Here is a 454300-nt window from a genome sequence, read left to right as displayed (position 1 = left end):
GTCACGATCGTCGGCACCGCCGGCGTGGTGGTCGGCGCCCTGGTGTTCTACCCCCTGGGCCAGCTCTGGTGGGGAACGCTGTTCATCACGGCGTTCATCTTCTCCGACGTCATCGACGGCATCATGGCCCGGATGCAGGAACGCGGCGGGCGCTGGGGCAACTTCCTGGACTCCACCCTGGACCGCGTCGCCGACGGCGCCCTGTTCGCCGGCGTCGCCATCTGGTTCTTCACCGGTGGCGCCGACACCCCCATCGCGATCGCCGCCGTCGTCTGCCTCGTGCTGGGCATGGTGGTGTCCTACGCGCGGGCCAAGGCCGAGGCGCTGGGCTACCACGCGAACGTGGGTATTGCGGAGCGCGCCGAACGGCTGGTGTCCGTCCTGGTGGTCACCGGTTTCACCGGGATCGGGCTGCCGACCGTGGTGCTGTTCGCTACCCTGTGCCTGCTCGCCCTGGCCAGCTTCGTGACGGTCGTGCAGCGCATTGCCTCAGTGCACCGCCAGTCGCTGGAAGAGACCACGGGGAGTCCCGCCGAGCCGGCTGCCTGAGTGCCGTAACCGGAATTCAACCGGGCCGCGGCGGGGGACTAGTATTAGCTTTACCGGCCAATGGTTCCCGGTAATCCGGTGTGTGCGAGCCGCTGCATGCGAGAGTTTCATCTGCGTGCCGTCCGTGCCCCGGCGAGGTCATCTATCTACCCATAGGGGTTTTTGTGTCTACACCTGATGTAAGCAGCGAAGCCGGCGCGTCCGCCAAGAACGTAACGGGCAGCAGCCGCGTCAAGCGCGGCATGGCGGAGATGCTCAAGGGCGGCGTCATCATGGACGTCGTCAACGTCGAGCAGGCCCGCATCGCCGAGGACGCCGGTGCCGTGGCCGTGATGGCGCTGGAACGCGTTCCCGCCGACATCCGCGCCCAGGGCGGCGTGTCCCGGATGAGCGATCCGGACATGATCGACAAGATCATCGACGCCGTCTCCGTGCCGGTCATGGCAAAGGCCCGGATCGGCCACTTCGTCGAGGCCCAGGTCCTGCAGTCCCTCGGCGTCGACTACATCGACGAGTCCGAGGTCCTGACCCCGGCCGACTACACCAACCACATCGACAAGTGGAACTTCACGGTTCCCTTCGTCTGCGGCGCCACCAACCTCGGCGAAGCGCTGCGCCGCATCAACGAAGGCGCGGCCATGATCCGCTCCAAGGGCGAGGCGGGCACCGGCGACGTCTCCAACGCCACCACCCACATGCGCCAGATCCGGGCCGAGATCCTGAAGCTGGCCGCCCTGCCCGAGGACGAACTCTACGTCGCCGCCAAGGAACTGCAGGCCCCGTACGAACTGGTCAAGGAAGTTGCCTCCACCGGCAAGCTCCCGGTGGTGCTGTTCACCGCCGGCGGCATCGCCACCCCGGCCGACGCCGCGATGATGATGCAGCTCGGCGCCGACGGCGTCTTCGTCGGCTCCGGCATCTTCAAGTCCGGCAACCCGGCCCAGCGCGCCGCCGCCGTCGTGAAGGCCACCACCTTCTTCGACGACCCGGACGTCATCGCCAAGGCCTCCCGCGGCCTGGGCGAAGCCATGGTGGGCATCAACGTCGACGAGATCCCGCAGCCGCACCGCCTCGCCGAGCGCGGCTGGTAATACAGCCAAGGCATCAATGACGACGGCGGCCGGTCACCTTCCCAGGTGACCGGCCGCCGTCGTCGTTAGCGTTCCCGTCGCTTGCTCCGTAACCGCCGTTATCGGGCCGCAAAAGGGCGGGGACGGAGCAATCGATGAAGGGTTAGTCCAGGCCGCGGCGCTTGAGCAGCGGTTCGAGTTCGGCGTCGCGGCCGCGGAAGGCGCGGAACGACGCGAGCGGGTCGCGGCTGTTGCCCCGGGAAAGCAGCTCCGCCCGGAAGAAGTCGCCGTTGGCCCGGGTCAGGCCGCCGTTTTCCTTGAACCATTCCACCGTTTCGGCGTCGAGCACCTCGCTCCAGATGTACGAGTAGTAGCCCGCGGCGTACCAGCCCCCGGCGAAGATGTGCTGGAAGTAGCCGGTGCGGTAGCGCGGCGGGATCAGGCTGTGTGCTACGCCCGCCGCGGCCAGGGCCTTGGCCTCGAATTCCAGCGCGTCCTCGGGGATGTCGGAGCCATCGAGGACATGCCACGCGAGGTCCAGCAGCGCCGCGCCAAGGTACTCGGTGGTGCCGAAGCCCTCGCCCCAGAGGGCCGCGTCGTTGAGCTTGTCCACGGTTTCCTGCGGCAGCGGCTCGCCGGTGGCGTGGTGCTTGGCGTAGTTGGCCAGCACCTCCGGCCACATGATCCACATCTCGTTGACCTGCGATGGGTACTCGACGAAGTCGCGGGGCACGGAGGTGCCGGCGAACCGCGGGTACGTGACGGAGGAGAAGAGACCGTGCAGGGCGTGGCCGAATTCGTGGAAGGTGGTCCGCAGCTCATCCAGGGTCAGCAGCGTGGGCTCACCGGCAGGCGGCTTGGAGATATTGAGGTTGTTGATCACCACCGGCCGGGTGTTCAGCAGCCCTGACTGCTCCACAAGGGAGTTCATCCACGCGCCGCCGCGCTTTGACTCCCGGGTGTAGTAGTCGCCCAGGAACAGCCCAAGGCCGGTGCCGTCGGAGTTCTTCACCTCCCAGACCCGGACGTCCGGGTGGTAGCCCGCCAGGTCGGTGCGCTCATGGAACGTGATCCCGTACAGGGCGGTGGCGGCGAAGAACACACCGTCCCGGAGCACCCTGTCCAGCTCGAAGTAAGGGCGCAGCGCCTGCTCGTCCACGGAATACCGCTCACGCTTGACCTGCGCCGAGTAGTAGGCCCAGTCCCAGGCTTCCAGCGGGTGGCCGGCCACCTCCGCCAGGGCCTCGGCCTCGGCGTCGGCGTTCCGGACGGCGGCCGGGGCGAGGCGGTTCATCATGGCCTGCACGGCTTCGAAGTCGGGGGCGGTCTGCTGGTCCACGCTGAGCTCGGCGAAGTTGGCGAAGCCGAGCAGGGCGGCCTTCTCGGCGCGGAGGCGGACCATGTCCTTGACCAGGTCCAGCACGTCGAGGCTGCCGCCGCCGCTGCCGCGGCCGATTGACGCCTCGTAGAGCCGGCGCCGCACCTGCCGGTTCTCCAGCGCCGCGAGGGCGGGCTGGTTGCTGGGCTGGATCAGGGTGAGCAGGTACTTTCCGTCGTGCCCGGCGGTGCGCGCGGCTTCGGCAGCGCTGGCGACGTCGTCCGCGGGAAGGCCCGCGAGCTCGGCGGCGTCGTCCAGCAGCAGTGAGGCGGACTTCATCCCTTCCTTGACCCGTTGGCCGAACTCGGTGCCCAGGGTGGAGAGCTCGGCGTTGATGGCTTTGAGCCGCTCCTGGCCGGCCGCGTCGAGCTGGATGCCGGACTGGCGGAACTCCTTGAGGTATTCCTCGACCAGCCGGGAGGATTCCGCGTCGAGCCGGTCGGTGCTGATCGCGGCAAAGCGCTCGAACAGCCCCCGGTTCAGGTACACCGCATCCTGGTGGGCTGAGAAGGCGGGGGAGAGGCGGGTCTCCAGCTCACGGATGGCGTCCGAGGCGTCCGCGGAGACCAGCGTAAAGAACGACGCCGCCGCCCGCTGCAGCAGCTGACCGGAGCGTTCCATCGCCAGTGCCGTGTTTTCGAAGGTCGCCGGCCACGGGTCGGCCACAATCGACTGGATCTCGGCCAGGTGCTCGGCGAGACCGGCCTCGACGGCTTCAGAGTAGTGCTCGGCTTCGATGTCAGCGAAAGGCGGCAGTCCGTACGGCAGGGTGCTGGGGCGCAACAGGGGATTGGTCATGAAATAACTCTTTCATGCAAGGGGCCGGTTCTCAATGAACGGCTAAGCGTGTTGTGACCCGGGCCACCGTACGATTACGGCATGCGAACCATCACTCCCACGCTGCGCGGACGGCTTCTCGCCGGGTCAGCCGCGGTTTTCCTCATTGCCTCCCTGATCTCGTGCGGCACCGGCGGGGGGCCGAACAGCAACGCCGGGGCTTCCGCTTCGTCGGCGGGCAATTCGCCCGGATCCACAGCGGGGACCCCGGGATCCACGCCGGAAGCATCGCCTTCCACGACGCCGACGCCAACGCCGACGCCGGGGAAGGGCCCGGCCTGCGCGGCCGTCCGTTGCACCTCCGTGCTTGTTACCGGGGACATGCTGGTCCACGCCCAGCTCTGGGAGCAGGCCCGTGCCGATGCCCTCGCCACCGGCGCCAAGGGGCTGGACTTCGAGCCGCTGCTGGCGGGCCAGCGCAAATACATCGAAAAGAGCGACCTCGCGGTCTGCCACCAGGAAACTCCCGTGTCCGGACCCGCCGGGCCGTTTTCCGCGTACCCGTCCTTCAACGTGCCGCCGCAGATCATCACCGCTGCCCAGCAGGTCGGCTACCAGGCGTGCACCACCGCCAGCAACCACACCATCGACCAGGGCACCGCGGGGCTGGTCCGCACCCTGGACGCACTCGACGCGGCCGGACTGCAGCACACCGGCTCCTACCGCAGCGAAGCCGACTCCCGCGGGGTGATGATCCTGAATACCGCCGCCGCCAAAATCGCCGTCATCGAAGGCGCCTACGGTTTGAACGGCCAGACCCCGGAGTACGCCTGGCAGGTGGACATGCTCGATCCTGCGGCGATGATTGCCAAGGCCCGCAAGGCGAGGGCGCTTGGGGCGGACATCGTGCTGGGTGTGATGCACGCCGGCGACGAGTACTCCAGCGCGCCGAACGAGCAGCAGCGCAGCGTGGCGCATGCGCTGGTGGACAGCGGCCAGTTCACCATGATCTATGGCCACCACACCCACTCGGTGCTCCCGATCGAACGCTACAAGGGGACCTGGATCGTCTACGGGCTGGGCAACGGCGTCACCGAACTCTCGCCGTCGTACGTGGTGAACAACGAGGGGCTGCTGGTCCGGGCGCAGTTCAGCCAGGACGCCGCGGGCAAGTGGTCCGCCTCGGACATGGCCTGGGCCCCGTCCGTCATTGTGCGCGACCCCTACCGGTGGTGCTCGGTCGCCTCCGACGCGCCGCAGGGTTCCTGCGCCGGTGCGGCCGCCGACGCGGCCACCCGGCTGCGGACCCGGTCCGTGGTGGAATCGATGGGCGCTGCTGCGGCGGGTGCCCACGAACTGCTGATCACGAAGGAGCGGTAGCGCTGGATACGCTGAGCGGACGACGGCGGACCGTCGCCGCGCGCGGCGCCGAGCTGGCCGTCGTCGAATACGGCCGGCTGCCGGGCCCGGACGTGCCGACGCTGCTGCTGGTGCACGGTTATCCCGACGACCACCGGGTGTTCCTGCCCGTCATCCGGGAACTGGCGGCAACGCACCACGTGGTCGCCTACGACACGCGCAACGCGGGCGGCTCCGCCGTCGTCGGGAGCCCTGGCGACTTCACCCTGGCCACGCTGGTCGACGATCTCTTCGCGGTGCTGGCGGCGGCGGGAGCCGCCCGGGTGCACCTGGTGGGCCACGACTGGGGGTCGATCCAGGGCTGGGCAGCGGTGCAGGATCCGCGTGCCGCAGCCGCGATCCGCCGCTACACGAGCATCTCCGGCCCGGACCTCCGCCATTTCTCTCGCTGGGTGCGCTCACGGCTCCACAACCCCCGGTCCTGGCCGCAACTGGCCGGGCAGTTGCTGCGCAGCTGGTACGTCGCCGCGTTCCTGGTCCCGGTGCTGCCCGAGGCAGCCTGGCGGCTGTTCCTGACCAGGCGGTACGAACGGGGCGCACAGCGCCGCGTCGGCAACGACCCGGTGCGCGGACTGGCGCTTTACCGCAGCAACTTCCGCTCCGGCCGGAACCGGCCCGCACCGCGAACCGCGCGGGCGCGGGTCACCATGCCGGTGCAGGTGGTGGTCCCCTTGCGGGACCCTTTCCTGTCCCCGCACCTGGTCGAGGGACTCGAGGCGTGGGTGGATGACCTGAGCGTGGTGCGGGTAGACAGCGGCCACTGGTGGCCGGCGACGCGCCCGGCGGAGCTGGCCGAGCTGCTCCGGAACAGCGACGCCGGCGCATGACTACGGCCACCGTCCACCTGCTCTGCGGTCTCAACGGCGCCGGCAAGGCCACGCTGGCCAGGAAACTCGAGGCCTCGCTGCCGGCCGTGCGGTTCAGCCTCGACGACTGGATGCTGCGGCTGTATCCGGGCTTGCACTACGCACCGCCCTCGAGCGGGTCCGCCGGCGGACCCTGGACGAAGAACCGGGTTCGCACGCCTTGGGGGACTCCGGCGTCCGGCACCTGGCGGCAATCTTCGAAGAGCCTGGAGAGTGGGAAGGTTTGCAGATCCTCCGGGTGTCGGGCAATTGACGTCGCCGCCTGCCGCTGCTCAGTCCGTCAGCGGGCCCGTCAGGTCGCGGGCCATGAACACGCTGTGCGGGTCGGGCAGGTAATCGGCGAAGGGCGGGCACGGGACGAACCCGTGACGGGCGTATAGCCGGCGCGCCGGGGCGAAGAAGTCTTGCGACCCGGTTTCCAAGCAGACACGTCGGTAGCCGCGATGCCGGGCTTCATCCAGGATCCCGGCCAGGAGGAGCGTGGCGATGCCCCGGCCGCGGGCGTGCAGCGCCGTGCGCATCGATTTGACTTCACCCTCGCCGGCGCCGAGGTCCTTCAAGGCTCCGCAGCCAAGCAGCACCCCGCCAGGCAGCGCACCGCCGCCCGGCGCGCCGCCCCCGTCCGGGACAGCGCTGTCGCGGGCGGTCCAGAAGGTGATCTCCGGGCCTGTAAGCGCGTCCGGGTCCAGGGCATGCACGCTCTCGGCCGGTGAGGTCGCGAACATGTCAGCGAGGTGTTCGTCCAGGAGCCGCCGGACGTCCGGGCGCGCCGGATTGTCGCGGGCAATGTCGATCACGGAATCATCTGACACCTTCTGGCCGCGGGTCAGCGGGGCCGGCGGGCCGCGTGCTCACGGGCCAGGACTGCGTACGAGTCATCCGGGGTGCCGGGCGTGAAGCTGCCGTACTTGCGCTCGACGGCGGTCTTGATCAGGAAGTCCGCCAGCGCCGGGTTTTTCGGCAGCAGTGAGCCGTGCAGGTAGCTGGCCACGATGTTGCGGTAGCGGGCGCCTTCCTGGCCGTCGGTGCTGTTGTTGCCGGTGCCCTTGGCCGTCGCACCCAGCGGTGCGACGCCGGGGCCCAACGTGGTCTGGCCGCTGTGGTTTTCGTAGCCAAGCACGGTGCCGAACTCGGGGGAGGACACCGAGACGTTGCCGATCAGCCGTTCGTCCGTGCCGTGCGTTTCCACGTCCAGGATGCCGATACCCGGGATGACGGAGCCGGTCCTGGTCTTGAAGAATTTGCCGAACAGCTGGTAGAGCCCGCAGATCACCAGCATCGGGGTGCCGTCCTCGGCCAGGTCCTTGAGGACCGTTTCGCGGGAGAGCAGGTCATCCTGGATTACCAGCTGTCCGCTGTCCTGGCCGCCGCCGCCCACGATCAGGTCGACGTCGGCGGGGAACTCGTCGCCGACGTTGTATTCGAGCAGTTCCGGGGTGTAGCCGTGCCAGCGCAGTCGCTGGGCCAGGACCAGGGCGTTGCCCCAGTCGCCGTAGATGTTCATGTCCCGCGGGTAGAGCTGGACCACGCGGATGGTGCCCTTGCCGGGGTCGCCGGACTCTTCGGGCGGCAGTTCGTGCCCGAAGGAGAGCCCGTGCGGGGTTTCGGGGGATGCCGGGGTCATGAGACCACCTCCACTGTGGTGATTTTGGACAGCTCGCGGCGGATGGCCAGCATGGCGGTGTAGGTGCAGAAGATCCGCTTCGGCTTGTCCTTGGCCCCGCGGATAAACGCGGCCAGGGCCGGCGCGATGTCCGTGTCTACGGCGCCGATGGCGACGTCGTCGTACTGCAGCCGCAGTGCCATGTCGTAGGCGCGCGAGCCGGAGAGCTGGTCCACGCCGCCGTCGCGGAGGGTGTCGAATTCGACGTCCCAGAGCCAGGACATGTCCCGGCCGTCGGCGTAGTTGTCGTTAATGGCGATCATCGTGGCGTAGCCGGCGGCCGGGAAGGACTTCAGCCCCAGCCGGAAGCCGCTGGGGTTTTTGACCAGGACCAGTTCCAGCGGAAGTCCGTCGACCACGAGGCTTTCGCCGCGCCCGAAGGCAGGGGCGACCTTGGAAAGCGCCCTCAGCAGGCCGGCGTGGTCGGTGCCCGTGCCGCGGGCGCCCGTGATGGCCCGGGCCAGGGTCAGTGCCGCCGCCGCATTGAAGATGTTGTAGACGCCGCGGAGCAACATCAGTGTGGTGACCGTGGCGCCGTCGTACTCGAAGTCGGCGTCCTCGGCGCCCACCCGCCGGAGGACGACGTCGGCCTCCGGTTTGGCGGGGGACGGCGGTACCGGGCTGCCCGGCGCGGCGCGCATCTCGTCGTCGTTGGGGAAGGTGCTGAGCAGCGAATCGTCGAGGCCGAAATAGCGGACCTCGGGCCCGCCGGCCGCGGGGCTGGTGAGCGTATCCGCGATCCGGGCGACACGGGGGTCCTCGCGGTTCAGGACGACGGTCCCGGTGGTCTTGGCAGCGATGTGCTGCAGCAGTTCGGCGGTCTTGTCGATTTCGCCGAAGCGGTCCAGCTGGTCACGCAGCACGTTCAACAGCAGGCAGTAGCGCGGCGGAACTTTGTTGACGAAGTGCACGGCGTGGGCCTCGTCCAGTTCCAGGACGGCGACGTCGGCATCGAGCCGGCCGCGCCAGTCCACCTCGCCGAGCAGCGCGGCGGCCACGCCCCGGGTGAAGTTGCTGCCGGTGCGGTTGGTGAAGACCTTCAGGCCCTGGCTTTCGAGCAACTCCACCACCATCTTGGTGGTGGTGGTCTTGCCGTTCGTGCCGCTGACGACGGCGACGCCCAGCGGCAGCGTAGACAGCGTCCGTTGCATAAAGCCGGGGTCAATTTTTTCGACCACCAGGCCGGGGAGCGCGGAGCCTCCGCCCCGGAGCCGGGAGACCCGGCGGACGAACTTGCCGAGCGGAACGCTGAAGTAGAGCATGCTTTGTAATATATCCCAGCGGCGGCATGGACCCCGGCCCGGCGGCACGCCCCGGTGCGGCCCCCGGCAGCCCGGCGCATTATGCTGGCAGGATGACCACCCCCCTTACTTTGCCTGGCTCCCGCGTGGGATCCGGCCTGCGGATCGGCGTCCTGGCCCTCCAGGGCGACTTCCGTGAACACCTGCACGCAGTAGAGGCCGCCGGCGCCGCCGGCATCGGCGTCCGCCGCCCCGCTGAGCTGGACGGCCTGGACGGCCTCATCATTCCGGGCGGGGAGTCGACGACCATCGATAAGCTCGCCAGGATCTTCGAGCTCCGCGATCCGTTGCGCGAGAGCATCCGGTCCGGGCTGCCTGTCTACGGTTCCTGCGCCGGCATGATCCTGTTGGCCGAGGAGATCGCGGACCCCGCCACCGACCTGGCGGGCAACCCGCAGCAGACCTTCGGCGGCCTCGACATCACGGTCCGCCGCAATGCCTTCGGCCGGCAGCGCGAATCGTTCGAAACCGACCTCGAGTTCAGGGGCCTGGAGTTCAGCGCCGGCGAGTCCGGCGTCGCCCCGGTGCACGCCGTGTTTATCCGCGGACCGTGGGTGGAGCGCGTCGGCGCGGGCGTTGAAGTCCTCGCCAAGGTGGAGCCCTCCAGGGCCGGCCACCCGGAATCCCTCGACGGGACGGCTAGAATTGTTGCTGTGCGTGCCGGCAAGCTGCTGGCCACCTCCTTCCACCCGGAAGTGACCGGGGAGAAGCGCGTGCATGAACTGTTTATTCGAATGATCAGAGGAGAAGCGTAAAGCATGTCAGGCCACTCCAAATGGGCGACGACCAAGCATAAAAAGGCCATCCTGGACAGCCGCCGGGCCAAGTCGTTCGCCAAGCTGATCAAGAACATCGAAGTTGCCGCGCGCATGGGCGGGCCCGACCTCGCCGGCAACCCGAGCCTGGAACTCGCCGTCACCAAGGCCAAGAAGACCTCGGTCCCCGCGGACAACATCGACCGTGCCATCAAGCGCGGCGCCGGCCTCACCGGCGAGGTCGTGGACTACACCGAGATCATGTACGAGTGCCGCGGCCCGCAGGGCTCGGCCCTCCTGATCGAGTGCCTCACTGACAACAAGAACCGCGCCGCCTCCGAGGTCCGGCTCGCCATCTCCCGCAACGGCGGTACCATCGCCGACCCCGGCTCGGTCAGCTACCTCTTCTCCCGCAAGGGCGTCGTGTCGCTGCCGAAGAACGGCCTGACCGAGGACGACGTGCTGATGGCAGTCCTCGACGCCGGAGCCGAGGAAGTCAAGGACAACGGCGAGAGCTTCGAGATCCACTCCGAACCGACCGACCTGCAGGCCATCCGCGATGCGCTCAAGGAAGCCGGAATCGACTACGACACCGACGAGGCCGAGTTCGTGCCCTCCATGCAGGTGCCGCTGGACCTCGACGCCGCCAAGAAGTTCATGAAGCTAGTGGACGCCCTGGAAGAGCTCGACGACGTGCAGAACGTCTACAGCAACGCCGACCTCAGTGACGAAGTGCAGGCCGCACTGGAAGCCGAGTGACCCTTCGCGTCCTCGGCGTCGATCCGGGCCTCACCCGCTGCGGGATCGGCGTCGTGGACGTCGAGAAGAACCGGCGCGCCACCATGGTGGCCTTCGGCGTCGTCGGCACCTCTCCGGAGGAGAGCCTGGACCAGCGCTTGCTCGTCATTGCCACCTCGATCGATGACTGGCTGGACAAGTACGATCCCCATGTCCTCGCCGTCGAACGGGTCTTCTCCCAGCTCAACGTCAGCACAGTCATGGGCGTCGCCCAGGCCTCCGGTGTGGTGATAGCCGCGGCAGCGCGGCGCGGCATCCCGGTGGCGCTGCACACACCGTCGGAGGTCAAAGCCGCCGTCACAGGCAGCGGCACCTCCAACAAGGATGCCGTCACCAAGCTCGTCACCAAGATCCTGCGGCTGGACGCGCCACCGCGGCCCGCCGACGCCGCCGACGCGCTGGCCCTGGCCATCACGCACGCATGGCGGGCCGGCAGTGGTGCCGCGGTGGCCACCACAGGGCCGGGAAGCCAATCCCTTACCCCGGCCCAGCGCGCCTGGGCCGACGCGGAGGCCAAAGCGCGCCGCACGCGCTGAATGTCCGGGGCGCTTGCTAGGGTATTCGTAGATATGTTCGGATAGCCGGCTGCCAACCCAGCCGTAAACCCAGGAGCCAGGCCTTGATCAGTTTTCTCCGCGGAACCGTAGCGCACGTTGGCCTGTCCTCGGCAGTGATCGACCTCAACGGCGCCGGCATGAGCGTCAACGCGACGCCGCAGACCCTCAGCAAGCTCCGCGTCGGCGACGAGGGCAAGCTGTTCACCTCCCTGATCGTGCGGGAAGACTCCCTGACCCTCTTCGGCTTTTCCAGCGACGACGAACGCGAGGTCTTCGACGTGCTGCTCAGCGTCAGCGGCGTCGGCCCGCGCCTGGCGCTGGCGGTCCTGGCCGTCCACGAACCCGAGGCGATCCGCGTGGCCGCGCACTCCGGCGACGGCAAGGCCTTCACCAAGGTGCCCGGCATCGGACCCAAGGTGGCCGGCCGGATCGTGCTGGAACTGGCCGGAAAGCTGGTGCCGCACGGCACGCCCGGGAGCCCGGACGGTGCCGCCGTCGCCCTGTCCGCCGAAGCCGTGTGGAAGCCCCAGGTGGTTGCCGCCATGACGAGCCTGGGCTGGTCCGAGAAGGACGCCACCGCCAGCATCGACAAGTCGCTGGCCGACTCACCCGAACTGGCAGAGCAGGGGAACGTCGCGGAAATCCTCCGCGCCACGCTCCGCTGGCTGGGCCAGGACGGCGCCCGCGCCGGAAACCGGGTAGGCGCCCGTGGCTGAGCCGTCCCTGGTGGCCGGGGGAGAGGAACCGGAGGAGCGCGCCATCGAGGCAGCCCTCCGGCCGAAGAACCTGCACGATTTCGTGGGCCAGCACCGGGTCCGCAAACAACTCTCGCTGGTGCTGGAGGCCTCCCGGATGCGCGGCCGCAGCGCCGACCACGTGCTGCTGTCCGGCCCTCCAGGCCTGGGCAAGACCACGCTGTCCATGATCATCGCCGCCGAGATGAACGCCCCGCTGCGGATCAGCAGCGGCCCGGCGATCCAGCACGCGGGGGACCTGGCCGCCATCCTGTCTTCTTTGTCCGAGGGCGAGGTCCTCTTCCTCGACGAGATCCACCGCATGTCCCGGCCGGCCGAGGAAATGCTCTACATGGCGATGGAGGACTTCCGCGTCGACATCGTCGTCGGCAAGGGCGCCGGCGCCACCGCGATCCCGTTGGAGCTGCCGCCGTTCACCCTGGTCGGCGCCACCACGCGGGCAGGGCTGCTGCCCGGGCCGTTGCGGGACAGGTTCGGTTTCACCGGGCACCTCGAGTTCTACTCCGTCGAGGAGCTTGAGCTGGTGCTGCGCCGCTCGGCGGGGCTGCTGGACCTGAAGGTCAACTCGGCCGGGTTCAGTGAGATTGCCGGCCGTTCCCGCGGCACGCCCCGCATCGCCAACCGCCTGCTGCGGCGCGTCCGGGACTGGGCGCTGGTGCACGGCGTGGAGCAGATCGACGCGCGGGCGGCCTCGGCGGCCCTCGACATGTACGAGGTGGACAAGCGTGGCCTGGACCGCCTGGACCGTGCAGTCCTTGAGGCGTTGATCACCAAGTTCGGCGGCGGTCCGGTGGGCCTGTCCACCCTGGCGATCGCCGTCGGCGAGGAAACCGAAACGGTGGAAACCGTTGCCGAGCCCTACCTGGTCCGGGAGGGCTTGCTGGGCCGGACACCGCGCGGGCGGATTGCCCTCGCCCCGGCGTGGACCCACCTGGGTTTTGCCGTGCCCGCCGGCGCCTTCGGCCAGGACCCGCTGGAGCTGTTCCAGGCCGGCGCCGCCGGCGCGGAACCGGCCGGTTTTGGCCGCGCCGTCGGTGAAGAAGCCGATCCGGAATGGATCCGTAATAGTCATTAGCACTCGCTAGTGACCTTTTCCCTTTAGACTGGTATGACGCTCGGCACGTTCGGGCCTTTGTTTCCGTGTGCGGCTACCGCCAGCCGCCGCCGGCCGGATAGGGTTCCCTGCCGGACGACCTGCCAGCAACGCTGCCGGGTTCTCTGCCAGACAACCTGCCCGCCAGGTGGCCGCGGAACGAAGCGGACGTTGCTGTGAAACCAGCTTGCAAGTACAGAACGGAACTTTCCCCTTGGATCCAATGACTATTCTCCTGTTCGTCATGCTCGGCGTGTTCGTCTTCATGATGTTCCGCCGCAACAAGAAGACGCAGCAGCAGCAGGCAGAGCTCCAGTCGAAGTTCGGCACCGGCGTTGACGTCATGACCAGCTTTGGCCTCTTCGGCCGCATCGTTGAGATCGACGAGGCCGAGAACAAGGTTGTCCTGGAGCTCTCCCCGGGCAACACCGCCACCGTGCACCGCCAGGCCGTCACCAAGATCGTCGAGCCGGTTGTTGCCGCCGGTGAGCCCACGGTGGTTCCCGACGACGCCTCCTCGCTGACGCTCGGAAAAAGCGATGCCTCCGTCGACGGCGTCGACGGTGCCGCCGCCGCCAGTGACCTGCCCCGGAACGAAACGCCTGACGAAACCCTGCGCCGCCTGAACGATGAGGGCAAGAAAGACAGCTAGTCTGCCTCCTGAGCTATCCCGCGGAGCTACGGTGCGCGGGCATCCGCCGGTGCCGGCCTGACAGGCCGCACCGGCGGTTCCTCCGTAAACAATAGAAAGATCGACAATGGCACGAACTGGCCCCAAAAACTCAGCCCTCAGGGTGCTGGTCTGGCTTGGCGTTATTCTCGCCGTCCTGACGGCCGTCCTGGCGGGCGGCACTATGGCCGGGCAGGCGAGCTGGGCTCCGAAGCTGGCCTTGGACCTTGAAGGCGGCACCCAGATGATCCTGGCGCCCAAGGTGGCGGGCGGTTCGGACATCAACGAAGAACAGCTCAACCAGGCCGTGGCGATCATCCGCCAGCGCGTGGACGGCTCCGGCGTCGCGGAGGCCGAAATCAGCACGCAGTCCGGCCGCAACGTCGTCGTCAGCCTTCCGGGAACCCCCTCCAAGGAGACCCGCAAGCTGATCCAGGCGTCCGCCGACATGAATTTCCGCCCGGTCATCCAGGCCGGCGCCGGAGCGGCGGTGCCCCCTGCGTCCCGGACACCGGAAGCGAAGCTCCCCAAGCCCACCGCCGCGCCGAAGAACAGCAGCGACGAGAACTGGATTACCCCGGACGTCTACAAGAAGTTCGAGGCGCTGGACTGCGACAACCCGTCGCAGGACAAGCAGGAACGCTCCGATCCGGCCAAACCGCTGGTTACCTGCGAGCCCGCCGCGGACGGCCGGCCCGCGATCAAGTACATTCTCGGGCCGGTTGAGGTCAAGGGTTCCAACATCAAGACCTCCTCCTTCCAGCTGCAGCGCGGCGCGCAGGGTGCCGTGACCAATGAGTGGGCCGTCGACATCCAGTTCGACGAGGAGGGCACCGCCAAGTTCAAGACGATCACCGAGCGGCTGAACAAGTTCTATGTCGACGCCGGCGGCGAGACCGGATCGGACCCGAAGTCGCAGTTTGCCATTGTGCTGGACGACCAGGTCATCTCCGCGCCGCGGGCCCAGGCCGTTATCACCGATGGCCGCCCGCAGATCACCGGCGGCTTCACCGAGCAGTCCGCGAAGGCCCTCTCCGACCAGCTCCGCTTCGGCGCGCTGCCGATCAGCTTTGAGATCCAGAGTGAACAGCAGATCTCGGCAACCCTCGGCGGCGAGCAGCTCCGGATGGGCATGTTGGCCGGCCTGATCGGCCTGCTGCTGGTTGTGGTCTACTCGCTGTTTCAGTACCGGGCCCTCGGCTTCGTCACCGTCGCCTCGCTCGTCGTCGCCGGCGCGCTGACCTACCTGGCGATCGCCATCCTCGGCTGGACAGAAAACTACCGCCTCTCGCTGGCCGGCGTGGCCGGCATCATCGTGGCCATCGGCCAGACAGCGGACTCGTTCATCGTCTACTTCGAGCGCATCCGCGACGAGCTCCGTGAGGGCCGCGGACTGGTCTCGGCAGTGGAGAACGGCTGGAAGCGCGCCAAGCGGACGGTGCTGGCCTCCAAGGCCGTCAACCTGCTGGCCGCCCTCGTGCTCTACTTCGTGGCGGTGGGCAATGTCCGCGGCTTCGCGTTCACCCTGGGCCTGACCGCTATTGCCGACCTGATCGTCGTCTTTATGTTCACCCACCCGACCCTGCAGCTGCTGGCCCGCACCAAGTTCTTCGGGGAAGGCCACAAGTTCTCGGGACTGGACCCGAAGCGGCTTGGCGCCGTGCCCCTTTACCGGGGCGCGGGACGGATCCGCACGCCGGAGGATAAGCCGGTCGTGGCCACACGCGCCAAGAACACCGGCGCCGCGGCCGAGGCCGAACGCCGGATGACCATTGCAGAACGACGCCTCGCGGAAAGGCAGGAACAGCTTGCCGGTTCCTCCAAGAGCACGTCCAAGGAGGGCAAGTAAATGGCCAGTTTCGCTACGTTCGGTAACGAGCTATACACGGGCAAGCGCTCGTACGATTTCGTCGGATCCAAGAAGATCTGGTTCCTGATTGCCGCGGTCGCCGTCGCGCTGTCCATCCTGCTGCCGGTCGCCAAGGGCGGCTTCAACCTCGGTATCGAGTTCCGCGGCGGTTCCGAGTTCACGGTGTCCAATGTCAAGGACCGGGACGCCGGCCTCGGCGAAAAGGCCGTCCAGAATGTCGTCCCCGGCAGCCTGCCGCGCGTTGCCAACGTCGCCGGCAACACCATGCGCATCCAGACGGACAAGCTCACCGACGATGAGACGCTCCGGATCAAAGAAGGCCTCACCAAGGCCTACGGCGTGACCGACAACGAGGTCACGTCCACGTTCGTTGGCCCGACGTGGGGCGCGGACGTGACCAAGCAGGCGCTGCTCGGCCTGGCGATCTTCGTAGGCCTCGCCGCGGTGCTGATGGCCCTGTACTTCCGGACCTGGAAGATGTCGCTGTCCGCCCTCGCCGGCATGGTGGTGACGATGTTCATCACCGCCGGGGTGTACTCGCTGAGCGATTTCGAAGTGACCCCCTCTGCGATCATCGGCTTCCTCACGGTGCTCAGCTACTCGCTGTACGACACCGTGGTGGTCTTCGACAAGATCCGGGAGAACACTTCGGACCTGCAGGCGTCCACCCGCCGCACCTTCGCCGAGGAAGTCAACCTCGCCGTCAACCAGACCCTGGTGCGTTCCATCAACACCATGATGGTGGCCATCCTGCCGGTCGGCGCCATCCTCTTCATCGGAGCCGGCCTGCTCGGCGCGGGAACGCTGCGCGATCTCTCGCTGGCACTGTTCGTGGGCATCCTGATCGGCACCGCCGCGACCATCTTCGTGGCGGCCCCGCTCTACGCCTGGTTGCGCCAGGGCGAGCCGGATTTGATCAAGCAGGCCAAGCGCGTGCAGCAGCGACGTTCGGAGAATGCCGCCAAGGCGGCACCCGCCACGGCGTAGCCCAAAAGGCACCGCCGCAGCCGCCCGACGGGCCGGCGAACGTCCCCGCGACGTTCGCCGGCCCGTCGGACGTTGGCCGCCGGTTATCGAAGTGTCCGGCTCCGGGAATAGACTTGAATAATTAACGGGTTTGAGAGGTGCTTCATTGGAAGAACGTTCGACGCCGGTGCCTGCAGCCCCGGCGGATAAGGCTACCGCCCAGGGCTCACAGACTGGTGTGGTGGCTGCCGGACGCCCGGACGCCGCGGTGCCCGTCGATAACTCCGGAACCCGGCCTACCTTCCCGGGACGCCGCGAACGCACCCGCTCCCGGCTCGCTCGCCTGACCGGCCGTGGAACGCCGGCCTATTCGCCCATCCTGGAGCCGCTGCTGCGCACCGTGCGCGCCAACAACCCCAAGGATGACTTTGAACTGATCCAGCGGGCCTTCGTCGTCGCCGAGCGCTGCCACCGCGGACAGAAGCGTAAGAGCGGCGACCCCTACATCACCCACCCCGTGGCCGTGGCCACGATCCTGGCCGAACTGGGACTGAGCGGGACGACGCTGGCGGCTGCGCTGTTGCACGACACCGTCGAGGACACCTCGTACACGCTGGAGGACCTCAAGGGCGAGTTCGGACCGGAAGTCGCCATGCTGGTCGACGGCGTGACCAAGCTGGACAAGGTCAGCTTCGGCGAGGCCGCCCAGTCCGAGACCGTGCGCAAGATGGTCGTGGCCATGGCCAAGGACATCCGCGTCCTCATGATCAAGCTCGCCGACCGGCTGCATAACGCCCGCACCTGGCGCTTCGTCTCGGCCGAGTCCTCGGCCCGCAAAGCCCGGGAAACCCTGGAGATCTTCGCTCCGCTGGCCCACCGGCTGGGCATGAACACGATCAAGTGGGAACTCGAGGACCTCTCTTTCGCCGCGCTGTACCCCAAGGTCTACGAGGAAATCGTGCGTATGGTGGGGGACCGCACCCCCGAACGGGAAAAGAATCTCGCCGTCATCCGCAACCAGATTACCGAGGACCTGCGCGCGGCCAAGATCAAGGCAACGATCACCGGCCGGCCCAAGCACTATTACTCCATCTACCAGAAGATGATTGTCCGCGATAAGGACTTCGACGACATCAACGACCTGATGGGTGTCAGGGTGCTCGTCGACTCGGTGCGGGACTGCTACGCCGCCCTCGGTGCCATGCACTCACGCTGGAACCCGCTTCCGGGCCGGTTCAAGGACTACATCGCGATGCCCAAGTTCAACATGTACCAGTCGCTGCACACCACGGTGATCGGGCCGGGCGGCAAGCCGGTGGAGATCCAGATCAGGACCCACGAGATGCACCGACGCGCCGAATACGGCGTCGCGGCGCACTGGAAGTACAAGGACCAGCCCAACCGCACGGCGGCCGGTCCGGGAAGCCCGCGCGACGGTGACATGGGCTGGCTGCGGTCCCTCGTGGACTGGCAGCAGGAAACCTCCGATCCCGGGGAGTTCCTCGACTCGCTGCGCTTCGAGATCAACGCCCGCGAAGTGTTCGTGTTTACGCCCAAGGGCGAGGTTATGGCCCTGCCCGCAGGTTCGACGCCGGTGGACTTCGCCTACGCGGTCCACACCGAGGTGGGGCACCGGACCATCGGTGCGCGCGTGAACGGCAAACTGGTCCCGCTCAACAGCGAACTCAACCACGGCGACTGGGTGGAGATCTTCACCTCCAAAGCCGAAGGCGCCGGCCCCAGCCAGGACTGGCAGCACTTCGTCAAGAGTGCCCGGGCGCGCAACAAGATCCGGCAATGGTTCAGCAAGGAACGCCGCGAAGAAGCGATCGACCGCGGCAAGGAGCTGCTGACCAAGGCAATGCGCAAGCAGAACCTTCCGTTGCAGCGCCTGATGACACACGACGCCCTCGCCGCGATCGCCGAGGACTTCAAGTACACGGACATCTCAGGGCTCTACGCGGGCGTGGGCGACGGCCACACCTCGGCGCAGTCCGTGATGGAGCGGCTGGTCGAAAGCCTCGGGGGCAACGACACCCCCGAGGACGACCTCACCGAGGTCTCCATTCCCGCCCAGGTCAGCAAGACGCGGTACTCGGACTCCGGCGTCGTGGTCCGCGGCGTCGACGACGTCTGGGTGAAACTGGCGCGCTGCTGCACCCCGGTGCCGCCGGATCCGATCCTGGGCTTCGTGACCCGCGGCTCCGGCGTCTCGGTGCACCGGACCGACTGCACGAACGTCTCCGGCCTGATGGACCAGCCGGACCGGATCGTCGAGGTCGAGTGGGCGCCCACCCAGTCCAGCGTGTTCCTGGTGGAAATCCAGGTCGAGGCTCTGGACCGCAAGTCCCTGCTCTCCGACGTTACCCGGATCCTCTCGGAGAACCACGTCAACATCCTGGCCGCGAGCGTGCACACGTCCACCGACCGTGTGGCGATCTCCAAGTTCGCCTTTGAAATGGGCGATCCGAAGTACCTGAGCCACGTGCTGAGCGCCGTCCGGCGCATCGACGGCGTCTTCGACGTCTACCGCACCACCGGAAACCGCCGCCGCAGCTAACATTCCGGCGCTGGCAGCCCTGCCGGCAGCTCCGCCGGGGCCCGCTGGCATGCATGTCCCGCGCCGGTTCCCGCCGCGTCCAACAGCGCCGCCAGCTTGGCGAGGGCGGCCCTCTTGTGCGGCATCCGCGGCGTCGCGCCCACCGCGCGGAGGAGCAGCCGCAGCCGCACATCCAGTTCCGGCGCGGCCAGGAAGGCTGCCAGCGCCGGCAGGGCACGCTCGGGCTCCACGTGAAGGGCGATGTCGACCGCGGTCCGCAACGGACTGGAAACCATGAGCCCGCCGAGGCTGACAACGTCGAACGGCCCCAGCCGCACCTCATGGAAACTGCAACCGCGAACGGCGCGGAGGCTCGAAATACGGCGGTTGGCGTCCACGAGCAGGGCCATCCGGTCCGGTTCGCCGGCGCAGCCGTAGATCCAGGCCGCCGTCATCCGCCCCGCCACCACGCGTTGCCGGAGGTGCGCCGGAATGGTGCCGACCGCCGCCCGCGCCCGCAGCTGCGGTGAGGGGACGGCACCGGGAGGGAGGTAGCCGCGCTGCGAGAGTTGGTTCAGCACGCCGTCGGAGGCCATAGCCTGCAGTTCCGGCCAGGAGAACAGCGTCCCGGGCGAGTACAGCACTGGCGCGCCGCCGGGAGCGCCGGCAGCCGGCGGCCCAACGGGCGGGTGACTGGCGGCAGGTGGTCTGCCGGGTGGGGGACTGTCGGCGGGGTGGCCGGGCATCGGGGTCATTCAGCCATGGTGCCGCCCTGCCCGGACACGGAACAGGCCCCGCCCCGGTCATGTGGATAACCGGTTTGGGGCCTGTTGCGGGTTGCTGCGGCTAGGAGAGTTCGCTGGCGGAACGCTCCAGCTGCTCCAGCCATGCCTGGCGTGCTTCCAGGGCTTCCCGGGCCGCCTTGATCTTGCGCTCGTCGCCGGCTTTCTCGGCCTTGGCGAGGTCTTCCTTGAGGCCGGCGATGGCAGCTTCCAGCTGCGTCAGGGCGCTGTTGGTGCGTGCCTTCGTTTCCGGGTTGGAGCGCTTCCAGTTTTCGTCCTCGGCGTGGCGGACGGCGTCCTCCACCTTCCGCAGGCCGGCTTCGATGCGCCCCATGTCCGCCCGGGGAACCTTGCCGGCTTCCTCCCAGCGGTCGCGGATCGACTGCAGCGCCTTCTTGGCCGCGGCCAGGTCCTTGATGGGGAGCAGCTCATTGGCCTCCACCAACAGCGCCTCCTTGACCTTGAGGTTGGCGCCGTACTCCTGGTCGATCTCCTCGTTGGCCGCCTGGCGGTTCGTGAAGAAGACGTCCTGCGCTGCCCGGAAACGTGCCCACAGGGCGTCGTCATCCTTGCGGCTGGCGCGCGGCGAGGCTTTCCACTGGTCCATCAGCCGGCGGTACTCGCCGGCGGCGAAGCCCCAGTCGGTCGAGGAGGACAGTGCCTCCGCCTCGCCGATCAGCTTTTCCTTGGCGGCCTTGGCTGCCGAATTGTTGCTGTCCAGTTGGGAGAAGTACGCCCGGCGGTGGCGGTCGAAGACGGTGCGGGCGGCGCGGAACCGCTTCCACAGCGCGTCCTCATTGCTCCGGCCGAGCCGGACACCGCTCTTCTGCGCGGTCTTCCAGCTCTCGAACAGTTCATTCATCCGGGCGCTGGAGGTCTTCCATTGGATCTGCGCCGGGTCATGGCCGGCGATTTCCTCGGCCTCGGCCACGATCGCTTCGCGTGCGGCGAGCTCGGCGGCGCGGACGGCGTCATGCTCGGCCTTCTCCGTCTTCTCCAGCTCGGTGATCTGGCCCGACAGCGTGTCCAGGCGTCCCTCGGCGGCACGGAGGTCGCCCACCATGTTCCGCTCGGCCAACAGTTCGCGCAGGTGCGTCACGGTCTTCTGCATGTCGGTGGCGGGAGCCTTGGACGCGACACGCTGCTCCAGCAGCACGATCTGGGCGACGACGTCATCGTATTTGCGGGCGAAGTAGCCCAACGCCTCGTCGTCGCTGACACCCGGGTACTGGCCGACGGGGTGCTCCGCGCCATCGATCGTCAGGAACACGTGGCCGTCGCCCTCGACGCGGCCCCAGCGTGCTGCCTCGGCGAGCGAGGAGGCGCTGGAAGCCGGGGTGGCGGCCGGCGCGGCAACAGACGGCGACGCCTTCGGGCGGGCGGCGAATGCGGCAGGCGACGGGGCCGGGCGCGCTGCGGGCGCAGGACTCGGCGTCGAGCTGGAAGCCGGCGCCGAGCCGGAAGCCGGTGCTGCTGCGGCGGCAGGCTGGGGCTCAACCTCAGCCTCAGCCGGGCCGGCTGTCGGGTCGGACACCGGAGCGCCGGCAGGCTCGGCCGCCGGCTCGGCAGCCGGGGCGGGCTCAGCTGCTGCGGGCTCGGGCGCCTCCACCGCCTCCGGGCTGGCGCCGGCGGGTGCGGCGGCAGGCTCGCTGGTCGCGCCGCTCACCGCAACCTCGGCTTCGGTCTCGTTGGCAGCTGCTGCCACTGTTTCGTCGGATTTCTGACTGTCTGTCACCGCTAGAAGTCTTTCGCTTGGAGGGAAATACCGGCACCGTGGCCGCTAGGGCCCCGGCTGGTTACTTCAGAGAGAACGAGTCTATCGTGACTGGTTCCACAGGCGCGCCGTCGGTGGCGCTGGCGCCCGGTTTGACACCGGCTGCTGCGATCTTGCTGACCACGTCCAGCCCGGACGTGACCTTGCCTACCACCGTGTAGCCGCCGGCAGCGTCCGCCGGGATCACGGTGTCTTTGTAGACGATGAAGAATTGCGTCCCGTTGCCATAGGCGTTTCCGCCGGTCCGTGCCACGGCGATGGTGCCGGCCGGGTACTTGTTGTCGGCCGGGGTGTTCTCCAGCGGGCCCCAGGTGTACGCGGGATCGCCGTTGCCGTCCCCGGACTTGGAGCCGCACTGCAGCACGCCGAAGGATTCGCCGGTGGTGAGGCGGTGGCACGTGAGGCCCTTGTAGAAGTTCTGGTCCGCGAGCGATTTGAAGACGGCGGCTGCTTGCGGGGCCTTGGTGCCGTCGAGTTCGACGCCCAGGCTGCCACGGTTCAGGGTCAGGGTGCCCTTAAAAGTCTTCCCGGCCGCCGTTTCAGGCTTGGGGATGTTCGCCCCGTTGCTCGCGGCGGGGGACGGCGTGGCGGACGCCGACGGGCTCTGCAGCCCGGCCTCCGCGGCCTTGAATTCGTCCTCGCTCGGGTTGCTGGAAAATACCGTCAGCTGCAGCACAACGGCGAGGACCAAGGCGGCGGCTCCGCCGGCGGTCGCGAGGATATTGTCGCGCTTGCGGCGTTTGTCCTGCTCCCGGCGGAGCTCCCGCTTTGCCTCCATTTGCTGGATGCGCCGCTTGGCTTCGCGGGCGCTCCGTGAACTGGCCGCCAAAAGTCCTCCTGGTTGTAGGGCCGCAGACCGGGCCGCGGCATCGCCGCCGAACCGGGTGCAACACGCAAGCTGCCGGCAGCTCCGCCCGCCGCGCGCATTAGAGATGCACGCGGCAAAAAGCATAAACTGGCTGCCGCACACAGTTTATGCACGACTGGCCGGTCTGCGCGCGACGCCGCGGCCGTTGTACCGCCGTCGTTATCAGAGGAGAAAATTCCACCATGGCACGCACCGCCTCCCTGTCCGGATTCCCCGAGTGGCTTCCCGAGGAGCGGCTGGTGGAGCTGCATGTGCTGGACACACTGCGGCGCACCTTTGAACTGCACGGCTTCTCCTCGATCGAAACGCGTGCCGTGGAGACCGTGGGCCAGCTGCTCCGCAAGGGCGAAATCGACAAAGAGGTCTATGGCCTCAGCCGGCTGCAGGACGACGACGACGCCGGCGCAGCCGCGACTAACGCTGCCGCCTCCCACAAGGCCGATCCGCACGCCTTGGCCCTGCACTTCGACCTCACCGTGCCCTTTGCCCGCTACGTAGTGGAGAACGCCGGCTACCTGGCGTTCCCGTTCCGCCGGTACCAGATCCAGAAGGTCTGGCGCGGGGAGCGCCCCCAGGAGGGCCGCGCCCGGGAGTTCACACAAGCGGACATCGATATCGTGGGCGACGGCGAACTGCCGTTCCGCTATGACGTTGAAATCGCGCTGGTGATCGCCGAGGCGCTGGGCGCCCTGCCGATTCCGGACTTCCTGCTGCGGGTCAACAACCGCAAGCTGGCCGAGGGCTTCTACAACGGCATCGGCCTGACCGATACCGCCGGGGTGCTGCGCAGCATCGACAAGCTGGAGAAGATCGGGCCGGCCAAGGTGGCCGAGCTGCTCAAGTCCGAGCTCGGCGCCACCGAGGAGCAGGCCCAGGCCGCCCTCAAGCTGGCCGGAATCCGCACCGGGGACACCTCCTTCGTGCAGCAGGTCCGGGCGCTGGGGGTGAGCAACGAGCTGCTGGAGGAAGGCTTGAACGAGCTGGAGCAGGTCATTGCCGCCGCCGTCCAGCGCGCCCCGGGCAAGGTGGTAGCGGACCTCAGCATCGCCCGCGGCCTGGACTACTACACCGGAACCGTGGTTGAAACCGTCCTGGTGGGCCACGAGCAGCTCGGTTCAATCTGCTCCGGCGGCCGCTACGACGCACTGGCCAGCAAGGGCAACCGGAAGTTCCCCGGCGTCGGGCTCTCAATCGGTGTCACCCGGCTGGTGTCCCGGATCCTCAGCCAGGAGTTGGCCAAGGCATCCCGCGCGGTGCCCACCGCCGTGCTGGTGGCGCTCACCAACGATGAGAGCTGGGGCGCGGCGCAGGACGTCGCCGCGCAGCTGCGCGCCCGGGGGATCGCCACCGAGGTGGCGGCGAAGGCCGAGAAGTTCGGCAAGCAGATCAAGTTTGCGGACCGCCGCGGCATCCCGTTTGTTTGGTTCACCGACGACGAGGGCAAGCACCAGGTCAAGGACATCCGCACCGGTGAACAGGCCGACGCCGATCCGGCCAGCTGGTCGCCGGCCGAAGAGGACCTGCACGTCCGCGTTACCCGGGCCTAAGCGGGCCCCGCCCGGCCGATCCGGACCGAGTTACGGTGTCCGCCGCCGCAGCACCAGGAAGCGCCCGGCGATCCCGGCCGCGAGCACGGCCGCCATGCCGAACACCGAGGCAGGCGGCAGCGTGAGGGCCAGGACCACGCAGCCGGCGAAGCCGAGGGCATTGAGCCAGCGCGGGGCCAGCCGGCGGCGGCCGGTGAGGGTGAAGGCGGCGGCATTCGCCACGGCGTAGTAGACCAGCACGCCGAAACTGGAGAAGCCCACCACCGTCAGCACGTTCGTGGTCAGCAGCAGCACGATCACGGCGGCCGCGACGGTCAGCTCGGCCACGAACGGGACGGTGTGCGCCCCGCCAACCCTGGCCAGCGGAGCGGGCAGGTCACGCTCCCGCGCCATCGCCATGGTGGTCCGGCCCACACCGGTGATCAACGCCAGCAGCGCGCCGAGGCAGGCGGCGGCTGATCCCGCCTGAACCACGGGGCTGCCGGCACGCAGCGCCGAGCTGGTCACGGCGTCCAGCAGCGGCGCGGAGGAGCGCGCCAACTGGTCGGCCGGCAGGTGCCACTGCAGTAGCGCCGCAAGTCCGAGGTAGATCAGGAAGGCCCCGCCCAGGGCGGCGAGGATGGCCCGCGGAATGGTGGTGGCGGGGTCCTTGACCTCCTCGCCCAGGGTGGCGATCCGGGCGTACCCGGCGAAGGCAAAGAAGATCAGCCCGGCGGCGGGCAAAACGCCCCACGCGCTCCCGGTGTCGCCGGCCGGTATCGCTCCAAACGCCCCGCCCAGTGCCGCGGGTGCGCCTTCCGGGTGCGGGCCGATGAGCGCTGCTGCCGCGACAAATGCAAGGGTGGCGAGCACCACGGCAAGCAGGATCCTGGTCAGCAGGGCCGTCCGGGTAATGCCAAGCAGGTTCACGCCGGTCAGCACCACGACGGCGGCCACCGCCACCGGGGTGGCGAACCCCGGCGCCAGGTAGTGCCCGAGGGTCAGTGCCATCGCCGCGCAGGAGGCTGTTTTGCCCGTCACGAAGCCCCAGCCGGCGATGAAACCCGGCCATTCGCCCAGCTGCCGGCGGCCGTAGACGTAGGTGCCGCCGCTGGAGGGATACCGGGCGGCCAGCTGTGCGGAGGCCACGGCATTGCAGTAGGCCACCAGGCCCGCCACGGCCACGGCGACGGTCAGCAGCGGCCCGGCGAGGGCCGCGGCGGGGGAGAAGACCACGAACACCCCCGCGCCGAGCATCGAGCCCAGGCCGATCGCGGTGGAATCAAGGACGCCCAGGCGGCGCTGCAACTGCCCGGGTGTCGGCGGAGGGCTTGCCATGGCGGGTGGGGCCTTTCCAACGGGTAAACTCGAACGGGACCGTTCCCGTAGCGGTCCTATTTAACACCACCCTGTTTTCCTTCTGAAAGGCGAGCTGTGCTGCGCACACACGACCTCGGATCCCTTCGCTCCGAGCACATTGGACAAACCGTAACCCTCGCCGGCTGGGTCGGCCGGCGTCGTGACCACGGTGGTGTCGCATTCGTGGACCTGCGCGACGCTTCGGGTGTCGCCCAGGTGGTTGTCCGCGAAGAAGAGGTCTTCCACGGCCTGCGCAACGAGTTCGTGCTGCAGGTGATTGGTACCGTCTCCAAGCGCCCCGAGGGGAATGAGAACCCGGCGCTGGCCACCGGCGAGATCGAGGTCATGGCCGAGAAGGTCACCATCCTCAACACCTCCGATCCGCTGCCGTTCCAGATTGACGAGCACGTTGAAGTGGGTGAGGAAGCCCGCCTCAAGCACCGCTACCTTGACCTGCGCCGTCCCGGCCCGGCCCGCAACCTGCGCCTGCGCTCCGAGGCCAACCGGGTGGCCCGTGAGCTGCTCCACCAGGACGGCTACGTTGAGATCGAGACGCCCACACTGACCCGTTCGACGCCGGAGGGCGCCCGCGACTTCGTCGTTCCCGCCCGCCTGGCGCCGGGTTCCTGGTACGCGCTGCCGCAGTCGCCGCAGCTGTTCAAGCAGCTCCTGCAGGTCGGCGGCTTCGAGAAGTACTACCAGATCGCGCGCTGCTACCGCGACGAGGATTTCCGCGCCGACCGCCAGCCGGAATTCACCCAGCTCGACATCGAAGCCAGCTTCGTGGAGCAGGATGACATCATCGGCCTCGGCGAAAGCATCGTGAAGGCGCTGTGGAAGCTGATCGACGTCGAGATCCCCACGCCGATCCAGCGCATCACCTACAACGACGCGATGGCCCGCTACGGCTCGGACAAGCCGGACCTGCGCTTCGGCCTGGAGCTGACCGAGCTCACCGAGTTCTTCAAGGACACCAACTTCGGCGTCTTCAAGGCCCCTTACGTGGGTGCCGTCGTCATGCCGGGCGGCGCCTCGCAGGCCCGCCGGGCCCTCGATGCCTGGCAGGAATGGGCCAAGCAGCGCGGCGCCAAGGGCCTCGCCTACGTCCTGTGCAAGGAAGACGGCGAACTTGCCGGCCCCGTGGCCAAGAACCTGACCGAGACCGAACGCGCCGGCCTCGCCGACGCCGTCGGCGCCAAGCCGGGCGACTGCATCTTCTTCGCCGCCGGTGAGAAGACCCCGTCCCGTGCGCTGCTCGGCGCCGCCCGGGTCGAGATCGGCCACCGCACCGGACTGATCAACCCGAGCGATTGGGCCTTCTGCTGGGTGGTCGACGCACCGATGTTCGAACCTGCAGCGGCGGCCGTCGCGTCCGGCGACGTAGCCGTGGGCGGCGGCAAGTGGACGGCCGTGCACCACGCCTTTACCTCGCCCAAGCCGGAATTCATGGACAGCTTCGACACGGACCCGGAAACCGCGCTGGCCTACGCCTACGACATCGTCTGCAATGGCAACGAAATCGGCGGCGGCTCCATCCGTATCCACCAGGGTGACATCCAGGAGCGGGTCTTCAAGGTCATGGGCCTCTCGCACGAGGATGCCCAGGAGAAATTCGGCTTCCTGCTGGAGGGCTTCAAGTTCGGCGCGCCCCCGCACGGCGGCATCGCGTTCGGCTGGGACCGTGTAGTCTCGCTGCTCGCCGGCGTGGACTCCATCCGCGACGTCATCGCGTTCCCGAAGTCCGGCGGCGGCTACGACCCGCTGACCCAGGCACCCGCTCCCATTACCGCGCAGCAGCGCAAGGAGGCCGGCGTCGACTTCAAGCCTGAGGCCAAGAAGGACGACGGCGCCAAGTAGCCTGACGTGATCAGCAACGGCTCCCCGGGAAACCGGGGAGCCGTTGCTGTGAAACGGGCAGTTCTTTACGAAGGATACAAACATGGGTGCAGTACCCGGGCTTGAGGCCCTGATGGACGCTGCCTGGCCAGCCGCCGAACGGGAGGAGTCCGGCGGCTGGGTGCTCCGCGCCGCCTCGGGCGTCACACAGCGTGCCAACTCCGTCTGGCCACGCCAGCCGGGAGCTGACCCGCATGCGCAGCTCGCCGCGCTCCGGCACTCCCGGCTCTGGTACCGGGCCCGCCGGCTGCCACTGATCTTCCAGGTCTTCGACGACCCACGCTCTGCGCAGCTTAACTCCCTCCTCGACGCCGACGGGTTCACCCGACAGTCGGAAACCCTCGTCCTGGTCCGGGACGGCGGCATTCTTGCCCCGGGTTCGGGCCGCGACGTCGAACTCTCCACGGAACCCTCCGGCGAGTGGCTGCAGCTGTGGTGGAGCGTCGACGGCCGCGGCGACGAGAGGGCCCTGGACGTGGCCCGCGGCATCCTGACGGGTTGTACCTCGCTGTACGCCCTCGTGCGGGACGACGACGGCGCCCCCGCCGCCGTCGGACGCCTTGCCCTGTCCGTCGCGGAACCTGGCAGTCCCCAGTGGGGTGGGCTCTACTGCATGGCGACCCGCCCCGGCGCGCGCCGGCGGGGCTACGCCTCCCGGGTGCTGCACGCATTGCTGGGCGAGGGGACGCGCCTGGGCCTGGCCGGTTACTGGCTGCTCGTCACGGCCGCCAACACCGGGGCCCGTGAACTCTACGCCCGCGCCGGCTTCGAGGAGTCCGGCCGGTATCTGTACCGGCAGGAGCGGCCCAAGCGGCACCTGACCGGCTGCTGACCGCGGATCCCTCGGTCGGTTTCGATGGCTCCCTGCGCACAGTGTGTTTGCCAGCATCGAACCGGCACGGACCCTCGAAACGGGCGGGAGGGGCCAAACCCTATGCCGGCGGATCGGTGACCATGATCCGCACCGCGCACAGGTTCGCTGCGGCCTTCTTCAGCACGGCCGCGCGCGGGTCGGGGACGTCCAGGAACGGCAGCCGGACCAGGGCCGCGTAGCGCTTGAGGACCGGTTCGGCCAGCACCTGCCCGGCCAGCGTGCGGTCCCCGCCCGGGACGAGATATTCGACACCCTGGTCCTCGAAGATACGGGCGGCATGGTCGGCCACGGCTTCCACCAGGGCATCGGCCTGGTTGGCGCGGCGCCGGGCAAAGCGCTGCTGCGACCAGCCGCCGGCCGCGGTCCGGGACTGCACGTGCCGCGTGCCGGTCTTGGAAGCCAGGACCCGTCCCTCGGACACCACCGCCACCGAGTACCCGCCGCGGCGCACCAGGACCACGCCAACCCGGCGCGGCTGCGACGCCAGCGACGCCAGCCGGGCCACGGAATCATCGCCACGGCCCGGGCGTCCGCCGTCCGGCCATGGTGGCTGCAGCAGCGCCGCGGCGCCGTCGGCTGCCAGCAGCCGGAGGCCGTCGTTGTCCGGTTCTTCTCGCAGTTCCCCGTGGCTCGCCCGGAACCGCTCCACCCAGCCGGGCAGCCGGTCGCCGGAGACAAATGCCACACGGGTATCGAGGCTGGCCATGGCAGGGATCTCCGTTGTGCGGTTGCGGGGGACGGCCGCCGTGTCAGGACGGACAGGAACTAGAAGTAGCCTATCTATGTGGATGATCTCTTTGGCGCAGGGCAGGACAACGCGTCCGCAAACAACGACGTCGATGCCGAAGAGCCCGGCGACGGCAGCTCCCCGAGCGGCACACCGGCCCGCTCCGCGCCGCGCAGTCCGCTGGCAGTCCGGATGCGGCCCCGGAGCCTTGACGACGTCGTGGGCCAGCAGCACCTCCTGGGCCACGGCTCGCCGCTGCGGCAACTCGCGGCCGGCACCGACGCCACCGGACCGGCCGGCCCGAGCTCCCTGATTCTCTGGGGACCCCCCGGCACCGGCAAGACCACCCTCGCGCACGTCATTGCCAAGGGCCCGGGCCGGAAGTTCGTCGAGCTCTCCGCCATCACCGCCGGCGTGAAGGACGTCCGGCGCGTCATGGACGAAGCGCTCACCGCGCGGGACCTGTACAAGACCACCACCGTACTGTTCCTGGACGAAATCCACCGCTTCAACAAGGCCCAGCAGGACGCGCTGCTGCCGGGCGTGGAGAACCGCTGGGTGGTCCTGGTCGCGGCCACCACGGAAAACCCCTCGTTCTCCGTCGTGTCGCCGCTGCTGTCCCGCTCGCTGCTGCTGACGCTCAAGCCGCTCACCGACGCCGACGTCGAAGGGCTGCTGCGGCGGGCCGCCGAGGACGCCCGCGGCCTGGGCGGCAAGGTGGAGCTCGACGAGGAAGCACTCGCCCACCTGGTCCGGCTTTCCGGCGGGGACGCGCGCCGGGCGCTGACGGCGTTGGAGGCTGCAGCCGGCGTCGCGTTCGGCGACGCGGACGACGTCGGAGGGGCGGGCGGCGATGCCCCCGTCAGAATCGAACTCAAGCACACTGAACGGGCCCTCGACGTCGCGTCGGTACGCTACGACCGTGCCGGCGACCAGCACTACGATGTCGCCAGCGCCTTTATCAAGTCCATCCGCGGCTCCGACGTCGACGCCGCGCTGCACTATTTGGCGCGGATGCTGGAGGCGGGCGAGGACCCCCGGTTCGTGGCCCGGCGGATCGTGATCTCCGCCGCCGAGGACGTCGGCATGGCCGACCCCACCGCCCTGCAGACCGCGGTGGCGGCCGCCCAGGCGGTGCAGTTGATCGGCATGCCCGAGGGACGCATCATCCTGGCCGAGGCGGTGGTCCACCTCGCCACCGCGCCAAAGTCCAATGCGGCGTATCTGGGGATCAACCAGGCGATCGCCGACGTCCGCGCCGGTCTCGGCAACGGCATCCCGGCGCACTTGCGGGACGCCCACTACCCAGGGTCCAAACAGCTGGGCCACGGTAAGGGCTACAAATACGCCCACGACGCGCCGCACGCCGTGGCCACGCAGCAGTACCCGCCGGATGACCTCGTAGGCCGGAACTACTACGAACCCACCGCGAACGGCGCCGAACGCGACATCTCCACCCGCCTGGAGCGGCTCCGGAAGATCATCCGGGGCAGGTGAACCTCTGGTAGGATGGATCGTTGTCTGGCAAGGCACGGACGCACAATCCACCAGTTCCCAGCGGTTCACGCTGATTTGATGGGTTCGCCCTGTGCCCAGTAGCAAAAGGCAGCGGTTGGCCGATGCTCTCCATCGTGGAGGCCAGTAACACTGACACACCGCAGATATTGGAAGGACACAAGTGGCTAACAACACTCGTGCTCGCCGTACCGCACGCCTCTCGCGTGCACTCGGCATCGCTCTGACCCCCAAGGCCGCCAAGTACATGGAGCGCCGCCCGTACGGCCCCGGTGAGCATGGCCGTGCCCGCAAGAAGCAGGACTCCGACTACGCCGTACGTCTGCGCGAAAAGCAGCGTCTGCGCGCGCAGTACGGCATCCGCGAAGCCCAGATGACCCGTGCCTTCGAAGAAGCACGCCGCACCAAGGGCCTGACCGGTGAAAACCTGATCGAACTGCTCGAAATGCGTCTCGACGCCCTCGTGCTGCGTGCCGGCTTCGCCCGCACCATCGCCCAGGCCCGCCAGCTGGTGGTGCACCGCCACATCCTGGTTGACGGCATCCGCGTTGACCGCCCGTCTTTCCGCGTCGGTGAGGGCCAGCTGGTCCACGTCCACAGCCGCAGCGAGACCATGCCTCCGTTCCAGGTGGCAGCCGCAGGCGCACACCGCGATGTGCTGCCGATGGTTCCGGCGTACCTGGACGTCAAGCTTGACGCCCTGCAGGCACGCCTGGTCCGTCGCCCCAAGCGCTCCGAGATCCCCGTGACCTGCGAAGAGCAGCTCGTCGTGGAATTCTACGCACGCTAGATCCAGCGCGACACCTTACAAAGAAGCCCGTGGCAAGCGCCGCGGGCTTCTTTGTATGTAAGGTACTTGGGGGAGTTCTCCGCCGGCAGCGCCCGCGGACGGAGAACCATGCAGGAATCCACGTAGTTTCAAGGAGATGAACGTCTATGTCTGGTGGCGATATTGCCGGCCTGATCGCGGCCGGAGTGTTTGCACTGCTGGTCCTGCTGCTTGCCGTACCGATCCTCAAGCTCGGCGGAGTGTTCGACGAGGTCCGCAGTACCATCCGCTCCATCAGCGACGGCGCGACCCCGCTGATGGATGAGGTCACCGCTACCGTCTCCACCACCAACCAGCAGCTAAAGAAAGTCGACGGGATCGCCTCCAACGTCTCTGACGCCTCCGCCAATATCTCGGCGCTGTCCTCGCTGGTCGCCGCCACCGTTGGCTCCCCGCTGATCAAAGTCGCCGCGTTCAGCTACGGCGTGCGGTCCGCCTTCTCGGCCCGCAAAAAGCCCGCCACCGGCCGCCGCAGCCGCTGACCTCACTGATCACGCTGACAGGAGCTGACATGAACAGAATCATCTGGATGGGCATCGGCGTCGCGATCGGCGTCATCGCCTTCCGCAAACTCACCGAGGCACAGTCGAACCTCGGCCCCGAAGGCCTGAACCGTGCGGTCGGCCGACTCGCCGACGGGGTGTACGACTTCGCCGACGCCGTCCGCGTCGGCATGCACGAGCGGGAATCCGAACTCCGTACCGCCCTTGGTGTGGAAACCGGCGCCGAGACTGCCGTGGACGCCGCCCCCGGCGCCCGCCGGGATGCGGTCCGGCGCTAGCCGGGAGAGAATAAGAAGCAACGGCGCCCCGCGGGGCGCCTGCCGGTTCCGGGCCGGCACCTCAGAGTATGTCCGAAGGCTGGCAGCATGGCGCCCTGCGTCCACCCCGCCGGCAGGCGCCGCCGGTAAACACCGGCGGCGAGCACCGGTGACGAGCACCAGCCCGGAACCAATGACGCAGTGAATATTGAAGGGTAAGAAACCAGGTTATGAAGTCGCAGGAGATCACCAAGCGCTGGATCGACTTTTTCGTCAGCAAGGGCCACACGGCGGTTCCGTCCGCTTCCCTGGTCTCCAGCGACCCGTCCCTGCTGTTCACGGTGGCCGGCATGGTGCCGTTCATCCCGTACCTGACTGCACGGGAGGAAGCCCCCTACGCCCGGGCCACCAGCGTGCAGAAGTGCATCCGCACCGGCGACATCGAAGAAGTCGGCAAGACCGCCCGGCACGGCACCTTCTTCCAGATGTGCGGCAACTTCTCCTTTGGCGACTACTTCAAGGAAGACGCCATCAAGTTCGCCTGGGAACTGCTCACCACGAGCGTTGACGACGGCGGCTACGGCCTGCCGCCCGAGCGTCTCTGGGTAACCGTCTACGAAGAGGACGACGAGGCCAAGGAACTCTGGCTAAAGAACACCGGTGTCCCGGCCGAGCGGATCCAGCGGATGGGCAAGGCGGACAATTACTGGTCCACCGGGCAGCCCGGACCCGCCGGCCCCTGCTCCGAGATCTACTACGACCGCGGCCCGGCCTACGGTATTGAAGGCGGCCCCCTGGCCGACGAGACCCGGTACATCGAAATCTGGAACCTCGTGTTCATGCAGTACCAGATCGACAACGTCCGCTCCAAGGTGGACTTCGACATCACCGGCGAGCTGCCGAAGAAGAACATCGACACCGGCCTCGGCATGGAGCGCCTCGCGATGATCCTGCAGGGCGTAGAGAACATGTACGAAACGGACCAGGTCCGCCCGGTGATCGACAGGGCCGCTGCGCTCTCCGGCAAGGAATACACGTCCGCGGAGACGCCGGAGGATCCGCACCACACCGACGACGTCCGGATGCGCGTGGTGGCCGACCACATCCGATCGGCACTGATGCTGATCGCCGACGGCGTCACCCCCTCCAATGAAGGCCGCGGCTACGTGCTGCGCCGCCTGATCCGCCGGGCCGTGCGTTCCATGCGCCTGCTTGGCGTCGAGAAGGCCTGCCTGCCCGAACTGCTGCCCGCCTCCCGCGACGCCATGAAGGGTGTCTACCCGGTGGTGGAAACCGACTTCGACCGGATCAGCCGGATCGCCTACGCCGAAGAGAAGGCCTTCCTGCGCACCATCGCCTCCGGCACGGCCCGCCTCGAGGACGCCGTGAAGGAATCCAAGGCGGCCGGCCAGCCGCTCTCCGGCGCGGACGCCTTCGCGCTGCACGACACCTACGGCTTCCCGATCGACCTCACCCTGGAAATGGCAGAGGAAGCCGGGCTCAAGGTCGACGAGCCGGAATTCCGCAAGCTCATGCTGGAACAGCGCCAACGCGCCCAGGCCGACGCCAAGGGCAAGAAGGGCGCCCACGCGGACCTCTCCGCCTTCCAGGAACTGCTGGCCGCGGGGGAGACCGTGTTCACCGGCTACACCGAGCTTGCCGGGGAGTCCAAGGTGCGCGGCATCCTGGCCGGCGGCCGGAAGGTCTCCCAGGCATCCACCGGGGAGGAAATCGAACTCGTGCTGGCCGAGACGCCGTTCTATGCCGAAGCGGGCGGCCAGGCAGCGGACACCGGCCTCATCACCGGGGACGGCTTCGTCGTCGAGGTCCTGGACGTGCAGCGCCCGATCAAGGGCCTGAGCGTGCACAAGGCTATCGTCCGCGAAGGCGAAATCGGCGCAGATGCGCTGGTTCAGGCCGCCGTTGACCGGGAACGCCGCCACGCCGCCGAACAGGCCCACACCGGCACGCACATTGTGCACGCCGCCCTGCACCAGATCCTTGGGCCGGAGGCGCTGCAGCGCGGTTCGTTCAACAAAGCCGGCTACCTCCGTTTCGACTTCGCCTGGGGCGAAGGCCTCAGCGCTGCGACGCGCTCCGAAATCGAGGAAGTTTCCAACATCGCGATCCGGAACAACTTCCAGGTCGAGACCAAGGTCATGGGCCTGGCCGAAGCCAAGGCCCTCGGAGCGATGGCCCTGTTCGGTGAGAACTACGGCAACGAGGTGCGCGTCGTCGAGATCGACGGCGCCTGGTCCCGCGAGCTTTGCGGCGGCACGCACGTGTCCAACACCTCGCTGATCGGCAGCCTGTCCCTGCTGGGCGAGCAGTCCGTGGGTTCGGGAAACCGCCGCGTGGAGGCCTTCGTCGGCATGGACGCGTTCCGCCACCTTGCCGCCGAGCGCGCCCTGGTGACCGAACTCACCGAAATGCTGAAGGTTCCTTCCGGGCTGCTGACCGAGCGGATTGCCAGCACCCTGAACAAGCTGAAGACGGCCGAGAAGGAACTGGAGCGGCTGCGCAAGGAGCAGCTCACGGCTGCCGCCGCGCAGCTGGTAGGCACCGCCAAGGACGCCGCCGGCGTCAAGGTCATCGCCCACGACGCCGGCATGGTCAGCGGCGCCGACGACCTCCGCGGCCTCGCCCTGGACCTGCGGACCCGCCTCGGCTCCGAGCCGGCAGCCGTCGCGGTCGCCGGGGTCAGCAACGACCGTCCGGTGATCCTGATCGCCACCAACGACGCTGCCCGCGCGGCCGGCGTCAAGGCCGGTGTGCTGGTCCGGCTCGCGGCCGGTATCCTCGGCGGCGGCGGCGGCGGCAAGGACGACGTGGCGCAGGGCGGCGGCACGGACGCCTCCAAGGTCGGCGCGGCGCTCACCGCCGTCGTGGACGCCATTACGAGGCGTTAGTCCGGGGCCACGGATGACTGAATCGGCCGTGCCCGGCGTCTACCCCCGGGGCGTAAAACTCGGGGTAGACGTCGGCACGGTCCGGGTTGGCCTAGCGGTCTGCGACCGTGACGGCATCCTGGCCACGCCGCTGCGGACGCTGGAGAGGAACGCGAAGAAGAACACCGACGTGCGCATCCTCGCGAAACTCGCGGCGGAACTCGAGGTGGTGGAAATTTTTGTCGGCCTGCCGCGCACCCTTAAAGGCGAGGAGCACGCTTCCGCTCGAATGGCCACCGAGTATGCAAAGCTACTGGTCAGTACACTATTGGAGGCCGGTTCCGGCATTCCGGTCAGGATGGTTGACGAGCGGCTGAGCACGGTGACAGCCCACCGCAACCTGCATCAGGCTGGCATGAGCAGCAGGGACCACCGTAAAGTAGTGGATCAGGTTGCGGCCGCAGGTATCCTCCAGCACGCGATCGACATGCAAAAGGCCAGGGGAACGGATGTAGGAAGCCGCGTCAGTGCGGACCTCCCTCCGGGGCCACCCGGCGACGGCGCTCAGACCGTTCCGGAAGTACACACGCATTCTGCACAACGCATTCTGCCCAAAATGGAAGGCTACAGTGAGCCCGGTCAACAATGACGACTCCTCTGGTGTTGCCAACAGCGGCGCCGGCCGACCGCTGACGCGCAAAGAGATCCGGGCCCGGGAGAAATTCCTCGCCACCCAGGGTCACGACATCATCCCGCCGCAGGCCTTTGAGACCGGCCAGGACGCTCCCGCAGAGCCGTCGGAAGCACCCCGGGAACCCGTCGACGCCGCGCCGGCGCAGCCGCAGACTGCGCCGACCGTGCATCAAGACCCCGTTCACACAGCACCCGTTCATCCGGAACCCGTTGACGCCGCGGCCGGACACGAGGAGCCGGTCGTTGAACACCCCGGCCTCGAAGAGCCCGTCAACGAGGAGCCGGTCGTTGAACACCCCGGCCTCGAAGAGCCCGTCCACGAGGAGCCGGTGGTTGAACACCCCGGCCTCGAAGAGTCTGTCCACGAGTATGCCGGCGGGATGTCCCGGGAGGAGACCCTGCGCCGCGCCGACGAGCTGCAGTACGGCCAGCGCCTTCAGGACAGGGCGGATTTCCACCCCGGCTATGCGTCCCACCCCGACGATGAGGCCCCCCCTGTCTACGACGACGAACCCGGCCACGATCTGATCGCCGGCGCCGCCGCCCTCCCCACCGCCAAGGGCCCGTCCAAAAAGGTCCGCCGGCGCCGCCGGTTCGTTGCCCTCATCTTGACGCTGGCCGTTTTTGTGGTCGCCATCGTCGTCGGTGCGCAGGTCATTAAGCCGCTGCTCGGCGGCGACAAGATGGCTGATTACCCGGGCCCGGGCACCGGGTCCGTGACGATCACCGTTCCGCCCGGCGCAGGTCCCCGGTCTGTGGCCGCCGACATGGAGTCCCAGAAGGTCATTGCGAACGCGGATTCGTTCGTCAAGCAGTTCGCCGCCTCGGGCGGATCCCTGAGCCCGGGTACCTTTACGCTGCGCAAGGAAATGAACAACGCTGATGCGGTGGCTGTCCTCCTGAACGAGGGCCAGGACAAGGTCATGTACTTTGCCCTGAACGCAGGGCTGCGGATCGACGAGTCACTGCGGGCCATCTCCGAAGGCACCGGAATCCCGATCGAGGACCTGAAGAAGCTCAGTGACTCCCCGAAACAGTTCGGCGTGCCGGCTAAGGCCAAGAACCTCGAAGGGTTCCTGTTCCCTGGCGAATACCGCTTCCCGCTCGGGACCTCCGGGAAGGACATCCTGGCGAAACTCGTCAGCACCACGCTGGAGGAACTTAAGGCGCAGGGCGTCACCGATCCCGGCAAGCAGTACGACGTCCTCACGGTCGCCAGCATTGTCCAGGCCGAAGGCGGCCAGGCCGAATACGGGGACGTGGCCGGCGCCATCTATAACCGGCTCAAGCCCAGCAACACCGAGACCAACGGGCTGATCCAGTCCGACGCCACGGTGACCTACGGGCTGGGTATCCGGAGCTTCCACATTGACGAAGACCAAAAGGCGGACAAGTCGAACCGGTACAACACCTACGCCAACCCCGGACTGCCGGCCGGACCCATCGGGTCGCCGGGCAAACGGGCCATCGACGCCGCCGCCAAGCCCAAGAAGAATGATTACCTGTACTGGGTCACCATCAACCTGGACACCAAGGAGACGAAGTTCTCCAAGACCCTGGCGGAGCACAACGGCTATGTGGCCAAGTACAACGCCTGGTGCGAGGCCAACCCCGGACGTTGCGTGTGACGCTGCGGGCCGCCGTGCTCGGGCATCCCATCAGCCACTCGAAGTCACCGGCACTGCACCGCGCCGCCTACGCGAAGCTCGGCGTCGAACTGGCCTATGAAGCCTTCGACGTGACGGAGGACGCGCTGCCGGGGTTCATGGCAGGGGTACGCCGCGATACCAGCTGGCGCGGCCTGTCCGTGACGATGCCGCTCAAGGCCGCCATGGCCGCCGAGATGGACGAGATCCGCGGCGTCGCCCGGCAGCTGGGCGTCATCAACACTGTCGCCTTCGAACACCCGGGCGCCGCTGACGGTGCGCCGGTCCGCCTGGTCGGCTACAACACTGACGTGGCCGGGATCGTCAACGCGCTCCGGTACGCAGGAGCAGGCGCTGAACCGTCCGCCGTCATCCTAGGCGGCGGAGGGACCGCCGCAGCCGCTGTCGCCGCGCTCAAGGAACTCGGGGCGCCCGGCGCCGCCGTGTACGTACGGGACGTCGGCCGCGCCGGCGAAGCCCGGGCAGCGGCCGCCGCTGTCGGCCTTCCCCTGCAGGTGCTGCCGCTGGCAGCTGCGGCGCAGGCAGTAACCGCCGCCGACGTCGTGATCTCCACCCTGCCGCCGCGCGCTGCCGACGGCCTGGCGGAGGAACTCGCCGCAGCATGGGCCCCGAACGGCGGCAGGGCCGCCGGGGTGCTCCTCGACGTTGCCTACGATCCCTGGCCGAGCCGTATCGCCGCCGTCTGGTCGGACGCGGGCGGGCGGGTGGTTCCCGGCCTCGAAATGCTGCTCTACCAGGCCGTGGAGCAGGTACGCCATTTCACCGGACTCGGCGGCCCCGTGCCGGCGGAAGTCATAGATGTGATGTGTGACGCAGTCGGGGCGCCCCGACGGGTGTTCTAAGGGGCTTGCATGGCAGGATGGATTGTATGTTGCGTTGGTTGACTGCCGGAGAATCCCATGGTCCGGCCCTGGTCGGAATTATCGAAGGCGTCCCCGCCGGTGTTGAGCTCACCAGCGGCCGGATCGTCGAGGCACTGGCACGCCGGCGTCTCGGCTACGGCCGCGGTGCCCGGATGAAGTTCGAACAGGATGCGGTAACGGTCCTGGGCGGTGTCCGCCACGGACTGACCCAGGGCGGGCCCGTCGCCATCCAGGTTGGCAACACCGAATGGCCCAAGTGGGAGCAGATCATGTCTGCTGACCCGGTGGACCCTGAAGCCCTCGCCGACCAGGCCCGCAACGCGCCCCTCACCCGGCCGCGGCCTGGCCACGCCGACTTCACCGGCATGCAGAAGTACGGTTTCGACGAGGCCCGCCCGGTCCTGGAGCGCGCCAGCGCCCGCGAGACCGCAACCCGGGTCGCCCTGGGCGCCGTCGCTGCCGCGTTCCTCCAGCAGCTTGGCATCGAACTGGTCTCGCACACCGTCTCGATCGCCAGCGTCGCGGTCCCGGAGGGCCGGCCGCTGCCGGTGCCGGAGAACGTGCTGGCCCTCGACGCAGACCCGCTGCGCTGCTTCGACCGTGAAACTTCCGACGCCATGGTCGCGGAAGTGGACGCCGCGCACAAGGAAGGCGAAACCCTCGGCGGCGTCGTCGAGGTACTCGCCTACGGCCTGCCGCCGGGACTGGGCAGCTACGTGCACTGGGACCGGCGCCTCGACTCGCGCCTCGCCGCCGCACTGATGGGCATCCAGGCGATCAAGGGCGTCGAGGTCGGCGACGGCTTCCTCACCGCCGCGCGCCGGGGATCGGCCGCCCACGACGAAATCGTCAAGGACGCGGACGGCAAAATCATCCGCACGTCCAACCGCGCCGGCGGCATCGAAGGCGGCATGAGCATCGGCGACGTGCTCCGGGTCCGGGCCGCCATGAAGCCCATTGCGACCGTGCCGCGCGCGCTCAAGACCGTCGACGTCAGCACCGGCGAGGCTGCGAAGGCCCACCACCAGCGCTCGGACGTCTGTGCGGTCCCGGCCGCCGGCGTCGTGGCCGAGGCGATGGTGGCGCTGGTCCTCGCCGAGGCAGTCACGGAAAAGTTCGGCGGCGACTCCGTGCAGGAAACCGCCCGCAACATCAAGGGTTACCTGGACAACATTCCGGCGTCCCTGGACTCGATCGGCCACTAGTGCCGGCACCTATTCCAGCGCGTAGGGAACCCCGCAGAGAACCGCGTGGCACACCCAACCGACCAATCGCACTGATCGGTCCGATGGCGGTTGGCAAGTCCGCGATCGGACAGCAGCTTGCCCAGCAGCTCGGGGCCCGCTTTGTCGACACCGACGTTGAAGTGGTCGCCCAGCACGGCTCCATCGCCGACATCTTCGCGGGTCGCGGGGAGTGCGCGTTCCGCGAACTCGAAGCCCGGGCCGTGGCGCAGGCCATCGAAGAGGCCGTAGGCACCAACACAGCAGGCACCAACACAGCAGGCACCAACACAGTCATCTCCCTCGGCGGCGGCGCGGTGCTGGACTCCGGCACGCAGCAGCTGCTGGCCGACTGCACCGTGGTCTACCTCGAATGTGACGCCGTCACCGTGGCCGAGCGCATCGCCCGGAACTCCGGGCGCCCGCTCCTGGCCGGCGACGCGATGGAACGCTGGCGGTCCCTGTTCGCCACCCGGCAGCCGGTCTACGAACGACTCGCCGACCTGGTCCTCGACGTCCGGAGCGGCTCCGTCCCGGAACTCGCGCGCCGGCTCGAAGATGCGCTTGAGCAGCTTGCCGCCACCCAAACCGCCGCGACCCCCGCCCCAGCAGCGACAAGGAAAGTTGAAAAGTGAGCACCGAATCAACCGTCATCAAAGTCACCGGCAAGGCTCCGGGGGACAACTACGACGTCGTCGTCGGCCGCGGACTGCTGGCCAAGCTGCCGGGCCTGCTGGGGGAGCGCGTCAAGCGCGTCCTCGTCATCCACCCGCGCGCCCTGCGACTCACCGGCGACGCCGTCCGGGAGGAGCTGGCCACCGCCGGCTTCACCGCACTGACGGCCGAGATCCCGGACGCCGAGGAAGGCAAGCACATTGAGGTGGCCTCGTTCTGCTGGCAGGTGCTGGGCCAAAATGACTTCACCCGCTCGGACGCGATCGTCGCCGTCGGCGGGGGAGCGGTCACCGACCTCGCCGGCTTCGTCGCCGCGACCTGGCTGCGCGGCATTAAAGTCATCCACATGCCGACCAGCCTGCTGGGCATGGTGGATGCGGCCGTCGGCGGCAAGACCGGCATCAACACCGCCGAAGGCAAGAACCTGGTGGGCGTGTTCCACCCGCCGGCCGGCGTGCTCGCGGACCTGGACACGCTGGACACGCTGCCGAAGAACGAGATGATCTCGGGCATGGCCGAGGTCATCAAGTGCGGCTTCATCTCCGACCCGGCCATCCTTGACCTGATTGAAAAGGACCCCGCCGCGGTGTCCGACCCCCGCACCGCGACGGTGCGCGAACTGATCGAACGCGCCATCACCGTCAAGGCCCGGGTTGTTTCCGAGGACCTCAAGGAAACCGGGCAGCGCGAGATCCTCAACTACGGCCATACCCTGGGCCACGCGATTGAACTCGCCGAACGCTACTCCTGGCGGCACGGCGCCGCAGTCTCAGTAGGCATGATGTTCGCCGCTGAACTGGCCCGCAGCGTCGGACGGCTCAGCGACGCCGACGCCGACCGGCACCGGACCATCCTCGAGAGCCTCGGCCTGCCCCTTACCTACCGGCGCGACCGCTGGCAGGCCCTGCTGGACGGCATGCGGCGGGACAAGAAGTCCCGCGGCGACCTGCTGCGCTTCGTGGTGCTCGACGGCGTCGGTCGTCCCGGCATCCTGGACGTCCCGGACACCTCGCTGCTCTTCGCGGCGTACCAGGAAATCGCGTCCTGATGATCAGCGACAGCGGCGGCACCAGCGAGTGGCCCGACGCCGGGTTCCCCGGCATCCGGATCAACCCGCAAACCCTCATGCCGCAGGTGGTCAACGAGGAGGCGTGCGCCGAGGCACTGGCCGCCTCGACAGACCCCACCGACCTGATCTTTGTCCGCCTCGTGGAAGGCCACCCGGGCGAGGCCGCCGAACTTCTCGCCGAGGCCCGGTACAAAGATCCGGATTCGTTCCGGCTGCGGATGTTCGAGGCCGAGGTGCTGCGGGTCTCCCACCGCTTTGATCGCGCCGTCGAGCTCTACCGCCAGCTCCTCGCCGAAGCGCAGGGCACGCCGGACGAGGCCGTGGTCCGGCAGCACCTGGGCCGGTGCCACTTTGCCGCCGGCAACATCTCCGCCGCCGTCGAATCCTTCGCCAAAGCACTGGACATACGCGTGGCAGGCTCAGCGGACGCGGCGCTGATCTACTCGTCGACAGTAGCCCTGCAACGCGCGCGGGACGTGCTGGACCTGGCAGGCTAAGGCGCCGTCCGGCAGCGTGCCGGCAAAACCGGTAGAATGGTTTTTGGATTTTTGATAAATACGCGCTGGCAGGCCGGATCGGCATGCCTGCCTGGCATAAGCGGCTGGCGGCTAGAACCAGTCAACTTGAGAAACCTGAGGATATTGTGGCAACCACTAACGACATCAAGAACGGAACCGTGCTGAAGCTTGAGGGCCAGCTTTGGAACATCATTGAGTTCCAGCACGTCAAGCCCGGCAAGGGCGGCGCGTTCGTCCGCACCAAGATGCGCAACGTGATGTCCGGCAAGGTCGTTGACAAGACCTTCAACGCCGGGCTCAAGATCGAGACCGCCACGGTTGACCGGCGCGACTACCAGTACCTGTACCAGGACGGCGCCGACTTCGTGTTCATGGACACCTCGGATTTCGACCAGCTCACCGTGTCCGCCGCCACCGTCGGCGACGCCACCAACTTCATGCTGGAGAACCAGATGGTGAACATCGCCATCCACGAGGGCAACCCGCTCTACATCGAACTGCCGCCGAGCGTCGTGCTGGAAATCACGTACACCGAGCCGGGCCTGCAGGGCGACCGCTCCTCCGCGGGCACCAAGCCGGCCACCCTCGAGACCGGCTACGAGATCCAGGTGCCGCTGTTCGTGGAGAACAACACCAAGGTCAAGGTCGACACCCGCGACGGCAGCTACCTTGGCCGGGTCAACGACTAGTGAGCGCACGCGGTAAGGCCCGTAACCGGGCCCTGGATGTTCTCTTCGAGGCGGAGCAGCGCTCCGCCTCCGCATTCGATGTGCTGCGGTCCCGTCGTGAACAGACGGATCAGATCATCAACCCGTACACCTTGGAAATCGTCGAGGGGGTCGTCTCCCACCAGGCCGCGATCGACGAGTTCCTCGAAACGTACTCGCAGGGCTGGTCGCTGGAGCGGATGCCCTCGGTGGACCGCATCATCCTGCGGATCGGCACCTGGGAACTGCTCTACAACGACGACGTCCCCGATGGCGTCGCCGTGAGCGAGGCTGTCGCCCTGGCCAAGACGCTCTCCACGGACGAGTCGCCGTCGTTCATTAACGGCCTGCTGGGCCGCCTGCAGCAGCTGAAGCCTTCGCTGCTGGCCTGACCCCCGGGCGGGCCGGGAATGCAACAACAAGGGCCGGTGCCCGCCGCGAGGCGGACACCGGCCCTTGTTGTCTCCGCCCACGGGTCAGCGCAGGACGGCGTCGCGCAACGCAACGATCTCGGCGAGCTGCCGCTGCTCGTCGAGCTGATGCGCCGGCACGTCCCGGCCGCTGAGGATGCGCTGCCGGATGAAAGCCAGCCGGGTGGCGGCGTGCAGGAACGCCCGCATCTGCGGGCCGCGGCCGATGGACCTGGCCCAGCGCAGGGCCGAGCGGCGCCCGGCGGGGGTTGCCAGCATGGACACTTCCTGGCCCGTGAACCACCCGGCCGCCGCGTACTCCTGCAGCCGCTGCCGGGTCAGCCGGCGTTCCGCAACGCGCAGCAGCACCACAACGAGGACTGCGAGCAGGAAGATCGGCACCTGGACAAGGATGTACTGCGCCAGGAAGTTCTGGCCCATGGAGTTCCAGCCGCTGTGCAGCAGCATGGCAGGGACCAGGCCCACCGGGAATGCGAGGAGCGTCAGGCCGGAGTGCCAGCGGCGCGCCGCGAAACCCAGGATCAGCCCGGTTGTCCCGGTGAAAATGGCGTGCGCGAACGGAGACATCACACCGCGCAGGAAGAACACGACGGCCAGGTCCGTGCCCGGGGTGCTCGACTCGGCGATGGCCCGGCCGAAGTACAGGATGTTCTCGGTGAAAGCGAAACCGCCGGCAATCGTGAACGCGAACACGACGCCGTCGACCGGACCGTCGAACTGCTTGCGCGCGAAGAGCAGGAGCAGCAATAAGCCAAGCGACTTGGCGAATTCCTCCACCACCGGCGCCTGGACCGTGACCGCGAACGTCCGGTAGTCCAGCCCCGACGCCGGACCCGCGGCGAGCGAGAAGAACGGCTGGATCAGCATCGTCACGGAAATCGACACGAGCGCTCCCCAGGCAAACGCGAAGAGCAGCAGCCGCTTCGGTTCGGGCTCCCAGCGGTCGATGTAGCGGACCGCCAGCAGGACCGAGCCGAGTGGCAGCAGCGAGGCGATAAAGCCTACGACAAAGCCGCCGGGGCCGGTGTTTTCCAGCACGAACGGCAGCACGAGGAACAAACTCATGAAGGCGAGCAGCCCACCGCCCAGCACCAACGCCGCCATGCCCGCCGAGGCCCGGGGCCGCGGCAGCAGCTGTGCCACTACGTGGCCGCCGGGTGCGGGCCCGTAGCCCGGCGCCGGCCGGTAGTTCTGCGGCCGGACCTGTCCCATCCAGCTGGGGTTGGCCTGCTGCGGTATCTGTCCAGCCAGCGGCGGCCGGCCCGGTGTGCGGGCGCCCGGCGGAGGATCAAAGCTCGTCATGCCACGAGCCTAAGCCGCGCGGCGCCGGGCAGCCGAATATGGCCAGCGGGGCAGGACCGCGGTGTGACGCACACCGCCTCTCCACGGGCCGGTCGGCGGCGGCCCGTGTGGTAATTTGAAAGGGCAAATGATCCTTTTTTAATTCCGTCCCGTGAGGCGGGGAAAGGGGAGACGAGCGTTGACTTCTGTTCCAGAAGCACCGGTTCCGGCCAAGGTCCAGCTCAGCAGGGTTGTCCTCAACCAGGCTGACATCGACCGTGCACTCACTCGTATCGCCCATGAGATTCTTGAGTCCAACAAGGGCTCCCAGGACCTGGTCCTGCTGGGCATCCCGCGGCGGGGCTACCCGCTCGCCGTCCGGCTCGCCGCGAAGATCGCCGCCGCCGACCCCGGCGTGGACCCGGCCGCGATCGTCGGCCAGCTGGACGTCACCATGTTCCGTGACGACCTCTCGCACCAGCCGACCAGGCCCCCGTACCCCACCCAGCTGCCCCGCACCGGGATCGACAACAAAGTGGTGGTGCTGATCGACGACGTGCTCTACTCCGGCCGCACCATCCGCGCCGCGCTGGACGCCATCATCGACCTGGGCCGCCCGCGGATCGTCCGGCTGGCCGTCCTGATTGACCGGGGCCACCGCGAACTGCCGATCCGGGCCGACCACGTCGGCAAGAACCTCCCCACCTCCTCCGCGGAGAAAGTCCGCGTCCGGCTCGAGGAAACAGACTCCGCCGGCGGCGAAGCAGTGAACGAAGTCGTTATCGAGGCCACTGCATGAAGCACCTGCTCTCCACCGAAGACCTCAGCTACGCCAACGCGATCCGCATCCTCGACACCGCCGAAGAGATGGCCGCGGTGGGGGAGCGCGAGGTCAAAAAGCTCCCGGCACTGCGCGGCCGCACCGTGGTAAACCTCTTCTTCGAGGACTCCACCCGCACCCGCATCTCCTTCGAAGCAGCCGCGAAGCGGCTCTCCGCGGACGTCATCAACTTCGCCGCGAAAGGCTCCTCTGTCTCCAAGGGCGAATCCCTCAAGGACACCGCCCAGACGCTAGCCGCCATGGGTGCCGACGCCGTCGTCATCCGTCACTGGGCGTCCGGCGCCCCGCACCGGCTGGCGGCGACCGACTGGATCGACGCCGCCGTCATCAACGCCGGCGACGGCACCCACGAACACCCCACCCAGGCGTTGCTGGACGCATTCACCATGCGCCGGCACTGGTCACAGCTCGCCGGCACCCCGTCCGCCGGCGCGGACCTGCGGGGCATGCGCGTTGCGATCGCCGGTGATGTGCTGCACTCCCGCGTGGCCCGCTCCAACGTCTGGCTGCTGCGCACCCTGGGGGCGGAAGTCACCCTTGTGGCGCCGCCCACGCTGCTGCCGATCGGCGTCGAGGCCTGGCCCTGCACCGTCAGCTACGACCTCGACGAGACCCTCGCCCGGGGCGTGGACGCGATGATGATGCTCCGCGTGCAGGGTGAGCGGATGAACGCTTCGTTCTTCCCGACCACCCGCGAATACTCACGGCGCTGGGGCTTCGACGACACCCGGCTCCGTGCCCTCGACAGCCTGGGCCTGAAGGACACCATCATCATGCACCCCGGCCCGATGAACCGCGGGCTGGAAATATCCTCGGCCGCCGCCGACTCGCCCCGTTCCACCGTGCTGGCACAGGTGCGCAACGGGGTGTCCATCCGGATGGCCGCCCTCTACCTGCTGCTCTCCGGGGACACCCGCGAACCAGCGACCACCACCGCCGCCTACTCCAAGGAGAGCAACTGATGGCATCGCAACAACAGGACACAGGCAGCGCCGGCGCCTACCTCATCCGGGGCGCCGCGATCCTCGGCGGACCCGCTGAAGACCTGCTGATCCGCGACGGTGTCATCGCCGACCGCGGCCAGGACCTCGACGCCGGGGACGCGACGGTGATTGAGGCCGCCGGCCTCGTTGCCCTGCCCGGCATGGTCGACATCCACACCCACCTGCGCGAACCTGGCCGTGAAGACGCTGAAACCGTCGAGACCGGTACCCGCGCCGCGGCCTTGGGCGGCTACACCGCGGTGCACGCGATGGCCAACAGCACACCCGTTGCGGACACCGCCGGCGTCGTCGAACAGGTCTTCAGCCTGGGCCGCGCCGCCGGCTGGGTTGACGTCCGTCCGGTCGGTGCCGTCACCGTCGGCCTGGCCGGGGAGCAGCTGGCCGAACTCGGCGCCATGGCAGACTCCCGCGCCCGGGTCCGGGTCTTCTCCGACGACGGCGTCTGCGTCAGCGACCCCGTGCTGATGCGCCGGGCCCTGGAATACGTCAAGGCGTTCGACGGCGTCGTCGCCCAGCACGCACAGGAACCCCGCCTCACCGCCGGCGCGCAGATGAACGAGGGAACGGTCTCCGCAGTGCTCGGCCTCGCCGGCTGGCCGGCCGTCGCCGAGGAAAGCATCATTGCCCGCGACGTCCTGCTCGCCCAGCACGTCGGATCCCGGCTGCACGTCTGCCATGTGTCCACCGCCGGCTCGGTGGAGATCGTGCGCTGGGCCAAGTCGCGCGGCATCAACGTCACTGCCGAGGTCACACCGCACCACCTCTGGCTGACCGACGAACTGGTCCGCAGCTATGATCCGGTCTACAAGGTCAACCCGCCGCTGCGCACCGACGAAGACGTCCAGGCCCTGCGCGCCGGGCTGGCGGACGGCACGATCGACGTCGTCGGCACCGACCACGCCCCGCACCCGAGCGAACACAAGGAATGCGAGTGGGCGCAGGCCGCGATGGGCATGACCGGGCTGGAAACCGCCCTCTCGGTGGTGCAGCACACCATGATCGAAACCGGCTTGATGGACTGGGCCGACTTCGCCCGCGTGACCTCCACCACGCCAGCCGCGATCGGCCGGCTGGCGGACCAGGGCCGGCCACTGGAGGCCGGCGAACCCGCCAACGTCACACTCGTGGACCCGGCTGCGCGCTGGACCGTGGACCCTTCTAAGATGGCAACCATGGGCCGTAACTCTCCGTTTGCCGGCCGGGAGCTCCCGGGCAAGGTGGTGGCCACCTTCTTCAAGGGCCATCCCACCGTCCTGAACGGGGAACTCAACACCCCGTACCGGTGGCTCCCAGATGCCCCCAACATGGCAGCGGCGGTCCGGCCCTGATGGTCAAGGAACTCTCCCTGCTGCTGACGCTGGTCCTGATCGGCGTCGCGCTGGTCCTGATCTGGATCGGCTGGCGCAACCGGCTGCGCCGCCAGGCCGACGTCGAGCCGCTCCCGGCCGTCCCCGCGGAGCTTGGCGGACCGCTGGCTGCCGCCGAGGGCCAGTACGTCGCCTCCACCGCCGCCGGCGACTGGCTGGATCGGATCGCCGTCCACCAGCTGGGCCTGCGCACCAACGCCCGGCTCAGCGTCCACCCCGAAGGCGTGCTGTTCGACCGCTCCGGCGCCGCACCCGTCTTCATCCCGGCGGCCAGCCTCACCGGCGTCCGGCAGGAAAGCGGCATGGCCGGAAAGTTTGTCGAAAAAGACGGATTGCTGGTGCTCAGCTGGCTGCTTGGCGCCAAGGAGCTGGACACCGGCTTCCGCACCCGCCGGGCCGAGGACAAGGCCCTGCTCCTGTCCACCCTCCAAGATTTGATCTCCGCAGCCCCTCAGGCAGAAGCCGATAGTGGAAAGTAACGACGTGACAGACTCCCACGCAGTGTCAGAGACAGCAGTGTCAGGAACAGAAGTGTCAGAACAAACAGTGATTGAAGAAACAGTGACAGCAAACGACTCTGCACCCGCTGCAGCAGCAGCCTCCGCCCCCGCCGTGCTCGTCCTCGAGGACGGCCGGATCTTCCGCGGCCGCAGCTACGGCGCCACCGGTACCGCGCTGGGCGAGGCGGTCTTCGCGACCGGCATGACCGGTTACCAGGAAACCATCACCGACCCGTCCTACGCCCGGCAGCTCGTGGTGCAGACCGCGCCGCACATCGGCAACACCGGCGTGAACCACGACGACGCCGAATCCCGCCGCATCTGGGTGGCCGGCTACATCGTCCGCGACGCCGCGCGACGTGCGTCCAACTGGCGTTCGGAACGCAGCCTGGACGAGGAGCTGACCGACCAGGGAGTTGTCGGCATCCAAGGCGTCGACACCCGCGCCATCACCCGGCACCTGCGCGAACACAAAACCATGCGCGCCGGGATCTTCTCCGGCGACGCCGCCGGCGCCACGGACAAGGAACTCGTGGACGCCGTGCTGGCCAGCGCGCCGATGGAAGGCTCCCGGCTTGCTGAGGAAGTCAGCGTCGACGAGGCGTACACCGTCGAACCCGCAGACTGGGGCTGGGAAGGCGAACCGCGGTTCAGCATCGCCGCGATCGATCTTGGCATCAAGCGGATGACCCCGATCCGCTTCGCCGAGCGCGGCGTCCGGGTGCACGTGCTGCCGGCCACCGCCACCCTCAATGACATCAAGGCCGTCAACCCGGACGGCGTCTTCATGTCCAACGGTCCCGGCGACCCCGCCACCGCCGACAGCCAGGTGAACCTGCTGCGCTCCGTGCTGGACGCCAAGCTGCCCTACTTCGGCATTTGCTTCGGCAACCAGATCCTGGGCCGCGCCCTCGGCTTCGGCACGTACAAGCTCCGCTACGGCCACCGCGGCATCAACCAGCCCGTGATGGACCGCCGCACCGGCAAGGTTGAAATCACCTCGCAAAACCACGGCTTCGCCGTCGACGCCCCGCTAGACGGCGCCACCCAGGCTCCGGAGGAGCGCTTCGGCCGCGTCGAGGTCAGCCACATCAGCCTCAACGACGACGTCGTCGAGGGCCTGTCCTGCCTCGACATTCCGGCCTTCTCGGTCCAGTACCACCCCGAAGCGGCCTCCGGCCCGCACGACGCCGCGTACCTCTTCGACCGCTTCATCGAGCTGATGGCGGACACCAGGAACGCTGACACCAAGACTGCCACCGACTCCAAGACTGAGGACAAGAAGTAATGCCCAAGAGAACTGACCTTAAGAGCGTCCTGGTCATCGGTTCCGGCCCGATCGTGATCGGCCAGGCGGCCGAATTCGACTACTCCGGCACCCAGGCACTGCGCGTCCTCAAGGAGGAAGGCCTGCGCGTCATCCTCGTCAACTCCAACCCGGCCACGATCATGACCGACCCGGAGTTCGCCGACGCCACCTACATCGAGCCGATCACGCCCGAGGTCGTCGAGAAGATCATCGCCAAGGAACGCCCCGACGCGCTGCTGCCCACCCTGGGCGGCCAGACCGCACTGAACACGGCGATCGCCTTGGACAAGAACGGTGTGCTGGAGAAGTACAACGTGGAGCTGATCGGCGCCAACATTGCGGCGATCGAGCTCGGCGAGGACCGCGAGAAGTTCAAGGGCGTGGTGGAGCGCTGCGGTGCCGAATCCGCGCGCAGCCACATCATCCACACCATGGACGAGGCCCTCACCGCGGCCCAGGACCTGGGTTACCCGATGGTGGTCCGGCCCTCCTTCACGATGGGCGGCCTCGGCTCCGGCCTGGCCTACAACGAGGAGGACCTGCGCCGGATCGTCGGCCAGGGCCTGCAGTACAGCCCCACGTCCGAGGTGCTGCTCGAAGAGAGCATCCTTGGCTGGAAGGAATACGAACTCGAAATGATGCGGGACAAGAACGACAACGTCGTGGTGGTCTGCTCCATCGAGAACTTCGACCCGGTGGGCGTCCACACGGGCGACTCCATCACCGTTGCCCCGGCGCTGACCCTGACGGACCGCGAATACCAGCGGCTGCGCGATATTTCCATCGCGGTCATCCGGGAAGTCGGCGTCGACACCGGCGGCTGCAACATCCAGTTCGCCGTCGAGCCGGACACCGGCCGCGTCGTGGTGATCGAGATGAACCCCCGCGTCTCCCGCTCCTCGGCCCTGGCGTCCAAGGCCACCGGCTTCGCGATCGCCAAAATCGCCACGAAGCTCTCCCTCGGCTACACCCTGGACGAGATCCCGAACGACATCACGCAGAAGACGCCGGCCTCCTTCGAGCCGACCCTCGACTACGTCGTCGTCAAGGTCCCGCGCTTCGCCTTCGAGAAGTTCCCCGCCGCGGACTCCACCCTGACCACCACCATGAAGTCGGTGGGCGAGGCCATGGCCATGGGCCGGAACTTCACCGAGGCGCTGCAGAAGGCGCTCCGGTCGCTGGAACAGAAGGGCTCCCAACTGGACTTCAGCCCGGTCCCGGAATGGGAAGTCCCGGAACTGATCGAGAAGGCCAAGCGGCCCAGCACCGAACGCCTGCACCAGGTCCAGCGCGCGCTGCTCGGCGGCGCCACCGTGGAACAGCTGTTCGAGGCCTCCAAGATCGACCCCTGGTACCTGGACCAGCTCCAGCTGCTGAACGAGATCTCGCAGGAAATCCGGCACTCCACCGCCCTGACCCAGGAGATGCTGCAGCGCGCCAAGCGGCACGGCTTCTCCGACGCGCAGATCGGCGCGCTGACGCACAACTCCGAGGACGTCGTCCGCGGCGTCCGGCAGGCGCTGGGCATCCGCCCGGTCTACAAGACCGTGGACACCTGCGCCGCCGAATTCGCCGCGTACACGCCGTACCACTACTCGTCCTACGACGAGGAGGACGAGGTGGCGCTGCACGCCAAGCCGTCCATCATCATCCTCGGCTCCGGGCCGAACCGGATCGGCCAGGGCATCGAGTTCGACTACTCCTGCGTGCACGCCTCGATGGCGCTGCGCAAGGCCGGCTACGAAACCGTGATGGTCAACTGCAACCCGGAGACCGTCTCCACCGACTATGACGTCTCCACCCGGCTCTACTTCGAGCCGCTCACCCTTGAGGACGTCCTCGAGGTCATCGCGGCTGAAGAGCGCACCGGCGGCGTGATGGGCGTGTTCGTCCAGCTCGGCGGCCAGACCCCGCTCAAGCTCGCCCAGCAGCTCGCCGACGCCGGCGTGCCGATCCTCGGCACCTCCCCGGAGGCCATCGACCTGGCCGAGCACCGCGGCGCCTTCTCCCGGGTGCTGGACGAGGCCGGGCTGATCTCCCCGAAGAACGGCACCGCCGTCTCCTTCGAGGACGCCAAGAAGATCGCCGACGAAATCGGCTACCCGGTCCTGGTCCGCCCCTCCTACGTGCTCGGCGGCCGCGGCATGGAGATCGTCTACGACGAGCCGAACCTCTCCCGCTACATCGCCAACGCCACCGAAATCACCCCGGACCACCCGGTACTGATCGACCGCTTCCTCGAGGACGCCGTCGAGATCGACGTCGACGCCCTCTACGACGGCAAGGACATGTACCTCGGCGGCATCATGGAGCACATCGAGGAAGCCGGAATCCACTCTGGTGACTCCGCCTGCGTGCTGCCGCCCATCACCCTGGGCAACAACGTGATCGACCGGGTCCGGACCGCCACCCGGGCCATCGCCGAAGGCGTCGGCGTCCGCGGCCTGATCAACATCCAGTTCGCCCTCGCGTCCGACGTGCTCTACGTGCTCGAAGCCAACCCCCGCGCCTCCCGCACCGTACCGTTTGTCTCCAAGGCCACAGGCGTGCAGATGGCCAAGGCCGCGGCCCTGATCGGCACCGGCGTCACCATTAACCAGCTCCGCACCGCCTACAAGATGCTGCCCGAGTCCGGCGACGGTTCGACGCTGCCGCTGGACGCCCCTGTGGCGGTCAAGGAAGCGGTGCTGCCGTTCAGCCGCTTCCGCACGCTGGAGGGCAAGGTCGTGGACTCCCTGCTCGGCCCGGAAATGCGCTCCACCGGCGAGGTCATGGGCATCGACAAGCACTTCGACACGGCGTTCGCCAAGAGCCAGGCCGCGGCCAACAACGCGCTGCCCACCGAGGGCAAGGTGTTCGTTTCCGTCGCCAACCGGGACAAGCGCGCCGTCATCATGGCCGTCAAGCGCCTCTCGGACCTCGGCTTCGAGATCGTCTCCACCGGCGGCACCGCCGACGTGCTGCGTCGCAACGGCCTGCAGGCCACCACGGTCCGCAAGGTCGCCGAGGGCTCCAGCGCCGAGGGCGAGGGCACCATCGCGGACCTGATCGTCGCCGGCGAGATCGACATGGTCTTCAACACCCCCTCCGGCGGCGAAGCCCGCGGTGACGGCTACGAAATCCGTGCCGCAGCCACGTCGATCGGCATTCCGTGCATCACCACGGTGGCCGAGTTCAACGCCGCCGTCCAGGCCATCGAAGCGATGCGGACCTACGAGTGGTCCGTCACCAGCCTGCAGGAGCACGCAGCGGCCCTCGCGGAGTCGCAGAAGCGCGTCGCCCAGGAACGGGCCACGCAGGCTGCGCCCGCGAACACGGTGTCCCAGCATGCCTGAGGCAGCCACCGCTGAAACGGCCGGCCGGGAGTCGTTCGGCTCCCGGCTGGGCCGCGCCATGGCGGCGCGGGGCCCGCTCTGCGTCGGCATCGACCCGCATCCGTCGCTGCTGCAGCGCTGGGGCCTGGACGACGACGTCGCCGGGCTGGAGCGCTTCTCGCTTACCGTGCTGGAGGCCGTGGGGTCGCTCGCTGCCGCGGTGAAGCCGCAGGTGGCGCTCTATGAGCGCCACGGCTCGGCCGGCATGGCCGTGCTGGAACGCACCCTCGCGGCATCCGCCGAGGCCGGCGTGCTCAGCATCGCCGACGCCAAACGTGGAGACATCGGCTCCACCATGGCCGCCTACGCCGACGCGTGGCTGCGCGACGGCTCGGCGCTGGCCGCGGACTCGGTCACACTGAGCCCGTACCTCGGCTTCGAATCGCTCCGGCCGGCCCTGGACCTCGCGGCGCAGTCCGGACGCGGTGTCTTCGTCCTGGCCCTCACCTCCAACCCCGAGGGTGCCTCCGTGCAGCACGTCGGCGGGGCTGACTCCGTCGCCCGGCGGATTGTCCGGGCCGCCGCCGCGGAGAACGCACGATATGCCGGGGACCTCGGTTCCGTCGGCCTCGTCGTCGGCGCGACCGTCGGCACCGCGCTGACCGACCTGGACCTGGACCTCGCGGCGGTCCGCGGCCCGATCCTCGCACCTGGCCTGGGGGCACAGGGAGCCACGGCGGCGGATCTGCGGCGCACCTTCGGCGATGCCTACGGCCAGGTGCTTGGAACCTCAAGCCGGGACATCCTGGCTGCCGGACCGCAGCCGGCCGCCCTGCGCGAGGCCGCCCGGCGCACGCTGGACGACCTCCGCGCAGCGTAGCCCCTGGCGCCTGCCGGCACCGCGCCGGAACAGGTCCATTGATTTCCGGCGGCTCCAGACGGTAGGTTCAGGACAGCTACGCAGGGAGGACCTCAGTGAGCTTGCGACCCCTCACGCCGCAGGAACGTGCCGACGCCCTGCACAAGGCCGCCGCGGCCCGGGTGGCCCGTGCCGGGGCCAAGGAGAAGCTGAAGGCGGGGAAGCTGTCCATCGCGGAGCTACTCAGCGCGGGGGAGACGGATGAGGCGATCGCCCGGATGCGGGTGGTCGAGCTGCTGGAGGCGCTGCCGGGCATCGGGCACGTGCGGGCCGCGGCCATCATGGAGCGGCTCGGAATTGCCGCCTCCCGGCGGGTGCGTGGACTTGGAGTCCACCAACGCCGGTCGCTGGTAGATTTTATAGACAAGAAATAGCCCGGCGCGCCGAGCTTCCACCACCGCCCAAAGGAATACGTGAGCAAGAAACCGGGACTGACAGTCCTCGCCGGTCCGACGGCTGTCGGCAAAGGCACCGTGTCCACCTACATTCGGGACAACTATCCCGAAGTCTGGCTTTCGGTGTCGGCAACCACCCGCCCGCCGCGGCCTGGTGAGATCGATGGGGTGCACTACTACTTCAAATCCAAGGAAGAGTTTGACGCCCTCATTTCAGCAGGGGAACTGTTGGAATGGGCTGTTGTTCATGGGCAGAACACTTACGGCACCCTTAAGAGCACAGTAGACGCGGCAATTGCAGAGGGCCGCTCGGTACTTTTGGAAATCGATCTGCAGGGCGCACGCCAGGTGAAGCAGGCCGTTCCGGACGCGCAGTTCGTCTTCCTCGCCCCGCCAAGCTGGGAAGAATTGGTGCGCCGTCTGGTGGGCCGCGGCACGGAATCTGCCGAGGAACAGCAACGACGGCTGGAAACCGGTAAAGTAGAACTAGCCGCTGAACCGGAGTTCGATCACACAGTCATCAACGATGACGTACGTCGGGCAGCGGATGAGCTTGTTTCACTCATGGGGCTAACGCCGCACCCGCACTAAACCGCAGGGTCGGATTGGCCCGTTAGAATTTGGAGAATTCGTGTCCACGAACCTTGAAGGCATCATCAACCCGCCGATCGACGAGCTGCTGAAGGCTGCCGATTCGAAGTACGGACTGGTGATTTTCGGTGCCAAGCGCGCCCGGCAGATCAACGCTTACTACGCCCAGCTGCACGAGGGCCTGTTCGAGTATGTCGGCCCGCTGGTCGACACCAAGCTGAACGAAAAGTCGCTTTCCATCGCGCTGCGCGAAATCAACGAAGGCAAGCTCGTTTCCACGCCGATCGAAGCCGCCGCAGAGTAATAACTCTGCTGCCTGACGGAGGTCACGTGCGCATAGTCCTCGGAGTCGGGGGAGGGATTGCCGCCTACAAGGTGGCATCGCTCCTCCGGCTTTTTACTGAAGCCGGCCATGACGTCACCGTCATTCCCACCGACGCCGCCACCCGGTTCGTCGGTGTGGCCACCTGGGAAGCCCTCTCGGGGCACCCGGTCAGCAACAGCGTCTTCGACGAGGTGCACACCGTCAACCACGTCCGGCTCGGCCATGAGGCGGACCTGATGGTGGTGGCCCCGGCCACGGCGGACCTGCTGGCCCGTGCCGCCACCGGCCAGGCCAACGACCTGCTGACCAACACGCTGCTGATGGCCGGCGGCCCGGTGCTGATGGCCCCGGCGATGCACACCGAAATGTGGCGCCACCCGGCGACCCAGGCCAACGTGGAAACGCTGCGCAGCCGCGGCGTCACGGTGCTGGAACCCGCTACCGGGCGGTTGACCGGCGCGGACTCCGGTCCGGGCCGGCTGCCCGAACCCGAAGCGATTTTCGCCGCCGCCCTGGCGCTGGCCGGCGCTCCCGCGGTGCCGAACACCCCCGACCTGCCGGCGCCGGACGCGGACCTTTCGGCTGCGGCCGCCCACCGGCCGCTGGCCGGCCTCACCGTGACCATCAGCGCCGGCGGCACCCGCGAACCCCTGGACCCGGTCCGTTTCCTGGGCAACCGGTCCTCCGGCAAGCAGGGCGTGGCGCTGGCCATTGCGGCCCGCGAGGCCGGCGCCAGGGTCCGGCTGCTGGCAGCGCATATGGACGTTCCGGCGCCCACCGGCGTCGAGGTGGTGCAGGTCGAGACCGCGCTGGAACTGCGCAAGGCGGCGCTGCACGCCGCAGCCGATTCCGACGTCGTCATCATGGCCGCCGCCGTGGCCGACTTCCGTCCGGCCGACGTGTCCGGGACCAAAATCAAGAAGCGCGACGACGTCGCCGACCCGGTGATTTCCCTGGTCCGCAATCCCGACATCCTGCGCGAACTCGTCGAGATCCGTGACGCCGCCTCCCGGAACCAGCTCATTGTTGGCTTCGCGGCCGAGACCGGCGACGCCGACGGCGACGTTCTGGAGTACGCCGCGGCCAAGCTGCGCCGCAAGGCCTGCGACCTGCTGGTGGTCAACCAGGTGGGGCAGGACCAGGTCTTTGGCCAGGACAGCAACGCCGTAGTCATCCTTGCGCGCTCCGGCTCCGAACCCCAAGAGGCGTCGGGTTCCAAATCCGACGTCGCGGCTGCCGTCATTGACCGCATCAGCGCCGAGTTGAACCGGGTTGTTCCGCCCGCTTGAGCGCTGGCGTAATCAAGGTCTCCTTCGCCGGGGGACACACGCCGCAGGACGCCCGTTTCCCAACCAGTAAGGTAGTTGAGTGACTTTACCGCTGCACATCCCAGACTTCCACGGGTCCACGCCCGCCTCGCTCCGGCTCTTCACGTCCGAGTCGGTGACCGAAGGACACCCCGACAAGATCTGCGACCAGATCAGCGATGCGATCCTCGACGCCCTGCTGGCCAAGGACCCGGAGTCCCGCGTCGCCGTCGAGACCCTGGCCACCACCGGCCTGGTCCACGTGGCTGGCGAAGTCACCACGGACGCCTACGTGGAAATCCCGCAGATTGTCCGCGAGACCATCCTCGGGATCGGCTACGACTCTTCCGCGAACGGTTTCGACGGCGCCCGCTGCGGCGTCTCCGTCTCCATCGGCCAGCAGTCCAACGACATCGCCGGAGGAGTCTTCAACTCCCTCGAAGCGCGCGAAGGCCGCCAGGAAGACGACTACGACCTCCAGGGCGCCGGCGACCAGGGCATCATGTTCGGCTACGCCAGCGACGAGACCCCCTCGTATATGCCGGTCCCGATCTGGCTGGCGCACCGTCTCTCCGAGCGCCTCACCGAGGTCCGCAAGTCCGGCCAGCTCGGCTACCTGCGCCCGGACGGCAAGACGCAGGTCACCGTCGGCTACGACGGCGACCGCCCGGTCTCGGTCGAGACCGTCGTGATCTCGAGCCAGCACGCCGAAGGCGCCAGCCTCGACCAGCTCCGCGCCGACCTGGCCGAGCACGTCGTCAATCCGGTCATGGCGCTGTCCAACCTGGACACCTCCCGGTCACGCAACATCCTCAACCCGGCCGGCGCGTTCGTGATCGGCGGCCCCGTGGGTGACGCCGGCCTGACCGGCCGCAAGATCATCGTCGACACCTACGGCGGGATGGCCCGGCACGGCGGCGGCGCCTTCTCCGGCAAGGATCCGTCCAAGGTGGACCGTTCGGCCGCCTACGCGATGCGCTGGGTAGCGAAGAACGTCGTGGCCGCAGGCCTCGCGAAGCGCGCCGAAATCCAGATCGCCTACGCGATCGGCCAGGCCCGCCCCGTGGGGACCTACGTGGAAACGTTCGGCACCGAAACCGTCGACCCGGCCCGGATCAGCGACGCGATCGCCGAGATCTTCGACCTGCGCCCGCGCGCCATCATTGACGCACTCGACCTCAAGCGCCCGATCTACGCCAAGACAGCCGCACACGGCCACTTCGGCCGCGAGGAGCCGGACTTCACCTGGGAACGCCTGGACCGGGTGGACGAACTGAAGGCCTTCTTTAACGCCTAGGAACCGGCCCCTCCGCTGAACGTCTTATGCCTTGAATGTCACAGCTCTGTGATGTGCTGTAGCCAGGCCGCCGACCGGCGGCCTGGCTACAGTCTTTAAGGCGGCTGCCAGCTGAAGTGGCGTTGCCTTTGTTAAACCTGACCAGCTGCTGAAGGAGGCGATCACCGTGACCCCAGCCCGTAACGGCGCCGCCGCGCCCGACGAGCCGCTCCAGCTCTCCCTGCTGCAGGGTTTTCCCGCCTCCGCAGCTGCCGCCGGGCCGGCCCTTGCCGCCGAGTTGCCGGTGGCACGGGTGCTGTTGGAGTCGTCCCTCCCGCACCTGGACCGGCCGTTCGACTACAGTGTGCCGGCGGACCTCGATGTGGCGGCCCGTCCCGGCGTCCGGGTCAAGGTGAAATTCAGCGGCCAGGAACTCGGCGGGTTCCTGCTCGAGCGCACGGCGGCGTCCGACGCCGGCCACCCCTTGGTCCCGCTGTACAAGGTCGTGTCGCCGGTTCCGGTGCTCACACCAGCCGTGGCCGAACTGGCCCGGCGAGTCGCGGCCCGGTACGCCGGAACCGTCAGCGACGTCCTGCGCGTCGCCGTCCCGCCACGCATGGCCAAAATGGAAAAGGAGTTCGCGCCGGCAGGCCGGCTCGACCCGGCCATGTTCGCACCCGTCGCCGGCGGCGCCGGCGGCGCCGAAGGCGAGCCGGGCGGCCAGCCCGGCGCTCCTGCCGGCATGCCCGCGCTGCCCGTCGCTCCGACGTCCGGCTGGGCGGATTACCACAACGGCCCGGCCTTCCTGCAGCATCTGGGCGCGGGCGAATCGCCGCGTGCCGTACTGAGCGTGTTGCAGGGTTTCGGACCCGGCAGCTGGCCCCGGATGGTCGCCGAAGCCGTAGCGGCCGTCCGCCGCTCCGGCCGCGGCGCCGTCGTCGTCGTTCCGGACTACCGTGACCTGGACCGGGTGGAGGCGGCCCTGCTGGAACTATTGCCGGCCGGCGACGTGGCCCGGCTCACCGCCGACGACGGCCAGACCCCGCGGTACCGCAGCTTCCTGCGGGTGCTCAGCGGTGCCGCAGGGGTCGCCGTGGGCACCCGCTCGGCCGCCTACGCCCCGGTACAGAAGCTGGGGCTGGTGGTGTGCTGGGACGACGGCGACGATCTGCACATCGAGCAGCGTTCACCGTACGCCCACGCCCGGGAGGTCCTGCTGCTCCGGGCGGCGCACGAGGGGGCTGCCTGCCTGCTCGCCGGACACAGCCGCAGCACGGAGACGCAGCGGCTGGTGGAGTCCGGCTGGGCCCGGCCGGTCGAAGCGCAGCGCGCCGTGATGCGCCGCAGCGTCCCGCGCGTGCTCAACACCGCGGACAGTTTCGAGCAGGAGCGCGATCCGCTGGCGCGGATCGCGCGGTTGCCGGGGGCCGCATGGCGCGCCGCGAAGGAAGGCCTGGAACGCGGTCCCGTCCTCGTCCAGGTCGCCCGCGCAGGGTACGCGCCGTCCCTGGCCTGCGAACGCTGCCGCGAAGCGGCGCGCTGCACCGCCTGCAACGGCCCGCTGGCCGTCGCCGGGCCCGGCGGCAGCGCCGCGGTGCCTGTGTGCCGCTGGTGCTCCGCGGCCGCCCCTGACTGGCACTGTGTGCACTGCAACGGGGTCCGGCTCCGGCGGGGCGCCACCGGGGCACTGCGGACGGCCGAGGAACTGGGCCGGGCGTTTCCGGGCAAACCCGTCGTCACTTCCTCCGGCGACCGCGTGTTGGCCTCGGTCCCGGACTCAAAGGCGCTCGTGGTCGCGACGGTCGGCGCCGAACCGGTCGCGGCGGGCGGGTACGCGGCCGCGCTGCTGCTCGACGGCGACTCGCTGCTGCGCCGCGAGAACCTCCGGGCGGGCGAGGACGCCGTGCGGCGCTGGTTCAATGCGGCCGCCCTGGTCCGTCCCGCGGCCGAGGGCGGCCTGGTGGTCATCACCGCGGAGGACACGGCCGGCGTCGGCGCGCTGCTGCGGTGGGACCCCGCCGGGTATGCCGGGCGCGAGCTGGCACTCCGGCAGGAGTTGTCGCTGCCCCCAGCCGTCCGGATCGCGTCCGTCACGGGCGGCAGGACCGCCGTCGGGCACTTTACCCAGGCGGTCGAGCAGGCACTGGCGAAGCAAGGCATTGTGCTGCGGTCGGCTGGGCCCGCGCCGTTGCCGGGCGCCGGCGGCTCCGTGGCCGGGGCGCCGGCGGCGGTTGCAGAGCGGCGCGGCGGCGAGGACGTCCGCACCCTGCTGTTCATCCCGTATGCCCAGGCCACCGACGCCACCAAAGCGATGCGTGCGGTCAAGGCCGCGGCCGCCGCGAGGCGCACCGACGATCCCGTGCAGTTGCGGCTTGACGGCGTCGACGTGCTCTAGCGGATGAGTTCTTACAGCGATGGCGTCGCCGAACCTGCGTCGCCGAAGCACTGCCAGGAGCTACCGGTTCACGCCAGGCTGGTTGTTGACGCGGCCCGGCACGGGGCTGTCCGGCGACTTTGAATCTGTCGTTTTGGGCGACTGCGGACCCCGCAACGTCTCTCCGACCGGAGCCTGGCCTGCCTGCGCGCTGGGTGTACGTTGAAGCAGCCTGGCGAACCTTCCATAGAGCGGATGCGACTGTGATTACCCGGTTTGCGGGGCGGCGGCCGGGGCGGCAGCTGGCGTTGCCGTGTCCGGTGCTCCGACCGCCACCACTGCTCCGACCGGCCATGTAACCATGTCAAGTGCGACTATCTCACCTAAATTGTCGGTGCCCGCATCTAGGCTTTGGGTATGAGCAGCGGGGTGGCTTTGAGTGCGGAGATTGGTGCGGCGGCGGCTGTCGCGGCGTCTTCTGCCGTGTTGGCTGCGTTGCTGGAGGGCGTCGGGGCGGGCGGTGATTCGGCTGGTCTGGGCGGGCTCCGCGGTGTTGATCCGTTGCGTGAGGTGGCGGATGCGTGCCTGGACGGGTTGGCGGAGGTCGCCCGGTGTGAGTCCCGGCTCGCGGCGTTGAAGGCTTTGCTGACCGCCGGATACGTGCGCTCCTCCCAGGCCCTGGCGCGGCCGGCGGCGAACCTGCGGGACGCTGCGGTGCAGGAAATGTCAACGGTCGCGGAAATCGCCTGTGTGTTGACGGTCAGTGAACGCGCCGCCGGGGCGCTGATCTGCGATGCCCTGGCCCTGACGGAGGTGCTCCCGCTGACCCTCGCGGCGCTGGGTGCGGGTGGGCTGTCGTGGCAGCACGCCCGGGTCATGGTCGATGAGGCCGCGAACCTGGATGCGGCCGGCGCGGCGGCGCTGGAAGCGCATTTCCTGGACCCGGACGCACCGGCCCCGGCCCGCGGCTGCCCGGCCGGGGAACTCGTGCCGGGCCGGTTCCGGGCGAAAGCGCGCACCTGGCGCGAACGCCACCACCCGGTCAGCATCGAAACACGCCACACGGGAAGCGCCTGTGACCGGCGGCTCGAGTTCGAACCGGACCGGGACGGCATGGCCTGGCTGCGCGCGTACCTGCCCGCGGACACCGCGGCCGGGATCTGGGAACGGACCACCACGGCGGCCCGGGCGCTGCAGGGCCCGGCCGAGACCCGGACCCTCACCCAGCTCCGCGCCGACATCGCCGCGACCCTGCTCCTGACCAACAACCTCCCCCCCACCAACACCAGCCGCGGGGCAACAGGCGGAGCAACAGGTGTGGGCGTTGGCTTGTCCGGGGGTGTGCCGGTTCCGCGGGCGCAGGTCCTGGTCACCGTCCCGGTGCTGTCGTTGCTGGGTGTGAGTGAAGAGCCGGCGATGCTGGACGGGTACGGGCCGATCCCGCCCTCGATGGCCCGGCGGCTGGTCGCCGAGGGGGCCGGGTCGTTCTACCGGGTCCTGACCGACCCGCGCGACGGGGCGCCGCTGGAGATCGGCCGGACCAGCTACCGGCTCCCCACAGCAATGCGGCAATGGCTGCGGCTGCGGGACGGGAAATGCCCGTTCCCGGGCTGTAACAACCCGTCACTGGACAACGACGCGGACCACCTCCTGGCCTGGGCCGACGGCGGCACCACCGGGATCAGCAACCTGGGCCAGCCCTGCCACAAACACCACTACCTCAAACACACCACCGCCTGGACCCCCACCCCGGCCACCACCACCGGCCCACCCGGCTGGACATCACCCACCGGCCGGCACTACGCCAGCGAACAACAGGACTGGGAACCACCCCACTGGCCCAACGGCCTCCCCTTCACCGAGACCAACCCGCCCCCGGGCACCACCTCGACCAGGACCGACCCGGACCACCCCCACCCCCGGGACCCCGGCGGCAACCCCGACCCGGACCTGCCCCCGGACCCGTTCCTGACGGTAACCGCTTCGCTCCAGAGTGCGACGGCGCGGGCGTAACCACTGACGATACGGTCCGGCCGGAGATGCGGCCGGACCGGTTCCTGACGGGAACACCTTCAAACCACGGTGCGGCAGCGCCGGGTGTCGTGCCGCCTGAACCAGGCCTCCGCCTACGCGAACGCGGCGAGCGGCGCAGGGTCTTTTTGGACGCGGTTCAAACCGGAGTCGAAGGCTACTGTCGAAGCGAGCGGCGCGCGCGCAGGGCCACGGCTTCCTCGGCGGCCGCCAGCAACCGGCGTGCGGAGGCGTCCCAGCTGAACTCGGCTGCCCGCTGAACGGCCCGGCTGGAGCGGTCCTTCCAAAGCTCCGGCTCCTCAAGCCCGCGCACCGCAGCGGCAAACGCAGATGGGGAATCCGGATCAACATAGCTGACAGCGTCCCCGCCGACTTCGCGGAAAATCGGGATGTCGCTGGCGATCACCGGCGTGCCGTGCGACATCGCTTCCACCAGGGGCAGGCCGTAGCCCTCCGCCTTGGAGAGGCTGACCAGGGCGGTGGTGCGGGCCAGCAACTCCTCGTACTCGGCATCCGTCACGCCGTTGTGGAACACGATGTGGGCGCCCGCCGGGGCCAGCGCCTCCAGCTCGCCCCTGCGTTCGGGCGCGATCCGGCTCAGCAGGTGCAGGGTCATCTCGGGCAGCTCGGCCATGCCCTTCACCATCGTCTCGACATTCTTGTAGGGCATGAAGGACCCCATATAGAGCAGCGTCTTGTCTGCCCCGGCACCCGGGTCCCTAGGGGTGAGTCCTGGCTGCGGGGCGTTCCCGACGATCCGGACCGGCCGCTTCGTCAGGCGGTACTTCGCCATCAGGGCCTCGGTGGTGGAACTGATGGTCGCGACCACGTCGGCCCGGTTCAGCAGCACCCGCTGGGGCCAGAACGCCTTGTGATAGAGCCGCCAGAGAACCCGGACCGGGGCCGGGAGGAAACCGGGAGGCGCGGGGTGCTCGTAGTAGATCAGGTCGTGAAGGGTCAGGACCAGGGCGTACTTCCGGCCCCAGCTGCCCATGGTCTGCATTGGACACACCACGACCTCGGCCCCCAACGGGTTGACCTTGGCCGCCACGAACAACTCCGCCGGTGAGAGCGGGCTGTTGATCAGGGTGTAGGGCACGTCCGGCAGCAGGGCCAGTTGGCGGGTGTCGCTGATGAGCATCGAGACGTCCGCGATCTTGGCGGTGGCGGCGATAAGGCTTGCGCCGTAGCGGCTGATGCCGTCGTGGTGGTCGAGCCTGGTGAAGCGGGCGTCAATGAGGATTTTCACGCGGCGTGGTCCTTCAAGAAGCGTCGGATGAAACCCGCGGCGGGTTCCGGGGTTTCGTAATGGATCAGGTGCCCGACGCCGGGAATGACTTCGAGGGTTCCGTCCGGCAGCAGCGGGAGCAGTTTGTGCTGGTCGGGGAGGGCGGCGATCTCATCCTTCTCGCCGGCCACGAGCAACACCGGCAGGTCAAGCCGCGGAGCCACCTCCGCGACGTTGCTGCTGACCGAGGCCTTAAAGGCTTCGAGGAGGCTGTCGCGGTTGGCGAAAGCGGAGAAGTAGGCGCTGTGCTGGGCGTGGACGAACTGCCGGAGCGTCTTGTCCTTGGTTTTGGCCATGGTCTCACTCATCACGCGGACGATCAGCTGGTTGCGCAGCAGCGCGTTCCCGAGGGCCCGGGGGAGCCGGGCGGCCGCCTCGTAGTAAAGTACCGCTGCTTTGGTCATCAGCCCCTTGGGCCCTTCCAGGGCGGGCGCGGCGATGGGGTTGACCAAGATCAGTTCAGCGACCGCGCCGGGATGGTCGGCGACGAAGTGGCTGGCGATGATCGAACCGAAGGAGTGGCCCAGCAGAACGGTGTCCGGGCCCAGCCCGAGGGCCGTCATGAAGTCACTGATGAAGCCGCCGTAGCCGCTGACGCTGTGCCCGCCGGCGGGGAAGGCGGCGGAGACGCCGAATCCTGGAAGGTCGGGCATAATGAGGCGCATTTCGGGCAGCTGGTCCACCACCCGGAGCAGGCCATGGTGGTCGCCGCGGAAGCCGTGGATCACGAGGATAGTCCGGGTGGCAGCGGTCTCACGGACCGGCTCGTAGCTCCAGTAAGCGATCCGGGTGCCGTTCAGCTCCACCGCGGAAGCGCTGCTGCGGTTGTCGAGTTCGGCGCTGAGCAGCGGAGACGGGGGCGGGGGCTCGGTGGCCACGTGTTCCATTCGTTGAGGTCCTAGTTGACGTCGTCGGGGTTGGATCCGGTGCGGAATCCCCGGTCCAGGCCGGCGAGGGCGTCCAGGTCCGCGGCGCTGAGGCTGAACCCGAAGATGTCGTGGTTTTCGCGGATCCGGGCGTAGGAACTGGCCTTGGGGATCACCACGTTGCCCAGCTCCAGGTGCCAGCGCAGGATCACCTGCGCTGCGGTACGGCGGTGAGCCGCGGCGAGCTCCAAGACCACAGGATCCTGCAGCACTTGGCCCCGCCCCAGCGGGCTCCAGGCCTCCGTGGTGATGCCCAGCGAGGCGTGCAGGGACCGCAGTTCTGCCTGCTGCAGCCAAGGGTGGAGCTCAATCTGGTTGACCGCGGGCACTACCTCCGCTCCCTGGAGCAGACGGTCCAGATGTTCCGGCTGGAAGTTGGACACCCCAATGGCGCGGACTTTCCCTTCCCGGTACAGCGTCTCAAGGGCGCGGTAACTCTCCGGGAAGAGTCCACGCCGGGCGCACGGCCAGTGGATCAGGTAGAGATCCACATACTCCAGGCCCAGCTTGGCGATCGAGGTGTCAAAGGCCCGCAGCGTCGCCTCGTAGCCCTGGTCGTCATTCCAGAGCTTGGTCGTCACGAAGAGATCCTCCCGGGCGAGGGCGGAGTGCAACTCACCGGAGCCGCCGGCGGAACCGTCGAAGGCGGACAGCGCCCCGATTGCCCGTCCCACGCCCGTCTCGTTCCCGTACATGGCCGCTGTGTCGAAGTGCCGGTAGCCGGCCTCCAGGGCCATGGTAACGAGCCCAGCGGCGTCGGCGGGCGGAACCTTATAGAGCCCGAACCCGAGACGGTCCATCTTCACACCGTTGTTCAGGGTCAACCGGGGGGAGAGTCTCATAGCAACGACTCTACCCATTCCAGCGGCCTGGCCGGTGGCGCCCGGCCGTCAGGACAGGCCCCCGGAACTGACCAGCCGCCGCGCGCTGGCCTCGTCGAGGATGAGGTCGGTGGCCAGGCCGGCGGCCAGCGCGCCGCGGAGCCCGTTGATCTTGGACGCGCCGGACACCACGCAGATCCGGCGCCGGACCTGCCGCAGCTGGGCCAGGTCCGGTCCGGTGGAGCGTTCATTGAGCGTGATCCCGTCGGATGAACCGTCGGCGCGGAAGAACACCGTCGCGACGTCGCCCACGACGTCGGAGTCCGCCAGCACGCTCAGGTCGTCCTCGTCCAGATAGCCGCCGGCGTAGACGTGGCTGGGGTAGTCGGCGTCGACCGATCCCACCCCGAAAATGGCGATGCTCATCCGGGACTGCAGCTGCAGGATGCGTTGCACACTGCGTTCATTCCACATGGCTTTCTTGGTTGAGGCGTGGTCGAAGAACGCCGGTACCGGGAACTGTTCCACGCGGGCCCCGTAGGCGCTGCCGAAACGACGCATGATGTCCGAGGCGTAGGTGATTCCTGTGGTTTGCATGTTTCCGGCGCCGTTGAGCTGGACGATGATGCTGTCGTGCGTGATCTTCCGGGTCAGGTGCCGGCTGACCGCGCTCAGGGTGGAGCCCCACGCCACTCCGATGATGGCGTTCGAGTCCACCAGGGGGCCGATGGTGCGCGCAGCCTGCATCGCCACCCGGTCCAGTGTCTCCGCCTCATTGAGGGTGTCCACGACCGGGACGACGTGAACGTCGACCTTGTATTGGGCACGGATCATGCTGGCGAGTTCGGGTCCGGTGTCCAGCGGGCTGCGGATCTGGATCTGCACGAGGCCGGATTCCCGGGCAGCCGAGAGCAGCCGCGAGACGGTCGAGCGGGAGGTGCGGAGCTCCCGGGCGATGGCGTCCATGGTCAGGTCCTGCAGGTAATACAACTGGGCGGCGCGGAGGGCGTCCGACGGGCGGGTTGGCGACATTCCAGATCCGTTCTGCACGTTTGTGCATAGTGCTTGACTCCATTTTCCATTAGTCCAAAGAATAGTGTTGAACGGCGGCGGGCCCGGTGGGCGCGCCGCACAGCACCAATCCCCAAGGAGCAGTTTTGGGAAACAAGGCAACACCGGGCAATCCGGCGTCGAGCACTCAGCGCATGTCCGTGCAGCAGTTGCGGAACCGGCCCCACGCGCAGGTGCTCATCATCGGCGGCGGTATCAACGGAGTCGGAACCTTCCGCGACCTCGCCCTGCAAGGCGTCGACGTTGCCCTCGTCGAACGCGGCGACTTCTGCCAGGGCGCCAGCGGCGCCTCCTCGCACATGATCCACGGCGGCATCCGGTACCTCGAAAACGGCGAGTTCCGCCTGGTCCAGGAGTCCGTCGTCGAACGCAACCGGCTGCTCCGCATCGCCCCGCACTACGTCAAGCCGCTGCAGACCACCATCCCCATCTTCAGCACGTTCTCCGGCATCCTCGCCGCACCGCTGCGGTTCCTGACCCATAAGCAGGGCAAGCACACCGAACGGGGCGCCTTCCTGATCAAGCTGGGCCTGAGCATGTACGACTTCTTCTCCCGCGATGGCGGCACCGTGCCGCGCCACCAGTTCCGCGGCCGCAAGCGCGCGCTGGCCGAACTGCCCCGGCTGCACCCGGGCATCAAGTACGCCGCGACCTACTTCGACGCCTCGGTGCACAACCCCGAACGGCTCACCCTGGACGTGCTTCAGGACGGGGAGAAGGCCGGCCAAGCGGGCGGCAACGGCGCCCGTGCCAGCAACTACCTCTCCCTGGTGTCGATGGACGGCGGGGCCGCAAGGAACGGGAAGTCCGGCACGGTCCAGCTCCGCGACGAACTCACCGGCGACGTCTTCGACTTCAGCGCCGACGTCGTCGTCAACACCACAGGCGCCTGGGTGGACCTGACCAACCAGGCCATGGGCGCCGAGTCGGCGTTCATGGGCGGCACGAAGGGCTCCCACATCGTGCTGGACCACCCCGGGCTGCTTGAGGCCTGCCAGGGCCGGGAGATCTTCTTCGAGCACACGGACGGCAGGATCGTGCTGATCTACCCGATGGGCGACCGCGTCCTGGTCGGCACCACCGACGTCGACGCCGACCTGTCCGAGGACACCGTCTGCACGGACGCCGAGATCGACTACTTCTTCGACCTCATCGGACACGTCTTCCCGGACGTCCCGGTGGACCGCGAGCAGATCGTCTACACCTTCTCCGGCGTGCGTCCGCTGCCCCGGCACGACGCCACCCAGCCCGGCTTCGTCAGCCGCGACTATCGGATCGAACGCCGCGGCCCCGCCCGCAGCAGCGGGCAGGGCAAGGCCGGCGGCAGCGGTCAGCGGGACGCCGTCGTGCTCAGCCTGGTCGGCGGGAAGTGGACCACTTTCCGGGCCCTCGCCGAACACCTCAGCAACGACGTCCTCGCCGAACTCGGACTCGAACGCAAGGTCTCGACGGCGAAGCTCGCCATTGGCGGCGGTGCCAGCTTCCCGGAAACCGAGGAGGGCGTACAGCGCTGGATCAAGGCCCACATGGGGGCCGGCCGGGACGCGGACCGCACCGCGGGCCTGCTGACCCGCTACGGCACCCGCGCGGTGGACGTGATGGCCTACCTCGACGCCGGGCCCGATCGCCTGCTGCACTCCACCCGGGAGCTGAGCGTTCGTGAGTTGGAATTCATGGCAGCCCACGAACAGCTCGGACACCTGGTGGACGTACTGATCCGCCGCACCTCGCTTGCTTTCCGCGGCCTCGTGACCGGTGAACTGCTGAACGAGGTCGCCGAGATCCTGTCCGGGCCGCTGGGCTGGAACGCTTCGACCCGGACCGCCGAGATCGCCCATGCCCAGGAGGTGCTCCACCGGTTCCACGGCGTCCAGGTGCACAGCCTGGTCGCCTAACAACTTGCGTGCCCGGAGGGTGGTCCTTCCGGACACAAGGGCTGCGGGGTTTCTCCCAGGGGGACCCCGCAGTGGCCGGCCGGCAGCGCGAAACCGCTGCCGGCCCAACGGCCCTTCAAACTCGCGAAGGGCTGACAACAGAAAATAGAGGAGTCAAAGATGTCTCTTGGAATAGTTTTCCTGTCCGAAGTATTCGGCACCGCAATGCTGACCCTGCTGGGTTGCGGCGTTGTGGCCAACGTCGCCCTGAAAGGTACGAAAGGCAACAACGGCGGGTTCCTGATGGTCACCTGGGGATGGGGCATTGCCGTCTTCGCCGGTGTCTTCGTTGCAGCCAAGTCCGGGGCGCACCTGAACCCGGCCGTCACCTTCGGCCTGCTGCTCAACGGCAAGAAGGAGTACGCCCCCGGCGTCGCGGTCGACTTCGCCTCCACCCTGACCTACTTCGGCGGTGAACTGCTGGGAGCCTTCCTCGGTGCCGTGGTGATGTGGTTGGCCCACAAGCAGCACTTTGATGTCGAACCGGAGCCCGCCAGCAAGCTGGGCGTGTTCTCCACCGGACCCGCCATCCGCTCCACCCCGTGGAACCTGATCACGGAAATCATCGGCACCTTCGTGCTCGTCTTCGTCATCCTTACCTTCGGCGGCACGCCCTCGGGCCTCGGCCCGCTCGCTGTGGCGCTGCTGGTTGTCGGCATCGGTGTTTCGCTCGGCGGCCCCACCGGCTACGCCATCAACCCCGCCCGTGACCTTGGCCCGCGCATCGCCCACGCCCTGCTCCCCATCAAGGGCAAGGGGTCCTCGGACTGGAGCTACTCGTGGATCCCGGTCGTTGGACCGCTGGTCGGCGGCGGACTCGCCGGCATCGTGGCAGCGGTGGTGCCGATCATCGCCACCGCCGCAGCCTGATCCTGCTGCAGCGAACCCCTGAACAACACCCGTTAGAACTGCATCACTTCAACCGCCAGGCCCAACAGACAAGGACGTCAACGTGAACCAGTATGTAATTGCCATTGACCAGGGAACCACAAGCACCCGCGCCATCGTGTTTGACCACAGCGGCAACATCGTTTCATCCGGCCAGATGGAACACGAGCAGATTTTCCCGCAGGCCGGCTGGGTGGAGCATGACCCCGCCGAGATCTGGAACAACACCCGCGAGGTCATCGCTTCCGCACTGTCCAAGGCGAACCTAACCCGCCACGACATCGCCGCCGTGGGCATCACCAACCAGCGTGAAACCGCGGTGGTCTGGGACAAGACCACCGGCAAAGCCGTCTACAACGCGATCGTCTGGCAGGATACCCGCACCCAGCCGATCGTCGACGAACTGGCCAAGGACGGCGGCCCGGAGCGCTTCAAGCAGAAGGTCGGCCTGCCGCTGGCCACCTACTTCTCCGGCACCAAGATCAAATGGATCCTCGACAATGTCGAGGGCGCCCGGGCCAAGGCGGAAGCCGGCGACCTGGTCTTCGGCAACACGGACAGCTGGGTGCTGTGGAACCTTACCGGCGGCACCGACGGCGGCGTCCACGTCACCGACGTGACCAACGCGTCCCGGACCATGTTCATGGACCTCGAGACGCTGTCCTGGGACCAGGAAATCCTTGACGCGTTCGGGGTTCCGGCGTCCATGATGCCCGCCATCAAGTCCTCCTCCGAGGTCTACGGCACCGTCCACACCTCGCAGCTGCTGCGTGAAGTGCCGGTCGCCGGCATCCTCGGCGACCAGCAGGCGGCAACGTTCGGCCAGGCCGCGTTCGACACCGGCGAGGCCAAGAACACCTACGGCACGGGCTGCTTCCTCATCTTTAACACCGGCGAGGAAATCGTCCACTCCAAGAACGGGCTGCTGACCACCGTCGGCTACAAGCTCGGCGACGCCAAACCGCACTACGCGCTGGAAGGCTCCATCGCCGTGACCGGCTCGCTGGTGCAGTGGCTGCGCGACAACCTGGGCATGATCAGCAGCGCCCCGGAGGTCGAAACGCTGGCGGCCGCGGTCAAGGACAACGGCGGCGTGTACATCGTGCCGGCGTTCTCCGGCCTGTTCGCACCGTACTGGCGCTCCGACGCCCGCGGCGCGATCGTCGGCCTGACCCGGTTCGTGAACAAGAACCACATCGCCCGTGCCGCGCTGGAGGCCACCGCTTTCCAGACCCGCGAGGTGCTCGACGCCGTCAACGCCGACTCAGGCGTGCCGCTGACGGAACTCAAGGTCGACGGCGGCATGGTCGCCAATGACGCGCTCATGCAGTTCCAGGCCGACATCCTGGGCGTGCCGGTGATCCGGCCTAAGGTCGTCGAGACCACCTCGCTCGGTGCCGCCTACGCCGCCGGCCTGGCCGTCGGCTTCTGGAAGGACCTGGGCGAGTGCTCCGCCAACTGGTCCGAGGACAAGCGCTGGGAGCCGCAGATGGACCAGGCCGAACGCGAGCGCCAGATGCGTCTGTGGAAGAAGGCCGTCACCAAGTCCATGGACTGGGTCGACGAGGACGTGAAGTAGGTCCCAGCCTCTGTCGAGGGAGGCCGCACCCGCCCCGCCCGCTTCGCGGTGCCCACCACAGCCTGGCGGGGTGCGGCCTCCCTCTCCAGTGCGTCCATACTTCAGCCGCTCGTGGCGGCTTACCTAGCGCTGGCGGGGCGTGCGCTAAAGTAGTCGTATGCGTGCGATCCTCCTGCTTAGCTAGCCGCCCGGCATCCCGACGAAAACCCGGATTGCCGAGCGGCAGCCCCTCCGTGTCGAGGGGCTTTTGTGTGTCCGGGACAGTTACCGGAACTTAGCAGGGGACCAAGGGATCAGGCGGGACAGTCCTGATCCGACAAGATCGAAAGAACAGAAGAGGCCAGCAGTGAGCGTTCAGCCGGAGACAGAGACCGGAACAGCAGCAGCCGTCGCGAGCGAAGGCCCCGAGGAGGGCGCCTACAGTTTCGCTGCCATGGAGGTCAAATGGCCGCAGGTCTGGGAGGACCTCAAGGTCTTCACGCCCCTGGATGACGGTTCGAAGGAACGCCGCTATGTGCTGGACATGTTCCCGTACCCGTCCGGCGACCTGCACATGGGCCACGCCGAAGCGTTCGCGATGGGCGACGTCGTCGCCCGCTACCTGCGCCAGCAGGGCTACGACGTGCTGCACCCGATCGGCTGGGACTCCTTCGGACTGCCTGCGGAAAACGCTGCCATCAAACGCAACGCGCACCCCAGCGAGTGGACCTACGCCAACATCGACACCCAGGCGGCGTCCTTCAAGCGCTACGCCATCTCCGTGGACTGGTCCCGCCGGCTGCACACCTCCGATCCGGAGTACTACCGCTGGACCCAGTGGCTGTTCAAGCGCTTCTACGAGCGCGGGCTGGCCTACCGCAAGAATTCGCCGGTGAACTGGTGCCCCAAGGACCAGACCGTGCTGGCCAATGAGCAGGTCGTCAACGGCGCCTGCGAACGCTGCGGCACCGCCGTGACAAAGAAGTCCCTGAACCAGTGGTACTTCAAGATCACCGACTACGCCGACCGGCTACTGGACGACATGGACGAGCTGCGCGGCCACTGGCCCGAGCGGGTCCTGGCGATGCAGAAGAACTGGATCGGCCGTTCCGAAGGCGCCCACGTGACCTTCGTGGTCGAGGCTGCCGGCGGCAAGCCCGCCAAGGATGTCACGGTCTTCACCACCCGCCCGGACACCCTGTACGGCGCAACGTTCTTCGTGGTCGCCGCCGACGCGCCGATCGCCGTCGAACTGGTCACCGATGAACACGCCGCCGCCCTGGACGCCTACCGCGAGCAGGTCAAGGCGCTGTCGGAGATTGAGCGCCAGTCCACCGAGCGGGAGAAAACCGGGGTCTTCACCGGCCGCTACGCCATCAACCCGCTGAACGGGGAGAAACTGCCGGTCTGGGCCGCCGACTACGTCCTGGCCGACTACGGCACCGGCGCCATCATGGCCGTCCCGGCCCACGACCAGCGGGACCTGGACTTCGCCAAGACCTTCGACCTGCCCGTCCGGGCAGTGCTGGACACCGGCGAGGAAGACCCGGCCGTGTCCGACACGGCGACCACCGGTGAGGGCACCCTGATCAACTCCGGCGCCCTGGACGGACTGCCCAAAGCGGAGGCCATCCCGGCCGCCATCAGGATCCTGGAGCAGCAGGGCACCGGCGAGAAGTTCGTGAACTTCCGCCTGCGTGACTGGCTGCTGAGCCGCCAGCGTTTCTGGGGCACCCCGATCCCGATCATCCACTGCCCGGCCTGCGGCGAAGTCCCGGTTCCGGACGACCAGCTGCCAGTGCGGCTGCCGGAGAACCTGCGCGGCGAGGACCTGTCCCCGAAGGGCACCTCCCCGCTGGCCGCCGCGGAAGCGTGGGTCAACGTCGAATGCCCCGGCTGCCACGGCCCGGCCAAGCGCGACACGGACACCATGGACACCTTCGTGGACTCGTCCTGGTACTTCCTGCGCTTCGTATCGCCCGACTACACCGAGGGCCCGTTCGATCCGGCCAGGATCAACGACTGGATGCCTGTCGGACAGTACGTCGGCGGCGTGGAGCACGCCATCCTGCACCTGCTGTACGCCCGCTTCTTCACCAAGGTCATCCACGACCTGGGCCTGATCGAGGCCGACGAGCCGTTCCGGGCGCTGCTGAACCAGGGCCAGGTGCTCAACGGCGGCAAGGCGATGAGCAAGTCCCTCGGTAACGGTGTGGACCTGGGCGAACAGCTGGACAAGTACGGCGTCGACGCCGTGCGGCTGACCATGATCTTCGCCTCCCCACCGGAGGACGACGTCGACTGGGCGGACGTGTCGCCGTCGGGCTCCGCGAAGTTCCTGGCCCGCGCCTGGCGGCTCGGCCAGGACGTCAGCAGCGAACCCGGCGTCGACTTCGCCACCGGTGACCGTGCGCTGCGCACCGTCACCCACCGGACCATCGCCGACGCGCAGGCACTGCTGGAGCACAACAAGTTCAACGTGGTGGTGGCAAAGCTGATGGAACTGGTCAACGCGACCCGCAAAAAGATTGACGCCGACGGCGGTGCCGGCGGCGCGGACCCGGCCGTCCGCGAGGCCGTCGAGGCTGTCGCGGTGATCCTCAGCCTGTTCGCCCCCTACACCGCAGAGGACCTGTGGAATGTGCTGGGACACCCGGCGTCGGTGGCCAACGCCGGCTGGCCCACGCACGACGAGGCCCTGCTGGTGCAGGACACGGTCACCGCCGTCGTGCAGGTCCAGGGCAAGGTGCGTGACCGGCTCGAGGTGTCCCCGGGCATCTCCGAGGATGAGCTGCGCGAACTGGCGCTGGCCTCGGACAACGTCCAGCGTGCGCTGGACGGCCGGGGTATCCGCACGGTCATTGTGCGGGTGCCTAAACTGGTCAACATCGTCCCGGCGTAGCCGGGCAGGCCGTTCGTGAACCGGCCGCCGGCAATTGCCGGCGGCCGGAACTGTTTCCAGGAGGTGCTTCGTGCCGGACCGTGAGCCCCCGGGCTGGCTGTGGCTGCGCGAGCGCCTCGTCCGGCTCCGCCAGGCCGCCCGGCCCGGAGCAGTTCCGGAACCGGTACCCGCGGTCGCCGTCCGGACGGCTGTGGTCACGGACTCAGCCGCGGCCCTGCCGGCGGCTTGGGTCCGTGACTTCAGCGCCGACGGCCGCCTGACGGTGGTGCCGATGCCTGTTATGGTGGGCGCCGAAATCTACGGCGAGGGCGAGGACGACATCGCCGACACGATCGCCGTCGCCCTGGCCAGCGGCATCCCGGTCCGGACCTCCAGGCCCTCACCGGGCCAGTTTGAGCAGGCCTACCTCGCAGCGGCGGCACGCGGCTTCGAATCGGTCGTCTCGCTGCACATTTCCGGTGAGCTCTCCGGCACCGCGGACTCCGCCCGGCTGGCTGCGGCCAAGGTGGGGATCCCGGTGGCGGTCATGGATTCCCGCACGGTCGGGATGGCGCAGGGCATGGGCGTGCAGAGTGCCGTTGTAGCGGCCGCCGATGGCCGGGGCGCGGACGAGGTCAGGGCCTTCGCCGAAGAACGGCTGGCCCGTACCAAGGTTTATTTCTATGTGCCAAGCCTCGAGCAGCTGCGCCGCGGTGGGCGGATCGGCGCGGCCGCCTCGCTGTGGGGCACCATGTTTTCGATCAAACCGATCCTTGCTGTCGACGGCGGCAAGGTGGTGCCGTTGGAGAAAGTCCGTTCTGCGCCGCGCGCCATTGCCCGGCTGGAGGAAATCGCGGCCGCTGATGCGCTGTCCCGTCCACGCGGCGAGGCGCGGATAGCAGTGCACCACTTCGGCAACCGGGCCGAGGCAGAGCAACTGGCGTCCCGTCTGGCTGGGCTGCTGCCGGATTGCCCGCCGGCGCAGATCAGCTCGTTGCCGGCCGTGCTGGCGGCCCACGCCGGCCTTGGCGTGCTGGCCGTCATCGTGGGGGAGAGCAGCACCCCGCTACCAGGGGCAGCTGAAACCGAAGGGGCGCCCGGCGCGCTTTCCACATAGCCCTTCCCGCGGCTGCAGCCGGGCACGGTGCGGTCCGTAGGCTGGCTGCATGTCTCGCCGATATCCGGGATCCGGTGCCCGTAGCAGACCACGCCAGGGATCGGGCCTGGCCCGGCGCCGGTGGGCCGCCAGCCTTGGCCCGGTGCCGGACGAGGCGCTGCCCGACCTGCCGGCTGCCGGCCCTCCCAGCACTGAGACACCGGCTCCCGGCGCTCCTGCGGTCCCGGCCTTCAGATGGCGCACCGGGCGGCGTGCCGCGGCGCTGACCGCCGTGGCCTCCGTGTTACTGGGCGGCTGGTTCTGGTGGCAGTCGGTCGACGGCGCACCCCGTGCCCAGCCCCTGGGCGAAGCACCGGGGTGGGACGCCGCGGCTGGTTCGGGATCCCTGGGCGGTTCCGGTTCCGCGGGGGCTCCGGCCGATGAGGCCGGCTCCGGCGGGGCGGCTGCCGCTGCGGACCCCGCCGACGGAGACTTACCCGGCCCGACGGCGACGGCCACCATCGTGGTCCACGTCGCCGGCGCCGTCGCCAAGGCCGGCGTGGTGGAACTGCCGCGCGGAAGCCGGGTCAACGAAGCCATCAAGGCAGCCGGTGGCAGTACCCGCGCGGCAGACCTGGACCGGCTGAACCTGGCCGCAGTCGTCGAGGATGGGCAAAGGATCCTCGTCCCGGAGCGCGGCGGCCCGGACCCGGCCGAGCCTGCCGTTGACCCCTCCGCCGCTGCCGGGACGGGCGTGTCCGGCGGGACGCCGCCCCCGGCCGGGAAAATCAACCTGAACTCCGCCGGCGTAGAAGAGCTGGCCACGCTGCCGCGCGTCGGGCCGGTCCTGGCCCAGCGCATTGTCGACTGGCGGCAGCAGCACGGCAGCTTCGGCAGCGTTGAGGAACTCGACGCCGTTGAGGGCGTCGGCCCCAAGCTGCTCGAGGCCCTGCGGCCGCTGGTGCGGGTCTGACGTGCCCACCGGACAGCAGCCGCGCTGGCAGGATTTCCGGGACGCCGCCGCTGACACCATCGCCCGAAGCCGGGATCCCGTTTCTCCGGCTGCGGGACAGGCGCCGTCCCCGGCCTACGCGGGGTCACCGGCACCTTCGGCGCCCCGGCCAGGTGGACCCGCCCGAACCGCCCTGGCCGCGCTGGACCACGGTGTCCGGGAAGCCCTGCACCGCCGCCGGGCCGGCGCGCCGCCGGCCGCCGACCCCTCCGGCCCGCCGGAACGGCACCGCCGGTACGACGTCCGGCTCGTGCCCGCCGCGCTGTTGGTGTGGGCGACTGCCGCGGCCGGCGCTTGGCTGGACCCTGCCGCGCTTGCCGGCCTGTGCGCCGGACTGGCGGCAGCAGCGGGCTCCCTGTTGCTGAGTCCGCCGCGCCGCGGCAGCTCAGCTGCACCCCGAAGCTTCCGCGCCACAGCGGCCCTCGCACTGCTGCTCTCGTGCGCTGCCGGCGCTCATTCCGCGGTCGCGTCCGCACAGCGGAACGACGGCGCGCTGGCACGGGCCGTCGCCAACCGTGCTTCCGTGGTGGCGGTGCTGGAGGTATCCGGCGACCCGCGGCGGCTCGCCGCGCCGGGCCGTTCGGGTCTTTCCGACCGTTGGGCGGTGCCGGCCACCCTCCGCGTTGCCGTCTACGACGGCATCAGGGTGGACGCCGGCGCGAAGGTGCTCGTCATGGGCGGGGGCGACTGGGAACAGGCCCAGCCGGGCCAGCGGGTGCGCGTCACGGGCCGCCTGAAGCCGGCCGGAGCAGGCGAAGCAGAAGCCGGAATATTCTCGGCTTCCTCCGCCCCGGACCGGCTGGGAACCGCCAGCGGCTGGGAACGCGGCCCGGCAGCGCTGCGGGCAGGCTTCCGTACGGCCGCCGCCGGGTTGTCCGGCGACGCGCGCGGCCTCCTGCCCGGAATGGTCACCGGAGACACCGGGGCGCTGGACCCCCAGCTTGCCGCCGCCATGAATACCGTCGGAATGACCCACCTGACGGCCGTAAGCGGAGCCAATTGCAGCCTGGTCCTCGGGGTCCTGCTGCTGGCGGCCCGCGGCCTGCGGTTTCCCCGCCCGGTGGCCGCCTCCTTCGCATTCGCCGGGCTGGGCCTCTTCGTCCTGATGGTCGGCCCCGGCGCCAGCGTGCTGCGGGCCGCGCTGATGGGGACGGTGGGGTTGTGGGCGCTTGCGTTGGGCCGAGCCGGCCGCGGACTCAGCCTGCTGTGTGTGGCCTCGACCGGCCTGCTGTTGGCAGACCCCGCGCTGGCCACCGACTTCGGGTTTGTGCTCTCCGTCCTCGCCACGCTCGGCATTGTCGTAGCGGGCAGGCCGGTGATGGGCTGGCTGCCCGCGGTTGTGCCGCGCTGGGCGGCGGCCGGCGTCGCGGTGCCGCTGTCCGCCCAGCTGTTCTGCGGTCCCGTGATCGTGCTGCTCCAGCCGCAGTTCTCCAGTTACGCGCTGCCCGCCAACCTGGCGGCCGCCGCGCTGGTGCCGCCGGTTACGGTCCTCGGGACGGCTGCCGTGCCGCTCGTGCCGGTGGTGCCTGTCCTGGCCGCACTGCCGGTCACGATTGCAGGCATCTTCTCCGCCGGCGTGGCGGCAATCGCCCGCTACTTCGCGGCCCTCCCGGGGGCGGCGTTGCCCTGGCCGGAGGGCGCCTTCGGCGCGGGAACGATGGCCCTGCTGTCCGGGCTGGCCCTGGCGGGCGTCTGGCTCGCCACCCACCCCGCCGCGGCCTGCCGGCAGGGGATGAAAATGCAGCAACGGACCATGCTGTTCCTCACAGAAATCCTCGACCGAAAAGCCCTTCCGCCCTGCGGCAGCCGTGCCCGGCACCGGCCCGCCCCAAGTGGCTTGGTGGACCGACCCCGCCGTGGCAGGCTTAGAGTCTGCAAACCAACTTCCCGGAGGAACCACGAGTGGCTGCTGCCCAGACCCCACGCCCCAGGACCACGGCGACGAACACCGCCACCTGGCGCGACGTGACGCCGGCGCCGGTGGTGCTGGTCGGCGGGCCGGAGGACTACCTTGGGTCCCGGGCCATGGACCGGATCCGCTCACAGGTCCGTACCGCCGCCCCCGACGTCGAAGTCACGCGGCTTAACGCCGGCAGCTACGAACCCGGCACGCTGGCCATGAACGTCAGCCCGTCCCTCTTCGGCGAGCAGAAGCTGATCGAGGTGGAGGGCCTCGAGGCGATGAATGACGCCTTCCTTGCCGACGCCCTGAAATACCTGGCCCAGCCCGAGCCGGACGCGGTCCTGGTGCTGCGCCACGGCGGGGGAGTGCGGGGCAAGAAACTCCTCGATGCCATCAAGGCGGGCGGCTGGCCGGTGGTTGACTGCCAGCCGCTGAAGAAGGACGCGGACAAGGTGGCCTTTGTCGCGACCGAGTTCAAGGCCGCGTCCCGGCGGATTGAACCCGAGGCAGTCCACGCCCTGGTCAACGCGGTGGGTGCCAACCTGGCCGAACTCGCGGCCGCCTGCAGCCAGCTGATCGCTGACGCCACGACGGCGGTGGATTCGGAGATGGTGGACCGCTACTACGGCGGCAGGGTGGAGGCCACGGCCTTCAAGGTCGCCGACGCGGCCATGGCCGGCAACGCGCCGCTGGCCCTCTCCACCCTCCGCCACGCGCTGGACACGGGCGCCGACCCCGTACCGATCGTGGCGGCCCTCGCCGCGAAGCTTCGCTCCCTGGCCAAGGTGGCAGGAGCGCAGGGTTCGTCGGCGCAGATCGCCAAGCAACTGGGCATGCAGCCGTGGCTCGTGGAACAGGCCCAGCGCGATGTCCGGCGCTGGACGCCGGAAGGCCTGGTCCGGTCCATCCAGGTCACGGCCGAGGCCGACGCGCAGGTCAAGGGGCTTTCCCGCGACCCGGTCTACGCCGTCGAGCATGCCGTCACGGTGATTGCGGGCGCAGTCCGCCGCTAATCTGGGGGCACCCCAAAGCAGAGGAGGGCCCCATGGGCAAGGTAGTCATGTACGGTTCGGTATCGTTGGACGGCTTCATCGCGGACGAGAACGACCGACCCGGACCACTGTTCGACTGGTTGACCAACGGTGACGTGCCATTGGACGAGAGCGGCGAGTTGAAGGTGTCGCAGACGTCCTACGACTACACCCGCCCGTATTGGGACCAGATCGGGGCAAGTGTCGTCGGCCGGCACGTCTTTGACCTCACGGACGGCTGGGACGGGAAGCCTCCGGGCGGGGTTGACCACGTGGTCGTCGTGACGCACCGGCCGGAGCCCGGGGGCTGGGACCCCGGGGCGCCGTTCCACTTTGTCGACGGCGTCGAGGCTGCCATGGCCAAGGCGCAGGAGCTTGCGGGTGACCGCCTGGTCGAGGTCGCTGCTGGCGACGTCGGTGGCCAGGTGCTTGCCGCCGGCCTGGTCGACGAGGTCCGCATGGACGTCGTACCCGTCGTTTTCGGATCCGGCAAGCGCTACTTCGGGCCGGTCCACGCGCAGCACCTGATGGAGGATCCTGACGTAGCGATCCAGGGCAACCGGGTGCTTCACCTGCGCTTTCGGGTGCGCCCTTGACCTGTGCGTCTGCGCGCCGGTGGTCGCAAGGTGAACCCTTCAGCAGGTCAATGACCACGAGGCGCGAAGAGCCCGTTAACTGGCTGTGGCCGGCACCCAGGGGTACCGGCCACAATCATCAGTTCAGTTGAACTGGAAAACCTTAGAGTGCGTTGACCTTCTTGGAGATCGCGGACTTGCGGTTTGCAGCGTTGTTCTTGTGAAGAACACCCTTGCTGACAGCCTTGTCGAGCTTCCGGCTGGCAGCAACCAGTGCAGCAGCAGCGGCATCCTTGTCGGTGGACTCAACGGCGGTGTTGACAGCGCGGATGGCCGTCTTCAGCTCGGACTTGACTGCGTTGTTGCGCAGGCGAGCCTTTTCGTTGGTCAGGATGCGCTTCTTCTGGGACTTGATATTAGCCACGTGTGAACTCTCTTTTTCAATGCGGAAAATGGTCTAGAGGGCTTTCAGATTGGCCATTGACTGAGCGGCGTGGGGATACCTATGGCGACCAACCATCTGTGGCCGTCGACCTGCACGGACACACAGCTGTCAATAATAGCAGAGACGCGCAGCCGGTGGTGATTCCGGCGCCCTGCGCGGTTCGCCGCGGCGCCGTCGTCGTCCCCGCCCCGGTTTCGCGGTCTCAAGACCAGCCGCGGCGGGCCCGCAGCGCCGAGGAAATGTCCCGGAAGCGTCCGGGGTCGAGGATCGCGCCCTCGCGGCGGACGTCCCGGGGGTTGATCTGCAGGATCCGGTCCAGCCGGGCCTCACTGGGACGCCACTGCCGGTCCCAGGGCCCGGTGCCGATGTCGACGTAGTCGTCCGCGCGGCGCCCGTCGCCGTCATGGTCCTTGCTGGTGAGCATCAGCCCCAGCAAGTAGCGGCCGCGGCTCCCCACGAGCAGCACCGGGCGGTCCTTGCCCCGGGTGTGGTCCTCTTCGAACGGCACCCAGGTCCAGACAATCTCACCCGGTTCGGGCCGGCCGTTGGGGCTGGGGCTGTACAGCACTTTGGCGGTTCCCTGGAAGTCGCCCGGGTACGTGCCGGTGAGGCCGCCGGGAACGCCGGCCGGCTGCCTGGCGGGAACTCTGCCCGGGGCCCTGCCCGGGGCGTTGCCGGCAGGACCGCGGGTGGCGGGCGGTGCGCCGCCGCCGAGCCGGTCCAGGAAGCGCAGGGTGCCACGGAGGGCGTTGCCGAGGGAACGAAGATTCAGGGCCATGGGGAAACCCTACCGGCCGCCCCGTGCAGGCGGACGCTGACCTGCCGGCGGCCGGCCGGCAGCGGTGAAGGGCGGTGCCCCGGGCCGGCGGTGCCCTCCGGTACCGCCGGCGTATGCGCTAATGCAGAGCCACCCTCCCGGACGTGGGAGACTATTAGGAACGAGAAAAGCGGCGTGCCGCAGTCAGGCTGAACGCCGGCTGCGCCCGTCGGTGGAACAGCCCAGCTGTACGGCCCGCCAGTACAGTCCCCACGTATTGCCAAGAGTAAGGACCCTGCGTGTCTCCCATGGCCCGCACCGCCCCGGTGCCTGCCGCAACAGATCCGGCCCTCATCCGGAACTTCTGCATCATTGCGCATATTGACCACGGCAAGTCCACGCTGGCCGACCGGATGCTCCAGTACACCGGAGTCGTCCAGTCCCGCGATATGAAGGCCCAGTACCTGGACCGGATGGACATTGAGCGCGAACGCGGCATCACCATCAAGTCCCAGGCTGTCCGGATGCCGTGGGAGCTCGACGGCACCAGCTACGCGCTGAACATGATCGACACTCCCGGCCACGTCGACTTCACCTATGAAGTCTCCCGGTCCCTCGCCGCCTGCGAAGGCGCCGTGCTGCTGGTGGATGCCGCCCAGGGCATTGAGGCGCAAACGCTTGCCAACCTGTACCTGGCAATGGAGAACAACCTCACGATCATCCCGGTCCTGAACAAGATCGACCTCCCGGCGGCCCAGCCGGAGAAGTACGCCGAAGAACTGGCGAACCTAATCGGCGGCGACCCCGACGAGGTGCTGCGCGTCTCCGGCAAGACCGGCGCCGGCGTCGAAGTCCTGCTGGACAAAATCGTCCGCGACCTGCCCGCCCCGGTCGGCGACCCGGACGCCCCCGCCCGCGCCATGATCTTCGACTCGGTCTACGACACCTACCGCGGCGTCGTCACCTATGTCCGCGTCGTCGACGGCATGCTGCACCCGCGCGAACGCATCCAGATGATGTCCACCCGCGCCACCCACGAACTGCTTGAGATCGGCGTCAGCTCCCCGGAACCCACCCCCTCCAAGGGCTTGGGCGTCGGCGAGGTCGGCTACCTGATCACCGGCGTGAAGGACGTCCGCCAGTCCAAGGTCGGCGACACCGTCACCAACCTGGCCAAGCCCGCGACCGACTCCCTGCCCGGCTACGCCGACGCCAAGCCGATGGTCTTCTCCGGCCTGTATCCGCTGGATGGCACCGATTACCCGGTGCTGCGCGACGCGCTGGAGAAACTGATGCTCAACGACGCCGCGCTGGTTTACGAGCCGGAGACGTCGGCCGCGCTGGGCTTCGGCTTCCGCGTCGGCTTCCTCGGGCTGCTGCACCTGGAAATCACCCGCGAGCGGCTGGAACGCGAATACAACCTGGACCTGATCTCCACCGCCCCGAACGTTGAGTACGAGGTGACGCTCGAGGACAAGAAGGTCGTCCACGTCACCAACCCCAGCGAATACCCCACCGGCAAGGTCGCGGAGGTCCGCGAACCGATGGTCTCCGCCACCATCCTGGCCCCCAACGAGTTCGTCGGGGCCATCATGGAGCTCTGCCAGAGCCGGCGAGGCGTCATGGGCGGTATGGACTACCTCTCCGAGGACCGGGTGGAAATCCGGTACCGGCTGCCGCTGGCCGAGATCGTCTTCGACTTCTTCGACATCCTCAAGTCCAGGACCCGCGGCTACGGTTCGCTGGACTGGAAGGCCGACGGCGACCAGGTCGCCGACCTCGTCAAGGTCGACATCATGCTGCAGGGCGAACAAGTGGACGCGTTCAGCGCCATCACCCACCGCGACAAGGCCTACGCCTACGGGGTGATGATGACCGGCAAGCTGCGCGAACTCATCCCGCGCCAGCAGTTCGAGGTGCCCATCCAGGCCGCCATCGGATCCCGGATCATCGCCCGCGAAAGCATCCGCGCGATCCGCAAGGACGTCCTCGCCAAATGCTACGGCGGTGACATCACCCGTAAGCGCAAACTGCTGGAGAAGCAGAAAGAGGGCAAGAAGCGCATGAAGATGGTGGGCCGCGTCGAGGTCCCGCAGGAAGCCTTCATCGCTGCCCTCACCACGGAAGAGTCCAAGGACAAGGCCAAGAAGTAACCATGCCCAGCGTGCTTCCCCTGGGCGACCCGGCGCCGTCGGACGGGCTCCTGCCCGGCCAGGCGCTGGAGGGCGCCGCAGACCGGGCCTTCGGGCTCTACGTGCACATCCCGTTCTGCGCGGTGCGCTGCGGCTACTGCGACTTCAACACCTATACCGCCACTGAACTCGGCGGCGGCGCCTCGCAGGACGCGTACGCCGGCACCGCCGTCGCGGAAGTGGACTTCGCCGGCCGGGCGCTGGCGGCGTCCGGCCTGCCGGAGCGCCGGCTCAGCACGGTGTTCTTCGGCGGCGGGACGCCCACGCTCCTCCCGGCCGGCGACCTGGCCCGCATCCTCAGCGCCGCGATCGGGACCTGGGGACTGGAGCCCGGAGCCGAGGTCACCACGGAAGCCAACCCGGACTCGGTCACGCCCGAATCCCTGCAGCTGCTGGCCGATGCCGGGTTCACCCGGGTCTCCTTCGGTATGCAGTCGGCCGTCCCGCACGTGCTCAAGGTCCTCGACCGCACCCACACGCCCAGCCGGGTGCCGCAGGCGGTGCAGTGGGCGCGCCAGGCAGGCCTGGCCGTCAGCCTGGACCTGATCTACGGCACCCCGGGGGAGTCGATGGAGGACTGGCGGTTCTCGCTGGAAACCGCGTTGTCCTACGGCCCGGACCACATCAGCGCCTACGCGCTGATCGTCGAAGACGGCACCAAGCTTGCCGCCCAGATCCGCCGCGGCGAAGTGCCGGGGATCGACGACGACGACCATGCCGCCAAGTATGAACTGGCCGACGAGCTGATCGCCGCGGCGGGCCTGGGCTGGTACGAGGTCAGCAACTGGGCCCGCACCCCGGAACAGGCCTGCCGGCACAACCTGGCCTACTGGCGCGGGGACGACTGGTGGGGGATAGGCCCGGGTGCGCATTCGCACGTGGGCGGGGTCCGCTGGTGGAACGTCAAGCATCCCACCGCCTATGCGGGCCGCCTGGCATCCGGCGCCTCGCCCGCCGCCGGCCGGGAGACGCTCGACGCCGACACCCGCAACGTTGAGCGCGTGATGCTTGAGGCCCGGCTTGCTACGGGCCTGTCGATCGCCAGCCTGGGCGGGCTCGGGGATACCGGCCGCCACGCGGTGGCCGGGCTGATTGCGGACGGGCTCGTGGACCCGGCGGCAGCATTCAAGGGCCAGCTGGTCCTCACGCTGAAAGGCCGGCTGCTCGCTGACGCGGTGGTCCGACGGATCCTGCCGGACTAGGCACGGTGGCCCTAAGTGTCCGTTCGCGCGGGCCTTAAGTGTCCGTTCGGGCTACTTGATCCAGCGGAGATTGTAGTCGTAACGGTGCGGCTGACCGCGGTTGACGTGGATGCCGGCGGCCACCGAAAAGCACGCGAGGGCAATCCAGATGGCAGTGGCCAGCACCGCGAACAGGTTGCCCACCACCGGGACAAAGACCAGCAGGTTCGCGAGGACCGCGGCAATGGTGGGCGGCAGCGTGAAGTTCAGGGCTTCCTTGGATTCCTGCGCGGTGAACGGACCGCGGTCCTTGAAGATCAGGTAGATCAGCAGGGATGGAATGCAGCCCAGGATGCCGCCAAAATGCGCCAGCGTGGCCCACTGCCGGTCCTCGCTCGCCGTCAGCGGCAGAGCATTTGCAGGAACGCCATGGTACTGGGGCTGGTCATGGCCGGCCTGGTGGTCCGTGTGTTCGCGTGCGTCTTCTGCCACGTTTCGTCCTTTGGATTGCGGTGGAGCGTTGGTACCTATACGAGCCACGGCCGCAACAATAAGCAGCGGCCGCCACTTCAAGAATACTTGCTCGGACCGCCAAACGTGGCAGGGGGAACGGCTACGGCACCGTGAGGAAGTCGATGACTTCTTCCACGCGGCCCAGCAGGGAGGGCTCCAGGTCCGCATAGCTGCGGACCGCGCCGAGGAGTTTCTGCCAGCCCAGGCCGATGTCCTCCTTGGTGCTGTGCGGCCAGCCGAAGGCCGTCAGGATACCGGTTTTCCAATCCACGCCGCGGGGAATCACCGGCCACCGCTCAATGCCCAGCACGGCCGGGCGGATGGCCTGCCAGACGTCCACGTAGGGGTGCCCCACGATCAGCACGTTGCCGGCCGCGCCCGGGGTGGCCATCACGGCGTCGGCGATCCGGGATTCCTTCGAGTCGGGCACCAGGTGGTCCACCAGCACGCCGAGCCGGCGGCCCGGGCCGGGCCGGAACTCCTTGACGGCGGCGGCAAGGTCGTCGATGCCGTGCAGCGGTTCGACGACGATGCCTTCCACGCGGAGGTCGTCACCCCAGACCTTTTCGACGAGTTCGGCGTCGTGCTTGCCTTCCACCCAGATCCGGCTGGCCTTCGCTACCTGGGCACGCTGTCCTGCCACCCGGACGGAACCGGACGCGGTGCGGGTGCCCGCTGCGGTGCCCGCCGCGGGAGCCCGCGGGGCGGGCGGCATCAGCCTGATCGGCCGGCCTTCGAGCAGGAACCCGAAGCCGAGGCGGAACGAGCGTGACTTGCCGCGCCGGTCCTCAAGGGCCACCACGTGCATGCCGCCGGACTTCTCGACCCGGGTCACGGCGCCGACCCAGCCGGACTGCACCTCCTCGAGCACCATTCCCCGTTCCACCGGGATTTCGGGCAGCTGGGCCTTGGCGGGGGCGGAAAGGTCCTGCGGGCCCCAATTCTGGTACGACATCTGCTACACACTGCTTTGCACTCGGGAATTTCGGGCGAGGAACGGCGGCGCGGGCCGTGGTGTGCCCGGAAACACCCGTCCCGGGGGTCACGCCCGCAGCGAATCCAATGCTAACAACGGCGCGACTCATATTAGACTGGTTAGCACTTAGGCATGTCGAGTGCTAACCGCGGGTTTTCCGGGGCGGGTCTTTCCGCGCGGCCGGCGCCGGCAAACCGATACGGGTTGATTGGAGGTGGAGCGTGAGCGAGCCACGCAAACTCGAAGTACTGCGCGCCATCGTGGAGGACTATGTCCATTCCCGCGAGCCCGTGGGATCCAAGGCCCTGGTGGAGCGCCACCACCTGGGGGTGTCCAGCGCCACGATCCGCAATGACATGGCCGCACTGGAAGACGAGGGCCTGATCACGGCGCCGCACACGAGCGCCGGCCGGATTCCCACGGACAAGGGCTACCGCCTGTTCGTGGACCAGATTTCGGCCGTCAAGCCGCTGTCCCCGGCCGAGCGCCGCGCCATCCAGGCGCTGCTGGAGGGCTCCGAAGACCTCGACGACGTCCTGGACCGGACCGTGCGGCTGCTGTCGCAGCTGACCAACCAGGTCGCCGTCGTGCAGTACCCGCTCCTGAGCCGGGCCCGCGTCCGGCACATCGAATTCGTGCTCCTGGCGCCCCGCAAGGTGCTCACGGTGCTGATTGCGGACACCGGCAAGGTGGAGCAACGGGTGATCGACGTCGGCCAGGAGCTCGGCGACGACGGCCTCGCCGAACTCCGGACCCTCTTCCTGGCCAAACTCTCCGGCACCCCGCTGAGCCTGCTGCCCCAGTCGCTGCAGGCCGTGGTGGACAACTGCCCGCCGGTGCGGCGCGGTCCCGCCCAGGCACTGTCCCGGGGACTGGAGTCACTGGCCGCGAGCAGCCGCGAGGAGCGGATGGTCATGGCCGGCACCGCGAACCTGGCCCGGTCCAACGTTGATTTTCCGCTGAGCATCGGCCCCGTGCTGGAGGCCCTTGAGGAACAGGTGGTGATGTTGCGCCTGCTCAGCGACATGGCGCAGGACCCGCGCGGCGTCACCGTCAGCATCGGCCGCGAGAACCCCTACGACGGCCTTTCCGAAGCTTCCGTGGTGGCCACCGGTTACGGCCCGGACGCCACGGCCAAGGTCGGAGTCCTCGGCCCCACCCGGATGGACTATCCGACCACCATGGCCGCCGTCCGTGCGGTCGCCCGCTACCTTTCGCGGATCCTCGGGCCCTGACGGGCCGGATCCGGCACCGGACTTCTTGCCCACTAAAGGCAGTGCCCCACTGGCAGTACAAAAAGGAAGAGATACACACTTTGAGCAGCCACTATGACGTTCTTGGAGTCTCCCGTGAAGCGACGGGGGAAGAGATCAAGAAGGCCTACCGCAAGCTTGCGCGGAGCCTGCACCCGGACGTGAACCCCGGGGACGACGCCTCCGAGCGCTTCAAGGCGGTGACGCACGCCTACGAAGTGCTGTCGGACCCGCAGAAACGCCGGGTCTACGACACCACGGGCAACGAGAACGGCACCGACAACGGCTTCGGCGGCGGCTACGCCGGCCAGGGCTTCGCCTTCCAGGACATCTTCGAGACCTTCTTCGGCGGCGCCGGCGGCCAGGGCGGCCCCGCCTCCCGCGTGCGCCGCGGCCAGGACGCGTTGATCAGCGTCCGGATCGACCTCCGCGACGCCGTCTTCGGCGTCAACAAGAAGCTTGAAGTGGACACCGCCGTCACCTGCCCCACCTGCGAGGGCTCCTGCTGCCGCCCCGGCAGCCACCCGGAACGCTGCGATATCTGCGGCGGCAGCGGGCAGGTCCAGCGGGCCGTCCGCTCGATCCTCGGCCAGGTCATGACCACGGCCCCCTGCGGAAGCTGCGAGGGTTTCGGCACTGTCATCAAGGACCCGTGCAACGAATGCGCCGGCCAGGGCCGCATCCGCAGCCGCCGCACGCTTACCGTAAAGGTGCCGGCCGGCGTAGCCACCGGCACCCGCATCCAGCTCTCCGGCCAGGGCGAGGCCGGCCCGGCCGGCGGCCCGTCCGGTGACCTCTACGTCGAGATCCGGGTCAACAACGACGCCACCTACGTGCGCGAAGGCGACGACCTGCACGCGAGCCTGAACATTCCGATGACGGCCGCCGCGCTGGGCACGGAACTGACCCTGGACACTTTCGACGGGCAGCAGGAAATCGACGTCAAGGCCGGCACGCAGTCCGGCGAAGTGATCACCCTCCGCGGCCTGGGTGTGACGCACCTGCGCGGCTACGGCCGCGGAGACCTCAAGGTCCACCTGCAGGTGGACACCCCGGCCAAGCTCGACGCCGCCCAGGAGGACCTGCTCCGGCAGCTCGCCAAACTCCGCGGCGAGCAGTTCACCGAGGGGAAGCTTGCCGCCAGCGGCGGCGTCTTCGCCAAGCTGCGGGACCGGCTCGGTAACCTGTAGCGGTGAGTAACCCGGTCTTCTTCGCCCCCGCAGGCTCCCTGGACCAGCAGGTCCCCGGGGCGACGTTCGTCCTCGAAGGCGCCGAGGCGCGCCACGCGGTGACAGTGAAGCGGCTTGCGGTGGGGGAGGCGGTCGACATAGCCGACGGCGCCGGCAGGCGCATCACCGGCACCGTGTCCGCCGTCGCGCCCCAGGAGCTGACAGTGCAGTGCGGTGAGGTAAGTACCGAGCCGCGGCCCGACGTCCGGCTGGTGCTGGTGCAGGCGTTGGCCAAGGGGGACCGGGACGAACTGGCCGCCGAAACCGCGACGGAACTGGGGATCGACGCCGTCGTCCCTTGGCAGGCGGAGCGGTCGATTGTCCGGTGGAAGCCCGAGCGCGCCGCGAAAGCGCACGCCAAATGGCAGTCCGTGGTGGCGGCGGCAGCGAAGCAGGCCCGCCGGGCCTGGATTCCGGAAGTCCGCCCCGCCGTCGACGGCAACGGACTGCAGGCGGCCGTGGCCGCGGCGGACCTGGCCGTGATCCTGCACGAGGACGCGGTGCGGCCCCTGCGGCAGGTGCTGGAAGCCTGGCACCAGCAGACCGCCCACGACGGCGTCCCCCGTGAGGTGCTGTTGATCGTGGGACCCGAGGGCGGCATCAGCCCGCGCGAGGTGACCCGGCTCTGCGGCGCCGGCGCGGTCACCGCCCTGCTGGGCCATCACGTGCTGCGCTCGTCCACCGCCGGGCCCGCCGCCACCGTGCTGGCCAGCGACATCCTGAGACGCTGGTAAAATACGCGGGTCAGGTCCGCCAGGCGCCGGGACGCCGGGCGTGAACAGCCGTCAGGCCGGTGCAGCCGCCGGCCTCAGCGGACGGTGAATCCGCGGGTATCGACGTTCAGGTCCTTGGCCTTGCCGGCCGGGTCGACCTGGGAGACCCGGACCTCATAATTGCCCGGACCGAGGTTCAGCGCGAGGTTGAACAATCCGGACTTGTCGGCGTCGGCGGAGGCGGCGATGTCCCCGTTCAGGTACGGCGTCTTGCTGGTGCCGTCCACCCGCTGGAGCTCCCAGTGCAGCTTGCCGCCCGGGACCGTGCTGCGGCCTGAAATCTTGACCGTCCCGTCCGCCAGCTCGGTGCCTTCCTGCGGATCGATGATCCATACCGGCGCCACCATCCCGGCGCTGCGCGAGGTTGGCGAACCGAGCCGGACCCGGTTGAAGGCGACGTAGTCGGTGTGCCCGTCGACGAGAATGACCACCTGGATCTGCTGGCCGGTATCGGTCAGTCCGGCGCTGGCACCGGCGGCTGTGGCGGTGTACACAAGCTGCTGAATGGCGCGTTCGGCCATGTCGGCGTCGACGTTGCTGTTGAACGCGTCAGCGGACACATCCACCGTAATGACGTTCTTGCCGGAAATCGAGGTGGCGAGCATTTTGGGGTTCTGCCAGGGCGTGAAGAAATCCGGGTCCAGCGGTTTTTGCGACATCATCACCCGCAGGGCCCGCGTAATCGGGTTGTCCTCCTCGGACACGTCCCGGAACTCGCGGTAGAGGAAAACGTTGTCATTGCTGCGCCCGATCCAGTAGACCGGGGCCTTGTTGGAAGCCTGCGTGGACTCAAGCGGGGCGCTGGTGGTGGCCACGCCGGCGGCCGGACCTGGGACCGTGTGCGACGGCGTATCCGCATTGGTGACTCCCGGCTGGGGCGTCGCCACGCAGCCGGATAAGGCCAGGGCAGCGGGCAGCACCAGGAGCAGCACGCTGCGGCGCATGCGCCGGCCCGCGGCCGTCCTGTTCAGTCCACGCTGGCTGATGGTCCTGATCCCTTCGCCGTGCCCGTTGGTATGTCCGTCGCTGTGTACCTGCCGTGTGGCCGCCGGTGCGCTCCGGCGGCTCTTCGCCGTGCCGGACGGGTGCCTCTCCCGGTCGTCGGGAACTCCGGGCCCGGCAGGGCCGAATCCAGCATTACACAGGGCGCCCGTGCTCCGGACGGGATTCCGGGGCTGTCCGCCGAACTGCAACGGGAACGATATGAGGACGATATGAAGTTGATACCTAATGACGCGGCGGACGTGCGGGCCGCGCCGTCGTCGGGCCGCGCTGGCGTAAGATGGAAGGACCCGCTGCAGCCCGGCGCGGACGGCCCGGAAGGCCGTCGGCCCGTGCCGGAGCGGTGAGACCATTTCCGAACTGGAGGGGACCAGAGGCCCACGGGCCAACACCATGACTGAAGCAGCCAACGGCAAGGCCCGGATCAGCGCGGGCGACCGCACCGCAGGGGAATTCCCCCACTCCCTCCCAGGCCTGCGGACGGAGCTGGTCCTGTTCGACAATTCCGACCAGATGGTGCAGTCCCTGGGCAGCCATGACGAAGCCTTGCGCTTCATCGAAACCCAGTTCCCCGACGTGGACTTCCACGTCCGCGGCAATGAGCTTTCCATCAACGGTCCGGCCGCGGACGTCCCCAGGATTATGCGGCTGCTCAATGAGGTCCGCGGCCTGGTGGCGCGCGGCACTGTCATCACTCCCGCCGTGCTGCAGCAGCTCGTCTCGCTGTTGCGCAGCCAGTCGCTGCAGAACCCGGTTGATGTCCTGACCCACAACATCCTCTCCAGCCGTGGCAAGACCATCCGGCCCAAGACCCTGAACCAGAAGAACTACGTGGACGCGATCGACGCGAACACGGTGATCTTCGGGATCGGACCGGCCGGCACCGGCAAGACCTACCTGGCCATGGCCAAGGCCGTCCAGGCGCTGCAGCAAAAGGAAGTCAGCCGTATCATCCTGACCCGTCCGGCCGTCGAGGCGGGGGAGCGGCTCGGGTTCCTGCCCGGCACCCTCAGCGACAAGATCGATCCCTACCTGCGCCCGCTCTACGATGCCCTGCACGACATGATGGACCCGGAGTCGATCCCGCGGCTGATGGCCGCCGGCACGATCGAGGTCGCCCCGTTGGCCTACATGCGCGGGCGCACGCTAAACGACGCTTTCATCATCCTGGACGAGGCCCAGAACACCACCCCAGAGCAGATGAAGATGTTCCTCACCCGGCTGGGCTTCGGCTCGAAGATGGTCGTTACCGGGGACGTTACCCAGGTGGACCTGCCGTTCGGCACCCGCTCCGGGTTGCGGATCGTCGAGGACATCCTGAAGGGGATCGAAGACGTTAGCTTCTCCGTGCTGGACGCGTCCGACGTCGTCCGGCACCGGCTGGTGGGCGACATCGTCAACGCCTACAGCGTCTGGGACGAGGCACAAAGGAACCGGGTCAAGCATTCCGTCGCCCGGGAGAACCGGGGAGAACACGCATGAGTATCGAGGTCAACAACGAGTCCGGCGTCACGGTGGACGAAGCGGAGCTGGTGGCGCTGGCCCGGTTCGTCTTCGAACGGCTCTTCATCCACCCGCAGGCGGAGCTGTCCATCCTCCTGGTCGACGAACCCGCCATGGAGAAGCTGCACATCGAACTGATGGACGAGCCCGGGTCCACGGACGTGCTGTCCGTGCCGATGGACGAACTCACCCCGGGCACCCCGGACAAGCCCACCCCGCAGGGGATGCTGGGCGACATCGCAATCTGCCCCCAAGTGGCCGAGGTGCAGGCTAAGAACGCCGGACACTCCACCCAGGACGAGATGCTGTTGCTGACCACGCACGGCATCCTGCACCTGCTCGGCTTCGACCATGCGGAACCGGAGGAGAAGGAAGAGATGTTCGGGCTGCAACGCGAGCTGCTGTCCGGGTTCACCGGCAAGGACGCCCCGGCAGAGACGATTCAGTGACCCCACTGATCCTCGCCGGCATGGCGCTGGTCTTCCTCAGTTTTGCCGCCGTGCTCACCGCGGCGGAGGCCGCCTTCAACTACCTGCCCCGGCACGACGCCGAACACGCGATCCTGCAGAGCCGCGGCGGGGCGCTGAAACGGATCATGGCCCAGCCCGTGGCCCACATGCGCGCCCTGAGGTTCTGGCGGATCTGGTTCGAAATGGCCTCCGCGGTCGCGGTGACCGTGCTGCTGCACAGCCTGCTGGACAATGCCTGGCTCGCCGGGCTGGTCGCCACCGGCATCATGGCCCTCGTGGGCTTCGTGATCGTCGGAGTATCGCCGCGCCAGCTGGGCCGTGTGCACTCCGCAAGCATGGTCCGCTTCTCCGCCCCGCTGATCCGCTGGCTCTGCTGGGTGCTCGGCCCGATACCGGGCTGGCTGGTCACCCTCGGCAGCGCCGTGGCCCCCGGCGCCCCCGCCGACAACGAGGCCTTCTTCAGCGAGGAGGAGTTCCGCGAACTCGTCGAACGCGCCAGCGAATCGGACGTGATCGAGGACAACGAGGCCGAGCTGATCCAGTCCGTGTTCGACTTCGGCGACACGCTGGTCCGTTCCGTGATGGTGCCCCGGACAGACATCCTGAGCATCGATTCCGGCTCCAGCCTGCACCGCGCCATGTCGCTGTTCCTCCGCTCCGGGTATTCCCGGATCCCGGTCATCGGCGAGAACACGGACCAAATCCTCGGCATCGTCTACCTCAAGGACGCCGCCGCCGCGCTCCACAACCTGGCTCCCGGCGAGGAGCCTCCCGTCGTCGACGACCTGGCCCGCGAGGTCCGCTACGTGCCCGACTCCAAACCCGTTAGCGAGCTGCTCCGCGAACTCCAGAAAGAATCCACGCACGTGGCGATCGTGATCGACGAGTACGGCGGAACCGCCGGGCTGGTCACTCTCGAGGACCTGATCGAGGAACTCGTCGGCGAGATCGTGGACGAATACGACACCGAGGCCGCCGAGGCCGTGGAGCTGGGCGACGGCAGCTACCGGGTCAGTGCCCGGATGAGCATCGATGACCTCGGCGAACTCTTCGACCTTGAGCTCGACGACGACGAGGTGGACACCGTGGGCGGCCTGCTCGCCAAAGCGCTTGGGCGGGTGCCGATCGTCGGCAGCACCGTCAGCGTCGACGGCGTCAGCCTCCGGGCCGACCGGCTGGAAGGCCGACGGAACCGCGTCAGCCACATCATTGCGGCTGCAGTTCCAAAGGAAGAAACTGACCTTGAAGGCCTACTCGACGAGGCCGAACCAACGCAACAGGGAGTTCCACGTGAGCAAGCAGAATAAGTCCGATGGCGAAGCGTCTTTCGGCGGTTACCGGGCCGGGTTCGCGGTGCTGGTGGGACGGCCCAATGCGGGAAAATCCACCCTCACCAACGCCCTGGTCGGCCAGAAGGTCGCCATCACCTCGGCCAAGCCGCAGACCACCCGCCACACGATCCGGGGCATCGTGCACCGCGACGACGCGCAGCTGATCATGGTCGACACCCCGGGACTGCACCGGCCGCGGACCCTGCTGGGCAAGCGCCTGAACGAACTCGTCGCGGACACCCTCGCGGAGGTCGACGCGATCGGCTTCTGCCTGCCCGCCAACGAGAAGATCGGCCCCGGTGACAAGTTCATCGCAGCCCAGCTCGCCGCCATCGGGAACAAACCGGTCATCGCGATTGTGACCAAGGCCGACACGGTGGACCGGCAGGCACTGACCGAGCAGTTGCTCGCCGTCGCCGCCCTGGGCCGCGAGGTGCTGGGGGAGGACGGCTGGAAAGACATCGTCCCCGTCTCGGCCACGGACGGGTTCCAGGTCGGCACGGTCGCCGATGTGCTGGTCGGCCACATGCCGCCGTCGCCTCCGCTATACCCGGACGGCCACCTGACCGATGAGCCGGAAGCGGTCATGATTGCCGAACTCATCCGCGAGGCCGCCCTCGAAGGCGTGCGCGATGAGCTTCCGCATTCCCTTGCCGTGGTGGTCGACGAGATCGTCCCGCGCGAGGGCCGGCCCGAGGACCGGCCGTTCCTGGATGTCCGGGTCAACCTCTACGTCGAACGGCCCTCACAAAAAGCCATCATCATCGGCAAGGGCGGCGCGCGGCTCCGCGAGGTCGGCACCACGGCGCGCAAGGCCATCGAGGCGCTGCTGGGGGCCCGCATCTACCTGGACCTCCACGTCAAGGTCGCGAAAGACTGGCAGCGGGATCCGAAGCAGCTGGTAAAACTCGGCTTCTAGGCCGGAGGAGCCGGCGGCGGCGACCCGCCGGGACGGACCGCCGAAGAAGCCGGCGGCCCCGCCCGGGCATGCCCGTCGGGGTTTTCCCAGTTTCGGCCCCTAAAATAGGGAACTCCCGCCCGCTAAGGAAGGCACCACCCGTGGTTCGACCCCGTGACAACCGTGCAGACGGAACCGGCCCCCCGGTTCGGTCAAACGCGGCCTCCCGGCACGCGGAAGACGCTTCCGTCGGTCCGGCCCGCCACCTGGGCACAGCCCGGCGGATCCCCGGGTGGCTGAAAGCCACCACAATCATTCTCTCCGTCCTGCTCGTGGGGGTAATCGCCTTCGGCGCCTATTGGGTCATCCGGCTGCAGGGAAATATCACCACGCAGGCCCTCGGCGCGGGCAACAGCCGGACCGAAAGCGCGCCCGATGACGCCACCGGTCGGATGCAGATCCTGATCCTGGGCACCGACACGCGCGACGGCAAGAACTCCCAATACGGCAGCAAGGACGACTCGTCCGGCTACGGGCACTCCGACGTCATGATGCTGATGGACATCTCCGCGGACAACAAGCGTGTCAGCGTGATCAGCTTCCCGCGGGACCTGCTGGTCGACATCCCCAAGTGCAAGGATCCCAAAACCAACAAGCAGTACCCGGCGCAGGCCGGCGTCATGATCAACGCTGCGATGTCCGAGGCAGGCATCGGCTGTGCCGTGGACACCGTCAACAAGCTCACCGGCCTGGAGATCGACCACTTCATGATGGCGGACTTCAACGCCGTCAAGGAACTCTCCAACGCCGTCGGCGGCGTCGACGTCTGCATCAGTGACGCGGTCTTCGACCCGGACTCCGGCCTCCGGCTTCCCAAGGGCACCTCCAAGGTCAAGGGTGAGCAGGCGCTCTCCTTCGTCCGCACGCGGCACGCCTTCGGTGACGGCAGTGACCTGGGCCGGATCAAAGCGCAGCAGGGGTTCCTGTCGTCGCTGGTCCGCAAGATCAAAGACGACGGCACCCTGTCCAACCCGGCGCGGATGCTTAGCATCGCGGACGCCATCACGAAGAACCTGACCATCGACGACGGCCTGGCCTCGGTCCCGACGCTGCTCACCGTCGGGAACCGGTTGAAGAACATCGACGTCGGCAAGGTGGCGTTCGTGGCCGCGCCGACCGAACCGGCCGTGTCCGACGTGAACCGCCTTCAGCTGACCGAACCCGCAGCCTCACAGCTGTTCGCGGCGCTGCGCAAGGACGTCGACCTGACCGACCCGACCGCGAAACCGTCCGCCACTCCGTCCGCCACCGCCGGCTCGTCGGCCAGTGCCACGCCGACGCCCACCACAGCACCGGCCACCCCTGCCTACGACAAGTCCCTGCAGCCGGTCGCCGTGGCCAACGGCTCGGGCAACCCCGCTCGCTCCCAGGAAATCCTGACCGCCCTCAAGGCCGGCGGCTTCACCCAGACAAGCGCCTTCGACGCCGCGGCGGTGGTGTCCACCGCTGTGTACTACGGGGCGGATTCCGCCGACGTCGCGGCCGACGTCGCCGCACTGCTGGGAATCCCGGCGAGGCAGGTGCTTCCGGCGACGGGAGTCACGGGCGTCCAGGTGTACGTGGGCAGCGACTTCAAATCCGGTGCCAAGCAGGCCGACGCTCCGGTGTCGCTGCCGCCTGACATCGTCAACCAGACTGCCGGCGACACCGTCTGCCAGCAGGCGAACCCGGTGCTGGTCGTGCCCTAGGAGGACCGGAACAGACGCGGGGGCCGGCCCCAAGGGCTCGCCCCCGCGTCGTTAAGCCTCCGCGGGTACTGGCTACCAGATGCTGACGCGTTCCTCCGGCGCCAGCCACATCCCGTCCTGCTCCCCGGTACCGAAGGCCGTGTGGAATGCATCGAGGTTCTTGGCGATGGTGTTGGTCCGGAATTCGTTGGGGGAGTGCGGATCCGTGGCGAGCCGGCGGATGGCCTCCTCGCTGCGGATCACCTGCCGCCAGCTCGCTGCCCAGGAGGCGAAGAAGCGCTGGGCGCCGGTGAGCCCGTCAAGGACCGGCGGCTGCTGCCCGCCAAGGCTGATCAGGTACGCCTTGTAGGCAATGGTCAGTCCGCCGAGGTCACCGATGTTTTCGCCGAGCGTCAGCTTACCGTTGACGTGGTGCCCGGCGGCTTCGGCCGGGGAGAGGGCGTCGAACTGGGCCACCAGCTTTGAGGTCAGGGCCTCGAAGGAGGTCCGGTCGGCCTCGGTCCACCAGTTCCGGAGCAGGCCGCTGCCGTCGTACTGCGAACCCTGGTCATCGAAGCCGTGGCCGATCTCGTGGCCGATCACGGCGCCGATGCCGCCGTAGTTCACCGCGTCGTCGGCGTCGGCGGTGAAGAACGGGGGCTGCAGGATGGCGGCCGGGAACACGATCTCGTTGAGCAGCGGATGGTAGTAGGCGTTCACAGTCTGCGGCGTCATGAGCCACTTTTCCCGGTCCACGGGCTTGCCCACCTCGTCCAGGTGCCGGTCGACGTCTGCGCTGTGCGCACGCTCCACGTTCCCCAGCAGGTCCGCCTCGTCGATGACGACGGCCGCGTAGTCGATCCACTTGTCCGGGTAGCCGATCTTGGCACGGAAGGAATCCAGCTTCTTCAGGGCCTCCAGCTTGGTCTCTTCGCCCATCCAGGCCAGTCCGGTGATGGATTCCCGGTACGCCTCGATCAGGTTGCCGACCAGCGAACGCATGTGCTCCTTGTGGCTTTCCGGGAAGTGCCGGGCCACGTAGATCTGCCCCACCGCTTCCCCGAGGGCGGCCTCGACGACGGCGACCCCGCGCTTCCAGCGGTCCCGATTGCGCGGCGTGCCGCTCAGCGTGGTGCCGTAGAAAGCGAAGTTGGCGTCCACAAACGCGGCCGACAGGTAAGGCGCGGCCGCACTGACCACCCGCAGGGCGAGCCATTCCTGCCACGTGGCCAGTGGCACCGTCTCCAGCAGCGCCGCGGCGCCGGCAAAGAAATCAGGGGTGCTGACGACGAGTTCGGCGCGTTTCTCCGGCGCGATCGCGGCGGCGTCGAACCAGGTGGACAGCAGCGGGAACAGCTGCGAGACTTCCTCTGCCGATTTCAGGTTGTACGTCTTCTGCGGATTGCGCAGCGTGACCTTGTCCCAGTGATGGGAGGCAAGCGACGTCTCCAGCTCCACGACGCGGCCCGCCGCTGCCTCCGCGTCGGCGACGCCGGCCAGGGTGAACATGGTGCGGACGTGCTCACGGTAGGCCTGGACCATCGGGGCGAACTTCTCTTCGCGGTAGTACGACTCATCCGGCAGGCCGAGGCCGCCCTGGCCGGTGTAAAGCAGGATCCGGTCCGGGTTCCCCGCGTCCGGCGCCGGGTAGATGTAGAACAGCCCGGAGACATCGGCGCGGAACAGCCGCCCGGCCAGCCGGACCAGATCGGCCACCGAGCCGGTGGCGAACACCTCGGCCAGCCGCCCACGGATCGGCTCCGCACCCTTGGCTTCCACGGCGGTCTCGTCCATGAAGCTGTTGTACAGGTCGCCAATCTTGCGTTCGATCCCGCTGGCGGCCTCGCCACGGCCGGCCGCCTCCAGGATGATCTCCTTGACCGCCAGTTCCGAACCGTCGCGCAGAGCCGTGAACGTGCCCTCCAGGGGCCGGTCGTCCGGAATGGCCGTCTTCTTGAGCCAACCGCCGTTGAAATGCCGGTACAGGTCGTCCTGGGGGCGGACGCCGTCGTCGATGGTGGACTGGTCGATCCCGGAAAGCGGCACTGATGCTCCTTCGAGTTGCGACGCCGGACCGGCCTGGCACCGGCTCAGCGTCTGCATGGTGGACGTTACGGAGGTATGGCTCCTTCATCTTACGCACCCGTGTTACTGTGAAAATGTGCGCGCAGAACTGCTTCTTCTTAGCTGCCGCGGCGGGGCCTCAGACGCGATCTAGCGCAAGGCCAAACCTCGCTGCGGAGTTTGTGTTGCCCGGCCACCCTTTCACCAAGAACCACAGAAAAGGCCCCGATAGTAATGCGAAACGCACAACAGCCCTCAGGAATGCCGGTCCACCGCTACGTCCCCTTCCAGGACCTGATCACGGTCGAACTGCCGGACCGCACCTGGCCCGACAAGGTCATTACCAAGGCCCCGCGCTGGTGCGCGGTCGACCTGCGCGACGGCAACCAGGCCCTGATCGACCCGATGAGCCCGGCCCGCAAGATGAAGATGTTCGACCTGCTGGTCCGGATGGGCTACAAGGAAATCGAAGTCGGCTTCCCCTCGGCATCGCAGACGGACTTCGACTTTGTCCGCCAGCTGATCGAGGGCAACCACATTCCGGACGACGTCACGATCCAGGTCCTGACCCAGGCCCGCGAGCACCTGATCGAGCGGACCTACGAGTCCCTGGTCGGCGCCAAGCAGGCCATCGTCCATCTCTACAATTCGACGTCGGTCCTGCAGCGCCGCGTCGTATTCAACCAGGACGAGGACGGCATCCTCGACATCGCCCTGCAGGGTGCCCGGCTGTGCAAGAAGTACGAGGAAACCCTCGAGGACACGCACATTACCTATGAGTACACCCCGGAGTCCTTCACCGGCACAGAGCTGGCCTACGCGGTGCGTGTCTGCAACGCGGTCGCCGACGTCTTCGAAGCCTCCGCCGACCGCCAGGTGATCATCAACCTGCCGGCCACGGTGGAGATGGCCACCCCCAATGTGTACGCCGATTCGATCGAATGGATGAGCCGGCACCTGCACCCGCGCGAAGGCATCATCCTCTCCCTGCACCCGCACAACGACCGGGGCACCGGCGTCGCGGCGGCCGAGCTGGGCTACCTGGCCGGTGCCGACCGGATCGAGGGCTGCCTGTTCGGCAACGGCGAACGGACCGGCAACGTCGACCTGGTCACGCTGGGACTGAACATGTTCGTGCAGGGCATCGACCCGATGATCGACTTCTCCGACATCGACGACGTCCGCCGCACGGTCGAGTACTGCAACCAGCTGCCCGTCGCGGAGCGCTCACCCTACGGCGGCGACCTCGTTTTCACCGCGTTCTCCGGATCGCACCAGGACGCCATCAAGAAGGGCCTGGAAGCCCTGGAGAAGGACGCCGCGGCCGCCGGCAAGGACGTGGCCGACTACGCCTGGCAGGTCCCGTACCTGCCGGTCGACCCCAAGGACCTCGGCCGCAGCTACGAAGCCGTCATCCGGGTCAACTCGCAGTCCGGCAAGGGCGGCGTCGCCTACCTGCTCAAGAACGAGCACAACCTGGATCTGCCGCGGCGCGCGCAGATCGAGTTCTCCGGCGTCATCCAGCGCCGCACGGACATGGTGGGCGGCGAAGTCAGCGGCGCCCAGCTGTGGCAGCTGTTCCAGGACGAATACCTGCCTTCCGCCGCGGCCGAAGCCCAGTGGGGCCGCTACGCGCTCGGCGCGGTCAGCACCGAGTCGGACGAGGACGGCACCATGACGCTGACCGCCGCTCTCAAGGTGGACGGCAAGCAGCTCCGCCGCACGGGGGTGGGCAACGGCCCGATCGCGGCCCTGCTGAGCATCCTGCGGGAGGACGGCGTCGACGTCCGCGTGCTGGACTACAGCGAGCACGCCCTGTCCGAGGGCGGCAGCGCCCAGGCCGCGGCCTACGTTGAATGCGCGGTGGGCGAGCGGGTGCTGTGGGGCGTCGGGATCGATGCCAACACGTCCATGGCCTCGCTGAAGGCTGTTATTTCGGCCGTCAACCGTGCCATCAGGGACGCCCGCGCCTAAGCGTCGACGACGACAAGCACTGCGCCGCCGGGGGATTCCGGCGGCGCAGTGCTTTCTGACAGCGATGCCGGTTTGCCCAATGGCCGGCTTTCCCCAAACTCAGTGCGAAGATTAACTGTGGCCCAACCTTCATCCTTTGCTGCGCGTGCGTATCGCGACGACGCCGTGGTCCTGCGCACCCACAAGTTGGGCGAGGCCGACCGCATCATCACCCTGCTGACCAAGCATCACGGCCAGGTCCGGGCCGTCGCCAAGGGCGTCCGCCGCACCAGCAGCAGGTTCGGCGCCCGGCTCGAGCCGTTTATGGTCGCGGACCTGCAGCTCATCTCCGGGCGCTCCCTGGACGTGGTGACGCAGGCCGTCGCCAAGGGCGCCTACGGCTCCAGCATCGCGGCCGACTACGGCCGCTACACCGTCGCCGCCGCGATGACCGAAACCGCCGAAAAACTCACCGACGTCGACGGCGAGGCGGGAACCGCCCAGTACAACCTGCTGGTCGGGGCGCTGGCTTCGCTGAGCCGTGGCGACCATGCCCCCGAACTCATCCTGGATTCCTACCTGCTCCGGGCCCTGGCCACCGGCGGGTGGGCCCCCAGCTTCACCGACTGCGCCCGCTGCGGGGCATCTGGCCCGCACACCGCGTTTTCCGCCCCGCTGGGCGGCATGGTCTGCGCGCAGTGCCGGCCGCCGGGTTCGCCCGCCCCGGCCGGGGAGACCGTGCTGCTGCTGGGAGCGCTGCTGACCGGGGACTGGGGGTCGGCCGACGCCTCCACCCCCGTCCACCGCCGGGAGGCTGCGGGCCTGGTGGCCAGCTACCTGCAATGGCATCTGGAACGTGTCCTGAAATCCCTCAAACATGTGGAGCGAACCTAACTGTGGCCCTAGGCAAGAAGACTCCAGGCAAGAACACCCCTGTCCGCCGGCGCAACGCCGACGTGGTGGCGCCCTACCCGCACCCCTCCGGTGCGGTGCCGCCTGCAATCCCGGCGGAGTTCATTCCGCGGCACGTCGCGATCGTAATGGACGGCAACGGACGTTGGGCCAACCAGCGGGGCCTGCCGCGGATTGAGGGCCACAAGGCCGGGGAGCCGGCCCTGTTGGATGTGATGGCCGGGGCCATCGAACTCGGTATCGAGCACGTGAGCGTGTACGCCTTTTCCACCGAGAACTGGCGCCGCTCGCCCGAGGAAGTCCGCTTCCTGATGGGATTTAACAAGGACGTGCTGCGACGGCAGCGGAACCAGCTGGACGAGTGGGGGGTCAGGATCCGCTGGTCCGGGCGGCGGCCCAGGCTCTGGGGCTCGGTGATCCGGGAGCTGGAAGAGGCCGAGGAGTTCACCCGCGGCAACAGCACCTGCACCCTGAACATGTGTGTTAACTACGGCGGCCGGGCGGAGATCGCCGACGCCGTCTCCGCCATCGCGGAGGAGGTGGCCGCGGGCCGGCTCAAGCCCGGCGCCATCACCGAACGCACCATCCAAAGGTACCTGGACGAGCCGGACCTGCCGGACGTCGACCTGTTCCTCCGCAGCTCGGGGGAGCAGCGGCTGTCCAACTTCATGCTCTGGCAGTCCGCCTACGCTGAGTTTGTCTTCCTCGACACGCTGTGGCCCGACGTGGACCGGCGCACCCTGTGGGACGCCGTCGAGATCTATGCCCAGCGGGACCGGCGCTACGGCGGTGCGGTGGACGCGGCGGCTCCCGCAGGCAGCGCCTGACGCCGCCCGTCCGGGACGAAGGCCCTTGCCAGGGAACTCAGCCGGGGTAGAGGCTCAGCCAGAGCAGGAGGTCGCGGTAGGCCTCCTGCCGCACCGCGCCGCGGGAGAGGAATAAGTCGTGGATGGCCCCCGGGTAGCGGAAGACGGCAGCCCGGCGGCCCAGCCCCAGCGCGCGGCGCGCCGTTTCCTCGACGTCGATCACGGCATCGACGTCCATCAGCGCCTCGGACCATTCGGCCTGGATGTGCGTGCGGCCGGACAGCATCACCAACACCGGCGACGTGATGTCCAGCCGCCGCTGCACGGCCGCGTGGCCGGCCAGGACCGCCTTCGTCCATCCCGGCCGGATCGGGAACGACGCCCGGGGCCGCCATTGCGGATCCATGTCCCATTCGCCGTGCGCCGAGCCGCTCACGCTGTCCCAGTAGCCGGGCATGCTGGGCAGCAGCAACGGCCGCCGCGGGTCGGTGCGAGCCAGCGGTTCCACCAACTGCATGGCGATGTTCCGGATCAGGCTGCTGCCCTGCAGTTCCAGCCAGGGTGAGTTCAGGACCAGGGTGCCCAGTGCTCCCGGATTCCGGTCCGCCCACAGTGCCGCGACCAGGCCGCCGAGGGAATGCGCGAGCAGGTGCACCGTCGGCGTCCCGGGGCTGCCCGTCCGGGAGGCGACATCGGCGGTGATGGCGGCAAGCGCGGCGGCAAGATCTTCGTCATAGACCGCCAGGTCGGTGGTATAGCCGGGGGTCTGCCAACTGCGCAGACTGCGGCCGAACTTCCGCAGGTCCAGGGCGTAGAAATGGAACCCGGCGGCCACGATTTGCTCGGCGAGTTCGGCCTGCAGGAAGTAATCGGCCCAGCCGTGAAGGTAAAGGACTACTTTCTCCGGCACCCGGGTCCCCGGGGAGTCCGGCGCCGCACCTGGCGGACCTGCCGCCGCACCGCCCACGGCTACATGCCGGACCAGCGTGGCGACCACGGGTCCTTCATCGTCCGGCAGCAACGGCAGCTCCAGGGACTCGAAGCCGCGCCCCAGCACGTCCCGGCGCCACCGCGGCGGCTCCGCGGGACCCGTCACGCGGCGCCGCCGTCGTCCAGGACGTAGGCCCGGAGCCAACGGGCCAGCCGGGCGTAGGCGTCCGCGCGGACCCGTGGCGCGGAAAGGAAAACATCGTGCAGGGCGCCGTCGATCCGTTCCAGGGTCACCGTGCGGCCCAAGCTCAGGGCGCGCAGCGCAATCGTGTTCACATCCAGGACGGCGTCCGTGCGCCGCATGGATTCCTTCCAGAACATGCCGTTGGCGCTGGCTCCGGAGATCATTACCAGGATGGGCACGTCGATGTTGAGCCCCCGGGCCACCGTGGACTGGCCGGCGAGCACGGCGCTGAGCCAGCCCGCCCGCACCGGAAAGGCGCGCGGCGGCCTGTAGTTGTCGTCCAGGACCCACTCGCCCTCGGCGGCGCTGCTGATGCTGCGCCAGTAGAAGGCGCGCTCCGGCAGCCGGATCACGGACTCGGGCCGGAATCGGGCCAAGGGCTCCACCATTGTCCTGGCAGCCCGGCGGACCGCCGGGCTGCCGTGCATCTCGAGCCAGGGACTGTCGAGCACCAACGAGGCGGCGGCCCCCGGATGCCGGCTCGCCCACAGGGCCGCGATGAGCCCGCCGGTGGAATGCCCCATCAGCGTCACCGGCGGGGGAGCGGCTCCCTTGGGGCCCAAGGATTCGATGATGCCGATCGCCGCCGTGATCTCGGCGTCGTAGTCGGCGAGGTCCGCCACGTAGCCGCCGGGTGTGCCGGGGCGCAGGCTTCTGCCATGGTTGTGCATGTCCAGAGCGAAGAACCCGAAGCCCTGGCCGGTCCAGAACTCCGCGAGCTCTTCGTTGAAGAAGTAGTCGCTCCAGCCGTGCAGGAAGAGCACGGCCCGCCGCGGAGCCCGGCCGGAGCCGGCCGAGGGGAGATGCCGGACCAGGGTGGCGGTCCGCTGCACGCCGTCCGGGCCGGAGGCCTGGAACGCGCAGGCCGCGAAGTCCTCACCCAGGATGTCGGTCTGCCAATCCACCCGGTCCCTCCCGCTCTGCCGGTCAATCTGCCGGCTGTTCTGACGCTTAGACGATTAAAGGGCCGACGCCGCGGCGCGGCCCGCCGTGCGGCCCGAGAACAGGCACCCGCCCAGGAAGGTGCCTTCGAGGGCGCGGTAGCCGTGGATTCCACCGCCGCCGAAGCCAGCCGCCTCACCGGCGGCGTACAGCCCCGGCACCGGCAGGCCGGTGCCGTCCAGGACCCGCGAGTGCAGGTCGGTCTGGATCCCGCCGAGGCTCTTGCGGGTGAGGACGGAGAGCCTTACCGCCAGCAGCGGCCCGTGCCGGGGGTCCAGCATCCGGTGCGGCGGGGCCACCCGCATGACCTTGTCCGTGGTGAAGCGGCGGGCGGCGCGGATCGCCGCGAGTTGCGGGTCCTTGCCCAGCCCGCTCGCGAACTGCCGGTCCCGGGACCGGATCAGCCGGTCCAGTTCGGTTGCGTCGATGAGCGGAGCGGCGGCGAGGGCGTTCATCTTCGCGGCAAGCTCCGTTGGTGTGCCGGCCTGCAGGAAGTCCACGCCCCGGTCCAGAAAGCGCTGCAGCGGGCTGTCGCCGGAGGGTTTGAGTCGGGCGGCGAGCAGGCGGACATTCTTGCCGGTCAGGTCCGGGTTCTGCTCCGAGCCGGAGAGCGCGAACTCCTTCAGCGCGATGGTCTTGTTCAGCACGAACCACGAGTGGGTGTGCCCGGTTCCGAGGATGTGCCGGAGCGCGCCGAGCGAGTCGAAACCCGGGAACAGCGGAGCGGGGAGCATCTTGCCGGTCGCGTCGAGCCAGAGCGCCGAGGGCCCGGGCAGGATCCGGATGCCGTGCTGCGGCCAGACCGGGTCGTGGTTGTGGATGCCCTCGGGGTAGTGCCACATCCGGTCGCCGTTGACCAGCCGTCCGCCGGCGCGGTCCACGGCGGCCAGGAAACCGCCGTCCACGGAGGCCGGCACTCCACTGAGCATGGAGGCCGGGGCGCCGCCGCCGGGCCATTGCCGCCGGACGGCGCCGTGGTTGCCGCCGATTCCGCCACTGGTGACCACGACGGACCCGGCAACGGCGTCGAAGGACCCGGTGACCGTCCGCGATGACTGCTCGCCGCGTGCGGCGGCGCTGGGTTCCAGGACCTCGCCGCGGACGCCGCTGAGCCGGCCAGCCGTCGCCACCAGTTCGGTCGCCCGGTGCCGGAAGTGGAAGGAAACCCGCCCAGCGGCCACACCCTCGCGCAGCTTCGCCAGGAACGGAGCGACAACCGCCGGGCCGGTGCCCCAGGCGACGTGGAAGCGTGGCACCGTGTTGCCGTGGCCGTCCGGCCCGTAGCCGCCGCGCTCGGCCCACTGCACGAGCGGAAAGAGCCCGACGCCGAGCGAGGCGAGCCAGGCGCGCTTCTCACCCGCCGCGAAATCCACGTAGGCCGCGGCCCACTGGCGGGCGAGGGCGTCCTCCGGGCGGTCGAAGGCGGCGGAGGACAACCAGTCGGCGAGGGCCAGGTCCGCGCTGTCGCGGACGCCCAGCCGGCGCTGCTCCGGGGTGTTGACCAGGAAGAGTCCGCCAAAGGACCAGTGCGCCTGGCCGCCGGCCGAAGCCTCCGGCTCCTGGTCCAGCACCGCCACCCGCCGGCCCGCCGCATATGCCTCCGCCGCGGCAACGAGCCCCGCGAGGCCGGCGCCGACCACAACGACGTCGGCCTCGATCCGGACGCCGGGCGCCGCGCCGGGCACGCTGCTGTGGACTGCATCCTCGCTGGTCATGGCTTCATGCTAGCGCCCGCCGGGGTGCGGATTTGTCCGCTGCGGTTCCCGCATTTTGGTTTGCACGTCCGGAACCGGAAAACTAGGGGCATGCGCGTATATCCCACCTTCTTCCGGCTCGCCTTCTCCTGGATGGACGCCGAGCGCGCCCACAAGATCGGTTTCTTTGGCATCCGGCTGGCCAGCCGCTGCGGCGCCGGACGCGTCCTGCAGCGGTTCACCGCCCCGGCGGCTTCGCTGCGGACCGAGGCCTTCGGCCTAACCTTTCCCTCGCCGTTCGGGCTCGCCGCAGGCTTTGACAAGGAAGGCCACGGCATCGAAGCGCTGACCGACCTCGGCTTCGGCCACGTCGAGGTGGGTACCATCACCGGACAGGCCCAGCCGGGCAACCCCGCCCCGCGGCTGTTCCGCCTGATCGCGGACCGCGCCGTCATCAACCGGATGGGCTTCAACAACGACGGCGCCGCAGCCGTGGCGCCCAGGCTCCGTTCAGCCCGCGCCGCCCTGCAGCGCCGCTATCCCGGGGTCCGCCCGGTGATCGGTGTCAACATCGGCAAGAGCAAGATCGTGGAGCTTGAGGACGCGGTGGCGGACTACCTGATCAGTGCCCGGAGCCTGGCCCCGGCCGCCGACTACCTGGTGGTCAACGTCAGTTCCCCTAACACGCCCGGGCTGCGCCTGCTGCAGGACGTCGACACGCTGCGCCCGCTGCTGGCTGCGGTGGGGGAGGCCGCAGACAGCGCCGCCGGCCGGCACGTGCCGCTGCTGGTGAAAATAGCCCCGGACCTCAGCGACGAGGACATCGACGACGTGGCCCGGCTGGCGCTCGAGATGAACCTGGACGGCATCATCGCCACCAACACGACCATTGCCCGCACCGGCCTGGTTTCCAGCCCGGAACAGATCGAAGCCTGCGGCGCCGGCGGGCTCTCCGGTGCGCCGCTGCGGAAACGTTCGCTCGAAGTGCTGGCCCGGCTCAGGGCCGCCACGGACGGGGCGATCACACTGGTCTCGGTGGGCGGGGTCGAGTCCGGCCAGGATGTCCGCGAACGGCTCGAGGCCGGCGCGACCCTGGTGCAGGGCTACACCGCGTTTCTCTACGAGGGCCCCTTCTGGGCGGCGCGGATCAACCGCGAGCTGGCGAAGCGGCCCGCCCGCCCCTGACCGCGCAGCTCACCGGGATTTCCGCGCGACGCCGACTTACGGTTCCGGTGCGCCCCACGGCACCCGGACACGCAAAAGCCCCCGGCAGTCCAGCTGCCGGGGGCTTTTTGATGGCCGGATTCAGGCGGGGAATTGGCCGCGCTTGACCTGCGGCTTGGGCAGACGCAGGCGGCGGAACTGCAGGGATCGCATGGAGCCGTACCAGACGGTGCCACGCTCGACCTCGCCAAACTTCTCCCCGAGGCGCTTCTTGAGCTTCCGGGACAGGATAAAAACATCCACGAAGACGGCCAGGAACATGACCCAGAAACCGCCCAGGACATAGATCATCTGTTCGCTGCTCGCCGGGACCAGCAGGGAGATGACGACGAAGACGAGGGCGCCGAACATCAGGTATTCGCCGAGGCTGAACCGGGCGTCGACATAGTCGCGGGCGAAGCGCTTCTGCGGACCCTTGTCCCGCAGCGGCAGGAACTTCTCGTCACCGGTATCCATGGCCTGGCGCATCTTGAGGCGCTGGTCCGCGATCGCGGTGCGCTCGGCTGCCTTGGAGGCCTTGCGGTCCTCCGGTACCAGGGGCCGCTTGCGGGCGGCCACCTGCGCGCTGCGCTTGGGCGTGGGTGCACCCTTGCCGATGGCGGCGTCCCGGGCTGCTGCCTCGGCTACCTGCTGGTCAACTACGTCCTGCGCCGAGGGCGCTTCCTTTTTACGTCCAAACACCCCTACAGAATACCTTGCGGCGGGTGGCCCGAGACCCAGCCCACACCGGGGCCCTCCGCAGCGCTGCGGTGCATTTGTGGTGATGTCCGACACGGGTAGGGTTTTGGCTATGACTTCATCACCCGCGGGGACCCCGCAGCCCTCAGCCGTCGGCTCCATCGATGCCGCAGCTCTCCGCCAGGCCGTTACAGAGTCCTTTGACGCCACCGTCGAGCAGTTGAAGGCGCTCGTGGCGATCCCGGGCATCGCCTGGCCCAGCTTCGATCCTGCTCCGCTGAACGCCAGCGCCGACGCCGTTGCCGAACTCGTCCGTGCCAGCGGCTTCGAGGACGTCCGTGTCCTGCGTTGCGACAAGGAGGACGGCACCGCCGGCGGACCGGCCGTCGTCGCACGTCGTCCCGCGGCAGCAGGCAAGCCCACCATCCTGCTCTACGCCCACCACGACGTCCAGCCGACCGGCGACCTGGCGCTGTGGGAGACCGAGCCGTTCACGGCCGTCGAACGCGACGGCCGCCTCTACGGCCGCGGCGCCGCGGACGACAAGGCAGGGATCCTGGCCCACGTCGCCGCATATTCCGCCGTGACCCGGGTGCTGGGGGAGGAGCTGGGCCTGGGGGTGACCTTCTTCTTCGAGGGCGAAGAGGAAGCCGGCTCACCCACGTTCCGTTCCTTCCTGGAAACCCACCAGGAACTGCTGCGCTCCGACGTGATCGTCGTTGCCGACTCCTCCAACTGGAAGGTCGGCATCCCGGCCCTCACCACCAGCTTGCGCGGGCTGGTGGACGGCACCATTGAGGTCAAGGTGCTGGACCACGCCGTCCACTCCGGCATGTTCGGCGGCCCCGTCCTGGACGCTCCGACGCTGCTGGCGCGGCTGATCGCCACCCTGCACGACGAGGAAGGCAGCGTCGCGATCGAGGGACTCGTCAGCCGCGACGACGCCGGGGTCGACCTCACCGAGGAGGAGTACCGCAAGGACGCCTCGGTGCTCGACGGCGTGAAGCTCGCCGGTAGCGGGTCCATCGCCTCGCGCATGTGGACCAAGCCCGCCCTGTCCATCATCGGCTTCGATGCGCCCGCCGTGGAGGTCGCCTCCAACACCCTGCTGCCCCGTGCCCGTGCCAAGTTCAGCCTGCGGCTGGCCCCCGGACAGGACCCGGCCGACGCCATGGAGGCGGTCCGCCGGCACGTTGAAGCGCACGCGCCCTTCGGCGCCGAGGTGGTGTTCACTCCGGGGGAGAGCGGCAACGCCTTCCTGACGGACACCTCCTCGCCGGCCGCCCGGCTGGCGATGTGGGCGCTCGGCGAGGCCTGGGGCGTGCCTGCCGTCGAGACCGGCATCGGCGGTTCCATCCCGTTCATCGCCGACCTGACCGAGCTGTACCCGGACGTGCAGATCCTGGTCACGGGCGTGGAGGATCCCGATTCCCGCGCTCACAGCGCCAACGAGTCGCTGCACCTGGAGGACTTCAGGAACGCGATTGTGGCGGAAGCGCTGCTGCTGGCCCGGCTGAACGCCGAGGGCCTCGCCTGAGGCCTCGGCTTTTCGGCGTTCCCGGGGAACATCCAGCCGGTGCTGGCGGTTACCGCAGGAGTTAGAGCTATACGGCTGATCGACGTAGCATGTAGCTATAGCCCATACCGTTTAAGTAGGGGCGGGCACCGCGCAGGCGGCGCCGCCACCACCGTCGTAAGAAGGTAGGCCATGAGCACTACAACCAATGAAAACAGCGCCGACACCACCGTCCAGGCGGACCAGGAGCTGGCCAGCCACGAGGTCCAGCTGACGGACGTCGCTGCCGGCAAGGTCCGCAGCCTGCTGGAACAGGAAGGCCGCACTGATCTTCGGCTCCGCGTTGCCGTGCAGCCGGGCGGTTGTTCCGGACTGATCTACCAGCTGTACTTCGACGAGCGCCTCCTCGAGGGCGACGCCGTCCGCGACTACGACGGCGTCGAAGTCGTCGTCGACAAAATGAGCGTGCCCTACCTGAGCGGTGCCAGCATCGACTTCGAAGACACCATCTCGAAGCAGGGTTTCACTATTGACAACCCGAATGCGGGCGGATCCTGCGCCTGCGGAGACTCCTTCCACTAAGGCCTAAGGCCGGGCGTGCAGCCCGGCCTTAGTTCCGTCCCGGGGGCGGTTGCCGGAAGCGTCGAAAACTCCACCGACGCACGGCGCGGACATGTGGGCGAAAACTCGCGGGGAGCGGTAAGCTCTACATCGAGTAGTAAAACTTTTAGTGTGCCCGGAACGCCATCGGCGGCCGGGCGACAGCAACAAGTAGGAAGGGCCGTCTGTGAGTTCGCAGAACCGAACCGGCAGCCGACGCAAACAGATCACTACGATCACTGGCTTGGCACTAGCCGGCGCGTTGGCTTTGACTGGATGTTCACCAGAGGTACAGAAAGGGTGGCTGCCCACTGAGCGTGGCACCACCAACCACACTGACCGCATCATGGACCTCTGGGTCAACTCATGGATTGCCGCGCTGGTCGTCGGCATCATTACCTGGGGCTTGATGATTTGGGTCATCGTCGCGTACCGGCGGCGGAAGGGCACCGTCGGTTTCCCGCGCCAGAACAGCTTTAACCTGCCGCTCGAGGTCTTCTACCTGACCATCCCGCTGTTTATGGTCCTGGTGTTCTTCTACTTCACCGACCGCGACCAGCAGGCGATCGACAACCGCTCCCAGCCGGCCGACGTCGTCGTCGACGTCCGCGGCAAGCAGTGGGCCTGGGACTTCAACTACAAGAAGGGCGACGTCATCACGGACGACGTCCACGAGGCAGGCGTCCAGGCGCACCTCACCGGCAACAACGTGGACAAGGAAAAGCTGCCCACGCTGTACCTGCCGGTCAACAAGTCGGTTGACCTCGAGCTCAACTCCCGTGACGTCATCCACTCCTTCTGGGTTCCCGCCTTCCTGCAGAAGCGCGACATGATCCCGGGCAAGACCAACTACATCCGGTTCACGCCCACCAAAGAGGGAACCTACGACGGCAAGTGCGCCGAACTCTGTGGCGAGTACCACTCCGAAATGCTGTTCCGCGTAAAGGTTGTCTCCGAATCGGAGTTCAAGTCGCACCTGGACCAGCTCCGCCAGGTCGGCAACACCGGGCTGCTCGGCGAAGAGTACGACCGCCTCCCGGCCAAGACCGAGAACAAGTAAGGGGAGCGCGAAGTGGCAACGACCTACTCTCAGCCCTCCGGGATCCTTGAGGCTCCCGTAGTACCCAAATCCAAGGGACGCATCGTCGTCAACTGGATCACCTCCACCGACCACAAGACCATCGGGTACATGTACCTGATCGCGTCCTTCGTGTTCTTCTGCTTCGGCGGCGTTATGGCGCTGCTGATCCGCGCCGAACTGTTCGAACCGGGCATGCAGATCCTGCAGACCAAAGAGCAGTACAACCAGCTCTTCACCATGCACGGCACCGTGATGCTGCTGATGTTTGCAACCCCGCTGTTCGCCGGCTTCGCCAACGTCATCATGCCGCTGCAGATCGGCGCCCCCGACGTCGCCTTCCCGCGGCTGAACGCGCTGGCCTTCTGGTTCTTCCTTTTCGGTTCCACGATCGCCGTCTCCGGCTTCATCACGCCGCAGGGTGCCGCATCGTTCGGCTGGTTCGCTTACGCGCCGCTGTCCAACACGACCTTCAGCCCCGGTGTAGGCGGTGACCTCTGGGTCTTCGGCCTGGCGCTCTCCGGCTTCGGTACCATCCTTGGCGCGGTCAACTTCATCACCACGATTATCTGCATGCGCGCCCCGGGCATGACCATGTGGCGGATGCCGATCTTCACCTGGAACACCCTGGTCACCGCGATCCTGGTGCTCATGGCGTTCCCGCCGCTCGCTGCCGCCCTGTTCGCCCTCGGCGCGGACCGCCGCTTTGGTGCCCACATCTTCGATCCGGAAAACGGCGGCGCCGTTCTCTGGCAGCACCTGTTCTGGTTCTTCGGCCACCCCGAGGTGTACATCATCGCGTTGCCGTTCTTCGGCATCGTCTCGGAGATCTTCCCGGTCTTCAGCCGCAAGCCGATCTTCGGCTACAAGGGCCTGGTCTACGCCACGATCTCGATCGCGGCACTGTCCGTCACCGTGTGGGCGCACCACATGTACGTCACCGGCTCGGTTCTGCTGCCGTTCTTCTCCTTCATGACGATGCTGATCGCGGTTCCCACCGGCGTGAAGTTCTTCAACTGGATCGGCACCATGTGGCGGGGTTCCATCACCTTCGAAACCCCCATGCTCTGGAGCATCGGCTTCCTGGCTACCTTCCTCTTCGGCGGCCTGACCGGCATCATCCTGGCCTCACCGCCGCTGGACTTCCACGTCTCCGACTCGTACTTCGTGGTGGCGCACTTCCACTACGTGGTCTTCGGCACCGTGGTGTTCGCGATGTTCGCAGGCTTCTACTTCTGGTGGCCGAAGTGGACGGGCAAGATGCTCAACGAGCGTCTCGGCAAGATCCACTTCTGGATGCTCTTCCTTGGCTTCCACGGCACCTTCCTCATCCAGCACTGGCTCGGTGTGGAAGGCATGCCCCGCCGCTACGCGGACTACATGCCGCAGGACAACTTCACCTGGATGAACCAGTTCTCCACCTACTCGTCGTTCCTCCTCGGCGCGTCCCTGATCCCGTTCTTCTGGAACGTCTACATCACCTGGCGCAGCAACGAGAGGGTCACGGTCGATGATCCCTGGGGCTTCGGCGCCTCGCTCGAATGGGCGACGTCCTGCCCGCCGCCGCGTCACAACTTCACCTCGCTGCCGCGGATCCGCTCGGAGCGTCCTGCCCTGGACCTGCACCACCCCGAGCTTTCCCAGAACTACACCGTCGACTCTCCTGCCCCGGCAGCAGCGGCGCTCGGTAACGCCGACCAGAAGGACACCGCCCAGTGAAGATCGAATCAAGGATTTTTGGACTCGGAGTCTTCTTCTTCGTCCCGGTCTCGATGATCTACGGCTTCCTGACCGGCTGGTCGGAGTGGGTCGGCATCCTCGGAATCCTGCTGCTTGGCGGGCTGGCCGGCATGATCGGCGCGTACTTGGGCTTCACCGGCAAGCGCGTCGGGATGCGTCCCGAGGACCGCAGCGACGCTGAGATTCACGAAGGCGCCGGCGAACAGGGACACTTCAGTCCCTGGAGCTGGTGGCCGCTGGTCCTCGGCCTGTCCTGCGCCGGCGGCTTCCTGGGCCTGGCCGTGGGGTTCTGGATCACGTTCATCGCCGGCGGCCTGGCCGTGGTGGCGCTCGTGGGCTGGGTTTACGAGTACAGCCGCGGTGACCACGCGCACTAGCGTCTGGTTCTGAGAACAACAACGGCGGGCCCCATCCTTGTGGTGGGGCCCGCCGTCGTTTTAGTATGCCTGGCGTAGCCTGGCACGCCTGGTCCGACCCCGCGGTGTAGCTCAGCCGGCCTGCGACTCCAGTAAGGCGCAGAGCTCGGCGAGGGCGTGGTCCGCGTCGGATAGGCTCGAATCTGCCGGGACCGCGTCAGTCTTCACCGCCAGCTCCACCTCGCAGCCGCAGGGGAAGTCCTCGGTCATGACTTCCAGGAGCGAACGGGCATCCACCCCGGGCCTGCCGTCTTTGCTGATCGTGACGGCGAACCCGGTCTGCGTCACGGCACGGACGAAGGCCGCCGCCGGGCGGGCGTGCAGCCCGATGGAGGCCTGGACGACTGCCTTGCGTGCTGGCAACGGAACTCCTTCATAGTCATGATGCCCGGCGGTACCCGGCCGGGCTGCAGAGGCCCGGGGCGGATCAGGCACAGCCGACCGTCGCGGGCATATCCAGCGTAGCCGGGGGAGAAGGCACGGGCGAACTCGAACCGGTGGTGGTCTAGACCTGTCGGCGACGTACCCTACCCTTGAAGTATGAACGATTGCAGCGGGCAGCGCCGTGGGCTCTAACGCGGCCCGGATGGCCGGCGAGATCGACCGGAACAGCGGCACCCCCATCTACGTCCAGCTCCGCGAGATCCTCCGCGCCCACATCATCAGTTCCTGCCCGCCGGGATCCGCGCTTCCCTCCGAACGGGACCTTTCGGTTCGGTTCGGCCTGGCCAGGATGACCGTGCGCCAGGCCATTGACGCACTGGTGGGCGAGGAGGTCATTGAGCGCGTCGTCGGGCTCGGCACCTTCGTCCGCAAACCCAAGCTGGATCTCCAGGTGAAATTGACCTCGTACAGCGAGGAGATGCAGCGCCGCGGCATGGTTCCGGCCGCCAAGGTGCTCAGCTTCGAGCAAATCAACGCCAGCGCCTTCCTGGCCCGGGAGCTCCAGCTGGAGGAGGGGACGCCGCTTATTCGCTTCCGGCGGCTCCTGCTGGCCGACAGTGAGCCCATGAGCGTCGACGAGAACTTCATCCCGGCGCACCGGGTGCCGGGACTGCTCGACGGCGAGCCGCCGACGTCGCTCTACAACGTGCTGAGTGAGCGATACGGCCTGGTCATGGAGTGGGGCGAAGACATGATTGAAGCGACGGCGGCATCGCCGTCCACGGCGCGCCTGCTCAATGTGGACGTCGGCACGCCGCTGCTAAAAATCCAGCGGCACGCCTTCGTCGCCCGGGCCATGGTCGACTACTCCGTCTCGTACTACCGTGCAGACCGGTACAAGCTCTGGGTGCCGCTGCAGCGCCCCGGCGTCCGGCCCACCCGCAACTACGCTTCCGGCTACCGCCCCTGACCTGTCCCGCTCCGGCCCCTCGGGACGCAGAAAGGCCCGGTCCAAGTGGACCGGGCCTTTCTGTACTGCTTGGCGTCGCGCCTTAGTGGCTGAGGCTCTTCTGCTCAGCAGCCGCTTCGACCGACTCGTGCGCACCGTGGTGGCCGTGGGCCGCTGCGAGCTCGGCCGGGGTGGCCGGGGCTACGCGGTCCTCGAAGAACCACCTGGAAAGCATTGCACGCCGCTTTTCCTTGCGGTCCACGACGCCGTGGCTGTTCGGCTCGGCCGGGAGCGGCGACGGGGATTCGAAGCCCACCAGCTTGTACCGCTTGTATTCGTCCAGCGGGGCGTGAACCTCGATGAACTCACCGTGCGGGAGCCGTACGATGCGGCCGGTTTCGCTGCCGTGGAGGGCGATTTCCCGGTCCTTGCGCTGCAGGGCCAGGGCGACGCGCTTCGTAACGATGAAGGCGAGGACCGGGCCAATGAAGAACAAGGCCCGCAGCCAGTAGGTGACGTCGTTCAGGGCCACGTGGAAGTGCGTGGCGATCAGGTCGGAGCCGGCAGCTGCCCACATCACGCAGTACCAGACGAAACCGGCCATGCCGATCGCCGTCCGGGTCGGGGCGTTGCGGGGACGGTCCAGGACGTGGTGCTCGCGGTCGTCCTTGGTGATCCACCGCTCGATCCACGGGTAGGTGAACATCACGGTGAACAGGATGCCCGCCGGGACCAGGGCCGGCAGCAGCACGTTGAACGTGAAGACATGGCCGAACCAGACCTGCTCGACGTGCCAGTTACCGATGGTGCCCGGCATCAGGCGCAGGGCGCCGTCAACGAAACCGATGTACCAGTCAGGCTGCGTTCCAGCGGACACGGGGGAGGGGTCGTATGGGCCGTAGTTCCAGATCGGGTTGATGGTGAAGAACCCTGCCATCAGGGCAATGACACCGAAGACGATGAAGAAGAAGCCGCCGGCCTTCGCCGCGTAGACCGGACCGAGGGGGTAGCCGACGACGTTGCCGTCGTTGCGTCCGGGGCCGGGGTACTGGGTGTGCTTGTGCACGACCACCATAAAGAGGTGAACGGCGATCATCAGCAGGATGAGGGCAGGAACCAGCAGGATGTGGAGCATGTAAAGGCGGCCGATGATGGCGGTGCCGGGGAATTCTCCGCCGAAGAGGAAGAACGAGATGTAGGTGCCGATCACCGGGATGGACTTGATCACGCCGTCGATGATGCGCAGGCCGTTGCCGGAGAGCAGGTCATCGGGGAGCGAGTAGCCGGTGAAGCCGGCGGCCATGGCCAGGATGAGCAGGACGCTGCCCACCACCCAGTTCATCTCGCGCGGCTTACGGAAGGCGCCGGTGAAGAAGACACGGAGCATGTGCACGGACACGGAGGCCACGAACAGCAGGGCAGACCAGTGGTGGACCTGGCGCATGAACAGACCGCCGCGGACATCGAAGGAGATGTTCAGCGAGGAGTTGTAGGCCACCGACATTTCGACGTTCTTCAGCGGCAGGTAGGAACCCTGGTAATGGGTTTCCGCCATCGAGGGGTCGAAGAAGAAGGTCAGGAAGGTGCCGGAGAGCAGCAGGATCACGAACGAGTACAGGGCCACTTCGCCGAACATGAACGACCAGTGGTCCGGGAAGACCTTGCGGCCGAATTCCCGGAGCATTCCGGAACCGCCCACGCGCTGATCGACAAAGTCGGTGATGCGGCCGCCCTTGGTCTTGGCGACGAAGGTGGGGGTGTCAGCTGTTGATGTTGCGCTCATGCTCAGCACGCTCCCAGTAGCTAGGTCCAACAGGTTCTTTGAAGTCGCTCGTAGCGTAGAGGTAGCCCTCGTCGTCTACGGCGATGGGCAGCTGCGGGAGCGGCCGGCTGGCCGGGCCGAAGATGACCTTGCATTCCTGGGTCAGGTCGAAGGTCGACTGGTGGCACGGGCACAGCAGGTGGTGGGTCTGCTGCTCGTACAGCGCAACAGGGCAACCAACGTGGGTGCAGATCTTGGAGTAGGCAACGATGCCGTTGTAGCTCCAGTCCTCACGGCCCGGGGAGGGCTTGAGGGAGTCCGGGTTCAGGCGCATGAGCAGGACGACGGCCTTGGCCTTTTCGTTCAGCTTGCCTTCCTCCAGCTCGTTCAAGCCTTCCGGGATGACGTGGAAGGCGGAGCCGATGGTGACGTCCGCGGCTTTGATGGGGGTTCCATCCGGGTCCCGGGTGAGGCGCTTGGTCTTGCCGTCAACAGGGGCCCACATGGTGTGGGCCAGCTTGTTGTCCGGACGCGGACCGAGGTCGCCGAAGACGGCCAGGGCCGGCAGCGGAGCGAGCGCGACGGCGCCAAGCAGCGTGTTGCGGATCAGCGGGCGGCGCTTGATGCCGGTCTCCTCGACGATGTCGTCGACGATCCGGACAGCGGCCAGACGGTCCTCTTCGGTGCGGATGGCGTGGCGCTCTTCCGACACTTCGTGATCCGGCATCAGGGCCTTGGCCCAGTGCACGATACCGGTGCCGATGCCCAGCATGGCAAAGGCAGTGCCGATGCCGAGCAGGGTGTTCTGCAGCCGGATGGTGGCGATCGAGGAGTCAGCTCCAAGATCGATGGCGAAGTACGCCACCAGGAATATCAGGGTGCCCACGACCGAGGCGCCGAACAGAACGGCCACCTGCCGTTCCGCTCGCTTGGCGGCCCTCGGGTCCGTGTCAGCCAGGCGCAAACGATGCGGGGGAATTCCAGGATCCTGGAATTTCTCCACCTCATTCTGACCAGCCGTAGCTACGGTGCCCGAGTGGTTCGGACTGCCGTCACTATGGTTGCCCATAATTCGCCTCATCCTTCTCTCGTCTCGACCTATGTCGAGTTAGTTTTCAATTCAAACTGCTGACGGATCAGCAGAAAATTCTTACAGGTGCCGCGGGGCGCCTAGGACGTCCGCGAAGTCAGCCAGATGGTGAAGGCGATGATGACGCCCAGGCCGGCGATCCAGACAAACAGGCCCTCGGAAACCGGCCCCAGCGCGCCCAGGTCGTTGCCGCCCGGGGAACCGGTGGACTCAATCTGCTTCAGGAAGGTGATGACGTCGCGCTTGCCCTCGGGGGTGATGTTCGCGTCATTGAAGACCGGCATGTTCTGCGGGCCGGTGACCATGGCTTCGTAGATATGCTTGCCGGAAACGTCGGCGAGAGCCGGCGCGAACTTGCCCCGGGTCAGCGCGCCGCCTGCTGCAGCAGCGTTGTGGCACATGGCGCAGTTGGTGCGGAACAGTTCGCCACCCTTGGCGGCATCACCCTTTTCATCGAGGACACCTGCCTCCGGGATGGACGGGCCGGGGCCGAGCGATGCTACATAAGCCGCCAGCTGGTGGGTCTGCTCCTCGTTGAACTGCGCCGGCTTCTTGTAAGCCTGCGGGCCGTTCATCTGCATGGGCATACGGCCGGTGCCAACCTGGAAGTCAACGGCGGCGGCGCCGACGCCGACAAGCGACGGCCCAGCCTGCGAGCCGCTGGCACCCATGCCGTGGCAGGTGGCGCAGTTGGCGGCGAACAGCTTGCCGCCCTCTTCTGCGTCGCTTGCACTGAAGCTCGTGGTGTCGGCCTTGGCCTGGTTGACGGTGGTGGCGACGGCGTACAGCCCACCAGTGATGAGGAGGCCCATCAGCAACAGTGCAACTGCTGCCAGTGGGTGACGTCGCTTCTGCGAGAGTGCCTTCACGTGGTGGTTCCTTTATTCGATGCTGCGTTGGCTCCGTGAGCCGCTTCTTGAAATTCTGCCTCTTGTAGAAAAAGAGTCAAGTCGTGGCTACTTGAGGACGTAGATGACCAGGAAGAGGCCGATCCACACGACGTCGACGAAGTGCCAGTAGTACGAGGTGACGATCGCGGACGTTGCCTCGAAGTGTCCGAACTTCTTCGCCGCGAAGGAGCGTCCGATGATGAGCAGGAAGGCAATCAGGCCGCCGATAACGTGCAGGCCGTGGAAACCGGTGGTCATGTAGAACGCTGAACCGTAGGCGTTGGAAGAGAGCGAGACGTGCTCGGAGACGAGCATGGCGTACTCGGTCGCCTGGCCGGCCACGAAGAAGGCACCCATGATGAACGTGAGTGTGAACCACTCATTCATTCCCCAGCGGGTGAAGCTCAGGGGCCCGCCGAGCCTGCGCGGCTGGAGCCGTTCGGCGGCGAAGACGCCCATCTGGCAAGTAAAGGAACTGGCCACAAGGACGATGGTGTTTACGAGCGCAAAGGGGAAGTTGAGCTTGGCTGTCTCTTCGGCCCACATCTGTCCGGACGTCGAACGGAGTGTGAAGTACATGGCAAAGAGACCGGCGAAGAACATCAACTCACTGGACAGCCAGACGACGGTTCCAACGGAAACCATGTTCGGGCGATTCAGCGTCGGGTGCGCCGGGGTACTGGGGGCATGGGTCGCAGATGTCACATAGACATTATGTCTGTAAAAGTCCGTCCTGCCCAACGCAAACCGCGTTTTGGGAGGACTTTTTCTACAAAGACGCGAAATCGCGCGGAAAAGTTCCCGGCCCCCTTCGCATTGGGCATTGCGGCCCCCGGCTCGATAGCATCAGATCGTGACTTCTCAGGCATCTGCGCAGGCGGTAGGCAAGACTTGGCCGCGCCTTATTGGCGCCCTCATCAACGGCACGCACCTCACTGCCGGCGACACTGAGTGGGCGATGACCTCCATCATGTCCGGCGAAGCGACGCCCGCCCAGGTGGCCGGTTTCCTCGTGGCGTTGCGAGCCAAGGGCGAGACCGTTGAGGAACTCACCGGTCTGGTGGAGGCGATGATCGAGTCCGCCAACCCGATTGAGATTGCGGGCGAGAAGCTGGACATTGTCGGCACCGGCGGCGACCAGCTGAACACCGTCAACATCTCCACCATGGCCGCCCTCGTCTCGGCCGGGGCGGGCGCCAAGGTGGTCAAACACGGCGGTAGGGCTTCCTCGTCGACGTCGGGCTCGGCCGACGTGCTGGAAGCGCTGGGCGTCCGGCTGGACTTGCCCATTCCGCGGGTGGCCCGGAACGCCGAGGAAGCCGGCATCACGTTCTGCTTCGCCCAGGTTTTCCACCCCTCAATGCGGCATGCCGCCGTTGCGCGCCGCGAACTGGGGGTCCCCACGGCTTTCAATTTCCTGGGGCCGATGACCAACCCCGCGCACGTGCAGGCGTCCGCCGTCGGCGTCGCGAATGAGCGGATGGCGCCGCTGGTGGCGGGAGTGCTCGCCAAGCGCGGCAGCCGCGGCCTGGTCTTCCGGGGTAACGACGGGCTGGACGAATTGACCACCACGGGTCCGTCCCGGATCTGGGAAATCCGCGACGGCGCGGTGGCTGAGGAAATCTTCGACCCGCGCGACCTGGGTATCCGGCAGGCGACCGTCGAGGAGCTGCATGGGGGCGACGCCGCCGCCAACGCCGCCGTCGTCCGTTCCGTCCTGGCAGGTGAGCCCGGCCCGGCACGGGACGCCACGCTGCTGAATGCCGCCGCCGGCCTGGTCTCGTTTGACCTCGACGCCTCGGGCCCGCTGACCGATCGGATGGCTGCCGCGATGAAGCGGGCCGAGGAATCCGTCGGTTCCGGCGCGGCGGCCGCGGTGCTCGACCGCTGGGTGGCCCTGTCCCGCGACTGAGGCTGGCCCTGCAGGTCGACTACAGGGCGACTTATTGTTCGAAGCCCAGCGCGAACGCTGCGTCCAGGTCGTGCTGGGAGTAGGCGCGGAAGGCAATGTGGGTGGTGGTGTGCACCACTGCGGGCACCTTGGAAAGCTTGTCCGCGATGACGTCCGCGAGGTCCTCGTGCTTGGCGACGCGGGCGATCGCGATCAGGTCCCATTCGCCCGTCACCGAGTAGACCTCGCTGATGCCGGGAATCGCGGAGATTTTTTCAGCCGTCTCCGGGATGGCGGAAGCGTCTGTCTTGATCAGGACGAAAGCGGTGATCACGTGGGGACCTTTCGGATCTGTTGCGCCGTTGCTGGCTCGTAAATTGGCCCCGGAAGGCCGTGCCATCTGCTTGCAAGCCTAGTGCATCAGCTCCGCCGGCGGCGTGCGTTCAAACGCCGCGCACCCGCGGCCAGGAGGCGGTAGCCGAGCAGGAAAACAGCCAGGCTGAGCAGCGCCACGATCACGAACGGCAGGACCACGGTCTGCCCCGTGAGGGCCCGGAGCAGCATGCCGACCGCCACTGTGCCGAGCCAAACGGCGACGCCGGCCGGCCACAGCGCCAGGGGTGCCCGCCACAGACGCAGTGCGAGCCACGCGACGGCGGCACCGGCGAGGAACGGCCAGGCCGTCGCCAGGACACCGGTGATGATCTCGCCCCGCTGGTGGGCGTCCCGTCCGATCGCGGCGAAGAGCAGGATCAAGACCGCGTCGGCGGCAGCCGCCAGAGCTGCGGTTCGTGTGGTCGACGACGGGCGGGTCAGTGGGGGAGTGTTGGCTGGCATGCTTCCAGCCTAGCCGCGCCGCGTTGCCAGGTATGCGACAAGGCCGCTGCTGGTGGGTTCGGTTTAGCATGGTGGACGGAGCTGCCGCCACGAGGAGATGGTCATGACAACGCTGCCTGATCGGCCCAACACGGCCCTGATGGTGATCGATATGCAGAACGGTGTGGTTGAGGGTGTGCACCGGCGCGACACGGTGATCGCAAACATCGCCGAGCTCGTTGACAAGGCCCGCGGCGCGGCCGTCCCGATTGTCTGGGTCCAGCACTCGGACGCCCGGTTGGAATGGGGGAGTGACGCCTGGCAGTACGTCCCGGAGCTGACCCGGCGGAGTGAGGAACCGCTGGTGCATAAGTCCTACGGCGATTCCTTCGAGGGAACCGATCTTGAAGAGGCCCTCGCCGCCGCCGGCGTGGGGCGCCTGCTGGTAGCGGGGGCGCAGACGGACGAATGCATCAGGTCCACGATCCATGGAGCGTTTGTCCGCGGTTACGATGTCACCCTCGTGGCCGACGCCCACAGCACCGAGGACCTCACGGCCTGGGGCGCACCGCCGCCGGAGCTCGTTATTGCGCACACGAACCTCTACTGGCAGAACCAAACGGCCCCCGGCCGCTCCGCGGGTGTCGTGGAGACTGCCGAGGTCACGTTTGAGGGGAAGGGCGGGGCGCAGCGGTAAGATTCTTTGCCCCGGCTGTAAGACCAGACCGGGTCCGGGAAACCTTATATCTAGCGGGAGATTCAGCCCGCGTCCACAGATATTGGGGGTTACACAACATGATGCCGAACCGCACCAGATACTTCACGGCCGTCACAACAGCGGGATTTGCCGTCAGCGTCCTCCTTGCCGGGTGTGGCCCACAGCCACAGACGGCTCCCGCCGACGGTTCCAACGTGCCCGTGAGCACCACGGCCGACCGCACGGCAACTCCAACCTACCCGCCGGCTTCCACGCCGGCGCCGGCCGCCTCCACGCCATCGCCGAAGCCAGCACCAGGCGAGCTGAAAACCTTCACCTTTCCGGACGGCCACATTTCCTTTGCCTATCCGGCGGCATGGACGGTGCGGACGGTGCGCCCACCTGCCGGTCTCCCAGGCGTTGAAGCCACTGTGGCTGACGCTGACGGCAAGGATCTGATCTTCCTTGGTAACGGCGTCACCGCCGGCTGTACCGGCGGTCCCGTGTCGCGCCAAGTGCTGGACCACGAGCCCGTTCGCGGAATGACGGCGCCGGACGGCACAGCGGCTGTTTTCGGGTTCGCCGTGGAATCCCGTGGTGGGGTTGATGCCTACCTCATGGGGCTGGCCGGTCCCCGGTCTCTGGCATCAGGCGAAGGGGTCGCGTCGTGGTGCAATCTCGTCCCCACGGCTAACGGGGGGTTGTTTACCCGTGTCATCTTTGACGGCGCGGGGTTCCCTAACAGGGGAGGAGCTAAAGCGTGGATGGCAACCGACCAGTACGCCCAACTCAAAGCGCTGCTGCTCAGCCTGAACTATGCCTGATTTGACACGCCAGATGGAGAGAGACTCAGCCGGGCGACGGCAGTCTTAATCATGCAGTCGTGGCTGGTCATCGTTTATGCGGTCGCCGGTTCGCTGGTCTGGAACTACGCCGTCCGACCGCTGGAGGAGACCGCCTCAGGGAACGGTTTGGGGAGCAATTTCAGCATTACTGCGACACGGTGCGCTGCTGGCTGCCTCAAGTACCGACGTCGGATCGTCCCCGGACGAGGTCACCAGCGCTGCCGTTGTGACCGTGTGTGGTCCCGGCGGGACGGCGCGCCAGGGACCACAGTGTCCTGTCTCATCTAACTTGAACCATCAGGGCCTGAATTTAGGCGGTTGGGTCAACTGTAGTGAGACAAAATGAGTGCCCTTGTCTCACTACAGTTGACCCAAATCGCAGAAACCTGCGTTGGTTACGCTCCAAGCCTCAGCTGGCGACCTCAACATTGGGTGTGCCCGCGTGCCGGTCCCCGGATGATGTCCCGTAAGGGGAACCCTTTACGGGAGGATGGCGGGTCGATGCTTCAGCTAAAGGCCACCTGCACGGGCTTGAACCTGAAAGGCCCGCCGCATCCAGGTCCGAAGGGGTGCTCCCCGGTTGATTCCGTTTCTATGGGCAAATCAAGGGCTATGCGGCCACCAGAAGTGGCCACGGCTTCCACAAAAATCGAAGTGACACTAACAGGCGGATTCGGGTATGGCGGGGACTGCGGCACCAGCCATTTTCCCTCAGGGTTTCTCGCCACCGGCTCAGGAGTGCATACCTCCCCAAAACAAGCCGCTACTGACACCGGCGGGGTGGAAAAGGCCAGCTCCACATCACCCACGTAGGCGTAACCGACTGCTGGACATGCCCGGCTTACCCAGGGCAGGCGGCCGAGCAGGACAGCAAATGCCAACACGGTCACAACAACGCCTGCCCCAAGCAGAAGAACGCCCCGAAGCTTCATAGCGTGAGCCTAACCCGTCATCTATCGGGAGTCTCGCCATAAAGGACTCCTTACTCAGTGGTTCACCGACCCGTTACGGGGCGCTGCTGGTGCAGTGACTATTCCGTGGTTTAGAACAACGAGTTACATCAAGCGTCTGACCGTCCTCTTAGCGGAGTATGCAGTCACTTGACTAACGAACCGAGGTGGCGAGTATCCGGGGTCTACTTCCAGCCCTTCTTGTTTCGCTTGCGCTAACAACCCGTGATTCCCCTTACCGGCTGGGCGGCCACAAGTTGAGAGTAACACCGGGGTTCATGTGCCAGATCTAAGGCAGCACCGGGGCGAATGGGACCCCTCCGCGGCCACTTCCGAGTCTGTCTGGTAGCAGAATGGACCGGGCCGGCGGTCGATCCACGGGTTCTCCCATATCCTGTGCTTGTTCAGACCGACCAAAATTGGGGAAGACAGTGAACGCAGACTGGAGTTTCAACGTAGATGACGAGAATGTGCGCTTGAATTTGCCGCCCGTTGAAATGAGGCTTCCGGTGCAGGAAGCTGCGCACAGACTGCGCGAGGCAATGGACGCTTGCAGGCGAGCTGCACTCGATCTCGGTGTCGCCGTCCGCGCCTCAGGCGAAGCTGGCTATGGCACGAACTGGATTGTGGACGCGGCAGGTCTCAGCCGCGCAGATTTGGAAAGAGTCCTTCGCGGTGAAGGGCTCTTCTGACCGTTCACGAACATTGGCAAGGACGAGTAGGAAGCCCTGCTCTAGGCGGACGGTTCGGAAGATGCCGGACCCGCAGGTCGTCCCGTTAGCCGGTCGTTCAGCGGCGCAAGCGCCACCCAAAGTTTCCGGATCGCGGTCGCCGCGTTTCCGCGGCCTTCCGATTCCCGTAGGACCGGCCCGAGATAATGCCCGGTGAGCGGGCCTTATATGGGACAGAATTTGGGGCCGGTTCAGGCTCATTTCGTTATGGGCGTCAATCGTTGGGGTTTGGGCGGGAGAATCGTGTCGGATCCGCGGAATCCTGGGAGCCAGTCTTCGGTCATCCACTGGCGGAGCGGGTCGAAGGATCCCTTAGGGACCCAGCCTTCGGTGACTTCTTCGCTGACTCTGTCCAGGAAGGCGTCAGGCCTTCTTGAATGTGCGATCTGGGCCCAGTGGGGCGATCCCATGGCCGCGGTGAGGTTGACGATGGAGGGGTAGAGCGAGGCCGCCACGATGCCATGGCTGGTGGCTTGCGGTGGCTGGTCGGCTGCTAATTGGTCGTAGGTGTCCGTGGCGGCGGTGAAGTGTTGGAACTGGTCGTACCAGCGCCAGTTGATGATGCTGGCGATGTGGAAGGCCTTGCGCACGCCGGGGCGGCCGTGCCGGGTGATGAGGTTCCTGTGGTGGTGCCAGGCCGCGGTGATCTCAGGGCTGGCGTGGATGGAGAACTGGTCGGTGACGCCGGTGACACCGTCTCCAATCCAGAGGCCATGGTGCAAACAGATGGTCTTTTCGTGGGTGCTATAGATCTCCACGTATCGTCCTGCGTCGCGGGCGAGGGTGCAGCGGTGGCAGGCGATGGTGTGGGTTGTGCGGGTGGGGCGTCCGGCCAGCTTCCGCCGCAGGGTTGGATCCGGAACGTGTATGCCGAGTTGGGGCATGGCCAACACGATCACGGCCGGGTCGCAGCCCGTCCAAACCGCCAGGCTGTCGATCCATGGCCGGCGGCTGCGTTTCAGGAGCGTTCTGAGCTGGCCACGCCGAAGTTTGTTGGCGGTTTCGAGCCTCCGGATGAAGGAGGGAGTGGTCTCGTCCATGAACGGGCGGATAGGGCGGGGCAGCGGCCTGGCGGGGCTCTTGAAGGCAGTCGCGGTTGTCATCGTGGGGATGCGGTGGCGGCGGGTGGGCGTGGTGCGAGGGATTCCGCGGCGTGGTCGATGCTGGTCTCATTGAGCAGTTCGCGGTCGATTTTCTCGGTGCCGGTGAGGATTGCCATGATGGCGGCCTGGCGTATCAGGTGGGAGAGGCTGCTGATGCTACCGCCGGTGCGGTAGTGCAGATGCTGGGCCTGGTCCGTGAGGGTGCCGCGTTCGTGGTGGTGCAGGCGCAGGCCGTTTTCGAGGGTGGCCACGAGGGCGTCCCATTCCTCGGTGGGCGGGAACGGGCCGGTGGTTTTCAGTACGGAGCGGGCGGAGATCTGCCGGCCTCTGAGCCCGGTGAACAGGCCGGAGTTTTCGACGTTGATGCCGGCATAGACGAAGGTGGCGGGCATGTGTTCGGTGAAGTATTTGAGGTGGTCGGACATGTCTTCGCCGGCGCTGGTGGCCAGGTTGAGGTTGTGGATCTCGTCGACGATCACGAGGTCTGTTTTGGCGTTGCTGAGGACCTGGCATACGGCGTCGGCGATGTCGGTGACGTTCTGGCGCGGGCGTTGGGGAAGGCCGAGGAAGTTCGCGAATTCGCTGGCCAGTTTCCGGGGGGAGCCTTTCGGCGGGGTGGTGATGTAGACGACGGGAATACGGTCTTGGTTGGGGTACTTGCGCCGGATGAGGAGTTCGTGGGTTTTGCCGAGGAGTTTGATGGCGGTGGTTTTGCCGGAGGCCCAGGGGCCGGAGATTACGAGTCCGCGGCGGGCGCTGATTTCGCGTTGGTTGAGCATCATCAACAGCCGTCCCTGGTTGGTGATGGAACGGACGGTTGAGGTTTCGACGATCACGAGTTCGGAGTGGTAGCTGATGCGCTGCTCGTCGTAGCGTTCCCGCTCCGTGGCGTTCATCGACACCAACGCCACCGGATCGGGCAGGGCGATCGTTGGTGCGACGGAAGTGACAAAGCTCCGCCAACCCTGCAGGGTGGTGGTCGGCGCGCGGCTGGTGCTGGGGAGCTCTGCTGCTTCTACCACCATTCGTCGGCCTTCTTCTGTGGGTCATAGATCTTCAGCGGGATGATCTTCGCCAGCTTCGGGGCTTCAGCGACTTGTGCCGCCGATGATCCGGCAGCTGTTTCGGGCTGCGGGGCCGGTTTCAGTGGTGGTTGATCGGTGCGCGGGCGTTGGGCAGTCGCTGCGGCGGTGTTGCGGGCGGCTGCTCGTTGGTCCTTCCGTGTTCTCTTCCGTTGCGGCGCTGGCGGCGAGGCTTTGTCGAGCAGCTTGTCGACGGCGGCCTTGATGGTTTCCTCGGAGGGGCTGGTGATGCCGCGTTGGGCGACGATTTGGCGTCCGTAGTTCCAGATGTCGTCCCCGAAGGGTTGGGGAGAGGCGGAGAGTTGGCGCCAGTAGGCGGTGATCCATCCGCCGTCGTGGTGGTTGCGGATCCAGACGCAACCGGCATCGTAGGGGTCGTACCTGACCTCCCACAGGTCCTTGAGGGCTTTCATCCCGGATTTCTGTCCGCGGTAGGGGTTCAGCTCTTCGGTGTCGTAGACGCGGTGGCGGATTTTCACGCCGTAGCTGTTGATGACCCGGGTTTCAGCGGGCATCAGTTCGAGGTAGTCCTCTGCCCCGAGGGGGACCGGGACGTAGCCGCTGACGGCCAGCAGGGCCGCGTACTTTTCGTTAGGTGTCAGCACGCGGGAGGGGGTGAAGGGGTCCCGCAGTCCGTCGTGGGGGCGGTTTTGCCAGCCGGTCACGATCCACTCGTCGAGGAGGTCCTGGATTTCCAGCAGTGAGAAAACGGCCTGGTGTTCGGCGTTCTTGCCTCGACGTTCGACGGAGGAGCCGAGGTAGCCGGTGACGTACTGGGCGAAGAGTGTGCCGATGGACTGCAGGGTCCGCTCGATGACGGGCTTGTCGGTGGGAGTGTCGGGGTGGGCTGGTTGGAGGCTGATTCCCTGGCTGCGGCAGGCGCTTTTGAAGGTGTTGGAGAGGTAGGCCTTGCCGTGGTCGCAGACGATCGTTTCGGGCACGATGACCGGTTTCGCCGCGGCATTGTGGAGTCGTTCGTCGATGGATTTCATCGACCGGTAGGGCAGGGCGGAGGCGGCCATCGACGCTGCGGCCGCCCAGCCTGGGCGCATGAGTTCCGGGGTCAGGCAGCGGGCGAGCAGCAGGGCCGCGTCGACTGCCTTTGTCGTGGGACGGATCACGGCCGCGGGGATGCTTCGGGTGGCGATGTCGACCATCGCGGTCAGTTCGACCCGCCCGATGACGCCGTCGGCGAGTTCGACGGCGATGTCCAGGGGAGTGGAATCAATCTGCATGAGTTCCCCGGGCCTGACCGGATGGACGGCACCAAACGGCCCCTCCGGCTGCTGGGCAAGGGTCCGCCGGGTGCGGGCTGATCCGGTGGCGTGGCGCCCCTCGGCAAGCCTGCCGATGAGGCGGTGGAAGGTGGCCCTCGACGGCAACGGAACAACGTCCGGTCCGTGATCGGCTTCGAGTTGCTTGCGTACTTGGCGCACCAGGCGGTCTGCGGTTCCGGAGGACTGATGGGTGTTGGCTTCCAGCACTGAGAGAATGGCGTCGACCACCCGCTGGTCAGTCCGGCCTGCCAAGGGCGTTTGGCGGATGAGTCGCCGGTCGACCAGCCCCAGGATGCCCTTTTTCTCGTAGGCATGGCGCAGTCTCTGCAGCGAGCCGATGCTCATGGTTTCGCCCAGTTCGTGAAGTTCCGCCAATTTGGCCTGCTCACGTTGGCGCAAGGATGTGAGCTCGACGTCAAAGGTCCTCCTGGCGGTCTGACCCGGCTCGGCGTTGCAGGGGACGCCGTCCAGGACTTCGGTCATGTGGCTTTCCATCCACCGCGCTTTTTCCTGCACGTCGGCAGGCAGCGATTCGAAGAGTGGTGACGGGCCGGTGATCCGCCGCCGCGTTGGCCGAGTTCCCACGATCCTGAAGGTCTTATCGGCAAGGAGTGATCCGACTCTGATCGCGACAGGTGCCTCGCCGGCAACGGCAAGCATGGCGACATCGCCGTCAAGGGCGGTCAGCCGGTAGAAGACCCCTCGGAGCTCAACGTCATCACCGAGGGTCAATACGGCGTGCCCGCCCGTCACGGGGCTTGGCCATTCAGCCAGACCATCGTGTCCTGATGGAGGACCCGGCGTTTCAGGTCAGTGCCGATCCGGTGCGTCCAAAGTAGGTGGAACAGCGGTGCAAGGATCGTGACAGGGTCACCGGTTGCAGCAGTGAGGCTACGTATTGGCATCGGGCCATCGACGGCGAGTCTGTCCAGGAGTTTGACTGCTGTCGATGCCCGAAAACACCTCGGGTGCCGGTAGCCGGAGAGCCACCGCAGATTTGCCAGAAGAACAGCCGGCAACCCGCCGAGGCGCCTGTAGGCCCAGCCGACGGTCGCGCACAAGTCCTCCGTCGCCTGAAAAATGTCTTGATCCGCCGGAGTCACCCTGTTGTCGGGCCGGACATCGATCACGGCGGCCGAACCGTCCGCCAACCGGACGAAGTAGTCCGGTACGTGTGAAATCTGGGGGAGTGAGTCGGGCAAGACGATGCGGAAGGGTTGGGATGAGAACCCGACCACGTCGCGGTCGAAATCCAGACGCATCAGATTGTCGCGTTCGCACCAGGATTCAAAGCCGACGTGCCGATGGTTCGTGGCACACCACCAGAGACCGGCGAAATTGCGCTGTCCCTTGAATGCCGTAAGACGCCGAGTCGGCACTGAGTTCTCAAACGGGATCATCCAGCAATCGGCGAGATGGCCAGTCCTGGGTGCAGAGGAAAACTGCTCCCTGTAGGTCAGGGCGCCTGGAGCGATGTTGCGTCCGGCATAGGCCTCGGACGCCGCCGCAGCGAGTCCCATGCCTCAACTGTAATGAGACAAAAGCGGCCAATGCCTTAAGTGAAGTGAGACACGCCGCGCGAATGCCTTAACTACAATGAGACAAAAACAGGCAATGCCTCATCTGTAGTGAGATTGCCTCAACTTAGATGAGACAGGACACACAGCACGGGAGTGCCTATGGGCCGCCTGATACGGCTCCACTTCGTCTACTGGTAACCGTCCGTATTCGATCTGGAACTATTCGGCGGCTTCCAAACGGGAGTCTGCAGAGAGGCGGACGCGTCAGTACAGGCACGTGGCTTCCGGAGCGCGGCCGGCTTCTACGCTTTTCGGGTCTCTGGCAGACTTTGGTGCATGGCTAATGACTGGGAGGCGCGGGTTAAGAGCTTTTGGGCCGATGCCGATGACGCCGACGATGCTGCGATGCTGACGGCGATGGGGGCTCTGGTCGGTGAGCGGCCGGCCGACGATGCTGCGGCGGTCTATGAGTGGGCTTCGGTGCAGGATTACCTTGGACGTGAGTCGGCTGCCATCCCGCTGTATCGACGGGCACTGGACCTCGGGCTCGACGACCCCCGGCGACCCCAGGCTCTCGTCCAGCTGGCCAGCTCTCTTCGAAACGTCGGGGAGGCCGGCGAAGCGATTGGAATACTGGAACAGATGCGTGCCAGTGACATCGTGGGGGACGCGCCCCAGGCCTTTCTGGCACTTGCCCTGTTTGATGCGGGCCGGCCGGGAGACGCCCTCCGGGTCGCTCTGAGCGCTCTCGCAAAGACCCTTCCCGTGTATGAGGGAGCCGTGAAACACTATGCCGGTGAGCTCCCGTCCGGCCATGAGTCCGCCGGCTAATGGGCTTTCGCTGGATACCTTGACCATGGTTCGGCGGCTGCTGCGGCATGCCTTTGGGTGACCTGATAGCTGTAGCCGAGCATTTCGGCAACGAGCGGGGCGGGAACTTCGGTGACGAGCGCGCGGAGGGATGCGTTGCGTGCGCCGAGGAGGTTGATGCCGAGCTCTCTGAGCCGCTCCATGAGGGTGTTGGGGTGGATGTGTTGCCCTGGCCGGTAGCCCGGGAACAGCCATTCGCTGCCCGAACTGCTGCCGGTGCGCATGTTCGGGCGTGAGGCCAGGTGTTGATTGAGCAGCGATGCGAAGGGCTCCGGGACTGGTGCAGGGTCGCCTTTGCCCAGGGACAGGCGCAGGCCGTCGGGCGTGAGGATCACGTCGTCGCTTCTCATCGCGGCGATCTTCACCACTGGCTGGGCGTAGAGCAGGAGGAACGTTGCCGCGACCCGGTAGGGCAGAGTGTCGACGTCGTCGGTGAGGCAGGCTTTGAGCATGGCGAGCCGCCGGTCCTGACCCAATACCGGCACGGTCTTGGCCTGCCGGAATCCGATGGTGATGTTGGTGCAGGTCCGGTTCTTGACCGCCCAGACGAAGAAGGTTCTGATGGCGTGTCTGGTGGTGGGGCCGTCGGCCAGCCAGGTGTCGACGTCGGCCTGGACGCAGGAGTCGACGGTCCGTCCGTGGGTGAGTTTGAGCCAGGTGAGGAACTTGATGGTTTCGGTGATTTCCTGCTTCGCGCTGTGGACGGGGCCGCGGGTGGGTTTCCCGTATGTAGACAGGCTCCTGATGCGTCGCAGGTGGTGCCACCGGGCGAAAGACTCGACGGGCCGTCGGATGTCGGCGTCGTCAACGTCCCCCAGCTTGCTGGAGAGCCACCGTTGAAAGAGAGCGAGGTAGTGGTCCCGGTCCGGGAGTAGCTTGTGGTGGGTGAGCAGGCTGCGCATGTGTTCCACCCGCAGGCTTTTCGGCTCCTGATCCAGTGCCTCGTGGCTGAGCGGGATCTCGCCGGTGGCAAGCCGTTGGAGCAGGTCGTGGACACCGGTTTTACGGAGCCACGTGAGGATGCTTTCGGGGCGCTGGGCTCCGCAGAGCGCGCCAAGCAGTATCGTCGCCGTCGCTTCCGATCCCCGGGCATCGTCGACGCGCAACAGGACGGTGAGGTCGTCCCGAAGTGAACAGCGGGCGCACGTGTTCTGGCGGTAGTGCTCGGTTTCCGTGCCGCAGCGTGAGCAGTGGTAGTCCTGGGTGATACCTGCGCAATCGACACAGACCGGTTGATCGCCGTGGGCAGCAGACCGCCCGGGAAGCATGCGCTCTGTTCGGCAGCCGGGGCAGGGCCCGTGCGTACGCATGGCGACAGTGAAGCAGGTCCCGCAGACCCTGCCTTCAGGCCAGCTGGCGCGGTGCCTGCCGGCTGTCCGTGAGCATCTGTCGCAGGTGAAGTTCCCTGTCGTGCGGGGCCGGCCCCGCCTGATGGGCCGCGGGGTGATCTCAGCCGTCATCGCGGATCACGCGGGCGCGTTTGGGACGGATGGTCTTGTTCAGCTCCACGACGTTCGCGTCGGAGGCGGCCTTGCGGACTTTCGCGTCCGCGGCCGTGACGGTGATCAGGTCCTCGGGTCCGCAGCCGAAGATGTCGCAGAGGGCGGCGACCATCATCAGCGAGACGCGTTCCGGGCGCTGGGTGACCAGGCGGTAGACCTGTGAGGCCGACAGTTCGATCCCGCGTTCCTTCAGGAGGGGGCTGAGGTCGGTGCTGTTGTGCAGTCCCCGGGCCGCCATCAGTTCCGGAAGCCGCCAGCGGTAGTCGATCTGTCGTTTCATGAGGTTCAGTCTCCCATTCCGGCCAGCGCGTCCCGGACGGTGGAGTCCAGGGCCCGGCGCAGCGTTTTGACCCTGTAGTCGCTGGAGACCGAGGTGTAGAGGGCGGTGGTCGAGGCGTGCTCGTGGCCGGCCTGGTGCTGGACGAACAGGGGATCCATGCCGGCCTCGATCAGATGCGTGATGTAGGAACGGCGCAGCGAGTGGATGTCCAGGCCGGGGGAGAGGCCCAGATCCTCGCGGTAGCGGTTGAACCGACGGTTCAACGCAGTTTCGGACACGAGCGTGCCGCGTTCGGACGGAAAGAGATCCAGGCCGTCCGTCATGTGTCCGTGGCCGCGTTCCAGCCAGTCGGCGACGATTTCGCCCGACCAGTCAAACACCGTCAGGACACTCCGGCGCTTCGGGGGAGAACCCTTCATGGCCTTCCCGTACCGGACCTGCAGGACCCCGTACTTGCCGAACTCCCGGGCGTGCGGGTTCCGAGAAAAATCGACGGTCTGCAGGTGCCGGACCTCGTTGCGGCGCAGCCCCCAGCAATAGGCCACCTTGAAAAGGACCGCGTCACGATAGGCCGGCAACCAGCCTTTGCGTCCCAGCGACGCGATCCGGTCGACTTCATCGTCGGCGCGGTCAAAGAAGGCCTGCAGCTCGCGGCGGGTGAACGGGCGCCGGCCCGGGGACGATTCAGTGGCCTGGGCGTGGACGGCGGTGTTCCAGTCGAAGCAGACCTGCGAGGGATGCGCCCCGAAATACTGTTCGCAGATCCTGTCCCAGCCGTAGTCAGGGGAAGCCACGTAGGAGCAGAAAGCGCGCAGGGCTGCCTGATAGGACCGGATCGTGGACTGGGCGGCGTGCTTCTCGCTGCGCAGGTCTCCGAAGAACTCATCGACGTGGGCCGGTGTCCACTGCCAGGGGTATTCGTTGGTGGATTCCTGGAACCGCATGACCAGCCGTTCCCGGGACTCGATGGTACCCAGGGCGAGGTTCCGGCTCAGCTGCTGGTTCCGCCATCCGGTGAGCATCTGGGCGAACACCTGATCCTCGGGATGCAGGAACCGCACAGCGCCGAACTCCAGCACCCGGCCGGCAGAATCAACCGCCACAACAATCCTCCCTGACATTGCATTGGATGCATGAATCATGCAATTAATGCAGGATCGTTGCAAATCCGCGGGTAAAAGGCTCATGTTCGACGGAAATAGGTGCCCGGATGGCCGCCCGGATGTCTCCCGCAGGATGCCTCGTGCCACCCAGCGTCGGAGCATTGATGCAGGTCAGGACCAAGAGCTGCTTGTCGGAAGGGTCCGTTGCGACGGCAGAGTGCCTGGTGCCGACGATATTGCATCAGATGCAATAATCACGGTTCTACTTTACATAATGTTGATTATCGGCGTTAAAGTGGGACCAGTAGAAGTAGATGAGAAAACTGGTCTCTCTGTGCTTTTAGCCGTTTTTGCAGGTCAGGCTGATGTGGCGATGCCTCGACGTCGATCGGCATGAAAGGGTCGATCCGCGCGCTGCTGCGGCACAACAACGTAATCTCTCATTAAATGAGAGATTTTTGCGTACAGTTTGATCAGTGAGCATCGAACCTGGGCGGATTCCGGCCTTTCTGACCAACGTGAATGTCGGGCTGCTGCGTGCCGAGGATCGTGTTTTCGAGGCGATGTTGGCTGGTTGGCGTGCGCAGATGCTGGCGCGTGGCCTGTCGACGTCGTACATCAAAAGCTCGTGCGGGACAGTCCAGCGGTTCCAGGAGCACGCCAATGAGTATCCGTGGACGTGGACGGCCCATCATGTGGACGAGTTCCTGGCGGACCGGCGCAGCTCAGAGAAGGGTCTGGCGCTGTCGACGTTGAGGGCTAATTCCGGGGCTATCAGGGCGTTTTGCTCCTACCTGACGGACGGGCGTTACGGCTGGGCGTCGTTCTGCGAACGGGTCTTTTCGGACATTCCGGTGCAGGTGGTCTTCGAGTGGAACTCGCCCCGGCATACGACCGATGATGCCGTGCCGGCGCGGCGTCGGGCCTTCACTCGGACCGAACTGCAGACCTTCTTCGACGCCGCCGACGACCTGGTCGACGCCGAGTTCGCCAAGGGTTCAAAACGTTGGCTGCCGGCGCTGAGGGACTCGACGGCGTTCAAGGTCGCTTACGCCTACGGGCTGCGCCGGCGTGAACTGGTGATGCTCGAGTACGTCGATTTCGGCCCGAACCCGCACGTTGAACAGTTCGGACGCTTCGGGGCGCTCCAGGTCCGCTGGGCCAAGGGAACCAAGGGCTCAGGGCCCCGCCGCCGGACCGTGCTCACCGTCCCGGAATTCGACTGGGTGGTGGGGCTCCTCGAGTACTGGCTCTCCCCTGACGGCCGCAAACGATTCCCCACCGCTGACCGGTCAGCCAGCCTCTGGCCATCAGAGCGCTCAGGCTCAACTGTTTACCGCAACTTCGATCGTTCGTTCCAGCGGGTGCGGAAAATCGCAGGGCTCCCGGAAGAACTGACCCTGCACACGCTGAGGCACTCCTACGTGACGCACCTGATTGAAGCCGGTTACGACCCGCTGTTTATCCAGCAGCAGGTCGGACACAGCTACTCCTCCACCACGGCCCTCTATACTTCCGTGTCGGCGGACTTCAAACAGAAGACCATCCAAAAAATGATCGCCCAGCGGCTACGCAAGGGCGACGGCGAGGGGAACAGCCATGGCTGAACAGCGACGGATCGGCTACCGCTGGAACCTCCGGCAGCTCATGGCCCAACGAAACCTCTGGAAAACCACCGAGCTGCTCCCCCTGCTCAAGGCCCGGGGCATCAACCTCTCCAACGCCCAGGTCCACCGGCTCGTCACTGGAACACCCGAGCGCATTCCCGCCCAGACCTTCGCAGCCCTCTGCGACATCCTCGAGTGCACGCCCAACGACCTGTTCGAGCCCTTCGTGCAGATGCGCGCTGCCAAGACCGCGAACGCCCCAAAGCGGCCAGAAGACCTGGGCATCACTCCCGGTGCGCCAATTGCCCGCCGGATCCGGGTTCTGCCACCGGACGAAGATGACTAGGCCCCGTAAAGCTGGCGACCCCGCAAAATGGCCTGAAGCCTGCGCCCGCTGCGCCGAACACCATCAAATCGCAGTTCGGTGGCCCGACGGCGGAATCTGCGGCTACTGCTACCAACAGGCCAAAAGAACTCGCGGCAGCTGCGCCTGCGGCCACGAGGGAGTCTTGCCCGGCCGCGTCGACACCCTGCCGGCCTGCCGGAAATGCTCCGGCGTCCACCTCAACGTCGACTGCATCTCATGCGGCAAAGAAGACGAACTACACTCAGGCAACCGATGCTGGTCATGCATCCTTGCCCTGACCGTTGACCGGATCCTCAGCACGCCGGACAACCGGCCGCCCTCCCCCGAACTCCGGGCAGTTGGAACCGCTCTGAAGTCCATGAAACGCGCCAACAGCGGACTCACCTGGATCCAGCAACCACACGTCACCGAGTTCCTCCAACAACTCGCCACCGAGCCTGCGATTACCCACGCCCGCCTCGACCAACTCCCGGCATCACGCACCCGCGAATACGTCCGCGGACTCATGGTCGAACACAACGCACTGCCGCGACGAGATGAACTCAGTGCAAGGTTTAGCGACTGGGCCGAGCAGGCCCTCGACCGGATCACCAGCCCAAGCCACCGCGACATCACCCGCCGATACATCCGCTGGCACCACCAGCGCCGCATGAATCAGATGGACGAAGTCACCCGAGGAACGTTCCTGCGGGCCAAACAAGCAGTCACCGTCGCCATCGACCTGCAGAACTGGCTCAGCGAACAAGGCATCGAACTCGCCGAAGTGAACCAGGCACACCTGGACCGATGGCAGGCAGAAGGCCCCACGACGCGAGGCATCGCGTCACGATTCCTCGACTGGGCAATCAGGACAAGCCTCATCGATCCCTCCCTGAAACTGCAGCCCCACCGTCGTGGCACCAGCCCGCGGCTCGACGCCGCCGCTCAGACTGAACTCGTCACCAATCTCAGCCGCACGGCCGACATGAACCCGAGAGACCGCGCAGCAGCCATTCTCATCCTGGTCTTCGGCCAGCAAGTCTCGGACATCGTCAAACTGACCTGGGACAACGTCACCGTGACAGAGGAACTCGTCACCATCACCCTCGGAACCGTCAAAATCGCACTTGCGTCACCGCTCGATGAGCCCTGGCGCGAACTCGCAGCCAAGCCAACCCATCACCAGACAGCAGCGCACCGCAACAGCAACTGGGTATTCCGCGGCGGCTCACCCGGCCAGCACCTACAGGCCTCAACCCTCACTCAACGGCTGAGCACGGCCTTCAGCAGTCGCGCGGCCAGGCTCGGAACCCTCCACGAACTCACCAAACTCGCCCCCGTGGCCATCATCGCCGAAGCCCTCGGCTACTCCCCGGGCACAATCGATCGCCACGCCATCGACTCATCCGCCAACTATGCCCAATACATCGCCATGCGCCGCCCCGTATGAGACACACCGCTACTGCGTTCGTTGGATTACATCAGCGCTTGGAGAACTCACTCCGAGCCTCTCGAAGCGACATCTCCCTCCTGCGGAAATCAACTTGTTGTTGGGCGAGCGTCGCGGTCCCGTAGGACGCGTCTCGGTCAGCTGGAATACCGAGGGCCGTCAAGTACTCAAGAAGTAGGGGTCGATCGAATCGATCCCGAATTCGGCGAGCCGAGTATCGATCCGCTTGTTCGAACTCAAGGGGATCGCCCGACGAGAACCATGTCCACCTGCCATCCGTCGCAGTGGCAGAAATTGACCGGACATACAAAAGTGGTGGCTGACCGGTCGGACCGAAAAGTTCCAACTGAGTTTGACTATGCCCAGGTCCATATGTCGGAACGCAGCTTGCTACGACACAACGAACTCCCAACCGGCGCGACAAAGCTGGAGAGGGTGCGGTCGAATCACCACCATGAAGGAAGTTGTTGATCAGAGCCGTCCAACCACCGCACTCGGCGGCCAGCAGGCGGGTCCACGGCGCCTCGAAGGGAAGCATCAGTGGCAGTGCCTCAGTCAGAGCGATGCCGGTTGCCCTCAACTCCCAGTCATCAGAAAGACTACTCAGGACGCGGGAAAGTGGAGCTTCAAGAAAATGCACGACGGATCCCATGGGGTTGGCTTCCCCACCAAGCAAAACAGTCACAGCATCACGCTATAGGGTCCGCCCAACGAACGGCTTCCGGGAAGCCAACTCGTCCCACATCAACACGTCCCGCTGCCAGTTCCTTGAGGAGTCGGGAGGGGCTGCCCAAGCGCTGCTGTTGTACATACCGCCGGTTTGGTCCGCTCCAGCGAAAACACGCTGGCGCACATCCTTCGCCCCAACGCAGCCGGAGCGTCGCCGGCAGTATCGGTCTGATGTTGTGCGAGATGGCGCCGCGGGTTCCGGATTTGGATGGATTCGGGATGCGCTGACCACAATCGGCACAATTCCCGGCGTCACCCGCTTGGTAATAACCAAGCTCTGTCAGGTCATTGGATGCGGACTTTTATTCGGTATTCCAGGTGGATATTGCAGCCGTGGTGCACTCTACGAAACCTCCAGAGCCGGCTGTCCTGAATGGATTCCGCTTTCCCGGAGCCTTTAGCCGTGAGCGGGCTGTTCTGGGCCGTGGGTGCACCCATGCTGCCCGGGGCCGCTGTGGGCAACCCCGTGGGGGCCGGCCACCTGCGACTACTCCCCTGCGCAATTTATCGAAAAACAAGTTTATGGAATTATTAGAGTTATTGCCTTATATTAGAGTTGGTTCTCAATAAATACTGGCTCTCCCCCGATGTAATAGAATCCGGCCGCATTTTTGTGTGCTTTCTGCCAATGATGCTCAAGGACAGCCAATAAACAATTAGTTCTTCGCTAACTGACGACGCGGGCAGGGCCTCGGTTCACGCGCTGACATACGCCGCCAGATGTTCGCCGGTCAGGGTGGACCGGGCGGCGACGAGGTCGGCGGGCGTCCCCTCGAAGACGATCCGGCCGCCGTCATGGCCGGCGCCGGGGCCCAGGTCGATGATCCAGTCGGCGTGTGCCATGACCGCCTGGTGGTGCTCGATGACGATCACGGACTTGCCGGAGTCCACCAGCCGGTCCAGCAGTCCGAGCAGGTTCTCGACATCGGCCAGGTGCAGGCCCGTGGTCGGCTCATCGAGGACGTAGACGTCGCCCTTCTCGGCCATCTGCGTGGCCAGCTTGAGCCGTTGCCGCTCGCCGCCGGAGAGCGTAGTGAGGGGCTGGCCAAGGCTGAGGTAGCCGAGGCCGACGTCGACGAGCCGGTCGAGGATCTTATGCGCCGCCGGCGTGCGGGCCGCCCCTTCGCCAAAGAACAGCTCGGCCTCGATCATCGACATCGCCAGGACTTCAGCGATGTCGCGGCCGGCCAGCTTGTATTCCAGCACCGACGCCTGGAACCTTCGACCCTCGCAGTCCTCGCAGGTGGACTCGACCGTGGCCATCACGCCCAGCTCGGTGAAGATGACACCTGCACCGTTGCAGGTAGGACAGGCGCCCTCGGAATTGGAGCTGAACAGCGCCGGCTTCACGCCGTTGGCCTTGGCGAACGCCTTGCGGATCGGCTCAAGCAGGCCCGTATACGTTGCAGGGTTGCTGCGCCGTGAACCCTTGATGGCACCCTGGTCGATCAGCACCACGCCGTCCCGGCCGGCCACCGAACCCTGGACCAGGGAGCTCTTGCCGGACCCGGCGACTCCAGTAAGCACGCAAAGCACACCGAGCGGGATGTCGACGTCGACGTCCCGGAGGTTGTTCGTTGACGCGCCGCGCACCTCGAGGGTGCCCGACGGCGTCCGGGCCGTTTCCTTGACCGCTGCCCGGTCGTCGAGGTGGTGGCCGGTGATGGTCTCACTGGCCCGCAGGCCCTCCACACTTCCCTCGAAGCAGACACTGCCGCCCCCGGTGCCCGCGCCGGGACCGAGGTCCACGACGTGGTCAGCGATGACAATGGTCTCCGGCTTGTGCTCGACGACGAGCACGGTGTTGCCCTTGTCCCGGAGCTGCAGCAGCAGCTGGTTCATCCGCTCGATGTCGTGGGGGTGCAGCCCGATCGTCGGCTCGTCGAAGACGTAGGTGACATCGGTCAGGGATGAGCCGAGGTGGCGGATCATCTTGGTGCGCTGCGCCTCTCCCCCGGACAGGGTCCCCGCCGGCCGGTCCAGCGAGAGGTAGCCCAACCCGATCTCGGCAAACGAATCGAGCAGGTGCCGCAGGCCCTTCAGGAGCGGCTCGACCGAGGGCTCGTTGAGCTCGCGGACCCACCTGGCGAGGTCACTGATCTGCATCGCGCATAGTTCGGCGATGTTCTTCCCCTGGATCTTCGAGGACCGCGCTTCCTTGCTGAGCCGGGTGCCGCCACACTCGGGGCACGCCTGGAAGGTAATGGCCCGGTCGACGAAGGCCCGGATGTGGGGCTGCATCGCCTCAACATCCTTGGAAAGCATTGATTTCTGGATCTTTGGAATCAGGCCTTCATACGTGAGGTTGATGCCCTCGACTTTGATCTTGGTCGGCTCCTTGTAGAGCAGGTCGTTCATTTCCTTTTTGGTGTACTTCGCAATTGGTTTGTCCATGTCGAAACCGGCGCCGCTGAAGATGCGGCCGTACCAGCCGTCCATGCTGTAACCGGGGACCGTCAGGGCGCCGTCGGCGAGGGACTTGCTATCGTCATAGAGCGCCGTCAGGTCAAAGTCGGAGACCGAGCCCATCCCCTCGCACCGCGGGCACATGCCGCCGAGGTAGACCGCGCCGTGCACCACACTCTTCTCAACCCGGCCGCCGGCTTTTTCGGTGCTCATCACCCCGCTTGCCTTCCGCGTCGGGACGTTGAATGAGAACGCCGTCGGCGGTCCCACATGGGGCGTGCCGAGCCTGCTAAAGAGGATGCGCAACATGGCGTTGGCATCGGTGGCCGTGCCAACGGTGGACCGCGGGTTCGCGCCCATCCGCTCCTGGTCGACGATGATCGCCGTCGTCAGCCCCTCCAGGAGGTCGACGTCGGGCCGGGCCAGGTTGGGCATAAAGCCCTGCACAAAGGCACTGTAGGTTTCGTTGATCATCCGTTGCGACTCGGCGGCGATCGTGGCGAACACCAGCGAGCTTTTGCCCGAGCCGGACACGCCCGTGAACACAGTCAACCTGCGCTTCGGGATCTCAACGCTGATGTCCTTGAGGTTGTTCTCCCGGGCGCCCTGCACGCGAATGAGGTCGTGGGTGTCGGCGACGTGCGGCGACGGCAGCCGCGTGTCTGCCTGCGTGTCCGTCTGGGTCCGTGTCCCGATGGGTGCGCTCATCGTGTCTCCCTCTGGTCGGCGGGGCCGCCCGGAGGTGTCCGTCGGCGCCGCCTGGCTCGATGGGACCAGCTTAGAACAGCCGGTAGTTTTATCCCCCGCCGGGCTGCCCGGCAGGCGGACCGTCGTCGACGATTCATTGTCATATCGCCGGCCCTCACTGAGAATGAACCATGACGGTCTACCTGAGGTCCCTGGAAACTGCTGTTCCGCCCACCGTATTGATCCAAGCCGAAGCCCGCGATGTGTTTGCCGCGCAGCCGGGCCTCAGCCGGCTCGGCTCCCGGCTCGTGAGCACCTGCTTTGACTCCGCCGCCATCGACACCCGCTATACCGCTCTCGCCGAACTGACCACCCGCAGCCGGGCGGAGAACCCGCAATTCTTCGACCCTGCCACCGGCCTGCTGCTCAGTCCCAGTACCAAGGTCCGGAACGACATCTTCGCCACCGAAGTCACCAAGCTCTTCATCGAGGCGGCGGAAAAGGCTGTGTCCGCCACGCCCGGCATCGACCGCAGCGACATCACCCATCTCGTCACGGTCTCCTGCACCGGCTTTTTCAACCCCGGACCCGACTACAAGATCGTCCGGGCGCTCGGGCTGGATCCGGCGGTCCAGCGCTACCATCTCGGTTTTATGGGCTGCTACGCCGCTTTCCCGGCGCTGCGGGCCGCCAAGTCGTTTTGCGACGCGGACCCGGAAGCCGTGGTGCTGGTGGTCTGCGCCGAACTCTGCTCCCTGCACGTCCGGACCTCCAACGACCCGGACACCATCATGGGATCGGCCTTGTTCGCCGACGGCGCGGCGGCCGCCATCATCAGCGCCCGCGAAATCCCGGACCAGCCAGCGCTGCTGACCCTGGATAGTTTTGCCACGGTCCTGACTCCGGTGGGCGAGGAAGCAATGGCGTGGAACATCGGCGACGAGGGCTTTGAAATGGTCCTCGGCAGCTACGTCCCGCACATCATCGATGACCACATCATCGGTGCGCTCGAACCGCTGCTGTCCGGCGACGAGTCGCTCCTTGGGCGCCCCTACCGGGACATCCGGCACTGGGCCATCCATCCCGGCGGCCGCAGCATCCTGGACAAGGTGCAGTCCAGGCTGGGACTCAGCGACGAGCAGCTGGTTCCGGCCCGGGAAACCCTGCGGAACTACGGCAACATGAGCAGCGCCACCGTATTGTTCGTGATCCGGCACATCCTCGACCTCCCCGCAAACGGGGAAGACACGGGTACTGCGGCGCCCGACGGCGGGGAGCGCATCTGCTCGATGGCGTTCGGTCCGGGTCTGACGGTGGAAACAGCGCTCTTCACCAAGATCACCGCGCCACGGCCGGCCGGGCCCGCCGGCGCCGACCCGGAACAGCGCGGTACGCCCCGGCCGGCAGCCGTGCCGGCCTGAGCGCCGGTACCATGGCACTGCTGAGCACCCGCGCCCTGGACGCCGTCGAGGAGATGGACCGGGCTGATTGCGACCCGGCCCGGCTGGAGCAAACATATGCCCAGTTCGCCCTGGTCAACCGCGCCGTATCCGGGTGGAGGGGGATTTACCGGCACCAGCTGCGGCCGTTGCTGTCCGCGTCGTCGGCCACCACGCTGCTGGACATAGGCTGCGGCGGCGGCGACGTACCGGTGCTGCTGTCCCGCTGGGCGGCACGGGACGGGCTGCGCCTGGACATCACCGCGATCGACCCCGACCGGCGGGCGGCTGCCTTTGCCGCGCGCCGCAGGGCCCGCGCCGGCGTCACGTTCCGGCAGCAGACCGCGGCAGAGCTGCTGGCCGAGGCTGCGCGCTTCGACGTCGTGGTGTCCAACCACGTACTGCACCATCTGGACGCCGCGGAGCTGGCCGGTTTCCTCGCGGAATCGGCCGCGCTGAGCACCGGCAAGGTCCTCCACAGCGATCTCCGGCGCAGCCCGGCCGCGTACGCCCTGTTCTCCGCAGGCGCCCTGGTCTTCCCGGGCTCCTACATCCGCCGGGACGGGCTGACCTCGATCCGGCGCAGCTACACGGCGGCGGAACTACGCGAGGCCGCTCCCCCGGGCTGGAGCGTGCTGCCCCGCTCCCCCTACCGAAACCTGCTGATCCTGGATAAGACACGCGCGCGCAGCGCCGGCGGCAGGCCGTGACAGACGTCGTGATCGTCGGCGGCGGCCCGGTTGGGTTGTTCATGGCCGCCCTGCTGCTGCAGCAGGGGCTCAGGGTGGCTGTGCTTGAACAGCGGACAGCGCCGGAAGCGCATTCGCGGGCCATCGGGATCCATCCACCTGCGCTCGACGCGCTGGGGCGGATCGGGGTTGACCAGGAACTCGTCCGCCGGGGCATCCCGATCCGGCGCGGCCTGGCCCTCAGCGGCGGCAGGGCGCTGGCCGAAATGTCCTTCGCCCGGGTGTCGGAACGGTTCCCGTTCGTGCTGTCCCTGCCGCAGGGTCGCACCGAAGCCGTGCTGGAGCAGCGGCTGCGGGAACTCGACCCGGCGGCATTGCACCGCGGCGTGCGGGTGACCGGGCTGCGCGACGACGGCCGGCAGGTCGAGGTCCAGGCGTGCGACGGCGGACGACCGGTCAGCTTCGCGGCGCCCCTCCTGATCGCCGCAGACGGGGTCCGGTCCGCCGCCCGGGCCGCCCTCGGCGTGCCGCTGCGGCACAGGAACTACCCCGACCGCTACCTCATGGGCGACTTTGCCGACGGCACCGGCTTCGGTGCGGATGCGGCGCTGTTCCTTGCCGGCGACGGCATCGTCGAATCGTTCCCGCTGCCGGGCAAACTGCGCCGCTGGGTGGTCCGCCTGGCCCCGGACGCGCCCCGGGCCGGGGCGCCGGACGCGGGCCCCGTCAACAGCGCCGACGCCGGGTGGCTGGCCCGGGAGGTCCGGCGGCGTACCGGCATCGACGTCGACGCCGGGAGCAACAGCATGCTCAGCGGTTTCGGCGTGCGCTCCCGCCTGGCCCGGCGGATGGCCGCGGGCCGGGGCATCCTGATCGGGGACGCCGCCCACGAGATCAGCCCGATCGGCGGCCAGGGCATGAGCCTGGGCTGGCTCGACGCCCTGGCCTTGGCACCGCTGGTGCCGACGCTCCTGGCCAACGGCCGCACTGGACTGGCCGCGTTCGAACGCGACCGGCTGCGCCAGGCGGCGCGGGCGGCACGCCAGGCGGAGATCAACATGGCACTGGGCCGGCCGCTGGGGGCGGGTCCGCTGGCCGCCCGCAACGGCGCGATCGCCGCCGCCGCAGCTGTCCCGGCCCTCAACCAACTGCTCGCCCGGCGCTTCACCATGCAGTAGCCGGGAACGCCGCGCTACACCTGGCGCGGCGGGTAGTAGCAGTCGTAGCTGTGCTGGCTTACGATCCGGCCGTCCCGGACCTCAAACACCGACGCGGTCCGCGCCCGGATCGTGTCGCCCTCGTCCCAATACGGCAGATCCATGATCACGGTCGCGGACCATTCAGCCTCCACGACCACCCGCCCGCCCTCGCACGTGCTGCGCTGCACTTCGAAGCGCTGGCCCGAGACGATCTCGCCGCTCTGCTCGGCGCCGTCCAGGACCTGCTCCAGGGTGCGCGTGGAACCCGCCGGCCCGAGCAGATGCGGCGCCTCGGTCAGGACGTAGTCCTCGGCCAGGAACGGGCGGAGCGCCGCTGCGCCGCCGCCGGCTTCGATGGCCCGGAACAGGCCCAGAACGCAGTCAAGGGGTGTTGCTGGAGTCATGGACTTCAGGCTAGCCGACGTGTCCGGCAGTCCGGCCCTGCCCCGCCGTGACGTCCCGGCGGCCCGCTGACCGGCGCCGGCCGCCTGCCCGCGGCCTAGACTGACCGCATGGGCAGTTTTCCCCCGATGCTCCGCCGGGCCGCCGCAGCGCTGGCCCTCCTGGCGGCCGTCTCCTGCAGCCCGGACACGGGACCCGGGACGGCGGGACGCGGATCGTCGCCGCCGGCTGCCGGGCACGGGCCGTTGACCGCGGAGCTCAGCCAGTTCCGCGACAACTACAGCAGGCAGATCATCGAGATCCAGCTCACGAACACCAGCGGCGCCGCCGTCACGGTGCTCGCGGCCACGCTGCAGAGCCCGCTCTTTGGCTCCGACATCCGCTGGACGTCCGCGGGGGCGGGAACCGAGCTGCCGCCGGGCCAGACGAAGAGCCTCCCGGCCCGGCTGCCGGCCGCGTCCTGCCCCGCGCAGCCGGACGCCCGGCCGGGCGCCGCCGTCGAGGTCCGGGTCGCGGAGGCGGCCGGGGCTCCGGCGACGACGCTCACTGCGCCGGCGGCCGATCCCTTCGGCGTCCTGGCCCGGAACAATGCCGAAATGTGCGTGGCCCAGGCCGCCGCCGCGGTGGCCGGCTTCCGGTTCAGTCCCGACCTTCGGCTGTCCGCCGACGGCCGGACGGCCGTCCTGCGCCTGGTCATCAACCCGCGAAAGGCGGCCGGCGCTATTGCTGGCGGCCCGACGCTGACCATCAACAGCATCGGCGGGACCACCCTGCTGGAAGAGGACCGCAGCGCTCCGTGGCCGCACGGGCTCCGGGTGGACGCGGCCGGGCCGGTTCTCGAACTGCCGCTGGGTATCCGTCCGGCGCGGTGCGATCCGCATGCCGTCGCGGAGGACAAGGTGGGCACGCTGATCCCGCTCCGGATCACGGTTGGGGGCCGGGAGGGAGTCCTGAAGATCGGCGCCGGCGCGCTGCTGCGCGGACGCATCTACGATTTCGTCACTTCAGCGTGCGGACGCCAGTAGTCTGTTGCCATGTCTTCAGACGCGAGGAACGACGCAAACACCGACGCCCCCCACTCGCAGGCCAGCGACGAGAGCATCCGGGAAGCCGTAAGCGAGGTCCTGAATGCTGGGGTGCTGCCGCCCATCGTCCAGGTGGGCCACCCCGTCCTCCGGCAGCAGGCCGTGCCCTACACCGGCCAGCTCGACGAAGCGGAGCTGGGCCGGCTGATCGACCTGATGCGCAGGGTGATGCACAAGGCCCCGGGGGTAGGCCTTGCCGCGCCGCAGCTGGGGATCCCCCTGCAGCTTGCCGTCCTGGAGGACCGGTTCGACGTCGACCCGGACGTCGCCGCCGCCCGGGGCCGTGAGCCCCTGCCGTTCTTCGCCATGCTGAACCCCCGCTACGAGCCGACCGGCACCGCCAGGAAGGCCTTCTACGAGGGCTGCCTGTCACTCAACGGGCTGCAGGCCGCCGTGCTGCGGCCGGAATCTGTACAGCTTGAGTTCACGGATCCGGACGGCACGCCAAAGCGGCGCGACTTCACCGGCTGGCAGGCCCGCATTGTCCAGCACGAGACCGACCACGTGCACGGAATCCTCTACCTGGACCGGGCCGAACTGCGGTCGCTCAGCAGCAACGCCGAATACTCCGCCCGCTGGGCCCAGCCGGACATCGACCGCGCCCGGCAGGAACTGGGGTTCCTGCCGGGCGGGTCCGACGGTTAGCCTGGCGCGTTCAGCCTGCCTGTTGCGCCGCTGAATGGCCGGCCGGGGCGGGGTTCGCCGCGGTCGGAAGATGCCGTGACCACCACTGCAGGATCTGGTCGAAGCGCTGCCGGCGGTGATGCGGAGTGCCGGACCGGGACAGTTCGTGGTTCTCGCCCGGGAACACGAGGAACGCAGCTTCGACACCCAGTTGCTTGAGGGCGGTGAAGTAGCGCTGCCCCTGTTCCACGGGGCAGCGCAGGTCCTCCTCGCTGTGGATGACCAGGGTGGGCGTCCGTACCTGCTCCACCCGGGCCATAGGGCTCTGCGCAGCCATCTGCTCCGGGGTGCGGCCGGTGTACTCTCCGCCGAAGAACCAGCCGATGTCCGAGGATCCGATGAAGCTCACCGGATCCAGGAAGCCGCGCTCCACGACCGAGGCCTTGAAGCGGTGGTCGTGGCTGATCGTCCAGGCCGTCAGGTAGCCGCCGTAGGATCCGCCCATGATGCCCAGGGCATCGGCGTCGAGCTCCTCGAACTTCGCCAGCGCACCGTCCAGGAAAGCCAGGACGTCCTGCATGTCCACGGTTCCCATTCGTTCCTTGATGGAGCGGCCGTGGGCCTGGCCGTAACCGGCAGAGCCGCGGGGGTTGCACATCAGCACGGCGTACCCGGCCGCTGCGTAGACCTGGGCCTCGTCGAAGAGCGCCCCGGTGAACTGGGCGAACGGGCCGCCGTGGATGTTGAGCAGCACCGGGTGCGGGCCGTCGCCCGTCGGCGCGACCAGCCAGCCGTGCACCGGATAGCCGTCCCCGGACGCGAAGGTGAGTTCCTGCGGGGCGATGACCCCCGCTTCAGCCCGAAGCGGCGCCGAGAAATCACTGAGTACCCGGAGCCGGCCGCCCTCCAGGACCGCGACGTCCCCGGCGGACTCCGCGTCGCTGAAGCTCAGCAGCAGCGCGCCCCCGTCCTCTGCAGCGCCGGTGACCACGCGCCCGCCTTCGAGCAGCACGCTGCGTTGGCCGTCAGGGCCGAAGTCCAGCAGTTGCACGGCGCCACGGGAGTTGTTCAGCACCAGGACGCCGTCGGAACCGCGCAATTCAAGGGGGCCGCCAAGGTCCATGGTCTCCGCGTCGCTCAGCGTGTCTGCGTCCCCGCCGCCCGCGGGCATGACGTACAGCGCAGTGTTGCGGGCCACGAAATCCACACCGTCGGGGCCCAGGTCCTGGGCCGCGAAGTAGAGCCATTGACCGTCCCGGCTCTGCCGGACGGCGGTGACGGACAATCCGGCGGTGTTCCCGGGAACCACCGCCTCGGGGCCGTCGCCGGCCGCGGCGGGATCAACCGGAATCCGGTAGATCCCGCTCACCAGGTCGTTGTCGCTGCCCTCATGCAGGGCGGCGGTGAAGTACACGGAGCTGCCGTCGGCGCTGTAGCGGGCGCCGTTGTGGTCGGTGGCGGCCGTGGTCAGCTGCCGCGCCTCCGGCAGGCTCCGGCCACCCTTGGCCGCGTCGGCGGCCTCGGCGGCCTCGGCGGCCTTGAGCGCCCGGCCGGCGGCAGGCACCGGCGGCTCCTCGTCCAGGTCCGGGACCGCGACGACGAAGAGCTGAAGGGGCTTGTCCGCGGTGTACCCGACGCCGTTCATCCGGTATTGGTAATCAGTAATCAGACGGGCATCCTCGGCTCCTGCGGAGACCCCGTCGACAGTGCCGTAGCGGCCCTCCTCCGGCGTCCTGGCGCTGAAGACGACGCCGCGCGAATCCGGTGCCCAGGTGAAAGCGCTGACACCCAGCGGCGCATCCGTCAGTGGCACGGGCTCCCCGCCGGTCGCCTCCACCACATGCAGCTGCGGTTTGCCTCCGGCCGCGGCGCGGAGGAATCCGAGCACCCGGCCGTCCGGCGAAAACTCCGGTGCGGTGTCACGGAAACCGCGGGTCAGCCGGCGCGGTCGCAGCGCCGGATCCACCGGCACGTTCCACAACTGGCCCACATAGGCGTCGGCGTCGAAATCAGGGCGGACCACGGACACGACGGCCCGGGAGCCATCCGGGTGCACGGCGGGCGCTGAAACGGACTTGAGCAGGGGCAAATGTTCGGATTTCACGATTGCGAGCCTAGCCCTTGCGGCCGCTGGGGTGAAATACCTCACACCATCCCGGCGCGGCCGGCGGATCGCGGTGACCGGCGGAACGTGCCGGCCCTACGATGGACTCTATGCCCGCTGCTCCCCTCGCCGCCCTCGTGTGCCCCGTGTGCCGGAGCCCGTTCGCGGCAGGCAGCGGCGGCCGCACCCTCAAGTGCCCTGCCGGTCACAGCTTCGACGCCGCCCGGCAGGGATACTTCAACTTCCTGACCGGCAAAGGCACCGTCTTTGAAGCGGATTCCGCGGACATGGTCGCGGCCCGCTTCGACTTCCTGTCCGCCGGGCATTACCGGGGACTGGCCGAGGCCGTTGCCGACCTTGCCGCCCCGTTCCTCGCCGGGCCGGACGCCGCAGTCCTCGATGCGGGCACCGGTACCGGGCACTACCTGCGCGCCGTGCTGGACCGCGCACCGGCCACCGCCATCGGGGTGGACATCTCCAAATTCGCGCTGCGCCGGGCGGCCCGGCTGAACCCGGAGGCCGTCAACCTCGTCGCCGATGTGTGGCAGCCGCTCCCGCTCTCGGACGACGCCGTCGACGTCGTCAGTGTGGTTTTCGCGCCGCGCAACGCCGCCGAGTTCGCCCGGGTGCTCCGACCGCGCGGGCGGCTGATCGTGGTCACGCCCAGGCCCGGGCACCTGGCCGAGATCGCGGGCCAAACCGGCATGCTGGGAATCGAACCCGCCAAGGAGGAACGCCTCGCCGCGTCGCTCGCCGGGCACTTCGAGGCCCGCGAGGTCCGCGAGTTGGACCTGGTGCTGCCCCTGGCGCCGGCCGACGTCGCCAACCTCGCCCTGATGGGACCCGCCGGGCACCACCTGGACCGCGAAGCCCTCGCGGCCAGGGTGGCCGGCCTCCCGGCCCGCACCGCCGTCGCTGCCCGGTTCCGGATCAGCGTCTTCGAGCCGCGTCCCGCTGAGGCCGGATCCGCATAACGACTTGGCCACGTTCGCCCGCTAACGCCGGCGGCCTGTCACCCTCCCAACCGTCCGGCTTAGGATGGAACCAGCTTACGGAGGGTCTGCGCTCGCAGCTCCCGGGCGGAGCTAAGGGGGAACGATGTTCGAATGGCTGGCTGAAAACTGGTGGGCGCTATGGCTCACGGTCTTCCTGGTGTTTGCCGTGGTGGAAATGCTCACCCTCGACCTCTTCTTCATCATGCTCGGCGGCGGCGCCCTGGCCGGGCTGGTTGCCGCTTTCGCCGGCGCCGACTTCTGGCTGCAGATTGTCGTCTTCAGCGTCGTCTCCCTGCTAATGATCGGCTTCGTGCGGCCCGTGGCACTCAAACACCTGCGCAGCAGCCCGGCGGACCAGCGCAGTAACGTCGAACGCTTGATCGGGGAATCCGCCCTCGTCGTCGAGCCGGTCAGCGCCAACGGCGGCCTGGTCAAGATCGGCGGTGATGTCTGGAGCGCCCGCTACGAATCCGGCGTCCTCGCCCCCGGGCAGCACGCCGTCGTCAGGGCCATCGACGGCGCCACCGCCGTCGTCATCCCGCAGCAGGGCCCGGCCGGGCAATAACACCCGGACCGATGTGAGCCTGCCCCTCCGGGGCACAGTCCTCCTGCAGCCGCCACCGGCCGCAGGACCAGCGGCAGCCAGGCTGCCGCCCAACAAAGCAGAACCACACAACTGGGGAAAAGGTGATGTATGGATATCGCAGTCGCAATAGTGCTGCTGGTACTCGTTGCGTTCGTAATAATCGTTCTGGTGCGCTCGGTGCGGATCGTGCCGCAGGCGCGTGCCGGCGTCGTCGAGCGCCTGGGCAAATACCAGCGGACGCTGAACCCGGGCCTGACCATCCTGATTCCCTTCGTTGACCGGCTGTTGCCGCTGCTCGACCTGCGCGAGCAAGTCGTCTCGTTCCCGCCGCAGCCGGTGATCACCGAGGACAACCTCGTGGTGTCCATCGACACCGTGGTCTACTTCCAGGTCACCGATGCCAGGGCCGCGACCTACGAGATTGCCAACTACATCCAGGCTGTCGAGCAGCTCACCACCACCACGCTGCGCAACGTGGTGGGCGGCCTGAACCTCGAAGAGGCCCTGACTTCCCGCGACCAGATCAATGGACAGCTCCGCGGCGTGCTGGACGAGGCGACCGGCCGCTGGGGTATCCGGGTCTCCCGGGTTGAACTCAAGGCGATCGATCCGCCCCACTCCATCCAGGACTCGATGGAGAAGCAGATGCGCGCCGAGCGTGACCGCCGTGCCGCGATCCTGACCGCCGAGGGCACCAAGCAGTCGGCGATCCTCACGGCCGAAGGCCAGCGCCAGTCCTCCATCCTGAAAGCCGAAGGTGACGCCCAGGCGGCGATCCTGCGGGCCGACGGTGAGGCCCAGGCCATCCAGAAGGTCTTCGGTGCCATCCATAAGGGCAACCCGGACCAGAAGCTCCTCGCCTACCAGTACCTGCAGACACTGCCGAAGCTTGCCGAAGGCAGCTCCAACAAGCTGTGGATCATCCCCAGTGAGGTCGGCGAGGCCCTCAAGGGCATCGGCAGCGCCCTGGGCGGCACCAACCCCGACCCGCGGGCGGAGGCTCCGGGCGGTATGTCCGGCACGCCGTCGCCGGCGTCCACCGCCGCTGCGGTCCCGACGCCGGAGTCCTGAGCCGGGGTCAGCGGCACCGAAGCTACAGGTGACCTGGGGGCACCCGCCCGTGCGGGTGCCCCCAGGTGCGGCCCGGCTTTACCCGCAGCGGCACGCCCGCGTATAGTGGGTTATTTGTCCGGACGGTTCAGCCTGTCGGAACAATTACGCTTCGCGGCGCGTTATACCTACTGACGATTTCTGCAGTGGTGAACGCCACGCAAAAAACGCATGCAAAAGTAGTCCGGCGCGGTCCTCGCGGCCCCCGGCTAGCGCAGGGCACGGCCCTGCGAACCGATCATAAGGGAGAAAAGATGAGCGATCGCAGCCTGCGGGGTATGCGCCTTGGCGCACAGAGCATGGAGACCGAATCCGGCGTCGAACCGGCTCCGCGCCAGCGCGTTGAGTACCGTTGCGCGGACGGCGAGCAGGTGTTCGTGACCTTCTCCTCCGAAGCGGAAATTCCCCCGGTCTGGGTTTCCAAGACAGGCAAGGAAGCCCTGTTGGTCGACGGCGAACGCCCCGTCAACAGCAACGAGAAGGCCGTGCGCACACACTGGGACATGCTGCTGGAACGGCGCTCCCTGCCGGAGCTTGAGCAGATCCTGGAAGACCGGCTCACCATCCTGCGCGAACGCCGGGGCGAACGGCGATCCGCCTAGGCAACCAGCCCCACGTCAAAAGGCCGGGCCGGCACCTCGTTGAGGTGCCGGCCCGGCCTTTTTTGGTCCCGGCTGCTCCTACTTGCGGCGGAGCTTCGAGCTGAGCGTGTTCCAGCGTGCGGTCAGGCCCCACCTGGTGACGTTGATCATGGCCTCGACCACGATATTGCCGCTCATCTTCGAGGCGCCCAGTTCGCGCTCCACGAAGGTGATGGGCCGTTCCACGATGTTCAGGCCCAGCTTGGCCACCCGCCAGGCCAGGTCCACCTGGAAGCCGTAGCCGACCGAGTCCACCGAATCCAGGTTGAGCTTTTCCAGGGTGGACCGGCGGAAGGCCCGGAAACCGCCGGTAACATCCTTGATCTTCACGCCCAGCATCATCCGCGCGTAGGTGCTGCCGACGCGGGAAATGGCCTGCCGGTACAGCGGCCAGTTCACGACGCTGCCGCCCGGAATCCAGCGCGAACCCATGGCGAGGTCTGCGCCCTGCTCCACCGCTTCGATCAGCTGGGGCAGCTGCTCGGGCTTGTGCGATCCGTCGGCGTCCATCTCCACGAGGATGTCGTAGCCGGCGTCCAGGCCCCATTTGAAGCCGGCGATGTAGGCCGCCCCGAGCCCGGCTTTGCCTTCACGGTGCAGGACGTGGACCTGGCTGTCCTCGGCGGCGATACGGTCCGCCAGCTGCCCCGTGCCGTCGGGGCTGTTGTCGTCAACGACCAGGACGTCGGAGGCCGGCACGGCGGTGCGAAGACGCCCAAGGGTCTTGGGCAACGATTCCAGTTCGTTGTAGGTCGGAATGATCGTGAGGACGCGCACAGCGGGGCCTTTCCTTGAAGGGAGCGGTCGATGGGCCGGAACGGCCGGTTATTAGCCGACGACGGGCACAGCTTCCCATTATAGACAGCCGGCAGGCCGCCGCCCGTGTTCCGGCCCGGGTGGCGCGGGGCACACCACGCCGGCGGCTCAGCGCCCGAGCGAGCCGTTGTTGAAGAGCTCGGCACCGTCCCGCACGGTCTGCAGGCAGACCGGGTCGTTGCCGGTGTCCAGTGCTGGCAGCAGCGGTGTCCGGGCGCGCGGGTCCGTACTCCAGGACTGGACCCGGCCGTCGGCCACCTGGACCATCAGCTCTTCGACTTCCCAGACCGCGAAGCTGGCCGGGGCGCCGGGGACGAGTTGGCCGGCCATCGGGTTCCGGTAGCGGGCCGCCCGCCAACCGGCCCGGGTGTGGCCCAGGAAGGCTGCGCGGGCCGAGATCCGCTCATCGGCGTTGTGGTGTTCCAGGCAGGCGCGCACGCTGGACCAGGGCCGCAGCGCGGTGACGGGACTGTCACTGCCGAAGCAGACCGGCACTCCGGCGGAGTAGAAGGAGCCGAACGGGTTCATGGCCGTGTGGCGGGAGCCGAGCCGCTGGGCGTAGAGGCTGCCCCCGCCGCCCCAGAGGGCGTCGAAGCCGGGCTGCGCGCTCACGGTCACCGAGTACTTGGCCAGCCGCGCAATGGCGGCCGGGTCGGCGAGTTCGACGTGCTCCAGGCGGTGGCCGGCGGCGCGGACGCGCTGTTCCCCTACTTCGGCGGCGGCCTGGTCCAGGGCGTCGAGCGCGGCGTCGAGCCCGGCGTCGCCGATCACGTGGAAGCCCGCCTGGATTCCCAGCACGGAGCACGCAGCCAGGTGCGCCGCGGCTTCGTCGACGGACAGGTAACGGGTGCCCCGCTCCCCCGGCGCGTCGCTGTAGTCGCTGCGCAACGCCGCGGTGCGCGAACCGATTGAGCCGTCCATATTCAGGTCCCCGGCCAGGCCCAGGACCGGCACGCCCAGGCTGTCGAGGATGGAGCGGGCCTGTTCTACCGAACCGGCGAGCTGGCCCCAGTAGGGCAGGACTTCGGGGACTGCACCGCCGGGCCGGTCCGCGGAATTCCAGCCGGCCGCGAGCTGCAGGTCCTCGATGCTGCCGATGTGCGGCGCCGCCATTTCCGCCAGGGCCACGTAGCCGTTGGCCGCCGCCTCGGCCAGGGCGGCCTGCTGGTAGCCGCGCAGGGCGTCGACCGGGAGCTGCCGGGCGGCCAGCCGCGCGGCGGTGTGGGCAGCCCGTTTGACCTGACCGTCGGCGGCATAGCCGTCCAGGTGCTCCAGGCCTGAGGCGGACGCCAGGGACGCCGAGACCAGCGCCGAGTGGACATCCACCCGTGAGAGGTACACCTGGCGCCCGCCGGCGGCGCGTTCGAGTTCCTCGCGGCTGGGCAGGGTCGGATCGTCCCAGAGCGTTTCATCCCAGCCGTGCCCCAACACCGTGCCGCCCGCAGTGGAAGCGGAGACGCAGAAACCGGCGACGGCGTCGAGCAGTTGGGCCGCGGAACGGACGCCGCCCAGCTGCAGCGAGTCCAGCGCGATCCCGGTCTCGGTCAGGTGGACGTGCGAGTCGACGAAGCCCGGGGCGAGGAGGGCGCCCTGCAGGTCGATGACCTCCATTGAGGCGTCGGCGATGGACGTGGCGGCTTGTTCCGAGCCGACCCAGGCGACGGTGTCGCCGTCGACCAGCATGGCCGTGGCGAAGGGATCCGCTGCGGTGTAGACGGAGCCGTTGCGGTACAGCGTCACCTTTCGCGGTGCAGCCTCTGCCTGCGGTGCCTTAGGCGCCCCGGACAGTGAATCGGAGGGTGAATCGGTCATGGGGAAACTCCTCGTAGCTGGGGGCCCGGCAGCGGGCCCGGCCTGTGGGTAAGGTCAGGATGGAAGGCGGGGCGGGACGCCGTCGGCCCTCAGGGGCCGGTCACGCGACGGCCGAGTAGGCCACGACGCCGCGTTTGACCAGCGTGATCGCATCGCCGCAGAGCCGGGCAACCCGCGGTTCCAGGCCGGGGATTTTGGCCAGCTGGTCAAGCAGGTCAATGACCTGCTTGACCCAGCGGACAAAGTCGCCGGCGGCCAGGTCAGTGCCGCTGAGCACTTCCTGGAGGTGGCGGCCCTTGGCCCACTTGAAGATCGGCCAGACGAGGCCGAGTTCCGGCTCGCCGGTCAGCGGCAGCTTGCTTGCTTCCTCGACGTCCTCCAGGGCCGACCATTCGCGGACCACGATGTCGACGGCGGACTCCAGCGAGACGCTCGGCATCTTGGGCCGCAGGCCGCGGTCCTCGCGTTTGGCCTGGTAGACCAGCACGCTGGCCAGGGCTGCGATTTCGGCGGCATCGAGGTCGCTGAAGGCACCCAGCCGGAGGGCCTGGGAAATCAGCAGGTCCTTTTCCCCGTAGATCCGGCGCAACCGCTGGCCGTCCGGGCTGATCGAGAGCGTTCCGGCGTCCGAGGTTTCGAGGTAGCCGTACGTGGAGAGGACCCCGCAAACCCGGTCGAAAGTCTTGGCGATGGTGTTGGTTCGCCCCTGGATCTGGCGGATCAGGCCGTCGGTTTCCTGGCGGAGCTTCCACCAGCGCTCGGCCCAGCGGGCGTGGTCCTCGCGTTCGCTGCAACCGTGGCAGGGGTGTGCCCTCAGCTCCCGGCGCAGTTCCGCGATCTTCTTCTCCATGTTCGGTAGGGCGGCGGCCCGGCCGAAGTCCTCGTTCCGGTTCGGCGGGGCCGGTGGCCGGCTCTCGCGGATGGCGTTGCGGACCGAGGAGGCCAGGTCGCGGCGGGACTTCGGCACCTTGGCGTTGAAGGATTTGGGGATCCGGACCCGGGTGATCGGGGCCAGCGGGCCCTCGACGTCGTGCAGTCCGATCCGGCGCAGCTGGTTGTCCAGGGTCATCACCGCCGGCCGCGGTTCGCGGGAATGGTGGTCCGAACTGAGCACGACGGCGAGGCCGGGTGCCCGGCCCGACGGCACGTCCACGACGTCGCCGGGCAGCAGCCGGCTCAGGGAGTCCTCGGTCAGCGACTTGCGGGCCCGGGAGGTGCCCTTCGCGGCGGTGTTCTCCGCGTCCGAGAGTTCCCGGCGCAGCCGTGCGTATTCGGTGAAGTCGCCCAGGTGGCAGGTCATCGCCTTGCTGAACCCGGCGAGGGATTCCTCCCGGCTGCGGACCTGCTTTGCCAGTCCGACGACGGAACGGTCCGCCTGGAACTGGGCGAAGGAGGACTCGAGGATTTCACGGGCGCGGGGCCGGCCGAACTGCGCCACGAGGTTGATGGACATGTTATAGGTGGGCCGGAAGCTGGAGTTCAGCGGGTACGTCCGCCGGGAGGCGAGGCCCGCGACCGCTGCCGGATCGGTGCCCGGCTGCCACAACACAACGGCGTGTCCCTCGACGTCGATGCCGCGGCGGCCCGCCCGCCCGGTCAGCTGGGTGTACTCCCCCGCAGTGATGTTGACGTGCGCCTCGCCGTTGAACTTGTCGAGCTTCTCCAGCACCACGCAGCGCGCGGGCATGTTGACGCCAAGCGCAAGGGTCTCGGTGGCGAACACGGCCTTGACCAGTCCGTCCACGAACAGCTTTTCCACGACTTCCTTGAAGGTGGGCAGCATGCCGGCGTGGTGCGCGGCCAGGCCGCGGAGCAGCCCGTCGCGCCAGCTCCAGAAGCCCAGGACGTCCAGGTCGTCGGCGGGGATGTCCTGTGCCGCCTCGTCGACCCGCCGGGCAATGATGAGCTGCTCCTGTTCCGTGGTCAGCCAGAGCCCGGCGGAGACGCACTGCGCAACGGCGGCGTCGCAGCCGGCGCGCGAAAAAATGAACGTGATGGCCGGCAGCAGGTCCATCCGGTCCAGGCTGGCGATAACCTGCGGGCGGCTGGCTTTCCGGACAGGGCTGCGCTGGCCGCCCTGCGGCGTCTCGTCCCGCTGGCCGCCGCGCCGGTTGCGCTGGTTGCGCCCGCCGTGGCCGAAGCGGCCGCGGAAGTTCATCTGGCTTTCGGCGCGGGCCATCGAGAGCAGTTCCGGGTTGACCTCGTATCCGGCGCGTTCGGTGATCGCTGTGACACCGCCGGCGCCTGCACCGGCGGTGTCCGCGGTGGCGGCCACGTTGTCCTGGCCCGCGGGCGCGATCTCGTCGAAGCTGGTGTCGCCGGCGAACAGGTCAACAATCTTGCGCCCCACCATGACGTGCTGCCACAGCGGGACAGGGCGGTGTTCGGAGACGATCACGTCGGTCTGGCCGCGGACGGTGTCCAGCCAGGCGCCGAATTCCTCGGCATTGGAGACCGTGGCGCTGAGCGACGCGACCTGGACCTCGCTGGGCAGGTGGATGATGACTTCCTCCCACACGGCGCCGCGGAAACGGTCGGCGAGGTAGTGGACTTCATCCATTACCACGTAGCCGAGGTCATCCAGCGTGTCCGAGTCGGCGTAAAGCATGTTGCGGAGCACCTCGGTGGTCATCACCACCACCGGCGCCTCGCCGTTGATGCTGGTGTCGCCGGTCAGCAGGCCCACCTGGGCCGCGCCGTACTTTTCCGCCAGCTCGCTGTACTTCTGGTTGCTCAGTGCCTTGATCGGCGTCGTATAAAACGCTTTCAGGCCCCGCTGGAGTGCCAGGTAGATGGCGAACTCGCCCACGATCGTTTTTCCGGCGCCCGTCGGGGCTGCCACCAGCACCCCGCGTCCCGCCTGCAGGGACAGGCACGCCTCACGCTGGAAGGGATCGAGGTCGAACGCGAGCGAACGGGTGAATCCGCCCAGGTAGGTTTTGGCTTCTGCGGCCCGCTCGGCGCTGGCACGGTAGCGCTCGGACGGGGACTCCGGCCCGGGTAGTGACGACATGCATCCAGCCTAGTGTGCGGAGCGCTAGAGATTCTCCAGCTCGGAGCTGGGAGTCGCCTGGTCCGCGGTGGCTTCGGTCTCGGCGGCGACCTTGGCGGCGCGCTTCTCCCGCCGGCGGTCGTTGAGCAGGCAGAGTCCGATCGCGGTGAAGAACAGCACCAGCATGGGCACGGCCAGGTAGAACATGCTCATCGCGTCGGCGCCCGGCGCGGCCATGGCGGCAAAGAGGCAGACCAGGAACACGGTAATCCGCCAGCTCCTGAGCAGCTGCTGGCCCTTGACCAGCCCGGCCAGGTTCAGCCCGAACAGGACCACCGGCAACAGGAAGGCGATTCCGAAGGCGAGCAGCAGGCGCAGCACAAAGGACAGGTAGACCTGGGCGCTGATGAAGTTGGAGCCGCCGGAGGGGGTGAAGTCGGTGAGCACGCGTACCGCGTTGGGCAGCACCAGCCAGGCCAGCAGCACGCCGCCGACAAACAGGGGCACGGCGGCGGCCACGAAGGAGAGCGCCAGACGCCGCTCCTTCTTGTGCAGGCCGGGCACGATGAATGCCCAGAGCTGGTAGAGCCAAACGGGGCTGGCGACGATCAGGCCGAGGAACACGGACACCTGGATCATCAGGTCGAAGGAGCTCGCAACGCCGTCGAAGTTCAGCGAGGCCTGCCGGCCCTCATGTTCGTTCAGGTCGCGGATCGGCTTGATCAGCGCCGCAAGCATCGGCTGGTAGACGAGGAAGCCGACCACGGTCCCCAGCACGACGGCGATCGCCGACTTAAAGAGCCGGTTGCGCAGCTCTTTGAGGTGATCGAGAAGGGCCATCCGGCCCTCGGGGTTCGATCGGCGGCTCATGGTTACTGCCATGTGGTTCTAGGCGCGGTTCGGCGGCGGAACGTCGGTTCCCTCGCCCGGGCGGCTCTCGGTGCCGGTGGAGCGGGGGTGGTTCACGACTTTGCCTTCCACGGCATCGGAATCGGCCTGCGCCTCGGGCGTGCCGTCCTTTTTCATTTCGCGGACCTCGGATTTGAAAATCCGCATCGACTGGCCCAGACTGCGGGCCATGCCCGGCAGCTTCGGCGCGGCGAAAAGCACCAGTGCCAGGACGATGATGATGATGAGATGCCAGCCTTCAAGCCTCATGCCGGGTGGTCCTTTCGTTTGAATACATCCTATGTCTAACGGAGATCGATGTCGCGCAGCGCCTGGGGCTGGCCACGTTCCGTTTTACGCCGGATCCGGCGTAACCGCCGGGCTTCCTGCCGGGCAACTTTGGATGCATGGTAATCATGTCGCATCGACGCGGGCGGGGCAAAAACCGCCGAACCCGGGACCGCGGACGGCCCCGGTCCTTCCCCCGCGTCGTCGCCGTCCGAGCCTACGTCGCCGACGTGAACAACCGCTGAACCGGAGGTAAGCGGCGGGGATGCGAGGGTTGAAAAACGCTCCCCCGCTTCCCCGAGTTCCTTGACAGTGGCCATGAACTGCCGGTACAGCCGGACGCCGAGCACGCCGAAGAACAACAGGGACAACGCGACGAGCGCTATCCAGATTACGATCCAGGACCACCAAGGCATGCTGATCAGTCTAGCTGGCGGGCCGGGTGGTCCTCGTACCGGGCCAGGGCGGCGTCGAGCCAGTCCCTGGCGGCAGCCGCGAGCTCCGGCGGCTGCAGGATGCGCACGGCCCCGCCGTGCTGGGCGACGAACATCGGCAGCCAGGCGGCACTGCCGAAACGGATTTCCGCGAGGACGTGGCCCTGGGGAAGCGCCGCGGTCCGCTCGGCGTAGTAGTCATCCGCGAGCCCGGCACCCTGCCTGGTCAGCTCGACCACCACCACGGCGTCGTCGTCGTTGGGAGTGAAGAGCTTGACCGGGAAACCGTCGGCAGGGTTGGCGGCCGAGGAGACCGGGTGCCCGTTTGGCTGCAGGCTTTGGATCCGGTCCAGCCGGAAATTGCGCAGGCCCTGCGCGGAGTGGCAGTACGCCTCGAGATACCAGGTGCTGTCGAGCGAGTAGAGCCGTTGCGGGTCGATGTCGCGTTCGGTGACGGCGTCCCGCTGCGGCGACAGGTAGCTCAGCCGCAACTGCGCGCCGGCCCGGATCGCCTTACGTGCGGTCTCAAGGGTGCCGGAGTCTTCCGGCGCCACCTCCGGGCCGGACACTGCTGCGGCCTTGAGGCCTTCCTCGCCGGCGGCGGCCATCAGCTTCAGGGTGACGGACTCCAGGGTGCCGCCCTCGGCGAGTCCGGGCAGGCCGTTGAGGGCCTCCAGTCCGGTGAGCAGGGCGCACGCCTCGTCGACGCTGAACCGGATCGGTCGTTTCAGGTCCAGGTCCTCGAAGATGTAGACGTGGTCGTCGTCCCACCGGATGTCCAGCAAATCGTCCGGGTAGCCCTCGGGCAGCCCGGAGCAGATCAGAATGCGCAGGTCGTCTTCGAGCTCCCTGCGCGTGATGCCGAAGCGCGCGGCGACCTCGCTGATGTGCAGGCCCTGGTTGTGCACCAGGAACGGGACCAGCTGCAGCATGCGCTTGAGCTGGTCTTCGGAGGTGCGTTTCCGCGGACGCTTCGCCGGAGCCGCGTTCGGAAACTCGACCGGCGGCTCCGGGACCGCGGCGAAGGCGGCAGCGGCGGCCAGCCGCCTGCGGACGGCGGCGTGCAGCCCGGAGGGCGCCACGACGACGGCCTTCGCGCCGTAGGAGGCCAACTCCTCGGCAAGGGTTTCCGCGTCGCGGTACGGCACGCTGAGCCGGTCGAAACCGGCGGGGGCGGGTGCTGCGGCGGGCGCTGTGTTGCCCGTGCCGCCGTCGGGCTCGGCACGCTTGCGAAGGCCCAGCAGCGCGCCGTGGGCGACGTCGATGACCGCGTGCCGGACCGGCAGTTCGGGCAGCGCGGCGAGCTGCTCGCGGACGTTGAAGGACGACGGCGGGGTGAAGGTCTCCTGGTCCAGCACGGTGACGGCGGAGGTGAACCGTGAGAGCCGGAAGAACCGCTTGTCGCTGCGGGCACGGTCATGGCCGACGAGGTACCACTGCCCGAAGCGGCTGCCCAGCCCCCAGGGCTCGACCGTCCGCGTCTGCTCCTGTCCGGTGCTGGAGGCCAGGTAGCTGAAGCTGACCGGGTGCTGGGCGTGGATGGCGGAGACGAGGTCCTCGAAAGCCTGACCGGCCGGCCGGATGCGCGGCTGGACGCCCGCCGGAAGCTCCGCGTCCTGCAGGCCGCCGGCGGCCTGCAGCTTGCGCACGGCGTCACGGGCGGCGGAACCGAGGGCGGCCTGCTCCCAGAGCTGCGCCGCGAGGATCAGGACGGTGCACTCTGCCGGGGTGAGGCTGACGTCCGGGAGCCGGTTGGACTCCTTGCCGATCCGGTACCGCGTGGTTGCCGGGTCGTCGGAGCCCCAGCCTTGGTCCGTGACGGTCTCCACGTCGAAGCCGAACTGGCGGAGCTCGCCCTTGTCCCGCTCGAACATGCGGCCGAAGGCGGCCTCTGAGCTGGTGGTGTCGTGGTAGACCTTCTGCCGCAGTTCGCTGCGGCGCAGACCATATTTGGTGTTGAGCAGCGCGATGAGCAGGTTCAGGAGGCGTTCAGTACGTGAGGCGGACACTCCGCAAGGGTACTAAAGTCCCCGCCCCCACAACGCAGAAAGCGCGGCAACAGCCGGAAGAACTTTCCGATTGTTACCGCGCTCCCCCGCGCGCTGCCCGAGGGCCGGCAGGTGGGCGGGTGGTGGGCCCTTAGCGGACGGCGACGAGGTCGACGACGAAGATCAGGGCCTCGTTGGGGCCGATCGCTCCGCCGGCGCCGCGGGCGCCGTAAGCCATTTCCGAGGGAATCTCCAGCCGGCGGCGGCCGCCGACCTTCATGCCCAGCAGCCCCTGGTCCCAGCCCTGGATGACCTGGCCGACGCCGACCCGGAAGTCCAGGGGCGCGCCGCGGCCCCAGGAGGCGTCGAACTCTTCGCCGGTGGACCAGGCCACGCCCACGTAGTGGGTGGAGACGGTATCGCCGGCCTTGGCCTCTGCGCCGTCACCCTCGATCAGGTCGGTGATGACGAGTTCGCTAGGTACGTCGCCCTCGGGGAAGTCAATTTCCGGCTTCTGGCGGTCGAGGTTGCGCTGTCCAAATGACATGGTTGCTCCTTCTTGGGTGGCTTGCTGAAACTGGGGTGTTTACTTGACGCCGAGGATATCTACGACGAAGACGAGGTCGCCCTTGGCGTCGCCCTGACCCTTGTCGCCGTAGGCGAGGTCCTTGGGAATCACCAGGAGGACACGGGAACCGACGGTCTTGCCGGCGAGGCCCTGGGTCCAGCCCTTGATAACGCCGTTCAGCGGGAACGTGGCCTTCTTGCCGCTGTCGAAGCTGGAATCGAAGACCTTGCCGCCGGCCAGCGTGACGCCGACGTAGTTGACGGTGACGGTGTCGGTTTCCTTGACCGCCTGGCCCTTGCCCTTGATCAGTTCCTGGGAGATGAGTGCCTTGGGTGCGGCGACGCCCTTGACCGAGATGACCGGAACGCCCTTGTCGTTTTCGGTCACGGTGGGCAGGCCGGCCGGCGGGGTCACGGCGTCGCCTTCGGGCTTGTCCAGGACCTTGGGGGCGTCCTTGGCGGCGAGGATCTTGATGACCAGCAGCTGCGAGGGCTGGGCGGCGCCGCCCTCGGCGCTGGCGGCCTTGCCCGGGACGGCCAGGGCAAGCTGGGAACCCACCTTGGCGCCGACGAAGGCGTTGTAGATGACGGCGCTGCCGGACTTGAGCTCATCGTTCAGCTCGAGCTTCTCCGGGTCCTTGGCGAAGGTGTCCTCGAGGGTGGAGCCGTCCTTGCCGTTGAAGGCGACGATGGAGATGTCCGCGACCTGGTTGGCCTTGACGCGGTCGCCCTCGCCTTCCTTCACCACCTTGATGGTGGGGTCCTTGACCTCGAGCGGCTTCGTGAATTCAACGCCGGGCGCCTTCTTGTCGCCGTTCTCGGTCAGTTTCAGGGAGTCCAGCTTTGCGGTCTCACCGGCGGACTGGCTGGTGGGCTCCGGGGCGGCAGGCTCGCCGCCACCGCAAGCGGTGAGCAGCAGCAGTCCGGGGAGGAGAATTGCTAATAGTCGGCGCACGTAAGAACTTTCGTCGGGGCAGGATGGACGCTTCGCCGGACGGTTGCCAGCGGCAAAGCATGCGGTGCCCATGAAACGGCACCTCCCCCAGAATAACGCGGAAAGCTGGGTATCAGCCCATAGAGTCCAGCAGGGCGTCCACCCGGTCGTCCACGCTGCGGAAGGGATCCTTGCACAGGATGGTCTGGTGCGCGCGGTCGTTGAGCTTCAAATGCACCCAGTCAACCGTGTAGTCCCGGCCCAGTTCCTGGGCCCGCCGGACGAAGTCGCCGCGCAGTTTGGCCCGGGTGGTCTGCGGCGGAGCGTCGACGGCGTCCTTGACGGCGGTGTCATCGACGACGCGGCGGGCCGCGCCGCGGGACTGAAGCAGGTAGAACAGCCCGCGGCTGCGTGAAATGTCGTGGTAGGTGAGGTCCAGCTGTGCGATCCGCGGGGCGTCCAGATCCAGGCCGTGCCGCTCACGGTAATTGTCCATCAGCTTCTTCTTGATGGCCCAGTCCACTTCGGTGTCGATGGTGGCCGTGTTTCCGCTTTCAATCGCGTCCAGAGTGCGTTCCCAGAGGTCCAGAATGAGCGGCACGTGCGCGTTGTGGGCTCCGCGGTCGGCCACGAATTCGGTCACCTTGTTCAGGTACTCGCGCTGGATCTCCAGGGCGGTGAGCTGCCGGCCGTTAGCAAGGCGCACCAGCGCGCGGCCGCTGAGGTCGTGGGAGATCTCGCGGATGCTGCGGATCGGGTTCTCCATCCGCATGTCGCGCATGATCACGCCGGCCTCGATCATCCGAAGGATCAGGTCCACGGTCCCGACCTTGAGCAGCGCCGTGGTCTCGGACATGTTCGAGTCCCCGACGATCACGTGCAGGCGGCGGTAGAACTCGGCGTCGGCGTGCGGTTCGTCGCGGGTGTTGATGATGGGCCGGGACCGGGTCGTGGCGGAGGAGACCCCCTCCCAAATGTGGTCCGCGCGCTGGGAGAACGCGAAGGTGGCGCCGTGCGGTGTCTTCAGGATTTTTCCCGCTCCGGCGATCAACTGGCGGGTCACCAGGAACGGGATCAGGATTTCAGCCAGCCTGGAGAACTCCCCGCGACGCGGTATCAGGTAGTTTTCGTGGCTGCCGTAGGAGTTGCCCGCCGAGTCGGTGTTGTTCTTGAACAGGTACACTGTGCCGTTGAACCCCTCGGCTGCAAGGCGTTCCTGGGCCTCGTCCACAAGGTCATCCAGGATCAGTTCGCCGGCCCGGTCATGGGCGATCAGCTGCGCGAGGTCGTCGCACTCGGCCGTGGCGTACTCGGGGTGCGAACCGACGTCGAGGTAGAGCCGGGACCCGTTGGTGAGGAACACGTTGGAGGACCTCCCCCAGCTGACCACTTTGCGGAAGAGGTAACGGGCCACCTCCTCCGGCGCCAGCGGGCGGGATTCCGGGCTGGAATAGGAAATTCCGAACTCGGTTTCGATTCCGAAGATGCGCTTGTCCATTTCAGTTCTCCTCAGCCAGCAGTGCCTCGACGTCGGCGTCGTCGAGGCGGCGGAAGGCGCGGCGGGTGCCGCGGCTGCTTTCGGAGCCGCGGTCCAGCACGGCCACTTCCACGGCCGACGCCGGCAGCTCGTCGGTTTCCTTGTCCGCTATCAGTCCGGCCATGGCCAGCCGGATGGCCCCGGCGAAATCCAGTTCGCCGCGCCAGCCTGCAGCGACCGCCTCGGACACCTTGTCCGCCTGGCCGCCCATCACGATAAAGCCGTGTTCATCGGCGATCGACCCGTCGAAGGTCAGCCGGTACAGGTGGTCCGATTCCTGGCTGGACCCCACTTCGGTCACTGCCAGTTCCACTTCGAAGGGTTTCTGCTCCGCGGTGAACACCGCGCCGAGGCTTTGCGCGTAGACGCTGGCCAGTCCGCGGGCCGTGACGTCTTCGCGGTCGTAGGAGTAGCCGCGGACGTCCGCGTACCGCACCCCGGCCTGGCGCAGGCTCTCAAACTCGTTGTATTTGCCGACCGCGGCGAACGCGATCTTGTCGTAGATCTCGCCGATTTTGTGCAGCGACGGCGACGGGTTCTCCGCCACCAGCGCAATCCCGTCCCGGCAGCTGATGACCACCACGGAACGTCCCCGCGCGATGCCTTTCCGGGCGAAGTCCGCCCGGTCTTTCATCAGCTGTTCGGGTGAAACATAGAACTGCTGCGTCATCTCAGGCCTCCCGCTGGGCCACGGCCCGTGACTCGATGATGGCGCCGGCAACCGCGGCAAGTTCGCGCTCCGGAACCCTGACAGCACCGGAGCGGCTCACAGTGTAGACCACCGGCCACAGCTGCCGGACCGGGTCCGGGCCGCCCGTGGCAGAGTCGTCGTCAGCCGCGTCATACAGCGCTTCCACGGCCACCTGGACGGCGTCCGCCTCGGAGAGGTTGGGCCGCCACAGTTTCTTCAGCGCGCCGCGGGCAAACATGGAGCCTGAACCCACGGTGTGGTGTTCCTGCTCCTCGTAGCGGCCGCCGGTGACATCGTAGGAAAACAGCCGGCCGACGCCCGCGGGCCGGTCGAATCCGGCGAACAGCGGGATGACGGCGAGGCCCTGCATTGCCATCGGCAGGTTTCCGCGGATCATGGCCCCCAGCCGGTTGGCCTTGCCGTCCAGACTCAGCTGGGTGCCTTCGATTTTTTCGTAGTGTTCCAGTTCCACCTGGAACAGCCGGGTGATGTCCAGCGCGATGCCGGCGGTGCCGGCGATGCCCAGGACCGAGAACTGGTCCGCGGGGAACACCTTCTCGATGTGCCGGCTGGCGATCACGTTGCCCATGGTCGCACGGCGGTCCCCCGCCATCAGCACTCCCCCGGCGTACGTCATGGCCACGATGGTGGTCGCGTGCGGGGTCTGGAGCGGCGCGGCGGCCGCCCCCGGGGGCAAGCCGTGGTGGAGGGCGTTGTACGGCAGCAGTTCGGGCCGTGAGCGCTGCAGGTGCTCGGTAAATGAGGATGTCGCGTTCGCTGCTACCTGGTTGGCTGATGTTTCCTGCACTGGTGCACTCCCTCAACGTAGTGGATCAACGACTTCCGGCGTTCAGCCCTGTGGATGCGCAGTTCCGGTCCTCCCTCGGCAGTAACCCGGCCCGTCGGGCTACTGGCCGCCCTTCTGGACGAAAGCCCGGACGAACTCCTCGGCGTTGGATTCCAGGACGCCGTCGATCTCATCGAGCAGGTCGTCCACGCCCTGGGTCGCGGCCGACGCCTGCGCCTCGGGTGCCGCGGGAGGCGCGGGGATGTCTTCCTCGACCTCGGTGTCGCGGGACTGCGGCTGCTGCTGCTCCTGGCCTGCCATTGTTTTCTCCTTCTATCCCACTGGTTAATCCCACTGGCTGTCCCATGCTGCTCAGGACTTCCTCTAAGCCATATTGCCACGCCCGGACCCCGCGCGGGGGGTCTTTGGGCCTACGAACCGGGCGGCAGCCCCAGCAGCTCCGCCAGGAACGGCCCGGCCTCCCGGTGCCGGGCGAACAGGCCCCCGGTCAGGGCCTCCGTCCCGCGCAACGGTTCGCGGGTAGGCACCCGCTGCAGCTTGCCGCGGCCGGGCAGGTCAAAGATCACCGAGTCCCAGCTCGCGCCCACAAGATCGGTGCCGAAGCGGCTGACGCAGCGGCCGCGGAAGAACGCCCTGGTGTCCGACGGCGGTTCGGTCACTGCCCGGGCGATCGCTTCGTCGTCGACGATCCGCTGCATCCGGTCGCGGGCCAGCAGCCGGTGGTAGAGGCCCTTCTCGGGGCGGATGTCGGCCCACTGCAGGTCCACCAGCCCCAGCCGCGCATCGGACCATTCCAGCCCGTCGCGCTGGCGGTAGCCTTCGAGCAGGGAGAGTTTGGCGAGCCATTCCACGGTCGACGCGGCGGCCGCCCGGTCGCTGTCCAGCTCGGTCAGCGTCGCGGACCAGCGCTCCAGCACGGCGTGGGTGTGCCCGTCGCCGTCGACGGCGTCCGCCACGCCGGTGTCCTGCGCGAGCTTGGCGGCGGCCTCGAAGTACATCCACTGCAGGTCCAGGGCGGTGACGCGGCGCCCGTCGAGCAGGCGCAGCGTCGCAGTGAGCGAGGTGTCGTGGCTGACCGCCTGCAGGGCGGCCACCGGTTCGTGGACCTCGACGCGCGGCGCCAGGCCCGCTTCGATCAGGCTCAGGACCATGGCGGTGCTGCCGAACTTCAGGAAGTTCGCGCCCTGGCTGAGGTTCGCGTCGCCGATGATGACGTGCAGCCGGCGGTACTTGTCGGCGGTGGCGTGCGGTTCGTCCCGGGTGTTGATGATGGGTCGCCGGATGGTGGTTTCGAGTCCCACTTCGGTTTCGAAGAAGTCCGCCCGCTGGCTGATCTGGTAGCCGGGCCGGGAACTGTCCTGGCCCAGGCCGACGCGGCCGGCGCCGCACATGATCTGGCGGGTGATGAAAAACGGTGTCAGCCCCCGGGCTATCTCACCGAACGGAACCGAGCGGGGCATCAGGTAGTTCTCGTGCGAGCCGTACGAGACGGATTTGTTGTCCGTGTTGTTCTTGTACAGGTTGATCGGCGGCAGGTCCGGGTCAGCGGCCAGCCGGCGGACCGCGGCCAGCGCCACGAGGTCCCCCGCGGCGTCCCAGGTGACGGCGTCGCGCGGGTTGGTCACTTCCGGGCTGGAGTATTCCGGGTGGGCGTGGTCCACGTAGAGCCGGGCGCCGTTGCCCAGCACCATGTTCATCAGCAGCGAGCCGGACTCGTCCTCGCCGTCGTGGTCCAGTTCCGCCCGGCCGTAGGCAAGGGCGATCGCTTCCGCGTCCAGCACCGGCGGCCGGTCGGTGAGCTGTTCCGGTTCGGCCGCGCTGCGCTCCAGGGTCCAGCCGCGGGCGTCGTGCAGCGGTTCTTCGTCGGTGTAGTCCCAGCGGGTCTCTGCGCCGCCGGCGGCGCGCTGCCGGGTCACCTGGGCGTAGGCCTGGATCACCCGGGCCGACATCATGGTGGCGTTCGCCCCCGGCGCGGAGGGCGCATGGATGCCGTATTCGGTTTCCGAGCCCATCACCCGCATGGCGCCGCCGGCGGGCAGGCCTCCGGACACCGCTGCGGGACCCGCGGTCACAGGTACTGGCCCGTGCTGGGCATCGTCTCGATGGACTTCCCGGGCTCCTGGCCGGCCTTGCCTTGGACGATGGTGCGGATGTATGTGATGCGTTCGCCCTTCTTGCCCGAAATCCGGGCCCAGTCGTCCGGGTTGGTGGTGTTGGGCATGTCCTCATGCTCCCGGAACTCGTCGATCACGGCGCGGAGCAGATGGTCGATGCGCAGGCCCTTCTGCCCGGTGGTGAGCAGGTCCTTGATGGCGGACTTCTTGGCGCGGTCCACCACGTTCTGGACCACGGCCCCGGAGTTGAAGTCCTTGAAGTAGAGCATTTCGGTGTCGCCGTTGGCGTAGGTGACCTCAAGGTACTCGTTGGACTTCTCGGTGGAGTACATGGCCTCCACGGTGCGCTGGATCATGGCGTCCACCGTTGCCTGGATGTCGCCGTTGTGCTCGGCCAGGTCCTGCTCGTGGAAGGGCAGGTCCGTGGTGATGTACTTGTTGAAGATGTCCGCCGCGGCTTCGGCGTCGGGGCGCTGGATTTTGACCTTGACGTCCAGCCGGCCCGGCCGCAGGATGGCCGGATCGATCATGTCTTCCCGGTTGGAGGCGCCGATCACGATCACGTTGTCCAGCCGCTCCACGCCGTCGATCTCGCTGAGGAGCTGCGGCACGATGGTGGTCTCGACGTCGGAGGAAATGCCGGTTCCGCGGGTGCGGAACAGCGAGTCCATCTCGTCGAAGAACACCACCACCGGGCTGCCCTCGGAGGCTTTTTCGCGCGCCCGGGCAAAGATCAGCCGGATGTGCCGCTCGGTCTCCCCGACGTACTTGTCCAGGAGCTCGGGCCCCTTGATGTTCAGGAAGTAGCTCTTCATGTCCGTCTTGCCGGCGCGCTCGGCGGCCCGGGCGGCCAGCGAGTTGGCCACGGCTTTGGCGATCAGGGTCTTGCCGCAGCCCGGCGGCCCGTAGAGCAGGATGCCCTTGGGCGCCTTGAGGCCGTGCTCCCGGTACAGGTCCGGATGCAGGAACGGCAGTTCGACGGCGTCACGGATCTGTTCGATCTGTGGTCCCAGCCCGCCGATGTCCTGGTAGGTGATGTCCGGGACCTCTTCAAGGACGAGGTTTTCGACTTCGGAGCGCGGGATCTTCTCCAGCGCGTAGCCGGTGCGGCTGTCGATCGAGAGGGCGTCCCCCACCCGCAGTTTCTGCGCCAGCAGTGCGCCGGAGAGCCGGATGACCCGCTCCTCATCGGCGCGGCCCACCACCAGGGCACGGTCTGATCCCAGCATTTCCTTGAGCGTGACCAGGTCGCCGGCCCGTTCGTAACCGAGGCCGGCCACCACCAGCAGCGCCTCGTTGAGCAGGACTTCCTGCCCGACGGCGAGCTGGCTAATGTTCACCAGCGGGCTGACGCCCACCCGCATTTTGCGGCCGGCGTTGAAGATGTCCACGGACTCTTCGGTGGCGGCCTGCCCGCTGTTACCCGGTTCCGGGTGGCGCCTCGGGTTCAGCTGCAGGATTGTGCCGAAGCTGTACGGCGGCTGGCCCTCCTGGTCCAGGGCATTCTTCAGCCGCAGGATCTCGGCCTTGGCCGTTTCCAGCATCCCGACGAGCTTGGAGTTGTTCTGCGTGGCCGCGGCCAGCTGGCGGTCGATATGGCGGAGCTTGTCGCGCAGGATATTCACCTGGCGCTCGGCGACGGACAGCTCATTGGCGGCGTAGCCGTCGACGTCGGCCGCGCGCTCCGCCCGTCCGTCGGCCGCAGCCGCCTGGGCCTCATCCTCCGCCGGCGTCCGGCCGTGGTCGTTGTTCGGAGTCTCCATCATGCATCAGCCCCTTCAGTACTTCTATTAAGACCATAGCCCCAAGTCGGCGGGTGCTGCCGAAGACTTCCGAAATACGGACTAGTTCGTAACGTCGGGGGTGTCCTTAACGTTGGTGCCGGCGATCGCGTCGCGGGCGGCCCGGCGCAGTTTCTTGTCCGAGACGGCGCGTTCGCCGACGGCGCCGGGGGTCCAGGCGTTGACGTCTGCGGCGTCGAATTCAGTCTTGGACGGCCGGCGCTTCACCGAGATGCCGGTGACGCCGTCGGCCAGCCGCCGGGTGACGAGCAGGAATCCGGTGTGGGCGACCATCCGGTGGTCGGGGCGGACGGCGAGGCCCTCAAGGTGCCAGCCGCGGACCATGGATTCCCAGGCGTCGGGCTCGGTGAAGCGGCCGTCGGCGCGGATGGCCTCGGCGGTCCGGGACAGCTGGGTGACGGTCGCGACGTAGTTGATCCACACGCCGCCCGGGGCGAGCACGGTGGCAACGGCGTCGAGGCATTCCCAGGGGGCGAGCATGTCCAGGACCACCCGGTCCACGGAGCCGGGAGCCTCGGTCCGCACGACTTCCTCCTGGAAGTCGCCCAAGCTGATCTGCCACGCCGGGTGCGGGCCGCCGAAGATCGTTTCGACGTTGCCGCGGGCGATGTCGGCGAATTCCTCACGCCTTTCGAACGAGTGCAGGTAGCCGTTGTCCCCCACCGCCCGCAGCAGCGAGATGGACAGCGCGCCGGACCCGACGCCGGCTTCGACGACGCGGGCGCCCGGGAAAATGTCCGCCATGGTGACGATCTGGCCGGCATCCTTGGGGTACACGACTGCCGCGCCGCGGGGCATCGAGAGCACGAAGTCCGAGAGCAGCGGACGCAGGGTCTGGTACTGCTGGCCGACGTTGTTGACCACCACGGAGCCGTCCGGTTTGCCGATGATTTCGTCGTGGTTGAGGAAACCGCGGTGCGTGTGGAACGCCCCGCCGGCCTCAAGGCTGATGGTGTTCATCCGGCCGCGTTCGTCGGTGAGCTGTACCCGCTCGCCTTCGCGGAACGGTCCGCGACGCCGGTTCGCGCCGGTCGGCGCGGTGGCGGGCGCAGTGCCTGTGGCCGGGCCGGTGGCAACGGCGGGCGCCGCAGAACTGCCCGTGGCTGTGCCTTCCGCGGCTGAACTGTCCCCGCTGGGGGTGGCGCTGGCGGCAGTGTCGCTGCTCATGAGATGTTCCTCGCTCCTGTAAAGCTGTGGTGGCCGCGGATGTGCGGCTGGCCCCGGCCCGCGTCGTTGGGCCGGGTAATTCACGACCGGCAGGTAACTCTACCGGCTCTGGTCCTGATTCCGGCTCCCGCCGCCGGCCTGTGAACCGGCGTTGCCGCGCGGCTGCTTCCCGGTCAGGGCGTTGAGCACGGTCAGCTGGCGCAGCAGGCCCGTGACGGTTCCGGCATCGTTGACCACCGCGTAGTCCGAGCCTTCGAGCTGGGCGAGGTAGGCCAGCAGATCCCCGCCGCGGTCGGCCTCCTTGACGTAGGCGCCTGCGGCGAGCGGGTAAGAAACGGCGGTCGCCGGTGTCGCGGCGGCCAGCGCGGCGGGAACGTCCGCCGCGGCGGCCTCGTCGACGACGGCGGACGGCCGTTGATCCTGGCCGTAGAGCACGACGGCGGGAACCCCGCGCGGTGAGTGCCGCAGCACGTCCAGGACGGTGGCGGTGTCCGGCAGTCCTACCGCCGCCTCGGCGAGGGCTGCGGCGTCGACCAGGTGCAGCCGGCTCCGGTAGCGGGCCTGCTGGATTGAGGCGCTGGCACCCATCCAGAGGAAACTGCCCACCAGGAGGGTGATCAGCATGAGCGAGGTGTCCGGCCGGTTGCCGCTGAGCAAGGGCAGGGCCACGAACCAGACGGCGAGGGCGATCACGATGATCCTGCCGGCCCAGCCTGCCGCGATCGTGCCCTTCTCGTGGCTGCCGGTGGCCTTCCAGACAGCGGATTCCACCAGCCGGCCGCCGTCCAGCGGCAACCCGGGGAGCACGTTGAAGATGCCGATCAGCAGGTTGGCCCAGACGAAGATGTTCGCCAGGGTGTCCGCTACGCCCTCGAGTTGCCCGCCGGAGATCAGCAGCCAGCCGCCGGCCGCGAGGATCAGGTTGGCGGCGGGGCCCGCGAGGGCCACCAGCACGGACCGGCCAGGCGAGGCGGTGAACTCTTCAAACTGGGTGTGGCCGCCCCACAGGTTGAGGACGATCTTTTGGGTAGGCCAGTGGTAGAGCCTGGCGGTGAGCGCGTGGGCAAGCTCGTGGACCAGCACGGAGATCAGCAGCAGCACCGAGTAGGCGAACGCCACGAGGTAGGCGGCGGCGCCCAGCCGGGGGTCGTTGTGGGCCAGCACCGGGCCGTAGGCAATGACGGTGAACGCCGCGATGGCGAACCACGAATAGGCCAGCACCACGGGGATGCCGCCGATCCGGCCCAGCGGAATCCCGCCGCGGAGCGAAAACGGACGCTCCTCCGGCTGTTGCTGCGGTCGTCGTGCCGCCGGCTCAGTCAAGGACCCGCCCTCCAGTGCCTGCGGCCTGTGCCAGGCCCGCGCCGGTCGGTTCGTGCCGGAGCGCGATGAGTCCTTCAAGGTCCGCAACGGTGCGCCCGGCCAGGGTGTCCCAGGTCGCGCGCCGTGGATCGTCCGGCAGCGGGACGATGTGCGGGATGGCGACTGTGAGGACGCCGGAGGCAACGGCCGCGGCAACGCCGGGGGCAGAGTCCTCGAGCGCCACACAGTGCCGGTGGTCCAGCTCGGGGTCCTGCTGTTGCAGGAGTTCAACGGCTTTCAGGTATGCCTCGGGGTGCGGCTTGCCCTGCGTGACCGTGTCACCGGTGACCAGGAACTCGAAATACGGTTTGGGCAGGCTGGCGACGATTTCGCGGGCCAGCGGCGCTTCGGACATGGTGACCAGGGCGCAGCGGATGCCTGCCGTGTGCAGCTCGTCCAGCAACTCACGTGCCCCGGGGCGCCACGGCACGGACTCCCGGACCAGGCTGACGACATGCCCGGTGAGGGTGTCGATGATTTCGCGTACTTCCAGCGCCACGCCGGCTTCCTGCAGGATGCCGGCCGAGTAGACCAGCGACTGGCCAACGAGCTGCAGGGCCTTCTCATGCGACCACTGTCCGCCGTGCGCGGCCACGAGGGCGTGTTCGGCTTCAATCCAGTAGCGTTCGGTGTCCACGATGGTGCCGTCCATGTCCCATAACGCGGCTTTGAGCAGGGGCTGGGAGGCTGTGGATCGCATGTCCCTCAGTCTACGGTGCGGGCCCGGTGAGGCATCCAAAGCTACGCCGATGGCGAATTTCCGGGTACTCGGGGCGGTTCCCTTCCTGCGCGCGCCCGTGACTTGGACGTAGGGTGAACACATGAATAGCTTCGAGCCAGACACCACGGAAACGGGCGCCGCGCCCGAGCCGGAGCGGCTGCTGCAGCCCGTGCCCGAAGGCCAGCGCATCACCGTGATGCTTGCCGCCTTCGAAGGCTGGAACGACGCCGGCGAAGCCGCGAGCGATGCGCTGCGCTACCTGAACAAGCTTTGGGGCGGCAAGAAGGTCGGCTCGATCGACGCCGACGAGTACTACGACTTCCAGTTCACCCGCCCCACGATCCGCCGTACGGCGTCCGGTGAGCGGAAGATCAAGTGGCCCTCCACCCGGATCTTCAAGGCCAGCGTGCCGGGTTCCAACGTGGATGTCATCTTCGTCCAGGGAACCGAGCCGTCCTACAAGTGGCGCGCCTATACGGCTGAGCTGCTAGTGCACGCGGAGGCGTTGAAGGTGGACTACGTGATCCTGGTCGGAGCGTTGCTGGCGGACGTGCCGCACAGCCGCCCCATCCCGGTCAGTGCCTCAACCGACGACGCCGCGCTGCGGCAGCGGATGGACCTGGAGGCCTCCCAGTACGAGGGGCCCGTGGGGATTGTGGGGGTCCTCGCCGAGGTGGCCCTGCTGGCCGGACTGCCCACGGTCTCGCTCTGGGCCGCCGTCCCGCATTACGTGGCCCAGGCGCCCTCGCCCAAGGCGCAACTGGCCCTGCTGAACCGGATCGAAGAGCTCTTGCAGGTTCCGCTGGACACGCAGGAACTGGTGGAGGACGCGGACGCGTGGGAACGCGGTGTGGACGAACTCGCCACCGAGGACCCGGAGATCGCCGCCTACGTCCGGCAGCTCGAGGAAGCCAAGGACACCGCCGACCTGCCCGAGGCCAGCGGCGAGTCAATCGCCCGCGAGTTCGAGCGCTACCTCAAGCGCCGCGGCAAGGACAAACCCTAGGGCTGCCACCCGGGGAACGCACGCGCGCTGGCGCGACGCAAAAGCGCTGGCGACACCCGAATTCGGATGTCGCCAGCGCTTTTGCGTCGCCTGCCTGGTGGCGGACCGCCGGGCAGCGCCTAGAGTTCGACGCCGAGCAACGCGTCGACGGCGTCGCTCACCAGTGCCGCGTCAGCGGCGGAAGGGGCTGCGGAACCGTCAGCTGATCCGTCCGCCAGGGCCGCGGCGGCCCAGGCGTCCACGGCGGCGAGGGCACGCGGGGCGTTGAGGTCCTCTGAGAGCGAGGCCCGCAGCGCTGCGACGAGCGGACCTGCGGATCCTGCCGGGGCGGCCTGCAGGGCGGCCCGCCACGTGCGAAGCCGGACTTTGGCCTCGGCGAAGCCCTCCTCGGTCCAGGACCAGTCGGTGCGGTAGTGGTGGGCCAGGATCGCCAGCCGGATCGCGCCGGGTTCCTCACCGGCGGCGCGCAGCTTGGAGACGAGGACGAGGTTGCCCTTGGACTTGCTCATCTTTTCGCCCTCGAGCCCCACCATCCCCGCGTGCGCGAAATGCTTGGCCAGCGGCACGCCGGTCAGCGAGTACGCGTGCCCTGCGCCCATCTCGTGGTGCGGGAAAACCAAGTCTGAACCGCCGCCCTGCACGGTGAATGGTGCGGGCAGGTACTTTTGCGCGATCACGGTGCATTCGATGTGCCAGCCGGGGCGCCCCTCCCCCAATTCTCCGCCGGACCAGCTGGGCTCACCCTCCCGGGCCACCCGCCAAAGCAGCGGGTCCAAAGCCTGGCGCTTCCCGGCCCGGCCGGGGTCACCGCCGCGCTCGGCGAACAGTTCCAGCATCTCGGCGTCCGAGAGCCCGGAGATAGAACCCAGCGTCCAGGCATCCCGTGCCTCGGCCGAATGCTTTCCGGCCGCCTCGACGTCGTAGTAGACATCGCCGTCGGGTTCGCCGGCGGTTCCGGACACCCGGTAGGCCAGCCCCCGCCGCAGGAGGGACTCGATCGCCGGCACGATCAGCGGGATGGCCTCGACGGCGCCCACATAGTTGTCCGGGGCCAGCACGTTGAGCGCTTCCATATCCGTCTGGAACAGCTCGATCTGGCTCGCGGCGAGCTCGCGCCAATCCACGCCGGTCGCCGTCGCACGCTCCAGCAGGGGGTCATCGACGTCGGTCACGTTCTGCACGTACGCAACCCGCTGGCGCCCGTCGCGCCACGCCCGGTTGAGCAGATCGAAGGCGACGTAGCTGGCCGCGTGGCCCATGTGCGTGGCGTCATACGGGGTGATGCCGCAAACGTACATGGACTGCTCCCCCGTCGCTTCAAGGGTGACGAGGCCGCCTTTGGCAGTATCAAAAAGGCGAAGCGCAGGCATGCTGCCCGGGAGCTGGGGAACAGGGCGGGAGGTCCAGGATTTCACAACCCAAGCCTAGTGCTAGGCGCTGATGACATTGAAACCGAGCAGCAGGTACAGCGCCAGGCCCAGGAAGATGCGGTACCAGACGAAGAGCCGGTAGCTGCGGGTGGACACGTACTTAAGGAACCAGCCGATGATGAAGTAGCCCACCACGAAAGCAATGGCGGTGGCCAGGCCGGTCTCGGGCAGGCCGTAGGGGCCGGTGATCCCGTCCTTGGAGACCACCTTGTACAGCTGGTACAGGCCGCTGCCGAACACGGCAGGGATCGCGAGCAGGAACGAGTAGCGGGCGGCGGCCTCACGGGTGTATCCCATCAGCAGGCCGGCGGTGATGGTGCCGCCGGAGCGGGACACCCCGGGGATGAGGGCCATCGCCTGGGCGAGCCCGTAGAGGATGCCGTGCTTGTAGCTGAGTTTGGTCAGGTCGCGTTCCTGGCGGCCGACGGCGTCGGCGACGGCGAGGATCATGCCGAAGAGGATCAGCGTGGTGGCGACGATCCACAGGCTGCGGAGGACCGATTCGATCTGGTCCTGGAAGAGCAGGCCAAGGGCGATGATCGGCAGGCTGCCCAGGATCACCAGCCAGCCCATCCGGGCGTCCGGGTCCTGGCGGGATACCTTGCCGGTGAGCGAGCCGAACCATGCCCGGACAATCCGGACAATGTCGCGCCAGAAGTAGACAATCACCGCAGTTTCCGTACCCAGCTGGGTGATGGCGGTGAACGCGGCCCCGGGGTCGGCCGCGTTCGGCAGGAACGCCCCCACAATCCGCAGATGGGCGCTTGAGGAAATCGGGAGGAATTCTGTCAGTCCCTGCACAAGGCCCAGAAAGGCCGCTTCTAACCAGTTCACGTATATAGACCCTACGTTATGGAGGTTCCGAAGCATCGTAAGCTTGCAGGCATGCAGCAGCGTTATGTCGGCAACAGTGGGTTGCGTGTCTCGTCCCTTTCCCTTGGCACCATGTCGTGGGCCGGTGAGACCGACGAACAAGATGCCGCCGGGCTGCTCCGGGCGTTCGTCGACGGCGGCGGCACGCTGATCGACGCCGCGGCGTCGTATGCCGGCGGCGGGGCCGAGGTCATGCTCGGCGGAATGCTGGGCGACGTCGTCGCCCGCTCCGAAGTGGTGATCTCCACAAAAGCCGGCCTGACGACGTCGGGAGGGCGGCGCAGCGTCGACACGTCCCGCAACGGGATGCTCTCCGGTCTGGACGCCAGCCTGGCCCGGCTCGGCACCGACTACGTGGACCTCTGGTTCGCGCAGTCCTGGGACCCCAACGTGCCGCTGGAGGAAACGCTGTCCGCCTTGGACTTTGCTGTCCGCTCCGGCCGGGCACGCTACGCCGGAGTCTCCAACTTCAACGGCTGGCAGACCGCCAAGGCCGCCGCGGTGGCGGGCTTTCCATTGGTCGCCTGCCAGGCCGAGTACTCGTTGCTGCAGCGCAAGGCCGAGGACGAACTGATCCCGGCCATTGAAGATGCAGGGCTGGGCCTGATGGCGTGGGGCCCGCTGGGACGGGGCGTCCTGACCGGCAAGTACCGAGGCCACATCCCCGCCGACTCCCGGGCCGCGCAGCAAAAACTGGCCGGCTACGTGGAGCCCTATCTCGAGGGGGCTGCCTCCAGCGTGGTCGAGGCGGTGGCGATGGCGGCCAAGGGGCTTGGCCGCACCGCCCTGGACGTCTCCCTGAGCTGGCTGCTGTCCCAGCATGGGGTGGCTACGGCAGTGGTGGGTGCCCGGACACCCGTCCAGCTCAAGGAAATCATGGACGCGGTGCTGGCGCCGCTGCCGCCCGAGATCGCCACGGCGCTTGAGGACGTCTCCAGCCCGGCCTGATCGCGGCGCCAACTTTTCGGCGGTTTCCGGGCGGACTCCCGGGTTGTGGCCCTAATCTGGGGCCATGAACCTGCAGAACCTCGCGATCACGACCGGTGTCGTGCCCGTGGTCCTCTACATCGTGGCGGCGGCGGTCCTGGCCTGGCTGGTCTGGGGCCACCGCCGGCATCTGAGGCGGCGGGTTCCGGCCGCAGCCCTGGCCGCAGTGGTTCTCACCGGCCTGGTGTGGCTGCTCACCGAGCGGGTCTGGAACGTCTGGGGCTCGCCCTTGCCGAAGCGGGTCTACGCCTATGCCGGCATCGGCATCCTGGCCTTGCTCCTGGTGGTGCCGAAAATCCGGGACCTGCGCCGGCTGCCGGCGCGCGTCGCCGTGCTGCCCGCAGCGCTCGTCGTCGTCCTGGCCTCGGGGTCGCTGATCAACCAAAACTTCGAGTACTATCCCACCCTGGGTTCCGTCTTCGGCGATACGGGTGTCAAAATTGAGACCCTGGACCAGTTCAAGAGCCAGGAACGCCGGGATCCGCAGCCGAACCAGGCAGACCCACCAACCACCTTGTCGACCTGGAGCGCGCCGGCGGGCATGCCGGGGACGGGAACCGTGGTCCGTGCGGTGATTCCCGCGCCGGTCTCCCACGAGGTTTCCTCTGCGGCCTTTGTGTATCTCCCCCCGGCGTACCTGGCCAGCCCCCGGGCCGACCTGCCGGTCCTGGTCCTCATCCACGGTGTCCCGGGCGAGCCCTCCAACTGGCTGCGCAACGGCCGGATCGCCCAGTTCATGGACGATTACGCCTCCTCGCACAAGGGCCTGGCGCCGATCGTGGTGATGCCCGACGCCGGCGGGAGGGGCGCCAACTACCCGCCGCTGTGCCTGAACAGCAAGCAGGGCCAGGCCGGCACCTACCTGAGCCAGGACGTGCCGAACTGGGTCAAGGCGACGTTCGGGGCAGGCCGGCACTCCAGCAGCCAGTGGGCGGTGGGGGGCTTCTCCTACGGCGGGACCTGCGCCCTGCAGCTGGCCACTAATTACCCGGAGGTGTATCCCACCTTCATCGACAGTTCCGGCGAAAACCAGCCAACCATCAGGCAGGGCCATCAGGTGCTCCTGCAGGAATACTTTGGCGGCAGCGCCGCCGACTTCAAGAAGCAGAACGCCCTCGACGTGATCAAGACCCGCGCTTACCCTGGCACCGCCGGGATCATCTCCGTCGGCGCCGCGGATACGTTCTACCGGCCCCAGGGCCTGCAGGTCTACCAAGCCATGAAGAGTGCCGGCATCAACGTCCAGTTCCAGGAGGCACCCGGCGGACACGCCTGGACGGCATGGAAATACGGCGTCGAGAAGAACATGGACTGGCTCATGGGCCGCCTGGGCGTGACCGGCTAAGCACCCACGGGGCCCGGATCCGGCGGCTGCAACCCTTCCCAAGGGCCGGGACGGTCACCCGATGACGCCGCGGAGCAGCCTGGCCGTGTGCCGGAGGGACATGGTGGGCATGTACGCCTCGGTAAGGGCCCGGCCAATGACCGGAAGTGCCAGGGGGTCGTGGTACATCATGTAGAGCGTCCGGTGCCGGGGGTGGAAGCGCTGTTTGAACGCCGCAAGCGAGCGGAAACCGTACACCGGTTCGAGCACCGCGCCCAGCCAGTCAAGGAAGCGGCCGACAGCGGCACCGTCGGAAGGCTCCGGCGCCGCGGCGCCGCCGTGAGCCGGCGCCAGCGGCGACCCGGACAACGAGATCTGGTCCATCGTGCCGTCGAAATGCAGCACCGCCGAGGCAATCAGGAACTCCATCACACCCTTGAAGCCGTCCGGGCTCCGGCGCATAAAATCGAGCGTGCGGCCGGCGACGACACCGTCCTTGAAGACCGGCAGCCAACTGGTCACGCCGTGGACTTTGCCGGCCGAATCCACCGCCAGGCACAGCAGCACGTTCTCGTCCTTGAGTTCCTCGAGGCCGCCCAAGGTGAACCCCATTTCCGGCAAGGTCTTCTCGGAGACCCACTCCTCGGAGATTTCGTGGACCTGGGTACGCAGTGAACCGGCGAGTTCGGCGTAGGTGCACCATCGGGCCTCAACGGACAGCTTCCTGGCCTTGTTAAGGGCAGTGCGGACTCCCTGCCACTGACTGCCTTTGAACTCGATGTTGCCCAGCGGCAGCAAGGTTTCCTCGGCCACCCTCACCCGGTTGAACCCGAGGTCCCGGAGCAGGGGCCAGTGTTCGTCCGTGACGGAGTACCAGCACGGTGAGAGCGACTGTTCGGCGCAGAATGCCGTGAACGATTCCACGGCGCGATCGAAGTCCGCCGGCTTGCCGAAGGGGCCGCCAACCGTCAGCGCCACGTTGTAGTGGATCTGGTAGGCGATGCCCACGGTCTCGGTGTCGTTGAACCAGTACCGGTTGTTGGGCCAGAGCGCCATCCAGGACAGCGAGCCGCCGCCTTGGCGTACCAACCGCCGGGCCAACGAGACGCCGCTGTCGCCACGCAGGTCCCGGAGTTTCCGGCTGGCGAACATGGCGAGGAAGCTGATCAGGCAGATGAACCAGAACACGGCGCCGCCGTAGCTGAAGATCAGGGGCGACCACACACCGTGCGGGTAAACCGAGACCGAGTACCGGAAGGAGAACGGATACGGCAGGAACATCCGCGGCAGGGTGGCCAGGAGGGCCAGCAGCCCCGCCCGATGGTAGTAGTTGTCCTCGGCGAACCACGCCACCACGTACCCCGTCACAAACAGGGCAAAGACACCGGCCAGCAGGATCAGCGAACGGCGGCCCAGGACGGGGTCGGCGTCGACGTTGAAGTGCCTCCGGGCGGCGAACAGCGCAGCCGCTATCAGCAGGGGCACCAGCACCACCGGGAGGACCTCTGCTATCCCCGAGTCCACCGAGAGCACCCGTGACCCGCTCCGCACGGACCGTCCGAACTGGGCGAAAAGCTGCAGGTAGACCGCGGAGAGGACGCCAATGACCAACTGGACTGAAATCGTCACCCACAGGGCGGCCCGGTTTCCCCGGCGGAGCCCCTCCGCGCAGACCAGCAGGAGCACCAGGGGAACCAGGGCCAGCGCCTCGCCGCCCGGGCCGCGCAGCCCCGGGCTGCGGATGATTTGAAGGCAGGAAAGGTCGACGGCGGCCGAACAGCTGGCCTGCAGATCGTTGATGGTGGGGAGCGGATTGACAATCAGGTTCCTGAGCACGGCCAACGGCCCGGAAGGTGCCTTCGCCAGGCTGGCCAGTACCGGTCCCGCCGCGAAGACTGCCACCACCATGGACAGCAGTGCCCTGACTTCCCTGCTGGTGGAGTGAACGAACCGGCCAACGCCGTGCCGGCCGCCCATCGCGGCGCCGATGCCGAGCCCGGACGCCACGCCCAGCAGGCTGTGGAGGTTTTGCGGATGCCCGATATACAGCAGGAGCATCACGGTGACGGCGATGCCCACGGACCGGATTCTTCGGCGCCAGAGGGTGCTGATTCGCGGGCCTGCGGCCATGACAGCGGCCAGCGATGCCGCGAAGGGCCCCATCGGCCCGGGATGGCGCAGTGCGGACAGCCACTCGCTGCCGACAGCCGCCCCGAGATCGGCCACCGCGTAATACAGGAGCAGTGCCCCGAGGTGTCCGGCGAAAAACGCGACGGCGGTCCTGCCGATGCCCAGGGTGGCTTCGGCCAGGCCGACGCACCCCAGGATGACGGCGGTTGCCAGCACGTAGGAGGCGAAGGGACCCGGGAAGAGCACGGAGGTCAACACGGGCCACCACTGGCCGCGCACCAGCAGGTCCGGGTCCGCGGTCACTGCGGACCGTAGCGCGGCCGGAGGACCGGAGATCAGGGAGCCGGTGGAAAATCCGACTGCCCACAGCAGCAACACCAGGGACAGCGCCAACGGGATCCTGCGGACACTCCGTCCCAAATGTCCCAGCAGCCGGGCCGGACGGCTACGTCGGAGGGGCTTCCAACCCGCGGGCGCAGCGGCCGGGGCCTCCGCGGCCGCAGGATCCCCCGCCGGGGCGATTTCGCTTACGCCTGCCCCGGACAGGGTGGCACGGTGCCATGGTGCAGGCAACGACAACCTCCGAACCTCCCCGAAACCCGGCAGCTGACGGAAATCCGGACGGCGTCCTGCAGCAACCGTGGACAGGATACGCCCGGAAGCTGGGGAGTTCCCTAGTTGTCCTGGAGCAGTTCGAGGTCTTCCTCGTCGTCGACGTCTTCGTTTTCGTCGTCGTCATCTTCTTCGTCGATGACCTCAAGCGGGGTCACCTCGCCATACGCTTCATAAAGCGAGTCGTCGTAGACTTCAAAGGCATCGGCGACCGCGAAGAAGGCAGCTTCGACCGCGGGATCCCCGTCCCCGCGCCGCGCCGCGGCAGCGGCCAGGTGTTCTTCCAGGGCGGCGGTAAGGGACTGAAGCGCGACACGCGGATCGATGCTCATGACTTCACGTTAGCCCGAAAAAGACGAAAATGGAGAGCAATGAAGGAACAATTTCTGAGCAGCTCGGTCCGTCGCGAACGGGACTACGCACGGCAGTACGAGTACCTCGTGCTGACGGTCAGCCCTGAGGATTCGCTGCCTGAGGCGCGGCGCCTCCTCGCCGCACACTCCGAGTACGGCAAGTGGGAACTCGAACGCAGCGTCCTCTATGTGGGCGGCGGGCGGCGCTTCTGGCTCCGCCGGAAAGTCATCCAGGTCCAACGGACCGTTTAGGGTCCGGCGGGCCGTGGAGACATCCGGCGGGACGACTAGGAGTCCAGCGGGCCCAGCCAGGCGCTGGCCACCGTATTGTGCGCCGATTCGTCGTCGGAGGGATGGAACATTCCGGCGAGCACGTCCCGGTAGAGGCGTTCGAGTTCGGAACCGCGGAAATAGCTCGACCCGCCGGAGACCCTGATCGCCAGGTCCACGACCCTGCGCGCCGTTTCGGTGGCGCTCACCTTCACGCCGACCAGCTTCGGGAACCATTGCCCGCCGTGCTCGGCAAGGGCATCGACGTCGGCCGCCACCGCGGCGAGCTGAGGGTAGAGTGCATCCATCGCCATGGCCGCCTCTGCGACCTTCCACCGGATGTCCGGGTCCTGCGCGTAGCTGCGCCCGCCGTTCTTGAACGAGGTGCGGCGCTTGACCGCGTCGACGCCAAGCTGCAGCGCCCGTCCCCCGATCCCCGTGTACACCGCGGCCAGCAGCGTCTCGAAGCAGGCGAAGATGGCGAAAATCAGCGGGTCGGCGTTGGGGCCGACGGGGAGTTTGCGGAAGATCCGCTCCGGCGGCACCACCGCCCCTTCCAGGACCGTGGTGTTCGACTGGCTGGCCCGCATGCCGAGGGTGTCCCAGTCGGACAGGATTTCGTAGCCGGGGGTCCCGCGTTCGATGAAGCCGTGCACCAGTTCGCCGTCGCCGTCCCTGGCCGCGGCGTCCTTGCCGAAGATGCCCAGCCGCGTCCAGGCCGGCGAGAGGCTGGTGAAGATCTTCCGGCCGGTGAAGCCGTAGCTTCCGTCCGGCATCGGTGTCGCCTCGGTCCGCGAGTCGAAGAGCACGGAATCGTTGCCGGCCTCGGAGTTGCCGAACGCGAAGATCTCGCCCTGCGCCGCCTCCTTCAGGACGAAGTCCAGGGACGAGTCGCCCCGGGCGGCGAGGACGTGCGCGACGCCGGTCCACACCAGGTGCATGTTGATCGCCAGGGCGCTGGCGGGGGCCGCCGTCGCCAGCCGCCGCTGCAGCTGCGCGGCCCCGGCAAGTCCCAGGCCCAGGCCGCCGTCGGACTCCGGAACGAAGATCTTCAGGTAGCCGGCGGCGGCGAGGTCCCGGAGGTCCTCGGTGAAGAAGGCGTTGTCGCGGTCGTAGCCGGCCGCGCGGCCGCGGATCCGCTCCAGCAGCGGGTCGGGCAGGATATCTTCGGGCGTCATGTTCTCAGGTGCCATTCCTCGTAGGTTCCGCTCAGTAGTTGCTCAGCAGGGTGTCCAGCACCCGCGCGCCGAACTTCAGCGAGTCGGCCGGGACCCGCTCGTCGACGCCGTGGAACATGCCGGTGAAGTCCAGTTCGTCCGGGAGCATCAGCGGGGCGAAGCCGTAGCCGGTGATGCCGAGCCGGCTCAGGGCTTTGTTGTCCGTGCCGCCGGAGAGCGTGTACGGCAGCACTTTCGCGCCCGGATCCTCGGAGTGCAGCGCGTCGATCATGGAGTCCACCAGGTTGCCGGCGAACGGGACTTCGAGCGAGACATCCTGGTGGACGTAGCTGACGTCCACGCCGGTGCCGGCCAGTTCGCGGACGATCTCGAGGACCTGTTCCTGCTGGCCCGGCAGGGTGCGGCAGTCGACCAGGGCTTCGGCCGATTCCGGGATGACATTGTGCTTGTAGCCACCCTTGAGCAGGGTGGGGTTGGTGGTGTTCTGCAGGGTGGCGCCGACAAAGCGGGCCACGGTGCCGAGCTCCTTGAGGATCTTGTCCGGGTCGTCGGGGTCGAATTCGACGCCGGTGAGTTCGGTCACGCCGTCGAGGAACTGGCGGGTAGTGGGCGTCAGTTCCACCGGCCAGCGGTATTCGCCGATCCGCGAAACGGCGCTGGCGAGCCGGGTCACCGCGTTGTCGGTGTTGATCTGGGAGCCGTGGCCCGCGCGGCCGTGGGCCACCAGTCGAAGCCAGGACAGCCCCTTTTCGGCGGTCTGCAGCAGGTAGGTGCGCTGGCCGCCGATGGTGGCCGAGAATCCGCCTACCTCGGAGATCGCCTCGGTGGCGCCGTCGAAGAGTTCTCGACGGTGCTCGACGGCGTATCCGGCCCCGTACTTGCCGCCCGCCTCCTCGTCGGCGAAAAAGGCGAAGATCAGGTCCCGCTTGGGCTTACGGCCGGTGCGCGCGAAGCCCCGCAGGACGGAGAGGATCATGGCGTCCATGTCCTTCATGTCCACGGCGCCGCGGCCCCAGATCAGGCCGTCCTTGAGCTCGGCCCCGAAAGGGTCCACCGACCACTGCTCGCGCAGCGCCGGGACGACGTCGAGGTGGCCATGGACCACGAGGGCGCTGGCCGATGGGTCTTCACCCGCAAGCCGGGTGACAACATTCGCACGGCCAGGCGCCGACTCGAAGATCTCGGCGTCCAGGCCGACCTCCGTGATCAGACCGGCGGTGTACTCCGCGGCCGCGCGCTCCCCTGGTCCGGAACCGTCACCGTAATTGGACGTGTCGATCCGGATCAGTTCCTGGCAGATCCGGACAACCTCATCTTCGGGCCGAACGTCAGTCATATCGCTCCTCATGGCAGTGGCTCAGTGCTGGCTTCAGCCTACCCATTGGCCCCGATTATTTGTTTCCGGAATCTTCGTGCTAGAGTCTTTCTCGCTGCTTCCGAGAAAAGCAAAGCGCTGAAAGGCGAAATTCTTCCCGGAAATACCACCTGCGCGGGTGGCGGAATGGCAGACGCGCTAGCTTGAGGTGCTAGTCCTCGAAAGGGGGTGGGGGTTCAAGTCCCCCTCCGCGCACAACAGGAAATGCCCTGGAATCCACTATGGATTCCAGGGCATTTTTGTGTTCTGCTCGGACCGGCGCAGGTGCTGCCTGGCTGTCCCCTCGCTCTTGGCAGCCGTGTCGCAGGCCGATGCGCACTGGTGTGCGGCACCGCTTCCACCGCTGCTTTTTTTGCCCGCTCATCTCCAGGGCAGCCATGTCTTGTTCCATCTCGCCGGGTAGCGCCTGCGGCGTTGACACCCAGACACACTCGGGATCAATCTGTAACAGGGGGCTGAACCCGGGAGGCACCATGGATCAGTCCGGCAAAGACTCCGCTTCGAAGGCGGCCTGGATTACCGGCGGCTTTGCCCTCGTAGGCACTGTGCTGACGTTGATTTTCGCCGGCCCGAAGATGGTGGGCGATGGAGGTAACCCGTCCGGGTCACCTCAGGCTCCACCGTCATCGTCCGCGGTGGTCCCCGTGCCCCCGGTCCCGCCATCGCAGTCGCCGACGTCGTTGTTGCCGGACGGACTGGAGGGTTCCTGGATTGGCGGCGTTGGCAAGGATTCAAGCCGCCACCTCATGCTGACGAAGGAGGCTGGCTACGTCTTGTGGGACACTGCCAGGGAGGGCGCGCCCATCTATAAAGGAAAAGCCGCCTTCAACGGCTCCACCGCGACGTTCTTCGGCGAGGACAAGTCCATCCAGTCCTTTTCGTGGTACCTGGAAAAATCGCCCGTCGGGGACATACTTCACCTCTCAGAGCAAAGCTACCGCCGCGAATGAACGCCGGCGGTGATGCGTCCAGCCCCGCGTCCCGCCCGAGCTGCCCGCCTAAACCAGACGGTCGCCGGAAAAGCAGGCCGTATTCGCTGCTGGAGCTGGAACGGAGATGAGCCCCATCAGGGCGTACCCCTCACGGACACCGGCGCCGACTCCAAAGACGAGCCAGCCCCGACGGCGGCGCTGAAGGCGCCCCGGACGACGATGATGATCCAAGGGTCGGAATCCGAAGGCCCGTTCGATGTTGTTCCAGAGGCGTTCGTCAAGCCGCTCGGACCGGCGCCGGTTGAGGTCGTCAAGGGGGTTCATCAAGTTCTTCCTATGAGCTGCCGGGCGGCCGGCCCTAGACTGCAAGCAGTCCGGCGGGCGTGTGGCCGGACAGGGACGCCAGCGCAAGGGGCCGCAGCTCCGGCCATTCTTCGGTCAGCAGGGACAGGATGACAAAGTCCCGCCAGACGCCGTCGGCGTTCCGGGAGGACCGGCGCCGGGTTCCTTCGACCGTGAAGCCGAAACGGACCAGGGAGGACAGGGACCGCCGGTTCCGGGCGTCCACATCGCATTCGATCCGGCCGGCCCCGCAGGAGAACAACCAGTCGAGCAGGGTGATCTTGACCTCGTGGTTCACCTTCGCTCCCCAGAGGTCCGGGGCCAGCACGGTCCGGCCGATCTTTACCCGCTCCGTCCCCCCGTCGTGTTCGGTGATACCGGTGGTCCCGACGAAGCGGGACTGCCCCAGCGGCAGCTTCTGGTACACCGAAAAGACCTGAAGGCCTGCGAAGCGGCGGTCCACGAACGCGGACAGCTCCGCAGCGCCGGCGGGCCGGGCTTCGCTGTCGCTAAACCCCTGGGACCAGATTTCGTCGCGGCCCAGCAACCGCGCTAACGGCTCGACGTCGAGCGGAGTGAAGGGTGCCAGGACGAACCTGCCCGTGACCGTTTGAAGGGTCGGCAAAGTGTCGGGAAGGAGCAGCGCCATTGCGGCCTTTCTGGTGCGCGGGATGCGTCGAAGAGGGGTATTTGACAGCCGTGGTTGTCCGCAAATTTGCGGCGGCAACAGAAATTATCACCCCCGTGCCCCTGCCCGCAACGACACGCTGGAGCGGCTTCCGGCACTTGGCCCGGAACCTACCCGGCCTACTGCTTGGTGCCCTTCCGGACATCCGGACGGAGAGCCCGCTGGACCGTGCCGAGGAGCGAACGGAACCTCGCGTTGTCGGACAGTTCCTCGATGAGGACGACGCCGTCCGGCCCGGCCAGTGGGATGCACCAGTTAGGGTATTCGGTGCTGGTGCCTGGCTGGTTCTGCGTGCGGGTCTCCCCTACGGCGTCCACCAGCGCCACCCCCAGCAGGGACGACGGCGTCAGGGCCGTGAACGCGTACAGCGCCTCCACCGTGGCCTGCTCCCCCGCAGCTCCTGCCGCCGGCAGCAGACCGTGCTCCCGCAGCAGCGCCAGCACCGCCTCCTGGTCCGCAGCGTCGGCGGCCCGTTCCTCCGCGACCGGACGCCGCAGCAGCCCGAGGGACTCGCGGAGCGTGACATGCGCACCGGCCAGGTACCCCGCGGTGGGCGGCAGATCATGGGTATTGACGCTGGTCAGGCACTGTTGCCGGTAGCGTTCCGGCGCCAGCGGGCCGTCGTCGTCGTGCTCGAACCACAGGATCGAGGTGCCGAAGATGCCGCGCTCCGCCAGGTAGTCGCGGACCCACGGCTCGAAGACCCCCAGGTCCTCGCCGATGACGACGGCACCGGCGCGCTGGGCTTCGAGGGCCAGGATGCCGATCAGCGCTTCGTGGTCGTAGTAGACGTACGTGCCCTCGGCCGGCCCGGCGCCCTCCGGAATCCACCAAAGCCGGAACAGGCCCAGGACGTGGTCCACCCGGATTCCGCCGGCATGGCGCAGCACGGTCCGCAGCATGTCCCGGTAGGCGGCGTAGCCGGACTCGGCCAGCCGTGCCGGGTGCCACGGCGGCTGCGTCCAGTCCTGCCCTTGCTGGTTGAACACGTCCGGCGGCGCTCCGACCGTCACGCCGTGTGCGAGGACGGCGGACAGGCTCCACGCGTCGGCGCCGCCGAGCTTCACCCCGACCGCAAGGTCGTGCACGACGCCGACGTCCATGCCGGCCCGCCGCGCGGTGTCCTGCGCCGATTCGAGTTGCTGGTCGCAGATCCACTGCAACCAGCGATGGAACTCGATCCGGTCCGCGAGCGCGGCACGTTGCTCCGTGCAAAACGCAGATTCCGGGGACGAAGCGGCGTCAGCCCATTGGGGAGCCGTCGGGTCGAGAGTCTCGGCCAGGGCGCACCAGAGCGCGAAGTCGTCCAGCCCCTGGCCCTGGTCCCGGCAGAAGTCGCTGTAGCGGCGTGAGCGGGCCGGACCCCGGCGGACCCGGAACACCTGTTCCAGGGCGGCCAGCTTGGCTCCGTAGCTGGCGTTGCGGTCCAGCAGTCCGACCTCCCGGTTGCCTCCCCGCAGGCCTTTTGCCAGCTGCTCGGTTCGGGCCAGCGCCGCGGCGTCCTGGTAGTCGTATTCGGGGATTTCCTCAACCCGGATGTAGAGCGGGTTGAAGAAGCGGCGGGTGCTGGGCAAATAGGGCGAATCCTCCACTGGCGGCCGCGGCTCGGCAGCGTGCAGCGGGTTCACGAGCACGAAGCCGGCGCCTTCCGCGCCCGCAACTGCGGCCAGGTCGGCCAGGTCCGTGAAGTCGCCGATCCCCCACGACCGCCCGGACCTGACGGAGTAGAGCTGGGCGGTGAGTCCCCAGCTGCGGCGTCCTGCCAGGGCTGCGGTGGTGCCCAGCCTTGCCGGTGTCACCACGAGCGGGCATTGCGCCTCGGCGCCGTCGGCGTGCACCAGGATGGTGTGCCAGCCGGTGTCCATCCCCTCGGGGAGGGCGAAGCTCGCACGGCCGGTCAGGACGCCGTCGACGTCCACGGGTGCTTCCCAGTTCTCCAGCTGCCGGGCATCGTGCCGGACGCCGTCCTCAGTGACGATCCGGGCGCTGACGGGGCGTCCGTGCGGCACATGGACATCGAAGGACGCCGCCGCTCGCTCCCGGGCCACGACGATGGGCGGCAGCAGCCGGCGCCAGGGGGCCAGCCGGGCCTGCTCCAGCGAACGGCAGATCTGCCCGGGCCCGTCCGCCGCGACCCCGAGGGCGTTGAGGACCTGGCGAAGCGTGCGGGCGGCGACTGCTCGTTCCACCCCGTCCCAGCCCCAGTAGGACGTCGCTACCCCGTGGGCCGCCGCCAGTTCGCGCAGCAGCGGGTCGGCGTCGTCCGGCGGTTCCGGTCCGGCGCCGGGCGCGTCCGTGCTGTCCGTCATGGGGGTCAGCCGTTGACCGGGGGCGCAGCCGGCGCGGCACTGTCGTGCGTCCTGTGGAGGTGGGCTTCGCCCACCAGTTCGTGCAGGCCGGCGACTGAGTCGGCCAGGTTAAGGTCAGGAGATGCCACGATGAAAGGCATGAGCAGCCGGTTCTCCTTGTCCAGGTGCAAGGCGAAGATATGCCCGATCGCGCCGGCGGCGACGGCGGCGTCGACTCCCTGGGAGGCGCGCAGCCGCTCCACGAGCCCGACGATCACCTGGTGTTCGGCGAGCATCCCCGCCACCAGCAGCCGGCCCTCCGGGGCGGCGCCGGCTTCGCCGTAGAGCGGCCCCTCTTCGGCGAGCGCGTGCGGGACGAGCTCGGTCTCGCACCATTCCACCAACACCTCGTGGGCGTCGTGCTCCGCCACGGCATCATGTGCCTGCACCGCATGGGTGAGGGCGGTGACCAGGGCATCGAGCCGTTTGAGCATCGCCGTATGGTGGGTCTCCACGGCAGCGAGCGCCCGGGCTTCGTCCTCGGCGTTCTTGGAAACGGGCGTCTGCATGGCATCTCCCTGGCTGTGCGGGATTCTGGTCCCACTGTACGTCCGGTCCGGTTCCCGGCAACAGGCCTTTCGGCCCGGCACGCCCTCTCCCGGCCCGGGCCCCTGCGCACGTCCGCCAGGGGCAGTTTCGACGCCGCGCAGCCGGCCGCGCTAGCCTTGCACCCTATGGTCGACGTCGAACGGTTCCGGATTCTCCTTGCCCAGGAGCGCGAGCGGAAGCTTGCCCTGCTGCCGGCCCTCCGCCGGGACATCACGTCGGTGAATGCCGCCCGGCAGGACTCCAATGTCGACGACGAACACGACCCGGAGGGTGCGACGATCGCTTTCGAACTCTCCCAGGCGTCCGCCTTGCTGGAACAGAGCCGGGCCGGTCTCGTACAGATCGAAGCCGCCCTGGCCAGGATCGACGACGGCAGCTACGGCATCTGCCAGGTGTGCGGGGGCCCGATCGCCGAGGGCCGGCTCGAGGCCAGGCCATGGACCCCCTATTGCATCCGGCACAGCGCCGGACCGTCAACTCGGCGGGGGTAAGCGGCCACGATGGGTTTTGAATCGACAGCCTTCGCCACCGGTGACCTGGCCGGCACGTGGTGGCAGCGGATCGTCGCCGGGTTCAGCCACGCCCCGGCGCCGGTGGTGACCGGCACTGAGCTGCTGCTGGTGGTTGCCGTTGCCGTCGTGCTGTCCCTCCCGGCCGCCACCTGGAGGTATTTTGGCCTGCTTGCCACCGTGACGCATGAGCTGGGCCACGCGTTCGCCGCCCTGATGACGGGCCAGCGGCTTGGCGGCATCCGGCTGGCCCTGGACCATTCCGGCACCACCACCAGCTACAGCCGCCGACCGCTGGCCGCGGTGTGGTCGACATTCTGGGGTTACCCGGTCCCGGCCGTGGTCGGCGCCGTGATGGTCTGGTCCGGCTTCAATGGCTGGGGCCCGGCGGCGATGTCGGTGGGCACGCTCCTGCTGCTGCTGTCCTTTGTCTTTCTACGCAACGGCGTCGGCGTACTGATCACGGCCGGTGCGGTGCTGTCCGCAGTGCTTCTGGTGCTGTTCGTCCCGTCGGCGTTCATTGGCCACGTGATGATCGGCCTGGGCATCGCGCTGCTGGTGGCCGCCGTCCGGGACCTGGGCAAGCTGGCCGCCGTGCACACCAGGCACCGGAACCGGCTCTCGGCGTCGGACGCGTACCTGCTGTCCCGCTCCACCCCGCTGCCGGCGTTCGTCTGGATTGGTCTGTTCGCGGCGGTGGTGGCCGCCGCCTGGTGGGCCGCCTGGCAGCCGATGGCACCGGTCCTCGCCGGCCTGCTTCGCCAGGCATGAGCCCGGCATGCGCCCGGCGGGCACTGCACATAGGCTGGGGGTATGAGTGAGACAACCACGAGCACGGAATTCAGCACCAAGGGCGCCTATGTCACCGGCGGCGCTGAATTCAACCGGGACACCAATTACATCGAGGACCGGATCACCCGCGACGGCGCCCCGGGCGCCAACGGCGAGCCAGGCTGGCCCGTTGAACCCGGGCGCTACCGGCTGGTCGCGGCACGGGCCTGCCCGTGGGCGAACAGGACCGTGATCGTGCGGCGGCTGCTGGGCCTGGAAGACGTGATCTCACTGGGCCAGCCCGGACCCACCCACGACGCCCGCTCCTGGACCTTCGACCTGGACCCCGGCGGCAAGGACCCCGTCCTCGGCATCGAGCGGATCCAGGAGGCTTACTTCCGCCGCTTCCCGGACTACCCGCGCGGCATCACGGTCCCGGCCATCGTGGATGTCCCCAGCGGCGCGGTGGTGACCAACAACTTCCCCCAGATCACCCTGGACTTCTCCATCGAGTGGACCGACTACCACCGCGCCGGCGCCCCGGACCTCTACCCCGAGGCCCTCCGCGAAGAGATAGACGCCGTCAACAAGCGCGTCTTCACCGAGGTCAACAACGGCGTCTACCGCTGCGGCTTTGCCGGCTCCCAGGACGCCTATGACGCCGCCTACGACCGGCTCTGGACGGCGCTGGATTGGCTGGAGGACCGGCTCACCGGCCAGCGATACCTCGTGGGCGATACCATCACCGAGGCCGACGTCCGGCTGTTCACCACGCTGGCCCGCTTCGACGCCGTCTACCACGGGCACTTCAAGTGCAACCGGCAGAAGCTCAGCGAAATGCCGGCGCTGTGGGCCTACGCCCGCGATCTGTTCCAGACCCCCGGATTCGGCGACACCACGGATTTCGTCCAGATCAAGCAGCACTACTACATCGTCCATGAAGACATCAACCCCACGGGGGTCGTCCCGAAAGGTCCGGCGGTGGGCAACTGGCTCACTGCGCACGGCCGGGAGGCCCTCGGCGGCCGGCCCTTCGGTGACGGCACGCCGCCCGGACCGGTGCGGGCGGGGGAAGAAGTTACCGCCGGACACGGCGCCGGCTGAGCGCCGGCCGCGCCGGGCGGCGGCGCTAGGGTGGGGCCATGGAACTCTGCCCCACCCCCGGCGCGCAGCCGCCGCAACCGGCACGCTCGGTCGGAACTGCCGCGCCGGAGTTTGCGGGCGTCCGTGAACTCTTCGACACATTCCTGGCCCAAGACCCTGGGTACAGTGCGCAGCTGGCGGTGTACCGCGATGGCACCAAGGTCCTCGACCTCAGCGGCGGGCCCGGCCTGGGCCCGGGCGACATCACGGGGACCTATTCCTGCTCGAAGGGCGCCGCGGCCTTCGTCATCGCCCTGCTGGTGCAGGACGGGCTGCTGGACCTGGACGCGACCGTGGCCTCCTACTGGCCCGAATTCGGTGCCCGCGGCAAGGGCATGCTCACCGTCCGGCAGGCCCTCTCCCACCAGGCAGGCCTGCCGGGCATCCCGGGCGGCTTTTCCCTCGAGGAGTTCACGACGCCGGAAGCGGCCCGCCGCCTGGCCGCCGCCGCGCCGCTGTGGCGTCCGGGACACGCCTTTGGCTACCACGCACTGACGATCGGCGTCCTGATGGAGGAACTCTGCAGGAGGGCCGGCGACGCCCCGCTGCAGGAACTCTTCGATGAGCGGCTCCGCCGTCCATTTGGGATCGATTTCTTCCTGGGCCTGCCCGCGGAGGAGGAGCCGCGCTTCCGGGAGGTGCTCTACACAGAGGACCCCGCCGCGGAGTGGCTGGACCCGCTCAGCCTTGCCGGCCTGAACAGCAACGCTCCGGTCAGCAGCATCATGGAGCTGCCCAACCACCGTGTCATCCGCGCCGGGGGCATGAGCAGCGCCGGAGGGGTTGGCTCCGCGGAGGGACTCGCCCGGCTCTACGCCGCGGCCACTACCGGAGTCGACGGCTGTCCCGGTTTCCTGGCGCCCGGGACGATCGGCCTGATGTCCGAGGAGCAGGTCTGGGGCCTCGACCGTTCCTCGGGCCTGGACAATGCCTTCGCGGTGGTCTTTATGAAGCCGCAACCCGGGCGGGATTTCGGCAGCCACCGCGCCTTCGGCCATGAGGGCGCCAACGCCGCGCTGGGCTTCGCAGATCCGGGCTACGGGATCGGTTTCGGCTATGTCCCCCGGCGCAGTGAGGAAGGCCGCACCAACGGCAGGGCCCACCGGCTCTCCGCCGCGGTCCGGAAAGCCTGCCACGCCTCCACCTGACGTCGGCCGGCGGCACCGCGGCACCGCCGGGGTTCGTCCAGTTGTCGCAGCAACGCCGCGGCCCTAGGGTGAGCCGGGATGACACACGAAAAAGAAGCCGACGACGGAGCCCACCCCTCGCGAATCCGCCAGCTGGGCCGCACCGTGGCCCGGAGTGTGTCCGCCGCCCTGCTGTGGCCGCGCCTGCAGCTGGCCACCAAGGCGGCGATCGCCGCCGGCCTGGCGTTCTTTATCGCCCCGTTTATGCCCGGGTCCGCGGCCGACTACCCGTACTACGCCCCCCTCGGCGCGCTGGTCGCCATGTACGAGAACGTCTCCGGCTCCATGCGCCAGGGCGTCCAGACGCTCGTCGGCCTGGCACTCGGGATCGGCCTTGCCTTTGTGCTGTTCAGTCTGGGCGACCCCAGTCCCCTGACGGTCGCCGTCGTGATGGGACTGGGCGTCATCCTCGCCGGCCTGCCCCGGATCGGCTCGGGCAGCGACTGGATCCCGACGGCGGCGCTGCTGGTGCTGCTGGTCGGCGGCCACAACCCGGACAAGTTCTCCTTCGGCTATCTCTTCCAGATGGGCGTTGGCGTCAGCGTCGGCATCGTGGTGAATCTGCTTGTCTTCCCGCCGCTGCACTTCAAGGCCGCAGCACTCAGCCTGGCCGAGCTGCGGCTGGCGCTGGCCCAGCAGCTCTGGGACATGGGCAAAGCACTCCGCGAGAACTGGCCGCCGGAACACGAGGACTGGTCGCGCCGCTCCGAGGCGCTCGCGGGGCGCGCGCGCTCCGTGCGGGCTGCCGTGCAGAAAGCGGACGCAAGCCGTCAAGCCAATCCGCGGCGCCGGCTGCATCCCCGCGACGTGGAGGAGGACTACCGCAACCTGCGCGACCTGGAGCGGCTGACCTTCCACATCCAGGATGTGACCCAGGTGCTCTCGGACGTCATCTGGGCTACGGACACCCCCTTCGTCATCCCGGACGGGCACTCGGAGCCGCTCGCCGAAGCCATGACCCTGGTGGGCGACGTCCTGCGCGCCGCCGAGGAGGAGGAACCGCAGCGACAGGCCGAACTCGTTGAGGAAGCCGACGCGGCGGTCAGGGCCTTCATCGCACGCGTCGCCGCAGAAGACCAATCCACCGACACCCCCAGCGCCGTGGAGTCGGTGCTGTTGAGCCTGCACCGGATGCTGCGCGTCGTGAAATCAGGCAACGGAAAATCGGCCGGCGCCACATCGGGCGGTGGAAACCGCGACGCGGACGCCGCCCCCGCCGGGCCCAGCTAGCCGCAGCACAGCTAGCGGCGGCACAGCTAGGGGCGCCACAGCGGCCAAATACCCCCAGGCACCGGATCCGCTACTTCAGCGCCGCCACCGCGCCGCTGAAGTGCTTGCGCCCCGAATGCGGGCTCCAGGCCACGTACTCGGAGCGCAGCCACGCGCCGTCGTCCGACTGCACGGTGCTGATCTCCAGCGCCACCCTGGCCGGCAGGAACACCGGCCCCTCAAACGCCACGTCCCAGCTGAAGGCGTCGCCCTTGGCGGCGCCGACGTCGGCCAGCGCCCTCGAGGCGAGGTACATGCCGTGCGCAATGGAGCGCCGCATGCCCAGGGCCTTGGCGCTGAGGACACTGAGATGGATCGGGTTGAAGTCACCGGACACGGCGGCGTACGCCCGGCCGGTATCCACGCCGAGCTGCCACAACGCCGTCGGATCAGGCGCCCGGAACCCTCCTGGCGCGCCGGCCTCGGACGGTTTGTCGATCCCCGGCAGGAACACCCCTTTTGCCAGGTAGGTGGAGACGCCGCGCCAACGGACGAAGTCCTCCCCGGCCCCGCGCACCTCGGCAACCAGGTCCAGCTGGGTACCGGACCGGTGCCCGCGCAGGTTTTCCGGCCAGGCCCGGATGTCCAGCGCTTCGGAGAACAGCACCGGCGCAGACTGGACCACCTTGTTCGTGAGGTGGATCATCCCCAGCAGCGGCAACGGGAAGTCGTCCCGGTTCATCACCGACATGGCCAGCGGGAACGCCAGGGCGTGGATGAACCCGGCCGGCAGCACATCGCTGGCGGTCTCGCCGATCAGGTGCTGGTAGGCCGTCAGGTTCGTGACCCCGGCTTTGACGCCGCGGACTTCATGACTGCCGCCGGGAAGCTGCGTGCCGGCGTGCGCTCCGAGCACCCGCCGGCGTGCCGCGGTGGCGGCGGCGTTGACGTACAGCTTGGAGAGGGACGGCATCTCGGCCAGGATCAGGGGCTGCCTACCGGTCACGCGCCCACCAGGTTCTGCCCGCAGACGCGCAGCACCTCGCCGGAAATCCCGCCGGCGGCGTCGCTGGCCAGGAAGGCGATGGCCTCCGCCACGTCCCCGGGCTCGCCGCCCTGCTGCAGCGAATTGAGCCGTCGGGCCACCTCGCGGGTGGCGAACGGGATCCGTGCCGTCATCTCGGTTTCAATAAAGCCGGGTGCGACGGCGTTGATGGTGCCGCCGTGCGCGGCAAGCAACGGCGCCGTGGCACGGACCATCCCCATCACACCGGCCTTGGACGCCGCGTAGTTGGTCTGCCCGCGGTTCCCGGCGATGCCGCTGGTGGAGGCAACGGAGACGATCCGCGGCGAGTTCCGGAAATGCTCCGAAGCCAGCAGCGCCTTGTTGATCCGCAGCTGCGCGGCGATGTTCACGGCAATTACCGAGTTCCAGCATGACTGGTCCATGTTGGCGAGCAGTCTGTCCCGGGTGATGCCGGCGTTGTGGATCACGATGTCCAGCCCGCCGTGGCGCTCCACCGCGTGGTCGATGATGCGCTGTCCCGCGTCTTCCCGGCTGATATCCAGCTGCAGGGCGGTACCGTGCACCTCGTTGGCGACCTTCGCGAGGTGGTCCCCGGCGGCCGGGATGTCCACGACGACGACGGTGGCGCCGTCGCGGTACAGGGTGCGGGCAATCGCCGCGCCGATCCCGCGGGCGGCTCCGGTCACGACCGCGACCCTGCCTGCCAGCGGCTTCCCGGCATCGTCCAGAAGCTGTCCCGCGTCCGTTGAGACGGTGAGGAATTGGCCGTCCACGAACGCGGAGCGGCCGGAGAGGAAGAACCGGAGGGCGCCCAGGGCGCTGGGGCTTGTGGTCCGTGCGCCGTCGGCCAGCAGGATGCCGTTGCCGGTGGCGCCGGCGCGCAGTTCCTTGGCCAGGGAGCGCAGCAGCCCGTCGACGCCCTGCCGGGCCGCCGCGGCGGCCGGATCAGCGGTGCCGGCGGCTGCCCGGGAGATGGTGACTACGCGGGCGTTGGCGGCGAGGTCCCGGAGTGAGGCGGCGGCGCTGAGCACCGGCTTTTCCAGGTCCTCGGGCCGGTCCGCCTCGTCCAGCACCAGGATGATGGCGCCGAGCTTCTCACGCGGCACGGCGTGGCGGCGGACGTCGAGGTCCCAGGAAAGCAGCGCTGCGGCCAGTTCATCGGCGCCACTGCCGGTGCCCTGGACCAGCACGGGTCCCGGGACCAGCGGCTGGCCCGGCCGGTACCGCCGGAGCGCCACGGGCTGCGGGAGACCGAGCTTTCTGGCGATGTCTTTGCCGAAGCCCTTGCTCACGAAGTGGGTGTATTTGTCAGTCATCCGGTTCCCCCTAGTGTGCTTCGAGAATAGCGACGACGCCCTGGCCGCCGGCGGCGCAGATGGAGATGAGCCCGCGTGCCGGCCGGCCGCCGACTTGGCCCTTGGCGTGCAGCATCTTCGCCAGCGAGGCGACGATCCGTCCGCCGGTCGCGGCGAACGGGTGGCCCGCGGCGAGGGAGGAGCCGTTGACGTTGAGCCGGGCCCGGTCGATGCTGCCGAGGGCGCCGTCGAGGCCCAGCCGGGTGCGGCAGAACTCCTCGTCCTCCCACGCGGCCAGGGTGCTCAGTACCGTGCCGGCGAAGGCCTCATGGATTTCGAAGAAGTCGATGTCCTCGAAGCCCAGGCCGTGGCGCGCCAGAAGGCGCGGGACGGCGAACGCCGGCGCCATCAGCAGCCCGTCCTTGCCGTGGACGAAGTCGACGGCGGCGGCCTCGCCGTCGACGACGGTGGCCAGCTTCGGCAGGTCGTGTGCGTCGGCCCATTCCTCGGTGGCGAGCAGCACGGTGGAAGCGCCGTCGGTGAGCGGAGTGGAGTTGCCGGCCGTCATGGTCGCCTCGGCTCCGAGGTTCTTGCCGAAGACCGGTTTCAGGCCCGCGAGCTTCTCGAGCGTGGTGTCGGGGCGCAGGTTGGAGTCCTTGCTGAGCCCGCGGTAGGGGGTGAGGAGGTCATCGAAGAAACCGGCGTCGTAGGCCGCGGCCAGGTTGCGGTGGCTGTTGTACGCAAGTTCGTCCTGGGCCTCCCGGGTGATCTTCCACTGCGCGGTGGTGAGCGCCTGGTGTTCGCCCATGGACAATCCGGTCCGCGGCTCGCCGGTGTTCGGGGCGTCCGGGGCCAGGTCCTTGGGCCGGAGCCGGCTAAGCACCTGCAGCCGCTTCGGCAGGGTCTTGGCGCGGCTCAGGTCCAATAGGATTTCCCGCAGCCCTTCGCTGACGGCAATCGGGGCGTCCGAGGCGGAGTCCACGCCGCCGGCGATGGCGGACTCGATCTGGCCCAGTTTGATCTTGTTGGCCAGGCCCAGGACCGTTTCAAGGCCGGTGGCGCAGGCCTGCTGCAGGTCGTACGCGGGCGTCTCGGCGGACAGTGCCGAGCCGAGTACGGCCTCGCGGGTGAGGTTGAAGTCGCGGGAATGCTTCAGGACGGCACCGGCGGCAACCTCGCCGATCCGCTCGTCCTGCAGGCCGAACCGGGCAATGAGTCCGTCGAGCGCCGCGGTGAGCATGTCCTGGTTGGAGGATTTGGTGTAAGCGCCGCCGGTCCGGGCAAAGGGGATGCGGTTGCCGCCGACCACCACGGCCTTGCGGAGCTGCGGCGCTTTGGCTGCTGTTGCGGCCGGCGGCGTGCTGTCCATCGGCCCGGGGGTGGACGTTCCGTTTTCAGGCATGTGCTGTCTCCTTCGATCAAAGCGGATTACTGATACCCAGCGTACCTGATACGCTGGGTATCGTGAACATCCTCCAGGTTGAACCCCCCGCCCCGGGCGGGCCCGTAGACGGCCGCGCCTCCCGCTGGCAGTCCCACCGCGAGGAACGGCGCCGCGAGCTGATCAAGTCGGCCCGCAAGGCTGTCCATGCGCTGGGCAGTGAAGCGTCGATGGAGGACATCGCCGCTGCGGCCGGGACGTCCAAGTCTGTCTTCTACCGCTACTTCGGCGACAAGGCCGGCCTCCAGCAGGCCGTGGGCGAGGTGGTACTGAACCAGATGCAGCGGCGCATCCAGGAGGCCGCCCAGGGCGCCCAGACACCGCGCGAAGGGCTGTATGCCATGGTGTCGGCCTACCTGCAGATGGCCGAGACCAGCCCGAACGTTTACACCTTTGTCACCCGCTACGCACCCGGCGACGCCGACAGCCACTCCGGATCCCTCGCCGCAGCCGGTGCGCTGGGCCATTTCTTCGACGCGATCAGCGAGATGATCGCCCTGCCGATGCGGAACCAGCTGCGTGCCGTTGCGGGCAAGGAAGCTGTGATCGGCTACTGGCCGAACGCCGCGATCGGGCTGGTCCGGAACGCGGGCGAACAGTGGCTGGCCAGCCCGGCCTCCGCGGCCAAGCCCGGCCAGGAAGCGATGGCGCGCCAGATCACCGACTGGCTCTGTTTTGGCATTGCGCCCGAACTGCAGGATCCGCCGGCACCAGCACCGGACAGCCGACCCTAGACCATCCACTGCCCGAACTACCTACTGCCAACCATCGATCACCAGAACCCCAAATTGCCAGAACTGCAATGTCAGTGCCAACGAAGGAATCGACATGACTGAACTAGCCGACCGCGCCGCGGGCCGCCTCACTCCCCCGGCCGCCTCCGCTGCCGGAACCCGCACCGCCGGGACGCCCGCCGTCGACGTCGCCGCGCTCGGCGAACAGCTGCTGGGCAAGTGGGCCGCGGTCCGCCGGCAGGCCCGGGACCTGGCCGGCCGGCCGGAACTGCACAAGACCGAGGGGTTGACCCACACCGAGCACCGGCAGCGGGTCTTCGGCCAGCTGAAGGTCCTGGTGGAGAACGGGGCCGTGCACCGCGCCTTCCCGGCGGAGGTCGGCGGCGCGGACGAGCACGGCGGCAACGTGGCCGGCTTCCAGGAACTCGTTATTGCCGACCCCTCGCTGCAGATCAAGGCCGGCGTGCAGTGGGGCCTCTTCGGCTCCGCCGTAAACCACCTCGGCACCGAGGAACACCACAAAAAGTGGCTGCCGGGCATCATGAGCCTGGACATTCCCGGCTGCTTCGCCATGACCGAGACCGGCCACGGCTCGGACGTCGCCAGCATCGCCACCACCGCCACCTACGACCCCGCCGCCGGCGAATTCGTGGTGCACACGCCGTTCCGTGCGGCCTGGAAGGACTACATCGGCAACGCGGCCACCGACGGCCTGGCGGCCGTCGTCTTCGCCCAGCTGGTGACCAACGGCGTCAACCATGGTGTGCACGCGTTCTACATGGACCTGCGCGACCCGGAGACCAAGGAATTCCTGCCCGGAATCGGAGGCGAGGACGACGGCGTCAAGGGCGGCCTGAACGGCATCGACAACGGCCGGCTGCACTTCACCCAGGTGCGCATCCCGCGGACGAACCTGCTCAACCGCTACGGCAACGTCGACGCAGACGGCACCTACAGTTCGCCCATCGCCAGCCCGGGCCGCCGGTTCTTCACGATGCTGGGAACCCTGGTCCAGGGCCGGGTTTCGCTGGACGGCGCCGCCGTCACCGCGTCGAAGCTGGCCCTCAAGACCGCCATCCAGTACGCCGCCGAACGCCGCCAGTTCAACGCCTCCTCCGCCACGGACGAGGAGGTGCTGCTGGATTACCAGCGGCACCAGCGCCGGCTCTTTACCCGGCTCGCCACCACGTATGCCGCGAGCTTCGCCAGCGAACAGCTGCTGCAGAAGTTCGACGACGTGTTCTCCGGCCGGAACGACACCGACGAGGACCGCCAGGACCTCGAAACCCTGGCCGCGGCGCTGAAACCGCTCAGCACCTGGCACGCCCTCGACACCCTGCAGGAGTGCCGAGAGGCCTGCGGCGGCGCCGGCTTCCTGATCGAGAACCGGTTCGCCTCGCTGCGTGCCGACCTGGACGTCTACGCCACCTTCGAGGGCGACAACACCGTGCTGCTGCAGCTGGTCGCGAAGCGCCTGCTGGCCGATTACGCCAAGGAGTTCCGGAACGTGGACTTCGGCGTACTGGCCCGCTACGTCGTCGGCCAGGCCACCGGCGCCGCCATCCACCGGACCGGACTGCGCGGCGTTGCCCAGTTTATGGCGGACTCCGGTTCGGTCCAGAAAGCCGCCAGCGCGATCAAGGACGAGGCGGGCCAGCGGGCCCTGCTGACCGAGCGGGTCCAGGCGATGGTCGCCGACGTCGGTTCTGCGCTCAAGGGAGCCAACAAGCTACCGCAGCAGCAGGCCGCGGCGCTGTTCAACAGCCACCAGAACGAGCTCATCGAGGCGGCCCAGGCGCACGCCGAACTGCTGCAGTGGGAGGCGTTCACCGAGGCGCTGGGCAACGTCGGTGACCCCGGCACCAAGGCGGTCCTGACCTGGCTGCGCGACCTGTTCGGCCTGTCCCTGATCGAGAAGAACCTGTCCTGGTACCTGATGAACGGCCGGCTCTCGATGCAGCGCGCCCGCACCGTGGGCGACTACATCAACCGGCTCCTCGTCAAGATCCGCCCGCACGCCCTGGACCTGGTCGACGCCTTCGGCTTCGGCCCGGAGCACCTCCGCGCCGCCATCGCCACCGGGGCGGAGAAGATCCGCCAGGACGAGGCCCGGGAGTTCTTCCGGCAGCAGCGCGCCAGCGGCCAGGCACCCCTGGATGAGAAGATCCTGCTGGCCCGCGCAGCCCGGGAGGGCAAGGCCCAGTCCGCGAAGTCCGCTTCAGGCAAGTCCGCTTCAGGCAAGGCCCGGCGCGGCTAAGCAGCAGCAGCACCGCACGGCGACGGCGCCGCCCCCTTGGCCGGGGCGGCGCCGTCGTCGTTGTTGCGTTGCGGGGTTCCTACTGCGGGAGGACCGACCGGTAGACCTCGAGGGTGGTTTCCGTGATTGACTCCCAGGAGAAGTGCTCCTCGGCGCGGCGGCGGCCGGCCCGGCCCATCGCGCGGGCGCGGTCCGGGTCGGAGACCACCTCGGTCAGGGCCGCGGCGAACTCGGTAACGAACTTCTCCGGATCCAGCGGGGTGCCGGTCCCGTCGGTGACCTGCTCGAGTTGCACGAGCAGGCCGGTCTCGCCGTGCTGGACCACCTCGGGGATGCCTCCGGTGGCGCTGGCCACGACCGCGGCGCCGCAGGCCATCGCCTCCAGGTTGACGATCCCGAGCGGCTCATAGATGGACGGGCACGCGAACGCGGTGGCGTGGCTGAGGACCTGGACGAGTTCGTTGCGCGGCAGCATCCTTTCCACGAGGATCACGCCGCTGCGCTGGCCCTGCAGTTCCTCGATCAGCCGGGCGGTCTCCGCGGCGAGTTCCGGCGTGTCCGCGGCGCCAAGGCACAGCACCAGCTGGACGTCCGCGGGCAGCTTCGCAGCGGCACGCAGCAGGTAAGGGACACCCTTCTGTCGGGTGTTGCGGCCCACGAAGACGACGCTGGGCCGAGCCGGGTCGATGCCCAGGGCGCGGACCACGTCCTCGTTTTCGTCGCGGGTCCAGAGGCTGACGTCGATGCCGTTGTGGACCACGCGGACCTTGGCCGGGTCCACCTCGGGGTAGCTGCGCAGGATGTCCTGCCGCATGCCTTCGGACACGGCGATGATCGCGGCGGCGGACTCGTAGGCGGTTTTCTCCACCCAGGAGGAGAGGGCGTAGCCGCCGCCGAGCTGCTCCGCCTTCCAGGGCCGCAGCGGCTCCAGGCTGTGCGCGCTGAGCACGTGCGGGATGCCGTGCAGCAGCGAGGCGATGTGCCCGGCCATGTTGGCGTACCAGGTGTGGGAATGTACGACGTCTGCCCCGGCGATGTCCGGAACGATCCGCAAGTCCACGCCGAGGGTCTGCACCGCCGCGTTGGCGCCGGCCAGATCCTCCGGCACGGCATAGGACGTTACGGTCGCCCCATGGTAGTCCGGGGTGCGCGGCGCACCGAACGCCCGCACCTGCAGATCCACCCTCTGGGCCAGCACCCGGCTGAGTTCGGCCACGTGGACGCCGGCGCCCCCATAGATTTCGGGCGGGAATTCCTTGGTCACAATGTCTATTCGCACAAACCCCAAGGTAGTCCTTCCGGCTGATCTGTTCTAGTGTGAAGAGGTCCGGGCACACCGGACAGTTTTGGGGAGCAGACGAAGGCGTTCAGGAGCGATCACCATGCCGCAGCAGAAGAAAGTCTTGGCCATTGTCCTCGCAGGTGGCGAGGGAAATAGGCTGATGCCGTTGACGGCCGACCGGGCCAAGCCGGCCGTTCCGTTCGCCGGAAGTTACCGGCTGATTGATTTTGCCCTTTCCAACCTGGTTAATTCCCGGTATTTGCAGATTGTTGTCCTCACGCAATACAAATCCCACAGCCTTGACCGGCACATTTCCGAGACCTGGCGTATGTCCACGCAGCTGGGCAATTACATCGCCTCCGTACCTGCCCAGCAGCGCGTCGGCAAGAGCTGGTTCCTGGGTAGCGCGAACGCCATCTACCAGTCACTGAACCTGATCCACGACGCCAACCCCGACATCGTCGTCGTGGTCGGCGCGGACCACGTGTACCGCATGGATTTCGCGCAGATGGTCGCCCAGCACGTCGCCAGCGGCGCGAAGGCGACGGTGGCCGCCGTGCGCCAGCCCCTGCACATGGCCGACCAGTTCGGCGTGATCGAAGTGGACCAGGAGAACCCGGAGAAAATCGCGGCCTTCGTGGAGAAGCCGTCCTCGACCCCGGGCCTCGCCGCGGACCCCAGCCAGTTCCTGGCCTCCATGGGCAACTACGTCTTCAACGCCGATGCCCTCGTCGAGGCGCTGCACGTCGATGCCGAGCGGCTCGACACCAAGCACGACATGGGCGGCGACATCATTCCCTACTTCGTCGACCAGGGCGAGGCCGGGGTCTATGACTTCACCCTCAACGACATCCCCGGTTCCACCGAACGCGACCGCACCTACTGGCGCGACGTCGGCACCATCGATTCGTTCTATGACGCCCACATGGACCTGATCTCCCCCGTGCCGGTGTTCAACCTGTACAACTCGGAATGGCCGATCTACACCCGCCAGAGCATCTCCCCGCCGGCGAAATTCGTCCGCGGCGAGGGCGGCACCGTGGGCACCGCCCTGGATTCGATCGTGGCCAGCGGCGTGGTGATCTCCGGCGGAATCGTGGAGGGTTCGGTGCTATCCAACGACGTCTACGTCGGCACAGCCAGCCGGGTCCTTGATTCGGTGCTGATGGACAAGGTGCAGGTGGGGGCCGGCGCCGTAGTCAAGCGCGCCATCGTGGACAAGAATGTCCGGATCCCCGCTGGTGCCGCGATCGGCCTGGACCCCGAACTGGACCGGGCCCGCGGCTTCAAGGTCACCGCCTCCGGCATCACGGTCCTGGCCAAGGGCCAGGAAGTGCCCGAACCCGGCGACGCCGAGCGCTCCCTGTCCGCGGCCAACCTGTACCTGGTGCCCGACGCCGTGAAGACAGCCACCGAAAATTGGCCCGCCGGACGCGAGTCCGTGGAAAAGGTCGGCCAGGTGCACGCCGCCGCGGTCGGCGTCGAGCCCCCCGGGACGGGGTCCACCAAGGCGTACTGAGCAGGTCCCCGGGCCGGGTGCCGCCGCGCGGCACCCGGCCCGGTCCCCAGCAGCGGGCCGATGTCCCGCCGCGCCCCGGCCGGGCTGTAAAATTAGGCCAATGAGCTCCTCCGATCTGCCCCCCGTACCGGCTGGTGATGAGTCGGCGGCAGCTGCGCCGACGGCGGCTGGCCCCGCCCCGGCCCAGCTAACGCCGGCTGAACTGACCCCAGCTGACATCGCAGCCTGCCTCAAGGTGCTCAACAACATCCACGCCTATGACGAGGAGCACCCGGACTACGTTTCGATCCGCCGCGCGACCGGGAAGATGTTCAAGGCGGTCAAGCGCCACCGCCGGGTCACCAAGCGGGACCTCATCGCCGAGGCCGACCGCGCAGTGATTGCCCAGACCGCGACCGCGGCTCCGGACCGGATCGACGACGAGACCCGCGGGAACAAGCTGGCGCCCTCGGCTACCGGCGAGGTCGCCGGGCACCTGATCCGGTCGCGGCCCTGCTACATCTGCAAGCGGCACTACACGCAGGTGGACGCCTTCTACCACCAGCTCTGCCCCGAGTGCGCCCTCTTCAGCCACAGCAAGCGCGATGCCCGGACCGACCTGACCGGCCGCCGCGCGCTGCTGACCGGCGGCCGGGCCAAGATCGGCATGTACATCGCCCTGCGGCTGCTCCGCGACGGTGCCCACACCACCATCACCACCCGCTTCCCGAAGGACGCCGCCCGGCGCTTCGCCGCGATGGAGGACAGTGCGGACTGGCTGCACCGTCTGCGGATCGTGGGCATCGACCTGCGCGATCCCTCGCAGGTGATGGCCCTGACGGACTCCCTCGACGCCGCCGGTCCGCTGGACATCATCATCAACAACGCAGCCCAGACGGTCCGGCGCTCGGGCACCGCCTACAAGCCGCTCGTCGACGCCGAGGACGAGCCGCTGCCGGCGGAGCTGCAGGTGGCCAATGGCGGTCCTGAACTGGTCACCTTCGGCCACGCCCACGACAAGCACCCGCTGGCCCTGGCCAGTTCGGTCCTTGAGCACCCCGTGCTGGCCGGCGACGCCATCACCTCGCTGGCGCTCTCGACCGGCTCCGCCTCACTGGAGCGGATTGCCTCCGGCACCGCGATCGACGCCGGCGGCTTGGTCCCGGACCTCGCCAGTATCAACAGCTGGACCCAGGTGGTGGATGAAGTGGATCCGCTGGAGATGCTCGAAGTGCAACTCTGCAACGTCACCGCGCCGTTCCTGCTGGTGAGCCGGCTGCGCGGAGCGATGAAGCGCTCTACGGCGCGGCGGAAGTACATCGTGAACGTGAGCGCCATGGAGGGCCAGTTCTCCCGCGCCTACAAAGGCCCCGGGCACCCGCACACCAACATGGCCAAAGCCGCGCTGAATATGATGACGCGCACCAGCGCCAAGGAGATGCTGGACTCCGACGGCATCTTGATGACCGCCGTCGACACCGGCTGGATCACCGACGAGCGTCCGCACTACACGAAGGTGCGGCTGATGGAGGAAGGCTTCCACGCCCCGCTGGACCTTGTCGACGGCGCGGCGCGGGTCTACGACCCCATCGTTATGGGCGAGTCGGGTGAGGACCAGTACGGCGTATTCCTCAAGGACTACAAGCCCAGCCCCTGGTGAGCCAGTGCCGCCGGGCCGTGCTGTGACCGTGGCCTGGCAACGCGTCCGCGGCGGCGCCACGGGCCTTATGGCCCTAATCGGCCGCGAGGTCCGTCCGTAACGTGGAGCTGTGAATACGACGACGCCAGAGCCAAATTTCCAGCTGTCCATCGACCAGTGCTGGGTGTTGCTCGACAGCGAAGTGGTCGGGCGGATTGCCCTGATCGTGGACGGGCATCCGGAAGTTTTCCCGGTGAACTTTGTCCTGCAGCGCCGCTCGATCGTGTTCCGAACCGCGGGCGGGACAAAGCTCTGGGGCGCCATCACAGCCAAGCCGGTGGCGTTTGAAATCGACGGGTACGACGCCCACGAGCAAACCGCGTGGAGCGTCGTTGCCCGCGGCGAGGCTGAGCTGATCGAAGACCAGGCGGACAAGGACGCGGTGGATGAGCTGCTCCTGGAGCCCTGGCAGCCGGGTGAAAAGAACTACTACGTCCGGCTGGCACCGAAGGCCCTCACCGGACGCCGCTTTAAGGTAAACAACCCGGATGTGTGGCGCACGCGGCTCGCAGACCCGCGCCGGGCCTCTTTTGAGTAGTCCCGTTTTGAGTAGTCCCGAATTTTGAGCGGTGGCCGGGGTCAGTAGTCCCCCGCAGGCCCGGTCAGCGCTTATCCGGCGCGTGCACCACCAGCACGGGGCAGTGCGCGTGCGCCACGAGGGCGGAGCTTACCGAGCCCAGCAGCAGGCCGCCGAAGCCGCCGTGCCCGCGCCGGCCGAGCACCAGCAGGTCCGCGTTGCGGCTCTCTTCAAGCAGCATCCGGCGCGGATGCCCCTGGACCAGCCGGGTTTCCACATTGGCGGGAATGGTCTCGCCGAAAGCCTTCACCACGGCTTCCTGCAGGATCTCGCCCGCGCGGACGTCAAAGTCATTGATCCCCATGGCCACGTAGCCGTCATACACCGGAGGAACGTCCCAGCAGGCCAGCGCCACAATCTTGGCGGACAACGGAAGCGCCAGGCCCTGGGCCTGGCGCAGGGCCTCCACCGAGGCATCCGATCCGTCGACGCCGACCAGGATGGTCCGGATGCCCGTAGCCTCGCTCATGACTGGTCCCTTCGTCGTGCCCCCGCGGCGCGTAGCTCCAACGATTCCGCCGCCAGCCCGCGCGGGCTAGGGCCGAAAGTCACGGCCCCGAGCGTGAAGGCGGGGGCGGCTGGCAGCGGGCAAGGGGGTCGCTGTGGGCCGAACGGCCCTTGCCCGGGACCGGCGGCCGGCCGGAGACTTGCTGTGTGCGCGGCGAAGAAATATTCGGGTCCCGCAACCATTGAGGGCCCCTGGAGGCCACAATGGAAAGTACAACGCCACTACAATCCAGGAACCAGCGCTCAGGGTTCCGCACAAGATGGACGGACGAAGTCTGCTGCGCACCTTCGACGAGAGCTGGGGAACTCCGTGGGAAGCGTGGCAGCAACGGCGCCCTGACGGGAGAAACATGATTGCCTGGGCAGATGCCGGTCTCACTGCAGCCGAGGGCCACCCGGCTGTCATCCGTGTGTTCATCCTCGACGACCACGAACTGGTCCGCCGCGGCCTACAGGAGTTGCTGGAGGGCGAGGGGTTCCTCGTGGTGGGCAGCTCCGGATCAGCGGTGGAGGCGACCCGCCGGATCCCGGCGCTGCACCCCGACGTCTGCGTCCTGGATGCCCGGCTGCCCGACGGCACCGGAATCGAGGTCTGCCGTGACGTGCGCTCCATTGATCCCTCACTGAACTGCATCATCCTCACCAGTTTCGACGACGAACAGGCCCTCCGGGGGGCCGTCCTCGCCGGCGCCTCCGGCTACGTACTGAAGGAAATCTGCGGCACCGACCTGATCGGTGCGCTGCGCCGCGCCGCCGCCGGCGAATCCCTCTTTGAGGACGGCGTGGCCGCCGGAATCGTCGAAAGCCTGGTCGAAGCCGAAGAGGTCGATCCGCGCACTGCGGCCCTCACTCCGCAGGAACGCAGGGTGCTGGAACTGGTCGGCGGCGGGCTCACGAACCGCCAGATCGCGGCCGAGATGTTTCTGGCCGAAAAGACCGTCAAGAACTACGTTTCGTCCTTGCTGGCCAAACTCGGCTTCGAACGCCGGACCCAGGCTGCGGTCTTCATCGCCAGCCCGGCCGGCGCCGGCAGCCAGTCGGGTGGCCCTGCCGACACCGCCCGGCAGCACAGCGCGCGCTGACGGCCCCGGCGGACTGGCCCCCGCCAAGCGCGGGACAGGCCGCCCCGGCTAGAGCGGGACAGGCCGCCCCGGCTAGAGCGGGACGGACCATTCAACGCTCGTCCCGGCGTCCGGCGCCGTCGTGATAAGGCACTGGCCGTCCAGCATCCGCGCCCGGTCCTCCAGGTTGGCCAGGCCGTTGCGTTCCTGGCTGTCGTCAAACCCGGAACCGTTGTCCGTGATGACCACTGTGACCTGGCCCTTGATGACGGCGACGGAGACCGAAATGGCGTCCGCGCCGGAATGCCGGATGGCGTTGCTCAGTCCTTCCGAGACGACCGCCACCACATTGTCCGCCTTGTCCGGCGTGACCGCGTCCACCGGCCCGGTCAGCGTGAGCCGGGGCGTGAATGGCATGGACTTGGCCGAACTGCGGGTGACGCGCCGGATCCTGCCGCTGAGCAGTTCGGTCTCCCCGCTGCTGCTCTTGAGCGAGTAGATGGTGTCACGCAGGCTGCGGATCGCTTCGTCCAGTTCGCCGGTGATGTTGCGGATCCGTTCCGTTGCCAGTTCGTCCTTGGTGAACCGGGTCAGGCTTTGGACGCTCAGCCCGGCGGCGAACAAGCGCTGGATGACCAGGTCGTGCAGGTCCCGGGCGATCCGGTCCCGGTCCGTGAAGACGAGCAGTTCTTCGCGGAGCCGGTGCACACGGGCGAGTTCCAGGGCCAGTGCCACATGCGAGCCGAAGACGGCTCCCATTTCGATATCGGTGCGGGCGTAGCGCAGCGATTCCGGTTTGCGGGCCAGCAGCAGCAGCCCGTGGTGCGCGCCCTGGGTGCTGAGGGCGACCGCGAGCAGCGGGCCCAGGCGGCCGCCGTCGGCGCCCTCCAGTATCCCGTCGGTGTGCTCGAACATCACCGGTTCGCCGCCGTTGAGCACGTCCTGCAACTCGGGTGCGTCAAGGGCCAGGGATTTGCCGGTGAAGTTCTTCGCCCGCTCCCCCGCGGCACCCGCCACGACATAGCCGGGACCGGACACGGCCGGGGCCACGATCAGGGCCAGCTGGGAGTCGGACTCCTGCAGCGCCCGGGCCGCGATCGGGTCGAGGCCGCCCGAGGTGTAGTCCCGGTCGCTGCCGAGCATCAGGCCGGAGACGTCCATGCAGGCTTCCAGCCAGCGGGCGCGGCGCCGGGAGTCGTCATAGAGTTTCGCATTCTCGATCGCGACGCCGGCGGCCGCGCCCAGCGCGACCGCAAGCGCCTCGTCTTCCGCGGTGAAGTCGCCGCCCCCTTCCTTCTCGGTCAGGTAGAGGTTGCCGAAGACGGTGTCCCGGACCCGGATCGGGACACCGAGGAAGGCCTGCATGGGCGGGTGATGCTCCGGGAAACCGTAGGCCTCCGGGTGTTTGCGCAGGTCATGGAGGCGCAGCGGCCGGGGATCCCGGATCAGCAGGCCCAGCACCCCGTGCCCGGTGGGCAGCGGGCCGATCTGCCGGGCGAGTTCGCCGTCGATTCCAACGGTGATGAAGTGGCTGAGAGCCTGGTCATCGCCGATCACGCCCAGGGCGCCGTAGCGGGCATGCAAAAGGCCGCAGGCGGACTGCACCACACGTTCCAGCACCGCGTCCAGGCTGAGGTCCTCGGCCACGGCGACGACGGCTTCGAGCAGGCCCGCCATACGCTCCTGGGACTGGAGCAGCTCGCCGGCGCGGGAGACAAAATCCTTGAGCAGGTCCTCGATCCGGGGGTTGCCGGAGCTGACAATGTCCGGGCTGTTACCGGGTGAATGCATCTTCATTGGCCCCAATTCTCACCATCCACATCCGCGCCGATGCCGTGTTGCCAGAATACCCCCATCCGCAGCACCGGGACCCAAAAGTGGGTGAGCTTTATTACGCCGCCGGGCCGTTATGCCCTAGCCCGACCGCCGCGGGCTGACGTAGGCTCGCCGCCATGAGCACTGATCCGAAAGCTGCCGCCGGCCAGCCCCACGAAGTGGAAAACCTGGAAAACCACGAGTGCTGGAGGCTGTTGCGGAGCGTCACTGTGGGCCGGATGGCCGTCTGGGTGGATGACCACCCGGACATCTTCCCGATCAACTACAAGGTGGACCACGGAACCCTGGTGTTCCGCACCGCGGAGGGCACCAAGCTGCAGGCCGCCACCGGAGACACCCCGGTGGCTGTTGAGGCGGACGGCGTGGACGCGGACAGCGGCATTGCCTGGAGCGTCGTCGTCAAGGGCCAGGCCGCCGCGGTCAAGAACCAGGAAGAAGTCCTGGACACGGTGGGTCTGCTGCTGTTTCCCTGGCAGGCGGGCAAGAAGGAGCACTTCGTCCGGATCACGCCGGACTCCGTCACCGGGCGGCGCTTCAAGATTGTTCCGCCGCTGACCTGGTGGACGCCGCTGGATGACGCGACCCGCTCCGGCTTCGAATAGCACCGGGTCCGGATAGCGCCTCTGCGGGTTGGACGTGTTTTAGGCCAGCCGGGTGATTTCCACCGTCACGGACAGCGCGGAGCCCCCGCCGCCGGACAGGATGCCCTTCAACGGCGGCACATCGCGGTAGTCCCGGCCGCGTGCCACAGTCACGTGAAAGTCCCCGGCCGGCTTGTGGTTGGTCGGATCCCAGCTGCGCCACTCGCCGTCCCACCACTCCAGCCAGGCATGGGACTGCCCGGCGACCGGCTCGCCGAGATCCGCCGTCGAACGCGGGTGCAGGTAGCCGGAAACGTACCGGGCCGGGATCCCGCAGCTGCGCAGCGCCCCGATGGCGAGGTGTGCAAGGTCCTGGCAGACGCCCTGGCGCTGGTTCCAGGCCTCTTCGGCGTTCGTGGTGACGCCGGTGGAGCCCTTCATGTAGCTCATCTCGCCGCGCATCCATTCGAAGACGGCCATCGCCGCCTCGTGCGGGTTGCGTCCCTCGACGACGCCGGGGACGATCGCGAGCACCCCGGGGCCCGGTCCGGTCAGCTGCGACTGCGGGATCCAGTCGCTGAACTGGTTGAGCGTCTCCGGCGCGGCGAGCACGTCCCAGCCCACAATGTCCGCCTCGGCCGGGATCCGCTCCACGCGGTGGACCTCCACCGTGGTGGTGGAGAGGACCTCGAGGTGGTCGTGCGGCATCTGCATGTCGAACGCCGTCACGCGGGTGCCCCAATAGTCGCGGTAGCTGCTGAGCGCCGCCTGCGACGGCGAAACCTTCATCGAGGACTCCAGCACCACCTGCTGCGGGTCCGTCAGCGGCGTCATCCGTGCCTCGTTGTACGAGAGCGTGACCCGCTTGTTGTACGCGTACGCGGTCTTGTGGGTGATGCTGAGCCGGGTCATGAAACTTCTCCCACCCAGGCCAGTTCGTCTGCCTGATTGAAGTACTTACGGGAAATGGCGTCCGAGGCCTGCGACACGGCCTTCTGCACGCGCTCCATGTGTTCGGGCAGTTCGGACATCAGGTCGTCGGTGCGGTGGAACTCCAGGAACGTCCGGGCCTGGCCGACGATCCGGCGGGCGTCGTTGATGAAGCCCACGCGCTGGGCCGAAGGGTCCAGCTTGGCGAGGCAATCGTCGGCGTCACGCAGCGCGTAGACGATGGACCGCGGGAAGAGCCGGTCCAGCAGCAGGAATTCGGCCGCGTGCTGGTCTCCGAAGGCGGCGCGACGGGTGCGCAGGAACGACTCGTAGGCGCCGGCGCAGCGGAGCATGTTCACCCAGGACATGCCGGCAGAGAGCACGTCCCGGGTGGACAGCATCCGCGCGGTCATGTCGGCCCGCTCCAGCGAACGGCCCAGCACCAGGAACAGCCAGCTTTCGTCGTGGCTGACCGTGGTGTCCGCGAGGCCGCTGACCATCGCGGTGCGTTCCAGCACCCAGTTGCAGAAGCGGTACGTGCCCACCACGTCCTTGCGGTGCTGGTTCAGGCCGTAATAGGTGGTGTTCAGGCTTTCCCAAAGCCCGGAGGACACGGTCTCCCTGGCGCGCCGGGCGTTCTCACGCGCGGCGCCGAGGGAACCGGCGATCGAGGTGGCGCTGTGCTTGTCGTAGGCGAGCGCGTGCAGCAGCTCATCGAGGCCGAACTCCTCGGACTGCGGCCGGGCACCCATGACGGCGAGAAGTTCCTGCGCCACGCTGCGCTGTTCCTCCATTGGCAAATGGTTGAGCCGTTCCAGGTGGACGTCCAGGATCCGGGCGGTACCGTCGGCACGTTCGACATAGCGGCCGATCCAAAACAGCGACTCGGCGATTCGGCTAAGCATTCGCGGCTACCTCCTGCGCGTCGGACATCTGCTGCTGTTGCTGTTCTTTCTGGCTGTCGCGCCAGTTGCTCTCCACCGGCCAGACCGATACCCGCTCCCGGACGGCGATGGCGGGCCTCGGGATGACCTCGATCGGGACCTGCGGGGAATCCGCCAGTACCCAGGTGTCCTTGGAGCCGCCGCCCTGGCTGGAGTTCACGATCAGGGACCCCTCCTTGAGCGCCACCCGGGTGAGGCCGCCGGGCAGAACCCAGACGTCGTCGCCGTCGTTCACCGCGAAGGGCCGCAGGTCCACGTGCCGCGGGCCGAATTTGTCGCCGCTGAGGGTGGGGACGGTGGAGAGCTGCAGCACCGGCTGCGCAATCCAGCCGCGGGGGTCCGCGATGATCCGCTTGCGCAGGGCCTCGAGCTCGTCCTTGGACGCGTCCGGGCCGATCACCAGGCCCTTGCCGCCGGAACCGTCCACCGGCTTGACCACCAGCTCGTCGAGCCGGTCCAGCACGTGCTCGCGGGCCTCCTTCTCCTCGAGCCGGAAGGTGTCCACGTTGGCGATGACGGGCTCTTCGCTGAGGTAATACCGGATCAGCTCCGGCACGTAGCTGTAGACCAGCTTGTCGTCCGCGACGCCGTTGCCCACCGCGTTGGCGATCGTGACGCCGCCGGCTCGGGCGGCGTTGACCAGTCCCGGGCAGCCGAGCATGGAGTCGGAGCGGAACTGCAGCGGGTCGAGGAACTCGTCGTCAATCCGCTTGTAGATCACATCCACGCGCTGTTCACCGGCGGTGGTGCGCATGTAGACCCGGTTGCCGCGGCAGATTAGGTCGCGGCCCTCGACCAGTTCGACGCCCATCAGGCCGGCCAGCAGGGTGTGCTCGAAGTACGCGCTGTTGAACACCCCCGGGGTCAGGACCACCACGGTGGGATCGTCGACGCCGGACGGCGCCGTTTTGCGCAGCGCGGACAGGAGCCGGCGCGGGTATTCCTCCACCGGGCGGATCAGCTGCTGGCCGAACGCCTCCGGCAGGCCCTTGGCCATGGCGCGGCGGTTCTCCAGGACGTAGCTGACACCGGAGGGCACCCGCACGTTGTCTTCCAGCACCCGGAAGGTTCCCGCAGCGTCGCGGACGACGTCGATGCCGGAGATGTGGACGCGGACGCCGCCGGCCGGTTCGAAGCCGTGGACCTGGCGGTGGAAGTGCGCGCTGGTGGTCACCAGCTGCCGCGGAATGACGCCGTCGGAGACCACCGTCATCTTGTCGTACACGTCGTTGAGGAAGGCTTCGAGCGCCCGCACGCGCTGGGCCACGCCGCGTTCCAGGACCGTCCATTCGTCGGCCGGGATCACCCGGGGCACGATGTCCAGCGGGAACGGCCGCTCCTCCCCCGCGAAGTCGAAGGTCACGCCGCGGTCCAGGAAGGTCCGGGCCATGGAGTCGGCGCGGGCCGTGACGTCGGCCAGCGAGAGCTCCTGCAACGCCCCGGCCACCTGCCCGTAGGAGCGCCGGGCCTCCTGGTCCGGGGTAAACATCTCGTCGTAGGCGCCGCTGCGGCCGGCGGCCTCGGAGTAATCCTGGAAAAGGTCAGACATGCCCACTAGCCAACCACCTTTTCGTTACGAAATCATTTCGGCGCATCCCGCGGGGCGTGTTGCGGCCCACGCTGCAATATTTGCCGGGCGGTTGGGGCAAAGTTGGGTGCGTGCCTTTGATCCGTCCCTCTTTCCCGCACCCCCGCCCGGGCCGCGTGCAGCCGCTGGTGCCCGGCCTGCTCGCCTGCGCTGCCGCCGTCGCTGCCGCCCTCGCCGTCCACCTGCTGCTGCCCGCGCTGCCGGCCATGACCGTGGCCGTGGTGCTGGGGCTGCTGGCCGCGAACCTGCCCGGCGTGTCCGGCTGGAGCGCCGGGGCCGGCCGGCCAGGGCTGGACTTCGCCGGAAAGCACCTGATGCGCAGCGGCATCGTGGTGCTGGGACTCAAGGTGAGTGTGGTCGATGTGCTCGGCCTGGGCGTGCCCGCGCTGCTGGTCATCACCGGCGTGGTGCTGGCGGCGTTCGCCGGCACCTACGGCATCGGCCGGTTGTTCCGGTTACCGCCGCCCGTCTCCCTGCTGCTCGCGACCGGCTTCGCCATCTGCGGCGCCTCCGCCATCGGCGCGATGGCCGCGGTGCGGCGCATCCGGCAGCAGGACACCGTGCTGCCGATCGCCCTGGTCACGCTCTGCGGCACTCTCGCCATCGGCGTCCTGCCGCTGCTGATCGGGCCGCTCGGGCTGGGCCCGGAGGCTTTCGGAGCCTGGGCCGGCGCATCGGTGCACGACGTCGGTCAGGTGGTCGCCACCGCGCAGACCGCCGGCGCATCGGCGCTCGCCGTCGCCGTCATCGTCAAGCTCACCCGGGTGCTGCTGCTGGCACCCATGGTCGCCGCGGCCGGGATCCACCACCGGATCGGGTCCGACGCCGGCGGGAAGCTTCCCCCGATCGTGCCGCTGTTCGTGCTGGGGTTCATCGCCATGGCTGCCCTGCGGTCCGCCGGCTGGCTTTCCCCCGGGTTGCTCGGGGCCGCCGCGGTGCTGCAGGACGTGCTGCTGGGCATGGCGCTGTTCGGCCTGGGGTCGGCCGTCCGGGTCGGGCACCTGTTGCGGACCGGGACCCCCGCCCTGCTGGCCGCCCTGGCGTCGTGGCTGCTGATCGCCGCGCTGGGACTGGGCGCCGCCGTCGTCCTTATCCCCGGTCGCTGACCGCCCGCCGCTTTCCGGCCCTGGCGCGCCGCCCGTGATTAGATAGCGGAGTGTCGAACCAGAACCTGAGCCGTGACGAAGCGGCGACCCGCTCAGCCCTGATCACCACCCACAGCTACGACGTCTCCCTTGACGTCCGCCAGGCGGCGGATCCCGCGGTTGCGGGCTACACCAGCCGCAGCGTCATCACCTTCTCCGCCAGCGAGCCCGGTGCGTCCACCTTCCTGGACTTCATCAGCAGCTCGGTGCACAGCGTCTTCCTCAACGGCAAGGGCCTGCCCGTGACCGACGTCGTGGACGGCTCCCGGATCCGCCTGGACAACCTGCAGGCCGAGAACCAGGTCACGGTCACCGGCACCGCCCTGTTCAGCACCTCCGGCGAGGGCATGCACCGCTTCTTCGACCCCGCCGACGGCCAGTGCTACCTCTACACCCAGTACGAACCGGCCGACGCGCGGCGCGTGTTCGCGAACTTCGAACAACCCGACCTCAAGGCCGAGTTCACCTTCCACGTGATGGCCCCATCCGGGTGGCAGGTGTCCTCCAACGGCGCAGAAACGCTCCGCACCCAGCTGACCAGCGACCCGGCAACGAGCCGGTGGGACTTCGCCCCGACCAGGCCGATGTCCACCTACATCACCACAGTGCTCGCCGGCCCGTATTTCAAGGCCGAGGACACCTGGCACGGGACGCTCGCGGACGGGACGGCACTGGAGGTGCCGCTGGCGCTCTATTGCCGTGCCTCTATGGCGCCGTCCTTCGATGCGGCGGAACTGTTCCGGCTGACCCGGAACGGCCTGGCCTTCTTCAACGAACTCTTCGACTACCCGTACCCCTGGGGCAAGTACGAGCAGGCGTTCGTGCCCGAATACAACCTCGGCGCCATGGAGAACCCGGGCCTGGTCACGTTCACGGAAAGCTACGTCTTCACCTCCAGGGCCGCCGACTCGCAGTACCAGGCGCGGGCCAACACCTTGCTGCACGAGATGGCACACATGTGGTTCGGGGACCTCGTCACGATGCGGTGGTGGGACGATCTGTGGCTCAAGGAATCCTTCGCCGACTACATGGGGACCCTCGGGGTGGACCGGACCACGGACTGGGCGACCGCCTGGGTGAACTTCGCCAACAACCGCAAAGCCTGGGCCTACGTCCAGGACCAGCTGCCCACCACCCACCCGATCGTCGCGGACATCCCGGATCTCGAGGCCGCCAAGCAAAACTTCGACGGAATCACGTACGCCAAGGGCGCCTCGGTGCTCAAGCAGCTGGTGGCTTACGTGGGCTTCGAGGCTTTCATCGCCGGCTCGCGCCAGTACTTCCGCGACCACGCGTACGGCAACACCACCCTGGCGGACCTGCTGGCTGCGCTCAGCGCTGCCTCCGGCCGTGACCTCGCCACCTGGGCCCGGCAGTGGCTGCAGACCTCCGGAATTTCGACTCTGACCACCGAGATCGACGAGCACGACGGCGTACTGGGCGCGGTGTCCCTGCTCCAGCACGCCGAGGACCCGATCACCGGACGCCAGGAGCCGCGCCCGCACCGGCTGCGGATCGGCCTCTACAACCCCGACGACGCCGGCGTCCTGGTACGAACCGACAGTGTGGAGACCGACGTCGACGGTGAACGCACCCTGGTGGGCCAGCTCGCGGGCAAGACCCGCCCGGCGCTGCTGCTGGTCAACGACGAGGACCTCAGCTACGCCAAAGTCCGGCTGGATCCGCACTCGGAGGCCACCGTGCGTAGTTCGCTGGGCTCGATCGTGGATCCGATGGCACGGGCCCTGTGCTGGACCGCCCTGTGGGACTCCGCCCGGGACGCCGTCACGCCCGCGGCCCGCTACGTCGAGGCCGTTCAGCGTTTCGGCCCCGCCGAGACCGGAATCGGAGTTTTGCTTAATGTCCTGGCCAACGCGGGGACGGCGATCGAGCGCTACGTTCCCGCGGCCGCGCGGGGCGAGGTCCGCAGCGGCTTCCTCCGCACAGCCGTAGCGGAACTCGAGTACGCGGCGCCCGGCTCCGACCAGCAGCTGGCCTGGGCCCGCACCGTGGCCGCCACGAGCCGTTACGACGCCGGCCGGCTGGACCTGGTCAGGGGTCTGCTGGACGGCAGCACCGTCCTCGAGGGTCTCTCCGTCGACGCGGAGCTCCGCTGGAGCCTCTGGCACGCCCTCGCGGCCAACGGGCAGGCGGACCCTGCGCAGTTGGACGCCGAGCTGGCCCGGGACAACACGGCCTCCGGTAAGTCCGGCCACGCCACGGCCCTCGCGGCCCGTCCCGACCCGGCGGTCAAGGATGCCGCCTGGGACGCCGCAGTCCACGGCACTGCACTGTCCAACCAGTTGCTCAGCGCCACCATTGCGGGCTTCAACACCGCGCCGGCGGCCCTGCTGGACGGCTATGTGGAGCCCTACTTCGAGTGCCTCGAACGGGTCTGGGCGACCCGCAGCATCGAGATCGCCAGCCGGATCGTCCGCAGCCTCTACCCGGCCGGCCAGGATCTCGGCCGGAGCGGCGGCACCCCCGGAGAGCACCCGGTGATCGCCCGGACGGACGAGTGGCTGGCCGGACATGCGGACGCACCGCGGGCTCTGCGCCGGATCATCATCGAACAGCGCGCCCAGTTACTGCGGGCACTCGCGGCGCAGGCCGCAGGCTAGGCGCCACCCGGGGCCGTTACGGGACCCGGTGCAGCCACTGCGTGGTGCCGAACTTGGTCTCCACCCGGCGGCGGGCAGCGTCGAGTTCGGCCTCGGTGAGGTCCGCCGGCGTCGCCGCGTACCGTTCGGCGAAGACCTCCATCATGGCGGCGACAATCTCGGCGCGGGCCAGCCCGGTCTGCCGCCGCAGCGGGTCGACGCGTTTCTTGGCACTGGTGGTGCCCTTGTCGGAAAGCTTCTCCTTGCCGATCCGCAGCACCTCGACCATCTTGTCGGCGTCGATGTCGTAACTCATGGTGACGTGGTGCAGCATGCCGCCGTTGGCGAGGCGCTTCTGCGCGGCACCGCCGATCTTGCCCTGGTCGGTGGCGACGTCGTTGAGCGGCACGTAGAAGGCGTTGATGCCGACCTTCTCCAGCGCTGCCATGACCCACGCGTCCAGGAAAGCGTAGGAGTCGGCGAAGCTGATGCCGTCCACGAGGGTTTGCGGCAGGTAGAGCGAATAGGTGATGCAGTTGCCGGCCTCCATGAACATGGCTCCGCCGCCGCTGATCCGGCGGACCACACTGATGCCGTGCCGGCTGACGCCGTCGGGGTGGACCTCGTTGCGGACGGACTGGAAACTGCCGATCACCACGGACGGTTCCTCCCAGTCCCAGAACCGCAGCGTCGGGTTGCGGCGCCCGGCGCCGACCTCCTCGGTGAGGACCTCGTCCAGCGCCACATTCACGTGCGTCGGCAGCACGGACGGGCCGATGATGTTCCAGTGGTGGTCACCCCAGCCGGTGGCCTTGGCCAGGGCCCGGCGGACCGCGATGGCGACCGCCTCGGCGGAGAAGCCGAAGAGCACGGCGTCCTCCGGCAGGGCTGCGGTCACGGCCGCGGCAAGGTCCGCCGCGCCGGCGTCCACCGGCAGCCCGGTGAGGCTGCGGTTGATGGCCAGGAGCGCCTCGTCGGGTTCAAGGAAGAAGTCCCCGCTGATCGAGACGTGGGCCAGGACACCGTCGACGACGTCGAGGTCGGCCACCACCAGCTTGCCGCCGGGCACCTTGTACTCGCCATGGCGCAGGCCGCCGTCGTCCTCGGTGCTGGACGCTGCGGGGGAAGGAAAGGAAGTCATGCCCTTAATCCTGCCCCACTGCCCGGCTGGAACAGAACCCGGCCCGCCCGGCAGCGGGACCGCACCCGGCCGGCCCCCGGGACGCAAAAAGCCCGCACCGTTTCCGGTGCGGGCTTTTCCAGAAGACCTTGGGGGGAAGAAGTTACTTCTTGCCGCCGAAGCCCTTGAAGCGAGCGTTGAAGCGCTCGACGCGGCCTGCAGAGTCCATGATGCGCTGCTTGCCCGTGTAGAACGGGTGGGACTCGGAGGAGATTTCGACGTCGATGACCGGGTAGGTGTTTCCGTCTTCCCACTCGATGGTCTTCGAGGAAGACACGGTGGACTTGGTCAGGAACTTGACGCCGGAAGCCAGGTCGTTGAAAACAACAGCTTCGTACTTCGGGTGGATATCAGACTGCATAATTGGACCTTTGTTCGCGCAACTGGATTTTGCCAGCTGCCAGGTATGAGTGGGAGTGGCTGCCCGGCGCCCAAAGACGCAGCACGGCCAGATATCAATAATAGCCCAGATCCTCCGACTGGACGAACCGGACCGCGCGCGGACTCTCCGGATCCTGCCAACGGCGGGGCGGCCCGGGTTGGGGCATCAGTCGCGGGGCCGCAGTTCCCAGAATGCGACGGCGGACGCGGCCGCGACGTTGAGCGAATCGACGCCGGGGCGCATCGGGATTTTCACGGCCAGGTCGACAGCGGCGAGGGTTGCGTCGCTCATCCCGGCACCCTCGGTGCCGAGGACCAGGGCCAGCCGGTCGGGGTTCCGGCCCGCGAGCATGTCGACGTCCACGGCGTCCGGTGTCAGTTCCATGGCGGCGACGAGGAAGCCGTGCTTCTTCAGCATGGCCAGCTCGCCCGGCCAGTCTTCGAGCCGGGCCCACGGGACCTGGAATACGGTGCCCATGCTCACGCGAACGCTGCGCCGGTAGAGCGGGTCCCCGCAGCGCGGGGAGACCAGCACGGCGTCGAGCCCCAGGGCGGCCGCGGACCGGAAGATCGCACCGACATTCGTGTGGTCCACGATGTCCTCCAGGACCGCGATCCGGCGGGCACCTGCGAGCAGTTCGGGCAGCGGCACGGGAGCGGGGCGGTGCATGGCCGCCATGGCGCCGCGGTGCAGGTGGAAGCCGGTGATTTCCTCCAGCAGCGCGGCCGAGCCGATGTACGCGGGCACATCGGGGTAGGCCTCGAAGACATCGGCGAGGTCCTGGAGCCATTTCTCCGCGAGGAAGAACGAGCGCGGCCGGTGCCCGGCGGCGAGGGCGCGGCGCAGGACCCGGGAGGATTCCGCGATGTACATGCCTTCGGCGGGTTCACGGAGCTTGCGCAGGTGCACGTCGGTCAGCTGGGTGTAGTCGGCAACGCGCGGGTCGTCGGCGGATTCGAGGTAGTGGAAGCTCATGGGCCGTTCAGTTCACCAGCTTGGCGATCATGAACACCAGGGCCACCGTTCCCAGGATGAAGATGACGCCGCGCAGCACCGGGGGCGACAGGCGGCGGCCCACTTTGGAACCGACCAGGCCGCCGATCAGCGAACTGACGGCGATCAGGCCCACGGCGGGCCAGCTGATCCGGTCGAAAGCGAAAAGCAGGTATGACGCTGCGGCAACGAGGTTCACGCCAAGGACCAGGATGTTCTTCATGGCGTTGGCGTTCTGCATGGTGCCGGCCATGAACACTCCGAGGATGCCGACCAGCAGGATTCCCTGCGCCGCCACGAAGTATCCGCCGTAGACGCCCGCGAGGTAGACCAGGGCCACGAGCAGGATCCCGTGCCGTTTGTCCCGGATGGCGTGCTCCGGGTTCTCTTCCCGGTTCTGCACCCAGCGCTGCAGCCTGGGCTGGAACACGACCATCAACAGGGCAACCACGATCAGGGCGGGCGCCGCATACTGGAATACTATTTCCGGCAGGTGCAGCAGCAGGTAGGCGCCGGTGATGCCGCCCAGCAGCGAGGCGGGCAGCAGCCGCAGGAGCTGGTTCCGCCGCCCGGCGAGTTCCTTGCGGTATCCCCAGGCCCCGGCCGCGCTGCCTGCCACCAGGCCCATGGCGTTGCTGATCGAGGCGGTCACCGGGGCGAAGCCGAGGGCGATCAGCACCGGGAACGTCACCAGGGTGCCCGAGCCGACCACGCTGTTGATGGTGCCGGCCCAGAGGCCGGCGAAGAAAATGAAGACGCTACTGAGGAACTCCACGCGCTGTCAGCGGGCCCTTCAGCGGCGTGCGGTGGCGGTGTACCGGCCGCCGGACACACTGACGTCGAGGTCGACGCCGAACGTCTTGCTAAGGTTTTCCGCGGTCAGCACGTCTGCCAGCGGGCCCGAGGCGACTACGCCGCCGTCGCGCATCAGCAGGGCGTGCGTGAAGCCCGGGGGGACCTCTTCGAGGTGGTGCGTGACCAGCACGATCGCGGGGGCGGCCTCATCCCGGGCCAGCTCGCTGAGCCGGTGGACGAGATCTTCGCGGCCGCCCAGGTCAAGGCCGGCGGCGGGCTCGTCGAGCAGCAGCAGTTCCGGGTCCGTCATGAGCGCACGGGCAATCTGCACGCGCTTGCGTTCGCCCTCGGAGAGCGACGCGAACGGGCGGTTCAGCAGCGGGCCCATGCCCCATTCGTTGAGCAGGGCGAAGGCGCGGCGTTCGTCGTCCTTCTCGTAGCCCTCACGCCAGCGGCCGGTGACGCCGTACGCGGCCGTCACCACGACGTTGAGGACCTTTTCGTGCTCGGGAATCTGGTTGGCGAGGGCGGCGGAGGAGAGCCCGATCCGCGGCCTCAGTTCGAAGACGTCTACGGCGCCGAGGATTTCTTCGAGGATCCCGGCCATGCCGCTGGTGGGGTGCAGGCGGGCGGCGGCCACCTGCAGCAGAGTGGTCTTGCCGGCGCCGTTGGGGCCCAGAATCACCCAACGCTCGCCTTCCTTGACCTGCCAGTCAACCTTGTCCAGGAGCGTTTTTGCCCCACGTACAACGCTGACGGCGGCCATTTCAAGAACATCACTCATAGGAGTAGACACTAGGACAAAAAAGCGGACGACTGATAACCGGGCAGGCATCCCGCGGCGGTGTCCCCCGGGCGCGTCACCGGCGCGAAACGAATTCAGGGCGGCTGCGGACCGCTCGCTAGGATTGAGGCCATGAGTTCGAACGTGACCGCGGTCAGCTACGGCGTCAATTTGTCCCTTCCCCAAGTAGAGCAGCTCCGCCGTTCGCTGGCCGGAGCGGGGCTGTCCGTCGGCGCTGAGAGCACCGCCGGCGACGGCCGCTTTTCGGTCTACTCCGCCGACTGCACGCTGGAGGACGCCCTGACGGCCACCCGGCTGGCCGGGCTGCGCCGGAGCATTGCCGCGGCAGGGATTGACGGCGTCGGCACGGCGATTGTGCCCGCCGCCCTGCGGGACGCCCCGCGGAAGTTCCTGATGATGGATGTGGACTCGACGCTGATCCGGCAGGAAGTCATTGAGCTCCTGGCGGCCTATGCCGGCAAACGCGAGGAAGTGACGGCGGTGACAGAGGCGGCCATGCGCGGGGAACTGGACTTTGCGCAAAGTCTGCACGCCCGGGTGGCGGTGCTCGCGGGGCTGCCGGCTGACGTCGTCGAGTCCGTCCGCGCCGAGGTCACCCTGAGCGACGGGGCGTCCGAGCTGGTGGCGGCCTTCAAAGCGGCCGGGCACGCCGTCGCCGTCGTATCAGGCGGCTTCAACCAGATCCTGCGGCCGATCGCCGAGGGCCTGGGGCTGGATTACTGGATCGCCAACGAACTGGAAATTGTCGACGGCGCGCTGACCGGAAAAGTGCTCGGCGACGTCGTGGACCGCGCCGCCAAGGAGAAATACCTGCGGGAGTGGGCCGCCGCCGAGGGCATCCCCATGGAGCACACCATCGCGGTGGGCGACGGGGCCAATGACCTGGACATGCTGGGCGCGGCCGGCATCGGGGTCGCGTTCAACGCCAAGCCGGCCGTCCGCGCAGTGGCAGACGCGGCCGTGAACATGCCGTACCTCGACGCCGTCCGGCACATCGCCGGCGTCTAGGGTCCGGCGCCGTCTATGGCGGGCCGCCTGCTAACACCAGATGGCATGTGGCGGCAGTGTTCTTGAAACCACTGCCGCCACATGCCCTCTCGGCGCTTGTTAGTTGCTGCCTGCGCCGTTCGACTTGTCGAAGTAGTCGGCACCGCCAACGTATTCGGTGTGGCCGGTCTCGACGTCGGCGGTGGCCATCTTCGCGACCTCGGCGGCGAATTCCTTGACCGAATACAGCTTGCCGGCCTCGGCGCGGCGGGCCTCGATGGCGCCCGGGTTGGAGCGGTCCAGCAGCGTGGCGGTAACGGTGCCTTCGATCATGTCGCCGGATACCACGACCAGGGAGATTCCCTTGTCGGCGAGGCTCGGAACGAGCTCGCGGAGTGCGTCCTCGCCGGCGCGCTTGCTGCGGGCGACGGGCTCATATTCGGGCATGGTGGGCACGGTCTCGATGAAGTGGGCTTGGTGGCTGGTCACAAAGACCACCCGCGAGCCTTCCGACATCAGCGGCACGGCGGCATTGAGCATGTTCACCTGGGCGTCGCGGTTCAGCTTGAGCGCGTAGCCCTCTTCCATGCCGGATTCCATGCCGCCCGAGGCGTTGAGGACCAGCAGGTCCAGCGAGCCGAAGTTCTCCATCGCTGCGCTGGCCAGGGCCTGGACACCTTCCTGCGTGGTAAGGTCAGCGCCCACGGCTGCGGCCCGGCCGCCCGCTGCCTCGATTTCCGCGACAACCTTGTTGGCGCGCGGCGCCTTTTGGCGGTAGTTCACGACGACGGCGGCACCCTCGGCGGCGAGAAACTTGGCCACCTCTGCGCCAATGCCGCGCGACGAACCGGTAACGATCGCGGTCTTGTTGTCCAGCAGTCCCATTCGAGCTCCTTTGTTCCAAACGTCCAAATACTGTGGGGTCTGCTGTCCATCATGCCAGCGGTCCGCAGCAATTCGATTGTCCGGGATCCACAAAGAAGCCGCGCAGGCCTAGTTCCGGTGCCAGCGGCGTCCGGGTGGCGGCCGGGTCTCCTCGGGACATGCCCTCCGGGCGGGTCCGGAAGTGCACATGGTGCCTGCGGCTGTTGCGGCTGCCCGCAGCGGCGTAGTCTCGCGGCCATGGGGAGCCGGGGCACTGAGTCCACGCCGGAGGAAATCTTTTACGGGTCACCCCGGGGCCTTGCCCTGTACCGCGCGGTTGAACGGATGCTTTCCGGACCCGCGCCGATCGCAGCAGATCGGCGCGCAACCGATCTGCCTACAGTCGGCCCGGACGCCATCGATCCGCCTGAAATCAGGGCGACAAGAAGCCAGGTCGCCTTCCGCGGGCGGCGCCGCGGCTTCGCCTACGTCTGGTGGCCCGGGCGCTACGTGCGCTCCGACGTGCCGGCCGTGCTCTCGATTGCCGCGGGCAGCCGGATTGACTCGCCCCGGTTCAAGTCGGTGGTGCACCCGTCACCCGGAGTGTGGATGCATCATCTGGAACTTCGTTCCGAGGACGACCTCGACGCCGAAGTGGAGGGCTGGCTGCGGCAGGCCCGGTACGAGGCCGACTAAAGCCACGCGCGGCGCCTGTCCGCAGCCGGCCGGCAGACACCCGCAGGACCCGAGGGAACCCTCGGTGAGGTGCCGGCCGGCGGTGGGACGGGCCGGTCAGGCGCGGTCTACCCGGATCTTCTTGGTCGCCTCGCCCGGCGCCGCCACGGGGGCAGGCGCGCGGACTTCCAGGACACCGTCCTTGTAGCTGGCGGTGATGTCTTCTTCCTTGGCCCCGGCCGGCAGGGCGATGCTGCGCAGGAAAGAGCCATAGCGGAACTCCGAACGGTACCCCGTCTTGCTCTTGTGTTCGGTCTTCTCCTCGCGTTCGGCCCTGATGTGCAGCATGCCTTCGCTGACCGACACATCGACGTCCTTGTCGGGATCGATGCCGGGAACTTCCGCCCGTACCACCAGGGTGTTTCCGTCCTGGAACTGCTCGACCTTGATGGTCGAGGCCATCGTCAAGTCACCGTCGAGGAAGCGGCGGACGGGCTCCAACATGTCCGAGGGTGCCCACTTGCTGAGATCAGCCATAATAATCCTCCTGGGTCCACGCCCCTGCCTTGGCGTGGTCAGGGGCTGTAAGGCCATTACATGCCCCCGGCCGCGGCGCCGCCTAGGGCCAAAGGCCCGGCCCCGGGGAGGGAACCCTCCGGGGCCGTCGGACGCCACGGTCGCCGTCGGCCCTCCGCCGGCAGACCCAGCGGGCAGGTCCGGCCAGGCCTAGTGGCCCATGCCGAGGCCGCCGTCGACCGGGATGACAGCACCGGAGATGTAGGCCGCCTCATCGCTGGCGATCCAGCGCACGACGTCGGCGACTTCAGACGCTTCGGCGAAGCGGCCCGCAGGAACCTTGGACAGATAGTCCTTCTGCGTGGATTCCGGCAGTTCGGCGGTCATGTCCGTGTTGATGAAGCCCGGCGCCACGACGTTGGCGGTGATGCCGCGAGCCCCGAGTTCGCGGGTGAGTGAGCGGGCAATGCCAACGAGGCCGGCCTTCGACGCGGAGTAGTTGATCTGGCCAGGCGCCCCGTAGAGGCCGGACACGGAGGAAATGAGCACGACGCGGCCCTTGCGGGACCGGATCATGCCCTTGGAGGCGCGCTTGATAACGCGGAAGGCGCCGGTGAGATTCGTGTCGATCACCGACGTGAAATCGTCCTCGCTCATCCGCATCAGGAGCGTGTCCTTGGTGATGCCGGCGTTGGCGACGAGGACCTCCACGGGCCCGTGCGCCGCCTCGACTTCGGCAAACGCGGCGTCCACGGAGGCCTCATCAGTAACGTCGGCTTTGACGCCGAGAATACCGGCCGGGAGGGTGGTATCGCTGCGGTAGGTGACAGCGACCTTGTCGCCGTTGGCCAGGAAGGATTCCGCGATGGCAAGGCCGATGCCCCGGTTGCCGCCGGTGATCAGGACGCTGCGGCCGGTGGAGGTTGCTTCAGACATATTGGACTCCGGGATTCTGCGGCTCACTGGCACCGCGTTGGTGGGCTGGATTTTCCTGCCTCCGATCTTAGCCTCCGGCACGAACGTCCCCGGCCCGCGCGCGGGCCGGCTGTTTGGGCGCCCCCGCCGATGGTGAGAGAATCGAAGGAAGCCTATGGAGCGTGATCTGACAGCCGTGACAAACAAGAACCGACCCGGTGAGCGGTCGTCCGGGGAGTACTCCGGTGACACCGAGGTCCATAGCATTACCGACGCCGCCACCGCCCACTCGGAAGAGATGCGCCAGCGGATGATCAAGTATGCCGTGGCCATGGGCATCCGGATGATCTGCCTGGTCCTCGTGTTCGTCGTGGACGGCTGGTTCAAGGTCCTCCCCATCATTGGAGCCGTCTTCCTGCCTTGGTTTGCGGTCGTGATCGCCAACGGCAGCGACCGCGCCGAAGTCCACAGCGAGTCGCTGATCGATTACGTCCCGATGGGCGAACTGGACGCGCCACGCCCAGCGGAAACTCCCGGCCAGGGCCCGCCGGCGGCGGATGACGCCCCCATCACGCTGCTGAAGGGCGAGCTGATTGACGACGACGACGAAGACCACAGGCGGGCTGCTTCATGAACATTTTTGACCTTGCCGGCTCTCCAGCCGAGCCTGCATCGGCGATGTGCTCGCGCAAGGCCTGCCGCGCCGACGCCGAGTGGCAGCTGCTGTGGAACAACCCGAAGATCCACACCCCGGAGCGCCGCAAAATCTGGCTCGCCTGCGCGGAACACCGCGCCTGGCTGGAGGAATATCTGCAGACGCGCGGGCTCTGGAAGGACACGGTCGCGCTGGACGGCGCACCGGACGCCGCGCCGTCAACGACCGCTCCGGGCAGGGCCGGCTGAATGTACCGCTTCCTTTTCTCCAGCAAGTGGCTGGGCTACCTGTTGCTGGCCGCCATTTTTGCCACCGCGTGCGTGTTCCTGGGCCGCTGGCAGATGGACCGCCGGGCCGAGACCCTCGCGGAGATCAACCGCGTCGTCTCGAATTACTCCGCGACCCCGATCCCCTTCGCGGACGCCCGGGACCAGTTCATCAAGCTCGACGCCGACCGGGAGTGGACGCAGGTGGAGCTGCGCGGCCGCTACGACGAAGCCGGGCAGCGGATTGTCCGCAACCGCCCGCTCAACGGACAGCCCGGCTATGAAGTGGTGGTCCCGTTCAAGCTGGAGTCCGGCGAAACGGTCGTGATCGACCGCGGTTGGCTCCCTATCGGCAACAAGACTCCCGGAAGCCCGGACTCGGTCCCGGCCCCGCCGCCCGGCACCATCACAGTGGTGGCCCGGCTCAAGCCTGCCGAGCCGGAGTTGCAGCGCGGTGCCCCGGCCGGACAGCTGGCGTCGATCGACCTGGCCAGCTACTCGTCCCAGCTCGGGTATCCGCTGCTCACCGGCGCCTATGGCCAACTGGCTTCGGAAACCCCGCCGGTCGCGGACATGCCCGTCGGCTTTCCCAAGCCGTCCACCGAGGAAGGCACCCACCTGTCCTATTCGCTGCAGTGGTTTGCCTTTGGCGTCCTCATGTTCGTGGGCTTCGGTTACGCGGCGCGGCAGCAGGCCCGGAACGCCGCGATTGATGCGGAGGATGCCGAGGGCCAGGACGCCGGCGACGGGTACCTGCACGCGAGCAACCCGGCCCCCCGCCGTCGGACAGTCCCACGCAAACGCAAGACTGCCACGGCCGAGGAAGTGGAAGACGCGATCCTGGACGCCCAGGGATTCTGAAGGAGCACCGTATGGACCCCGACGCCGTAGCCAACGTCCGGCGCGCGCTCCTCACGGCGGGCGCCGCGGACACCGTGGCTATTTTTGAGTCCGCCGTGCCGACGGCGGCGGCGGCAGCGCACGCTTTGGGCTGCGACGTCGCGGCGATCACCAACAGCCTCATCTTCGACCTGGACGGCGCTCCCCTGCTCATCCTTGCCAGCGGCGCAGCCAAGGTGGACGTCCGCAGAGTGGAAGCCAGCCTCGGCTCCGGGACGATCCGCCGTGCCTCCCCCGACTTCGTCCTGCACCACACCGGTCAGCGCGTCGGCGGAGTGGCCCCGGTCGGCCACCCGGCGAAGATCAGTACCCTGCTGGACGACTCCCTCTCAGCCCACCCCATCCTCTGGGCCGGCGCCGGAGACCACAACTCCATGTTCTCGATCACCTACCAGGAACTCCTCCGCATCACCGCCGCGCAACAAATGCCCGTCCGCTAGGAAGGTGAACTGGCGCCAAGCGCAACGGTGACATGACCGATAGCGCAGCGACGCGTTGGATTTGCGTAGCGTGCGTCTAAGCGAGGAACGAGCGAGCACGCGGCAAATCGAGCGCGCCGAGGCGCGAAGGCGACCGCGACGTAGCGGAAGGCGAGCCTGGTGGGCCTACGCCAGCGTGATCAGATCCAGGTAGTCCTCGTTCCAGAGGTCCTCGACGCCGTCAGGCAGCAACACGACACGCTCCGGGTTGAGCGCCTCGACGGCCCCCTCATCGTGGCTCACCAGGACGACGGCGCCCGTGTAGTTGCGCAGCGCACCGAGGATTTCCGAGCGGCTGGCCGGGTCGAGGTTGTTGGTGGGCTCGTCCAGGAGCAGCACATTCGCGCTCGACGCCACGATGGTGGCCAGCGCCAGCCGGGTCTTCTCACCGCCGGAGAGCACACCCGCGGGCTTGTCGACGTCGTCGCCGGAGAACAGGAACGAGCCCAGGATCCCGCGGACCTCGGAGTCGTTCATGTCCGGCGCGGCCGAACGCATGTTCTGAAGCACGGTGCGATCGACGTCGAGCGTCTCATGCTCCTGCGCGTAGTAGCCCACCTTGAGCCCGTGGCCGGGGATGACTTCACCGGTGTCGGGCTTGTCGACGCCGGCGAGCATGCGCAGCAGCGTCGTTTTGCCGGCGCCGTTGAGGCCCAGGATGACCACCTTGGAGCCGCGGTCGATCGCGAGGTCGACGTCAGTGAAGATTTCCAGCGAACCGTAGGACTTGCTGAGGCCGTCGGCGGTGAGCGGGGTCTTGCCGCAGGGCGACGGGTCCGGGAAGCGCAGGGCGGCTACGCGGTCGTTCTCGCGCACCGCTTCAAGTCCGCCGAGCAGCCGCTCGGCGCGCTTGGCCATGTTCTGGGCGGCGACGGCCTTGGTGGCCTTGGCGCGCATCTTGTTGGCCTGGTCCATCAGGACCTGGGCTTTCTTTTCGGCGTTGGCGCGTTCGCGCTTGCGGGCGCGCTCGTCGGTTTCGCGCTGCGTCAGGTAGCGCTTCCAGTCCATGTTGTAGAAGTCGATCTGCGCGCGGTTGGCGTCCAGCAGGAAGACCTTGTTCACCGTGGCTTCGAGCAGTTCGGTGTCGTGGCTGATCACGATCAGGCCGCCCTGGTGGTTCTTGAGGAAGTCGCGCAGCCAGGCGATGGAGTCGGCGTCGAGGTGGTTGGTGGGCTCATCGAGGAGCATCGTCTCGGCATCGGAGTAGAGGATGCGGGCGAGCTCCACACGGCGGCGCTGGCCGCCGGAGAGGGTCTTGAGCGGCTGGTTCAGCAGCCTGTCCGGCAGGGCGAGGTTGGAGCAGATCGCTGCGGCCTCGGCCTCGGCAGCGTAGCCGCCCGCGGCGAGGAATTCGGATTCCAGCCGGTCGTAGCGGTTCATGGCTTTGCGCTGGATGTTGGCGTCCTCGCTGGCCATCTCCTCGTGCGCGACCCGGAGCTTGCCGACCGCGATGTCGAGGCCGCGGGCGGACAGGATCCGGTCCCGGGCCAGCTGCTCCATGTCCGGCGTGCGGGGATCCTGCGGCAGATAGCCGATCTCACCGCTGCGGGTAACCTTCCCCGCGGCGGGAAGGCCCTCGCCGGCCAGCACGCGGGTCAGCGTGGTCTTGCCTGCACCGTTACGGCCAACGAGGCCGATCTTGTCTCCCTTGTCGATCCGGAAACTCACCTGGTCCATAAGCAGACGGGCGCCGGCGCGCAGTTCGAGATCCTGGACGGTAATCAATGCAGCTAAGGCCTTTCACAACAGGGAACGCCGCGGCACAACGGATGAAATCTGGACGGGGCCGGGGCAGTGTGGCCAAGAGTTCGGCCTCTACCAGTCTACCGGCACCTCCCCTGCCGGGTGACATCGGGCAACGCCGCGGACGACGGCGGCCGGCCCCCACCCTCGCCGGCCGCCGCTTCGCCGAATTGGCGCAGTTGTCCAGCGAGGGGGCCGCCGCTTAGTGGAAGGCCTACAAAATGGCCGCGTTGCCGCGGACGTATCGTCGGAAGTGAGACCTCCGGACCGACTACGCGACAGGAAACACCATGAGCAACGCCGACAATGCCGTCACCGACGCCGGCACCACAAAACCAATCGGTTCCAGTGCCACGACGTCCAAGGGAACCCGGCGGAAGCGCTGGGATGCGACCGACCTGGGACTGATCGCGGTCTTCGCCGCCCTGGTCGCGGCGTCGGCGCTTGTTGCGGCCATCCCGGTGGCCGGCCTGGGTGTGCCGATCACGTTGCAGACCCTTGCGGTGATGCTCACCGGACTCGCGCTGGGGGCGGGCCGCGCCTTTGCCGCCGTCGGGCTCTACCTGCTCCTGGGCTTCGCGGGGCTGCCGATCTTCAGCGGCGGGCGCAGCGGCCTGGGAGTGCTGGCCGGACCGTCGGCAGGCTACATCGTCGGCTTCCTGCTGGCGGCCACCGCCGTCGGTGCCCTGACCGCCGTCGTGCTGCGCCGCACGGCCGCCCGCTCCGGGAAGCTCCGGGCCGTGCTGCTCTTCTGCTCCGCCATGGTCAGCAGCATCGTCTTTGTCCACGGGCTGGGCATCCTTGGCATGATGGTCAACGCCAAACTCAGCTTCTCCGCGGCTTTCGTGGCCGACCTCGCGTTCTACCCCGGCGACATCATCAAGAACGTCCTTGCCGTCACGATTGCACTCGCCCTGCACAAGGCCTTCCCTGACCTGCTGGTCCGCCGCATCCGGCGGGCAGACGGACGCGCATGAGCATTGTCCTGGACCGCGCGGCCGTCCGGATTGCCGTTGACGGCTCGCCGGAACCCAAGACGCTGCTCCACGCCACGTCCCTGGACCTGACGGAGCGGCGGATCGGCGTGATCGGGGCCAACGGATCCGGCAAGTCGACGCTCCTGCGGTTGCTGAACGGCCTTGTTGCGCCGACCTCCGGCACTGTCACGGTCTCCGGTGCGGACACCGTCCACGAGGTGCGGGCCGTACGCCGCCGAGTGGGCTTTGTCTTCACCGATCCGCTCTCGCAGCTGGTGATGCCCACCGGCCGCGAGGACGTGGAATTGTCCCTGCGCCGCTCGGTGCGGAACGCCGGCCAACGACGCGCCCTGGCCGAAGCGGCCCTAGAGCGTTTTGGGCTGCTGGCGCTGGCGGACCAGAGTGTCTACGAGCTCTCCGGAGGCGAGCGGCAGCTGGTGGCCCTCGCCGCCGTGCTGGCCGTCAAGCCGGACATCCTGGTGCTGGATGAGCCGTCCACGCTGCTGGACCTGCGGAACCGCGAACTGCTGCGCCGCACCCTGGCCGGGTTGGAACAGCAGGTCATCCTGTCCACGCACGACCTGGACCTTGCCTTGGATCTGGACCGGGTGCTCGTGGTGGACGCCGGGAAGATCGTGTTTGACGGCGGGGCGGCCGCCGCCGTCGCGAAGTACCGGAAACTGTGCGCTGCCGATCCCGCTGCTGTGCCACCCGGCCGCGGGGATACGGCGCGGCCATGAGAGGCCATGGCTTCCTGCTGGCCAACTATGTGCCGGGGAATTCCCCGGTGCACCGCGCTCCGCTGTGGCTGAAGTTCCTGCTGGTGCTGGCCTGCGGGATGGGGTCATTTCTGCTGGCCGACTGGGCCGCGGCGGCCGTGGGGCTTGCGCTGCTGTCCGGGGTATTCCTGCTCAGCGGGGCAGGTGCCCGGAGGCTGCTTCGCGCGGTCCGGCCGGTCCTGCCCGTGCTGGCCATGATTGGCCTGTTCCAATGGTGGCAGCTCGGCGGCCCCGCTGCGGCGCGGATCGTGTTGAATGTCCTGGTCTGTGTGGTGGCCGCGTCGATCCTGACCGCCACCACTCCGGTCCAGGCCCTGTTGGACGGTGTGGCTTCGCTGGCCCGGCCGTTCCGCCGTCTCGGAGCCGATCCCGAGCGGTTTGCGCTGACGATTGCCGTGATGCTGCGCAGCATCCCTTTCATCGCAGGCGCCTATGCCGATGTCCGTGATTCGGCCCGCGCCCGGGGCCTGGAGCGTAACCCCCGCGCGTTGGTGCTGCCGGTATTCATCACCACGGTGGCGTTTGCCCGGCAGACCGGCGAGGCCCTGGCGGCCCGCGGATTGGGCGAGACGGAGGACTGGGAGGACTAAGCCCGGCCGCCGGGACATGTCCGCCCGGCGGCTATTGGAACGACCGGTACTCGAAGAGCGCGGCGGTCCCCATCCCGCCGGCGATGCTGATCATGGCCAGCGCCAGTGTGCCCTGCACCGGATCCCGGCGGGCCTGGGCCAGCAGCCGCGTCACGAGCACTGCGCCGGACGCCCCGTAGGCATGGCCGAAGGCAAGGGCTCCGCCGTCGAAGTTGGCGCGGTGCGGTTCGATGCCCAGCTGATCGAGGCATGCCAGCGCCTGCGAGGCAAAGGCCTCGTTGAACTCGACCAGTCCGAGGTCCCCGGGCGCGACGCCGGAACCGGTGAGCAGGCGTTCCGCGGCGGCGGCCGCGCCCATCCCCAGCAGTGCCGGTTCGACGCCGGCGGTGTCCGTCCCGACCACCAGCAGGCCGTCGCGGACACCGAGGGCACGCGCCCGGGCCAGCGAGGTAACCACCACGGCGGCGGCCCCGTCCGCGTCGAAGCAGGAGTTCCCGGCGGTGACGCTCCCGCCGGGAACGAACGCGGCCGGAAACCGGGCCAGCACCGCAGGTGTCAGGGTACGGCGCGGCCCGTCATCAGGGATGGCAAGGCCATCGGGCCCGGGCAAGCCCACAACCTCGCCATCGAAGGCACCGGCCGCTGCGGCGTCGAGGGCCCGCCGGTGGCTGCGCAGCGCGAAGTCGTCCTGCCGCTGCCGCGAAATGCCGAAACGGACAGCCACGTTTTCGGCGGCCACCCCCATGTCCGGGTCACCGTAGCGGGCAGGCGCGAACCGGGCCCGGCGGTAGAACTGTGGCTCGCCCCCGGCGCCGGGACGGGCACGGAGCGGGGCCGTGCTGACGCTCTCCACACCGCCGGCGAGGTACATCCCCCCGCCTCCGCCGCCGGGACCGCCCCCGAAGGGGCCTCCGGAGGCGACCAGCCGGGATGCCAGTACTATCGCGTCCAGCCCGGAACCGCATTGCCGGTCCACCGTCAGCCCGGGAACGCTCACCGGCAGTCCGGCTTCGAGGGCCGCCAGCCGGGCAATGTTGCCACCGCCGCCCACCGCGTTGCCTACCACCACGTCGGAGACCTGGTCTGCAGCGGCGCCCGTGTCGGCCAGCAGGCGGCGCAGCACCGGCGCCAGCAGCTCTTCGGCGTGCCGGGTCTTCAGGGCACCGTGGGCCCGGCAGACCGGGGTCCGCCGTGCGGCGATGATGACGGGTTGCCGGTCCGCCGGCAGCGGATCCTCAGCCAAGGCGCCGGATCCGCGGGTCGTTGCGGGCGATCCATTCAAGCAGGAGCGGACGGCTGGGCTTTCCGCGGTCGGTGAGGGGCAGCTCGGCCAGCAGGTAATAATCCAGCGGCCGCTTGTTCCGGGCCAGGACGTCCTCGACGCCGGCCTTCAGCTGCGTTCCCGTCAGGCCGCCGTGCGAGGGCAGCACCGCTGCCACGACGCGCTGGCCGCGCAGGTCGTCCGCCTGCCCGGCGGCCACCGCGGCCGCGACTCCCGGGACCGACGCGAGGGCCAGCTCCACCTCGTGCGGGTACACGTTGGTGCCCGCGGTGACGATCATGTCCGAGCGGCGGCCCAGCAGGTGCAGGGTCCCGCCGGACAGGTAGCCCTGGTCCCCCACGGTGTACCAGCCGTCGAAGCACCGCAGCGCCTCGCCGTCGTCGCCCCAGAGGTAGCCGTCGCTGACCATCCCGCTGCGCACGCAGATGTTGCCGTCGTGCCCGTCCGGCACCGGGGCTCCGCCGTCGTCCAGGATCCTGATCCCGACGCCGGGAAACGGGCCGCCGATCCCGGTCCCCAGGCCGGGGCCCCCGAGTGCCGGTGCCTCGCCCGGCCGGAGGCCCGCGCCGGCGACGAAACTGAGCTCGGCGGCGCCGTAGTACTCGAAGATCGTTGCGTTCGGCGCCCAGCGGCGTGCGGCTTCCAGGGTCCGCGCGTCGAGCTTGGAACCGGCGCAGATGATGCTGCGCAGCCCGGAGGCGTCCACCCCGCCGGCGAGGCCGCGCTCGCTCAGCAGCCGAAGCATCGTGGGCACCAGCACCAGGCGCGTGATGCCGTCGTGGCTGACTGCGGTGTGTGCGTCCCCGACGTCGAAATGGTCGAGGGTGTGGAATTCGGAGCCGGCATACAGGCACTCCGCGAGGGCATAGAGGTTGAGGCTGGCGGCCAGCGGCCCGGGCGCGAGCGTCCTGTCGTCCGGGGCCAGGCCGAAGAACTCGACGGAGGAGTCGAAGGACAGCTGCCAGGAACGCCGTGAACGGCTGAACGCCTTGGGCAGCGCCGTGGTCCCGGAGGTGAGCCCGATCAGGAACGGCGACTCGGGCGGTCCGTCGGCGAGGTCGCTGCCCAGCTCGGCGCCGGCGGCGGGGACGGTGTCCGCGATCCGCGCGGTCAAGCTGCCGAGGAGCTGTTGCGGCCAGGTGGGGTCCAGCACGGCGCAGCGGCGGCTACCGGCCACCGCCGCCGCGAAGGCGGCGGCGAAATCCGTGGAGTTGCGCTCGGCCAGCACTGTCACGGCCGGCGTCACCGGGACGAGCGCGGCCGCGACGTTCCGCAGCTCGGACCAGCTCAGTCGTTTTCCGGCCACGACGACGGCGGTGCCGTCAGGGCGCTCGTCGGCCCAGCGCTGGAGTCTGTCGAGAAAAGGCATCGGATCAACTTTACCGGGCAACGGCGCCCGTACTACCGGGGGGAGGATATTGTTTCAGCATGAGTTTCAATGACAACGTGCAGCTGGACCCGTCGCAGGTCCAGAGCCGCGGCGGCATGGGCCGCGGAACCAAAATAGGCGGCGGGATCGGCGGCGGCATTGTGCTGCTCTTGGCCGCGCTGTTCGGCATCAACCCGCAGCTCCTGGAGGGCCTGGCCGGCGGCACCCAGGACCAGCAGTCGCAGAGCCAGGGCACCGCTCCGGCGTGCAAGACCGGCGCGGACGCCGACGCCCGCCTGGAGTGCCGGATCGTGGGCACGGTCAACAGCCTGAACGCGTTCTGGCCGGACTACCTGGCGCAGTACAACAAGAAATACCCGCGACCGGACACGGTCCTTTTCCGCGGTGCAACCAGCACCGGCTGCGGTTCCGCCACCTCGGAGGTCGGCCCGTTCTACTGCCCCGCCGACCAGACGGCGTACTTCGATCCGGGCTTCTTCCAGGAGCTCGTGGACCGCTTCGGCTCCTCCGGCGGCCCGCTGGCGCAGGAGTACGTGGTGGCCCACGAGTTCGGCCACCACATCCAGAATGTCCTCGGCACCATCGACCGTGCCCAGCAGGACCCGCAGGGTCCGCAGTCCGGCGCGGTGCGGGTGGAGCTCCAGGCCGATTGCTACGCGGGCCTATGGGTGCGCTACGCCACCACCACCAAGGACCCGAAGAGCGGCCAGCCGTTCCTGGAACCGCTCAAGACCCAAGACCTGCAGGACGCCCTGTCCGCGGCTTCCTCGGTGGGCGATGACCGGATCCAGAAGGCCGCCACCGGCCGCGTCTCGCCGGAGTCCTGGACCCACGGCTCCAGCGCGCAGCGGCAGAAGTGGTTCTACCAGGGCTACAAGACCGGCGACATCAATCAGTGCGACACCTTCAAGGTCGCCACCCCGTAGCCCATCGGCTGCTCCTTAACCGCCCGTTTGGCGTGCTGAAAGGGCGGCTGCGGAGCAATCGATGCCATCAGGGCAGAAAAACGACGGCGGCCGGCCACCTTCTGTGCGAAGGTGACCGGCCGCCGTCGTGGTTCGCCGTGACAGTGGGGATCCTAGATGTTGAAACCCAGGGCTCGCATCTGGTCGCGGCCGTCTTCGGTGATCCGCTCCGGACCCCATGGCGGCATCCACACCCAGTTCAGCCGCCAGTCGTCGACAATGCCGTCCAGGGCCTTGCCCACCTGCTCCTCGATCACGTCGGTGAGCGGGCAGGCCGCCGTGGTCAGCGTCATGTCAATCAGCAGGGCGCCGTCGTCGTCGGAGTACTTCAGGCCGTAGAGCAGGCCCAGGTCAACGATGTTCACGCCCAGTTCAGGGTCGATCACGTCCTTGAGTGCCTCTTCGACATCCTCGAGGCCCGTGCGGGCCATATTGATTTCGGTCATGGCTCAGTCCTAACTAGGCCTGTGCTGCGGCGTCGGCGGCAGCGATGGCGGCGGCTCCGGCGCCCGGGAGGTAACGGTCGTAGCCTTCTTCTTCAAGGCGGTCGGCCAGCTCCGGGCCGCCTTCTTCGACAACCTTGCCGTCCACGAACACGTGCACGAATTCCGGCTTGATGTAGCGCAGGATCCGGGTGTAGTGCGTGATCAGCAGGGTGCCCATGTTGCCTTCGGCGTGGGCGCGGTTGACGCCCTCGGAGACGACCTTCAGCGCGTCGACGTCCAGGCCGGAGTCGGTCTCGTCGAGGATGGCGAACTTCGGCTTGAAGAGCTCCAACTGGAGGATTTCCACGCGCTTCTTTTCGCCGCCGGAGAAGCCCTCGTTGACGTTCCGCTGGGTGAAGTCGGCGTCAATGCGCAGCTGCGCCATGGCGGCCTTGACGTCCTTGGTCCAGGTGCGAAGCTTGGGCGCTTCGCCGTCGATCGCGGTCTTGGCAGTGCGCAGGAAGTTGGTCATGCTGACGCCGGGAACCTCAACCGGGTACTGCATGGCCAGGAACAGTCCGGCGCGGGCGCGCTCGTCGACGCTCATCGCGAGGACGTCTTCGCCGTCGAGCGTGATGGTTCCGCTCGTGACGTTGTAGCGCGGGTGGCCGGCGATGGTGGACGCCAGGGTGGACTTCCCGGAGCCGTTGGGGCCCATGATGGCGTGGGTCTGGCCGGTCTTGATGGTCAGGCTGACGCCCTTAAGGATTTCCTTGGTGCCCTGCTCGGTGTCAATGCTGACGTGCAGGTCCTTGATCTCAAGAGTGGACATGTGTCTTGTTCTCCTCTGCACCGCCACCTCGGCGGTGGTGCGTTTTCTCGTCGATAAGTTTTCTTGAAGCTGGCTGGCCGGCCCGCGGGGGCAAGCGGGGCTCGCCCCCGCGGTCAGCTGAAGTTCGGGGCCTCGGCGCCGTTGAGGATGGTGCTGACGTCCACATAGACGTCGTCATCCTGGATGGTGACGGCAAAGACCGGCACGGGATCGTAGGCGGGCAGCTGGAGCGGCTGGCCGCTGCGCAGGTCGAACTGGGAGCCGTGGCCCCAGCACTCGATCTTGCAGCCTTCCACCTCCCCCTCGGAGAGCGAGATGTCCGCGTGCGAGCAGGTGTCACCGATGGCGTGGATCTCCCCCATCGAGTCCTTGACGACCGCGACCGGGTAGTCGTCGATCAGGATCCGCAGCGCCTGCTTGACCTGGATCTCGCTGGCGTTGCAGACCAGCTCGCCCTTTGGCTGTTCCGTCATGTTCTTGTCCCGTGCTTCTCTAGTGGTCCGTGGCGGCGAGCTCGCGCTCGACGGCGGCCGTGAGGCGATCTTCAATGACTGGAACCTTGATCTGCTGGATGATCTCGTTCAGGAATCCACGGACCACGAGCCGGCGGGCCACCTTTTCCGGAATGCCGCGGGCCATCAGGTAGAACAGGTGCTCGTCGTCGAAGCGGCCGGTGGCGCTGGCGTGGCCGGCGCCGGCGATCAGGCCGGTCTCGATCTCGAGGTTGGGCACGGAATCCGCGCGGGCGCCGTCGGTGAGGACCAGGTTGCGGTTGGCCTCGTAGGTGTCGGTGCCTTCGGCTTCCTTGCGGATCAGGACGTCACCCACCCAGACGGTGTGCGCGTTCCGGCCCTGCAGGGCGCCCTTGTAGAGCACGTTGGACTTGCAGTTGGGAACCGCGTGGTCCACGAACAGGCGCTGCTCGAGGTGCTGGCCGGCGTCGGCGAAGTACAGGCCGAACAGTTCGGCTTCCGCGCCGGGCGCGGTGAAGCGGGCCGACGGCGTCACACGGACGAGGTCGCCGCCGAGGCTGACGACGATGTGCTTGAACTTGGCGTCGCGGCCCAGCTTTGCCTGCTGGGAGGACGCGTGCACGGCGTCGTCGTTCCATTCCTGCAGCGAGATGACGGTAAGCTGCGCGCCGTCTTCAACCAGGATTTCGACGTTTTCCGAGACGACGGCGCTGCCCTGGTGGTCCAGTACAACAACGGCCTTGGAGAACTTCTCCGCGATGATCACGATGTGCTGCGCGGAGGCCGCGTCGCCCTGGCCGGTCAGGACCACGCTGACCTCGCCCACGGCCTGGACTTCGGCGGGCACCGTGATGACGGTGGCCTCGGTGAAGTTCTCCCAGGCGTTGGCCGAAACCCGGTCTTCCGGGATCGCTGCGGAGCCGATGCGGGCATCGTCGCGTCCCACGGTCTCAACCCGGACGCTCTCCGGGCCGGTGACGGCCACGGACGGTGCGGCACCGCTGAGGACCTCGGTGTGCAGGCCGCGGAGGCGCTTGAGCGGGGTGAACCGCCAGTCTTCCTCCATGCCGGTCAGCGGCTTGAAGTCCGCCAGCTGGTAGGAGGTCAGGCGGCCGGCGCGCGAGCTGTCCGGCACGCCGACGCCGCCGCCGTGCGAGTGCGCCTTGACGGCTTCGCCGGCCAGCGGGGCCTTCGACTCGGCGGTGTTCAGCGGCGAGAGGCTTTCGCCTTCCTCGGTGAAACCGTCAATGAACGGCTGGGATGAGGGCGCGCCGATGCGGGCCTTTTCAGTAGTGATGTCAGTCATTAACCGACCGATCCTTCCATCTGCAGTTCAATCAGGCGGTTCAGCTCGAGGGCGTATTCCATCGGCAGTTCACGGGCGATCGGCTCGATGAAGCCGCGCACGATCATTGCCATGGCCTCGTCTTCGCGCATCCCGCGGGACATCAGGTAGAACAGCTGCTCTTCGCTGACGCGCGAGACCGTGGCCTCGTGCCCCATGGTGACGTCGTCCTCGCGGATGTCGATGTACGGGTAGGTGTCCGAGCGGCTGATGGTGTCCACCAGCAGCGCGTCACAGCGGACCGTGTTGGCGGAGTGCTTGGCGCCTTCGCGGACCTGGACCAGGCCGCGGTAGGCGGCACGGCCGCCGCCGCGGGCCACGGACTTGGAGATGATCGAGCTCTTCGTGTTCGGGGCGATGTGCACCATCTTCGACCCGGTGTCCTGGTGCTGGCCTTCGCCGGCGAACGCGATCGAGAGGGTCTCGCCCTTCGCGCCCTCACCGACGAGGTAAACGGCCGGGTACTTCATGGTGACCTTGGAACCGATGTTGCCATCGATCCACTCCATCGTGGCGCCCTCTTCGCAGATGGCGCGCTTGGTGACCAGGTTGTACACGTTGTTGGACCAGTTCTGGATGGTCGTGTAGCGGACGCGGGCGCCCTTCTTCACGATGATCTCCACCACGGCGGAGTGCAGCGAGTCCGAGGTGTAGATCGGGGCGGTGCAGCCCTCGATGTAGTGGACGTAGGAGTCCTCATCCGCGATGATCAGGGTCCGCTCGAACTGGCCCATGTTTTCCGTGTTTATGCGGAAGTAGGCCTGCAGGGGAATGTCCACGTGGACGCCCTTGGGCACGTACACGAAGGACCCGCCGGACCACACGGCCGTGTTCAGCGAGGCGAACTTGTTGTCGCCCACCGGGATGATGGTGCCGAAGTACTCCTGGAAGATCTCCGGGTGCTCCCGCAGCGCGGTGTCCGTGTCCAGGAAGATGACGCCCTGGGCTTCCAGGTCCTCGCGGATCTGGTGGTAGACAACCTCGGACTCGTACTGGGCGGCGACGCCGGAGACGAGGCGGCTGCGCTCGGCTTCCGGGATGCCCAGCTTCTCGTAGGTGTTGCGGATGTCCTCGGGCAGGTCCTCCCAGGTGGCGGCCTGCTTTTCGGTGGAGCGCACGAAGTACTTGATGTTGTCGAAGTCGATGCCGGACAGGTCCGCGCCCCACGTGGGCATGGGCTTGCGGTCGAAGTACTTCAGGCCCTTGAGGCGGAGGTCGAGCATCCACTCCGGCTCGTTCTTCTTGGCCGAGATGTCACGCACGACGTCCTCATTGATACCACGGCGGGCGTTCGCGCCGACGTCGTTCTTGTCGGCCCAGCCGTATTCGTAGGTGCCGATTCCGTGGAGCTCGGGATTCTTTTCCAGAATCTCCGAGATCACAGTGGATTCAGCAACCTTCTTCTCTGATAGTTGGTCCGTCATCACGGCCTTTCTTGCAGATGGTTGGATACTTCGTCCGGGTTGCCCGGGCCCGCGGGGCTGGTAGCCCCGCCGGCGGCCGGACGGCCCGTAGGTATGTGGGTGGTGCAGACGTGGCCGCCGCGCGCGAGCGTGGAGAGCCTGCGCACATCGACGCCGACCAGCCGGGAGAACAGTTCGGTCTCCACCTCGCAGAACACGGGGAACTGGGCGGCGAGCTGCTGGATGGGGCAGTGCCCCTGGCACAGCTGGACGCTGGAGAGGGCCGCCGGGAGCGGGGCCTTGGCCTCGATCGACTGCGCCGAGGCGACAAACCCGTCGCGGCTCAACGCCTCGGACAGTGCCTGGGCGCGGGCGGTGATGTCGGTCCCCGCCCGCTCGATTTCTGGCGCATAGCGGCGTTCCATGTCGGCGAACCGCTCGACGGCGAACTCCCGCACCGCGTCGGAACCCGCCGTTTCGCCGAGGCGCCGCAGGGCGGAACTGGCGATATCGAGGTAGTCGTTCCCGAGCGTGGACTGGCCCTGCGAACTGAGTACGTAGCGGCGGGCCGGGCGGCCGGCACCGGCGCCGGCGCGGGCGGCCCGTTTGACCTCGATCACGCCGTGGCGTGACAGGTGGTCCAGGTGGCGGCGGACCGCAGCGGGGGTGAATCCCAGCAGCTCGCCGAGCTCGGCGGCGCTGATCGGGCCGTGTTCGAGCACTGCGCCCAGCACACGGTCCCGGGTGCGTTCCTCGGCGTCGGCGGCATGCGCCGACGGCATGGCAGCCGGCACTGCAACGGGCCCTGCAGCGGGCTCGGCAGGCTCACGCGACCCCGCGCGCACGGCAGGCACGGCGGAGGTAGTTGGGCTCATGGAATACACAACACAATCATGTCGTAATTTAGTCCCCCGATCCAGTAAGGCATGGCTTTGCTGGGACCGCCCGGGATCAGGCCCGGGCTTACTACATCGCGTAGAATGCTTTGGTGCGATCTCCAGAATCCCCCGCCCTGGCCATCAGCGGGCTCATCAAGGATGTAGGTCCCCTGCCCAGCCTTGACGGCAAAATGCTGCGGGTGGTCAGCGGCCTCTCGCTCGTGGCCGAACGCGGCCAGGTGACCGCCCTGCTGGGCGCCAACGGTGCCGGCAAGACCACCACCATCGAATGCGCCCAGGGCCTGCAGAAACGCACCGGCGGAAGCATCAGCCTGCTCGGCCGGGACCCGGACACGGCCGGCGCGGACCTGCGCGCCCGCGTCGGCGTGATGCTCCAGGACGGCGGGCTGCCGCCGTCGGCCCGGCCCATCCCGCTGCTCAGGCACGTCGCCGGCATGTACCAGGATCCTTGGCCGGTGGATGAGCTCGTTGAGCGGCTGGGCATCGACGCGTTCAGCCGCACTTCCGTGCGGCGCCTCTCCGGCGGCCAGAAGCAGCGGCTTGCCCTTGCCGCGGCCCTGGTGGGCCGTCCCGAGGTGCTCTTCCTCGACGAGCCGAGCGCCGGCCTGGACCCGCAGTCCCGCCAATTGGTCTTCGAGCTGATCGGCGAACTGCGGGACCGCGGCATGGGCATCATCCTCACCACGCACCTGATGGACGACGCGCAGCGCCTGGCCGACTACGTCTACATCATCGACGCCGGCCGAAACGTCGCCGAGGGCACCGTCGCGCAGTTGCTGAAGCACGAACTGGCCACTGACGGCGAACAGCATATCCGGACGCTGCTCTTCGAGGCGCCGCCCGGACTGGACCTGGCGGGCGTCCTGCCGGCCGACGTCGACGTCCGTGAGACGCGCGCCGGCAGCTACAGCGCCACCGGCGCGCTGACCCCCGCCGATCTCGCCGCCGTCACCGCCTGGTGGGCCGAGCGGGGCATCATGCCCGCCTCCATGAGCCTGGCCGCCCGCAGCCTTGAGGACGTTTTCCTCGACATCTCCGGAAGGGACATCCGATGAGCTCCGCGCCCGCCGGCGCAACAGCCGGCACACCGCTGGGCAGTGCGCCCGCTACCCTGGTCCGCCGGATCCTGCTGCAGGGCAGGTACGAGACTGTCACCATGCTCCGCAACGGCGAGCAGCTGATCCTCGCGATCATCCTGCCGCTGCTGGCCCTGGTCGGGCTGACCGTCACGCCCCTGCTGGACGGCCTCGGTTCCAGCCGGGTCAACGTGGCGGTGCCGGGCATCCTGGCCCTGTGCGCCATGTCCACGGCCTTCACCGGGCAGGGCATCTCCACCGGATTCGACCGCCGGTACGGTGTGCTGCGCTTCCTTTCCACCACCCCGCTGGGCCGGGCCGGGCTGATCCTGGGCAAGGTGCTGGCGGTGCTCGCGGTACTGCTCTTGCAGGTGCTGGTGGTCACAGCCGTCGCCCTGCCGCTGGGCTGGCGGCCTTTGGCGCCGGGCATCCTCCCCGGGCTGGCGCTGTTGGTGCTCGGCGCCGCGGCGTTCACCGCCCTCGGCCTGCTGGTCGCCGGCACGGTGCGTCCGGAGGCCACGCTGGCGATCACCAACCTACTGTGGATCCTGCTCGGTGCGCTCGGCGGCATCGTCATTCCGGCCGAACGCCTCCCAGCCCTCGCCCAGGCAATAGTCCATTTCCTTCCCTCCGGCGCGCTGGGCCAGGCGCTGCGGGATGCTTTCCTGCACGGCAGCGTCAACCTGGCCGCCGTGTTTGTCCTGCTGCTCTGGACGGCGATCGCCGGCGCCGCAGCAACCCGTTGGTTCAAGTGGAATTGAGAAAACTGTGAGTACGGCGTCCCGCCCTTCCCGGATCGTGTCCCGGATTTCCTCCCGACTGCCCGGCACCGTCGACAAGACGGTCCGCCGGCTGGCCGTGCTGTCCCTGGTTGGCCAGACCGTGCTGGTGGTCACCGGCGGCGCCGTCCGCCTTACCGCCTCCGGCCTCGGCTGCCCCACGTGGCCCCGTTGTACCGACAATTCGCTTGTCAACACGCCGGAGATGGGTATCCACGGCATCATCGAGTTCGGCAACCGGCTCCTGACCTTCGCGCTCGCCGCCGTCGCCGTCATGATGCTGGTGTACCTGTGGAACCTGCGCCGCGAACGCCGGGACCTGTTCCTGCTGGCGCTCGGCCTGCTGGCCAGCATCCCGGCCCAGGCCGTCATCGGCGGCGTGACCGTCCTGACCCGGCTGAACCCGTGGGTGGTTGGCCTGCACTTCCTGGTCTCCATGGCCCTTGTGGTCCTCGCCACGCTGCTCGTCAACCGCGCCTATGGCAGGACCGGTACGTTCCGCACCCGCGAGCTCCCGGCACTGCCGGGCGCCGCGCGGCCGGTGCTGTCCGCCGTCGCGGTGTTCTCCGCCGTCGCCGTCTGCCTCGGCGTCGTGGTGACCGGGGCGGGCCCGCACGCCGGCGACGCGAACGCCCCGCGCAACAACCTGGACTGGGACCTCTTCTCGCACATCCACGCCGTTCCGGCCTACCTCGTCACCGCTGGGGCCTTGTTCGGCGTGTTCCTGGTGCTCCGCGGCCGCATCACCGGCCCCTTCCGCACCGCCGTGTTCCTGCTGCCGGGTGTCACCGTGCTGCAGGCTGCGATCGGCTTCACGCAGTACTACAACGGCATCCCTGCCCTGCTTGTCGGCGCGCACATGCTCGGCGCGGCGCTGCTGATGAGCGCGTCCACCAACGCTGCGGACCTTGCGCGCAGCAGCCCGCTGAAGTAGCCCCTACCGCAGGCCGTCAGCGGCCGTAGAAAACAGAACGCGCCGGTCACCTGGCGCCCCTCCGGAGGACCGGAACGGGCGGCAGGTGACCGGCGCGTTGTTTGTTTCGGGGCCGGCTTAGCCGCCGACGAGGGCGGACCCGATGAACGGGTCGACGGCCAGCGCGAGGAAGAGCAGGGTGAGGTAGCTGATGGAGCCGTGGAAGACCTTCATGGCGCCCTTGTTGGACACGTCGCCGCCCTGGGCCCGGTTGTAGAGGGCGTGCGCTTCGTACAGGAACCAGGCACCCGCGGCGACGGCGGTGCCGGTGTAGACCCAGCCGGCCCCGCCGACCGGGATCAGCAGCAATGAGCACGCGACCATGGCCCAGGCGTACAGGACGACCTGCACGGACACGACCTTGGCGCCGGCGATGGCGCCGAGCATCGGCACGTTGGCGTTGCGGTAGTCCTCGCCGTAGCGCATGGACAGCGGCCAGTAGTGCGGCGGGGTCCAGAGGAAGATCACCATGAAGAGGACGACGGCGGGCCATTCCACCGTGTTGGTCACGGCGGCCCAAGCGATCAGTACCGGGAAGCAGCCGGCGGCACCGCCCCAGACGATGTTCTGCGCGGTGCGGCGCTTGAGGATCATCGTGTAGATCACCACGTAGAAAACGATGGCGCCGAGTCCCAGCCAGGCCGAGAGCGGGTTGGCGCCGAACCAGAGGATCGCGATCGCGGCCGCGCCGAGGAGCCAGGAGAACGCCAGCGCTTCACGTGGCGTCACCTCGCCCGTGACCAGCGGCCGGTTCTCCGTCCGGTGCATGAGCTTGTCGATGTCCCGGTCGATGTAGCAGTTGAAGGAGCCCGCGCTGCCGGCGGCGAAGGCGCCGCCCACGAGCGTCGCCAGGATCAGGCCAAGGGAGGGAAAGCCCCGCTCGGCGTAGATCATGGTGGGCAGGGTGCTGACCAGCAGCAGTTCGATCACCCGGGGTTTCGTGAGCGCGAGGTAGGCCTTGGCTTTGCGGGCGAAGCCGATCCGGCCTGGGGCCTGGGCGGCATTAAGCGGCGTATCTGTTGTGCTCACGGTGGCAGTCACTCTGTTCTGTCTGGCTGTTCAGTCCGGCTGGTCGTCGCAGTGCGTGCAAAATCCGCCGCACTGCTTTCGGAGGGGGTCCACGCGCGGCGCACAGGCATGTCCTCTCCCCCGTTGGTAGCCACGCACCATCATACCGTGGCAGCACCGGCGTCCGGGTCCCGCGGCGGGCGCCCGGAATTCCGCCAGGTTAACGCCGCCTCACCGCCGCAGCGGCGCGCGGTGATTCACATAAGCCGAAATCCGGTCCAATTCGTGAGATGCACGCTGCCCGGCAGGGGGAATGGGGCTAAGCTGTCTGACAGATCAGCACGCACCGGCGGACGCCCCCAACGGCGCTCCCTGCCCCTGCGCATGCGACTGAATGATAGATCAACGTTTCGATGGTGAACGGCTGGTACGAACCGCAGCGGGCACCGACCTGTGCCACCGCGGTAAAGCTCCCCGAGGGAATCCGCCCGGAGGGAACGCGTACCGCCGGCCGTCAGCACAGAGAGGGGCCCGGTTTTCGTGCCACATTTGGAAGAGCAAGAACTGTCATGGACCGATCTGGACCAGCGCGCCGTGGATACCGTCCGGGTGCTCGCGGCGGATGCGGTGGAGAAGGTCGGCAACGGCCACCCCGGCACGGCGATGAGCCTGGCGCCGGCCGCGTACCTGCTCTTCCAGAAACTGATGCGGCACGATCCGGCGAACCCGGACTGGCTGGGCCGTGACAAGTTCATCCTGTCCCCGGGCCACACGTCCCTGACGCTGTACATCCAGCTGTTCCTCTCCGGTTACGGCCTGGAGCTGAAGGACCTGGAGGCGCTGCGGACCTGGGGTTCGCTGACCCCGGGACACCCGGAGTACAAGCACACCGCCGGCGTGGAGATCACCACCGGCCCGCTCGGCCAGGGCCTTGCGTCCGCCGTCGGCTTCGCCTACTCCCAGCGCCGGATGCGCGGACTGTTTGACGCCGACGCTCCCGCCGGCACCAGCCCGTTCGACCACACCGTCTGGGTGATCGCTTCCGACGGCGACCTGCAGGAAGGCGTAACCTCCGAGGCCTCCTCGCTCGCCGGGCACCAGGAGCTGGGCAACCTCGTGGTGATCTACGACGAGAACCACATCAGCATCGAGGACGACACCGACGTCGCGTTCACCGAGGACGTCCTGGCGCGCTACGAGGCCTACGGCTGGCACACCCAGCGGGTCGACTGGACCCGGACCGGCGAGTACAAGGAGGACGTGGCGGAACTCCACGCCGCCCTGCTCGCGGCGAAGGCCGAAACGGGCAAACCCTCGATCATCTCGCTGCGGACCATCATCGGCTGGCCCGCGCCGAAGAAGCAGAACACCGGCAAGATCCACGGCTCGGCCCTGGGCGCGGAGGAAGTCGCCGGCCTGAAGAAGGTCCTCGGCTTCGATCCGGAGCGCACTTTCCAGGTTGACGACGAGGTCCTGGCCCACACCCGCGAGGTGCAGGCCCGCGGCGCCGCTGCCCGGAGCTCGTGGCAGGACTCCTTCGAGGCGTGGCAGTCCGCCAACCCGGACGCCGCCGCACTGCTCGAGCGTGTCGAAGCCCGCAAGCTCCCTGCCGAACTCGACGCCGCGTTGCCGGTTTTCGAAGCCGGCAAGGACGTCTCCACCCGCGCCGCGTCCGGCAAGGTCCTGAACGCGATCGGTCCGGTCCTGCCCGAACTGTGGGGTGGCTCCGCGGACCTCGCCGAGTCGAACAACACCACCATCGAAGGCTCGCCCTCGTTCATCCCGGCCTCCCGGCAGACCGAGGCGTGGAAGGGCAACCCCTACGGCCGGGTGCTGCACTTCGGCATCCGCGAACACGCCGCCGCGTCGATCGTGAACGGGATCAGCCTGGCCGGCCCGACCCGCGCGTTCTCCGGCACGTTCCTGATCTTCTCCGACTACCAGCGCCCGGCGATCCGGCTTGGCGCCCTGATGGGTGTCCCGTCGCTGTATGTCTGGACGCACGACTCGATCGGCCTCGGCGAGGACGGCCCGACCCACCAGCCGGTTGAGCAGCTCGCCTCACTCCGCGCGGTCCCGGGCCTGGATGTTGTCCGCCCGGGAGATGCGAACGAGGTCGCCGCCGCCTGGAAGGTCATGCTGGAGAACCACGGCAACCCGGCCGGCATTGTGCTGACCCGGCAGAACATCCCCACCTACGCCCGCGGCACCGGCGACGCCGAGGCGGACACGTTCGCCTCGACCGCGGGGGTTGCCAAGGGCGGCTACGTGCTGGCCGAAGCCTCAGCCGACGGCCGGACCACCGGGGCGCAGGTCATCCTGATCGCCACCGGCTCCGAGGTCCAGCTGGCCGTGGAGGCCCGCGAATCGTTGCAGGCCGAGGGCATCCCCACCCGGGTCGTGTCCATGCCGTGCGTGGAATGGTTCAACAAGCAGGACGCCGCCTACCGCGAGGCCGTGCTTCCCGCCTCCGTCAAGGCACGCGTCTCCGTTGAAGCCGGCCTCGCGCTGGGCTGGAGGGAATTTGTCGGCGACGCCGGCCGTTCCATCAGCCTGGAGCACTTCGGCGCCTCCGCCGACTACAAGCGCCTGTTCCAGGAATTCGGCATCACCGCCGAGGCTGTGACCGCCGCCGCGAAGGAATCCCTCGCGGGCCTCACCGCCTAAGCCCAACTTCACGCTTTCCGGGCCGCCGCCCGCACGACGCCGGCGGCGGCCCCAGACTTCAGGAGTTACACATGAACACCACCCCCACCCAGCAGTTGTCCGACGCCGGCGTTTCCATCTGGCTCGATGACCTCTCCCGCGGCCGCCTCGCCACCGGCACGCTGCGCAAGCTGATCGAAGAGAAGAACGTCGTTGGTGTCACCACCAACCCGAGCATCTTCCACGCGGCGATCACCGCCGGCACCGACTACGACGGCAAAATCAAAGAGATGGCAGCCGCCGGAGCCAGCGTCGAGGAAACCATCTTCGCCATCACCACCACCGACGTCGCCGACGCCTGCGACCTGTTCGCCCCCGTCGCCGCCGCGACGAACGGCGTCGACGGCCGCGTCTCGATCGAGGTGGATCCCCGCCTTGCCTGGGACACCGCCGGCACCATCACCGAGGCCAAGGAACTCTACGGCCAGGTCAACAAGGACAACGTCCTGATCAAGATCCCCGCCACGCTCGAAGGCCTCGAGGCGATCACCGCCACGCTGGCCAGCGGCATCAGCGTGAACGTGACCCTGATCTTCTCGCTCGAGCGCTACCGCGCCGTGATCAACGCCTTCCAGAGCGGACTCGAGCAGGCCAAGGAAAACGGCCACGACCTGTCCAAGATCCACTCCGTCGCGTCGTTCTTCGTCTCCCGCGTGGACACCGAAATCGACAAGCGCCTCGACGCGATCGGCACGCCGGAAGCCAGGGCGCTCAAGGGCAAGGCCGGACTCGCCAACGCCCGCCTGGCCTACCAGGTCTACGAGGAGCTCTTCTCCACCGAGCGCTGGGCCCTGCTCGCCGAAGCCGGCGCGCGTCCGCAGCGGCCGCTCTGGGCCTCCACCGGCGTCAAGGATCCGGCCTACCCGGACACCCTCTACGTGACCGAACTCGTCGCCCCCGGCGTGGTCAACACCATGCCGGAAAAGACCCTGGACGCCACCTACGACCACGGCGCCATCACCGGCGACACGGTCACCCGAGGCTACGACGACGCCAACGCGACCCTGAACGCGCTTGATGCCCTCGGCATCTCCTACAACGAAGTCGTCGCCGTGCTTGAGTCGGAGGGCCTCGACAAGTTTGTGGCAAGCTGGAAGGAACTGCTGGCCGACGTCGAGGGCGCCCTCGCCGCTGCACGGAAGGACGCGTAGTCCCCCATGACCACTCTCAGCTACGACGCCGCGGGCGCTGCCCGCCAGGCCCATGAACAGCACCTGCCCGCGCTGCTGGAGGAACGGGTCGCCACCCGGATCTTCGCCAAGGACGCCACCCTGTGGGGCCCCGACGCCGAAGCCGAGGCCGCGGTCCGGCTCGGATGGGTGGAGGCCGCCACCATCTCCCAGCCGCTGGTGGCGGACATCCTGGCGCTCCGCGACGCGCTCCGCGCCGAGGGCGTGGGCCGGATCGTCCTGTGCGGCATGGGCGGTTCCTCCCTCGCCCCCGAGGTTATCGCCGGAACCGCCGGCGTCGAGCTGACGGTGCTGGACAGCACCGACCCCGAGCAGGTTGCCGCCGCCCTGGCGGACCGGCTGGCGGAGACCGCCATCGTGGTCTCCTCCAAGTCGGGTTCGACCCTGGAGACCGACTCGCAGCGCCGCGTCTTCGAGCACGCTTTCACCGAAGCCGGGCTGGACGCGAAGAGCCGGATCATCATCGTCACGGACCCGGGCTCGCCGCTGGACAAGTCCGCACGGGAAGCCGGCTACCGGGCGGTCTTCAATGCCGACCCGAACGTTGGCGGCCGCTATTCGGCGCTCACCGCCTTCGGGCTGGTGCCGTGCGGGCTGGCCGGCGTGGACATCCAGGCCTTCCTGGACGAGGCCGAGGAAACCGCCGAAATCCTCAACGACGACAGCGAAGAGAACATCGGACTCGCCCTCGGCGCCGCGCTGGGCGGCACCAACCCGCTGCGCGACAAGATCGTCATCGCCGAGGACGGTTCGGGGATCGCCGGGTTCGCCGACTGGGCCGAACAGCTCATCGCCGAGTCCACCGGCAAGCTCGGCACCGGCGTGCTGCCGGTAGTCGCCGGCCCGGACGCGCCCGAGGTGAAGGCCGGCGCCGCGGATGTGCTGGTGATCCGGCTGGTCGCCGCGGACGCCGACGTCGAACTCGGCGCCAACGAGGCCGCGATCGCCGGCGGCCTCGCCGCGCAGATGATGACCTGGGAGTTCGCCACCGCCGTCGCGGGGCGGCTGCTCGGCATCAACCCCTTCGACCAGCCCGACGTCGAGGCCGCCAAGGTGGCCGCCCGAGGTCTGTTGGATGCGCAGCCGGAACCGACGCCGGCAAACTTCACCGACGGCGCCATCGAGATCCGCGGCGGGGATTGGCTGGGCCAGGCCGGCACCGCGGCCGAAGCGGTCAGCGCGCTGCTGGGCCAGCTCGGCACGGACGGCTACCTCAGCGTCCAGGCCTACTTCGACCGGCTCAACTACGCGCCGCTCGAAGGCATCCGCGATGAACTGGCAGCTCTGAGCGGCCGCCCCGTCACCTTCGGCTGGGGTCCAAGGTTCCTCCACTCCACGGGCCAGTTCCACAAGGGCGGACCGGCGATCGGCGTGTTCCTGCAGGTCACGGCGGCGTCCGCAACGGACCTCGCCATCCCGGACCGTCCGTTTACCTTCGGCGAGCTGATCTCCGCCCAGGCCGCCGGCGACGCCCAGGTCCTCGGCCAACACGGCCGGCCCGTGCTTCGGCTCCACCTCACGGACCGTGCCGCCGGCGTCCGCCAGCTGCAGCAGCTCGTCTCCTCGCTGGCCGGCACGCCGTCTGCCGACCGCCCAGCGTCCTCTACCGAAAGCTAAGGCACCACAGCAACCATGCCACTCTCGCAAAACGGCGGCCCGAAGCCCGCGGGCCGGGGGCGCAATCCGCTCCGGGACCCGCGGGACCGCCGCCTGAACCGCATCGCCGGCCCCTCATCCCTGGTACTCTTCGGCGTCACCGGTGACCTCGCCCGCAAGAAACTTATGCCGGCCGTCTACGACCTCGCCAACCGTGGGCTGCTGCCGCCGAGCTTCGCCCTTGTGGGATTCGCCCGGCGGCAGTGGGAGAACGAGGACTTCGCCGCCGAGGTGAAGGAATCGGTCAAGAGCTACGCCCGCACGCCGTTCGACGAGACGGTCTGGAAGCAGCTCGCCGAGGGCATCCGCTTCGTGCAGGGCGAGTTCGACGACGACGACGCCTTTGAGCGGCTCAGCGAAACAATCGACGAGTTGGACGAGCAGCGCGGCACGCGCGGCAACCACGCCTTCTACCTGTCCATCCCGCCGAAGGCCTTCGAACTGGTCTGCCGGCAGCTCTCCAAGCACGGGCTTGCCCAGGCCGAAGGCGACAAGTGGCGGCGCGTCGTGATCGAGAAGCCGTTCGGGCACGACCTTGAGTCGGCCCGGCAGCTCAACGACATTGTGGAGTCCGTCTTCCCGCCGGACGCGGTCTTCCGGATCGACCACTACCTCGGCAAGGAGACGGTCCAGAACATCCTGGCGCTGCGCTTCGCGAACCAGCTGTTCGAACCGTTGTGGAACGCCAACTACGTTGACCACGTCCAGATCACCATGGCTGAGGACATCGGGACGGGCGGCCGCGCCGGTTACTACGACGGCGTGGGTGCGGCCCGCGACGTGATCCAGAACCACCTGCTGCAGCTGCTGGCCCTGACCGCCATGGAGGAACCTATCTCCTTCAACGCGGACGACCTGCGCGCCGAGAAGGAAAAAGTCCTCGCAGCCGTGCGGCTGCCGGACGACCTTTCCACGCACTCGGCGCGCGGCCAGTTCGCCGGCGGCTGGCAGGGCGGCGAACAGGTCCTGGGCTATCTCGAGGAGGAAGGCATCCCCGCCGACTCCACCACCGAGACGTTCGCGGCGATCCGGGTGGATATCAACACCCGGCGCTGGAGCGGAGTGCCGTTCTACCTGCGGGCCGGGAAGCGGCTGGGACGCCGGGTGACGGAGATCGCGGTCGTGTTCAAGCGCGCGCCCAACCTGCTGTTCCGCGACCACGGGGAAGACGACTTCGGCCAAAACGCCGTCGTGATCCGGGTGCAGCCCGACGAGGGCGCCACGATCCGTTTCGGTTCCAAGGTCCCCGGCACCCAGATGGAAGTCCGCGACGTCACGATGGACTTCGGGTACGGCCACTCGTTCACGGAGTCCAGCCCGGAGGCGTACGAACGGCTCATCCTGGACGTGCTGCTGGGCGAGCCGCCCCTGTTCCCGCGGCACCAGGAAGTGGAACTGTCCTGGAAGATCCTGGACCCGTTCGAGGATTTCTGGGCCGGCCTGAAGGAACAGCCGGAGCCCTACGCCCCGGGAAGCTGGGGTCCCGCCTCCGCAGATGAACTGCTCGCCCGCGACGGACGGACCTGGAGAAGGCCATGATTGTAGATCTTCCCGATACAACAACCTCCAAGATCTCCAAGAAGATCATGGCGCTGCGCGAACAGGGCGGCGTGATCGCCCTCGGCCGCGTGCTGACCCTGGTGGTGGTGACCAAGTCGGGCCTCGAGGAGGAAGCCATCGAGGCCGCCAACGAGGCCAGCCGGGAGCACCCGTGCCGGATCATCGTCCTGGCCGACGCCGGCGCCTCGGCTCCGACCCGGCTGGACGCCCAGATCCGGGTGGGCGGCGACGCCGGCGCTTCCGAGGTCATCCTGCTCCGCGGCTATGGCGAACTCGCGGAGGAAAGCGAATCCCTCGTGGCCGCCCTGCTCCTCCCGGATGCCCCCATCGTGGCCTGGTGGCCGCACGGCGCGCCGCGGAACGCCTGCGAGACGTCGATCGGCCGGATCGCGCACCGCCGGATCACGGATTCCGCGAACGAGTCGGATCCGCTGGCGGCCCTGGAGAATCTCCGCAGCACGTACAAGGCCGGCGATACCGACCTGGCCTGGACCCGCCTGACCAACTGGCGCATCCAGCTGGCGGCAGTCCTGGACCAGGTGGACTCCTCGCCGGTCACCGCGGTCGCCGTCGAGGGCGCCTCGGACTCCCCCAGCACCATGCTGCTGGCGGCATGGTTGACGCTGGCGCTGGACGCTCCGGTGACCATTGTCGCCGACCCGGCCGGCACCGGGATCCGGCGGGTGCGGTTGACCCGCACGGCAGGTGACGTGCAGCTGTTCAGGCCCGGGCTCACCGTGGCGGAACTGACCCAGCCCGGCCAGCCGGCGCAGCGGATTTCGTTGCCGCGCCGCAGCCTCAAGGACTGCCTGGCAGAGGAGCTCCGCCGCCTGGACCCGGACGAAGTCTTCGGCGAAGTGATTACTATGGGACTGCCCCGTACCAACCTAAGGAGTGTCCGTCCCAGTGAGCGCTGATCCCAGAGTAAGCATCCATCCTGACTCGACTGTCCTGATGGCCGCTATCGCGGCGCGCCTGATCACCAAGCTCGTCGACATCCAGGACAAACACGGCGAGGCGACGGTGGTGCTGACCGGCGGCACGATGGGTATCGGCTCGCTCAAGGCGGTTGCGGAGTCACCGGCCGCGCCGGCGGTGGACTGGTCCAAGGTGAACTTTTGGTGGGGGGATGAACGCTTCGTCGGCGGCGATGACGCCGACCGGAACGCCCGCCAGGCTCACGAGGCCCTGCTTTCGCACATCGAGGTGGACCCGGCCCGCGTCCACGTGCCCGGCTCCACGGACGACTTCGGCACCCCCGAGGAGGCCGCCGCCGACTATGCCCGGCGGCTCGCCGAGGCTGCGGCAGCCGAGCACGCCGCCGACATGTCCGATGACCGCCCGGAGGAGCCCGGCAGCCTGCCGCGGCTGGACATCGTGCTGCTGGGCGTCGGCCCCGACGCCCACGTGGCCTCGCTGTTCCCGGAGCAGGCAGGCATCCGGGAGAAGGAACTGACCGTCGTCGGTGTCCGTAACTCCCCCAAGCCGCCGCCGGCCCGGCTCTCGCTCACGCTGCCCACCATCAACACCGCGAACGAGGTGTGGATGGTGGTGGCCGGCGATGACAAGGCCGGTGCGGTGGGCCTGGCCCTCGCCGGCGCCAACCCCGTGCAGGTGCCGGCGGCGGGGCCGCGCGGTCGCCTCCAAACGCTGTGGCTGATTGACGAGGACGCGGCCTCACGCGTCCCCGAGCAGCTTGTCCGGAAAGGCGCGTCGGGCGCGTAGTTTTTCCAGCGCTCCGGCCAGCACGTCTTCGGCGTCCTGGCTGGAGCGCCGCTCTTTAACGTATTCGAGGTGGCTTTTGTACCCCTCGGCGGCTTCGTCCTCCAGCGCGAAGCGGGCCTCGTCGCGGGTGGCCGGGGCGCCGCAGCGGCGGCAGTCCCACACCCCGGGGATCTGCTCCTCCGGAAGCTTGGCGAACACCAGCGATGTCTCGTGGCCCTTGGCGCACCGGTAGGTGACGCAGATCCGGGGTTGGCCCGCTCCGCCGTCGAGCGGTTCGTGGCGGGCCGGGGCTCCGGCGATGGCACCCACGCGGATGCCCCTGAATCCGGAGGCAGAATGCAGCATCGGGAACTCCTGGCTACTCAGCTGGTGGATTGGTGCTTGCCAGCGACAGTGTAGTCCGGGAGTTCCCGATGCCGGGAGGGCCGTAAGGCCCCTTATGAAGTTGTGCGAAAGCGGGTATTAGGAGTCGGCGCCGGTGCTGAAGCGCATCAGCAGGCCGAGGGCAATGATGACAACACCCCAGGTGACTCCGAGGATGACCGTGAAACGGTTCAGGTTCCGCTCCGCCACGCCCGAGGAGCTAAGGCCGGAGCTCATGCCGCCGCCGAACATGTCGGACAGACCGCCGCCACGCCCTTTGTGAAGCAGGATGAGCAAAGTCAGCAGGAGGCTGGTGATGCCCAGGAGCACCTGCAGAATGACATGAAGAACGTCCACGACGGCCTTTCAGAAGATGGGGATTGCGGGGGCCAACAGCTTGTCCGGACTAATCCGTCAGCAGGTGACTCTCGAACCTGACAATATTAGCAAACTCGGCGGCGTCCAGGCTGGCGCCGCCGACCAGCAGCCCGTCCACGTCGCGTTCCTTCAGGATGGAGGCGGCGTTGTTGGCCTTCACCGAGCCGCCGTAGAGCAGGCGGGTCTTCGCGGCGACCGGGGCGTCGAAGAGTGTGGACAGCTCGGCGCGGATTGCGGCGCACATTTCCTGGGCGTCCTCCGGTCCGGCCACCTCGCCGGTGCCGATGGCCCAGACGGGCTCGTAGGCGACTACGAGCTCGGCGGCCTGCTCCGCGCTGAGGCCATCGACGCCGGCCCGCAGCTGGGCCAGCGTGTGCTCGACGTGCGTGCCGGCCTGGCGGACTTCAAGGCCCTCCCCGACGCAGAGCACCGGGGTGATGCCGTGGCGGAAAGCCGCTTTGGTCTTGGCGTTGAGGACCTCGTCGGACTCGTGGTGGATGGTTCGGCGTTCGCTGTGGCCCACCAGGACGTAGCGGCAGCCGAGCTTGGCGAGGAACTGCCCGGAGATGTCCCCGGTGTACGCGCCGGAGTCGAACTGGGACAGGTCCTGGCCGCCGTACACGACGTCCAGTTCGTCGCCTTGGACGAGGGTCTGCACGCCACGGAGGCCGGTGAACGGCGGGAACACGGCGACCTCCACCCGGCTGTAGTCGTGCTTGGCGTCGGACAGGGTCCAGGCCAGCTTCTGCAGGAGGGTGATGCCCTGGACATGGTCCATGTTCATCTTCCAGTTGCCCGCGATGAAGGGCTTGCGGTCGAACTTGCCGTTGGTTGACGTTGTCACGTGATCTCCAAAAGATTCGTAGCAGTGAAAGAGCCGGCCGGGTCCCCGCCTTGCGGAACAGGGACCCGGCCGGCTGGGAGTTCTAGCGGTCCAGCACGCTCAGGCCGGGGAGTTCCTTGCCTTCAAGGTATTCCAGGCTGGCGCCGCCGCCGGTGGAAATGTGTCCGAACTGGTCGTCGGCGAAGCCGAGGGTCCGCACCGCGGCGGCCGAGTCGCCGCCGCCCACGACCGTGAACGCGGTCGTCTCCGACAGCGCCTGGGCGACGGCCCGGGTGCCGGCGGCGAAGGCGGGGAACTCGAAGACGCCCATCGGACCGTTCCAGAACACCGTCCTGGCGCCCTTGATCCGTTCCGCGAAAGCGGCGGCCGAGTCCGGTCCGATGTCCAGGCCGATGCCGGAGGCGCCGAAGCTGCTGGACTCAATAGCGTCCGCGGACACCGTTTCGTGGTCGGCGTCGGCGGCGAACTTGGCAGCCACCACAACATCGGTGGGGACCACAAATTCCGTGCCGGCGTCCGCGGCTCGTTTGAGGTAGTCCTGCACGACCGGGATCTGGTCCTCTTCGAGCAGGCTGCCCGCAACCTTGTGGCCGGCAGCGGCGAGGAAGGTGAACAGCATGCCGCCACCCACCAGGATGGTGTCCGCTTTGCCGATCAGGTTGGCGATCACGGCGAGCTTGTCCGACACCTTGGAACCGCCGAGCACCACAACGTAGGGCCGCTGGGTGTCCGTGGTCAGCTTGCGCAGCACCTCGACCTCGGTGCGGACCAGGTCGCCCTGGTAGGACGGCAGCCGGGTCGCGACGTCGTAGACGGAGGCGTGCTTGCGGTGCACGGCACCGAAAGCATCGTCAACGAAGGCGCCGTTGTCGCCGGTGAGGGCGACCAGCTCGTCGGCGAAGGCACCGCGTTCGGCGTCGTCCTTGGACGTCTCACGGGCATCAAAGCGCACGTTTTCTAGGACCAGGGCTTCGCCGTCCGCCAGCGCGGCGGCGGCCGCCCTGGCGGATCCGCCGACGATGTCCTCGGCAAGGGTAACTTTGAAGGACGCGAGCCCGGCCAGGCGCGCCACGGCGGGCTTGAGCGAGTACTTCTCCTCCGGGGCGCCTTTGGGGCGGCCGAGGTGCGCTGTGACCAGCACGCGGGCACCGGCGTCCGTGAGCTTCGACAGCACTGGCAGGGAGGCCTTGATCCGGCCGTCGTCAGTGACTGCAGAGCCGTCGAGCGGCACGTTCAGGTCACTTCTGACCAGAACGTACCGCCCGCGGACACCATCAGCGATCAGTTCGTCGAGGGTGTGGAATGTCATGGGTCTTACCCTAGCCCAGCTTCGACGCGACGAGCTCCGTGAGGTCGACGAGGCGGTTGGAGTAGCCCCACTCGTTGTCGTACCAGGAAACAACCTTGACCTGGTTGCCGATCACCTTGGTCAGGCCGGAGTCGAAGATGGACGACGCCGGGTCCCCGACGATGTCCGAGGAGACGATCGGCTCGTCGGTGTAGGTCAGCAGGCCCTTGAGCTCTTCGGTCTCGGATGCAGCCTTGAGGGCGGCGTTGACTTCCTCGACGGTGGTCTCGCGGGAGACGGTCACGGTGAGGTCGGTGGCGGAGCCCGTGGGAACCGGGACGCGGATGGCGTAGCCGTCCAGCTTGCCCTTGAGTTCCGGCAGGACCAGGCCGATGGCCTTCGCGGCGCCGGTGGAGGTGGGGACCATGTTGATGGCCGCGGCGCGGGCCCGGCGCAGGTCCTTGTGCGGGCCGTCCTGCAGGTTCTGGTCCGCGGTGTAGGCGTGGATGGTGGTCATCAGGCCGCGCTCGATGCCGAAGGCGTCGTTGATGGCCTTGGCCAGCGGGCCAAGGCAGTTGGTGGTGCAGGAGGCGTTGGAGATGATGTTGTGCGCGGCGTTGTCGTAGAGGCCTTCATTGACGCCCATCACAATCGTGATGTCCTCATCCGAGGCGGGGGCGGAGATCAGGACCTTCTTGGCGCCGGCGTCGATGTGCTTCTGCGCATCGGCGGCCTTGGTGAAGAAGCCGGTGGATTCGATCACGATGTCGACACCCAGTTCGCCCCAGGGGAGCTTGGCCGGGTCGCGCTCGGCGAGGACCTTGACGGTCTTGCCGTCGACGACGATGTTGCCGTCCTTGACCTCGATGCTTTCGGCCAGGCGGCCGCCGACGGAGTCGTACTTGAAGAGGTGGGCGAGGGCTTCCGGGCTGGTGAGGTCGTTGACTGCAACGATCTCGATGTCCGCTCCCTGCGCCAGGGCGGCGCGGAAGTAGTTGCGGCCGATGCGGCCGAAGCCGTTGATACCAATACGTGTCGTCACGTTTTCAGTCTCCTTGGTGCTCTATCAAGCACGACTAGTTGAGTAGGCGTTCAAGCCAACTAACAGATCCCGCACGCCATTGGGCAGAGATGATTACCAGATCGGAGGGCGACCAGCCACGTTGCTGAAGGCTAACCGCCTTCCGTGATCCATCTTACGTTTAACTGGGCCCGCCCCCGCAAGTGCGGGGGCGGGCTGTCCACATTTCGAGCCTAACGGTCCGGAATGTGAACTTTGTTACAGCGGTATTTCGGCTGTGCGCCGGACCGCCCTAGAGGGTGATCAGGCCGGTGGCGTTCTTCCGGGCAACGTCGAAGCGCTTGGCGACGTCGGCCCAGTTCACGATGTTCCAGAAGGCCTTGACGTAGTCGGCCTTGACGTTGACGTAGTCCAGGTAGAAGGCGTGCTCCCACATGTCCAGCATCAGCAGCGGCGTGGTGCCCAGTGCCACGTTGCCCTGCTGGTCGTAGAGCTGCTCGATGACAAGGTTGCCGCCGATCGGCTCATAGGCGAGGAAGCCCCAGCCGGAGCCCTGCAGGCCCAGCGCCGCGGCGCTGAACTGGGCGCGGAAGGCGTCGAAGGAGCCGAAGGCGTCGTCGATGGCCGCCGCGAGCTCACCTTCAGGCTTGTCGCCGCCGTCCGGGGAGAGGTTCTTCCAGAACACGGAGTGGTTGACGTGTCCGCCGGTGTGGAACGCAAGGTCCTTGGAGAGGCGGTTGATGTTGGCGAAGTCGCCCTTTTCGCGCGCCTCGGCCAGCTGCGCGAGCGCGTTGTTGGCGCCGGCCACGTAGGTGGCGTGGTGCTTGCTGTGGTGCAGCTCCATGATCTTTGCGGAGATGTGGGGCTCCAGCGCGGCGTAATCGTAGTCAAGTTCAGGCAGTACGTACTCGGTCACAAAATCCTCCAATGTCGTGGACGGTTCGTCCGGTTTTGCTAACTCTCGGATTGTGCATCCGGATGGTTGGACACCCGGAAGTTTATGGATGCGGATCCAGTGGGCATAGCCTCCGGTCCTGCTGAGGTATTCCCGGCCGCTGGATCCGATTCTGGACCTGACGCCGGCTGGTGGCTACTCGTCCAGCATTTCCGCGGTCACGTTCGCCTCGGTGCCGGGGATGCCCAGGTCCTGCGCCCGCTTGTCCGCCATCGCCAGGAGGCGGCGGATCCGGCCGGCGATGGCGTCCTTGGTCATCACCGGGTCGGCGAGCCGGCCCAGCTCGTCCAGGCTGGCCTGCTTGTGCGCCACGCGGAGTTCGCCGGCGTATTTGAGGTGGTCCGGGACGTCGTCGCCGAGGATCTCCAGTGCCCGTTCGACCCGGGCGCCGGCCGCGACGGCGGCCTGCGCCGAGCGGCGCAGGTTGGCATCGTCGAAGTTGGCCAGCCGGTTCGCCGTGGCGCGGACCTCCTTGCGCATCCGCCGTTCCTCCCAGACCATCAGCGCGTCGTGCGCGCCCATCCGGGTCAGCAGCGCCGCGATGGTATCGCCGTCGCGGATCACAACGCGGTCCACTCCCCTGACCTCGCGTGCCTTAGCCTGGATGCCGAGGCGGCGGGCGGCGCCCACGAGGGCGAGAGCGGACTCGGGGCCGGGACAGGTGACTTCCATGGCCGAGGAACGCCCGGGCTCGGTGAGCGAACCGTGGGCCAGGAACGCCCCGCGCCAGACGGCCTCGGCGTCGGCGGCGGACCCGTTCACCACCACCGAGGGCAGGCCCCGGACGGGCCGGCCGCGGGCGTCCAGCAGGCCGGTCTGGCGGGCCAGGGCCTCGCCGTCGCGGACCACCCGGACCACGTAGCGGCTGCCGCGGCGCAGACCTCCGCCGGAGACGACGATGATCTCGCTCTGGTGCCCGTACACCTCGGCGATCGCAGCGCGCAGCCGGCGCGCGGTGGAGGCGAGGTCCACCTCGGCCTCGATCACGATCCGGCCGGAGATGATGTGCAGTCCCCCCGCGAAACGGAGCATGGCGGACACTTCAGCCTTGCGGACCGAGGACTTCTTGATGTCCAGCCGGGAAAGTTCTTCCTTGACTGATGCTGTCAGTGCCATGGCACCTTTCCTACCTGTTCCCGAAAATGTCGTGGTACGCCGTTGCCAGACGCAGCGGGTCGTGGATCGGCCGGCGGCTCGACGCCCCTACTTTACCCAAGACCACCTCTGCTCCGAGCATCCCGGCGGCCCGTTCGAAGTCCGGGAGGTCCGGCACGGAGGCGGGGTCGGCCAGCACGACGTCGATACTGAAGTCCGGTGCGTAGTCGCGCAGCACGCGCAGGTGGTCCGCGGCGCTCATCCCGAGGGTCTCCTTGGTGTCCGTGGCGAGGTTCATCGTCAGGCACCGCCGCGCCTCCGTCTTGCACAGCGCGTCGCGCATTTCAGGCAGCAACAGGTGCGGCAGGACCGAGGTGTACCAGGAGCCGGGGCCCAGGACCACCCAGTCGGCGAGCTCAATCGCGGTCAGCGCCTCCACGCAGGCCGGTGCGGCTTCCGGCAGCAGCCGGACGGCTTCAAGCGAACCGGCGACGGCGCATTTGGCCTGTCCGCTGACGGTCTGCAGGACCGAACTGCCGTCGGGTCCGGCTACCCGGACTTCGCCTTCGATGGTGAGCGGGGTGGTGGACATCGGCAGGACCTGTCCCCGGGCGCCAAGCAGTGCCCCGGCCCATTGCAGTCCGACGACGGCGTCGCCGAGCAGTTCCCAGAGCGTGACGATCAGCAGGTTGCCCATGGCGTGCTCGTCGAGCGAGCCGCCGCGGCCCTTGCCGGGCTTGAACCGGTGCTGCATGACGTCGCGCCAGGTCCGGCCCCAGTCCGTGTCGTCGCACAGCGCGGACAACGCCATCCGGAGGTCACCCGGCGGGAGCACGCCGTACTCGTCGCGCAGCCGGCCCGAGGACCCGCCGTCGTCCGCGACCGTGACGATGGCGGTCAGTTCGGAGGTGAGCAGGCGCAGCGCCGAGAGGGAAGCGGAGAGGCCGTGGCCGCCGCCGAGCGCGACCACGGAAGGGCCCTTGTCCTGCTGGCCGGCGGAGGCCGCGCTGGCGGCCGGAACCAGGGGCAGCGGCCCGGTGAGCAGCGCCATTACTCGCGGCCCAGATCCCGGTGGGTGGTGGTGACGGTGACCCGGGGGTACTGCGCCAGCCGCCGCGAGAGTTCGACGGCGACGGCGACCGAGCGGTGCTTGCCGCCGGTGCAGCCCACGGCGATGGTCGCGTAATGCTTGTTCTCGCGCCGGTAGCCGTCCAGGACCGGTTCCAGCGCCAACACGTAGCGCTCCACGAAGTTGCCCACACCCTCGGCGTCGAGCACGTAGTCGCTGACGTCCTTGTCCAGCCCGGTGTGCGGGCGCAGTTGCGGGACCCAGTGCGGGTTGGGGATAAAGCGGGCGTCGGCGACGAAGTTGGCGTCCACCGGCAGCCCGTATTTGAAGCCGAAACTCATGACGTTGAGCCGCAGGGCGACGGGGCCCGTTTCGCTGAACAGTTCGGTGATGGCGGTCGCGAGGCCGTGCACGTTCAGCGTCGAGGTATCCAGGACAATATCCGCCGAGTCGCGCAGCTCCTGCAGCAGTTCGCGTTCCGCGGCGATGCCGTCGAGGATCCTGCCGCCGCCCTGCAGCGGGTGCGGGCGCCGGCCCTGTTCGAAGCGGCGCACCAGGACGTCGTCGCTGGCGTCCAGGAAGAGCACACGGAAGGTGACGCCGCTGGCCTCGAGGTTGCGCAGCGCGGTGCGGATGTCCGCGAACAGGTCCTTGCTGCGCACGTCGACGACGACGGCGAGTTTGGAGATGGAACCGGGCGCGTGGGAGACGAGCTCCGCCAGCGTCCCGAGCATCTGCGGCGGAAGGTTGTCCACGACGTACCAGCCGCGGTCCTCGAGGGCATCCGACGCGGTGCTCCGGCCCGCCCCCGACATCCCGGTCACCACGAGCAGCTCGGCCTCAATCGGCTTGACGGGGGTCAAGCCGTCCGCCTCCATGCCGGATCCTGCCGTTGACTCTGCCATCAGTCGTGCCCCATCTCTGCTGTCTGCTCTGCTTTGCCCGGCGGCCGCGGTCCGGGGCCTACTGCCTGCCGTCCGCGCGCCATACCTCAGCTCCTTACCCTAGCTAAGATTGCCGGTGCTAGCTAAGTTTCGAGGATTTCGCCCGTCGTCATGTTCACGGCCGGGACAACAGGCCCGTCGGCGCCGTCGTCCGCGCTGAAATGCCGCACGATCGCACCGGCGAGGGCGGGCCCGATCCCCTTGGCGGCCGTCAGCTCCTCGACGCTGGCGGTCCTGATGCTTTTCACCGACCCGAACTGGCTCAGCAGGGCCTTGCGCTTGGAGTCGCCGAGGCCGGGCACGCCGTCGAGCGCGGAGACCGTCATGGCCTTGCCGCGCTTTTGCCGGTGGAAGGAGATGGCGAAGCGGTGCGCCTCGTCCCGGATCCGCTGCAGCAGGTACAGGCCGGCGGAGGCGCGGGGCAGGATGACCGGAAAATCGCTGTCCGGCAGCCAGACTTCCTCGAGCCGCTTGGCGAGGCCGACCACGTACACGTCCTCGATGCCCAGCTCTGCGAGGGCCTTCGCCGCGGCGTTGACCTGGGGCTTGCCGCCGTCGACGACGACGAGGTTCGGCGGGTAGGCGAACTTCGTTCGGGGCGCCGGCGTCGTCGTGTCGGTGAGCGGGGCGTCGGCCACTGCTGCGGCCTCCGCGCTGGCCAACGGGCCGGGGCCGGCGGCCGTCTTCTCTGCCTGTTCCTGCAGGTAGTTCCGGAAACGCCGGGTCAGGACGTCGTGCATCGCGGCTGTGTCGTCGTTGGCCGCCGCGCCGGTGACCGAGAATTTCCGGTAGTCGGATTTCTTCGGCAGGCCGTCCTCGACCACCACCATCGAGCCGACCACGTTGGTGCCCTGCACGTGCGAGATGTCGAAACACTCGATCCGCAGCAGCGCGACGGGCAGGTCCAGGGCTTCCTGCAGTTCCTGGAGCGCCTGTGAGCGCATGGTCAGGTCGCCGGCGCGCCGTGATTTGTGCAGCTTGAGGGCGTGTTCGGCGTTGTCCCGCACGGTGGAAAGCAGGGCGGCCTTGTCGCCGCGCTGCGGGACCCGGATGTCCACCCGGGCGCCGCGCAGCCCGCTGAGCCATTGGGCGAGTTCGGCGGCGTTGCTGGGCTCGGCCGGGACGAGCACCTCACGGGGCATCCGGCCCTGGCTTTCGCCTTCCTCGCCGTAGACCTGCTGCAAGAGGTGTTCCACGAGGTCCGGGGTGGTGGAGTCCTCGACCTTTTCCACCACCCAGCCGCGCTGGCCGCGGATCCGGCCGCCCCGGACGTGGAAGACCTGGACCGCGGCCTCGAGCTCGTCCTCGTGCAGTGCAAACACGTCGGCGTCGGTGTCCTCGGCCAGGACCACGGCGTTGCGTTCAAAGACCTTTTTCAGCGCGATGATGTCATCGCGCAGCCGGGCGGCGCGTTCGTAGTCCAGCTCGGCGACGGCCGCGGCCATGTCCTTCTCCAGCCGGGAGACGAAGCGTTTCGCTTCGCCGCCCATAAAGGCGCAGAAGTCCTCCGCCAGGGCGCGGTGGTCCTCGGCCGAGATCCGGCCGACGCAGGGCGCGGCACACTTGTCGATGTAGCCGAGCAGGCAGGGCCGCCCGCTCGCTTCGGCACGTTTCAGGACGCCGGCGCTGCAGCTGCGGACCGGGAAGACCCGCAGCAGGGTGTCCATGGTGTCGCGGATGGCGCCGGCCGTGTACGGGCCGAAGTACCGGGTGCCTTTGCGGCGTTCGCCGCGCAGGACCTGCACCCGGGGGTACTTCTCCCCCATCGTGACGGCGAGGTACGGATAGGACTTGTCGTCGCGGAACATCACGTTGAACCGCGGCTTGAATTCCTTGATCCAGGTGTACTCCAGCTGCAGGGATTCCAGCTCGCTGCCGACGACGGTCCACTCCACGCTGCTGGCGGTGTGCACCATGGCGTGGGTTTTGGGCATCAGTCCCGCGGGGTTGGCGAAGTAGGAGTTCAGCCGGGAGCGGAGGTTCTTGGCCTTGCCGACGTAGATGACCCGGCCGTGCGGGTCGCGAAAGCGGTAAACGCCCGGGTTCGTCGGGATCTCCCCTGTCTGGGGGCGGTAACTAGCTGGATTTGCCACCAGTCCATTCTACTGAGCCGGCCGGCGCGCAGCCGACCGTGCCCCGCCGCAGCGGCTTTGACGGTCCGGCGGCGCGGCTAATCGACGCTCTTGCTCTGGTTGTAGGTGGTGGCCCGCTGCTGCCCGCTCAGTTCGGCGATCGCGTCCATGATCCGGTCCGTGACCTGGCGCCGCGCCGGCAGGGAATGGTCCGGCCCGGTCTTGTCGAAATAGAGCGGCTCGCCCACCTTCATGGTGAAGTGCTGCGGGGTGACCTTGTTGCTGTCAGCCGGCTGCAGGTTCTCCGTGCCGATCAGCCCGACCGGGATCACCGGGGCGCCCGTGGTGAGGGCCAGCCAGCCGACGCCGGTGCGGCCGCGGTAGAGGATGCCGTCGCGGGAGCGGGTGCCCTCGGGGTAGATTCCGACGCCCTTCCCGGCGTCAAGGATGTCCAGCAGGGTCTTCAGGGCCTGCACACTGGCGGCCTGTTCGCCGCGCTCCACCGGGATGGAGCCGACAGCCTCGAAGAAGGACTTCATCACCTTGCCCTTGACGCCGCCGGTGGTGAAATACTCCGCCTTGGCGAAAAACGCCACCGGGCGGGGCATCAGCGCCTGGACGATCACGCTGTCCAAAAAAGACAGGTGGTTGGGCGCCACGATGAACGGGCCTTCCTTGGGCACGTTCTCGAGTCCGACGACTGTGGGCCGGCACGTGGAGGAAATGAGCCCACGCGTGGTCCAGCGGATCGCGTCAAACATTGCCAATGGTGTGCACCTCATTCAGGGCTGTGGTCCCCGGGCATTCGGAGAGTCTGGTGATCGTAGCGTGAAGCGCCGTGGCGGTGTGGACGATAGACAGGGGTGCCGTCACGGTCGACGAGTACGGGCACTGTTACAGGCGTCACGGGCCCTAGTTTCTCACGAGTAGGGGGATGCCAGAAACTCGCATACTCCTTCCGGAATACTTTCCCCTCACCTTCCTGGCCGCACTGGTGCGCATAAATGCCCCGCCGCTGCCGGAATTCCGGCGGCGACAGGGCATTTGCGCGGGCAGCGGCTCAGCTGAGGATTTCGGCCAGGAAGGCCGCGGTGTGGCTGTCCTTTGACTTCGCGACCTGCTCCGGCGTTCCGGAAGCGACCACCCGGCCACCGCCGGAACCGCCGTCGGGGCCCAGGTCCACGATCCAGTCCGCGCTCTTGATGACGTCGAGGTTGTGCTCGATCGTGATCACGGTGTTGCCCTTCTCGACCAGGCCCTGCAGGACCATCAGGAGCTTGCGGATGTCCTCGAAGTGCAGCCCGGTGGTGGGCTCGTCGAGTACGTAGACGCTCCGGCCGTTCGAGCGCTTTTGCAGTTCCGCGGCCAGCTTCACGCGCTGCGCCTCACCGCCGGAGAGCGTCGTGGCGGGCTGGCCGAGGCGCACGTAGCCGAGGCCGACGTCGACGAGGGTCCGCAGGTGCCGGGCGATCGGCGAGAACGCGGCGAAGAACTCGGCGCCCTCTTCGATCGGCATGTTCAGCACGTCCGCGATGGTCTTGCCCTTGTAGTGCACCTCGAGTGTCTCGCGGTTGTAGCGTGCGCCGTGGCAGACCTCGCAGGGGACGTAGACGTCCGGCAGGAAGTTCATCTCGATCTTGAGCGTGCCGTCGCCGGAGCAGGCCTCGCAGCGTCCGCCCTTGACGTTGAAGGAGAACCGGCCCGGCTGGTAGCCCCGGACCTTGGCCTCGTTGGTCTCGGCGAAAAGCTTCCGGATGTGGTCGAACACGCCCGTGTAGGTGGCCGGGTTGGACCTCGGGGTGCGGCCGATGGGGCTCTGGTCGACGTGCACCACCTTGTCCAGGTGTTCGAGGCCCTGGACGGTCTTGTGCCGCCCGGCGACCTGCTTGGCGCCGTTGAGCTTGTTGGCGAGCACCTTGTAGAGGATCTCGTTGACCAGGGTGGACTTGCCGGAGCCGCTGACGCCCGTGACGGCCGTGAACAGGCCCAGCGGGAAGGCGGCGTCCACGTTGAGCAGGTTGTTTTCCTTGGCACCGACGACCTTGAGCTCACGCTTCTTGTCGTACTTGCGCCGCTTCTTCGGCACTTCGATGGACTTCCGCCCGGAGAGGTAGTCGCCGGTCAGGGACTCTGTGTTCTTCAGCAGGTCCTGGTAGGACCCGGAGTGGACCACCATGCCGCCGTGCTCGCCGGCGCCCGGTCCGATGTCCACGACCCAGTCCGCCTCGTGGATGGTGTCCTCGTCGTGCTCGACCACGATCAGGGTGTTGCCCAGGTCCCGGAGCCGGGTGAGGGTTTCGATCAGGCGGCGGTTGTCGCGCTGGTGCAGCCCGATGGACGGCTCGTCGAGCACGTACAGCACGCCGACCAGGCCGGAACCGATCTGGGTGGCGAGGCGGATGCGCTGGGCCTCACCGCCGGACAGCGTGCCCGAGGGCCGCTCCAGGTTCAGGTATTCCAGGCCGACGTCGAGCAGGAAGGTCAGTCGGGCCTGGATTTCCTTGAGGACCTGGTGCGCGATCTGGGCCTCGCGGCCGCTGAGGACCAGGGTGTCCAGGAAGTGCGCACAGTCACGCATCGGCAGCGCCGCAACCTCGGCGATCGACTTACCGTTGATCAGGACCGAGAGGGACGCGGGGTTCAGCCGGGCGCCTTTGCACGCCGGGCAGGGGACCTGGCGCATGTACTCCTCGTAGCGGTCCCGCGCCGAGTCGGAATCCGTTTCCGTGTGTTTACGGTGCACGTACTGGACCACGCCTTCGAAGCCGGTGCTGTACTTGCGTTCCCGGCCGAAGCGGTTGCGGTACTGCACCACAACCTGGTGGTCCTTGCCGTGCAGCACCGTTTGCCGCGCCTCGGCGGAGAGCTTCTCCCACGGCGTGGTCATCTTGAAGCCGATCTCCTTGGCCAGGCCGCCGAGGAGCCGGTTCCAGTACTCCGTGGTGGCGGTGCCGAGCGACCAGGGCGCGATGGCGCCCTCGGAGAGCGAGAGCTCCGGGTTGGGAATGAGGAGTTCCTCGTCGACCTCCAGCTTGGTGCCGATGCCGCTGCAGGCGGAGCAGGCGCCGAACGGGTTGTTGAAGGAGAAGGAGCGGGGTTCGATCTCATCAATGGCGAGAGGGTGCTCGTTGGGGCACGCGAGGTGCTCGGAGAAGGCGCGGATCCGCTCCGGATCGTCGGCGTCGAGGTCGACGAATTCGGCCAGGACCCGGCCCTCGGCCAGGCCCAGCGCGGTTTCCACCGAGTCGGTGAGGCGCTGGCTGATGCCCTCCTTCACGACCAGGCGGTCCACCACCACTTCGATGGTGTGCTTGAACTGTTTGCCCAGCTTGGGCGGATCGCTGAGCTGGATCAGCTTGTCGTCCACGCGGGCCCGGGAGTAGCCCTTAGCGGTGAGCTCCTTGAACAGCTCGACAAACTCGCCCTTGCGGCCGCGGACCACCGGCGCCAGCACCTGGAACCGGGTGCCCTCGGGCAGTTCCAGGAGTTGGTCGACGATCTGCTGCGGGGTCTGCTTGGTGACCGGCTCGCCGCAGACCGGGCAATGCGGGCGTCCCACCCGGGCCCAGAGAAGGCGCATGTAGTCATAAATCTCGGTGATGGTGCCCACGGTGGAGCGCGGGTTCTTGCTCGTGGACTTTTGGTCGATCGACACCGCCGGGGAGAGGCCCTCGATGAAGTCGACGTCGGGCTTGTCCACCTGGCCCAGGAACTGGCGGGCGTAGGCCGAGAGCGATTCGACATAGCGCCGCTGGCCCTCGGCGAAGATGGTGTCGAAGGCGAGGGAGGACTTACCGGAGCCGGAGAGGCCGGTGAAGACGATCATCGCGTCGCGCGGCAGGTCGAGGTCGACGTTGCGCAGGTTGTGTTCGCGCGCGCCCTTCACGACGAGGCGGGACAGGTCGGGGCGGGCCAGTTCCGCGCCCGCCGACGCCGGGCGGGACGGCTGGGGGCTGCCCGCTTTTCCGGTCTTCACCGGTGCGGCAGCAGGCTGGACATCGACGGCGGGTTCTTCAGCTAAGGCTTTAGGCACGCCTCCAATGCTAATCGAAAACTTCTTCGAATATCTATTCGGGCCGTGGTTGTGCTATTGGAAGGTGGCCTAGTGCCGGTCGTACGCCGCGGCCAGCAGCTGGACGGCCTCGGCAAAGCTGGCGCCTTGGGCTTTGGCGGCCGCCGCGAACTCCGCGGCGGCGGCCGTGAGCGAACCCCAGGCCTCGTCGCGGGCACAGACAACCGTGCCGTTCCGGCCCTGCGTCGCCACGATGCCGGCGGCTTCCAATTCCTTGTAGGCGCGCGCCACGGTGTGCGGTGCCACGCCAAGTTCGGCCGCCAGGCTGCGCACGGCCGGGAGCCGGGTGCCCGGGGCCAGGGCGCCGTTGTCAGCCTGCTCGATGATGTTCAGCCTGAGCTGCTCGAACAGCGGCACCGAACTGCCGGCATTGGGCTTCCAGGTGCCGGGGAACCGGCCCTCGGTCCGCTCGCCGGAGCTCACAGTTCCGGCTCCAGGACACCCTCGGGCCGTTCGTTGCGGGCGAACTGGGCGCGGTAGAGGGCGGTGTACAGCCCCTCCCCCGCCATCAGTTCCCGGTGGGTCCCCTGCTCAACAATCTGTCCGTGGTCCATGACCAGAATTAGATCAGCGTCCCGGACCGTGGACAAGCGGTGGGCGATCACGAAGCTGGTCCTGCCCTGCCGCAGCCGGGCCATGGCCTGCCGGATCTGCACCTCGGTGCGGCTGTCCACCGAGCTGGTCGCCTCATCGAGGATCAGGATGTTGCGCCCGGCCAGCTGCGCCCGGGCGATCGAGATAAGCTGCCGCTGGCCGCGGCTGAGGGAATCGCCGTCGTTGCCGAGCATCGTGGCGTAGCCGGCCGGGAGGGCGCGGACGAACTGGTCCACGTGGCTGGCCTGGGCGGCGGCGAGAACCTCCTCGTCGCTGGCGCCGGGCCGGCCGTATTCGATGTTGTCCCGGATACTGCCGGTAAACAGCCACGCGTCCTGCATTACGGTGCCGAACGCGGACCGCAGCCCGTCGCGGGGCAGTTCGGCAATGTCCACGCCATCCACCGTGATCCGCCCTGAGTCCAGCTCGTAGAAGCGCATCACGAGGTTGACCACCGTGGTCTTGCCGGCCCCGGTATGCCCCACGATCGCGACGGTCTGGCCCGGCTCGACGGCGAAGGACAGGTCCTGCACCGCCGGGGAGCCCGGCGCATAGCCAAACGTGGCGTGTTCGAAGGTAACCCTGCCGACGGGCGCGGCGGCGGCGCCACCGTCGGCGGCGCGCGCAGCGGCGGCCCGGGCTGCGCCGGCGGCCGGCTCAGCCGCGTCTGCGGGAATTTCCGGAGCGTCCAGTAGCGCGAAGACGCGTTCGGCCGAGGCCACGCAGGATTGCATCAGGGTGAGCATGCCGCCGATCTGGCCCATCGGCTGGCTGAAGAGCCGGCTGAACTGGATAAAGGCCTGGACGCCGCCGACCGTCATGGTCCCGGCGGCCACCTGCAGCGCCCCGATCACGGCAACCGCGATGTAGTTGAGGTTGGAGACGAAGATCATCAGGGGCTGTACGACGCCGGACATATACTGCGCGCTGGCGGCGGACCGGAAGAGCCGGTCGTTGCTTTGCCGGAACGTGGCCGCCGCCGCGTCTTGCCGGCCGAAGGCCTTCACGACTTCGTGCCCGGTGAAGAATTCCTCCAGGTGCGCATGCAGTTCACCGGTGCTGCTCCACTGCCCGGTGAAGTGTGCCTGGGATTTGCGCGCCACGAACACCGTGATCAGGGCGGAAACGGGGACCGAAGCGAGGGCGATCAACGCCAGCAGCGGCGACAGCCAGAACATCATGGCCAGGGCCCCGGAGAGCATCAGCATCGACATGATCAGCTGGTTGAGCAGCTGGTTGAGCGACTGGGAGACGTTGTCCACGTCGTTGGTGGCCCGGCTGAGCACGTCGCCGCGGTGCTGGTCGTCGAAATGGCTGGAGGGCAGCACGTGCAGCTTTTGCTCCACGGATGACCGGAGACCGTAGCCCAGCCGCTGTACCGCCGTTGCGGTCAGGGCACCCTGGACCCAGCTGAACAGCGAGGCGCCCAGGTACATCAGTGCCACCGCGAGCAGCAGCCGGCCAAGCCGCTGCTCGTCGAAGGCGCCGCCGACCACGCCGCGGACCACGACGTCGGTGGCGTCGCCGAGGTATTTGGGCGCCGCCACGTTCAGGCCCGCGAAGCAGCAGGTCGCGGCGATGACGCCGGCCATGCGGAGGCGTACCGGCTTCAGCAGCCGCAGCAGCCGGCCGGCGGCCCGCCATTTGGCAGCGGGAGTCCCGGCCTGCACCGGGAGTTCGGCGCTCATAGGGTGTCCTCGAGGACCAGTTGGGAGGCGGCGATCTCCCGGTAGGTCAGGGAGCACTCCAGCAGCTCGTGGTGTGTGCCCTGCGCGACCAGCCGGCCGTCATCGAGCACGAGGATCAGGTCCGCCTCCTCGATCGTGGACAGGCGTTCGGCCACGATCAGCACGGTCGCCGTCCGCAGCAGTGGCTCCAGCGCCGCGCGGAGACGGACGTCGGTGCGGTAGTCGAGGGCGGAGAAACTGTCGTCGAACAGGTAGACGGGGGCCGGCCGGAGCAACGCCCGGGCGATGCACAGCCGCTGGCGCTGGCCGCCGGAAAAGTTGGTGCCGCCCTGGCGGACCGCGGCGTCGAGGCCGCCGGGCAGGTCCCGGACGAAGTCCGCGGCCTGGGCGCTTTCCAGCGCCTGCCACAGGTCCGCATCGTCCGCTGCCGGTCCGCCCATCCGCAGGTTCTGCGCGAGGGTTCCGGAGAAAAGGTAGGAGTGCTGCGGCACCAGCGACATCATTCGCCGCAGCGATGCCAGCGGCAGGGAGCGGATCCCGCGGCCGCCGAGGCTGATGCTGCCCGCCGTCGGGTCGAGGAAGCGCGGTAGCAGGTTCAGCAGGGTGGTCTTGCCGCTGCCCGTGGCGCCGACGATCGCCGTCGTCGTCCCGGGAACGGCGGTGAAGCTCACCCCGGCGAGCACCGGCGCTTCGGCACCGGGGTAGGCGAACGCGACGTCGCGGAACTCGACGGTGCCGGCCGCCACCGCCGGCTCCGGCGCCGAGCCGGGTGCCGAGGCGGGCGGGCCCTCCGGCGTGGGAGCGCCAATGGACGGCTCGGTATCAAGGACCGCCTGGATGCGCTCGGCGCAGGCCGCCGCCCGTGGTGCCGTCGTAAAGACGTACATGGCCATCATGATGGCGATCAGGATCTGCAGGATGTAGGCGATGAACGCGGTCAGTGCGCCCAGGCGCATCTGTCCGGCCTCGATCCGGTGGCCGCCGAACCAGACGACGGCGACCGAGGACAGGTTGACCACCACCATGATCACCGGGTTCATGCGGGCCACCAGCAGCGCGGAGTCCAGGTTGTTCCTGGTGAGGTCCCGGTTGGCGGCGTCAAAGCGGCGGATCTCATGGTCCTGACGGACGAAGCCGCGGATGACGATGGCGCCGATGATCTGTTCCCGCAGCACCCGGCTGATCCGGTCGATGAGTTCCTGGCCTTGCCGGTACAGCGGGATCAGCCGGCGCACGATCAGCAGCATCAGTCCGGCCAGCACCGGGATGACCGCCACCACAATGCCGGAAAGCGCCAGGTCCTGGTGCGCTGCAAGTGCGACGCCGCCGATGAAGCTGGCGGGGGCTGCGACGAGCATGGTGAAGACGAGGACGGTGAGGCTTTGGATCTGCATGACGTCGTTGGTGGCCCGGGTGACGAGGCTGGGTGCGCCGAACACGCCCACCTCCTGCGAGGAAAAGGTCTGGACCTTGGCAAAAAGTTCCTCGCGCAGCTCACGCCCTACCCGCATGGCCACCACGGCGCCGAGATAGCCGGCGGTGACAGCGGCACCGACCTGGACCGCTGCGATCCCGGCCATCCAGACGCCCAGCCGGAGGATCACCGGCGTGTCGCCGGCGACGATGCCGTCGTCGATGATGGCGGCGTTCAACGTGGGGAGCAGGAGGTTCGCGGTGGTCTGCACCAGCTGCAGGCAGATGATGGCCAGGACAGCCGTCCTGTGGGCGGCGAGCAGCCGCCGCATCAGGCTGATCAGCACCGAACCTCCATCGCTAGAACAGGGCGAGGATAAGGACCAGAGCGCGGCCGCCCCCAGACCGCGTTGTCATTGTAAGCCCCATCACATGGCAACAGTTGTCACACGCCGTGTCATATCCGTAAATGGTTCAGCTTTGCCGCGGCTTTCCGCCCGCCGGGGTGTGTCGCCGGCGGCGGCCGTGGCTGCTTCAGCCGACTTTGCGGGCCACCGCGAAGACCCGCCGGAACGGGAACACCGTTCCTCGGGCTCCGGGCGGATACGCCTCGTTCAGGAGCCGCGTGTAGTCGGCCTCGAAGCGTGCGCCCTCATCAGCCGTTAGCGCGGCAAGCACTGGGCGGAGGCCGGTCCCGCGGACCCACTCCAGGACCGGGTCGGCCCCCGGCAGGAGCTGCAGGTAGGTGGTCTCCCAGGCGTCCGCGTGGCAGCCGGCGTCAAGCATCAGCTCAAGGTACTCCTCCGGGCCCGCCACCACGTCGTTGTGCCGAAGCACGCCGTCAAGGCGGCCGGACCACTTGTCCGACGCGGCGAGCCCGCGCATGAGGGTGTGCGAGGGCGCATCGAAGTTGCCCGGTACCTGCAGGGCGAACCATGCTCCGGGGCGCAGCGCCTTTAGCCAGCGGGGCAGCAGTTCCCGGTGTCCGGGCACCCATTGCAAGGCGGCGTTGCTGACGACGACGTCGGTGTCCGGCGCAGGCATCCACGCGGCGATATCCCCCTGGCTGAAGGACAGGTTGCCGGCCGCGGCGGGCATGGCGCCAGCCTTCGCGAGCATTTCCGCGGAGGAGTCCAGCCCCTCCACCGCTGCGCCTGGCCAACGCGCAGCCAGCGTCGCCGTCAGGTTTCCCGGCCCGCAGCCGAGGTCGACGACGTGACGCGGGCTGTCCGCCTGGATCCGGCCGGTCAGGTCGAAGAAGGGCCGGTCCCGGTAGTCGCCGAACTGGACGTACTTGGCTGGATCCCACTTCACGCGTTCCTCCGCTTCACCGCTGCTTCTGTCAGCCGAAGCCTAACCCGCGCCGCCGGCCGTGCCGCTGGCCACTAAGCTGGAAGGCAATGAAACTCGTTGATCAGCTTCCCGCCCCGGCCGCCCGAGTTCCCGGCAGGACCGGCCTTGATCCGGATGAGCTTTACACCCGGTTTGTCGAGTGGACGGAGAGCCGCGGGCTCGCCCTGTATACCGCCCAGGACGAGGCGGTGATGGAACTCGCCGCCGGGTCCAACGTCATCCTGGCGACCCCCACCGGTTCCGGTAAGTCGCTAGTGGCTATTGCGGCGCATTTCCAAGCGATGGCCCGCGGCGTGCGCAGCTACTACACGGCCCCGATCAAGGCGCTCGTCTCGGAGAAGTTCTTTGCGCTCTGCGAGATCTTCGGCGCCGAAAACGTCGGCATGATCACCGGCGACTCCGGCGTCAACCAGGATGCGCCCATCATCTGCTGCACCGCGGAGATCCTGGCGAACATCGCCCTGCGCGAGGGTTCCGCCGCGGAGCTCGGCGCAGTCATCATGGATGAGTTCCACTTCTACGCCGATCCGCAGCGCGGCTGGGCCTGGCAGGTGCCGCTGCTGGAACTCCCGCAGGCCCAGTTCCTGCTGATGTCCGCCACGCTTGGCGATGTCACCCGCTTCGAGGCGGGCATCACCGCACTGACCGGCCGGCCGACGACGACGGTCAGTTCCGCCGAACGGCCGATCCCCCTGCACTTCTACTACCAGCAGACCCCCGTGCACGAGACGCTTGAGGAGCTGCTCTCGACCAAACAGGTGCCGGTCTACGTCGTGCACTTCAGCCAGCTCGAGGCGATCGACCGCGCCCAGAACCTAATGAGCATCAACGTCTGCACCCGCGAGGAAAAGGACAAGATCGCCGAGCTGATTGCCGGGTTCCGCTTCGCCGCGGGCTTCGGCAAGACGCTGAACCGGCTGGTCCGGCACGGCATCGGCGTGCACCACGCCGGCATGCTGCCCAAGTACCGCCGGCTCGTCGAGCAGCTGGCCCAGGCCGGCCTGCTGAAGGTCATCTGCGGCACCGACACGCTGGGCGTGGGCATCAATGTCCCCATCCGCACCGTGCTCCTGACGGCGCTGAGCAAGTACGACGGCGTCCGCACCCGCCTGCTGAATTCCCGCGAGTTCCACCAGATCGCCGGCCGGGCAGGCCGCGCCGGCTATGACACTGCCGGGACGGTGGTGGTCCAGGCGCCCGAGCACGTGATCGAAAACGTGAAGGCGATGGCCAAGGCCACGGCCAAATTTGGCGACGACCAGAAGAAGCTGCGCCAGGTGGTGAAGAAGAAGCCGCCGGAGGGCTTTGTGTCCTGGGGCGAGCCCACTTACAAGCGGCTGGTGGAATCCGTGCCGGACCCGCTGGGCTCCAGCTTCACCGTCACCCACGCGATGCTGATGAACCTGATGGAACGCCCGGGCGATCCATTCAAGGCCGCGCGCCGCCTGCTGACTGAAAACCACGAGCCGCGCGCGGCGCAGCTGCAGCTGATGAAGAAGGCCCTCGGCATTTACCGTGAGTTGCTGGCCGCCGGCGTCGTCGAACGCATCCCGCCCGCCGAGCAGGGCCCGGATGGACGCAGCGTGCGGCTCACTGTGCACCTGCAGGCGAACTTCGCCCTGAACCAGCCGCTCTCCCCCTTCGCCCTGGCGGCCCTCGAGCTGCTGGACCCGGAGTCGCCGTCGTACGCCCTAGACGTCGTCTCGGTGATCGAGTCGACGCTGGAGAAGCCGCGGCAGATCCTGTCGGCGCAGCAGAAGAAGGCGCGCGGCGAGGCGATCGCCGCGATGAAGGCCGACGGGATCGAGTACGACCAGCGGATGGCCATGCTTGAGGAGGTCACCTACCCGCAGCCGCTCGCCGAGATTCTCGGCGAGGCGTTCGACGTGTACCGCAAAGCCGCGCCGTGGATCGGTGACTTTGAGCTGGCCCCCAAGTCCGTGATCCGGGACATGTACGAACGGGCCATGAACTTCGGCGAATTCGTGCAGTTCTACGGCCTGGCCCGGTCCGAGGGTATTGTGCTGCGGTACCTGGCCGACGGCTTCAAGGCCCTTCGGCAGACCGTGCCGCAGGACGCGCTGCGCGAGGACCTCGAGGACCTGATCGCGTGGCTCGGCGAGCTGGTACGGCAGGTGGACTCCAGCCTGTTGGACGAATGGGAGGAGCTCACCTCCGGTGCCGCCCCGACCCCGCACGACGCGCCGCCGCCCCCGCCGCCGTCGCTGACCTCCAACGTCCGGGCCTTCCGGGTGATGGTCCGCAACGAGATGTTCCGGCGGGTGGAGCTGTTCGCGGATGAAGCCGCCACTGCGCTGGGCGAGCTCGACGGCGGTTCCGGCTGGGACGCGGAACGCTGGGAGGATGCGCTGGACGACTACTTCGAGGAGCACGGGGACATCGGGACCGGCCCGGACGCCCGCGGGCCCGGCCTGCTGATCATCACCGAGGAGCCCGGCATCTGGAAGGTTCGGCAGATATTCGATGACCCGGCCGGCAACCACGACTGGGGCATCTCCGCCGAGGTGGACCTGGCCGCCTCGGACGACACCGGCACCGCCGTCGTGCGCGTGACCGACGTGAACCGCCTGTAGCCGCTAGTAAACTGGCGTCCATGAGTGTAATCCGCCCGGCCACCGCCCACGACGTCCCTGCCATCCTGCAGATGATCCACGACCTGGCCATCTACGAGAAGGAGCCGGACGCCGTCCGGAACACCCCGGACATGCTCACGGAGGTGCTGTTCGGCGAGAACCCGCGCGTCTACGCGACGATGGCGGAGAACGAGGCCGGCGACGTCCAGGGCTTCGCGCTGTGGTTCCTGAACTACTCGACCTGGGAAGGCGTGCACGGCATCTACCTCGAGGACCTGTACGTGATGCCCGAGGCCCGCGGCGCCGGCCACGGCAAGGCGCTGCTGCAGCACCTCGCCGCGACCGCCGTCGACCGCGGCTACGCGCGGGTGGAGTGGAGCGTGCTGGACTGGAACGAACCCTCGATCGCGTTCTACAAGAACCTCGGCGCCGCTCCGATGGACGAATGGTCCACCTTCCGGCTCACCGGCGAAGCCCTGGACGCGTTCGCCGGCGCCCGGACGGCCGACGCGCGTGGCTGACACTGTTTCGGCGACGACAGCTTCCGTCCCGCACATCGTCAAGGCCCGGCACGCCTACCGCGGCATGCGCACCGCCGAGCACTACTTCGAGGTTCCGCTGGACCACTTCGGCGCCGGCGGCGAAACGATCACGGTCTTTGCCCGCGAATACGTCTCCGCCGACCACAGCGAGGAGGCCGCCGCGGAACTGCCGTGGCTGCTGTACCTGCAGGGCGGTCCCGGCGGCCGCGGCAACCGGTTCCCCGCCCTGGGCGGCTGGAGCAAGGCCGCGGCGAAGGACTTCCGGATCCTGATGCTGGACCAGCGCGGCACCGGCCTGTCCGCCCCCGTCGACCGCAACACCCTCCCGCTGCGCGGGAACGAGCGAGACCAGGCGCACTACCTGGAGCACTTCCGGGCGGACTCGATCGTGGCCGACGCGGAAGCTATCCGCCGGACCCTGGGCGCCGAGCCCTGGACCATCTACGGGCAGAGCTACGGCGGTTTCTGCGCGCTCAGCTACCTGTCCTTCGCCCCGGAGGGGCTCCGCGAGGCGCTGATCACCGGCGGTCTTGCTCCCCTGGCCGGTCCGGCGGACCGGGTCTACCAGGCGACTTTCCGCCGGGTGGCCGCGCGGAACGTCGAATACTTCGGCTGGTACCCGCAGGACCGCGAACTGGTCAGCCGGATCGCCCGGCACCTCCGCGAATCCGAGGAGTTCCTGCCCGACGGCAGCCGGCTCACCGTGGAGCGGTTCCAGATGGTGGGCTCTTACCTCGGCGGCAACACCCGCGTGGACGGCCTGCACCACCTGCTCGAGGATGCCTTTGTTAGTACCCCCGACGGCGACCGGCTCTCCGACGGCTTCCTGGAGCAGGTCCGGGGAGTCGTCTCCCGCGCCTCGAACCCGCTGTACGCCCTGATGCATGAGTCCATCTACGGCCAGGGCGAGGCCACCGACTGGGCTGCGCTGCGGGTGCTCCAGGACTTCCCGGAATTCCGCCCCGACGCAGCCGACCCGCTGCTGACCGGTGAGATGGTCTATCCCTGGTATTTCGAGCAGGACCCGGCCCTGCGTCCGCTCCGGACGGTGGCTCAGCTGCTCGCCGAGAAGAGCGACTGGAAACCGCTCTACGACCCCGAGCGGCTTGCCCTCAACAACGTACCGGTGGCGGCCGCCGTGTACAGCGATGACATCTACGTGGACCGGGACCTGTCGCTGGAAACCGCCGCGGCCGTGCGCCGGCTGCAGGTGTGGGAGACCGACGAGTACCACCACGACGGCATCGCCGACGACGGCGAGGCCATCTTCGGCCGGCTGCTCGGCATGACCCGCGCCGGCGCGGCCTGAGCCGTCCCAAGGCTGTTCCGGCACCGGGTTGAGCCCCCGCGGGCTCTGGCCTCAGCCGGGGGTCAGGCCCCGACCGGGCCGGCGGTGCGGCGTGGTCCCGCCGCCACGACCACTGCCAGCACCGCGGCGGCCACCACGGCCGCCGCAAGGTTCAGGCCCTGGTAACCGACCCCGCTCATCACGAGCCCGGCGAAACCCGATCCCACCGCTCCCGCGACACCCATCAGGGTGTCCGACACGCCCTGGACGAGGACCCGGTCTCCGGCGGCGACGCTCTCCGCGAGCAGGGTGGATCCTGCGATGGTGGCCGCAGACCAGCCCAGGCCCAGCAGCACGAGTCCGATCGTGACCAGGACCGGCTGCGCCTGGCCGAACCCTGCGACGCACGCGGCGAGGAGGATCAGGCCGTGGCCCAGCAGGATCACCGGCAGCCGGCCGATTTTGTCGGTGAGCCAGCCCATCACCGGTGAGAGGGCGTACATGCCGGCGATGTGAAGCGAAATCGTAAAACCGATCAGCACAAAGACGTCGGTGCCCGCGGCGTGCGCATGCCCGGGGTCGTGACCGGCCAGCGGCCCTTCGGTGAGTAGTTGCAGGTGCAGCGGCGTCATGGACATCACGGCGGCCATGCAGCCGTGCGCGGCGACGACGGCGAGCAGAGCCAGCCGGGCGCGGGGCGAGGACCGTGCCGCCCGCAGCCCGTTCCGCAGGGCCTGCCTGCCCCGGCGGCCCGCAGTCCCCTTCGCGGGCTCGTCCGCTGCCGCGGCCGGCGCCCCCGCTGCCGGCTCCGCTGACCTGCTCCGGATCCGGGCGGCCAGCAGCAGCGGATCCGGGCGGAGCCCGATGAACAGCAGCAGCCCCGCGAGGGCCAGCCCGGCCGTCGAAAACACGAAGGGCCCGGAGATCGGCGGCAGGCCGAGCGCCTGCCCCACCAGCGCGCCGGGCTGGATCAGGTTGGGTCCGGCCACGGCCCCGGCCGTGACCGCCCAGACCACAACCGCGAGGGAGCGTCCCCGGTGTTCCGGCTCGGCGAGGTCGACGGCGGCGAAGCGTGCCTGCAGGTTGGCCGCCGTGCCCAGGCCCAGCATGGCGGCGCCCAGCAGCAGCACCGGGAAGACGCCGGTGACGGTCGCCAGGATCACCAGCAGGGCGCCGGTCATCGCGGAGAGCAACCCGGTGACGAGCGCCGGCCGGCGGCCGCGCCGTCCGGCCAGGCCGGCGAGCGGCAGGGCCGCCAATGCGGCAGCCAGGGTCATGGTGGTGGTCACCGACCCCGCCCAGGCGTTGGAGCCGGAGAGCTGGACGGCCAGCAGCGAGCCGACAGAGAGGCTGGCGCCGCCGCCCACGCCGCTGAGCAGCTGGGCGGCGCTGAGCACCACAACGGTACGGCGCTGCACCCGTTGCGGGTGCAGCGCCGTACCGGCCGCCGTCGTGGCGTCAAAGATTTTCACGCTCCGAGCTTAGCCCCCTGCGGGGCCCCCGGGGGCGCTACTCGGCGTCGGTGAGGCTCTTGCGGGAGTCCTCTTCGAGCCGGGCGTCCAGCTTGGCCCTCGACGCCTTGGAGCTGACCAGGCTGGCGACGACCGCGATGATGATGGTGCCGATGATCACGCCGAGCGAAACATAGGTCGGGATCTCCGGGGCCCATTCGATGTGCTTGCCGCCGTTGATGAAGGGCAGTTCGTTGACGTGCATGGCGTGCAGCACCAGCTTGACGCCGATGAAGGCGAGGATGACGGACAGCGCGTGCTTGAGGTAGATCAGCCGGTTCATCAGGCCGCCGAGCAGGAAGTACAGCTGGCGCAGGCCCATCAGGGCGAAGATGTTGGCGGTGAAGACGATGAACGCGCTCTGGGTCAGGCCGAAGATAGCCGGGATGGAGTCCACGGCGAAGAGCAGGTCGGTCATGCCGATGGTAACGAAGACGATCAGCATCGGGGTGAAGACCTTCTTGCCGTCGACCTCGGTGCGCAGCTTGCCGCCGTCGAACTTTTCCGACATCGGCAGGATCCGGCGGATCCGGGCGATCAGCGGGTTTTCCTTGTCTTCCTCATCCTCGCCCTCGTCCTGTGCCTGCTTCCAGGCGGTCCAGAGCAGGAACGCGCCGAAGATGTAGAAGACCCAGCTGAACTGTTCGATCACGATCGCGCCGAGCAGGATGAAGATGCCGCGCAGGATCAGGGCGATGATGATGCCTACCATGAGCACTTCCTGCTGGTACTTACGGGGTACCGAGAAGCGCGCCATGATGATGATGAAGACGAACAGGTTGTCGATGCTGAGGCTGTACTCCGTCACCCAGCCGGCGATGAACTGCCCGCCGTACTCCGGGCCGGTGAACAGGAACATGGCTCCGGCGAAGACGAGCGCCAGTGCGATGTAGAAGGAGACCCAGAGGCCCGCTTCCTTCATGGACGGCTCGTGCGGGCGCTTCAGCACCAGGAGCAGGTCGATGGCGAGGATGATGCCGAGAACGACGAAGGAGCCGATCTCGAACCAGACGGGAAGTTCGGGCACAAAGATACCTTTCGCAGGGTACAACTAAGCGGTGTAAGTCTCTCCGGCAAGCTGCCGCGCCGGGGCCGTTGCCCTCCGGTGCCGATTCGCTGCCCGCTACGCCCGGCAAGGCATCTGTGCCGTGCGTGTTGACGATCGTAGCGCTTGGGATACTCCCCTACGTCTGTCCCACTTTACCCTAGGCGTGCCCGGCCGACTGCATCTGGCGCAACTCCTTCTTGAGCTCCCCGACCTCGTCCCGGAGCCGGGCGGCAAGCTCGAACTGCAGCTCGCCGGCTGCGGCATGCATCTGCTCGGTCAACTGTTCGATCAGGCCCACCAGGTCCTCCGCCGGGGCGGCGGCGAGGCCGTCGGCGCGGACCTTGGAGCTGCCCTTGCCCTTGCCCCGGGCCTTGCCCGCGCTGGCCAGCAGCTCGCGGGTGTCCGCGTCCTCCTTGTTGATCTGGTCCGTGATGTCGGCGATCTTCTTCCGCAGCGGCTGCGGGTCGATGCCCTTTTCCTTGTTGTAGGCCACCTGGATGGCGCGGCGCCGGTTCGTTTCGTCGATGGCGTGGGCCATCGAGTCCGTGATTTTGTCCGCATACATGTGGACCTGGCCGGAGACATTGCGGGCGGCACGCCCGATGGTCTGGATCAGCGACGTGGAGGAGCGCAGGAAGCCTTCCTTGTCGGCGTCGAGGATGCTGACCAGCGAGACCTCGGGGAGGTCAAGGCCTTCCCGGAGCAAGTTGATGCCGACCAGGACGTCGAAGACCCCCATCCGTAGTTCGCGCAGCAGCTCCACGCGGCGCAGCGTGTCGACGTCGGAGTGCAGGTATTCGACCTTCACACCGTGGCCCAGCAGGTAGTCGGTGAGGTCCTCGGCCATCCGTTTGGTCAGCGTGGTGACGAGGACGCGTTCGTTCTTCGCGGTGCGGGTGCGGATTTCGCCCAGCAGGTCGTCGATCTGGCCCTTGGTGGGCTTGACAATGACCTCGGGGTCGATCAGGCCGGTGGGCCGGATGATCTGCTGGACGAACCCGTCCGCTTTGCCGAGTTCGTACTTGCCCGGGGTCGCGGACAGGTACACGGTCTGGCCCACGCGGTCCTGGAACTCGTCCCACTTGAGCGGGCGGTTGTCCATCGCCGAGGGCAGCCGGAAGCCGTGGTCCACGAGGTTCCGTTTGCGCGACATGTCGCCCTCGTACATGGCGCCGATCTGCGGCACGGTGACGTGGGATTCATCGATAACCAGGAGGAAGTCGTCCGGGAAGTAGTCGATGAGGCAGTGCGGCGCGGTCCCGCGGGCACGGCCGTCAATGTGCGAGGAATAGTTCTCAATGCCGTTGCAGAATCCCATCTGCTGCATCATTTCCAGGTCGTACGTGGTGCGCATCCGCAGCCGCTGGGCCTCGACGAGCTTGTTCTGGCTCTCGAGGACCTTGAGGCGGTCGGCGAGTTCGTCCTCGATCCGCTTGATCGCGCGGGCCATTCGCTCGGGACCGGCCACGTAGTGGGAAGCCGGGAAGACATACATCTCGGTCTCGTCCCGGATCACCTCGCCGGTCAGCGGGTGCAGGGTGTAGATGTTCTCGATCTCGTCGCCGAAGAACTCGACGCGGATCGCCAGTTCCTCATACATGGGGATGATTTCCACGGTGTCCCCGCGGACCCGGAACGTGCCGCGGTGGAAGTCCATGTCGTTGCGGGTGTATTGCATGGAGACGAACTTCCGGAGCAGGTCGTCGCGGTTCATCTCGGCGCCCTTGCGGAGCGTCACCATGCCGGCGATGTATTCTTCCGGGGTGCCGAGGCCGTAGATGCAGGACACGGTGGCCACGACGATTACGTCGCGGCGGGTCAGCAGCGCGTTGGTGGCCGAGTGCCGGAGCCGTTCGACTTCCTCGTTGACGGAGGAGTCCTTCTCGATGAAGGTGTCCGTCTGCGCCACGTAGGCCTCGGGCTGGTAGTAGTCGTAGTAAGAGACGAAGTACTCCACGGCGTTGTTCGGGAGCAGTTCCCGGAATTCGTTCGCGAGCTGCGCGGCGAGGGTCTTGTTCTGCACCATCACCAGGGTGGGCCGCTGGACCTGCTCGATCAGCCACGCCGTCGTCGCGCTCTTACCGGTACCGGTGGCGCCGAGGAGCACCACGTCCTTCTCGCCGTTCTGGATGCGCTCGGTCAGTTCGGCGATCGCGGCGGGCTGGTCCCCGGCGGGCTTGAACTCGCTGATGACCTCGAAGGGCGCCACAACACGGTTGATTTCCTGGGCAAGGCTCATGCTACTAATCTACCGCCGCCCTCGGACAGGTTGCCCTGATTCAGCTTTGGGCTGTACCGCCCGGTCCGGAGGCGGCGTACGACGGCGGATGCCAGCCGGTGCGCCTGGCCCAGTCGTCCATCCGCGGGGCGGCGTAGGCCGTGAACCACTCTTCCTTGTCCGCGGCGTAGGCAGCGGTGGACTTGTCCACGCCGTGCCGCCGCGCCGCGCGCCGCTTTTCCGCCAGATAGTCGGTGCGGGCTGCGGCGTCGTCGCGCAGCCAGTCACGGAAGCACAACGCGTACCGCCAGCCCGGCGATCCCGCGGCCCGGACATGCAGGTTCACGGGACGGCCGGGGTCTGCGCTGCCGTGCACCCGCTTGTCCCAGTCGGCCGGGTCGGGGTGCGCGGGTTTGGGGTTGTCAGCGCCGATTCCCGGCCAGCGCGGGAACCCCGCCGCGGCCAGCAGCGGCTCCAGGCGGTCCGCCGTCGCCAGGTCCCGGACGGTGAGCTGGAGGTCCAGCACGTCCTTCGCGGCCAGGCCCGGGACGGCCGTGGAGCCGATGTGGTCCACCGCGAGGATGTCCCGGGGCGCAACGGCCTGCAGCCGGGCGGCCAGCCGGGAGGCCTGGGCGGGCCAGTCGGGGTTCGCGGGGCTCAGCACCGGTCCGCCGACGCGCGGGGCCATCCGGTGCTTGGCCAGGTTCTCCGCATACGGCAGCAGCCGGCGCTGCCAGAGCCGGTCCACCGCGTCCCGGAGCTCGTCCTTGGAACCGGAGTTGTCCAGCACGACGTCGGCCGCGGCCAGCCGGTCCGCGCGCGTGGCCTGGGCTGCCATGCGGGAGCGCGCCTCCTCGACGGTCATCTTGCGGTGCTCCACCATCCGCCGCACCCTGAGGTCCTCCGGGGCGTCCACGACCACCACGAGGTGGAAGTTCGCGCCCTGGCCGGTCTCGACCAGGAGCGGTATGTCCTGGACCACGACGGCACCTTTCGGGGCTGCGGCGGCCAGGGCTGCGGCGCGTTCCCTGACCAAGGGGTGGATGATGCCGTTCAGCACGGCGAGCCGTTCCGGGTTGCCGAACACCAGGGCGCCGAGGCGGGCGCGGTCCAGGGCGCCGTCCGGTCCCAGGATGGCGGAGCTGAAGGCTTCCACCACCCGCGCGAGTCCGGGCGTGCCCGGCTCCACCACCTCACGGGCCAGCGCGTCGGCGTCCACCAGCACCGCGCCCAGCTCGCGCAGCCGCGACGCCACCACCGACTTTCCTGAGGCGATGCCGCCCGTCAAACCAATCTTCAGCACCCCACCAGACTAAACTGAAGCCGTGCCAGTCGACGCGGTTTCCCCGGAAAGCAGGGCCACCGTGTACACCACGCTGGCGGCCGGCGGCGGCTTCCGCCACGAGCTGGAGATCAAACGCTCCCGCTTCATCACGGTGCTCCAGCGCACCGCCGACGAGGACAGCGCAAGGTCCCTGGTCAACGGGTTGCGCCGGGAATTCCACGACGCGCGGCACCACTGCTCGGCGTTCGTGCTCGGCCCTGACCGCGGGGTGCAGCGCTCCAGCGACGACGGCGAACCCTCCGGCACGGCGGGCATCCCGATGCTGGAGGCCCTGCTGAAACGCGAAACCGCGCCCGGCGTGACCGACCTCAGCGACGTGACCGCCGTCGTCGTCCGGTATTTCGGCGGCATCCTGCTCGGTGCCGGCGGACTGGTCCGGGCCTATTCCGAATCCGTGTCCGCCGCGCTGGAACTCGCGCCGCTGGTGCGTCGGCAGCGGCTGCGGATCTGCGCCGTGCCGGTGCCGCACGCGTCCGCCGGCAGGCTCGAGAATGAACTGCGCTCGGCCGGCTATGTAATGGCCGGCACCAGCTATGATGCGCAGACGACAGTCCTTCGGCTGGCGCTGCCGGACGACCCGGCAGTGCTGGCGCAGGCCGCTGTCCGACTCGCGGCCCTCTCGGCCGGAAGCGCCGCGCTGCAGCCCGGAGAAACGGAGTGGATCGATGTTGCCATCAACTGAGCCGGTGCCAGTCGTCGCGCTGGTCGACGTGACGGAGCCGGTGCTGGAGGGGCGGCTGGCGGTCGCGCTGCACGACGCCGACGCCGACGAGGTCACGCCGCCGCTGGGCACCGCCGTGGGTTGGAATACCGAACGGATCAGCTGGTTCCGGGACTACCACCGCGCCGCCGCGGCAGGGCTCGACGGACCGGCGCGGCAGAAAACCTGGGCGATCACGGCCGACGGCGAGCTGGCCGGTTCCATCCGGCTCCTGCGGGTCCCGGCTGCCGCGCCCGGGCCGTCCCCCGACGGCGGCGCCCTGGAGACCGGCATCTGGCTGGGCCGCAGTTTCCGCGGACGCGGCATCGGCCGGGAGGCACTGCGGCTGGTCAAGGCCGAAGCCGCCGCGGCCGGGGCGGACCTGCTGCTGGCCGAAACGACCGCCGGCAACGGCGCCGCGCAGGCCCTGCTTCGTTCCGCCGGCGCCGAGCTGGCAACGGACGGCCACCGGGTAGGCGCGCGCCTCAGGCTCGGCTAGCCCCGTGTGCCCGGATGACCTTCCGCTCCGCCCTCTCCAGGGGACATGCCCCGTGCCCGCACCGGGAAATGAGCATAAGGCCACTATGTCCACCGGCTGCGCCCAAGGATGGACGTGCTCCTCCCGGTGAGGCCGGAACAGTGGTTGGATGAAGGATAGGCCCCGGCGAGCGAACAAGGAGAACAGACGTGGACGACCCTTTTAACCTCGCGCGCTTCTTGGAAGCCCAGGACGCGGCGGCCACCTACCAGCGGGCACTATCGGAGCTCCGCGCCGGGGCCAAGCGAAGCCATTGGATGTGGTTCATCTTCCCGCAGACCGCAGGCCTCGGACTGAGCCCCACCTCGCGGAAGTATGCCATTTCCTCCTTGGATGAGGCGCAGGCCTATCTTGACCATCCGCTCCTGGGCGCCCGCCTCCTGGAATGTTTCCGGGCGGTCCTGGCTGTCGAGGATCGCAGCGCGGACCAGATTTTCGGCAGCATCGACGCACGCAAGCTGCACTCGTCGTCGACCCTGTTCCTTCGGGCGGCACCCGACGAGCCGGTGTTCCGGGACATCCTGGACAAATACTTCGGCGGAGTCCCCGATGAAGCCACGGACCGGCTCCTGGCCCCACTCGCCTGAGCACCCCTGCCTGGCCGGCGCAGGGACATGCTCCGCGGCGCCGCCGGCGAGTGGACATAACCCCGCTATGCCCACTCCTGGCGACCAGGAGTGGGCGTGTCCCCAGGACCGGTATAGCCCGGCTTAAACCCAAAGCGGGCCCCTGCACGTAGCAGGGACCCGCTGTAGTTGGCCCGGAGCAACCCGGGCCGGTGGCAATTAGTTGCCGGTCAGCTTCTCGCGCAGAGCGGCAAGGGCTTCGTCCGACGCAAGCGTGCCTGCACCGGTCTCGGCTGCGGCCGGCTCGGAGGAGTAGCTGGTCGTGCCGGAGTCGCTGTCGCCGGACGTTGCAGCGGCAGCGTCGTCGGCAGCGTGCTGGGCAACCTGCTTCTTGTGGGCTTCCCAGCGGGTCTGGGCGTCAGCGTACTGCTGCTCCCAGGCGGCGCGCTGCGTTTCGTAGCCTTCAAGCCACTCGTTGGACTCCGGATCGAAGCCCTCCGGGTACTTGTAGTTACCCTCTTCGTCGTACTCAGCGGCCATGCCGTAGAGCGCCGGATCGAATTCGGTGGACTCGGCGTCGACGCCCTCGTTGGCCTGCTTGAGGGACAGCGAGATGCGGCGGCGCTCGAGGTCGATGTCGATGACCTTGACGAACAGTTCGTCACCAACGGAGACAACCTGCTCGGCCAGCTCAACGTGGCGCACGGCGAGCTCGGAGATGTGGACCAGGCCTTCGATGCCGTCTTCAACGCGAACGAACGCGCCGAACGGAACCAGCTTCGTGACCTTACCCGGAACAACCTGGCCGAGGGCGTGGGTGCGGGCGAAGGTCTGCCACGGATCTTCCTGCGTAGCCTTGAGCGACAGGGAGACGCGCTCGCGGTCCAGGTCGACCTCGAGAACCTCGACGGTGACTTCCTGGCCAACTTCGACAACCTCGGACGGGTGGTCGATGTGCTTCCAGGACAGCTCGGAAACGTGAACGAGGCCGTCTACGCCGCCCAGGTCCACGAAGGCACCGAAGTTGACGATGGAGGAAACGACGCCGGGACGAACCTGGCCCTTTTCCAGCTTGTTGAGGAACGTGGAGCGGACCTCGGACTGGGTCTGCTCGAGCCAGGCACGGCGGGACAGCACAACGTTGTTGCGGTTCTTGTCCAGCTCGATGATCTTGGCTTCGATCTGCTGACCGATGTACGGAGCAAGGTCGCGCACACGGCGCATCTCGACGAGGGATGCCGGCAGGAAGCCGCGCAGGCCGATGTCGAGGATAAGACCACCCTTGACAACCTCGATGACGGTACCGGTGACGACACCGTCTTCTTCCTTGACCTTCTCGATGTCGCCCCAGGCACGCTCGTACTGAGCACGCTTCTTGGAGAGGATCAGACGGCCTTCTTTGTCTTCCTTGGTGAGCACCAGGGCTTCGACCTGATCGCCAACGGAGACGACGTCTCCGGGATCAACGTCGTGCTTGATGGAAAGCTCGCGGGAGGGAATGACACCTTCGGTCTTGTAACCGATGTCGAGCAGAACTTCGTCGCGGTCGACCTTGACGACGGTACCTTCGACGAGGTCTCCGTCATTGAAGTACTTGATGGTCGCGTCGACTGCTGCGAGGAAGTCCTCAGCGGTACCAATGTCGTTAATCGCGACGACGGGGGTACCGGGCTTCTCGGTGGAGGTGATGGTCATGTAGTAGGGGCTCCGTTGTGGATAGTTAGTCGGTCAGGCAAACCGTCCAGGCCGCGTCGGCGACACGGCCTGAGAACACGGAAGATCAAAGGCGATCCGCCGGGTCATCCTGATTCTGTGGATTTGGTTGCGCGCACGTAGTACACGCCCGTTTAGTCTAGTCGTTTACAGCAACGCCGGTCAAAGCGCAACGGTGCCCGCGGCAGCGGCCTAGAAGTGCGTGAGGCAGTGCGGTGCGCGTTCGACGGCGAACAGGCGGGCAGCGAGAAACGCGGCTCCCGGCGTTTGCTCGCGGATCCGGCCTGAGGCAGCGAGCGTGACCGGGTGCACGCCGCCGAGGTAGATCGACGACAGCGCCGCCACGTCCAGTTCGAGGTCGACGCCGGCGTCCCCCGTTTCCGTGACGACGGCAGCGCCCCCGTTGACGGCCAGGGCGAACGTCCCGCCGGTCAAGCCGAGCGGATCAGCCACTTTCAGCACCAGCCGGCCGTCGGCCGGGTAGTGGCGCGCCTCCAGGGCCTTTTGCACGTCCAGTATCCGCAGCCAGAGCATGTCCCGGGCCTCCGAGGCGTCAACGCAGCGCGGATCCCTGAGCGCCCAGGGCAGCGGATCGTCAACCGGCGCCTCGTCCCAGGTGACGCGTTCGACGAGGTCAATGGCGCCAAGGTATTGCCACAGTTCGAGGTAGGCGTGCCGGGTGGTCGCCACCAGGTCGATGACCTCCATGGTGTACGGGGTGCTGGACCAGCCGCCGAATTTGTAGGACACGTAACCGTCCACGTCGCCGCCGGGGCCGTAGTGGAGCGCGACCTTGACCTTGGGGTCCTCGCCGTCGTCCCGGCTGACAGAGCCGGAGGCGAACTGCCGGTAGAACTCGTGCCGGCCAATGGAGCCCGGCGTGAGGCGGTGCAGGCGGTCGAAGACCGCCGGAGCCAGCTCAAGGAGGACCTTGGGATCGGCCACCTCGACACTGCCCTCCGGGGTGTGGTCCACCACGAAGCGGGCACTGGTGTCGACCTTGATCGACTGTTCCGACGTCGCGACGCCGTACCCGAAACGGCCGTAAATGGACGCTTCCGAGGCGGTCAGGGCCGCCATCGCCAGGCCCTCCTGCTGTGCCAGCCCGAGTTCCCCGGCCATCATGCGGCGCAGCAGCCCGCGGCGGCGGTGCGAGGTCCGCACGGTCACGGCGGTCACGAGCCGGGTGTCCAGGAACCGCCCGAAGCCAATGTTGAGCGTCTTGGTCATCGTCCCGAACGTCGCCACCGGCACGTCGGCGCCGAGTGAATGGTCCGCGACGGGCCCGGTCTGGTAGGCGCCGGTCATGACGCGCCCGTCCGTGCGCTGCATCGCGATGCCCCTGTCGACCCGCTCGTCACTGCGCCGGGCGTCGTGGAAGCCGAAGGCTACGGCCCGCATCCAGGCGACGGCCTCCGGGTACGCCGGGTCGTCCTTGGCTGCGGGTTGGAAACGCCTGATTTCGTACTGCTCTGCCACGTGCTGCTCCCCCTGGAATCCCTGCAAACCTGAACCGCCTAGTGCCCTGCCTCGAACCAGCTGGAGCCGATGCCGATCTGGACCTCGAGCGGAACCGACAACTGCGCCGCAGCGCCCATCTGTTCCGTCACGAGCTTTTCGACTGCCGCGCGTTCGCCCTCGGCGACTTCGAGGACCAGTTCATCATGGACCTGCAGCAGCATGCGTGATTTCAGGCCCTGCTCGGCCAGCGCGCCGGAGACGCCCAGCATGGCCCGCTTGATGATGTCCGCCGCGGAGCCCTGGATCGGCGAGTTGAGCGCGATCCGCTCGGCATTCTCCCGCAGTTGGCGGTCCGTGCTGGTCAGGTCCGGAAGGTACCGGCGGCGCCCCTCGATGGTGGCGGTGTACCCGTCGATCCGGGCCTGGTCGACGACGCCGCGCAGATAGTCGCGGACGGCGCCGAACCGGTCGAAGTAGTCCTTCATGAGGGTCCGCGCCTCGTCGACGGAAATTTCCAGCTGCTTGGACAGGCCGAACGAGGTCAGCCCGTACGCCAGGCCGTAGGACATCGCCTTGACCTTGGAACGCATCGCACTCGTCACCTGGTCCGTGGGCACGTGGAAGATGTTGGACCCCACGAAACGGTGCAGGTCTTCGCCGTCCTTGTACGCCTGGATCAGGCCGGCGTCGCCCGAAAGGTGGGCCATGATGCGCATTTCGATCTGCGAGTAGTCCGCGGAAAGCAGGCACTCGTAACCGTCGCTGACCACAAAGATGCCGCGGACCCGGCGGCCTTCCTCGCTGCGGATGGGGATGTTCTGCAGGTTCGGGTTGTTGGAGGAGATCCGGCCGGTGGCGGCGACGTTCTGCGCGTAGGTGGTGTGGATCCGGCCGTCTTCCGCCACGGATTTCTTCAGCGACTCCAGCATCTGGCGGAGCTTCGAGGACTCCCGGTGCGCCATCAGCTGGACCAGGAACTCGTGCCCGGTCTTTTCCAGCAGGTTCTTGAGCGAGGCGGCGTCGGTTGTGTAGCCGGACTTGATTTTCTTGGTCTTGGGCAGGCCCAGCTCGTCGAACAGGACGGTCTGGAGCTGCTTGGGCGAGCCGAGGTTGACCTCGTGGCCGATCGCCGCGAACGCCTGCTCCTGTGCGTTGTCGATCACCTTGGCGAGGTCCGCCAGCTGCTCGTCCATGCGCGGCATGTCGATGGCGATGCCCGCGAGTTCCATGTCGGCGAGGACCCGGCTGACCGGCAGTTCCAGGGTAGTCAGCAGGTCCTGGGCCTTGCGTTCCTTCAGCTCGGATTCGAAGTAGCGGCTCAGGGCCTGGACGACGGCGGCGACGTGCACCAGCTCCCCGGCGGCCGCGGTGTCGCCGTCGAACGCCAGCTCAAGCTGGCCTTCCTTGGCGGCCTCCTTGGAGACCGCGATGTTGAGGTGGTGCTGGGCCAGCTCGGCGAGCTCGTAGCTGCGGCGGTCGGGCTGGATGAGGTAGCCGGAGATGGAGGTGTCATCCACCACGCCCTCCAGTTCCAGGCCGCGGGCGGTCAGCGCCTTCAGGGCGGCTTTGAACCCGTGCATCACCTTGGGTGCCTTACCGTCGCGCAGCCACGCTGCCAGGATGTTTTCGGTGGCGGCGTCCAGGCGGGTGAGGTCGAGGTAAGCGGCGGCGTCGTCGCGCACGATCGCCAGCGCGGAGGCGTCCTCGCCGATCCGTCCGGGCACCAGGTCGACCGCCAGGGCCGCACGTGTCCCGGCACCGGCGGCAAGGAAGGCGTCCAGGGCGGCGGCGTCCGAGGGGATCAGGAAGTCCGGGGTGTCGAGGCTCTCCCGCTCGGCCTCGGTCACTTCACTGCCGTAGAGGGCGAAGAGGCGGGTGCGGATGGTCTTGAACTCGAGGGCGTCGAACAGTTCCTCGAGCGCTGCCTGGTCCGGCCGCGGGTCGGCGAGGTCCTCCAGCGTGACGGGCAGTTCGAGATCGGTGCGGAGCCGGTTGAGCCGCCGGTTGCGCTTGACTTCCTCAACATTTTCGCGGAGCGCGTCGCCCACTTTCCCGCCGATCGCGTCGAGGTTCTCCAGGACTCCCTCGAGGCCGCCGTACAGGTTGATCCACTTGGCTGCCGTCTTGGGGCCGACGCCGGGAACGCCGGGCAGGTTGTCCGCGCTCTCGCCCACCAGGGCGGCGAGGTCCGAGTACTGGGCCGGGCTGACGAAGTACTTCTCCTGGATGGCGTCCGCGTCCATCCGGGGAATATCGCTGACGCCCTTCTTGGGGTACAGCACAAAAACGTTGTCGGTAATGAGCTGGAAGGCGTCGCGGTCGCCCGAGACCAGCAGCACCTCGTAGCCTGCCTTCTCCCCCATCGCGGCGAGCGTGGCCAGGATGTCGTCAGCTTCCCAGCCGGGCATCTTGATGGTCTTGATGCCCCACGCGCCCATGACCTTGTCGATCAGGTCGATCTGGCCGCTCATTTCCCGCGGGGTCTCGTTGCGTCCGCCCTTGTAGCCGTCATACTCGGCCTTGCGGTGGGTGGTGTCATCGGAGACGTCGAAGGCCACGGCCACGTGGGTCGGCTTTTGTGCCTTGATCAGGTTGATCAGCATGGACGTAAAGCCGTGCACGGCGTTGGTGTGCTGCCCGGTGGAGGTGGAGAACTTGTCCGCCGGCAGGGCGAAGAACGCCCGGAACGCCATCGAGTGTCCGTCCAGCACCAGGAGCCGGGGCTGGTCCGTGATCGGGACGACCGGCGCTTCGGTGGCGGAGACCTCCGCGGTGCTGCGGCGGGGCTTCTTCACCGGTTCGGCCACGAGCACGGAACCGCCGGCTGCGGCAGCGGTGTCAGTCATTGCGCCGGTGGTGTTGTCAGTCATGGTGCCTGCGGCTGAAGGGGAAGGGGCCGGTTTGGTAGTTTCGCTCACAGGTGCCAGCCTAGTTCCCATGATCGACAATTTCACGCCCACTCCGTTCGCCGCCGAACTGGAAGCCGCCGGCGTTCCCGCCGAACTGCACGGCTGGCTGGGCCAGATGGGGGTGGGCGCCCTGGTGGTCAAGATGGGGATCCACTTCCTGGAAATGAGCCCCGAACGCACAGTCGCGACGATGCCGGTGGAGGGCAACACCCAGGTGGCAGGCATCCTGCACGGCGGCGCGCACGTGGTGCTGGCCGAAACGCTGGGTTCCTTTGCCGCCGGCATGCACGCCGGACCGGGCCGGCAGGCGTTGGGGATCGACGTCGGCGCGACGCACCACCGCGCGGTCTCCTCCGGCACCGTCACCGGGACCTGCACGGCGATCCACCTGGGCCGTACGCTCACGACCCACGAGATTGTGATGACTGATGAACAGGGCCGCCGGCTTTCCACCGCAAGGATCACGAACCTGCTCCGCGATGTGGCCGAGTAGCCGGCCGGTCGCCGGCAGGCAGTCAGCCCGCAGTCAGGCGCCGCCGGCGAGGCGGTAACGGAGTTCGACGATGCCGCGGCCCATGGTCCGCGAAGCACGCAGCTCCAGCGGAGCGGTCGGGCGGGCCAGCGGAAGCAGCGGCTTTCCGCCGCCGAGCACCACCGGGATAACCGAGAGGATCAGCTCGTCCAGCAGTCCGGCGTCGGCGAATTGGGCGGCGAGTACCCCGCCGCCCACCACCCAGACGCTCCGGCCTGCGGCAGCGTCTTTCAGGTCACCGGCGAATTCGGTTACTGCTCCGCGGACGAAGGTGATGTCCGTGCCTTTCGGGGCCGCCAGTTCGTGGTGTGTGAAGACCCAGCACGGGGTGCCGGGATACGGCCAGCTGGCGGGTTCGTGCTCCCGCAGCCAGCCGTACGTCTCTCCGCCCATCACGATGCATCCGACGTCGGCCATAAACTCGTCGTAGCTTTCCTTGCCGCCGGCGAAGCCGTCGAACTGGAGCAGCCAGTCAAGGTTGTCGTCCGCGGTGGCGATGAAGCCGTCGAGGGAGGCCGCTACGAAGTACTGGAAACCCGGCATGGGGCCAGCGTAGCCACCCGCGGAGGCTTTTCCCAGAGCGCCGGAACCCCCGCAGCGGTTTCCGCGCTGTTGTCCGTTGCGGCGCCGCCGGGGCTGGCTACTGGAGGCTACTTGCTGAAGTAGGGAATGATCAGGTACAGCCCGAAGAGCACGGCAAGGCCGCAAAGCCCGAAGCACACGTACGAGAGCGGCCGGATCCAGCCGGGCTGGGTGGTCCGCACGTCCCCGGCGATCGCGGTGAGCCGGACGCCCAGCGCGTAAAGGACGGTGACGGTCACGGCGGCAGCGAGGGTGGCCCCCGCTACCTGGACGAGTTCGAGCCACTTCATTTCAGGCCACCCTTGGAGTTGTTGCTGCGGCTGACCGCAGCCGCCTTCTTCTTAGCGAAGCGGATGGCCTGGCCGGCCTCTTCGACCTCGACGGCGTTGTGGTGGCCGACGTGGGATTTCCGCGACGCGATGAACATGTAGATCACGGCCGCGGTGCCGGCGACCGCGGCGATGATGAAGCCGACAGTCCCGGTGTGCACCAGCATCGCCGTCAGGGCGCCGACGATCCCGGCGGCCGGGAGGGTGAAGAGCCAGCCGACGACGATCTTCCCGGCGGTTCCCCAGCGCACCGTGGTGCCGCGCCGGCCCATCCCCGAGCCGATGACCGAGCCCGAGGCCACGTGCGTGGTGGACAGGGCGAAGCCCAGGTGGGATGAGGCGAGGATGGCTGCGGCGGTGCTGGTCTCGGCGGCGAAGCCCTGGGCGGGCTTGACGTCGGTGAGGCCGGAACCCATGGTCCGGATGATCCGCCAGCCGCCGGAGTACGTACCGACAGCGATGGCCAGGGCACAGGCCGCGATGACCCAGAGCTGCGGGCCGGAGCCGGGGGCCTGGCTGCCGGCCGAAATCAGGACCAGGGTGATGATGCCCATGGTCTTCTGCGCGTCGTTCGTGCCGTGCGCGAGGGCCACCAGGCTGGACGTGAAGATCTGCCCGGTGCGGAACCCGCCGCGCTTCTGCGTGAGCTTGCTGCCGGTTTCGGGATCGTGCCGCGAGGTCAGCGCGTAGGCGAGCCGGGTGCAGACGTAGGCCACGACGGCTGCGATGACCGGGGCGAAAACCGCGGGCAGGAGGACTTTCTGAAGCACCGAGCTGAAGTTCACCGAGTTCAGGCCGATGCCGGCGATGGCGGCGCCGATCAGGCCGCCGAACAGCGCATGCGAGGAACTGGAGGGCAGGCCCTTGAGCCAGGTGACCATGTTCCAGAGAATCGCGCCCATCAGGCCGGCGAAGATGATGTCCGGGGTGATCTGGATGCCGTCGGAGCCTTCCCGGATGATGCCGCCGGAGACCGTCTTCGCCACTTCAGTGGACAGGAAGGCACCCACGAGGTTCAGCACTGCCGCGAGGGCGACGGCGGTTTTCGGCTTGATGGCACCGGTCGCGATGGGCGTCGCCATCGCGTTGGCGGTGTCGTGAAATCCGTTAGTGAAGTCGAAAAACAGCGCCAGCGATATGACTAGCGCCACCATTACGGTGATTTCCACCTGTTGCCCAATCTGCAGAGTCGACGGTCAGCAGTTTCATTCCCCGTGGCGGCCTGGATGGTCGATGTTCAACGGCTGTTTAGCCGGAGTTACTTGCGCAGTTCACCAAAGCTGTCTTGAAACCTTATAGATCGTACGTGCGAATGGGTGTTGGGCAAAACATGGGCATTGGACCCCACGGACAGCAGCGCTCCGGCGGTGCGCCGCACCGACTCAGCTGGACGGCGCCCCCCGCGCCGGCCCGGCGTCGAGTACGCCTGCGAGCTTTTCCTCCAGGGCGGCCAGCGTTTCATCCGGCAGCACTATCAAGCCGTCCAGCTCGCGCCGCGCCCGTTTGTATGCCGTCTGCCGCTCGGCCGGGGTGGCCGCCGTGTCGGAGGCTATCCGCAGCAGCTTCCGGGCCGTCGCAAGCCGCTCACGTTCGGGACCGGTGAAGTTACTGTCCCGGATCCGCCGCGCTTCGCGCTCGGCGACGTCAAAGGCCAGCTCAAAGCTGCGCACGGCGGCCCGGTACTCCACCAGCCGGTCCGCCGTCGTGATCTGTCCGGGGTCGGCTGGACGCAGCCCGTCGGCTTCACGCTTGGCGCGCAGGAACGCCACGGTGAGGGGCTCCCGCACATCGGTCATGAGGGGAAAATCGATGAGTTTGCCGACGTCCAGTTCGTAGTCCAGCCAGCGCCGGTTGACGGCGTCGTGGGCCTCAACGAGGGCCTCCACCTCGCTCCGGGCCGCCTGTTCCAACCCGGCCCGGTGGTTCCTGAGCCGGTACAGCTCCACCTTCCGGCGGTGGCGGCGTTCGGCAGCCTTGCTCCAGGACCGGGCCCAGTTGGCGATTAGCGCACTCAACGGGAACACAAGCCACCAGTTGTGACCGAAAAAATTGAACACGGAATCCACGGCAACATCCTCCCACCGGGCCCGGGCAGCGGGAAGCCCCTTCCGCGAAGGGGGCTTCCCTGATTACTGGCCTGCTTACCGCGTCAGTCCTCGTGCTTGACCTTGTGCAGCCGGGTCACCACCGTGGGGCACGGCACGTTCAGCAGCACCGCATGGGCCGTGGACCCGAGCACAAGCCGGGAGAAACCGCCGCGGCCGCGGCTGCCGACGACCAGCAGGCGCGCCTCCCGGGCGATGTCAACGAGGGCCTTCGCCGGCTCGGTGTCGGTTTCGAGGCGCTGGTGGACCACCAGGTCCGGGTATTTGTCACCGAGGCCGGCCACCGACTCGGACAGGACCACCCGGTCTTCCTCGACGATCGTCTCGGCGAGACCGCTTTCGGGCAACTGGTGCTCAACCCAGCGGGCCGGGCTGCGGAAGGCCAGGACCACGGTCAGCTCGTCGCCGCCGCGATCGGCTTCGGCAGCGGCGAACGCCACGGCCTGGAGCGACTCTTCGGACCCGTCCACGCCGACCACCACGCCTCGCTTGCCGGTGCTGCCTGCGCTGGGGATGACAGCCACCGGACTGTCGGAGGCGGAAACGATCTGGAGCGCGCGGTCGGTCATGGGTCCGCCGTCCATCCAGTGCTTGTCGTGGCACCCAACGACAATCATCGAGGCTTCCTTGGATACTTCCCGCAGCGCTGAGCCGGGGCTGCCGTGCCGCAGCTGGACGTCCACGTCGACGTCCGGGGCCAGGTTTTTCGCGTTGGCCTTGGCCTTCTCCAATAGTTCCATCCCGGATTCGCGGATGAGCTCGTGGTACTGGAAGTCCGGTGACATCCAGCGGTCATCAACGGCGTGGACGCACAGGACCGGGAGTTTGTGCCGGGCAGCGCGCTCCAGCGCCCACGCAAGCGCGGCTTCGCTGCCCGCCGAGCCGTTGATGCCGACGACAATTGGTTTACTCATGCTGAATCCTGCTCTTTTCCATAGCGTGAACGTGTTCGCGACCCCTACGGTGGCCCCCGCAGCGCACCGTCCTGTGACCACTGCTGAGACCGCTGTTGGCGGCCGCTGCTGTTGGCATGAATCGCCGGCAGCACCGAGGCTCTACCGACACTTCAGTGTGCCCCGGCGCCGGGCCGCCGGTTAGGGCCTTAAGCCCCTCACACCAGGTCCTAGAAGCCGGTTGGTTCGGTCTCGAACTCCGGCTCCCGGGGCGGCCCTTCATGGTGCACCGGGCGCAGCGCTGCCGTCTGCTCGAGCCAGATCAAGGCGTCGTAGCGTTCGCCCATCCGGGTCGGAACGTAGTTCCCGTGCTCCCGCTCCGGGTGGTAGACCACCCCGATGGCGCGGTGCCCGAGCCAGCTGGAAAGCCACGGGCCGGTCCGGTCGTCGCCGAACTCGAGCACCGACGGCACGCCCAGGGCCTCGTGCAGGAAATCCTCGTGGCTGCCCGGCCGCGCCGCGGGCACGGGCAGGATCCGCTCCGGCGTCCCCCAGGCATCCGCGGCGATGACCGTCCCTCGGTGGGCGGCGAAGCCAACGAGCAGGACCCCCTCCGGGGCGTGCCGCTCGCGCAGCAACTGGCCCACGTTGACCAGCCCGTCCTGCGCCATGTCCGTGGCCCGGGCATCCCCCACATGCGTGTTGTGCTCCCAGATGATGCCCTTGGAGCCGGCCCCCAGGTGCCGGCCCAGCCGGTCGATCGTGTCCGCCATGTGGTGGTCCCGGACGTTCCAGGACTGCCGGTCACCGCGGACCATGATGCGGTAGTAGTGCTCGGCGTTGGCCGCCACCTCGGCGTTTTGGACGGCGTCGAACGCCTCCTCGTCGTGGTCGCCCGGGCTGAACACCCGGCTCCGCACTTCGCTGAGCAGGGCAACGACGTCGGCCTCGCAGGAGTTCGGGACCAGCCGCGTACTCCAGGCATACTGGTGCGGGTCTTCATGGTGCGGCAGGAAGCACTGCCAGGCCCGCATGGCGGCGGGCACGGCGGCGGGCTGGTGTTCCCGGAGCCAGGCGATGATCTCGCGCAGCGAATCCCAGAGCGAGTAGACGTCCAGGCCGTAGAAGCCCACCCGTTCGGTCAGCGGCCGGCGCGAGTTCCAGGTCCGCAGCCAGTCCAGGAACCCGGCGACTTCCTCGTTCGCCCACATCCAGGTTGGCCAGCGCTGGAATCCGGCGAGCAGCGCATGGACGCCTTGGTCCTGTCCGCTCTGGCCCCGGACCCACTGGTTGATCCGCCAGCAGTCGGGCCAGTCCCCCTCCACGCCGATCCAGGTGTAGCCCTGCTCCTCAATCAGTCGGCGGCTCAGCGTGGCACGCCAGGTGTAGAACTCGTGGGTGCCGTGCGAGGCTTCCCCGATGGCCGTGAAGCGGCACTCACCCGCGCGCCGTACCAGCCCGTCCAGGTCCCGGTCGCTGCGGAGCTGCCGCGCAAGGGAGTGGATTTCGCCCAGGACGGCGGCCTTGGTGACGCTACCCGGGTTCACCGCGGGTCCCCGATGTCGATCCGTTCCAGGTGTTCCGGGACCCTGGCCCGCCAGCCCAGTTCGCGCTTGATCCGGACCCGCAGCGCGTCCGCGGCGTCCGGCTCGCCGTGCGTGATGTAGGTCATCCGCGGCGCCTGCGGTGCGTCCTTCATCCAGTTGATGATGCCGTCCGAGTCGGCGTGCGCGGACAGGTTCTCCATCTGGATGACTTCGGCCCGGATCACCACGTCCTCGCCGTAAATGCGGACCTCACGCTCACCCGCAGCCAGTGCGGCGCCGCGGGTGCCGCCGGCCTGGTAGCCGCTGAGGATGATGGCATTTTTGGGGTCGGTGCCGTACGCGGCGAGGTGGTGCAGGATCCTTCCCCCGGTGAGCATGCCGCTGGCCGAGATGATGATCATCGGTCCGCCGCGCAGGTTCAGCAGCTTGGAGTCGTCCACGCTGCGGGTGAGCTTGGCGATGCTGTACATGTGCTCGTAGTCGTCACGTTTGAGCCGGTGCTCCTCGGGATGCCGCTGATACATATCCGAGGCGTCGATGGCCATCGGGCTGTTGAGGTACACCGGAATGTCCGGGATGGCGTTCTTTCGGCGGAGCCGGGAAAGATACAGCATGAGCGTCTCGGCCCGCCCGACGGCGAAGGCGGCAAACATCACCACCCCGCCGCGCTTGGCTACCCGTGTGATGATCTCCCCGATCTGCTTCTCAGGGTCCAGGGTGGAGTGCTTGCGGTTGCCATAGGTGGACTCCGTGACCAGCACGTCAACGGCGCCCAGCGGCCGCGGCGGGAACATGAACGGATCATCGGCGCGGCCCAGGTCGCCGGTGAAGTGCACCGACTGGGAGCCAAACCTCACGTGGACCTGCGCCGCCCCCAGGATGTGACCGGCAGGGACGAAGGTCATTTCCATGCCGCCGCCAAGATCCAGCGGGGCGTCGAAGTCGCGGACCTTAAAGCTGTTCAGCGACCTGACGGCGTCCGCGGCGGTGTACAGGGGCAGGGCCGGGCTGTGCCGGGTGGAACCGCGGTGCGTCGCGTAACGTGCCTCTTCCTCCTGCAGGTAGCCGCTGTCCGGCAGGATCAGTTTGCACAGCTCCGTGGTGCCGTCGGTGGCGTGGACCGGTCCGGCGAAGCCGTCCCGGACCAGCGCCGGGACGTAGCCGGTATGGTCCAGGTGCGCATGGGTGAGGACGATGGCGTCGATTGAGCGGGGTGGCACCGGGAACGGCATGCGGTTGCGTTCGCGGCTGCGTTTGTAACCCTGGAACAACCCGCAGTCGACCAGCACCCGGCGTCCGCCGGCTTCGAGCAAATAGCGCGAACCGGTCACGGTGTCCGTGGCACCGAAGAACCGGAGGCTCGGCCGCTCGTGTTTCATAGGGCTTCCGTTCCCGAGTCCGTTCAACCCCACCTTCCGCGCAATCCGGTCCCCCACCTAGGGCCGAAAGTCACGGGCACGGGCCGGGACCGGCACGCGCTCAGGCCGGGCGGCGGCGCCGGCCCGGTAGGCTTTTTCCGGCAGGCTCTCCGGGCAGGCCTTCGGGCCGGGAGGGAAACCCGGGTCCGCAGACCACAGTGGCAAGGACAACGGCATGAACAAGAGATCCCCCCGCGGCGCCCCGGTTCCCGGCCTCCCCTGGGCAGACCGTCCCTGGACCAGGCACTACAGCCCGGGAGTTCCCGCCGACCTGAAGCTGCCCGCAGGCTCCCTCGTGGACCTGATGGACTCCTCCGTCCGGCGCTTCGGCGCGAAGACGGCACTGGAATTCTTCGGGGCACGGACCAGCTACCGGGAACTGGGAGCAATGATCAGCCGGGCGGCCGCAGGGTTGAAGAAACTCGGTGTGAAGCGCGGCGACCGGGTGGCCTTGGTCCTGCCGAACTGCCCGCAGCACGTGGTTGCGTTCCACGCCGCGCTGCGCCTCGGCGCCGTGGTGGTGGAACACAACCCGCTCTACACGGACCGGGAACTGCGCCACCAGTTCGAGGACCACGGCGCCACTGTCGCCGTCGTCTGGGACAAAGCGGTGGACCGGGTGCTGCAGTTGCCGGCCGACGTCGGGCTGCGCAGCATTGTGTCAGTGGATCTGACCGCGGCGATGCCGCTGGGCAAACGCCTCGCGCTGCGGCTGCCGCTGCCCGCGGCCCGCAAGGCGCGCGCCGCGCTGGCCGCCGGCAAAGCCTCACCCCGGGCCCGCGCCGGGACGCGGCGCACCGTGCTGCCCTGGCGGGACCTCCTCGGCGCCGGCGAGCTGAAGAAACGCCACCCGCGCCCCGCGCCGGAAGACCTGGCGGTGCTGCAATACACGAGCGGCACAACCGGCGAGCCCAAGGGCGCCATGCTCACGCATGCGAACCTGCAGGCCAACGCGGCCCAGGGCCGGGCCTGGGTTCCCGGGCTCAAGGACGGACGCGAAACCGTGTACGCGGTGCTGCCCATGTTCCACGCCTACGGCCTGACCCTGTGCATGACCTTCGCGCTGAGCATCGGCGCCCGGCTGGTGCTCTTTCCCAAGTTCGACGTCGACCTGGTGCTCAAGGCGTACCGGAAGTCCCCGGCGACCTTCCTGCCGGCGGTGCCTCCGATCTATGACCGGATCGCGGCCGCAGCGGCCCGGCAGGGCATCAGCCTGAAGGGCATCCGCTTCTCCATTTCCGGCGCCATGAACCTGCCGGCCGCGACCGTGGAGACCTGGGAGAACGCGACCGGCGGCTACCTGATCGAGGGCTACGGCCTGACCGAGACTTCCCCCATCTCCGTGGGCAACCCGTTCGGACCCAGCCGCAAGCCGGGCACCGTGGGCGTGCCGTTCCCGTTGACCGACATCCGCGTGGTGGACCCGCAGAACGTCCGGATCGACCGTGCCCCGGGCGAAGCGGGCGAGCTGCTGATCCGCGGGCCGCAGGTCTTCGCCGGCTACTGGAACCGGCCGAAGGAAACCGAGGAAGCGCTCCTGGAGGGCGGCTGGTTCCGCACCGGCGACATTGTCTCGGTGGATAAGGACTACTTCGTCACCATCCGGGACCGGATCAAGGAATTGATCATCACCGGCGGCTTCAACGTCTCACCCACCGAAGTGGAGGACATCCTGGCCGGATACCCCGGCGTCGCCGAAGTCTCGGTGGTAGGGCTCCCCCGGACGGGCGGCGGCGAGGACGTCGTCGCCGCGGTCGTGACCGCCCCGGGAAGCACCGTCGACCCGGCGGCCCTGCTGGCGTTCGCGCGCGGGGAGCTGGCGGCCTACAAGGTCCCCCGCCGGGTGGTGGTGATGGACGTACTGCCGCGCTCGCTGATCGGCAAGGTCCTGCGCCGGGAGATCCGGGACATGCTGGTGGCCGACATCCCGGCCGGTCCTGCCGGCCGCTGACGGTGGCGGGGCCGGCTGCCGGGTCGCTGGGAACCCGACAGCCAGCAATCCCATCGCACGCTCCCGGGACGCGGCCCTGGCTGTTGTTCCGCGTCGGGACGTCGGCAGTTCCGCTAACGGGCCGTCGTCCCCGGACATTGATGGTGGTGCAAGGATGCGGCACGGACCTTGTAAAAATCTGGAACGCCGCCCGTCGTCGATGCCGTCCAATTGCGTGCGGCGCTCCGGGCAGGCTGATAGGCCTGCCATAAGAGGGCAGGTAGGGTGCCTAGAGGTAGTTGTGCCCGCCGCCGGGTTCCCGGCGGCGTCTGCAGAAGGGAAATTGTCGTGACTCGTAAGACTCCGCGCGTTGAAGAACCTAACGAAAAGGACCTGGAGGTCGGCGACGGGCCGAAGCACTGGGCGGCCGGCGTGCCGGGCGTTTACCATTCCATGAAACCGGCCTTGGAACATATGGGCCCGAACCGGACCCGCAAGACGGTTCTGAAAATGAACCAGAAGGACGGCTTCGACTGCCCCAGCTGCGCCTGGCCGGACCCGCACCACCGGAAAGCCTTCGAGTTCTGCGAGAACGGCGCCAAGGCCGTCACCTGGGAAGCGACGCCGGTAGTCATCGCGTCCGACTTCTGGGCGGAGCACTCCGTGAGTGAACTTCGCAACCACTCCGATTACTGGCTGGGCATGCAGGGCCGGCTGACCGAGCCGGTCTACAAGCCCGCCGGCGAGGACCACTACAAGCCGGTCAGCTGGGACGAGGCCATCCGGAGGATCACGGACAAGCTCAAGGGCCTCGCGTCCCCGGACGAGGCGTCCTTCTACACCAGCGGTCGCACCTCCAACGAGGCGGCTTTCCTCTACCAGCTGCTGGTCCGCGGTTACGGCACCAACAACCTCCCGGACTGCTCCAACATGTGCCACGAATCCTCCGGCTGGGCCATGGGCCAGACCATCGGCATCGGCAAGGCAACCGTCAACTTCGACGACTACGCGGATGCCGACCTGATCATCATCATGGGCCAGAACCCCGGCACCAACCATCCCCGGATGCTCACCGAACTGGAGAACTGCAAAGAGAACGGCGGCGAAATTGTCGCCGTCAACCCGCTTCCGGAGGCAGGCCTGCACCGGTACAAGAACCCGCAGAAGGTCAAGGGCATCATCGGCCGCGGCACCTCGATCGCCGACCAGTTCCTGCACATCCGGATCGGCGGGGACATGGCCCTGCTGCAGGCCGTCTCCAAGCGCGTGCTCGAGGCCGAGGCGAAAAACCCCGGCACCGTGCTGGACCACGCCTTCCTCGCCGAGCACTGCGAAGGCCTCGAGGAACTCAAGGAGCATCTTGCCCTGCTGGACGAGGCCGCGGTGCTGGAAGCGACCGGGCTGCGCACCGAGGAAATCGACGAACTTGCCGCCCGCTACCTGAAGGCCGACAAGGTCATCATCACCTGGGCCATGGGCATCACGCAGCAGAAGAAGGGCGTGGCAACCATCAAGGAAATCATCAACCTGCTCCTGCTGCGCGGCAACATCGGCAAGCCCGGCGCGGGCGCGTCGCCGATCCGCGGCCACAGCAACGTCCAGGGCGACCGGACCATGGGCATCTGGGAACAAATGCCGCAGTCCTTCATGGAAGCCCTCGGCGAGGAGTTCGACTTCGAGCCGCCCCGCGAGCACGGCGTGGACGCGGTGGAGACGATCAACAGGATGCAGGAAGGCGAGATCAAGGTATTCATGGCCGTCGGCGGCAACTTCGTCGGCGCCATCTCGGACACCAATGCCGCGGAAGCGGCCTTGGCGGGGACGGAAATGTCCATCCAGGTATCCACCAAGCTGAACCGCTCGCACGTGGTCACCGGCGCGGAGGCCCTGATCCTGCCCACCATGGGCCGGTCCGAGATCGATATCCAGGAATCCGGCGAGCAGTTCGTCTCGGTAGAGGACACGGTCTGCGCCGTGCACCCTTCGTGGGGCAGCGTGGAACCGGTGTCGCACCATCTGCTCTCCGAGCCCGCCATCCTCAGCCGGCTGGGCAAAGCCCTCGTGGGCGACAAGATCAGGGCGGACTGGGATGGCTACGAGAAGAACTACGACCTGATCCGGGACCACATCTCACGGGTCGTGGGCGGCTGCGAGGACTACAACACCCGGATCCGCCAGGAAGGCGGCTTCATCCTCGAAAACGGTCCGCGGGACTCCCGCACCTTCCCGACGCCGACCGGCAAGGCCGTGCTCACCGTGAACGAACTCGAACACGTGGAGCGTCCGGAAGGCACCCTGATCCTGCAGAGCATGCGCTCGCACGACCAGTTCAACACCACCATCTACGGCCACAACGACCGCTACCGGGGCATCAAGAAGGGCCGCCACGTGGTGTTCGTGAATCCGGAGGACCTGACCGAGCTCGGCCTCACCGACGGGCTCTTCGTGGACATCCACGGCGAGTACCAGGACGGCGTGGAGCGCGTGCTGCGCAAATTCCGGGTGGTCTCCTACCCGACGGCCCGCGGCTGTGCCGCCGCTTACTACCCGGAGGCCAACGTGCTCGTCCCGCTGAACCACACGGCCGAGGGCAGCAACACTCCGATCTCGAAGGCTGTCATCGTGCGCCTCGAGCCCAGCCTGGACCAGTCGCCGGATAGTCCGGCCCGGCTCCATGCAGCCCCCGGAGTCACATTGCCGGTCTAAGCCGGTGCGCTCAACCTGACACAAACAGGCCGGGTCCCCGTCGGGGACCCGGCCTGTTTGTGTCCGGTTGCTGCTCGGCGCTACTGGGCCCGCTTGGCCCAGCCCTCCTCGTCCGGGCCGCCGGTCTCGCCGTGCTCGCACAGTTCGATGACCTTGTTGGCAGCCGCGGTCACTGCTTCGTCGGTGCCCTTCCGGCCGTTGGTGGACGCCGTTCCCGCCGCGTAGCCAAGGATGAACGCGCTGATGGCGTCCGCGTGCGGCCCGACGGACTTGAGTGACTCGTCCGCGACCTGGACGATCTTCTCGTGGTCGACTTCCAGGTCCAGGATCTGCAGGGCCTGGATCAGGCGGGCGCTCCAGTGCCGCAGCGTGCTGTCTTCATCTCGGGGCAAAGTCATGTGTTAATCCTCATCGTCAGGTGCTTCGGTAGATCGGCTATCCCTCAAGGGGTAGCACCGTTTCCGGCCAATGTGCAACGCGACACAAGCAACCCCCGCCATTAACCCGCCGACCGCCCGGTCAGCTCCACAAGGCAACATGGAACTTTGGGCCGCGGCGCTCCAGACCGCGCGAACCGCCGCGGGCGACCATGGCCGCCGTGGCATCGGCAGTGCCGACGAACCGCAGCAGGGTGTGGGCCATGGTCGTGGTCCTGTGTTGGCCCAGCGTGCTGGCCCACCACAGGCCCGCTACCGGGGTTCCGGCCACGGGCAGCCGCACCAGCGCACCGCTGTGGACTTCGGCCCGGACGATGTGCGCCAGGGCCAGCATGGTCCCCTCCCCTGCCCGCACCGCCGCAAGGGCCTCGGTCTCGCTGCTGAGCCGGATGATGTCCGGCGCGACGCCCAACGACGCAAGCCAGCGTCCCTCCTCCGAACCCGCCAGGATGCCCGCCGGGCCGGCGAACCACCGCCGGCCCAGCAGGCGCTCGATGGCGAGCGGGCCTTGCAGCCGGGCCAGGGGGTCAGCCGCCGCCGCCACAAAGAGCCGCTGGTAGCGCAGGAACGGGACCGATTCCAGGCCGGAATCGGCGGTCTGGCCACCGGCGGGCGCCGGAGGCCGCGCTCCCAGGGCAATGTCGTAGGCGCGCTCCAGGAGGAGCCCGGCCAGGTCTTCGGCGGCTTCGGCGACCACATCCACCGAGGCGCCTGGAACACGTTTGGTAAACAGGTCCAGCAGCCGGCCGGCCGCGTGCTCGGCAAACGGTGCGGTGGCCGCAATCTTGAGCCGTCCGGCGTCGTTCTTGGCGTTGCCGACCTCCCAGCGGGCCTGGTCCGCGAGCCCGACAATATCTTGCGCATAGTCCGCCAGCGCCCGGCCGCCCGGCGTCAGGGTGATCCCGCCGGAGGCCCGCACAAACAAGGGGTCGCCCAGATCCTGCCGCAGCGCCGCGAGGGCCGCGGACACGGCGGGCTCGCTGACCCCCAGGACGGCCGCCGCGGCGTGAAGTGAGCCCAGGCGTGCGACCAGCGCGAACGTCCGCAGCTGGCTCAACGTCATCGACACGGCTTCATAACCTTTCGCTTATGTCGATGTTGACACCCCCGCGGGGGCGGGGCAACACTTGCGTTAAATCGGCACCGGGCGACGATGCCCGCGCCTTGGAGTGAGGTGGACTATGCAGATTCCGGCTCCATTCGACTACGTTCGGGCCACCACGGTAGAGGACGCACTCGAGCTCCTGGCACGCCACGGACCTGAATCCCGGGTCGTCGCCGGCGGCCACAGCCTCCTTCCGATGATGAAGCTCCGGCTCTCTCGGCCCGAATGGCTGATCGACATCAACGACCTCTTCGAACTTGACTTCATCCTTCGCGACGGCGGGGAGCTGCGCATCGGCGCCCTGACCCGCCACAGCACGCTGCTGGAGTCCGAGGAGATCGCCGGACAGTTCCCGATTGTCCGGGACGCCGAACAGGTGATCGCCGACCCGGTGGTTCGCAACCGCGGCACCATCGGGGGCTCGCTGTGCCAGGCCGACCCGGCCGAGGACCTCTCCACGGTCTGCGACGTCCTCGGTGCCGTGGCCGTGATCCGCGGCCCCGGCGGCGAGCGCACCCTGGCGATGCAGGACTTCCACCGCGGCCCGTACCAGACCGCCGTGGGCCAGGACGAACTGCTGTGCGAGGTCCGCCTTCCCATCCGGCCCCGCTCCGGCAGCGCTTACGAGAAGGTGGAGCGGCGAGTGGGCGACTGGGCCGTCGGGGCTGCGGGCGCGGCGGTGACGCTCGCGGCGGACGGGAGCATTGCCGAGGCCGCCGTCGGGCTGACGGCGCTGGGCCTGGACCACACCGTCGTGGAAGCCGCCGGACTGCTGCGCGGCAAGCACCCCTCCGAGGAGCTGTTCTCCGACGCCGGTCGGCTGGCCGCCGAGGCCTGCGACCCCGTGGCGGACCAGCGCGGACCGGTCGACTACAAACGGCACCTCGCCGACGAACTCACCCGGCGGGTCCTGCGGCAGGCTTGCGCCCGCGCCGCCCGGACAGCCGCCCAGACGCAGGAAGGCTGAAGCGCATGCAGATCAGCATGACCGTGAACGGCAACGACGTCAGCAGCGACATTGAGCCGCGCGTGCTCCTGGTCCACTACATCCGCGAGGTGCTCGGGCTGACCGGCACCCACTGGGGCTGCGATACCAGCAACTGTGGGACCTGCGTCGTCCTGATCGACGGCCAGCCGGTGAAGTCCTGCACGGTCCTCGCGGCGATGGCCGCCGGGCACGACATCCGCACCGTCGAAGGGCTCGCCACCGGGGCGACGCTTGACCCGGTGCAGCAGGGGTTCATGGAGGAACACGGGCTGCAGTGCGGATTCTGCACGCCGGGCATGATGCTCACCGCCCGGGCCCTGCTGGACAAGAACCCGCACCCGGACGACGCCGAAATCCGGCAGGCCATCTCCGGGCAGATTTGCCGGTGCACCGGCTACGCGACGATTGTCCGCTCGGTGCAGTGGGCCGCCGCCCACCCCGCTGCCGCCGTCGGCGGCGGCGAGGGAGCCGACGAAGTCCTCGACGGGACCGACACCGTGGTGGCGGACGTCGCCACGGAAACCCAGGACGCAGAGGTGAAGGCATGACTGTCATCCATGAGCGGGAGAGCAACCCCGCTGCCGGCGACGCGGACCGGCCGATCGGCTACGGCCGCATCCAGCGCAAGGAGGACCCCCGCTTCGTCCGCGGCAAGGGACACTATCTCGACGACCTGGTGCTGCCCGGCATGCTGCACGGCGCGATCCTGCGCGCGCCGGTGGCGCACGCCCGGCTGGTCTCGATCGACACCACCAACGCCCTGGCCCACCCCAAGGTGCTCGCCGTCATCACCGGCAAGGACCTGGAGGGCCTCAAGCTGGCGTGGGCGCCGACCCTCTCCGCCGACGTGCAGGCGGTGCTGGTCACTGACAAGGTCCGGTTCCAGGGGCAGGAGGTCGCGTTCGTCGTGGCCGAGGACCGCTACGCCGCCCGCGACGCGCTGGAACTGATCGACGTCGAATACGACGTGCTGCCGCCGCTGGTCGACGCCCGCAAGGCCCTCGACGCCGACGCTCCCCTCATCCGGGACGAAATCGAGGGCAGGACGGACAACAAAATCTTCGACTGGGAAATGGGCAGCGCGGCGGAGACGGAAGCCGTTTTCGCGGGCGCCGACGTCGTGGTCAGCCAGGAGATGGTGTACCCGCGCGTGCACCCGGCCCCGATGGAGACCTGCGGCGCCGTCGCCGATTTTGATTCCGTGGACGGCAAGCTCACCCTCTACGAGACCACCCAGGCTCCGCACGCGCACCGCACACTCTTCGCGATCGTGGCCGGCATCCCCGAGCACAAGATCCGGATCGTCTCACCGGACATCGGCGGCGGCTTCGGCAACAAGGTCGGCATCTACCCGGGCTATATCCTGGCCGTCGTCGGCTCCATCGTCACGGGCCGGCCGGTCAAATGGATGGAGGACCGCTCCGAGAACCTCATGTCCACCTCCTTCGCCCGCGACTACATCATGAAGGGCGAGATCGCCGCGACCAAGGACGGCAAGATCCTGGCCCTGCGCACCGACGTGCTGGCCGACCACGGCGCGTTCAACGCCACCGCCCAGCCCACCAAGAACCCGGCCGGCTTCTTCTCCATTTTCACCGGCAGCTACGACCTGCAGGCCGCCTACTGCAAGGTGACCGGCGTCTACACCAACAAGGCTCCCGGCGGCGTGGCCTACGCCTGCTCCTTCCGCGTCACCGAAGCCGTGTACCTGGTGGAGCGCATGGTCGACATCCTGGCCCGGAAGCTGGACATGGACCCCGCGGAGCTGCGGCTGAAGAACTTCATCAAGCCGGAACAGTTCCCCTACGCCAACAAAACCGGCTGGGTCTACGACTCGGGTAACTACGAGGCGGCTATGCGGCTGTCCATGCAGCTGGCCGGCTACGAGGACCTGAGGCGCGAACAGAGCCAGAAACGCGCCAAGGGCGAGCTGATGGGCATTGGCATCTCCTTCTTCACCGAAGTCGTCGGCGCCGGGCCGCGCAAGCACTTCGACATCGTCGGCCTGGGCATGGCGGACGGCGCCGAGCTGCGGGTGCACCCCACCGGCAAGGCCGTCGTGCGGCTATCCGTGCAAAGCCAGGGCCAGGGCCACGAAACCACCTTCGCCCAGATCGTCGCGGAGGAACTCGGCATCCCGCCGGAGAACATCGACGTCGTGCACGGCGACACCGACCAGACGCCGTTCGGCCTCGGCACCTACGGAAGCCGCTCGACGCCGGTCAGCGGCGGCGCCGTGGCGCTCGTGGCGCGCAAGGTGCGGGAGAAAGCGAAGCTGATCGCCGCGGCCATGCTGGAGACCCGCCCGGAGGACCTGGAATGGGAGAAAGGCCGCTGGTTCGTAAAGGGCGATCCCACCGCGGGGAAGACCATCGAGGACATCGCGATGGCCGCCCACGGCACCATGACGCTGCCCGAAGGCGTGGACGGGAACCTCGACGCGGAAGTCACCTACGACCCGCCCAACCTGACCTTCCCGTTCGGCGCCTACATCTGCGTCGTCGACGTCGATCCCGGCACCGGGCGCGTCTTGGTGCGGCGCTTCATCGCGGTGGACGACTGCGGGACCCGGATCAACCCGATGATCATCGAAGGCCAGGTCCACGGCGGCCTGACCGACGGTGTCGGGATGGCCCTGATGGAGATCATCGAGTTCGACGCGGACGGCAACAACCTGGGTGGCTCCTTTATGGACTACCTGATCCCCACAGCCATGGAAGTCCCGGACTGGGAGACCGGCTTCACGGTCACGCCCTCCCCGCACCACCCCATCGGCGCCAAAGGGATCGGCGAGTCCGCCACCGTCGGCTCGCCGCCGGCGATCGTGAACGCGGTGGTCGACGCGCTGGCGCCGTTCGGGGTCACCCACATGGACATGCCGTGCACACCGGCCAGGGTGTGGGCCGCCATGCAGGGCCGGGCAAGGCCCCCGATCTAAAATGGCCACCCCCGCAGACCCCCTCGCCGCCCGGGCCGGCGAACTCACAGCCCGCCGCGATCCGTTCGTGCACGCCACGGTGGTCCGCGCCCAGCATCCCACCAGCGCCCGCGCCGGGGACACCGCCCTGGTGCTGCCCGGCGGCGAGATCCAGGGCTTCGTCGGCGGCAACTGCGTCGAATCCTCGGTCCGGGAGTACGGCCTGCAGGTGCTGGCCTCCGGCGAACCCCTGCTGCTGCGCGTGTTGCCCGGGGAGCCGTCCCGCCGGGCCGAGGAAGGCGCCGTCGAGGTGTCCAACCCGTGCCTGAGCGGCGGCGCGATTGAAATCTTCCTCCAGCCGCGCCTGCCCGCGCCGCGGGTGGTGGTGGTGGGGTCGACGCCGGTGGCGCAGGCCCTCGGCACGCTGGGGTCCGGCGTGGGTTTCGACGTCGAACTCGCCGACGGCGGGGCGGCCGAACCCCGCGCGGACGACGCCGCACTGATCGTCGCCTCGCACGGCAAGGCCGAGGAGGGCGCCCTGGAAGCCGCGCTGCGCGCCGGCGTGCCCTACGTCGCGCTGGTGGCGAGCGAATCCCGCGGCGCCGCCGTGCTGGACTCCCTGGACGTGGACGACGCGCTGCGCTCCCGGGTGTACACCCCGGCGGGCCTGCAGCTGGGCGCCCGCAACCCCGGGGAAATCGCCCTGTCCATCCTCGCCCAACTGGTCCAGGAGAGGGCCGCGGCCCGTGCCGGCGCTCAGAACAGCGCGCAGGCCGGCGGGGTTCCGGCGCCGTCCGCCCCGCCGCCGGAAACCGCGGTGGACCCCGTGTGCGGCATGTCCGTGCCGGGGGTCGAGTCCTCGCTGCAGCTTGAGCACAACGGCGTCACGGTGTACTTCTGCTCCCCCGGCTGCCGCGCGGCCTTCCGCAAGGATCCGGAGCGCTATGCCCTCAGCAGCTGAAGCACCGCGCATGGCCGGCACCGCGGCCGTCATCCTGGCGGCCGGGGCGTCGGCGCGCCTGGGCCGGCCCAAACAGTTGCTGCCCTTCGGCGACGGCGTGCTGCTGGACGCCGTGCTCGCGACGGCGAGGCGCTGCGGGTTCGCGCAGACCGTGCTGGCGCTGGGCGGGTCGGCCGAGGAGGTGCTTGGCGCCGTGGACACCACGGGCTGCGAGGTGGCGCTCAACCCGGATTACGGACAGGGCTGCGCGTCCTCGATCGCCGCGGCGATGGCCGTGCTGCGGCCGGGCACCGAGGCGGTGGTGCTGCTGCTGGGCGACCAGCCGGGCGTCCGGGCTGAGAGCGTGGCACCGCTGCTGCGGGCGCTGGCCCGGCCGGACGGTCCCGGGGCGGCGGTGTGCCGCTACGACGACGGACCCGGCCATCCCCTCGCGTTCAGCCGGCGACTCTTCCCGGACCTGGCGTCGCTGCACGGGGACAAGGCCGTGTGGAAGCTGCTGGAGCAGCGGGCAGACGACGTGGTCCAGGTTCCCACGCCAGGTGCCGTCCCCCTGGACGTCGACACCGAGGAGGATTACCGGCGGGTGCTGGCCGAGCTGCAGGGGGCCGGGTGAACACGGCGGCCCGGACCGGGGCGGAGGAAGAGGTGCAGCGGCGGATCCCCGACGTGGCCTCGCTGATGGCGGCCCTGGACAAACACGACTACCTGGCCGACACCGGGCTCGCCACCGCCTTGTTCCTCGCGGTGCGGCTCCCCCAGCCCATCCTGCTCGAGGGCGAGGCCGGGGTCGGCAAGACCGAGGCCGCCAAGACGCTGGCGAAGCTGCTGGACACACCGCTGTACCGGCTGCAGTGCTACGAGGGGATCGACGCCGGCGAAGCGCTCTACGAGTGGAACCACCAGCGCCAGCTGCTGGGGATCCGGCTGGCCGAGGCGCGCGACGCCGAGGTCAGCGAGGCCGAGTTGTTCGGCCCCCAGTACCTGCTGCGCCGGCCCCTGCTGCAGGCCATCGAGCACCCGGGTCCGCGGCCGGCCGTGCTGCTGCTGGACGAGATCGACCGCGCCGACGCCGAGTTCGAGGCGTTCACCTTTGAGCTGCTGGCCGAGGCCTCGGTCACCATCCCGGAGCTGGGCACCATCCGCGCCACGCATCCGCCGATCGTGGTGCTGACTTCCAACCGCACCCGGGACCTGCACGACGCGCTGACCCGGCGCTGTCTCTACCACTGGATCGACTACCCCGGACCGGCCCGGATTGCCGAGATTGTGCGCCGGCGGGTGCCCGCCAGCAGCGGCCCGCTGGCGCTGCAGGCCGCTGCCGTGATCACGCGGCTGCGGACCCTGGACCTGGCCAAGCCGCCCGGGATTTCAGAGGCCATCGACTGGGTCTCGGCGCTCGCGGTGCTGGGCATTGAGCGGATCGACGCCGCGACGGCCGAACAGACCTGGGGTTCGATCGTGAAGAACCGGGACGACCTGGAGCTGGTGGGCTCCCGCGGCGCGGCCTGGCTGGTGGGCGGGACCGATGACTGAATCGGCGCCGGTGCCTATCGAAGCTGCCTCGCTGGCCGCGGCCTTCATCACTGCCCTGCGCGGCGCCGGCCTTTCGTGCTCGCCGGACCGGGCGGCCCGGCTGGCTGAGGCGCTGGCGTTGGTCCCGCCCAGCGACCTGGACCGGCTCTACTGGGCCCTGCGGGTGGTCCTGGTCTCGGGGCACGGCCAGTTGCCGGTGTTCGACGCCGTCTTCGGTGCCGTGTTCCGGGGCGGTTTCGATCCCGCCGCCGCGCTGGACCGCCACGCCGGGGAACCGGTCCCCGTCCCGGCAGCGCCGCCGCCCGCCGACGGATCGCGCACCCGGCCCGCCACGGAGAGTGGACGCCCCGCCGAGCCCGGCAGCACCGCACCGCGGCCGCCCGCGCTGACTGCCGGCACCGACGACGCCGGTGACCGGCCCGGACCGGAGCGGGAAGCCGTCCTCACGATGGCGTCCACGGAAGAGCACCTGCACGGGATGAACTTTGCCGCCCTGACCGAGGCGGAAGCCGCCGAAGTCCGCCGGTTGGCGGCGAGGATCCTGTTGGCCACGCCCCAGCGCCTGAGCCGGCGCACGCACAAATCCCCGCACAGCAGCGCACGCCTGGACATCAGGGCCACCGTGCGGGCGGCCCGCCGCTCCGGCGCCGACTCCCCCCGGCTCCTGTACGCCCGGCGCCGGGAGCTGAGGCGCAAGCTGGTGCTGCTGTGCGACGTTTCCGGATCGATGGAACCCTACTCCCGGATCTTCCTGGCGCTGCTGCAGTCCGCCGTCGCCACCGCCGGAGCGGAAGCCTTCGTGTTCTCCACCCGGCTGACGCGCCTGACCCGGCAACTGGCCCACCGCGACCCGGACCTGGCCCTGGCGCAGGCCGCCGCGACCGCCCCGGACTGGGCCGGCGGCACCCGGATCGCCGAAAGCCTCCGCCGCTTCGTGGATGAACACGGCCGCCGCGGACTCGCCCGGGGCGCCGTGGTGGTGGTCTTCTCCGACGGCTGGGCGCAGGAGGATCCGGAACAGGTCGCGGCCCAGATGGCCCGGCTGCGCAGGCTGGCGCACCGGGTGGTCTGGGTGAACCCGCGGAAGGCCGCGCCGCAGTATCAACCGCTGGCCGGCGGCATCGCGGCCGCGTTGCCGTACTGCGACGCCTTTGTCAGCGGGCACAGCTACACGGCGCTGGCGGAAGTGGCGGCCGCGATCCGCGGCGACGGGTCCTCCACGGCCGGCGGACGCGCAGTTGGCGGACGCGCAGTTGGCGGACGCGCAGTTGGCGGACGCGCAGTTGGAAGACGGGCAGTTGGAAGACGGGCAGTTGGAAGACAAGGGAGCAGCTAATGCAGATAGACAGCAGTTTTGCGGTGGTCGCACCGATCGGCAAGGTCTGGGACACCCTGATGGATTTTGAACGGGTGGCAGGCTGCCTCCCGGGCGCCCAGATCCTCAACAAGCTCTCCGACGACGCCTACCAGGTGGGCATGACGGTGAAGCTGGGCCCGGTCAACATGCAGTACCGGGGCCTGCTCAACGTCCTGGAGCGGGACGCCGCCGAGCACCGGGCCGTGCTGGGAGGCAAGGCAAAGGAAACCCGCGGCCAGGGTACCGCCGAAGCCACGGTGACGCTGGCGCTGACCGAAGAGGGGACCACAACGCACGGAACGGTCAGTGCCGATCTGGCGCTCTCCGGCAAGGCCGCGGCGATGGGCAAGAGCGTGATCGGCAGCGTCACCGAACAGATGATGGGGCTCTTTGCCGGCAACCTGCAGGCCATGCTGGCCGAATCGGGGACGCCAACGGCCGCCGCCCCCGCACCGGCCGCCCCCGCGCCGGCACCGGCCGAACAGGCGCCGGCCCCAGCCCCAGCACCAGCCACCCCCGCCGTCCCCTCCCCTGCGGGGCCGGGGCCGCTTCCCGCGCCGCCGTCGGGCAGCCTCGACGCCTTCAGCCTCGCCAAGGGCATCGCCGCCGACCAGCTCTCCAGCCCCGGCAAGGTCCTCGGCCTGCTCATGGCGGTGGCCTGCCTGGCCTACTGGGCTGGCCGCCGGTCGGCGTTCCGGATGCTCCGGCTCTGCGGACGGCTTTAGGGGCACTCCATGCGGGACGTCTTGGCGGCCATCATGCCGGACTGGCGGCAGGGCAGAACCGCCGGACTGGCCACGGTGGTGAACACGTTCCAGTCCGCCCCCCGCCTTCCGGGCGCGTCCATGCTGGTCACCGCCGGCGGCGCCGCCGTCGGCTCGGTGTCAGGCGGCTGCGTCGAGGGCGCGGTGTACGAGCTGGCCACCCAGGTACGGGACGACGGCGTCCCGGTGCTGGTGCGGTACGGGATCAGCGACGACGACGCGTTCGCCGTCGGCCTCACCTGCGGCGGGATCATCGACATCTTCGTTGAGCCGGTCTCGCCGCAGCGCTTCGCGGAGCTCGACGGCGTGCGGCAGGACATCGAGGACGGGAAGCGGGTGGGCGTTGCCACGGTGATCGAGCATCCGGACAGCAGCTGGCTGGGGCGGCACCTCGTGGTGCGGCCGGACGGCTTCGAGGGCAACCTGGGCTCCGAGCGCGCGCATCTCGCCGTGGGCGACGACTGCCAGGGGTACTTGGCCGCGGGCCGGACCGGCATCCTGAGCTACGGCCCGGACGGGGAGCGGCTGGACAGCGGGATGCGGATCTTCTTCACCAGCTACGCCCCGCCACCGCGGATGCTCGTGTTCGGGGCGATCGACTTCGCCTCGGCGCTCGCACGGCTCGGGACGTTTTTGGGCTTCCGGGTGACCGTCTGCGACGCCCGGGCCGTCTTCGCCACGCCGGCCAGGTTTCCCGAGGCTGCCGAGGTGGTCAACGAATGGCCGCACCGCTACCTGGCCGGGCAGCAGGGGCTGGGCCTGGTCGATGAGCGGACCGTCATCTGCGTCCTCACGCACGATCCGAAGTTCGACATTCCGCTGCTGGAGGTGGCCCTGCGCGGCAGCCCGGTGGCCTTTATCGGGGCCATGGGGTCGCGGCGCACCCACCAAGACCGGCTTCGGCGGCTGCGCGAGGCGGGGCTGGGCGGGACCGAGCTGTCCCGGCTGCACAGCCCCGTGGGCCTGGACCTCGGCGCCCGGACGCCGGAGGAGACGGCGGTGTCCATCGCCGCGGAAATCATCGCCACGCAGTGGAGCGGCAGCGGTGAGCCGCTGCGGCAGCTGGACGAACGGATCCACCACGACGAGCAGCTCCGTGGGCAGCAGGCCTAACGGCGGGACCCCCGGCGTCGGGCGTAAGCTCGTGCCATGGCGAGATATTTCGATGTGCACCCCGACAACCCGCAGCCGCGATCCATCACGCAGGTGGTGGACATGGTGAAGTCCGGCGGCCTGATCGCCTATCCGACTGACTCCTGCTACGCGCTCGGAGCGCAGCTTGGGAACCGGGACGCGCTGGACCGGATCCGCGCCATCCGGCACCTCGATGACAAGCACCACTTCACGCTGGTCTGCAGGGACTTCGCCCAGCTCGGGCAGTTTGTCCAGATCGACAACGACGTTTTCCGCAGCATCAAGGCGGTGACGCCGGGCAGCTACACCTTCATCCTTCCGGCCACCAAGGAGGTGCCGAAGCGGCTGCTGCACCCCAAGAAGAAGACGGTGGGTGTGCGCATCCCTGACAACAAGGTGGTCCAGGCGCTGCTGGCGGAACTCGGCGAGCCTCTGCTCTCCAGCACGCTGCTGCTCCCGGACGAGGACGAGCCGCTGACCCAGGGCTGGGAAATCAAGGAACGGCTGGACCACGTGGTGGACGCCGTGATTGATTCCGGTGACTGCGGGGCGGAGCCGACGACGGTCATCGACTTCTCCAGCGGTGTCGCCGAGGTTGTCCGCCACGGCATGGGCGACCCGTCGCGGTTTGAATAGTCCGGCTGGCGCCCCTGGGATACGATCCTGGGATGCCTCGCCTCACCGTGCCTGACGTCAGTTTCCACTCCTCCTGGCTGGAAGGTTCCGGAGAGTTCGGGCGCGCGCGCCGGGACGGCGGAGGCGCGGAGGACTGGCCCCTGGAAGACCTCAGGGACGCCGGGTCGTTCCGGCGTTTCGTGGACGCCCTTGTCAAGGACGCTTTGCGGGAGACACCGCGGAAGCCGGGTTACGTGCCCTGCACGTATTTGTGGATCGTGGAGCGGGACACGTTCCTGGGCTCACTTGCCATCAGGCACGAACTGAACGAATTCCTGCTCAATGAGGGCGGGCACATCGGCTACAGCGTGAGGCCCTCAGCCAGGCGCCGCGGCCATGCGGCGAAAGCGCTGGCTGACGCCCTTCCGATATCGCGGGAGCTGGGAATACCGCGGGTCCTCCTGACCTGCGATGAGGACAACGCCGGCTCGCGGGCGACCATCGAAAAGAACGGCGGTGTCTACGAAGACACCCGCAACGGCAAGCGGCGCTACTGGATCGAGACCGTCCAGCCGGAGCGGGGAATGGTCTAGGAGATTTCTTTCTGGGGGCGGTCGCTTTCCGGGGTTGCTGCTCCTGCTGAAGGCTTGTGACGAGCGGGAATACACGGGATGCTGGCGCCGGAGCATGGCACGCAATCGACCGCTAAAGCTCGACGCCAGAGCCTTCCCCCGCTCGAAGTCGAAGCAATTGGTAGACCAGCCAAATCGTTCCGACGATTGGCAAAAGGGGAAACGTGGGTCGGCCCGTAGCGACGAGGAATGCGAAAACGACCCAGAGAACAGCAGTGATGACAGCGATGGAAATAAGTGACTTGCGGGTGACCGGATAGGACGGCAGGACGATGCCTTCGGCCCGGAGCTGGCGGGCTTCAATCATGGCCCCACGGATCAATGGACCGAAGAGCGCAGCTAAACCAGCGGTGGCCAATAAAGTACGCCAGGGTTGCGGAACATTCGCAGCGTCCAAAACACTACCCAGCAGCACGCCTAGGACGAGGAACCACCACAGACCCCATACAACAAGTCGCCGTCGCTTCGGCGGCATGCCCTCCAGCGAATCGGCAGGCCAGGATTGCCAGTCATACTTGTTGCCACTCTTACCTTCCTCCGGGTCCATTCGCTTAGCCTAGCCTCCTGACTCACGGCAGGACCTCGGGTAGTTGGCCGGAGTGCCGCGGATCATCCCGGGCTGAGCTGCGCCTTCCTTCCTGCGCTGAACATCCAAGGGCCTCTTCTCAACCCGGTCCGGTACTCGGCCTAGCTTCCGGGCGCCAGCATCTACCGGGCCCTCCCCGGCGTCAAACGGGTTGCGACACGCCGTTCCAGCCAGGACTGCTCGAACCCTCGACGGCGGCACTCGTGTCCTACGGTAGACGTAAACCAGCGAGAGGTGACCCCTGTATGGCATGCGACGGCTGCACTACATCTTCAAAACTTGACTTCGATTTCAGCATGGCCTTCCAGCCGATCTACGACGCTGCTGCACATCGCGTATGGGGCTACGAGGCGCTGGTCAGGGGCCTGTCGGGCGAGGGTGCTTTCGAAGTTTTATCAAAGGTGTCGCCGGAGCAGAAGTACCGCTTCGACCAGGACTGCCGCGTCAAGGCCATCGAGCTGGCGTCGCGCCTGTTTCCGGCAGGTGAGGATTTGATGCTGTCGATCAACTTCATGCCGAACGCAGTTTACGAACCGGCCGCATGCCTTCGTGCGACGCTGCTCGCAGCCACGCGATGCAGTTTTCCGACGTCGTCGATCATGTTCGAGTTCACGGAGAACGAGGAGGTCTCGGACACCGCCCACCTTACGAACATCATCACCGAATACCGCAGGCATGGTTTTACCACCGCCATCGACGACTTCGGCGCCGGTCATGCGGGGCTGGGACTCCTGGTCGATTTCCAGCCGGACCTGATCAAGATCGACATGAAGCTCATCCGGGGGATCGACACCAGCCCGGCCCGCCAGGCCGTCGTCGCCGGCATCGTCGACATCGCCAAGGAGCTCAACATCACGGTGCTGGCAGAAGGTATCGAAACTGAGGCGGAGTTCCTGGCGCTGAAGGCAGCCGGCATCCGGCTGTTCCAGGGATACTGGCTGGGGAAGCCGGCATTCGAGAAGCTCCCCCAGCTAAACGCGGATGCCAGGTCCGTTCTCGGCGTCAGCGCTTTCGCGTAGCCGCAGCGGCCCCCGCCACGCCTGCCAACCGGGGTCCGGGCGGCAGGTGCCACCCGGCGGCGTCGGTCAAAAGTCAGCCCCGGGCGTTACACTTTAATTCGAACATATATTCGAAAAAGGGTGTGTTGTGGGCGTAATCATCGGGCCCCGCGTGGTAGATGCGGGCTCTTCCCTCCTGTCGGTCCTCATCTCGCCGGTGCCGGTCGCTGCCGGCTATCCGTCGCCGGCGCAGGACTACTTTGACGGCCGGATCGACCTCAACGAGCACCTGATCAAGGACATCACCAGCACCTACGTCGTCAGGGTCTCAGGGGACTCCATGGAGGGCGCCGGCATCAGCGACGGGGACGAGTTGATCGTCAACCGGGCGCTCGAGCCGCGCGACGGGTGCGTCGTCGTCGCCGTCCTCGACGGCGAGCTCACCGTCAAGCGCCTCCGCCTCACCGCCTCCGGGGTGGTCCTGCAGGCTGACAACCCGCGCTATCCGGACATCCGGGTGCCTGCCCTCTCCGACCTCGTCATTTGGGGCGTCGCCACCCGGTGCCTGCACCATGTCTAGGCCAAGGCCCGAGCCGCGGCCCGGCGGCAGTATTGCCCTCGTGGACGTGAACTGCTTTTACGCCAGCGCCGAACGGGCGTTCGACCCCTCGCTGGAGGGCAGGCCGGTGGTGGTGCTGTCCAACAACGACGGCTGCGCGGTCACCCGCTCGCCGGAAGCAAAGGCCCTGGGCATCCCCCTTGGCGAGCCCTGGTTCAAGCTCGCCCCGCGGGCCAGGGAATGGGGTCTGGTGGCCAGGTCCAGCAACTACGAGCTCTACGGAGACATCAGCGCCCGGGTGATGGAGCTCCTGGGCCGGCATTCGGCGTGGCTGGAGGTCTACAGCATCGACGAAGCCTTCCTTGGCGTCCGCGGCAGCCCGGAAGAGCTGCTGCGGCTTGGGCACGCCATGAAGACGTCGGTCCGCCGGAATGTCGGCGTTCCGGTGTGCGTCGGGATCGCCGCCACCAAGACCCTGGCGAAACTGGCCAACAAGTGGGCCAAGCACAACCCGGCGTTCGACGGCGTCTGCCACTGGGACGCCGTTCCCGCAGACCGCCAGGAGCAACTCATGGCCGGCCTGTCCGTCATCGAGCTCTGGGGCGTCTCCACGCGGCTGACCAAACGCCTGAACGGGTTGGGGATCCGGAGCGTCCTTGACTTGGCCCGGGCGGACCCGGTCACGATCAGGGACCGCTTCTCGGTGGTGCTGATGCGCACTGTCCTGGAACTGCGGGGGACGCCCTGCATCCCGCTCGAAGAGGAACGCATCGGCCGCGACCAGCTGATCTTCAGCCGGTCCTTCGCCACCCCCATCAGCACCCCGGCCGCAATGCGCCAGGTCCTCGGGATCTACGCGCAGCAGGCCAGCGCCCGGCTCGCCCGGCACGGCCTGCAGGCCAAAGTCCTGAGTGCTTTTGCCGCCACATCCCGCTACAACCCCCGGGACAGCTCCCATCCATCGGCGTGCGTTTCGCTGCCGATGCCCACCGCGGACCCGGTACTGCTGGCCAGGGCGGCTCACGCCCTGCTCCCCCGGATCGTCGACGGCGTCAACTATGCGCGGGCCGGCATCATGGTCACCGACCTGCGCCCGACAGCCGACCAGGCTCCGCTGGCCGTATTTGAGAATCCGCACGAGGAACGGGGCATCGGCCCGCTGCTGGATGAAGTCAGCCGCAAGCACGGCAGGGGTTCCATCGGCCTGGGTTACGCAGGCATCCGCGGCGGACCCGACTGGACGATGAAGCGCGACATGCTGTCCCCGCGCTACACGACCCACTGGGACGAACTCCCCGTGGTCAAGGCCGCCTGACACGCCCCAAGGCCCCACCCACGGCACGATTGTGCAAGAAATTGTGCAAGAAGAGGTCAGCGACTTCGAGCTGGACCGACCCAGCCACCGGGCCGGTGTGGACGAGCCGATGTATGTCGTGGAGTCCAGAGCTCCGTCATGCCAGACGGCGTGGAGTGGCTCCGCGACAGCCCAGCGGACATCGACCCGGGGCGGATACCCGTCAGAATGCGGCCCGGACGCGCTGGAGGAAGGAGTCCAGGATCCTTCCGGCGTTCTCCCGGAGCCTGTCGTCGGCAGCCGGGCTCTTCGGCCCCGATCCGTGCAGCCGTTCGCCGAGGAGCAGCAGCGCCGCCAGCACTTCGGAGAGCTCCGTGTTCTCCTCTGCACGCTGCCGCAGCAGCCGCAGGTGCGCGGCCTGGAGGGCCGGTCCCGGCGGGCAGGCCAGGGCGCGGTCAAAGAGACGGCGGCACCGGTCATACGCGGACAGTCCCTCCACCGGCAGGCCGGCATGTTCATACGCCGTCACCAGCACCGTCCAGGCCCGCTCGTTCAGCGGTTCCGACCGGACGGCTGAATGCGCCCAGAGAACCGCGTCGCCAGGCCGTTCGAGGAGCATCGCCGCCTCCGCGGCTGAGGTCATTGCGGCGACGCGGTCTGCGGCGTGGCGGGCGCGGGCCGCGTCTGCCCAGTCGGCGACGAGTTCGAAGCCGAGGAGAGGCTCGGCGGAGAGCTCCAGCGCTTGGACCAGGAGCGCGTATGCCTCGGCCGGCGCGGCACCGACCGCCGCGCGCAACAGGCCGTGGAAGCGCGAGAGGTCCAGGTCCACCAGCCGGGGCTCCAGGACGTATCCGCTGTTGGCCGTCCTGAGCGGCCCTGTCTTGGTTTGTCCCGGCTGGATCGCCCGCCGGATGCCGCTGACGTAGCTTTCCAGCGTGGCCACGGCTCCGTCGCTGGCATGTGACCCCCAAAGGATTTCGATGAGTCGCGCCTTTGAGACCGGCGTGCCCAGGTTCAGCAGGAGAAGCTCAAGAATATGCCGTGGCTTGCTCCCGCCCAGATCCGCGGCGGTGAGGGCCACGCCGTCGCGGCGGATCTCCAAAGGTCCGAAGAGCTGAACAGCGATGGACGGTGATACCCCCGGCGGTTTGTGCACGATGTTCTCCGATTCCCCAGGCAAGAAATACAAATCGTGTTTATTCACATCGAGTTCTTCGAAAACACCACGGTCAGAGACTGCGGGGCCGTGTCCAAAGAGCAAGACCGGGAAGAAGTGCCGAATATGGCCGGCTGACACCGTATTCCGCTGCTTCCCCCGGAGCCACGGTGACACGGCCCTTTGGGGGCGGCAAGCGCGGGAACTACCCGATTTGGCGCACGGCAAAAGTCGGGTACAGCGACCGGGAACGTCGAGTACGGTCCCGCGAAGAAATACAGGTAGCCGGGGTGTTGGCCAAGTAGGTCCCTGCGTCAACCGAGGGGCCGTCACGTAGCGTGGCAACCTCACGCGCATCGGTTGCCTACCCGTCGGAGTTCCCGCGGCCCGGTCCCTGCCCGTCCGCCTGTCTCCTCTCCGCCCGGGTGAACGGCCCCACGCCCCATTCCCCCAGCGCATCGACGGACTACGCCGCGAAACCGGCAATCCCGCTCAACGCCGGCAGATTTACCGGCGCCACGGGTGCGGAACGGGAGCAGAATTGAAGGAGGCAGCTTCACTGTTATCGCAAGGTCAAAGCGGGGAGGATGCGCTATGAACACCGGGAACGCGCGGGTCACGCTGCTGCTGGCGGCGGTCCTGCTGGGTGCCTCGGGATGTTCCCCGGGAGGCGGGACCACGGCTGCGCCGACTGCCACCGCTCCCCCGGCAAGCGCGCCCGCGACCAGGAGCATGGACATGGGTAGCGGTGCGTCCGGCACGCCCTCCGGCGGGTCTGCCCCAGCAAGTTCCGCAGCGGCGATCACGATTCGGGACTTTGCATACGGCCCGCCGCTGGTGGTCTCCGCCGGGGCCGCCGTGACCGTAACCAACATGGATGGTGCCGAGCACACGGTCACGGCCGACGACGGCCCGGCATTCGACGTCGACGTCAAGGGCAGCGGCGGCACGGCCACCTTCACGGCGCCGTCAACTCCGGGAACGTATGCCTTCCACTGCACCTTCCACCCCGGCATGCACGGAACGCTGACGGTCAAGTGAGCGCGCCGGTCCGCAGCGCCACACCCGCCCGGGCCCGGGGCTGGGACCTGGCCCTGCGGTTGCTGACGGCCGCGGCCCTGCTGGTCGACGCCGGCGTCCACCTCCATCTCGCCCCCGGCTACCAGGCCGGGTCGCCGCAGGGCATCGGCCAGGGCACCCTGTTCCTGCTCGAATCCGCGGTGGCCGGGCTGGCAGCACTGGCCGTGCTGCTGAACGGGGGCCGGACCGCCTACGCCTGCGCACTCCTCGTGGCGTTCAGCGCCTTCGCCGCCGTTGTGCTCTACCGCTACGTGGACCTGCCGGCATTCGGCCCGGTTCCGGCCATGTACGAGCCTGTCTGGTACTTCGAGAAGGCTCTCAGCGCGGTCGCGGAGGGAGCCGCCGCGGTGCTGGCCGGCTTAGGGCTGGCCGGGAGCCGAAAGCGGAACCACGGACGCCTTCATTAGCGGTCGGGCCGGTGCTACGTTGCAGTGATGGACACACCAACCGCATCAATCCCGGTGCTGGACCTGGCCGAGGCAAGAAACGAGGATGGGTCCTTCAACCCCGCTTTCATCGAGGCCCTCCGCGACGCCACCCACCGGGTGGGTTTCTTCCAGTTGGCAGGCCACGGCGCCACCGCCGCCCAAGTCGCTGAGCTTTTCGAGGTCACCCGCCGGTTCTTCGCTTTGCCGGAAGCGGAGCGGCTTGCCTTGGACAACCGCAAGTCGCCGCATTTCCGCGGTTACACGAGGCTCGGCCACGAAGTGACCCAGGGGCGGCCGGACGCCCGGGAGCAACTGGACTTCGGTCCCGACCGGCCCGCCCTGCGCGACTACCCGGCGGACCAGCCGTACTGGCTGATCCAAGGCCCCAACCTCTGGCCGGACGAGGCTCTCCCGGAGCTGCGCTCCGTCGCGACGGCCTGGGCCGAACACATGTGCCGGGTCGGCGTAGAGCTGCTGGGGGCGATAGCGGTGTCGCTGGAGCTGCCGGAAGACCACTTCGCCGCCGCCTTCGAGGGGACACCGGCGTGGATGGCGAAACTCACGCACTACGTCGGCGGCGTGGTCCGGGCGGCGGGGAACCAGGGCGTCGGCGCGCACGCCGATTACGGCTTCGTCACTCTCCTGCTGCAGGACCAGGTGGGCGGACTGGAAGTGCGGCCGCACGGCAGCGATGAGTGGATTCCCGTGGCGCCCATCGACGGGGCCTTGGTGGTGAATCTCGGCGAAATGCTGGAAGTTGCGACCCGCGGGTATCTCTCGGCGACGATCCACCGGGTCCAGGCGCCGCCGCCGGGCGTGGACCGCTACACGGTCCCGTTCTTCTGGTCGCCGCGACTGGACGCGGTGATCGAGCCGGTTCCGCTGCCGCCGGCCCTGGCAGCCCAGTCCCGCGGGCTCACGGACGATCCCGCCAACCCGATGCTCGCGTCCTACGGGGCGAACGCGCTCAAGGGCTGGCTCCGTGCCCACCCCGAGGTCGCCAGGCTGCACCACCCCGGGCTGGTCCAGTAAGACGGGCCGGACCTAGTCCTTGCTCCGGGCCCGGCTGGGCTGCACCCGCGGCGGTTCTCCCGGCATTTTCGGGAAGTCCGGGGGGAAAGGAAGCTCGCCGAGGCCCGCGGCCAGGTCCCGCTCCCACCACCCGAGCAGGGCCTCGATGGAGCCGGGGCGCGAATGCATGTCCGCCCAGGGATCCCCGGTGGCCTTGAGCCGGCCCGGGACCGTGGCCACGGTGAAGTCCTTCGGGTCCGCGGCATCAAGCTCATCCCATTCCAGCGGGCAGGACACGGTAGCGGCCGGCAGGGCGCGCGGGCTGTAGGCCCCCGCCATGGTGCGGTCACGGTTGGCCTGGTTGAAGTCGATGAAGACCCGCGTGCCGCGCTCCTCCTTCCACCAGGCGGTGGTGACCTGTTCCGGCATCCGGCGTTCGAGTTCACGCGCGGCCGCGATGACGGCGTGCCGCACCTCCAGGAACTCATGCGCGGGCTCGATCGGCGCGAAGACGTGGAGTCCGCGGTTGCCGGAGGTCTTGATGAAGGCGGTCAGCCCCGCCTCGGCCAGCACGTTGCGCAGTTCCCGGGCGGCCGGCACGGCGTCGCGGAATCCGGTGCCGGGCTGCGGGTCGAGGTCGATCCGCAGCTGGTCCGGGTTGTCCGGGTTCGCCGCCCGCGACGCCCAGGGGTGGAAGACCACCGTGTTCATCTGCACCGCCCAGACCGCTGCGGCGATCTCGTCGATCACCAACTGGGGATGGGACCGGCCGCTGGGATAGACCACGTCCACTGCCTGCACGAAGTCCGGGGCGCCCTTGGGCGGGTTCTTGGAGAAGAACTGTTCGCCGTCGACGTCGCCGGCGAACCGCTGCAGCGTGATGGGGCGTCCGCCGTTGGCGGCCAGGAACGCGTCCCCGACGGCGACCAGGTAGTGGGCAAGGTCCAGCTTGCTTAGGCCCGCTTCGGGCCAGAGCAGCCTGCTGGGACTGGAGATCCTGACGTCCCTGCTGCCGTGTGGTCCCTCGACGGAGACCGTGGTTTCTTCCCGAGCCATGAGGATCAAGCTACCCCGGGACGCTATCCAAAGAAAGGAGGCAGCGTCAGGACCGGCGGACGGTCTTGTAAATTTCAAACCAGGCCACTCCGGCGGCACCGGCGGCGACGGCCAGCCCCCAGTCCCCCGGGGCCAGCGGCCCCAGATTGAAGGCGCCGCGCAGTGCGGGAACGTTCAGCAGCACCACCAGGAACAGGGCCGCGCCGCCGACCACCCACTTCAGCGTCCGGTTCCGGCGCTCGCGGAAGGTCCGCCAGACCGGCAGCCGCCAGGACCGGTTCACCAGGATCAGCGACAGGTTGCCGATCACCAAGGTGGCGAACGAAAGCGACCGGACGACGTCGTCCGCTTTGCCGCTGCCGATGCTCCAGAGGTAGACGCCGACGACGGCCGCCAGCACGGAGAGCCCCTGGCAGGCGGCGATGGCCAGCACCCGCCGGCTGAAGAGGCCCTGGCCGGCGCGGCGCGGCGGCTGGTCCATGATCGCCGGGTCGATTTCCTCGGCTTCGAAGACCACCGAGCAGGCCGGGTCGATGATGAGTTCCAGGAACGCGATCTGGACCGGCAGCAGCACGAGCGGCCACCCGCTGACGAAGACCGGCAGCAGGGACATGCCGACGATCGGCACGTGCACCGCGATGGTGTACGCCAGGGCCTTGCGCAGGTTGTCGAAGATGCCGCGGCCCTGCCTGATGCCCCCGGCAATCGAGCTGAAGTCGTCGTCGGTAATGACCAGGTCAGCGGATTCCCGGGCCACGTCCGTGCCGCGCGCGCCCATGGCGATGCCGATGTCCGCGGCGCGGAGCGCGGGGGCGTCGTTGACCCCGTCGCCGGTCATGCCGACCACCTCGCCGTTGACCTTGAGGGCGCGGATCAGCCGAAGTTTCTGCTCCGGCACCATCCGCGCGAACACGCTGACGGTGCGGATCCGCCGGGCCAGCTCATCGTCGGTCATGGCTTCAAGCTCGGGGCCCGTGATGACGCCGGCGCCGTGGTCCAGCCCGATTTCGCGGGCGATCGCCAGCGCCGTTCCCGGGTAGTCCCCCGTGATCATCACGGTCCGGACCCCCGCCCGGGCGCAGGCCGCCACGGAGTCTGCCGCGCCGGGCCGCAGTGGATCGTGCAGGCCGACGAGGCCGAGGTACTCGAAATCGAAGTCGAACTGGCGGTCCGGCAGGCTCCCGGTCCGGTCGAAGGAGGCGCGCGCCACGGCGAGGACCCGCTGGCCGCCGGCCGTGGCCGTCTCCACGTCCGCCATCAGGACCGCGACGTGGGCCGGGTCCAGGCGGCACAGCCTGGCGATCGCCTCCGGGGCGCCCTTGGCGGCCACCACGTAGTGGCTGCCGTCCGGCGCGCGCCAGACGTGCGAGAGGGCAAGCAGGCCTTCGGAGAGCGGGTATTCCCGGACCAGTTCCCAGTCGGCGTGCAGGTGTACGGTCTCGCCAAGGTACTTGCCGCCCACCGCCTTAAAGGCCTTGTCCATCGGGTCGAAGGGGTCCACCGGGGAGGCCAGCACGCCAAACTCGGCGAGGGTGTGGAAGACCTCGGGCAGCGGCCCTTCATCGATGGTGAAGCTCTGGTTCCCCACCACCAGCTGGCGTACGGTCATGCTGTTCAGGGTCAGGGTGCCGGTCTTGTCCACGCAGATGACCGTCGCCGATCCGAGGGCCTCGATCACCGGCGCGCGCCGGGTCAGCACGTGCTTTTGCGACATCCGCCAGGCCCCCAGGGCCAGGAACACGGTCAGCACCACGGGGAACTCCTCGGGCAGCATCGCCATCGCGGTCGCGATCCCGGCCAGCAGGCCCTCCAGCCAGTTGCCGCGGGTCAGCCCGTACACCACCACGACGACGGCGGCCGCCGCCAGGCCGAAGACGGCCAGGTACCGGACCAGCCGATCGATTTCCCGCTGCAGCGGGGTGGGTTCCTGCTCGATGGACCGCAGGGCAGAGCCGATCCGGCCCAGTTCTGTCCCGGCCCCGGTTTCCTTGACCAGCGCCAGGCCGTGGCCCTTCACCACCAGGGTGCCCGAGAAGACCCAGGGCGTCGCGTCCCCGCCGGGCCTGCCCATCGTTTCCGCCGCGGTACCGGCCGCGCCCGGCGCCTTGCGCACCGGAACGGACTCACCCGTCAGCGCGGATTCGTCCGCGGAAAAGTTGCGCGCCTGAAGCAGCACCGCGTCCGCGGGCACCCGGTCGCCCTCGGCCAGCACCGCGAGGTCCCCGCGCACCACCTCGCGCCCGGGGATCCGTAGCTGGTTCCCGTCCCGGACCACGAGGGCGCGGGGCGAGGACAGGTCCCGGAGCGCCGCGAGGGCGTTCTCCGTCTTGCGCTCCTGGTAGATGGAAATGCCGATCACCACAACGACGAACGACATCAGCAGCACGCCGTCGAGCAGTTCGGCCAGCAGGAAGTTCACGGTCCCGGCGACCAGCAGCAGGAGCAGCATGGGCTGGCGGATCACGGCCCAGCTCTGCTGCAGGAGGTTGCGCGGCTTCGCCGTCGGAAGCTCATTGGGCCCGTCGGCCGCCAGCCGCCGGGCCGCCTCCGCCGCGGAGAGCCCCTCCGCGACGGCTGCGCCCGGTCCGGGGGCCATCAGAGCCAGGCGGTGCGGCGCAGCGGAGGTTCGGCGCCGCCGGCGCGCTGCACCAGCACCTGGTTGACGCCGGTGGTTCCGGCTTCGAATCCCAGCGCACTGGCGGCCATGTAAAGCCGCCATACCCTGGCCCGACCCAGGCTGCTGGCCTGCACGGCCTCGTCCCAGTGGTTTTCCAGGTTCCGCACCCAGGCCCGCAGGGTCAGCGCGTAGTGCGGGCGCAGCGCCTCGACGTCGAGCACCTCCAGTCCGCCGGCCTCCAGCGCGCCGACCATCTCGGCGAGGCTGAGCATCTCCCCGTCCGGGAAGACGTAGCGCGGAATGAACGAATCGGGATCCGGGTCGGTCGGGCCGGCATTCCAGGAAATGGCGTGGTTCAGGAGCCGGCCGCCGGGGCGCAGCAGCCCGTGCAACCTGGAGACGTAGTGGCCGATCTGTTCGCGGCCCACATGCTCGGACATCCCGATGGAGCTGATCGCGTCGAAGGGACCGTCGTCCACGTCGCGGTAGTCCTGGATCCTGATCTCGACCCGGTCCGTCAGCCCCGCTTCCGCTGCCCGTTTCCGGGCCAGTTCCGCCTGCTCGGCGGACAAGGTGACGCCCACGACGTCGGCCCCGTAGTGTTCGGCGGCGTGGATGGCGAAGCTGCCCCAGCCGCAGCCAACGTCCAACACCCGCATGCCGGGCCGGAGTCCGAGTTTGCGGCAGACCAGGTCGAGTTTGGCTTCCTGCGCGGCGTCCAGGCCCGTCTCCGGGGTTTCCCAGACCGCGCAGGAGTAGACCAGGGACGGGCCGAGGACAAGGGCGTAGAAGCTGTTGCCGACGTCGTAGTGGTGCGAGATGGCGGCGGCGTCGCGCTTCCGGGAATGCCGCCGGCCCTTGCGCGCCACCCGGGCCTCCTCCGGGGGCGGAGCAGGGTTCGGCCCCAGCGCACCGAGCCGCACCGCGGCCGCGGCCAGGGTCCCCAGTTCCCGGACCGTGGGCCGCCGGAACGGCCCGGGCTCGGCGAACTTCCCCGCCGAGCTGAGCGCGGCGAAGCTGGCGAAAATGTCCCCCGGCGCCTCAATTTCGCCAGCGACGTAGGCCCGGCTGAGTCCCAGCTGGCCGGGCGAGAAGAGGATCCGCCGCAGCGCGCGGCGCGAGTGGAAGACCAGCAGCGGGGCGCCTTCCGGTCCGGCCTCCGAGCCGTCCCAGGCGCGCAGCCGGAGCGGGATGTCCTTGGTACCGAGCACAATGGCCAGTGCCCCGGCCAGCCGCGAGGCGGCTCCAACAGTGGTTGACATGCTAACTTTTCCTCTCAGCCGGTGGCTTGCCCCAGCCCCAATCTATTGGCAACGGGTGCGCCGGAACAGGGGCCGGACGTCCCGGGCGCAACGTTTCGGCGGCGCACGGCGGGCCTTCTAGTGATCCCCGCGACAGCTGGTTAGGGTGGCTGACATGTCTGAGGCATCTTCCGCTGAGCTCCCGCTGGCCATCGACGTCGGCGGCACGGCAGTTTCCGGGGTTTACGCCCGGCCGGCGAGCCCCGCCGCGACTCTCGTGGTCGCCCACGGGGCAGGCGCCGGGATGGAGCACCCGTTCCTGCGCGGTTTCACCGCGGCCCTGAACGACGCCGGCGTCGCAACGCTGCGGTTCAACTTCCCCTACCGCGAGGCGGGCCGGAAGTTCCCGGACCGGCCGCCGGTGGCCATCGCTGCCTGGCGGGCGGCGATGGCCGCGGCCGCGGCCCGTTCTCAGGGCGAACCGCTCTGGGCCGCCGGGAAGTCCTTCGGCGGACGGATGGCGTCCATGGCGGTGGCGGAGGGCATGCCCGCGGCGGGCCTGGTGTACCTCGGTTATCCCCTGCATCCGCCGGGCAAGCCGGAGAAGCTGCGGGACGAGCATCTCTACAGCCTCACCGTGCCGATGCTGTTCCTGCAGGGCACCAGGGACACGTTCGCCACCGGCGGGCTGCTGGAGGCCGTAGTGGCGCGCATCGGCCCCGCCGCGACGCTGCAGTGGTGTGAGGGCGGCGACCACTCCTTCGCCGTGGCCGGGAAGAAGCGGGCACCGGAAGACATCGGGGCCGGCCTCGCGGCGGCCGTGGCGGAATTCATCAGGCTGCACAGCGCGGACCGGCCCGCCGACATCGCCCGGTCGAAGGATCCCCGGTGACGGGGCGGCGCACCGGCCCGGCGGCAGCACTGGCGGACGACGGCGTCCCGGCCTGGTGGGAGCGGCTGGGGCTGCCGGGGCTGATCGACATCCACACGCATTTCCTCCCCGAGCGGATGCTGCGGCGGGTCTGGGCGCATTTCGATGCGGCCGGGCCGCTGGTGGGCAGGCCGTGGCCGATCACCTACCGTACGGACCAGGACAGCAGGCTGGCCCGGCTCCGGGCACTGGGGGTCCGCCGCTTCACCGCGCTCACCTACGCGCACCGGCCCGGGATGGCGGCCGATCTGACCGACTTTGCCCTGGACCTCGCCGCGGCCGAGCCGGACTGCGTCCCCAGCGCCACGTTCTACCCCGAGGAGGGCGTGCTGGGGCACGTCGAGTCGGCCCTCGACCGGGGCGCGCGGGTCTTCAAGGTCCACGCCCAGGTAGGCGGCTTCGACCTGCGCGAGCCGGTCCTGGACCCGGTGTGGGGCCTCCTTGCGGATGCGGCCGTTCCCGTGGTGGTGCATGTGGGCAGCGGCCCGGTACCGAGGGCGGGGTTCACCGGACCGGACAAGCTCGCGGGTGTGCTGCGCCGGCATCCGGGGCTCACCGCCGTCGTCGCGCATCTGGGCACGCCGGAGTACGGCGAGTTCCTGGCCCTGGCCGAGAAGTACCCGAGGGTCCATCTGGACACCACCATGGCGTTCACCGATTTCTTCGAAGACGTCGCCCCGTTCCCCGCCGGGTTGTTGCCCAGGCTGGTGGAGTTTGCGGACCGGATTGTGCTCGGCAGCGACTTCCCCAATATCCCCTACCCCTACGCGCACCAGCTTGAGTCGCTCGAACGGCTCCGCGACAAGGACCCCCGGCTCGACGACGACTGGCTGCGCGCGGTCTGCTGGTTCAACGGCGAACGGCTCGTGGGACGCTGAGCCGGCCGCGCCAATCGCTGGGGGTGGTTCCCATAACGCCGCCCAGGCTGAATGATGGTGCCCATGAGCAAACCATACGAAGCGTCCCGCCGCGTCGAATCCGACAACCCCGAAGCAGTGGTTACAGCCGTCCGTGAGGCCACCAGCGAACTCCGCGACGAGCTCCAGCGGGACGGGATCGAGGTCAGCTTCCAGGACCTGGCCCTGCTGGGCCATTCGGAATCCTGGGACGGCGAGGGCCAGCGTTGGGTCCACGTCGCCTGGGAGGGCGCGGAGGCCGGGTAGCGCCCACCCCGTGGGCCGCCGCGTCCCGCCGTCCGGCCTTCACATCCGGCTCTTGAGCTTGGCCGTCGGCGGGGCGGTCCACGGATCCTCCGGCCAGGGATGCTTCGGGTAGCGGCCGCGCATCTCCGCCCGGACCTGGGCGTAAGGCCCTGACCAGAACGAAGCCAGGTCATCCGTCACGGCCAGCGGCCGCCTGGCCGGCGACAGCAGATGGAACAGCACCGGAACCCTGCCGCCCACCAGCCGCGGCGTCTGGTCCCAGCCGAAGCACTCCTGCAGCTTGACCGCGACCACCGGCCGGCCGTCACCGTCCCCCGCCTCGGGATAGTCGATCCGGACGCGCGTGCCGCTCGGCACCTCCAGCGCCTCCGGAGCCAGCTCCCCCAGCCGGGCCGCGTCCGGCCAGGGCAGGAGCCGCCGGAGCGGTTCGGCCAGGCCGATTCCGCTGGTCGGGGCACCGGCGGCCAGGGCCTCGAGTTCCGGCGCCAGCCACTCGTCCAGCCGGGCCAGCAGGGCGGGCTCGGACATATCCGGCCAGGGTTCGCCCAGTTCGCGGTGCAGCAGGGCGAGGCGCCGGCGCAGGGCGTCCGCCGCCGCCGACCAGCCGATCGTCGCCAGCCCGGATTGCGCCAAGGCACGGGCCACCGCGGCGCGGCCCTCCGCCGGGGACGGCCGCACCGGCGTCGTGGAGAGCACGATCGCACCGAGCCGGCGTTCCCGGCGCGCGGTGACCCGCCCCTGGCCGAAGGCCGCCTCCACTGTGTCGCTGAGCAGATGCTGCGCGGCGGCCTCTGCGGCGTCCGCCGACAGCGGGGCAGCTGAACGGATGACGGCACCGGTGCCCGCCGCGTCCCGCCCTTCGGCGCGCGACACCTCCGCGACGGCCAGCCACTCGTGGCCGGCCAGGCGGCTGCCGGCCGGGAGCCCGGCCCGGGTGCCGGAGGACAGCAAGTACCGTTCCCCCGGTCCCGGGACCCGGCGCGCCACCCGGTCCGGGAAGGCGAGGGCGACGACGAATCCGATGCCTTCCGTGCCGGCTGCGGCTCCCCCTGGCGCTGGCGGCGGGGACGCTTCGCGGCCGGACCGGGCCTGACGCGCGATCGCCCCCATCCGCCGGACGTCGTCGGCCCAGCGCCGGGACCCCGGATCTGTGCCGGACCGCAGGGCGCTCAGGAGTCCGGGCAGGTCGGCGCCGGGGGCGCGCTGTCCGCCAGCGACGACGGCGACGGCCTCCGCCGCAGTGCGGGGCCCGACGGCGGCCGCGCCGTCCAACAGGGCGCGGGCCAGGCGCGGATCTGCCGGGACCCGGGCCAGCGTCTTGCCGAGCGCCGTTGCGAGGCCGTCCGGTCCCACGGCGCCGAGTTCGCGCAGCACTTCGACGGCCTCATCCATCGCCGCCCGGGGCGGCGCGTCCGGCAGGGCCAGTCCGCGGCCGCCCGGCGAGCCCCAGCAGGCCAGCACCAGGGCCGCGCCGGTGAGGTCGGCGACGGTGATCTCCGGGGTCTGGTGTGCCGGGGCGGCGCCGAAGCTCTTCTGGTCATAGCAGCGCACCACCCGTCCCGGGCCCAGGCGGGCGGCCCGTCCGGCGCGCTGATCGGCTGAGGCCCGGGAACAGGACACGGTCACGAGGCCGGTCATGCCGCGCCCTGCGTCCCGCCGCGGCTCGCGGGAGAGGCCGGAATCGACCACCAGCCGGACGCCCGGGACGGTCAGGGAGGACTCGGCGAGCGCCGTTGAGACGATGATCCGTGCGCGTTCGCCGGGGCCGCGTCCGGAGACGGCCCGGTCCTGCATGGCCGGGCCGACCTGGCCGTGCAGTTCCAGCACCTCGGCCCCCGTCCGGCCGCGCAACCGGACCGCAACGTCCGAGACCTCCCGGGCTCCCGGAAGGAAGACCAGCGCATCGATGTCCTCCCCGGCGGCAAGCGCTGCGGTATGGGCGTCCGCGGCCGTGTCCGCCACATGGTCCAGGAAGGCGCGGGTCACGCCCCGGGCGTCCAGGCGCGGGACCGCCGCGGGCGTCCATTGGACCTCGAGCGGGTACAGCGCGGAAGGGCAGCCGACGACGGGAGCCGTGCCGCCGCCGTCGTGCGCGGTCTGCCCGGGCTGCGTCTGCACCGCAGTCTCCCCCCGCGCGTCCCCGAGCAGGGCGGCAAACCGGGGGGCGTCCAGGGTGGCTGACATGGCGACCAGGGTGAGGTCGCCGCGGAGCTGGCGGACCTCGGCGAGCATACCGAGGAGCAGGTCGGTCTCCAGCCCCCGTTCGTGGACTTCATCGAGCACCACTGCGCCGGTGCCCTCCAGCCCGGGATCGGCCAGCAGGCGGCGCAGCAGGATGCCGGGCGTCACGAATTCCACCCAGGTGCCGGGCCCGGCCTGGCGGTCGCCGCGCACCGTGTATCCCACGCGGGCGCCCAGCGGGCTGCCGTCCAGGGCGGCCAGGCGCCGGGCCGCGGACCGCGCGGCGACGCGGCGCGGCTGCGTCACCACAATGCGCGGGGTCTGCCCGGCGGCCCGCTGCAGGGCCAGATTGGCCAGCAGCGGGGGCACCAGCGTGGTCTTGCCCGTGCCCGGCGGCGCCTCGACCACCGCGGCACCGGCCGGACCCTCCGCGCGCAGCGCCGCCGCGAGCCGGTCCAGCGAGCCTGCGAAGACCAGGCCGGCCCCGACGGAGGCGAGATCGAACGGCCGGGGGTCCGGGGTCTGCGGGGTCGGCGAAAAAGTCACCTCTCCATTGTCCCCCGCCGCTCGTGCCGGCGGTCCTGTCCGCCCCGCCATGGCCTTGCCCGGCCCGCCGCGGCGTGGGGGCCGCGGAAACTACGGAAGACTGGGACTTCCCAATCACAAAGGTGGAACCCCCTTGATCAATCTCCAGCAGGACGCCGAAGGCTTCATCCGGATGCACCGGCATTTCCCCGCGAGCACGCCCATCACCATCACCTTCGCCGACGGTTCCACCGAAGAAGTCACCGGCCGGCAGCTGAACGCCGCCTACGACGACGCGCTCGCCGAGTACCGGGCGCAGAACCACCTGGACGCCAAAGGCTTTTCCCGCGCGCCCAAGAAGCGGGTCGACCCGGGTAACAAGATCGAATTCGTGCGCGTCCACCCCGGCATGGCCGGCTAGCTGCACTGCCCAGGGAGGGAGCCCTGCCAGTACCTGTACCAGCAGGCACTCCCTCCCCGCCGCAACAGGCACTTGAATGGAACCATGAGCCCGCCGCCCGGCGCTGGAGCACTCCCTTCCGGACCGGTGACGAAAAGCTGGACCAGAAACAAGTGTCCAGCTGCGGAACAATCCGGGCCGGCAGGCTGTTGGCTCATACTGTGGCCCGGCCGGCATGCCGTCCGGGCACCGCGCCATCGTGGGCCAACAGGTTCCGAGACGCCCCCAAGCCCCCGGAACCTCCTCCTCTCCCCCGCGACCGCGACTTTCGAACCGACCCTTACTGGAGAAGAATGCTTACCGTAAACGCTTACGCCGCCCCGTCCGCCACCGAGGACCTCGTCCCCACCACCATCGAGCGCCGCGACGTCGGCCCGCACGACGTCCTGATCGAGATCAAGTTCGCCGGGATCTGCCACTCCGACATCCACACGGTCCGCGGCGACTGGGGACCGCAGTCCTACCCGCTCGCCCCCGGCCACGAGATCGCCGGCATCGTCACCGAGGTCGGCTCGGCCGTCACCAAGCACGTCGTTGGTGACCGCGTCGGCGTCGGCTGCATGGTGAATTCCTGCGGCGAGTGCGCCAACTGCCAGGCCGGCGAGGAACAGTACTGCCTCAAGGGCAACACCGGCACCTACGGCGCCGTGGACCGCGACGGCACCATCACCCAGGGCGGCTACTCCACCCACGTCGTCGTCACCGAAGACTTCGTGGTGCGGATCCCCGAGGGCATCGAGCTCGACGTCGCCGCACCGTTGCTGTGCGCCGGCATCACCACCTACTCGCCGCTGCGCCACTGGAACGCCGGCCCCGGCAAGAAGGTCGCCGTCGTCGGGCTCGGCGGCCTCGGCCACATGGCTGTCAAGATCGCCCACGCCATGGGCGCCGAGGTCACGGTCCTCTCCCAGTCGCTCAAGAAGCAGGAAGACGGCCTGCGCCTCGGCGCGGACCACTACTTCGCCACGAGCGACGAAAACACCTTCACCGAGCTCGCCGGGACGTTCGACCTGATCATCAACACGGTCAGCGCCTCAATCGACATCAGCTCATACCTGCAGCTGCTGCGCCTCGACGGAACCATGGTCAACGTGGGCGCACCGGCCGAGCCGCTGCCGGTGAACGCGTTTGCCCTGATCGGCGGCCGGCGCTCCTTCGCCGGCTCGATGATCGGCGGCATCCGCCAGACGCAGGAAATGCTGGACTTCTGCGCCGAGCACCACCTGGGCGCCGAAATCGAGGTCATCCCGGCCGAGAAGATCAACGAGGCGTACGAGCGTGTGCTGGCCTCTGACGTCCGGTACCGGTTCGTGATCGATACCGCGACCCTGGTCTAGCCTCCGCGACTGCCGTTCCGCGCGGCGGATGCGGACGGACGACACGCAAACGGCCCGGCGCTACGGGGATCCCCGTAGCGCCGGGCCGTTTCCGTATCCCGGGACCGAAACCGCCGCGGAATCCGTCGCCACCCCTTGCCCGGGTATGGCTTTGGGAGGAGGATTCGGTTGATCCCCGGTGACCCCGGGCGGAAAGGAACTGTTCACCTTCGGCACGCCTTCCGGACGCCTGGATATCACCATCCGGAAACGCCGGCGCAACACGGCGGGTGCAAGCTGGCTGGAAGGGACGCCAGAAGGTGTCGTCGCTGCAAGAGAGAGCAGGGTTGTTATGAATCCCTTGATCATCCTGACCGCAGTCACCGGCCCTGACGACGGCGGCCGTCCGGGCACCGCCATCCGGCCCATCCAAGCCGCTGACGTCGCCGAGCTCTCCGTGATGTACCGGGACTCCTACGCCGACAGCCTGCCGCAACCTCCCGACCGCGCCGACAGCTGGATCGACACCCTGCTCGGCGGGGCCAGGGGCCGGCACCTTCCGGAAGCCTCCGCGGTCAAAGCGGCCCCGGACGGACAGCTGGCGGCCGCCATCATCGTCACGGAGCCCGCTCCGGGCAGTGAAGGCGACTGGGACAGCGAGATCGCTGAACTGTTCACCCACCCCGACCACCGCCGCCAGGGGCTGGCCGAGGAACTGCTGGGCCATTGCCTGCACGTGCTGCACGCCCTGGGCCGGAAACGGGTCGCAGTCACCGTGGACAGCGGAAATTCGGCCGCGCTGGCCCTCTACCTGTCCAGGGACTTCCGCCGGCTGCCTGACGACGGCGACTGAGCGCGTCGGCGGGTCCCTTCCCGCCCTGCGTCGCCGGTGCTAGCTTGTCCGGATGGACGTCCTCGACTGGCTGCTCGACTCCGATCCCGCGATCCGCTGGCAGGTCCTGCGTGACCTCACGGACGCGCCGCCGGAAGAGGTGGCCGCCGAACGTGTCCGGGTCGCAGAGCAGGGGTGGGGCGCCCGCCTGCTCGGGCTGCAGGCCGACGACGGGCAGTGGGACGGCGGCACGTACTTCCCGGCGCCATTCGATGAATCCGAGCCGGGCCAGCCCTGGACCGCGACTACCTACAGCCTGCTGCTGCTCCGCGAGTTCGGGCTCGACCCCGGCAGCGAGGCAGCGCGCAACGCCGTCGCGCGTGTCCGGCAGAAGAGCCGCTGGGAGGAAGCCGGCCAGCCGTTCTTCGAGGGCGAAGTGGAGCCCTGCATCAATGGGATGACCGTCGCGCTCGGTGCCTACTTCGGCGAGGACGTCGATGGCGTCGTGGCGCGGCTGCTGGGGGAACAGCTCGACGACGGCGGCTGGAACTGTGAGGCGGAACGCGGGTCCACGCGATCCTCGTTCGACACCACCATCAACGTCCTGGAAGGGCTTCTGGAGTACGGGCATGCAACCGGCGGCACTCCCGAGGTCACCGCGGCGCGGCGGCGCGGCGAGGAATATCTGCTCGAACGCGGCCTCCTCCGCCGCAAGAGCACCGGCGGGTTGATCGACCCGGCGTGGCTGCAGTTCTCCCACCCGGTCCGTTGGCACTACGACGTGCTCCGCGGCCTGGACTACTTCCGGGCCGCCGGGGCTGCCGTGGATGAGCGGACGGCCGAGGCAGTGGGCGTGGTGCGGTCCAAGCGGCAACCCGACGGGACCTGGCACCTGGAGAACAGCCATCCGGGGCGGATCCACTTCCCGCTGGACGAGGGTGACGACCGCCCGAGCCGCTGGAACACCCTGCGGGCCATGCGAGTCCTGGACTGGGCCGAACGCTCCTAAGGTGTTTGTAACTTCGATGGAATTATGGCTAAATTTGGGTGTAGGCATCGGAGTTTTTTGGGGGAAGCATGAACAAGGCGCAACGACGCGCTCATATGGAACCGCCCTGCCCGGCGTGCGGTTCACGGGTGGTTCCGATCTGGAAAGACGTACGTCCCGTGGCGGCGCGCCAGCCGGACTGGCAGGTCAGCGCCAGGCAGTGCAGCAGCCAGGGCTGCAGCATGAACGATCCACAGAACTGGTAAAACCTTCCGCACGGACGCCTCGGCGAAGAAGCTGCGGGGACGAAGGGCTGGAGGCCGCATGAGCGTTCTGAGTGCCGGCCTGCTGCTGTACCGGCGGGGTCCGCAGTCGCGGCTGGAAGTCTGGATCGGACACATGGGCGGGCCGTTCTGGGCGCGGAAGGATGCCGCGGCCTGGTCCATCCCCAAGGGCGAATACACCGAGGACGAAGACGCCCTGGCGGCCGCGCGCCGCGAGTTCGCGGAGGAAATCGGCACCGCCCCGCCCGACGTCGATTACTTCCCGCTGGGCAGCTTCCGGCAGGCCTCGGGCAAGATTGTCACCGTCTTCGCCGCCGAATGTGACTTCCGGCCGGAAAGGATCGTGAGCAACACCTTCTCGCTGGAGTGGCCAAGGGGATCGGGCATCGTCCGCAGCTACCCGGAGATCGACGACGCCGCGTGGTTCCGCGAGTCCGAGGCCCGCACGAAGCTGGTGCGCGGCCAGCTTCCGGTCCTGGACGCGCTCCTGGCGCACCTGCGGGAGGCAGGCTAGCCGCGGCCGCCAGCCACCGGTGTGACAGGATGCTGCATTGAATGTCACAATGGGCGCGGGTAGTGTGACAGAAACTGTCAGTTCACACGACGCTAGCCCGGGAGCAGCCATGCAACATGTAGGACGTCGACTGTCCGCCGTCACCGCGGCACTGGCCCTGAGCGTGGCGGGCGGCGCCGTCGCCGGCCCCGCCTCCGCGGCACCGCGCGAGACTGAAAAGACCGCGACGGCCATCGGCCACGGCGGCGCGGTGAGCACGGTGGACCCGGAGGCCTCGGCCGCCGCGATCGAGGTGCTCCGCAAGGGCGGCAACGCGGCAGACGCCGCCGTCGCCGCAGCCGCGACCCTGGGCGTGACCGAGCCGTACAGCGCCGGCATCGGCGGCGGCGGCTACTTCGTCTACTACGACGCAAAGACCGGCAAGGTCGGCACGGTCGACGGACGCGAGACTGCTCCCGCCGGGATGCCGCACGATGCGTTCATTGACCCGGCGACGGGCCAGCCCTACCGCTTCACCCCCGAGCTCGTAACCAGCGGCGTCGCCGTCGGCGTCCCTGGCACCCCCGCCACCTGGGAACGGGCACTCGAGCGCTGGGGCAGCCTGGGCCTTAGCGAGGCCCTCAAACCGGCCATCAAGGTGGCCACCCGAGGCTTCGTCGTGGACGGAACGTTCCGGCAGCAGACCCTCGACAACAAGGCCCGCTTCGCCGCATTCCCCGCGACCAGCAGCCTGTACCTGCCCGGCGGGGACGCTCCCGTCGTCGGCAGCATTTTCCAAAACCACGACCTGGCCGCGACGTACCGGCTCCTCGCGAAGCAGGGCACGCGCGGCTTCTACAGCGGGCCGCTCGCTGCGGAAATCGCGGCCACCGTCCAGGCTCCGGCGAAGGCCGCCGGCACCAAGCTGCCCGTCCCGGCCGGATTCATGACAACGGCGGATCTCGCCGCCTACCGTGCGCTGGACCAGGATCCCACCCACGTGGACTACCGCGGCCTGGACGTCTACGGCATGGCGCCCTCAAGCAGCGGCGGCACCACTGTCGGCGAGGCGCTGAACATCCTGGACCCGTCCAATCTCTCCGGGATGTCCCGGGCTGGCGCCCTGCACCACTACCTGGAAGCCAGTGCCCTGGCGTTCGCCGACCGCGGCAAGTACGTCGGCGATCCGGCGCAGGTCGACGTGCCAACGGCCGCACTCACCGACCCGCTCTTCGGCAAGGAACGCGCCTGCCGGATCGACCCGCAGCACGCCGCGGCCAAGCCGGTCGCACCGGGAAATGTGTCAGCATACGATGGCGTGTGCCCGGCCGCCGCAGTGGCACCCGCCGACGAGAAGGACACCGAGAACATCTCGACGACGAATCTGACGGTCGCGGACAAGTGGGGCAACGTGGCTGAGTACACCCTCACGATCGAGCAGACCGGCGGATCCGGCATGGTGGTGCCCGGCCGCGGGTTCCTGCTCAACAACGAAATGACCGACTTCTCCACCGTGTACGACCCCAAGGATCCGAACCGGATCGAGCCGGGGAAGCGTCCGCGCTCCTCGATGGCGCCAACCATCATCCTGAAAGACGGGGCGCCGTTCCTCGCGCTCGGCTCCCCCGGCGGATCGACCATCATTACTACAGTGCTGCAGACCATCCTGAACCGGGTGGATCTAGGCATGACGATCTCCGAGGCGATTGCGGCACCGCGTGCGTCCCAGCGGAACACGGCCAAGGTCACGGCCGAGCCGTCGTTCATCGCCGCGTACGGCACCGGGCTGGCGCCGTACGGCCATCAGTTCACACCGTCCGGGGATGCGTTCACCTCGGCGGCGGAGATCGGCGCGGCAACCGCGATCGAGTTCGGTCCGGGCGGGCGCCTGGTCGCGGCCGCCGAGCCGGTCCGGCGCGGCGGCGGTTCGGCCATGGTGCTCAACCGGTCGCGGTAACGGCGCCTTTCACGTATGCGGCCTGTCCCGCGTGCTGGAGGCAATCGGCGAGAATGCTGACCAGCCGCACCCCGAGCGTGACCGGCGGCTTCCAGCGGGTGTCCACGACGCGGTCGAGCTCCTCGTCGCTGAGGGATTCCAGGAACCCGACAGTCTGCCGGTGGACGGCGTCGTAATAGTCCCGCAGCAACTCAGGCGGAGCCTGTACCGCGTCGACCTGCTCGGACGTGTGCCCGTAGCCGGTGTCCTGGACGGGCAGTGACAGACCAAAACGTCCGGCGAAGCCCTGCGACGTCCACACCTGCTCCAAGCCGGCGGCGGGGGCGATCTGGGCGTCCTCCCCGCGGCTGAGGTGCCAGACCAGCCACGCAATCGGGTTTGCCTGGTCCGCCACCCGCCGGACCAGCAGCTCCGGGTCTATGTCTTCTAGGGTGGCGGCCACGATCTCGTGGATCCTGCCAAACCCGTCAAGCAGCAGTTCGTTGGCCTTCATGGCAGTCCCCTCCCGGCGCACTTTCGCTGAGCCCCCATGCTGGCACGGCCGGAACCGGTTGCGCTATCACTTTTGGTTGTTCTGGGCGTGGCAGAGGGACCATAGGGTAAAGAGCATCCCCTACACCTTCCGGTGGATCGACTTGTAGCTGAGGTAGGCGTTGAGGCCCTCGACGCCATATTCGGTGCCGAGGCCGGAATCGTGCCGGCCGCCAAAGGGCGCCGCATGGTTGGAGGCGAAGAAGTTGATGCCCACCGATCCGGTATCCATCTGCTCCGCCACCGCCATCGCGGTCCCGGGGTCGGAGCCGAACACCAACCCGCCCAGGCCGAACTCGGTGTTGTTGGCCAACGCGACCGCTGCATCGGCGCTGCCTCCCGCGTCGTCGTACTTCAGGATGCAGATGACCGGTCCAAAGATCTCCTCGCGCGAGATCCGCATGTCGGGGGTGACGTCGGCGAACACGGTCGGCTCGACAAAGTAGCCGCCTTCCAGCCCGCCGCCCAGCGACACGGCGCGGCCTCCGGTCGTGGCACGGGCGCCTTCGGCCAGGCCGGACTCCACGTATTCCAGAACGGTCCGGTACTGGGATTCCGTGGCGCACGGGCCAAACACGGTGTCAGGCTCCAGCGGGTCGCCCTGCTTGGCTGCCGCGATCGTGGCGGTGACAATGTCCACCACCTCCTCGTACCTGCTGGCGGGTGCCAGGATCCGGGTCGAGATGTAGCAGGTCTGCCCGGTGTTGCGCAGGCAGGAGCGGATCAGCACCTTGGACATGGCGTCCAGGTCCGCGTCCGGCAGTACAATCGCACTGGATTTTCCGCCAAGTTCGAGGGTGACAGGGCGCAACAGTTCGCCGCACGCCGCCGCGATCTTTCGGCCCACCGGCGTGGAACCCGTGAACGCCACCTTGTCCACGCCGGGGTGCTTCACCAGCTGATCCCCCAGCCGGCCGGATCCGGTGACAAGGTTGACGACGCCGGCCGGGACACCGGCCGCGGCCACCGCGTCAATGACCACCCGGAGGGACAACGGGGTGGGAGACGCCGGCTTGATCACCACGGTGCAGCCGGCCAACAGCGCCGGGGCCAGCTTGATGACCACGAGGTTGATCGGAAAGTTCCACGGTGCGATCAGGGCGCACACGCCCACCGGATCGCGCCGGACAACAGATTCCCCGCCGCCCTTCGGGAAGGCCCGTACGTCCTCACGCTCCAGGTACTCGGCCAGGGTGGCGAAGTAGCGGAGGATCCCCGCGGCGTTGGCGGCGGCCCCGGCGGATTCGGATACCGGCGAGCCGTTCTCGCGGGTGTTCGTCAGGGACAGCTCCCCGGCCCGCTTCTCCACTTCCTCGGCGATGCGCAGCAGGTACGCGGCGCGGACCGACGGCGCCAGCCGCGGCCACTCGCCGGCGTCGAAAGCCCGGCGTGCGGAGGCGACGGCGGCGTCGACGTCTTCGGCGGTGCCGTCCGGCACGGAGCCCCAGGCTTCGCCGGTGGCGGGGTCCGTGACCGTGTTGCGGCCGGTACCGCGTGCCGGGATCCAGGCGCCGTCGATGAAGAGGTCGTCGACGTGGGTGTAGGGCAGTTTGAGCGCGGCGCGGGCGGCCACGGCGGGGGCCTCGTGGGTGGCGGCGGTCATCGGATGACCGCCGTCTTGAGCAGCGCGGTGGAGCGATCCAGGTCGGCGATGGCCATCTCGAACGCGGCCTGGGTGATGAGCTCGGGCACGATTTCCGAGGTCAGCCGCTCGGTGTAGGTCGCCGGGTCCATCTTGAACCAGGAGGAGGCCAGGGCGATCCCAGCCTGGTCGAAGCGCCACAGCCGGTCGGCGTCGCGCATCAGTGCGTCCTCCAGCGAATAGGCCACCGGGCGGGTGTCATGCCCGTCAATGATCGCGCAGACGCGCTCGATGAATTCAGCGTCGTAGCCCAGGTCCGGTAGTACCCGGCGGGCGACGTCGCAGCCCTGCTTTTCGTGTTCATACCGGATGGCGGCCTTGCGCCAGTCCCCGGCGAAGCCCTCGGAGATGATCCGGGATTCGTCCACGTGGGCCCAGCCGGTGTCGTGCAGCACGGTGGCCACCCGGACCAATTCGGCGTCGGCATCCGGATAGGCCCGGCAAAGCCGCTCCGCGTAGGCGAGCGAGATCGGCAGGTGAATGTCATTGCCGCGGGTGCGGGTCTCGTGCACTACTGCCCGCCAGAGCCCGTCCAGTTCTCCTAGGGCCGCGGGGGTAGTGGCGATCGGGGCCGTGTCCACCGGTCCCGGCGCCGGAATCGGCCGGACCGGATAAGCGGCGGCGAAGTCCGCGGCCGCGGGGTGGGCAGGGGCGATAGTGGTAGTCCCGGCTGCGGCAGTGCCGGCGTCGGCGACCGGGGTCTTGGGGGTGGTCATAGTGCTCCTTCGGGTGGGGCTGGCCGGAGGCGGCTAGCTGTCCGTGGTGATCGTCTTGAGGGGTGTAGCCGGGTCCGCGGCGGCGTCGGCGGGGATGTTCTGGCCTTTGGCGAGGGCGTTCTTGACCGCCATGAAGTCCAGCGGCGCGTTGACGCAGTCCGCGGCGATGATGCGGCCCTGCCGGTAGTAGAGGACGCTGAACTTGCCCCGTTCCTGGTCCTGCCGCAGAACCGTCTGGTCGTAGCCGCTGCAGAGTCCGGCGATCTGGAGCTTGAGGTCGGCCTGGTTGGACCAGAACCACGGGATGCCGGCATATTCCTCGCGCCGCCCGGTGAGCGAATAGGCGGCCACCTTGGCGTGCTCGATCGCGTTGTTGACACTCTCGAGCCGGATCCGCTCCCCCGGTTCCGAGCCGGGGACCGGGTTGGGCATGTTGGCACAGTCGCCGATGGCCACCGTGGTCCCGTCCGAGGCCAGCGCGAAGCGGTCCACGACGATCCCGTTGTCCACGGCCAGGCCAAGCTGTTCGGCCAGCTGGGTGTTCGGGATGACGCCGATGCCGACCAGTACGATCTGCGCGGGCAGCACCGTGCCGTCCTGGAGTTCGACGCCGGCGACCCTGCGGCCGTCGCCCGGGGCGTTGTCACCGGCGCCGGCTGCGGTGAAGCGCTTGGCGCTTGTGTTCAGCCGGATGTCCAGGCCCCGGGCACGGTGGGCCTGGAGGAAGTACTCGGCGGTTTCCTCGCCGACGGCGCGGCCCACCAGCCGCGGACCGAATTCGAGCACGGTGACGTTCTTGCCCATCTTTTGCAGGCTGGACGCGGCTTCGAGGCCGATGAATCCGCCGCCGATCACCACCACGTCGGTGGCGTCCCCCACCCGGGCCTTGAGCGCCAGGGCGTCGTCGGCGTTGCGCAGGTAGAGGACGCCGTCGAGGTCCCCGCCCTCGATCTCCAGTTTTCGGGCGCGGGCGCCCACGGTGAGGGCGAGCCGCGTGAAGGGGAACTGCCGGCCGGAGGAGGAATGCGCCACCCCGGACCCGTCGGCTTCCTTCTCGATCCGGACGATGTATTCGCCCTTGACCAGCTCCACGTTGTGCTCGGCCCAGTACTCGTTGGAACGGAAGATCAGGGATTCGCTCTCCACCGTGCCCTGCAGGAACTCCTTGGACAGGGCCGGGCGCTGGTAGGGCCGGTGGTCCTCGTCGCCGAGCAGGGTGATGTGCTCGTCGAAGCCGAGCGCGCGCAGCGACACCGCGAGCTGCACGCCGGACTGGCTGGCGCCGATGATCAGCAGGCCGGTGCGGGTGGGGCTTGCAGTGTCGGGACCGGCTGCGCCGGCCGTTTCGGCCGACGTCTGCTGCGCCGCGGCAACGTGGGTTTCCACGGCTACACCTGGGTTTCCGGGGTGGTGACAAACAGTTCGATCTCGTCCGTCAGGCGCAACTGGCAGGACAGCCGCGAGTTGTCCTCGCGGTCCACGGCCGTGCCGTAGAGCATCTCGTCCTCCATGTCCTCCATCGGTGGAAACTCCGCGAGGCAGTCCTCGCGGACAAAGACGTGGCAGGTGGCGCAGGACAGCGAGCCGCCGCATTCGGCCACGATGCCGGGGACGCCGTTGCGCACCGCGGTCTCCATGACGGAATCCCCGGGGTTGCCCTGCACGTCGCGGACGGCGCCGTCGGCGTCGGTGAAATGAACCGTTGGCATTGGTCCTCCTTGGGTAGAAAGTCGCTTGGAAAGTTGGAGCGGGCGCTCAGATGAACTGGCGGCCGCCGTCGACCACCATGGTCTGGCCGGTGTAGTAGGAACTGTCCGGGCCGGCCAGGAAAAGCGCCGCACCCACGATGTCCTCCGGCTGGCTGGCCCGCTTGATGGCACCCCGGTCCACGCCGTAGTTCTCGGCGTTCTCCATCAGCCCATAGCTGGCTTCGGTGAGGGTGAAGCCGGGGGCGATCGCGTTGACGGTAATCCCCCGGCGGCCCAGTTCCTTGGCCAGCACCCGGGTCAGGGCCACCACACCGCCTTTCGAGGCGACGTAGTGCAGCCACTGCTCCGAGCCGCTGAAGATCGTGGCACTGGAGAGGTTGATGACGCGCCCGCCCTCGGGCAGGAACGGGCTCGCCGCCCGGGTGACGAGCCAGGGGCCCTTGAGGTTGACGTTCATCACCAGGTCCCATTCGGCCGGGTCAATGTCCTCGAACGGGCTGCGGGTCACCCCGGCGTACACCGCCGCGTTGTTGAGCACGACGTCGATGCTTCCGCTACCGAAGTCCGCGCAGTCTTTCGCGAGGGCCTCGGTGGAGTCGACGCTCGTGACGTCGGCGTGGAAGGCGGCCGCTTCGGCCCCAGTATCCAGGACCAGTTTGGCTGTTTCCTCAGCGCCCGCCAGGTTCACGTCCGCCACCGCCACGCGGTAGCCGCGGCGGGCGAAGCCGAGCGCGAACGCCCGGCCCAGCCCGCCGGCGGCACCGGTAATCAGGACAGTGCGGGCCGGCTGGTCCGTGCGCCCGTCTTCTGCGGGGTTCATCGTCGCATCAGACATGGCTGTGGCTGTGCGCCCCGGGTCCGGTGACCGCCAGTTCGTCTTCGGCGTCGAGGATCTGCACGGTCCCCTTGGTGCCGTCCACCCGCAGCCGCTGTCCGGTCTTGATCGTGGTGGACGCGGAGCCGGTCCCGGTCACGGCCGGGAGGCCGTATTCCCGGCAGACGATCGCCGCGTGGCTCATCATGCCGCCGATGTCCGTGACCGTTGCCTTGATCTTGCCGAAGATCGGGCCCCAGGACGGTGCCGTGACGGTCGCGACCAGGATTTCGCCCTGCTGCACTTCGGAGAGCTGGTCGGCGTCGGTGACGACGCGGGCCAGGCCCTCGACGACGCCGGGTGAGGCCGCCATGCCGCGCAGGCCGCCGCCCTCCACCGCTTCGCCCTCACCCAGCCACTGCTGGACCTGCTCGGTGGTGATGCCCCAGAGCATCCGGGTGAACGGTTCGGTGATGATTTCCGGCGGGGTGTTCAGCGCGGGCGCCGGCCGCGCCGTCTTCAGCGCGTCCACGATCCCGCGGCGGCGTTCGGTCTCCTCCGGCCAGTAGTCCGGGCCGATGGGCTTCGCGCCGACGCCCCAGCCCGTGACGAGGTCGAAGAGCGCGTCGCGGACCTCGTTGCGGCCCAGGTAGAGCAGGTCGTCCGGCTCGGTCCAGAAGCCCTCGCCCTGCATCATGCGGCTGAGCTCGCGGATTTTGCGCCAGAAGACGCCCATGGTCCAGTGCTCGATGTAGAAGTTGTGGTTCTCCACGTACGGGTAGGCGGTCGCGGCGAGCCCGCGCTTGGCGTCGAACAGTGCCTGGTTTTCGCCTTCCAGCAGCTCCCGGTATTCCTCGATGATGCGGTCGCGTTCGAGGATCAGGGCCTCGACCGGACGCATGATTTCCTGGCCCTCGTCCACGCGGCGGATGTAGTCCGCGATGTAGCCGAGCGGGATTTCCTGGTGTTCGTTCCAGTACTTGTCGTGGCCGTAGAAGCCATTGCCGACGGTGAAGTTGAACCACGGGTCCTTGGCGGCCTCGTACTGGGCAATCCAGCGGTCCCCGCCGGGGGCGACCGCGATCGCAGCGAGGGTGGCCTCGACGTCGTCGGTGTTGCCGAAGCGGGATTGCAGCCCGAGTTCGACGGCGAGCTTGGCGAGCTGCTTGAGCTCGTCATCCGGACGGAACAGCTCCATGTCCACGCCCTGCACCATGGTGGCGATCGACTGGTCCGGGATGTTGGGGAAGACCTGCTTGCAGAAGTTGAAGAAGTCCAGGTAGGCGATGTAGCCGAGGTTGAGGAACTCGAAGTGGTACTGCCAGTTCTGGTAGGCCAGCTGGATGAGCCGGTCGTAGCTTTCCAGCAGCTTCTCGGAGCCGTCCTTGCCCTTGCCGGAGAGGATATCCTCCATCGGGACCACGTCCGGGAGCTTGGGGAAGGAGATGGTTTCCATCTCGTCGATGGTGCCCTTGACCTTGACGTGCCACTGCTTGAGGAGCTGGTCCCAGTTCTGGAAGTAGTGGCCGACGCGCTGCTCGAACAGGGGGACCCGCGCGGCGATCTGGTCCTCGGGGACCGGGATGGGCGACATGTACAGGTAGCCCAGGTGCACCCTGAATTCGATGCCGTTGGCGTTCGGGATCATCAGATGCCGGGCGTTGTACTGGCCCAGGCACTTGACCGCGAATTCGCCGCCGATGGTCTCGAAGGGCTTGAACACTGTGGGCCAGTGCTGGCTGTCGCAGAACCAGAACTTGGCGTCCTCCTGCTCTTTGAGCTTGTCCTGGAAGACCAGGTAATACGGGTAGATCTTTTCCCAGCCCTCGGCGCCGGCGGGGACCGCGAGCTCGGAGGGTTTGGGGAAGGACTTCAGGGACATGGCGGTCCTTTCAAGGCGGGCTCATCGTTGAGCCGTGGTGGGAGGGCGGAACGGGGGGCAATAGCGGGTACTAGGCGGACGCCTTGGGCGTCCCGGCGCTGAATCCGCTGAATCCGCTGAAGAAGCCTCCAGCGACCACCGGTTGCGGGGCCGTGACGACGGCGGGCTTGGAGGAGTGGACGGTTTCCGGGCGGGACTGCAGCAGGAGCAGGTTCGCGCCGTCCGGCAGGTCCGTGTCAAGGGCCCACTCGATGTCCTGCGGGCACTTGTAGTGTTTCTCCGCGCGCTTGGCCATCAGCGCAACGGCGCTGAGTTCAGCGTCGCTGAGGCTGCGCCGGCCGCGGCGTTCGGCGTCGATTTCCCGCTCCACCAGGCGGCCGGCAACGGCGTCCGGGACGAGTTCGGCGTGCTTGTCGCCGAGGTGTTCGGAGATGACGGCCAGGGTGACTTTGTCCAGCATGATGTTGTCCGGGGTGACCTGGCCCGAGACCACCATCTCGCCGACGCCGTAAGAGGAGTCGACGGTGATCTTGGAGCGGTCGCCGTTGGTGGGGTCCATGGTGATCGCGACGCCGGAGACGCGGGCGTTGACCATCTTCTGCACCACGACGGCCATCGAGAGGCCCTCGTTGGGGATGTTGTTCTTCAGCCGGTAAATGATGGCGCGGGAGGTGAACAGCGATGCCCAGCACTGCCGGATGTGATCGGTGACGGCCTTGACGCCGTGCAGCCAGAGATAGGTGTCCTGCTGGCCGGCGAAGGAGGCGTCCGGGAGGTCCTCGGCGGTGGCGCTGGAGCGCACGGCCACCGGCACGGGCGCCTCGAAGCGCGACATCAGGGCCTCGTAGGCGCCGACGGTGAGCTCGCGCAGCGCTTGCGGCACCGGGCGGGAGCAAATGTCCTCGCGGATGGCGGCCGAGACCCTATCCACCTGGCCCATGTCCTCGGGGTCGAGGTCGGCCAGGAGCTGGTGAATATGCCGGGTGATGCCGGCTTCCTGCATAAAGGCGTCAAACTGCGCGGTGGTGACCACGAAGCCGGGCGGGACGGGCATGCCGGCGGAAGTCATGGTGACCAGGGACGCGCCCTTGCCGCCAAGGTTGTCGAGCTTCGGTTCGATGCCGCCGTCGAAGAACTGGATGTATTCGTTGCTTTGCATATTCCTTAGGCCTTCCAGCTGACGGGGACGGTCTCGGGGACGCGGAAGGACAGGTTTTCGCGGAAGGTGATGGCTTCCGGGTTCTCCAGCTGCAGTTCCGGGGCGAGCCGGGCCACTTCCTCAAGGGCGATCTTGGCCTGGAGCTTGGCGAGCATGTTGCCCAGGCAGTAGTGGATGCCGAACCCGAAGGAGAGGTGCTCGCGCGCGTTGGGACGGCTGATGTCGAAGTCCTCGCCGGCGTCGAACTTGTTCTCGTCACGGTTGGCAGAGCCCATCAGGAGCAGCAGCTGCGCGCCTTCCTCGATGGGGATGCCGCCGACTTCCGTGTCTTTGAGCGCCTTGCGCCGCCAGCCGACGATCGAGCCGGCGTAGCGGAGCACCTCGTCGATTGCGGCGGGGATCTTCTTGGGGTCCTCGACCAGCTGCTTCCACTGGCCGGGGCGGGCCAGGAGCTCGCGGAGGGCGTTGGAGATCAGCGTGGTGGTGGTCTCGTGGCCGGCGAAAAGCAGGCTGTACAGGACGGAGGCGATCTCATGGTCGGAGATCTCGGCACCCTCCTGCTGCGCCTTCACCAGGTCCGCGGTGAGGTTGTCGCCGCCCTCCTTGTGGGCCACCTTGACCAGGCGGAGGCATTCCTGCCAGTACTCCACCAGGTTGCGGGCGTGCGGGATCTGTTCCTCGTCGCTGAGGTCGCCCCAGGTCATCGCCGCGCGGGAATCGCTCCAGCGCTTGAAGGTGTCCACCTGGGAGACATCCGCGCCGATCAGGGTGAGGATGGTGATGGTGGGGACGTCGTAGGCGAGATCCTTGACCATGTCGCCGCGGTGTTCCGGGTGGGCCAGCATCTTCTCCAGCAGGTCGACGACGTTCTGCCGGATGAATGGTTCCAGCGCCTTGTAGCGGCGCGGCGTGAAGGCTTTCTGGACCACGGCGCGGATGCGGGTGTGCTCCGGCGGGCGCCGGGCCGACAGGCCCGAGTAGGCGGTGAACCCGCCCTCTTCCATGATCTTCTTCGCCGCAGCGCCGCGCTCGCGGACCGGGGCCTGGGCATTTTCGCTGGAAAAGGTCTCCCAGTCCTCAAAGACGGCCTTGATGTCGTCATAGCGGGAGACGACGTAGAGGCCCACCCGCTCGTCGAACATCACGGGCTGCTCGGCCCGGAGTTCAGCGTATGCGGGAAACGGATCCTTCATCTGGAACGGCTCATAGCCGTGGTGCCCTGCGGGGGCTTCGGCGCCGTGTCCAAAGGGACAGCGGCCGGCCGTTTCCGTCGAGGGTGACATCTAAGCTCCTAGGTTTTCGGTCCCGCCGGCAGCGCCAGTGCATGCCGGGGTTCTTATCTCCCAGTGTGGCCCCGGTCACTCCCCGCGGATAGCGTGTGCTTCCACTGGGTGGAAAGGACTTGTTCTAGGGCCGGGCCCGGCCGATCCCCCTGGACAGCGTCAGGCCGGGGGTGCGGGGTGCGGCCCGCGGTGCGGGGGCACTTCGACGCGGCCACGCCGCCAACACAGCGGCCGACATCGAAGATTGCCGTCAAAGTGCATGCCGTCAAAGCTCCCCCGGACGGACCCTCCGGCGCCGGGAGCAGACAGCACCCGGGGCGTGCCCGGCTCAGTCCGTGCCGGCGACGTGGCTGCCCAGCAGCGTCTCCAGCGGGATCCTCGCGGTGGCACGCTCAATCTGGGCTGCGATGCCCCGCAGGACGGGCAGGTGCCGGGTCATTGTGGCGGCCTGGCTGGTGGGAAGCACCAGGCCGATGGAGGCGCCGATCCTGCCGGTGTGGAAGACAGGGACCGCGATCGAGCAGGAGCCCAGCCGCACTTCCTCCAGCGTGGTGGCGTACCCCTGCTCCCGGATCTGGACCAGTTCCGCGGCCAGCTTTTTGGGGTCCACATGGGTGTGGGCGGTGTGCCGCTCCAGCTGCCGGTTCAGGTACGCGTCCCGGACCCAGTCCTGCTCGTAAGCCAGGATCACCTTGCCGACGGCGGTCGCGTGCATGGGCAGCCGGCCGCCGACCCGGGAGGCCCTCGGCACCCGTTTTGAACCGTAAACGCGGTCGATATAGAGCACCTCGTGGCCGGCCCGGACCGCAAGGTGCGCGGTTTCCCCCGTGAGCGAGAACAAGTCCTGCACGTAGGGCCTGGCCGCGTCACGCAGCTGCCTCCCCGTGTTCTGCGCCAGCTCCCACAGCCGGATGCCCAGCTGGTAGCGCCCGTTCGGTTCCCGGGACAGGAATCCCCACGCGGTGAGTTCGGTGACCAGCCGGTGGGCGGTACTCAGCGGCAGCCCGGATTTCTCGGCGATCCCGGTCAGGCTGAGGGCACCACGGGATGTTTCGAAGGCTTCCAGGATGGCGAGGACCTTCGAGGTAACGGTCCTGCCGGGTTCGCTGCTGCCTCCAGCCATCCTGACCTCCTTGTCGAGGGCTCGCCTAGCCCTTCTGTTCAAAAAGCTCCAGTCCCTTTTCGAGCAACAGCCTGCTGGTCATCTGCTTCTGAGCTTCTCGGATGCTTTCCACTCCCCAGATTAGCGCCGTCAGGCTACATAGCCGCCGTGTCCGCACCGGCTGCGGGCGGCTCCCGGCGCGCTCCCGCCCGGTTTTAGCCGGAATCAACGACGCCGGCCCGGAGACGCGCCGGACTGTTCCGCGTGTCGGAATTAACAACCGGGCAGGAGCGCGGCCCGAGGCTCCCGGCGCGGATCCGGCACCCGCCGCTGTGCTACATTTCGGCCCATGACCTCGCACCCGCCCAGCCACCATGCCGACGCGCCCGCTGCCGCCGCGATCAGGCTCCTGGCGCGGCAGGGCTTTGACGCAACGTCGGTCGACGACCTGGCGGACGCCGCCGGCATGAGCCGCAGCACCTTCTTTCGGAAGTTCGGTTCCAAGGAGGACGTGGTTTTCGCCGACCACGAGCGGATCCTTCGCCAGGTGACCGAGAGCCTGGCGGAAACGATGCAGGAACCGCTGGCTGCGATCGAGGACGCCGCGCTGCTGGTGTTCAACCACCACGTGCGCAACCCGGAGACGTCCCGGGCGCGATACGAGCTGATGCAGGCCGTGCCGGCACTCCGCGACCGCGAACTGGTCACCTCCCACCGCTACGAAAGGGCCTTCCTGCAGCACCTGCTGGAAACGCTGCCCGACGTCGAGCACCGCGAATACCAGGCCGTGTCCTTCGCCGCGGCAGTGGTCGCGGTCCACAACGCCTTCCTCCGCCGCTGGCTCCGCACGGCAGCGGGTGCCGCAGAAGAAACGGCGGACCGCAGCAGGTCCACTGCGCTGGCGAACGAGCTCCGCGCCCTCTCCGACATCTTCCGGCCGGCGTTGCTCGGTACCGCCGCCCCGGCGCAGCCGTCCCCGGCCGTCGTGGTGACTGTCCTGACGTCGGGCGCGGACCGGGAGGCCGTGGTGCAGGCAGTCCGCGACGCCCTGCCCTGATCACCACCCGCCCTGACACTTAGTGTCTTGACGTGGAACTAAGTTTCAATGCATTCTTAGTCGATGTGGCCTGAGCCACAGCATGCGGGCGGAAGGCCTGCCGCCGAGACAGAGGACAAACACATGACGACGACGTCGCCCGGTACCGAGCGTGCCGCCCCAGCGGCCGCTGGCCAGTTCCCGGCTGGAACGGTGGAACCCGACTATGTCCTGACCGAGGCCCTGGGCACAGACCCCGCGTCAGTCTTCGCCGGCATCAGCGACGAGGACCGCGGCTACTGGGAACGCGCCCGGCACTTCGTCCAGGACGAGGTCCTTCCCGTGATCGACGGCTACTGGGAGCGCGCGGACTACCCCGTGCACCTGCTGCGGCGCCTGGGCGAGCTGGACCTGCTGCGCGACGGCGTCCCGGTGGACGGGTTCGCCCCGATGAGCAGCATGGCCGCCGGCCTGGTGAACATGGAAATCAGCCGCGGCGACGGCTCCGTGGCAACCATGATCGCGGTCCAGGGCGGCCTTGCGCTGCGGTCCATCGCGGAGTGCGGGTCTGCCGCACAGCAGGAGCAGTGGCTGCCGGCGATCGCCGCCGGCAAAGAATTCGCCGCGTTCGCGTTGACCGAGCCCACGCACGGCTCGGACTCGGTGGCCCTCGAATCCACGGCCACCGGCACGGACGGCGGCTTCCTGCTCAACGGCGAGAAGAAGTGGATCGGCAACGGCTCGATCGGCGGAGTCAGCGTGGTGTGGGCCCGGGGCGAGGACGGCCAGGTACACGGCTACCTGGTACCGCAGGACTCCCCCGGCTACGCCGCGACGAAGATTGAGGGCAAGCTGGCCCTGCGCGCCATCTGGCAGGCCCACATCCGGCTGGAGAACGTCTTTGTCCCGCAGGAGAACGTGCTGCCGGGGGCCCGGTCCTTCAAGGACACCGCCCGGGTGCTGCTGGCCACCAGGCTCGGAGTCGCCTGGTCCGCCGTCGGACATGCCACCGCCTGCTACGAGACCGCGGTCCAGTATGCCAAGCAGCGCCAGCAGTTCGGCCGCCCGCTGGCCGCCTCCCAGATTGTGCAGGAAAGGCTCGCCCGGATGCTCAGCGAACTGGCGACCATGCAGCTGATGGTCGTCCAGATGACCCGCCTGGACGAGCAGGGCTCGCTCACCCCGGAGCAGGCCTCGCTGGCGAAGTACACCTGCACCCGCACTGCCCGCGGCATTGCCTCCAATGCCCGGGACCTCCTCGGCGGCAACGGCATCCTGCTGGCAAACCGCGTCGCCCGGCACCTCGCCGACATCGAGGCCATCCACACCTACGAGGGCACCGAAACGATGCAGGCCCTCATCATCGGGCGCGGAATCACCGGCACCTCCGCCTTCGCCTGACCTGCGCCGCGCCTGTTCCCCCGAAAGGATTCCCTTGAACCAGAACGTGAACCAGAACGCCAACATCCCCGTCATCCTGGGCGGTGCCCGCACCCCCTTCGGCCGCTTCCGCGGCGGCCTTACCCCCTTATCCTCCAGCGAACTGGGCGCCCACGCCATCCGGGCGGCCCTGGAACGGTCCGGCGTCGGCCCCGAACAGATCGAAGCCGTCATCGTCGGCCAGGTTATCCAGGCCGGAGCAGGCCAGGGGCCCGCCCGGCAGGCCAGCCTGGCGGCCGGAATCGGCTGGGACGTGCCCACTGTCACGATCAACAAGCTCTGCCTGTCCGGGCTCACGGCCGTGATCGACGCGGCCCGGATGATCCGCGCGGGCGAAGCCGACTTCATCGTCGCGGCCGGGCAGGAATCCATGACCAACGCCCCGCACCTGGTGCCCGGGCTCCGCGCCGGCGTCGTGATCGGGGACGCGCCGATGCTCGACTCGCTGAACCGGGACGGGCTGCAGGATCCGGTCAGCGGCCAGCTGATGGGCGAAGCCACGGACGCGGGCAACGCCGAGCGCGGCATCACCCGGGCGGAGCAGGACGCCGTCGCGGCCCGGTCCCACCAACGGGCCGAAGCGGCACGTTCCGCCGGTGTGTATGCCGAGGAAATCGCCCCGATCGACGTTCCGCAGCGCAAAGGGCCAGCCCTGACGCTGGAGCACGACGAGGGAATCCGGCCGGAGACCACCGCCGCATCCCTGGCCCAGCTGCGCCCTGCCTTCTCGAAGGACGAAGCGGCCACCATTACCGCCGGGTCCTCGTCCCCGCTCTCCGACGGCGCGGCGGCCCTGGTGATCGCCAGCAAGGCGGCTGCGGAGGCTGCCGGGCTGGAATGGGTCGCCGAAATCGGCGCCCACGGCCAGACGGCGGGGCCGGACGGATCCCTGCACTCCCAACCGGCGCGTGCCGTCGAACTCGCCCTCAAGCGTGAGGGCCTCTCCGTCCAGGACCTTGACCTGGTCGAGATCAACGAAGCCTTCGCCTCCGTACTCATCCAGTCCGCCAAGGACCTGGGCATCGAGCCCGAGGACGTGAACGCGGACGGCGGCGCGATCGCCCTCGGCCACCCGGTGGGAGCCTCGGGCGCACGCCTGGTCCTGCACCAGGCGCTCGCGCTGAAACGCCGCGGCGGCGGCACCGGCGTCGTCGCCTTGTGCGGCGGCGGCGGCCAGGGCGACGCCCTAATCCTCAAAGCATGACCATCCCAACGAAGAAGCAGGCCATGAACACCATCAATCCCGAAGAAGGTTTCGGCACCATCTCCGTCGCGGCCATCCTGGCCGAATCCGCCCGCAGGACCCCGGACAGCATCGCGCTGATCGTCGGGGAGGACGAAACCAGCTACGGCAAGCTTTGGCGCGGGACCCGCGCCTACGCCGGGGCGCTGCGGGCACGCGGCATCGGGCCCGGAGATGCTGTCGCGGTCCTGATTCCCAACGTTCCGGACTTCGCGCGGGTGTATTACGCCATCCTGTCACTCGGAGCCATTGTGGTTCCGGTGCACGCCCTGCTCAAGGCGCGCGAAATCGAATACGTCCTTCAGGACAGCGGCGCCAGGATGTTGATCTGCGCCGCCGCACTGCTGCCAGAGGGAGCCGCCGGCGCCGCCGCCACCGGCGTCGATGTCCTGACCGTGATGGCGTCCGACGACGGGCTGCCGCGGCTCGAAGCCGAGGCCGCCGCGGCCGAGCCCATCCGCAGCTATATCCCCTGCCGGCCGTCGGACACCGCCACGATCCTCTACACCTCCGGCACCACCGGCAAGCCGAAGGGCGCCCTCGGCACACACTTCGCCCTGGTGGAACAGACGTCCGTGCTGCTGACGAGCGTCATGGACTTCAAACGGGGCGACGTCCTCTTCGGCGGCCTGCCGCTCTTCCATACCTTCGGCCAGACCGTCGTCCTCAACGCCGGGCTGCGCGCCGGCGCCACGATCGTGATGATGCCCCGGTTCAGCGGCGCCGGAGCCCTCGACCTGATGACCCGGCACAACGTCAACATCTTCCTCGGCGTGCCGACCATGTATGTGGCCCTGCTGGAAGCGGCCAAGGCCGGCGCCGCCCTGCCGCCGGGCCTCCGCTACGGGATTTCCGGCGGGGCGTCCCTCCCCCTGGCGGTGATGGATAAGTTCCGCGACGTCTTCGGGATCGATATCCACGAGGGCTACGGCCTCACCGAGACATCCCCCGTCGCCGCCTTCAACCACGTCGGGACGCCGCCCCGGCCCGGCACCATCGGGGTCCCGATCTGGGGCGTTGACATCGAGATTGCCCGCGCCGAGACGGTCGAAAGCATCGAGCTGCTGCCCGCCGGGGAACTCGGCGAGCTCGTCATCCGCGGCCACCTGCTGATGAAGGGCTACCTCAACCGGCCGGAGGCGACCGCCGAAGCGATCGTCGACGGCTGGTTCCGCACCGGGGACCTTGGCACCAAGGACGAGGACGGGTACCTGCGGATCGTGGACCGCAAAAAGGACATGATCATCCGCAACGGCTACAACGTCTATCCCCGCGAGGTCGAGGAAATCCTGCTGTCCCACCCGCAGGTGGTCAGCGCCGCCGTCTACGGCATCCCGCACGATGTCCACGGCCAGGAGATCGCGGCCGCGATCGTGCTCGACGCAGGATCCTCCGCCACCGAGGCCGAGCTGATCGAGTTTGCGAGCGGCCAGCTGGCGGCATACAAGTACCCGCGCGTCGTCAGGCTGCTCGCGGAGCTCCCCCTCGGGCCCAGCGGGAAAATCCTCAAACGAAACCTGGCCACCGAGTCCGCCGGAGCCCAGTAGGACGGGGGCGGGCTGCGCTGGGCCCGGGCGGGCCGGCCCGCCTGCTGGCATTGACGCTTATCGATATACTGGCGGTAAGTGCCGCAGTCACGCCGGTTAGTATCCCGCCCGGGACAGCGCCGATTGAAGAGCCAAGGGAGAACGCTATGCCCGCCGTCCGGGACTTCCAGTCGCCGAGCCGCTTCGGCTTCACGTGCTGCCAGGTGCCGGCGTGAAGTTTCTCCAGGACCCGCCCCGGTTCCTGTTCTTCACGGGCAAGGGCGGCGTGGGAAAGACGTCCATAGCGTGCGCAACAGCGCTTTCCCTGGCGAGGACGGGCAAGAAGATCCTGCTGGTCAGCACCGATCCCGCCTCCAATGTGGGCCAGGTCTTCGGGGTGGGCATCGGGAACACCCTGACGGCCATCCCGGGGGTGCCGGGACTTTTTGCGCTCGAAATCGACCCGGAGCAGGCCGTCGAGGCCTACCGCGAACGGATCCTCGCGCCCGTCCGCGGACTCCTGCCGGCGGCTGAACTGGCCGGCATCGCCGAGAGCCTCTCAGGTTCCTGCACCACGGAGATCGCCTCCTTCGACGAGTTCACCAACCTGCTCGCCGACGAAGGCTCCTATGGGGAGTACGACCATATCGTCTTCGACACCGCCCCGACGGGCCACACGCTGCGCCTGCTGCAGCTGCCGGGCTCGTGGACAGACTTCCTGGCTGCCGGCAAGGGCGACCCCTCCTGCCTGGGTCCGCTGTCAGGGCTCGAGAAGCACAAACAGGTGTACGCCAAGGCAGTCGAGGCCCTTACCGACCCGGCGAGGACCCGGCTCGTCCTGGTCAGCCGCGCGCAGACGTCGGCGCTGGCCGAGATCGAGCGGACCTATTTCGAACTCAACCAGATCGGGATCGGGGGCGCCTACGTCGTCGTCAACGGCGTCCTGCCTGAAGCCGCCGGCGGGGAGGAGTTGGCGCGTGCCCTGCGCGCCCGGGAGGCTGCAGCCATAGCGGCCATTCCGGCGGCGGTCGCCGGGCTGCCGCGCGATGTCCTGGAACTGAAGCCGGGCAACATGGTCGGCATTCCGGCCCTTGAGACCCTGTTCGCAGTTACGTCCGACGCCGGCGACGCGGCGGACGCGGGGCTGGTCCCTGCAGCCAAGGACGCCCGGATCGAGGACGCTCCGCTGGCCGCGCTGGTGAACGAGATGGAGGCCGGTGGCCACGGCCTCGTGCTGTGCATGGGCAAGGGCGGGGTCGGGAAGACCACGGTCGCCGCCGCGATCGCCGTCGCCCTGGCGAGACGCGGCCATGCGGTCCACCTCACCACGACCGATCCCGCAGCGCACCTCACCGAAACACTCCACGGTTCCGTGGACGGCCTGACCGTCTCGCGGATCGATCCGGAGGCGGCGATCGAGGCGTACCGCAGCCACGTGATGGCGACCAAGGGCCGGAGCATGGACGACGCAGGACGTGCGGCGCTGGCCGAGGATCTGCTCTCCCCGTGCACCGACGAGGTGGCCGTGTTCCGGCAGTTCTCCCGGGTGGTGCAGGAGTCCCGCCGGCGCTTCGTGGTGATCGACACGGCACCCACCGGCCACACGCTGCTGCTTCTGGATGCTACCGGTTCCTACCACCGCGAGATCGCCCGCCAGGTGGGCGCCACGATGGGGTTCGTGACGCCGCTGATGCGGCTCCAGGATCCGGCGCAGACCAAGGTGGTCCTGGTCACGCTGGCTGAGCCAACCCCCGTGCTCGAAGCGGAAGAACTGCAGGCCGACCTGGAAAGGGCCGGGATCCACCCGTGGGCGTGGGTGGTCAACAACTCGATCGCCGCCGCGCACCCCCAGACGCCGTTCCTGCGGGCCCGCGCCGTGGGCGAACTGGAACAGATCACGAAGGTACATGCCCTGGCGGACCGGGTTGCCCTCATTCCGCTGCTGCCCGAAGAGCCCACCGGCGAAGAAAAGCTCACGGCACTGACGGCCCTCAGCTCCCAGCCGGCCTGACGCGCAGCCCGCGGAACGGGTGCCGCCGGGAGCGGTGCGTTGTTAGCCCGGGCGCTGGGCCAGCAGCGCCTCGAGGTCCCGGGCCGTGGCCTCCAGCCTGGCGATCGTGTCCCGCTGGATCGCCCGCAGGTATTCGGCGTCGGACTCACCGTCCTGCACCCAGTTCTCGTCACCCGGCGAGTCCATCATCTGACGGGTGTTCGCGGTTGCGGTCCTGATGTTGTCCAGCATCGCCCGCAACCGGTCCCCAGGGGCGGGGGTCTCGGCATTCATGGTGTCCTCCTTGGTCGCGGCGGCAACAGTAGCTCCCTGGGACTACCCTTGCCGCCGGCGCACGGACAGCACAAGACCTAAAGGACCCGTGTTCGCCGTTCGATCAGGACAGTGTCCCGCCATTGGCCCGCAGCCGGACCGTACGCCATACGGGCGATCTTCTGCCGGCGTCCCACCACCCTGAAGCCGTGGGCGAGGTGGAGCCTCAGGCTCGGCCCGTTCTCCGGAAAGACGCTCGCCTGGATGGTCCAAATGCCGTCTTCTTCGGTCGCGGCAATCAGGGACCGGAGCAGCTTGGCGCCTATCCGCCGGCCGCGCGCTGCCTCGGAAACATAAATGGAGTGTTCAACGACACCGGCGTAGACCGGGCGGTCGGAGACAGCGGAGACCGCCGCCCAGCCAAGAATCCCGGCGTCGGGACCCTCCGCCACCAGGCGGTGGGACGCCAGCCGCGAAGCGTCGAAACGGCGCCAGTCCGGCGCCTCGACCTCGAACGTGGCCTGCCCGGTCGCGATCCCCTCCTGGTAGATCCGCCGGACCCCGGGCCAGTCGGATTCCTGCATTGGCCGGACGGTGACGCCGGCGGCGGTGCCCGCCGCGGCGCCGGCGGCGGTGCCCCGGCTCACAGGGACGCCAGGAGCCCGGCCGTCTGCTCGATCGCGCCGGGCACCAGCGAGTAGTACGCCCAGGTGCCGCGCTTTTCGCGGTGCAGCAGACCGGCGTCGACCAGGATTTTGAGGTGGTGCGACACGGTGGGCTGGCCCAGGTCCAACGGTTCGGTCAGATCGCAGACACAGGCTTCCCCGCCCCCGGCGCCCTTCACGATGGAGAGCAGCCGCAGCCTGTTCGGATCGGACAGGGCCTTGAACACGAGCGCCTTGCGCTGGGCATCCTCGGCGCTGAGGACAGCCTGGGCGGTCGGCGCGCAGCAGGACGCGTCGAGAGCCGGTTCGAGAGTTTCCACAGAGTTCATGTGTCTATTATGCACATGGATTGACATTCATCGATATAGTTGGAACTATCTCATATCGACAAGCATCAATCTTTTCCGAGCAGCTTCACAAGAGCAGCGCCAACGCAGCACAGGAGTCCCGTGAGCATCCAGACCGACCCGTCCCCCGGCCTTGAAAGCGACGCTGCTGTCGCCGTCAAGCTCTCCACCCTGGACCGCTTCCTGCCGGTCTGGATCATCGCCGCCATGGCGGTCGGCCTGCTGCTGGGCAGCTTCTTTCCGGGACTGGACACAGCGCTGGAGGCCGTCAAGGTCGGAGAAATCTCGCTGCCGATCGCTGTCGGCCTGCTGGTGATGATGTACCCGGTGCTCGCCAAGGTCCGCTATGACCAGACGCACCGGGTGATCGGCGACCGCAGACTGATGGTGACCTCCCTGGTCCTCAACTGGGTGCTGGCTCCGGCGTTCATGTTCGCCCTGGCCTGGATCTTCATCCCGGACCTGCCGGAGTACCGGACCGGCCTGATCATCGTGGGGCTGGCCCGGTGCATCGCCATGGTGATGATCTGGAACGACCTCGCCTGCGGAGACCGGGAAGCCGCCGCCGTCCTGGTGGCCATCAATTCCGTCTTCCAGGTCATCGCGTTCGGAGCCCTCGGGTGGTTCTACCTGCAGCTGCTGCCGTCCTGGCTGGGCCTGCCGACTACCAGCGCGGATTTCTCCTTCTGGTCCATCACGGCGTCCGTGCTGGTGTTCCTGGGAATCCCGCTGCTGGCCGGGTTCCTCACCCGCACCCTCGGCGAAAAAGCCAAGGGCCGCGACTGGTACGAAGCGACGTTCCTCCCCCGGCTCGGCCCGTGGGCCCTGTACGGCCTGCTCTTCACCATCACGCTGCTCTTCGCACTGCAGGGCGGCACCATCACGTCCCGGCCGCTGGACGTGGCCCGGATCGCGCTGCCGCTGCTGGTCTACTTCCTGGTCGTGTTCGGCGCCGGCATGCTGATCGGCAAGTGGCTGGACCTGGGCTACGCCAAAACCACCACCCTGGCGTTCACCGCCGCGGGCAATAATTTCGAACTCGCCATCGCCGTGGCGATCGGCACCTTCGGCGTCACTTCCGGTCAGGCCCTGGCCGGCGTCGTCGGCCCCTTGATCGAAGTCCCGGTCCTTGTTGCACTGGTTTACGTGGCCCTCTGGGCCCGCAAACGCCACTTCGCCGCCAGCTCCCTTTCCGCCTAACCCGAAAAGCTTCAGGAGAACACCATGAGCACCGACACCGCCAAGAAACCCTCCGTCCTCTTCGTCTGCGTCCACAACGCCGGCCGGTCCCAGATGGCCGCCGCCTTCCTGACCACCCTCGGCAAGGGTGAGATTGAGGTCCGCTCCGCCGGCTCCCAGCCCGCCGAGAAGGTCAACCCGGCCGCCGTCGAGGCCATGGCCGAGCTCGGCATCGACATGTCCGCCGAAATCCCCAAGGTGCTGACCACCGAAGCCGTCAAGGAGTCCGACGTCGTGATCACCATGGGTTGCGGCGATACCTGCCCGATCTTCCCCGGGAAGCGCTACGAGGACTGGGAACTCGAAGACCCGGCCGGCCAGGGCGTCGACGCCGTCCGTCCCATCCGCGACGAGATCAAGTCCCGTATCGAGGACCTCATCGCCTCCCTCACCCCCGCCGCCAAGTAACCAGGACCAGGAGCCTTCCGTGAGCAACCAACAACTGATCATCATCGGATCCGGGCCCGCCGGCTACACCGCCGCGATCTACGCAGCCCGGGCCGGGCTCGCACCGCTCCTCATCGCCGGGGCCGTCACTGCGGGAGGCGCCCTGATGAACACCACCGAGGTGGAGAACTTCCCCGGCTTCCCCGCCGGCGTCCAGGGCCCGGAGCTGATGGACGGACTCCAGCAGCAGGCCGAGAAATTCGGCACGCAGGTGGTGTTCGACGACGTCACCGAGGTCCAGCTCACCGGCCACCTCAAGCGGGTCGCCACCGGAGCCGGCGAGACGCACGAGGCGCCTGCCGTCATCCTCGCCACCGGGTCCGCCTACAAGGAGCTCGGCCTGCCGGAGGAGAAGAGGTTCAGCGGCCACGGTGTCTCCTGGTGCGCCACCTGCGACGGCTTCTTTTTCCGCGACCAGGACATCATCGTGGTCGGCGGCGGCGACTCCGCGATGGAGGAAGCGACGTTCCTGACCCGCTTCGGCAAGACCGTGACCGTCGTCGTGCGCAAGAACGAGCTGCGGGCCTCCCGGATCATGGCCCAGAGGGCCAAGGACAACGCCAAGATCCGTTTCGCCTGGAACTCGGCCGTCACCGCGATCCACGGCGACGGCAAGGTCACCGGCGTTACCTTGACGGACACCATCACCGGGCAAACCCGCGAGCAGGCGGCCACCGGCATCTTCGTCGCGATCGGCCACGTGCCGCGCACCGAACTGCTGACCGGCCAGGTGGAGCTCGACGCCGAGGGCTACATCAAGGTCGACTCCCCCACCACCGTCACCAACCTCAGCGGCGTCTTCGCCTGCGGGGACGCCGTGGACCACCGCTACCGGCAGGCCATCACCGCCGCCGGCACCGGTTGCGCCGCGGCCCTCGACGCCGAACGCTACCTCGCCGCCCTCGACGACGCGGACAGCATCGCCACCGCCCTGGTCGAGGACCCCACCCACGCCTGACCGACGCGGCCCCGGTCTTCCCAACTAACTCGCAGCAGGGGCCGTTTTGAGCCCTCAAAACGCCCCCAACTGTCAGCTCGTTGGGCACCGAACCCACCCCACCGGATGAAACAGAGGACACCATGGCTGTACCCAACACCCTTCCCGTAGTTGTCATCGGAGCCGGACCCATCGGCCTCGCCGCGGCAGCACACCTGCTCGAACGCGGCCTGGAACCGCTGATCCTCGAGGCCGGCCCCGTCCCGGCCGCGGCGATCGAACAGTGGCGCCACATCCGGTTGTTCTCCCCGTGGCAGTACAACACCGACGCCGCCGCGGTCCGCCTGCTCGCCGCGACCGGCTGGGAGTCACCGGAGCCGTCCGCGCTGCCCGCCGGCGGTGAACTGATCGACCGGTACCTCACCCCGCTCGCGTCGCTGCCCGCCATCGCGTCCCGCCTGCACACCGGCGCCCGCGTGGTCGCAGTGACCCGCCTCGGGATGGACAAAACCCACTCGCGCAACCGCAACACAACCCCTTTTGTGGTCCGGGTCGAACACACCGACGGCGAAGTCCGCGACTACCGGGCAGCAGCTGTGATTGACGCGTCCGGCACGTGGTCCATCCGCAACCCGCTCGGAACCTCGGGCCTGCGTGCCGTGGGCGAAGCCGCCGCGGCCGGCCACATCTCCTCGCCCCTGCCGGACGTCCTGGGACGCGACCGTGCAGCGTTTGCCGGCCGCACCGCTGTCGTGGTCGGCGCCGGCCACTCGGCTGCCAATACCCTGATCAACCTCTCCGAACTCGCGGCCCAGGTGCCTGGAACGAAGATCGTCTGGGCGATCCGCGGCGCCTCGGCCGCCAAGGTCTACGGCGGCGGCGACGCCGACGGCCTCGCCGCCCGCGGCCAGCTCGGCAGCCAGCTCCGCTCGCTCGTTGAGGACGGCACCGTGGAACTGCACACCGGCTTCGGGATCGCCGGCTTCGGGATCGCCGGCTTCGGGATCGCCGGCCTCGCGGCGGACCGCGGGGCCGCGGACGACGGCGTCATACTGACCGCCACCGACGGCCGCACCATCGGCGCCGACATCGTGGTCCCGGCCACCGGGTTCCGCCCGAACCTGGACATGCTTCGTGAACTCCGGCTCGAACTCGACCCCGGTGTCGAGGCTCCGCACGAACTTGGCCCGCTGATCGACCCCGAGTTTCACTCCTGCGGCACCGTGGAGCCGCACGGCGCCCGGATGCTGGCCCACCCGGAGCAGGACTTCTACATTGTCGGCATGAAGTCTTACGGCCGGGCCCCCACCTTCCTGCTCGCCACGGGTTACGAACAGGTCCGCTCCGTCGCGGCCGCCCTGGCCGGAGACCGTGAGGCCGCCGACACCGTCCAGCTTGAGCTGCCGGAAACCGGCGTCTGCTCCTCGGACATCGGCAGCAGCTGCGACGCTCCTGCCGTGGCCGACGTGGCCTCCGCGGGATTCGTAGCGGAAGCCTCCGGCGGCTGCTGCGGGGCGCCTGAACCTGTGCTCGTGGGATTCCCCACCGGGCTGGCCCACGGCCGCTCCGGCGGGAACTGACCTCCCGGGCAGGGGCGTCCGCTGTGCCTACGCACGCTCCCACCCGGGTCCTCTCCGCGGAGGGTGCACCGCGCGGCGGCCTGGCCGCGCTGTGCATTACCCAGACGACCGGGTGGGGCGTGCTCTACTACGCGCTGATCGCGGCGGTCCGGCCGATCAGCGAGGACACCGGCTGGGACCCGGCCCTCGTAACAGGGGCTTTCTCTGCAGGGCTGCTGCTCTCCGCGGTGGCCGGCATCTTCGTCGGCAGGATCCTCGACCGGACCGGGCCGCGCACCCTGATGGTCGGCGGATCCCTCATAGGAGTGCTGGCCCTGGTCCTGGTGGCGGCAGCGCCGAACCTGCCCCTGTTCTTCGCAGCCTGGTTGCTGGCCGGCGGTGCGCAGGCCGCAGTGCTGTACCAGCCGGCCTTCACGGTGATCAGCCGCTGGTACGGACCGGCCCGGCTGCGGCCCCTCACCATCCTGACCCTCGCCGGCGGATTCGCGTCCACCATCTTCGCCCCCGTCACCGCCGCCCTGACTGCCCAGTTCGGCTGGCGGGCCGCCTTTGTCATCCTCGCCGGGACCATGGCACTCATCACGGTTCCGCTGCATGCCCGCTTCCTGAACCGGAGCTGGTCCGCGTCAGCCGGCTGCACCGATGCCGGGGGCAAAACCGGCGGCACCAACGCCGGAGAGCACCGCGCGCTGGCGCGGGCTGTCCGGCGAAGCCCGGAATTCCTTGGCATGCAGGCACTCATGGTCCTCTCGGGCCTGGGCCTGTACACCGTGACGCTGAACATCATTCCGCTGCTGCTCGAAAAGGGCGCCGACTACACCACTGCCGCACTGGGGCTTGGCCTCGTGGGTGCCGGGCAGGTGGGCGGCCGGCTGCTGTTCGCCGCCATCCCGTCCGGTACCCGGCTGCCCGTCATCACCGGCACGGCGGCGGTCGCCCTGCTGATCCTGGCGACCCTGCCGGGTCCGGTGCCGGTACTGGTCGCCGCCGGAATGCTCGCCGGTGCGGTCCGCGGGGGCCAGACCCTGCTGCAGGCAACTGTTGTGGCCGACCGCTGGGGCAGCCGGAACCTGGGCACGCTGCAGGGGATCTTCTCGGCCCCGCTGACAGCGGTGATCGCCGTAGCCCCGGCTGCGGGCCCCGTGCTGGCGGCCTGGCTGGGAACCTACACCGCGATGACGTACGCCATGGCCGCAGCAGCAGGAACCGCGGCCGTCCTCGCCGCCGTCGGGGGCCTGCGGGCTGCCCAGCCGCGATAATGAGGGCATGGACATCCGCCTGCTGACCGTCCCCGGTTGCCCCCATGGCGCCTCAGCCCGCGAACTGTTCGCCGCGGCCCTGGAGCTGGAGAGCATCGATCCGGCACTGCACACGGTCACGGACATCACCACCACGGGGAGTGAAGCGGAAGCAGCGTCCTTCCATGGATCGCCGTCCTTCATCATTGACGGGACGGATCTCTTCCGCTCAAGCGCGGACCCGGCTGTCAGCTGCCGGGTGTACCGGAGCCGGAACGGATTGTCCGGCCAGCCGGACCTGGAATCCCTCCGCACCGCGGTCCGCGACCGCGGGCCCGTCGGACGCCCGGGGTCGTGAGCCATGGGACCGCGTCCCGTCGCGCCGACGAAGGATGAGATCACCGCCGGATACCGGCGCGCCATCCACGACCTCGACACCTGGCTGGAGGGCGCCACTCCTGCGGAACTCGACCGGACCAGCAATGGAACGCGCTGGACCAACGAGCAGCTGCTGTTCCACATGGTGTTCGGCTACATGGTCGTCCGCGCCCTGCTGCCCCTGGTCCGGACGGTCAGCCGCCTTCCCGCACCCGCCGGTTCCGCGTTCGCCGCGGGATTGAACGCCGCCACCGTCCCCTTCAATGCGGTGAACTACTGGGGCTCGCGCGCCGCCGCGCTCGTCTACAACCGGCGCAGGATGGCCAGGAAACTGGACAAGACCATCACCGCGCTGACCCGGCGGCTGGAACGCGAGAGCTCCGCCTCCTTGGCCAGGCCCATGCCGTTCCCGGACAGGTGGGACCCGTTCTTCAAGCCGGTCATGACGCTCAACGACGTTTACGCCTACCCCACCCTGCACTTTGATTTCCACGCCAGGCAGCTGGACCTACCTGACGCGGGAGTGACTGCCGCCACCGAGGAGGAAGGTTGACCCGGTCGGCGGCTCCGGGCGGATTCCGGACCGGCCGGCGCGTACCCTGATACAAGCCCCCTGTAGTCCCGGGGTGGTTCCACTTCGGCACCTCCGGGACGGCAGCAGACTTGGGGGAGGGTAGATTCCGGCGCTAGGAGAACACATGACCACCAGCAGGCCAGTCATTGTCTTTGATGTTAACGAGACCCTCTCCGACATGTCCCCGATGGGTGAACGGTTCAGCGCGGTCGGAGCGCCGGCCGCACTGGCCAAGCTCTGGTTCGCTTCGCTGTTGCGCGATGGTTTTGCACTCACGGCCACCCGAGACAACCCATCGTTCGCTGCTATCGGAGCAGACGTGCTCCGTGGCCTGCTGGGCACTGTGGACCTCAACCGCCCGCTTAGCGCTGCGGTCGACCATGTCATGTCTGGAATGGGCGCACTCGGGCTGCACCCGGACGTCCCCGAGGGCATCAAGGCCCTCGCCGATGCCGGGTACCGCCTGATCACGCTCAGCAACGGCTCGGCCGGGATCGCCGCGAATCTGTTCAACAACGCCGGGATCCGCGACCGGTTCGAGTCACTGCTCTCGGTTGAAGACGCGCCTGCTTGGAAGCCAGCCCCGGCAGCCTACAACTACGCTGCCGCTAGTTCCGGGGCAGAGCCGTCCGGCATGCTGCTGGTCGCCGTCCACCCCTGGGACATTCACGGCGCCGCCCGCGCCGGGCTCCGTACAGCCTGGGTGAACCGGGCCGGGGGAAGCTACCCAGGGCACTTCGAGGCACCGGAGTTCACGGTCACCGCGCTGACCGAACTCCCCGCAGCCCTGGAATCCGCCTTCTGATCTGGCTGCCGGCCGGCAACGGAATCCTGCTGGAAAACCACTCGGAGCCGGCTTGCCGGAGGCCGGACTGTGTTAAAGGAGGCTGGCGAGGGCCAGGCCGGCGGCCGCGGCGCCGACCGCGGCCGCCGCGGTCCCGATTCCGTTCAGCAGGGCCAGCCCGGTGCGGCCGGACTGGATCAGCCGGACCGTCTCGAAACTTGCGGTGCTGAAGGTGGTGTAGCCGCCCAGGAAGCCGGTGCCGGCGATCGCCTGCAGCTCGGCGGGGGCTGCGTGGCCGATGACCGCTCCGGCAACCAGTCCCAGGAAGAAGGACCCGGTGATGTTGATGGCGATGGTGCCCACCGGCAGGGCGGTCCGGAGCTTGGAACGGACCAGCCCGTCCACCACGAAGCGGGTACCGGCGCCCAGCCCGCCGGCGAGACCGAGCAACAGAATAGTCAGGACGTTCACCGCTGGCCCTCCTGCCGGTCACGCCGGAGGGCTGATTCGCGGCGTCGGGCCGTGAACCGGGAGTGCTGAGCCGCGGCGGCCCGGATCCCCGCGACCGTGGCCACGGCTCCGCCGAGCAGCGTGGCGGCGAGATAAGCCACAGCATCGCTGGTCCGCCCTGCGCCGAGCAGGTTGGTGGCCTCCAGGGCCAGGGTGCTGTAGGTGGTGAAAGCACCCATAAACCCGGTGCCGGCGAGTAGGCGGACGATCCTCAGCCGCCCGGCGTCGGGGCCGCGGCGGACCAGTGCCTCCAGCAGGACCCCGAGCAGGAACGCTCCGGCCAGGTTGATGACCAGGGTGGGGAGCGGCCAGCCCCCGGGGGACGGCAGGACGGTGCTCAGACCGTACCGCGCCATCGCCCCGACGGTTCCGCCAGCTATCACGACCAGGACGAACGCGGGGTGCAGGTGGACAGGGCGGTGGGCGCGCATCTCCCCCAGGGACCCCTCGTCAGCGCCGCCGGGTGGGGCGGTTGTTGTGGTGTCGGGGGCGGCCGGTTCCGTCACTGGCCCTCCTTCGGATGATGTTTGGCCTGCGGGGCGAGCGGGACAACCAGGACGGGCCGGTGCTGGCGGTGGGTGAGATGGACGGCGACGGAACCGACCAGCAACTCCTCGAAGCGGGCTCCGAGCCCGCGCTCGCGGGTGCCGACGACGATCACGGACGCATCCGTTGACTCGGCCAGCCGTCCCAGCGCCCGGGCGGGTTCCCCGGACAGGGTCACGAACGACCAGCCCACCCCGCTCGCGTCCAGCGCTTCCCGGAGGTGGTCCCTGATGCCGGCGCTGATCCCCTCTATATCGTCGTCGATCCCGTCCGGATCAATCGGCCGCGCTTCGGCCCGCCCGTCTGGTTCTTCGGCGAGGTAAGTCGTCACATCCACGTAGGCGCAGACCAGCTTGACGTCCAGGCTGAACGCCAGTTCAGCGGCCCGGTGCGCGACCGCCAGCGGCTGGCCGGGTACGACCCCCATCAGCACAGGACCGGTGATCCGGCGGGGGCTATAGGGCAACGGCCCGGCAGCGGGGCGGCTTTCCTTGCCTGGTTCGTTCATGGGCGCTCCTGTCGGTCCCGGCGCAATCCATCACCGTCATGACAAGGCTAAACCCGCCGGCAGCTTTCGCGTTTCACTGCTCGCTGACCGAGCGGACGACGGCGGTCCCCGCCGTCGTCCGCTCGGCCTCTTTGCGGGCGCGGGCCGCTCCCCTCCTGACGTCGCAGCGGGCGTCGGCTAAAATCAGGGTCCCGGGATCAAACGGCCCGGGCCCCGGCGGTGCGGCCAGGCCGCTTAGCCACCGGGCTGAGCAGAGAGGCCAGCCATGGACTTCGCCGCGGCCAGTGAGCATCCGCTTGACCCCTTTCCGTCCTACCAGAGAATGCGGGAAGCGGCGCCAGTCTTCCACGACGAACAGTCGGGGAGCTGGCATGTCTTCCGCTATGACGACGTTCAGCGGGTCCTTTCCGAACACGAGAGGTTCTCCTCCCGGATGCGCGGCGACGATCCCTCCGAGACCAGCCATCTGTTTTCGTCCAGCCTGATTACCACAGACCCGCCGCGGCACCGTCAATTACGCTCCCTGGTCACGCAGGCGTTCACGCCTAAAGCGGTGGAGGCTCTCGCACCCCGCATCGCCGAACTCACGGACGAGCTGCTGGAGGGGATCGCCGCGCTCGGCACAGCAGACCTGGTCGAGGCCCTCGCGTACCCGCTGCCGGTCATCGTGATCTCCGAACTCATGGGCGTCCCGGCCGGGGACCGGGACCGTTTCAAGCAGTGGTCCGACGTGATCGTCAGCCAAACGCGGACCGGCGCGCAGACGGAGGAGCACCAGGCCATCAACCAGGAGATGACGCAGTACTTCCTGGACCTGATCGAACAGCGCCGGAGCCGCCCCGGCAGCGACTTGATCAGCAGCCTGCTCGCTGCCGAGATCGACGGGCAGAAATTGAGCGTCGGCGAACTGCTGGGGTTCTGCAGTTTGCTGTTGGTGGCCGGCAATGAAACAACCACCAACCTGATAGGCAACGCGGTTCTTTGCTTCACCGAAGCGCCCGGCACCGTCGAGAGGCTGCGGCGGGAACCAGCACTGCTTCCCCCCGCCATCGAAGAAGTGCTTCGTTTCCGCTCCCCAGTCCAGTCCATGTACCGGATCGCGGTTGCCGACACCACCCTGGGCGGCGTTCGGATCCCGGCCGGCGCTCCGCTGGTGGCCTGGATCGGCTCGGCGAACCGTGACGAGCGGCAATTCCAACGGGCCGCCGAATTCGACATCGACCGGGACCAGCTCCGGCACCTGGCGTTCGGCCACGGCATCCACTTCTGCCTTGGCGCCCCGCTGGCGCGCCTCGAAGCCAGGACAGCGCTGCAGGCCATCCTGTCCCGGCTGCCGGGCCTGACCCTCGTCCCGGGGGCGGACCTCGAACGCATGGACAGCACCATCGTTTACGGACTGAAGTCGCTCCCGGTCAGCTGGCAGGCAGCCTGACGGCAGTGTGCCCGCAGGCGGCGCAGCGGCTCTGGCCGGGATCTGCGATCGTTGCTAGCGTGGCGGAATGAACCCGTCGAAGACCCCAGCGGAGCTCCTCACCATTGCCGGGAGCGAGGTTCGCATCTCGAGCCCGGACAAGGTGGTATTCCCTGAACCGGGGCTGACCAAGCTCGACGTCGTCCGCTACTACCTCGCCGTCGCCGATGGTGCGTTGCGCGGCGCCGGCGGACGGCCCATGGTGCTCAAGCGCTTCCCCAAAGGGATCGACGCCGAGCCTTTCTTCCAGAAGCGTGTACCGGAAAACCACCCGGACTTCATCGATACGACGACGCTGCACTACGCGTCGGGGACGTCGGCCGAAGAGGCCGTCATCCGGGACGCTGCGGGCCTGGCTTGGGTCGTGAACCTCGGATGCCTGGACCTCAACCCCCACCCCGTCCGCGCCGAGGACCTGGAGCACCCAGACGAGCTAAGGGTCGACCTGGACCCGATGCCAGGAGTCGACTGGTCCCAAATCGTTGACGTCGCCTATGTCGCGCGGGAGGTGCTCGACGACGTCGGGCTGGTGGGCTGGCCGAAAACCAGCGGTTCGCGGGGACTCCACGTCCTGGTACGGATCGCGCCCCGGTGGTCGTACCGCGACGTCCGGCTCGCCGCCGAGACCCTCGCCCGCGAGATCGAGAACCGTGCTCCGGGCCTCGCCACCGCGCGGTGGTGGAAGGAGGAGCGCGGAGAGAGTGTCTTCGTGGACTTCAACCAGAACGCCAAGGACCGCACCGTGGCATCGGCGTACTCCATCCGGCCGCTGCCCGACGCGCGGGTCTCGGCGCCCCTGGCCTGGGACGAAGTCCGGTCGACCCGGCCGGAACACTTCACGGTCCTGACTGTTCCCGGGCGGTTCGCCGATGTCGGGGACCCCCACGAAGGCATCGGCGAAGCGGTCGGCTCACTCGACGGGCTGCTGGCACTGGCTGCTGAGCTCGGCCCCGCCGAGAAGCCGCCCCGCGGCGTCGACGGCTCCGGCCGCCGGCAGTCGGTGATGCCACTGATCGAGGTGGCGCGCACCAAGACCAAACCGGAGGCGCTGGCGGCGCTGGCTGAGTGGAAGACCCTGCACGCGGGTCTCGTGCCGGATCTGCATCCGGCCGACATTCTTGTGGACGGGATGCGCGGCTCGAGTTCGCTCTGGTACCGGGTGCGGGTGAACCTCCAGCACGTCCCGGAAAGCAATCGGCCGCCGCAGGAGCTGATCGCTGACTACGACCCCTGGGCGGGCAAGGAATGGCCAAAGCGGCCCGGGTCCTGAGGCTGCTGCCTCCCGACAAAGGAAACAGGTCGCCTACCGTGGCCGCGGAGTCGAGCCGAGTTCGAAGCGGTCGCCGTAGACAGACCAGTTGAACGGTGGCACAAGCTCCAGGTTGCCGGCCTCCAGGAGCCCCTTGTGGATGTCCTGCCGGCCGTGCCGCTGGTAGTCGCCCCAGGCCTTGAGGACCGCCACCCGGGTCTCCACCACGGCGGCGAGGTACTTCGCCTCGTCCCCGCCCTGGGCCGGGGGGCGGTGCGCCTTCCGGGCGGCGGTCAAAATGCCGCCGAATGATTCGTCGTCGTCCCCGGGTCCGTGATTGACCGAGACGTCGTAGTAGATCGCAAGCCCCAGCGGCCCGACCCCGTCCCGGAGGGCTTCCTCCAGCGCCGGCCCCCAGTAGACGCGGTCCCGCTCCTCCTGCTGGGCCCGCTGGAAAGCAGGGTCATTCGCCGCCGTTTTCCAGTCCCCCGGAAAGGACGGATCCAGCAGCCGGTGGCTCAGCGCAGGACGGTCCTTGTAGGGCGCATCCATGATCTGTTCCAACGGCTGCAGGTACTGCGCCAGCGGATTCCCCGGGGCGGCCTTGGCGTAGGCCCGCAGAAGCTCGAGCATGTCGCCGGTGCCGCTGCACCAGCCCACCAGCCCACCGGTGTAGCCCCTCCCGTCATCGATGTCCTCGATGTAGCCGAAGGAGGTGGTCCAGTCAGGAGTGGAGTTCTCGGCGGTGGACGTGAGCTGGAGCGCTATCTCCTTGTACGCCGGGTCGCCGATGTCACCCCGGGCCCGGGTCTCAGGGCTGGCCTGCTTGCCGTGCCGTCCCCGCAGTCGATCCCACATCAGGCCTCCCGAAGTCGTCGTGACCCGAGACTAACAGCCCGCCGGCCACCGAAACAGGGACCGTCCGGCACTGTGCAGCGAGGCCGGGGGCCGTGTGTCTTGGCCTGCCGTCCAGCACCCGGAGTGGGGATCACGGACCTTTTGCGGCCCCGGCGGCGTTTGTAGACTGATCGGGGATCCACCTCTTCAGTGGCTCTTACGTGGGCACGGGACGGGAGTATCAATGACTACTTTTCGGGAACTCCACCACACGACGGAGCCACTCCTGCTTCCCAACGCGTGGGACGTCGGATCCGCCCTGGCCTTTGCATCGGCGGGATTCACAGCCGTCGGCACCACCAGCTTCGGCATCGCGGCAAGTGCCGGCCTCCCGGACGGAGGCCGGTCCAGCGAGGCGGTAACCGCCGCACTGGCGGCGCAGCTGTGCAGGCTGCCCGTCCACATCACGGCGGACATCGAGGACGGTTACTCCGATGACCCGGCCGAGGTCGCCGAACTCGTGGCCCGGCTGGCCGGCCTTGGGGTTGCCGGGGTCAACCTGGAGGACAGCACGGACGGGCACCTGGTCGACCCGGCAGCCTTCGCCGAGAAGGTGGCCGCCGTCAAACGGCGCAGCCCGGCCATCTTCCTCAATGCCCGGGTGGACAACATCTGGTTCGGCGAACAGGCCACCGTGGATGCCGTCCTGCACCGTGCCGGGGTGTACGCCGACGCCGGCGCGGACGGGATCTTCGTCCCCGGGCTCGTGGTTCCGGAGGACATCCGGGCCGTCACCGCCGGCATAGGGCTGCCGGTCAACCTGCTGGCACATCCCTCGCTGACTGTTCCCGAGCTGGGCGACCTGGGGGTCCGGCGGGTGAGTTCCGGTTCCCTGCCGTACCGGGCAGCCGTTGACGCGGCCGTGAATGTGGTCAGCGCCCTGCGCGACGGCCAGCAGGCGCCGGCCGCTACCCCGTACTGGGAGATGCAAGCGCGCCTGGTGTCCTTCAGCCGGAGCCGCGCGGATTGACTGCCGGCCCGCGGGCCCGGCTGTCAGTGGTTACCGGCCACAGCGCGGATTTCGTCCGCGATGGCCCGGCCCAGCAGTTCGGTGCTGCCGCTGCCACCCAGGTCGGGGGTGAGGGATTCGCCGCCCTTTGCCAGGACGTTCTCGAAGGCCCGCACGACCGTGGCAGCCGCGGCATCTTCGCCGAGGTGCTGCAGCATCATTGCTGCGCTCCAGATCTGCCCCACGGGATTGGCGATGCCCTTGCCGGCGATGTCCGGAGCGGATCCGTGGACCGGTTCGAAGAGACTAGGGAACCGGCGTTCGGGGTTGATGTTGCCACTCGGTGCGATGCCGATGGTTCCCGTACAGGCAGGTCCCAGGTCGGACAGAATGTCTCCGAAGAGGTTGCTGGCCACGACCACGTCGAACCTCTCGGGATGCAGGACGAAGTTCGCCGTCAAGATGTCGATGTGATAGCTGTCGGTCCTGACGTCGCTGAAGTTTTGCGCCATCGCTTCGACCCGCTCGTCCCAGTACGGCATGGTGATCGAGATCCCGTTGCTTTTGGTGGCAGAAGTCAGGTGCTTCTTGGGACGGCTGTCGGCGAGGGTGAACGCATACTTCAGGATGCGGTCCACTCCCGTCCTGGTCATGACGGTTTCCTGGATGACTGTTTCCCTGTCGGTCCCCTCGAACATCCGGCCGCCGATGCTGGAGTATTCACCCTCGGTGTTTTCCCGGACAACGTAGAAGTCAATGTCCCCGGGAACCCGGTCCGCCAGCGGACTCTTGACGCCGGCCAGCAGCTTCACCGGCCGCAGGTTGACGTACTGGTCAAAGTGGCGCCGGAACTGCAGCAGGCTTCCCCACAGCGATATATGGTCCGGGACGGTTTCCGGGGAGCCGACCGCACCGAAGAAAATGGCGTCGAAGCCGCTGAGCTGATCGAACCAGTTGTCTGGCAGCATCTGCCCGTGCTTGAGGTAGTAGTCGCCGTTGGCAAAGTCGAAGGCGGTGGCCTGCAACCTAAAGTCAAAGGCTTCCGCCGCCGCTTCCAATGCCCGGATGCCTTCCGGGACAACTTCCTGTCCGATTCCGTCTCCGGCAATGACGGCAATCTTGTGCGTCCGGGTCATGGGGAGACTTCCTTGTTGGGCGTGGCGCTTCGGTCAGGTTCGTCGGGCGAGCCCAGGTCCTGCTCAGTACTGGCGAAGTAGGTGGCAGCCATGTCGTGCTTGGAGCGGCCCTGGGCGGCGACCCGTTCAAGGCGGGAGGCGGACGACTCGGCACCGTCAAGCCGAAGACCGTGTTCACGGGCGGCGTCGAGGATCAGATGGGCATCTTTTAGCGAGGTGTCAACCGCAAAGGACGCCGGTTCCAGCCGGTCCTCAAGGATCAGGCCGGCTTTGGTTCGCAGGAACGGCAGGTCGAGGCCGCCACCGGCGATCAGGTCGAAGAACTGCCGCGGATCCACCCCGAGCGCCTTGGCGAGGGCCAGGATCTCACCGGCGGCATTCGAGGCGGCGATGACCCAGCTGTTCACGACGAGCTTCAACCTGGTCGCCGAGCCCGCGGCCGGGTCCTGGCCAGTCCAGAGAGTGCGCGCGCCGATCGCGTCCAGAACCGGTGCCACACGCTCGCGCACAGCATCCGGCCCCGCCGCGATCACCAGGAGCTGGCCGGCTTCAGCAGGCTCACGGGTGCCGGAGACAGGCGCTTCGACCAAGTCGAGACCGACTTCCTTCGCCAGGTCTGCAAGGGTTGCTACGTCGGGCACGCCGACGGTCGTGGACTGCACCCAGGCGGTGCCCGGCTGGACTCCCGCGGCTGCCTGTCGGATCACGTCGGTCACAGCGGCAGCATCAAAGAGCATGGTCAGCACCACGTCCGCGCCCGCGACCGCCTGTGCCGGGGACAAGGCTACCTGCGCTCCGGCGTCGGCGAGCGGGACGGTCTTGGACCGGTCTCGGTTCCAGACGCGGACCTCGTGTCCGGCCCGGAGCAGATTGCGGGCCATCGCGGCCCCCATGATGCCGGTGCCCAGCACTGCCACCTTGCGCTTCGTGTCCATCCTGTCGTCCTCTCGATCGTTGTACAGGCGGCCTTAACGATCCACGTCCGTGTAGCTGCCCTGCCTGCCCCACGCAGACATCCTACCCACGACGGTGTGGACGTCGGCGTAGCTGCCCGGGCGACCGTCGGACGCGGTCTTTCCCTTGGCCAGGACATCGATGTCGGTGTAATTGCCCGGCACCTTTTTCACCGCATGCGCCGTGCGTCGAAGCGTGTTGGTGTCGGTGTAAGCGGCCGTTGCGGTCTGACCGCGCAGGGGCTGGGGAACAGTAAGAGTAGTCAAGGTCATCTCCGTTGGTTGGGCGTTCATAGAGTCCCGCCGGGGATTGCAGCGTCCGGGCTTTACCGGATTCCGGCGGCTCATACCCACTCTTCGCCCACTTGCGATAGCTTTCAAAGAAGTACGATGCATCGCCTGATAGGGGTTGTTTATTGCGGCTGGTCAGCTGGCTGGTTCTCCAGGAAGGTGAGATCCGTCCCATGCGCCACCGCGGTCAGCGCCCGGGCAAGGACGGCCTCAGGTTCCCGGGAGAGCGTGGCGAGCCCGATCTGCGCCCGCCGCTCCGGCCTTACCAGGCGGAGGGCGCGCAGGCCGCGGGGAACTGGGAACACGTGCAGCCATGCCGCCGGGACAATCGTGGCCCACGGCCCTGCCGTCATCTGGGCCAGCAGGGAAGCGACCGAGTCCGTTTCAAGCCGCGGCGCAGCCGTCAGACCGACCTCCCGGAGAGCGTCATCCACCTGCCGGCGCCCCTGCATCGAGCGGTCCAACAGACACAGCGGCAGCGCTGCCGCGTCCGACCAGCCGACGCTGGCGCCCCCGTACGCCCCGTGTTCCTCCGCCGTGAGCAGCACGTACTTCTCGAAGTACAACCCGGTCACCCGAAAGCCGTCCGGTACCGGGTCTGAGACGTAGGTGATCCCGGCGTCGATCTCGTAGTCTGCCAGCAGGCGCAGCACGTCCTCGGACCTGAGATCGGAGGCGACATGGACGTCGGCTAAGGGATGCGCCGCACAAAACGCGGCGGTCAGCACGGACACGGCTGGGGACGCGGTCGGGATGGAGCCGATGCGCAGCTGCCCGCTCACGCCGGACCGCATGGCGCTGATCTGCTCTGTCAGGGCCGAGCGGTCCGCCAGGATGCGCCGCGCCCACACCACAATCTGCTCACCCTCGGCGGTGAGACCTTCGAACCGGTTCCCCCGCCGGATCAAGGGAACGTCCAGTTCAACTTCAAGTTTCCTGATCCCTTCGGACAAAGCGGGCTGGGAAACGGAGCAACTCTCGGCCGCCCGTGCGAAATGACGCTCGCGGGCCAGGGCGACCATGTATTCAAGTTGGCTGAAGATCATAGCCTCTGGTTTACCGCACGCGGGAGATCACGGCGATAGGGGAACACCGTACAGCCGCCGCGAGGACAACAGGGTCGAGCTGGAACCCTCGCCACCCCGGACAGTCCGGGCTGCTAACCCCGGTCGGAACCAGCACCGCTCTGAGCCTCTTTGGAAGACCGCCCCGGCTTCCCACAAAATGCTGGTTTTCGTGTATATCGGAATGTATCGTTGAGTATCGTTCGCGATCCACCAAAGGAGACCAGCATGCGTAATTCGTACCCGGCCGGCGGCTTCGGCGCCCCCAACATCGACGGCATGTGGCAGGCGGTTGAAGAACTGCGTTCAAGGTTTGAGAAGCGCGCGGGCAGCCGCGCGGGACGGGGCGAAGTGCGGTCGGCGGTGCTTGCCCTGCTCGCGGAACGGCCAATGCACGGTTATCAGATCATCCGGGAGATCGAGCAGCGCAGCAGCGGCAGCTGGAAGCCGAGCGCCGGCTCCGTCTACCCCACGCTGCAGCTGCTGGCCGATGAGGGGCTGATCCGGGCCGAGGAGTCCAACGGCCGCAAGATCTACTCGCTGACCGAGGCCGGCCGGGAAGTTGTCGCGGGTGCCGATGCGTCGGCGCCATGGGAGTCTGCCGGCCCGGCGGCCGGCCCTGGGTTCGCGGCACTGCCCAAGGCCGGCGTCGAGCTGGCCCAGGCCGCGGCCCAGGTAGGTCGGACCGGCTCGCCGGAGCAGGTGAAGCAGGCCGTTGCGGTGCTCGACGAGGCACGTCGTCGGCTGTATTCGATCCTCGCCCAGGACTGACGCGGGTGACATCGGTCCGTCGGGACCGGACAGCTCCGGTACCCGGCACCGGGGACACCCGCGCCCGTTACCGCCGCATCCTGCGCTTCGCCGCGTGGCATCTTGCGGTGACCTGGTGGTTCGAGCTGTTCCTCCCCCGTATTGGGCTGGGCAGCATTGCCCGGCGCACCCGGACGAAGCGGATGCAGCGCTTCGCACAGCGCTTCCACGTGCTCGCGGTAGAGCTGGGCGGCCTGATGATCAAGGTCGGCCAGTTCCTGTCCTCCAGGCTCGACGTGCTTCCGCCCGAGATCACCAAGGAGCTCGAAGGACTGCAGGACGAGGTGCCCCCCGTCCCGTTCCCAGCAATCCGGGCACTTGCCGAGGCGGAGCTGGGCGTGGCGTTGGACCAGGTCTTCGCCTCCGTCGACGAGACGCCGATCGCCGCCGCGTCCTTGGGGCAGGCTCACCGCGCGCTACTGTTGCCCGCCAATGCCGCCGACGCCGGGCTGCACAATGTGGTGTTGAAGGTGCAGCGGCCCGGCATCGACGCGATTGTCGACGTCGACCTGGCAGCGCTGCGCAAGGTGGGTGGCTGGCTCAGCCGGGTGCGCCTGGTGTCCGACCGTGCGGACATGCCCGCCCTGGTGGAGGAGTTCGCACAAATCAGCCTTGAGGAGATCGACTACCTGCATGAGGCGGCGAACGCAGAGCGCTTCGCGGCCGACTTCGGGGACGACAGCCGGGTGGCTGTGCCCGACGTCGCCTGGGAGTGGAGCACCCGCCGCGTTCTGACCCTTGAAAACGTGACGGCGATCAAGATCACGGACGCGGAGGCACTGCTGGCGGCGGGCATTGATCCGGCGCAGGTTGCCCCGGTGTTCGCGTCGGTCATGTTCGACCAGATGTTCACCAACGGCTTCTTCCATGCCGACCCGCACCCCGGCAACATCTTCGTCACCCCGGCTACCGATCCATCCGCAGGGCGCCCCTGGAAGCTGACGTTCATCGATTTCGGCATGATGGGCGAGGTTCCTCCCACGACCCGCAGCGGCCTGCGGAAGCTACTGATCGCGGCCGCCTCGCGTGACGGCAACGGCCTCGTGAGCGCGATCAGGGATGTTGGCGTGCTGGTGCCGTCGGCCGACACTGCCGAGCTTGAGCGGGCGTTGACGCACCTCTTTGCCCGGTTTGGCGGGATGGGCTTCGCGGAGCTGCGCGAGGTGGACCCGCGGGAATTCCTTGATTTCGCGGTGGAGTTCGGCGACCTGGTCCGCTCGTTGCCGTTCCAGCTGCCGGAGAACTTCCTCCTCATCATCCGGGCGATGTCACTGACCTCAGGAGTGTGCAGCTCGCTGGATCCCCGGTTCAATCTGTGGGACGCGGTGGAACCCTATGCGGCGCAGCTGCTGCGCGACGAGCGTGGCAACATCGTCCAGGACGTGGCCCAGCAGGCGCTGGACGCCGCCGGGCTGGCGCTGGGCCTGCCGAAGCGCCTGGACCGGCTTCTCACCCGCATCGAGGACGGCTCGCTATCCGTGGCGAATCCGCGTCTGGAACGGCACATGGCACGGCTGGACCGCACGGCGCAGCGAACGGCATCGGCGCTGGTTTTCGGCGCCCTGCTCATCGCAGGGTCCCTGGTCCGGGCGGACGACGTGGTACTCGGCGGCGTGCTGATGATCGCGTCGGTGGTGCCGCTGCTGCACGGGCTCTGGGTGGGGCGCCGCGGCCTCTGAGTGGCCTCTGCGTGGCCTCTGGGAACAGCGGAGTGGGGCGGTGCCGCTACCTGCGCAGGGCACTCACGCCAGGCGGGTCCGGACAATCTCGCTGACGGTCTTGCCGTCAAAACGGCCGGCCACCTTGGCGGTGACTGGTTTCATCACGGCGCCGATGGAGCGCATGGAGAGTTCCTGGCCGTCGGCCTTCAGCGCGGCGATTGCCTCGTCGACGATCGCTTCGACTTCCGCACGGGTGAGCGCCTTCGGCAGGTACGCCTCGATGATTTCCGCTTCGGCCGATTCGGCTGCGGCGCGGCCGGGTTCACCGGCTTCGGTGTAGATGCGGGCGGTGTCGCGGCGCTTGGCGGCTTCCTTTTGCAGCAGCGACGTCACCTGGGCGTCGTCGAGTTCTATAGGGGCCTTGCCGGACTTTTCCCGGGTGCTGATTTCGCCCAGCACGTTCCGGACGGTGGTCAATGCGGCCTTGTTGCCAGCCTTCATGTGGGCCACAACGTCGTCTTTCAGTCGTTCCTTGAGTGTCATGGTGCTCATCATTCCACCGCTGGGGTGCCGCGACCTACTAGCTTTCTTCCCGGCGGGAGAGTTCGCGTGAGGCGACTTCGATGCCCAGGGCTGTCGCGGCAATATCCTCAACGGCATCCTGTATCCACAACACCGCGTTCTCATTGAGCCGCTCCCCCACCTCGGCGGAGCGTCGGTTTGCCAGTAACGCGGAGTATCGGACAAGCTTCGCCTTGAGCATCTCCGTCAGGTCTTCGATCTCTGCCAACACCTGTTCCCGCCGAACGCACGAGTCGTGGACCCACGTGCCTGCTGTGGTCGACGAAGGCACAGAGCCATCATCCGCTTGCGGGCGGCTCCACGAGGAACTGTCAAGGTCGGCAGACCCCACCTCCAGTTGGAAGGTTTGGGGCTGCGGCGCCAAGTACGGTTGGCCGTCGTCCAGTTGTTCGATTTGTTGCTCGATCTGTTGCTCGATGTCGTTCGAGCCTCCAGGGTACGAATCATCAGTGATGACGGCGGAACGGTGAAACGGGTGTACAGACTCCGGCCTCAGGTTCGGGTTGCCTCGCATGGTGGACTCCTCCAGGATAGTGCGCACATTAACGGCGCTACCGGGGTCCGGGGCAACAGGCTCACTCTAGCTGAAATCGAACCAGGACGGTAGGGCGCTCAGCAAGGGGTCCACGCCGGCGTCCCGGCGAGAGCCGCAAACGTAAATGGCGGCGCCGTCGAACAGAGCGGGTGGCGGGCATAAACTAAAACAAACCTTGAGCAGTTCCACCGTGCTTGATGGCGTCCCGACCAGACCGAGGAGGCGTGACCCATGGCCAGAGTTCGATGTTCGAGAATCGTGCGGCATGTGCCTCCACTGGCTGGACGTTTCGCCTTCCGGGGCAAGGCCCATCCGGATGCCCGCCATGGGTGACGGCAATGACGCCATGGCTGAGGGTCTTGATAGGAGCATTTGCAGAGAGTTCCTGGAATTACCGGTTACCGGCGCGGCGATCTCAGTCTTCGCCGGAATGGCGCCGGAGACGATTCTGTGCGCCAGCGACGGTGTCTCGGCAAGGATCGAGGAGCTACAGTTCGATCTGGGGGAAGGGCCGCGCTGGGAAGCCCTCAAGAGCCGCAGACCGGTGCTTGTCCCCCACGTGCGCAGGGGCCCGCACACCGATTGGCCGGTCTTTGCGAAGTCGCTGCTGGACCTGGATGTTGCGGCCCTTTTCGTTTTCCCCCTCGCGCTCGGCGCGCTGGATATTGGCGTCGTGGAGCTCTACAGTACCCACCCCGGCCCCCTCAGCCCGGCAGGGCATTCCAGGGCCCTGGAGCTAGCCGACGGGGCGACCTGGCGGCTACTGAGCCAGCTCCTGACCCTTGACCCGGGAGCCCACCCCGACGTCCCGTCAGGTGATTCTCCGCTGTCACGCCGGGAGGTCCATCAGGCCACGGGGATGATCCTGGCTCAGGCGGGGACCTCCGCCCGGGACGCCCTGCTCCTGATGCGGGCGCACGCCTTTGCCCGTGGACGCACCGTACGGGAGGTCGCCCGGGACGTTGTCAACAGGACCCTTGACTTCACCCCCGAGGGCGACTGACGTGGACGCATACAGTAGAATTCGGGTATGGCGATGATAAGCCGCGCTGGCCGCGTGAGTGCGGCCTTTGTCAAGATTGCAGACACACTCGTGGCCGATTACGACGTCTTCGACCTGCTCCATACCCTGGTTGATGAATCGGTTGGCATCCTCGACGCAGCTGCCGCAGGACTGGTGCTGGTCGATCCCGCCGGCGATCTCCAAGTCATGGCCTCAACCAGCGAAGAAAGCCAACTGGTGGAAGTCCTCCAACTTGAGGCGGGTGCGGGCCCGTGCGTGGACTGCTACCGGACCGGAGCTGTCGTTGCCATTGATGACATCGAAGCCCAGGGCGACCGCTGGCCGCTGTTCCAGTCCTCCGCCCTGTCCCAGGGATTCAGGTCCCTGCACGCCGTTCCGATGCGGCTGCGTAACCGGACCATCGGTGCTTTGAACCTCTTCGGCCATGAGACCGGCGCTCTCCCGGCCGACGACGCCGCGATTGCCCAGGCGTTCGCTGACGTGGCCACCATCACCCTGCTGCAGGAACGCGCCGCGAGGGAAACCGCCCTGGTCAACGAACAGCTGCAGCGCGCGCTGAACAGCCGCATCCTGATTGAGCAAGCCAAGGGCGTCATCGCGCACACCTCGAACGCTGACATGAATGCGGCGTTCTCACTCTTGCGTGGCTATGCCCGCGCCCACAACCAAACCCTCTACGAAACCGCCGACAAGGTCATCAACCGCAGGGTTACGCTCTAGCCCGCGAGCGACGGCGAATCCACACGGTGCCCCGGCGCCTTCATTCGGCTGGCCGGTGTTGCGCCGTCCGCGCGTCTGTAGTGTCCACGGTGGTCTCCCGCCGGAACGTGGCACCATGGGAACATGACTCCCGCTCACGGTGTTTCCGGCTTCTTCCGGCGTCCGCAGCCCATCAAACCCAGGGCCGGTCAGGAATCGGTGTGGGACTATCCGCGGCCGCCAAGGGTGGAACCGCGATCCGAACGGGTGATCGTGCGGCTTGGCGGCGAGGTGATTGCCGATACCACCGATGCAGTGCGAGTGCTGGAGACAAGTCATCCCCCCGTCTACTACTTGCCGTTGGACTCATTCCGTGCCGGTGTTCTGGTCCCGGTCGAAGGCACCAGCTTCTGTGAGTTCAAGGGAGAAGCGCACTACTTCGACGTCGTCGCCGGCGGAGTCGCCGTTCCCCACGGCGGGTGGACCTACCCGGAGCCCACCCGCGGGTTCGAGGCGCTCAGGACCCGGGTCGCCCTGTACCCGGGCCACATGGACTCCTGCGAGGTCGACGGCGAACGGGTCACCTCCCAGGCAGGGGACTTTTACGGCGGCTGGATCACCACGAACATCGTTGGTCCGTTCAAGGGCGGCCCGGGCACGTCCGGGTGGTGAGCACTGTGGCCTCGCGCCGGCAATGACTTCGTCCTGCTCCGGCCGGTCTCAGCCCGCCGCAGGTGCTAGTGTTCGGTGGCTGCCGCTGCAGCCTTTTTGGCGTCTTTCTCCGCGTCCTTCTCGGCGCGCAAAGCCTCCGTCTCGTGCTGTTCCTCGGCTTTTTCCTGGTGGATGACTTCAGCGAAAAGCTTCTCCATCTCCTTGGCCACCCCCGCGGCTGACGCCGGGTTCTGCCCGGTCACCAGCCGGTCATCGACTACGACCTTCTCCTCAAAGACGCCAGCGGAGACGTGTGTTGCGCCTTGTTCCTCCAACCGGTCTGCCAGGAAGAACGGGATGACCTTGTCCTTCCCGGCCGCCACCTCCTCCTCGTTGGTGAAGGCAGCTACCTTCCTGCCCTCGACGAGGCGCAGTCCGTTCTCCAATTCCACGTTCAGCAGGCCGGCCGGTCCGTGGCAGACCGCTCCTACCAGGCCGCCGGCGTTGTAGACACTGGCTACCAGCTTCTGCAGGCCGTCACTGTCCGGGAAATCCCACATGGTGCCGTGGCCGCCCACGAGGAACACAGCGTCGTACTGGTCGGGATCAACTACGTCGACCCGGGCAGTGTTGTAGAGGCCGGCGCGCGTGGCCTCGTCCTCCGTGAAGGCAACCTGGATTGGATCTGCCGGGTCCACCTCGTCGCGCGGGGGTTGGCCGCCGTGGATGGACGCGAAGTCGACGAAATGCCCGGAATCCTTGAAGACCTTCCAGGGATGTGCCGCTTCGGCTACGTTGTAGCCGGTCTTCTCCCCCGTATCGCCGATCTCGGAAACGCTGGTCAGTACCATGAGAATTTTTTTCATGAAGTGCTCCTTCTGTCTCACCCCACCCTACGCCCGGCCCCTCCGCCGCAGAGGGACCAGGGGCCGGAGCGGGCCTAATCCTGTGAAGCTGCCGTACTGGGTTCGGACTCCGCCGCGGAGTCCCTGGTCGAGGGGGCGGCGGCCTTGTTGTCGGTGGCGGGCATCGCGATAACGGCAACGACGGTGAGGACGGCACCGGCGAGGACGGCCAGGAAAACAGCCCCGGACGCCGTGACGACGGTGTGCGGATCCGTATGGCCGCCCGGAGTGCCTGCATAGATCGCGTTGGCAACCGCGCCGAACACCGCGACACCGATGGAACTGCCGATTGACCGCGCGAAAAGGTTGGTGCCGGTGACAACTCCGCGCTCATTCCAGTCGACGCTTGACTGGGCGGCAATCAGGCTCGGGGTGGCCACCAGTCCGAGTCCGAGTCCCACGATGAAGCAACTCGCCGCCACCAGGAGAACGTTGGGCGTGGAGGCGGTGAGGGCAAGTACTGCCGTACCGATGACCGTGATCGTGATGCCGATCAGCGCGGTCTTCCGGAACCCCATCCGCAGATAGAACCGGCCCGATTGCGAAGCACTGATCGGCCAGCCGATCGTCAACGCCGCCAGCGCGAGACCAGCCAGGATCGGGGAGGTCGAGAGGGCTCCTTCGAGGAACGTGGGAACGTAAGAAGTGAGGCCAAGCATGACCGCTCCCACGCCAAAGGAGATCAGCGCTGTCGTCGCCAGCAGCCGGCGGGAGATCACCCACGGCGGCAGGACCGGCTCGGCAGCCCGCCGCTCAACGAGGATGAACGCGGCGAACAAGAGTGCCCCGCCGGCGAACACCGAAACGCTGATGGCGGAAGTCCAGCCCCATGCCTGTCCGCCTTCGAGGGCACCAAGAATAATCAGGGTCAGCGCGACAGTCAGCAGGCCCGCCCCCAGGTAATCGACCCGGTGCTTCGTGCGCTCGACATTCTCGTGGAAAGTTCGGAGCAGCATCCACCCCCCCAGGAGGCACAGTGGGATGTTCACGAAGAAGATCCCGCGCCAGAAGCCCAGCGCGGAAAACACGCCGCCGAGCGTCGGGCCAACCACGGAGGACACCGCCCACACGCTCGCAAGGTACCCTTGCACTTTCGCCCGCTCGGTCAACGTATAGATATCGCCGGCGATCGTGATCGCCACGGGCTGGACGGCTCCGGCGCCCAGGCCCTGCAGCACACGGAACGCAATGAGGGCCGGCATGCTCCATGCCACCCCGCAGAGGATCGAGCCGAGGAGGAACAAACCGATGCCGATCAGGATGATCGGTTTACGGCCGACGACGTCGGAAAGCTTTGCGTAGACCGGCACGGACACGGCCTGCGCCAACAGGTAGGCAGAGAAGAGCCACGGAAAAGACGCGAACCCGCCAATGTCGTGCACGATCGACGGCACCGCAGTGGCGACGATCGTCGAATCGATCGCGACCAGACCCGTCGAGAGCATCAAGGAAATCAGTATGGGGCCGCGCTTCGAGCGGAAGCCGACTCCCTCTGCAGGCGTTGCCGTCACGTCATCTCATTCCAGTCGTCATCAAAGCGCAGCGCGCAGACCAGGTTCGGTTCCTGCTGCATAACTGCCTGGTTCAACGAAATAGTCCCGGTCCCGGCGAGGAATTCCACGGCAGTGATGGCCGCACCCCCTTGGATTCACCGGGCCCCCTCACCGCTCGGGGCCGGGGGCCCGGGGACTTAGTCGGCGGTACCCGCCTTCGCGGCGTAGGCGGTGGCTTGGGTCCGCACCTGGCGGATGTAGGGACCGGACTGGTTGTAGGCGTAGATGGCGTCGGTCCAGCCTTGCGCGGTGGAGAGGTCCGGGCCGTGGGCGCACAGATACGTCGCCGCGCTGAGGGCGGCGTCGTCGATATTGAACGGGTCCGCCGTTCCATCCCCGTTCCCGTCCCGCCCGGCAAGCTGCCAGGTGGAGGGAATGAACTGCATGGGCCCGACGGCGTGGTCCCAGCGGGAATCGCCGTCCAGGGCACCTGCATCCGTGTCCGCGATGGCGGCGAACCCGGCGCCATTGAGGCTCGGGCCCACGATGGGGCCGCTCGCCTGTCCTGCGGAGTTAAGGCTGCCACCGCCGTACGTTCCGTGCGCTGATTCGACGGAGCCGACAGCCGCCACCGTGTTCCAGCCGATTCCGCACGTCGGAGCGGAATCGTTGGCCGTGGCGGCCGCAGCAACGTAGGCGCGGAGCGCGCGGGGAGGGATCCCGGTCTGCGCGGCAGCACGGATGAGCCACTGGGCATCCGGGCTGCGGGTGACGTTCACGGCGGTAGTGATGCCGGCGGAGGACAGGTCCATTTTCGCCCCTGCGCGCGGCGGTGCGGGATGGACCCCGCTGGCTGCGCCGGGCTGCCGGGTTACCCAGAACGAGAAGGCGGCGATGACGCACAGTGCGAACAGGCCGAAAACTAGAAAGCGTCGTAGACGGAGCACTGACTAATCAAACCATCCATGTCAGTAACCGGTTGACGAAACGGACCGCGCTGGGAGCAAGGAGGTCGCCGGGCCGGTCGCGGTTGCTTGGCCGGATCGCCCCCAATGGCTTACTGCCGAACAGGGCGGAGACGGGGAAACAGTGCCTCGGCGTTTCCGCGGTCAATCGCGGCGCGGAGTACGGGATCCAGCGGGTAATTCTCATACTTCATGTCCAGGAAATCGATCGCCGCGGAGGGGGCGAAGGGAAAGTCAGTGCCGTAGGTGATGCGGCCCGGGTCAGCAACCTCGAGCAGGCTGGGCAGCGCCGCCGGGCTGGCGGACAGCGCGACGTCGTAGTAGAAACGCCGCAGGATGGACTGATTCTTATCTCCCAACGCCGCCAAGGCGCCGAGAGCCAGATCCGCGTCGAGGAGCATCGTCAACAGGATCCTGTAGGCAATGTCAGGGAACGAAACCTCCTGCGTGGGCCAGGACGAACTTGATCCCGGAGAACTTCTCCATCGCCCCGGACAGGATCAGGCTGATCGCAGAGCGGGTGGTGTCGAGCAAGAAATCCGCGGCAAAAGAGGGTATGCCCGGCACCGCCGGAGCCGGGAGGTCACCGGGGTGGACGAAGACCACGGCCCGGCGGTGGTGCAGGAACGCCAGCAGAGGTTCAAACCCCGGATCTCCGAGGTAGCGGCCGTCATTGTTGGCCAGAAGTACGATCCCGTCCGCGAAGAGTGTGTCCAGGGCGTACCGGGCCTCCGCAAGGGCACCTTCCACGTCCGGCAGTGTGAGCGTCGCAAAGAACCCGAATCGATCCGGCCGGTGGGCCACCACCCCCGCACAGAACTCGTTGACCTCCCGCGCCTTCAGCCGCGCTTCCATCGCATCCCCGAAGTAGACGCCGGGCGTGGACAGGGAAAGGATGCCAGTCTGCACCTCGTGCCTGTCCATGAACTTCAACGCGGAGCGCTCGGACCACGGCGGCAGGCCCATCCCATCGGGGTGTATCCCCTTGTCACGCATCCACCGCGCATACGCAGGCGGAAGGATGTGCTGGTGAGTGTCGATGCGGTACGGCGGGCCCATCCGAGTCCCCTGCCAACAGGTTGTATCACTGATCTGCGGGCGACCAGCGCATGCTAACAATCTACTCGCAGAACGGGTCCGGGAGCAGACCACGGGACGCTTTACGGAGTTCGGTCCGGTCGGGCAGTTCCAGACGTTTCCCGCCTACAGCAACGTCTCACCCAACAAGAGCATCGTGGGGCCACGCCAACGCGCATCAACGAAAATCGACCCCGAAGGGGTCCATCGGGGTCAGAACCAATTCCTGCGGTCATAGCAGCTGACTTATCAGCGCAGCCGCTCCCTTCGCTGCGGCGGCGTGTTGCCTCAGTACTGACGCCCCACCGCGGTCGGCCGGGACACTGACAGCCAAGGACGCCAAGACTCTTCCCGCGGGATTGCTTACCCAAACTGCAACGGCGTGGAGCCCATCGAGACTTTCACCCAAGTTGAGGGCGTAGCCCTGCCGCGCCACGTCACCTAGTTCCTCCAGGAGCGTCTTCATACTGGTGTTGGTGTGCTCGGTCATTCGGGTCAAACCGGACGAAAAAAGTGCCCGGACGTCTGCCGGTTCCATTGCCGCGAGCAACATCTTGCCACCGGCAGTTGCGTGTGCTGGCAGCAGCGCTCCGGTCCGGCCCGTAACCCGCACCGGCCGCTCGCACTCAACACTCTCAATGAACCTGGCACTGCGGCCCTCCAACACAATCAACTGAACTGTCTCGTTGAGGGTGGCGGACAAGTCCCTCATCAATGGTTGCGCTGCCAGCCGCAGTTCGGGTGTACCCGCGGAAGAAAAGGCAAATTCGAGCAGCGCGGGTCCTGGCCGGTATGCACGGGAGTTTCGTTCCTGCTGTACAAAGCCTTCGTGGGCGAGCGTCATGAGCAGACGATGGGCGGTGGAACGTGCCACTCCCAGCTCCCTGCTCGCGTCCGTTACTCGCACGACGTCCATCTCACGAAAGAGCGTCAAGAGGCGTAAGGCGTTGGAGACGGACTCGATGGCATACGGTGGCAAGGCCGATTCGTTCTGCATGGAAGAAAGTTTTGCATACCGGTTCTTCAGATCGCAACAAGCGCTTACGTTGGTTCCGATGTCGACAGCGGGGCCAGGTCCCTCAGCCCCAAGGAGGAGAAAAGCGTGAACGTAAACAATGCAGGCGACCGGAACGACGGAGATCCGGCAACTGAATCCGGCTCCGGGAAACAATTGCAGGTGGCCATCATCGGCGCCGGAATCGGCGGCTTGGTGCTGGCTCTGGAGCTGCACCGGGCGGGTATTTCGTGTCGGGTGTTCGAGGCCGCTCCCGAAATTCGGCCCCTCGGTGTAGGAATCAACGTGTTGCCCCACGCCACGGCAATCCTGGCCGGTCTCGGGTTGGAAGCGTCACTGGACAAGGTGGCGGTCCCCACTCGGGAGGCGGTTTTCTACAACCGGTTCGGACAGTTTATTCACGCCGAGCCGTCTGGACGCTACGCCGGTTACAACACCCCGCAATACTCCATTCACCGCGGCGATCTTCAAAGGATTCTGATGGACGCGGTTGCGGAGAGGCTGGGTACGGACGCCATTGTCACGGACCATCACTGCGACTCGGTGGACCAAGATGACGCCGCAGCATCGGCAAGCTTCACCCGTGTCAGCGACGGCACGCCTTTGCCGTCGGTCCGGGCGAACGCCGTTATTGCCTGCGATGGAGTTCACTCAGCGATTAGGAAGCAGTTCTACCCGGACGAAGGTGAACCTCGGTACTCCGGTGTCACGATGTGGCGCGGAGTCACCGTGGCCAAACAGTTCCTCACGGGAGCAAGCATGGTGCGGGCCGGCTGGCTGGCCAGCGGGAAGATGGTTATCTACCCCATCCGCAACAACGTTGACGCCGAGGGCAACCAGCTCATCAACTGGGTGGCGGAGATTGAAACGCCCCAGCGGGCGCGGCGGGACTGGACACGGGAAGGCCAGTTGGAGGACTTCTTCGATGCGTTCAAAGATTGGCGATTCGACTGGCTTGACGTTCCAGCCTTGATTCGGGGCGCCGAGAGTGTGCTTGAGTACCCGATGGTGGATCAAGATCCGCTGCCGCGGTGGACCTTCGGCCGCGTGACCCTTCTTGGGGATGCGGCGCACCCGATGGTTCCTCGGGGGTCCAATGGTGCAGGGCAGGCGATTATCGACGCGCACCGGCTCGCTGCCCTGATGGCAGACGGACGCGAGCCGGCCCAAGCACTACGTGCATACGAGGCCGAACGCTTGCCACGTACCTCTGCCGTGGTGCTGGCGAACCGCGCTGCCCCGCCGGACACAATCATCCGCGAGGTTTGGGAGCGAACCGGAGACCAGCCCTTCGACCGGATCGAAAACGTAATTAGCGGCCAGGAGATCGCCGCCATTTCGCGCCGATACCAGCAGATCGCGGGATACAGCCTCGAGGAGTTGAAGGCCGCCGCAAGCCCCGCCAACTAGGAACAGGCAGCTGGATCTTGTGCCCTCCCGTTCAGGTCCCGCCCCCGGGTCCTGCAGAATCAGAAGGAAAGTCATCCCATGCCCGAAGTGCCCTTTCGCTACGATCCCCTACATACGGCCCTCGTCATCATCGACGTGCAGAACGATTTTTGTTCGCCAGCCGGCTCGCTGGCCCGATTAGGCTTCGATGTCACCACAGCACAGCAGATCATCCCCGGCCTCTTGGAGCTCGTAACCGCCGCCCGCCGAATTGGGCTGCCCGTGTTCTTCGTAAAAACGCTCCACGACGAAAGCACGGATTCGCCGCAATGGTTGGGCCGCGTCGGCGATGGACCCGGAACCGAGCGCACCGGCCAGACCTGTAGGACCGGAACATGGGGCAGCGCATTCTTCGAGATTGAGCCCATCCCAGGGGAATCCGTGGTGACCAAAAACCGCTTCAGTGCCTTCGTTGGCACGAACCTCGACCTCCTCCTGCGTGCCCGCGATATTCGGTCGCTCCTCTTCACCGGGGTGACGACCGAAACTTGCGTGGAATCAACCCTTCGCGATGGCCTGTTCCGGGAGTATTACGTGAGTTTGGTCGAAGACTGCGCCGCCTCCTACAACGAGGATGCCCATGCGGCATCGGTGGACATCGTCGCAGCCAACTTCGGGACCGTGGTTCGGCGCGATCAGCTGCTGGGCTTCTGGCAGGACTCACAGCTACGACGGCGCACAACTCCGATGCAGGAGACGGCCCACGGGCGCCCTATGTCACCTGCGGTTATCCCACCTAGCAGAATTACCATCGACTAATGTTCTGGACCACGGCCTAACAGTAACGTGATCCACGTCTCAACCTATGAAAATGGAGTTACCATGAAACGGATTTCCCTGGCTGGCGGCCTCGCCGGCCTTGCCCTGGTGCTGTCGGCGTGCGGCGGCTCGAACGCAGCGGCGGGACAGAACCCCACCTCAAGTTCCCCGGTGAAGATCAATGTGGCCGAGACCGCCGGCATCCCCTCCGCGTTTCTGAGCTACGGCGTCCAAAAGGGTTTCTTCAAAGATGAAGGGCTTGAAGTCAGTGTAGACACCAGCACGGGCGGTGCCGCCGCTGTCCCCGGACTCGTCAGCGGCGGCCTCCAGCTCGCCGGCTCCAACACTGTGAGCGCGATCCTGGCCGCAAGCAAGGGGCTGCCCATCAGTATCGTTGCCCCCGGAACGTTCGCTTCGGAAACGCCCGAGAAGGACTTCTCCGCCGTGCTTGTCGCCAAAGGCAGCAGCATCAAGGAGCCGGCCGACCTCGCGGGCAAGACAATCGCAGTCAACACTCTCGAGAACATCGGTGACGTGTCCATTACCGCAGCCCTCAAAAAAAGGGGTGTGGACGTGAGCGGCATCAAATTCGTCGAGGTCGGATTTCCTGACATGCTCGCGGCGGTTGAAAGGGGCCAAGTCGACGCCGCATGGGAGATCGAGCCCTTCGTAGCCATCGGCACCGCAGCGGGAGACCGCCCAGTCCTGTGGCCCTACGTAGACGCGCATCCAGGCCTGATGGTCGGTTCCTTCCTTGCAACAAACGAATACCGCAAGCAGAACCCCAAGGTCATCGAAGCTTTTAAGAAGGGAATCAGCAAGACCGTTCAAGCAGTTTCCCAGGACCCCGACGCGTTCCGTTCGGCACTGCCGAAGCTAGCGAAGGTCAAGCCGGAAGCGGCAAAGTCCATGGTTTTGCCGGTCTGGAAGGTAGACGTCGACCCTGAATCCCTGAAGTTCATCGAACAACAGATGCGTGAGCAGGGCGTCAGCAGCAAATCCGTCGATATCTCAGCTCTTGTTGCTGGCTAGGACCCCTGATGTCACCCAGCAACCGGAAGCGGTAATGGCCGTGACGGACGGAGACGGAAAGGGACCCGGCGTGAAGACGAAAACTACCACCGCGAGCACTACTGCTGCGGGTCCGGCCGGCGGAAGGAAGGGTATCACGCAGCTTCAAGGGGCAGCGGGCGTGCTGGGCTTTCTCCTAGTGTGGGAGCTCACGTCGCGCCTGGGTATCGTCGAACAGCGATTTCTCCCCCCAGCCTCGGAAGTAGTTGCGACGCTCTTCGCCGATATAGGCCTGACGTCCTACTGGATGGCGGTGGCCGACACCATGCTGGCGTGGTCCCTCGGGCTCACAGTAGCCACCGTGCTGGCCGTGGCGCTCGGCTTCATCATCGGATCTTCGAACTTTTTACGTAATTCCACCCATTCCACAGTCGAATTCCTACGCCCCATACCCTCAGTGGCGCTTATCCCGTTGGCTGTGCTGCTTTTCGGCGTCAAGCTCGAGTCCTCATTGATGTTGATCGTCTACGCCTCGTTCTGGCAGGTATTTATCCAGGTTCTATATGGGGTTGCAGATGTGGATAACGTCGCAATGCAGACGGCCAAGTCCTACGGCTTGGGTACTATCGCCCGCGTTCGCCATGTGGTGTTTCCGACCGCCCTCCCGTATCTGATGACCGGTTTACGCCTGGCAGCCTCTGTTGCACTGATTCTGGCCATCACAGCCGAGCTCATTGTCGGGTCCCCCGGACTGGGCCGCGAAATCGCGCTGGCCCAGTCCGGCGGCGCAGTCTCGGGGATGTACGCCCTCGTACTGGCGACTGGCCTGATCGGCGTGCTCATTAATGTGGTCATGCGATTGGTCGAGCGTAAAACTCTGTCCTGGCATTCCTCCGTTCGATCCGAGGTGATCGTGTGAAAGTCCTTCACGGAATCTTGTATGCAGCGACGCTGCCAGCTGTCCTGATTCTCACGTGGTGGGCCGCGACGGTCGGCACCACGAGCTTCTTTGTACCGACGCCCTCAATCCTGGCTACCGCGTTCGCCGATACGTGGTTCGGTGACCGTATAGCTACCGACGTACTACCCAGCCTTGGCCGCCTTCTCATAGGCGTCCTCTGTGCAATCATGCTTGGAATCGTCGCAGGCCTGCTCATCGGATCGCTCAAGTGGCTGCGGGCTTTCACGGAACCGGTGCTGGAGTTCTTCCGCGCAGTGCCGCCACCTGTGCTGGTGCCCGTGTTGATGTTGCTGATGGGCATCACGGATTCGATGAAGATCGTCGTCATCATCTCCGGCTGCATCTGGCCGGTCCTGCTGAACACGATCGAAGGTGTGCGGGCCATCGATTCCGTTCTCTCCGACTCGTCTCATACTTACGGAATCACCGGCGCCGCGAGGATCCGATACCTCATACTCCCTTCCGCCGCCCCGCAAATCATGGCCGGCGTACGCCAATGCCTTTCCATCGGCCTGATCCTGATGGTGGTTTCCGAAATGTTCGCATCCTCGTCAGGGCTCGGATTCACGATCGTGCAATTCCAACGCTCGTTCGCCATCCCCGAAATGTGGTCCGGCATCGTAATCCTCGGCTTGATCGGCGTCGCCCTGTCCTTAATCTTTCAATTCACCGAACGCCGCATCCTGCGTTGGTACCACGGCTTGCGAGAGGTAGAAAATGCCGTCTGAAATCACCGAAATGAACGTCGTCCCGAGCGGGGCTGCGGCCCCCAGCGGCCGTACCCTGCCGGACGGGCAGGCCGTGCTCTCCGTCCGGGACCTAAAGAAGGTATACCAGACCGACGGCGGCCCCGTAGAGGCGGTACGCAACCTCACATTCGACCTCCGTGCAGGGGAGCTTGCTTGCCTCGTCGGCCCCTCGGGCTCCGGCAAGACGACCCTGCTCAAATGCATCTCAGGCTTGATGACGCCCACGGAAGGCGAGGTCCGCCTTGACGGCGCGAAAGTATCGGGTCCCCCGAAGAAGATGGCGGTTGTGTTCCAGGAATATGGCCGATCACTTTTCCCTTGGATGCGGGTCCGCGAAAACGTCGAGCTGCCGTTGAAAAATCAGGGCACGCCCAAGCCCGAGCGGGACCGGCTTGTCGACGAAGCACTGGACGCCGTGGGCTTGTCGCACGTACCCAGATCCTACCCTTGGCAGCTCTCCGGCGGCATGCAGCAACGCGTGGCGATCGCACGTGCGGTCGCCTACCAGCCCGAAGTATTGCTGATGGACGAGCCCTTTGCTGCCGTGGACGCACAGACCCGCGCGGACTTGGAAGACCTGATCCGGAGTGTCTGGATGAAGCTCGGTATCACGGTCCTCTTTGTCACCCACGACATCGACGAATCAATCTATCTGGGCCAGCGCGTTATTATCCTCTCCAGCTCGCCCACGGTCATCCAGGAGGACCTCATCATTGACCTCCCGGACGAACGCGACCAGCTCAACACCCGCGCCCTGCCCCGCTTCACCGAGCTGCGCCATCATGTCTACGAGCAGATTCAGCTCGCCAAGCAGGGCCACCGCCCCGCGGCAGCAGCTGTATAGCGTCGTCAACGCAATAGGGAACAACGAATCTTAGGAGTCGAAAGAATGGCTGAGAACCAGATGGTCGCCGCTGAGCCGACGCCCGAAGAGGCTGCCCAGCTCAAGGAGCTGTACCGCGACTTTGACCGCGAGAACCTGATTCCGCTCTGGACCGAGATCGCGGACCTGATGCCGATGGTCCCGAGCCCAAAGGCGGTCCCCCACGTCTGGCGGTGGAGCGATCTGTACCCGCTGGCGGCCCGTGCCGGCGACCTCGTCCCGGTGGGCCGCGGCGGTGAACGGCGCGCCATTGCCCTGGCCAACCCCGGCCTGGCGGGCACCCCGTATGCCACGCCCACGCTGTGGGCGGCCATCCAGTACCTCGGTGCCCGCGAGACCGCCCCGGAGCACCGCCACTCGCAGAACGCGTTCCGCTTCGTGGTCGAGGGTGAAGGGGTCTGGACCGTCGTCAACGGCGACCCGGTCCGGATGTCCCGCGGCGACTTCCTGCTGACCCCGGGTTGGAACTTCCACGGCCACCACAACGACACCGACGAGCCGATGGCCTGGATCGACGGCCTGGACATCCCCTTCGTGCACTACGCCGACGCCGGTTTCTTCGAGTTCGGCACCGAGCGCGTCACCGACGAAGCCACCCCGGACTTCTCCCGCTCCGAGCGGCTCTGGGCCCACCCGGGCCTGCGCCCGCTCTCCGGCCTGGACGACACCACCAGCTCCCCCATCGCCGCGTACCGCTGGGAATACACGGACCGGGCACTGCGCGAGCAGCTGCTGCTCGAGGACGAGGGGCACCCCGCCACCGTGTCCCAGGGCCACGCGGCCGTCCGGTACACCAACCCGACCACCGGCGGCGACGTGATGCCGACCATCCGGGCCGAATTCCACCGCCTGCGTGCCGGCGCCACCACCGAAGCCCTCCACGAGGTGGGCTCGAGCGTCTGGCAGGTCTTCGAAGGCTCCGGCTCCGTGGTCCTGAACGGTGAAACCCGGACCCTGGCGAAGGGCGACCTCTTCGTTGTCCCGTCCTGGGCGGCGTGGTCGCTGCAGGCCGAGACTGAGTTTGACCTCTTCCGGTTCAGCGACGCCCCGATTTTCGAACGACTGAACTTCAGCCGCACCTACACCGAAGGACGCAAGAACGCATGAGACTCCTCACCCTCCGCACCGGCAACGCCACCGGCACTTCCACCGTGGCCGTCCGCCAGGACGGCGACACCCTGACTGAGATTGACGGCTTCGCCAACGTCGGAACGCTGCTCCGCTCCGCTGACTGGGAAGCGATCGCGCGGAACGCGGCTGGCGCCACCCACCCGCTCGACGGCGCGGACCTCGACGCCGTCGTCCCCGCCCCGGGCAAGATCATCTGCGTGGGCCACAACTACCGCAACCACATCAAGGAAATGGGCCGGGAAGTCCCCGAGTTTCCGACCCTGTTCGCCAAGTACGCCGAATCCCTGATCGGCCCGAACGATGATCTGGCCCTTCCGCAGGAGTCCGACGCCGTCGACTGGGAAGCCGAGCTCGCCGTCGTGATCGGCAAGGCCGGCCGCCGGATCAGCGAAGCCGACGCGAAAGACCACATCGCCGGCTACGCCGTGCTGAACGACGTGTCCATGCGCGACTACCAGTTCCGCACCATCCAGTGGCTGCAGGGCAAGACCTGGGAGAAGTCCACCCCGTTCGGTCCCGCCCTGGTCACCAAGGACGAATTCAGCGCCGGCCCTCTGATGACCTCCGAGGTCGACGGCGAGGTCCAGCAGAGCACCCCCACCGGCGACCTGGTCTTCACTCCGGAATTCTTGGTCTCCTACATCTCCACCATCATCACGCTGAACCCCGGCGATGTGATCGCCACCGGCACACCCGGCGGCGTGGGCCACGCCCAGGACCCCAAGCGTTACCTGCAGGAGGGCCAGCTCCTGGTCACCACCATCGAGGGACTGGGACAGCTGGAAAACCGCGTGGTCAAGGAAGCCTGATGGTTGCCCGCCACGACCAGACGACGGACCCGGAGCTGCTGGCGGCTCTTCTGCAGGCGCGCCGGGGCACGGCGTTCTTCGCCCGCAAGCTCAACGAACTGTCCGACGCGGAGCTCGATGGGGACTCGCTGCTGCCGGGCTGGACCCGCCGCCACATAACGGCGCACGTCGGCTACAACGCCCGGGCCATCGCCCGGCTGGTCGAGTGGGCGGCCACCGGGGTGGAAACCCCGATGTACCCCTCCACCGAGGTCCGCGACCACGAGATCGACTTCGGCGCCACGCTGAGCCCGATCGCGCTTCGGCACCTGTTCGAACACTCCGCCGTGCACCTGAACGTCGAATGGCGCGACCTCCCCGAGGACGCCTGGCACCACAGAGTCCGCACCATCCAGGGCCGGGAAGTCCCGGCCACAGAAACAGTCTGGATGCGCAGCCGGGAAGTCTGGATGCACGCTGTGGACCTGGCCAACGGCGCCGTCTTCCGCGACCTCCCCGCACCCGTCCTGGAACGCCTACTCAACGACATCACCGGCGCCTGGCACACCCGCGGCACAGACAAGAACCTCGTCGTCAAGGTCACCGACCGGGACCTCAACTACGGGGACACCTCATCAGACTCCCCCACGGTGGTCTCCGGGCCGCTGCCCGCCGTCGTCGAATGGGCCGCCGGCCGCGGCAACAGCGGCGTCACCGCCACCGGGCCCGGCGCCGAATCCATCGACGGCGGCGTTCCAGCCGCCCCGAAATGGATCTAACTCGGAAGCTACCACGAAGCAGCAGTGGAGGATGGCACTCGGCCGCAAGCTAAAGAAAATCGTGGGCCAACATCTGTACCTCGCAACCGCCCTCGAGCTTGCAAGAGCGCCAAACGGCCCCGGCACAGAGCCTGACTTCGATGACCCGGATTGGAAGCCTTATCTTGCGGAACGGTGCTCGCCAAGCACCTCTACAGGTACACGGTTCCAAGGATCTTCTGCCGGGTAAGTCGGGTCAACTACTCGTACAGCTGCTGTGGCTCCCCCGCCGGGTTGCGCCATTTAGCCTCGGCGCCAGTACTCGCCGCACCACACCACCGAATGGGGGACCCCTCCCCTGTCTGGATGACGCCGCTTACCACCTCGCCCGATCTATTTCGCACACCATTTCAGAGTTGGCCTCACCCCCTTTAGATGACGGAAGATCCGTTTTCGGGGCTCAGAGACGAGACGCAGCGGAAGGCACATTGTGGTTTGGGGTGTACATCGGCTTCCGGGTTTAGCCGGCGTAGGGGTCGGCGATGCCGATGTACTGGGTGTAGAGGTATTCCTCGATCCCTTCGAGGCCGCCCTCTCGTCCCAGCCCGGACTGCTTGACTCCGCCGAACGGGGCGGCCGCGTTGGACACGACGCCGGCGTTCAGGCCCAGCATGCCGGTCTCCAGGCGTTCGCCCATCCGGATGCCCCGGTTGAGGTCCCGGGTGAAGACGTACGCCACCAGGCCGTATTCGGTGTTGTTCGCGAGCCGGACGGCCTCGTCCTCGGTGTCGAAGGTGATGATCGGGGCGACGGGGCCGAAGATTTCCTCGGTCAGGATCCTGGTGCCTTCCCGCACGTCGAGGAGAAGGGTGGGTTCGTAGAAGTATCCCGGACCGTCCACCGGCGCCCCGCCCATGATGAGGACAGCCCCTTCGCTCACGGCGTCGGTGACGAGTTCGTGGACCTTGTCCCGGCTCTTGGCATCGATCAGCGGACCGACCTTGGACTCCGGTTCGGTGCCCCGGGCCGTGGTCATCTCCATCATCTTCGCGGCGAACTTCTTAGCGAACTCCTGCGCGACGGACTCGTGCACGATAAACCGGTTCGCGGCGGTGCAGGCCTCGCCCATGTTCCGCAGCTTCGCCAGCATCGCCCCGGCCACGGCCGCGTCGACGTCGGCGTCCTCGAACACCACAAACGGTGCGTTGCCGCCAAGCTCCATCGAGGTCCGCAGCACAGTCTCCGAAGCGTCCGCCAGCAACCGCCGGCCGACCTCCGTGGAACCGGTGAAGGAGAGCTTGCGCAGCCTCGAATCCTTGATCAGCGGCCCGGTCGTGGCACCGGCGGTGGAGGTCGGGATCAGGTTCAGCACACCGGCGGGCAGGCCAGCTTCGACCATCACGGCGGCGAACAGCTGCGAGGTCAGCGGCGTCAGGTTCGCGGACTTCAGCACCATCGTGCAGCCAGCCGCGACAGCCGGGGCGACCTTGCGGGTCGCCATGGCCAGCGGGAAATTCCACGGCGTGATCAGCAGGCAGGGCCCCACCGGCTTCTTCGTCACCAGGAGCCGGGACTTGCCGTCCGGGGACACCGAGTAACGCCCAAACGCACGAACGGCCTCCTCGGAGAACCAGCGCAGGAACTCCGCCCCGTACGTCACTTCACCCCGGGCCTCGGCCAGCGGCTTGCCCATCTCCAGGGTCATCAGCAGCGCGAAGTCCTCAGCCCGTTCAGTGACGAGCTCGAAGGCCCGGCGCAGGATCTCGCCGCGCTCCCGCGGCGGGACCTTGGCCCAGGACTCCTGCGCCGCGGCGGCAGCATCCAGGGCGGCAGCACCATCCTCCGGACCGGCGTCCGCAAGGCTCAACAGGACCTTACCGGTCGCGGGATCCTCGACGTCGAACGTCTTGCCGGACGCAGCCGGACGCCACTGCCCGTCAATCAGCAGGCCTGTCGGCACGGTGGCCAGCAGCGCGGCCTCACGCTCGGTGTTTATTGACATCGTTCTAACTCCAAAGAGGCTTGAAGGCAGCCGTGGCGGTGCACAGACCGCCTTCAGCAGTTTGGCACGGCCCGGCTGCCAGAGGCAGGGCATGAGGACGTTGAATCTATGTGTCTGTCACCATTGAGGTGGCAGCGTCGGTGCCGGTCCTACCGGGCCGGCACCGACGCCTTGAATGAGAACCGGCTAAGCTCGGACGCTGGTCTTGGTGCGGATGAGGTCCAGAGCCTGAACGAGGTATCCCTTGAAGACCGGGTAGTTTTCGCTCATCGGAAAGTGACCGATGGCCTTCATCTCGATGAACTCGGCACCCGGGATCTGGCGGGCCGTGCGGGCTCCGTCTTCAGGTGTGGTGAGGTAGTCGTACTCGCCGGTCATCAGGACCACCGCGCATTTATCGGTCTGGATTTCGCCCAGTTTGCCGCGCAGATCGTGGTCCACGGAGTAGAAGTACAAATCACCCTTGAACGCCTCGGAACCCTGGGTGTAGTAGAACCACGTCTTCCAACGGTCCGCCTCCGGCGATTGCGGGGCCATGAGATCCCAGGTGCCGCTGCCGCACACCTGCGCGGCATTTGCATGCGGGTGCTGCCACCAGTCGAGGTAGAAGCCCGGTGAGTAGTCCGCTCCCTCCACGGGGATGACGGCGCCAAACCTCTCCGGGAAGCGGTGGGCGAGCTGCAGCGCAATGTTGCCGCCGAAGGAGGATCCCATGAAGATGGGGTCGACCAGTTCCAGTGCATCAACGAGGGCGACGATGAAGTTGGCGAAGTGGTCCGCGCTGAGCTGGTACTCCTCAGTCCACCATTGGGTGTTTTCCGGCGGGTCGGACTTGCCGTGGCGGGGGAGGTCGTAGGCGATGACGCGGTAGTTGGCGGTGATTTCCGGGTCCTCCAGCAGGCCGCGCCACTGGTGGTTATGGGCGCCGGCGGTGTGCTGGCACACCAGGGGCTGGCCCTGGCCGTTCTCGAGGTAGAAAACCTTGTATTCAAGACCGTCCACGTCGACGGTGACGTAATGGCCGGTGACGGGTGAAATTTTGCTCATGTCAGGAACTCCTATGGTCTAGACGGGTGCGCCGGTGGAGCGCAGCAGTTCGATCTGGCGGGTGAGGCAGCGCAGGTTCTGCATCAGGACCAGGACGTCGCCCTCCAGCTTCATGTCGCGTTGGAAAGTGGCGGCCCAGATGCCGTGGTACATCGGAGCCGGGACCGGCTTGCCGAATTCACTCCAGGTGTTGGCGCTGGCCCGGATGGCGAACTGGTACGGCACCTCGATGGGCCCCGGGTTCACGGAAATCTGGGCGATGGTGCCCGACACCACCCGGACAACAAAGGTGTGATCTTCCATATCCAGCAGATAGGAGCAGGTGAAGTACTTGCCGTGGGCCTGAATTTCCGGGTCCTGGTTGTTGGCCTCGGTGAAGCTCTGAACCCAGGATTCTACAGAAGGGGCACGTGTTGCGACCGTCATTTCATTGTTCCTCTCATTGGTCTCACGGAGGGTCGGGCTTCTCTGTCCGACCCTCGAAAGCGGGGTTCCTGGAGCGCATGGCGGCTGTCTCCGTTGGCAACCCTTCGCTGTTTCCATTGCAGCCCCCGCGACCGCAAACGGTCCAATACCTGTGCCCTATCCACCGATAGGCCGAACCTATTGGACCGCGATTGTGGCGGAGCTTACAGTTGAACGATGCAGCAGCCACAGCTAGACCTGCGCGTCCTGCAGTACTTCGTTGCCGTTGCGGAAGAATTGCACTTTGGTCGAGCCGCTGCGCGGCTCCACATCGCGCAGCCATCCCTCAGCGTCCAAATACGGAAGCTTGAACACTCGCTGGGCACTCCCCTGTTGATCCGGACCAGCCGAAGCGTCTCCCTGACCAGCGCAGGGGACGTCCTGTTGGGTGAAGCTAAGCGTCTTTTATCCGCCGCGGAGCGAGCCGTTTCGTTGACGCGCGAGGTAGCCAGCGGCGTACGGGGCACCCTGATAGTTGGCTTTCAGGCAAACGCGGCGGCTGAACTGACCCCTCGGATCCTCGCCGCGTTCAAGAACAACCACCCGGAAATTCACGTCCAGATGAGGTCCTTCGATTTCGCCGATCCAACCGCCGGGTTGGCCGATGGAAGCGCTGACGTGGCCTTTGTGCGGCCGCCCCTGCCGGCGGCTGACTGGCTCGCCATGGAGACACTGTTCATAGAGCCGCGGGTCCTGGTAGTTGCCAGCAGTTCCCGCTTTGCCGGTCTGTCCGAGGTCTCGGTGGAACAGGTCGTTGATGAATCCTTCGTCGCCCGCAAGGCTCCAGATAAATGGAGGGATTTCTGGCTCGCCACCCAGGCCCGCGGCGGGCAGCCCGTCCGTCTGGGCACTCAAGTAGCCACCGTCGACGAGTGTTTCGAAGCCATCATGGGTGAGCGGGGCATTGCGTTCACTCAGGCCTCGACCCAACGTTTCTATGACCGTCCCGGGCTGTCTTTCATCCCCGTCAGAGACGTCCCACCCTCTCCGCTGTCGATTGCGTGGCGCACTGACGTCAACGACGGGCTGGCACGCGAGTTCGTGGAGACGGCCCGGACCCTGGCCTCCTTCGGAGGCGTACCAAACCTCATCGACTCCCCGCTGCCTGACTCGTTATCCACTTCGCTCCAGTCCTATTAGCGTCACCGAGGATGGCGGAAAACCGCCCTAGGGCGTCCGCTTTTTGCTGCCTACTTCGTGAGTGCTTTCTCCAGCCACGACCTCAGCACGGGGGCGGGCGCTGCGCCGGCCTGCCGTGCGACGATCTTGCCGTCCACGATGACCATCAACGTTGGCACCGCCTGAATGGCAAACCTGGCGGAGAGCTGCGGCGAGCGATCCACATCGACCTTCACCAGTTTGATGTGCCCCGCGCGTTCGTGCGCCAACTGGTCCAGCACCGGGCTCACCATTCTGCAGGGTCCGCACCACACCGCCCAGAAGTCCACCATCACCGGAACGTCGGACCGTTCAGCGATTTCGCCGAAGTCATCGTCCCCCGCTTCAACCACCCAGGGAAGCTCCCGGTGGCAACTCCCGCAGTGCGGCAGGCCCTTGGCGACAGCCGGGACGCGGTTGGACTTGCCGCAATGCGGACATTTGATGATGGCCTTGTTCATAAAGTTCCAGCCCCCTCCAGCTCCATCGTGCTGTAGTCAACCACTAATTCCCCACCGGATGTCGTCACAGTGACCACGCCGCCTTCCGCGATGCTGCCACGGAGCAGGGCCCGCCCCACCTGCGTTTCCACCACATGGGAAATGTAGCGGCGCAGCGGTCGCGCTCCGTAGACCGGATCGAAGCCGCGTTCGGCTATCAGAAGGCGCGCTTCCTCAGTCAGGTGCAGCTCTATTTGCTGCTCTGCCAGCCGCTGCCGCAGCTGGTGGAACTGCAGATCAACGATGCGCTCGATTTGCGGCAGCCCGAGGGGTGCGAACAGGACCGTGTCGTCCACGCGGTTGAGGAACTCGGGGCGGAAATGCGCCCGGAGCTCGCCCATCACCATGCCCCGCGCCTCCTCGGTGATCTCCCCGCCTTCGGTGGAACCCTCCAAAAGATACTGGGAACCGATATTGGAGGTCATGATAATGACGGTGTTGCGGAAATCAACGGTCCGGCCCTGAGAATCCGTAATCCGCCCGTCGTCGAGCACCTGCAGCAAGGTGTTGAAAATATCCGGATGGGCCTTTTCCACCTCATCGAACAGCACCACCGAGTATGTCTTCCGGCGTACCGCTTCAGTGAGCTGTCCCCCTTCGTCGTAACCGATGTAGCCGGGAGGCGCCCCCAGCAGGCGGCTCACGGTGTGGCGCTCCTGGTACTCACTCATGTCCAGCCGGATCATGGCGTTCTCGCTGTCGAAGAGCGCCGCAGCCAGAGCCTTTGCAAGCTCGGTCTTCCCTACTCCGGTCGGGCCGAGGAAGATGAAGGAGCCGATGGGCCGGCGGGGATCCCGGATACCGGAGCGGGCGCGGATGATGGCGTCGGACACAGCACCGATAGCTTCTTCCTGCCCCACCACGCGGGCGCGCAGGATTTCGTCCAGGTGTAGGACTTTCTCACGTTCGCCCTGCTTCAGCCGTGCGACCGGTATGCCTGTCCAAGCCGCAACGATGTCGGCAATCTCGTCCTCCGTCACCACCTCGCGGAGTAGGCGCTCTTCACCCTGTTTCGCGGTCAACCGTTCCTCCTCGGCGGCCAGCCGTCGTTCAAGGTCTGCAAGCCGTCCGTAGCGTAGCTCCGCCGCCCGATTGAGGTCATAATTCCGCTCGGCTTCCTCCGCCTCCTGCCGAGTCCGCTCCAGCTCACTGCGGATGTCCTGCAGTTTGTGGATCGCTTGGCGCTCGGCTTCCCATTGGGCCCTCTTCGCGTCGGCCTCACCGCGCAGGTCCGCCAATTCACGCCTCAGCTCCTCAAGCCGTGCCTTGCTTGCCGGGTCGGTCTCCTTGGAGAGTGCCGCGTCTTCGATTTCGAGCCGGGTGACTTTCCGTGTGAGTTCATCCAGTTCGGCGGGCATCGAATCGATTTCCGTCCGCAGGCGGGCGCACGCCTCATCCACAAGGTCAATCGCCTTGTCCGGAAGGAAACGATCAGTGATGTACCGGTGGGAGAGGGTAGCCGCAGCCACCAAAGCACTGTCTTGGATCCGCACACCGTGGAAGACCTCGAGCCGCTCCCGCAGCCCGCGAAGAATGGAAATAGCATCCTCGACGTCGGGCTCGTCCACCGTGACCGGCTGGAAACGGCGTTCCAAAGCCGGATCCGACTCGATGTGTTTGCGGTATTCGTCAAGGGTGGTCGCGCCGATCATGTGCAGCTCCCCGCGGGCCAGCATCGGCTTGAGCATGTTCCCGGCGTCCATCGACCCCTCGGACGCGCCCGCCCCGACGACGGTGTGCAGCTCGTCCACGAAGAGCAGGATCCTGCCTTCTGCCGCCAGCACCTCGGCCAGCACCGCCTTCAGCCGCTCCTCGAATTCTCCGCGGTACTTGGCACCGGCCACGAGGGCGCTTATGTCGAGCGAGAAGATGGTCTTGTTCTTCAGCCCTTCCGGCACGTCCTGCCGGACGATCCGCTGGGCCAGCCCCTCCACGATGGCGGTCTTGCCGACTCCAGGCTCGCCTATCAGCACCGGATTATTTTTCGTTTTGCGCGAAAGTATCTGGACGACCCGGCGGATTTCCGCGTCGCGGCCGATGACCGGATCCAGTTTTCCACTGCGGGCGTCCGCGACCAGGTCGCGTCCGTACTTCTCCAGAGCCTCGTAGGTCTGCTCCGGCGTTGCCGAGGTGACGCGCTGGTTTCCCCTGACCTGTGTCAGGACCGAGAGAAACGCCTCGCGGGTGATGCCATGCTCGGCCAGCACCCTGCCGGACGCGGTGGACCGACCTTCCTCAGCCAGCGCGACCAGAAGGTGTTCCACCGAGACGTATTCGTCTTTGAGCCGTTTGGCTTCACGTTCGGCTGCATCGAGGAGTGTGCCGAGCCTGCGGCTCACGTACACCTGCCCCGGCGCCGCCCCCGGGCCGGTGACCTTCGGCTTCCGCTGCAGCTCGGCTTCGACCGCTCTATTCAGCTCGTCCACGTCAACTTGCATGCCCACGAGCAGCCGCGGAACGAGGCCCCCCTCCTGCTCCAGCAGTGCCGCCAGCAGATGCTCCCCGTCCGTTTCGGTGTGGCCGTGTTGCTGGGCGATCCGCTGGGCCGCGGCCAAGGCTTCCTGCGACTTCTGCGTCAAACTCTCCATATTCATCGCGAAGTAGTCCTTTCCACCTTTGTGATTTCAACCAAACGTCGTTCCAGCGCGTCCACCCGCGCTTGGAGGTCCAGAACCAGCGGGATTGCCGCATAATTCAGCGCCAGCTCCGCGTGCAGCCGCAGGACACGCGCGATCAGTTCCGGGGTTCGCGGACTGAACCAGGGGCCGCCGGGAGCATCACCGCCTAGCGGTCGAATCAAATCCAGCTCCACGAACCGCCTGACAATGTCGGGGTGGACGCCACTGCTGCGCGCCACCGCCTCGAGATTCAGGCGCCACGGGTAGGCGAGCGCATACGTCTTGCTCATTGTTCCCCCCGTGGATTGAAGTCGGAGACGCTGCCGAGTTTCTGGTACAGCTTGCGTTCCTCTTTGTTAAGGCTCGCCGGCACCATGATCTTGAGCTCCGCATATAGGTGCCCCGGCAATCCCCGCGGGTTGGGCATGCCCTGCCCTCGCAGCCGCAGCCTGCGGCCGCTAGAGGAGCCCTCAGGCACGGTGATCGTGACTGTCCCGGTGGGAGCCTCGGTCTTGATCTTGGCTCCTAGGGCCGCCTCTGAGGGCGATACCGGAAGGTCGAGGTAGATATCCCGGCCCTTTAGCCGGTACCTGCTGTCGGGCAGGAGCCGGACGGTCAACTGAAGGTCGCCCGGTGGTCCCCCTTCGCGGCCCGCCGCGCCTTCCCCAGCCAGACGGATGCGCTGCCCGTCGAGCACACCGGGAGGCACGTCGACGTCATAATCGCGGGTATCCCCGTCCGGCTGAGCCAACCTGACGGCGCGCCTTCCGCCGCGGACGGCTTCCGCAACGGTCAGCCATAGCTCGGCTTCGTGGTCCGCCCCCCGCGACGGGCCACCCGCCTGCTGCCGGAACCAGCCTCCGAGCAGATCCTCCCAATCGACGTCGCCGCCCATGTCGACGTGGGCATTGCCGTACGGGGCGCGTCCCGGACGCGGGCCCGGCCGGGGGCCGGGGCGCGGCCCCCCCGGCGCCCCCCGCGCGCCGCCGCCTCCCGGGCCTGCGCCGCTGCCGGCGTACTGCCGGAAATCGGCGCCGAAACGGTCGTAGCGCGCCCTGTTTTCGGGATCCGACAAAATATCGTAAGCCTCGCCGATCTCCTTGAACCTATCGCCGGCATCCGGCTCCCGGTTCACGTCCGGATGGTATTTTCTGGCCAGTTTGCGGTAGGCGCGCTGGATTTCGTCAGGCTCCGCCGTGCGCGGGACGCCGAGAACGGAGTAGTGATCCTTAGCCACGGTCCGGGGTCACCGCCCGGCTCACCACAACGGCGGCTGGCCTGAGGACAGTGTCCGTGCTGCCGTAGCCCGGTCGCAGAACGGTCAGCACGGTCCCGGGGGGAGCCTCGTCCGTTTCCGCTACACTGACCACCTCGTGAATCCGGGGGTCGAAGGGGACGTTCTCACCGTCGATCCGCGGGTAGCCCAGACGGGCCAGAGTATCGATCGCCTGGGATCGGATAGCGGCGATGCCCTCCACGAGCGGATCCCCCGCGGAGGGTGCGTGGGCCATGGCCAGTTCCAGGTTGTCCAGCACAGGCAGCCATTCCAAAGAGACGGCGGCGCGTTCCTGTGCCCTCACTCGGGCGCCGTCACGGGCGGCGCGCTTGCGAACGTTATCCGCATCAGCCAGCGCACGGCGCCACAGATCTTCCATTTTGGCCAGCTCACCGGCCTGCGCCGCCGCTTCGGGTTCCCTCTCATCGGCTGCGGAGGCCTCTGCCTCCTCACCTCCTGGATGGGCCTGTCCAGCAGGGCCCGCACGGTCGCTCATGGCCGTTCCTAGCCACGATCGAATTCTGCATCGACGATGTCATCTGCATCGTCGGGGGCTCCGGGCTGGGATGCGGATGCCTGGTCTGCCCCTGCTGTGGCCGCGGCGGCTGTCGACGCACTCAGCGCCGACTGTAACTGCTGAAGCTCGGAAATTAGTTCCCTCGCGGTGCCAACGTCCGCCTGGTTGCTGACCGCGTCGCGCGCCTGCCCTATCAGGAGTTCCGCGCGGGCCTTGTCATGCACCGGCGCTGCGTCACCCAGTTCATTGATAGCCCGCTCAACACGGTAGGCCACCGCATCGAGTTCGTTCAGGGTGTCAATCCGCTCCCGGTTCTGCAGGTCTTCGCCTCGGTGGGACTCGGCCTCGGCAATCATGCGCTCGACTTCCTTGGCGTCGAGGTTGGAGCCTTCGCTGATCGTGATGCCCTGTTCCTTGCCCGTGTCCTTGTCGCGAGCGGTGACGTTCAGAATGCCGTTGGCGTCCACGTCGAACGTGACCTCGACCTGCGGTTCCCCCCGGGGCGCTGGCCGAATATCGCTCAGCTGGAACCGTCCCAGCACCCGATTATCCGCTGCCAGTTCCCGCTCCCCCTGCAGGACCACCACGTCGACGGCGGGCTGGTTGTCGTCGGCGGTGGAGAACACTTCGCTGCGCCTTGCGGGGATGGTCGTGTTCCGCTCGATGATCTTTGTCATCACGCCGCCGCGGGTTTCTACACCGAGGGAAAGCGGCACAACGTCCAACAGCAGGACGTCCGAGACTTCTCCCTTGAGCACGCCGGCCTGGATCGCCGCCCCGATAGCCACCACTTCATCGGGATTGACGCTCATGTTGGGATCTTTGCCGCCGGTCAAACGCCGAACGACGCTCTGTACCGCTGGAATGCGCGTGGAGCCGCCGACCAAAATCACTTCGTCGATGTCGTTGGCCGTGACCTTGGCGTCCGTCATCGCCTGCTTTACCGGGCCCATGGTGCGTTCCACCAGGTCATGGGTGATGTCTTCAAAAACGGAGCGCCGAACGGTAGTAGTCAGATGCTTGGGTCCCGTGGCGTCGGCGGTGATGAAGGGAAGGTTCACTGGGGTCTGGGTCACAGAACTCAGCTCGACCTTCGCTTTCTCGGCAGCCTCGAACAGGCGTTGCAACGCCTGGGGGTCCGACCGGAGGTCGATGCCCGTCTCCTTCTGGAAGTCGTCAGCCAAGTAATCGACAAGCCGGCGGTCAAAATCGTCTCCGCCAAGGTGCGTGTCACCGGCCGTGGAGCGGACCTCTACAACCCCGTCCCCCACGTCCAGCAGGCTGACATCAAAAGTGCCGCCGCCAAGGTCAAAAACCAACACGGTCTCGTGCTGGCGTTTATCGATGCCGTAGGCCAGAGCCGCTGCAGTAGGTTCATTGATGATGCGCAGGACTTCCAGCCCGGCGATCCTGCCCGCGTCCTTGGTCGCTGTGCGCTGCGCGTCGTTAAAATACGCGGGAACCGTAATGACGGCCTCCGTCACCTTTTCGCCCAACTGCTTCGCGGCGTCGTCCACCAGCTTGCGGAGAACGAGCGCACTCACCTCTTCGGGCGCGACTTTCTTGCCCTGGACGTGAAACCTGGCGACCCCGTTGTCGTCCCCCACGACGTCGAAACTCACGGCCTTGGCCTCATCCGTGATCTCCTCATAGTGCCGGCCGATGAAACGCTTGGCCGACGTGATAGTCCCCTTGGGGTTGAGAATCGACTGCCGGCGGGCCAGTTGCCCCACAAGCCGTTCCCCGGAGTCCGTGTACGCCACAACCGACGGAGTGGTCCGCGCTCCTTCCGCGTTGGGTATGACGCGGGCTTCCCCGCCTTCCCAGACCGCGATCACCGAGTTGGTTGTTCCGAGATCAATTCCTACCGCTTTGGCCATGACTCACTCCGGTCCTAGAGGGCGCGACCAGTCCTGGGACGTCCGCCCGACGCTGCACCCGCATGATGTACGCCCTGGCTGGGCCACGAGGCTCAGGGTCGTGTCATGGGGCCTTGTAGGGTTGAGTCTGCCCTCGGACGGGAGCGACGGCACGACCCCAGAGGGTCAAATATGTTCCAGGTAATTCACCTCTCAGGACACGTGTCCCGCTCCGGCTCGCCTCCGGCTGTCCGACCAATGGGTTCAACCTCCCTGACGGTCTCGATCCGCTCAGCGCGCACGACGCGCCCCGGGCTGATCTGGCGGATTCAAATGGGGGCGGTTTTTAGACATCCCGGGACCATGCGCACGCGGTGCCGGCGGTGGAGACTCAACCTGCCATCTGCTTCCGCAAGCAGCCGAAGAAAGCAACGGGAATCCAATGAGTATGAGCAGGACGACGACCGCCGGGGCCACGGCCGCGCTCCAGGGTCCAGGACCCGGGAGGGCCTGGACCGCCGCACTCGGCGCGGGATTCCTGATATTCGGATCGGCGTGCACGGGGTCGCCTCCGGCTCCGGCATTACCATCCGCCAGTGCTGGCGCTTCGACTTCCACCGGGGACCTTTCAGCCGTTCCCGGGATCGTCAGAGAAGTCGAGCCCTCGGTGGTGACGATCGAGACGTCAGGGGGCATCGGAAGCGGAGTGGTCTACCGCAGCGACGGGACCATCGTCACGGACGCCCACGTGGTGGAGGACCAGCAAAAGAAGCCGTTCAAGAGCGTCCGGATCCACTTCGCGGACGGATCCCAAGCCACAGCCACTGTCGTCGGTGTCGACGACCCAACCGACGTGGCTGTGGTGAAGGCTGACCGGGGCAACCTTCCGGCCGCCAAGTTCTCGGCGGCACTCCCGGAAGTCGGGCAGCTGGCAGTCGTTATCGGCAGTCCCCTCGGGCTGGAGCAGACGGTCACGGCGGGCATAGTCTCCGCGCTTCAACGTAATATGCCACCGTCCGAGGGATCGCCCCAGGGGCTTATTGACCTTATCCAGACAGACGCCCCCATCTCGCCGGGCAACTCCGGTGGAGCCGTGGTCAACAGCAGCTCTGAGATCATCGGGCTCTCGGAAGCGTATCTCCCACCCAGCTCGGGTGCGGTATCGATCGGCTTCGTGACTCCCGCGGCTACCGTGACCCACGTAGCGGACCAGATCCTGAAGAGCGGAGTAGCCACCCATCCCGTCCTTGGCATCATCCCGACCGATATCACTCAAGAAGTCGCAAACCGCTTTGGCCTCCCCACAACCTCGGGCGCGCTGGTCATCGAAGTTGCCAAGGGAGGGCCGGCCGCCGACGCGGGATTGCAGCCAGGAGACATCATCACCCAGTTCGACGGGCAGAAGATCAGCAGTGTGACCGACCTCCTTGCCGCTGTTCGCAAGAAGGAACCGGGCCAGCAGGCGGACGTCGGGTTCCGGCGCGGGCAGGATACGAAGACAGTGAAAGTCACTTTGGGCAGCACCGCGACGGGTTAGACCTGCTCGCGGGGGCCCGGGCCCAGCAATTTTATCGACATCAACTTCCAGAGACCGCCGATTCTCAGAAACAGGGGTGTGGCCATGTCCGACCAACTGGCAGAACAATTGTTCAAGGGATCAGGAAGCGCGTTAATCGTCCGGGGTGCGGCCGCCGTTCTATTCGGCATTTTGGTCGTCCTCTGGCCCGGTGTCTCCGTCCTCGCCCTAGTGATCCTCTTCGGGATCTACGCTCTCTTCGACGGTGCAGCCAACATCGTGCACTACGCCACACGCAAGAGGCGCCGGTCGGTCTGGCAACTGCTGGGCGGCATCATTTCCGTGCTCGCGGGGATCGTCGCATTCGCCTGGCCGGGCATCACTGCCATCTCGTTGGCGTTTGTCATCGGCCTGTGGGCGGTTATTCTCGGTGTCTCCCAGATCGGGCTGGCCTTTGAAGCCAAGAGGACTGTCGGGTCATGGTGGCTCTGGCTGATCACAGGTATTATCACCACCCTCTTCGGGCTCGTCCTGGTGATTCTTCCCGGCGCAGGAATACTTAGTCTCCTGGGCCTGCTCTCGTCTTTCGCAATTCTCCTCGGAGTACTTCTGATTGCCTCCGGTGTTGGACTGCGCAGGCTGGGCAAAAGCCCTGATGCACGTCTCTCGATGGGTTAACGGTAAACCTGCCAAAGGGGCGAGGGTTCTGGCTGCGTGAGGGCTCAATCCCGATCAGCGCGGCAAGGCTCGCTTCATGGCCAGACTGATATAGGAGCCACCATGATGATTCCAGGAATTCCTGATCCGCACCTGGCGCGGATTCGGCCGGTTCGGGTGCGCACACCGCAGGGCTGCGAGGAATGTCTGGCCTTGGGCACCCCTTGGGTTCATTTGCGTTTGTGTCTCTCCTGCGGCCATGTCGGGTGTTGTGATTCCTCGCCCATGCGGCACGCCCGAGCTCACGCCAACGAGTTGCATCCGATCGTTCGTTCCTTGGAGCCTGGCGAGGACTGGCGCTGGTGCTATCCCCATGAGGCACTGGTCTAGGCGACAGGCAGGCGCAACGAGCTGATGAAACCTGTCGCAGGATCGACGCCGATCGAAACGCCGGATCTCTCCGGCGCCTATCCCCGGCTCAGCCAAGCCCAGATCGAATTGTTGGGCCGCGCCGGCACCCGCCGGTCTACCTCGGCGGGAGACGTCCTCATCCAGGAGGGGACGGTCGAGGCTGATTTCTTCGTCATACTGCGGGGCACGGTCCTGGTCGTCGAGGGGCTTCACGCCGCAGGTGGCTGGCAGACCGCTGAGCTTGACCCCGACACGCGGATCCTTGAAGTTCACGGTCCGGGACGCTTCCTAGGGGAACTGGGCCTCGTCGAGGGGCAACCGGCCTTTGTCAGCGCTGTGTCCGCCGAGGCGGGTGAAGTGCTGCAGATCAGCGGGGTCGACCTGCGCCGTGCCGTGCTGACGGACGCCGCGGTGGGCGAGACCATCCTGCGGGCATATCTTCAACGGCGTATCCTGCTGATCAGCGAGGGCGCGGGCATGCGCATCGTTGGATCACGCTTCAGCCGGGACACTCTTCGCCTGCTGGAGTTTGCAGCCGCCAACCGCCTGCCTCACCTGTTGGTCGATCTGGAGGATGACAAACAGGCGCAGGGCATCCTGGACCGGGCCGGGATACTCGCGGATGAGCTGCCGGCGGTGGTGCTAAGCCCCGCACAGGTCCTCAAGAACCCGTCGAACGCAGATCTGGCCCTGGCGATGGGCCTACGGGCGGTGAAAGAGCATTCGGCTACGTACGATCTCATGGTGATCGGAGCCGGCCCCGCCGGCCTGGCGGCTGCCGTCTACGCCGCGTCGGACGGGTTGTCGGTGGTCCTTAAAGAAGGCTTCGCGATAGGTGGGCAGGCCGGCACGTCGTCGCGGATCGAGAACTTTCTCGGCTTTCCCGCCGGGATCTCAGGCGGCGAACTTACTGAAAGGGCGATCATCCAGGCCCGTAAGTTCAGCGTTCAGATCAACGTCGCATGCCGGGCACGGAGCATCGAATTGAAAGACGGCGAGTTCCGCGCCGAGTTCAACGAGAGCGGCCCGGCCTCCTCCCGGGCAGCGCTGCTCGCGACCGGGGTTCGTTACCGCCGGCTGCCAGTCCCCGGGCTGGAGAAATTCGAAGGGATCAGCGTCTTCTACGCCGCTACTGTCCACGAAGCCAGGCTCTGCGGATTGCAGCCCGTGACCGTCGTAGGCGGTGGAAACTCAGCGGGACAGGCCGCGCTTTTCCTGGCTGGCACGGGAGCACAAGTGCGGCTGGTGGTGCGCGGGGCGGACCTCCGCAGGGACATGTCGAGATATCTCGCGGACCGGATCGAAGGGCAACCGGGCATAGAGGTACTCCTCGGGGCCAACATCGTGGCCGTAGACGGCGCCGGCGCACTTGAACGGATTGTCGTCGATCTGGGAGCCACAGGCGAACAGCGCACCCTCGACTCCCGCTACCTCTTCATTTTTATCGGGGCCGCGCCGCACACGGAATGGCTGCAGGGAACCGTCGCCCTGGATGGCCACGGCTTTGTTCTCACCGGGGCTGATCTTGAGGATCTTCCTCCTGAATTCAGCCATTTGGGGCGCATACGGCTGCCCCTGGAAACCAGCGTTCCCGGAATGTTCGCGGCCGGCGATGTCCGGCATGGATCCGTCAAACGCGTGACGGCTGCCGCCGGTGAAGGCTCAACGGCCGTGGCGATGATCCACGAGCATCTGCGTCTGCTCCGGGACGGACCCACAAGTGCGCGTTGAAGGGAGGGCCGGTGAAAGTCCAGCGGGACCGTCCACTGGCGCGACGGACGATGACTGCGGCCACCCGTTTCGCGGGTCTTTCGCAAGCCGAGTCTCCGCACGCAGCAGGAGGCCGGGAACTCTGACGATGCCGAGGAAGCGTCGACGACGTCCCCAGATGCCGTTGAGCGTCCAGCACTGACGGCAATCCGCAGGGATATGGCAAGCGCTTAACAACGGCGGCATACGGGCGTAGGTTGGTGGTGTTGGACAGCCGATCCCGGCCTTGCCGCACCAGCCGCAGAGCGGGGCCCGCCAGAGACGAGTCACCGGCATCCCGGCCAAGTACCGGGATAGCTGCCCAGAACGTTCGTATATCAGGAGGGCATACCGCGGGATCCGAAGATCAGTTGATCCTCAGTTCAGTCGTGGGACAAGCCGCTGAGCAGAATGTGGATCATAGGGGGCAAAGGATCAAGATCTGCCCGGGGTTGATCACCTGTATGTTTCCCTTTGCTGTGGACAGAGACGAGGAACAACATGTTTGATCAACGTCCGGCAGAGGAAATCCTCAACACGGCCGCGCAAGCGGTGTCGGAGATGTCGTTCTGTGAGGTCGAAGGCCGTTACCTCGCGGTGAATGGCAGGTTGAGCCCCGTGCCCGAACGCGCAGCGTTGCCCCAGGATCAAGACGTCCGGCGCCTCAATGGTAGGGACTCCGTTCTCCCGTGTGCCAGGCAGGGCTGGCGATACGCGCTGTTCACCGTTGGCGCCGGTGCCGAGCTGAGCGCGTGCCTGGTGCTGTCGGCGGCCGACCCTCCCGGTCTCCCGCAGCTGGTGCAGCTCCGGACAATTGCTGGGGCAACGACTCACACCAGGGAATCCCCCCGTGAACCCGTGAATGATGACATGGACCAGCGTCTCCTGTCCCTCTCGGCGACGGTACTTGAGCTTGAAGAGCACGACAGGATTCGGGATGCCCTCGACCAGGGCGCGACCTCGGACCTTGGGAAGAGTCACTCCAGGGAGGGACTCCTGGCGGAGGTCCTTTCTCGGCTGACGGGGCGGCCCATCTGCATTGAGGACGCGTTCGGGCATATTAGCGCGGCGGCGGGGATCGGGTCCAAACGGCCATACCCAAGGCTTGGCGCAGCGGCCAGGTCGCGGACTGCGCAGCTATGGCTTGCCTCCGGCTCACCAGTTCGCGAACCCCGAAGGCTTGTAGCCCTCGCCCTCTCGCACGGCGAGGTGTTGGGGGCTATTTGCATGCTGGAAACCGACGGGCCGGTCACAGCCGGCCATGTCTTCGCGTTGAAGTACGCTTCGCGGCTCTTGGAAGTCGAGTTGTCGCACGGCCGGGACCTGGCCCGGCTGGAACTAAGGTTGGGGCGCGACCTCGTGGACGAACTCGTGTCCGGAATGGATGGCGCGACCGCAGGCGTTCGTACGGCGGCATTGGGGTATGACATCAGTGGTCCGCAGCACGTCATCGTGGCGGAGTGGCAGCCGCCAAGAACTGACGATACCGTTGTGGTGGCCCTGCGCAGGACGTTCCTGGAACTTCGTTCATCCGCACTCGTTTCGCGGCGCTCGGACATGGCTGTTGCCGTGGTGCGTGGGGATCCATTGGGTGCCGAGGTCTTTTCAGTTGTCGCCAAGACCCTGCGGAGTGCCACCGGGGCCGTGGGCATCGGCGGGCCAAGCCTGGATGTCGCTCAGATTCCGCGCTCCTTCTCGGAAGCCCTGCACGCGCTGCACATCCGCGCCGGTTCAATCGATCGCTACGGTGTCACCCGATTTGACCAACTAGGGATCTACCGCATCTTGAACCCGGCTAGGGGCGCACCGGACCTGGTCGGCTATATCGACGAGTGGCTCGGCACCCTTCAACGCGCCGACGACAGCCGCGGGTCTGACCTGGTGCAAACCCTGGCCCAGTATCTGGACCACGGCGGCAACTACGACAGTACAGCCGAAAGCCTGATGATCCATCGAAGCACTCTGCGGTACCGCTTGAAGTCCATCCGGCAGATCACGGGTTTCGACCTTGCCGATCCCGAGACCCGGCTGAACCTCCACGTCGCGACGCGCGCGTGGCGCGTTCGTCCGCACGGTGCCCCGTTTCACGTCCCCTAGCAGGGTCCGCTGGGATAGCCGAGGTCCCGCGGTGCCGGGTGACCATTCGGGTCCGCATAAGGGCAGGTTCTGGACGCGCGGGACAACGCGGCATCCACCGCGGCCAGGCATCGGGACCCTGTGTCCACGCCGAGGGTGGCGTCCAGTTTTGCAGGTCATAGACGCGGAACCATTGGAGGCCGGGCGTGCCCGAACATTCGGACGACATTAACCCCAACAGTGCCCGTAAGCTGGGCGTGCTCGCCGAACCGGAGGTCACCGCTGAGTTCGCCGAGCGCAACGGCCGCGAAGTGGGGCATCTTCTCAATCTTGCCGATGAGCGCCACGAGTGGTCGGTGGTGGTCGAGTACCAGGATTTCACGGCCGGCGATGGGTTGGCGCCGATGCTGGGCTCTTTGGCGAAGTACCGGGCCCTCAATGCATGGGATGTCATGGTCTGCCTGACCGATCTTCCGATTCGTTTCGAGGGCCGGACCGTGGTCGCAGAAGTTGCGCTTGGAGAGCCGATTTCGCTGGTTTCCTTGCCCGCGCTCGGCGCCGTCAACATCGACCGCCGGGTCCGCACCGCCGTCGCCGATCTTGGCTGGGCGATGCACCGCCACTTCGATCCCGAAGATGATGCCGTGGAATTTGGGCCGCCCTCGCTGCACCAATCCAGGCATATTGAAACCGCTGTTCCTGACGAGGGGCCGATTGGGTTCCGCTATGTCTCGGCAACCCGCCTCGGACGTGGACGGTTGCTGGCGGGCATGTTGCGGGCGAACCGTCCCTGGCGTTTGGTCTTCGGCTTGAGAAGCGCAATGGCCGCCGCGATAGCCACAGGGGCCTTCGCGCTTGTCACGGACACCATCTGGCAGCTCGCAGACCTGCTGGGGGCGCCGAGGCTGACGTTGCTGATGGCCCTTTCGATCAGTTCTATGGTGTTCTGGATTATCACCCAACACGATCTCTGGGAAAGCCCCAGGCGCGACAGCACCCTCGAACGGTACAAGGCTTCCTTATACAACACTTCTACAGTGTGGTCGTTGATGATCGGCGTGGTGATCAGCTACCTCCTGCTGTTCGTGGCCGTGCTGCTGGCTGCGGCCTTCACTATCGACGACGCCCTGCTGGCACGGACCCTGCAACATCCGGTGACTGTATGGGACTTCATGGAAGTCGCGTGGATGACGACATCGGCGGCGCTTATTGGTGGTGCCTTGGGCTCAGGGTTCGAGTCAAAGGACGACATTCTTCGGGCGGCGTACGGCCAACGCGAACGTCATCGCCGTCAGGCGGCCGACGAAGGCGAATGATGCAGCCCCGCCGGCGACGGATTCCAGGCAGGGCGACGGGTGCGACCGGATCCATGAGGCTCTCGAGAACCGTAGGGACCGCGCCCGCCACCAGGCTCGGTGGCATCAACGTCCGAGCCCGTTCCTGACAGGAAGGACGCCATGGGACACCGCAGGACCGCGTAAGGTTAACTGCACTGGGAAGCCTCCGCCGGGGGCCGGTGTTGGCGAATCAGGGGAGTCCGTGGCAGGAGCAGCGAGGGGTAACGACGCGAAGCGGGCTACTGCCTATCCATCCAGGCCACGTAAGCCGAACATCAGTGATGTGGCTCAGAAGGCCGGAGTCTCCTACCAAACGGTCTCCCGGGTGTTGAATAACGCTCCGGATGTCAGCGCTGCAACACGCGTGCGGGTACAGCAAATCATCAAGGACTTGGGGTACCGCCGCAGCAGGGCGGCCACCGCCCTCTCCACGAGCCGTTCGACGGCCATCGGTATCCTCACCGACGGCTCCCCGCGCTTCGGTCCGGTCGGCACGCTCATGGCCCTCGAGAAAGTTGCCCGGCAGAAGGGCTACTTCACTACCGTCATCACGGTCGAAGCGCCGTACGAGGATTCCATCCCCAAAGCACTGGACACCTTGGACGAGATTGGGGTGGACGGCATCATCGTCATCGCACCGCTCCTGTCCATGGCAGCGGCCGTTAGGGACGCAACGATCCAAGTTCCGGTCGAGATGATCGCCGCTGGGGCGTCATCGACTCCAAACGTCTTCACTTACTCGGAGAACCAGGAATTGGGGGCGCGCATGGCAACCCAACACCTTATGGCCTTGGGCCACACCGACATCGCGCATTTCGCCGGGTCCATGGACTGGTTTGACGGGCGGGTGCGGAAGCGCGGCTGGGAGGCTGCACTCCGAGACGGCGGCCTCGCGCCAGGGTTGTGCCTGGAAGGCGATTGGAGCCCGGGGTGGGCCTACGAGACGGGCCTCCGGCTGATCAGGGAGAAAAGGATCCCCCAAGCGATCTTTGCAGCCAGCGACCACACCGCTTTGGGTCTGATCCGCGCCTTGGCTGAGTCCGGCATCCGCGTCCCGGACGATGTCAGCATCGTGGGATTCGATGACGTCGAAGGGTCCGACTATTTCCTGCCCCCGCTGACCACGGTGCGGCAGGACTTTGCCGCCCTGGCCCACGCGAGTATAGAGGTGCTTCTGGGCGCGATTGAGGGTCGCGAAGTGGACCCCTCCCCCAGCGAGCCGACACTCGTGGTTCGTAAGAGCGCGGCCCGGGCCAGGAACCACCGCCTCTAGCGCCCGTCCCGCCTCGGACGCCCAAAGTATTAATGACGTGAGGCTTGACACAATCTCCGTGACCGGTCACGATATAAGAGTTCCGTGACCGGTCACGGAGAAGTAACTCAACGGCGAGGAAAGAGGAACAGGTGCACAGCGATCCCCGCGCCAATCCGTTCATGCTTCACCCCGACGTGGCGGTTCATGGCATCGACGAGGCCCAATGGGACCACGCCGGACAACTCCTAGCAAGTGCAGCATGCGCGAACATTGACGTCGCACGCGCTGTCCGCGACTTCGTCCCCCCAAATTCGTCGGCCGTGGTCGGGGTCTTCGACGGCCGCGTCCTCTGGGCAAGCCTGGTCGTCGCCGTTGACCACGCTGCTGCGATCACCTCCGTGACAACCGTCGACGGCGCCGCCGTCAAGTTGCGCGGGGACATGGGCACAGTGGCCAGCGATGTCGTGGGATGGGTTCACGCCCATCACGGTCTCTGCTCGCTGGGCCTCTTCCTCGATAAACCCCACGCCGAGGAGTTCTTGAACGCTTGCGACAAGGCTGACGCAATCCGTATGGCCTCGGCCGCCGGCGGGCTCGTCCTGTCACCGGTTCCCACTCCATTGGCGACCGCCCTCGCCTAGGAACTCCCCACCAGTACACAGCTCATCGCGGCGCCCGCGGGCCCTGCGGCGCTGAAGAACACCCTTTTTGGGCTCATCACTCACATCACAGATCAGGACTGGAGAACATTATGATCCGCAGGACGACCCTATTCGCTGTGGCAGCGGCTATCGCTCTCGCCACCTCCGGCTGCAGCCCGGCGGCGAGCACCACCACAACACAGGATGCCGGCGTGTCGGCCAAAGCCGACGAAGCCTTAGCCAAAATCAAGGGCCAAGTGTTGAGCAAGGGACCGAACGGCGAGGAGCCTTCTCCCGTCTCCGTGGCTGAGCTTAGCGATGACGACATCACCAAGATCAAGGCTCTGGGAGCCAAGGCGGCCATCGTCATGCACTACGGAGGCAACGACTGGGCAAACGCACAGATCGCGGGCCTAAAGAGCGAATTCGCTCGTCTCGGGATCACCCTCATTGCCACCACGGATGCCAACTTCAAGCCGGACAAGCAGGTTTCTGACCTGGAGACGGTCATGACCCAGAAGCCCAACATCGTCGTTTCAATCCCCACCGACCCGGTCGCCACTGCGTCCGCCTTCAAGAAGGCAGCCGCGGACGGAGCGAAGCTGGTCTTCATGGACAACGTCCCCCAGGGGCTTACCGCCGGTAAGGACTATGTCTCTGTCGTATCTGCCGACAACTACGGTAACGGCGTGGTCTCGGCCCATCAGATGGCGAAGGCGCTGGGCGGCAAAGGGAAGATCGGCATGATTTTCCATGAGGCCGACTTCTTTGTCACCAAGCAGCGCTATCAGGGGTTCAAGGAAACCATCACCAAAGATTACCCGGACATCAAGATCGTCGAGGAAAAGGGCATCGCAGGTCCCGATTTCGCCGGTGACGCACAGGGCGCAGCGAACGCCATGCTGAGCAAGTACGCCGACCTCTCCGGGATCTGGGCCGTCTGGGACGTTCCTGCTGAAGGTGTCATGGCCGCAGCCCGGGCCGCGGGTCGAAGCGATCTCAAGATCGCCACCGAGGACCTGGGTAAGAACGTGGCGATTGCCCTGGCCAAGAATGAGCTGGTAGTCGGTCTCGGTGCCCAGGTGCCTTTTGATCAGGGTGTCACGGAAGCGCGGCTCGGCGCCCTGGCCCTGCTCGGAAAAACTCCGCCGGCGTACGTCGCGCTGAGTGCCGTGCCTGTTGACCACAACAACGTCCTCGAAGCGTGGAAGCAGGTTTACCACGAAGATGCTCCCAAGGATATCCAGGACTCCTTCAAAAAATAGCGGCCTGGGGCGGGCCGCAGAGCCCGCCCCAGTGCTCCGAAAAAGGAATTCACCATGAAAATAGGAGAGCCAGCCGTCGAGATGCGGTCGATCTCGAAGGGATTTAACGGCGTCAACGTCCTCAATGATGTGGACTTCGAGGTCCGCGCCGGAGAGGTGCACGCGCTTGCCGGGGGTAACGGCGCCGGCAAGTCCACTCTGATGAAGATTCTCCAGGGCGTGTATCAAACCGACTCCGGCAGTATTTTCGTCGGCGGAAAACTTGTCGAGATCAACTCGATTCAAGATGCAAAAGCGGCCGGTATCGGCATGGTCTTCCAGGAGTTCAGCTTGGTGCCGAGCTTGACCGTGGCCCAGAACATCTTCCTCGGCGCAGAGCCGCAGGGCCGGGGCGGCCTGATCGACGACCGGGAGGCTGTCCGCCGGGCCAGCGAAGTCTTCAAGGAGATGGAGGTCGAGGTCGATCCGCGCACGCACGTTTCCAAGCTGGGCACTGCGTACTGGCAGTTGACCGAAATCGCCAAGGCCCTGGCCCAAAACGCCAGGGTCCTCATCATGGACGAGCCGACGGCGAGCCTGGCCCGGCACGAAACAGAGGCCCTCTTCGACCTTGTAGCGAGGCTAAAGAAGCGGGGAATATCCATTATCTACATCTCTCACCGGATGGATGAGGTTTACCGGATTGCCGACCGCATCACCATCCTTCGCGACGGTCGCCGGCTGCTCACGGAACCCTTGAATAACGTCACCCCGGAACAGATTGTTGAAGGCATTGTCGGGAAGAAGATCGAGGGGCAACTGACCTACCAGCAACGGGAACACGATCCAGCGACGGCTTCACCCGTCCTGGAGGCCCGGAACCTCACATGCGGCAAGAGGGTACGCGACGTCTCCTTCACCCTGCACGCGGGGGAAATCCTAGGCTTGGCAGGACTCATGGGAAGCGGTCGCACCGAGCTTGCCCGGGTTCTTTTTGGAATCGATCCGCTCGAAAGGGGCGAGATCCTGATCCGGGGCAAGAAGGCCGTCATTACCAGCCCGCGACGCGCCATTGCCGCGGGGTTGGCTCTCATCCCCGAAGATCGACGGGACCAAGGGCTTGTACTCGACCATTCTGTTCGGGACAACTTGCTGCTGCCGTTGCTGGACAAGATCAAGCGCGGGCCCCTGCTCGATGCGGGGGCGGCCCGGACGCTGTCCGGCTCACTCATCAAGAGGTTCGCCGTGAAGGTTGCGCATCCAAACAAGCCAGTGCGGCTGCTCTCCGGCGGAAACCAGCAGAAGGTGGTGCTGGCCAAATGGCTCGGCACGGAACCGGACGTCCTCATTCTCGACGAGCCAACAGCCGGCGTCGATATCGGCACCAAGAGCGAGATTCTGGACATGATCAGGGAACTCGCCGACGCCGGCAAGGCCGTCATTGTCATTTCCTCCGAGTACCCCGAATTGCTCGCAGTAAGCGACAGGGTCCTGGTCCTGAGGGATGGTTCCATAACGCGTGAACTCAAGCGCAGCGAAATCGCCGACGAAGAATCACTACAACTCGCAGTTCAGGGAGTCTGATCATGAACAACACGACCATTTCAACAAAGGCTCCTAAAACCGAGGGGCCGGACGCAGTGAAACGCTGGCTGGGTGAGCTCGACTGGCGCCGCTACGTCATTTACATCGGGTTCGTCGTAGTCTTTATCTTCTTCGCCGTCCTCCTGCGCGACCAGGGATTCCTCTCCCCCGCCAACCTCCTGAACATCTTCCGGCAGACCGCAACCATCACCGTCATTGCCGTTGGTATGACGTACGTCATCGCCTGCGCTGAAATAGACCTCAGCGTTGGCTCGACTGCAGGACTATCAAGCGTCTGCACAGCAATGGCCCTCTCCCAGTGGGGCCTCGTCCCCGGCATCCTGGCGGGTCTTGCAGTCGGGCTGGTTGTCGGATCAGTCAATGGTGCCCTGGTAAGCCTTCTGGGGATTCCCTCATTCCTGGTCACACTGGGCATGCTCGGGATTGCCGTCGGTGTAGCGCAGTGGATCACTGCTTCAGCGCCGCAGCCTATCCTCAACGACACGTTCAACATGCTGTTCGGATCCGGAAACTTCGGCCCCGTTCCCGGACTGATCGTATGGAGTGCCATCTTCGTGGCAATCGGCGCCGTAGTCCTTTCCCGCACCAAATTCGGCCGCCAGGTGCTGGCCACCGGCGGCAACAGGACGGCTTCCGACTTCACCGGCATCAACACCAAACGCATTAAGTTCCAGGTTTTGCTGATCTCCGGGATGGTCGCCAGCGTCGCCGGCATGCTGTACGCAGGAAGGCTCCAGTCCGGCCGCTTCCAGTGGGGCACGGGCGACGAACTCTCCGCAATCGCTGCGGTGATTCTCGGCGGTACCAGCCTCTTCGGCGGAGCAGGCTCGGTCGTCGGGACGCTGTTCGGTGCTCTTCTTATCGGATTGATCAACAACGGCCTCATCCTGGCCGGCCTCGACAGCAGCCAACAGCAAGTGGTCCGCGGGGTCATCATCATTCTGGCCGTCGCACTGGCCCGCAAGAAATGACGTCCATCACCCGACCTCTGCGCTCAGGAATCATTGGCACCGGGTTCATGGGTTCCGTCCATGCTGCTGCAGTCCGGGCGGCGGGCGGAACCGTGACCCGCGTGGCCGGCCGAAGCCACGCCGGAGCCGTGCAGGCGCTGGCGAGGCTCGGCGGGGCAGCAGCCGCAGAATCCCCGAAGGCCCTTATCGAGGCGGATGACGTGGACGTGGTGCACATCTGCACTCCGAACGCCACCCACGCCGAGTTGGCTAGGCTGGCGATCGCCGCCGGCAAGTCCGTCATCTGCGAGAAGCCGCTGGCGACGACCGCACAGGACGCCGCCGGGCTGCACGCGGAAGCCAACCGTGCCGGCGTCGTGAACGCCGTGCCTTTCGTCTACCGCTTCTACCCTGCGGTACGGGAAGCCCGGGCACGGCTGCAGGCAGGGGAAGCCGGCCCTCTCTGGTTGCTGCATGGTTCATACCTCCAGGACTGGCTGGCCGACGCCGGTACCAGCAACTGGCGTGTCGATCCGACGCTCGGCGGCGGCTCCCGGGCATTCGGTGACATCGGCGTGCATTGGTGCGACCTGATGGAATTCGTCACTGGGCACCGAATAGAACGACTGGTGGCGCAAACGGCCCGGGCCTTCAAGGAACGGCCGCAGCCGGTTCGGGATGCCCCGCCGACGACGGCGACCGTTGGCACCGAAGACGGCGCCACGGTCATGTTCGAAACCAGCCAGGGCGCGGTCGGTTCACTGCTGGTGAGCCAGGTCAGCCCGGGCCGGAAGAATCGGCTTTGGTTTTCGTTTGAAGGTCCTGACGCCACGTTCTCCTTCAACCAGGAAAAGCCGGACAGCCTGTGGGTTGGCGGCAGCACCTTCAGCAGGACCATCTCCAGCGGTTCGGACAGCCTGTCAACCGCACAAGGGAAGCGGTACGCCTTCCTTCCTTCCGGGCACCCCCAGGGCTACCAGGACAGCTTCAACGCGTTCGTGGCCGACGTTTACGCGGCCGTCCGCGGAGAGGCTCCGGACGGATTGCCGGACTTCCGCGACGGGCTCCGGGCGGCCCTCATCACCGAGGCGGTCTTGGAGTCCGCGGCAACCGGCCGCTGGGTCGACGTGCCCGGCACGGACCACGAATCATCACCCCCGGGCGCCAGCGGCGCCGCAATTTTGGAAAGGAATTCATAATGCAACTCGGATATCACACCATCACCTGGGGTGGCGTGGTCGGCCATCCGGTCGGCGTCACGAGCATCAAGGACCTCTTCTACCAGACCAACGGTTCCATGGAAACGGCCGTGCGGGACATTGCAGCCGCGGGCTACGAGGGCACGGAAATGTTCGACGGAAATCTGGTGGAGTATGCGGACCGTCCTGAGGAGCTGCGCGAGCTGCTGGCCGAGTCGGGTGTGAAGCTCGTCTCCGTCTACTCCGGCGCCAACTTCATTTTCGCCGACATCCTCCCGGAAGAATTGCACCGCATCAACCGCGCCGCAGAGCTCGCGGCAACGTTCGGCGCCGAACGCCTGGTGGTGGGCGGCGGCGCACGCCGTGCCGCCGGAACGACGGACCGGGACTACGCGCTGCTCGGCCACGCTCTGGACCAAGTGACGGACATCGCCGAAAGTTTCGGTCTGACCGCCAGCTATCACCCGCATTTGTCCACCATGGTCGAAAGCACACCTGAGCTGGAACGCCTGATGGACAGCACCCGCATTGGCTTCTGCCCGGACACGGCTCACCTGGCCGCGGGCGGCAGCGACCCCGCCGCAGTGATCCGCAAATACCCGGACCGGATCCGCCACGTCCATCTCAAAGACTTCCGTGCAGACCCGTTCCAGTTCCTGCCCCTTGGCGAAGGCGACCTGGATTTCCCGGACATCATCCGTGCGGTGAAGGAAAGCGGCTACGACAGCTGGCTGATGGTCGAACTCGACACCTACGACGGCGACCCTCGTGTCGCCGCAGAAATCAGCAAGAAGTACCTCGACAAGCTCCTCGCCGATTCCGGCGTCTAACCCAAAGGACGATCCAATGCAGAATCTCAACGTAGGCCTCATCGGAGGCGGCTTCATGGGCAAGGCCCACTCACTCGCGTACGCCGCCATGCCGATGTTCTTTTGGCCCGCCCCGGCCATGCCCGTGCGCAAGGTTATCGCCGAAGCCACAGACGAACTCGCCAGCGAGGCTGCTCGCCGCTTCGGCTTCGAAAGTTCCACTTCCGACTGGCGCAGCATCATCGACGATCCGGACATCCATGTCGTCGACATCGCAACCCCGAACCACCTTCACGCCGAGATCGCGATCGCCGCTGCCGAGGCCGGCAAGCACATTATCTGCGAGAAGCCCCTGGCGCGGACCGGTGAGGAGTCCAAGGCAATGTACGACGCGGTGAAGAACACCGACCTCGTCCACATGGTTGCGTTCAATTACCGTCGCACGCCGGCGGTCGCCCTGGCCAAAAAATACATTGAAGAAGGTGCCATCGGCCGGATCACCAGCTTCCGTGGCACCTACCTCCAGGACTGGAGCGCCGACCCCAGCTCTCCACTGTCATGGCGCTTCCAGAAGTCGATCGCCGGATCTGGTGCGCTGGGCGACATCGGAACCCACGTGATTGACATGGCTCGATACCTCGTCGGCGAATTTAGCTCGGTCAACTCCATCATGTCCACCTGGATTCCGGAGCGGCCGCTGCAGTCCGGCGGCGCTGACAAACTCGGCAACGTCTCTGGTGGTGACGGTCCGCGCGGCGCCGTCGACGTCGATGACGAGGTCCTGACCATGGTCAAGTTCGCAAACGGCGCGATCGGATCCATCGAAGCCACACGCAACGCGCACGGCCGCAATAACTTCCTCACCTTCGAGATCCACGGTTCCGAAGGCAGCATCGTCTTCAACTACGAGCGCCGCGATGAACTCCAGGTCGCATTTGCCGGCGATCCGGCCGACCGCAGGGGTTTCCGGACTGTGTACACCGGCCCGGCGACCCCCTACGGCGAAGGGCTGTGGCCCATCCCTGCCTTGGGGATTGGCTACGGCGAAACCAAAATCATCGAAGCCTACGACTTCTTCAAGGCGATCGCCGAAGGCGGCAGCGTCAGCCCGAACTTCGCAGACGGCTATCAGACGGCGCTGATCGATGACGCCATCATCGATTCCGCTGAAACTGGCGCCTGGGTTGACGTAGCCAAAATCGACTCCTAGCAAGCCGACTGCGCGGCAGGTGCACCGCTTTGAAAAAAGGGAGGTGCTCCTGCCGCGCGGACCATTTCGACACGACGAGAGGGAACCCGGTGACTGATGCCGTACCCCGTGTGACTGACACCGCCGTCCGCCTCATTCCGGTGTTCGAAGCCAAGCCCGGCTTCGAAGATGAGCTGGCGCGGCTACTGTCTGATCTTCAAACTGCCAGCCGCCTTGACGACGGCTGCCTCGAATACTCTGTCTTCAACGACGCGGAGGCGCCGGGCACATTCGTGCTCTACGAAAAGTGGACGAGCAGTAAGGCCTTGGACGTCCACAATGAGCAGCAGCACGTCAAAGACTTTCTCATATCCGCAGAACAAGTCATGGCCCGGGAGCTCAGAGTCTTCCGCCCGGGCATTACTTCGTAGCTCTCAAGCCCGTTACCCAATCTTCGCCATCCCCGCTACCGAAGGAGCCTGACATGCCCCACCCGTACACCCTGTTCACCGGTCAGTGGGCCGATCTGCCGTTCGAGGAAGTCGCCCGGCTGGCCTCCGGCTGGGGTTACGACGGCCTGGAAATCGCCGTCTCCGGCGACCACCTGGACGCCTGGCGCTGGGACGAACCCGGCTACGTCGAGTCCAAGCTCGCGGTACTGGAAAAATACAACCTCAAGGTCTGGGCCATCTCCAACCATCTCAAGGGCCAGGCCGTGTGCGATAACCCGATCGACTTCCGGCACGAGGCGATTGTCGGGGCGCGCGTTTGGGGCGACGGCGAGCCCGAAGGCGTCCGCAGCCGCGCCGCCGAGGAAATGAAACACACCGCCCGGCTCGCCAACGCCCTCGGCGTAGACACCGTCGTCGGCTTCACAGGCTCCTCGATCTGGCAGTACGTCGCGATGTTCCCGCCCGTCCCTGAGAAGGTGATCGAGGCCGGCTACCAGGACTTCGCCGACCGCTGGAACCCCATCCTGGACGTCTTCGACGAATGCGGGGTCCGTTTTGCCCATGAGGTTCATCCCTCCGAGATCGCTTACGACTACTGGACCACCGTCCGAACCCTCGAGGCGATCGGCCACCGCGCGGCCTTCGGCCTGAACTGGGATCCGTCGCACTTCATGTGGCAGGGCATCGACCCGGTCTCGTTCATCTGGGACTTCAAGGACCGCATCTATCACGTGGACTGCAAGGACACGAAGCTACGCCCCACCGGTCGGAACACGGTCATGGGCTCGCACCTGCCCTGGGGCGACCCTCGCCGCGGCTGGGACTTTGTCTCAGCCGGCCGCGGCGACGTCCCCTGGGAATCGTCCTTCCGCGCCCTCACGGCAATCGGCTACGCCGGCCCCATCTCCATCGAATGGGAGGACGCTGGCATGGACCGGCTCCACGGCGCGCCCGAAGCCCTCGCCGCTCTCAAGAAGTACGACTTCCCGGCGTCCAACACCTCCTTCGACGCCGCCTTCAAGCAGTAAAGGCACGTCGCACGGCCCGGTTTCGCGACGTTTCCGGACACCCGCGGGGAAACCGGACCGGCGCACCGCGGATCCCCGGCGCACCGCACCGTTTGCGCAGCCTTGGTCCGATTTCGCCGCGGAAACGCCGGGGGAATCGTCGCAGTCCCCGTTCCATCGCCCGCAAAACATTCTCTTCCTGGACGTGGGCAAGACCATTGACTGTGCCGTGCTCGTTCACGGTGGGACGCTGGGGGTTCTCAGGACGCCCAAGGGGCAGGTCGGGACATACGCGACACCCTCTTAGAGGGCATCCACCTCCTTCGACCCGAGGTCCCCACTGTCAGAACCCGGTGGCCGGGTGCCACTGAGTTGCTGCTGGCCGGCTTGAAGCAACCAATATACGCCGACGGCGCACCCGCTGTGACAGAGAATCTGGTCTTGGCCAGTTCCAGGACCGGGTCTCCCGCTACGGGATTGCGCTTCGAGCCCTGGACGCCGGACTGGCGGTAGAACCAGTGGCCCGGGCCCGGCTTTCGGCACAATGCCATTCCACCGACCACCAGCGGGCGCCCCAGCTGACCGCCCGCCGGTATACTTTATTGGCGGTCGACAACCCGTTCAACACAAACACCTTTGCTTCTACGTGTTCGGCACAGTGAATCGCGGTTCAGCCGGAAGGTCCCATGCTCATGGAAAAAATATCCCGCGTAAACGTCGGTGCCGGCGGTCCGGGCGGGGCACCGCAGGACCACATCAGGCGCTACAGTGTTCCGGCCGGGGTGAGCCCCGAAGAAAAATTCGAACATTGGCGGGGCTGGTACGGCAGCGCCATTGATGCTCGTGTTCGTTTGGAAAAAACCGAAAAGTTAGTGCGGCCGGGTTTCAATCCAACCGCCTTGAGTCTCGAGTGTCCCGGGTTCAGTCTCGTTGATGTCACGAATGAACCTGCCAGTTGCTACTGGAACGGGGATCCGACGCCCAGCGACTGGCTCGTGTATTTCAGGACTTCGTGTGACAAGTTCAGCTTTTCGGGACGCTCCGAGGCCGTCTCTCCCGGAACAGTCAGGTTCTTTGACCTGTCGTTACCGGGCAACTTCCATGCGCCAGCCGGCCTAAGCGCGGTGCGGGTCCGTTTTGATCGAGGTCTCCTGGGCCTGGACGACAGATCAGTTAAACGGCTGCAGGGGTTGGCGGACATCAGGGCAAACCCCATCATGTCTGGGCTGATTCTGCCGGCCCTGTCCGGCTGGCAGCGGACGGTGATAGCGCAGGAGATGCAGCGGCTCCAACCGGTCGTCCGGTCGATGATGACGGCCCTGGTCAGCTCCTTGCTCGAGACCACGGCCGATCCCGGCGATCTCAGACTGGCCCGCATCACAATGATCAAGAAATTCATGCGCAAGAACTTCAGAAACACTGCCCTCACTGTTGACGAGGTTGTGGCCTACTCCTTCCTTTCACGCCGAGCCCTTTACCACCTCTTCGAAGACGAGGGGCTCCAGGTCAGCGGCCACATCCGCGCCCTGCGGACCACGGAAGCTCTCGAGCTCCTCGCCGAAGCAACCGCCTGGCAACGCTCCCTGACGGACATAGCGGGCGCCAGCGGATTCGGAAGCCTGCAAGCCATGCGGCGTGCCGTCAGGGAACTCACCGGGCTCTCGCTCAGGGACGCGCAGGACAACCCGGCCCTTCTGCGGCTTCGAGCCGCCGAACTAAGGAAACTTACCGCGCCGTGAGCCGGCCGGACAGAATCTCGCCTGGCATCTGGTCCGTACCACGTCTTCGCAGCCTCCCCCGCTGTCTCGATATCTGATCCCACACGACTCGTTAGCTTAGGAGGTGACCCTGCGGTCATTGGTTTCGGGAGCCCGGGGGTCAACCGGCGCCCCACCGACGCGGGGCCTAGCGGACCCGCTCCTGCTTTACGTCCTTGTAGCTTTTGACGAGGCCGTGGCCTTCGCCGTGGCCGAGTCGCGAAATCATGATCGGCCCTTGGGGCAGGACGATCCTCAGCGTCTCACCGGTGGTTCGCTTGCCCAGCGAAAGCGCTTCGATGGATCCGTGCGGGGCATCGAAGAGTGTGCGCGATCCGAGGCCCGACGCTTCGATCACGAGGAGGCGCCTGGTCGTAAGGACGATGTACCCAGCGGTCTCGTTCAGGTGCCCCCTGCCGATAGCTCGGACGGTTTCATCTCGAGCCAGCACACGAACGACGGTACGTAACTCAGTCCGCCCGTCCAGGGAGAGTCCTGCCCTCAACGCGGCGTCCTCCATCCCGTAGTAATCGATGACACCCTCGGGTAGCCTTTCCTCGATACTGGCTAGGTGCTCATGGTTCAGCGGCCCGGGATCTGCTGTCCAGACCACGTCTGCCCCGCGCGCGGCTGGCCATACGGTAGCGGTAAGCCTCGCGGCTCGGCGTCGCTTGCGGAGGGAAAATGGCACCTCGATGTAGAGGTGTTCCTCATCCCCGGACGTAGCCCTGAAACCTAATTCCAACGCAGCACCGAGGATGTGGTCCCGGGCGGCGTCCACACCTGTGAGCATCGTCCAAAGGACGGTTTCGGGAGCTGATGTCATCTGAATACTTTCCGTATCGTCGTGGCGTCGGTTCTCCACGCCGGGCAAAGCGCATGACTCGCGCCCGTCAGAAACTGGCCGGAAGACTGGCCGGCTCCGAGACCCTGATCCGTCAAGTGTCATTTGGTTCGGCATCTCCACTCCGTGACGACCGGTTCCGCTGCCTCCAACGGGACCAGTCCGCCGACAGCACAGATGGTCGCCCTAAGAGGTAGCCCTGCCCGGTCGTCACTCCCATCTCGGTAAGGGCCGTTAGTTCTGCATGGGTTTCGATTCCCTCGGCGACCAGGCCTGACCCGATTTGTGACGAGAAACTGACCATCGCCGCGCACAGCGCTCTCTGCTTCGGGTCATTGTCGATTCCCGCAACGATTGTCCGGTCAAGTTTGATCAGTTCTGGATCGAGCCTCAGGATGTGGCGCATCGACGAGAACCCGGCGCCGACGTCGTCGATGGCTACGCGTAGGCCAGCGCTTCTAAGTGGAGCCAGTGCTGCTGCGAGGCGTGCATAGTCAGCAACGGCTGAGCGCTCGGTCAGCTCTACGACGATTCGCTCAGGCTTCAGCCCGGATTTACCCACGATGTCATTCATCCTCCTGTCAAGGCATGCCGACGGGGAGAGATTGACGGCGATATAGAGGTGGGTAGGAAGATCCGCAGCCGCAAGCAAGGCTGTTTCCAAAGCGAGAAATTCCAGTTCGGGGCCACGTCCGATTGAATCCGCGTCGGCAAACCATTGATCCGGGGACATGGCAGGAGAACTGACGAAGCGAGTAAGCGCTTCGGCTCCGACAATCTCGCCGGTTCCCAGATGACAAATCGGCTGAAACGCCGTGATCAGTGTCCGGGTGGCGATCAGGTGATCGAGGCGCGCCGCGATTTCCATATTGTCCGGGCGCTGCACGGCGCAGTCTGCCGACAGGCGCGCGATCCCCTCGAATCCTGATCTCCGGCCCGCCACGTCGGACCGGCGCCACCCGACGACCTCAACGCTCCGTCGCCGCCCATCCCGGTGACGGGCGGAAAGCAAAAACCCTTCTCGGGTGGCACCTGCATCTGGTCTCCGTGCGGTCTTGAGGTCGGCAAGGTCGATGATGAGACTGCACGGGCGTCCCACCAGATCGGAGGGCTCATAGCCGAGCAGCTCCCGACTTGCCACACTGGAGAAGGTGAACCGGCCGTCTGCGCCGACAGCCCAAAGCCAGACCCGGGTAGCACTCAGGACCGTCTCCATGAGCCTGGCGGTGGTCGATGCCTCGATCCGCTCGCGGCGCTGTTGCCGGACAAGGCGCCAGGCCGCATGAAGAAGAACCGGAAGGAGCAGTATAGAGGCGAAGATGGACGATTCGGCGGGGACCCCGCGCCCGTTCCAAGGCTCCAAACCAAAAAGGAGAGGCAGAAGTATTGACAGCGCCGACACCAACCAAAGTGACAGAACGGCCAGCAACCATCGACCGCACGCTGATGTTCGAGGTTGGCCGGTGGCCGTCGGGGCTGGGGACACGCGGGCCTTCTTCCGTGCGCAATTCGGACATTGGATCATTTGGAGTCAGCATCGGCGATATCTGCCTGGGCACGCCGTGACGCGGCAGTTGCGTCGAGGATCAGTGTGGCCGGACCTCGTTCATGCCGGCACTGTTCCCGTCTTAGGCGAGATCGCATTCCTGTGTGGTTCCGTAGGGAACGTCCGGGGTCAGGTTTACTGTGAATGAGGTCGGTCCATGGCGGGTCACAAGAATTCCGTGTTTGCCTTCGATGAGCGCACGTTCCCGGGCCAATTCCTCGGCGGCATCGAGGCGTTCGGCTATCAAATGAGGCTCGTCTGCTGTGATGTGGTAAATCATCCCGGTGGCGGCGGTGGTCATAGGTCGTTCCTGTTCTGGTAGCACTCAAAGAGGCAGTCCGCTCACGCGGCCGGCATCCCGGCACGGAGCCGCTAGTGCAGCTCTGCAAGGGCTTTACGGTCGGGGCCCGGCCATAGCGAAACGAACGGCACCACGGGCCGGAGTTGCCCCGCCGAAAGCTGCGTGACCGCCTTCAAAAAAATCCTACGGTCGTTGGTCGTGCAAAAACCGGGGAGTTGTTCCAAAGCGTGCATTCTTTGATCCCGGACCTATCGATTCGTGCAGGGGTCTGCCAGCGCTGTGCGAAGTTGGGCCGATTCGTGAGGTGAAAACTGAACTACGGTGACGAAATATGCTGCCACGGAGCTCTCAGACGGCGTTCACAACCCGTACCGGGTCGCGGCTGTCCCGCGTCGCCGTCGTGCTGTGGGTAAGCACGGGCAGCGACGACTGCCCGAACACGCCAACGCTAGGAGTTCCGGAAGGGTTCGCCCGGCGCGTGCACCGATTCCCTTGCGCCGACGGAGGTGCACCGTGCACCTCTCCGGCGAGTTCCCCCTTGACTTCTCTACTGACCGTCGTCAGTCTTTCGACAACAGGAGGGGCGTCCGTCCGCTCCCAGCCGAGTGGAGGATACTCATGGTCCGTGCCAGGTCACTGATGCGTACCGCAGCCTCCGGGGGCCGGGTTACGCGGCTTGAGCTATTCTTCGATCTGGTCTTTGTCTTCGCACTGTCGCAGCTGTCCCATCACTTACTGGAGCATCCTTCGTGGGTGGTGGCCGGTGAGACCTTTGTGCTTCTTCTTGCGGTCTATAAGGTCTGGGTATATACGACCTGGGCGGCTACGTTGCTGGACACTTCGCGGTTTGAGGTGCAGTGGATGCTGCTGATCGTCATGCTTGTCACACTTTTCATGAACGCCTCAATCGGCTCGGCATTTGGCGCCTTCGGCTGGCTGTTTGCTGCGAGTTATCTCCTGGTCCAGCTGGGCCGCGGTGGCTGGTTGCTCACTGTCGGCCTTGACCGCACCACCCACAACCATTTCGTACGCACGCTGATCTGGGGGTGCATGAGCGCACCGTTTTGGATTGCTGGCGTCTTTTTCAGTCCGGAGCCCCGTCTGGTGTTCTGGGGTATCGCTGCCGCGATCGATCTGGGCGGCCATATGCTGGCTCACCGGTTGCCGGGACAGAAGACCGAAGGAAGCCGGGTCCCGCTCCCGGGAGAAAGGATCTTTGAGCGGTTCGGGCTGTTCTACCTGATCGCGCTTGGCGAGACGATCCTCTCCACCGGCCTGGCGATTGCCGGCAACCTGGAAGACGGTTTCATATTTGTGACCGGGAGCGTGAGCTTGGCCGGAAGCGTCGCGGTCTGGTGGTGCTACTTTCATGGCCTGGAGCAAGAGATTCTGGAGAAGCTTGCTTCTGTTGATGATCAGTTCCGACCCGGCATTTTGGCCGGCAACACCTTGGTCGTGCTACTGGCGGGCCTGATCCTGGTGGCGGTTGGTGATCAGCTCGTCATCAGCGATCCGGCCGCCCGCCCCGACCTGGCCACCATACTGTTTCTTTTTGGCGGGCCGGCTCTCTTCCTTGCCGGCCGTGGCTTTTTTGTCCGGCGGGTACTGGGCCACCGCCAACCAACTGACCTTGCCGGCATCGGAGCCTTGGCGGTCCTGGCATATTTGAGCCTTCTCCTCCCGGCCTTCGTGGCCGCCATGGCAGCTGTGCTCCCCCTCATTGGTGTAGCAGTTTCAGACGCCATAAACCGCCGCCGCCGAACGCAACTAGGAACGCCCCGGACCCAAGACTGACCGCAAATGGTGCGCCGCCCATTGGCTTTGCGCTCCGGCGGGCCGGAGCTGTGCGCCCTATTCCGCTCGCAGTTGAAGTACCTGCTCTTCACACTCTTCCAACCCATGTTTCTTTTCCCCGGGGCCAGCGGGATGTCTCACCGGGCAACATTTTTCCTGTGCTGGTCCGCCGCTGCGGCAGCACTCACCGTCGGCGCACGCAGCAACCCGCCAACGACCAAGTCCCCTATCCGGCCATCAACGAACACCTGACGACCACATCATCAGCGCCATGCGTAACCCTGCCTCATCGATGCGTGTTTGGGATGCTTTCGGCAGACCCCTCGACATCCTTGCGAAGCATGCTTAGCATTGTGGCTCAACGAGTTTCTCGTTCGCGTACAGACCGACCAGCTGCGGTTTCCCGGGCAGCCAGCCGTCTGAAATCCTTTGCCCTCCGAACTCTTCTGGAGGGCCTCATAGAACCCTTGTTCCCCGTTTCCTCGACCGCCAAGTCAGGCGTTTCAGTGACTCAGTGCCGCCTTCCGGTGCCTATCTCAAACGCTATGCAACACCTCAAACGTTGCTCCTGCTTGGCCTGATGGGCATGGGATTTAGAAAAGAGCGGAAAAATGAAGGCTGTCATCTACAAAGGACCCAAAGAAGTCAGCGTCGAGGACGTACCGGATGCCAAAATCGAGCACCCTGCCGATGTACTGGTGCGGATTACCTCGGCAAATATCTGCGGTTCAGACCTGCACATGTACGAAGGCCGTACCAGCTTCGACCAGGGCCGTTCCTTAGGGCACGAGAACCTCGGGGAGGTGGTCGAGACCGGCCCTGCAGTAAGCAAGGTCAAGGTCGGCGACCGGGTCGTGCTGCCGTTCAACATCGCCTGCGGATTCTGTAAAAACTGCGAACGGGGATTCACCAACTACTGCCTGACCATGCAGCCCGAGCCTCAACTCGCCGGCGCCGCCTACGGGTTCGCCGACATGGGTCCGTACCAGGGCGGGCAGGCCGAGTACCTGCGCGTGCCCTACGGGGACTTCAACTGCCTGCGCCTGGGCGAGGACTCCGTGGAGAAAGAACTGGACTACGTCATGCTCGCCGATATTTTCCCCACCGGCTGGCATGCCACCGAGCTCGCCGGGGTCTACCCGGGCGACTCTGTCGTCATTTACGGTGCGGGACCCGTGGGGCTGATGGCCGCCTACTCCGCCATCATTAGAGGCGCCGGCAAGGTCATGGTGGTGGACCGGCAGAGCGACCGCCTGAAGCTGGCGGAACAAATCGGCGCCATCCCCGTGGATGATTCAAAAGTGGACCCCGTCGAGTTCGTCAAGGATCAGACCATGGGGTTCGGGGCTGACCGGGGGTGCGAATGCGTCGGCTACCAGGCCCACGACCCCGGCGGGAACGAACAACCCAACCTGACCCTGAACCGGCTCGTGGACTCGGTCCGGTTCGTCGGCGGCCTCGGCGTCGTGGGTGTGTTCCTGCCACAGGACCCCGGCGGCCCCGACAAACTCGCCCAGCAGGGCCAGGTGGCTTTCGACTACGGAAACTACTGGTTCAAGGCACAAACCATGGGGTCGGGGCAGTGCCCGGTCAAGAAGTACAACCGTGCCCTGCGCGATCTGATCGCCGGCGGAAAGGCCAGTCCGTCGTTCGTCGTCAGCCACGAGCTGCCGCTGGATCAGGCACCGGAGGGGTACAAGAACTTCGACAACCGTGAAGACGGCTGGACCAAAGTCGTCCTCCACCCGGCCAAAGCCTGAGTGCGTCCGGGCTTACCCAGAGCACCCGCTGCGGCTCCGGCCTGCACCCGTATCACGGCATGGTGCCGGATATGCGGGTGGGGATGATGTTCGGGCACGAGTTCGTGGGCGTGGTGCATGAGGAGGGCCCGTCCGTGCAGAGCGCCGCCCCGGGCGACCGTGCGATGGTGCCTCCTGCGGCCTTTGCTCGAACTGCCACAACGTGAAACCGAACGCGACGGCGGTGGGCGGCATCTACCGCTACTCCCACACCTGCGGAGGGTACGACGGCGGACAGGCAAGTTCGTCCGGGTGCCCTTCGCGGACGTGGGGCCTTCCACGATTCCCGACTGGATGGACGAAGAGGACGCAGTCCTCCTCACCGATGCGCCGCTAATGAACGCTTGGCTTTTATCCCCCGGCGACGACAAAGAGCCCGGCGACGCCGAGCGCATAGAGCACGAGGACAACGAGGGAGTCGGTTCCCATCCCCGCTATGCGCCGTTGGGGCCGGAAGAGCAGACCCAGCAGGTATACAACAGTGAGCAGGATCGCCAGCGCTGTGAGATAGATGTCGGTGGTCCGGGCCTGTGGCAGGACCGCCTCGCCGGAAATGAGGACCGCCAGAAGGAAAAGAACCGGAAGGAAAGCGTTTCCGCCGAAAATGTCACTGACAGCCAGCTTGTAATCACCCTGCCGTACGGAGGCGAGACCGGTGGAAATCTCCGGCAGGGACGTTGCTAGAGCCAGCACGGTGGCGCCGAAGAGCACGCCGGAGAGACCGAGCTGGCTTGCTGCTGCGCTGCCGCTTTGTTCCAGTACGACGCCGGCAATCAGGGTCGCGACGGCGGCACCGGCGAAAATAGCGATAGAAGCGCCGGTGCCTTTGGCCTTTGTGGAGTCGTGCCTTGTTCTTGCTTTGCTGTGGCCCTTCGGTTCTGACTGGCTTTCCGGGGCCTCTCCCTGCTCCTGCCAGGGAAGGTGCTTCTGCGCGCGCTGGACCAGAAACAGGCCCACAACCCATACGACTGCGATCAGGATCGCACTCGGCGTCAGGCGCGCGAACACCACTCCTGACGGCATCTGACTTCCGGCGATAACCACTGCAAGCACCGCGACGACAGTCACGGCCTCTATGACAAGGGTCAAAGACGCCGCCTCATACGTCAGCGGGTGCTTTCCCTTAGTGCCGAAGACGTCCAGCACCACCAAGACGACCGTCTGCAGCGCGATGCCGCCGAGGATGTTGCCCACCGCCACGTCCAGGTCCCCGGAGACAGCGGCGCTGACCGTGATGGCAACTTCGGGGAGATTCGTCGCTATGGCCAGGAGAATCAACCCGCCTAAAGCGGAGCCGAGATGGAATCGCTTGTCCAGAATATCGGTCTTCCGGGAAAGCTGGATGCCAGCGAACCAAATCACGGCCGAGGCGCTGACGAAAATAACGATCAGAAGCCACAGAGGCAAGGACCCCATCACTAGCACGATCCAATCCGGGCTCGCCGGCCCACTCACGGAGCATTCAGTTGCGCTTACGCAGTGCGGAACGCCGGCCTTGCTCGGACCCGCGCCGCACAGTAGGCGTCCCGGGGTCCCGCGGCAAAGATGCCGCGCGAACTTATTTCCATTGCGCTTACGCAATGATAGCGTTAAAGCAAGGAACGTCCGTGCCGGCAGCCTGCCGCGTATGCCACCTTTAGAAAGGGAAAACCATGGAACAGGGTTCAACAGCCGTCATCCAGTGGCTGTGCTGGACAATCGCCATCGCCAGCGCGGGCGCCGCCCTGGTTCGGGCAGGCGTCGCGTCCACGGCGGGGCCCCGCGTCGTACGGCAGAGCAGCGGGGTCGTCGGCGTGCTCTGGATATTGTGCGCCGCCACCGCTCTCACCGGCTTTATCCTCGCCGCTGCCGCAGTTCGGGCTGGCAGCTGAACGAGTACCACGGTGTGGCGGCGGGACACGAAGCACGCGATCCAGGATTTCCATGAGGTGTTGCCGACGGAACCGCTGCACGGGCGCAGCGGTATCCGGAACACCATGAAGCAGATGCCGGCCGTGGCCACTCCCCAGTCATCCGGAGCACCCTCCCGCCTCCCGCACCCAGCGAATCCGGTACTGTCGATCGACCGGCACGAAGTAGCAGCTCGCGCCGTCGGTTACGCCGCGGCACACCCCAGGCGCCGCGAGTACGGGGGCCGCAGTGCCTCCCAACACCATGGCCTCACCGCGACCAGACTCGGAGCGGTCCCCGCTACGGCTGCAGCCACTGGCGCAGTCCATACTCTAAGGGATGACCAGTGAGGTCCCCCGAAGTGCTCCGGGCAGCCTACGGTACCGTCGCGCTCCTAGCCCCCTCGGCGGCTGAATGCCTCCTGATCGGAGGCTCCCCCGACGCCCACGCCCGCACGTTCACCCGTATCCTGGGGGCCAGGCACCTGCTGCAGGCCGCCGCCAACATCGCCTTCGGCGGCGGTGCGGCAATGAACCGGATCAGCGGCGGTGTCGACGCCCTTCATGCCTTCGCGATGCTTGTCCTAGCAGCGCTCGACCGGCGACGACGGACCGCTGCCGTCGCCAACGCGGCCATCGCCCTGGCCTTCGCGGCAGCGGAAATCCGATCAGGGACCCTCCGTGCGAGGGTACCCGGACAGTCCGCTCCGCGGCGATACCTCAGGCGCACGGGCCCGACAATTGTGACGTTCCTGACGGAATCCATCATGCAGAACGCCCCAAACCGGGCCTCCGCAGCCTTGCACCTCACATTCGAACAGCAGCGCGCGGGAAGCCTGGCATCCATCGTTTTTGTTCTGAGGAGGAATAATGCGGGCATTGACTGTAACTCCCGGTGAGAAGAATACGCTTCTCCTGCGCGACGTCCCCGGCCCTGCGGCCGAACAGGGCGAAGTGCTGGTGGAGTCCCTGGCCGTGGGGCTGTGCGGGACCGACGCGGAGATCGTTGCGGCCGAGTACGGGGAAGCCCCGCCCGGCCAGAACTACCTGGTGCTGGGACATGAGAACCTTGGCCGGGTCCTTGATTGTCCCCCGGATTCCGGATTGGCCAAGGGCGACCTGGTGGTGGGGATTGTCCGCAGGCCGGACCCTGAGCCGTGCAAGGCCTGCGCGGCCGGGGAGTGGGATATGTGCCTGAACGGCACCTACACCGAGCACGGGATTAAAGGCCTGCACGGGTTCGCCAGGGAACACTGGCGGGCGGATCCGGGGGCAATGGTTAAGCTGGATCCCGGGCTGGAGGACGTGGGCGTCCTGCTGGAGCCCACGACGATCGTGGCCAAGGCCTGGGAGCAGGTCGACAGGATCGGACAGCGGGCATTCTTCGACCCGCACACCGCCGTCGTCACCGGGGCGGGTCCGGTTGGCTTGCTCGCAGCACTGCTGGGAGTCCAGCGGGGCCTGGACGTCCATGTCTTCGACATCGTCACAGACGGCCCCAAGCCGGACCTGGTCCGGGACCTGGGCGCTACTTACCACAGCGAAACACTGCCCGAATCCGGCATTAATCCCAACGTCCTGATTGAATGCACCGGCATCACCACGGTGGTCCTTGACGCGCTCGCGTGCCGGGCCCAGGACGCCATCACATGCCTGACAGGTGTTTCCAGCACCGGGAAACAGACAAGGGTGGACGTGGGCGCGCTCAACCGTGAGGAAGTCTTGATGAATGGCGTGGTGTTCGGCAGCGTCAACGCGAACCGTCGTCACTACGACGCCGGCGCCGAGGCACTCGCCGCGGCAGACCGTGGCTGGCTACGGCGCCTCATCAGCCGGAAGCTTCCGCTGGAGGACTTCGCCCAGGCCTTCGAGCACCGACCCGACGATGTCAAGGTCGTCCTGGACCTCGCCCGTGACACTAAGGACGGGAGCACTGATGGATGAGGGCCAGGCCCGCAAGAGCTCCGCGACGGGCCACCGCCTCCCCTCGGGTCGACAGTATGAAATTTCCTCCGGCGGGCAAACGGTACTGCTGACAGAAGTCGGGGCAGCGCTGCGCGAATACCGTAAGGACGGACGACCCCTGCTGGATGGATACGGGCCGGAAGAGATGTGCACGGGCGCGCGCGGGCAGTCGCTGATTCCCTGGCCCAACAGGATCAAGGGCGGCAGTTACGAGTGGGAAGACCAGCAGCTCCAGCTTGACCTGAGCGAGCCGGAGAAGGGCGGAGCCATCCACGGGTTGACGAGGTGGCGGAACTGGGACGTACCGGTTGCGGAGCACGAAAACAGCAAGATCTCTTTCACGTACACCCTGCACGCCTGCCAGGGATGGCCCTGGATCCTTGACTGCCGCCTGGACTACCAGCTGGGCCCCGGCGGGTTAACCGTGCGGACCACGGTGGTAAACCGAAGCGCGTCACCCTGCCCCTACGGTACGGGGGCGCACCCCTACCTCAGCACGGGCGCGGGCCGCGCGGGCGCCATCGACGCCGGCTTGGTGCAGGTGCCCGGACGCACCTTCCTGCCGGTGGATGAACGCGGCATCCCCACCGGGCATGAGCGGGTGGATGGCACAGACTACGACCTGAGGGAGCTTCAGCAGCTGGGCGGTCGGAACATCGACGTTTCCTACACGGACCTGATCCGTGACGCCGACGGTCGGGCACGGGTGAAACTCCTCCGCGCGGACGGCTCCTCCGGCGTGGAGCTGTGGGTCGACGAATCCTACCCATACCTGGAGATATTCACGGGCGACACCCTGCCGCAGACCGACCGGCGGCGCACCGGACTGGGGGTTGAACCTATGACCTGCGCGCCTGACGCGTTCAACTCAGGCGAGGGCCTGATCATCCTTGAGCCCGAGCAATCCCACACCGGCGAATGGGGCATCAAGCCGCTCTGACGGACCACGCCATCATTCAGCCCGGGACCAAACCCACTCGAGCGATCAACCAACTATTGCGCATGCGCAAGTATCGGGGTTCAATTACAACATGGCTTGCCGAAGCAGCACCCGGTCAATTCACGCGCCGGCTCCCAATGTAAACCGACCGTCAGAGGTTCCCTGGCCACCAGCGGCGGCGGCGAAAGCCTCGAGCGCCGCGGCCAGCGCGGGACGGCGACCTGACGGCATCCGCGAAATGACCTCCGCAATCGCCTGCCGCCGGTGGTCCAGCACGGAATCCACCAGCAGTCTTCCTTTTGCGGTCAGCTCAAGCCGGACGTACCGGCGGTCGGCGGGGTCTTCACGGCGCTCCAGCAAGTCAGCCGCTACCAGCCGGTCACAGATACGCGTGGCATTCGAAGCATGCACGCCCAGTTCCGCTGCCACACCACCCAGGTTCTGCGGTCCGCGGGTATGGATGAGCACCAAGACCCGCAACTGCGGAGAATTCACCACGTCCTCGACCTCAGCAACAGAGCGTGCCACTACACGCAAAAGGGTGTCAGCGGCACGCATCACCGCTTCAACTTCCCTACTTGTAGCTTCCGGGATTGACTCAGATCCACCAGCAGTATCCATGCGCACCAGTTTCCTCCAATACTTGCTCCGCCGCAAAGTTTGCCAACTTCCCTCGCCTGCTCACAGCCGACATGAAGGAGAACCATGAAGACGCAACACCCGGCTGCGCGTCTCCCCCGTCGCCGCCGCGCGCGGCCCGGAGGTCTCCGGTCCCCCCGCCCCCACCTGGGCACCTCCGGGGCGGCTGCAACGCCCAACTTCCGGCACCTGGAATGGTTCCGCGATCACGTCCGGATCGAAAACCTGTTCTTTGCCGGAACGCTTGACCCCGACGGCCGATGCGTCCGGCCCTCTGCCGCGCCCGGCAAAGGGTTGGTCTTCCGCAGCGCCGGCGCCCGCCCCTACCAGGTCCAATGAAGACGTAGAAAGCTGCCGGAGACGGCTAGACGAAGGGAAATCCATGAGCACCAGTCCAAGCAGCGTGAACCCGTCAGACGCAACGCCCCTCGACCCCGACCCCACGGGCCAGGATCCAAGCGCCCAGGACCCTGCCGCGAAGCAGAAGATGCTGCTCCAGTCGGCGATCTTCGAAGTCACCCGCGAGGCTGCCGGCAAGAGCCTGTCCGACATCAGCGACATGCTCCAGCAAGAATTTTCGCGCCGGGGCGTGGAAGCACCCACCAGCATCTGGCTGGACTCGGTGGCTTCCGCGGCGTTCTATGGCGAGCCTTACATCATCGACTATCCCGCCGCCCTGGCTGCAGAAGCCGCCGTGGACGCCCCGAATCCCGAGGTCCGGGAACGCCTGGCCTCGCGCCGGGAACTGCGAAACGAAAAGCTGCCCGCCGGCACTTTTCCTCCCGCGTCCGACTGGGTGCTGGATGGCAGTGAAGTTACCGGTCAGATGGAGGTGGCCGGCCCCGGGCCTCGCTCCCGTGCGTTGGTGGGCAGCACCCACGGGGTGCAGAGGATGCTGGCCGCCGTCGCAGTGGGGACGGCAATCCTTCTGGTAACCGCGGCGATCCGGGCAGTGCGGAACGCCCGACGCCGGACCGCCGGGCGGACGACCCCGGGCGGCGCCTGACTTACGGGCGCGAACTGAAGTCCTGGCCCGGTGCCCGCCGGTCCCGTCCTGCGTTGCGCGCTGCAGGGTGCGTTGTCATGTCTATGAAAGCGGAACTCCTTTCCAGCTCGGGCGCACCGGAGCTGGTGACCGGGACGCGCGTGCCGTCGTCGTGCATCAGACGGACCTGGCCGCGGGGGTTCACGGCGGTGCGGGAGCGTCGCCGCAGCGGAGCGGCAGTCAACGTATAAGGTCCGGGACGCCGCCCTCTCGGGGAAGACGCTGAGCAAGCCGGGCGGGCTTTTGGCCACGCAGCTGGGCGGGGCGGTTTCGGGCGGTTATCGCAACGGGAAGGTTCTGATCATCTCATTGGGGTGTGGAAGGCGAAGCGTTGGCGGGGTCTGTCATTGACCTGGTTGGCGACGTAGTCGAGGTCGGTCTGGCTGTAGACGCTCAGGTCGGGTGCCTTTGGGGAAGTACTGGCGCAGGAGGCCGTTCATGTTCTCGTTAGTGCCGCGTTGCCAGGGTGAGTGGGGATCGCAGAAGTAAATATCGATGTCGGCTGCGATCCTCACCTCCTTGTGCCGGCGCATCTCGGTGCCCTGGTCCCAGGTCCGGGAAGGGCGCAGTTTCCGGGAGTTCTGTCAATGGCCAATAGTTTGTGCCCACGGGCGGCCAGCAAAAATGCCCGCTGGTGGCCATGAAAACTGCCCACTCATGGCCACGAGATCTGCCCACCGGGTGTTCGGTGGCGTTGGCCATGTTGGGGTGTGGGTTTAGTTCATTGGGGTGACTCCTTTTCCGGCCAGTGCCTGGCTGAGGCGGATCGATTCTCCTGAGGTCTGGCAGACATGCGCGTGGTGCAGCAGCCGGTCCACGGTGGCGGTGGCGAGGGTTTTGGGCATGAGCTCGTCAAAGCCGGCCGGATGCAGGTTTGAGGAAACCGCGATGGAGCGTTTCTCGTAGGCGGCGTCGACGAGGCGGTAGAGGCCCTCGGCCGCGTCCGTGCCCACCGGCAACAGGCCGATGTCATCGACCACCACCAAATCTGCGCGCAGGATCCGGGCGACGACTCTGGTGACGCTGTCATCGGAGCGGTGGGCGCGCATCAGAGCGCCGAGGTCCTCGAGCCGGAACCACGCGACCCGCAGGCCGGCCTCGACGGCTTGCTGGCCGAGGGCTTCAAGGAAGAACGTCTTGCCCGTGCCGGAGGGGCCGCAGATCACGACGTTTTCCTTCCGCCCGATCCATTCCAGCGTCCGCAGCGCCTGCTGCGTCGGTGCCGGGATCGAGGAGGCGTCAGGGTCCCAGGTGTCGAAAGTCTTCCCGGTCGGGAAGCCCGCGGCCTTGCGCCTGGTGGCGAGCATGGACCGGGACCGGCCGGCGACTTCCTCGACAAAGAGTGCCTTGATGACCTCGGCCGGTTCCCAGCGCTGGGCGCGGGCGGTCGCGATCAGTTCCGGCGCCAGCGCCCGCGCATGGGGCATCTTCAACTGCCGCATCAACGCCTCCAGCTCCGGCGCCAGTACGGGCGCGGTGACCGGGACCGGGCTCACGCGCTTTCCTCCAGGGCGCCGTCAACACGGGCGGCAACGGGTGGTCGGCCAATCGCCGCCCACCCGGCGGTGCCCTGGGTCAAGGACCGGGTCTCCCCGGCAGCATGGGTGGTCGTTCGCGTGCTCGCGGCGTTCAGGATCGAGGCCAGGTCCTTGTTCGCGAAGCGGCCATGGATGGCCGCAGTCCCGAGGGCCTGATCGACCTCGGACTGCCCGGCGATCTTCGCCAGGGCGACCGCTTCGGCCATCTTCACGTTCATCCGGGCCGTGCCCGCCGCTGCGGCCTCGAGCAGCCAGGTCCGGGCGCCGTCGCCGATGCTAAGGAACTCCGTCTCCGCGGCCGTCCTGGCTTTCACCGTGTACTCACCCGGGATTTTCGGCCGGTGGTCAGGGAAGTGGGCGTCGTTGATCGCCGGGCTGCCGGGCCGGGCGCGCCGGTGCCGGGCGACTTCCACCGGCCCCTGGCCGCCGAGGTGGACGATGATGACCTGCTCGTCGGCTCCGGCGCCGTGGGCGCGGACGAACACCCGCGCGCCGAGCAGATACGCCGGGACGGAGTACTGCCCGTTCTCGAAGGTGACCATCGGCGTGTTCTCCGGGACACTGCGGGAGAGCCCGAACGCGACGGTGTGCGCGGTGTCCGGGATCCGGTGCAACCGCGGCGCTTCCTCGGCCAGCATCGTCACGGGTTTGCGGCGGGTGGCCCGGTGCTCACGGTGGTTGACCTCGTCCATAAACGCCTGGCAGGCCGCCTCGATCTCGGCGAAGGAAGCGTAGTCGGCACGCAGGTTGGTGTCCTTGGGCACGATGTCGGCCTTGGCGACCTTCACCGAGGCCTCCACGCCGCCCTTGGACGCCGGGTCAGCCGGCTGGCAGGTCAACACCGTCACCCCGTAGTGGCGGGCGAACTCGACCGTCTGCTGGTTGCGCACCGGGACCCCGGCAACATGGGAAACCGTTACGGTCTTCTCGTTATCGGTCAGGACGTAGGTCGGGGCGCCGCCGATGACACGGAAGCTGCGGTCCAGCGCCGCGAACACGCTCGGCGCCGTCCGGTCCCGCAGCGCGATGACAATCCTGAAGCGGGACCATGCCAGCCAGGCCACGAACAAAACGGTCTTCTTCCCCTCGATCACGGGGCCGTCGCCGAAATCGTACTGAAGCCACATGCCCGGTTCCGTGATCCAGGGCCGGTGCACCCGGACATGGCCGAGCCGCCAGGCAGCGCGGACCTGGGCGACGGCCCGGCGGGTCGAGCGCTCCGAACCCTCGTAGCCGAGGTCTCGGAGTTTCGCGTGGGCTTTGTCGGCACGGATCTTGCCCTTGGACGCTTCTATCCATTCCTCGATCTTGGGCAGGTACGCATCGGTGACCCGGCCCCGGTAGACCGGTTCGGCGATCGGCTGGCCGGCGTCGCGGGCAGCGACGTGCCTGGCGACCGTGTGGTGCGAGCAGCCGGTGAGTTCCGCGGCGGCGCGCAACGATCCGGTCAGATCATACGCAGCGAGTATTTCCATGATTTCTCCGTCAAACTTCATTAGGGCCTCTTCCCGGGCGACTTTGGTGCGACTAGACACCGTCATCAAACCCCGGGGAGAGGCTCCCGCCGCTTAAGCGGCAGGGTTCAGTAAGGAAGTGGGCAGATCTCATGGCCACCAACGGGCAGTTTTCATGGCCGTCAGTGGGCAGTTCCGTGGCCGCCTACGGGCAGTTTTTCATGGCCGCTAACAGAGTTCGTTGACGGCGACAGGCCCAACCGTCGGGCGATCTCACGGATGGATTCCTTCCCCAACAGGAGCGAAATCTCTTCTTGCTCCGGGCCTTCCACGCCCGCTTTTGTCGGTCCCCACGAGCGAATCCGGGGCACCGGAGAGAACGCGTAGCCAGCCAGAGGCTCCTTGACCGGGCGGCGCTGAAGCCCGTTCGTTGTTTACGGTCCAGGGCAGAGGTGTCATTCATTCGTCTGATCAAAGCTAAAGCCGCAGGCACACCTGTAGGTAAGCAACGCGGCCTCGCGCCCGTCGTCCCCCTCTTCCCGTTCTGAAGGTGAAGTGACGGCTGGGCTTAGGGTCATCTGTTCGCCGCAATGGACGTGTAGTGTGAGCATTCGCCGGAGGCTCGGGTCCCCCGGACGCTCCTGGCGGGTTCTCAACCTGGCGTCTCTGCGATGAGGCCCGCCAGTCCCTCGGAGCCTTCGGAAAATCTCTTAGTCACGGCACGTACTCCCTTATGCCTGGCAGCCCTTGGCCCCCCGTCCGAGCGGGTGGCTCTGTTGGCGCAATCCGCATAGCTGGCTACCGCGGTTGGACATCTGAGGCCACGATGTAGGAGTCGCCCTGCCACTGGCGGCTGAGGGACTGATCGAGATCGATCCCGGTTTCCTTTTCTACTTCGGCGACATCGAAGCCCCTATAAACGATGCCCGTGACGTTGACGCTTGCTCCCGGTTTGACTCCGGTGAGTTCGTTCTTGTGCAGAATGAGGAGGTCATCGACGGAGGGCTTGTCGGCATCTTTTATAGAGAAGGCTGAAGGGGAGATAATGGTTTTGACTCGGCCCGGCACGGTAACCCTCTTGTACTCCAGGTCCCCGTCGGGCACGACTTCCCGGATGACGTCAAGGTGGACGTCCTCTATGTCAGTTCCTTTCGCCGGCGCCGCGGAACTGCACCCGCCGGCCGACAACGCAGTAGCGAGAACGGCCACTGCCATCGCCACCCTTGGGAACATAGCTCGATAGACTGGTACGTCTTTCCTCAGTGTTGTCTTCAGGCGTGTCATGTCTCGTCCTCCCTTTGAGTGAACACCGTACGTGGAGCCAGTGGCTCGCCCCCGATCGCGGCCCTTGGGCACACCTGCTTGGCACGGGGAGGCCTGGTCTAGAAACACGGTTTACAAGGCGCAAACCTGCCGAAACCTCTGTATGCACAGTTCCGTGTGGCGCGGGCAGGTGCGAGCCTCGGGCGTGTGCCCGCGTGTAAAAAGCTGGGGGTCGGAAGCGCCGGAACGATGTCCCGTCGTGGCGCTTTTGGTTTGTTGCCCGTCTCCCACGGTAGGGGGAGCATGAGGGCAGCTCAACCCTCGTAACAGAAACGCAACAGCGACTGACCGACGTTTACCATCCTGTTATGCGGTCCGCGCCTCCGGCTGCGCGTGACGAGAACGCCGGAACATAGCCACCGGGCCGTACACCCTGGCCAACACCGCCCGCTGGCTATCCGGTCGCTGTGCAGCACGTTGCCGAGCTTACTGGAGGACGCAGCCGCTCCGCAGAGGGCCAACAGGAGAGACGCGGTGTAGAGAAACCAGGCAATAGCTGCGCGTCTCCTCGCTCTGCTCAGGGAATTCAGCTACTAGGAGCAGGGCCCGATCCAGCCCAGCAGGGAGACCAGAGTGTGCAGACCTGAGTCGGAACGCGGGTCACCTCCTTCTTCAACGTGGCTGGCGAGACTGAACACGGCCGGTGTCAGCGCCGCCGGGTGCGAATTATCCGTTGCCGGAAAAGAACAGCCGGGCGCACTCGACAGGTTCAGCGAGGACCAAGAACCGGTCGGCTGCCCTGGTGGAACCTGAAGTCATGGAAGCCCGGGGACGTCACCTGATCACGGCGGTCTTTCCGCCACCTCACTCTCTTTCTCGTAGCGGTGGATTCCTTGCAGCAGCGCTACGCGTCCAGCGTGCGGTCGCCGAGGGACCAGGAAGCGGTCACGCGAGCACACCGTTTGGCAGCACGGCGTGCACGCCCCAGACCTGGTTCGCGGCCTGGGTGACCCGCAGATCGACGACCGTGCTCGCGAGCGCGAGAGCCGTGGGCTTGTCGACCGAGTAAATCGTGGCCATCCAGATCACCATGGCATCCAGCGCATCACCCATCGCGAGGTTTAGGTCGGCGCTGAAACCGAAGGTGATTTTGCCGGCCGGCGTTTCTGCGTGAAGCGTCGCGAGCGGCCGATCCTGCGCGATGTCGACCTTGGCCTCGGTGCGCATTGGACACTCGATGGCTGTGCCTCCGACTTCACCGTCTCCCTGGGCCGCGTGACCGTCGCCAAGATATAGCAGCGCATCAATCACCGCGACAGGGATGTAGAGCGTAGAGCCTGCCACGAGCTCGCGGCAGTCGATGTTGCCGGCGTTCGCCGCGCGCGGAGGGGTAGTCGAGTGCTCGCCCTCTTCCGCGGGGGCGAGTCCCATCACTCCAAGGAACGGCGCGAGGGGACGACGGAATCCGCGGCTTTCCGTGGCCGTACCAAGCTCGGAGTCGAGGTCCCACAACAGCCAGGACGGCGCGTCCGCTCCGATGTCGAGTCGCTTCGTGATCGGCGATTCGCGGGCACCGGCGACCGTCCAGCCCCAGTCCCCCGGACGGAGATCGACCAGGTGCAGCGCCAGCATGTCGCCCGGCACCGCTCCGCGAATTGCGATGGGTCCGGTAAGGCAGTGTCCACGCCGCTCAGCGAACATCCGGGGTTGCTGCTCCCCCGGAGTCGTCTGCCGGGAGAGGTAGCCCGAAGCGTCCAGGGAACCCACGACTATCGTGTCCCCCGGGTCAACGACGAGTACCGGGCAATGGGCCCGCGAGTACACGTCGGCGGTGGTTTCGGGCGCGGCGTGGAGCTCATGGATTGCCATGGTTTCCTTCGTGAGTTGTTCGGTCGTTGTCAGTTCGACACGGATGCCGTGTTCGACTGAAGCATGTGGCGCCCATTAGCCTAGTGCGCCGGCCCGGGGCCCGGGCACGTGTCATGACCTAGGCGCCCGCCGGCCCAGGCATGCTCCGGAACCGGCGGGCGCCTGCGGCTCTGGCCGGCAGGGTATTCCGGCTGGGCGGTTCAGCCGGCCGTTCCGCTGCGGGAGCACTTTTAGTAAGGCTACTTAGTTCCTGTAGTCTTTGGTCCCATGAGCACCCCTGCGGAACCCACGAGTTCAAGACTCAAGAAGTCAATTACCGGGCCACTTCTTTTCCTGTTCATCCTCGGGGATGTTCTGGGAGCGGGCATCTACGCGCTGGTGGGCAAGGTCGCCGGCGAAGTGGGAGGGGCGATCTGGATTCCCTTGGCCCTGGCCTTGCTCCTAGCGATGCTCACAGCGGCTTCCTACGCCGAGTTAGTCACGAAGTATCCGAAGGCTGGTGGTGCCGCTGTCTTCGCTGAACGGGCTTTCAAAGTACCGTTGATTTCATTCCTCGTCGGTTTCTGCATGTTGGCCGCTGGAGTCACGAGCGCCGCCGGCTTGAGCCTGGCATTCGCCGGGGACTACCTCCGGCCGTTCCTGGACGTGCCCGCGATACCGGCAGCTTTGACCTTTCTGCTCCTGATCTCCCTGCTCAACGCACGCGGGGTCAAGGAGTCCGTCAGGGCCAACGTCGTGATGACCGTAATTGAGGTATCGGGTCTCGTACTGGTCATTGTCCTGGTCGGCATGATGTTCGGCCGCGGTGACGGCGACGCGTCCCGCGTCCTTGAGTTTAATCCGGCCGTTTCCCCGGGGGCTGGAATTCTTGCCGCCTCCTTGCTGGCGTATTACTCCTTCGTGGGTTTCGAAACATCCGCCAATGTGGCCGAGGAGGTTCGGGACGTCCATCGGGTGTACCCAAAGGCACTCTTTGGAGCGTTGTTGACCGCAGGTGGCATCTACGTTCTGATCGGACTGGCTTCGTCGGTCGCCTTGTCTCCAAGCGATCTCAATAGCTCTTCCGGCCCGTTGCTGCAGGTTGTCCAAGCCACTGGTTTCGGAGTCCCGGACTGGCTTTTTGGCCTCATCGCACTCATTGCCGTGGCCAACGGCGCGTTGCTGACGATGATTATGGCGAGTCGTTTGGCGTTCGGCATGGCCGAACAGTCGCTGCTGCCGCCGGCGCTAGGCCGGGTGCTCGCCGAGAGGGGCACTCCGTGGGTCGCCATCGTGGTAACCACGCTGGCGGCCATGGCGCTGACCGCCAGCGGAGACCTTAGTTCACTGGCTGAAACGGTAGTTCTGCTGCTGCTGTTCGTCTTCATCAGCACCAACACGGCCGTTTTGGTGCTTCGCAAGGACAAAGTGGAGCACAAACACTTCCGAGTGCCCCTTGTTATCCCGTGCCTGGCTCTGGTTTCTTGCGTGGTTTTGCTGACTCAGCAAGGAGCGGACATCTGGATACGCGCCGGGATCCTTCTGGGAGCGGGGCTGGTCCTCTTCTTCCTTTCACGATGGATCCGGACCGGAAAACGCCCCGAGGGATCCGCTGACCACCGGTCCGTTCAGCCCGGGAAGGCTCCGCTGGATTCATAAGCGCCGCAATCCGATCCTTCCCGGCTCTCTCCTTCCGCCAGCGACGGCGGGAGCCCGCCCCGCCGCAAATGGACCGCCCAGCGGCGCCGGGAAACCCCACATACGCCCACCAGGCAGTATTTTTCACATAACGTGGGTCTTGGCTGGCCGCAGCCTGGCCCGGGAACGTTTAACGGAGGAGCAAACGTGGAATACATCAAACTCGGAAATACCGGCATGGACATCTCACCCCTGGCCCTGGGGTGCATGACGTATGGAGACCCGGGGCGGGGCCCACATCCTTGGACGCTGCCAGAGGACGAGAGCCGACCGCTGATCCGCCAGGCCGCGGAGGCAGGCATCAATTTCTTTGACACTGCCAACGTTTACTCCAACGGCTCCAGCGAGGAAATAGTGGGCCGGGCACTGGCCGATTTCACCCGCCGGGAGGAAACCATCATCGCCACCAAGGTGCACGGCGTGATGAGGCAGGGCCCGAACGGGCGGGGGCTCTCGCGCAAGGCCATCTTCGCGGAACTCGATGCCAGCCTGACCCGGTTGGGGACAGACTACGTGGATCTCTACCAGATTCACCGCTGGGACCCGGCCACCCCGATCGAGGAGACCCTCGAAGCCCTCCACGACGTCGTCAAAGCCGGCAAGGCCCGCTACATTGGCGCATCATCGATGGCTGGCTGGCAGTTCAGCAAAGCGCTGTACCTCCAGCAGTTGAACGGATGGACCCGTTTCGTGACGATGCAGGACCACTACAACTTGGTCTACCGGGAGGAGGAACGGGAAATGTTCCCCCTGTGCGCCGACCAGAAGATCGGAGTGCTGCCCTGGAGCCCGCTCGCACGCGGGAAGCTCACACGGGACTGGGACGAGAAAACCAACCGGTCGGAAAAGGACGAGTTCGGCAAGACGCTCTACACCACCGAGGAAAGTGACCGCGCGGTCGCCGAGGCGGTGCGTGGCATCGCCGAACGCCGCGGGGTGCCCCGCGCCCAGGTAGCACTGGCATGGGTTCGGTCCAACAACGTGGTCAGCGCGCCGATCGTCGGCGCAAGCAAGCCGGCCCATCTCCAGGATGCCATAGCGTCACTGCAGCTGACGCTCACCCCGGAGGAAAAGGAAGAACTGGAAAGCCCCTACGTCCCACACGCCGTCGCGGGATACTAAACGCGGGGACCGGTGCAGGTGCCCCATCGCGGACGACCAGGAGCATCAGTGTGCCCGCAGGGTTCAAGCAAAAACCCCTCTGACGTGGGGGCCTGCGTGCCCGATGTAGGACTCGAACTGCATTCCAGCCCTTGAATTGCCGCCACTCCCCCGAAAACCTTAGCGATGCGGCCCAGTCCGGCACCACGACCCGATCCGAAGCCCAGGGTGTGCGCATTGTTCACCCCCGTCTTATTGACCACTTCGGCGCCTCCGGCCAGGCTGCCGCAACGGCCTCCTGGACCAGGGCAGCGATTTAACGCGTTAGGCCGGCCCTGTCAGGGGCCGGTCTTCGTCACATCAGTGGGCGGCGTCGTCCCTGCGTGTCGTTAGCCCCGTGCGGATATTTCCCCGGAAGTGTCACCGGCGGCGAGCCCGCGCCGCGTGGCCAGCAGGTCCCCCGACAACGTGGCGCTTGAACTCTTCGCCGCCGCCTGGGATGTGTTCGATCTGAGGCCTGTTGGATGTCCCGCCTAACCGCGTAGCGCTGTGCCGTCGGGGCTTTCGTAAAATGACTTTTGGCCAGATATCTTGCACCGCACCCTAGAGTGAAGTCATGCTGCACTCAACTCGGCAAGGCTCCGGTAAGCCACTCCTCCTTATCCATGGGCTCGGTTCCAGCATTGGCAACTGGCACCCAATAATCCCGGCGCTGGCCGCGGAACGCGATGTAATCGCCGTCGACCTCCCCGGCTGCGGCGAATCCGCGCCGCTTACCGGCGAAACCACCATTGCCACGCTGACCAATGCCGTTGAAGCCTTTATCCGCGACGAGGAACTGGGTGACATTGATCTGGTGGGCAGCTCCATGGGCGCCCGCATGGCAATGGAAATGGCACGGCGAGGGCACGCTGGCACCACGATCGCACTGGACCCTGGTGGCTTCTGGAATGACCGCCAGGCAGCGATCTTTGGTGCAAGCATCAAAGCATCTGTCGCACTGGTGCGCCGCATCCAACCGGCGCTCCCCTTCCTCACGGGCAACCCCGTTGGCCGCACGGCCCTGTTGGCTCAGTTCTCCGCCCGCCCCTGGAAGCTGCAGCAGGATCTGGTCCTGCATGAGCTTCGCGGGTTCAAGACATCGTCCAGTCTGGACCCGGCCCTCAACGCGCTGATTCACGGACCCCGCCAGGAAGGCGCACCGGCCGGTTCACTCAAGGGCAAAGTGGTCATCGGATGGGGGCGGAAGGACAAGGTCACCGTCCCCAGTGAGGCGGCGCGGGCCACGGAGCTGTTCCCGGATGCAACACTCCACTGGTTCGAAAACTGCGGTCACTTCCCGCACTGGGACCAACCACAGGAAGCGGCGCGCCTGATCCTCGATCGCACCGGCTGAACTGCGGGCGGCGCCATTTACTTTTAGTTGGCTCAGAAAGGTGTCGGCGCGGTGGCCGCCATCGAGCCAGGCCCCGAACACGCCTGGGCCTGGACCCGCGACTGCGTGGCGCTGGACTCGGCGATGGGACGCTACGGGCTGGACAAGCACACGAAGGTGTTGGTCGGCGCCTCCCCTTGCTGGCACGAAGCACGCCAGCTCGCCAACGCAGAATTGGCCGGCGGCCTTGTCCTGGAGCGACCGGCTGGGTGACCCGTCCTCGGCACGGACGGCGAACACATTGCTCTGGAAGCCCGGCGCGGCCGAGCCCGCCGCCTCCAGGACCACAAGTCAGCGCCCTCGGAGGACGACCAACCATCAGCAGATGCAACCAACCTGCTGGCCGGGTACAGCTAGCGCGCCTGTTGTACTAGGACTCCTTGCGGTGCCCGCCAAAGAGCATCGAGGTCAGCGCCATGACCCCGGTGACGGTGAATACTGCCGGCCACGCGCCGATCTTCTTCGCCAGGGGGTGGGACGCGCCAAAGGCCGTAATATACGTGAACGTGAGGGCGGCAGCCCGGGCCGCGCCAGCGTCGTTTTTCCAAACCGTGAAGGCGGCCAAGCCGCAGGCTGCCAAGATGGCGCCGCCTGCCTGCCTGTTGCCCGTATCGCGGGCGACCTTGTAGCCGAGCAGGAGACCGGTCTTGGCCAAGCCGGTCGAAATGATGCGAGACATTCGATTTCTCCTTCGGCGGAACGGATAAGCGTTAAACCCAAGCTTAGGTCCGGCGCTGGGAAACGTAGTCGAAGCGACGGCTGCTGCCAGCTGACGGCAGCCGCCTCGATGAGGGGCCGCCGGGGCGCGCCGGGACCATGATCAGGCGGCCTGTACACGCCGGCCGCCACGGGACTCGCGGCACAGAGGAAAGACCCTCAGCGGAGAGGCTTTCGCGGATGCCTGACCGCTGGGCGCCAGGTCGCGTGCCGCAGCAGTCGATACAGTTCCAGGATCCCGGAACCACCAAACACGGACTCCAGGTGTATCAATGGCGCCTTGCTTGAATGCACAAGTGGACGCGAAGAGGCCTACTGGTACTCAGCGACAGCGGTAACCATCATCACGCCCGCTGCAACCGCCGCCGCGAGGGCGGCCAAGATGGTCGCCCAGGTCAGCACGGAGCGTTCCTTGTGATGAATGATGCTGACCAGTCCGAGGGCTGCTGCCGCGGCTGCGGGTCCTATGCATGCCTGGCCAAGGGCGTGCCGCACCCAGGTGGCGGATGGGTAGTCCATCATGGGCAGGAGTGTGATCCATGCGATGAGGGTTGCCACCACGGTGATGGTTGCGAAGAGCAGGCTCCAGCGCCCCGAGGCTGATCGTGGTGTGATTGCCAGGGACATGTCTTCCGCCTAGGGGTGGGGTGTAAAGAGACTGATGAAAAAGGCGAGATCAAAGAAAGCCAGCTGCGCCGGACCGGCGACCAATGCGATGGCCGACAGCACCGAGCGCTCCCGGTAACTGATAATCGCCGCCAAGGCCAGGGCTGGTCCGGCCATCGCCGCCGGTGTCAGGACGGCCCACGGGCTGAACCCGAGAACCAAGCCGACCGCGAGGAAGGCCGCGGCCCACCACCCTGCGGGAGTTGTCGGCAGGAAACGAACGGCCGCTCCGTCAGCCCGGAACGCCGCGAGCATGCCCAGCACGGCCGCCACGACGAGAGCCATGGTACCGGCGGAGATCAACACGTCAGGGGTTACGGGCACCTGCATGCCCACTGAGATGCCGGCAGATGCGGCAACCATGATCGCCGCCGAAAGGATGAGGAACGCCAGAGCCCAGTAGCCAAGCCGCGTGCGGAACACGCGGTGTTTTCGCGTCTGGGCTGCGACCGCTGCGACGACACTGAGAGCAAAACAGCCGACGACGACGATAGCCCAGATGGCCTGCCCTGCTGGTGGAGGCCCAAACGGTATCGACGCCACGGTCAGGGCTGTGATGAACAGCACCACGGCCGTTCGGGTCAGCCAGACATCCGGCAGAACGCGACGCTGGGTAATCGCGGATTGGATCGGGACTGCCATCTGAAGCTCCACATCGGTCCGGAATTGCGCCTGTGAAAGGTGAACTGTGGGATGGAAATAACTGCACAAGGCACAGCCGGAGGCTGTTGGACCCATGTCTTGGCCGGCGACCATCCCCTCCTTCTGAAAGACACTGCGTTCCTATAAGAGCATCGCCTGATCGGTACGCCGGGGCTAGGGCTCAAAGTCCCGTCAGCAGACGCACAGGGGACGCGGCTGCGACGTTCCTCAGCGCCCAAGGATGGGACGCTTCTCGAGTCGACTCGGTGTGGGATCCGCGGCTCGGGCCAGGTATCCCCGCCTCATGATCGAGCAGTGCTTAGGGATGCGGTTGTCCAGCAGGCATTGCGCAACCCAGGTAGGGCGCCGGCAGCTTCCACGCCCGGGACGCTGCGGCGGGCTCACCGGAGCGCTCCTCGCCTCCGTCTGTTGCGAACTTAGGGGTCAGGTTTGATGATTATTGGAAGCCATCCAGACAAGCGCCCGTGGGCGCACCCTTGCGCGGCGCGGCCCTACATTTCAGAAACTGCGGTGAAAAGTGAGTAATCCAAGCCAGACCATTGGATTCTTGATCCACGACAACGTCACCATGGTCGACATTGCCGGGCCAGCTGATGTGTTCCACCACGCTAATGCCTTCGGGGCCCGTTACGAGACTGTTTTGGTTTCCGCCGACGGCAACGCTCAGCGCGCTTCCAACGGTCACTATCTAACCGCCGAGGCCGCCGCCGGACAGACAGGCGCCTTGGACACGGTCATCGTTCCGGGTGCTTACGGGATGGTGACGAAACCTTTCGAGCAGGTGTTGGTCGACGCGGTTTCCGATCTAACGGCTGATGCCAACAGGATTGCCTCCGTCTGTACCGGTGCTTTCCTGCTGGCGCAGAGGGGCTTGCTGAACTACCGCAACGCAACTACCCACTGGACCCAGATCGAAAGGTTCAGCAGGTCATATCCGCTGGTACATGTCGTCCCTGATGCGTTGTTCGTGCAAGACGGTTCGATCATCACTTCCGCGGGTGTCAGTTCCGGGGTCGACCTGGCCCTGTTCATAGTTGAAGACGACTACGGCCCCGACGTTGCCCGCGCCGTCGTCCGTCAAATGGTTATTTCTAATCAACGGCCGGGAGGCCAGTCCCAGCGCCCGGTCGCGGTCCGCGTGAGCGCACCCCGCGGCCACGCCCTCCGCAAACTCCTGGACAGCATCACGGCCGATCCCGCCGCAAACTACTCGATTGATGCCATGGCCGCCATGACGAATCTCAGCGCCAGTAGCCTCACCCGGCGATTTCAGGAGGCAACCAACACCACTCCTAGTCGGTACGTTGAAATGGTGCGCATCGAGGCCGCTCAGGCAATGCTCCAGAGAGGAGCCACTGTTTCGGCGGCTGCGTCCGCCAGCGGATTCGGAAGTGCCGAAACGATGAGGCGCGTCTTCACGCAGAAGATCGGAATGAGTCCATCGCTGTATCTGGAAAGTCTCCTGACACAGCCCTAATGCTTCCCAACCTCACCGCCTGCTCAGTCGCAGGCTGACGCCATCTGGGGGCTGGTTGACAGGATTCGCGGGTCCGCCGGCGCGCTCCCTCGGCAATGCTGGATGCATCCGGTGAAATCCGGAGCGTCCACAAAAGAGGAGATGGTCATGCCCTTCGTAAATGTCAAGCTCGTCGACGGCGTCTTCACGGAAGACGAAAAGCACCGGATGGCAGCTGCGTTAACTGACGTCATGGTCAAGTTTGAAGGATCCGAAGCTTTCCGCGAGGTGGTCTGGGTCCTCATAGAGGAACTGCACACCGACGGCTGGCACATCGGCGGTCTGCCCTTCAGGGGACCGGCCAGCCTGATGGATGGACTCGCCCGTTCCAAGAGCGTTTATGAGTCTATTGACGGCCACCCGGTTACCCGGCCGGAACTGGCAGAGAAAGCGCCGGTTCAAGAAAAGTAACCCCAACTTGGTACGTCATCCATGACGCCCCAATCCCCGTTCGGCGCACAGCGCGACTCCGGGCCCATTCAAGGGGACAGCGGAATTGACCCAATCCTTCCGAACCCGGACTGTGCGCAGGAAACTCCCGTACGAACAACAAATACAGGAAAGCAATCACCTCACTCCGACCGGAGTTGTGATGACGCTGCGAAAACGTTAGTTCTCAGCTTCGAGACAAGGATCAGGAATATGGGCTACATCAAAGTCGGTACCGAGAACAGCACAGACATCGAGTTCTACTACGAGGACCACGGGACGGGCCAGCCAGTTGTCCTTGTCCACGGCTACCCTTTGGATGGTGGCTCCCGGGAAAAGCAGACAGCGGCCCTCTTGAATGGCGGTTTACCGCGTCATCACGTACGACCGCCGGGGGTTCGGCAAATCCAGCAAACCGACGACAGGCTACGATTACGGCCGTCCTGGTCGGTTTCTCGATGGGCACCGGCGAAGTCGGACGCTATATCGGCTCCTACGGTCAGGCCCGCGTGGCCAAGACAGCGTTCCTTGCCTCTCTCGAACCGTTCCTTCTGCAGACCGAAGCCTGGCGGCGTTCCGTCGTCGGTGTTCGACGGCATCCGCAACGCCGCCATTGACGACCGCTACGCATGGTTCGCCGACTTCTACGACAACTTCTTCAATACCGACAAATTCCTTGGAAACCGGCTCAGCGAGGAAGCGCTGCGCAACGCACCGCACGGCATGCTCTGGACGCACGCCACCAGTATCAACGAAATCCTGCTCCGCTTCCTGGCCAAGTAACCGCCCGGGCTGGCCTCGGCGCAGGCCTCCCTGCCAGCGCAGCCTTCTATGGCTCATCACAACCTCACACCCTTGAAAGCAGAGCAGAAGATGGACAAATTCCTGAGTGAGCACGAAGCCACCCGATGGATGAATCGATACGTACAAGCGTGGAGGACAAACCGCGTCGACGCTACAGCCGGCGTTTATGCCCCAGACGCCGAATTCCACGAACGGCCGTACGAGACTGATTGGCATGGTCTGGACGAAATCATCGCGGGATGGAAATTGAGGGCGGGATGGAAGGGAACAGATTGCTGGACCTTCGACTGGAAGCTCCTGCACATTACGGGAGACACCTTCGCTGCCCAGGGTACGGGGACCTATCCCGCCCTTGGAACCTTTGACAACCTTTGGGTGGTCACTCTCAACGAGAACGGGGCAGCAACGGCGCACTGGCAGTGGAACAACCAGGTTGCACCTCCTGCCGGTGCGCCCGACCTAGGTCTGGCTCAATGATCCAGGCCGTTACATCCTCCGCCCAGACAGACAACTCCTGCCCTGTCCCTCCTCCCACCCCGAAAGGAAAACGAGAATGACAACCGCAACCCCTAAAACGCTGGTCCTTCTGGATCACCCCGACCTCAGCCGGTCCCGCGTGAATCACGCTCTGGCCGCCGCATTGGAGGATGCGCCCGGTCTTGCGGTACGTGACCTGCGCCGCCTGTACCCGGACGGCCGGATCGACCTCGCTGCTGAAAGGGCTGAAGTGGAAGCGGCGGACAACGTCGTTCTGCAATACCCGACACACTGGTACGCACCGCCCGCCTTCATCAAAAACTGGCTGGATGAGGTGCTGGTCCGAGGCTGGGCCTACGGCACCGGGGCGCCGGGGGCGCTTGCCGGTAAGACACTGCGCGTCGCCACCAGCACAGGAGGCACCAGGGATGCCTACTCCCCCGACGGCTTCCACGGATGGGACTACACCGACATCCTCATCCCTCTGCAAGCCACGGCCCGTCGGCTCGGAATGCAATGGCTCAGCCCCTTTGTCCTGCACGGGGTGCGTGACCTGACGGAAGAGCAGCTGCAGGACCTCGCCCGGGACTACCGCCGCCTACTAGAGGCAAGCTCCGTGCCCGAGCACGTGTCATGACATAGGCGCCCGCCGGCCGGAGTATGGTCCGGAGCCGGCGGGCGCCCATCACTCTGGTCGGCAGGGTGTATTCCGGCTGGGCGGTTCAGCCGACCGCGCCGCCGGGGGTCGCAGGCCTAGTGGGAGATACCTTTTGGATTCCCTTGGCCTTTGTGCCGGGCGATGCACACAGCGGCATCTACGCCGAGTTTGTCACGAAGTCCCCGAAGGCGCGCCGTTCCACCATCTTCGTCCAGGACGCACCGGGACGCACCGGAACAGCAGCTTCCAGGAGCGGCCCCCACCGGGGAGCTTACAGACGTCCCGCCGCCACAGGAAAGGACTGCTGCCGACAGCGACAGGGGCTAGCGGACAACCTAGGCGGCACGGACTGCCGCAGATCCGCTGGCCGCCGCCCTGGCGATCAAGTGTGCGGCAAACGGCAGGCCTCTGGCGCCGGCCCGTGCGTAGTCGTCGATGGCGGTGACGTCCTGGCCGAGGCTTGTCATGGCCGCGGCGAAGATGTCCATGTCAATGATCTGCAGGTCCTTGAGATGGTCGGCGTTGGTGGTGGTAACGGCACCGGTGAGCGCCTCGAGGGCAAAGCTGCGACCGGTTCCGGAGAGCAGTAGGTCCGTTAGCGCGCCGAGGTCGAGGTCCAGATTGTTCGCCAGGGCGAGGATGTCCTGGACGTTTTTCTGGTTCATCATTAGCAGGGCGTTGTTGATGAGTTTTCCTGTCTGCCCCGACCCGGCGGCGCCCATATGGGAGACCTTCCCGGAGAACGCTTCAAGGACGGGACGGGCCGTGGTCAGAGCCTGGCTGGGGCCGCCGACGATAGTCGTCAGCTGACGTGCTTCGGCTCCAGGCCGGCCACCACTGACCGGTGCATCCAGGACGAGGACCCCTGTGTCGGCGGCCCGCTCGGCCATGGCGGCGGCATAACCGGGAAGTCCGGTGCCGTGGTTGATGAGAATGGTGCCCGGCCGCATGCTTCCGAGCAGGCCGCCCGACGTAAGGACCTCCTCGATGTCGGAGTCCCCGCGAAGGCACAATCCGACCACGTCAGTGGCCATGCCGAGCGCGGCGAGGGTTTCGTGCCGGACGAAGGGGAGGCCGTCGAGAGCGGTCAAGGATGCCTCGCGACGGACCCAGACGTTCAGTTCGAAGCCAGCCTCGGCGATGGTCCGTGCCATGGGGGCTCCTTGGTCTCCGAGGCCGACCCAGCCGACGCTCAGTTCGGAGGCAGTGCCCGGGGTGATCGCTGGTGTGGTCGGTGTTGCGTCGGGTGAGGCGGCGCTGCCGGTCATGTCATTGTCTTTCTCTGTGGAGGAGTTGATGGCTTTCACGCAGTTTTCCGGGCCAGTAGTTCGATCGAGAGATCCCAGAGGCGTTCTGCGTTGGCCGGATCGAGTGCGTAGGGTGCCACTCCGGTGTAATCGGGGCCTCGGTGGTCCACGGTGCGGGCCTCATTGACGTCCTCAAAGTAGCGTCCGCCGATGCCCTCAAGCTCCGCAGAAGTCGCCACATACAGTGTGGTCGCCGCACCCTGCTGGGGAGTTTTCTGGCGTTCGACGGGAGTCCGCAACCCTCCGGTATGGCGCTGGAGCTTGGTGGCGATAGCCCCGGGCATGACGGCGTTGCAGGTGATTCCGTCCTCGGCCCAGCGCGCGGTCACGCCCACGGCGAACAAGGCTGAGGCGGTCTTGGACTGCCCGTAAGCGACAAATGCGTCATAGGAGACGAAGTTGAAATGCGGGTCATCGAATATGACCGGGGAGAACAAGTGTCCACTGGAGCTCAGGGACACGATACGGGCGTTCCCCGCCTCGGCGAGGGCTCCATGCAGTGCCTGGGCGAGGGCGAAGTGGCCCAGATAGTTCGTGGCGAACTGCATTTCCCAGCCCTCCGGTGTGCGCTCGAGTTCGGGCAGGGCCATGATTCCGGCGTTGTTGACCAGCACGTGCAGCGGGCCGGTCCACTCGTCGGCGAACGCGGTGATGGTGGACAGGTCAGCCAGGTCCATCCGGCCGAGGAAGATGTTGTTGTTGCCAGTTGACTCGCGCAATTCCTGGG

412 protein-coding genes, 1 tRNA gene and 4 pseudogenes (2 of these 417 cut by a window edge) are annotated in these 454300 nt (G+C 67.4%); 231 read left to right on the top strand and 186 right to left on the bottom strand.

The features are described 5' to 3' along the window. Both pgsA and pdxS read left to right on the top strand, forming a co-directional pair. Positions 1–549: the 3' portion of a phosphatidylinositol phosphate synthase gene (pgsA, locus tag ACUYM2_RS09950; RefSeq protein WP_481599912.1), read on the top strand. 90 nt of this gene lie to the left of the window's left edge; the window shows 549 of its 639 coding nt (coding positions 91–639); its start codon lies off the left edge, out of view; the stop codon is at positions 547–549. 164 nt (positions 550–713) lie between these two features. Continuing rightward, the gene (pdxS, locus tag ACUYM2_RS09945; RefSeq protein ID WP_481599911.1) at positions 714–1640 is read left to right on the top strand and encodes a pyridoxal 5'-phosphate synthase lyase subunit PdxS; all 927 of its coding nucleotides are present in this window, start codon (positions 714–716) and stop codon (positions 1638–1640) included. Between the two features lie 142 nt (positions 1641–1782). Here pdxS and ACUYM2_RS09940 read toward each other — a convergent pair whose 3' ends face one another. Then, positions 1783–3795 carry a M3 family metallopeptidase gene (locus ACUYM2_RS09940; RefSeq protein WP_481599910.1) on the bottom strand — a complete coding sequence of 671 codons (2013 nt, stop codon included), beginning with the start codon at positions 3793–3795 and terminating at the stop codon, positions 1783–1785. Positions 3796–3876: 81 nt separating this feature from the next. Between ACUYM2_RS09940 and ACUYM2_RS09935 the strand changes: the two genes are divergently transcribed. The 3 genes from ACUYM2_RS09935 (at position 3877) to ACUYM2_RS09925 (ending at position 6439) form a co-directional block, all read left to right on the top strand. Then, positions 3877–5154 (top strand): CapA family protein, encoded by a 1278-nt coding sequence (locus tag ACUYM2_RS09935; RefSeq protein ID WP_481599909.1) that lies wholly within the window; start codon positions 3877–3879, stop codon positions 5152–5154. A 92-nt stretch (positions 5155–5246) separates the two neighbouring features. Next, positions 5247–6020: an alpha/beta fold hydrolase gene (locus ACUYM2_RS09930; protein WP_481599908.1), complete on the top strand. Its 774-nt coding sequence runs from the start codon at positions 5247–5249 to the stop codon at positions 6018–6020. Further along, positions 6017–6439, top strand: coding sequence for an AAA family ATPase (locus tag ACUYM2_RS09925; RefSeq protein WP_481599907.1), 423 nt, complete (start codon positions 6017–6019; stop codon positions 6437–6439). The genes ACUYM2_RS09930 and ACUYM2_RS09925 overlap by 4 nt, the downstream gene beginning before the upstream one ends. Here ACUYM2_RS09925 and ACUYM2_RS09920 read toward each other — a convergent pair. The 3 genes from ACUYM2_RS09920 to ACUYM2_RS09910 are packed head-to-tail and all read right to left on the bottom strand — an operon-like array spanning position 6332 to position 8984. Beyond that, positions 6332–6856, bottom strand: coding sequence for a GNAT family N-acetyltransferase (locus tag ACUYM2_RS09920; RefSeq protein ID WP_481601461.1), 525 nt, complete (start codon positions 6854–6856; stop codon positions 6332–6334). The two genes, ACUYM2_RS09925 and ACUYM2_RS09920, sit on opposite strands and share 108 nt — an antisense overlap. A gap of 29 nt (positions 6857–6885) precedes the next feature. Beyond that, on the bottom strand, positions 6886–7683 hold the full coding sequence (locus ACUYM2_RS09915) for a type 1 glutamine amidotransferase (RefSeq protein ID WP_481599906.1): 798 nt from the start codon (positions 7681–7683) through the stop codon (positions 6886–6888). After that, positions 7680–8984 (bottom strand): MurT ligase domain-containing protein, encoded by a 1305-nt coding sequence (locus tag ACUYM2_RS09910; RefSeq protein ID WP_481599905.1) that lies wholly within the window; start codon positions 8982–8984, stop codon positions 7680–7682. The genes ACUYM2_RS09915 and ACUYM2_RS09910 overlap by 4 nt, the downstream gene beginning before the upstream one ends. Positions 8985–9076: 92 nt before the next feature. Between ACUYM2_RS09910 and pdxT the strand changes: the two genes are divergently transcribed. The 9 genes from pdxT to ACUYM2_RS09865 all read left to right on the top strand — a co-directional run bounded on the left by pdxT (position 9077) and on the right by ACUYM2_RS09865 (position 19047). Next, positions 9077–9778: a pyridoxal 5'-phosphate synthase glutaminase subunit PdxT gene (gene pdxT / locus ACUYM2_RS09905; RefSeq protein ID WP_481599904.1), complete on the top strand. Its 702-nt coding sequence runs from the start codon at positions 9077–9079 to the stop codon at positions 9776–9778. A gap of 3 nt (positions 9779–9781) precedes the next feature. Further along, complete coding sequence (locus ACUYM2_RS09900; protein ID WP_146337452.1) at positions 9782–10537, top strand: YebC/PmpR family DNA-binding transcriptional regulator; 756 nt, start codon at positions 9782–9784, stop codon at positions 10535–10537. Next, a complete protein-coding gene (ruvC, locus tag ACUYM2_RS09895) occupies positions 10534–11112 on the top strand; it encodes a crossover junction endodeoxyribonuclease RuvC (RefSeq protein WP_481599903.1) in 579 nt (192 codons plus the stop codon). Before ACUYM2_RS09900 ends, ruvC begins: the two co-directional genes overlap by 4 nt. Positions 11113–11195: 83 nt before the next feature. After that, positions 11196–11849 carry a Holliday junction branch migration protein RuvA gene (gene ruvA / locus ACUYM2_RS09890; protein WP_481599902.1) on the top strand — a complete coding sequence of 218 codons (654 nt, stop codon included), beginning with the start codon at positions 11196–11198 and terminating at the stop codon, positions 11847–11849. Further along, positions 11842–12963, top strand: coding sequence for a Holliday junction branch migration DNA helicase RuvB (gene ruvB / locus ACUYM2_RS09885; RefSeq protein WP_481599901.1), 1122 nt, complete (start codon positions 11842–11844; stop codon positions 12961–12963). The genes ruvA and ruvB overlap by 8 nt, the downstream gene beginning before the upstream one ends. Positions 12964–13204: 241 nt before the next feature. After that, the gene (gene yajC / locus ACUYM2_RS09880; RefSeq protein WP_481599900.1) at positions 13205–13633 is read left to right on the top strand and encodes a preprotein translocase subunit YajC; all 429 of its coding nucleotides are present in this window, start codon (positions 13205–13207) and stop codon (positions 13631–13633) included. Between the two features lie 106 nt (positions 13634–13739). After that, positions 13740–15500 (top strand): protein translocase subunit SecD, encoded by a 1761-nt coding sequence (secD, locus tag ACUYM2_RS09875; protein ID WP_481599899.1) that lies wholly within the window; start codon positions 13740–13742, stop codon positions 15498–15500. Next, positions 15501–16508, top strand: a complete 1008-nt coding sequence (secF, locus tag ACUYM2_RS09870) for a protein translocase subunit SecF (RefSeq protein WP_481599898.1) — start codon at positions 15501–15503, stop codon at positions 16506–16508. 145 nt (positions 16509–16653) lie between these two features. Further along, positions 16654–19047 (top strand): RelA/SpoT family protein, encoded by a 2394-nt coding sequence (locus tag ACUYM2_RS09865; RefSeq protein WP_481599897.1) that lies wholly within the window; start codon positions 16654–16656, stop codon positions 19045–19047. Here the strand turns inward: ACUYM2_RS09865 and ACUYM2_RS09860 are convergent. The 3 genes from ACUYM2_RS09860 to ACUYM2_RS09850 all read right to left on the bottom strand — a co-directional run bounded on the left by ACUYM2_RS09860 (position 19044) and on the right by ACUYM2_RS09850 (position 22411). Next, positions 19044–19670: a type IV toxin-antitoxin system AbiEi family antitoxin gene (locus tag ACUYM2_RS09860; protein ID WP_481599896.1), complete on the bottom strand. Its 627-nt coding sequence runs from the start codon at positions 19668–19670 to the stop codon at positions 19044–19046. The genes ACUYM2_RS09865 and ACUYM2_RS09860 overlap by 4 nt on opposite strands. A gap of 202 nt (positions 19671–19872) precedes the next feature. Further along, a complete protein-coding gene (locus tag ACUYM2_RS09855) occupies positions 19873–21543 on the bottom strand; it encodes a DUF349 domain-containing protein (protein ID WP_481599895.1) in 1671 nt (556 codons plus the stop codon). Positions 21544–21604: 61 nt separating this feature from the next. Then, positions 21605–22411, bottom strand: coding sequence for a peptidylprolyl isomerase (locus tag ACUYM2_RS09850; protein WP_481599894.1), 807 nt, complete (start codon positions 22409–22411; stop codon positions 21605–21607). Between the two features lie 221 nt (positions 22412–22632). Here ACUYM2_RS09850 and hisS point away from each other — a divergent pair, with 221 nt between their 5' ends. Continuing rightward, complete coding sequence (gene hisS / locus ACUYM2_RS09845; protein WP_481599893.1) at positions 22633–23997, top strand: histidine--tRNA ligase; 1365 nt, start codon at positions 22633–22635, stop codon at positions 23995–23997. A 30-nt stretch (positions 23998–24027) separates the two neighbouring features. Here the strand turns inward: hisS and ACUYM2_RS09840 are convergent, their stop codons facing one another. Beyond that, on the bottom strand, positions 24028–25314 hold the full coding sequence (locus ACUYM2_RS09840) for an APC family permease (RefSeq protein WP_481599892.1): 1287 nt from the start codon (positions 25312–25314) through the stop codon (positions 24028–24030). Between the two features lie 96 nt (positions 25315–25410). On the opposite strand from ACUYM2_RS09840, the gene aspS reads away from it, so the two are divergent. Next, positions 25411–27192 carry an aspartate--tRNA ligase gene (aspS, locus tag ACUYM2_RS09835; RefSeq protein WP_481599891.1) on the top strand — a complete coding sequence of 594 codons (1782 nt, stop codon included), beginning with the start codon at positions 25411–25413 and terminating at the stop codon, positions 27190–27192. 82 nt (positions 27193–27274) lie between these two features. After that, positions 27275–28063 carry a GNAT family N-acetyltransferase gene (locus ACUYM2_RS09830; protein WP_481599890.1) on the top strand — a complete coding sequence of 263 codons (789 nt, stop codon included), beginning with the start codon at positions 27275–27277 and terminating at the stop codon, positions 28061–28063. A 100-nt stretch (positions 28064–28163) separates the two neighbouring features. On the opposite strand, the gene ACUYM2_RS09825 is transcribed toward ACUYM2_RS09830, so the two are convergent. Continuing rightward, positions 28164–28811, bottom strand: coding sequence for an acVLRF1 family peptidyl-tRNA hydrolase (locus ACUYM2_RS09825; protein ID WP_481599889.1), 648 nt, complete (start codon positions 28809–28811; stop codon positions 28164–28166). Between the two features lie 213 nt (positions 28812–29024). On the opposite strand from ACUYM2_RS09825, the gene ACUYM2_RS09820 reads away from it, so the two are divergent. The 14 genes from ACUYM2_RS09820 (at position 29025) to nusB (ending at position 42631) form a co-directional block, all read left to right on the top strand. After that, positions 29025–30329: a replication-associated recombination protein A gene (locus tag ACUYM2_RS09820; protein WP_481601460.1), complete on the top strand. Its 1305-nt coding sequence runs from the start codon at positions 29025–29027 to the stop codon at positions 30327–30329. A gap of 181 nt (positions 30330–30510) precedes the next feature. Next, entirely contained in the window at positions 30511–31137 is a 627-nt protein-coding gene (rpsD, locus tag ACUYM2_RS09815) for a 30S ribosomal protein S4 (RefSeq protein ID WP_091251848.1), read from the top strand. Positions 31138–31283: 146 nt separating this feature from the next. Beyond that, complete coding sequence (locus tag ACUYM2_RS09810) at positions 31284–31658, top strand: DUF948 domain-containing protein (RefSeq protein WP_175321020.1); 375 nt, start codon at positions 31284–31286, stop codon at positions 31656–31658. Positions 31659–31687: 29 nt separating this feature from the next. After that, entirely contained in the window at positions 31688–31957 is a 270-nt protein-coding gene (locus tag ACUYM2_RS09805) for a DUF6167 family protein (protein ID WP_481599888.1), read from the top strand. A gap of 209 nt (positions 31958–32166) precedes the next feature. Then, on the top strand, positions 32167–34845 hold the full coding sequence (alaS, locus tag ACUYM2_RS09800) for an alanine--tRNA ligase (protein ID WP_481599887.1): 2679 nt from the start codon (positions 32167–32169) through the stop codon (positions 34843–34845). Between the two features lie 13 nt (positions 34846–34858). Then, positions 34859–35473 carry a Holliday junction resolvase RuvX gene (ruvX, locus tag ACUYM2_RS09795; protein ID WP_481599886.1) on the top strand — a complete coding sequence of 205 codons (615 nt, stop codon included), beginning with the start codon at positions 34859–34861 and terminating at the stop codon, positions 35471–35473. Beyond that, on the top strand, positions 35454–37145 hold the full coding sequence (gene mltG, locus ACUYM2_RS09790; protein WP_481599885.1) for an endolytic transglycosylase MltG: 1692 nt from the start codon (positions 35454–35456) through the stop codon (positions 37143–37145). Before ruvX ends, mltG begins: the two co-directional genes overlap by 20 nt. Next, the gene (locus ACUYM2_RS09785; protein ID WP_481601459.1) at positions 37142–38026 is read left to right on the top strand and encodes a shikimate dehydrogenase; all 885 of its coding nucleotides are present in this window, start codon (positions 37142–37144) and stop codon (positions 38024–38026) included. Before mltG ends, ACUYM2_RS09785 begins: the two co-directional genes overlap by 4 nt. 26 nt (positions 38027–38052) lie before the next feature. Further along, a complete protein-coding gene (aroC, locus tag ACUYM2_RS09780) occupies positions 38053–39252 on the top strand; it encodes a chorismate synthase (protein WP_481599884.1) in 1200 nt (399 codons plus the stop codon). 83 nt (positions 39253–39335) lie between these two features. Next, positions 39336–39905 (top strand): shikimate kinase, encoded by a 570-nt coding sequence (locus tag ACUYM2_RS09775; RefSeq protein WP_481599883.1) that lies wholly within the window; start codon positions 39336–39338, stop codon positions 39903–39905. After that, positions 39902–40993, top strand: a complete 1092-nt coding sequence (gene aroB / locus ACUYM2_RS09770) for a 3-dehydroquinate synthase (protein ID WP_481599882.1) — start codon at positions 39902–39904, stop codon at positions 40991–40993. Before ACUYM2_RS09775 ends, aroB begins: the two co-directional genes overlap by 4 nt. Further along, entirely contained in the window at positions 40993–41511 is a 519-nt protein-coding gene (locus ACUYM2_RS09765) for a tetratricopeptide repeat protein (protein WP_481599881.1), read from the top strand. Before aroB ends, ACUYM2_RS09765 begins: the two co-directional genes overlap by 1 nt. Before the next feature lie 146 nt (positions 41512–41657). Beyond that, positions 41658–42221, top strand: a complete 564-nt coding sequence (efp, locus tag ACUYM2_RS09760) for an elongation factor P (RefSeq protein WP_018773146.1) — start codon at positions 41658–41660, stop codon at positions 42219–42221. Then, entirely contained in the window at positions 42221–42631 is a 411-nt protein-coding gene (gene nusB / locus ACUYM2_RS09755; protein ID WP_441402995.1) for a transcription antitermination factor NusB, read from the top strand. The genes efp and nusB overlap by 1 nt, the downstream gene beginning before the upstream one ends. Positions 42632–42715: 84 nt before the next feature. Here nusB and ACUYM2_RS09750 read toward each other — a convergent pair whose 3' ends face one another. Next, complete coding sequence (locus ACUYM2_RS09750) at positions 42716–43972, bottom strand: PrsW family intramembrane metalloprotease (protein ID WP_481599880.1); 1257 nt, start codon at positions 43970–43972, stop codon at positions 42716–42718. Positions 43973–44150: 178 nt separating this feature from the next. Between ACUYM2_RS09750 and pyrR the strand changes: the two genes are divergently transcribed. The 14 genes from pyrR (at position 44151) to ACUYM2_RS09680 (ending at position 61486) form a co-directional block, all read left to right on the top strand. Then, positions 44151–44750 carry a bifunctional pyr operon transcriptional regulator/uracil phosphoribosyltransferase PyrR gene (gene pyrR / locus ACUYM2_RS09745; protein ID WP_479783145.1) on the top strand — a complete coding sequence of 200 codons (600 nt, stop codon included), beginning with the start codon at positions 44151–44153 and terminating at the stop codon, positions 44748–44750. Further along, positions 44747–45754, top strand: a complete 1008-nt coding sequence (locus ACUYM2_RS09740; protein ID WP_481599879.1) for an aspartate carbamoyltransferase catalytic subunit — start codon at positions 44747–44749, stop codon at positions 45752–45754. Before pyrR ends, ACUYM2_RS09740 begins: the two co-directional genes overlap by 4 nt. After that, complete coding sequence (locus tag ACUYM2_RS09735; RefSeq protein WP_481599878.1) at positions 45754–47124, top strand: dihydroorotase; 1371 nt, start codon at positions 45754–45756, stop codon at positions 47122–47124. Before ACUYM2_RS09740 ends, ACUYM2_RS09735 begins: the two co-directional genes overlap by 1 nt. Next, positions 47124–47642, top strand: coding sequence for a PH-like domain-containing protein (locus tag ACUYM2_RS09730; protein ID WP_481599877.1), 519 nt, complete (start codon positions 47124–47126; stop codon positions 47640–47642). The genes ACUYM2_RS09735 and ACUYM2_RS09730 overlap by 1 nt, the downstream gene beginning before the upstream one ends. Positions 47643–47724: 82 nt before the next feature. Next, complete coding sequence (carA, locus tag ACUYM2_RS09725; protein WP_481601458.1) at positions 47725–48951, top strand: glutamine-hydrolyzing carbamoyl-phosphate synthase small subunit; 1227 nt, start codon at positions 47725–47727, stop codon at positions 48949–48951. Further along, entirely contained in the window at positions 48951–52307 is a 3357-nt protein-coding gene (carB, locus tag ACUYM2_RS09720; RefSeq protein ID WP_481599876.1) for a carbamoyl-phosphate synthase large subunit, read from the top strand. The genes carA and carB overlap by 1 nt, the downstream gene beginning before the upstream one ends. Further along, positions 52300–53166, top strand: coding sequence for an orotidine-5'-phosphate decarboxylase (gene pyrF, locus ACUYM2_RS09715; protein WP_481599875.1), 867 nt, complete (start codon positions 52300–52302; stop codon positions 53164–53166). The genes carB and pyrF overlap by 8 nt, the downstream gene beginning before the upstream one ends. 95 nt (positions 53167–53261) lie before the next feature. Next, entirely contained in the window at positions 53262–53579 is a 318-nt protein-coding gene (gene mihF / locus ACUYM2_RS09710; protein ID WP_481599874.1) for an integration host factor, actinobacterial type, read from the top strand. 39 nt (positions 53580–53618) lie between these two features. Then, positions 53619–54191, top strand: a complete 573-nt coding sequence (gene gmk, locus ACUYM2_RS09705; protein WP_481599873.1) for a guanylate kinase — start codon at positions 53619–53621, stop codon at positions 54189–54191. A 40-nt stretch (positions 54192–54231) separates the two neighbouring features. Beyond that, complete coding sequence (gene rpoZ, locus ACUYM2_RS09700) at positions 54232–54495, top strand: DNA-directed RNA polymerase subunit omega (protein WP_138769242.1); 264 nt, start codon at positions 54232–54234, stop codon at positions 54493–54495. 26 nt (positions 54496–54521) lie between these two features. Then, positions 54522–55805: a bifunctional phosphopantothenoylcysteine decarboxylase/phosphopantothenate synthase gene (locus tag ACUYM2_RS09695; protein ID WP_481599872.1), complete on the top strand. Its 1284-nt coding sequence runs from the start codon at positions 54522–54524 to the stop codon at positions 55803–55805. Between the two features lie 79 nt (positions 55806–55884). Beyond that, positions 55885–57120: a methionine adenosyltransferase gene (gene metK, locus ACUYM2_RS09690; RefSeq protein ID WP_481599871.1), complete on the top strand. Its 1236-nt coding sequence runs from the start codon at positions 55885–55887 to the stop codon at positions 57118–57120. A gap of 166 nt (positions 57121–57286) precedes the next feature. Continuing rightward, positions 57287–59494, top strand: coding sequence for a primosomal protein N' (locus ACUYM2_RS09685; protein ID WP_481599870.1), 2208 nt, complete (start codon positions 57287–57289; stop codon positions 59492–59494). A 396-nt stretch (positions 59495–59890) separates the two neighbouring features. Then, positions 59891–61486 carry an HNH endonuclease signature motif containing protein gene (locus tag ACUYM2_RS09680; protein WP_481599869.1) on the top strand — a complete coding sequence of 532 codons (1596 nt, stop codon included), beginning with the start codon at positions 59891–59893 and terminating at the stop codon, positions 61484–61486. A 175-nt stretch (positions 61487–61661) separates the two neighbouring features. Here ACUYM2_RS09680 and ACUYM2_RS09675 read toward each other — a convergent pair whose 3' ends face one another. Genes ACUYM2_RS09675 through ACUYM2_RS09660 form a run of 4 tightly spaced genes read right to left on the bottom strand, consistent with a single transcriptional unit; the run spans position 61662 to position 65571 of the window. After that, complete coding sequence (locus ACUYM2_RS09675) at positions 61662–62753, bottom strand: glycosyltransferase family 4 protein (protein WP_481599868.1); 1092 nt, start codon at positions 62751–62753, stop codon at positions 61662–61664. Next, complete coding sequence (locus ACUYM2_RS09670; protein ID WP_481599867.1) at positions 62750–63679, bottom strand: alpha/beta fold hydrolase; 930 nt, start codon at positions 63677–63679, stop codon at positions 62750–62752. The genes ACUYM2_RS09675 and ACUYM2_RS09670 overlap by 4 nt, the downstream gene beginning before the upstream one ends. Before the next feature lie 11 nt (positions 63680–63690). Next, positions 63691–64560: an aldo/keto reductase gene (locus ACUYM2_RS09665; RefSeq protein ID WP_481599866.1), complete on the bottom strand. Its 870-nt coding sequence runs from the start codon at positions 64558–64560 to the stop codon at positions 63691–63693. Positions 64561–64608: 48 nt separating this feature from the next. Then, on the bottom strand, positions 64609–65571 hold the full coding sequence (locus ACUYM2_RS09660; protein WP_481599865.1) for a sugar-binding transcriptional regulator: 963 nt from the start codon (positions 65569–65571) through the stop codon (positions 64609–64611). Positions 65572–65744: 173 nt separating this feature from the next. Here ACUYM2_RS09660 and ACUYM2_RS09655 point away from each other — a divergent pair, with 173 nt between their 5' ends. The 9 genes from ACUYM2_RS09655 (at position 65745) to ACUYM2_RS09615 (ending at position 78509) form a co-directional block, all read left to right on the top strand. Beyond that, positions 65745–67505, top strand: a complete 1761-nt coding sequence (locus ACUYM2_RS09655) for a glycerol-3-phosphate dehydrogenase/oxidase (RefSeq protein ID WP_481601457.1) — start codon at positions 65745–65747, stop codon at positions 67503–67505. Between the two features lie 159 nt (positions 67506–67664). Further along, positions 67665–68414: an MIP/aquaporin family protein gene (locus ACUYM2_RS09650; RefSeq protein WP_481599864.1), complete on the top strand. Its 750-nt coding sequence runs from the start codon at positions 67665–67667 to the stop codon at positions 68412–68414. A gap of 82 nt (positions 68415–68496) precedes the next feature. Continuing rightward, on the top strand, positions 68497–70011 hold the full coding sequence (glpK, locus tag ACUYM2_RS09645; RefSeq protein ID WP_481599863.1) for a glycerol kinase GlpK: 1515 nt from the start codon (positions 68497–68499) through the stop codon (positions 70009–70011). A gap of 346 nt (positions 70012–70357) precedes the next feature. Then, positions 70358–72892, top strand: coding sequence for a leucine--tRNA ligase (gene leuS / locus ACUYM2_RS09640; RefSeq protein WP_481599862.1), 2535 nt, complete (start codon positions 70358–70360; stop codon positions 72890–72892). Between the two features lie 70 nt (positions 72893–72962). Further along, positions 72963–73988 (top strand): DegV family protein, encoded by a 1026-nt coding sequence (locus ACUYM2_RS09635; protein WP_481599861.1) that lies wholly within the window; start codon positions 72963–72965, stop codon positions 73986–73988. A 49-nt stretch (positions 73989–74037) separates the two neighbouring features. Then, positions 74038–74940, top strand: a complete 903-nt coding sequence (locus ACUYM2_RS09630) for a helix-hairpin-helix domain-containing protein (RefSeq protein WP_481599860.1) — start codon at positions 74038–74040, stop codon at positions 74938–74940. Between the two features lies 1 nt (position 74941). Beyond that, the gene (locus tag ACUYM2_RS09625; RefSeq protein ID WP_481599859.1) at positions 74942–76948 is read left to right on the top strand and encodes a ComEC/Rec2 family competence protein; all 2007 of its coding nucleotides are present in this window, start codon (positions 74942–74944) and stop codon (positions 76946–76948) included. Next, positions 76882–77895 (top strand): DNA polymerase III subunit delta, encoded by a 1014-nt coding sequence (gene holA / locus ACUYM2_RS09620; protein WP_481599858.1) that lies wholly within the window; start codon positions 76882–76884, stop codon positions 77893–77895. Before ACUYM2_RS09625 ends, holA begins: the two co-directional genes overlap by 67 nt. Before the next feature lie 32 nt (positions 77896–77927). Then, positions 77928–78509, top strand: a complete 582-nt coding sequence (locus ACUYM2_RS09615; RefSeq protein ID WP_481599857.1) for a dihydrofolate reductase family protein — start codon at positions 77928–77930, stop codon at positions 78507–78509. 142 nt (positions 78510–78651) lie between these two features. Here the strand turns inward: ACUYM2_RS09615 and rpsT are convergent, their stop codons facing one another. Then, entirely contained in the window at positions 78652–78912 is a 261-nt protein-coding gene (gene rpsT / locus ACUYM2_RS09610; RefSeq protein ID WP_011692086.1) for a 30S ribosomal protein S20, read from the bottom strand. Between the two features lie 223 nt (positions 78913–79135). Then, positions 79136–79711 carry a type II toxin-antitoxin system PemK/MazF family toxin gene (locus ACUYM2_RS09605; protein WP_481599856.1) on the bottom strand — a complete coding sequence of 192 codons (576 nt, stop codon included), beginning with the start codon at positions 79709–79711 and terminating at the stop codon, positions 79136–79138. A gap of 278 nt (positions 79712–79989) precedes the next feature. On the opposite strand from ACUYM2_RS09605, the gene lepA reads away from it, so the two are divergent. Both lepA and hemW read left to right on the top strand, forming a co-directional pair. Then, the gene (lepA, locus tag ACUYM2_RS09600) at positions 79990–81843 is read left to right on the top strand and encodes a translation elongation factor 4 (protein ID WP_481599855.1); all 1854 of its coding nucleotides are present in this window, start codon (positions 79990–79992) and stop codon (positions 81841–81843) included. Positions 81844–81845: 2 nt separating this feature from the next. Then, positions 81846–83084 (top strand): radical SAM family heme chaperone HemW, encoded by a 1239-nt coding sequence (gene hemW / locus ACUYM2_RS09595; RefSeq protein ID WP_481599854.1) that lies wholly within the window; start codon positions 81846–81848, stop codon positions 83082–83084. 51 nt (positions 83085–83135) lie between these two features. On the opposite strand, the gene ACUYM2_RS09590 is transcribed toward hemW, so the two are convergent. Both ACUYM2_RS09590 and ACUYM2_RS09585 read right to left on the bottom strand, forming a co-directional pair. Next, on the bottom strand, positions 83136–83555 hold the full coding sequence (locus ACUYM2_RS09590; RefSeq protein ID WP_481599853.1) for a DUF4870 domain-containing protein: 420 nt from the start codon (positions 83553–83555) through the stop codon (positions 83136–83138). Positions 83556–83676: 121 nt separating this feature from the next. Then, a complete protein-coding gene (locus tag ACUYM2_RS09585) occupies positions 83677–84531 on the bottom strand; it encodes a DUF3097 domain-containing protein (protein ID WP_481599852.1) in 855 nt (284 codons plus the stop codon). A gap of 242 nt (positions 84532–84773) precedes the next feature. On the opposite strand from ACUYM2_RS09585, the gene hrcA reads away from it, so the two are divergent. The 3 genes from hrcA to ACUYM2_RS09570 all read left to right on the top strand — a co-directional run bounded on the left by hrcA (position 84774) and on the right by ACUYM2_RS09570 (position 87768). Continuing rightward, positions 84774–85787: a heat-inducible transcriptional repressor HrcA gene (gene hrcA, locus ACUYM2_RS09580; RefSeq protein WP_481599851.1), complete on the top strand. Its 1014-nt coding sequence runs from the start codon at positions 84774–84776 to the stop codon at positions 85785–85787. An 80-nt stretch (positions 85788–85867) separates the two neighbouring features. Then, complete coding sequence (gene dnaJ / locus ACUYM2_RS09575) at positions 85868–86995, top strand: molecular chaperone DnaJ (protein WP_481599850.1); 1128 nt, start codon at positions 85868–85870, stop codon at positions 86993–86995. A 2-nt stretch (positions 86996–86997) separates the two neighbouring features. Next, positions 86998–87768 (top strand): 16S rRNA (uracil(1498)-N(3))-methyltransferase, encoded by a 771-nt coding sequence (locus tag ACUYM2_RS09570; RefSeq protein WP_481599849.1) that lies wholly within the window; start codon positions 86998–87000, stop codon positions 87766–87768. Between the two features lie 74 nt (positions 87769–87842). On the opposite strand, the gene ACUYM2_RS09565 is transcribed toward ACUYM2_RS09570, so the two are convergent. After that, on the bottom strand, positions 87843–88751 hold the full coding sequence (locus tag ACUYM2_RS09565; RefSeq protein ID WP_481599848.1) for a GerMN domain-containing protein: 909 nt from the start codon (positions 88749–88751) through the stop codon (positions 87843–87845). A gap of 451 nt (positions 88752–89202) precedes the next feature. Here ACUYM2_RS09565 and ACUYM2_RS09560 point away from each other — a divergent pair, with 451 nt between their 5' ends. The 5 genes from ACUYM2_RS09560 to ACUYM2_RS09540 all read left to right on the top strand — a co-directional run bounded on the left by ACUYM2_RS09560 (position 89203) and on the right by ACUYM2_RS09540 (position 94759). Then, entirely contained in the window at positions 89203–90291 is a 1089-nt protein-coding gene (locus ACUYM2_RS09560) for a PhoH family protein (protein ID WP_481599847.1), read from the top strand. Next, a complete protein-coding gene (gene ybeY / locus ACUYM2_RS09555) occupies positions 90288–90761 on the top strand; it encodes an rRNA maturation RNase YbeY (RefSeq protein ID WP_175321062.1) in 474 nt (157 codons plus the stop codon). The genes ACUYM2_RS09560 and ybeY overlap by 4 nt, the downstream gene beginning before the upstream one ends. Further along, a complete protein-coding gene (locus tag ACUYM2_RS09550) occupies positions 90758–92089 on the top strand; it encodes a hemolysin family protein (protein ID WP_481599846.1) in 1332 nt (443 codons plus the stop codon). The genes ybeY and ACUYM2_RS09550 overlap by 4 nt, the downstream gene beginning before the upstream one ends. Next, positions 92073–93032, top strand: coding sequence for a GTPase Era (gene era / locus ACUYM2_RS09545; RefSeq protein WP_481599845.1), 960 nt, complete (start codon positions 92073–92075; stop codon positions 93030–93032). The genes ACUYM2_RS09550 and era overlap by 17 nt, the downstream gene beginning before the upstream one ends. 140 nt (positions 93033–93172) lie before the next feature. Beyond that, positions 93173–94759, top strand: a complete 1587-nt coding sequence (locus ACUYM2_RS09540) for an LCP family protein (protein WP_481599844.1) — start codon at positions 93173–93175, stop codon at positions 94757–94759. Between the two features lie 72 nt (positions 94760–94831). Here the strand turns inward: ACUYM2_RS09540 and ACUYM2_RS09535 are convergent, their stop codons facing one another. Next, positions 94832–96784 carry a M13 family metallopeptidase gene (locus ACUYM2_RS09535; RefSeq protein WP_481599843.1) on the bottom strand — a complete coding sequence of 651 codons (1953 nt, stop codon included), beginning with the start codon at positions 96782–96784 and terminating at the stop codon, positions 94832–94834. Between the two features lie 252 nt (positions 96785–97036). Here ACUYM2_RS09535 and leuA point away from each other — a divergent pair, with 252 nt between their 5' ends. The 3 genes from leuA (at position 97037) to ACUYM2_RS09520 (ending at position 100494) form a co-directional block, all read left to right on the top strand. Further along, positions 97037–98776, top strand: coding sequence for a 2-isopropylmalate synthase (leuA, locus tag ACUYM2_RS09530; protein WP_481599842.1), 1740 nt, complete (start codon positions 97037–97039; stop codon positions 98774–98776). Between the two features lie 117 nt (positions 98777–98893). Continuing rightward, on the top strand, positions 98894–99649 hold the full coding sequence (recO, locus tag ACUYM2_RS09525) for a DNA repair protein RecO (RefSeq protein WP_481599841.1): 756 nt from the start codon (positions 98894–98896) through the stop codon (positions 99647–99649). 2 nt (positions 99650–99651) lie between these two features. Then, a complete protein-coding gene (locus ACUYM2_RS09520; RefSeq protein WP_481599840.1) occupies positions 99652–100494 on the top strand; it encodes an isoprenyl transferase in 843 nt (280 codons plus the stop codon). 37 nt (positions 100495–100531) lie between these two features. Here ACUYM2_RS09520 and ACUYM2_RS09515 read toward each other — a convergent pair whose 3' ends face one another. The 3 genes from ACUYM2_RS09515 to ACUYM2_RS09505 are packed head-to-tail and all read right to left on the bottom strand — an operon-like array spanning position 100532 to position 104304. Beyond that, positions 100532–101569 carry an alpha/beta hydrolase gene (locus ACUYM2_RS09515; RefSeq protein WP_481599839.1) on the bottom strand — a complete coding sequence of 346 codons (1038 nt, stop codon included), beginning with the start codon at positions 101567–101569 and terminating at the stop codon, positions 100532–100534. Next, the gene (locus ACUYM2_RS09510) at positions 101566–102552 is read right to left on the bottom strand and encodes an alpha/beta hydrolase (protein WP_481599838.1); all 987 of its coding nucleotides are present in this window, start codon (positions 102550–102552) and stop codon (positions 101566–101568) included. Before ACUYM2_RS09510 ends, ACUYM2_RS09515 begins: the two co-directional genes overlap by 4 nt. A 54-nt stretch (positions 102553–102606) precedes the next feature. Next, positions 102607–104304 (bottom strand): FAD-binding dehydrogenase, encoded by a 1698-nt coding sequence (locus tag ACUYM2_RS09505; protein ID WP_481599837.1) that lies wholly within the window; start codon positions 104302–104304, stop codon positions 102607–102609. Between the two features lie 90 nt (positions 104305–104394). Here ACUYM2_RS09505 and ACUYM2_RS09500 point away from each other — a divergent pair, with 90 nt between their 5' ends. Then, entirely contained in the window at positions 104395–105468 is a 1074-nt protein-coding gene (locus tag ACUYM2_RS09500; RefSeq protein WP_481599836.1) for a quinone-dependent dihydroorotate dehydrogenase, read from the top strand. Positions 105469–105588: 120 nt separating this feature from the next. Here ACUYM2_RS09500 and ACUYM2_RS09495 read toward each other — a convergent pair whose 3' ends face one another. Next, positions 105589–106188: a DUF3043 domain-containing protein gene (locus ACUYM2_RS09495; RefSeq protein ID WP_481599835.1), complete on the bottom strand. Its 600-nt coding sequence runs from the start codon at positions 106186–106188 to the stop codon at positions 105589–105591. Positions 106189–106297: 109 nt separating this feature from the next. On the opposite strand from ACUYM2_RS09495, the gene ACUYM2_RS09490 reads away from it, so the two are divergent. The 5 genes from ACUYM2_RS09490 (at position 106298) to ACUYM2_RS09470 (ending at position 111496) form a co-directional block, all read left to right on the top strand. Next, the gene (locus tag ACUYM2_RS09490) at positions 106298–107722 is read left to right on the top strand and encodes a M20/M25/M40 family metallo-hydrolase (RefSeq protein WP_481599834.1); all 1425 of its coding nucleotides are present in this window, start codon (positions 106298–106300) and stop codon (positions 107720–107722) included. Positions 107723–107893: 171 nt separating this feature from the next. Beyond that, positions 107894–108283, top strand: a complete 390-nt coding sequence (locus tag ACUYM2_RS09485) for a HesB/IscA family protein (RefSeq protein WP_138769282.1) — start codon at positions 107894–107896, stop codon at positions 108281–108283. Between the two features lie 205 nt (positions 108284–108488). Next, complete coding sequence (gene ctaC, locus ACUYM2_RS09480; RefSeq protein ID WP_481599833.1) at positions 108489–109361, top strand: aa3-type cytochrome oxidase subunit II; 873 nt, start codon at positions 108489–108491, stop codon at positions 109359–109361. Positions 109362–109373: 12 nt separating this feature from the next. Then, positions 109374–111098 carry an aa3-type cytochrome oxidase subunit I gene (gene ctaD / locus ACUYM2_RS09475; protein ID WP_481599832.1) on the top strand — a complete coding sequence of 575 codons (1725 nt, stop codon included), beginning with the start codon at positions 109374–109376 and terminating at the stop codon, positions 111096–111098. Continuing rightward, positions 111095–111496, top strand: a complete 402-nt coding sequence (locus ACUYM2_RS09470) for a cytochrome c oxidase subunit 4 (protein ID WP_479780299.1) — start codon at positions 111095–111097, stop codon at positions 111494–111496. Before ctaD ends, ACUYM2_RS09470 begins: the two co-directional genes overlap by 4 nt. 111 nt (positions 111497–111607) lie before the next feature. Here ACUYM2_RS09470 and ACUYM2_RS09465 read toward each other — a convergent pair whose 3' ends face one another. Next, positions 111608–111898 (bottom strand): HPr family phosphocarrier protein, encoded by a 291-nt coding sequence (locus ACUYM2_RS09465; RefSeq protein ID WP_481599831.1) that lies wholly within the window; start codon positions 111896–111898, stop codon positions 111608–111610. Positions 111899–112121: 223 nt separating this feature from the next. Here ACUYM2_RS09465 and ACUYM2_RS09460 point away from each other — a divergent pair, with 223 nt between their 5' ends. After that, positions 112122–112889 (top strand): GntR family transcriptional regulator, encoded by a 768-nt coding sequence (locus tag ACUYM2_RS09460; RefSeq protein WP_481601456.1) that lies wholly within the window; start codon positions 112122–112124, stop codon positions 112887–112889. An 82-nt stretch (positions 112890–112971) separates the two neighbouring features. On the opposite strand, the gene qcrB is transcribed toward ACUYM2_RS09460, so the two are convergent. The 4 genes from qcrB to ctaE all read right to left on the bottom strand — a co-directional run bounded on the left by qcrB (position 112972) and on the right by ctaE (position 117351). Beyond that, the gene (gene qcrB / locus ACUYM2_RS09455; protein WP_481599830.1) at positions 112972–114651 is read right to left on the bottom strand and encodes a cytochrome bc1 complex cytochrome b subunit; all 1680 of its coding nucleotides are present in this window, start codon (positions 114649–114651) and stop codon (positions 112972–112974) included. Continuing rightward, positions 114629–115699: a cytochrome bc1 complex Rieske iron-sulfur subunit gene (gene qcrA / locus ACUYM2_RS09450; RefSeq protein WP_481599829.1), complete on the bottom strand. Its 1071-nt coding sequence runs from the start codon at positions 115697–115699 to the stop codon at positions 114629–114631. Before qcrA ends, qcrB begins: the two co-directional genes overlap by 23 nt. Before the next feature lie 101 nt (positions 115700–115800). Further along, a complete protein-coding gene (gene qcrC / locus ACUYM2_RS09445; protein WP_481599828.1) occupies positions 115801–116589 on the bottom strand; it encodes a cytochrome bc1 complex diheme cytochrome c subunit in 789 nt (262 codons plus the stop codon). Between the two features lie 87 nt (positions 116590–116676). Beyond that, positions 116677–117351, bottom strand: a complete 675-nt coding sequence (gene ctaE, locus ACUYM2_RS09440; protein ID WP_217500973.1) for an aa3-type cytochrome oxidase subunit III — start codon at positions 117349–117351, stop codon at positions 116677–116679. Positions 117352–117463: 112 nt separating this feature from the next. On the opposite strand from ctaE, the gene trpD reads away from it, so the two are divergent. After that, entirely contained in the window at positions 117464–118522 is a 1059-nt protein-coding gene (gene trpD / locus ACUYM2_RS09435; RefSeq protein WP_481599827.1) for an anthranilate phosphoribosyltransferase, read from the top strand. 31 nt (positions 118523–118553) lie between these two features. On the opposite strand, the gene ACUYM2_RS09430 is transcribed toward trpD, so the two are convergent. Together ACUYM2_RS09430 and ACUYM2_RS09425 are read right to left on the bottom strand one after the other, a co-directional pair. Beyond that, positions 118554–118835, bottom strand: coding sequence for an Lrp/AsnC family transcriptional regulator (locus ACUYM2_RS09430; protein ID WP_138769293.1), 282 nt, complete (start codon positions 118833–118835; stop codon positions 118554–118556). An 86-nt stretch (positions 118836–118921) separates the two neighbouring features. Continuing rightward, a complete protein-coding gene (locus ACUYM2_RS09425) occupies positions 118922–119338 on the bottom strand; it encodes a DUF3054 domain-containing protein (protein WP_481599826.1) in 417 nt (138 codons plus the stop codon). A gap of 103 nt (positions 119339–119441) precedes the next feature. On the opposite strand from ACUYM2_RS09425, the gene ACUYM2_RS09420 reads away from it, so the two are divergent. From ACUYM2_RS09420 to ACUYM2_RS09410, 3 genes are all read left to right on the top strand, one after another. Continuing rightward, the gene (locus ACUYM2_RS09420) at positions 119442–120014 is read left to right on the top strand and encodes a cysteine hydrolase family protein (RefSeq protein WP_481599825.1); all 573 of its coding nucleotides are present in this window, start codon (positions 119442–119444) and stop codon (positions 120012–120014) included. 221 nt (positions 120015–120235) lie between these two features. Beyond that, a complete protein-coding gene (locus ACUYM2_RS09415; RefSeq protein WP_481599824.1) occupies positions 120236–120838 on the top strand; it encodes a hypothetical protein in 603 nt (200 codons plus the stop codon). Between the two features lie 1402 nt (positions 120839–122240). Next, positions 122241–122501 carry a hypothetical protein gene (locus ACUYM2_RS09410; protein ID WP_476975950.1) on the top strand — a complete coding sequence of 87 codons (261 nt, stop codon included), beginning with the start codon at positions 122241–122243 and terminating at the stop codon, positions 122499–122501. A 236-nt stretch (positions 122502–122737) separates the two neighbouring features. On the opposite strand, the gene ACUYM2_RS09405 is transcribed toward ACUYM2_RS09410, so the two are convergent. From ACUYM2_RS09405 to ACUYM2_RS09390, 4 genes are read right to left on the bottom strand one after another with little or no spacing between them, the layout of a single operon-like run. After that, complete coding sequence (locus ACUYM2_RS09405; protein WP_481599823.1) at positions 122738–123643, bottom strand: hypothetical protein; 906 nt, start codon at positions 123641–123643, stop codon at positions 122738–122740. After that, complete coding sequence (locus ACUYM2_RS09400) at positions 123640–124668, bottom strand: AAA family ATPase (protein ID WP_476975952.1); 1029 nt, start codon at positions 124666–124668, stop codon at positions 123640–123642. The genes ACUYM2_RS09405 and ACUYM2_RS09400 overlap by 4 nt, the downstream gene beginning before the upstream one ends. Continuing rightward, the gene (locus ACUYM2_RS09395; protein WP_476975953.1) at positions 124659–126755 is read right to left on the bottom strand and encodes a transposase; all 2097 of its coding nucleotides are present in this window, start codon (positions 126753–126755) and stop codon (positions 124659–124661) included. The genes ACUYM2_RS09400 and ACUYM2_RS09395 overlap by 10 nt, the downstream gene beginning before the upstream one ends. Next, the gene (locus ACUYM2_RS09390) at positions 126752–127522 is read right to left on the bottom strand and encodes a TnsA-like heteromeric transposase endonuclease subunit (protein ID WP_476975954.1); all 771 of its coding nucleotides are present in this window, start codon (positions 127520–127522) and stop codon (positions 126752–126754) included. The genes ACUYM2_RS09395 and ACUYM2_RS09390 overlap by 4 nt, the downstream gene beginning before the upstream one ends. Before the next feature lie 336 nt (positions 127523–127858). On the opposite strand from ACUYM2_RS09390, the gene ACUYM2_RS09385 reads away from it, so the two are divergent. Then, positions 127859–128353 (top strand): tetratricopeptide repeat protein, encoded by a 495-nt coding sequence (locus ACUYM2_RS09385; protein ID WP_481599822.1) that lies wholly within the window; start codon positions 127859–127861, stop codon positions 128351–128353. Here the strand turns inward: ACUYM2_RS09385 and ACUYM2_RS09380 are convergent. The 3 genes from ACUYM2_RS09380 to ACUYM2_RS09370 form a co-directional block, all read right to left on the bottom strand. Continuing rightward, positions 128350–129660, bottom strand: coding sequence for a hypothetical protein (locus ACUYM2_RS09380; RefSeq protein WP_481599821.1), 1311 nt, complete (start codon positions 129658–129660; stop codon positions 128350–128352). The two genes, ACUYM2_RS09385 and ACUYM2_RS09380, sit on opposite strands and share 4 nt — an antisense overlap. Before the next feature lie 181 nt (positions 129661–129841). Beyond that, the gene (locus ACUYM2_RS09375; protein WP_481599820.1) at positions 129842–130174 is read right to left on the bottom strand and encodes a helix-turn-helix domain-containing protein; all 333 of its coding nucleotides are present in this window, start codon (positions 130172–130174) and stop codon (positions 129842–129844) included. Between the two features lie 5 nt (positions 130175–130179). Next, the gene (locus ACUYM2_RS09370) at positions 130180–131277 is read right to left on the bottom strand and encodes a tyrosine-type recombinase/integrase (RefSeq protein ID WP_481599819.1); all 1098 of its coding nucleotides are present in this window, start codon (positions 131275–131277) and stop codon (positions 130180–130182) included. 476 nt (positions 131278–131753) lie between these two features. On the opposite strand from ACUYM2_RS09370, the gene ACUYM2_RS09365 reads away from it, so the two are divergent. The 3 genes from ACUYM2_RS09365 (at position 131754) to ACUYM2_RS09355 (ending at position 134680) form a co-directional block, all read left to right on the top strand. Beyond that, positions 131754–132884 carry a tyrosine-type recombinase/integrase gene (locus tag ACUYM2_RS09365; protein WP_476975974.1) on the top strand — a complete coding sequence of 377 codons (1131 nt, stop codon included), beginning with the start codon at positions 131754–131756 and terminating at the stop codon, positions 132882–132884. Next, on the top strand, positions 132877–133230 hold the full coding sequence (locus ACUYM2_RS09360; RefSeq protein WP_201433288.1) for a helix-turn-helix domain-containing protein: 354 nt from the start codon (positions 132877–132879) through the stop codon (positions 133228–133230). The genes ACUYM2_RS09365 and ACUYM2_RS09360 overlap by 8 nt, the downstream gene beginning before the upstream one ends. 379 nt (positions 133231–133609) lie before the next feature. Further along, the gene (locus ACUYM2_RS09355; RefSeq protein ID WP_476975973.1) at positions 133610–134680 is read left to right on the top strand and encodes a tyrosine-type recombinase/integrase; all 1071 of its coding nucleotides are present in this window, start codon (positions 133610–133612) and stop codon (positions 134678–134680) included. Between the two features lie 1425 nt (positions 134681–136105). Here the strand turns inward: ACUYM2_RS09355 and ACUYM2_RS09350 are convergent. After that, positions 136106–138523, bottom strand: a complete 2418-nt coding sequence (locus ACUYM2_RS09350) for an ATP-binding cassette domain-containing protein (RefSeq protein WP_481599818.1) — start codon at positions 138521–138523, stop codon at positions 136106–136108. A gap of 170 nt (positions 138524–138693) precedes the next feature. Here ACUYM2_RS09350 and ACUYM2_RS09345 point away from each other — a divergent pair, with 170 nt between their 5' ends. Genes ACUYM2_RS09345 through ACUYM2_RS09335 form a run of 3 tightly spaced genes read left to right on the top strand, consistent with a single transcriptional unit; the run spans position 138694 to position 141808 of the window. Beyond that, the gene (locus tag ACUYM2_RS09345; protein WP_481599817.1) at positions 138694–139923 is read left to right on the top strand and encodes a type III polyketide synthase; all 1230 of its coding nucleotides are present in this window, start codon (positions 138694–138696) and stop codon (positions 139921–139923) included. Between the two features lie 11 nt (positions 139924–139934). Next, a complete protein-coding gene (locus tag ACUYM2_RS09340) occupies positions 139935–140651 on the top strand; it encodes a class I SAM-dependent methyltransferase (RefSeq protein ID WP_481599816.1) in 717 nt (238 codons plus the stop codon). Further along, the gene (locus tag ACUYM2_RS09335) at positions 140648–141808 is read left to right on the top strand and encodes an FAD-dependent oxidoreductase (protein ID WP_481599815.1); all 1161 of its coding nucleotides are present in this window, start codon (positions 140648–140650) and stop codon (positions 141806–141808) included. The genes ACUYM2_RS09340 and ACUYM2_RS09335 overlap by 4 nt, the downstream gene beginning before the upstream one ends. Positions 141809–141822: 14 nt before the next feature. Here ACUYM2_RS09335 and ACUYM2_RS09330 read toward each other — a convergent pair whose 3' ends face one another. Further along, the gene (locus ACUYM2_RS09330) at positions 141823–142233 is read right to left on the bottom strand and encodes a nuclear transport factor 2 family protein (RefSeq protein WP_481599814.1); all 411 of its coding nucleotides are present in this window, start codon (positions 142231–142233) and stop codon (positions 141823–141825) included. Between the two features lie 108 nt (positions 142234–142341). Here ACUYM2_RS09330 and ACUYM2_RS09325 point away from each other — a divergent pair, with 108 nt between their 5' ends. Both ACUYM2_RS09325 and ACUYM2_RS09320 read left to right on the top strand, forming a co-directional pair. Continuing rightward, complete coding sequence (locus ACUYM2_RS09325; protein WP_481599813.1) at positions 142342–143256, top strand: hypothetical protein; 915 nt, start codon at positions 142342–142344, stop codon at positions 143254–143256. Positions 143257–143265: 9 nt separating this feature from the next. After that, positions 143266–143961 carry a peptide deformylase gene (locus ACUYM2_RS09320; RefSeq protein ID WP_481599812.1) on the top strand — a complete coding sequence of 232 codons (696 nt, stop codon included), beginning with the start codon at positions 143266–143268 and terminating at the stop codon, positions 143959–143961. Between the two features lie 10 nt (positions 143962–143971). Here ACUYM2_RS09320 and ACUYM2_RS09315 read toward each other — a convergent pair whose 3' ends face one another. Further along, positions 143972–146044: a S9 family peptidase gene (locus ACUYM2_RS09315; RefSeq protein WP_481599811.1), complete on the bottom strand. Its 2073-nt coding sequence runs from the start codon at positions 146042–146044 to the stop codon at positions 143972–143974. A gap of 110 nt (positions 146045–146154) precedes the next feature. Here ACUYM2_RS09315 and ACUYM2_RS09310 point away from each other — a divergent pair, with 110 nt between their 5' ends. From ACUYM2_RS09310 to ACUYM2_RS09295, 4 genes are all read left to right on the top strand, one after another. Further along, complete coding sequence (locus ACUYM2_RS09310; protein WP_481599810.1) at positions 146155–147018, top strand: methyltransferase domain-containing protein; 864 nt, start codon at positions 146155–146157, stop codon at positions 147016–147018. A gap of 124 nt (positions 147019–147142) precedes the next feature. Then, positions 147143–147604: an NfeD family protein gene (locus ACUYM2_RS09305; RefSeq protein WP_481599809.1), complete on the top strand. Its 462-nt coding sequence runs from the start codon at positions 147143–147145 to the stop codon at positions 147602–147604. Positions 147605–147733: 129 nt separating this feature from the next. Beyond that, positions 147734–148696: an SPFH domain-containing protein gene (locus ACUYM2_RS09300; RefSeq protein WP_481599808.1), complete on the top strand. Its 963-nt coding sequence runs from the start codon at positions 147734–147736 to the stop codon at positions 148694–148696. 293 nt (positions 148697–148989) lie between these two features. Continuing rightward, positions 148990–149337, top strand: a complete 348-nt coding sequence (locus tag ACUYM2_RS09295) for an RNA polymerase-binding protein RbpA (RefSeq protein ID WP_136322768.1) — start codon at positions 148990–148992, stop codon at positions 149335–149337. Positions 149338–149415: 78 nt separating this feature from the next. Here the strand turns inward: ACUYM2_RS09295 and ACUYM2_RS09290 are convergent, their stop codons facing one another. From ACUYM2_RS09290 to ACUYM2_RS09205, 18 genes are all read right to left on the bottom strand, one after another. Next, positions 149416–150153 (bottom strand): polyprenol monophosphomannose synthase, encoded by a 738-nt coding sequence (locus ACUYM2_RS09290; RefSeq protein ID WP_481599807.1) that lies wholly within the window; start codon positions 150151–150153, stop codon positions 149416–149418. Positions 150154–150300: 147 nt separating this feature from the next. Beyond that, on the bottom strand, positions 150301–152004 hold the full coding sequence (locus tag ACUYM2_RS09285) for an amidohydrolase (protein WP_481599806.1): 1704 nt from the start codon (positions 152002–152004) through the stop codon (positions 150301–150303). A 100-nt stretch (positions 152005–152104) separates the two neighbouring features. Next, positions 152105–155017, bottom strand: a complete 2913-nt coding sequence (locus ACUYM2_RS09280; protein WP_481599805.1) for a DEAD/DEAH box helicase — start codon at positions 155015–155017, stop codon at positions 152105–152107. A gap of 24 nt (positions 155018–155041) precedes the next feature. Continuing rightward, entirely contained in the window at positions 155042–155836 is a 795-nt protein-coding gene (gene tatC / locus ACUYM2_RS09275; RefSeq protein ID WP_481601455.1) for a twin-arginine translocase subunit TatC, read from the bottom strand. Positions 155837–155884: 48 nt separating this feature from the next. Continuing rightward, positions 155885–156154 carry a Sec-independent protein translocase subunit TatA gene (gene tatA / locus ACUYM2_RS09270; protein ID WP_346958073.1) on the bottom strand — a complete coding sequence of 90 codons (270 nt, stop codon included), beginning with the start codon at positions 156152–156154 and terminating at the stop codon, positions 155885–155887. 35 nt (positions 156155–156189) lie between these two features. After that, positions 156190–156588, bottom strand: a complete 399-nt coding sequence (locus ACUYM2_RS09265; protein ID WP_481599804.1) for a hypothetical protein — start codon at positions 156586–156588, stop codon at positions 156190–156192. 5 nt (positions 156589–156593) lie between these two features. Further along, the gene (locus ACUYM2_RS09260; RefSeq protein ID WP_481599803.1) at positions 156594–158615 is read right to left on the bottom strand and encodes a helix-turn-helix transcriptional regulator; all 2022 of its coding nucleotides are present in this window, start codon (positions 158613–158615) and stop codon (positions 156594–156596) included. Positions 158616–158745: 130 nt separating this feature from the next. Continuing rightward, complete coding sequence (locus ACUYM2_RS09255) at positions 158746–159141, bottom strand: FKBP-type peptidyl-prolyl cis-trans isomerase (RefSeq protein ID WP_481599802.1); 396 nt, start codon at positions 159139–159141, stop codon at positions 158746–158748. A gap of 39 nt (positions 159142–159180) precedes the next feature. Then, complete coding sequence (locus tag ACUYM2_RS09250; protein ID WP_481599801.1) at positions 159181–160116, bottom strand: FKBP-type peptidyl-prolyl cis-trans isomerase; 936 nt, start codon at positions 160114–160116, stop codon at positions 159181–159183. A 112-nt stretch (positions 160117–160228) separates the two neighbouring features. Then, positions 160229–161593: a Pup--protein ligase gene (gene pafA, locus ACUYM2_RS09245; protein ID WP_481599800.1), complete on the bottom strand. Its 1365-nt coding sequence runs from the start codon at positions 161591–161593 to the stop codon at positions 160229–160231. A gap of 1 nt (position 161594) precedes the next feature. Next, complete coding sequence (gene prcA / locus ACUYM2_RS09240; protein WP_481599799.1) at positions 161595–162302, bottom strand: proteasome subunit alpha; 708 nt, start codon at positions 162300–162302, stop codon at positions 161595–161597. 1 nt (position 162303) lies between these two features. Then, a complete protein-coding gene (gene prcB / locus ACUYM2_RS09235; RefSeq protein ID WP_481599798.1) occupies positions 162304–163131 on the bottom strand; it encodes a proteasome subunit beta in 828 nt (275 codons plus the stop codon). Between the two features lie 99 nt (positions 163132–163230). Beyond that, positions 163231–163431 (bottom strand): ubiquitin-like protein Pup, encoded by a 201-nt coding sequence (locus tag ACUYM2_RS09230; RefSeq protein WP_146337557.1) that lies wholly within the window; start codon positions 163429–163431, stop codon positions 163231–163233. Between the two features lie 110 nt (positions 163432–163541). Next, complete coding sequence (gene dop / locus ACUYM2_RS09225; protein WP_481601454.1) at positions 163542–165152, bottom strand: depupylase/deamidase Dop; 1611 nt, start codon at positions 165150–165152, stop codon at positions 163542–163544. A gap of 47 nt (positions 165153–165199) precedes the next feature. Next, positions 165200–167008 (bottom strand): proteasome ATPase, encoded by a 1809-nt coding sequence (arc, locus tag ACUYM2_RS09220; protein WP_481601453.1) that lies wholly within the window; start codon positions 167006–167008, stop codon positions 165200–165202. Positions 167009–167089: 81 nt separating this feature from the next. Next, on the bottom strand, positions 167090–168214 hold the full coding sequence (locus tag ACUYM2_RS09215; protein ID WP_481599797.1) for a tRNA (adenine-N1)-methyltransferase: 1125 nt from the start codon (positions 168212–168214) through the stop codon (positions 167090–167092). A 99-nt stretch (positions 168215–168313) separates the two neighbouring features. Further along, positions 168314–169537, bottom strand: coding sequence for a site-2 protease family protein (locus ACUYM2_RS09210; RefSeq protein ID WP_481599796.1), 1224 nt, complete (start codon positions 169535–169537; stop codon positions 168314–168316). Further along, positions 169530–170276, bottom strand: coding sequence for an HAD family hydrolase (locus tag ACUYM2_RS09205; RefSeq protein ID WP_481599795.1), 747 nt, complete (start codon positions 170274–170276; stop codon positions 169530–169532). The genes ACUYM2_RS09210 and ACUYM2_RS09205 overlap by 8 nt, the downstream gene beginning before the upstream one ends. 121 nt (positions 170277–170397) lie before the next feature. Between ACUYM2_RS09205 and ACUYM2_RS09200 the strand changes: the two genes are divergently transcribed. Beyond that, positions 170398–171303: a PAC2 family protein gene (locus tag ACUYM2_RS09200; protein WP_481599794.1), complete on the top strand. Its 906-nt coding sequence runs from the start codon at positions 170398–170400 to the stop codon at positions 171301–171303. 119 nt (positions 171304–171422) lie between these two features. On the opposite strand, the gene mshC is transcribed toward ACUYM2_RS09200, so the two are convergent. After that, the gene (gene mshC / locus ACUYM2_RS09195; protein ID WP_481599793.1) at positions 171423–172718 is read right to left on the bottom strand and encodes a cysteine--1-D-myo-inosityl 2-amino-2-deoxy-alpha-D-glucopyranoside ligase; all 1296 of its coding nucleotides are present in this window, start codon (positions 172716–172718) and stop codon (positions 171423–171425) included. 15 nt (positions 172719–172733) lie between these two features. Next, positions 172734–173567 carry an undecaprenyl-diphosphate phosphatase gene (locus ACUYM2_RS09190; protein WP_481599792.1) on the bottom strand — a complete coding sequence of 278 codons (834 nt, stop codon included), beginning with the start codon at positions 173565–173567 and terminating at the stop codon, positions 172734–172736. Positions 173568–173618: 51 nt separating this feature from the next. On the opposite strand from ACUYM2_RS09190, the gene ACUYM2_RS09185 reads away from it, so the two are divergent. Together ACUYM2_RS09185 and ACUYM2_RS09180 are read left to right on the top strand one after the other, a co-directional pair. Continuing rightward, the gene (locus tag ACUYM2_RS09185; protein ID WP_481599791.1) at positions 173619–174554 is read left to right on the top strand and encodes an aldo/keto reductase; all 936 of its coding nucleotides are present in this window, start codon (positions 173619–173621) and stop codon (positions 174552–174554) included. Between the two features lie 64 nt (positions 174555–174618). Continuing rightward, positions 174619–175938 carry an alpha/beta hydrolase gene (locus ACUYM2_RS09180; protein WP_481599790.1) on the top strand — a complete coding sequence of 440 codons (1320 nt, stop codon included), beginning with the start codon at positions 174619–174621 and terminating at the stop codon, positions 175936–175938. A gap of 54 nt (positions 175939–175992) precedes the next feature. Here ACUYM2_RS09180 and ACUYM2_RS09175 read toward each other — a convergent pair whose 3' ends face one another. Continuing rightward, entirely contained in the window at positions 175993–178440 is a 2448-nt protein-coding gene (locus tag ACUYM2_RS09175; protein WP_481599789.1) for a bifunctional lysylphosphatidylglycerol flippase/synthetase MprF, read from the bottom strand. A gap of 281 nt (positions 178441–178721) precedes the next feature. Continuing rightward, complete coding sequence (locus ACUYM2_RS09170) at positions 178722–178991, bottom strand: hypothetical protein (RefSeq protein ID WP_481599788.1); 270 nt, start codon at positions 178989–178991, stop codon at positions 178722–178724. 39 nt (positions 178992–179030) lie between these two features. Between ACUYM2_RS09170 and ACUYM2_RS09165 the strand changes: the two genes are divergently transcribed. Next, positions 179031–179264, top strand: a complete 234-nt coding sequence (locus ACUYM2_RS09165) for a DUF5703 family protein (RefSeq protein ID WP_346958090.1) — start codon at positions 179031–179033, stop codon at positions 179262–179264. 35 nt (positions 179265–179299) lie between these two features. Here ACUYM2_RS09165 and ACUYM2_RS09160 read toward each other — a convergent pair whose 3' ends face one another. Next, positions 179300–180460, bottom strand: a complete 1161-nt coding sequence (locus ACUYM2_RS09160) for an acyl-CoA dehydrogenase family protein (RefSeq protein ID WP_481599787.1) — start codon at positions 180458–180460, stop codon at positions 179300–179302. 31 nt (positions 180461–180491) lie between these two features. Continuing rightward, a complete protein-coding gene (locus tag ACUYM2_RS09155) occupies positions 180492–181796 on the bottom strand; it encodes a M20/M25/M40 family metallo-hydrolase (RefSeq protein WP_481599786.1) in 1305 nt (434 codons plus the stop codon). A gap of 151 nt (positions 181797–181947) precedes the next feature. On the opposite strand from ACUYM2_RS09155, the gene ACUYM2_RS09150 reads away from it, so the two are divergent. Together ACUYM2_RS09150 and ACUYM2_RS09145 are read left to right on the top strand one after the other, a co-directional pair. Continuing rightward, positions 181948–182030, top strand: a tRNA-Leu gene (locus tag ACUYM2_RS09150). Positions 182031–182581: 551 nt separating this feature from the next. Further along, positions 182582–182785, top strand: a complete 204-nt coding sequence (locus tag ACUYM2_RS09145; RefSeq protein WP_481599785.1) for a hypothetical protein — start codon at positions 182582–182584, stop codon at positions 182783–182785. 340 nt (positions 182786–183125) lie between these two features. Here ACUYM2_RS09145 and ACUYM2_RS09140 read toward each other — a convergent pair whose 3' ends face one another. From ACUYM2_RS09140 to ACUYM2_RS09130, 3 genes are all read right to left on the bottom strand, one after another. Continuing rightward, the gene (locus ACUYM2_RS09140; protein ID WP_481599784.1) at positions 183126–183758 is read right to left on the bottom strand and encodes a GNAT family N-acetyltransferase; all 633 of its coding nucleotides are present in this window, start codon (positions 183756–183758) and stop codon (positions 183126–183128) included. Between the two features lie 158 nt (positions 183759–183916). Continuing rightward, on the bottom strand, positions 183917–186106 hold the full coding sequence (gene malQ / locus ACUYM2_RS09135; protein ID WP_481599783.1) for a 4-alpha-glucanotransferase: 2190 nt from the start codon (positions 186104–186106) through the stop codon (positions 183917–183919). 5 nt (positions 186107–186111) lie between these two features. Then, positions 186112–186654, bottom strand: coding sequence for a hemerythrin domain-containing protein (locus ACUYM2_RS09130; RefSeq protein WP_481599782.1), 543 nt, complete (start codon positions 186652–186654; stop codon positions 186112–186114). A 165-nt stretch (positions 186655–186819) separates the two neighbouring features. Between ACUYM2_RS09130 and ACUYM2_RS09125 the strand changes: the two genes are divergently transcribed. The 5 genes from ACUYM2_RS09125 (at position 186820) to ACUYM2_RS09105 (ending at position 191534) form a co-directional block, all read left to right on the top strand. Further along, complete coding sequence (locus ACUYM2_RS09125) at positions 186820–187185, top strand: TraR/DksA family transcriptional regulator (protein WP_481599781.1); 366 nt, start codon at positions 186820–186822, stop codon at positions 187183–187185. Between the two features lie 9 nt (positions 187186–187194). Next, the gene (locus tag ACUYM2_RS09120) at positions 187195–187974 is read left to right on the top strand and encodes a M50 family metallopeptidase (RefSeq protein ID WP_481599780.1); all 780 of its coding nucleotides are present in this window, start codon (positions 187195–187197) and stop codon (positions 187972–187974) included. A 42-nt stretch (positions 187975–188016) separates the two neighbouring features. Next, positions 188017–189078: a glutathione S-transferase family protein gene (locus ACUYM2_RS09115; protein ID WP_481599779.1), complete on the top strand. Its 1062-nt coding sequence runs from the start codon at positions 188017–188019 to the stop codon at positions 189076–189078. Positions 189079–189116: 38 nt separating this feature from the next. Next, positions 189117–190265, top strand: a complete 1149-nt coding sequence (locus tag ACUYM2_RS09110; RefSeq protein ID WP_481599778.1) for a serine hydrolase domain-containing protein — start codon at positions 189117–189119, stop codon at positions 190263–190265. A 78-nt stretch (positions 190266–190343) separates the two neighbouring features. Continuing rightward, positions 190344–191534 carry an FUSC family protein gene (locus ACUYM2_RS09105; RefSeq protein WP_481599777.1) on the top strand — a complete coding sequence of 397 codons (1191 nt, stop codon included), beginning with the start codon at positions 190344–190346 and terminating at the stop codon, positions 191532–191534. 70 nt (positions 191535–191604) lie between these two features. Here the strand turns inward: ACUYM2_RS09105 and ACUYM2_RS09100 are convergent, their stop codons facing one another. The 3 genes from ACUYM2_RS09100 to ACUYM2_RS09090 are packed head-to-tail and all read right to left on the bottom strand — an operon-like array spanning position 191605 to position 195237. Beyond that, the gene (locus ACUYM2_RS09100) at positions 191605–192519 is read right to left on the bottom strand and encodes a MaoC/PaaZ C-terminal domain-containing protein (RefSeq protein ID WP_481599776.1); all 915 of its coding nucleotides are present in this window, start codon (positions 192517–192519) and stop codon (positions 191605–191607) included. Beyond that, entirely contained in the window at positions 192516–193856 is a 1341-nt protein-coding gene (locus ACUYM2_RS09095) for a 3-oxoacyl-ACP reductase (RefSeq protein WP_481599775.1), read from the bottom strand. Before ACUYM2_RS09095 ends, ACUYM2_RS09100 begins: the two co-directional genes overlap by 4 nt. 10 nt (positions 193857–193866) lie before the next feature. Beyond that, complete coding sequence (locus ACUYM2_RS09090; RefSeq protein WP_481599774.1) at positions 193867–195237, bottom strand: acetyl-CoA C-acetyltransferase; 1371 nt, start codon at positions 195235–195237, stop codon at positions 193867–193869. A gap of 59 nt (positions 195238–195296) precedes the next feature. Between ACUYM2_RS09090 and ACUYM2_RS09085 the strand changes: the two genes are divergently transcribed. After that, positions 195297–196010 (top strand): TetR/AcrR family transcriptional regulator, encoded by a 714-nt coding sequence (locus tag ACUYM2_RS09085; protein ID WP_481601452.1) that lies wholly within the window; start codon positions 195297–195299, stop codon positions 196008–196010. A 94-nt stretch (positions 196011–196104) separates the two neighbouring features. Further along, positions 196105–198267, top strand: coding sequence for an acyl-CoA dehydrogenase family protein (locus tag ACUYM2_RS09080; protein ID WP_481599773.1), 2163 nt, complete (start codon positions 196105–196107; stop codon positions 198265–198267). A 79-nt stretch (positions 198268–198346) separates the two neighbouring features. On the opposite strand, the gene glgA is transcribed toward ACUYM2_RS09080, so the two are convergent. Continuing rightward, positions 198347–199546: a glycogen synthase gene (gene glgA / locus ACUYM2_RS09075; RefSeq protein WP_481599772.1), complete on the bottom strand. Its 1200-nt coding sequence runs from the start codon at positions 199544–199546 to the stop codon at positions 198347–198349. 103 nt (positions 199547–199649) lie between these two features. Between glgA and glgC the strand changes: the two genes are divergently transcribed. The 3 genes from glgC (at position 199650) to ACUYM2_RS09060 (ending at position 203284) form a co-directional block, all read left to right on the top strand. Further along, positions 199650–201068, top strand: coding sequence for a glucose-1-phosphate adenylyltransferase (gene glgC, locus ACUYM2_RS09070; RefSeq protein WP_481599771.1), 1419 nt, complete (start codon positions 199650–199652; stop codon positions 201066–201068). Positions 201069–201168: 100 nt separating this feature from the next. After that, on the top strand, positions 201169–202707 hold the full coding sequence (locus ACUYM2_RS09065; protein ID WP_481599770.1) for an SDR family NAD(P)-dependent oxidoreductase: 1539 nt from the start codon (positions 201169–201171) through the stop codon (positions 202705–202707). A gap of 109 nt (positions 202708–202816) precedes the next feature. Continuing rightward, a complete protein-coding gene (locus ACUYM2_RS09060) occupies positions 202817–203284 on the top strand; it encodes a pyridoxamine 5'-phosphate oxidase family protein (RefSeq protein ID WP_481599769.1) in 468 nt (155 codons plus the stop codon). Between the two features lie 64 nt (positions 203285–203348). Here ACUYM2_RS09060 and ACUYM2_RS09055 read toward each other — a convergent pair whose 3' ends face one another. Continuing rightward, on the bottom strand, positions 203349–203792 hold the full coding sequence (locus tag ACUYM2_RS09055; RefSeq protein ID WP_481599768.1) for a universal stress protein: 444 nt from the start codon (positions 203790–203792) through the stop codon (positions 203349–203351). A 388-nt stretch (positions 203793–204180) separates the two neighbouring features. Here ACUYM2_RS09055 and ACUYM2_RS09050 point away from each other — a divergent pair, with 388 nt between their 5' ends. Then, positions 204181–204912, top strand: coding sequence for a response regulator (locus ACUYM2_RS09050; RefSeq protein ID WP_481601451.1), 732 nt, complete (start codon positions 204181–204183; stop codon positions 204910–204912). Positions 204913–204984: 72 nt separating this feature from the next. Here the strand turns inward: ACUYM2_RS09050 and ACUYM2_RS09045 are convergent, their stop codons facing one another. Next, on the bottom strand, positions 204985–206682 hold the full coding sequence (locus tag ACUYM2_RS09045) for a GAF domain-containing sensor histidine kinase (RefSeq protein ID WP_481601450.1): 1698 nt from the start codon (positions 206680–206682) through the stop codon (positions 204985–204987). Positions 206683–206843: 161 nt separating this feature from the next. Between ACUYM2_RS09045 and ACUYM2_RS09040 the strand changes: the two genes are divergently transcribed. After that, positions 206844–207329: a pyridoxamine 5'-phosphate oxidase family protein gene (locus tag ACUYM2_RS09040; RefSeq protein ID WP_481599767.1), complete on the top strand. Its 486-nt coding sequence runs from the start codon at positions 206844–206846 to the stop codon at positions 207327–207329. A 39-nt stretch (positions 207330–207368) separates the two neighbouring features. On the opposite strand, the gene ACUYM2_RS09035 is transcribed toward ACUYM2_RS09040, so the two are convergent. Genes ACUYM2_RS09035 through ACUYM2_RS09025 form a run of 3 tightly spaced genes read right to left on the bottom strand, consistent with a single transcriptional unit; the run spans position 207369 to position 210731 of the window. After that, the gene (locus tag ACUYM2_RS09035; protein ID WP_481599766.1) at positions 207369–208220 is read right to left on the bottom strand and encodes a transglutaminase family protein; all 852 of its coding nucleotides are present in this window, start codon (positions 208218–208220) and stop codon (positions 207369–207371) included. Continuing rightward, positions 208217–209143: an alpha-E domain-containing protein gene (locus ACUYM2_RS09030; RefSeq protein ID WP_056739454.1), complete on the bottom strand. Its 927-nt coding sequence runs from the start codon at positions 209141–209143 to the stop codon at positions 208217–208219. Before ACUYM2_RS09030 ends, ACUYM2_RS09035 begins: the two co-directional genes overlap by 4 nt. Beyond that, complete coding sequence (locus ACUYM2_RS09025; protein WP_481599765.1) at positions 209136–210731, bottom strand: circularly permuted type 2 ATP-grasp protein; 1596 nt, start codon at positions 210729–210731, stop codon at positions 209136–209138. The genes ACUYM2_RS09030 and ACUYM2_RS09025 overlap by 8 nt, the downstream gene beginning before the upstream one ends. Before the next feature lie 110 nt (positions 210732–210841). Here ACUYM2_RS09025 and ACUYM2_RS09020 point away from each other — a divergent pair, with 110 nt between their 5' ends. Together ACUYM2_RS09020 and pepN are read left to right on the top strand one after the other, a co-directional pair. Beyond that, on the top strand, positions 210842–211876 hold the full coding sequence (locus ACUYM2_RS09020) for a YeiH family protein (RefSeq protein ID WP_481599764.1): 1035 nt from the start codon (positions 210842–210844) through the stop codon (positions 211874–211876). 50 nt (positions 211877–211926) lie between these two features. Next, on the top strand, positions 211927–214536 hold the full coding sequence (pepN, locus tag ACUYM2_RS09015; RefSeq protein ID WP_481599763.1) for an aminopeptidase N: 2610 nt from the start codon (positions 211927–211929) through the stop codon (positions 214534–214536). A gap of 16 nt (positions 214537–214552) precedes the next feature. On the opposite strand, the gene lplAB is transcribed toward pepN, so the two are convergent. The 5 genes from lplAB to ACUYM2_RS08990 all read right to left on the bottom strand — a co-directional run bounded on the left by lplAB (position 214553) and on the right by ACUYM2_RS08990 (position 218649). Further along, positions 214553–215656, bottom strand: coding sequence for a lipoate-protein ligase LplAB (gene lplAB, locus ACUYM2_RS09010; protein WP_481599762.1), 1104 nt, complete (start codon positions 215654–215656; stop codon positions 214553–214555). A 142-nt stretch (positions 215657–215798) separates the two neighbouring features. Continuing rightward, positions 215799–216056, bottom strand: a complete 258-nt coding sequence (locus tag ACUYM2_RS09005) for a type B 50S ribosomal protein L31 (protein ID WP_056739465.1) — start codon at positions 216054–216056, stop codon at positions 215799–215801. Between the two features lie 186 nt (positions 216057–216242). Further along, complete coding sequence (locus ACUYM2_RS09000) at positions 216243–217052, bottom strand: TrmH family RNA methyltransferase (protein WP_481599761.1); 810 nt, start codon at positions 217050–217052, stop codon at positions 216243–216245. Between the two features lie 7 nt (positions 217053–217059). Next, positions 217060–217845 (bottom strand): sulfite exporter TauE/SafE family protein, encoded by a 786-nt coding sequence (locus ACUYM2_RS08995; protein ID WP_481599760.1) that lies wholly within the window; start codon positions 217843–217845, stop codon positions 217060–217062. An 18-nt stretch (positions 217846–217863) separates the two neighbouring features. Next, a complete protein-coding gene (locus ACUYM2_RS08990) occupies positions 217864–218649 on the bottom strand; it encodes an ABC transporter ATP-binding protein (protein ID WP_479780145.1) in 786 nt (261 codons plus the stop codon). 132 nt (positions 218650–218781) lie between these two features. Between ACUYM2_RS08990 and serB the strand changes: the two genes are divergently transcribed. Further along, positions 218782–219678, top strand: coding sequence for a phosphoserine phosphatase SerB (gene serB, locus ACUYM2_RS08985; protein WP_481599759.1), 897 nt, complete (start codon positions 218782–218784; stop codon positions 219676–219678). A gap of 99 nt (positions 219679–219777) precedes the next feature. On the opposite strand, the gene ACUYM2_RS08980 is transcribed toward serB, so the two are convergent. Continuing rightward, on the bottom strand, positions 219778–220542 hold the full coding sequence (locus tag ACUYM2_RS08980; RefSeq protein WP_481599758.1) for an SDR family oxidoreductase: 765 nt from the start codon (positions 220540–220542) through the stop codon (positions 219778–219780). 324 nt (positions 220543–220866) lie between these two features. On the opposite strand from ACUYM2_RS08980, the gene ACUYM2_RS08975 reads away from it, so the two are divergent. Beyond that, positions 220867–221217, top strand: coding sequence for a DUF5655 domain-containing protein (locus ACUYM2_RS08975; protein ID WP_481599757.1), 351 nt, complete (start codon positions 220867–220869; stop codon positions 221215–221217). Between the two features lie 96 nt (positions 221218–221313). Here ACUYM2_RS08975 and ACUYM2_RS08970 read toward each other — a convergent pair whose 3' ends face one another. Together ACUYM2_RS08970 and fabG are read right to left on the bottom strand one after the other, a co-directional pair. Next, complete coding sequence (locus tag ACUYM2_RS08970; RefSeq protein WP_481599756.1) at positions 221314–221733, bottom strand: Hsp20/alpha crystallin family protein; 420 nt, start codon at positions 221731–221733, stop codon at positions 221314–221316. 189 nt (positions 221734–221922) lie between these two features. Then, positions 221923–222648 (bottom strand): 3-oxoacyl-ACP reductase FabG, encoded by a 726-nt coding sequence (gene fabG, locus ACUYM2_RS08965; protein ID WP_481599755.1) that lies wholly within the window; start codon positions 222646–222648, stop codon positions 221923–221925. Positions 222649–222802: 154 nt separating this feature from the next. On the opposite strand from fabG, the gene ACUYM2_RS08960 reads away from it, so the two are divergent. Genes ACUYM2_RS08960 through ACUYM2_RS08945 form a run of 4 tightly spaced genes read left to right on the top strand, consistent with a single transcriptional unit; the run spans position 222803 to position 224888 of the window. Further along, positions 222803–223261, top strand: coding sequence for a DUF3099 domain-containing protein (locus ACUYM2_RS08960; protein WP_481599754.1), 459 nt, complete (start codon positions 222803–222805; stop codon positions 223259–223261). After that, the gene (locus ACUYM2_RS08955; RefSeq protein ID WP_481599753.1) at positions 223258–223530 is read left to right on the top strand and encodes a hypothetical protein; all 273 of its coding nucleotides are present in this window, start codon (positions 223258–223260) and stop codon (positions 223528–223530) included. Before ACUYM2_RS08960 ends, ACUYM2_RS08955 begins: the two co-directional genes overlap by 4 nt. Further along, positions 223531–224409 carry an SURF1 family cytochrome oxidase biogenesis protein gene (locus ACUYM2_RS08950; protein WP_481599752.1) on the top strand — a complete coding sequence of 293 codons (879 nt, stop codon included), beginning with the start codon at positions 223531–223533 and terminating at the stop codon, positions 224407–224409. It begins immediately after the preceding gene. Positions 224410–224420: 11 nt separating this feature from the next. Further along, positions 224421–224888: a YbaK/EbsC family protein gene (locus ACUYM2_RS08945; RefSeq protein WP_481599751.1), complete on the top strand. Its 468-nt coding sequence runs from the start codon at positions 224421–224423 to the stop codon at positions 224886–224888. Between the two features lie 165 nt (positions 224889–225053). Here the strand turns inward: ACUYM2_RS08945 and ACUYM2_RS08940 are convergent, their stop codons facing one another. Next, positions 225054–226652, bottom strand: a complete 1599-nt coding sequence (locus tag ACUYM2_RS08940) for an ABC-F family ATP-binding cassette domain-containing protein (RefSeq protein ID WP_481599750.1) — start codon at positions 226650–226652, stop codon at positions 225054–225056. A 308-nt stretch (positions 226653–226960) separates the two neighbouring features. Here ACUYM2_RS08940 and ACUYM2_RS08935 point away from each other — a divergent pair, with 308 nt between their 5' ends. From ACUYM2_RS08935 to ACUYM2_RS08925, 3 genes and pseudogenes are all read left to right on the top strand, one after another. After that, a complete protein-coding gene (locus tag ACUYM2_RS08935; RefSeq protein WP_481599749.1) occupies positions 226961–227647 on the top strand; it encodes a biotin transporter BioY in 687 nt (228 codons plus the stop codon). A 98-nt stretch (positions 227648–227745) separates the two neighbouring features. Next, positions 227746–228387: pseudogene (locus ACUYM2_RS08930) on the top strand (energy-coupling factor ABC transporter ATP-binding protein); the annotation flags it as partial. Continuing rightward, positions 228384–229016, top strand: coding sequence for an energy-coupling factor transporter transmembrane component T family protein (locus tag ACUYM2_RS08925; protein ID WP_481599748.1), 633 nt, complete (start codon positions 228384–228386; stop codon positions 229014–229016). The pseudogene ACUYM2_RS08930 and the gene ACUYM2_RS08925, both read left to right, overlap by 4 nt. Positions 229017–229047: 31 nt before the next feature. Here ACUYM2_RS08925 and ACUYM2_RS08920 read toward each other — a convergent pair whose 3' ends face one another. Continuing rightward, positions 229048–230259: a thiolase family protein gene (locus ACUYM2_RS08920; protein ID WP_481599747.1), complete on the bottom strand. Its 1212-nt coding sequence runs from the start codon at positions 230257–230259 to the stop codon at positions 229048–229050. Further along, positions 230252–231667 carry a class I adenylate-forming enzyme family protein gene (locus ACUYM2_RS08915; protein ID WP_481599746.1) on the bottom strand — a complete coding sequence of 472 codons (1416 nt, stop codon included), beginning with the start codon at positions 231665–231667 and terminating at the stop codon, positions 230252–230254. Before ACUYM2_RS08915 ends, ACUYM2_RS08920 begins: the two co-directional genes overlap by 8 nt. Positions 231668–231726: 59 nt before the next feature. Between ACUYM2_RS08915 and ypfJ the strand changes: the two genes are divergently transcribed. Further along, positions 231727–232614 carry a KPN_02809 family neutral zinc metallopeptidase gene (gene ypfJ, locus ACUYM2_RS08910; protein ID WP_481599745.1) on the top strand — a complete coding sequence of 296 codons (888 nt, stop codon included), beginning with the start codon at positions 231727–231729 and terminating at the stop codon, positions 232612–232614. Between the two features lie 152 nt (positions 232615–232766). On the opposite strand, the gene ACUYM2_RS08905 is transcribed toward ypfJ, so the two are convergent. From ACUYM2_RS08905 to ACUYM2_RS08880, 6 genes are all read right to left on the bottom strand, one after another. Further along, positions 232767–233099, bottom strand: a complete 333-nt coding sequence (locus tag ACUYM2_RS08905; protein WP_138769377.1) for a metal-sulfur cluster assembly factor — start codon at positions 233097–233099, stop codon at positions 232767–232769. A gap of 13 nt (positions 233100–233112) precedes the next feature. Next, entirely contained in the window at positions 233113–233910 is a 798-nt protein-coding gene (gene sufC / locus ACUYM2_RS08900; RefSeq protein ID WP_441418699.1) for a Fe-S cluster assembly ATPase SufC, read from the bottom strand. 113 nt (positions 233911–234023) lie between these two features. Next, complete coding sequence (locus ACUYM2_RS08895; RefSeq protein ID WP_346958137.1) at positions 234024–234383, bottom strand: non-heme iron oxygenase ferredoxin subunit; 360 nt, start codon at positions 234381–234383, stop codon at positions 234024–234026. Between the two features lie 19 nt (positions 234384–234402). Beyond that, a complete protein-coding gene (gene sufD, locus ACUYM2_RS08890) occupies positions 234403–235689 on the bottom strand; it encodes a Fe-S cluster assembly protein SufD (RefSeq protein WP_481599744.1) in 1287 nt (428 codons plus the stop codon). Continuing rightward, a complete protein-coding gene (gene sufB, locus ACUYM2_RS08885) occupies positions 235689–237152 on the bottom strand; it encodes a Fe-S cluster assembly protein SufB (protein WP_479780112.1) in 1464 nt (487 codons plus the stop codon). The genes sufD and sufB overlap by 1 nt, the downstream gene beginning before the upstream one ends. Further along, positions 237152–237913, bottom strand: a complete 762-nt coding sequence (locus ACUYM2_RS08880; protein WP_481601449.1) for a helix-turn-helix transcriptional regulator — start codon at positions 237911–237913, stop codon at positions 237152–237154. Before ACUYM2_RS08880 ends, sufB begins: the two co-directional genes overlap by 1 nt. Before the next feature lie 206 nt (positions 237914–238119). Between ACUYM2_RS08880 and ACUYM2_RS08875 the strand changes: the two genes are divergently transcribed. The 3 genes from ACUYM2_RS08875 to ACUYM2_RS08865 are packed head-to-tail and all read left to right on the top strand — an operon-like array spanning position 238120 to position 240819. Next, on the top strand, positions 238120–239085 hold the full coding sequence (locus ACUYM2_RS08875) for an ABC transporter ATP-binding protein (RefSeq protein ID WP_481599743.1): 966 nt from the start codon (positions 238120–238122) through the stop codon (positions 239083–239085). Further along, positions 239082–239867, top strand: coding sequence for an ABC transporter permease (locus ACUYM2_RS08870; protein ID WP_481599742.1), 786 nt, complete (start codon positions 239082–239084; stop codon positions 239865–239867). The genes ACUYM2_RS08875 and ACUYM2_RS08870 overlap by 4 nt, the downstream gene beginning before the upstream one ends. Positions 239868–239874: 7 nt before the next feature. Further along, positions 239875–240819, top strand: a complete 945-nt coding sequence (locus ACUYM2_RS08865) for a COX15/CtaA family protein (RefSeq protein WP_481599741.1) — start codon at positions 239875–239877, stop codon at positions 240817–240819. Between the two features lie 117 nt (positions 240820–240936). Here the strand turns inward: ACUYM2_RS08865 and ACUYM2_RS08860 are convergent, their stop codons facing one another. Further along, positions 240937–241899, bottom strand: a complete 963-nt coding sequence (locus ACUYM2_RS08860) for a heme o synthase (RefSeq protein WP_481599740.1) — start codon at positions 241897–241899, stop codon at positions 240937–240939. 516 nt (positions 241900–242415) lie between these two features. On the opposite strand from ACUYM2_RS08860, the gene tkt reads away from it, so the two are divergent. The 6 genes from tkt (at position 242416) to pgl (ending at position 250703) form a co-directional block, all read left to right on the top strand. Next, positions 242416–244533 (top strand): transketolase, encoded by a 2118-nt coding sequence (gene tkt / locus ACUYM2_RS08855; RefSeq protein ID WP_481601448.1) that lies wholly within the window; start codon positions 242416–242418, stop codon positions 244531–244533. A gap of 71 nt (positions 244534–244604) precedes the next feature. After that, positions 244605–245723 carry a transaldolase gene (gene tal, locus ACUYM2_RS08850; RefSeq protein WP_481599739.1) on the top strand — a complete coding sequence of 373 codons (1119 nt, stop codon included), beginning with the start codon at positions 244605–244607 and terminating at the stop codon, positions 245721–245723. Between the two features lie 6 nt (positions 245724–245729). After that, the gene (locus ACUYM2_RS08845) at positions 245730–247379 is read left to right on the top strand and encodes a glucose-6-phosphate isomerase (RefSeq protein WP_481599738.1); all 1650 of its coding nucleotides are present in this window, start codon (positions 245730–245732) and stop codon (positions 247377–247379) included. Between the two features lie 15 nt (positions 247380–247394). Continuing rightward, positions 247395–248957: a glucose-6-phosphate dehydrogenase gene (zwf, locus tag ACUYM2_RS08840; RefSeq protein WP_481599737.1), complete on the top strand. Its 1563-nt coding sequence runs from the start codon at positions 247395–247397 to the stop codon at positions 248955–248957. Next, entirely contained in the window at positions 248954–249895 is a 942-nt protein-coding gene (locus ACUYM2_RS08835) for a glucose-6-phosphate dehydrogenase assembly protein OpcA (RefSeq protein WP_481599736.1), read from the top strand. The genes zwf and ACUYM2_RS08835 overlap by 4 nt, the downstream gene beginning before the upstream one ends. Further along, complete coding sequence (gene pgl, locus ACUYM2_RS08830) at positions 249885–250703, top strand: 6-phosphogluconolactonase (RefSeq protein ID WP_481599735.1); 819 nt, start codon at positions 249885–249887, stop codon at positions 250701–250703. Before ACUYM2_RS08835 ends, pgl begins: the two co-directional genes overlap by 11 nt. On the opposite strand, the gene ACUYM2_RS08825 is transcribed toward pgl, so the two are convergent. From ACUYM2_RS08825 to ACUYM2_RS08750, 16 genes are all read right to left on the bottom strand, one after another. Continuing rightward, complete coding sequence (locus tag ACUYM2_RS08825) at positions 250656–251048, bottom strand: RNA polymerase-binding protein RbpA (RefSeq protein WP_481599734.1); 393 nt, start codon at positions 251046–251048, stop codon at positions 250656–250658. The two genes, pgl and ACUYM2_RS08825, sit on opposite strands and share 48 nt — an antisense overlap. A 117-nt stretch (positions 251049–251165) precedes the next feature. Continuing rightward, positions 251166–251423 carry a preprotein translocase subunit SecG gene (secG, locus tag ACUYM2_RS08820; RefSeq protein ID WP_175323316.1) on the bottom strand — a complete coding sequence of 86 codons (258 nt, stop codon included), beginning with the start codon at positions 251421–251423 and terminating at the stop codon, positions 251166–251168. Positions 251424–251472: 49 nt separating this feature from the next. Then, positions 251473–252288 carry a triose-phosphate isomerase gene (gene tpiA, locus ACUYM2_RS08815; RefSeq protein ID WP_481599733.1) on the bottom strand — a complete coding sequence of 272 codons (816 nt, stop codon included), beginning with the start codon at positions 252286–252288 and terminating at the stop codon, positions 251473–251475. A gap of 82 nt (positions 252289–252370) precedes the next feature. Then, complete coding sequence (locus ACUYM2_RS08810; protein WP_481599732.1) at positions 252371–253597, bottom strand: phosphoglycerate kinase; 1227 nt, start codon at positions 253595–253597, stop codon at positions 252371–252373. A 10-nt stretch (positions 253598–253607) separates the two neighbouring features. Then, entirely contained in the window at positions 253608–254618 is a 1011-nt protein-coding gene (gene gap, locus ACUYM2_RS08805) for a type I glyceraldehyde-3-phosphate dehydrogenase (RefSeq protein WP_481599731.1), read from the bottom strand. A 271-nt stretch (positions 254619–254889) separates the two neighbouring features. Continuing rightward, positions 254890–255513 carry a superoxide dismutase gene (locus ACUYM2_RS08800; protein ID WP_481599730.1) on the bottom strand — a complete coding sequence of 208 codons (624 nt, stop codon included), beginning with the start codon at positions 255511–255513 and terminating at the stop codon, positions 254890–254892. Positions 255514–255687: 174 nt separating this feature from the next. Beyond that, positions 255688–256668 (bottom strand): DNA-binding protein WhiA, encoded by a 981-nt coding sequence (gene whiA, locus ACUYM2_RS08795; protein ID WP_481599729.1) that lies wholly within the window; start codon positions 256666–256668, stop codon positions 255688–255690. Positions 256669–256678: 10 nt separating this feature from the next. Beyond that, positions 256679–257698 (bottom strand): gluconeogenesis factor YvcK family protein, encoded by a 1020-nt coding sequence (locus ACUYM2_RS08790; protein ID WP_481599728.1) that lies wholly within the window; start codon positions 257696–257698, stop codon positions 256679–256681. After that, positions 257698–258621, bottom strand: a complete 924-nt coding sequence (gene rapZ, locus ACUYM2_RS08785) for an RNase adapter RapZ (RefSeq protein ID WP_481599727.1) — start codon at positions 258619–258621, stop codon at positions 257698–257700. The genes ACUYM2_RS08790 and rapZ overlap by 1 nt, the downstream gene beginning before the upstream one ends. 122 nt (positions 258622–258743) lie before the next feature. Continuing rightward, entirely contained in the window at positions 258744–260753 is a 2010-nt protein-coding gene (gene uvrC, locus ACUYM2_RS08780) for an excinuclease ABC subunit UvrC (protein ID WP_481599726.1), read from the bottom strand. 77 nt (positions 260754–260830) lie between these two features. After that, a complete protein-coding gene (locus ACUYM2_RS08775) occupies positions 260831–261499 on the bottom strand; it encodes a lysophospholipid acyltransferase family protein (RefSeq protein WP_346958160.1) in 669 nt (222 codons plus the stop codon). A gap of 293 nt (positions 261500–261792) precedes the next feature. Then, positions 261793–264648 (bottom strand): excinuclease ABC subunit UvrA, encoded by a 2856-nt coding sequence (uvrA, locus tag ACUYM2_RS08770; RefSeq protein WP_481601447.1) that lies wholly within the window; start codon positions 264646–264648, stop codon positions 261793–261795. 186 nt (positions 264649–264834) lie between these two features. Beyond that, entirely contained in the window at positions 264835–265227 is a 393-nt protein-coding gene (locus tag ACUYM2_RS08765; protein WP_481599725.1) for a GntR family transcriptional regulator, read from the bottom strand. Next, on the bottom strand, positions 265224–267086 hold the full coding sequence (locus ACUYM2_RS08760) for an ABC transporter ATP-binding protein (RefSeq protein ID WP_481599724.1): 1863 nt from the start codon (positions 267084–267086) through the stop codon (positions 265224–265226). Before ACUYM2_RS08760 ends, ACUYM2_RS08765 begins: the two co-directional genes overlap by 4 nt. Further along, positions 267083–268831 carry an ABC transporter ATP-binding protein gene (locus ACUYM2_RS08755; protein ID WP_481601446.1) on the bottom strand — a complete coding sequence of 583 codons (1749 nt, stop codon included), beginning with the start codon at positions 268829–268831 and terminating at the stop codon, positions 267083–267085. The genes ACUYM2_RS08760 and ACUYM2_RS08755 overlap by 4 nt, the downstream gene beginning before the upstream one ends. 202 nt (positions 268832–269033) lie before the next feature. Continuing rightward, the gene (locus tag ACUYM2_RS08750; RefSeq protein ID WP_481599723.1) at positions 269034–269813 is read right to left on the bottom strand and encodes a trans-aconitate 2-methyltransferase; all 780 of its coding nucleotides are present in this window, start codon (positions 269811–269813) and stop codon (positions 269034–269036) included. 86 nt (positions 269814–269899) lie between these two features. Here ACUYM2_RS08750 and ACUYM2_RS08745 point away from each other — a divergent pair, with 86 nt between their 5' ends. The 3 genes from ACUYM2_RS08745 to ACUYM2_RS08735 all read left to right on the top strand — a co-directional run bounded on the left by ACUYM2_RS08745 (position 269900) and on the right by ACUYM2_RS08735 (position 274297). Beyond that, complete coding sequence (locus ACUYM2_RS08745; protein WP_481599722.1) at positions 269900–272446, top strand: DEAD/DEAH box helicase; 2547 nt, start codon at positions 269900–269902, stop codon at positions 272444–272446. 20 nt (positions 272447–272466) lie between these two features. After that, the gene (locus ACUYM2_RS08740) at positions 272467–272967 is read left to right on the top strand and encodes an N-acetyltransferase family protein (protein ID WP_481599721.1); all 501 of its coding nucleotides are present in this window, start codon (positions 272467–272469) and stop codon (positions 272965–272967) included. A gap of 64 nt (positions 272968–273031) precedes the next feature. Beyond that, complete coding sequence (locus ACUYM2_RS08735; RefSeq protein ID WP_481601445.1) at positions 273032–274297, top strand: alpha/beta fold hydrolase; 1266 nt, start codon at positions 273032–273034, stop codon at positions 274295–274297. A 62-nt stretch (positions 274298–274359) separates the two neighbouring features. Here the strand turns inward: ACUYM2_RS08735 and ACUYM2_RS08730 are convergent, their stop codons facing one another. The 4 genes from ACUYM2_RS08730 to coaE all read right to left on the bottom strand — a co-directional run bounded on the left by ACUYM2_RS08730 (position 274360) and on the right by coaE (position 280356). Further along, positions 274360–275748: an MFS transporter gene (locus ACUYM2_RS08730; protein ID WP_481599720.1), complete on the bottom strand. Its 1389-nt coding sequence runs from the start codon at positions 275746–275748 to the stop codon at positions 274360–274362. A gap of 37 nt (positions 275749–275785) precedes the next feature. Further along, the gene (locus ACUYM2_RS08725; protein ID WP_481599719.1) at positions 275786–276814 is read right to left on the bottom strand and encodes a TerC family protein; all 1029 of its coding nucleotides are present in this window, start codon (positions 276812–276814) and stop codon (positions 275786–275788) included. 178 nt (positions 276815–276992) lie between these two features. Further along, positions 276993–279074 carry an excinuclease ABC subunit UvrB gene (gene uvrB, locus ACUYM2_RS08720; protein ID WP_481599718.1) on the bottom strand — a complete coding sequence of 694 codons (2082 nt, stop codon included), beginning with the start codon at positions 279072–279074 and terminating at the stop codon, positions 276993–276995. A 40-nt stretch (positions 279075–279114) separates the two neighbouring features. Continuing rightward, on the bottom strand, positions 279115–280356 hold the full coding sequence (coaE, locus tag ACUYM2_RS08715) for a dephospho-CoA kinase (RefSeq protein ID WP_481599717.1): 1242 nt from the start codon (positions 280354–280356) through the stop codon (positions 279115–279117). A gap of 22 nt (positions 280357–280378) precedes the next feature. On the opposite strand from coaE, the gene ACUYM2_RS08710 reads away from it, so the two are divergent. From ACUYM2_RS08710 to ACUYM2_RS08700, 3 genes are all read left to right on the top strand, one after another. Then, positions 280379–281080, top strand: coding sequence for an IMPACT family protein (locus ACUYM2_RS08710; protein ID WP_481599716.1), 702 nt, complete (start codon positions 280379–280381; stop codon positions 281078–281080). Then, positions 281064–281597: a GNAT family N-acetyltransferase gene (locus ACUYM2_RS08705; RefSeq protein ID WP_481599715.1), complete on the top strand. Its 534-nt coding sequence runs from the start codon at positions 281064–281066 to the stop codon at positions 281595–281597. The genes ACUYM2_RS08710 and ACUYM2_RS08705 overlap by 17 nt, the downstream gene beginning before the upstream one ends. 188 nt (positions 281598–281785) lie before the next feature. Then, a complete protein-coding gene (locus tag ACUYM2_RS08700) occupies positions 281786–282223 on the top strand; it encodes a DUF1810 domain-containing protein (protein ID WP_481599714.1) in 438 nt (145 codons plus the stop codon). A gap of 198 nt (positions 282224–282421) precedes the next feature. Here the strand turns inward: ACUYM2_RS08700 and rpsA are convergent, their stop codons facing one another. From rpsA to polA, 3 genes are all read right to left on the bottom strand, one after another. Then, complete coding sequence (rpsA, locus tag ACUYM2_RS08695; protein WP_481599713.1) at positions 282422–283897, bottom strand: 30S ribosomal protein S1; 1476 nt, start codon at positions 283895–283897, stop codon at positions 282422–282424. Positions 283898–284107: 210 nt separating this feature from the next. Beyond that, positions 284108–285394 carry a GNAT family N-acetyltransferase gene (locus ACUYM2_RS08690; RefSeq protein WP_481599712.1) on the bottom strand — a complete coding sequence of 429 codons (1287 nt, stop codon included), beginning with the start codon at positions 285392–285394 and terminating at the stop codon, positions 284108–284110. Positions 285395–285432: 38 nt separating this feature from the next. Next, a complete protein-coding gene (gene polA, locus ACUYM2_RS08685; RefSeq protein ID WP_481599711.1) occupies positions 285433–288315 on the bottom strand; it encodes a DNA polymerase I in 2883 nt (960 codons plus the stop codon). Between polA and ACUYM2_RS08680 the strand changes: the two genes are divergently transcribed. After that, a complete protein-coding gene (locus ACUYM2_RS08680; protein ID WP_481599710.1) occupies positions 288314–288778 on the top strand; it encodes a hotdog fold thioesterase in 465 nt (154 codons plus the stop codon). The genes polA and ACUYM2_RS08680 overlap by 2 nt on opposite strands. Positions 288779–288811: 33 nt before the next feature. Here the strand turns inward: ACUYM2_RS08680 and ACUYM2_RS08675 are convergent, their stop codons facing one another. The 7 genes from ACUYM2_RS08675 to ACUYM2_RS08645 form a co-directional block, all read right to left on the bottom strand. Continuing rightward, positions 288812–289360 carry a dihydrofolate reductase family protein gene (locus ACUYM2_RS08675; protein ID WP_481599709.1) on the bottom strand — a complete coding sequence of 183 codons (549 nt, stop codon included), beginning with the start codon at positions 289358–289360 and terminating at the stop codon, positions 288812–288814. 107 nt (positions 289361–289467) lie between these two features. After that, complete coding sequence (locus ACUYM2_RS08670; protein ID WP_346958177.1) at positions 289468–289689, bottom strand: hypothetical protein; 222 nt, start codon at positions 289687–289689, stop codon at positions 289468–289470. Continuing rightward, positions 289686–290897: an inorganic phosphate transporter gene (locus tag ACUYM2_RS08665; RefSeq protein ID WP_481599708.1), complete on the bottom strand. Its 1212-nt coding sequence runs from the start codon at positions 290895–290897 to the stop codon at positions 289686–289688. The genes ACUYM2_RS08670 and ACUYM2_RS08665 overlap by 4 nt, the downstream gene beginning before the upstream one ends. Before the next feature lie 213 nt (positions 290898–291110). Further along, entirely contained in the window at positions 291111–291794 is a 684-nt protein-coding gene (locus tag ACUYM2_RS08660) for a hypothetical protein (protein WP_481599707.1), read from the bottom strand. An 83-nt stretch (positions 291795–291877) separates the two neighbouring features. Then, positions 291878–292747 carry a universal stress protein gene (locus ACUYM2_RS08655; RefSeq protein ID WP_481599706.1) on the bottom strand — a complete coding sequence of 290 codons (870 nt, stop codon included), beginning with the start codon at positions 292745–292747 and terminating at the stop codon, positions 291878–291880. Positions 292748–292956: 209 nt separating this feature from the next. Next, positions 292957–294273, bottom strand: coding sequence for an erythromycin esterase family protein (locus tag ACUYM2_RS08650; RefSeq protein ID WP_481599705.1), 1317 nt, complete (start codon positions 294271–294273; stop codon positions 292957–292959). Further along, the gene (locus tag ACUYM2_RS08645; protein ID WP_481599704.1) at positions 294270–295652 is read right to left on the bottom strand and encodes an MBL fold metallo-hydrolase; all 1383 of its coding nucleotides are present in this window, start codon (positions 295650–295652) and stop codon (positions 294270–294272) included. Before ACUYM2_RS08645 ends, ACUYM2_RS08650 begins: the two co-directional genes overlap by 4 nt. A 214-nt stretch (positions 295653–295866) precedes the next feature. On the opposite strand from ACUYM2_RS08645, the gene ACUYM2_RS08640 reads away from it, so the two are divergent. Both ACUYM2_RS08640 and ACUYM2_RS08635 read left to right on the top strand, forming a co-directional pair. After that, the gene (locus ACUYM2_RS08640) at positions 295867–297642 is read left to right on the top strand and encodes a long-chain-fatty-acid--CoA ligase (protein ID WP_481599703.1); all 1776 of its coding nucleotides are present in this window, start codon (positions 295867–295869) and stop codon (positions 297640–297642) included. A 327-nt stretch (positions 297643–297969) separates the two neighbouring features. Continuing rightward, positions 297970–300327: an FdhF/YdeP family oxidoreductase gene (locus ACUYM2_RS08635; RefSeq protein ID WP_481599702.1), complete on the top strand. Its 2358-nt coding sequence runs from the start codon at positions 297970–297972 to the stop codon at positions 300325–300327. 80 nt (positions 300328–300407) lie between these two features. Here ACUYM2_RS08635 and ACUYM2_RS08630 read toward each other — a convergent pair whose 3' ends face one another. Then, positions 300408–300725 (bottom strand): DUF6457 domain-containing protein, encoded by a 318-nt coding sequence (locus tag ACUYM2_RS08630; protein ID WP_481599701.1) that lies wholly within the window; start codon positions 300723–300725, stop codon positions 300408–300410. A 121-nt stretch (positions 300726–300846) separates the two neighbouring features. After that, entirely contained in the window at positions 300847–301827 is a 981-nt protein-coding gene (locus tag ACUYM2_RS08625) for a LysR family transcriptional regulator (RefSeq protein WP_481601444.1), read from the bottom strand. A 118-nt stretch (positions 301828–301945) separates the two neighbouring features. Between ACUYM2_RS08625 and ACUYM2_RS08620 the strand changes: the two genes are divergently transcribed. From ACUYM2_RS08620 to ACUYM2_RS08570, 11 genes are read left to right on the top strand one after another with little or no spacing between them, the layout of a single operon-like run. Then, positions 301946–302836: an FAD binding domain-containing protein gene (locus ACUYM2_RS08620; protein ID WP_481599700.1), complete on the top strand. Its 891-nt coding sequence runs from the start codon at positions 301946–301948 to the stop codon at positions 302834–302836. Positions 302837–302841: 5 nt separating this feature from the next. Then, complete coding sequence (locus ACUYM2_RS08615) at positions 302842–303405, top strand: (2Fe-2S)-binding protein (protein ID WP_481599699.1); 564 nt, start codon at positions 302842–302844, stop codon at positions 303403–303405. Beyond that, positions 303402–305795 (top strand): aerobic carbon-monoxide dehydrogenase large subunit, encoded by a 2394-nt coding sequence (locus ACUYM2_RS08610; RefSeq protein ID WP_481599698.1) that lies wholly within the window; start codon positions 303402–303404, stop codon positions 305793–305795. Before ACUYM2_RS08615 ends, ACUYM2_RS08610 begins: the two co-directional genes overlap by 4 nt. A 1-nt stretch (position 305796) precedes the next feature. Then, on the top strand, positions 305797–306735 hold the full coding sequence (locus tag ACUYM2_RS08605; protein ID WP_481599697.1) for an XdhC family protein: 939 nt from the start codon (positions 305797–305799) through the stop codon (positions 306733–306735). Then, a complete protein-coding gene (locus ACUYM2_RS08600; protein WP_481599696.1) occupies positions 306719–307348 on the top strand; it encodes a nucleotidyltransferase family protein in 630 nt (209 codons plus the stop codon). The genes ACUYM2_RS08605 and ACUYM2_RS08600 overlap by 17 nt, the downstream gene beginning before the upstream one ends. Continuing rightward, complete coding sequence (locus ACUYM2_RS08595; RefSeq protein ID WP_481599695.1) at positions 307345–308268, top strand: AAA family ATPase; 924 nt, start codon at positions 307345–307347, stop codon at positions 308266–308268. The genes ACUYM2_RS08600 and ACUYM2_RS08595 overlap by 4 nt, the downstream gene beginning before the upstream one ends. Beyond that, positions 308261–309604, top strand: a complete 1344-nt coding sequence (locus tag ACUYM2_RS08590) for a vWA domain-containing protein (protein ID WP_481599694.1) — start codon at positions 308261–308263, stop codon at positions 309602–309604. The genes ACUYM2_RS08595 and ACUYM2_RS08590 overlap by 8 nt, the downstream gene beginning before the upstream one ends. Beyond that, on the top strand, positions 309604–310350 hold the full coding sequence (locus tag ACUYM2_RS08585; RefSeq protein ID WP_481599693.1) for an SRPBCC family protein: 747 nt from the start codon (positions 309604–309606) through the stop codon (positions 310348–310350). Before ACUYM2_RS08590 ends, ACUYM2_RS08585 begins: the two co-directional genes overlap by 1 nt. A gap of 9 nt (positions 310351–310359) precedes the next feature. Continuing rightward, the gene (locus ACUYM2_RS08580; RefSeq protein WP_481599692.1) at positions 310360–311502 is read left to right on the top strand and encodes an XdhC family protein; all 1143 of its coding nucleotides are present in this window, start codon (positions 310360–310362) and stop codon (positions 311500–311502) included. Positions 311503–311538: 36 nt separating this feature from the next. Continuing rightward, a complete protein-coding gene (locus ACUYM2_RS08575; RefSeq protein WP_481599691.1) occupies positions 311539–312159 on the top strand; it encodes an L-threonylcarbamoyladenylate synthase in 621 nt (206 codons plus the stop codon). Positions 312160–312191: 32 nt separating this feature from the next. Continuing rightward, on the top strand, positions 312192–312731 hold the full coding sequence (locus tag ACUYM2_RS08570; RefSeq protein WP_481599690.1) for a GNAT family N-acetyltransferase: 540 nt from the start codon (positions 312192–312194) through the stop codon (positions 312729–312731). A 112-nt stretch (positions 312732–312843) separates the two neighbouring features. Here ACUYM2_RS08570 and ACUYM2_RS08565 read toward each other — a convergent pair whose 3' ends face one another. Next, positions 312844–313317 (bottom strand): hypothetical protein, encoded by a 474-nt coding sequence (locus tag ACUYM2_RS08565; protein ID WP_481599689.1) that lies wholly within the window; start codon positions 313315–313317, stop codon positions 312844–312846. A 335-nt stretch (positions 313318–313652) separates the two neighbouring features. Between ACUYM2_RS08565 and ACUYM2_RS08560 the strand changes: the two genes are divergently transcribed. From ACUYM2_RS08560 to ACUYM2_RS08550, 3 genes are all read left to right on the top strand, one after another. Beyond that, positions 313653–314375 carry an EAL domain-containing protein gene (locus tag ACUYM2_RS08560; RefSeq protein WP_481599688.1) on the top strand — a complete coding sequence of 241 codons (723 nt, stop codon included), beginning with the start codon at positions 313653–313655 and terminating at the stop codon, positions 314373–314375. Between the two features lie 127 nt (positions 314376–314502). Further along, on the top strand, positions 314503–314934 hold the full coding sequence (locus ACUYM2_RS08555; RefSeq protein ID WP_481599687.1) for a LexA family protein: 432 nt from the start codon (positions 314503–314505) through the stop codon (positions 314932–314934). Further along, entirely contained in the window at positions 314927–316228 is a 1302-nt protein-coding gene (locus tag ACUYM2_RS08550; RefSeq protein ID WP_481599686.1) for a Y-family DNA polymerase, read from the top strand. The genes ACUYM2_RS08555 and ACUYM2_RS08550 overlap by 8 nt, the downstream gene beginning before the upstream one ends. 202 nt (positions 316229–316430) lie before the next feature. Here ACUYM2_RS08550 and ACUYM2_RS08545 read toward each other — a convergent pair whose 3' ends face one another. Then, on the bottom strand, positions 316431–317363 hold the full coding sequence (locus ACUYM2_RS08545; protein WP_481599685.1) for an AfsR/SARP family transcriptional regulator: 933 nt from the start codon (positions 317361–317363) through the stop codon (positions 316431–316433). Positions 317364–317957: 594 nt separating this feature from the next. Here ACUYM2_RS08545 and ACUYM2_RS08540 point away from each other — a divergent pair. From ACUYM2_RS08540 to ACUYM2_RS08530, 3 genes are read left to right on the top strand one after another with little or no spacing between them, the layout of a single operon-like run. Then, positions 317958–318404 carry a cupredoxin domain-containing protein gene (locus ACUYM2_RS08540; RefSeq protein ID WP_481599684.1) on the top strand — a complete coding sequence of 149 codons (447 nt, stop codon included), beginning with the start codon at positions 317958–317960 and terminating at the stop codon, positions 318402–318404. Further along, entirely contained in the window at positions 318401–318850 is a 450-nt protein-coding gene (locus tag ACUYM2_RS08535; RefSeq protein WP_481599683.1) for a hypothetical protein, read from the top strand. The genes ACUYM2_RS08540 and ACUYM2_RS08535 overlap by 4 nt, the downstream gene beginning before the upstream one ends. Positions 318851–318877: 27 nt before the next feature. Beyond that, positions 318878–319903 carry an isopenicillin N synthase family dioxygenase gene (locus tag ACUYM2_RS08530; RefSeq protein ID WP_481599682.1) on the top strand — a complete coding sequence of 342 codons (1026 nt, stop codon included), beginning with the start codon at positions 318878–318880 and terminating at the stop codon, positions 319901–319903. 12 nt (positions 319904–319915) lie between these two features. On the opposite strand, the gene ligD (ACUYM2_RS08525) is transcribed toward ACUYM2_RS08530, so the two are convergent. From ligD (ACUYM2_RS08525) to ACUYM2_RS08515, 3 genes are read right to left on the bottom strand one after another with little or no spacing between them, the layout of a single operon-like run. Further along, positions 319916–320938, bottom strand: a complete 1023-nt coding sequence (gene ligD, locus ACUYM2_RS08525) for a non-homologous end-joining DNA ligase (RefSeq protein ID WP_481599681.1) — start codon at positions 320936–320938, stop codon at positions 319916–319918. 46 nt (positions 320939–320984) lie between these two features. Further along, positions 320985–323534, bottom strand: a complete 2550-nt coding sequence (locus ACUYM2_RS08520) for a cation-translocating P-type ATPase (RefSeq protein ID WP_481599680.1) — start codon at positions 323532–323534, stop codon at positions 320985–320987. Continuing rightward, positions 323534–324817 (bottom strand): class I SAM-dependent methyltransferase, encoded by a 1284-nt coding sequence (locus ACUYM2_RS08515; RefSeq protein ID WP_481599679.1) that lies wholly within the window; start codon positions 324815–324817, stop codon positions 323534–323536. The genes ACUYM2_RS08520 and ACUYM2_RS08515 overlap by 1 nt, the downstream gene beginning before the upstream one ends. A gap of 154 nt (positions 324818–324971) precedes the next feature. Between ACUYM2_RS08515 and ACUYM2_RS08510 the strand changes: the two genes are divergently transcribed. From ACUYM2_RS08510 to ACUYM2_RS08500, 3 genes are all read left to right on the top strand, one after another. Beyond that, positions 324972–325688, top strand: coding sequence for an alpha/beta hydrolase family protein (locus ACUYM2_RS08510; protein WP_481599678.1), 717 nt, complete (start codon positions 324972–324974; stop codon positions 325686–325688). After that, positions 325685–326605 carry an amidohydrolase family protein gene (locus ACUYM2_RS08505; RefSeq protein WP_481599677.1) on the top strand — a complete coding sequence of 307 codons (921 nt, stop codon included), beginning with the start codon at positions 325685–325687 and terminating at the stop codon, positions 326603–326605. Before ACUYM2_RS08510 ends, ACUYM2_RS08505 begins: the two co-directional genes overlap by 4 nt. A gap of 63 nt (positions 326606–326668) precedes the next feature. Then, a complete protein-coding gene (locus ACUYM2_RS08500; RefSeq protein ID WP_481599676.1) occupies positions 326669–326890 on the top strand; it encodes a hypothetical protein in 222 nt (73 codons plus the stop codon). Between the two features lie 39 nt (positions 326891–326929). On the opposite strand, the gene hrpB is transcribed toward ACUYM2_RS08500, so the two are convergent. Next, complete coding sequence (gene hrpB, locus ACUYM2_RS08495; protein ID WP_481599675.1) at positions 326930–329617, bottom strand: ATP-dependent helicase HrpB; 2688 nt, start codon at positions 329615–329617, stop codon at positions 326930–326932. A gap of 133 nt (positions 329618–329750) precedes the next feature. Between hrpB and ACUYM2_RS08490 the strand changes: the two genes are divergently transcribed. The 7 genes from ACUYM2_RS08490 to ggt all read left to right on the top strand — a co-directional run bounded on the left by ACUYM2_RS08490 (position 329751) and on the right by ggt (position 335926). Further along, positions 329751–330017 carry a hypothetical protein gene (locus ACUYM2_RS08490; protein WP_481599674.1) on the top strand — a complete coding sequence of 89 codons (267 nt, stop codon included), beginning with the start codon at positions 329751–329753 and terminating at the stop codon, positions 330015–330017. 332 nt (positions 330018–330349) lie between these two features. Then, entirely contained in the window at positions 330350–331393 is a 1044-nt protein-coding gene (locus ACUYM2_RS08485; protein ID WP_481599673.1) for an NAD(P)-dependent alcohol dehydrogenase, read from the top strand. Positions 331394–331724: 331 nt separating this feature from the next. After that, positions 331725–332225 carry an N-acetyltransferase family protein gene (locus ACUYM2_RS08480; protein ID WP_481599672.1) on the top strand — a complete coding sequence of 167 codons (501 nt, stop codon included), beginning with the start codon at positions 331725–331727 and terminating at the stop codon, positions 332223–332225. A 52-nt stretch (positions 332226–332277) separates the two neighbouring features. After that, entirely contained in the window at positions 332278–333213 is a 936-nt protein-coding gene (locus ACUYM2_RS08475) for a prenyltransferase/squalene oxidase repeat-containing protein (RefSeq protein WP_481599671.1), read from the top strand. A 68-nt stretch (positions 333214–333281) separates the two neighbouring features. Next, entirely contained in the window at positions 333282–333458 is a 177-nt protein-coding gene (locus ACUYM2_RS08470; RefSeq protein ID WP_476916680.1) for a DUF7340 domain-containing protein, read from the top strand. 58 nt (positions 333459–333516) lie between these two features. Continuing rightward, entirely contained in the window at positions 333517–333990 is a 474-nt protein-coding gene (locus tag ACUYM2_RS08465; protein WP_481599670.1) for an NUDIX hydrolase, read from the top strand. A 109-nt stretch (positions 333991–334099) separates the two neighbouring features. Further along, the gene (gene ggt / locus ACUYM2_RS08460) at positions 334100–335926 is read left to right on the top strand and encodes a gamma-glutamyltransferase (protein WP_481599669.1); all 1827 of its coding nucleotides are present in this window, start codon (positions 334100–334102) and stop codon (positions 335924–335926) included. Here the strand turns inward: ggt and ACUYM2_RS08455 are convergent. From ACUYM2_RS08455 to ACUYM2_RS08410, 10 genes are all read right to left on the bottom strand, one after another. Beyond that, entirely contained in the window at positions 335910–336419 is a 510-nt protein-coding gene (locus ACUYM2_RS08455; RefSeq protein ID WP_481599668.1) for a mycothiol transferase, read from the bottom strand. The genes ggt and ACUYM2_RS08455 overlap by 17 nt on opposite strands. 120 nt (positions 336420–336539) lie before the next feature. Continuing rightward, positions 336540–338060 (bottom strand): aldehyde dehydrogenase family protein, encoded by a 1521-nt coding sequence (locus tag ACUYM2_RS08450; RefSeq protein WP_481599667.1) that lies wholly within the window; start codon positions 338058–338060, stop codon positions 336540–336542. Next, positions 338057–338815 carry an HD domain-containing protein gene (locus ACUYM2_RS08445; protein ID WP_481599666.1) on the bottom strand — a complete coding sequence of 253 codons (759 nt, stop codon included), beginning with the start codon at positions 338813–338815 and terminating at the stop codon, positions 338057–338059. Before ACUYM2_RS08445 ends, ACUYM2_RS08450 begins: the two co-directional genes overlap by 4 nt. A 33-nt stretch (positions 338816–338848) precedes the next feature. Continuing rightward, positions 338849–340111: an NAD(P)/FAD-dependent oxidoreductase gene (locus ACUYM2_RS08440; protein WP_481601443.1), complete on the bottom strand. Its 1263-nt coding sequence runs from the start codon at positions 340109–340111 to the stop codon at positions 338849–338851. Between the two features lie 92 nt (positions 340112–340203). After that, positions 340204–340524, bottom strand: a complete 321-nt coding sequence (locus ACUYM2_RS08435) for a 2Fe-2S iron-sulfur cluster-binding protein (protein ID WP_481599665.1) — start codon at positions 340522–340524, stop codon at positions 340204–340206. A 46-nt stretch (positions 340525–340570) separates the two neighbouring features. Next, the gene (locus tag ACUYM2_RS08430; protein ID WP_481599664.1) at positions 340571–341344 is read right to left on the bottom strand and encodes an SDR family NAD(P)-dependent oxidoreductase; all 774 of its coding nucleotides are present in this window, start codon (positions 341342–341344) and stop codon (positions 340571–340573) included. Positions 341345–341351: 7 nt separating this feature from the next. Then, entirely contained in the window at positions 341352–343220 is a 1869-nt protein-coding gene (locus tag ACUYM2_RS08425) for a PEP-utilizing enzyme (RefSeq protein WP_481599663.1), read from the bottom strand. Positions 343221–343290: 70 nt separating this feature from the next. After that, entirely contained in the window at positions 343291–344379 is a 1089-nt protein-coding gene (locus ACUYM2_RS08420; RefSeq protein ID WP_481599662.1) for a PEP/pyruvate-binding domain-containing protein, read from the bottom strand. A gap of 5 nt (positions 344380–344384) precedes the next feature. After that, complete coding sequence (locus ACUYM2_RS08415) at positions 344385–345662, bottom strand: cytochrome P450 (protein ID WP_481599661.1); 1278 nt, start codon at positions 345660–345662, stop codon at positions 344385–344387. A gap of 328 nt (positions 345663–345990) precedes the next feature. Next, entirely contained in the window at positions 345991–346785 is a 795-nt protein-coding gene (locus tag ACUYM2_RS08410; protein ID WP_441418611.1) for an IclR family transcriptional regulator, read from the bottom strand. 328 nt (positions 346786–347113) lie between these two features. Between ACUYM2_RS08410 and ACUYM2_RS08405 the strand changes: the two genes are divergently transcribed. The 5 genes from ACUYM2_RS08405 (at position 347114) to arsA (ending at position 354020) form a co-directional block, all read left to right on the top strand. Beyond that, complete coding sequence (locus tag ACUYM2_RS08405) at positions 347114–347821, top strand: TetR family transcriptional regulator (protein WP_481599660.1); 708 nt, start codon at positions 347114–347116, stop codon at positions 347819–347821. A 123-nt stretch (positions 347822–347944) separates the two neighbouring features. Continuing rightward, the gene (locus ACUYM2_RS08400; RefSeq protein WP_481599659.1) at positions 347945–349201 is read left to right on the top strand and encodes an acyl-CoA dehydrogenase family protein; all 1257 of its coding nucleotides are present in this window, start codon (positions 347945–347947) and stop codon (positions 349199–349201) included. Positions 349202–349247: 46 nt separating this feature from the next. After that, complete coding sequence (locus tag ACUYM2_RS08395) at positions 349248–350444, top strand: acetyl-CoA C-acetyltransferase (RefSeq protein ID WP_481601442.1); 1197 nt, start codon at positions 349248–349250, stop codon at positions 350442–350444. Further along, positions 350441–352030, top strand: coding sequence for a long-chain-fatty-acid--CoA ligase (locus ACUYM2_RS08390; RefSeq protein WP_481599658.1), 1590 nt, complete (start codon positions 350441–350443; stop codon positions 352028–352030). The genes ACUYM2_RS08395 and ACUYM2_RS08390 overlap by 4 nt, the downstream gene beginning before the upstream one ends. A gap of 211 nt (positions 352031–352241) precedes the next feature. Beyond that, complete coding sequence (arsA, locus tag ACUYM2_RS08385; protein ID WP_481599657.1) at positions 352242–354020, top strand: arsenical pump-driving ATPase; 1779 nt, start codon at positions 352242–352244, stop codon at positions 354018–354020. A gap of 42 nt (positions 354021–354062) precedes the next feature. On the opposite strand, the gene ACUYM2_RS08380 is transcribed toward arsA, so the two are convergent. From ACUYM2_RS08380 to ACUYM2_RS08370, 3 genes are all read right to left on the bottom strand, one after another. Then, positions 354063–354293: a hypothetical protein gene (locus ACUYM2_RS08380; protein WP_481599656.1), complete on the bottom strand. Its 231-nt coding sequence runs from the start codon at positions 354291–354293 to the stop codon at positions 354063–354065. Positions 354294–354370: 77 nt separating this feature from the next. After that, positions 354371–354856 carry an N-acetyltransferase family protein gene (locus ACUYM2_RS08375; protein ID WP_481601441.1) on the bottom strand — a complete coding sequence of 162 codons (486 nt, stop codon included), beginning with the start codon at positions 354854–354856 and terminating at the stop codon, positions 354371–354373. A 59-nt stretch (positions 354857–354915) separates the two neighbouring features. Further along, positions 354916–355266: an ArsR/SmtB family transcription factor gene (locus ACUYM2_RS08370; RefSeq protein ID WP_481599655.1), complete on the bottom strand. Its 351-nt coding sequence runs from the start codon at positions 355264–355266 to the stop codon at positions 354916–354918. Positions 355267–355386: 120 nt separating this feature from the next. On the opposite strand from ACUYM2_RS08370, the gene arsB reads away from it, so the two are divergent. The 8 genes from arsB to ACUYM2_RS08330 all read left to right on the top strand — a co-directional run bounded on the left by arsB (position 355387) and on the right by ACUYM2_RS08330 (position 362482). Beyond that, on the top strand, positions 355387–356484 hold the full coding sequence (gene arsB / locus ACUYM2_RS08365) for an ACR3 family arsenite efflux transporter (RefSeq protein WP_481599654.1): 1098 nt from the start codon (positions 355387–355389) through the stop codon (positions 356482–356484). 24 nt (positions 356485–356508) lie between these two features. Further along, complete coding sequence (locus tag ACUYM2_RS08360) at positions 356509–356931, top strand: arsenate reductase ArsC (RefSeq protein WP_481599653.1); 423 nt, start codon at positions 356509–356511, stop codon at positions 356929–356931. Positions 356932–356950: 19 nt separating this feature from the next. After that, complete coding sequence (gene trxB, locus ACUYM2_RS08355) at positions 356951–357928, top strand: thioredoxin-disulfide reductase (protein ID WP_481599652.1); 978 nt, start codon at positions 356951–356953, stop codon at positions 357926–357928. A 122-nt stretch (positions 357929–358050) separates the two neighbouring features. Continuing rightward, positions 358051–359487, top strand: coding sequence for an NAD(P)-binding domain-containing protein (locus ACUYM2_RS08350; RefSeq protein WP_481599651.1), 1437 nt, complete (start codon positions 358051–358053; stop codon positions 359485–359487). A 23-nt stretch (positions 359488–359510) separates the two neighbouring features. Continuing rightward, positions 359511–360746, top strand: a complete 1236-nt coding sequence (locus tag ACUYM2_RS08345) for an MFS transporter (RefSeq protein WP_481599650.1) — start codon at positions 359511–359513, stop codon at positions 360744–360746. Positions 360747–360753: 7 nt separating this feature from the next. After that, positions 360754–361083 carry a hypothetical protein gene (locus ACUYM2_RS08340; RefSeq protein WP_481599649.1) on the top strand — a complete coding sequence of 110 codons (330 nt, stop codon included), beginning with the start codon at positions 360754–360756 and terminating at the stop codon, positions 361081–361083. Between the two features lie 3 nt (positions 361084–361086). Further along, positions 361087–361656: a DinB family protein gene (locus tag ACUYM2_RS08335; protein WP_481599648.1), complete on the top strand. Its 570-nt coding sequence runs from the start codon at positions 361087–361089 to the stop codon at positions 361654–361656. Positions 361657–361801: 145 nt separating this feature from the next. Then, positions 361802–362482 (top strand): haloacid dehalogenase type II, encoded by a 681-nt coding sequence (locus ACUYM2_RS08330; RefSeq protein WP_481599647.1) that lies wholly within the window; start codon positions 361802–361804, stop codon positions 362480–362482. Between the two features lie 72 nt (positions 362483–362554). Here the strand turns inward: ACUYM2_RS08330 and ACUYM2_RS08325 are convergent, their stop codons facing one another. The 3 genes from ACUYM2_RS08325 to ACUYM2_RS08315 are packed head-to-tail and all read right to left on the bottom strand — an operon-like array spanning position 362555 to position 364025. Beyond that, on the bottom strand, positions 362555–362923 hold the full coding sequence (locus tag ACUYM2_RS08325) for a fluoride efflux transporter FluC (RefSeq protein WP_481601440.1): 369 nt from the start codon (positions 362921–362923) through the stop codon (positions 362555–362557). A gap of 5 nt (positions 362924–362928) precedes the next feature. After that, positions 362929–363477, bottom strand: coding sequence for a fluoride efflux transporter FluC (locus tag ACUYM2_RS08320; protein WP_481599646.1), 549 nt, complete (start codon positions 363475–363477; stop codon positions 362929–362931). Continuing rightward, the gene (locus tag ACUYM2_RS08315; RefSeq protein ID WP_481599645.1) at positions 363474–364025 is read right to left on the bottom strand and encodes a universal stress protein; all 552 of its coding nucleotides are present in this window, start codon (positions 364023–364025) and stop codon (positions 363474–363476) included. Before ACUYM2_RS08315 ends, ACUYM2_RS08320 begins: the two co-directional genes overlap by 4 nt. Positions 364026–364290: 265 nt before the next feature. Between ACUYM2_RS08315 and ACUYM2_RS08310 the strand changes: the two genes are divergently transcribed. Both ACUYM2_RS08310 and ligD (ACUYM2_RS08305) read left to right on the top strand, forming a co-directional pair. Next, positions 364291–365457 (top strand): cytochrome P450, encoded by a 1167-nt coding sequence (locus ACUYM2_RS08310; RefSeq protein ID WP_481599644.1) that lies wholly within the window; start codon positions 364291–364293, stop codon positions 365455–365457. Positions 365458–365524: 67 nt separating this feature from the next. Further along, positions 365525–366766 carry a non-homologous end-joining DNA ligase gene (gene ligD, locus ACUYM2_RS08305; protein ID WP_481599643.1) on the top strand — a complete coding sequence of 414 codons (1242 nt, stop codon included), beginning with the start codon at positions 365525–365527 and terminating at the stop codon, positions 366764–366766. Between the two features lie 33 nt (positions 366767–366799). Here ligD (ACUYM2_RS08305) and ACUYM2_RS08300 read toward each other — a convergent pair whose 3' ends face one another. After that, positions 366800–367603 (bottom strand): chitosanase, encoded by an 804-nt coding sequence (locus ACUYM2_RS08300; protein WP_481599642.1) that lies wholly within the window; start codon positions 367601–367603, stop codon positions 366800–366802. A 223-nt stretch (positions 367604–367826) separates the two neighbouring features. On the opposite strand from ACUYM2_RS08300, the gene ACUYM2_RS08295 reads away from it, so the two are divergent. After that, positions 367827–368612: an isocitrate lyase/PEP mutase family protein gene (locus ACUYM2_RS08295; RefSeq protein ID WP_481599641.1), complete on the top strand. Its 786-nt coding sequence runs from the start codon at positions 367827–367829 to the stop codon at positions 368610–368612. A gap of 23 nt (positions 368613–368635) precedes the next feature. Here the strand turns inward: ACUYM2_RS08295 and ACUYM2_RS08290 are convergent, their stop codons facing one another. From ACUYM2_RS08290 to ACUYM2_RS08275, 4 genes are all read right to left on the bottom strand, one after another. Further along, positions 368636–369727, bottom strand: a complete 1092-nt coding sequence (locus tag ACUYM2_RS08290) for a tartrate dehydrogenase (protein WP_481599640.1) — start codon at positions 369725–369727, stop codon at positions 368636–368638. Further along, positions 369724–370662, bottom strand: coding sequence for an NAD(P)-dependent oxidoreductase (locus ACUYM2_RS08285; RefSeq protein WP_481599639.1), 939 nt, complete (start codon positions 370660–370662; stop codon positions 369724–369726). Before ACUYM2_RS08285 ends, ACUYM2_RS08290 begins: the two co-directional genes overlap by 4 nt. A 33-nt stretch (positions 370663–370695) precedes the next feature. Continuing rightward, a complete protein-coding gene (locus ACUYM2_RS08280; RefSeq protein ID WP_481599638.1) occupies positions 370696–370947 on the bottom strand; it encodes a hypothetical protein in 252 nt (83 codons plus the stop codon). A gap of 146 nt (positions 370948–371093) precedes the next feature. Next, positions 371094–372017: a LysR family transcriptional regulator gene (locus ACUYM2_RS08275; protein ID WP_481599637.1), complete on the bottom strand. Its 924-nt coding sequence runs from the start codon at positions 372015–372017 to the stop codon at positions 371094–371096. Between the two features lie 246 nt (positions 372018–372263). Here ACUYM2_RS08275 and ACUYM2_RS08270 point away from each other — a divergent pair, with 246 nt between their 5' ends. Then, the gene (locus tag ACUYM2_RS08270; protein ID WP_481599636.1) at positions 372264–372806 is read left to right on the top strand and encodes a PadR family transcriptional regulator; all 543 of its coding nucleotides are present in this window, start codon (positions 372264–372266) and stop codon (positions 372804–372806) included. A gap of 5 nt (positions 372807–372811) precedes the next feature. Then, complete coding sequence (locus ACUYM2_RS08265) at positions 372812–374524, top strand: ABC1 kinase family protein (RefSeq protein WP_481599635.1); 1713 nt, start codon at positions 372812–372814, stop codon at positions 374522–374524. 63 nt (positions 374525–374587) lie between these two features. Here ACUYM2_RS08265 and ACUYM2_RS08260 read toward each other — a convergent pair whose 3' ends face one another. Together ACUYM2_RS08260 and ACUYM2_RS08255 are read right to left on the bottom strand one after the other, a co-directional pair. After that, positions 374588–375049 carry a GatB/YqeY domain-containing protein gene (locus tag ACUYM2_RS08260; RefSeq protein ID WP_481601439.1) on the bottom strand — a complete coding sequence of 154 codons (462 nt, stop codon included), beginning with the start codon at positions 375047–375049 and terminating at the stop codon, positions 374588–374590. Between the two features lie 37 nt (positions 375050–375086). Continuing rightward, positions 375087–375602: a hypothetical protein gene (locus ACUYM2_RS08255; protein WP_481599634.1), complete on the bottom strand. Its 516-nt coding sequence runs from the start codon at positions 375600–375602 to the stop codon at positions 375087–375089. A 286-nt stretch (positions 375603–375888) separates the two neighbouring features. On the opposite strand from ACUYM2_RS08255, the gene ACUYM2_RS08250 reads away from it, so the two are divergent. The 3 genes from ACUYM2_RS08250 (at position 375889) to ACUYM2_RS08240 (ending at position 378018) form a co-directional block, all read left to right on the top strand. After that, complete coding sequence (locus ACUYM2_RS08250; RefSeq protein ID WP_481599633.1) at positions 375889–376626, top strand: GAF and ANTAR domain-containing protein; 738 nt, start codon at positions 375889–375891, stop codon at positions 376624–376626. A 27-nt stretch (positions 376627–376653) separates the two neighbouring features. Further along, positions 376654–377367 (top strand): GAF and ANTAR domain-containing protein, encoded by a 714-nt coding sequence (locus ACUYM2_RS08245; RefSeq protein ID WP_481599632.1) that lies wholly within the window; start codon positions 376654–376656, stop codon positions 377365–377367. 123 nt (positions 377368–377490) lie between these two features. Continuing rightward, positions 377491–378018, top strand: a complete 528-nt coding sequence (locus tag ACUYM2_RS08240; RefSeq protein ID WP_481599631.1) for a DUF427 domain-containing protein — start codon at positions 377491–377493, stop codon at positions 378016–378018. 65 nt (positions 378019–378083) lie between these two features. Here ACUYM2_RS08240 and ACUYM2_RS08235 read toward each other — a convergent pair whose 3' ends face one another. The 6 genes from ACUYM2_RS08235 to ACUYM2_RS08210 form a co-directional block, all read right to left on the bottom strand. Continuing rightward, entirely contained in the window at positions 378084–378863 is a 780-nt protein-coding gene (locus ACUYM2_RS08235) for a type 1 glutamine amidotransferase domain-containing protein (RefSeq protein ID WP_481599630.1), read from the bottom strand. 74 nt (positions 378864–378937) lie between these two features. Next, entirely contained in the window at positions 378938–380347 is a 1410-nt protein-coding gene (locus ACUYM2_RS08230; RefSeq protein WP_481601438.1) for an MFS transporter, read from the bottom strand. 245 nt (positions 380348–380592) lie between these two features. Beyond that, positions 380593–381207, bottom strand: coding sequence for a lytic transglycosylase domain-containing protein (locus tag ACUYM2_RS08225; RefSeq protein WP_481599629.1), 615 nt, complete (start codon positions 381205–381207; stop codon positions 380593–380595). A 245-nt stretch (positions 381208–381452) separates the two neighbouring features. Further along, positions 381453–381761 carry an amidohydrolase family protein gene (locus ACUYM2_RS08220; RefSeq protein ID WP_481601437.1) on the bottom strand — a complete coding sequence of 103 codons (309 nt, stop codon included), beginning with the start codon at positions 381759–381761 and terminating at the stop codon, positions 381453–381455. A gap of 25 nt (positions 381762–381786) precedes the next feature. Further along, positions 381787–382356, bottom strand: a complete 570-nt coding sequence (locus tag ACUYM2_RS08215) for an amidohydrolase family protein (protein WP_481599628.1) — start codon at positions 382354–382356, stop codon at positions 381787–381789. Positions 382357–382669: 313 nt separating this feature from the next. Further along, positions 382670–383434 carry an IclR family transcriptional regulator gene (locus tag ACUYM2_RS08210; RefSeq protein WP_481599627.1) on the bottom strand — a complete coding sequence of 255 codons (765 nt, stop codon included), beginning with the start codon at positions 383432–383434 and terminating at the stop codon, positions 382670–382672. 105 nt (positions 383435–383539) lie between these two features. On the opposite strand from ACUYM2_RS08210, the gene ACUYM2_RS08205 reads away from it, so the two are divergent. The 9 genes from ACUYM2_RS08205 (at position 383540) to ACUYM2_RS08165 (ending at position 391962) form a co-directional block, all read left to right on the top strand. Beyond that, entirely contained in the window at positions 383540–384862 is a 1323-nt protein-coding gene (locus ACUYM2_RS08205) for a flavin-dependent oxidoreductase (protein ID WP_481599626.1), read from the top strand. 78 nt (positions 384863–384940) lie between these two features. Further along, positions 384941–385660: a cysteine hydrolase family protein gene (locus ACUYM2_RS08200; protein ID WP_481599625.1), complete on the top strand. Its 720-nt coding sequence runs from the start codon at positions 384941–384943 to the stop codon at positions 385658–385660. Between the two features lie 63 nt (positions 385661–385723). Then, a complete protein-coding gene (locus ACUYM2_RS08195; RefSeq protein WP_481599624.1) occupies positions 385724–386692 on the top strand; it encodes an ABC transporter substrate-binding protein in 969 nt (322 codons plus the stop codon). Between the two features lie 70 nt (positions 386693–386762). Further along, on the top strand, positions 386763–387590 hold the full coding sequence (locus ACUYM2_RS08190) for an ABC transporter permease (protein WP_481599623.1): 828 nt from the start codon (positions 386763–386765) through the stop codon (positions 387588–387590). Then, positions 387587–388360, top strand: coding sequence for an ABC transporter permease (locus ACUYM2_RS08185; protein ID WP_481599622.1), 774 nt, complete (start codon positions 387587–387589; stop codon positions 388358–388360). The genes ACUYM2_RS08190 and ACUYM2_RS08185 overlap by 4 nt, the downstream gene beginning before the upstream one ends. Next, entirely contained in the window at positions 388350–389225 is an 876-nt protein-coding gene (locus tag ACUYM2_RS08180) for an ABC transporter ATP-binding protein (protein ID WP_481599621.1), read from the top strand. Before ACUYM2_RS08185 ends, ACUYM2_RS08180 begins: the two co-directional genes overlap by 11 nt. 45 nt (positions 389226–389270) lie before the next feature. After that, positions 389271–390371, top strand: coding sequence for a cupin domain-containing protein (locus ACUYM2_RS08175; protein WP_481599620.1), 1101 nt, complete (start codon positions 389271–389273; stop codon positions 390369–390371). Further along, on the top strand, positions 390368–391204 hold the full coding sequence (locus ACUYM2_RS08170) for a fumarylacetoacetate hydrolase family protein (protein WP_481599619.1): 837 nt from the start codon (positions 390368–390370) through the stop codon (positions 391202–391204). The genes ACUYM2_RS08175 and ACUYM2_RS08170 overlap by 4 nt, the downstream gene beginning before the upstream one ends. Beyond that, complete coding sequence (locus ACUYM2_RS08165) at positions 391204–391962, top strand: maleylpyruvate isomerase family mycothiol-dependent enzyme (RefSeq protein ID WP_481599618.1); 759 nt, start codon at positions 391204–391206, stop codon at positions 391960–391962. The genes ACUYM2_RS08170 and ACUYM2_RS08165 overlap by 1 nt, the downstream gene beginning before the upstream one ends. 499 nt (positions 391963–392461) lie before the next feature. Here ACUYM2_RS08165 and ACUYM2_RS08160 read toward each other — a convergent pair whose 3' ends face one another. The 3 genes from ACUYM2_RS08160 to ACUYM2_RS08150 form a co-directional block, all read right to left on the bottom strand. Next, positions 392462–393943 (bottom strand): NAD-dependent succinate-semialdehyde dehydrogenase, encoded by a 1482-nt coding sequence (locus ACUYM2_RS08160; RefSeq protein ID WP_481599617.1) that lies wholly within the window; start codon positions 393941–393943, stop codon positions 392462–392464. Between the two features lie 186 nt (positions 393944–394129). Continuing rightward, the gene (locus ACUYM2_RS08155) at positions 394130–394990 is read right to left on the bottom strand and encodes an alpha/beta fold hydrolase (protein WP_481599616.1); all 861 of its coding nucleotides are present in this window, start codon (positions 394988–394990) and stop codon (positions 394130–394132) included. Positions 394991–395008: 18 nt separating this feature from the next. Further along, positions 395009–395416 (bottom strand): hypothetical protein, encoded by a 408-nt coding sequence (locus ACUYM2_RS08150; RefSeq protein ID WP_481599615.1) that lies wholly within the window; start codon positions 395414–395416, stop codon positions 395009–395011. A gap of 216 nt (positions 395417–395632) precedes the next feature. On the opposite strand from ACUYM2_RS08150, the gene ACUYM2_RS08145 reads away from it, so the two are divergent. Next, the gene (locus ACUYM2_RS08145; RefSeq protein ID WP_481599614.1) at positions 395633–396595 is read left to right on the top strand and encodes a LysR family transcriptional regulator; all 963 of its coding nucleotides are present in this window, start codon (positions 395633–395635) and stop codon (positions 396593–396595) included. 50 nt (positions 396596–396645) lie between these two features. On the opposite strand, the gene trxA is transcribed toward ACUYM2_RS08145, so the two are convergent. Genes trxA through dnaK form a run of 6 tightly spaced genes read right to left on the bottom strand, consistent with a single transcriptional unit; the run spans position 396646 to position 403404 of the window. Further along, a complete protein-coding gene (gene trxA / locus ACUYM2_RS08140) occupies positions 396646–397074 on the bottom strand; it encodes a thioredoxin (protein WP_481599613.1) in 429 nt (142 codons plus the stop codon). Continuing rightward, positions 397071–399707 carry an ATP-dependent chaperone ClpB gene (clpB, locus tag ACUYM2_RS08135; protein ID WP_481599612.1) on the bottom strand — a complete coding sequence of 879 codons (2637 nt, stop codon included), beginning with the start codon at positions 399705–399707 and terminating at the stop codon, positions 397071–397073. The genes trxA and clpB overlap by 4 nt, the downstream gene beginning before the upstream one ends. Then, complete coding sequence (locus ACUYM2_RS08130) at positions 399704–400021, bottom strand: chaperone modulator CbpM (RefSeq protein ID WP_481599611.1); 318 nt, start codon at positions 400019–400021, stop codon at positions 399704–399706. The genes clpB and ACUYM2_RS08130 overlap by 4 nt, the downstream gene beginning before the upstream one ends. Next, positions 400018–400968, bottom strand: a complete 951-nt coding sequence (locus ACUYM2_RS08125; protein WP_481599610.1) for a DnaJ C-terminal domain-containing protein — start codon at positions 400966–400968, stop codon at positions 400018–400020. The genes ACUYM2_RS08130 and ACUYM2_RS08125 overlap by 4 nt, the downstream gene beginning before the upstream one ends. After that, positions 400961–401503, bottom strand: a complete 543-nt coding sequence (locus ACUYM2_RS08120; RefSeq protein ID WP_481599609.1) for a nucleotide exchange factor GrpE — start codon at positions 401501–401503, stop codon at positions 400961–400963. The genes ACUYM2_RS08125 and ACUYM2_RS08120 overlap by 8 nt, the downstream gene beginning before the upstream one ends. 8 nt (positions 401504–401511) lie before the next feature. Further along, positions 401512–403404, bottom strand: coding sequence for a molecular chaperone DnaK (dnaK, locus tag ACUYM2_RS08115; protein ID WP_481599608.1), 1893 nt, complete (start codon positions 403402–403404; stop codon positions 401512–401514). 649 nt (positions 403405–404053) lie between these two features. On the opposite strand from dnaK, the gene ACUYM2_RS08110 reads away from it, so the two are divergent. The 17 genes from ACUYM2_RS08110 to ACUYM2_RS08030 all read left to right on the top strand — a co-directional run bounded on the left by ACUYM2_RS08110 (position 404054) and on the right by ACUYM2_RS08030 (position 423219). Beyond that, positions 404054–404920, top strand: coding sequence for a S1C family serine protease (locus ACUYM2_RS08110; RefSeq protein WP_481599607.1), 867 nt, complete (start codon positions 404054–404056; stop codon positions 404918–404920). Between the two features lie 84 nt (positions 404921–405004). Continuing rightward, the gene (locus ACUYM2_RS08105) at positions 405005–405577 is read left to right on the top strand and encodes an HdeD family acid-resistance protein (RefSeq protein ID WP_481599606.1); all 573 of its coding nucleotides are present in this window, start codon (positions 405005–405007) and stop codon (positions 405575–405577) included. A gap of 102 nt (positions 405578–405679) precedes the next feature. Then, positions 405680–405946: a UBP-type zinc finger domain-containing protein gene (locus ACUYM2_RS08100; RefSeq protein ID WP_481599605.1), complete on the top strand. Its 267-nt coding sequence runs from the start codon at positions 405680–405682 to the stop codon at positions 405944–405946. Between the two features lie 111 nt (positions 405947–406057). Continuing rightward, complete coding sequence (locus ACUYM2_RS08095) at positions 406058–407698, top strand: FAD-dependent oxidoreductase (protein WP_481599604.1); 1641 nt, start codon at positions 406058–406060, stop codon at positions 407696–407698. 1245 nt (positions 407699–408943) lie between these two features. Further along, positions 408944–409813 (top strand): PucR family transcriptional regulator, encoded by an 870-nt coding sequence (locus ACUYM2_RS08090; RefSeq protein ID WP_481599603.1) that lies wholly within the window; start codon positions 408944–408946, stop codon positions 409811–409813. Between the two features lie 185 nt (positions 409814–409998). Then, positions 409999–411108: a hypothetical protein gene (locus tag ACUYM2_RS08085; RefSeq protein ID WP_481599602.1), complete on the top strand. Its 1110-nt coding sequence runs from the start codon at positions 409999–410001 to the stop codon at positions 411106–411108. A 295-nt stretch (positions 411109–411403) separates the two neighbouring features. Further along, positions 411404–412402 (top strand): LacI family DNA-binding transcriptional regulator, encoded by a 999-nt coding sequence (locus tag ACUYM2_RS08080; RefSeq protein ID WP_481601436.1) that lies wholly within the window; start codon positions 411404–411406, stop codon positions 412400–412402. Positions 412403–412533: 131 nt separating this feature from the next. Continuing rightward, on the top strand, positions 412534–413025 hold the full coding sequence (locus ACUYM2_RS08075; RefSeq protein ID WP_481599601.1) for a hypothetical protein: 492 nt from the start codon (positions 412534–412536) through the stop codon (positions 413023–413025). A 137-nt stretch (positions 413026–413162) separates the two neighbouring features. Next, positions 413163–414290 carry a substrate-binding domain-containing protein gene (locus ACUYM2_RS08070; RefSeq protein WP_481599600.1) on the top strand — a complete coding sequence of 376 codons (1128 nt, stop codon included), beginning with the start codon at positions 413163–413165 and terminating at the stop codon, positions 414288–414290. 54 nt (positions 414291–414344) lie between these two features. After that, a complete protein-coding gene (locus ACUYM2_RS08065) occupies positions 414345–415853 on the top strand; it encodes a sugar ABC transporter ATP-binding protein (RefSeq protein ID WP_481599599.1) in 1509 nt (502 codons plus the stop codon). A 2-nt stretch (positions 415854–415855) separates the two neighbouring features. Further along, positions 415856–416845, top strand: a complete 990-nt coding sequence (locus tag ACUYM2_RS08060) for an ABC transporter permease (protein ID WP_481599598.1) — start codon at positions 415856–415858, stop codon at positions 416843–416845. Then, the gene (locus ACUYM2_RS08055; RefSeq protein ID WP_481599597.1) at positions 416842–418023 is read left to right on the top strand and encodes a Gfo/Idh/MocA family protein; all 1182 of its coding nucleotides are present in this window, start codon (positions 416842–416844) and stop codon (positions 418021–418023) included. Before ACUYM2_RS08060 ends, ACUYM2_RS08055 begins: the two co-directional genes overlap by 4 nt. Then, a complete protein-coding gene (locus tag ACUYM2_RS08050) occupies positions 418023–418853 on the top strand; it encodes a sugar phosphate isomerase/epimerase family protein (protein ID WP_481599596.1) in 831 nt (276 codons plus the stop codon). Before ACUYM2_RS08055 ends, ACUYM2_RS08050 begins: the two co-directional genes overlap by 1 nt. A gap of 16 nt (positions 418854–418869) precedes the next feature. Then, entirely contained in the window at positions 418870–420042 is a 1173-nt protein-coding gene (locus ACUYM2_RS08045) for a levoglucosan dehydrogenase (RefSeq protein ID WP_481599595.1), read from the top strand. A 110-nt stretch (positions 420043–420152) separates the two neighbouring features. Further along, the gene (locus ACUYM2_RS08040) at positions 420153–420452 is read left to right on the top strand and encodes a putative quinol monooxygenase (RefSeq protein WP_481599594.1); all 300 of its coding nucleotides are present in this window, start codon (positions 420153–420155) and stop codon (positions 420450–420452) included. 53 nt (positions 420453–420505) lie between these two features. Continuing rightward, complete coding sequence (locus ACUYM2_RS08035; RefSeq protein ID WP_481599593.1) at positions 420506–421501, top strand: sugar phosphate isomerase/epimerase family protein; 996 nt, start codon at positions 420506–420508, stop codon at positions 421499–421501. A gap of 671 nt (positions 421502–422172) precedes the next feature. Beyond that, the gene (locus ACUYM2_RS08030) at positions 422173–423219 is read left to right on the top strand and encodes a helix-turn-helix domain-containing protein (protein WP_481599592.1); all 1047 of its coding nucleotides are present in this window, start codon (positions 422173–422175) and stop codon (positions 423217–423219) included. 166 nt (positions 423220–423385) lie between these two features. On the opposite strand, the gene ACUYM2_RS08025 is transcribed toward ACUYM2_RS08030, so the two are convergent. The 3 genes from ACUYM2_RS08025 to ACUYM2_RS08015 form a co-directional block, all read right to left on the bottom strand. Then, positions 423386–424063 (bottom strand): hypothetical protein, encoded by a 678-nt coding sequence (locus tag ACUYM2_RS08025; protein WP_481599591.1) that lies wholly within the window; start codon positions 424061–424063, stop codon positions 423386–423388. Between the two features lie 112 nt (positions 424064–424175). Continuing rightward, positions 424176–425510 (bottom strand): sensor domain-containing phosphodiesterase, encoded by a 1335-nt coding sequence (locus ACUYM2_RS08020; protein WP_481599590.1) that lies wholly within the window; start codon positions 425508–425510, stop codon positions 424176–424178. 199 nt (positions 425511–425709) lie between these two features. Continuing rightward, positions 425710–425928 (bottom strand): hypothetical protein, encoded by a 219-nt coding sequence (locus tag ACUYM2_RS08015; protein WP_481599589.1) that lies wholly within the window; start codon positions 425926–425928, stop codon positions 425710–425712. Between the two features lie 639 nt (positions 425929–426567). On the opposite strand from ACUYM2_RS08015, the gene ACUYM2_RS08010 reads away from it, so the two are divergent. The 3 genes and pseudogenes from ACUYM2_RS08010 to ACUYM2_RS08000 form a co-directional block, all read left to right on the top strand. Beyond that, the gene (locus ACUYM2_RS08010) at positions 426568–427722 is read left to right on the top strand and encodes a low temperature requirement protein A (protein WP_481599588.1); all 1155 of its coding nucleotides are present in this window, start codon (positions 426568–426570) and stop codon (positions 427720–427722) included. A gap of 611 nt (positions 427723–428333) precedes the next feature. Next, the gene (locus ACUYM2_RS08005; protein ID WP_481599587.1) at positions 428334–429482 is read left to right on the top strand and encodes a glutathione-independent formaldehyde dehydrogenase; all 1149 of its coding nucleotides are present in this window, start codon (positions 428334–428336) and stop codon (positions 429480–429482) included. A 29-nt stretch (positions 429483–429511) separates the two neighbouring features. Next, positions 429512–429851, top strand: a pseudogene (locus tag ACUYM2_RS08000) (alcohol dehydrogenase catalytic domain-containing protein); the annotation flags it as partial. Positions 429852–429872: 21 nt separating this feature from the next. Here ACUYM2_RS08000 and ACUYM2_RS07995 read toward each other — a convergent pair. Beyond that, complete coding sequence (locus ACUYM2_RS07995; RefSeq protein WP_481599586.1) at positions 429873–430937, bottom strand: sodium:calcium antiporter; 1065 nt, start codon at positions 430935–430937, stop codon at positions 429873–429875. A 236-nt stretch (positions 430938–431173) separates the two neighbouring features. Here ACUYM2_RS07995 and ACUYM2_RS07990 point away from each other — a divergent pair, with 236 nt between their 5' ends. From ACUYM2_RS07990 to ACUYM2_RS07975, 4 genes are all read left to right on the top strand, one after another. Next, a complete protein-coding gene (locus tag ACUYM2_RS07990; protein ID WP_481599585.1) occupies positions 431174–431392 on the top strand; it encodes a hypothetical protein in 219 nt (72 codons plus the stop codon). A gap of 365 nt (positions 431393–431757) precedes the next feature. Next, a complete protein-coding gene (locus ACUYM2_RS07985; protein WP_481599584.1) occupies positions 431758–432309 on the top strand; it encodes a hypothetical protein in 552 nt (183 codons plus the stop codon). Then, on the top strand, positions 432281–433354 hold the full coding sequence (locus ACUYM2_RS07980; RefSeq protein WP_481599583.1) for a glucose 1-dehydrogenase: 1074 nt from the start codon (positions 432281–432283) through the stop codon (positions 433352–433354). Before ACUYM2_RS07985 ends, ACUYM2_RS07980 begins: the two co-directional genes overlap by 29 nt. Beyond that, positions 433347–434315 (top strand): aldose 1-epimerase family protein, encoded by a 969-nt coding sequence (locus ACUYM2_RS07975; protein WP_481599582.1) that lies wholly within the window; start codon positions 433347–433349, stop codon positions 434313–434315. The genes ACUYM2_RS07980 and ACUYM2_RS07975 overlap by 8 nt, the downstream gene beginning before the upstream one ends. Positions 434316–434435: 120 nt before the next feature. On the opposite strand, the gene ACUYM2_RS07970 is transcribed toward ACUYM2_RS07975, so the two are convergent. Beyond that, positions 434436–434936, bottom strand: coding sequence for a MarR family winged helix-turn-helix transcriptional regulator (locus ACUYM2_RS07970; protein WP_481599581.1), 501 nt, complete (start codon positions 434934–434936; stop codon positions 434436–434438). Between the two features lie 400 nt (positions 434937–435336). Here ACUYM2_RS07970 and ACUYM2_RS07965 point away from each other — a divergent pair, with 400 nt between their 5' ends. Next, entirely contained in the window at positions 435337–435960 is a 624-nt protein-coding gene (locus tag ACUYM2_RS07965) for a hypothetical protein (protein ID WP_481599580.1), read from the top strand. A gap of 340 nt (positions 435961–436300) precedes the next feature. Here the strand turns inward: ACUYM2_RS07965 and ACUYM2_RS07960 are convergent. The 5 genes and pseudogenes from ACUYM2_RS07960 to ACUYM2_RS07940 form a co-directional block, all read right to left on the bottom strand. After that, positions 436301–436568: pseudogene (locus ACUYM2_RS07960) on the bottom strand (IS30 family transposase); the annotation flags it as partial. A gap of 147 nt (positions 436569–436715) precedes the next feature. Continuing rightward, on the bottom strand, positions 436716–437495 hold the full coding sequence (gene istB / locus ACUYM2_RS07955; protein ID WP_476975977.1) for an IS21-like element helper ATPase IstB: 780 nt from the start codon (positions 437493–437495) through the stop codon (positions 436716–436718). Beyond that, positions 437492–439033, bottom strand: a complete 1542-nt coding sequence (gene istA / locus ACUYM2_RS07950; protein ID WP_476975978.1) for an IS21 family transposase — start codon at positions 439031–439033, stop codon at positions 437492–437494. Before istA ends, istB begins: the two co-directional genes overlap by 4 nt. A 756-nt stretch (positions 439034–439789) precedes the next feature. Continuing rightward, positions 439790–440275 (bottom strand): hypothetical protein, encoded by a 486-nt coding sequence (locus ACUYM2_RS07945; protein WP_481599579.1) that lies wholly within the window; start codon positions 440273–440275, stop codon positions 439790–439792. A 924-nt stretch (positions 440276–441199) separates the two neighbouring features. Continuing rightward, positions 441200–442123, bottom strand: a complete 924-nt coding sequence (locus ACUYM2_RS07940; RefSeq protein ID WP_481599578.1) for an acetamidase/formamidase family protein — start codon at positions 442121–442123, stop codon at positions 441200–441202. Between the two features lie 267 nt (positions 442124–442390). Between ACUYM2_RS07940 and ACUYM2_RS07935 the strand changes: the two genes are divergently transcribed. The 4 genes from ACUYM2_RS07935 (at position 442391) to ACUYM2_RS07920 (ending at position 446549) form a co-directional block, all read left to right on the top strand. Further along, a complete protein-coding gene (locus tag ACUYM2_RS07935) occupies positions 442391–443761 on the top strand; it encodes an APC family permease (RefSeq protein ID WP_481599577.1) in 1371 nt (456 codons plus the stop codon). 186 nt (positions 443762–443947) lie between these two features. After that, positions 443948–444922, top strand: a complete 975-nt coding sequence (locus tag ACUYM2_RS07930) for an aldo/keto reductase (RefSeq protein WP_481599576.1) — start codon at positions 443948–443950, stop codon at positions 444920–444922. Positions 444923–445517: 595 nt separating this feature from the next. Further along, the gene (locus tag ACUYM2_RS07925; protein ID WP_481599575.1) at positions 445518–446297 is read left to right on the top strand and encodes an alpha/beta fold hydrolase; all 780 of its coding nucleotides are present in this window, start codon (positions 445518–445520) and stop codon (positions 446295–446297) included. A gap of 27 nt (positions 446298–446324) precedes the next feature. Further along, positions 446325–446549, top strand: a complete 225-nt coding sequence (locus tag ACUYM2_RS07920) for a hypothetical protein (RefSeq protein ID WP_481599574.1) — start codon at positions 446325–446327, stop codon at positions 446547–446549. Between the two features lie 157 nt (positions 446550–446706). Here the strand turns inward: ACUYM2_RS07920 and ACUYM2_RS07915 are convergent, their stop codons facing one another. The 3 genes from ACUYM2_RS07915 to ACUYM2_RS07905 all read right to left on the bottom strand — a co-directional run bounded on the left by ACUYM2_RS07915 (position 446707) and on the right by ACUYM2_RS07905 (position 448361). Then, a complete protein-coding gene (locus tag ACUYM2_RS07915; protein WP_481599573.1) occupies positions 446707–447015 on the bottom strand; it encodes a hypothetical protein in 309 nt (102 codons plus the stop codon). Between the two features lie 350 nt (positions 447016–447365). Beyond that, entirely contained in the window at positions 447366–447680 is a 315-nt protein-coding gene (locus ACUYM2_RS07910) for a hypothetical protein (protein WP_481599572.1), read from the bottom strand. Between the two features lie 9 nt (positions 447681–447689). Next, positions 447690–448361, bottom strand: coding sequence for a hypothetical protein (locus ACUYM2_RS07905; RefSeq protein WP_481599571.1), 672 nt, complete (start codon positions 448359–448361; stop codon positions 447690–447692). 568 nt (positions 448362–448929) lie between these two features. Here ACUYM2_RS07905 and ACUYM2_RS07900 point away from each other — a divergent pair. The 5 genes and pseudogenes from ACUYM2_RS07900 to ACUYM2_RS07880 all read left to right on the top strand — a co-directional run bounded on the left by ACUYM2_RS07900 (position 448930) and on the right by ACUYM2_RS07880 (position 452245). Next, on the top strand, positions 448930–449859 hold the full coding sequence (locus tag ACUYM2_RS07900) for a GlxA family transcriptional regulator (RefSeq protein WP_481599570.1): 930 nt from the start codon (positions 448930–448932) through the stop codon (positions 449857–449859). 147 nt (positions 449860–450006) lie between these two features. Then, on the top strand, positions 450007–450309 hold the full coding sequence (locus ACUYM2_RS07895; protein WP_476892656.1) for a tautomerase family protein: 303 nt from the start codon (positions 450007–450009) through the stop codon (positions 450307–450309). 231 nt (positions 450310–450540) lie between these two features. After that, positions 450541–451110 (top strand): annotated as a pseudogene (locus tag ACUYM2_RS07890) (alpha/beta fold hydrolase). A gap of 72 nt (positions 451111–451182) precedes the next feature. Next, entirely contained in the window at positions 451183–451608 is a 426-nt protein-coding gene (locus ACUYM2_RS07885) for a nuclear transport factor 2 family protein (protein ID WP_481599569.1), read from the top strand. Between the two features lie 76 nt (positions 451609–451684). Then, positions 451685–452245 carry an NAD(P)H-dependent oxidoreductase gene (locus tag ACUYM2_RS07880; RefSeq protein WP_481599568.1) on the top strand — a complete coding sequence of 187 codons (561 nt, stop codon included), beginning with the start codon at positions 451685–451687 and terminating at the stop codon, positions 452243–452245. Positions 452246–452601: 356 nt separating this feature from the next. Here ACUYM2_RS07880 and ACUYM2_RS07875 read toward each other — a convergent pair whose 3' ends face one another. Together ACUYM2_RS07875 and ACUYM2_RS07870 are read right to left on the bottom strand one after the other, a co-directional pair. Further along, a complete protein-coding gene (locus tag ACUYM2_RS07875) occupies positions 452602–453573 on the bottom strand; it encodes an NAD(P)-dependent oxidoreductase (protein ID WP_481599567.1) in 972 nt (323 codons plus the stop codon). Continuing rightward, positions 453570–454300 carry the 3' portion of an SDR family NAD(P)-dependent oxidoreductase gene (locus ACUYM2_RS07870; protein WP_481599566.1) on the bottom strand. Its footprint extends 196 nt past the window's final position, so the window shows 731 of its 927 coding nt (coding positions 197–927); the start codon falls outside the window, past its right edge; its stop codon occupies positions 453570–453572. The genes ACUYM2_RS07875 and ACUYM2_RS07870 overlap by 4 nt, the downstream gene beginning before the upstream one ends.

The sequence above is a fragment of the Arthrobacter sp. SD1074B genome (assembly GCF_056780195.1).
The sequence above is the reverse complement of the archived record's forward strand: the minus strand, read 5'-3'. Positions and strand labels throughout refer to the sequence as shown.

Excerpts from the sequence above, each read along its gene's own strand:
- trxA (WP_481599613.1), bottom strand. The coding sequence starts at position 397,074 with ATGAACAAGGCCATCATCAAATGTCCGCATTGCGGCAAGTCCAACCGC.
- ACUYM2_RS08950 (WP_481599752.1), top strand. The coding sequence starts at position 223,531 with ATGTACCGCTTCCTTTTCTCCAGCAAGTGGCTGGGCTACCTGTTGCTG.
- ACUYM2_RS09180 (WP_481599790.1), top strand. The coding sequence starts at position 174,619 with ATGAACCTGCAGAACCTCGCGATCACGACCGGTGTCGTGCCCGTGGTC.
- ACUYM2_RS08155 (WP_481599616.1), bottom strand. The coding sequence starts at position 394,990 with ATGAGCAAAATTTCACCCGTCACCGGCCATTACGTCACCGTCGACGTG.
- ACUYM2_RS08600 (WP_481599696.1), top strand. The coding sequence starts at position 306,719 with ATGCCCTCAGCAGCTGAAGCACCGCGCATGGCCGGCACCGCGGCCGTC.
- ACUYM2_RS09185 (WP_481599791.1), top strand. The coding sequence starts at position 173,619 with ATGCAGCAGCGTTATGTCGGCAACAGTGGGTTGCGTGTCTCGTCCCTT.
- ACUYM2_RS08240 (WP_481599631.1), top strand. The coding sequence starts at position 377,491 with ATGACTCCCGCTCACGGTGTTTCCGGCTTCTTCCGGCGTCCGCAGCCC.
- ACUYM2_RS08220 (WP_481601437.1), bottom strand. The coding sequence starts at position 381,761 with ATGCTCCTCGACGCGGATCTGGCTCTCGGCGCCTTGGCGGCGTTGGGA.
- lplAB (WP_481599762.1), bottom strand. The coding sequence starts at position 215,656 with ATGACTTCCTTTCCTTCCCCCGCAGCGTCCAGCACCGAGGACGACGGC.
- ACUYM2_RS09380 (WP_481599821.1), bottom strand. The coding sequence starts at position 129,660 with ATGCTTCCCGGGCGGTCTGCTGCCCACGGCGATCAACCGGTCTGTGTC.
- pdxT (WP_481599904.1), top strand. The coding sequence starts at position 9,077 with ATGACCACCCCCCTTACTTTGCCTGGCTCCCGCGTGGGATCCGGCCTG.
- ACUYM2_RS09360 (WP_201433288.1), top strand. The coding sequence starts at position 132,877 with ATGGCTGAACAGCGACGGATCGGCTACCGCTGGAACCTCCGGCAGCTC.
- yajC (WP_481599900.1), top strand. The coding sequence starts at position 13,205 with ATGACTATTCTCCTGTTCGTCATGCTCGGCGTGTTCGTCTTCATGATG.
- ACUYM2_RS09830 (WP_481599890.1), top strand. The coding sequence starts at position 27,275 with ATGGGTGCAGTACCCGGGCTTGAGGCCCTGATGGACGCTGCCTGGCCA.
- ACUYM2_RS08470 (WP_476916680.1), top strand. The coding sequence starts at position 333,282 with ATGAACAAGGCGCAACGACGCGCTCATATGGAACCGCCCTGCCCGGCG.
- ACUYM2_RS09090 (WP_481599774.1), bottom strand. The coding sequence starts at position 195,237 with ATGCCTGAAAACGGAACGTCCACCCCCGGGCCGATGGACAGCACGCCG.
- ACUYM2_RS08435 (WP_481599665.1), bottom strand. The coding sequence starts at position 340,524 with ATGCCAACGGTTCATTTCACCGACGCCGACGGCGCCGTCCGCGACGTG.
- ypfJ (WP_481599745.1), top strand. The coding sequence starts at position 231,727 with ATGAGTTTCAATGACAACGTGCAGCTGGACCCGTCGCAGGTCCAGAGC.
- ACUYM2_RS08500 (WP_481599676.1), top strand. The coding sequence starts at position 326,669 with ATGAGCAAACCATACGAAGCGTCCCGCCGCGTCGAATCCGACAACCCC.
- ACUYM2_RS07970 (WP_481599581.1), bottom strand. The coding sequence starts at position 434,936 with ATGGATACTGCTGGTGGATCTGAGTCAATCCCGGAAGCTACAAGTAGG.
- ACUYM2_RS08790 (WP_481599728.1), bottom strand. The coding sequence starts at position 257,698 with ATGGCGCTGCTCACCGGGCCGCTGCCCCTGGTTCCGGCCGCCAGCGCG.
- ruvX (WP_481599886.1), top strand. The coding sequence starts at position 34,859 with ATGACTGAATCGGCCGTGCCCGGCGTCTACCCCCGGGGCGTAAAACTC.
- ACUYM2_RS09355 (WP_476975973.1), top strand. The coding sequence starts at position 133,610 with ATGAAACGCGCCAACAGCGGACTCACCTGGATCCAGCAACCACACGTC.
- ACUYM2_RS09925 (WP_481599907.1), top strand. The coding sequence starts at position 6,017 with ATGACTACGGCCACCGTCCACCTGCTCTGCGGTCTCAACGGCGCCGGC.
- ACUYM2_RS08445 (WP_481599666.1), bottom strand. The coding sequence starts at position 338,815 with ATGACCACCCCCAAGACCCCGGTCGCCGACGCCGGCACTGCCGCAGCC.
- ACUYM2_RS08375 (WP_481601441.1), bottom strand. The coding sequence starts at position 354,856 with ATGCAGGAATCCGACTGGCCCGGGGTCCGGCGGATCTACCAGGAGGGG.
- ACUYM2_RS08255 (WP_481599634.1), bottom strand. The coding sequence starts at position 375,602 with ATGCGAGGCAACCCGAACCTGAGGCCGGAGTCTGTACACCCGTTTCAC.
- ACUYM2_RS09160 (WP_481599787.1), bottom strand. The coding sequence starts at position 180,460 with ATGACGCCCGAAGATATCCTGCCCGACCCGCTGCTGGAGCGGATCCGC.
- ACUYM2_RS08475 (WP_481599671.1), top strand. The coding sequence starts at position 332,278 with ATGGACGTCCTCGACTGGCTGCTCGACTCCGATCCCGCGATCCGCTGG.
- ACUYM2_RS08415 (WP_481599661.1), bottom strand. The coding sequence starts at position 345,662 with ATGTCACCCTCGACGGAAACGGCCGGCCGCTGTCCCTTTGGACACGGC.
- ACUYM2_RS08670 (WP_346958177.1), bottom strand. The coding sequence starts at position 289,689 with ATGAAGTGGCTCGAACTCGTCCAGGTAGCGGGGGCCACCCTCGCTGCC.
- ACUYM2_RS09035 (WP_481599766.1), bottom strand. The coding sequence starts at position 208,220 with ATGACCCGGCTCAGCATCACCCACAAGACCGCGTACGCGTACAACAAG.
- ACUYM2_RS08055 (WP_481599597.1), top strand. The coding sequence starts at position 416,842 with ATGACGTCCATCACCCGACCTCTGCGCTCAGGAATCATTGGCACCGGG.
- ACUYM2_RS08330 (WP_481599647.1), top strand. The coding sequence starts at position 361,802 with ATGACCACCAGCAGGCCAGTCATTGTCTTTGATGTTAACGAGACCCTC.
- ACUYM2_RS08870 (WP_481599742.1), top strand. The coding sequence starts at position 239,082 with ATGAGCTCCGCGCCCGCCGGCGCAACAGCCGGCACACCGCTGGGCAGT.
- carB (WP_481599876.1), top strand. The coding sequence starts at position 48,951 with ATGCCCAAGAGAACTGACCTTAAGAGCGTCCTGGTCATCGGTTCCGGC.
- ACUYM2_RS08560 (WP_481599688.1), top strand. The coding sequence starts at position 313,653 with ATGGCCTTCCAGCCGATCTACGACGCTGCTGCACATCGCGTATGGGGC.
- ACUYM2_RS08745 (WP_481599722.1), top strand. The coding sequence starts at position 269,900 with ATGAAACTCGTTGATCAGCTTCCCGCCCCGGCCGCCCGAGTTCCCGGC.
- ACUYM2_RS08575 (WP_481599691.1), top strand. The coding sequence starts at position 311,539 with ATGGCGAGATATTTCGATGTGCACCCCGACAACCCGCAGCCGCGATCC.
- ACUYM2_RS08530 (WP_481599682.1), top strand. The coding sequence starts at position 318,878 with ATGGACACACCAACCGCATCAATCCCGGTGCTGGACCTGGCCGAGGCA.
- ACUYM2_RS09820 (WP_481601460.1), top strand. The coding sequence starts at position 29,025 with ATGCGGCCCCGGAGCCTTGACGACGTCGTGGGCCAGCAGCACCTCCTG.
- ACUYM2_RS09375 (WP_481599820.1), bottom strand. The coding sequence starts at position 130,174 with ATGAAACGACAGATCGACTACCGCTGGCGGCTTCCGGAACTGATGGCG.
- ACUYM2_RS09670 (WP_481599867.1), bottom strand. The coding sequence starts at position 63,679 with ATGGAACACGTGGCCACCGAGCCCCCGCCCCCGTCTCCGCTGCTCAGC.
- ACUYM2_RS08945 (WP_481599751.1), top strand. The coding sequence starts at position 224,421 with ATGGACCCCGACGCCGTAGCCAACGTCCGGCGCGCGCTCCTCACGGCG.
- ACUYM2_RS08450 (WP_481599667.1), bottom strand. The coding sequence starts at position 338,060 with ATGACCGCCGCCACCCACGAGGCCCCCGCCGTGGCCGCCCGCGCCGCG.
- ACUYM2_RS09390 (WP_476975954.1), bottom strand. The coding sequence starts at position 127,522 with ATGGGACTCGCTGCGGCGGCGTCCGAGGCCTATGCCGGACGCAACATC.
- ACUYM2_RS08585 (WP_481599693.1), top strand. The coding sequence starts at position 309,604 with ATGCAGATAGACAGCAGTTTTGCGGTGGTCGCACCGATCGGCAAGGTC.
- ACUYM2_RS09420 (WP_481599825.1), top strand. The coding sequence starts at position 119,442 with ATGACAACGCTGCCTGATCGGCCCAACACGGCCCTGATGGTGATCGAT.
- ACUYM2_RS09305 (WP_481599809.1), top strand. The coding sequence starts at position 147,143 with ATGTTCGAATGGCTGGCTGAAAACTGGTGGGCGCTATGGCTCACGGTC.
- ACUYM2_RS08970 (WP_481599756.1), bottom strand. The coding sequence starts at position 221,733 with ATGGCTGATCTCAGCAAGTGGGCACCCTCGGACATGTTGGAGCCCGTC.
- ACUYM2_RS09805 (WP_481599888.1), top strand. The coding sequence starts at position 31,688 with ATGAACAGAATCATCTGGATGGGCATCGGCGTCGCGATCGGCGTCATC.
- ACUYM2_RS08455 (WP_481599668.1), bottom strand. The coding sequence starts at position 336,419 with ATGAAGGCCAACGAACTGCTGCTTGACGGGTTTGGCAGGATCCACGAG.
- ACUYM2_RS09000 (WP_481599761.1), bottom strand. The coding sequence starts at position 217,052 with ATGAGCTTCCACTACCTCGAATCCGCCGACGACCCGCGCGTTGCCGAC.
- ACUYM2_RS08200 (WP_481599625.1), top strand. The coding sequence starts at position 384,941 with ATGCCCGAAGTGCCCTTTCGCTACGATCCCCTACATACGGCCCTCGTC.
- tatA (WP_346958073.1), bottom strand. The coding sequence starts at position 156,154 with ATGAGGCTTGAAGGCTGGCATCTCATCATCATCATCGTCCTGGCACTG.
- ACUYM2_RS09615 (WP_481599857.1), top strand. The coding sequence starts at position 77,928 with ATGGGCAAGGTAGTCATGTACGGTTCGGTATCGTTGGACGGCTTCATC.
- ACUYM2_RS08975 (WP_481599757.1), top strand. The coding sequence starts at position 220,867 with ATGCTTTCCGGACCCGCGCCGATCGCAGCAGATCGGCGCGCAACCGAT.
- ACUYM2_RS09045 (WP_481601450.1), bottom strand. The coding sequence starts at position 206,682 with ATGCATTCACCCGGTAACAGCCCGGACATTGTCAGCTCCGGCAACCCC.
- ACUYM2_RS08380 (WP_481599656.1), bottom strand. The coding sequence starts at position 354,293 with ATGAATGCCGAGACCCCCGCCCCTGGGGACCGGTTGCGGGCGATGCTG.
- qcrA (WP_481599829.1), bottom strand. The coding sequence starts at position 115,699 with ATGGGCAACCATAGTGACGGCAGTCCGAACCACTCGGGCACCGTAGCT.
- tatC (WP_481601455.1), bottom strand. The coding sequence starts at position 155,836 with ATGGCCCTTCTCGATCACCTCAAAGAGCTGCGCAACCGGCTCTTTAAG.
- ACUYM2_RS08605 (WP_481599697.1), top strand. The coding sequence starts at position 305,797 with ATGGCCACCCCCGCAGACCCCCTCGCCGCCCGGGCCGGCGAACTCACA.
- ACUYM2_RS09740 (WP_481599879.1), top strand. The coding sequence starts at position 44,747 with ATGAAGCACCTGCTCTCCACCGAAGACCTCAGCTACGCCAACGCGATC.
- ACUYM2_RS09110 (WP_481599778.1), top strand. The coding sequence starts at position 189,117 with ATGGAACTCTGCCCCACCCCCGGCGCGCAGCCGCCGCAACCGGCACGC.
- polA (WP_481599711.1), bottom strand. The coding sequence starts at position 288,315 with ATGGGAACTAGGCTGGCACCTGTGAGCGAAACTACCAAACCGGCCCCT.
- ACUYM2_RS09215 (WP_481599797.1), bottom strand. The coding sequence starts at position 168,214 with ATGAGCAGCGACACTGCCGCCAGCGCCACCCCCAGCGGGGACAGTTCA.
- ACUYM2_RS07995 (WP_481599586.1), bottom strand. The coding sequence starts at position 430,937 with ATGGGGTCCTTGCCTCTGTGGCTTCTGATCGTTATTTTCGTCAGCGCC.
- whiA (WP_481599729.1), bottom strand. The coding sequence starts at position 256,668 with ATGGCACTGACAGCATCAGTCAAGGAAGAACTTTCCCGGCTGGACATC.
- ACUYM2_RS08640 (WP_481599703.1), top strand. The coding sequence starts at position 295,867 with ATGAACAAGAGATCCCCCCGCGGCGCCCCGGTTCCCGGCCTCCCCTGG.
- ACUYM2_RS09040 (WP_481599767.1), top strand. The coding sequence starts at position 206,844 with ATGAGCACTGATCCGAAAGCTGCCGCCGGCCAGCCCCACGAAGTGGAA.
- uvrB (WP_481599718.1), bottom strand. The coding sequence starts at position 279,074 with ATGAGCCTTGCCCAGGAAATCAACCGTGTTGTGGCGCCCTTCGAGGTC.
- ACUYM2_RS08065 (WP_481599599.1), top strand. The coding sequence starts at position 414,345 with ATGAAAATAGGAGAGCCAGCCGTCGAGATGCGGTCGATCTCGAAGGGA.
- ACUYM2_RS08120 (WP_481599609.1), bottom strand. The coding sequence starts at position 401,503 with ATGAGCGACCGTGCGGGCCCTGCTGGACAGGCCCATCCAGGAGGTGAG.
- ACUYM2_RS09340 (WP_481599816.1), top strand. The coding sequence starts at position 139,935 with ATGGCACTGCTGAGCACCCGCGCCCTGGACGCCGTCGAGGAGATGGAC.
- ACUYM2_RS08465 (WP_481599670.1), top strand. The coding sequence starts at position 333,517 with ATGAGCGTTCTGAGTGCCGGCCTGCTGCTGTACCGGCGGGGTCCGCAG.
- pyrF (WP_481599875.1), top strand. The coding sequence starts at position 52,300 with ATGCCTGAGGCAGCCACCGCTGAAACGGCCGGCCGGGAGTCGTTCGGC.
- ACUYM2_RS08400 (WP_481599659.1), top strand. The coding sequence starts at position 347,945 with ATGACGACGACGTCGCCCGGTACCGAGCGTGCCGCCCCAGCGGCCGCT.
- ACUYM2_RS08035 (WP_481599593.1), top strand. The coding sequence starts at position 420,506 with ATGCCCCACCCGTACACCCTGTTCACCGGTCAGTGGGCCGATCTGCCG.
- ACUYM2_RS08420 (WP_481599662.1), bottom strand. The coding sequence starts at position 344,379 with ATGCAAAGCAACGAATACATCCAGTTCTTCGACGGCGGCATCGAACCG.
- ACUYM2_RS08835 (WP_481599736.1), top strand. The coding sequence starts at position 248,954 with ATGATTGTAGATCTTCCCGATACAACAACCTCCAAGATCTCCAAGAAG.
- secD (WP_481599899.1), top strand. The coding sequence starts at position 13,740 with ATGGCACGAACTGGCCCCAAAAACTCAGCCCTCAGGGTGCTGGTCTGG.
- ybeY (WP_175321062.1), top strand. The coding sequence starts at position 90,288 with ATGAGTATCGAGGTCAACAACGAGTCCGGCGTCACGGTGGACGAAGCG.
- hemW (WP_481599854.1), top strand. The coding sequence starts at position 81,846 with ATGCCCAGCGTGCTTCCCCTGGGCGACCCGGCGCCGTCGGACGGGCTC.
- ACUYM2_RS08935 (WP_481599749.1), top strand. The coding sequence starts at position 226,961 with ATGAGCAACGCCGACAATGCCGTCACCGACGCCGGCACCACAAAACCA.
- ACUYM2_RS08275 (WP_481599637.1), bottom strand. The coding sequence starts at position 372,017 with ATGATCTTCAGCCAACTTGAATACATGGTCGCCCTGGCCCGCGAGCGT.
- ACUYM2_RS08105 (WP_481599606.1), top strand. The coding sequence starts at position 405,005 with ATGTCCGACCAACTGGCAGAACAATTGTTCAAGGGATCAGGAAGCGCG.
- ACUYM2_RS09310 (WP_481599810.1), top strand. The coding sequence starts at position 146,155 with ATGCCCGCTGCTCCCCTCGCCGCCCTCGTGTGCCCCGTGTGCCGGAGC.
- ACUYM2_RS08480 (WP_481599672.1), top strand. The coding sequence starts at position 331,725 with ATGAATCCCTTGATCATCCTGACCGCAGTCACCGGCCCTGACGACGGC.
- sufC (WP_441418699.1), bottom strand. The coding sequence starts at position 233,910 with ATGTCCACTCTTGAGATCAAGGACCTGCACGTCAGCATTGACACCGAG.
- ACUYM2_RS08810 (WP_481599732.1), bottom strand. The coding sequence starts at position 253,597 with ATGACATTCCACACCCTCGACGAACTGATCGCTGATGGTGTCCGCGGG.
- ACUYM2_RS08615 (WP_481599699.1), top strand. The coding sequence starts at position 302,842 with ATGCAGATCAGCATGACCGTGAACGGCAACGACGTCAGCAGCGACATT.
- ACUYM2_RS09345 (WP_481599817.1), top strand. The coding sequence starts at position 138,694 with ATGACGGTCTACCTGAGGTCCCTGGAAACTGCTGTTCCGCCCACCGTA.
- secF (WP_481599898.1), top strand. The coding sequence starts at position 15,501 with ATGGCCAGTTTCGCTACGTTCGGTAACGAGCTATACACGGGCAAGCGC.
- ACUYM2_RS08590 (WP_481599694.1), top strand. The coding sequence starts at position 308,261 with ATGACTGAATCGGCGCCGGTGCCTATCGAAGCTGCCTCGCTGGCCGCG.
- rapZ (WP_481599727.1), bottom strand. The coding sequence starts at position 258,621 with ATGGCAGAGTCAACGGCAGGATCCGGCATGGAGGCGGACGGCTTGACC.
- ACUYM2_RS09840 (WP_481599892.1), bottom strand. The coding sequence starts at position 25,314 with ATGGCAAGCCCTCCGCCGACACCCGGGCAGTTGCAGCGCCGCCTGGGC.
- ACUYM2_RS09285 (WP_481599806.1), bottom strand. The coding sequence starts at position 152,004 with ATGACCGATTCACCCTCCGATTCACTGTCCGGGGCGCCTAAGGCACCG.
- ACUYM2_RS09325 (WP_481599813.1), top strand. The coding sequence starts at position 142,342 with ATGGGCAGTTTTCCCCCGATGCTCCGCCGGGCCGCCGCAGCGCTGGCC.
- ACUYM2_RS09280 (WP_481599805.1), bottom strand. The coding sequence starts at position 155,017 with ATGTCGTCACTACCCGGGCCGGAGTCCCCGTCCGAGCGCTACCGTGCC.
- ACUYM2_RS09405 (WP_481599823.1), bottom strand. The coding sequence starts at position 123,643 with ATGACAACCGCGACTGCCTTCAAGAGCCCCGCCAGGCCGCTGCCCCGC.
- ACUYM2_RS09650 (WP_481599864.1), top strand. The coding sequence starts at position 67,665 with ATGTCTCTTGGAATAGTTTTCCTGTCCGAAGTATTCGGCACCGCAATG.
- ACUYM2_RS09910 (WP_481599905.1), bottom strand. The coding sequence starts at position 8,984 with ATGCTCTACTTCAGCGTTCCGCTCGGCAAGTTCGTCCGCCGGGTCTCC.
- ACUYM2_RS09490 (WP_481599834.1), top strand. The coding sequence starts at position 106,298 with ATGACTTCATCACCCGCGGGGACCCCGCAGCCCTCAGCCGTCGGCTCC.
- ACUYM2_RS08060 (WP_481599598.1), top strand. The coding sequence starts at position 415,856 with ATGAACAACACGACCATTTCAACAAAGGCTCCTAAAACCGAGGGGCCG.
- ACUYM2_RS08630 (WP_481599701.1), bottom strand. The coding sequence starts at position 300,725 with ATGACTTTGCCCCGAGATGAAGACAGCACGCTGCGGCACTGGAGCGCC.
- ACUYM2_RS07935 (WP_481599577.1), top strand. The coding sequence starts at position 442,391 with ATGAGCACCCCTGCGGAACCCACGAGTTCAAGACTCAAGAAGTCAATT.
- ACUYM2_RS09230 (WP_146337557.1), bottom strand. The coding sequence starts at position 163,431 with ATGGCAGGCCAGGAGCAGCAGCAGCCGCAGTCCCGCGACACCGAGGTC.
- ACUYM2_RS09385 (WP_481599822.1), top strand. The coding sequence starts at position 127,859 with ATGGCTAATGACTGGGAGGCGCGGGTTAAGAGCTTTTGGGCCGATGCC.
- ACUYM2_RS08675 (WP_481599709.1), bottom strand. The coding sequence starts at position 289,360 with ATGCCGGGTTTCCAGTACTTCGTAGCGGCCTCCCTCGACGGCTTCATC.
- ACUYM2_RS09810 (WP_175321020.1), top strand. The coding sequence starts at position 31,284 with ATGTCTGGTGGCGATATTGCCGGCCTGATCGCGGCCGGAGTGTTTGCA.
- ACUYM2_RS08680 (WP_481599710.1), top strand. The coding sequence starts at position 288,314 with ATGATCGACAATTTCACGCCCACTCCGTTCGCCGCCGAACTGGAAGCC.
- sufB (WP_479780112.1), bottom strand. The coding sequence starts at position 237,152 with ATGACGGACCAACTATCAGAGAAGAAGGTTGCTGAATCCACTGTGATC.
- ACUYM2_RS09105 (WP_481599777.1), top strand. The coding sequence starts at position 190,344 with ATGACACACGAAAAAGAAGCCGACGACGGAGCCCACCCCTCGCGAATC.
- ACUYM2_RS09065 (WP_481599770.1), top strand. The coding sequence starts at position 201,169 with ATGAGCTCCTCCGATCTGCCCCCCGTACCGGCTGGTGATGAGTCGGCG.
- ACUYM2_RS09825 (WP_481599889.1), bottom strand. The coding sequence starts at position 28,811 with ATGGCCAGCCTCGATACCCGTGTGGCATTTGTCTCCGGCGACCGGCTG.
- ACUYM2_RS09140 (WP_481599784.1), bottom strand. The coding sequence starts at position 183,758 with ATGGCGCTGCTCCTTCCCGACACTTTGCCGACCCTTCAAACGGTCACG.
- ACUYM2_RS08030 (WP_481599592.1), top strand. The coding sequence starts at position 422,173 with ATGGAAAAAATATCCCGCGTAAACGTCGGTGCCGGCGGTCCGGGCGGG.
- ACUYM2_RS08170 (WP_481599619.1), top strand. The coding sequence starts at position 390,368 with ATGAGACTCCTCACCCTCCGCACCGGCAACGCCACCGGCACTTCCACC.
- ACUYM2_RS08565 (WP_481599689.1), bottom strand. The coding sequence starts at position 313,317 with ATGGACCCGGAGGAAGGTAAGAGTGGCAACAAGTATGACTGGCAATCC.
- ACUYM2_RS08290 (WP_481599640.1), bottom strand. The coding sequence starts at position 369,727 with ATGACCCGGACGCACAAGATTGCCGTCATTGCCGGAGACGGAATCGGA.
- ACUYM2_RS08145 (WP_481599614.1), top strand. The coding sequence starts at position 395,633 with ATGCAGCAGCCACAGCTAGACCTGCGCGTCCTGCAGTACTTCGTTGCC.
- ACUYM2_RS09660 (WP_481599865.1), bottom strand. The coding sequence starts at position 65,571 with ATGTCGCCAACCCGCCCGTCGGACGCCCTCCGCGCCGCCCAGTTGTAT.
- ACUYM2_RS08515 (WP_481599679.1), bottom strand. The coding sequence starts at position 324,817 with ATGTCAACCACTGTTGGAGCCGCCTCGCGGCTGGCCGGGGCACTGGCC.
- ACUYM2_RS08285 (WP_481599639.1), bottom strand. The coding sequence starts at position 370,662 with ATGGACACGAAGCGCAAGGTGGCAGTGCTGGGCACCGGCATCATGGGG.
- ACUYM2_RS09735 (WP_481599878.1), top strand. The coding sequence starts at position 45,754 with ATGGCATCGCAACAACAGGACACAGGCAGCGCCGGCGCCTACCTCATC.
- clpB (WP_481599612.1), bottom strand. The coding sequence starts at position 399,707 with ATGAATATGGAGAGTTTGACGCAGAAGTCGCAGGAAGCCTTGGCCGCG.
- ACUYM2_RS08520 (WP_481599680.1), bottom strand. The coding sequence starts at position 323,534 with ATGGCCCCCGGACCGGGCGCAGCCGTCGCGGAGGGGCTCTCCGCGGCG.
- ACUYM2_RS08370 (WP_481599655.1), bottom strand. The coding sequence starts at position 355,266 with ATGAACTCTGTGGAAACTCTCGAACCGGCTCTCGACGCGTCCTGCTGC.
- ACUYM2_RS08210 (WP_481599627.1), bottom strand. The coding sequence starts at position 383,434 with ATGCAGAACGAATCGGCCTTGCCACCGTATGCCATCGAGTCCGTCTCC.
- ACUYM2_RS09680 (WP_481599869.1), top strand. The coding sequence starts at position 59,891 with ATGAGCAGCGGGGTGGCTTTGAGTGCGGAGATTGGTGCGGCGGCGGCT.
- ACUYM2_RS09750 (WP_481599880.1), bottom strand. The coding sequence starts at position 43,972 with ATGACGAGCTTTGATCCTCCGCCGGGCGCCCGCACACCGGGCCGGCCG.
- serB (WP_481599759.1), top strand. The coding sequence starts at position 218,782 with ATGAGTTCGAACGTGACCGCGGTCAGCTACGGCGTCAATTTGTCCCTT.
- ACUYM2_RS08570 (WP_481599690.1), top strand. The coding sequence starts at position 312,192 with ATGCCTCGCCTCACCGTGCCTGACGTCAGTTTCCACTCCTCCTGGCTG.
- ACUYM2_RS09030 (WP_056739454.1), bottom strand. The coding sequence starts at position 209,143 with ATGCTTAGCCGAATCGCCGAGTCGCTGTTTTGGATCGGCCGCTATGTC.
- fabG (WP_481599755.1), bottom strand. The coding sequence starts at position 222,648 with ATGTCTGAAGCAACCTCCACCGGCCGCAGCGTCCTGATCACCGGCGGC.
- hisS (WP_481599893.1), top strand. The coding sequence starts at position 22,633 with ATGGCACGCACCGCCTCCCTGTCCGGATTCCCCGAGTGGCTTCCCGAG.
- ACUYM2_RS07905 (WP_481599571.1), bottom strand. The coding sequence starts at position 448,361 with ATGGCAGTCCCGATCCAATCCGCGATTACCCAGCGTCGCGTTCTGCCG.
- ACUYM2_RS09200 (WP_481599794.1), top strand. The coding sequence starts at position 170,398 with ATGAATAGCTTCGAGCCAGACACCACGGAAACGGGCGCCGCGCCCGAG.
- ACUYM2_RS08735 (WP_481601445.1), top strand. The coding sequence starts at position 273,032 with ATGCGCACCGCCGAGCACTACTTCGAGGTTCCGCTGGACCACTTCGGC.
- istA (WP_476975978.1), bottom strand. The coding sequence starts at position 439,033 with ATGAAGTTTGACGGAGAAATCATGGAAATACTCGCTGCGTATGATCTG.
- alaS (WP_481599887.1), top strand. The coding sequence starts at position 32,167 with ATGAAGTCGCAGGAGATCACCAAGCGCTGGATCGACTTTTTCGTCAGC.
- ACUYM2_RS09005 (WP_056739465.1), bottom strand. The coding sequence starts at position 216,056 with ATGCAGTCTGATATCCACCCGAAGTACGAAGCTGTTGTTTTCAACGAC.
- ACUYM2_RS09350 (WP_481599818.1), bottom strand. The coding sequence starts at position 138,523 with ATGAGCGCACCCATCGGGACACGGACCCAGACGGACACGCAGGCAGAC.
- prcA (WP_481599799.1), bottom strand. The coding sequence starts at position 162,302 with ATGACGCAGCAGTTCTATGTTTCACCCGAACAGCTGATGAAAGACCGG.
- ACUYM2_RS09170 (WP_481599788.1), bottom strand. The coding sequence starts at position 178,991 with ATGAGCATCGATCCGCGTGTCGCGCTTCAGTCCCTTACCGCCGCCCTG.
- ACUYM2_RS09050 (WP_481601451.1), top strand. The coding sequence starts at position 204,181 with ATGATTGCCTGGGCAGATGCCGGTCTCACTGCAGCCGAGGGCCACCCG.
- ACUYM2_RS09295 (WP_136322768.1), top strand. The coding sequence starts at position 148,990 with ATGAGCGATCGCAGCCTGCGGGGTATGCGCCTTGGCGCACAGAGCATG.
- ACUYM2_RS08955 (WP_481599753.1), top strand. The coding sequence starts at position 223,258 with ATGAACATTTTTGACCTTGCCGGCTCTCCAGCCGAGCCTGCATCGGCG.
- ACUYM2_RS08045 (WP_481599595.1), top strand. The coding sequence starts at position 418,870 with ATGCAGAATCTCAACGTAGGCCTCATCGGAGGCGGCTTCATGGGCAAG.
- ACUYM2_RS09120 (WP_481599780.1), top strand. The coding sequence starts at position 187,195 with ATGGGTTTTGAATCGACAGCCTTCGCCACCGGTGACCTGGCCGGCACG.
- ACUYM2_RS09095 (WP_481599775.1), bottom strand. The coding sequence starts at position 193,856 with ATGACTGACAAATACACCCACTTCGTGAGCAAGGGCTTCGGCAAAGAC.
- sufD (WP_481599744.1), bottom strand. The coding sequence starts at position 235,689 with ATGACTGACATCACTACTGAAAAGGCCCGCATCGGCGCGCCCTCATCC.
- ACUYM2_RS08025 (WP_481599591.1), bottom strand. The coding sequence starts at position 424,063 with ATGACATCAGCTCCCGAAACCGTCCTTTGGACGATGCTCACAGGTGTG.
- ACUYM2_RS09425 (WP_481599826.1), bottom strand. The coding sequence starts at position 119,338 with ATGCCAGCCAACACTCCCCCACTGACCCGCCCGTCGTCGACCACACGA.
- qcrB (WP_481599830.1), bottom strand. The coding sequence starts at position 114,651 with ATGAGCGCAACATCAACAGCTGACACCCCCACCTTCGTCGCCAAGACC.
- ACUYM2_RS08990 (WP_479780145.1), bottom strand. The coding sequence starts at position 218,649 with ATGAGTGATGTTCTTGAAATGGCCGCCGTCAGCGTTGTACGTGGGGCA.
- ACUYM2_RS09500 (WP_481599836.1), top strand. The coding sequence starts at position 104,395 with ATGCGCGTATATCCCACCTTCTTCCGGCTCGCCTTCTCCTGGATGGAC.
- ACUYM2_RS08010 (WP_481599588.1), top strand. The coding sequence starts at position 426,568 with ATGCGTACCGCAGCCTCCGGGGGCCGGGTTACGCGGCTTGAGCTATTC.
- ACUYM2_RS08705 (WP_481599715.1), top strand. The coding sequence starts at position 281,064 with ATGTTGCCATCAACTGAGCCGGTGCCAGTCGTCGCGCTGGTCGACGTG.
- ACUYM2_RS09505 (WP_481599837.1), bottom strand. The coding sequence starts at position 104,304 with ATGACCAGCGAGGATGCAGTCCACAGCAGCGTGCCCGGCGCGGCGCCC.
- ACUYM2_RS08150 (WP_481599615.1), bottom strand. The coding sequence starts at position 395,416 with ATGACGGTCGCAACACGTGCCCCTTCTGTAGAATCCTGGGTTCAGAGC.
- ACUYM2_RS08090 (WP_481599603.1), top strand. The coding sequence starts at position 408,944 with ATGCTGGAAACCGACGGGCCGGTCACAGCCGGCCATGTCTTCGCGTTG.
- ACUYM2_RS09900 (WP_146337452.1), top strand. The coding sequence starts at position 9,782 with ATGTCAGGCCACTCCAAATGGGCGACGACCAAGCATAAAAAGGCCATC.
- dnaK (WP_481599608.1), bottom strand. The coding sequence starts at position 403,404 with ATGGCCAAAGCGGTAGGAATTGATCTCGGAACAACCAACTCGGTGATC.
- ACUYM2_RS08925 (WP_481599748.1), top strand. The coding sequence starts at position 228,384 with ATGAGAGGCCATGGCTTCCTGCTGGCCAACTATGTGCCGGGGAATTCC.
- ACUYM2_RS08425 (WP_481599663.1), bottom strand. The coding sequence starts at position 343,220 with ATGTCCCTGAAGTCCTTCCCCAAACCCTCCGAGCTCGCGGTCCCCGCC.
- ACUYM2_RS07990 (WP_481599585.1), top strand. The coding sequence starts at position 431,174 with ATGGAACAGGGTTCAACAGCCGTCATCCAGTGGCTGTGCTGGACAATC.
- ACUYM2_RS08620 (WP_481599700.1), top strand. The coding sequence starts at position 301,946 with ATGCAGATTCCGGCTCCATTCGACTACGTTCGGGCCACCACGGTAGAG.
- ACUYM2_RS09605 (WP_481599856.1), bottom strand. The coding sequence starts at position 79,711 with ATGGCCCTGAATCTTCGTTCCCTCGGCAACGCCCTCCGTGGCACCCTG.
- arc (WP_481601453.1), bottom strand. The coding sequence starts at position 167,008 with ATGGAGACTCCGAACAACGACCACGGCCGGACGCCGGCGGAGGATGAG.
- ACUYM2_RS07980 (WP_481599583.1), top strand. The coding sequence starts at position 432,281 with ATGCGGGCATTGACTGTAACTCCCGGTGAGAAGAATACGCTTCTCCTG.
- ACUYM2_RS09585 (WP_481599852.1), bottom strand. The coding sequence starts at position 84,531 with ATGTCGTACCAGAATTGGGGCCCGCAGGACCTTTCCGCCCCCGCCAAG.
- ACUYM2_RS08880 (WP_481601449.1), bottom strand. The coding sequence starts at position 237,913 with ATGCCGTCGGCGCATGCCGCCGACGCCGAGGAACGCACCCGGGACCGT.
- ACUYM2_RS08895 (WP_346958137.1), bottom strand. The coding sequence starts at position 234,383 with ATGACGGAACAGCCAAAGGGCGAGCTGGTCTGCAACGCCAGCGAGATC.
- ACUYM2_RS08610 (WP_481599698.1), top strand. The coding sequence starts at position 303,402 with ATGACTGTCATCCATGAGCGGGAGAGCAACCCCGCTGCCGGCGACGCG.
- ACUYM2_RS09935 (WP_481599909.1), top strand. The coding sequence starts at position 3,877 with ATGCGAACCATCACTCCCACGCTGCGCGGACGGCTTCTCGCCGGGTCA.
- ACUYM2_RS09055 (WP_481599768.1), bottom strand. The coding sequence starts at position 203,792 with ATGAGCGAGGCTACGGGCATCCGGACCATCCTGGTCGGCGTCGACGGA.
- ACUYM2_RS08195 (WP_481599624.1), top strand. The coding sequence starts at position 385,724 with ATGAAACGGATTTCCCTGGCTGGCGGCCTCGCCGGCCTTGCCCTGGTG.
- ACUYM2_RS09460 (WP_481601456.1), top strand. The coding sequence starts at position 112,122 with ATGGCCGGCGAGATCGACCGGAACAGCGGCACCCCCATCTACGTCCAG.
- ACUYM2_RS08230 (WP_481601438.1), bottom strand. The coding sequence starts at position 380,347 with ATGCTCTCGACGGGTCTGGTCGCGATCGATTCGACGATCGTCGCCACT.
- ggt (WP_481599669.1), top strand. The coding sequence starts at position 334,100 with ATGCAACATGTAGGACGTCGACTGTCCGCCGTCACCGCGGCACTGGCC.
- malQ (WP_481599783.1), bottom strand. The coding sequence starts at position 186,106 with ATGACGGACAGCACGGACGCGCCCGGCGCCGGACCGGAACCGCCGGAC.
- ACUYM2_RS07915 (WP_481599573.1), bottom strand. The coding sequence starts at position 447,015 with ATGTCTCGCATCATTTCGACCGGCTTGGCCAAGACCGGTCTCCTGCTC.
- ACUYM2_RS09565 (WP_481599848.1), bottom strand. The coding sequence starts at position 88,751 with ATGCGCCGCAGCGTGCTGCTCCTGGTGCTGCCCGCTGCCCTGGCCTTA.
- ACUYM2_RS09400 (WP_476975952.1), bottom strand. The coding sequence starts at position 124,668 with ATGGTGGTAGAAGCAGCAGAGCTCCCCAGCACCAGCCGCGCGCCGACC.
- ACUYM2_RS09130 (WP_481599782.1), bottom strand. The coding sequence starts at position 186,654 with ATGCAGACGCCCGTTTCCAAGAACGCCGAGGACGAAGCCCGGGCGCTC.
- ACUYM2_RS08180 (WP_481599621.1), top strand. The coding sequence starts at position 388,350 with ATGCCGTCTGAAATCACCGAAATGAACGTCGTCCCGAGCGGGGCTGCG.
- ACUYM2_RS09155 (WP_481599786.1), bottom strand. The coding sequence starts at position 181,796 with ATGACTGACGTTCGGCCCGAAGATGAGGTTGTCCGGATCTGCCAGGAA.
- ACUYM2_RS07965 (WP_481599580.1), top strand. The coding sequence starts at position 435,337 with ATGAGCACCAGTCCAAGCAGCGTGAACCCGTCAGACGCAACGCCCCTC.
- ACUYM2_RS08540 (WP_481599684.1), top strand. The coding sequence starts at position 317,958 with ATGAACACCGGGAACGCGCGGGTCACGCTGCTGCTGGCGGCGGTCCTG.
- ACUYM2_RS09125 (WP_481599781.1), top strand. The coding sequence starts at position 186,820 with ATGGTCGACGTCGAACGGTTCCGGATTCTCCTTGCCCAGGAGCGCGAG.
- rpsA (WP_481599713.1), bottom strand. The coding sequence starts at position 283,897 with ATGACCATCACCTCCACCGAGAAGCCCGGTACCCCCGTCGTCGCGATT.
- ACUYM2_RS08100 (WP_481599605.1), top strand. The coding sequence starts at position 405,680 with ATGATGATTCCAGGAATTCCTGATCCGCACCTGGCGCGGATTCGGCCG.
- ACUYM2_RS09655 (WP_481601457.1), top strand. The coding sequence starts at position 65,745 with ATGTCCGTGCAGCAGTTGCGGAACCGGCCCCACGCGCAGGTGCTCATC.
- zwf (WP_481599737.1), top strand. The coding sequence starts at position 247,395 with ATGCCACTCTCGCAAAACGGCGGCCCGAAGCCCGCGGGCCGGGGGCGC.
- ACUYM2_RS07925 (WP_481599575.1), top strand. The coding sequence starts at position 445,518 with ATGCTGCACTCAACTCGGCAAGGCTCCGGTAAGCCACTCCTCCTTATC.
- ACUYM2_RS07945 (WP_481599579.1), bottom strand. The coding sequence starts at position 440,275 with ATGACACGCCTGAAGACAACACTGAGGAAAGACGTACCAGTCTATCGA.
- ACUYM2_RS09730 (WP_481599877.1), top strand. The coding sequence starts at position 47,124 with ATGGTCAAGGAACTCTCCCTGCTGCTGACGCTGGTCCTGATCGGCGTC.
- ACUYM2_RS08740 (WP_481599721.1), top strand. The coding sequence starts at position 272,467 with ATGAGTGTAATCCGCCCGGCCACCGCCCACGACGTCCCTGCCATCCTG.
- ACUYM2_RS09765 (WP_481599881.1), top strand. The coding sequence starts at position 40,993 with ATGATCAGCGACAGCGGCGGCACCAGCGAGTGGCCCGACGCCGGGTTC.
- ACUYM2_RS09145 (WP_481599785.1), top strand. The coding sequence starts at position 182,582 with ATGCTGACGAAGGAGGCTGGCTACGTCTTGTGGGACACTGCCAGGGAG.
- tal (WP_481599739.1), top strand. The coding sequence starts at position 244,605 with ATGAACACCACCCCCACCCAGCAGTTGTCCGACGCCGGCGTTTCCATC.
- ACUYM2_RS09300 (WP_481599808.1), top strand. The coding sequence starts at position 147,734 with ATGGATATCGCAGTCGCAATAGTGCTGCTGGTACTCGTTGCGTTCGTA.
- ACUYM2_RS08315 (WP_481599645.1), bottom strand. The coding sequence starts at position 364,025 with ATGAACGAACCAGGCAAGGAAAGCCGCCCCGCTGCCGGGCCGTTGCCC.
- ACUYM2_RS09025 (WP_481599765.1), bottom strand. The coding sequence starts at position 210,731 with ATGTCTGACCTTTTCCAGGATTACTCCGAGGCCGCCGGCCGCAGCGGC.
- glgC (WP_481599771.1), top strand. The coding sequence starts at position 199,650 with ATGCCGCAGCAGAAGAAAGTCTTGGCCATTGTCCTCGCAGGTGGCGAG.
- ACUYM2_RS07975 (WP_481599582.1), top strand. The coding sequence starts at position 433,347 with ATGGATGAGGGCCAGGCCCGCAAGAGCTCCGCGACGGGCCACCGCCTC.
- ACUYM2_RS08215 (WP_481599628.1), bottom strand. The coding sequence starts at position 382,356 with ATGCGTGACAAGGGGATACACCCCGATGGGATGGGCCTGCCGCCGTGG.
- ACUYM2_RS08510 (WP_481599678.1), top strand. The coding sequence starts at position 324,972 with ATGTCTGAGGCATCTTCCGCTGAGCTCCCGCTGGCCATCGACGTCGGC.
- ACUYM2_RS08245 (WP_481599632.1), top strand. The coding sequence starts at position 376,654 with ATGGCGATGATAAGCCGCGCTGGCCGCGTGAGTGCGGCCTTTGTCAAG.
- ACUYM2_RS09560 (WP_481599847.1), top strand. The coding sequence starts at position 89,203 with ATGACTGAAGCAGCCAACGGCAAGGCCCGGATCAGCGCGGGCGACCGC.
- ACUYM2_RS08005 (WP_481599587.1), top strand. The coding sequence starts at position 428,334 with ATGAAGGCTGTCATCTACAAAGGACCCAAAGAAGTCAGCGTCGAGGAC.
- ACUYM2_RS08300 (WP_481599642.1), bottom strand. The coding sequence starts at position 367,603 with ATGTGGGATCGACTGCGGGGACGGCACGGCAAGCAGGCCAGCCCTGAG.
- ACUYM2_RS08580 (WP_481599692.1), top strand. The coding sequence starts at position 310,360 with ATGCGGGACGTCTTGGCGGCCATCATGCCGGACTGGCGGCAGGGCAGA.
- ACUYM2_RS08760 (WP_481599724.1), bottom strand. The coding sequence starts at position 267,086 with ATGAGCGCCGAACTCCCGGTGCAGGCCGGGACTCCCGCTGCCAAATGG.
- ACUYM2_RS08960 (WP_481599754.1), top strand. The coding sequence starts at position 222,803 with ATGGAGCGTGATCTGACAGCCGTGACAAACAAGAACCGACCCGGTGAG.
- ACUYM2_RS08270 (WP_481599636.1), top strand. The coding sequence starts at position 372,264 with ATGCGTAATTCGTACCCGGCCGGCGGCTTCGGCGCCCCCAACATCGAC.
- ACUYM2_RS08645 (WP_481599704.1), bottom strand. The coding sequence starts at position 295,652 with ATGAAACACGAGCGGCCGAGCCTCCGGTTCTTCGGTGCCACGGACACC.
- ACUYM2_RS08915 (WP_481599746.1), bottom strand. The coding sequence starts at position 231,667 with ATGCCTTTTCTCGACAGACTCCAGCGCTGGGCCGACGAGCGCCCTGAC.
- ACUYM2_RS08825 (WP_481599734.1), bottom strand. The coding sequence starts at position 251,048 with ATGCTGCATTCTGCCTCCGGATTCAGGGGCATCCGCGTGGGTGCCATC.
- ACUYM2_RS08340 (WP_481599649.1), top strand. The coding sequence starts at position 360,754 with ATGGACATCCGCCTGCTGACCGTCCCCGGTTGCCCCCATGGCGCCTCA.
- aroC (WP_481599884.1), top strand. The coding sequence starts at position 38,053 with ATGTTGCGTTGGTTGACTGCCGGAGAATCCCATGGTCCGGCCCTGGTC.
- ACUYM2_RS09255 (WP_481599802.1), bottom strand. The coding sequence starts at position 159,141 with ATGTCATTTGGACAGCGCAACCTCGACCGCCAGAAGCCGGAAATTGAC.
- ACUYM2_RS08905 (WP_138769377.1), bottom strand. The coding sequence starts at position 233,099 with ATGACCGAAATCAATATGGCCCGCACGGGCCTCGAGGATGTCGAAGAG.
- ACUYM2_RS09665 (WP_481599866.1), bottom strand. The coding sequence starts at position 64,560 with ATGAGACTCTCCCCCCGGTTGACCCTGAACAACGGTGTGAAGATGGAC.
- ACUYM2_RS08335 (WP_481599648.1), top strand. The coding sequence starts at position 361,087 with ATGGGACCGCGTCCCGTCGCGCCGACGAAGGATGAGATCACCGCCGGA.
- ACUYM2_RS08130 (WP_481599611.1), bottom strand. The coding sequence starts at position 400,021 with ATGAGCAAGACGTATGCGCTCGCCTACCCGTGGCGCCTGAATCTCGAG.
- ACUYM2_RS09915 (WP_481599906.1), bottom strand. The coding sequence starts at position 7,683 with ATGACCCCGGCATCCCCCGAAACCCCGCACGGGCTCTCCTTCGGGCAC.
- ligD (WP_481599643.1), top strand. The coding sequence starts at position 365,525 with ATGAACCCGTCGAAGACCCCAGCGGAGCTCCTCACCATTGCCGGGAGC.
- ACUYM2_RS08310 (WP_481599644.1), top strand. The coding sequence starts at position 364,291 with ATGGACTTCGCCGCGGCCAGTGAGCATCCGCTTGACCCCTTTCCGTCC.
- ACUYM2_RS08485 (WP_481599673.1), top strand. The coding sequence starts at position 330,350 with ATGCTTACCGTAAACGCTTACGCCGCCCCGTCCGCCACCGAGGACCTC.
- ACUYM2_RS08160 (WP_481599617.1), bottom strand. The coding sequence starts at position 393,943 with ATGTCAATAAACACCGAGCGTGAGGCCGCGCTGCTGGCCACCGTGCCG.
- dop (WP_481601454.1), bottom strand. The coding sequence starts at position 165,152 with ATGCGGGTGATGGGCTCGGAAACCGAATACGGCATCCATGCGCCCTCC.
- ACUYM2_RS09115 (WP_481599779.1), top strand. The coding sequence starts at position 188,017 with ATGAGTGAGACAACCACGAGCACGGAATTCAGCACCAAGGGCGCCTAT.
- ACUYM2_RS08390 (WP_481599658.1), top strand. The coding sequence starts at position 350,441 with ATGACCATCCCAACGAAGAAGCAGGCCATGAACACCATCAATCCCGAA.
- ACUYM2_RS08550 (WP_481599686.1), top strand. The coding sequence starts at position 314,927 with ATGTCTAGGCCAAGGCCCGAGCCGCGGCCCGGCGGCAGTATTGCCCTC.
- ACUYM2_RS08430 (WP_481599664.1), bottom strand. The coding sequence starts at position 341,344 with ATGAACCCCGCAGAAGACGGGCGCACGGACCAGCCGGCCCGCACTGTC.
- ACUYM2_RS09205 (WP_481599795.1), bottom strand. The coding sequence starts at position 170,276 with ATGCGATCCACAGCCTCCCAGCCCCTGCTCAAAGCCGCGTTATGGGAC.
- ACUYM2_RS08260 (WP_481601439.1), bottom strand. The coding sequence starts at position 375,049 with ATGACACTCAAGGAACGACTGAAAGACGACGTTGTGGCCCACATGAAG.
- ACUYM2_RS07910 (WP_481599572.1), bottom strand. The coding sequence starts at position 447,680 with ATGTCCCTGGCAATCACACCACGATCAGCCTCGGGGCGCTGGAGCCTG.
- ACUYM2_RS08015 (WP_481599589.1), bottom strand. The coding sequence starts at position 425,928 with ATGACCACCGCCGCCACCGGGATGATTTACCACATCACAGCAGACGAG.
- ACUYM2_RS09165 (WP_346958090.1), top strand. The coding sequence starts at position 179,031 with ATGAAGGAACAATTTCTGAGCAGCTCGGTCCGTCGCGAACGGGACTAC.
- ACUYM2_RS08625 (WP_481601444.1), bottom strand. The coding sequence starts at position 301,827 with ATGACGTTGAGCCAGCTGCGGACGTTCGCGCTGGTCGCACGCCTGGGC.
- ACUYM2_RS08250 (WP_481599633.1), top strand. The coding sequence starts at position 375,889 with ATGTGCCTCCACTGGCTGGACGTTTCGCCTTCCGGGGCAAGGCCCATC.
- ACUYM2_RS08295 (WP_481599641.1), top strand. The coding sequence starts at position 367,827 with ATGACTACTTTTCGGGAACTCCACCACACGACGGAGCCACTCCTGCTT.
- ACUYM2_RS08845 (WP_481599738.1), top strand. The coding sequence starts at position 245,730 with ATGACCACTCTCAGCTACGACGCCGCGGGCGCTGCCCGCCAGGCCCAT.
- ACUYM2_RS08980 (WP_481599758.1), bottom strand. The coding sequence starts at position 220,542 with ATGGGACTGCTGGACAACAAGACCGCGATCGTTACCGGTTCGTCGCGC.
- ligD (WP_481599681.1), bottom strand. The coding sequence starts at position 320,938 with ATGGCTCGGGAAGAAACCACGGTCTCCGTCGAGGGACCACACGGCAGC.
- ACUYM2_RS09630 (WP_481599860.1), top strand. The coding sequence starts at position 74,038 with ATGTCTCGCCGATATCCGGGATCCGGTGCCCGTAGCAGACCACGCCAG.
- ACUYM2_RS08360 (WP_481599653.1), top strand. The coding sequence starts at position 356,509 with ATGAGCACCGACACCGCCAAGAAACCCTCCGTCCTCTTCGTCTGCGTC.
- ACUYM2_RS08405 (WP_481599660.1), top strand. The coding sequence starts at position 347,114 with ATGACCTCGCACCCGCCCAGCCACCATGCCGACGCGCCCGCTGCCGCC.
- ACUYM2_RS09080 (WP_481599773.1), top strand. The coding sequence starts at position 196,105 with ATGACTGAACTAGCCGACCGCGCCGCGGGCCGCCTCACTCCCCCGGCC.
- ACUYM2_RS08235 (WP_481599630.1), bottom strand. The coding sequence starts at position 378,863 with ATGAAAAAAATTCTCATGGTACTGACCAGCGTTTCCGAGATCGGCGAT.
- ACUYM2_RS09485 (WP_138769282.1), top strand. The coding sequence starts at position 107,894 with ATGAGCACTACAACCAATGAAAACAGCGCCGACACCACCGTCCAGGCG.
- ACUYM2_RS07940 (WP_481599578.1), bottom strand. The coding sequence starts at position 442,123 with ATGGCAATCCATGAGCTCCACGCCGCGCCCGAAACCACCGCCGACGTG.
- ACUYM2_RS09775 (WP_481599883.1), top strand. The coding sequence starts at position 39,336 with ATGGCGGTTGGCAAGTCCGCGATCGGACAGCAGCTTGCCCAGCAGCTC.
- ACUYM2_RS08350 (WP_481599651.1), top strand. The coding sequence starts at position 358,051 with ATGGCTGTACCCAACACCCTTCCCGTAGTTGTCATCGGAGCCGGACCC.
- pafA (WP_481599800.1), bottom strand. The coding sequence starts at position 161,593 with ATGGACAAGCGCATCTTCGGAATCGAAACCGAGTTCGGAATTTCCTAT.
- ACUYM2_RS07880 (WP_481599568.1), top strand. The coding sequence starts at position 451,685 with ATGACAACCGCAACCCCTAAAACGCTGGTCCTTCTGGATCACCCCGAC.
- ACUYM2_RS07895 (WP_476892656.1), top strand. The coding sequence starts at position 450,007 with ATGCCCTTCGTAAATGTCAAGCTCGTCGACGGCGTCTTCACGGAAGAC.
- ACUYM2_RS08175 (WP_481599620.1), top strand. The coding sequence starts at position 389,271 with ATGGCTGAGAACCAGATGGTCGCCGCTGAGCCGACGCCCGAAGAGGCT.
- ACUYM2_RS08755 (WP_481601446.1), bottom strand. The coding sequence starts at position 268,831 with ATGCGGCGGCTGCTCGCCGCCCACAGGACGGCTGTCCTGGCCATCATC.
- ACUYM2_RS08410 (WP_441418611.1), bottom strand. The coding sequence starts at position 346,785 with ATGGCTGGAGGCAGCAGCGAACCCGGCAGGACCGTTACCTCGAAGGTC.
- leuA (WP_481599842.1), top strand. The coding sequence starts at position 97,037 with ATGCGAAACGCACAACAGCCCTCAGGAATGCCGGTCCACCGCTACGTC.
- ACUYM2_RS08165 (WP_481599618.1), top strand. The coding sequence starts at position 391,204 with ATGGTTGCCCGCCACGACCAGACGACGGACCCGGAGCTGCTGGCGGCT.
- ACUYM2_RS09330 (WP_481599814.1), bottom strand. The coding sequence starts at position 142,233 with ATGACTCCAGCAACACCCCTTGACTGCGTTCTGGGCCTGTTCCGGGCC.
- ACUYM2_RS09320 (WP_481599812.1), top strand. The coding sequence starts at position 143,266 with ATGTCTTCAGACGCGAGGAACGACGCAAACACCGACGCCCCCCACTCG.
- ACUYM2_RS08655 (WP_481599706.1), bottom strand. The coding sequence starts at position 292,747 with ATGAGTAAACCAATTGTCGTCGGCATCAACGGCTCGGCGGGCAGCGAA.
- ACUYM2_RS09940 (WP_481599910.1), bottom strand. The coding sequence starts at position 3,795 with ATGACCAATCCCCTGTTGCGCCCCAGCACCCTGCCGTACGGACTGCCG.
- ACUYM2_RS09265 (WP_481599804.1), bottom strand. The coding sequence starts at position 156,588 with ATGCCTTGGTGGTCCTGGATCGTAATCTGGATAGCGCTCGTCGCGTTG.
- ACUYM2_RS08050 (WP_481599596.1), top strand. The coding sequence starts at position 418,023 with ATGCAACTCGGATATCACACCATCACCTGGGGTGGCGTGGTCGGCCAT.
- ACUYM2_RS08225 (WP_481599629.1), bottom strand. The coding sequence starts at position 381,207 with ATGGACCTGTCCTCCGCCGGCATCACTACCGCCGTGAACGTCACCCGC.